This is a genomic window from Rhizobium sp. 18065 (assembly GCF_902706095.1).
Taxonomy (GTDB): Bacteria; Pseudomonadota; Alphaproteobacteria; order Rhizobiales; family Rhizobiaceae; genus Allorhizobium.
Window position 1 is genome coordinate 1 of the sequence record NZ_CACSJP010000001.1, and the last position, 453419, is coordinate 453419.

Annotated in this window: 440 protein-coding genes, 6 tRNA genes, 1 other RNA gene, 1 pseudogene and 2 riboswitches; of the genes and pseudogenes, 231 read left to right on the top strand and 217 right to left on the bottom strand. The window is 60.7% G+C overall.

Annotated elements, in window-relative coordinates; translation table 11 throughout:
* Window positions 1-50: 50 nt before the first annotated feature.
* Window positions 51-127 (top strand) — tRNA-Met (locus GVK95_RS00005).
* Between the two features lie 250 nt (window positions 128-377).
* On the opposite strand, the gene GVK95_RS00010 is transcribed toward GVK95_RS00005, so the two are convergent.
* The gene (locus tag GVK95_RS00010) at window positions 378-2123 is read right to left on the bottom strand and encodes an ATP-binding protein (RefSeq protein WP_159945789.1); all 1746 of its coding nucleotides are present in this window, start codon (window positions 2121-2123) and stop codon (window positions 378-380) included.
* A gap of 9 nt (window positions 2124-2132) precedes the next feature.
* Window positions 2133-3155: an SIR2 family protein gene (locus tag GVK95_RS00015; protein ID WP_156592322.1), complete on the bottom strand. Its 1023-nt coding sequence runs from the start codon at window positions 3153-3155 to the stop codon at window positions 2133-2135.
* A gap of 659 nt (window positions 3156-3814) precedes the next feature.
* Between GVK95_RS00015 and dctP the strand changes: the two genes are divergently transcribed.
* The 10 genes from dctP (at window position 3815) to GVK95_RS00065 (ending at window position 20999) form a co-directional block, all read left to right on the top strand.
* Entirely contained in the window at window positions 3815-5824 is a 2010-nt protein-coding gene (gene dctP, locus GVK95_RS00020) for a TRAP transporter substrate-binding protein DctP (protein ID WP_159945791.1), read from the top strand.
* Between the two features lie 477 nt (window positions 5825-6301).
* On the top strand, window positions 6302-9271 hold the full coding sequence (locus GVK95_RS00025) for a TerB N-terminal domain-containing protein (protein WP_159945792.1): 2970 nt from the start codon (window positions 6302-6304) through the stop codon (window positions 9269-9271).
* The gene (locus GVK95_RS00030; protein WP_156592325.1) at window positions 9268-10590 is read left to right on the top strand and encodes an ATP-binding protein; all 1323 of its coding nucleotides are present in this window, start codon (window positions 9268-9270) and stop codon (window positions 10588-10590) included. The genes GVK95_RS00025 and GVK95_RS00030 overlap by 4 nt, the downstream gene beginning before the upstream one ends.
* Window positions 10562-12832 (top strand): DEAD/DEAH box helicase, encoded by a 2271-nt coding sequence (locus GVK95_RS00035; RefSeq protein WP_159945794.1) that lies wholly within the window; start codon window positions 10562-10564, stop codon window positions 12830-12832. The genes GVK95_RS00030 and GVK95_RS00035 overlap by 29 nt, the downstream gene beginning before the upstream one ends.
* 28 nt (window positions 12833-12860) lie before the next feature.
* The gene (locus tag GVK95_RS00040; protein ID WP_159945796.1) at window positions 12861-14333 is read left to right on the top strand and encodes a methyl-accepting chemotaxis protein; all 1473 of its coding nucleotides are present in this window, start codon (window positions 12861-12863) and stop codon (window positions 14331-14333) included.
* Window positions 14334-14389: 56 nt separating this feature from the next.
* Complete coding sequence (locus tag GVK95_RS00045; RefSeq protein ID WP_156592499.1) at window positions 14390-15259, top strand: OmpA family protein; 870 nt, start codon at window positions 14390-14392, stop codon at window positions 15257-15259.
* Complete coding sequence (locus GVK95_RS00050) at window positions 15256-16572, top strand: EH signature domain-containing protein (RefSeq protein ID WP_159945797.1); 1317 nt, start codon at window positions 15256-15258, stop codon at window positions 16570-16572. Before GVK95_RS00045 ends, GVK95_RS00050 begins: the two co-directional genes overlap by 4 nt.
* 216 nt (window positions 16573-16788) lie before the next feature.
* Entirely contained in the window at window positions 16789-17643 is an 855-nt protein-coding gene (locus GVK95_RS00055) for a type IV toxin-antitoxin system AbiEi family antitoxin domain-containing protein (RefSeq protein ID WP_159945799.1), read from the top strand.
* On the top strand, window positions 17630-18547 hold the full coding sequence (locus tag GVK95_RS00060; RefSeq protein WP_159945801.1) for a nucleotidyl transferase AbiEii/AbiGii toxin family protein: 918 nt from the start codon (window positions 17630-17632) through the stop codon (window positions 18545-18547). Before GVK95_RS00055 ends, GVK95_RS00060 begins: the two co-directional genes overlap by 14 nt.
* Before the next feature lie 346 nt (window positions 18548-18893).
* Complete coding sequence (locus GVK95_RS00065) at window positions 18894-20999, top strand: DUF3363 domain-containing protein (protein ID WP_159945803.1); 2106 nt, start codon at window positions 18894-18896, stop codon at window positions 20997-20999.
* Window positions 21000-21007: 8 nt separating this feature from the next.
* Here the strand turns inward: GVK95_RS00065 and GVK95_RS00070 are convergent, their stop codons facing one another.
* On the bottom strand, window positions 21008-21265 hold the full coding sequence (locus tag GVK95_RS00070) for a helix-turn-helix transcriptional regulator (RefSeq protein ID WP_159947402.1): 258 nt from the start codon (window positions 21263-21265) through the stop codon (window positions 21008-21010).
* 131 nt (window positions 21266-21396) lie between these two features.
* Between GVK95_RS00070 and GVK95_RS00075 the strand changes: the two genes are divergently transcribed.
* From GVK95_RS00075 to GVK95_RS00090, 4 genes are all read left to right on the top strand, one after another.
* Window positions 21397-22047 (top strand): hypothetical protein, encoded by a 651-nt coding sequence (locus tag GVK95_RS00075; protein WP_159945805.1) that lies wholly within the window; start codon window positions 21397-21399, stop codon window positions 22045-22047.
* 344 nt (window positions 22048-22391) lie between these two features.
* Entirely contained in the window at window positions 22392-23384 is a 993-nt protein-coding gene (locus GVK95_RS00080) for a nucleotidyltransferase domain-containing protein (protein ID WP_159945807.1), read from the top strand.
* A 254-nt stretch (window positions 23385-23638) separates the two neighbouring features.
* A complete protein-coding gene (locus tag GVK95_RS00085) occupies window positions 23639-23875 on the top strand; it encodes a hypothetical protein (RefSeq protein ID WP_159945809.1) in 237 nt (78 codons plus the stop codon).
* 442 nt (window positions 23876-24317) lie between these two features.
* Window positions 24318-25835 (top strand): recombinase family protein, encoded by a 1518-nt coding sequence (locus GVK95_RS00090; RefSeq protein ID WP_200844183.1) that lies wholly within the window; start codon window positions 24318-24320, stop codon window positions 25833-25835.
* A 127-nt stretch (window positions 25836-25962) separates the two neighbouring features.
* On the opposite strand, the gene GVK95_RS00095 is transcribed toward GVK95_RS00090, so the two are convergent.
* The 10 genes from GVK95_RS00095 to GVK95_RS00140 all read right to left on the bottom strand — a co-directional run bounded on the left by GVK95_RS00095 (window position 25963) and on the right by GVK95_RS00140 (window position 36970).
* Window positions 25963-27549 (bottom strand): FGGY family pentulose kinase, encoded by a 1587-nt coding sequence (locus GVK95_RS00095; RefSeq protein WP_159945811.1) that lies wholly within the window; start codon window positions 27547-27549, stop codon window positions 25963-25965.
* Complete coding sequence (locus tag GVK95_RS00100; protein ID WP_159945813.1) at window positions 27542-28243, bottom strand: HAD family hydrolase; 702 nt, start codon at window positions 28241-28243, stop codon at window positions 27542-27544. The genes GVK95_RS00095 and GVK95_RS00100 overlap by 8 nt, the downstream gene beginning before the upstream one ends.
* Before the next feature lie 22 nt (window positions 28244-28265).
* Window positions 28266-29750 carry a mannitol dehydrogenase family protein gene (locus GVK95_RS00105; protein ID WP_159945814.1) on the bottom strand — a complete coding sequence of 495 codons (1485 nt, stop codon included), beginning with the start codon at window positions 29748-29750 and terminating at the stop codon, window positions 28266-28268.
* A gap of 52 nt (window positions 29751-29802) precedes the next feature.
* Window positions 29803-30591, bottom strand: a complete 789-nt coding sequence (locus tag GVK95_RS00110; protein ID WP_159945816.1) for an L-iditol 2-dehydrogenase — start codon at window positions 30589-30591, stop codon at window positions 29803-29805.
* A complete protein-coding gene (locus GVK95_RS00115; RefSeq protein WP_159945818.1) occupies window positions 30588-31586 on the bottom strand; it encodes an ABC transporter ATP-binding protein in 999 nt (332 codons plus the stop codon). The genes GVK95_RS00110 and GVK95_RS00115 overlap by 4 nt, the downstream gene beginning before the upstream one ends.
* Window positions 31587-31597: 11 nt before the next feature.
* Entirely contained in the window at window positions 31598-32422 is an 825-nt protein-coding gene (locus GVK95_RS00120; protein ID WP_159945820.1) for a carbohydrate ABC transporter permease, read from the bottom strand.
* 12 nt (window positions 32423-32434) lie between these two features.
* Window positions 32435-33307: a sugar ABC transporter permease gene (locus GVK95_RS00125; RefSeq protein WP_159945821.1), complete on the bottom strand. Its 873-nt coding sequence runs from the start codon at window positions 33305-33307 to the stop codon at window positions 32435-32437.
* A gap of 181 nt (window positions 33308-33488) precedes the next feature.
* Window positions 33489-34802, bottom strand: a complete 1314-nt coding sequence (locus GVK95_RS00130; RefSeq protein WP_007602837.1) for a sugar ABC transporter substrate-binding protein — start codon at window positions 34800-34802, stop codon at window positions 33489-33491.
* Between the two features lie 151 nt (window positions 34803-34953).
* Window positions 34954-35907: a sugar-binding transcriptional regulator gene (locus GVK95_RS00135; protein ID WP_159945822.1), complete on the bottom strand. Its 954-nt coding sequence runs from the start codon at window positions 35905-35907 to the stop codon at window positions 34954-34956.
* A 52-nt stretch (window positions 35908-35959) separates the two neighbouring features.
* Window positions 35960-36970, bottom strand: coding sequence for a UDP-glucuronic acid decarboxylase family protein (locus GVK95_RS00140; protein ID WP_159945824.1), 1011 nt, complete (start codon window positions 36968-36970; stop codon window positions 35960-35962).
* A 353-nt stretch (window positions 36971-37323) separates the two neighbouring features.
* Window positions 37324-37559: riboswitch (cobalamin riboswitch) on the top strand.
* Between the two features lie 107 nt (window positions 37560-37666).
* Between GVK95_RS00140 and GVK95_RS00145 the strand changes: the two genes are divergently transcribed.
* From GVK95_RS00145 to glpK, 13 genes are all read left to right on the top strand, one after another.
* The gene (locus GVK95_RS00145; RefSeq protein WP_159945826.1) at window positions 37667-38074 is read left to right on the top strand and encodes a DUF1636 domain-containing protein; all 408 of its coding nucleotides are present in this window, start codon (window positions 37667-37669) and stop codon (window positions 38072-38074) included.
* Window positions 38071-38865: an ABC transporter ATP-binding protein gene (locus tag GVK95_RS00150; protein ID WP_159945828.1), complete on the top strand. Its 795-nt coding sequence runs from the start codon at window positions 38071-38073 to the stop codon at window positions 38863-38865. The genes GVK95_RS00145 and GVK95_RS00150 overlap by 4 nt, the downstream gene beginning before the upstream one ends.
* A gap of 16 nt (window positions 38866-38881) precedes the next feature.
* On the top strand, window positions 38882-39844 hold the full coding sequence (locus GVK95_RS00155) for an ABC transporter substrate-binding protein (RefSeq protein ID WP_159945830.1): 963 nt from the start codon (window positions 38882-38884) through the stop codon (window positions 39842-39844).
* A gap of 80 nt (window positions 39845-39924) precedes the next feature.
* Window positions 39925-40935 (top strand): iron ABC transporter permease, encoded by a 1011-nt coding sequence (locus tag GVK95_RS00160; RefSeq protein WP_159945832.1) that lies wholly within the window; start codon window positions 39925-39927, stop codon window positions 40933-40935.
* Between the two features lie 95 nt (window positions 40936-41030).
* Window positions 41031-41813: a DeoR/GlpR family DNA-binding transcription regulator gene (locus GVK95_RS00165; protein ID WP_159945834.1), complete on the top strand. Its 783-nt coding sequence runs from the start codon at window positions 41031-41033 to the stop codon at window positions 41811-41813.
* Window positions 41814-41911: 98 nt separating this feature from the next.
* A complete protein-coding gene (gene glpD, locus GVK95_RS00170; RefSeq protein ID WP_159945836.1) occupies window positions 41912-43423 on the top strand; it encodes a glycerol-3-phosphate dehydrogenase in 1512 nt (503 codons plus the stop codon).
* A 47-nt stretch (window positions 43424-43470) separates the two neighbouring features.
* Window positions 43471-44553, top strand: a complete 1083-nt coding sequence (locus tag GVK95_RS00175) for an ABC transporter ATP-binding protein (RefSeq protein WP_159945838.1) — start codon at window positions 43471-43473, stop codon at window positions 44551-44553.
* Between the two features lie 13 nt (window positions 44554-44566).
* Window positions 44567-45640, top strand: a complete 1074-nt coding sequence (locus tag GVK95_RS00180; RefSeq protein ID WP_159945840.1) for an ABC transporter ATP-binding protein — start codon at window positions 44567-44569, stop codon at window positions 45638-45640.
* Window positions 45640-46509: a sugar ABC transporter permease gene (locus GVK95_RS00185; protein ID WP_159945842.1), complete on the top strand. Its 870-nt coding sequence runs from the start codon at window positions 45640-45642 to the stop codon at window positions 46507-46509. The genes GVK95_RS00180 and GVK95_RS00185 overlap by 1 nt, the downstream gene beginning before the upstream one ends.
* Window positions 46510-46522: 13 nt before the next feature.
* Window positions 46523-47341 (top strand): carbohydrate ABC transporter permease, encoded by an 819-nt coding sequence (locus GVK95_RS00190; RefSeq protein ID WP_007602813.1) that lies wholly within the window; start codon window positions 46523-46525, stop codon window positions 47339-47341.
* A 10-nt stretch (window positions 47342-47351) separates the two neighbouring features.
* On the top strand, window positions 47352-47633 hold the full coding sequence (locus GVK95_RS00195; RefSeq protein WP_007602811.1) for a DUF2160 domain-containing protein: 282 nt from the start codon (window positions 47352-47354) through the stop codon (window positions 47631-47633).
* Window positions 47634-47717: 84 nt separating this feature from the next.
* Window positions 47718-49439, top strand: a complete 1722-nt coding sequence (locus GVK95_RS00200) for an ABC transporter substrate-binding protein (RefSeq protein WP_159945844.1) — start codon at window positions 47718-47720, stop codon at window positions 49437-49439.
* Between the two features lie 79 nt (window positions 49440-49518).
* The gene (gene glpK / locus GVK95_RS00205; RefSeq protein WP_159945846.1) at window positions 49519-51012 is read left to right on the top strand and encodes a glycerol kinase GlpK; all 1494 of its coding nucleotides are present in this window, start codon (window positions 49519-49521) and stop codon (window positions 51010-51012) included.
* A gap of 7 nt (window positions 51013-51019) precedes the next feature.
* On the opposite strand, the gene GVK95_RS00210 is transcribed toward glpK, so the two are convergent.
* The 5 genes from GVK95_RS00210 to GVK95_RS00230 are packed head-to-tail and all read right to left on the bottom strand — an operon-like array spanning window position 51020 to window position 55513.
* Window positions 51020-52636, bottom strand: coding sequence for a cisplatin damage response ATP-dependent DNA ligase (locus GVK95_RS00210; RefSeq protein ID WP_159945848.1), 1617 nt, complete (start codon window positions 52634-52636; stop codon window positions 51020-51022).
* Window positions 52637-52639: 3 nt separating this feature from the next.
* Complete coding sequence (locus GVK95_RS00215; RefSeq protein ID WP_200844207.1) at window positions 52640-53650, bottom strand: ligase-associated DNA damage response exonuclease; 1011 nt, start codon at window positions 53648-53650, stop codon at window positions 52640-52642.
* 43 nt (window positions 53651-53693) lie between these two features.
* Complete coding sequence (locus GVK95_RS00220) at window positions 53694-54095, bottom strand: DUF2177 family protein (RefSeq protein WP_159945850.1); 402 nt, start codon at window positions 54093-54095, stop codon at window positions 53694-53696.
* A gap of 42 nt (window positions 54096-54137) precedes the next feature.
* Entirely contained in the window at window positions 54138-54827 is a 690-nt protein-coding gene (locus GVK95_RS00225) for a ChrR family anti-sigma-E factor (RefSeq protein WP_159945851.1), read from the bottom strand.
* A complete protein-coding gene (locus GVK95_RS00230) occupies window positions 54824-55513 on the bottom strand; it encodes a sigma-70 family RNA polymerase sigma factor (RefSeq protein WP_244618614.1) in 690 nt (229 codons plus the stop codon). The genes GVK95_RS00225 and GVK95_RS00230 overlap by 4 nt, the downstream gene beginning before the upstream one ends.
* 121 nt (window positions 55514-55634) lie before the next feature.
* On the opposite strand from GVK95_RS00230, the gene GVK95_RS00235 reads away from it, so the two are divergent.
* From GVK95_RS00235 to GVK95_RS00245, 3 genes are read left to right on the top strand one after another with little or no spacing between them, the layout of a single operon-like run.
* Entirely contained in the window at window positions 55635-56993 is a 1359-nt protein-coding gene (locus GVK95_RS00235; RefSeq protein WP_159945853.1) for an FAD-dependent oxidoreductase, read from the top strand.
* The gene (locus tag GVK95_RS00240; RefSeq protein WP_159945854.1) at window positions 56990-57781 is read left to right on the top strand and encodes a DUF1365 domain-containing protein; all 792 of its coding nucleotides are present in this window, start codon (window positions 56990-56992) and stop codon (window positions 57779-57781) included. The genes GVK95_RS00235 and GVK95_RS00240 overlap by 4 nt, the downstream gene beginning before the upstream one ends.
* A complete protein-coding gene (locus GVK95_RS00245; RefSeq protein WP_159945856.1) occupies window positions 57778-59001 on the top strand; it encodes a cyclopropane-fatty-acyl-phospholipid synthase family protein in 1224 nt (407 codons plus the stop codon). The genes GVK95_RS00240 and GVK95_RS00245 overlap by 4 nt, the downstream gene beginning before the upstream one ends.
* 14 nt (window positions 59002-59015) lie before the next feature.
* On the opposite strand, the gene GVK95_RS00250 is transcribed toward GVK95_RS00245, so the two are convergent.
* On the bottom strand, window positions 59016-59771 hold the full coding sequence (locus tag GVK95_RS00250) for an SDR family NAD(P)-dependent oxidoreductase (RefSeq protein WP_159945858.1): 756 nt from the start codon (window positions 59769-59771) through the stop codon (window positions 59016-59018).
* Between the two features lie 52 nt (window positions 59772-59823).
* The gene (locus GVK95_RS00255; RefSeq protein WP_159945860.1) at window positions 59824-61248 is read right to left on the bottom strand and encodes a phosphomannomutase; all 1425 of its coding nucleotides are present in this window, start codon (window positions 61246-61248) and stop codon (window positions 59824-59826) included.
* A 369-nt stretch (window positions 61249-61617) separates the two neighbouring features.
* Between GVK95_RS00255 and GVK95_RS00260 the strand changes: the two genes are divergently transcribed.
* From GVK95_RS00260 to GVK95_RS00270, 3 genes are all read left to right on the top strand, one after another.
* Window positions 61618-61857, top strand: a complete 240-nt coding sequence (locus GVK95_RS00260; RefSeq protein ID WP_159945861.1) for a hypothetical protein — start codon at window positions 61618-61620, stop codon at window positions 61855-61857.
* 13 nt (window positions 61858-61870) lie between these two features.
* Entirely contained in the window at window positions 61871-62497 is a 627-nt protein-coding gene (locus GVK95_RS00265) for a ribonuclease D (RefSeq protein WP_159945863.1), read from the top strand.
* A 212-nt stretch (window positions 62498-62709) separates the two neighbouring features.
* Window positions 62710-62994, top strand: a complete 285-nt coding sequence (locus GVK95_RS00270; protein ID WP_210252955.1) for a hypothetical protein — start codon at window positions 62710-62712, stop codon at window positions 62992-62994.
* On the opposite strand, the gene GVK95_RS00275 is transcribed toward GVK95_RS00270, so the two are convergent.
* A complete protein-coding gene (locus tag GVK95_RS00275; protein WP_159945867.1) occupies window positions 62995-64392 on the bottom strand; it encodes a nicotinate phosphoribosyltransferase in 1398 nt (465 codons plus the stop codon).
* Window positions 64393-64677: 285 nt separating this feature from the next.
* On the opposite strand from GVK95_RS00275, the gene GVK95_RS00280 reads away from it, so the two are divergent.
* Entirely contained in the window at window positions 64678-66474 is a 1797-nt protein-coding gene (locus tag GVK95_RS00280; RefSeq protein ID WP_159945868.1) for a hypothetical protein, read from the top strand.
* A gap of 104 nt (window positions 66475-66578) precedes the next feature.
* Here GVK95_RS00280 and rpsA read toward each other — a convergent pair whose 3' ends face one another.
* The gene (gene rpsA, locus GVK95_RS00285) at window positions 66579-68282 is read right to left on the bottom strand and encodes a 30S ribosomal protein S1 (RefSeq protein ID WP_159945870.1); all 1704 of its coding nucleotides are present in this window, start codon (window positions 68280-68282) and stop codon (window positions 66579-66581) included.
* Between the two features lie 160 nt (window positions 68283-68442).
* Complete coding sequence (cmk, locus tag GVK95_RS00290) at window positions 68443-69072, bottom strand: (d)CMP kinase (RefSeq protein ID WP_244618615.1); 630 nt, start codon at window positions 69070-69072, stop codon at window positions 68443-68445.
* Between the two features lie 291 nt (window positions 69073-69363).
* Here cmk and GVK95_RS00295 point away from each other — a divergent pair, with 291 nt between their 5' ends.
* Window positions 69364-69753 (top strand): TIGR02300 family protein, encoded by a 390-nt coding sequence (locus tag GVK95_RS00295; RefSeq protein ID WP_007606023.1) that lies wholly within the window; start codon window positions 69364-69366, stop codon window positions 69751-69753.
* Window positions 69754-69904: 151 nt separating this feature from the next.
* A tRNA-Ala gene (locus tag GVK95_RS00300) sits at window positions 69905-69980 on the top strand.
* Between the two features lie 131 nt (window positions 69981-70111).
* Here GVK95_RS00300 and GVK95_RS00305 read toward each other — a convergent pair.
* Window positions 70112-70309: a hypothetical protein gene (locus tag GVK95_RS00305; protein WP_159945874.1), complete on the bottom strand. Its 198-nt coding sequence runs from the start codon at window positions 70307-70309 to the stop codon at window positions 70112-70114.
* A 174-nt stretch (window positions 70310-70483) separates the two neighbouring features.
* Here GVK95_RS00305 and GVK95_RS00310 point away from each other — a divergent pair, with 174 nt between their 5' ends.
* Window positions 70484-71275 carry a YdcF family protein gene (locus GVK95_RS00310; protein WP_159945876.1) on the top strand — a complete coding sequence of 264 codons (792 nt, stop codon included), beginning with the start codon at window positions 70484-70486 and terminating at the stop codon, window positions 71273-71275.
* A gap of 10 nt (window positions 71276-71285) precedes the next feature.
* On the opposite strand, the gene GVK95_RS00315 is transcribed toward GVK95_RS00310, so the two are convergent.
* Complete coding sequence (locus GVK95_RS00315) at window positions 71286-71741, bottom strand: hypothetical protein (protein WP_244618647.1); 456 nt, start codon at window positions 71739-71741, stop codon at window positions 71286-71288.
* Window positions 71742-71877: 136 nt separating this feature from the next.
* On the opposite strand from GVK95_RS00315, the gene GVK95_RS00320 reads away from it, so the two are divergent.
* Entirely contained in the window at window positions 71878-72513 is a 636-nt protein-coding gene (locus GVK95_RS00320; protein ID WP_159945879.1) for a trimeric intracellular cation channel family protein, read from the top strand.
* 3 nt (window positions 72514-72516) lie between these two features.
* On the opposite strand, the gene irrA is transcribed toward GVK95_RS00320, so the two are convergent.
* Complete coding sequence (irrA, locus tag GVK95_RS00325) at window positions 72517-72933, bottom strand: iron response transcriptional regulator IrrA (RefSeq protein ID WP_037074773.1); 417 nt, start codon at window positions 72931-72933, stop codon at window positions 72517-72519.
* A 311-nt stretch (window positions 72934-73244) separates the two neighbouring features.
* Between irrA and fabA the strand changes: the two genes are divergently transcribed.
* From fabA to fabI, 3 genes are read left to right on the top strand one after another with little or no spacing between them, the layout of a single operon-like run.
* Window positions 73245-73763, top strand: coding sequence for a 3-hydroxyacyl-[acyl-carrier-protein] dehydratase FabA (fabA, locus tag GVK95_RS00330; RefSeq protein ID WP_159945881.1), 519 nt, complete (start codon window positions 73245-73247; stop codon window positions 73761-73763).
* 39 nt (window positions 73764-73802) lie between these two features.
* Entirely contained in the window at window positions 73803-75026 is a 1224-nt protein-coding gene (gene fabB, locus GVK95_RS00335; protein ID WP_159945883.1) for a beta-ketoacyl-ACP synthase I, read from the top strand.
* A 5-nt stretch (window positions 75027-75031) separates the two neighbouring features.
* Window positions 75032-75838 (top strand): enoyl-ACP reductase FabI, encoded by an 807-nt coding sequence (gene fabI, locus GVK95_RS00340; RefSeq protein ID WP_159945885.1) that lies wholly within the window; start codon window positions 75032-75034, stop codon window positions 75836-75838.
* 76 nt (window positions 75839-75914) lie between these two features.
* Here the strand turns inward: fabI and GVK95_RS00345 are convergent, their stop codons facing one another.
* The 11 genes from GVK95_RS00345 to rimP all read right to left on the bottom strand — a co-directional run bounded on the left by GVK95_RS00345 (window position 75915) and on the right by rimP (window position 88890).
* On the bottom strand, window positions 75915-76178 hold the full coding sequence (locus tag GVK95_RS00345; protein WP_159945887.1) for a LuxR C-terminal-related transcriptional regulator: 264 nt from the start codon (window positions 76176-76178) through the stop codon (window positions 75915-75917).
* A gap of 213 nt (window positions 76179-76391) precedes the next feature.
* Complete coding sequence (locus GVK95_RS00350; RefSeq protein ID WP_159945889.1) at window positions 76392-77420, bottom strand: AraC family transcriptional regulator; 1029 nt, start codon at window positions 77418-77420, stop codon at window positions 76392-76394.
* A gap of 122 nt (window positions 77421-77542) precedes the next feature.
* Entirely contained in the window at window positions 77543-78559 is a 1017-nt protein-coding gene (locus tag GVK95_RS00355) for a class I SAM-dependent methyltransferase (protein ID WP_159945891.1), read from the bottom strand.
* Window positions 78560-78688: 129 nt separating this feature from the next.
* The gene (gene pnp, locus GVK95_RS00360; RefSeq protein WP_159945893.1) at window positions 78689-80830 is read right to left on the bottom strand and encodes a polyribonucleotide nucleotidyltransferase; all 2142 of its coding nucleotides are present in this window, start codon (window positions 80828-80830) and stop codon (window positions 78689-78691) included.
* Between the two features lie 345 nt (window positions 80831-81175).
* Window positions 81176-81445, bottom strand: coding sequence for a 30S ribosomal protein S15 (gene rpsO / locus GVK95_RS00365; RefSeq protein ID WP_007606000.1), 270 nt, complete (start codon window positions 81443-81445; stop codon window positions 81176-81178).
* A 152-nt stretch (window positions 81446-81597) separates the two neighbouring features.
* Window positions 81598-82527 carry a tRNA pseudouridine(55) synthase TruB gene (truB, locus tag GVK95_RS00370; RefSeq protein WP_159945894.1) on the bottom strand — a complete coding sequence of 310 codons (930 nt, stop codon included), beginning with the start codon at window positions 82525-82527 and terminating at the stop codon, window positions 81598-81600.
* 6 nt (window positions 82528-82533) lie between these two features.
* Window positions 82534-82947: a 30S ribosome-binding factor RbfA gene (rbfA, locus tag GVK95_RS00375; protein ID WP_007605997.1), complete on the bottom strand. Its 414-nt coding sequence runs from the start codon at window positions 82945-82947 to the stop codon at window positions 82534-82536.
* 179 nt (window positions 82948-83126) lie between these two features.
* The gene (gene infB, locus GVK95_RS00380) at window positions 83127-85838 is read right to left on the bottom strand and encodes a translation initiation factor IF-2 (protein ID WP_159945895.1); all 2712 of its coding nucleotides are present in this window, start codon (window positions 85836-85838) and stop codon (window positions 83127-83129) included.
* Window positions 85839-85939: 101 nt separating this feature from the next.
* A complete protein-coding gene (locus GVK95_RS00385) occupies window positions 85940-86623 on the bottom strand; it encodes an RNA-binding protein (RefSeq protein ID WP_159945896.1) in 684 nt (227 codons plus the stop codon).
* Window positions 86623-88233, bottom strand: a complete 1611-nt coding sequence (gene nusA, locus GVK95_RS00390; protein ID WP_007600518.1) for a transcription termination factor NusA — start codon at window positions 88231-88233, stop codon at window positions 86623-86625. Before nusA ends, GVK95_RS00385 begins: the two co-directional genes overlap by 1 nt.
* Before the next feature lie 57 nt (window positions 88234-88290).
* A complete protein-coding gene (rimP, locus tag GVK95_RS00395) occupies window positions 88291-88890 on the bottom strand; it encodes a ribosome maturation factor RimP (RefSeq protein WP_159947408.1) in 600 nt (199 codons plus the stop codon).
* 253 nt (window positions 88891-89143) lie between these two features.
* Between rimP and GVK95_RS00400 the strand changes: the two genes are divergently transcribed.
* Window positions 89144-90772 (top strand): MFS transporter, encoded by a 1629-nt coding sequence (locus GVK95_RS00400; RefSeq protein ID WP_159945897.1) that lies wholly within the window; start codon window positions 89144-89146, stop codon window positions 90770-90772.
* A gap of 9 nt (window positions 90773-90781) precedes the next feature.
* On the opposite strand, the gene GVK95_RS00405 is transcribed toward GVK95_RS00400, so the two are convergent.
* Together GVK95_RS00405 and recR are read right to left on the bottom strand one after the other, a co-directional pair.
* Window positions 90782-92059, bottom strand: coding sequence for a lytic murein transglycosylase (locus tag GVK95_RS00405; protein ID WP_244618616.1), 1278 nt, complete (start codon window positions 92057-92059; stop codon window positions 90782-90784).
* Window positions 92060-92083: 24 nt separating this feature from the next.
* Window positions 92084-92692, bottom strand: coding sequence for a recombination mediator RecR (recR, locus tag GVK95_RS00410; protein ID WP_007600513.1), 609 nt, complete (start codon window positions 92690-92692; stop codon window positions 92084-92086).
* A 55-nt stretch (window positions 92693-92747) separates the two neighbouring features.
* On the opposite strand from recR, the gene GVK95_RS00415 reads away from it, so the two are divergent.
* Both GVK95_RS00415 and GVK95_RS00420 read left to right on the top strand, forming a co-directional pair.
* Window positions 92748-93368: an MOSC domain-containing protein gene (locus GVK95_RS00415; RefSeq protein ID WP_159945898.1), complete on the top strand. Its 621-nt coding sequence runs from the start codon at window positions 92748-92750 to the stop codon at window positions 93366-93368.
* Between the two features lie 88 nt (window positions 93369-93456).
* Window positions 93457-94347, top strand: a complete 891-nt coding sequence (locus tag GVK95_RS00420) for an alpha/beta fold hydrolase (protein ID WP_159945899.1) — start codon at window positions 93457-93459, stop codon at window positions 94345-94347.
* 65 nt (window positions 94348-94412) lie between these two features.
* On the opposite strand, the gene GVK95_RS00425 is transcribed toward GVK95_RS00420, so the two are convergent.
* The 3 genes from GVK95_RS00425 to ffs all read right to left on the bottom strand — a co-directional run bounded on the left by GVK95_RS00425 (window position 94413) and on the right by ffs (window position 96868).
* Entirely contained in the window at window positions 94413-94736 is a 324-nt protein-coding gene (locus GVK95_RS00425; RefSeq protein ID WP_007600510.1) for a YbaB/EbfC family nucleoid-associated protein, read from the bottom strand.
* Between the two features lie 67 nt (window positions 94737-94803).
* Entirely contained in the window at window positions 94804-96687 is a 1884-nt protein-coding gene (locus GVK95_RS00430) for a DNA polymerase III subunit gamma/tau (protein WP_159945900.1), read from the bottom strand.
* 84 nt (window positions 96688-96771) lie between these two features.
* Window positions 96772-96868: signal recognition particle sRNA small type (gene ffs, locus GVK95_RS00435), an RNA gene on the bottom strand.
* A 91-nt stretch (window positions 96869-96959) separates the two neighbouring features.
* On the opposite strand from ffs, the gene GVK95_RS00440 reads away from it, so the two are divergent.
* Window positions 96960-97367 (top strand): HIT family protein, encoded by a 408-nt coding sequence (locus GVK95_RS00440; protein WP_159945901.1) that lies wholly within the window; start codon window positions 96960-96962, stop codon window positions 97365-97367.
* The gene (gene nudC / locus GVK95_RS00445; RefSeq protein WP_159945902.1) at window positions 97364-98323 is read left to right on the top strand and encodes an NAD(+) diphosphatase; all 960 of its coding nucleotides are present in this window, start codon (window positions 97364-97366) and stop codon (window positions 98321-98323) included. The genes GVK95_RS00440 and nudC overlap by 4 nt, the downstream gene beginning before the upstream one ends.
* A 20-nt stretch (window positions 98324-98343) precedes the next feature.
* On the opposite strand, the gene GVK95_RS00450 is transcribed toward nudC, so the two are convergent.
* The gene (locus GVK95_RS00450; protein ID WP_244618648.1) at window positions 98344-99141 is read right to left on the bottom strand and encodes a prephenate dehydratase; all 798 of its coding nucleotides are present in this window, start codon (window positions 99139-99141) and stop codon (window positions 98344-98346) included.
* 66 nt (window positions 99142-99207) lie between these two features.
* Window positions 99208-99963, bottom strand: a complete 756-nt coding sequence (locus tag GVK95_RS00455; protein ID WP_159945904.1) for a 3-deoxy-manno-octulosonate cytidylyltransferase — start codon at window positions 99961-99963, stop codon at window positions 99208-99210.
* Window positions 99964-100117: 154 nt separating this feature from the next.
* Here GVK95_RS00455 and GVK95_RS00460 point away from each other — a divergent pair, with 154 nt between their 5' ends.
* Window positions 100118-100675 carry a cytochrome c family protein gene (locus GVK95_RS00460; protein ID WP_159945905.1) on the top strand — a complete coding sequence of 186 codons (558 nt, stop codon included), beginning with the start codon at window positions 100118-100120 and terminating at the stop codon, window positions 100673-100675.
* Window positions 100676-100762: 87 nt separating this feature from the next.
* On the opposite strand, the gene GVK95_RS00465 is transcribed toward GVK95_RS00460, so the two are convergent.
* Entirely contained in the window at window positions 100763-101707 is a 945-nt protein-coding gene (locus GVK95_RS00465) for an AEC family transporter (protein ID WP_159945906.1), read from the bottom strand.
* Window positions 101708-102063: 356 nt separating this feature from the next.
* On the opposite strand from GVK95_RS00465, the gene GVK95_RS00470 reads away from it, so the two are divergent.
* Window positions 102064-103056: an adenosine kinase gene (locus GVK95_RS00470; RefSeq protein ID WP_159945907.1), complete on the top strand. Its 993-nt coding sequence runs from the start codon at window positions 102064-102066 to the stop codon at window positions 103054-103056.
* 8 nt (window positions 103057-103064) lie between these two features.
* Here the strand turns inward: GVK95_RS00470 and GVK95_RS00475 are convergent, their stop codons facing one another.
* Window positions 103065-103607: an SH3 domain-containing protein gene (locus tag GVK95_RS00475; RefSeq protein ID WP_244618617.1), complete on the bottom strand. Its 543-nt coding sequence runs from the start codon at window positions 103605-103607 to the stop codon at window positions 103065-103067.
* Between the two features lie 191 nt (window positions 103608-103798).
* Between GVK95_RS00475 and GVK95_RS00480 the strand changes: the two genes are divergently transcribed.
* Window positions 103799-104803, top strand: coding sequence for a D-glycerate dehydrogenase (locus tag GVK95_RS00480; RefSeq protein WP_159945909.1), 1005 nt, complete (start codon window positions 103799-103801; stop codon window positions 104801-104803).
* Between the two features lie 4 nt (window positions 104804-104807).
* Here the strand turns inward: GVK95_RS00480 and GVK95_RS00485 are convergent, their stop codons facing one another.
* From GVK95_RS00485 to recF, 3 genes are read right to left on the bottom strand one after another with little or no spacing between them, the layout of a single operon-like run.
* A complete protein-coding gene (locus GVK95_RS00485) occupies window positions 104808-105317 on the bottom strand; it encodes a GNAT family N-acetyltransferase (protein WP_159945910.1) in 510 nt (169 codons plus the stop codon).
* Window positions 105314-106075, bottom strand: a complete 762-nt coding sequence (locus tag GVK95_RS00490) for a molybdopterin-synthase adenylyltransferase MoeB (protein WP_159945911.1) — start codon at window positions 106073-106075, stop codon at window positions 105314-105316. The genes GVK95_RS00485 and GVK95_RS00490 overlap by 4 nt, the downstream gene beginning before the upstream one ends.
* Window positions 106076-106116: 41 nt before the next feature.
* Window positions 106117-107247, bottom strand: a complete 1131-nt coding sequence (gene recF, locus GVK95_RS00495) for a DNA replication/repair protein RecF (protein ID WP_159945912.1) — start codon at window positions 107245-107247, stop codon at window positions 106117-106119.
* 164 nt (window positions 107248-107411) lie between these two features.
* Between recF and GVK95_RS00500 the strand changes: the two genes are divergently transcribed.
* On the top strand, window positions 107412-107699 hold the full coding sequence (locus GVK95_RS00500) for a hypothetical protein (RefSeq protein ID WP_159945913.1): 288 nt from the start codon (window positions 107412-107414) through the stop codon (window positions 107697-107699).
* A 70-nt stretch (window positions 107700-107769) separates the two neighbouring features.
* A complete protein-coding gene (locus tag GVK95_RS00505) occupies window positions 107770-107979 on the top strand; it encodes a SlyX family protein (RefSeq protein ID WP_159945914.1) in 210 nt (69 codons plus the stop codon).
* A gap of 88 nt (window positions 107980-108067) precedes the next feature.
* Here GVK95_RS00505 and dnaJ read toward each other — a convergent pair whose 3' ends face one another.
* From dnaJ to GVK95_RS00540, 7 genes are all read right to left on the bottom strand, one after another.
* Entirely contained in the window at window positions 108068-109210 is a 1143-nt protein-coding gene (gene dnaJ / locus GVK95_RS00510; RefSeq protein ID WP_159945915.1) for a molecular chaperone DnaJ, read from the bottom strand.
* A gap of 4 nt (window positions 109211-109214) precedes the next feature.
* On the bottom strand, window positions 109215-109625 hold the full coding sequence (locus GVK95_RS00515) for a hypothetical protein (RefSeq protein ID WP_244618618.1): 411 nt from the start codon (window positions 109623-109625) through the stop codon (window positions 109215-109217).
* A gap of 62 nt (window positions 109626-109687) precedes the next feature.
* On the bottom strand, window positions 109688-111601 hold the full coding sequence (gene dnaK / locus GVK95_RS00520; RefSeq protein WP_159945917.1) for a molecular chaperone DnaK: 1914 nt from the start codon (window positions 111599-111601) through the stop codon (window positions 109688-109690).
* Window positions 111602-111895: 294 nt separating this feature from the next.
* Window positions 111896-114130: a transglycosylase domain-containing protein gene (locus tag GVK95_RS00525; protein WP_159945918.1), complete on the bottom strand. Its 2235-nt coding sequence runs from the start codon at window positions 114128-114130 to the stop codon at window positions 111896-111898.
* Between the two features lie 190 nt (window positions 114131-114320).
* Window positions 114321-114779, bottom strand: a complete 459-nt coding sequence (locus GVK95_RS00530) for a YbaK/EbsC family protein (protein WP_159945919.1) — start codon at window positions 114777-114779, stop codon at window positions 114321-114323.
* 326 nt (window positions 114780-115105) lie between these two features.
* Window positions 115106-116494, bottom strand: coding sequence for a dipeptidase (locus GVK95_RS00535; protein ID WP_159945920.1), 1389 nt, complete (start codon window positions 116492-116494; stop codon window positions 115106-115108).
* Between the two features lie 105 nt (window positions 116495-116599).
* Window positions 116600-117031 carry a MarR family transcriptional regulator gene (locus GVK95_RS00540; protein WP_159947410.1) on the bottom strand — a complete coding sequence of 144 codons (432 nt, stop codon included), beginning with the start codon at window positions 117029-117031 and terminating at the stop codon, window positions 116600-116602.
* Window positions 117032-117468: 437 nt separating this feature from the next.
* Between GVK95_RS00540 and polA the strand changes: the two genes are divergently transcribed.
* Complete coding sequence (gene polA, locus GVK95_RS00545) at window positions 117469-120456, top strand: DNA polymerase I (RefSeq protein WP_159945921.1); 2988 nt, start codon at window positions 117469-117471, stop codon at window positions 120454-120456.
* A gap of 27 nt (window positions 120457-120483) precedes the next feature.
* On the top strand, window positions 120484-121275 hold the full coding sequence (pcaD, locus tag GVK95_RS00550; protein ID WP_159945922.1) for a 3-oxoadipate enol-lactonase: 792 nt from the start codon (window positions 120484-120486) through the stop codon (window positions 121273-121275).
* A gap of 18 nt (window positions 121276-121293) precedes the next feature.
* On the opposite strand, the gene phnN is transcribed toward pcaD, so the two are convergent.
* From phnN to phnG, 14 genes are all read right to left on the bottom strand, one after another.
* On the bottom strand, window positions 121294-121923 hold the full coding sequence (gene phnN, locus GVK95_RS00555; RefSeq protein ID WP_159945923.1) for a phosphonate metabolism protein/1,5-bisphosphokinase (PRPP-forming) PhnN: 630 nt from the start codon (window positions 121921-121923) through the stop codon (window positions 121294-121296).
* The gene (locus GVK95_RS00560) at window positions 121923-123062 is read right to left on the bottom strand and encodes an alpha-D-ribose 1-methylphosphonate 5-triphosphate diphosphatase (protein WP_159945924.1); all 1140 of its coding nucleotides are present in this window, start codon (window positions 123060-123062) and stop codon (window positions 121923-121925) included. The genes phnN and GVK95_RS00560 overlap by 1 nt, the downstream gene beginning before the upstream one ends.
* Window positions 123063-123081: 19 nt before the next feature.
* On the bottom strand, window positions 123082-123771 hold the full coding sequence (locus tag GVK95_RS00565; protein WP_159945925.1) for a DUF1045 domain-containing protein: 690 nt from the start codon (window positions 123769-123771) through the stop codon (window positions 123082-123084).
* 45 nt (window positions 123772-123816) lie between these two features.
* Entirely contained in the window at window positions 123817-125328 is a 1512-nt protein-coding gene (phnE, locus tag GVK95_RS00570; protein ID WP_159945926.1) for a phosphonate ABC transporter, permease protein PhnE, read from the bottom strand.
* Window positions 125329-125339: 11 nt separating this feature from the next.
* Window positions 125340-126302 (bottom strand): phosphonate ABC transporter, permease protein PhnE, encoded by a 963-nt coding sequence (phnE, locus tag GVK95_RS00575; protein ID WP_159945927.1) that lies wholly within the window; start codon window positions 126300-126302, stop codon window positions 125340-125342.
* 98 nt (window positions 126303-126400) lie between these two features.
* The gene (phnD, locus tag GVK95_RS00580) at window positions 126401-127306 is read right to left on the bottom strand and encodes a phosphonate ABC transporter substrate-binding protein (protein ID WP_159945928.1); all 906 of its coding nucleotides are present in this window, start codon (window positions 127304-127306) and stop codon (window positions 126401-126403) included.
* 84 nt (window positions 127307-127390) lie between these two features.
* Window positions 127391-128251, bottom strand: a complete 861-nt coding sequence (gene phnC / locus GVK95_RS00585) for a phosphonate ABC transporter ATP-binding protein (RefSeq protein ID WP_159945929.1) — start codon at window positions 128249-128251, stop codon at window positions 127391-127393.
* Between the two features lie 122 nt (window positions 128252-128373).
* Window positions 128374-128988: a DapH/DapD/GlmU-related protein gene (locus GVK95_RS00590; protein ID WP_159945930.1), complete on the bottom strand. Its 615-nt coding sequence runs from the start codon at window positions 128986-128988 to the stop codon at window positions 128374-128376.
* On the bottom strand, window positions 128985-129692 hold the full coding sequence (phnL, locus tag GVK95_RS00595; protein WP_159945931.1) for a phosphonate C-P lyase system protein PhnL: 708 nt from the start codon (window positions 129690-129692) through the stop codon (window positions 128985-128987). The genes GVK95_RS00590 and phnL overlap by 4 nt, the downstream gene beginning before the upstream one ends.
* 12 nt (window positions 129693-129704) lie before the next feature.
* Window positions 129705-130481, bottom strand: coding sequence for a phosphonate C-P lyase system protein PhnK (gene phnK / locus GVK95_RS00600; RefSeq protein WP_159945932.1), 777 nt, complete (start codon window positions 130479-130481; stop codon window positions 129705-129707).
* Window positions 130478-131359, bottom strand: a complete 882-nt coding sequence (locus GVK95_RS00605; protein WP_159945933.1) for an alpha-D-ribose 1-methylphosphonate 5-phosphate C-P-lyase PhnJ — start codon at window positions 131357-131359, stop codon at window positions 130478-130480. Before GVK95_RS00605 ends, phnK begins: the two co-directional genes overlap by 4 nt.
* Entirely contained in the window at window positions 131356-132462 is a 1107-nt protein-coding gene (locus GVK95_RS00610; protein WP_159945934.1) for a carbon-phosphorus lyase complex subunit PhnI, read from the bottom strand. Before GVK95_RS00610 ends, GVK95_RS00605 begins: the two co-directional genes overlap by 4 nt.
* Window positions 132463-132465: 3 nt before the next feature.
* On the bottom strand, window positions 132466-133074 hold the full coding sequence (gene phnH / locus GVK95_RS00615) for a phosphonate C-P lyase system protein PhnH (RefSeq protein ID WP_159945935.1): 609 nt from the start codon (window positions 133072-133074) through the stop codon (window positions 132466-132468).
* Window positions 133074-133544, bottom strand: a complete 471-nt coding sequence (gene phnG, locus GVK95_RS00620; RefSeq protein WP_159945936.1) for a phosphonate C-P lyase system protein PhnG — start codon at window positions 133542-133544, stop codon at window positions 133074-133076. Before phnG ends, phnH begins: the two co-directional genes overlap by 1 nt.
* A 110-nt stretch (window positions 133545-133654) precedes the next feature.
* Between phnG and phnF the strand changes: the two genes are divergently transcribed.
* The gene (gene phnF, locus GVK95_RS00625; RefSeq protein ID WP_159945937.1) at window positions 133655-134377 is read left to right on the top strand and encodes a phosphonate metabolism transcriptional regulator PhnF; all 723 of its coding nucleotides are present in this window, start codon (window positions 133655-133657) and stop codon (window positions 134375-134377) included.
* Between the two features lie 51 nt (window positions 134378-134428).
* Here the strand turns inward: phnF and GVK95_RS00630 are convergent, their stop codons facing one another.
* The 6 genes from GVK95_RS00630 to mepA form a co-directional block, all read right to left on the bottom strand.
* Window positions 134429-135064, bottom strand: a complete 636-nt coding sequence (locus GVK95_RS00630; RefSeq protein ID WP_159945938.1) for a 2,3-bisphosphoglycerate-dependent phosphoglycerate mutase — start codon at window positions 135062-135064, stop codon at window positions 134429-134431.
* A 21-nt stretch (window positions 135065-135085) separates the two neighbouring features.
* Window positions 135086-135898, bottom strand: coding sequence for a 4-hydroxy-tetrahydrodipicolinate reductase (dapB, locus tag GVK95_RS00635; protein WP_159945939.1), 813 nt, complete (start codon window positions 135896-135898; stop codon window positions 135086-135088).
* 24 nt (window positions 135899-135922) lie between these two features.
* Window positions 135923-137662, bottom strand: a complete 1740-nt coding sequence (locus GVK95_RS00640) for an ABC transporter ATP-binding protein (protein WP_159945940.1) — start codon at window positions 137660-137662, stop codon at window positions 135923-135925.
* Between the two features lie 166 nt (window positions 137663-137828).
* Window positions 137829-138872 (bottom strand): glucokinase, encoded by a 1044-nt coding sequence (locus GVK95_RS00645; protein ID WP_159945941.1) that lies wholly within the window; start codon window positions 138870-138872, stop codon window positions 137829-137831.
* Window positions 138873-138907: 35 nt separating this feature from the next.
* On the bottom strand, window positions 138908-139288 hold the full coding sequence (locus tag GVK95_RS00650; protein ID WP_159945942.1) for a methylglyoxal synthase: 381 nt from the start codon (window positions 139286-139288) through the stop codon (window positions 138908-138910).
* Window positions 139289-139384: 96 nt separating this feature from the next.
* Entirely contained in the window at window positions 139385-140449 is a 1065-nt protein-coding gene (gene mepA / locus GVK95_RS00655) for a penicillin-insensitive murein endopeptidase (RefSeq protein WP_159945943.1), read from the bottom strand.
* A 185-nt stretch (window positions 140450-140634) separates the two neighbouring features.
* Here mepA and GVK95_RS00660 point away from each other — a divergent pair, with 185 nt between their 5' ends.
* From GVK95_RS00660 to GVK95_RS24995, 11 genes are all read left to right on the top strand, one after another.
* Window positions 140635-142473 (top strand): extracellular solute-binding protein, encoded by a 1839-nt coding sequence (locus GVK95_RS00660; RefSeq protein WP_159945944.1) that lies wholly within the window; start codon window positions 140635-140637, stop codon window positions 142471-142473.
* Window positions 142474-142617: 144 nt separating this feature from the next.
* A complete protein-coding gene (locus GVK95_RS00665) occupies window positions 142618-143712 on the top strand; it encodes a microcin C ABC transporter permease YejB (RefSeq protein WP_159945945.1) in 1095 nt (364 codons plus the stop codon).
* Window positions 143712-144854 (top strand): ABC transporter permease, encoded by a 1143-nt coding sequence (locus GVK95_RS00670; protein ID WP_159945946.1) that lies wholly within the window; start codon window positions 143712-143714, stop codon window positions 144852-144854. Before GVK95_RS00665 ends, GVK95_RS00670 begins: the two co-directional genes overlap by 1 nt.
* 67 nt (window positions 144855-144921) lie before the next feature.
* On the top strand, window positions 144922-145182 hold the full coding sequence (locus tag GVK95_RS00675; RefSeq protein ID WP_159945947.1) for a hypothetical protein: 261 nt from the start codon (window positions 144922-144924) through the stop codon (window positions 145180-145182).
* A complete protein-coding gene (locus GVK95_RS00680) occupies window positions 145179-145682 on the top strand; it encodes a type II toxin-antitoxin system VapC family toxin (RefSeq protein WP_159945948.1) in 504 nt (167 codons plus the stop codon). The genes GVK95_RS00675 and GVK95_RS00680 overlap by 4 nt, the downstream gene beginning before the upstream one ends.
* The gene (locus GVK95_RS00685) at window positions 145679-147307 is read left to right on the top strand and encodes an ABC transporter ATP-binding protein (RefSeq protein WP_159945949.1); all 1629 of its coding nucleotides are present in this window, start codon (window positions 145679-145681) and stop codon (window positions 147305-147307) included. The genes GVK95_RS00680 and GVK95_RS00685 overlap by 4 nt, the downstream gene beginning before the upstream one ends.
* Before the next feature lie 10 nt (window positions 147308-147317).
* Window positions 147318-148298 carry a glyoxylate/hydroxypyruvate reductase A gene (locus tag GVK95_RS00690; protein WP_159945950.1) on the top strand — a complete coding sequence of 327 codons (981 nt, stop codon included), beginning with the start codon at window positions 147318-147320 and terminating at the stop codon, window positions 148296-148298.
* 102 nt (window positions 148299-148400) lie between these two features.
* Window positions 148401-148694, top strand: a complete 294-nt coding sequence (locus tag GVK95_RS00695) for a hypothetical protein (RefSeq protein WP_159945951.1) — start codon at window positions 148401-148403, stop codon at window positions 148692-148694.
* Window positions 148695-148827: 133 nt separating this feature from the next.
* A complete protein-coding gene (gene pncB, locus GVK95_RS00700) occupies window positions 148828-150132 on the top strand; it encodes a nicotinate phosphoribosyltransferase (protein WP_159945952.1) in 1305 nt (434 codons plus the stop codon).
* A 112-nt stretch (window positions 150133-150244) separates the two neighbouring features.
* Window positions 150245-150706 (top strand): carbon monoxide dehydrogenase subunit G, encoded by a 462-nt coding sequence (locus GVK95_RS00705; RefSeq protein ID WP_159945953.1) that lies wholly within the window; start codon window positions 150245-150247, stop codon window positions 150704-150706.
* A gap of 105 nt (window positions 150707-150811) precedes the next feature.
* Window positions 150812-150967 carry a hypothetical protein gene (locus GVK95_RS24995; RefSeq protein WP_200844185.1) on the top strand — a complete coding sequence of 52 codons (156 nt, stop codon included), beginning with the start codon at window positions 150812-150814 and terminating at the stop codon, window positions 150965-150967.
* 135 nt (window positions 150968-151102) lie between these two features.
* On the opposite strand, the gene GVK95_RS00710 is transcribed toward GVK95_RS24995, so the two are convergent.
* From GVK95_RS00710 to GVK95_RS00750, 9 genes are all read right to left on the bottom strand, one after another.
* The gene (locus GVK95_RS00710; protein WP_159945954.1) at window positions 151103-152086 is read right to left on the bottom strand and encodes a type II secretion system F family protein; all 984 of its coding nucleotides are present in this window, start codon (window positions 152084-152086) and stop codon (window positions 151103-151105) included.
* A gap of 12 nt (window positions 152087-152098) precedes the next feature.
* Window positions 152099-153109: a type II secretion system F family protein gene (locus GVK95_RS00715; RefSeq protein ID WP_159945955.1), complete on the bottom strand. Its 1011-nt coding sequence runs from the start codon at window positions 153107-153109 to the stop codon at window positions 152099-152101.
* Between the two features lie 5 nt (window positions 153110-153114).
* A complete protein-coding gene (locus GVK95_RS00720; protein WP_159945956.1) occupies window positions 153115-154596 on the bottom strand; it encodes a CpaF family protein in 1482 nt (493 codons plus the stop codon).
* A 27-nt stretch (window positions 154597-154623) separates the two neighbouring features.
* On the bottom strand, window positions 154624-155913 hold the full coding sequence (locus GVK95_RS00725; RefSeq protein ID WP_159945957.1) for a CpaE family protein: 1290 nt from the start codon (window positions 155911-155913) through the stop codon (window positions 154624-154626).
* Window positions 155914-155947: 34 nt separating this feature from the next.
* Entirely contained in the window at window positions 155948-156673 is a 726-nt protein-coding gene (locus GVK95_RS00730) for a CpaD family pilus assembly protein (protein WP_159945958.1), read from the bottom strand.
* A gap of 20 nt (window positions 156674-156693) precedes the next feature.
* Entirely contained in the window at window positions 156694-158256 is a 1563-nt protein-coding gene (locus GVK95_RS00735; protein ID WP_159945959.1) for a type II and III secretion system protein family protein, read from the bottom strand.
* 14 nt (window positions 158257-158270) lie between these two features.
* Window positions 158271-159089 (bottom strand): Flp pilus assembly protein CpaB, encoded by an 819-nt coding sequence (cpaB, locus tag GVK95_RS00740; RefSeq protein ID WP_159945960.1) that lies wholly within the window; start codon window positions 159087-159089, stop codon window positions 158271-158273.
* Window positions 159090-159214: 125 nt separating this feature from the next.
* Window positions 159215-159727, bottom strand: a complete 513-nt coding sequence (locus tag GVK95_RS00745) for a prepilin peptidase (RefSeq protein WP_159945961.1) — start codon at window positions 159725-159727, stop codon at window positions 159215-159217.
* 143 nt (window positions 159728-159870) lie between these two features.
* Window positions 159871-160044, bottom strand: a complete 174-nt coding sequence (locus GVK95_RS00750; protein WP_159945962.1) for a Flp family type IVb pilin — start codon at window positions 160042-160044, stop codon at window positions 159871-159873.
* A gap of 487 nt (window positions 160045-160531) precedes the next feature.
* Here GVK95_RS00750 and GVK95_RS00755 point away from each other — a divergent pair, with 487 nt between their 5' ends.
* The 7 genes from GVK95_RS00755 (at window position 160532) to GVK95_RS00785 (ending at window position 165953) form a co-directional block, all read left to right on the top strand.
* A complete protein-coding gene (locus GVK95_RS00755) occupies window positions 160532-160945 on the top strand; it encodes a pilus assembly protein N-terminal domain-containing protein (protein WP_159945963.1) in 414 nt (137 codons plus the stop codon).
* Window positions 160946-161060: 115 nt separating this feature from the next.
* The gene (locus tag GVK95_RS00760) at window positions 161061-161696 is read left to right on the top strand and encodes a TadE/TadG family type IV pilus assembly protein (protein WP_159945964.1); all 636 of its coding nucleotides are present in this window, start codon (window positions 161061-161063) and stop codon (window positions 161694-161696) included.
* Window positions 161693-162295 carry a TadE/TadG family type IV pilus assembly protein gene (locus tag GVK95_RS00765; protein ID WP_244618620.1) on the top strand — a complete coding sequence of 201 codons (603 nt, stop codon included), beginning with the start codon at window positions 161693-161695 and terminating at the stop codon, window positions 162293-162295. Before GVK95_RS00760 ends, GVK95_RS00765 begins: the two co-directional genes overlap by 4 nt.
* A 95-nt stretch (window positions 162296-162390) precedes the next feature.
* Window positions 162391-163611, top strand: a complete 1221-nt coding sequence (locus GVK95_RS00770; protein WP_159945965.1) for a phosphopentomutase — start codon at window positions 162391-162393, stop codon at window positions 163609-163611.
* The gene (locus tag GVK95_RS00775; protein WP_159945966.1) at window positions 163608-164576 is read left to right on the top strand and encodes an adenosine deaminase; all 969 of its coding nucleotides are present in this window, start codon (window positions 163608-163610) and stop codon (window positions 164574-164576) included. The genes GVK95_RS00770 and GVK95_RS00775 overlap by 4 nt, the downstream gene beginning before the upstream one ends.
* Before the next feature lie 108 nt (window positions 164577-164684).
* Window positions 164685-165314, top strand: coding sequence for a uracil phosphoribosyltransferase (upp, locus tag GVK95_RS00780; protein ID WP_159945967.1), 630 nt, complete (start codon window positions 164685-164687; stop codon window positions 165312-165314).
* A 123-nt stretch (window positions 165315-165437) separates the two neighbouring features.
* Window positions 165438-165953 (top strand): TIGR02281 family clan AA aspartic protease, encoded by a 516-nt coding sequence (locus GVK95_RS00785; protein WP_159945968.1) that lies wholly within the window; start codon window positions 165438-165440, stop codon window positions 165951-165953.
* 7 nt (window positions 165954-165960) lie between these two features.
* Here GVK95_RS00785 and deoA read toward each other — a convergent pair whose 3' ends face one another.
* From deoA to GVK95_RS00835, 10 genes are all read right to left on the bottom strand, one after another.
* Complete coding sequence (gene deoA / locus GVK95_RS00790) at window positions 165961-167277, bottom strand: thymidine phosphorylase (RefSeq protein WP_159945969.1); 1317 nt, start codon at window positions 167275-167277, stop codon at window positions 165961-165963.
* 4 nt (window positions 167278-167281) lie between these two features.
* The gene (gene deoC / locus GVK95_RS00795) at window positions 167282-168052 is read right to left on the bottom strand and encodes a deoxyribose-phosphate aldolase (RefSeq protein ID WP_159945970.1); all 771 of its coding nucleotides are present in this window, start codon (window positions 168050-168052) and stop codon (window positions 167282-167284) included.
* Window positions 168045-168854 (bottom strand): purine-nucleoside phosphorylase, encoded by an 810-nt coding sequence (locus GVK95_RS00800; RefSeq protein ID WP_159945971.1) that lies wholly within the window; start codon window positions 168852-168854, stop codon window positions 168045-168047. The genes deoC and GVK95_RS00800 overlap by 8 nt, the downstream gene beginning before the upstream one ends.
* On the bottom strand, window positions 168851-169243 hold the full coding sequence (locus tag GVK95_RS00805; RefSeq protein WP_159945972.1) for a cytidine deaminase: 393 nt from the start codon (window positions 169241-169243) through the stop codon (window positions 168851-168853). Before GVK95_RS00805 ends, GVK95_RS00800 begins: the two co-directional genes overlap by 4 nt.
* A gap of 2 nt (window positions 169244-169245) precedes the next feature.
* Window positions 169246-170217, bottom strand: coding sequence for an ABC transporter permease (locus tag GVK95_RS00810; RefSeq protein WP_159945973.1), 972 nt, complete (start codon window positions 170215-170217; stop codon window positions 169246-169248).
* A 10-nt stretch (window positions 170218-170227) separates the two neighbouring features.
* A complete protein-coding gene (locus GVK95_RS00815; protein ID WP_159945974.1) occupies window positions 170228-171331 on the bottom strand; it encodes an ABC transporter permease in 1104 nt (367 codons plus the stop codon).
* A 7-nt stretch (window positions 171332-171338) separates the two neighbouring features.
* Window positions 171339-172859, bottom strand: coding sequence for an ABC transporter ATP-binding protein (locus GVK95_RS00820; RefSeq protein WP_159945975.1), 1521 nt, complete (start codon window positions 172857-172859; stop codon window positions 171339-171341).
* A gap of 64 nt (window positions 172860-172923) precedes the next feature.
* Window positions 172924-173916 carry a BMP family ABC transporter substrate-binding protein gene (locus GVK95_RS00825; protein WP_159945976.1) on the bottom strand — a complete coding sequence of 331 codons (993 nt, stop codon included), beginning with the start codon at window positions 173914-173916 and terminating at the stop codon, window positions 172924-172926.
* A 256-nt stretch (window positions 173917-174172) separates the two neighbouring features.
* The gene (gene msrA, locus GVK95_RS00830; protein ID WP_159945977.1) at window positions 174173-174832 is read right to left on the bottom strand and encodes a peptide-methionine (S)-S-oxide reductase MsrA; all 660 of its coding nucleotides are present in this window, start codon (window positions 174830-174832) and stop codon (window positions 174173-174175) included.
* Between the two features lie 53 nt (window positions 174833-174885).
* Entirely contained in the window at window positions 174886-175203 is a 318-nt protein-coding gene (locus tag GVK95_RS00835) for a hypothetical protein (RefSeq protein WP_159945978.1), read from the bottom strand.
* 179 nt (window positions 175204-175382) lie between these two features.
* On the opposite strand from GVK95_RS00835, the gene GVK95_RS00840 reads away from it, so the two are divergent.
* A tRNA-Ser gene (locus GVK95_RS00840) sits at window positions 175383-175472 on the top strand.
* A gap of 81 nt (window positions 175473-175553) precedes the next feature.
* On the opposite strand, the gene GVK95_RS00845 is transcribed toward GVK95_RS00840, so the two are convergent.
* Entirely contained in the window at window positions 175554-176012 is a 459-nt protein-coding gene (locus GVK95_RS00845) for a hypothetical protein (protein WP_159945979.1), read from the bottom strand.
* Window positions 176013-176207: 195 nt separating this feature from the next.
* Between GVK95_RS00845 and GVK95_RS00850 the strand changes: the two genes are divergently transcribed.
* The 9 genes from GVK95_RS00850 to GVK95_RS00890 all read left to right on the top strand — a co-directional run bounded on the left by GVK95_RS00850 (window position 176208) and on the right by GVK95_RS00890 (window position 189596).
* Window positions 176208-178127 carry a BTAD domain-containing putative transcriptional regulator gene (locus GVK95_RS00850; protein ID WP_159945980.1) on the top strand — a complete coding sequence of 640 codons (1920 nt, stop codon included), beginning with the start codon at window positions 176208-176210 and terminating at the stop codon, window positions 178125-178127.
* A 12-nt stretch (window positions 178128-178139) separates the two neighbouring features.
* Window positions 178140-178571, top strand: coding sequence for a hypothetical protein (locus GVK95_RS00855; RefSeq protein ID WP_159945981.1), 432 nt, complete (start codon window positions 178140-178142; stop codon window positions 178569-178571).
* Between the two features lie 23 nt (window positions 178572-178594).
* The gene (locus GVK95_RS00860; protein WP_159945982.1) at window positions 178595-179788 is read left to right on the top strand and encodes a YcaO-like family protein; all 1194 of its coding nucleotides are present in this window, start codon (window positions 178595-178597) and stop codon (window positions 179786-179788) included.
* Window positions 179785-180513, top strand: a complete 729-nt coding sequence (locus tag GVK95_RS00865; protein ID WP_159945983.1) for a TfuA-like protein — start codon at window positions 179785-179787, stop codon at window positions 180511-180513. Before GVK95_RS00860 ends, GVK95_RS00865 begins: the two co-directional genes overlap by 4 nt.
* On the top strand, window positions 180510-181661 hold the full coding sequence (locus GVK95_RS00870; protein WP_159945984.1) for a hypothetical protein: 1152 nt from the start codon (window positions 180510-180512) through the stop codon (window positions 181659-181661). Before GVK95_RS00865 ends, GVK95_RS00870 begins: the two co-directional genes overlap by 4 nt.
* Before the next feature lie 109 nt (window positions 181662-181770).
* A complete protein-coding gene (locus tag GVK95_RS00875) occupies window positions 181771-182196 on the top strand; it encodes a helix-turn-helix transcriptional regulator (protein ID WP_159945985.1) in 426 nt (141 codons plus the stop codon).
* 45 nt (window positions 182197-182241) lie between these two features.
* Window positions 182242-182556, top strand: a complete 315-nt coding sequence (locus GVK95_RS00880; RefSeq protein ID WP_244618667.1) for a hypothetical protein — start codon at window positions 182242-182244, stop codon at window positions 182554-182556.
* Between the two features lie 747 nt (window positions 182557-183303).
* Complete coding sequence (locus tag GVK95_RS00885; RefSeq protein WP_159945986.1) at window positions 183304-188775, top strand: hypothetical protein; 5472 nt, start codon at window positions 183304-183306, stop codon at window positions 188773-188775.
* A 287-nt stretch (window positions 188776-189062) separates the two neighbouring features.
* Entirely contained in the window at window positions 189063-189596 is a 534-nt protein-coding gene (locus GVK95_RS00890) for a DUF992 domain-containing protein (protein WP_159945987.1), read from the top strand.
* 132 nt (window positions 189597-189728) lie between these two features.
* Here the strand turns inward: GVK95_RS00890 and GVK95_RS00895 are convergent, their stop codons facing one another.
* Complete coding sequence (locus GVK95_RS00895) at window positions 189729-192797, bottom strand: DNA translocase FtsK (RefSeq protein WP_159945988.1); 3069 nt, start codon at window positions 192795-192797, stop codon at window positions 189729-189731.
* A gap of 255 nt (window positions 192798-193052) precedes the next feature.
* Between GVK95_RS00895 and GVK95_RS00900 the strand changes: the two genes are divergently transcribed.
* Both GVK95_RS00900 and GVK95_RS00905 read left to right on the top strand, forming a co-directional pair.
* Complete coding sequence (locus GVK95_RS00900; RefSeq protein ID WP_159945989.1) at window positions 193053-193460, top strand: hypothetical protein; 408 nt, start codon at window positions 193053-193055, stop codon at window positions 193458-193460.
* Between the two features lie 86 nt (window positions 193461-193546).
* Complete coding sequence (locus tag GVK95_RS00905) at window positions 193547-194152, top strand: YigZ family protein (protein ID WP_159947413.1); 606 nt, start codon at window positions 193547-193549, stop codon at window positions 194150-194152.
* A gap of 32 nt (window positions 194153-194184) precedes the next feature.
* Here the strand turns inward: GVK95_RS00905 and GVK95_RS00910 are convergent, their stop codons facing one another.
* Window positions 194185-194973: a tetratricopeptide repeat protein gene (locus GVK95_RS00910; protein WP_244618649.1), complete on the bottom strand. Its 789-nt coding sequence runs from the start codon at window positions 194971-194973 to the stop codon at window positions 194185-194187.
* 168 nt (window positions 194974-195141) lie between these two features.
* Between GVK95_RS00910 and GVK95_RS00915 the strand changes: the two genes are divergently transcribed.
* From GVK95_RS00915 to GVK95_RS00930, 4 genes are all read left to right on the top strand, one after another.
* On the top strand, window positions 195142-196533 hold the full coding sequence (locus GVK95_RS00915) for a M17 family metallopeptidase (protein WP_159945991.1): 1392 nt from the start codon (window positions 195142-195144) through the stop codon (window positions 196531-196533).
* Window positions 196534-196611: 78 nt separating this feature from the next.
* Window positions 196612-196974 (top strand): MarR family winged helix-turn-helix transcriptional regulator, encoded by a 363-nt coding sequence (locus tag GVK95_RS00920; RefSeq protein ID WP_159945992.1) that lies wholly within the window; start codon window positions 196612-196614, stop codon window positions 196972-196974.
* Between the two features lie 31 nt (window positions 196975-197005).
* Window positions 197006-197863 (top strand): NlpC/P60 family protein, encoded by an 858-nt coding sequence (locus GVK95_RS00925; protein WP_159945993.1) that lies wholly within the window; start codon window positions 197006-197008, stop codon window positions 197861-197863.
* Between the two features lie 128 nt (window positions 197864-197991).
* On the top strand, window positions 197992-198330 hold the full coding sequence (locus tag GVK95_RS00930; protein WP_244618621.1) for a hypothetical protein: 339 nt from the start codon (window positions 197992-197994) through the stop codon (window positions 198328-198330).
* A 14-nt stretch (window positions 198331-198344) separates the two neighbouring features.
* Here GVK95_RS00930 and GVK95_RS00935 read toward each other — a convergent pair whose 3' ends face one another.
* A complete protein-coding gene (locus tag GVK95_RS00935) occupies window positions 198345-198560 on the bottom strand; it encodes a hypothetical protein (protein ID WP_159945995.1) in 216 nt (71 codons plus the stop codon).
* Window positions 198561-198730: 170 nt separating this feature from the next.
* A tRNA-Leu gene (locus GVK95_RS00940) sits at window positions 198731-198817 on the bottom strand.
* 265 nt (window positions 198818-199082) lie between these two features.
* On the opposite strand from GVK95_RS00940, the gene GVK95_RS00945 reads away from it, so the two are divergent.
* A complete protein-coding gene (locus tag GVK95_RS00945; RefSeq protein WP_159945996.1) occupies window positions 199083-199589 on the top strand; it encodes a BA14K family protein in 507 nt (168 codons plus the stop codon).
* Window positions 199590-199654: 65 nt separating this feature from the next.
* Here the strand turns inward: GVK95_RS00945 and GVK95_RS00950 are convergent, their stop codons facing one another.
* Complete coding sequence (locus tag GVK95_RS00950) at window positions 199655-199978, bottom strand: SelT/SelW/SelH family protein (protein WP_159945997.1); 324 nt, start codon at window positions 199976-199978, stop codon at window positions 199655-199657.
* 122 nt (window positions 199979-200100) lie between these two features.
* Between GVK95_RS00950 and GVK95_RS00955 the strand changes: the two genes are divergently transcribed.
* From GVK95_RS00955 to GVK95_RS00970, 4 genes are all read left to right on the top strand, one after another.
* Window positions 200101-200544 (top strand): DoxX family protein, encoded by a 444-nt coding sequence (locus GVK95_RS00955; RefSeq protein ID WP_159945998.1) that lies wholly within the window; start codon window positions 200101-200103, stop codon window positions 200542-200544.
* Window positions 200545-200657: 113 nt separating this feature from the next.
* Complete coding sequence (locus tag GVK95_RS00960) at window positions 200658-201359, top strand: type 1 glutamine amidotransferase (protein ID WP_159945999.1); 702 nt, start codon at window positions 200658-200660, stop codon at window positions 201357-201359.
* 170 nt (window positions 201360-201529) lie between these two features.
* Window positions 201530-202846, top strand: coding sequence for a vanadium-dependent haloperoxidase (locus GVK95_RS00965; protein ID WP_159946000.1), 1317 nt, complete (start codon window positions 201530-201532; stop codon window positions 202844-202846).
* A gap of 51 nt (window positions 202847-202897) precedes the next feature.
* Complete coding sequence (locus GVK95_RS00970; protein ID WP_244618650.1) at window positions 202898-204514, top strand: CRTAC1 family protein; 1617 nt, start codon at window positions 202898-202900, stop codon at window positions 204512-204514.
* Between the two features lie 1033 nt (window positions 204515-205547).
* Here the strand turns inward: GVK95_RS00970 and GVK95_RS00975 are convergent.
* The 3 genes from GVK95_RS00975 to GVK95_RS00985 form a co-directional block, all read right to left on the bottom strand.
* A complete protein-coding gene (locus GVK95_RS00975) occupies window positions 205548-207371 on the bottom strand; it encodes an alpha/beta fold hydrolase (RefSeq protein ID WP_159946002.1) in 1824 nt (607 codons plus the stop codon).
* A 183-nt stretch (window positions 207372-207554) separates the two neighbouring features.
* Window positions 207555-208985: an oligosaccharide flippase family protein gene (locus GVK95_RS00980; protein WP_159946003.1), complete on the bottom strand. Its 1431-nt coding sequence runs from the start codon at window positions 208983-208985 to the stop codon at window positions 207555-207557.
* A complete protein-coding gene (locus GVK95_RS00985; RefSeq protein ID WP_159946004.1) occupies window positions 208985-210064 on the bottom strand; it encodes an endo-1,4-beta-xylanase in 1080 nt (359 codons plus the stop codon). Before GVK95_RS00985 ends, GVK95_RS00980 begins: the two co-directional genes overlap by 1 nt.
* A gap of 138 nt (window positions 210065-210202) precedes the next feature.
* Here GVK95_RS00985 and GVK95_RS00990 point away from each other — a divergent pair, with 138 nt between their 5' ends.
* The 3 genes from GVK95_RS00990 (at window position 210203) to GVK95_RS01000 (ending at window position 214232) form a co-directional block, all read left to right on the top strand.
* Window positions 210203-211843, top strand: coding sequence for a GumC family protein (locus tag GVK95_RS00990; protein ID WP_244618622.1), 1641 nt, complete (start codon window positions 210203-210205; stop codon window positions 211841-211843).
* Window positions 211836-213209: an O-antigen ligase gene (locus GVK95_RS00995; RefSeq protein WP_159946005.1), complete on the top strand. Its 1374-nt coding sequence runs from the start codon at window positions 211836-211838 to the stop codon at window positions 213207-213209. Before GVK95_RS00990 ends, GVK95_RS00995 begins: the two co-directional genes overlap by 8 nt.
* A 99-nt stretch (window positions 213210-213308) precedes the next feature.
* The gene (locus GVK95_RS01000; RefSeq protein ID WP_159946006.1) at window positions 213309-214232 is read left to right on the top strand and encodes a glycosyltransferase family 2 protein; all 924 of its coding nucleotides are present in this window, start codon (window positions 213309-213311) and stop codon (window positions 214230-214232) included.
* Window positions 214233-214279: 47 nt separating this feature from the next.
* Here the strand turns inward: GVK95_RS01000 and GVK95_RS01005 are convergent, their stop codons facing one another.
* Window positions 214280-215146 carry a DUF6492 family protein gene (locus tag GVK95_RS01005; RefSeq protein ID WP_159946007.1) on the bottom strand — a complete coding sequence of 289 codons (867 nt, stop codon included), beginning with the start codon at window positions 215144-215146 and terminating at the stop codon, window positions 214280-214282.
* Between the two features lie 267 nt (window positions 215147-215413).
* On the opposite strand from GVK95_RS01005, the gene GVK95_RS01010 reads away from it, so the two are divergent.
* Both GVK95_RS01010 and GVK95_RS01015 read left to right on the top strand, forming a co-directional pair.
* A complete protein-coding gene (locus GVK95_RS01010) occupies window positions 215414-216487 on the top strand; it encodes a glycosyltransferase (RefSeq protein ID WP_159946008.1) in 1074 nt (357 codons plus the stop codon).
* Window positions 216488-216592: 105 nt separating this feature from the next.
* Entirely contained in the window at window positions 216593-217381 is a 789-nt protein-coding gene (locus GVK95_RS01015) for a WecB/TagA/CpsF family glycosyltransferase (RefSeq protein ID WP_159946009.1), read from the top strand.
* 102 nt (window positions 217382-217483) lie between these two features.
* On the opposite strand, the gene bla is transcribed toward GVK95_RS01015, so the two are convergent.
* Window positions 217484-218410 (bottom strand): class A beta-lactamase, encoded by a 927-nt coding sequence (bla, locus tag GVK95_RS01020; RefSeq protein WP_159946010.1) that lies wholly within the window; start codon window positions 218408-218410, stop codon window positions 217484-217486.
* A gap of 161 nt (window positions 218411-218571) precedes the next feature.
* Here bla and GVK95_RS01025 point away from each other — a divergent pair, with 161 nt between their 5' ends.
* Entirely contained in the window at window positions 218572-219468 is an 897-nt protein-coding gene (locus GVK95_RS01025; RefSeq protein WP_159946011.1) for a LysR family transcriptional regulator, read from the top strand.
* Here GVK95_RS01025 and GVK95_RS25155 read toward each other — a convergent pair.
* From GVK95_RS25155 to GVK95_RS01050, 6 genes and pseudogenes are all read right to left on the bottom strand, one after another.
* The gene (locus GVK95_RS25155; RefSeq protein WP_244618651.1) at window positions 219465-219665 is read right to left on the bottom strand and encodes a DUF1508 domain-containing protein; all 201 of its coding nucleotides are present in this window, start codon (window positions 219663-219665) and stop codon (window positions 219465-219467) included. The two genes, GVK95_RS01025 and GVK95_RS25155, sit on opposite strands and share 4 nt — an antisense overlap.
* Window positions 219660-219830 (bottom strand): annotated as a pseudogene (locus tag GVK95_RS25160) (DUF1508 domain-containing protein); the annotation flags it as partial. The pseudogene GVK95_RS25160 and the gene GVK95_RS25155, both read right to left, overlap by 6 nt.
* A 113-nt stretch (window positions 219831-219943) precedes the next feature.
* Entirely contained in the window at window positions 219944-220243 is a 300-nt protein-coding gene (locus tag GVK95_RS01035; protein WP_159946013.1) for a CcdB family protein, read from the bottom strand.
* A 3-nt stretch (window positions 220244-220246) separates the two neighbouring features.
* On the bottom strand, window positions 220247-220477 hold the full coding sequence (locus GVK95_RS01040) for a type II toxin-antitoxin system CcdA family antitoxin (protein WP_159946014.1): 231 nt from the start codon (window positions 220475-220477) through the stop codon (window positions 220247-220249).
* A gap of 160 nt (window positions 220478-220637) precedes the next feature.
* Window positions 220638-222461, bottom strand: coding sequence for a translation elongation factor 4 (gene lepA, locus GVK95_RS01045; protein ID WP_159946015.1), 1824 nt, complete (start codon window positions 222459-222461; stop codon window positions 220638-220640).
* A gap of 317 nt (window positions 222462-222778) precedes the next feature.
* The gene (locus GVK95_RS01050; protein ID WP_159946016.1) at window positions 222779-223012 is read right to left on the bottom strand and encodes a DUF2171 domain-containing protein; all 234 of its coding nucleotides are present in this window, start codon (window positions 223010-223012) and stop codon (window positions 222779-222781) included.
* Window positions 223013-223197: 185 nt separating this feature from the next.
* Between GVK95_RS01050 and GVK95_RS01055 the strand changes: the two genes are divergently transcribed.
* The 3 genes from GVK95_RS01055 (at window position 223198) to GVK95_RS01065 (ending at window position 224838) form a co-directional block, all read left to right on the top strand.
* Entirely contained in the window at window positions 223198-223788 is a 591-nt protein-coding gene (locus GVK95_RS01055; RefSeq protein ID WP_159946017.1) for an XRE family transcriptional regulator, read from the top strand.
* A 39-nt stretch (window positions 223789-223827) separates the two neighbouring features.
* Window positions 223828-224346 carry a GNAT family N-acetyltransferase gene (locus tag GVK95_RS01060; RefSeq protein WP_159946018.1) on the top strand — a complete coding sequence of 173 codons (519 nt, stop codon included), beginning with the start codon at window positions 223828-223830 and terminating at the stop codon, window positions 224344-224346.
* Between the two features lie 117 nt (window positions 224347-224463).
* Entirely contained in the window at window positions 224464-224838 is a 375-nt protein-coding gene (locus tag GVK95_RS01065) for a hypothetical protein (RefSeq protein ID WP_159946019.1), read from the top strand.
* 90 nt (window positions 224839-224928) lie between these two features.
* On the opposite strand, the gene GVK95_RS01070 is transcribed toward GVK95_RS01065, so the two are convergent.
* The 3 genes from GVK95_RS01070 to GVK95_RS01080 form a co-directional block, all read right to left on the bottom strand.
* Window positions 224929-226080: an MFS transporter gene (locus GVK95_RS01070; protein WP_159947415.1), complete on the bottom strand. Its 1152-nt coding sequence runs from the start codon at window positions 226078-226080 to the stop codon at window positions 224929-224931.
* 229 nt (window positions 226081-226309) lie between these two features.
* Window positions 226310-226933 (bottom strand): TetR/AcrR family transcriptional regulator, encoded by a 624-nt coding sequence (locus GVK95_RS01075; RefSeq protein ID WP_159946020.1) that lies wholly within the window; start codon window positions 226931-226933, stop codon window positions 226310-226312.
* A 130-nt stretch (window positions 226934-227063) separates the two neighbouring features.
* On the bottom strand, window positions 227064-228161 hold the full coding sequence (locus GVK95_RS01080; RefSeq protein WP_159946021.1) for an alpha/beta fold hydrolase: 1098 nt from the start codon (window positions 228159-228161) through the stop codon (window positions 227064-227066).
* 283 nt (window positions 228162-228444) lie between these two features.
* On the opposite strand from GVK95_RS01080, the gene GVK95_RS01085 reads away from it, so the two are divergent.
* Window positions 228445-229473, top strand: a complete 1029-nt coding sequence (locus tag GVK95_RS01085; RefSeq protein WP_159946022.1) for a histone deacetylase family protein — start codon at window positions 228445-228447, stop codon at window positions 229471-229473.
* 69 nt (window positions 229474-229542) lie between these two features.
* Window positions 229543-230538, top strand: coding sequence for an alpha/beta hydrolase (locus tag GVK95_RS01090; RefSeq protein ID WP_159946023.1), 996 nt, complete (start codon window positions 229543-229545; stop codon window positions 230536-230538).
* Between the two features lie 56 nt (window positions 230539-230594).
* Here GVK95_RS01090 and GVK95_RS01095 read toward each other — a convergent pair whose 3' ends face one another.
* Both GVK95_RS01095 and GVK95_RS01100 read right to left on the bottom strand, forming a co-directional pair.
* Window positions 230595-231707, bottom strand: coding sequence for a TRAP transporter substrate-binding protein (locus GVK95_RS01095; protein WP_159946024.1), 1113 nt, complete (start codon window positions 231705-231707; stop codon window positions 230595-230597).
* A gap of 151 nt (window positions 231708-231858) precedes the next feature.
* Complete coding sequence (locus GVK95_RS01100) at window positions 231859-232365, bottom strand: truncated hemoglobin (RefSeq protein ID WP_159946025.1); 507 nt, start codon at window positions 232363-232365, stop codon at window positions 231859-231861.
* 198 nt (window positions 232366-232563) lie between these two features.
* On the opposite strand from GVK95_RS01100, the gene mbfA reads away from it, so the two are divergent.
* Window positions 232564-233547, top strand: coding sequence for an iron exporter MbfA (mbfA, locus tag GVK95_RS01105; RefSeq protein ID WP_159946026.1), 984 nt, complete (start codon window positions 232564-232566; stop codon window positions 233545-233547).
* A 69-nt stretch (window positions 233548-233616) separates the two neighbouring features.
* Window positions 233617-234861, top strand: a complete 1245-nt coding sequence (locus GVK95_RS01110) for an MFS transporter (protein WP_159946027.1) — start codon at window positions 233617-233619, stop codon at window positions 234859-234861.
* On the opposite strand, the gene GVK95_RS01115 is transcribed toward GVK95_RS01110, so the two are convergent.
* Window positions 234858-235475, bottom strand: coding sequence for a transglutaminase-like cysteine peptidase (locus tag GVK95_RS01115; protein WP_159946028.1), 618 nt, complete (start codon window positions 235473-235475; stop codon window positions 234858-234860). The two genes, GVK95_RS01110 and GVK95_RS01115, sit on opposite strands and share 4 nt — an antisense overlap.
* A gap of 149 nt (window positions 235476-235624) precedes the next feature.
* Window positions 235625-236422 (bottom strand): alpha/beta hydrolase, encoded by a 798-nt coding sequence (locus GVK95_RS01120; protein WP_159946029.1) that lies wholly within the window; start codon window positions 236420-236422, stop codon window positions 235625-235627.
* A 191-nt stretch (window positions 236423-236613) separates the two neighbouring features.
* On the opposite strand from GVK95_RS01120, the gene infC reads away from it, so the two are divergent.
* From infC to GVK95_RS01175, 11 genes are all read left to right on the top strand, one after another.
* Window positions 236614-237150 (top strand): translation initiation factor IF-3, encoded by a 537-nt coding sequence (gene infC / locus GVK95_RS01125; protein WP_159947416.1) that lies wholly within the window; start codon window positions 236614-236616, stop codon window positions 237148-237150.
* A gap of 223 nt (window positions 237151-237373) precedes the next feature.
* Complete coding sequence (locus GVK95_RS01130) at window positions 237374-237922, top strand: hypothetical protein (RefSeq protein ID WP_159946030.1); 549 nt, start codon at window positions 237374-237376, stop codon at window positions 237920-237922.
* A gap of 205 nt (window positions 237923-238127) precedes the next feature.
* On the top strand, window positions 238128-238631 hold the full coding sequence (locus GVK95_RS01135; RefSeq protein ID WP_159946031.1) for a hypothetical protein: 504 nt from the start codon (window positions 238128-238130) through the stop codon (window positions 238629-238631).
* 3 nt (window positions 238632-238634) lie between these two features.
* Entirely contained in the window at window positions 238635-239300 is a 666-nt protein-coding gene (locus GVK95_RS01140; protein ID WP_159946032.1) for a response regulator transcription factor, read from the top strand.
* Complete coding sequence (locus tag GVK95_RS01145) at window positions 239297-240625, top strand: HAMP domain-containing sensor histidine kinase (RefSeq protein ID WP_159946033.1); 1329 nt, start codon at window positions 239297-239299, stop codon at window positions 240623-240625. The genes GVK95_RS01140 and GVK95_RS01145 overlap by 4 nt, the downstream gene beginning before the upstream one ends.
* A 161-nt stretch (window positions 240626-240786) precedes the next feature.
* The gene (gene rpmI, locus GVK95_RS01150; RefSeq protein WP_025425550.1) at window positions 240787-240990 is read left to right on the top strand and encodes a 50S ribosomal protein L35; all 204 of its coding nucleotides are present in this window, start codon (window positions 240787-240789) and stop codon (window positions 240988-240990) included.
* Window positions 240991-241026: 36 nt separating this feature from the next.
* The gene (gene rplT / locus GVK95_RS01155) at window positions 241027-241431 is read left to right on the top strand and encodes a 50S ribosomal protein L20 (RefSeq protein ID WP_113139608.1); all 405 of its coding nucleotides are present in this window, start codon (window positions 241027-241029) and stop codon (window positions 241429-241431) included.
* Window positions 241432-241557: 126 nt separating this feature from the next.
* On the top strand, window positions 241558-242643 hold the full coding sequence (gene pheS / locus GVK95_RS01160) for a phenylalanine--tRNA ligase subunit alpha (RefSeq protein ID WP_159946034.1): 1086 nt from the start codon (window positions 241558-241560) through the stop codon (window positions 242641-242643).
* Window positions 242644-242742: 99 nt separating this feature from the next.
* Window positions 242743-243033 (top strand): DUF2442 domain-containing protein, encoded by a 291-nt coding sequence (locus GVK95_RS01165; protein ID WP_159946035.1) that lies wholly within the window; start codon window positions 242743-242745, stop codon window positions 243031-243033.
* On the top strand, window positions 243030-245453 hold the full coding sequence (gene pheT / locus GVK95_RS01170; RefSeq protein ID WP_159946036.1) for a phenylalanine--tRNA ligase subunit beta: 2424 nt from the start codon (window positions 243030-243032) through the stop codon (window positions 245451-245453). Before GVK95_RS01165 ends, pheT begins: the two co-directional genes overlap by 4 nt.
* 308 nt (window positions 245454-245761) lie before the next feature.
* Window positions 245762-246370 carry a flavin reductase family protein gene (locus GVK95_RS01175; RefSeq protein ID WP_159946037.1) on the top strand — a complete coding sequence of 203 codons (609 nt, stop codon included), beginning with the start codon at window positions 245762-245764 and terminating at the stop codon, window positions 246368-246370.
* 19 nt (window positions 246371-246389) lie between these two features.
* On the opposite strand, the gene GVK95_RS01180 is transcribed toward GVK95_RS01175, so the two are convergent.
* Window positions 246390-247313: a DMT family transporter gene (locus GVK95_RS01180; RefSeq protein WP_159946038.1), complete on the bottom strand. Its 924-nt coding sequence runs from the start codon at window positions 247311-247313 to the stop codon at window positions 246390-246392.
* A gap of 280 nt (window positions 247314-247593) precedes the next feature.
* Here GVK95_RS01180 and GVK95_RS01185 point away from each other — a divergent pair, with 280 nt between their 5' ends.
* Entirely contained in the window at window positions 247594-248343 is a 750-nt protein-coding gene (locus GVK95_RS01185; protein WP_159947418.1) for an AraC family transcriptional regulator, read from the top strand.
* 10 nt (window positions 248344-248353) lie between these two features.
* Here the strand turns inward: GVK95_RS01185 and GVK95_RS01190 are convergent, their stop codons facing one another.
* Window positions 248354-249352: an aldo/keto reductase gene (locus GVK95_RS01190; RefSeq protein ID WP_159946039.1), complete on the bottom strand. Its 999-nt coding sequence runs from the start codon at window positions 249350-249352 to the stop codon at window positions 248354-248356.
* Window positions 249353-249470: 118 nt separating this feature from the next.
* On the opposite strand from GVK95_RS01190, the gene GVK95_RS01195 reads away from it, so the two are divergent.
* A complete protein-coding gene (locus GVK95_RS01195; RefSeq protein WP_159946040.1) occupies window positions 249471-250382 on the top strand; it encodes a LysR family transcriptional regulator in 912 nt (303 codons plus the stop codon).
* Here GVK95_RS01195 and GVK95_RS01200 read toward each other — a convergent pair.
* The 6 genes from GVK95_RS01200 to GVK95_RS01225 all read right to left on the bottom strand — a co-directional run bounded on the left by GVK95_RS01200 (window position 250351) and on the right by GVK95_RS01225 (window position 253992).
* On the bottom strand, window positions 250351-250656 hold the full coding sequence (locus tag GVK95_RS01200; protein ID WP_159946041.1) for a type II toxin-antitoxin system RelE/ParE family toxin: 306 nt from the start codon (window positions 250654-250656) through the stop codon (window positions 250351-250353). The genes GVK95_RS01195 and GVK95_RS01200 overlap by 32 nt on opposite strands.
* Complete coding sequence (locus GVK95_RS01205) at window positions 250646-250864, bottom strand: DUF6290 family protein (RefSeq protein WP_159946042.1); 219 nt, start codon at window positions 250862-250864, stop codon at window positions 250646-250648. Before GVK95_RS01205 ends, GVK95_RS01200 begins: the two co-directional genes overlap by 11 nt.
* Window positions 250865-250915: 51 nt before the next feature.
* Window positions 250916-251362: a GNAT family N-acetyltransferase gene (locus GVK95_RS01210; RefSeq protein ID WP_159946043.1), complete on the bottom strand. Its 447-nt coding sequence runs from the start codon at window positions 251360-251362 to the stop codon at window positions 250916-250918.
* A 2-nt stretch (window positions 251363-251364) separates the two neighbouring features.
* Entirely contained in the window at window positions 251365-252315 is a 951-nt protein-coding gene (locus GVK95_RS01215) for an aldo/keto reductase (protein WP_159946044.1), read from the bottom strand.
* A 115-nt stretch (window positions 252316-252430) separates the two neighbouring features.
* Window positions 252431-253435: a helix-turn-helix domain-containing protein gene (locus tag GVK95_RS01220; RefSeq protein ID WP_159946045.1), complete on the bottom strand. Its 1005-nt coding sequence runs from the start codon at window positions 253433-253435 to the stop codon at window positions 252431-252433.
* Complete coding sequence (locus GVK95_RS01225; protein WP_159946046.1) at window positions 253432-253992, bottom strand: isochorismatase family protein; 561 nt, start codon at window positions 253990-253992, stop codon at window positions 253432-253434. The genes GVK95_RS01220 and GVK95_RS01225 overlap by 4 nt, the downstream gene beginning before the upstream one ends.
* 194 nt (window positions 253993-254186) lie before the next feature.
* Here GVK95_RS01225 and GVK95_RS01230 point away from each other — a divergent pair, with 194 nt between their 5' ends.
* Window positions 254187-255173, top strand: coding sequence for a Gfo/Idh/MocA family oxidoreductase (locus GVK95_RS01230; protein WP_159946047.1), 987 nt, complete (start codon window positions 254187-254189; stop codon window positions 255171-255173).
* A gap of 22 nt (window positions 255174-255195) precedes the next feature.
* Here GVK95_RS01230 and GVK95_RS01235 read toward each other — a convergent pair whose 3' ends face one another.
* Together GVK95_RS01235 and GVK95_RS01240 are read right to left on the bottom strand one after the other, a co-directional pair.
* Complete coding sequence (locus GVK95_RS01235) at window positions 255196-255570, bottom strand: GtrA family protein (protein ID WP_159946048.1); 375 nt, start codon at window positions 255568-255570, stop codon at window positions 255196-255198.
* Entirely contained in the window at window positions 255567-256592 is a 1026-nt protein-coding gene (locus GVK95_RS01240; RefSeq protein ID WP_159946049.1) for a glycosyltransferase, read from the bottom strand. Before GVK95_RS01240 ends, GVK95_RS01235 begins: the two co-directional genes overlap by 4 nt.
* A gap of 145 nt (window positions 256593-256737) precedes the next feature.
* Between GVK95_RS01240 and GVK95_RS01245 the strand changes: the two genes are divergently transcribed.
* The 7 genes from GVK95_RS01245 (at window position 256738) to GVK95_RS01270 (ending at window position 262444) form a co-directional block, all read left to right on the top strand.
* Window positions 256738-258585 carry a hypothetical protein gene (locus GVK95_RS01245; RefSeq protein WP_244618623.1) on the top strand — a complete coding sequence of 616 codons (1848 nt, stop codon included), beginning with the start codon at window positions 256738-256740 and terminating at the stop codon, window positions 258583-258585.
* Between the two features lie 90 nt (window positions 258586-258675).
* Window positions 258676-260292 carry an exodeoxyribonuclease VII large subunit gene (xseA, locus tag GVK95_RS01250; protein WP_159946051.1) on the top strand — a complete coding sequence of 539 codons (1617 nt, stop codon included), beginning with the start codon at window positions 258676-258678 and terminating at the stop codon, window positions 260290-260292.
* Window positions 260293-260725: 433 nt separating this feature from the next.
* On the top strand, window positions 260726-260860 hold the full coding sequence (locus tag GVK95_RS25355) for a hypothetical protein (protein WP_280178051.1): 135 nt from the start codon (window positions 260726-260728) through the stop codon (window positions 260858-260860).
* On the top strand, window positions 260857-261081 hold the full coding sequence (locus tag GVK95_RS01255; protein WP_280178052.1) for a cold-shock protein: 225 nt from the start codon (window positions 260857-260859) through the stop codon (window positions 261079-261081). Before GVK95_RS25355 ends, GVK95_RS01255 begins: the two co-directional genes overlap by 4 nt.
* Window positions 261082-261212: 131 nt before the next feature.
* Complete coding sequence (locus GVK95_RS01260) at window positions 261213-261437, top strand: hypothetical protein (protein WP_159946053.1); 225 nt, start codon at window positions 261213-261215, stop codon at window positions 261435-261437.
* 35 nt (window positions 261438-261472) lie between these two features.
* Window positions 261473-261853, top strand: coding sequence for a DUF6481 family protein (locus GVK95_RS01265; RefSeq protein WP_159946054.1), 381 nt, complete (start codon window positions 261473-261475; stop codon window positions 261851-261853).
* A 237-nt stretch (window positions 261854-262090) separates the two neighbouring features.
* Window positions 262091-262444: a hypothetical protein gene (locus GVK95_RS01270; protein ID WP_159946055.1), complete on the top strand. Its 354-nt coding sequence runs from the start codon at window positions 262091-262093 to the stop codon at window positions 262442-262444.
* Window positions 262445-262506: 62 nt separating this feature from the next.
* Here the strand turns inward: GVK95_RS01270 and GVK95_RS01275 are convergent, their stop codons facing one another.
* The 4 genes from GVK95_RS01275 to GVK95_RS01290 form a co-directional block, all read right to left on the bottom strand.
* On the bottom strand, window positions 262507-263760 hold the full coding sequence (locus tag GVK95_RS01275) for an aminopeptidase (protein WP_159946056.1): 1254 nt from the start codon (window positions 263758-263760) through the stop codon (window positions 262507-262509).
* A 95-nt stretch (window positions 263761-263855) separates the two neighbouring features.
* Window positions 263856-264329 (bottom strand): Cys-tRNA(Pro) deacylase, encoded by a 474-nt coding sequence (gene ybaK, locus GVK95_RS01280; protein WP_159946057.1) that lies wholly within the window; start codon window positions 264327-264329, stop codon window positions 263856-263858.
* A gap of 2 nt (window positions 264330-264331) precedes the next feature.
* Window positions 264332-264694, bottom strand: coding sequence for an ArsC family reductase (locus GVK95_RS01285; protein ID WP_159946058.1), 363 nt, complete (start codon window positions 264692-264694; stop codon window positions 264332-264334).
* Window positions 264695-264696: 2 nt separating this feature from the next.
* Window positions 264697-265758 (bottom strand): succinylglutamate desuccinylase/aspartoacylase family protein, encoded by a 1062-nt coding sequence (locus tag GVK95_RS01290; RefSeq protein ID WP_159946059.1) that lies wholly within the window; start codon window positions 265756-265758, stop codon window positions 264697-264699.
* A gap of 241 nt (window positions 265759-265999) precedes the next feature.
* Here GVK95_RS01290 and GVK95_RS01295 point away from each other — a divergent pair, with 241 nt between their 5' ends.
* The gene (locus GVK95_RS01295; RefSeq protein ID WP_159946060.1) at window positions 266000-266563 is read left to right on the top strand and encodes a methylated-DNA--[protein]-cysteine S-methyltransferase; all 564 of its coding nucleotides are present in this window, start codon (window positions 266000-266002) and stop codon (window positions 266561-266563) included.
* Between the two features lie 16 nt (window positions 266564-266579).
* On the opposite strand, the gene guaA is transcribed toward GVK95_RS01295, so the two are convergent.
* From guaA to GVK95_RS01360, 13 genes are all read right to left on the bottom strand, one after another.
* The gene (guaA, locus tag GVK95_RS01300; protein ID WP_159946061.1) at window positions 266580-268142 is read right to left on the bottom strand and encodes a glutamine-hydrolyzing GMP synthase; all 1563 of its coding nucleotides are present in this window, start codon (window positions 268140-268142) and stop codon (window positions 266580-266582) included.
* Window positions 268143-268218: 76 nt separating this feature from the next.
* Window positions 268219-268857, bottom strand: a complete 639-nt coding sequence (locus tag GVK95_RS01305; RefSeq protein WP_159946062.1) for a 5'-methylthioadenosine/S-adenosylhomocysteine nucleosidase — start codon at window positions 268855-268857, stop codon at window positions 268219-268221.
* Window positions 268854-269303, bottom strand: a complete 450-nt coding sequence (locus GVK95_RS01310) for a PaaI family thioesterase (protein ID WP_159946063.1) — start codon at window positions 269301-269303, stop codon at window positions 268854-268856. The genes GVK95_RS01305 and GVK95_RS01310 overlap by 4 nt, the downstream gene beginning before the upstream one ends.
* Window positions 269304-269373: 70 nt before the next feature.
* Entirely contained in the window at window positions 269374-269826 is a 453-nt protein-coding gene (locus GVK95_RS01315; RefSeq protein ID WP_159946064.1) for a TspO/MBR family protein, read from the bottom strand.
* Window positions 269827-269864: 38 nt separating this feature from the next.
* Window positions 269865-270944 (bottom strand): DUF1513 domain-containing protein, encoded by a 1080-nt coding sequence (locus GVK95_RS01320; RefSeq protein ID WP_159946065.1) that lies wholly within the window; start codon window positions 270942-270944, stop codon window positions 269865-269867.
* A 1-nt stretch (window position 270945) separates the two neighbouring features.
* Window positions 270946-272049: an imelysin family protein gene (locus GVK95_RS01325; protein ID WP_159946066.1), complete on the bottom strand. Its 1104-nt coding sequence runs from the start codon at window positions 272047-272049 to the stop codon at window positions 270946-270948.
* Window positions 272049-273626: a di-heme oxidoredictase family protein gene (locus GVK95_RS01330; protein WP_159946067.1), complete on the bottom strand. Its 1578-nt coding sequence runs from the start codon at window positions 273624-273626 to the stop codon at window positions 272049-272051. Before GVK95_RS01330 ends, GVK95_RS01325 begins: the two co-directional genes overlap by 1 nt.
* Window positions 273627-273646: 20 nt before the next feature.
* Window positions 273647-274927, bottom strand: a complete 1281-nt coding sequence (locus tag GVK95_RS01335) for an imelysin family protein (RefSeq protein ID WP_159946068.1) — start codon at window positions 274925-274927, stop codon at window positions 273647-273649.
* 118 nt (window positions 274928-275045) lie between these two features.
* Complete coding sequence (locus tag GVK95_RS01340) at window positions 275046-276344, bottom strand: RsmB/NOP family class I SAM-dependent RNA methyltransferase (RefSeq protein WP_159946069.1); 1299 nt, start codon at window positions 276342-276344, stop codon at window positions 275046-275048.
* Between the two features lie 109 nt (window positions 276345-276453).
* Window positions 276454-276816 (bottom strand): septal ring lytic transglycosylase RlpA family protein, encoded by a 363-nt coding sequence (locus GVK95_RS01345; protein ID WP_159946070.1) that lies wholly within the window; start codon window positions 276814-276816, stop codon window positions 276454-276456.
* Between the two features lie 369 nt (window positions 276817-277185).
* A complete protein-coding gene (locus tag GVK95_RS01350; RefSeq protein WP_159946071.1) occupies window positions 277186-278079 on the bottom strand; it encodes an SDR family oxidoreductase in 894 nt (297 codons plus the stop codon).
* Window positions 278080-278082: 3 nt separating this feature from the next.
* On the bottom strand, window positions 278083-279237 hold the full coding sequence (gene queG / locus GVK95_RS01355) for a tRNA epoxyqueuosine(34) reductase QueG (protein ID WP_159946072.1): 1155 nt from the start codon (window positions 279235-279237) through the stop codon (window positions 278083-278085).
* 11 nt (window positions 279238-279248) lie between these two features.
* Window positions 279249-279941 (bottom strand): glutathione S-transferase family protein, encoded by a 693-nt coding sequence (locus tag GVK95_RS01360; protein ID WP_159947420.1) that lies wholly within the window; start codon window positions 279939-279941, stop codon window positions 279249-279251.
* Window positions 279942-280083: 142 nt separating this feature from the next.
* On the opposite strand from GVK95_RS01360, the gene GVK95_RS01365 reads away from it, so the two are divergent.
* Entirely contained in the window at window positions 280084-280890 is an 807-nt protein-coding gene (locus tag GVK95_RS01365; RefSeq protein WP_159946073.1) for an undecaprenyl-diphosphate phosphatase, read from the top strand.
* A gap of 66 nt (window positions 280891-280956) precedes the next feature.
* Here the strand turns inward: GVK95_RS01365 and GVK95_RS25000 are convergent, their stop codons facing one another.
* From GVK95_RS25000 to GVK95_RS01395, 7 genes are all read right to left on the bottom strand, one after another.
* Window positions 280957-281115 (bottom strand): hypothetical protein, encoded by a 159-nt coding sequence (locus GVK95_RS25000; protein WP_007598698.1) that lies wholly within the window; start codon window positions 281113-281115, stop codon window positions 280957-280959.
* A 192-nt stretch (window positions 281116-281307) separates the two neighbouring features.
* Complete coding sequence (locus GVK95_RS01370) at window positions 281308-282288, bottom strand: complex I NDUFA9 subunit family protein (protein ID WP_159946074.1); 981 nt, start codon at window positions 282286-282288, stop codon at window positions 281308-281310.
* A 139-nt stretch (window positions 282289-282427) separates the two neighbouring features.
* Complete coding sequence (locus tag GVK95_RS01375; protein WP_159946075.1) at window positions 282428-282715, bottom strand: DUF1330 domain-containing protein; 288 nt, start codon at window positions 282713-282715, stop codon at window positions 282428-282430.
* A 34-nt stretch (window positions 282716-282749) separates the two neighbouring features.
* Complete coding sequence (pyrF, locus tag GVK95_RS01380) at window positions 282750-283454, bottom strand: orotidine-5'-phosphate decarboxylase (RefSeq protein ID WP_159946076.1); 705 nt, start codon at window positions 283452-283454, stop codon at window positions 282750-282752.
* Between the two features lie 183 nt (window positions 283455-283637).
* Window positions 283638-286844 carry a multidrug efflux RND transporter permease subunit gene (locus tag GVK95_RS01385; RefSeq protein ID WP_159946077.1) on the bottom strand — a complete coding sequence of 1069 codons (3207 nt, stop codon included), beginning with the start codon at window positions 286842-286844 and terminating at the stop codon, window positions 283638-283640.
* A 125-nt stretch (window positions 286845-286969) separates the two neighbouring features.
* Window positions 286970-288154 carry an efflux RND transporter periplasmic adaptor subunit gene (locus GVK95_RS01390; protein WP_159946078.1) on the bottom strand — a complete coding sequence of 395 codons (1185 nt, stop codon included), beginning with the start codon at window positions 288152-288154 and terminating at the stop codon, window positions 286970-286972.
* A 53-nt stretch (window positions 288155-288207) separates the two neighbouring features.
* Window positions 288208-289005 (bottom strand): alpha/beta hydrolase, encoded by a 798-nt coding sequence (locus GVK95_RS01395; protein WP_200844211.1) that lies wholly within the window; start codon window positions 289003-289005, stop codon window positions 288208-288210.
* Between the two features lie 156 nt (window positions 289006-289161).
* On the opposite strand from GVK95_RS01395, the gene GVK95_RS01400 reads away from it, so the two are divergent.
* Complete coding sequence (locus tag GVK95_RS01400; RefSeq protein WP_159946080.1) at window positions 289162-290106, top strand: LysR family transcriptional regulator; 945 nt, start codon at window positions 289162-289164, stop codon at window positions 290104-290106.
* A gap of 62 nt (window positions 290107-290168) precedes the next feature.
* Here GVK95_RS01400 and hutC read toward each other — a convergent pair whose 3' ends face one another.
* Entirely contained in the window at window positions 290169-290930 is a 762-nt protein-coding gene (gene hutC / locus GVK95_RS01405; protein WP_159946081.1) for a histidine utilization repressor, read from the bottom strand.
* A 136-nt stretch (window positions 290931-291066) separates the two neighbouring features.
* Here hutC and hutF point away from each other — a divergent pair, with 136 nt between their 5' ends.
* From hutF to GVK95_RS01455, 10 genes are all read left to right on the top strand, one after another.
* Window positions 291067-292437 carry a formimidoylglutamate deiminase gene (gene hutF, locus GVK95_RS01410; RefSeq protein WP_159946082.1) on the top strand — a complete coding sequence of 457 codons (1371 nt, stop codon included), beginning with the start codon at window positions 291067-291069 and terminating at the stop codon, window positions 292435-292437.
* A 47-nt stretch (window positions 292438-292484) separates the two neighbouring features.
* Complete coding sequence (locus tag GVK95_RS01415) at window positions 292485-293522, top strand: ABC transporter substrate-binding protein (protein ID WP_159946083.1); 1038 nt, start codon at window positions 292485-292487, stop codon at window positions 293520-293522.
* Between the two features lie 107 nt (window positions 293523-293629).
* A complete protein-coding gene (locus GVK95_RS01420) occupies window positions 293630-294487 on the top strand; it encodes a proline/glycine betaine ABC transporter permease (protein ID WP_159946084.1) in 858 nt (285 codons plus the stop codon).
* Window positions 294480-295310, top strand: a complete 831-nt coding sequence (locus GVK95_RS01425) for a glycine betaine/L-proline ABC transporter ATP-binding protein (protein WP_159946085.1) — start codon at window positions 294480-294482, stop codon at window positions 295308-295310. Before GVK95_RS01420 ends, GVK95_RS01425 begins: the two co-directional genes overlap by 8 nt.
* Window positions 295303-296811: a histidine ammonia-lyase gene (gene hutH / locus GVK95_RS01430; protein WP_159946086.1), complete on the top strand. Its 1509-nt coding sequence runs from the start codon at window positions 295303-295305 to the stop codon at window positions 296809-296811. The genes GVK95_RS01425 and hutH (GVK95_RS01430) overlap by 8 nt, the downstream gene beginning before the upstream one ends.
* Complete coding sequence (gene hutI / locus GVK95_RS01435; RefSeq protein ID WP_159946087.1) at window positions 296808-298028, top strand: imidazolonepropionase; 1221 nt, start codon at window positions 296808-296810, stop codon at window positions 298026-298028. The genes hutH (GVK95_RS01430) and hutI overlap by 4 nt, the downstream gene beginning before the upstream one ends.
* Entirely contained in the window at window positions 298025-299560 is a 1536-nt protein-coding gene (gene hutH / locus GVK95_RS01440) for a histidine ammonia-lyase (protein WP_159946088.1), read from the top strand. The genes hutI and hutH (GVK95_RS01440) overlap by 4 nt, the downstream gene beginning before the upstream one ends.
* Window positions 299561-299753: 193 nt before the next feature.
* Window positions 299754-300560, top strand: coding sequence for an N-formylglutamate deformylase (hutG, locus tag GVK95_RS01445; RefSeq protein WP_159946089.1), 807 nt, complete (start codon window positions 299754-299756; stop codon window positions 300558-300560).
* A 1-nt stretch (window position 300561) separates the two neighbouring features.
* Complete coding sequence (gene hutU / locus GVK95_RS01450) at window positions 300562-302247, top strand: urocanate hydratase (protein ID WP_159946090.1); 1686 nt, start codon at window positions 300562-300564, stop codon at window positions 302245-302247.
* A 52-nt stretch (window positions 302248-302299) separates the two neighbouring features.
* Window positions 302300-302893, top strand: a complete 594-nt coding sequence (locus GVK95_RS01455; protein WP_159946091.1) for a HutD family protein — start codon at window positions 302300-302302, stop codon at window positions 302891-302893.
* Window positions 302894-302936: 43 nt separating this feature from the next.
* On the opposite strand, the gene GVK95_RS01460 is transcribed toward GVK95_RS01455, so the two are convergent.
* The 6 genes from GVK95_RS01460 to GVK95_RS01480 form a co-directional block, all read right to left on the bottom strand.
* On the bottom strand, window positions 302937-303503 hold the full coding sequence (locus GVK95_RS01460; protein WP_159946092.1) for an NADPH-dependent FMN reductase: 567 nt from the start codon (window positions 303501-303503) through the stop codon (window positions 302937-302939).
* A 317-nt stretch (window positions 303504-303820) separates the two neighbouring features.
* Entirely contained in the window at window positions 303821-303991 is a 171-nt protein-coding gene (locus GVK95_RS25005; protein ID WP_200844187.1) for a hypothetical protein, read from the bottom strand.
* A 154-nt stretch (window positions 303992-304145) separates the two neighbouring features.
* Window positions 304146-305663, bottom strand: coding sequence for a tripartite tricarboxylate transporter permease (locus GVK95_RS01465; protein ID WP_159946093.1), 1518 nt, complete (start codon window positions 305661-305663; stop codon window positions 304146-304148).
* Between the two features lie 12 nt (window positions 305664-305675).
* A complete protein-coding gene (locus GVK95_RS01470) occupies window positions 305676-306167 on the bottom strand; it encodes a tripartite tricarboxylate transporter TctB family protein (RefSeq protein WP_159946094.1) in 492 nt (163 codons plus the stop codon).
* Window positions 306164-307108 (bottom strand): tripartite tricarboxylate transporter substrate binding protein, encoded by a 945-nt coding sequence (locus tag GVK95_RS01475; protein ID WP_159946095.1) that lies wholly within the window; start codon window positions 307106-307108, stop codon window positions 306164-306166. Before GVK95_RS01475 ends, GVK95_RS01470 begins: the two co-directional genes overlap by 4 nt.
* Window positions 307109-307414: 306 nt before the next feature.
* On the bottom strand, window positions 307415-308614 hold the full coding sequence (locus GVK95_RS01480) for an MFS transporter (RefSeq protein ID WP_159946096.1): 1200 nt from the start codon (window positions 308612-308614) through the stop codon (window positions 307415-307417).
* A 120-nt stretch (window positions 308615-308734) separates the two neighbouring features.
* On the opposite strand from GVK95_RS01480, the gene GVK95_RS01485 reads away from it, so the two are divergent.
* The 5 genes from GVK95_RS01485 to GVK95_RS01505 all read left to right on the top strand — a co-directional run bounded on the left by GVK95_RS01485 (window position 308735) and on the right by GVK95_RS01505 (window position 313051).
* Window positions 308735-309550, top strand: a complete 816-nt coding sequence (locus GVK95_RS01485) for a helix-turn-helix transcriptional regulator (RefSeq protein ID WP_159946097.1) — start codon at window positions 308735-308737, stop codon at window positions 309548-309550.
* Window positions 309551-309762: 212 nt separating this feature from the next.
* Window positions 309763-311256: a PAS domain-containing sensor histidine kinase gene (locus tag GVK95_RS01490; RefSeq protein ID WP_244618652.1), complete on the top strand. Its 1494-nt coding sequence runs from the start codon at window positions 309763-309765 to the stop codon at window positions 311254-311256.
* Entirely contained in the window at window positions 311249-311863 is a 615-nt protein-coding gene (gene fixJ, locus GVK95_RS01495) for a response regulator FixJ (protein WP_200844213.1), read from the top strand. The genes GVK95_RS01490 and fixJ overlap by 8 nt, the downstream gene beginning before the upstream one ends.
* Before the next feature lie 106 nt (window positions 311864-311969).
* Window positions 311970-312314 (top strand): hypothetical protein, encoded by a 345-nt coding sequence (locus tag GVK95_RS01500; RefSeq protein ID WP_159946100.1) that lies wholly within the window; start codon window positions 311970-311972, stop codon window positions 312312-312314.
* Between the two features lie 83 nt (window positions 312315-312397).
* Window positions 312398-313051, top strand: coding sequence for a helix-turn-helix domain-containing protein (locus GVK95_RS01505; RefSeq protein ID WP_159946101.1), 654 nt, complete (start codon window positions 312398-312400; stop codon window positions 313049-313051).
* 24 nt (window positions 313052-313075) lie between these two features.
* On the opposite strand, the gene GVK95_RS01510 is transcribed toward GVK95_RS01505, so the two are convergent.
* The 3 genes from GVK95_RS01510 to dnaN all read right to left on the bottom strand — a co-directional run bounded on the left by GVK95_RS01510 (window position 313076) and on the right by dnaN (window position 315490).
* Window positions 313076-313657 (bottom strand): histidine phosphatase family protein, encoded by a 582-nt coding sequence (locus tag GVK95_RS01510; protein WP_159946102.1) that lies wholly within the window; start codon window positions 313655-313657, stop codon window positions 313076-313078.
* 5 nt (window positions 313658-313662) lie between these two features.
* The gene (pmtA, locus tag GVK95_RS01515; protein WP_159946103.1) at window positions 313663-314256 is read right to left on the bottom strand and encodes a phospholipid N-methyltransferase PmtA; all 594 of its coding nucleotides are present in this window, start codon (window positions 314254-314256) and stop codon (window positions 313663-313665) included.
* 115 nt (window positions 314257-314371) lie between these two features.
* Complete coding sequence (gene dnaN, locus GVK95_RS01520; RefSeq protein WP_159946104.1) at window positions 314372-315490, bottom strand: DNA polymerase III subunit beta; 1119 nt, start codon at window positions 315488-315490, stop codon at window positions 314372-314374.
* Window positions 315491-315722: 232 nt separating this feature from the next.
* Here dnaN and rsmI point away from each other — a divergent pair, with 232 nt between their 5' ends.
* The 9 genes from rsmI to GVK95_RS01565 all read left to right on the top strand — a co-directional run bounded on the left by rsmI (window position 315723) and on the right by GVK95_RS01565 (window position 324740).
* The gene (gene rsmI / locus GVK95_RS01525; protein ID WP_159946105.1) at window positions 315723-316640 is read left to right on the top strand and encodes a 16S rRNA (cytidine(1402)-2'-O)-methyltransferase; all 918 of its coding nucleotides are present in this window, start codon (window positions 315723-315725) and stop codon (window positions 316638-316640) included.
* Window positions 316637-317005, top strand: coding sequence for a YraN family protein (locus GVK95_RS01530; protein WP_159946106.1), 369 nt, complete (start codon window positions 316637-316639; stop codon window positions 317003-317005). The genes rsmI and GVK95_RS01530 overlap by 4 nt, the downstream gene beginning before the upstream one ends.
* 136 nt (window positions 317006-317141) lie before the next feature.
* The gene (locus GVK95_RS01535) at window positions 317142-318440 is read left to right on the top strand and encodes an extracellular solute-binding protein (protein ID WP_159946107.1); all 1299 of its coding nucleotides are present in this window, start codon (window positions 317142-317144) and stop codon (window positions 318438-318440) included.
* 67 nt (window positions 318441-318507) lie between these two features.
* Window positions 318508-319389 carry an ABC transporter permease subunit gene (locus GVK95_RS01540; protein ID WP_159946108.1) on the top strand — a complete coding sequence of 294 codons (882 nt, stop codon included), beginning with the start codon at window positions 318508-318510 and terminating at the stop codon, window positions 319387-319389.
* A 10-nt stretch (window positions 319390-319399) separates the two neighbouring features.
* Window positions 319400-320242, top strand: coding sequence for an ABC transporter permease subunit (locus GVK95_RS01545; protein WP_159946109.1), 843 nt, complete (start codon window positions 319400-319402; stop codon window positions 320240-320242).
* 15 nt (window positions 320243-320257) lie between these two features.
* Window positions 320258-321370 (top strand): sn-glycerol-3-phosphate import ATP-binding protein UgpC, encoded by a 1113-nt coding sequence (locus GVK95_RS01550; protein ID WP_159946110.1) that lies wholly within the window; start codon window positions 320258-320260, stop codon window positions 321368-321370.
* A 99-nt stretch (window positions 321371-321469) separates the two neighbouring features.
* A complete protein-coding gene (locus tag GVK95_RS01555) occupies window positions 321470-321961 on the top strand; it encodes a cupin domain-containing protein (RefSeq protein ID WP_159946111.1) in 492 nt (163 codons plus the stop codon).
* A gap of 95 nt (window positions 321962-322056) precedes the next feature.
* On the top strand, window positions 322057-323004 hold the full coding sequence (gene gshB, locus GVK95_RS01560) for a glutathione synthase (protein WP_159946112.1): 948 nt from the start codon (window positions 322057-322059) through the stop codon (window positions 323002-323004).
* A 200-nt stretch (window positions 323005-323204) separates the two neighbouring features.
* On the top strand, window positions 323205-324740 hold the full coding sequence (locus tag GVK95_RS01565; protein WP_159946113.1) for a YifB family Mg chelatase-like AAA ATPase: 1536 nt from the start codon (window positions 323205-323207) through the stop codon (window positions 324738-324740).
* A gap of 66 nt (window positions 324741-324806) precedes the next feature.
* Here the strand turns inward: GVK95_RS01565 and cysK are convergent, their stop codons facing one another.
* Both cysK and GVK95_RS01575 read right to left on the bottom strand, forming a co-directional pair.
* Window positions 324807-325775, bottom strand: coding sequence for a cysteine synthase A (gene cysK / locus GVK95_RS01570; protein WP_159946114.1), 969 nt, complete (start codon window positions 325773-325775; stop codon window positions 324807-324809).
* A 138-nt stretch (window positions 325776-325913) separates the two neighbouring features.
* Complete coding sequence (locus GVK95_RS01575; RefSeq protein WP_159946115.1) at window positions 325914-326531, bottom strand: LysE family translocator; 618 nt, start codon at window positions 326529-326531, stop codon at window positions 325914-325916.
* A 177-nt stretch (window positions 326532-326708) separates the two neighbouring features.
* Between GVK95_RS01575 and GVK95_RS01580 the strand changes: the two genes are divergently transcribed.
* On the top strand, window positions 326709-327341 hold the full coding sequence (locus GVK95_RS01580; RefSeq protein WP_159946116.1) for a LysE family translocator: 633 nt from the start codon (window positions 326709-326711) through the stop codon (window positions 327339-327341).
* Between the two features lie 137 nt (window positions 327342-327478).
* Here the strand turns inward: GVK95_RS01580 and GVK95_RS01585 are convergent, their stop codons facing one another.
* From GVK95_RS01585 to dut, 3 genes are read right to left on the bottom strand one after another with little or no spacing between them, the layout of a single operon-like run.
* Entirely contained in the window at window positions 327479-328165 is a 687-nt protein-coding gene (locus GVK95_RS01585) for a GNAT family N-acetyltransferase (protein ID WP_348532441.1), read from the bottom strand.
* Window positions 328066-328362: a hypothetical protein gene (locus GVK95_RS25420; RefSeq protein ID WP_348532442.1), complete on the bottom strand. Its 297-nt coding sequence runs from the start codon at window positions 328360-328362 to the stop codon at window positions 328066-328068. The genes GVK95_RS01585 and GVK95_RS25420 overlap by 100 nt, the downstream gene beginning before the upstream one ends.
* Before the next feature lie 9 nt (window positions 328363-328371).
* A complete protein-coding gene (gene dut, locus GVK95_RS01590) occupies window positions 328372-328842 on the bottom strand; it encodes a dUTP diphosphatase (protein ID WP_159946117.1) in 471 nt (156 codons plus the stop codon).
* A 90-nt stretch (window positions 328843-328932) separates the two neighbouring features.
* Between dut and GVK95_RS01595 the strand changes: the two genes are divergently transcribed.
* Window positions 328933-330516, top strand: coding sequence for a peptide chain release factor 3 (locus GVK95_RS01595; RefSeq protein ID WP_159946118.1), 1584 nt, complete (start codon window positions 328933-328935; stop codon window positions 330514-330516).
* Window positions 330517-330595: 79 nt separating this feature from the next.
* Here the strand turns inward: GVK95_RS01595 and GVK95_RS01600 are convergent, their stop codons facing one another.
* Window positions 330596-331270, bottom strand: a complete 675-nt coding sequence (locus tag GVK95_RS01600; protein WP_159946119.1) for an HAD-IA family hydrolase — start codon at window positions 331268-331270, stop codon at window positions 330596-330598.
* 132 nt (window positions 331271-331402) lie between these two features.
* Window positions 331403-331499: riboswitch (TPP riboswitch) on the top strand.
* 54 nt (window positions 331500-331553) lie between these two features.
* Between GVK95_RS01600 and thiD the strand changes: the two genes are divergently transcribed.
* Window positions 331554-332372 carry a bifunctional hydroxymethylpyrimidine kinase/phosphomethylpyrimidine kinase gene (gene thiD, locus GVK95_RS01605; protein ID WP_159946120.1) on the top strand — a complete coding sequence of 273 codons (819 nt, stop codon included), beginning with the start codon at window positions 331554-331556 and terminating at the stop codon, window positions 332370-332372.
* 10 nt (window positions 332373-332382) lie between these two features.
* Here the strand turns inward: thiD and GVK95_RS01610 are convergent, their stop codons facing one another.
* Window positions 332383-332781, bottom strand: a complete 399-nt coding sequence (locus GVK95_RS01610; RefSeq protein WP_159946121.1) for a GFA family protein — start codon at window positions 332779-332781, stop codon at window positions 332383-332385.
* Between the two features lie 85 nt (window positions 332782-332866).
* Window positions 332867-333778, bottom strand: coding sequence for a pirin family protein (locus GVK95_RS01615; RefSeq protein WP_159946122.1), 912 nt, complete (start codon window positions 333776-333778; stop codon window positions 332867-332869).
* A 281-nt stretch (window positions 333779-334059) separates the two neighbouring features.
* Between GVK95_RS01615 and GVK95_RS01620 the strand changes: the two genes are divergently transcribed.
* A complete protein-coding gene (locus GVK95_RS01620) occupies window positions 334060-334887 on the top strand; it encodes a class II glutamine amidotransferase (RefSeq protein ID WP_159946123.1) in 828 nt (275 codons plus the stop codon).
* A gap of 37 nt (window positions 334888-334924) precedes the next feature.
* On the opposite strand, the gene GVK95_RS01625 is transcribed toward GVK95_RS01620, so the two are convergent.
* From GVK95_RS01625 to ubiE, 7 genes are all read right to left on the bottom strand, one after another.
* Window positions 334925-335233 (bottom strand): MmcQ/YjbR family DNA-binding protein, encoded by a 309-nt coding sequence (locus GVK95_RS01625; protein WP_244618653.1) that lies wholly within the window; start codon window positions 335231-335233, stop codon window positions 334925-334927.
* 41 nt (window positions 335234-335274) lie between these two features.
* Window positions 335275-336489 carry a bifunctional phosphopantothenoylcysteine decarboxylase/phosphopantothenate--cysteine ligase CoaBC gene (coaBC, locus tag GVK95_RS01630; RefSeq protein ID WP_159946125.1) on the bottom strand — a complete coding sequence of 405 codons (1215 nt, stop codon included), beginning with the start codon at window positions 336487-336489 and terminating at the stop codon, window positions 335275-335277.
* Window positions 336490-336579: 90 nt separating this feature from the next.
* Window positions 336580-337623, bottom strand: a complete 1044-nt coding sequence (locus GVK95_RS01635) for a histidine kinase dimerization/phosphoacceptor domain -containing protein (protein WP_159946126.1) — start codon at window positions 337621-337623, stop codon at window positions 336580-336582.
* 16 nt (window positions 337624-337639) lie between these two features.
* Window positions 337640-338077: a response regulator gene (locus GVK95_RS01640; protein ID WP_007602410.1), complete on the bottom strand. Its 438-nt coding sequence runs from the start codon at window positions 338075-338077 to the stop codon at window positions 337640-337642.
* 2 nt (window positions 338078-338079) lie between these two features.
* Entirely contained in the window at window positions 338080-339567 is a 1488-nt protein-coding gene (locus GVK95_RS01645) for a CHASE3 domain-containing protein (protein ID WP_159946127.1), read from the bottom strand.
* A 101-nt stretch (window positions 339568-339668) separates the two neighbouring features.
* Window positions 339669-341243 (bottom strand): 2-polyprenylphenol 6-hydroxylase, encoded by a 1575-nt coding sequence (gene ubiB, locus GVK95_RS01650; RefSeq protein ID WP_159946128.1) that lies wholly within the window; start codon window positions 341241-341243, stop codon window positions 339669-339671.
* A gap of 5 nt (window positions 341244-341248) precedes the next feature.
* The gene (gene ubiE / locus GVK95_RS01655; protein ID WP_159946129.1) at window positions 341249-342025 is read right to left on the bottom strand and encodes a bifunctional demethylmenaquinone methyltransferase/2-methoxy-6-polyprenyl-1,4-benzoquinol methylase UbiE; all 777 of its coding nucleotides are present in this window, start codon (window positions 342023-342025) and stop codon (window positions 341249-341251) included.
* 134 nt (window positions 342026-342159) lie between these two features.
* Here ubiE and mutM point away from each other — a divergent pair, with 134 nt between their 5' ends.
* The 4 genes from mutM (at window position 342160) to dnaA (ending at window position 346680) form a co-directional block, all read left to right on the top strand.
* Window positions 342160-343050 carry a bifunctional DNA-formamidopyrimidine glycosylase/DNA-(apurinic or apyrimidinic site) lyase gene (gene mutM / locus GVK95_RS01660; protein ID WP_159946130.1) on the top strand — a complete coding sequence of 297 codons (891 nt, stop codon included), beginning with the start codon at window positions 342160-342162 and terminating at the stop codon, window positions 343048-343050.
* A gap of 27 nt (window positions 343051-343077) precedes the next feature.
* On the top strand, window positions 343078-343851 hold the full coding sequence (locus tag GVK95_RS01665; protein WP_159946131.1) for an enoyl-CoA hydratase: 774 nt from the start codon (window positions 343078-343080) through the stop codon (window positions 343849-343851).
* A 191-nt stretch (window positions 343852-344042) separates the two neighbouring features.
* Window positions 344043-344309, top strand: a complete 267-nt coding sequence (rpsT, locus tag GVK95_RS01670; RefSeq protein WP_007602428.1) for a 30S ribosomal protein S20 — start codon at window positions 344043-344045, stop codon at window positions 344307-344309.
* An 811-nt stretch (window positions 344310-345120) separates the two neighbouring features.
* Entirely contained in the window at window positions 345121-346680 is a 1560-nt protein-coding gene (dnaA, locus tag GVK95_RS01675) for a chromosomal replication initiator protein DnaA (protein WP_159946132.1), read from the top strand.
* Window positions 346681-346803: 123 nt separating this feature from the next.
* On the opposite strand, the gene hemW is transcribed toward dnaA, so the two are convergent.
* The 4 genes from hemW to rph are packed head-to-tail and all read right to left on the bottom strand — an operon-like array spanning window position 346804 to window position 349800.
* Window positions 346804-347982 carry a radical SAM family heme chaperone HemW gene (gene hemW, locus GVK95_RS01680; RefSeq protein WP_159946133.1) on the bottom strand — a complete coding sequence of 393 codons (1179 nt, stop codon included), beginning with the start codon at window positions 347980-347982 and terminating at the stop codon, window positions 346804-346806.
* A gap of 7 nt (window positions 347983-347989) precedes the next feature.
* On the bottom strand, window positions 347990-348634 hold the full coding sequence (gene rdgB, locus GVK95_RS01685; RefSeq protein ID WP_159946134.1) for an RdgB/HAM1 family non-canonical purine NTP pyrophosphatase: 645 nt from the start codon (window positions 348632-348634) through the stop codon (window positions 347990-347992).
* Between the two features lie 6 nt (window positions 348635-348640).
* A complete protein-coding gene (locus GVK95_RS01690; protein ID WP_200844214.1) occupies window positions 348641-349033 on the bottom strand; it encodes a VOC family protein in 393 nt (130 codons plus the stop codon).
* Window positions 349034-349083: 50 nt separating this feature from the next.
* Window positions 349084-349800: a ribonuclease PH gene (rph, locus tag GVK95_RS01695; protein WP_159946136.1), complete on the bottom strand. Its 717-nt coding sequence runs from the start codon at window positions 349798-349800 to the stop codon at window positions 349084-349086.
* A gap of 228 nt (window positions 349801-350028) precedes the next feature.
* On the opposite strand from rph, the gene hrcA reads away from it, so the two are divergent.
* Together hrcA and grpE are read left to right on the top strand one after the other, a co-directional pair.
* A complete protein-coding gene (gene hrcA / locus GVK95_RS01700; RefSeq protein ID WP_159946137.1) occupies window positions 350029-351117 on the top strand; it encodes a heat-inducible transcriptional repressor HrcA in 1089 nt (362 codons plus the stop codon).
* A gap of 48 nt (window positions 351118-351165) precedes the next feature.
* Complete coding sequence (gene grpE / locus GVK95_RS01705; RefSeq protein ID WP_159947422.1) at window positions 351166-351837, top strand: nucleotide exchange factor GrpE; 672 nt, start codon at window positions 351166-351168, stop codon at window positions 351835-351837.
* Window positions 351838-351908: 71 nt separating this feature from the next.
* Here the strand turns inward: grpE and ptsN are convergent, their stop codons facing one another.
* The 6 genes from ptsN to lptC all read right to left on the bottom strand — a co-directional run bounded on the left by ptsN (window position 351909) and on the right by lptC (window position 357056).
* Entirely contained in the window at window positions 351909-352373 is a 465-nt protein-coding gene (gene ptsN / locus GVK95_RS01710; protein ID WP_159946138.1) for a PTS IIA-like nitrogen regulatory protein PtsN, read from the bottom strand.
* A gap of 74 nt (window positions 352374-352447) precedes the next feature.
* Complete coding sequence (gene raiA, locus GVK95_RS01715; RefSeq protein WP_007602446.1) at window positions 352448-353026, bottom strand: ribosome-associated translation inhibitor RaiA; 579 nt, start codon at window positions 353024-353026, stop codon at window positions 352448-352450.
* A gap of 249 nt (window positions 353027-353275) precedes the next feature.
* Entirely contained in the window at window positions 353276-354844 is a 1569-nt protein-coding gene (gene rpoN / locus GVK95_RS01720; RefSeq protein ID WP_159946139.1) for an RNA polymerase factor sigma-54, read from the bottom strand.
* A 145-nt stretch (window positions 354845-354989) separates the two neighbouring features.
* On the bottom strand, window positions 354990-355739 hold the full coding sequence (lptB, locus tag GVK95_RS01725; protein WP_192814372.1) for an LPS export ABC transporter ATP-binding protein: 750 nt from the start codon (window positions 355737-355739) through the stop codon (window positions 354990-354992).
* A 79-nt stretch (window positions 355740-355818) separates the two neighbouring features.
* Complete coding sequence (locus tag GVK95_RS01730) at window positions 355819-356376, bottom strand: LptA/OstA family protein (protein WP_159946140.1); 558 nt, start codon at window positions 356374-356376, stop codon at window positions 355819-355821.
* Complete coding sequence (gene lptC, locus GVK95_RS01735; RefSeq protein WP_159946141.1) at window positions 356373-357056, bottom strand: LPS export ABC transporter periplasmic protein LptC; 684 nt, start codon at window positions 357054-357056, stop codon at window positions 356373-356375. The genes GVK95_RS01730 and lptC overlap by 4 nt, the downstream gene beginning before the upstream one ends.
* Window positions 357057-357368: 312 nt before the next feature.
* Between lptC and GVK95_RS01740 the strand changes: the two genes are divergently transcribed.
* From GVK95_RS01740 to GVK95_RS01770, 7 genes are all read left to right on the top strand, one after another.
* Complete coding sequence (locus tag GVK95_RS01740; protein ID WP_006724965.1) at window positions 357369-357671, top strand: integration host factor subunit beta; 303 nt, start codon at window positions 357369-357371, stop codon at window positions 357669-357671.
* Window positions 357672-357767: 96 nt separating this feature from the next.
* The gene (locus tag GVK95_RS01745) at window positions 357768-358112 is read left to right on the top strand and encodes a LapA family protein (protein ID WP_159946142.1); all 345 of its coding nucleotides are present in this window, start codon (window positions 357768-357770) and stop codon (window positions 358110-358112) included.
* Between the two features lie 106 nt (window positions 358113-358218).
* Window positions 358219-359403, top strand: a complete 1185-nt coding sequence (locus GVK95_RS01750; RefSeq protein ID WP_159946143.1) for a class I SAM-dependent methyltransferase — start codon at window positions 358219-358221, stop codon at window positions 359401-359403.
* Window positions 359400-360260 (top strand): RNA methyltransferase, encoded by an 861-nt coding sequence (locus GVK95_RS01755; protein ID WP_159946144.1) that lies wholly within the window; start codon window positions 359400-359402, stop codon window positions 360258-360260. Before GVK95_RS01750 ends, GVK95_RS01755 begins: the two co-directional genes overlap by 4 nt.
* Window positions 360261-360263: 3 nt before the next feature.
* Window positions 360264-360755, top strand: a complete 492-nt coding sequence (gene lspA / locus GVK95_RS01760) for a signal peptidase II (RefSeq protein WP_159946145.1) — start codon at window positions 360264-360266, stop codon at window positions 360753-360755.
* A gap of 86 nt (window positions 360756-360841) precedes the next feature.
* Window positions 360842-361720 (top strand): GNAT family N-acetyltransferase, encoded by an 879-nt coding sequence (locus GVK95_RS01765; RefSeq protein WP_159946146.1) that lies wholly within the window; start codon window positions 360842-360844, stop codon window positions 361718-361720.
* Between the two features lie 329 nt (window positions 361721-362049).
* Window positions 362050-362967 carry a LysR substrate-binding domain-containing protein gene (locus tag GVK95_RS01770; protein ID WP_159946147.1) on the top strand — a complete coding sequence of 306 codons (918 nt, stop codon included), beginning with the start codon at window positions 362050-362052 and terminating at the stop codon, window positions 362965-362967.
* Between the two features lie 9 nt (window positions 362968-362976).
* Here GVK95_RS01770 and GVK95_RS01775 read toward each other — a convergent pair whose 3' ends face one another.
* Window positions 362977-365262 (bottom strand): NADP-dependent malic enzyme, encoded by a 2286-nt coding sequence (locus GVK95_RS01775; protein WP_159946148.1) that lies wholly within the window; start codon window positions 365260-365262, stop codon window positions 362977-362979.
* A 197-nt stretch (window positions 365263-365459) separates the two neighbouring features.
* On the opposite strand from GVK95_RS01775, the gene mutS reads away from it, so the two are divergent.
* From mutS to murJ, 3 genes are all read left to right on the top strand, one after another.
* Window positions 365460-368111: a DNA mismatch repair protein MutS gene (gene mutS, locus GVK95_RS01780; RefSeq protein WP_244618654.1), complete on the top strand. Its 2652-nt coding sequence runs from the start codon at window positions 365460-365462 to the stop codon at window positions 368109-368111.
* 95 nt (window positions 368112-368206) lie between these two features.
* Window positions 368207-371041, top strand: a complete 2835-nt coding sequence (locus GVK95_RS01785) for a [protein-PII] uridylyltransferase (protein WP_159946150.1) — start codon at window positions 368207-368209, stop codon at window positions 371039-371041.
* Window positions 371042-372610, top strand: a complete 1569-nt coding sequence (gene murJ, locus GVK95_RS01790) for a murein biosynthesis integral membrane protein MurJ (protein ID WP_159946151.1) — start codon at window positions 371042-371044, stop codon at window positions 372608-372610.
* A 29-nt stretch (window positions 372611-372639) separates the two neighbouring features.
* On the opposite strand, the gene GVK95_RS01795 is transcribed toward murJ, so the two are convergent.
* Window positions 372640-373062, bottom strand: coding sequence for a DUF882 domain-containing protein (locus GVK95_RS01795; protein ID WP_159946152.1), 423 nt, complete (start codon window positions 373060-373062; stop codon window positions 372640-372642).
* Window positions 373063-373263: 201 nt separating this feature from the next.
* Between GVK95_RS01795 and GVK95_RS01800 the strand changes: the two genes are divergently transcribed.
* The 16 genes from GVK95_RS01800 (at window position 373264) to trmB (ending at window position 387322) form a co-directional block, all read left to right on the top strand.
* Window positions 373264-373665 carry a VOC family protein gene (locus tag GVK95_RS01800; RefSeq protein WP_159946153.1) on the top strand — a complete coding sequence of 134 codons (402 nt, stop codon included), beginning with the start codon at window positions 373264-373266 and terminating at the stop codon, window positions 373663-373665.
* An 89-nt stretch (window positions 373666-373754) separates the two neighbouring features.
* Window positions 373755-374819, top strand: coding sequence for a tryptophan--tRNA ligase (gene trpS / locus GVK95_RS01805; RefSeq protein WP_159946154.1), 1065 nt, complete (start codon window positions 373755-373757; stop codon window positions 374817-374819).
* A gap of 81 nt (window positions 374820-374900) precedes the next feature.
* Window positions 374901-375392 (top strand): universal stress protein, encoded by a 492-nt coding sequence (locus GVK95_RS01810; protein ID WP_037073993.1) that lies wholly within the window; start codon window positions 374901-374903, stop codon window positions 375390-375392.
* Window positions 375393-375492: 100 nt separating this feature from the next.
* Complete coding sequence (locus GVK95_RS01815; protein ID WP_159946155.1) at window positions 375493-376056, top strand: NifU family protein; 564 nt, start codon at window positions 375493-375495, stop codon at window positions 376054-376056.
* Between the two features lie 20 nt (window positions 376057-376076).
* Window positions 376077-376727 (top strand): tRNA (adenosine(37)-N6)-threonylcarbamoyltransferase complex dimerization subunit type 1 TsaB, encoded by a 651-nt coding sequence (gene tsaB, locus GVK95_RS01820; protein ID WP_159946156.1) that lies wholly within the window; start codon window positions 376077-376079, stop codon window positions 376725-376727.
* Window positions 376728-376848: 121 nt separating this feature from the next.
* Window positions 376849-377346: an N-acetyltransferase gene (locus GVK95_RS01825; RefSeq protein ID WP_159946157.1), complete on the top strand. Its 498-nt coding sequence runs from the start codon at window positions 376849-376851 to the stop codon at window positions 377344-377346.
* A 42-nt stretch (window positions 377347-377388) separates the two neighbouring features.
* Entirely contained in the window at window positions 377389-377817 is a 429-nt protein-coding gene (locus GVK95_RS01830) for a Fur family transcriptional regulator (protein ID WP_159946158.1), read from the top strand.
* Between the two features lie 30 nt (window positions 377818-377847).
* Window positions 377848-378645 carry a 1-acyl-sn-glycerol-3-phosphate acyltransferase gene (locus GVK95_RS01835; RefSeq protein WP_159946159.1) on the top strand — a complete coding sequence of 266 codons (798 nt, stop codon included), beginning with the start codon at window positions 377848-377850 and terminating at the stop codon, window positions 378643-378645.
* A gap of 57 nt (window positions 378646-378702) precedes the next feature.
* Window positions 378703-380097 (top strand): tRNA (N6-isopentenyl adenosine(37)-C2)-methylthiotransferase MiaB, encoded by a 1395-nt coding sequence (gene miaB, locus GVK95_RS01840; protein ID WP_159946160.1) that lies wholly within the window; start codon window positions 378703-378705, stop codon window positions 380095-380097.
* Window positions 380098-380137: 40 nt separating this feature from the next.
* On the top strand, window positions 380138-381193 hold the full coding sequence (locus tag GVK95_RS01845) for a PhoH family protein (RefSeq protein WP_159946161.1): 1056 nt from the start codon (window positions 380138-380140) through the stop codon (window positions 381191-381193).
* 17 nt (window positions 381194-381210) lie between these two features.
* On the top strand, window positions 381211-381717 hold the full coding sequence (gene ybeY / locus GVK95_RS01850) for an rRNA maturation RNase YbeY (protein ID WP_159947432.1): 507 nt from the start codon (window positions 381211-381213) through the stop codon (window positions 381715-381717).
* Between the two features lie 12 nt (window positions 381718-381729).
* Window positions 381730-382917, top strand: coding sequence for a hemolysin family protein (locus tag GVK95_RS01855; RefSeq protein ID WP_159946162.1), 1188 nt, complete (start codon window positions 381730-381732; stop codon window positions 382915-382917).
* A gap of 105 nt (window positions 382918-383022) precedes the next feature.
* Complete coding sequence (gene lnt, locus GVK95_RS01860; protein WP_159946163.1) at window positions 383023-384618, top strand: apolipoprotein N-acyltransferase; 1596 nt, start codon at window positions 383023-383025, stop codon at window positions 384616-384618.
* A gap of 147 nt (window positions 384619-384765) precedes the next feature.
* Window positions 384766-385185 (top strand): helix-turn-helix domain-containing protein, encoded by a 420-nt coding sequence (locus GVK95_RS01865; RefSeq protein WP_007602517.1) that lies wholly within the window; start codon window positions 384766-384768, stop codon window positions 385183-385185.
* 165 nt (window positions 385186-385350) lie between these two features.
* A complete protein-coding gene (gene metK / locus GVK95_RS01870; protein ID WP_159946164.1) occupies window positions 385351-386616 on the top strand; it encodes a methionine adenosyltransferase in 1266 nt (421 codons plus the stop codon).
* Between the two features lie 4 nt (window positions 386617-386620).
* Window positions 386621-387322, top strand: a complete 702-nt coding sequence (trmB, locus tag GVK95_RS01875; protein ID WP_159946165.1) for a tRNA (guanosine(46)-N7)-methyltransferase TrmB — start codon at window positions 386621-386623, stop codon at window positions 387320-387322.
* Between the two features lie 71 nt (window positions 387323-387393).
* On the opposite strand, the gene GVK95_RS01880 is transcribed toward trmB, so the two are convergent.
* Entirely contained in the window at window positions 387394-387651 is a 258-nt protein-coding gene (locus tag GVK95_RS01880) for a DUF1150 family protein (RefSeq protein WP_007602520.1), read from the bottom strand.
* Window positions 387652-387699: 48 nt separating this feature from the next.
* The gene (locus tag GVK95_RS01885) at window positions 387700-388122 is read right to left on the bottom strand and encodes an Hsp20 family protein (RefSeq protein ID WP_159947434.1); all 423 of its coding nucleotides are present in this window, start codon (window positions 388120-388122) and stop codon (window positions 387700-387702) included.
* Between the two features lie 149 nt (window positions 388123-388271).
* On the opposite strand from GVK95_RS01885, the gene GVK95_RS01890 reads away from it, so the two are divergent.
* A complete protein-coding gene (locus GVK95_RS01890; protein WP_159946166.1) occupies window positions 388272-389216 on the top strand; it encodes a nucleoside hydrolase in 945 nt (314 codons plus the stop codon).
* 78 nt (window positions 389217-389294) lie between these two features.
* Here the strand turns inward: GVK95_RS01890 and GVK95_RS01895 are convergent, their stop codons facing one another.
* From GVK95_RS01895 to GVK95_RS01905, 3 genes are all read right to left on the bottom strand, one after another.
* Entirely contained in the window at window positions 389295-391640 is a 2346-nt protein-coding gene (locus GVK95_RS01895; RefSeq protein WP_159946167.1) for a methyl-accepting chemotaxis protein, read from the bottom strand.
* Between the two features lie 240 nt (window positions 391641-391880).
* Entirely contained in the window at window positions 391881-392780 is a 900-nt protein-coding gene (locus tag GVK95_RS01900) for a ribokinase (protein ID WP_159946168.1), read from the bottom strand.
* 42 nt (window positions 392781-392822) lie between these two features.
* Entirely contained in the window at window positions 392823-394058 is a 1236-nt protein-coding gene (locus tag GVK95_RS01905; protein ID WP_159946169.1) for a DNA recombination protein RmuC, read from the bottom strand.
* A 286-nt stretch (window positions 394059-394344) separates the two neighbouring features.
* On the opposite strand from GVK95_RS01905, the gene GVK95_RS01910 reads away from it, so the two are divergent.
* From GVK95_RS01910 to truA, 5 genes are all read left to right on the top strand, one after another.
* Window positions 394345-395862 carry a globin-coupled sensor protein gene (locus tag GVK95_RS01910; protein ID WP_159946170.1) on the top strand — a complete coding sequence of 506 codons (1518 nt, stop codon included), beginning with the start codon at window positions 394345-394347 and terminating at the stop codon, window positions 395860-395862.
* A 102-nt stretch (window positions 395863-395964) separates the two neighbouring features.
* Entirely contained in the window at window positions 395965-397482 is a 1518-nt protein-coding gene (locus GVK95_RS01915) for a globin-coupled sensor protein (RefSeq protein ID WP_159946171.1), read from the top strand.
* A gap of 71 nt (window positions 397483-397553) precedes the next feature.
* Window positions 397554-398066 (top strand): peptide deformylase, encoded by a 513-nt coding sequence (gene def / locus GVK95_RS01920; RefSeq protein WP_159946172.1) that lies wholly within the window; start codon window positions 397554-397556, stop codon window positions 398064-398066.
* A 54-nt stretch (window positions 398067-398120) separates the two neighbouring features.
* Entirely contained in the window at window positions 398121-399065 is a 945-nt protein-coding gene (fmt, locus tag GVK95_RS01925; protein WP_159946173.1) for a methionyl-tRNA formyltransferase, read from the top strand.
* Entirely contained in the window at window positions 399065-399820 is a 756-nt protein-coding gene (gene truA, locus GVK95_RS01930; RefSeq protein WP_159946174.1) for a tRNA pseudouridine(38-40) synthase TruA, read from the top strand. Before fmt ends, truA begins: the two co-directional genes overlap by 1 nt.
* A gap of 67 nt (window positions 399821-399887) precedes the next feature.
* On the opposite strand, the gene GVK95_RS01935 is transcribed toward truA, so the two are convergent.
* From GVK95_RS01935 to dapD, 3 genes are all read right to left on the bottom strand, one after another.
* A complete protein-coding gene (locus GVK95_RS01935; RefSeq protein WP_159946175.1) occupies window positions 399888-400484 on the bottom strand; it encodes a hypothetical protein in 597 nt (198 codons plus the stop codon).
* Window positions 400471-401664, bottom strand: coding sequence for a succinyl-diaminopimelate desuccinylase (gene dapE / locus GVK95_RS01940; protein ID WP_159946176.1), 1194 nt, complete (start codon window positions 401662-401664; stop codon window positions 400471-400473). The genes GVK95_RS01935 and dapE overlap by 14 nt, the downstream gene beginning before the upstream one ends.
* A gap of 158 nt (window positions 401665-401822) precedes the next feature.
* Window positions 401823-402680 (bottom strand): 2,3,4,5-tetrahydropyridine-2,6-dicarboxylate N-succinyltransferase, encoded by an 858-nt coding sequence (dapD, locus tag GVK95_RS01945; RefSeq protein WP_159946177.1) that lies wholly within the window; start codon window positions 402678-402680, stop codon window positions 401823-401825.
* 142 nt (window positions 402681-402822) lie between these two features.
* Between dapD and GVK95_RS01950 the strand changes: the two genes are divergently transcribed.
* A complete protein-coding gene (locus tag GVK95_RS01950) occupies window positions 402823-403701 on the top strand; it encodes an LOG family protein (protein WP_159946178.1) in 879 nt (292 codons plus the stop codon).
* A 31-nt stretch (window positions 403702-403732) separates the two neighbouring features.
* Here GVK95_RS01950 and GVK95_RS01955 read toward each other — a convergent pair whose 3' ends face one another.
* Both GVK95_RS01955 and GVK95_RS01960 read right to left on the bottom strand, forming a co-directional pair.
* Window positions 403733-404395, bottom strand: coding sequence for an EF-hand domain-containing protein (locus tag GVK95_RS01955; protein ID WP_159946179.1), 663 nt, complete (start codon window positions 404393-404395; stop codon window positions 403733-403735).
* A gap of 113 nt (window positions 404396-404508) precedes the next feature.
* A complete protein-coding gene (locus GVK95_RS01960; protein WP_159946180.1) occupies window positions 404509-405228 on the bottom strand; it encodes a pyrimidine 5'-nucleotidase in 720 nt (239 codons plus the stop codon).
* 99 nt (window positions 405229-405327) lie between these two features.
* Between GVK95_RS01960 and GVK95_RS01965 the strand changes: the two genes are divergently transcribed.
* Window positions 405328-406242, top strand: a complete 915-nt coding sequence (locus GVK95_RS01965; RefSeq protein ID WP_159946181.1) for an EamA family transporter — start codon at window positions 405328-405330, stop codon at window positions 406240-406242.
* Window positions 406243-406245: 3 nt separating this feature from the next.
* Here GVK95_RS01965 and argB read toward each other — a convergent pair whose 3' ends face one another.
* Window positions 406246-407133, bottom strand: a complete 888-nt coding sequence (gene argB, locus GVK95_RS01970) for an acetylglutamate kinase (RefSeq protein WP_159946182.1) — start codon at window positions 407131-407133, stop codon at window positions 406246-406248.
* A gap of 162 nt (window positions 407134-407295) precedes the next feature.
* Between argB and GVK95_RS01975 the strand changes: the two genes are divergently transcribed.
* The 3 genes from GVK95_RS01975 to GVK95_RS01985 all read left to right on the top strand — a co-directional run bounded on the left by GVK95_RS01975 (window position 407296) and on the right by GVK95_RS01985 (window position 409284).
* Entirely contained in the window at window positions 407296-407856 is a 561-nt protein-coding gene (locus GVK95_RS01975; protein ID WP_159946183.1) for a sigma-70 family RNA polymerase sigma factor, read from the top strand.
* The gene (locus GVK95_RS01980; protein ID WP_159946184.1) at window positions 407828-408550 is read left to right on the top strand and encodes an anti-sigma factor; all 723 of its coding nucleotides are present in this window, start codon (window positions 407828-407830) and stop codon (window positions 408548-408550) included. The genes GVK95_RS01975 and GVK95_RS01980 overlap by 29 nt, the downstream gene beginning before the upstream one ends.
* Window positions 408551-408726: 176 nt before the next feature.
* The gene (locus tag GVK95_RS01985) at window positions 408727-409284 is read left to right on the top strand and encodes a fasciclin domain-containing protein (RefSeq protein WP_159946185.1); all 558 of its coding nucleotides are present in this window, start codon (window positions 408727-408729) and stop codon (window positions 409282-409284) included.
* 54 nt (window positions 409285-409338) lie between these two features.
* On the opposite strand, the gene yihA is transcribed toward GVK95_RS01985, so the two are convergent.
* The 5 genes from yihA to rpmH form a co-directional block, all read right to left on the bottom strand.
* Window positions 409339-409998, bottom strand: coding sequence for a ribosome biogenesis GTP-binding protein YihA/YsxC (gene yihA, locus GVK95_RS01990; protein ID WP_159946186.1), 660 nt, complete (start codon window positions 409996-409998; stop codon window positions 409339-409341).
* Between the two features lie 49 nt (window positions 409999-410047).
* On the bottom strand, window positions 410048-410965 hold the full coding sequence (locus tag GVK95_RS01995; protein WP_159946187.1) for a DMT family transporter: 918 nt from the start codon (window positions 410963-410965) through the stop codon (window positions 410048-410050).
* Window positions 410966-411026: 61 nt separating this feature from the next.
* A complete protein-coding gene (gene yidC, locus GVK95_RS02000) occupies window positions 411027-412832 on the bottom strand; it encodes a membrane protein insertase YidC (RefSeq protein WP_200844188.1) in 1806 nt (601 codons plus the stop codon).
* Window positions 412829-413218 (bottom strand): ribonuclease P protein component, encoded by a 390-nt coding sequence (gene rnpA / locus GVK95_RS02005; protein ID WP_159946189.1) that lies wholly within the window; start codon window positions 413216-413218, stop codon window positions 412829-412831. Before rnpA ends, yidC begins: the two co-directional genes overlap by 4 nt.
* A 30-nt stretch (window positions 413219-413248) precedes the next feature.
* Window positions 413249-413383: a 50S ribosomal protein L34 gene (gene rpmH, locus GVK95_RS02010; protein WP_037075269.1), complete on the bottom strand. Its 135-nt coding sequence runs from the start codon at window positions 413381-413383 to the stop codon at window positions 413249-413251.
* 356 nt (window positions 413384-413739) lie between these two features.
* Between rpmH and GVK95_RS02015 the strand changes: the two genes are divergently transcribed.
* From GVK95_RS02015 to GVK95_RS02030, 4 genes are all read left to right on the top strand, one after another.
* Window positions 413740-415170, top strand: a complete 1431-nt coding sequence (locus tag GVK95_RS02015; RefSeq protein ID WP_244618655.1) for a HAMP domain-containing sensor histidine kinase — start codon at window positions 413740-413742, stop codon at window positions 415168-415170.
* Between the two features lie 116 nt (window positions 415171-415286).
* Window positions 415287-415363, top strand: a tRNA-Arg gene (locus GVK95_RS02020).
* Between the two features lie 413 nt (window positions 415364-415776).
* Entirely contained in the window at window positions 415777-416817 is a 1041-nt protein-coding gene (locus GVK95_RS02025; protein WP_159946191.1) for a 4-hydroxyproline epimerase, read from the top strand.
* Between the two features lie 178 nt (window positions 416818-416995).
* Complete coding sequence (locus tag GVK95_RS02030) at window positions 416996-417730, top strand: Crp/Fnr family transcriptional regulator (RefSeq protein ID WP_159946192.1); 735 nt, start codon at window positions 416996-416998, stop codon at window positions 417728-417730.
* 14 nt (window positions 417731-417744) lie between these two features.
* Here the strand turns inward: GVK95_RS02030 and GVK95_RS02035 are convergent, their stop codons facing one another.
* Together GVK95_RS02035 and GVK95_RS02040 are read right to left on the bottom strand one after the other, a co-directional pair.
* Complete coding sequence (locus GVK95_RS02035) at window positions 417745-418173, bottom strand: RbsD/FucU domain-containing protein (RefSeq protein ID WP_159946193.1); 429 nt, start codon at window positions 418171-418173, stop codon at window positions 417745-417747.
* Window positions 418157-419401 (bottom strand): ROK family transcriptional regulator, encoded by a 1245-nt coding sequence (locus GVK95_RS02040; protein WP_159946194.1) that lies wholly within the window; start codon window positions 419399-419401, stop codon window positions 418157-418159. Before GVK95_RS02040 ends, GVK95_RS02035 begins: the two co-directional genes overlap by 17 nt.
* A 226-nt stretch (window positions 419402-419627) precedes the next feature.
* On the opposite strand from GVK95_RS02040, the gene GVK95_RS02045 reads away from it, so the two are divergent.
* The 10 genes from GVK95_RS02045 to GVK95_RS02090 all read left to right on the top strand — a co-directional run bounded on the left by GVK95_RS02045 (window position 419628) and on the right by GVK95_RS02090 (window position 429700).
* Window positions 419628-420653 (top strand): sugar ABC transporter substrate-binding protein, encoded by a 1026-nt coding sequence (locus GVK95_RS02045; protein WP_159946195.1) that lies wholly within the window; start codon window positions 419628-419630, stop codon window positions 420651-420653.
* 170 nt (window positions 420654-420823) lie between these two features.
* Window positions 420824-421906, top strand: coding sequence for an ABC transporter permease (locus GVK95_RS02050; protein WP_159946196.1), 1083 nt, complete (start codon window positions 420824-420826; stop codon window positions 421904-421906).
* Entirely contained in the window at window positions 421906-422688 is a 783-nt protein-coding gene (locus tag GVK95_RS02055; RefSeq protein ID WP_159946197.1) for an ATP-binding cassette domain-containing protein, read from the top strand. The genes GVK95_RS02050 and GVK95_RS02055 overlap by 1 nt, the downstream gene beginning before the upstream one ends.
* On the top strand, window positions 422685-423308 hold the full coding sequence (locus GVK95_RS02060) for a nucleoside triphosphate hydrolase (protein WP_159946198.1): 624 nt from the start codon (window positions 422685-422687) through the stop codon (window positions 423306-423308). Before GVK95_RS02055 ends, GVK95_RS02060 begins: the two co-directional genes overlap by 4 nt.
* Window positions 423309-423521: 213 nt before the next feature.
* Window positions 423522-423911, top strand: a complete 390-nt coding sequence (locus GVK95_RS02065) for a response regulator (protein ID WP_159946199.1) — start codon at window positions 423522-423524, stop codon at window positions 423909-423911.
* A 27-nt stretch (window positions 423912-423938) separates the two neighbouring features.
* On the top strand, window positions 423939-424433 hold the full coding sequence (locus tag GVK95_RS02070) for a molybdopterin-dependent oxidoreductase (protein WP_159946200.1): 495 nt from the start codon (window positions 423939-423941) through the stop codon (window positions 424431-424433).
* On the top strand, window positions 424433-426694 hold the full coding sequence (locus GVK95_RS02075; RefSeq protein ID WP_159946201.1) for an ATP-binding protein: 2262 nt from the start codon (window positions 424433-424435) through the stop codon (window positions 426692-426694). The genes GVK95_RS02070 and GVK95_RS02075 overlap by 1 nt, the downstream gene beginning before the upstream one ends.
* 17 nt (window positions 426695-426711) lie before the next feature.
* Window positions 426712-427800, top strand: a complete 1089-nt coding sequence (locus tag GVK95_RS02080) for an HD domain-containing phosphohydrolase (protein WP_159946202.1) — start codon at window positions 426712-426714, stop codon at window positions 427798-427800.
* Window positions 427801-427879: 79 nt separating this feature from the next.
* Window positions 427880-428917, top strand: coding sequence for a dihydroorotase (pyrC, locus tag GVK95_RS02085; RefSeq protein ID WP_159946203.1), 1038 nt, complete (start codon window positions 427880-427882; stop codon window positions 428915-428917).
* Window positions 428918-429124: 207 nt separating this feature from the next.
* Entirely contained in the window at window positions 429125-429700 is a 576-nt protein-coding gene (locus tag GVK95_RS02090) for a glyoxalase superfamily protein (RefSeq protein WP_159946204.1), read from the top strand.
* A gap of 60 nt (window positions 429701-429760) precedes the next feature.
* Here the strand turns inward: GVK95_RS02090 and GVK95_RS02095 are convergent, their stop codons facing one another.
* Together GVK95_RS02095 and GVK95_RS02100 are read right to left on the bottom strand one after the other, a co-directional pair.
* On the bottom strand, window positions 429761-429910 hold the full coding sequence (locus GVK95_RS02095; protein WP_159946205.1) for a DUF3096 domain-containing protein: 150 nt from the start codon (window positions 429908-429910) through the stop codon (window positions 429761-429763).
* A complete protein-coding gene (locus tag GVK95_RS02100) occupies window positions 429907-430113 on the bottom strand; it encodes a hypothetical protein (RefSeq protein WP_159946206.1) in 207 nt (68 codons plus the stop codon). Before GVK95_RS02100 ends, GVK95_RS02095 begins: the two co-directional genes overlap by 4 nt.
* Before the next feature lie 59 nt (window positions 430114-430172).
* Between GVK95_RS02100 and GVK95_RS02105 the strand changes: the two genes are divergently transcribed.
* Both GVK95_RS02105 and GVK95_RS02110 read left to right on the top strand, forming a co-directional pair.
* Complete coding sequence (locus GVK95_RS02105) at window positions 430173-430865, top strand: orotate phosphoribosyltransferase (protein WP_159946207.1); 693 nt, start codon at window positions 430173-430175, stop codon at window positions 430863-430865.
* A 76-nt stretch (window positions 430866-430941) separates the two neighbouring features.
* Window positions 430942-431868 carry a carbohydrate kinase gene (locus tag GVK95_RS02110; RefSeq protein WP_159946208.1) on the top strand — a complete coding sequence of 309 codons (927 nt, stop codon included), beginning with the start codon at window positions 430942-430944 and terminating at the stop codon, window positions 431866-431868.
* A 70-nt stretch (window positions 431869-431938) separates the two neighbouring features.
* On the opposite strand, the gene pgi is transcribed toward GVK95_RS02110, so the two are convergent.
* Together pgi and GVK95_RS02120 are read right to left on the bottom strand one after the other, a co-directional pair.
* Window positions 431939-433564, bottom strand: a complete 1626-nt coding sequence (gene pgi, locus GVK95_RS02115) for a glucose-6-phosphate isomerase (protein WP_159946209.1) — start codon at window positions 433562-433564, stop codon at window positions 431939-431941.
* Between the two features lie 99 nt (window positions 433565-433663).
* Window positions 433664-435370: a long-chain fatty acid--CoA ligase gene (locus GVK95_RS02120; protein ID WP_159946210.1), complete on the bottom strand. Its 1707-nt coding sequence runs from the start codon at window positions 435368-435370 to the stop codon at window positions 433664-433666.
* A 232-nt stretch (window positions 435371-435602) separates the two neighbouring features.
* Between GVK95_RS02120 and GVK95_RS02125 the strand changes: the two genes are divergently transcribed.
* The gene (locus GVK95_RS02125) at window positions 435603-435995 is read left to right on the top strand and encodes a PRC-barrel domain-containing protein (protein ID WP_159946211.1); all 393 of its coding nucleotides are present in this window, start codon (window positions 435603-435605) and stop codon (window positions 435993-435995) included.
* Window positions 435996-436257: 262 nt separating this feature from the next.
* On the opposite strand, the gene GVK95_RS02130 is transcribed toward GVK95_RS02125, so the two are convergent.
* Window positions 436258-436333 (bottom strand) — tRNA-Thr (locus GVK95_RS02130).
* Between the two features lie 312 nt (window positions 436334-436645).
* Window positions 436646-437605 (bottom strand): nitronate monooxygenase family protein, encoded by a 960-nt coding sequence (locus GVK95_RS02135; RefSeq protein ID WP_159946212.1) that lies wholly within the window; start codon window positions 437603-437605, stop codon window positions 436646-436648.
* 82 nt (window positions 437606-437687) lie between these two features.
* On the opposite strand from GVK95_RS02135, the gene GVK95_RS02140 reads away from it, so the two are divergent.
* Together GVK95_RS02140 and GVK95_RS02145 are read left to right on the top strand one after the other, a co-directional pair.
* Window positions 437688-437876 carry a hypothetical protein gene (locus GVK95_RS02140; protein ID WP_159946213.1) on the top strand — a complete coding sequence of 63 codons (189 nt, stop codon included), beginning with the start codon at window positions 437688-437690 and terminating at the stop codon, window positions 437874-437876.
* A 38-nt stretch (window positions 437877-437914) separates the two neighbouring features.
* Window positions 437915-439147, top strand: a complete 1233-nt coding sequence (locus tag GVK95_RS02145; RefSeq protein WP_159946214.1) for a hypothetical protein — start codon at window positions 437915-437917, stop codon at window positions 439145-439147.
* A 70-nt stretch (window positions 439148-439217) separates the two neighbouring features.
* On the opposite strand, the gene ppk2 is transcribed toward GVK95_RS02145, so the two are convergent.
* Window positions 439218-440099: a polyphosphate kinase 2 gene (gene ppk2 / locus GVK95_RS02150; RefSeq protein WP_159946215.1), complete on the bottom strand. Its 882-nt coding sequence runs from the start codon at window positions 440097-440099 to the stop codon at window positions 439218-439220.
* A 245-nt stretch (window positions 440100-440344) separates the two neighbouring features.
* Between ppk2 and phoR the strand changes: the two genes are divergently transcribed.
* The 7 genes from phoR to phoB all read left to right on the top strand — a co-directional run bounded on the left by phoR (window position 440345) and on the right by phoB (window position 448054).
* The gene (phoR, locus tag GVK95_RS02155; protein ID WP_159947436.1) at window positions 440345-441613 is read left to right on the top strand and encodes a phosphate regulon sensor histidine kinase PhoR; all 1269 of its coding nucleotides are present in this window, start codon (window positions 440345-440347) and stop codon (window positions 441611-441613) included.
* Between the two features lie 197 nt (window positions 441614-441810).
* Window positions 441811-442854 (top strand): substrate-binding domain-containing protein, encoded by a 1044-nt coding sequence (locus GVK95_RS02160; protein WP_159946216.1) that lies wholly within the window; start codon window positions 441811-441813, stop codon window positions 442852-442854.
* Between the two features lie 87 nt (window positions 442855-442941).
* Window positions 442942-444402 (top strand): phosphate ABC transporter permease subunit PstC, encoded by a 1461-nt coding sequence (gene pstC, locus GVK95_RS02165; RefSeq protein WP_159946217.1) that lies wholly within the window; start codon window positions 442942-442944, stop codon window positions 444400-444402.
* Window positions 444399-445754, top strand: coding sequence for a phosphate ABC transporter permease PstA (pstA, locus tag GVK95_RS02170; protein WP_159946218.1), 1356 nt, complete (start codon window positions 444399-444401; stop codon window positions 445752-445754). Before pstC ends, pstA begins: the two co-directional genes overlap by 4 nt.
* A 67-nt stretch (window positions 445755-445821) precedes the next feature.
* Window positions 445822-446583: a phosphate ABC transporter ATP-binding protein PstB gene (pstB, locus tag GVK95_RS02175; RefSeq protein ID WP_230173245.1), complete on the top strand. Its 762-nt coding sequence runs from the start codon at window positions 445822-445824 to the stop codon at window positions 446581-446583.
* Window positions 446584-446629: 46 nt separating this feature from the next.
* Window positions 446630-447343: a phosphate signaling complex protein PhoU gene (phoU, locus tag GVK95_RS02180; RefSeq protein WP_159946219.1), complete on the top strand. Its 714-nt coding sequence runs from the start codon at window positions 446630-446632 to the stop codon at window positions 447341-447343.
* A gap of 27 nt (window positions 447344-447370) precedes the next feature.
* On the top strand, window positions 447371-448054 hold the full coding sequence (gene phoB / locus GVK95_RS02185) for a phosphate regulon transcriptional regulator PhoB (RefSeq protein ID WP_007607803.1): 684 nt from the start codon (window positions 447371-447373) through the stop codon (window positions 448052-448054).
* 82 nt (window positions 448055-448136) lie between these two features.
* Here the strand turns inward: phoB and GVK95_RS02190 are convergent, their stop codons facing one another.
* Window positions 448137-448670 (bottom strand): GcrA family cell cycle regulator, encoded by a 534-nt coding sequence (locus tag GVK95_RS02190; protein ID WP_159946220.1) that lies wholly within the window; start codon window positions 448668-448670, stop codon window positions 448137-448139.
* A 439-nt stretch (window positions 448671-449109) separates the two neighbouring features.
* Here GVK95_RS02190 and GVK95_RS02195 point away from each other — a divergent pair, with 439 nt between their 5' ends.
* The 3 genes from GVK95_RS02195 to GVK95_RS02205 all read left to right on the top strand — a co-directional run bounded on the left by GVK95_RS02195 (window position 449110) and on the right by GVK95_RS02205 (window position 452367).
* The gene (locus GVK95_RS02195) at window positions 449110-450306 is read left to right on the top strand and encodes an aspartate aminotransferase family protein (RefSeq protein ID WP_159946221.1); all 1197 of its coding nucleotides are present in this window, start codon (window positions 449110-449112) and stop codon (window positions 450304-450306) included.
* A gap of 24 nt (window positions 450307-450330) precedes the next feature.
* A complete protein-coding gene (gene argF, locus GVK95_RS02200; RefSeq protein ID WP_159946222.1) occupies window positions 450331-451248 on the top strand; it encodes an ornithine carbamoyltransferase in 918 nt (305 codons plus the stop codon).
* Between the two features lie 126 nt (window positions 451249-451374).
* Window positions 451375-452367, top strand: coding sequence for an Hsp33 family molecular chaperone (locus GVK95_RS02205; protein ID WP_159946223.1), 993 nt, complete (start codon window positions 451375-451377; stop codon window positions 452365-452367).
* Between the two features lie 119 nt (window positions 452368-452486).
* Here the strand turns inward: GVK95_RS02205 and GVK95_RS02210 are convergent, their stop codons facing one another.
* Complete coding sequence (locus GVK95_RS02210) at window positions 452487-453404, bottom strand: alpha/beta hydrolase (protein ID WP_159946224.1); 918 nt, start codon at window positions 453402-453404, stop codon at window positions 452487-452489.
* Window positions 453405-453419 lie beyond the last annotated feature (15 nt).

A 453419-nucleotide genomic window follows, 5' to 3' on the forward strand; every position in this document is an offset into this window, starting at 1 on the left:
CGCCAACGCAAAAACGTTGGCGTGTCGCGCAAACCAAAGTTTGCGCTTGGCGCGGGGTGGAGCAGCCCGGTAGCTCGTCAGGCTCATAACCTGAAGGCCGCAGGTTCAAATCCTGCCCCCGCAACCAGTTCATGCATAAATCGCTCATCACACCGATATAACAAGCTTAACCGCCAATCTTCCTCACCGCCTCTGTAACTCAGGGGCGGTTTTTGCGTTTAAGGGCGGCAAAAGAGCAAGCATTCCCGAAGCCGGCAAGCGTCGCTGAAAGTCTGGATATCCCGAAATGGTTTAGCGTACGAGAGCGAGTTGCTTCGTGCCGCCGGCAGGGCGAGCGCATTAAGCACAATGGCTCCGAGAGGAGCCACTATACAAAATCACACCATACTTTGTCGGCGCCAAGCTTTGATGGCGTTCTCCGTACCGGCTTTTGGTTCGGGTTCGTTCCAGCGTTCCCAAAATGCAATGGTCTGACTATCAGGCTTGTTATCGGGTTCCGTTATCCGCACCCTGGTCGGCAACAAGCTTGCGTCCCCGACGACCAAGGCTTCTCCGACATCTAGAACGGGCAACAGGTCACCGAAACTGCCAAGGCTATCTGGCAACAGTCGCTTAATTACATTTTGATCATCGACGTTGGTCAATCTCATGGCGATGACGTTGTTGCACTGACTGAGCACCGTTCGGTTTACCTCTGAGGGCCGTTGGCTGATGACTACCAGCCCAATACCGTACTTACGGCCTTCTTTTGCGATCCGCTCGAAGATCTCAACGGCCACGGAATCTCCGCTGTCAACCTGAGCACGCTCGGGGATATAGAGGTGCGCTTCGTCACACAGCATAGCGATCGGGTGCCGCTTGCTACTTTCCGTCCACACAGTGGTGGTAAAAATAATCTGCGCCAGCAGACTGACCATGAGAGGCAAGACGTCCGATGGCACTTCCGAGAAGTCGATAATTTTGACTCCTCCTTTGCCATCGACCTGCGAACCACGCCCGGCGACGATCTTATGAACCATCCCTGTCAGCCACTCCATTTTCATGCAGTCAGCCGGAGGCTGAAAAAGGAATGACAGGCGCCGGTCGCTTTTCTTGGCCTCCAACCTGGCCACGAGGCGGCTCAGTTTCCCGTGGAAGTCTCCCTGTTTATCACGCCCTGAGCTACCCGAGACCATCTCAACATTGAGGTCGCTCAAGACTTGGAGCACGGAATCTAGGTCAAAGGGCACGGGGCTATTGATAGTGAAGTTGTCGAGAATTTCCTTGTATTTTGGATCGACCAGAGCCGCTTTTTTGGCATCGGTAATCGTCCGGGTCATTACCATCGATTGGTTGGGCGCATTCTGATCGCTGCGATCAACGAACATTGAGACAAGCGCCTCGTATCCCAGCAACCAGTAAGGCAAATGCAGGACACCGTCATCCAGACCGCGCTTCCCTTCAATGTCTGAGGGGCCGGCCACCCTGAAATGCTGGAAAGCGTCGCCCTTCAATGGCCGATACTCGCCGTGAATATCGAAAAGGACCACATTCGCCTGCGGCAAGGCCGCGATCTGGTCCAGGAGTCTGGCCGTCGTCCATGATTTGCCGGAACCGGTGCTTCCGACAATCACTGCATGTCGCTGAAACAACTTGTTCCCGTTGAGGTAAGCAATTGCATCATCATCGAGTGTAAAGGTTCCCAGAGACAGTTTGGGGCCGTCCATTTCAACACTGGATATGACCTGCATAAAATTCGTCAACCGCTCACCCTCAAGGGAAAAACAGTTGGCTTCGATCTCCGGCACGGTTTCAAGCGTACGCCTGAAGAGATTTTTCTTCTGCCCGACCCGGTCCAGGAGCGTGCCTATCAATGTGATCTTCACGAGGTTGTTCGCCGAAGGCTCAAATTCCACCTCGACATCGGCCTCCGGGTCCAGGACTCGTTCCTCATGCTTACGCGTGATCCTTACCACGACGCCTATGAGATGTTGCCCTGGCTTGCTGCTTTGCAAGACCACCAGCCGATTGACCTGGAGGCGTTTCAGTCGGTCCAGGTCGCTAACGCGAATGGTCGCCGTGGCGGTATCAACGGATATTACCGTGCCGAGCGCTTCTGTATCCTCGTAGTTGAAGATTGTCATTATCCCCCCTTATGTCACCAGCTTGTTGAACCCGTGGAGTGCCCACAGGTCATGTTCGCCAACTATTTCCCCGCCAGGACAACTAGGGCCGTATACCCGACTTCCCCCATCATGGCGCTCGATTCCTAGATAATTTGTCCCGGCCTTCTCTTTCAGGAATGACTTCGCTTCCTCCGTTAACGTCCTCGCCAAGACAACGATCGGAACATTCTTCTCCCGGCATCGCTCTATAATCTTCGGGTGGATATGCTGGTCACGAAAGCCAAAGCCAACACTCAAGAAGGCGGAAGCCCGTTTCAAGGCGTCATCGGCACCATTGATCGTCGTACGGAACGGGTCTTCGTAGGTCTTCTCGTACTTGTTCAGCCCAGGCGTCACGATGAGGGGCACAATCCCGTTTTGGGGCAGTGTAAATACCGGCAAACCAATCGTACGATCATCCGAGGTGCGAAACCAGTCTAGGGAACCATGAACCTTCCAGATCTTGACGACACGCGCTTCTTTACCGCCCCGCTGGAAGCTGACGCCGCCAGTCGATTCCCATTTCTGCAGATATCCCGGGGCAAACCCGGTTTGGAAGAGCAAGCCTGCCGAGTTGCACGCGAATTCGACGACACGGTCATAGTTCGTCGTGACCACATTGACGATCGCGTTACTGCTTTTGAACAGGCCAGCGATGAGCGTTCCAAGGGGATATGCCGCCGGGTCAGATGTCAGGTTGCAATACAGTTCTAGGTCTTTTTCGTTCACGCACTTCCATGTCAAGCTGACGATCTGCGAAAGCAGGCCTGCAGGAAGGTTCTTGCCCTCCAATGCGGCTTCCAGATGATCTCCAGCCGTTAGTGCTGTCTTTACCAAAAGCCACGCGTCGGCTTCAGCCTCACCATTAGTCTCAATATTAGACATGAGGTATTTACTTAGGTCACCCATACTGGGTAGCCCATGGGGCATTGATGAGCCGCTTCCCAAAACAATAGTGGGATTGTTCTGAAAACACGTTTGCGCAATCTTGGCTATATTTTCCAAATTCATATTTCACGCCGTACCTTTGATTCGGGCTCCAATTTATGTGATATAAGTTTTACAATACGTCGACTGCACATGTTTTGGATAGTATGCGGTGATTTTCGGGGGCGCTTAACGCAATCGCCACTTTGGCTTGATCCAACTTCAGTCGAAAAATGTGGTGATGTGCACCTTGTTACGCCGTTTTAGATGGAGCGACGCAAGGTAGATAAAACGGGTTAAATCCATCCAGAACTGAACAAGTAAAGACAATCCGCCGGTTGGAAATACACTTAGCTTCTTGTTGGGAGCGAAATTATGGGTACCGGAAGAGCATTTGGCGTTGCCAAAGGAGACGCCCTCATCGAGGAGTTGTCTAGCCACTGACGTCCTGCCAGAGCTATTATAGAGCCTGGCAAGCGTAACGAGCGCGCTGACGTGCGGACCTTGATCTACACGGTCATCGGTAGGGCTTTGCTGCGTTCCCCATCGGAGCCGGTTGTTTCATGTTACCCAACTTCGCATCACTGGCGGTTTCAGAGAACTAACGAATACCAATGTTTTGGGACCTAATCGACCGGGCTCAGCCTGAAACAAGGTGCTAAAGAGAGTGGAGGCGCGAATCTCCAGTGTATTTTCAACCCAGTGGGGTAGAATTTTACAGGCGTATGTCATGGGAGGGTCGAATGCTTGGTATCAGGAACTGGTTCGTTCAATTGGCAATGCATACGGTTGTAGCTATTGGCGGGTTTGCTCTGTTGGCACCGTTGGCCCGGGCCCAGGTAAATACAAACACCATTCGTGTTGCCGTCCCGCAAGCCAAGGATGCGGCGACGGAACGATACATAGAAGCGTTTCGAAAGCAGGTTGGGCAGGCAGATTTCAAGATCGAGGAGGTGCCGGTCGGAGCCGGGACTTCCTATGCGCAAATCTTGGCATCGCTGAAGGAAGGTGGCTCGTCAATAGACCTTGCATTGGTACCGGCGGCAGTAATCCCGGATGTCCAGAGTGATCCGGCTTTCACATATACCTCGCTGATCTCGCAGCCCGGTCTCATCGACAACGCCAGCCAGAATTTCGCCGTCCAAAACTCTGTTGTCGGGGAGCTTGTTGCGACAGAATTGTCCGATTTCGGCCTGACGCTTGTGGGGTTCTGGAACCGTCCCCCTCAGGCCCTGTTCATGAAAACACCCCTTACGGGAGCCTATGACCTGAAGGGTGTGAAGGTCAGGATCACCGACGACACGAGTGGAGCGGTATTGACCAGCCTCGGCGCGAGTGCCCAAAGATTGCCCTTTGCCGAGGTTACTATGGCTTTGGTTGCCGGCTCGGTTGACGCTATCGAGGCCTCGTCACAGGGTCTCAGTAATGTTTCCGACATTTACAGGGCAATTCCGAACGGAAGGGTTCTCAACAACTACAGCCAGAACCAGGGCTTCCTTCTCGCGAATAGCACCAAGTGGGTGGGCTATTCCCAACGGCTCAGGTCAGCCGTTCAGGCAGCCGCCGGAGAAGGAAGCAAGGCATCGCAAACCCTGATAATCGACCAGGAGAGTACTCTTCCCAAGATGGCGGCGGAATTCGGCGTTTCGTACGTCTCGGTGAACTCCGAGGCATGGAGACCGATCAGTAAGACCGCGTCGGAAGCTTGGTTACAAAACATCTCGGAGGGTGGACGAAGTGATGCCTATCAGCAGCTTCTCCGAGTGAAGCAGGAAATCGACACCCGACGCGACCGGAGAGGCTCACTCGATCAAAAAATCCGCCCAACGGTGCTGTTCGCGACTAATCGCAACGATGAGAGCTCAGGTGATCTCGCAACACGCTTTGGTGTGTTGAAGGACGCCACAAACCAGCTGAGCTGTGGGGAAATCGAATTCGATACCAGCCCGCAACGAGAATTCGGACAGGTTTTTGGCGGGCGGCTCGGCCTCAAAGGTTCCACAATATGGCACAGGGCGACGGGCTGTGCCGATATGTTGGCCGCATCGGGCACGAACACAGGCCTCGTCGTGTATTTCCATGGCTATGCGAACACGTTCGCTGATGCCGCACGGCGAGCGATTGGGTTTTCACAGGACTTTGGTCTCTCCCAACCGGTGCTGGTCTGGTCTTGGCCGTCGGCTGGCAGCTTTGGAATGTACATCTTTGACCTGAACAGCGTGCAGTTCAGCGAGGAATACATCCGCCAAATGGTCGATGCGATGGAGCGGAAGGGGCAACTTTCGAACATCACGATCGTCGCGCACAGCATGGGGAGCCGGATGGCGGGGATTTTCCTCAAGCAGGTCCGCGCACGAAACCGTGACGTCAAAAACCTCATCCTAATCGCCGCGGACTACCCACCATCCATATTCGGCCAGCTCATCGCCTCGGAGGGCAGCGTTGCTGCGTTGAAAACGCTTTACGCCAACGAGAACGACAGCGCGCTGATCATCTCAAGAAAAATGAATGGCGAGAATCCCGTGGGCCTTGGCGGAAAATATCTGAAGCTTGTCCAAGGCATCGAGACTGTCGACGTTTCGGACGTGGCGGGGCAGGGTTGGGTCAACCACGCCCACGGATTCGAGGTGAAGCCGGTCGCAGATGATATTTCGGATCTCCTGAAGCGGAGGGTTGGGGCAGACATCCGCCAGCTACCTACCGCTTCTGTGAACGGCACGAAATACTGGACGATCAGGGGGAGCCCGCACTGAGCAAACCGAAGGTAGGCTCCACAGCTTAGTTCGAAACGGCAGAATGAGTGTGAAAGTGAACTTGCAGGCGCACACATTTTGGCAAGCGAAACCAATGGGGATGAGGCTTCACCAATAAGTTTGCCAGTTCGGATCCCTCAAAGCGTTCCCTCAAGATGGGCACAGTGCACCGGGGTATCGACCGAGTTTTAGAGAATTGCCAGCATTGGCTTGGGGGGCCTAGCGTTGTACCGCTCCGGAGATGCTTATGGGCGTAGCCAATTCATAGCGGTCACGAACTGTAGGGACTGTTTTGTTGCGGAGAATGCATTGCAGGTATGAATTTCCTCGCCTTTTGGTGCTCTGAAGTATGAGATGTCGGTCTAATTTTGGAAGGACATGATCAACCGCGGGCTTGGCCATAAAACCTATCGGTGTATAGTGGCCCTCTAAAATGTAGGTGGGGCCGTTTTGAACTTCCGAAGATTCCTGTTCTGCATGAGTTTGATCGTCGCGGCTGTTCAGCCGTTCCCTTCGGTCGCCCAGACGGTTTCTCAGTCGATCAGTGAGGTGCAGCTAAAGCTCCAGGAACAGGGTTATAATCCGGGTGTGGCTGACGGCATCTGGGGCAAAAAGTCGATCAACGCGCTTAAAGCATTTCAGAGAGCGAATGGACTGTCACCGTCGGGGGTCGCCGACGAGAGCGTGCTCGCGGTGATGTTCCCCGAAGCGCCAGTCGCGACACCGGATATAAAGGCACCTTCGACAAGCCCAGTGACTGGAAGGGCTGTTGAAACATCTCCCCTCACAGTTGTTCCGACTGGAGACAAGCCAACGGACAGACTAGAGCCACAGAAATCAGCGGCTGTTGGCGATCTAGCTAAGCCGCCAACTCTTGCCCTGCCCGCGATTCCGACTACGGCGGCCGACAAAAATGTGGTGAGCGAACCTACCGGAAGCGGGGTCTACGTTGTTTTAGCGATCGGGGCATTGATACTTTTCGTTGCATTTCGGCGGAAGAAAAAAACAAAACCACCTGCACAGCAGCCTGAAGCAGGTCAGGTGGCCGGAAAGCTCCAGTGGCCAGATAAGTCACACGGCATACAAACGGTCATTGGCGCGGATAAAGAGCGACTGGTTGAAGGACAGAGGCCAGCCCAACCTCCGACCACCATCGAACCCGCGCAACGCGCATCCCATCTAACCCTTCACAACGCAGCTACATGGGGCGAGCCGCGTTCGCCAACGGAGGCCGGACAGTCTACCAAGCCGTTCTTCGGGACGCTCCGTCGGGCCGACGGCGCGGGAGCTTTGGGCTTAGTAAGTAAGGCTAATACCGCCTCGGTCAGTCCGAACTGGCTGTCTGTCGGAATGATGACCTCGGTCGGCGGCGTGTCGGTTCATGGCGGGCTTATCTATGTCGGTTCATACCTCCCGAAGCAGAATTCCTCCCAGGAGAATGAAAATTGCCTGATTAACCCCAAGCTCGCGGTAGCGAAAAGGGGTGATCCTAACGGCCTGACCATGGGTTACTGGCCCTCATATTCGCAGATGACTCCTGAGGCTCGCAAATCCTACCTGGATTGGCTCGGCGGCACGCGCTCAGATCCGGCCACTTACATCGGCTATGTTTTTTTGTATCTCTATGGCCTCGAACGGCGATTGATGCTCGAAAACGACGTGCCGGACGCGGATATAGTGTTTGACGAGGTTCGTCGCCTCATTGGTATCTATGGAAGCAATAATTCATTCTATCGATACGCCCATGAACTGCTATCTGCTTACCAGATAAAGGCGCAGCCGCTGCTGGAGGATTTCATTCCGGATGTCGATGGTAACGGCTACGAGGTGCCAAATTCGATCAAAATGGCGCTCGGGTTGCGGGTGAGAGATGGTCGAGCCTTCGAGCCCGAGCTTCTTTTGAAGTTTGCAATGTCGCACCCCGAAACCCGCGTTAGGACGCCAGCGCGCCGCTCACCAGATCTTCTCAAGCAACTCTTTGATGAAGAGCTGGCGTCACTCCACCCGAGCGGCTTCAGGATAAAGGGCGGAAAATTCAAGATGCTGAAAGCCACCTACCGGGCGTGCAGCGGTTCGTTCACGGTTGATGTGCTGGCCTTGGGCGGATCGGTGCCTGACGTGTCCGGCAGGGCGGAGCCGATTACGACCGCAAGAAGGATCTTCGACGCCTGCACGGACAAACTGGACGAGTACAGTCGCGCACTAGGTCGATCGCCCGGCATGCTGCCGACGCTCAGCGCCATATCGAAACTTCCGCCTTCCCAACGATCGCAAGCCGCTCAACAAATCTCTGGAGGGCCGCTTGAGACTATGGAGTGTCTCGCGTCCCAGGCAAGACCCGTCAAAGTTGGCGAACTTCTGACCAGCCTTGATTTCGAAGTCGGCGTATCGATCGGAAAAAGTAAACTCAGAGAGATGTCGCAGATTTTGTCGGCATTTGGTTATGGCAATACCGCTGATCCTACCTATGCACTTAAACTTGTGGGTGCAGACGATCCGGTGCTGGTGTTCCGGTCGGAGGCAGCTGTTGACGTTACGCCTTCACCATCGCTTGCCTATCGATCCGTTCAGTTGTCGCTGATGCTGGGAATGCTGATTGGGTATGCCGACGCCCATCTCAACGACAGTGAGTATCGTGCGCTGCTGGAGCGTGCAGACGCGGCACCCGGTCTTACCGCTGACGAGCGGCTTCGCCTGAAATCAGAGCTGCGTCTCAGCAAGCTTGATCCGGAGCGCCTTGACGAATGGGCAAAGCGACTCAAGGATGTTCCCGAGGCTGCTCGAAGCGGCCTCGCAACGGAGCTTGTCGCCGTGGCGGCCGCTGACGGAACTCTGCATGCCAAAGAGGTGAAGAAGCTCGAGACCCTGTTCAAACGAATGGGTTTGGATCAGCAGACGCTATATCATTTGTTACACGAAAGCGGCAGCAGCAGGCAGCAGCGACCCGCGGACGACGACCTCAGTTTTGTCGTAGAGCCAGATTCAAAGCCGACTGGGGTTCCAATCCCGCCGCCGCCGTCACAACCGACACTCACGCGCATCGACGTCAGCAGGCTTAATGCGATCCGCAGCGAAACTCGTGTCACCGCGAGCGTTCTTGAAACTATTTTCGCGGAAGACGAGGGTGTCACGGAAACGATATCGCTGGAACGGCTCCCAGTGCCAGAAGAAAGCGATCTATTCGAAGGCCTCGAGCGCCGATACGGTTTCCTCGTATCCGAGTTGTCCAGCAGTCCGACATGGACATCTGCCGACTTTGAAAGTCTGGTACGGGCAGCGGGTCTGATGCCTGGCGCTGCCCGTGACGCAATCAATGAGTGGTCCATGGACCACTTAGATGATCTCCTTATCGAAGGCGAAGATCCGATCGCGATCAACGTCTATCTTCTTCCAGCCAATATTCAAACGTCAGGCAGCGCAAGCATTTCAGAAGGCATATCAGCATGACGATCAAGCCCACGCCGATCAAGCCACGCGACCGCGATACCATCATAAGCGCGCTGAGGGCAGGGGTCGTCCCACGCCTTGGGCTGCAGCATGTGCAGGTCGGCCGTCAGCGTGAAATCGAAGCTTTGATCCGGGATGTCGAGCGCATCGCTGAGGGCGGGGCCAGCATCAGGTTCGTTGTCGGGTCCTACGGTGCGGGCAAGACATTCTTCTTGTTCCTAATTCGGCAGATAGCGCTCCAGAGCAAGCTCGCGGTCTGCCAGGCCGATCTCGCGCCTGATCGGCGCATACATGCCACTGGCGGGCAGGCTCGGAACCTCTATGCGGAGCTGGCGCGCAGTCTTTCGACGCGCACGGCGCCAGACGGTGGCGCGCTCAGGAATATCCTCGAAAGTTACATTCAAAAGGCGACGGAGCGTGCAAAGTCGTCGGGCATCTCAATTGAGCTGTCCCTCACAGAAGGCCTCGGCGATATACGAGAGATGGTGGCGGGGTATGACTTTGCCACCGTGATCGTAGCTTACGCCCGCGGCTATGAGGATGGGAACACCACGCTTCAGGACAACGCCTTGAGGTGGCTTCGTGGTGAGTACTCCACGCGAACAGAGGCTAAGATCGATCTCGGTGTGAGAACCATCATTGACGACGCCTCATTTTACGATGGGCTGCGGTTGCTTGCCCGGTTTGTGAGATTGGCGGGATTTGGCGGGTTGCTGGTTTGCTTGGACGAATTGGTCAACCTTTACAAGCTCCAGAGCTCGCAGGCTCGGAAACAGAATTACGAGCAGATCCTGAGGATTCTGAATGACGTTCTCCAGGGAACCACCGAAGGCATCGGCTTTGTTCTCGGCGGCACGCCCGAGTTTCTTATGGATACCCGCCGTGGATTGTTCTCCTACGAGGCACTACAGACGCGACTTGCCGAAAACAGTTTTGCCATAAACGGCCTCGCCGATTATTCGGGACCTGTCATTAATCTGCCCAGCCTTACGCCGGAAGAGCTTTACCATCTGCTTGAGCGGCTTCGTGACGTTTTTGCAGGAGGTCACCCCGACAAATGGCTTGTCCCGGACGCGGCACTGACGGCTTTCATGGATCACTGCTCCAACAAGATCGGCGACGCGTATTTCCGGACGCCGCGCAACACAGTAAAGGCCTTCGTTGATCTTCTGTCGGTTCTAGAACAAAACCCCGGTACGCAATGGCATGATCTCATAGCTCAGGTTGACGTTCGGGAAGATCGTCTGGGCTCTCAAGACCTCGAGATCGCCGCTGATGGCGAGGACCCGGATGATGAACTTGCAACGCTCAGCCTTTGAACAGCTAAGTGAACCCGTCAGAAAGTGGATCTGGCAGCAGAAGTGGCCGTCGCTCCGAGACGTGCAGAATAAAGCCATTCCAGCCATCATGGCTGGCGGGGACGTTGTTATTTCGGCAAAGACCGCTGCAGGCAAGACGGAAGCGGCGCTGCTCCCGCTTCTCACCCGGATCAAGAACCGCGAAGATTTAGGGAATGGCTTTTCAATACTTTATGTCAGTCCGCTGAAGGCATTAATCAACAATCAGTTCCTCAGGCTTGAAGCTCTCTGCGAAGGCAGCGATGTTATCCTCAATAAGTGGCACGGTGACGTATCCGCTGACGCCAAAGCAAGAGCACGTAAGCGTCCTTCCGGGATCGTCCTTATAACCCCGGAGTCTCTTGAAGCGCTGCTCGTCCGGCGAGGTTCTGAAATCAAGTTCCTGTTTTCCAGCCTCGATGCGGTTGTCATCGACGAGCTACATGCATTTATCGGCTCCGAGCGCGGTATGCAGTTGAGCTCGATCCTTGATCGCATTGAGATGGCGACCGGACGGGATCGCATAGATAGGATCGGCTTGTCAGCCACGCTTGGCGACATGGGGCTTGCCGCAGAGGCATTGCGTCCGGGCAAAGGCGAGGCCGTGCAGCTCGTTCATGGTCTTGATGAAGGGAACGGGATAAAACTGCAGATCAGAGGCTACCTTTTGGGGGGGGAGCCGGAAGATGGGCAGGAAGGAAATGAGGAACTGCAAGAGCTCGATCCCGAGGAGGAAGAGCAAAAGGGTGATGAGAGCGAAGCTTTCGGCGTCCCCAAGAGGCTGGCCGACGACCTGTTTCGATTCCTCCGGGGTGACAGCAACCTTTTGTTTGCAGGTTCCAGACAGAAGGTGGAAATCTACGCGGATCGACTGAGACGGATGTGCGATGACGCGCATCTTCCCAATGAATTCTTCCCGCATCATGGCAGCCTTTCAAAAGGTGAGCGCGAAGATGTCGAGGTCCGGCTACGCGATGACCCCCGACCAACTACGGCGGTAGCGACGACTACACTCGAGCTTGGGATCGATATCGGTGACGTCCACAGTGTTGCCCAGATTGGGCCGGGCTATTCTGTTGCATCCCTGCGCCAGCGGCTTGGCCGATCCGGACGACGGGCCGGGAACCCGGCAATATTGAGGATCTTCGTAATCGAGCCGGGTGATACAAAGGGCGCTCACCCGATGGATCGTTTGAACCTCGACTTGATACAGTCGATTGCCATGGTTGAAAAAATGAAGGCAGGATGGTGCGAGCCGCCCGCGGAGGCTGGTCTCCATCTGTCGACACTCATCCATCAGGTCTTGGCCGTCATTTTGCAGACTGGGGGTATTCGCCCCGCGGCAGCGTGGAAAATGCTGTGCGAGCGGGGTCCTTTCCAAACTGTAGACAAAGTCCTGTTCGCTGACTTGCTCAGATGCATGGGGTCGCCTCAGAACAAATTCATTGAGCAGTCACCTGATGGACTGCTGATGATTGGCGAAATGGGCGAACGGGAGACGGAATCCCATGAGTTCTACCCTGTATTCGCCACCGATCGCGAGTATCGTATCCTCAATGAAGCCAAGGTCCTCGGCACTTACCCACTCACTTCACCAGTTGCGGCCGGTGAGACCATCATCTTCGGCGGACGTCGGTGGAAGATTCTGGCGATCGATGACGATGCCCGGGTGATAACCGTGAAACCCACTCGAGGGGGTAAGCCGCCCTACTTCTCGGGCGCGGGCGGCAACATTCATGATTGCGTGGTTGAAGAAATGCGCAGAATTCTGCTCTCGGATACCGCGTATCAATACCTGGACAAGACCGCCACCGCGCTGCTGGCTGAAGCGCGGCGTGCGTTTGCCGAGTTCGGGCTCGCTGAACGTTCCGTTATTCAATTCGCTGATGGAGCTTTAATCTTCCCGTGGGTGGGCACCAAGAAGCTTCAGACCCTTTCGCTTGCGCTGCTCTCTCGGAACTTCGAGGCCTCTCATTTCGGACAGGCGATAGACGTTCAGCAATGCAACATGGCTGGTGTCAACGCTGCGCTGGAAAAGATGTCCAACGGCGACGTGCCTGACGCGAGAACCGTAGCGGGGCGGCTGGCAAAGCCAAACATGGCGAAGTTCGATCACCTGCTCACCCCTGATCTAATGGCATTGGTCACGCTTAGGGAACGGCTGGATGTGCCGGCGTTGCAGGATGTCGCGCGACGCGTGATGCAGAGGGTGGCCACGGGATAGCTCCGGCCGCAACCATCAAAACTTTTCGATGACCGCAAATAGCGAGGGTATTTTGGATAGCATTTCTGGCTTGGGCACAACGGTACGCGACGGTGTGCTGCATTTGGCATCGCTGCTCCGGCTTCCTGAGGCTCCCGGCCTTTTTTGCGTCGCTCTCGTCGCTGTTCTAGTAATCGTCTCCACCTTCTTCGGTCTGTCGGTACGCGAGAAGAGTGCGCTCCTCAGGCGGGTCACAAGATTCGTTAAGCGCTATCCAGACGCGGCGTCGCTAAGACAGAATGTCGATGAGATCTCAAGAGAGATGGAGGGCTGGAAAGGCACGTCTGCCAAGCACCTACGTGAAACGTGGACGGAATTCCGCGAGACAACGCTGGATCCCAAGTCCGAGGGTGGCAGCATTCAGAATGCTGTCCGGCCATCAATGTTCTTCAATCTCGAAGACATGGGCTTTGGGGTGGCTGGTTGGCGATTCTGGCCAGGCCTGTTTGTCTCGATCGGCCTTGCTGCTACATTCCTCGGCCTGATCGCGGCTCTTCAGGAAACTGGGGAAAGCCTCAAGGCTGGAGGTGACCCCGCAATCGTTATGACCGCGTTGACGCAGCTGCTCACCGTTGCATCAGCGAAATTCATTATGTCGCTGACGGGGCTTTTGTGCTCGATCTTTTTCACGGTTATACTCCGTATTTCGACCCGGATTCTGGATGAGGCAATCCGAACGTTGGCGCACGAGATCGAGCGGCGGATGCAATTTGTCAGCCTTGAAGACATCGCTGAACAGCAGCTCAATGCGATCATCGCTCAACGCGAGCACTCCGAAAAACTCAACCGCGACCTCATCGCGGCAATCTCCGAGCCGTTGCAGAAGGCTGTTGGCTCGAGCGCGCAGCAGGTAGGCGAAATGGTTAAGGGCCTCGCAGGATCCCTGACGGATGGGCTTGTGGCCGCGATGACAATCACGAGTGACCGTTTGGATGCTGCGTCTGGAAAGCTTGCTGGCCTGGCCACCGACCTAAGTGAGGCTGCTGAAAGATTTGCGGCCGCTGCGGAAAGCACTGCTATTGGGCTGGATGGGGCGTCGAAGCGCCTGGAAATCGTGTCTGATAATCTGTCGAAGGCGGGCAATGGTCTGGCAAGTGCCGCCGAGCCAATTGCCATCGCCGCCGAAAGAACTGCCGAGACTACACAGCAGATCGCAACCGCATCCATCGAAATGGTTGACTCTGCCCGCACGGCGCTGGCGTCTGAAAAGGACGTGGTGATCAACGCGGCCAACGTGATTAGGGACCAGATCAAGTCTTTTGAGGCAAGGGCTCTTGCCTACGACGGGCAGCTCGAGAAGGCATTCCGGTCGTTTTCCGAGGAGATCACGCGGTCTATCAGCGAGGTCGAAAACCATTCCAACAACGTTCACGGCCAATATGCTGACGCGCTCGCGACCCTGCAGTCAGTTATTGAGAATGCAAAAACCTTCCAGCCTGAGAGCGCGAGGCCGATCGCGTGAGGGGCACTCGTAGGGGCCATTCCAGAGAGGAAGAGGAAGAATCCGTTTTCGTGTCGATGGCGGATATGACGATTAGCTTCCTTTTCATTCTAATGATCCTGCTCGCGTTTTTTGCAAGCCAGTTCAACGTCCAGGACAGTGTGCCTCGCCCGCAGTATGAAAAGCTGAGGATTGAAAAGGAGGACTTGGAGGCCGAGGTTCATGCCGTGGCAACAATCGTCGATGCTCCCGACCTCAAGGTCGAGGCGCGGGTGAGGGAGATGAAAGACGAGCTTGAGCGTCTGCGCCGTCTCGTCAGTCAACCCAACTCTCTTAACCAGATGGAAGTCTACAATTCGGCAGTGGCTGAGACCCGCAAGAACCTGCTGAACAGCCTGAAAGACCTGATCAACCAGCAAATTCCCGACGTGAATGTAACCGTCAGCGCGACATTCGATGCCTTGCAGTTCCGTGGTGACGGCCTATTTGAATCCGGACGTGAAAAGCCGACTTCGGCTGGAGGAAGCCGAATGCGGCAGATCGCTGACATTCTGGATGCTAACCTTTCATGTTATTCGCTGGGGCCTCGGAACGGCTATAGTGCCGACTGCAATCCAGCTTACGCGTTGATCGATTCCTTGCAGGTCGAAGGGCATACGGACAATATCGGTGGCGATGATCTGAACATGGACCTTAGCGCTAAGCGGGCGGCGGCGGTCTATTCGCTCATGACTCAGCAGAAGCCGGACTTAGTGATGTTCCTGAATAGAAACGCCCAGCCTGTGCTGTCAGTTGCTGGCTTTGGCAAAGGACGGCCGATGCAGGATAATCAGACGCGCGCAGGACAGGACGCAAACCGCCGCATTGATCTCAGGTTCATCATGGTCGTCCCATCGCGCGAGACAGACATTGAAGGCATCAAACGAGCCCTTGCGGGAAAGCAATGACACTTATCGAGGCTCTCCGAGAGAGGCCGCGCGTCAGGACCTCAGATTTTAGAAACACGGATGAGCTGGACGCAGCAGCGGCAGCCATACAGGCTGCCTTTCCAGGGTACGACAAAACGCCCAATCTCGCCTTAGATCAAATCATCGATTTACTGCGCACTAGCGTCAGCAACTGGGAGTGGAATGCCGTCAAGGTTGGTGATGTCGCGCTCGCGATTCGTGCGGCGTACACCAGTGATGCTGGTGTGCCTGTGGAAGTTGAGAAATTTCTCCAGCGGGAGATTTTGGCAACAACCAGCACCGCCATTCTTCAGGCGTCGTGCGAGGTATATATGAATGCCTGGGTGCGCGGGTCTCCATCTTCCATCTCACTCGCGCATTCCATCCGTGACCGTTCTGAACATTTGCCGGGGAGCTGGGCTAAATGTTTCAAAGCAATGCCGGAACTGCTTGATGCTGAGCACGCCCCCGAAGTTGTAGCGGCCAGACTTGTTGATAAATCCGATGCCTTCGATTGGCTTACCGCAGCAGGTGTCGTTGCGCCTCACTCGGGTAAGCTAATGAGACAGGTTCACTATGCCTGGCTTCATGCGTTGCCGGAGGCGAGTTCTGTCGAGGTCATTCAGCAGATTTTTGCCTGGGTCTTTCCAAAACAGCGCCCCTCGCTTGAGGGCGATCTTGCGGCATCCGCCGTTGAAAAACTGCTCAATCCCTGGCTTCGGTCGCATCCTCCGGCGGATGTCCGGGACATTCTTGTTCACCGCATCGTTGAAGCTTTCGGCGATCCGAGAAATCAACGTGCTGAGTTTTGGGCATTGGTCACTCCCGCCCATCGCAAAGTGGTCGTCCGCTGGCTAGCAGGGGAGAGCATCGACGCCTTGCTGGCGATTATAACTAAATCGACGCAGACACATATGTGGCCCCCGCGTCACGTATTCTGGAAAGGCTTGTACGATAAGGGCTTCGTCGAGGAGGCATGGGTTGCCTTGTCTCCCGCCGCCATTCGCAATGCGGCAGTTATGTTCGAGGAGACTAAGGACCCTGTCTACACCATGACGGGTAGCCAGATGGCGGGTGGGAACAGGAAGGACACCTGCCTTCTGATTATGCGAATTGGCCGCTACACTGTCGTCGAGGGATCGCACGACTACCGAATCCACGTTTTTGAGTCAGATGATCCAGCTGCGCCTTTGTTCTATCAGGATACGTATGATGCCGAAAAAATAATCCTTCCGGCCAACCACAGTGATACCCGAATTCACGATGGTTATGGCCATTGGCAACGGTGGGTCGAGCAGCGGTTGTTACGATGAATTGTCCGCAATCTTGCCTACGGCAAGACAAGCACTGATCTTCATATCATGGATGGCTGCGTTGCAGCTGAAAGCTTCGGAATTCGGGCCGGCTTCTGGCTGGCTGGAAATGTAGTTTTAGAGGATTGCCATCTGTCGCTTTTGCTCAACTTGGTTGAGTATTTGGAATATTTTTCAAACTTGAAGATGGTTTGAGAGTCATTTAATATACTCAGTATGACTGAGCAATCTGCATCACTGTTAAACCGACTAGAGAAAGACCTCCCCGAAGGGCTGGTCGTGGATGCCGCTTGGCTGGAAGACCACGGCATCGCCAGCAATCTGCGTGCTTACTACGTCAAGGCCGGCTGGCTGGAACAGCCGGTGCGCAGCGTCTACAAAAGGCCGCGCGGCACGCTGAGCTGGCAGCAAGTCGTCATCTCTCTTCAGACCCTGCTCTTGCGAACGCCGTTCTATGTCGGTGGGCGCACGGCATTGGAGCTACAGGGCTTTGCGCATTACCTCTCGCACGAGACTAAGACCATTCACCTCTACGGGCCGGAAAAGCCGCCGACATGGTTGGACAAGCTGAACCTTCCTCAGCGCTTTGTCTATCACAACAGCGCGACCCTCTTCCGGAATGATCCGATCACGCAGGGGCTTGGCAGCCTTGCCTGGAATATCGCGGACGGAACAGGCCGAGATCTCACCCGCTTTCAGGGCGGTAGCCTGACCTCGCTTGCGTGGGGGCAATGGGATTGGCCATTGACGCTTTCCCAGCCCGAGCGCGCCTATCTCGAAATGCTCGATGAATTGCCGCGCCATGAGAGTTTCCATCAGGCCGACATGATCATGCAAAGTGCCGCAAACTTCAGTCCGAGGCGGCTGCAAAAGCTGCTGGTCGATTGTGACAGCGTCAAGGTGAAGCGCCTGTTTTTCCTCTTTGCTGATCGTCACCGTCATGCATGGCTCAAGCGTCTGGACAAGGATGCTATCGATCTGGGCAAGGGCAAACGCATGCTTGTCCCCGGCGGCAGGCTCGATCCGGTCTATCTGATCACCGTGCCGGAGGACCTTGATGCCATTTCGTGACCAGTACCAGGGCCAGGTCAGGCTGCTCATGCGCCTTCTTCCCATCGTGGCGCGCGAAGCCTGTTTCGCGCTCAAGGGCGGAACGGCGATCAACCTCTTTATGCGCAACCTGCCGCGCCTCTCGGTCGATATCGATCTTATGTATCTACCGGTACATGACAGGCCGGAGGCATTGGCCGGGATCGATGCTGCCATGAAGCGCATCAAGGCGGCAGCTCTGGCGGAACTGCCCGGCGCCCGCGTCACTGAAAACATTCATGATGGTGCGATCCTGCGCCTTCTCGTGATTGCGGAAGGCACACAGGTCAAGATCGAAGTCTCGCCCGCATTGCGCGGCGTAGTCCATGAGCCCTCCACCATTCCGGTCACCGAGGCGGTTGAAGAGGCGTTCGGCTTTGCTGAAACCAGCGTCGTTTCTTTCGAGGACTTGTTTGCCGGCAAGCTGGTGGCGGCGCTTGATCGGCAGCATCCGCGTGACCTCTTCGATGTGCGAGGCCTGCTTGCCCATGAAGGGCTGAGTGATGATTTGCGCGAAGCGTTCATCGTCTATCTACTCAGTCACAACCGCCCCATGGGCGAGGTGTTGTCGGGCCGCGTCAAAGACCTCGCGAATGAATACAGCAATGGCTTCGAAGGCATGACCGAGGAAACTGTCGCAATCGATGAACTGGTCAAAACCCAGCATGAAATGATCGAGGCACTGATCGACGGCATGCCGGATCACCACCGGGAATTTCTGATCGGCTTCGAGCGCGGGGAACCGGACTGGTCCTTGCTGAAGATTGGCCATGTGGCAGAGCTTCCGGCCATCCGTTGGCGGCAGCGCAATCTCGACAAACTCCAGCCGGACCAACGTTCAGCCTTGGTCGAATTGCTGCGAACTTCCCTTGGACGGCGCGCATAGAAACTCCCGCTCCCTCGGCGTTGAACACCGGAAAGCAGCGTTATTGGGAGTGTCAACTGGGTAGGGGAAGGACTGCAAGATAAAGCGAACCGGGGTTCGCCCGAGCTGCGCTCGTAAGTGATTGTCTGCACATTGTTTTCCAGCCGGAAAACGGGAGAGGATCGCAATCCGCGATGTGAGATGAATTTTAGATCCGGCTGATCTTCTCTGTGAGCCTTGAGGATAGCGGGCATCTGCCGCGAGGTGCGCTACGCCGATCCACGCGGTTGCAAGTCTTTGTACGCTCACCTGCGATGACGGCAAACTGCTCCTTGCCACGCCCGGCATGGGCGCCGAATCTGCCCACATGGCAGACCGTGACGACAACAATTTCCGCATCAGACCGGGTCGACCGAAAAGCCGAGGTGGTACCGCCAACCTATACTCGAAGCCGTTCATCACCCAGGTCAAGATCGCCGTGCGCAAGGCGGGCGGGAATCCCGACCGGATTGGCGGGGAGCCGGGTCAGGGGAGCGGGCGCTTCAATGCCCGAGGCCGTGGTGCGAAACTCGCGCCGTCGTTTCCAAAGGACGGCGGAGGATGGACGCACGACGGCAGCGGTACGCGGTTCCGTTCGCGGCGTGTCGTCGTCAAGGCGCGGGTGGTCAAGCTTGCGCCGCAGCGGGGGCAGTCACGTGGCTTGAAGTTCCGGGTAGCGACAAGCAAGGCGGTCGATGCGCACCTGCGCTATCTGGAACGCGATGGTGTCACCAAGGATGGCGAGAAGGGCAGGGTCTATTCCGCCAGCGAGGATGAAGCCGATGGCAAGGCATTCATCGAGCGCGGACGCGACGACCGGCATCAGTTCCGGTTCATCGTTGCACCAGAAGATGCAGCCGACATGGCGGACATGCGATCCTTCACCCGTGATCTGATGAGGCAGATGGAAAGCGATCTGGATACCCGGCTGGATTGGGTTGCCGTCGATCACCACAATACCGGTCATCCCCATACGCATATCATCGTCCGGGGCGTGCTGGAGGATGGCCGCATCCTCAACATTGCCGGCGACTATATCGCCCATGGCGTCCGCCACCGGGCACAAGACTTGGTGACACTGGAACTGGGCCAGCAGAGTGAGTTGGAGGTCGCGGAAAAACTGCGCCATGAGGTAGAGGCCGAACGCCTGACCCGGCTCGACAGGATGCTGATCGCGGAGAGCCGGGAACAGGGGATCATCGACCTGCGTCCGGATCCTTCCGACAGCTACACAGTCCGGGCCAACCGAGCCCTTCTGATCGACCGGGCCAAGCGGCTGGAGCGGTATGGCTTGGCGGATGAGATCGACACCGGACGATGGTCAATCCGCGACGATGCAGAACAGACCCTGCGTGCGCTTGGTGAGCGGGGCGATATCATCAAGACTATGCACCGGGCGCTGGAGGATCACGGCCTTGCCGAAGAACGTGGTGCCCGCGATTACATCACCCATGGCAAAAGCATTGCCGAGCCTGTGGTCGGACGAGTTCTGGCCAAGGGACTGGCGGGCGACGAGATGAGCGACCGGTTGCATCTGGTCATCGATGGCGTGGACGGAAAAACCCACTATGTTGAAACCTCGGACATTGGCCGACTGGACGATCTCCAGCGCGGCCACATCGTGTCCATTGACCCGCTTCCGTCAAAGGCCGAGCCGAGAGCATCGGACATCAACATCCTCGATCTCGCTGCAAACAACGACGGCATCTATCGCCCAAGCGATCATCTGGAGCAGGCGAGGGCTAAGATCGAAAAGATCGGCGGTGATCCCGATGCCTTTATTCGCTCCCACGTCCGCCGCCTTGAAGCGCTGCGCCGTGCCGGACATGTCGAGCGGATCGATGCCGATTATTGGAAGATCCCGAATGATCTCCCCGAACGCGGCATGGCCTATGACGCCAGAGACCGGGCAAAGGATTTTACCGTCCGCACGCTGTCCACCCTCGACCTCAACAGACAGGTCGGCAGCGACGGCGCGACATGGCTCGACCGCGAGCTTGTCTCACGCGACCGCACGCCACTCGCGCAGGCGGGTTTTGGCCTGGAAGTCAGCGAGGCGATGGATCGTCGTCGCCAAAGCCTTGTCGATCAGGGACAAGCCGTGCGTCTCGACAATGGCAGCATTCGAGCGCCGAAAGATTTGCTGGAACGACTGGAGCGAACCGAGATCGACCGCGTTGGCCGGCAGATGGCGGCGGAGCGGGGACTGCCCTACACGCCGAGCAAACCGGGTGAATATGTCAGCGGATCATTGAAGGGCAGCGTCAACCTCGCCAGCGGGCGTTTCGCCATGCTCGATGATGGCATCGGCTTCCAGCTTGTGCCGTGGCAAGCGGCGCTCGACCAGCGGATCGGCAAGCATATCAGCGGTGTGGTGAAAGACGGCGGTGGGGTTGATTGGAGTTTTGCCAGGAAGCGCGGGCTGGGGCTGTAAGGAGGTTGCTATTCCCCGTCGTGGGTCTTTTGCGGGTCCGAAGCCTTTGCCAGCCGGACGCCGACCCCCTTGCCATCACTCTCTTCTATGAATTCGATGCCTGCGGCTTCAAATACTTCGCGTAACTTCTCTAATGTGGTGGGACGCAGTTCGTCGCCCTTTTCGAAGCGGGAAATTGTTTGCGTCGAGAGGCTGGCAATTTTAGCCAGATCACGGACGCCCCAACCCAAAGCTGTGCGCGCTAATCTGCACTGGAGCTCGTTCATTTCACAACATTGTAGTGATTTATATTGCGCATTTTGCCTCTGCTGTGTAATCTCTTTTGCTAAACGGCTGAACAATGTGTGGGCCACATTGCTCAGCCTGACCGTAAACCAAGTTGATAGGAACTCGGATCATGGCTGATTCCGACAATAGCAGAACTTTGCCTGTCGTCACGCGACGCAGATTGCTATCCACGTCGGCGACGTGGCTGGCGGCACAGGTCGGGGATGTGAATGCGGCGCTTCATCCTGAAAACGGCCGACCAGACAATGGCGATCCAACATTGATGTTGTGGCAAGACTGGCGGGGGGCCCATGATCAGGTCGAGAAATTCTGCCGAAGGCAGCAGCGGCTGGAAACCGCACTGATAGATCAGGTCGGGTTTCCCCATGTTGATATTGCCGTGCCGGATCAGGATTGCGTGGTCGCGGCGTTCACAATGGAGGAGATCGAGCGCCGATTTAGCGATGCGCCCGAAAATGCCGAAGCAAAGATGCGTGCGAAGGCGATTTTGGTCGAGCGACAAGCCGCTTGGGACGCACTTGACGAGCGGTTGGGATATACCCGCGCCAAGCAGGCGGAGGAGAAAGCCTTCGCGATGCGCGAGGAAAGATTGAACGATCTGTTTTCGCAACCGGCTCGATCGGTTGCCGGTGTGGCGGCAAAGCTTCACACTATTCTTGCGATGGGAGAAGACAGTCCAGGCGACGAATATCCATGGCCGCAAATTCGGGCTGCGATGACGGACCTCCTAAGTCTGGGTAGCACACCTTCGGATATTTGATTGGTCTCACGCTGCAAATGTCCGCTTTGCGCCTCCCACTCCGGCCAACCACCTCGGCGTCGGCCGAATACCGAAAGCAGACCTCCTTCTTTGGTAGGTGCTACGGCTAAGTGGGTGGATTCCCGCCCAACCGCTTTTTACCGGCGATTTGGCAAAGCGGCCAATGAAGTGGTCGCCGAACTTCAACTCATTGGGGGAACTGGCGAAGGGTGGAATGTCAATCCCACTTCATGATAGCAAGCCTATCGCCAATGATGAACGCGACGTCAGGAGCGACCGGTGGGAGGTTGCAACAACCCGAACCACCGAATAGGTGAGCTAGAGCGCATGAGGAAACGCGACGAATGAACATCCGAAGCCCACAGAAACACAACCTGAAGGCTCACCTGACGGAAGTTGTAAAACGATTTTCCGACATCACCGAGATCTATCTGTTTGGCTCTCGCGCCTACAACACCGGTAGCCTCCGGTCAGATTGCGATCTCCTCGTTCGCGTATCCGATACCGGCAGGGTTCAGGGCTCGGCGCTGAGGGACTATTCGTTGGAGGAGTGCCCTCCCATCGATTTTTTCCTAGCCATCGGTGGACGCGCGATCAGTTGCTCCAATGACAGCTCGGTTGGTGCTCCCACGTTCGACGACCTCGTCAAGAAACTTGATGCGATCCTTTTGTGGTCAAAAGCAGCTGGGTTTACGGACTTTGAGTTCAGCATCGAAGCCAAGTGGGTTTTTGAGACCACCCGATATGGCAAATTCCATGCCAGCAGCCTGCCGGACTCGGCATATTCCGAGGATAGCTGGCAGACGGTCCTGAAGCGCACCGAGGACGAGCATCTGCCGGTGCGGCCGTTTATGGGCGATACGGTCGACAAGGTTGTCGCTCAGATTACCGAAGTCGCGAAGCGCATGGTCATGCGAAAGTCTGACCTTGGCGGCAATGGTCAGGCGAGAGCCGGTTGGACCGTTAACATCAAGGACGAGTACGACTGCCAGAACCTATTTTGGACGGTTGCGAAGCCATGGTTACCCGGGCTTGAGAAAGAACCCTTCATCATTCACTATCAGAACCAGGACAAAAATGCTGATTTCGCGCTCGCGGACGGTCGAATAATCGTAGAATTCAAGCTCGTTGAATCGGAGGCCAAGAAGCGCGAGGTGCTGAAGGACCTAGCAGGATTATCTAATTTCTACCGCCGCAACGGTAACATCCGCTGCCTTCTGATGCTAATCTTCTACCGGGAGGCTGCGCGTTTCGACACTCTTCAAATCGAGAACGATTACACGTTCTTCCACACTCGCCCCAGCATCGTGACGCATCTAATAAAAATTCCAGATTGATGGATTAGTTGAGGCGTCACCAATCTGATGGCGGTTACGTACACCTTCGTTGGGTAGATTTTCGCCGTTCAGCTTATATGAGGTCAGCCGCCCCTTATGTGGAGCGGTGGTTCAAGCGACGACGCAACGGGCGAAGATTTTCGCTGTTCCTTCGACCCTTTGCGACACCCTACGACGGGCGGTGAATTCCTGCTTTTCCTGGTCCTGTGTCTGGTTCTAACATGGTCTTTCCATCCGGGAAAGGCAGGTCGAACATGGACGGAGACGAGAAAGGGCAGGGGGCGGCGAACGACAATACACGCCCTGCCGGCAGCGCGGACGGCGGTGCTGAAGAACCGGGTCGTGCCACCGATGAACGCCTCGAACGGGTCGTCATCGACATTGCCCGCCTGATCGGACGGCAGATGGCACGGGCGGACCATGCGGCACGGGTCGCGGCCAACGACAACGGCGACGACCGTGCCGTCAGAGGTGAACCCGAGGCGGAATAGTATCGCTGTCACCGTCTGTAAACCGCCTAAAACGGCTTGCGCCAGGCCGAGGCTTGCGCATACGATTCCGACCGAGACGGAAACCTCCTTTGCTTGTCTGCGGGAAGTGGGCCAGGTCGAAGCCACTCCCTCAAGGCCCAAGCCGCTTTGCGGTGGCGCGTGCCGCGCCAGCCTTGACCGAGCGTCTTCGACCCGGCGATTGGCCGCGAAGCAGGAAAGGCGGGTTGCGGGCGCTGAAGGCAGCACCCGCAATGTCCACCGGGGACGCCGCCGCCGAATGCATGAACCGATCTGAGAGAAGGAAACATGCCGATGACCCGTGTTGCCCTTTATGCCCGATACTCCTCCGACAACCAGCGGGAAGCCTCGATTGTCGATCAGTTCCGCCTTTGCGACGAACATGCACGGCGAGAAGGCTGGGAGGTGGCAGGCAGCTATCAGGATGCGGCCCATCTCGGGTTCCAGCACCATTCTTCGCCGTGGTATTCAGCAGGTGGTCAGAGACGCACAGCGCGGCCTGTTCACGGTGGTCATCGCCGAGGCACTGGATCGCATCAGCCGTGATCAGGCGGATGTCGCGACCCTCTACAAGCATCTGAAGTTCGCAGGGGTCACCATTGTCACCCTGGCCGAGGGGGAAATCTCCGAGCTGCATGTTGGCCTCAAGGGCACGATGAACGCGCTGTTCCTGAAAGACCTCGCGATGAAGACCCATCGTGGTTTGCGGGGCAGGGTGGAGAAGGGCAAGGCAGGTGGCGGGCTTTGCTATGGCTACCGTGTCCTCAAACAGTTCGACGGCAACGGCGAGCCGGTCCGGGGCGACAGAGAGATCATTTCCGAGGAAGCCGACATCATCCGCCGCATCTTCCGGGAGTTCGCCAGCGGCAAGAGCCCGAAAGCGATTGCGACGGATCTGAACAGTGAAGGCATTCCCGGCCCGCTTGGACGGGCATGGGGTGACACCAGCATTCGCGGCCATGTCACGCGTGGCACCGGCATTCTCAACAACGAGCTTTATACCGGCGTTCTTGTCTGGAACCGCCAGCGGTTCATAAAGGACCCATCCACCGGCAAGCGCGTCTCCCGCCCCAACCCGGAAAGCCAGTGGATCAGGACGGAAGTGCCGCATCTGAGAATGATCGAAGATGACCTTTGGCAGGCAGTCCGGAACCGGCAGAAGCAGATCTCGGCGATCTTCGGTCCGAACCCGGCTAACACGCTCGAAGGGCGGATGAAGCGCCTGCATCTGACTGTCAGGCCCGTGTCTCTCTTGACCGGCCTTCTCACGTGCGGATGCTGCGGCGGCAAGTTCGGCATCATCACGCCGGGGCGCTACGCCTGCCTCAACCATCACAGGCGTGGCACCTGCGACAATGGCCGGTCCATCACCCGCGAGAAGATTGAGGCGCGGGTTCTGTCCGGCATCAAGGACAAGCTGGTATCGTCTCAAGCGGTGGCAGAAGCCGTGAAGGCCTATGCCGAGGAGATGAACCGGCTGAACCATGATCGGCGCGCCCAGGCGGCAACCGACCGGAAAAAACTCGCAAAGGTCGAAAAGGCAATCGCCGGGATTATCTCCGCGATCGAGGACGGAATGTACCAGCCGTCGATGAAGGCACGCATGGACGATCTGGAACGGCAGAAGGCTGACATCACCGCCCGCCTGTCAAAGGCCCCGGACGACATTCCCGACATTCATCCCAACGTCGCCAATCTCTATCGGCTGCGGGTAGAACGTCTGACGGAAGCGCTAAACGATCCGGACGGCGGCAGGCAGGCGGCGGAGGCGCTGCGCTCGCTGATCGGAGAGATCCTACTGACGCCCGGCACCAAGCGCGGCGAGGTTCATGCAGAGCTACGCGGCGAGCTGTTCGGCATTCTCGGTCTTGTCAATGCGGAAGCCGGAGGGCCGCAAAGCCCTCTTATGCCATTCGTTGAAGCGAGCCCCCGCAACCAATGAAACTTGTAAGCCAACATAACAAAACCCCTGCGGACATCCCACAGGGGTTTTTGCCGTTTCTAAAATGTCGCTTCTCAACACCATCCAATCGGCCAAGCGCTGCCGAATGGCCGGTATCGTGTGTCGCTCACATCAGGTGATGAAGCGCGGTGCGGTGGCGCATCATCTCAGCAAGAATGGCGTGATCGCGATTGAGGGCGTCTCGTCGTACCATATCGGGTCTGACCTCGTTCATTCGCACTGCCATTGCCCGTCCGGCACTCCAGAAATCTGGGTAGCGGCCGGCGGCGACGGCTGTATGCAGCGCCGTGCCGAGCAGCACGGCATCGCAGCCGTCAGCTTTGCGGACCGTGCAGCCGGTCGCGTCGGCGTAGAGTTGCGACAGAAGCGGATGATGCGCCAGTCCACCGGCCAGCAGCAGTGTCTCGATCCGGGCAGGCCCCGAGGGCAGGCGGTCGATAATGTATTTGACGCCGCAGGCCAATGCCACGCAGCTTCGCCAGTAGATCTGGCAAAGGCAGTCGAAACTCCGGTCGAGGCTCAAGCCCGCGATCGTTCCAGTCAATCGCGGATCGGAAACCGGCGAGCGCGTTCCGTGAAAATCCGGCAAAACGGTGATCGGCAGTCCGTAGTCGGCGCCGTCCTGTTGAAGTTGCAGTTCGATATAATCGAGGATGGTCCTGTGCCTTGCCTGGGTTGGCTCACCACCCTTCGGATGTGTGCTGACAATGTGGTCAAGCAGAGCGCCGGATGCGGATTGTCCGGCTTCCAGCAGCCAGAGATCGGGCACAGCAACATCGCGGAAGCTTCCCCAGCATCCCACTCCGGAAACCGGCTTGTCAAGCAGACGCACGATGCAGCTCGAGGTACCGGCGATCAGCACCGCGTGGCTTTCCAGCGTATCAGGCGTCGAACGGTCCGTGGCGCAAAACAGCGATACAGTGCCGGCATAGGCATCGATCAGGCCGGGCGCGACGAGGCAGTCTGTGGCAAGGCCGAGCGCATCGGCCGCTTCGGTCGTCAAATGCCCGACAGGCAGCATTGGCAGGCCTGACTTTTCCGGAAGTCCTGATTTTTCCGCGAGATCGTCAAGCCCGACACGGCGATAGAAGGCATCCGGGCGCTCACCCGGCGCGATGGTGCCATAACCCCACTTGGCCGCCAGCGGCGAGTGACCGCGACTGTTGATGCCTGTTGCTCGCCATGTCAGATAGTCCGCGAGGTCGAAGATCATCCCGGCTTGTTGCCAGGTTTCGGGCAAATGCCGCTTCAGCCACAGCAGCTTCGGAACCTGCATTTCGACCGACAGTCTACCGCCGAAGCGTTGCAGCAGCGGATCGTTGGTGCTGTTGCAGTCGTCGGTCTCGCGGATCGCCCGGTGATCCATCCACAAGATGGTGTCCAGCTTCTTTTGACCGGACGTCGAAACGGTCAGCGGCTTGCCATGCTTGTCTCTGACCACCAGGGAGCAGGTCGCGTCAAACCCGATGGCGGCCACATCTCGCGGCGAAAGCCCGGCTTCCGACAGTGCAGCCCTGACCGTGGTGCAAACGGCCGTCCAGATCTCGTCGCTGTCTTGTTCGAGGTGAAGGGGTTGTGACTGAAACAGCGAAATCGCAGTGACATGCCGGGCAATCTGGCGACCGTGAAGGTCGAAGACACCGGCACGCGCACTGCCCGTGCCGACGTCCACGGCGATGATGTGGTCATGCATCCGGTTGGTCTTTCGGTCTCCTCACTGGAGCGACAAAGTGGAGCAATTTCTCCATCGCGTCAAATGCTTGCAGCGGCATCAGCGCTGCGAGTCCATCGCGATATGCAGATAGACCGGTATGCGAACCACCGGTAAACGCAAGCACATCCATGCCCGCGGCACGGGCGGCCAGGATACCGGCCGGACTGTCCTCGATGACCAGGCAATCCGACGGCGCCGTACCCATCCTGTCTGCCGCATAGAGGAAGAGGTCAGGCGCCGGTTTGCCGTGTGCCACCATGCTTGCGCTGAAGATATGCGGCGAAAAGCGATCCAGCATGCCGGTTGCAGACAGACACAAGGCGATGCGTTCGCTCTGGCTAGACGAGGCCACGCACCAGCCGATACCCGCCTCTTCGAGCCCATCCAGGGCGGTATGGATGCCGGGTATCGGGCGCAGTTCATTCCGGAAGCGCGTATAGAGCATGTCTCGCATCCGGTTGAGAAACCCGTCGTCTATCTGAAGGCCGTATTCTTCGCTGACCAGGTTGCGCACGGTTGCCAGGCTGCGACCGAGATATCGTTTTGCTGCACCTTCTTCGTCGATGGTGATGCCGGACATACCCAGCGTCTCGGTCAAAACCGACAGCGCGATCGGCTCGCTGTCAACGAGCACGCCATCGCAATCGAATATGATCAGCCGTTTCGCATCCAAGGTCTTGGCCCTCTATCGGCCCTCAATCAGCCAGATGGCCATCAATGTAGCGTTTCAGTGTTTCAGCGGTGCCAATGGCGCGCAGTGTCTCCAAGGCTTTGCCGAATCGCTGGATAAACAATGGATTGGCGCCGACGTTACCGAAGATATCGGTCAGCGCAAGGAAGGCTTTCGGATCGCTGCGCGAGGCAATGGCTGCTGTCTGCAGTCTTTCGGCACTGGCATCGTTGAAGACGATGGCCTTGCCACTGTCCGACGTTCCTTCGAAATAGCGGCACCACAGGGCAGACACCAGCGCCAGTCCGACAACGTCAAGTCCCTTGGCAAGGCGATCAGCGGTCGACGGCAGGATGAATTTCGGTTGGCGGTTCGATCCATCCTGCGCCAGACGCGGAATGGTGTCGCCGATCTTCGGATTGAGGAAGCGGCTTTCGATCAGCGTGAAATAGTCCTGCAGGCTGGTATTGGGCACCGGCGGAACGATCGGAATGATTTCCTCATTTTCGAGCTTGGCGAGATAACCCCGGATCAGCGGATTTTCCATGGATTCATGAACAAAATGAATGTCCATCAACGCTGCCGGATAGGCGATTGCAGCGTGGCCGCCATTCAGGATGCGCAGCTTCATCAGTTCGTAAGGGGCTACATCCTCAACGAACGTGACGCCGACCTCCTCCAGTGCCGGGCGACCGAGCGGAAACTTGTCCTCCAGCACCCACTGCTTGAACTCCTCGCAGAACACCGGCCATTTGTCGTCAATGCCATATGTGTCGCGCGCAATGCCGATCTCGCGCTCGCCGGTCGCCGGTGTGATGCGGTCGACCATGGCGTTCGGGAAAGCGACATTGTCTTCGATCCAGTGGGCGAAATCGGGATCCGACATTTGTGCAAGCCCGGTTACAGTGGCTTCGGTAACTTCGCCATTGCCGGGAATGTTGTCGCAGCACATCACGGTGAACGGCGGTGTCCCGGCGGCACGACGGACCTTGAGGCCGGCGATGATCAGGCCGAACACGCTCTTCGGATTGGCGGGATCATCAGCATCGGCGACCATGGCCGGATGGGTCGGATCAAATTTTCCGGTCGCCGGATCGATGAAATAGCCACCCTCGGTAATCGTCATCGACACGATCCGGATCGCGGGATCGGTCAGCGCGGCAACGATCCTGTCGAAGTCGGGCGCGGTGAGGATATCGGTCATCGGCCCCGTAACGGTCGCGGCACTACGATTGTTGTCCTGTTCGACCACAGTCGTCAGATAATCCTGCGAGGCCAGCTTTTCCTTCATCAGCCGGTCTGATGGCATGACACCAGCACCGAGAATGGCCCAGTCGAGATCCCGCCCCTTGTTGAACAATTCATGGAGATAGATCGCTTGGTGCGCGCGGTGAAAATTGCCGACGCCGAAATGCAGGATGCCTGCCTTCAACTGCTCGCGGCGATAGGCCGGAACGGTTGCGGTCGCTTCAATTTCGGCAAGATTTGCCAGCGATAGGGTGTGTGTCATGTCACGGTCCTCGGGGTGCGAGACGTCAGTCTTGAGGCAAGTGCCGGGGCGCTCAGCTCATCCAGTTGCCGCCGTCGACATTGTATGTCTGGGCGACGATGTAGTCGGCTTCGGGCGAGGCAAGAAAAATTGCCATGCCGGTCAGATCCTCGGCGCGGCCCATGCGGCCAAAGGGTACAGCCTCGCCAACCAGCTTCTTCTTTTCGCCGCGCGGCCGGTTTTCATGCTTTGCAAACAGTGCATCGACGCCGTCCCAATGCTCGCCATCGACCACGCCGGGCGCGATGGCATTGACGTTGATGCCATGCTTGATCAGGTCGAGACCGGCCGATTGCGTGAGCGAGATGACCGCAGCCTTGGTGGCGCAATAGACTGCGACCAAAGCTTCGCCGCGGCGGCCCGCCTGGCTGGCCATGTTGATGATCTTGCCGCCCTGGCCACGGGCTATCATCGATCTGGCGGCCGCCTGCAGCATGAACAGCGTACCGGCGACATTGATCGCAAACAGGCGGTCGTAGCTCGCGCGGCTGATCTCTGTGATCGGTGCCAGATCGAAGAGAGCGGCATTGTTGATCAGGATGTCGAGGCTGCCGGTCTTTTCCTCGATCTTGATGACGGCAGCCTCGATCGAAGACTGGTCGGTGACATCCAGAAGAACCGGATAGGCATTGGACCCAATCTCGCTGGCCGTTTCGCTGGCCCGGGCAAAATCGATATCGGCAATGGCGACGGTTGCACCTTCGCGGACATAGGCTTCCGCAAAGGCACGGCCGATGCCACGGGCAGAACCCGTGATCAGCGCCGATTTTCCAGTCAGCCTGCCAGCGAACTTGTCCGTCATATCGCCAGTCCCTTGTCGTTGAACCGGTGGATGCGGGTCGGATCGGGCGTGATGAAGACGGTATCACCGTGTTTCACGGTGAATTCGCCGCCGGCGCGGGTCGTGACATGGCCAATACCGTCGATGTCGACATGCAGGAACGTGTCGGAGCCCAGATGTTCGGCAACCACCACCTTGCCTTTCCAGGTGCCTTCGGTCGTCGACAGCGTGACGTGTTCCGGACGAACGCCGATGGTATGGGCATTATGTTGAGCGGCAAATGCACCGGAGATCAGGTTCATCTTCGGCGAGCCGATGAAGCCGGCGACGAAGATATTAGCCGGCTTGTGATAGAGATCGAGCGGCGAGCCGACCTGTTCGATACGGCCCTTGTTCAACACGACGATCTTGTCGGCCATGGTCATGGCTTCGACCTGGTCATGCGTGACGTAGATCGACGTCGCCTTCAGCTGCTGGTGCAGCTGGGTGATTTCCAGCCGCATGTTGACGCGCAGCGCCGCATCGAGGTTCGACAGTGGTTCGTCGAACAGGAAGCATTCCGGCGAACGCACGATGGCGCGGCCGATGGCGACGCGCTGGCGCTGGCCGCCCGAGAGATTGCGCGGCTTGCGCTCCAGATAGTCGGTCAGGTTGAGGATCTTTGCGGCGTCATTGACCTTGCGGTCGATGTCAGCCTTGTCCATCCCGGCCATCTTCAGGGGAAAGCCAATATTGGAGCGCACGCTCATATGCGGATAGAGCGCATAGGACTGGAACACCATGGCCAGGCCGCGCTGCGAAGGAGCCTTGTCGGTGGCGTCGACGCCGTCGATCAGGATCTTGCCGCCCGAAACGTCCTCGAGACCGGCAATCAGGCGCAGCAGGGTCGATTTACCGCAGCCCGAGGGGCCGACAAACACCGCGAATTCACCATCATTGATCTGCAGGTCGATCGAAGGAATGACCGAGACTTCGCCGAAGGTTTTCGACACGTTCTGAAGTGTGATGCTACCCATTGTGGTCTTCCTTATTTGACGGCGCCGAAGGTCAAGCCGCGGACAAGCTGTTTCTGGCTGAACCAGCCAAGGATCACGATCGGGGCGATGGCCAGTGTCGAGGCGGCGGACAATTTGGCCCAGAAAAGCCCCTGTGGAGAGGAGAAGGAGGCGATGAACGCGGTCAGAGGAGCCGCATTCGTCGTCGTCAGCCGGATCGTCCAGAATGCCTCGTTCCAGGCGAGAATGATGTTGAGCAGCATGGTGGAGGCGATGCCGGGGATCGCCATTGGCGTGAGGACGTAGACGATCTCGCCCCACAGTGATGCGCCGTCCATGCGGGCAGCCTCCAGGATCTCGCCTGGAATCTCGCGGAAGTAGGTGTAGAGCATCCAGATGACGATCGGCAGATTGATCAGCATCAGCATGATGGTCAGGCCGATACGGGTGTCGAGCAGCGATGTGTCGCGGAAGATCAGGTAGATCGGCACGAGCACGGCAACCGACGGCATCATCTTTGTCGACAACATCCACATCAGGATGTCCTTGGTGCGCTTGGTTGGCGAAAAGGCCATGGCCCAGGCCGATGGGATCGCGACGAGAAGCGCCAGGATGGTCGAGCCGACCGAGATGATCACCGAGTTCATGAAGGGTTTGAAATAATCGCGCTGAGTCTGCACCGTGACGTAGTTTTCCAGCGTGAAGGATGGAATCAGCCGGAAGCCCTGGATCGCTTCGGTCTCGGTCTTCAGAGACGTGATGATCGTGTAGAGGATGGGGAAGAAGATCACCATCGCGAGAATCCATGCGACGGCCGTGAAGGCGATCTTGCGCTGGGTCGAGACTGTGCGGGCCATGATGTCTTCTCCTTAGCGGTCGAGGTTCTTGCCGACGGCGCGCATCAGGAAGAAGGCGACGATGTTGGCGAGGATGACTGCAATGATGCCGCCTGCGGATGCACCGCCGACATCGTAGCCGAGCAGGGCCGTGCGGTAGATGAGGAACGGCAGGTTGGTGGAGGCATAGCCCGGGCCGCCATTGGTCGTGACGAGGATCTCTGCATAAACGCCGAGCAGGAAGATCGTCTGGATCAGGATGACGACGGTGATCGCACGCGCCAGATGCGGCAGGGTCAGGTAGATGAAATGGCTGATGAAACCGGCACCGTCCATCTCGGCCGCTTCCTTCTGTTCACCGTCCAGAGACTGAAGAGCGGTCAGCAGAATGAGCGTCGCAAATGGCAGCCATTGCCACGCGACGATGACGATGATCGAAAACAGCGGATATTGCCCGAACCAGTCGACCGGCTGGAGGCCGAACGCCCTATTGATATCGGCCAGCACGCCGTAGCCGGGATGCATGATCATGTTCTTCCATACCAGCGCTGCAACCGGCGGCATGACGAAGAAGGGCGAGATGATCAGGATACGGACAATGCCTTGGCCGAACATTGGCTGGTCGAGCAAAAGGGCGATAGCGATGCCGCCGACCACGGTGATCAATAGAACGCCGCCGACGATCAGCAGGGTGTTCCAGATCGACTGGAAGAAGGCAGGATCGGTATAGAAATATTTGTAGTTGAACAGGCCTGCGAAGCTGACATTGCCTGGATTAAGCAGATTGTAGTTCTGGAACGAGAACCACAGCGTCATCGCCAGCGGCACGATCATCCAGACGAGAAGAAGACCGACGGACGGCGCCATCATGAGACGCGACAGCGTCCGTGTGTTGTGCGTAGCCATGGAAGAACCCACCCTGATGGCCAACACGCGCGGCTGAATTGGCCGGCTGCGTCAGCTCGTTTTCTTGTGTCGGCCAAAATGGCCCGAAGCATCCGCGCCGAACGGCAGGAGAGGCGCGTTGAACTTTTGATGTCGCCGCCCGGATCGCGATCCGGACGGCTTCATTTCCTTCGGGAGGAAATTACTTGATGTAACCGCCGCGGGTCATTTCGCGCTCGGTGACCTGCTGGGCCTGTGCGAGAGCATCGTCGACCGACATCTGGCCTGCCAGCGCTGCAGAGAACAGCTGGCCGACGGTCGTGCCGAGACCCTGGAACTCCGGAATGGCGACGAACTGCACGCCGACATAAGGCACCGGCTTGACGGTCGGGTTCTTCGGATCAGCCGCATTGATGCTGTCGAGCGTCATCTTGGCGAAAGGAGCCGCCTTCTGGTACTCGGCATTTTCATAGAGCGAGGTGCGCGTGCCCGGAGGAACGTTGGCCCAGCCTTCCTTGGAAGCGACGAGGTTTGCGTATTCCTTGCCGGTTGCCCAGGCGATGAACTTCTCGGCGGAAGCGGTCTTCTGCGAGCCGGCCGGGATGGCGAGGTTCCAAGCCCAGAGCCAGTTGCCACGCTTGCCGAGGCCGGTGTCCGGAGCCAGAGCGAAGCCGACCTTGTCGGCAACAGTCGAGTCCTTCGGGTTGGTCACGAAAGAGGCGGCGACGGTGGCGTCGATCCACATGCCGCACTTGCCCTGCTGGAAAAGCGCCAGGTTTTCGTTGAAGCCGTTCGACGAAGCGCCCTGCGGGCCAGCGTCGTTCATCAGCTTGACATACATGTCGAGCGTGTTCTTCCATTCAGGCTGGTCGAACTGCGGCTTCCAGTTTTCGTCGAACCAGCGTGCGCCGAAAGCATTCGACGTTGCCGTGAGGAACGCCATGTTTTCGCCCCAGCCGGCCTTGCCGCGAAGGCAAATGCCGTTGATGCCGGCTTCGCGGTCGGTCATCTTGCGAGCGGCCTCGCCGATGAATTCCCAGGTCGGCGCGTCAGGCATGGTCAAGCCAGCCTTTTCCATCAGGTCGCGACGGTACATGACCATGGAGCTTTCACCGTAGAACGGTGCGGCATAGAGCTTGCTGTCGTCACCGGTAAGGCCCGAACGGATAGCCGGCAGCAGATCGTCGACGTCATAGTCCGCGCCGAGATTGTCGAGCGGCAGAAGCCAGCCCTGCTTGGCCCAGATCGGAACTTCATAGGTGCCGATCGTCATGATGTCGTACTGGCCGCCCTTGGTCGCGATGTCGGTGGTGACACGCTCACGCAGGACGTTTTCTTCCAGCGTGACCCATTCGACCTGGATGTCGGGGTTCTTCGCGGTGAATTCCGACGTCAGACCCTGCATACGGATCATGTCGCCATTGTTTACGGTCGCGATGGTGAGGGTTTCGGCAGATGCCATGCCCGCAAGGGCGAGAGCTGAGCATGCGCCCAGCAGAAAAGTCTTCAATTTCATGTCTTCCTCCCAGAAGAGAACTGAGCATTAGCTTTGCTCATGGGCAATTACTCACTTCATGGGCAGCGAAAGTCAATGGGCATTCCATGCTGCAATGCCGCACAGAATACTCAGTCTATTGAAATGAAAGGATTTAATTTAATCGTTGAGCTCAATTCTTGAGCAGATAACGCGCAGCGTCTTCGTCCGTGATCAGTCCGTTGATGTGCCTACCACGCGCCGCAGCGCGGATGGCGGCATGTTTACGTTGGCCGCGGGCCATGCCAATCACCGTCGAGGTGTCACGCGAGGGAATGGCAAGGCTTGCCACCCGTTCGTTGACAGGGTCATCAAGCAGGCGGCCATCGGGGCCAAAGATCCAGCCGCAGATCTCACCGGTCGCGCCCGCCGTCAGCAGCGCCTCCATCTCGTCTTGCTGCAGGAACCCGTCCAGCAGGAGGGGCGCATTGAGCGTCATCTCGCCGATGCCGACGAAGGCAGCATCGGATGATTTGCCGAGTTCGATCGTTGGGGCGACCAGCGGCTGGCGATGCAGGAGATCGCGCTCTTCGCGTGAGGACACGATAACCGGGAGAGGCATGGGAAAATGCCGCGCCTTGACCGCATCCGCCATCGAAAAGATGACGTTGAAATAGGCGGCCGAGCCATCCGGGCTGATATTGCCGGTCAGCGAAACAATCTTGTGCTGCGGACACTCCATGGGCGAGAGCTGATCGACCATGGCGCGCAGCGTGCGTCCCGTTCCCATGGCGATGACCAGCGGATCGGGCTGTTTCAGCCATCGTTCCAGTTCGGCAGCACCGGCTTCTGCCACGCCGACCGTTGCCGAATCGGAAGCAGGGTCACTGGGGACGATTTCGACATGCTTGAGACCGTATTTCTCTTTGACCGCCTCGCCAAGTTCGAGGCAGGCAGCAATCGGATGGTCGAGCCGGACCTTGATCAGCTTTTCGGCAACCGAAAGGGAGACGAGTCTTTGCGCACTCTGGCGCGAGATACCCATTGCAACCGCGATCTCGTCCTGGGTTCGACCGGCGACATAGTATAGCCAGCCTGCCCTTGCCGCATCATCGAGCCGCGTTTGGCCTTCCTGTCGCTTTGCCATCGAGATTGGACCACCCTTTCAAGACCAGTGCTGCCAATTTTAACCGCGGCTGTCAAATTGCCGAAGCCGCCTCAAGCCTTGCAAGATGTAAATCTGCAGGTCTGATCATTTGCGTGAACCAGTCGATTGTGTGGCGCAGACCTTGTTCCAGGGGAATTTCAGGCCGCCAGTCGAGAAATTCGACAGCGCGGTGGATATCCGGTTGCCGCCGCCGTGGGTCATCGATCGGCAGGGGCAGATAGACCACATCCTTGCCGGTCGGGATTTCGCGCTGGACCATTGCGGCCAGTTCGCGGATGCTGAATTCGTTCGGATTGCCCAGGTTGATCGGCAATGCCGGATTGGGTTCTCGTTCCATCATCGCGACCAGCCCGCGGATCATGTCGGAGACATAGCAGAAGGAGCGGGTCTGATGCCCCGTTCCATAGAGGGTCAGTGCGCGGCCGGTCAGAGCCTGGACAACCAGATTGGACACGATCCGTCCATCATCGGGCTGCATGCGCGGACCATAGGTGTTGAACAGCCTGGCGACGCGCGCATCCACACGTCCGAGGCGAAAGAGATCGAAACAAAGGGCTTCCGCAGCACGTTTGCCCTCGTCGTAGCAGGCGCGTGGACCTGTACAATTGACCGAGCCGCGGTAATCCTCCGTTTGGGGATGAACTTCGGGATCACCATAGATTTCGCTGGTCGATGCTTGCAGGAAGCGGGCACCATGCTGTTCGGCGAGCAGCAGAAGATTGCCGGTGCCTTTCACGCAGGTCATCATCGTGTGAAACGGATCGGCCTGGTAGCTAGGCGGCGATGCCGCGCAGGCAAGATTGTAGATTCTGTCGATCTCCTGGCCGATTTCAAGCGGATCGCAAATGTCGTGCTCGATCAGGAAGAAGCGCGGATTATCGCGCAGATGGGCAATATTCTGAAGTGACCCGGTCAAGAAGGAATCGACGCATAGGACCCTGTGGCCATGTCCCAGCAGCACTTCGCAGAGATGGGAACCGAGAAAGCCTGCACCACCCGCCACGACTGTTGTGTTGCGGCGACTCCCGTCCTGGATCTGCAAAATCGGCTACTCCTGCAATTGTACGAATACGCATAGTCTCTTTCGCGGAAAGACATCCTTGGTGGACCTGCCCGCGCCAGTATCTCGATAGACCTATCAGGGAAATGGCCGGAAAAACACGCCACTGACGTATGCTCTGCGGCGGTAAGGCAATTAGTCCAAGATTATTTACAACTTGATCGCGACCCTCTGGCCGGTGTCGGTAGATCGGCGTTCATTGAAATTGCTACGTTTTAAGAATTTGCTGGACAACATATTTGACAGACGTTTATGTAACGATATTACATTACAAAACTGAAGGTGAATTGGGTGGCGTTCATCATGTGCAGGCTTGACCGAATGCCCCGGCAGGCCCTAAGCATTGGGTCGACGGTTCCCCAATTGGATGACTCCAAGGGGATTAATAGGGAACACGGTGCGGAATACCCAACAAGGGACCAAGACCGTGGCTGCCCCCGCAACTGTAAGCGGATTGCCGTCCATCCTCGTGGCGTGAAAGCGCCAGGCCACTGCGATCGTGATCGCGGGAAGGCAGATGGACAGCAGATATCCGCGAGCCAGGAGACCTGCCGTCATCGAAGAGAAACCGCAACGGACGGGGTGTTCCGATGGAAAAGATCTGGCTTGAAGGCAGCGCTTCCGCGCGCTTTTACAATATTGCCATTTTGCCTCCGGAGATACCGACGGAGGACAATCATGGCTCACGCGAAACGACACACGGTAACCGTTTGTACGGATTGCCGAATCACGGGTACGGCTTGCCGCCCAGGGCTTCAGCTTCTCGATCATCTTAATGCCTGTCTGTCAAAGATTGGGGCCTTGGACAATCGCGACTTTGCGGTTGAAGGCACCGTATGCATGGCGGGCTGCAAGAGACCCTGCACCATCGCTTTCCAGGCAAGTGGTAAGGCCACCTATCTCTTTGGTGACATCGAGCCCGATGCGGACATCGAGGCGCTGGTCATGTTTGCCAAGCTCTACGGCGAACGTCCCGATGGCATGACCCGCGAAGCAGAGCGTCCCAGCGGGCTCGGCGGCAAGATTCTTGCGCGCATTCCGGCCTCCGTTCTTGTCTCTGAACAGTCCGGGGAGCATCTCCAGTGAGTTGTGATGCGACCGGCACGTCGATCAACGTGTCCAATCTTGGCTGGGGCCCGAAACCGGGGCTCTTTCTCGTGCGCGACGTCAATTTCGCGCTCGATGCCGGCGAGCGGCTTGCGATCATTGGCCCGAACGGGGCCGGCAAGACATCGCTTTTGCGCTGCCTGTATCGCGGTGTTTCCCCGCGGGAGGGCAAGGTCGAAGTTGGCGGCGAAGACATCTGGCAAATCGGTTCAAGACAGGTTGCACGCCGCATCGCGGTAGTGCTTCAGGAGATGCCGGCCGACTTTCCATTCAGTGTTCGCGACGTGGTGATGATGGGACGCATACCCTGGCGCGAAGGCCTGACTGGCTGGACCGACGAGGACCGCCAGGAAGTTGCCCACGCGCTTGAGCATCTGAACTTGACGCATCTCGCCATGCGCCAGTTCTCCACGCTGTCGGGCGGGGAAAAGCAACGTGTTCTGGTCGCGCGTGCGCTGACCCAGAAACCGGAGATCATCATTCTCGATGAGCCGACGAATCATCTCGACATCCGCCACCAGCTCGAGATCCTCAACCTGCTGCGGACCCTTAAGCTCACCATCATCACCACGCTGCACGACATCAATCTTGCCGGTGATTTCGCAACCCATGTTGCGCTGATGTGCGACGGCCTCATGACCGCATTTGGAACCCCGGACCAGGTCCTGACATCCCGTGCTGTCTCGACCACGTTCGGGGTTTCGGCCACCGCCCATCCTGTGCCGGGCGTCAACACCGCTCGCTTCTCATTTTCACTCGAAACAGCTTGATTTCAAAGGATTTCACATGTTTTCCCTACGCTTTGCCGCATCCACCGCAGGTTTCCTCATCTCCGCCTTGCTCGCCAGTTCAGCGCTTGCTTATCCGGTCACCGTCAAGAGTTGCAATCGTGATGTCACCTTCGATGCGGCACCCAGTCGTGCCGTGTCCAACGACGTCAACCTGACCGAGATGATGCTGGCGCTGAAACTTCAGGATCACATGGTGGGCTATACGGGTATCTCCGGATGGAAAACCCTGGACGAAAAAATCAGGGAGGGCGTCAAGGAATTGCCGGAACTGTCGCCCAAATATCCGACCAAGGAAGTGCTGCTGAATGCCGACGCCGACTTCTATTTTGCCGGCTGGAATTACGGCATGAAAGTCGGTGGTGAGGTCACCCCGGAAACGCTCGATGCATTCAAGATCAAGGTCTACGAGTTGACGGAATCCTGCATTCACATCATGGCGAAGAACAAGCCAACGATGAATGATATGTTTGTTGATCTCGTCAATCTCGGCAAGATCTTCGGCGTCGAAGAGCGCGCGAATGACCTTGTAGCCGGCTATAAAAAAGGACTGAACGAGGTTCAAACCCGTATCGGCGCGGTGATGGAACCGATTCGCGTCTTCGTTTATGATTCGGGCACGGAAAAGCCGTTCACCTCGGGTCGATACGGCATTCCGACAGCAATGATCGAGGCTGCCGGCGGCATCAACGTCATGGACGATGTCGAGAAAAGCTGGACGGAGGTTTCCTGGGAGCCGGTGATCGAGCGCAACCCGCAGGTCATCGTCATCGTCAACTACGGCGACGTGACGGCCGAACAGAAAATCGCTTTCATGAAGGAAAATCCCGCTTTCAAGAATCTCGATGCGGTGAAGCAGGACCGGTTTGTTGTTCTCGAATATGTCGAGGCGACCCCTGGGCCGCGCAATATTGACGCTATCGGCAGGTTGGCCGACGCTTTCCATCCTCGCAATATGTAGCACGCGAAACGGAAACAGGGCTTGTCACCGGGCGCCATGGCGTCCGGTGAACCGTATTTTATCCAGCAGATAGGCATGTGATGACGAGCGGCAAGGTGTTGATGTGGGGGGCTCTTGCGGCCGCCGTGATGGGCCTGTGCCTGACGGCCGGTGTATCCTTCGGCGCTGCGCCGATACCGTTCACCACGGTCTGGTCGATCATCGCCAACAAGTTTCACCCGGGCTTTAGCGAAGTGACATGGTCCGCCGGTCGTGAGAGCATTGTCTGGGACGTGCGTTTCCCGCGGGTGATTCTGGCAGGACTGGTCGGCTCAGGCCTTGCGGTCGTCGGTGCTGTCCTGCAGGCGGTGACGCGCAATCCGCTCGCCGATCCGCATCTGCTTGGCGTCTCTTCGGGTGGCGCGCTGGGCGCCATCATCGCACTTCTGCACACAGGCCTGATCTTCGGCCTGGTCACGGTACCTCTGTTTGCCTTTGTCGGCGCACTCGTTGCCACTTTGGCCGTCATGGCCGTCACCCGCTATTCGGGCGCTGCCGCTGACCGACTGGTCCTGTCCGGTGTCGCCGTTGCCTTTGTCGCGACCGCGCTCGGCAACCTTACCATCTTCCTCGGCGATCCGCGTGCGGCCCATACCGTGATCTTCTGGATGTTGGGTGGACTAGGCCTGGCCCAGTGGTCGCATCTGCTTTATCCAGCCCTGGCGCTCGGTCTGTCGTTGGCCTGGCTCGTGTTGCGCGCGCGCGAAATCAATGCGCTTGCCATGGGCGACGAGACTGCCGCAACGCTCGGCATCCCTGTCGCGCGTTTTCGAGCGCAACTGTTTGTCGTCACTGCGCTTTTGACGGGTGTCATGGTGGCCTTTTCGGGCGCCATCGGATTTGTTGGTCTATTGATCCCGCATGTCGTCCGCCTCATCGGCGGCAGCGACAATGTCCGCGTCATTCCCTTGTCCGCTTTTGTCGGAGCCATCGTCCTGATCCTGGCCGACATTGCCGCCCGCGTCGTCATGGCGCCCGAAGACATGCCGATCGGCGTCGTTACAGGTCTGGTGGGTGGCGTCGCGTTCATCGTTTTACTGCGTCGCCGATAGCTGCGGTTCAATTTCAATCGGCAATTCCCCACCGCCTATTGCTCGATTTTCGTTTTGGCCTAGGATGAAGCAAAACGAAAAACGGGGAGGGGATGATGATTTTTTCTGCACGCCAGGCTGAAATCATGGCGATCGCTAAGGAGCAGGGGCGCGTTCTGGTCGATGAGCTTGCCGCACGTTTTACCGTAACGCCACAGACTATCCGCAAGGATCTCAACGATCTTTGTGACACGAGAGCGCTCAATCGCATTCACGGTGGCGCCGTTTTCCCCAATGGAAATGAAAACGTCAAATACGAGGCGCGTCGTTCCATGGCGGCGGTCGAAAAACAGGCGATTGGCCGGGCGGCAGCGGCGCTTATCCCGGACAATTCGTCTCTTTTCATCAATATTGGAACAACAACGGAGGCTGTGGGAGAGGCACTCGTTGATCACAAAGAACTGATGGTGATTACCAATAACATCAATGTTGCCAATCGCTTGCGGGTTTATCCCTCGATCGAGGTTGTCATCGCCGGCGGTGTTGTCCGTGGCGCGGATGGCGGTATCGTCGGTGAGGCGGCGGTTGATTTCATCCGCCAGTTCAAGGTCGATTTTGCCGTCATTGGTGTTTCGGCGATTGACGAGGATGGCGCACTGCTGGATTTCGACTTTCGCGAAGTGAAGGTCGCGCAGGCCATCATCGCCAATGCGCGTCATGTCGTCCTGGTATCTGACGCTTCCAAGTTCGAACGCACTGCACCCGTCCGTATCGGCCATATTTCCCAGGTTCACACCTTCATCACCGATCATTGTCCCTCAGCAAGCGTCCGGGCGATCTGCCTGGACAGGGAGGTTCAATTGATTGAGACGAAACCGTCGGACACTGTTCTCGATTAATCGAATTAACTTTCGTTTGACATTCGTTTTGATTTCATTTTAGATAAACAGGCTTTCGCAATTGCAATATATGCTGCACCGCGAAATACGGGGGGATGATGACGGACGAGCCTATCTACGATCTGTTTGTGATCGGTGGCGGTATCAATGGCTGCGGCATTGCCCGCGACGCTGCTGGTCGTGGCTATTCCGTTGCTCTTGCCGAAATGAACGATTTCGCTTCTGGCACCTCGTCTGGCGCGACCAAACTGATCCATGGCGGCCTGCGTTATCTGGAGCATTACGAGTTTCGTCTGGTGCGCGAAGCGCTGATGGAGCGGGAAATCCTTTGGGCCATGGCCCCGCATGTCATTTGGCCGCTGAGGTTTGTCCTGCCTTTTCAAAAGGGTGGCATTCGCCCGGCATGGCTGATCCGTCTCGGCCTGTTCCTCTATGATCATCTTGGTGGCCGAAAGTTGCTTCCGGCGACGAAGACACTGGATCTCCGCCACGATCAGGCCGGCAGGCCGTTAAAGCCGATGTTTTCCAAGGCCTTTGAATATTCCGACGGCTGGGTGGATGATGCCCGCATGGTCGTGCTCAACGCCCGCGACGCGCAAAATCGCGGCGCCCGGATTTTCAGCCGTGCCCGGGTGGTATCTGCGCATCGCGACAGCGGCGTCTGGGTCATCACCACCAAGGCAAAGGGCGATGGAGCGACAACCGTCCACCGCGCCCGCATGCTGGTCAATGCTGCCGGCCCCTGGGTTGATCAGGTTCTCGCCGGCGCCTTCGGCCGCAACAATGTGCACAATGTTCGCCTCGTGCAGGGCAGTCACATCATCGTTCGCAAAAAATTCTCCGACACCCGCGCCTATTTTTTCCAGAACCCGGATAACCGCATCATCTTTGCCATTCCCTACGAAGGTGATTTCACCCTGATTGGCACAACGGATCGTGACTACACCGATGATCCGAAGGATGTGAAGATCAGCACGGAAGAGGTAAACTATCTCTGCAATGCTGCGAGCGAATATTTCAGGGAACCGGTCGTGCCAGGCGATATCGTCTGGAGCTATTCGGCTGTGCGTCCACTGTTCGATGATGGCGCTTCCAAGGCGCAGGAAGCGACGCGCGACTACGTCCTGAAGCTGGAAGCTGCGGACGATGGCACGCCGCTGCTTAACGTGTTCGGCGGCAAGTTGACCACCTATCGTCGTCTCGCTGAGCACGCCTTGGAGAAAATCGGCGAGGCGATAGGCGTCAAGGGCAATGCCTGGACCGCAACCAGCCGGCTGCCGGGCGGCGATTTCCGTGTGTCCGGCTATGATGCGCTAGTGCAGGATCTTGTCCGTTTCTATCCGTTTCTCGACCGCCGTCATGCGGAACGCTTGATCCGTTGCTACGGTACGGATGCGAAAACCATTCTGGGAAATGCGGCCACGACCGAGGATCTGGGCCGCCATTTCGGCGGAAGTCTCTACGAGTGCGAATTGCGCTGGTTGGTGGAAAACGAATGGGCGGTCACGGCTGAGGATGTGCTGTGGCGCCGAACGAAACAGGGGCTGTTCCTGTCGCCGGAAGAGGCGCGGGGACTGGAGGAATATCTGGGGGCTGTCGCGGCAACCTAGCCGCGTTATCCCGGATTGCCGAAGGTTTGGAGGAGGCCTGAGGAAATATGTTGGAATTGAAGAACATCTCGAAAATGGCGGGTGGTGAATACCACATTTACCCGACCGACCTGACGTTGCAGCGGGGTTCGCTGAACGTCCTGCTCGGGCCGACGCTTTCGGGCAAGACATCCCTGATGCGGCTGATGGCCGGGCTGGACAAGCCGACATCCGGCACGATCCATGTCGACGGCGTCGATGTCACCGGACAGCCGGTGCAGCAGCGCAACGTCGCCATGGTCTACCAGCAATTCATCAATTATCCCGCCTTGACGGTGTATGAAAACATCGCCTCGCCGATGCGTATTGCCGGCAAGGATGCAGCCACCATTGACCGCGAGGTCCACAAGGCATCGGACCTGTTGAGGCTGACGCCCTATCTTCAACGCACGCCACTCAGCCTCTCCGGCGGCCAGCAGCAGCGAACGGCGCTTGCCCGCGCGCTGGTGAAAAAGGCGACACTCGTCTTGCTCGACGAGCCTCTGGCCAATCTGGACTACAAGCTCCGCGAGGAATTGCGCGAAGAGCTTCCCAAGATCTTTGCCCAATCTGGTGCGATCTTCGTCTATGCGACGACAGAACCGTCGGAGGCATTGCTGCTGGGTGGCAATACGGCAACCCTGAGCGAAGGACGTGTCACGCAGTTTGGCGAGACCATTGCAATCTATCGACAGCCGGTCGATCTCCTGACGGCGAAAACCTTCGCCGACCCGCCGCTGAACACCTTGGGCCTGGTGAAATCCGGCCAACGGTTCCTTCTGGCGGACCAACATGTGCTTGACGTTCCAACGCATCTCGCAGGTGTTGCGGACGGACCGCTTACGGTCGCCTTCCACCCGCACCATCTTTCTCTTTCTGCGACTTCCCATGCGGTAAAGCCCTTGCTGGCCCGGACGCTGGTGTCGGAAATCGCCGGATCGGAAAGCTTCATCCACGTCGAATTTGCCGGTGCGCGCTGGGTCATCCTGGCGCATGGCATCCACGACATCGATCCCGACAAGGAAATCGATGTCTATATCGACACCCGTCACCTGATGGCGTTCGACGCGCAAGGCCAGTCCTTGCTCGCCCATGCCAGCATGGCCGCTTGAGGGGAGGCGCGACATGGCACGCATCAATCTCGACCATATCCGCCACGCCTACTCGCCTGCCGCCCGCGCCGCCGGTGACTATGCGCTGAAGGAAGTTCATCACGAATGGGCCGACGGCGGCGCCTATGCGCTGCTCGGACCCTCGGGCTGCGGCAAGACGACCTTGCTCAACATCATTTCCGGCCTGATCAATCCGTCAGACGGCAAGATCTTGTTCGATGGCGTCGATGTGACCAATCTCTCGACCCAGGCCCGCAATATCGCCCAGGTGTTCCAGTTTCCGGTCGTCTACGACACGATGAGCGTTTACGACAATCTGGCCTTCCCCTTGCGCAACCGGCATGTGCCGGAAGATCAGGTTCATCGTCGCGTCACCGAAATCCTCGAGATGACAGATCTCGCCGCCATGGCGAAGAAGACGGCACAAGGCCTGACGGCGGATCAGAAGCAGAAGATTTCGCTCGGCCGCGGCCTGGTTCGCGCCGATGTCAACGCGATCCTGTTCGACGAGCCGCTGACAGTCATCGACCCGCACATGAAATGGGTGCTGCGCTCGCAGCTGAAGCGCCTGCATCGCCAGTCCGGCTTTACCATGGTCTATGTCACTCACGACCAGACCGAAGCGCTGACTTTCGCCGACAAGGTCGTCGTGATGTATGATGGCCAGATCGTCCAGATCGGCACGCCAGCCGAGCTGTTCGAGAAGCCCAGCCATACGTTCGTCGGCTATTTCATCGGCTCGCCCGGCATGAATGTCCTGCCCGCTGCGGTGAACGGCGCGACCGCGACCGTCGGTGACCAGTCGATCGCTCTCCCAGTTGCACCACAACTTTCCGGCCAGTCCAGGATCGAACTCGGCATTCGTCCCGAATTCGTCCGCCTCGGTCGCGAGGGCATGCCGATTTCGATTTCCAAGGTCGAGGATATCGGCCGCCAGAAGATCATTCGCACACGTTTTTGCGATCACCCGATGTCGATCGTCGTTGCAGAGGATACCGACATTCCATCGGATCCGAAGGTGACATTCGCACCCCAGGCGATCGGCATCTATGCCGACAGCTGGCGTGTTGGCATGGAGGCCAAGTGATGAACAAGACCTGGAACAACAAAGCCTGGTTCATGGTCATTCCGGTGCTGGTGCTGGTGGCCTTCTCCGCCGTCATCCCTCTGATGACCGTTGTCAACTATTCGGTGCAGGATACGTTCGGCAACAACGAGTTCTTCTGGGCCGGCACGGACTGGTTCACCGAAATCCTGTCCTCGGACCGGTTCTGGAATGCGCTGGCACGCAACCTTATTTTCTCGATGATCATCCTGGCGATCGAGGTGCCGCTTGGTATCTTCATCGCGCTCAACATGCCGAAAAAGGGTCTCGGCGTCCCGGTCTGCCTCGTCCTGATGGCATTGCCGCTTCTCATTCCCTGGAATGTCGTCGGCACGATCTGGCTGGTCTTCGGCCGTGTCGATATCGGGCTCCTGGGCTATACGCTGAGTGCCTTGGGCATCGACTACAATTTCACCCAGAACCCGATCGATGCCTGGATCACCGTCATCGTGATGGATGTCTGGCACTGGACAAGCCTTGTCGTGCTGCTCTGCTATGCCGGTCTGGTGTCGATCCCGGATGCCTATTATCAGGCCGCCAAGATCGACGGCGCCTCGCGCTGGTCCGTCTTCCGCTTCATCCAGCTGCCGAAGATGAAACGTGTGCTGCTGATCGCCGTCCTGCTGCGCTTCATGGATTCATTCATGATCTACACCGAACCCTTCGTCGTCACCGGCGGCGGCCCGGGCAATTCGACGACCTTCCTGTCGATCGATCTCGTCAAGATGGCCGTCGGCCAGTTCGACCTCGGCCCGGCGGCGGCCATGTCGATCATCTACTTCCTGATCATCCTGGCCCTGTCCTGGATCTTCTACACCGTCATGACCGTCAGCGACGCCAAGGGCGAATAAGGGAGGAGAACCGATGAGCAATTCCGACAACCGTTCAAGCTTCGGCTTCTTGGTCCCGACGATCTACATCGTCTTTCTGTTGCTGCCGATCTATTGGCTCGTCAACATGAGCTTCAAGAGCAATGGCGAGATCCTCGGCGCCTTTTCGCTCTGGCCGCAGGACCCGACGATCCGCAACTACATGGTGATCTTCACCGATCCATCCTGGTACAACGGCTATATCAACTCGATCATCTATGTCGTTTTGAACACGCTGATTTCGGTGACGGCCGCCCTGCCGGCAGCCTATGCGTTTTCGCGCTATCGCTTTCTCGGCGACAAGCATCTGTTCTTCTGGCTGCTGACCAACCGCATGGCGCCGCCGGCAGTCTTTGCGCTGCCGTTCTTCCAGCTCTATTCGGCCTTTGGCCTGATCGACACGCATATCGCGGTCGCCATCGCCCATTGCCTGTTCAACGTGCCGCTGGCCGTCTGGATCCTCGAAGGCTTCATGTCCGGCGTGCCGAAGGAGATCGACGAAACCGCCTATATCGACGGCTATTCCTTCCCGAGGTTCTTCGTGAAGATCTTCATGCCGCTGATCGCGTCGGGCATCGGTGTCGCCGCCTTCTTCTGCTTCATGTTCTCCTGGGTCGAGCTGCTGATTGCTCGTACCCTGACCACGACGGATGCCAAGCCGATCGCCGCGACCATGACCCGCACGGTCTCGGCGTCGGGCATGGACTGGGGTGTTCTGGCCGCAGCCGGCGTCCTCACCATCATACCCGGTGCCCTGGTCATCTATTTCGTCCGCAACTACATCGCCAAGGGCTTTGCCCTGGGTCGCGTCTGAGGAGGCTACAATGGATTTCACATGGATGGCCTGGACGTTGCCAACCGCGATCTTCTTCCTGGTGATCCTGGGGTTGATCGCCTCGATGGCGGTCTGGGAATATCTTGTCCCCGGCGGCAGCCCGCGCATCGGCATTCTGCATTTCGAGACGACCCGCGGCGACCGGCTTTTCGTGTCCTTGCTCGGCTCGGCATTCATTCATCTCGCATGGCTTGGTCTGATCGGACCGAGCCTGTGGTGGGCTCTCGCTCTGTCCGTGGTCTACGCCATCGGCGTGTTCCGCTACGTCTAGAGCAAGAAAAGGCGAATGGCGGCGGGAGGTCGCCATTCTATCGACTGTTTAGACACTGCAATCGCAACCTTAGGGAGGATGACTATGCGACGGCACCTTATGACGACGACGGCAGCTGTGCTGCTGGCAATGACCGGCTCGGCTTATGCCGGTATGGACGAGGCAAAACAGTTCCTGGACAAGGAAGTCGGCGACATGTCGACGCTCGACCGCACCGCCCAGGAAGCAGAAATGCAGTGGTTCATCGATGCGGCGAAGCCTTTCGCCGGCATGGATATCAAGGTCGTTTCCGAAACCATCACCACGCATGAATACGAATCCAAGGTGCTGGCACCGGCGTTTACCGCGATCACCGGCATCAAGATCACCCATGACCTGATCGGCGAAGGCGATGTCGTCGAAAAGCTGCAGACGCAGATGCAGTCGGGTGAAAACATCTATGACGCATATGTCAACGATAGCGACCTGATTGGCACGCATTGGCGCTATCAGCAGGCCCGCTCGCTGACCGACTGGATGGCCAATGCCGGCAAGGACGTGACCAATCCCGGTCTCGACCTAAACGACTTCATCGGCCTGAAGTTCACCACTTCGCCAGACGGCAATCTCTACCAGTTGCCCGACCAGCAGTTCGCGAACCTCTACTGGTTCCGCTATGACTGGTTCAACGACGACAAGAACAAGGCCGACTTCAAGGCGAAGTATGGCTACGACCTCGGCGTTCCGGTCAACTGGTCGGCCTACGAGGATATTGCCGAGTTCTTCACCGGTCGTGAAGTCGACGGCAAGAAGGTCTATGGTCACATGGACTACGGCAAGAAGGATCCGTCACTTGGTTGGCGCTTCACCGACGCCTGGCTCTCCATGGCCGGCAATGGCGACAAGGGCCTGCCGAACGGCCTTCCGGTCGACGAATGGGGCATCAAGGTCGACGAGAATTCCCGTCCGGTCGGCTCCTGTGTTGCCCGCGGCGGCGATACCAACGGCCCGGCATCCGTCTATGCCATCCAGAAATACCTGGATTGGCTGAAGGCCTATGCGCCTGCATCCGCTGCCGGCATGACCTTCTCGGAATCCGGCCCGGTTCCGGCCCAGGGCGAGATCGCCCAGCAGATGTTCATGTACACCGCCTTCACTGCCGACATGGTCAAGGACGGCCTGCCGGTGGTCAATGCGGACGGCACGCCAAAGTGGCGTTTTGCCCCAAGCCCACATGGTGTCTACTGGAAGGACGGCATGAAACTCGGCTATCAGGACGTGGGTTCTTGGACGCTGATGAAGTCCACGCCGGACGACCGAGCCAAGGCAGCCTGGCTCTACGCCCAGTTCGTCACCTCCAAGACGGTTGACGTCAAGAAGAGCCATGTCGGCCTCACGCTGACCCGTGAATCGACAATCCAGCACCAGAGCTTCACCGACCGCGCGCCGAAACTTGGTGGTCTGATCGAGTTCTACCGTTCGCCGGCCCGTGTCCAGTGGTCGCCGACCGGCACCAACGTTCCGGACTACCCGAAGCTGGCGCAGCTGTGGTGGCAGGCAATCGGTGACGCATCCTCGGGTGCGAAGTCGGCACAGGAAGCCATGGACTCCTTGTGCGCCGAGCAGGAAAAGGTCATGCAGCGCCTGGAACGCGCAGGTGTTCAGGGCGACATCGGTCCGAAACTTGCCGAGGAAAAGACCCTCGAAGAGTGGAATGCCGACGCTGTGGCCAAGGGCAACCTTGCACCGCAGCTGAAGGTCGAGAACGAAAAGGAAAAGCCGGTCACCGTCAACTATGACGAACTGGTCAAGAGCTGGCAGAAGTAAGCCGGCAAATATGCCGAATTGACAATTGCCGGGGCGCTCCTTACGCCCCGGCTTCTTCTATGAGGGAGCTTGAGACCTGATGAGCGGTTACATTCTGGCGATCGACCAGGGAACAACGTCGACGCGTTCGATGATCTTCGATCAAGACATGCAGATTGTCGGTGTCGCACAGCAGGAGTTCACTCAGCATTTCCCTGATTCCGGCTGGGTCGAACATGATGCCGAAGAAATCTGGCAGAGCGTCCTGAAGACCATCGACAGGGCAGTCGCCGCAGCAGACATCAAGATCGGCGACGTGACCGCGATCGGAATCACCAATCAGCGCGAGACCGTCGTTGTCTGGGACCGCGAAACCGGCAAGCCCGTCCATCACGCAATCGTCTGGCAGGACCGCCGTACGGCGCGTTTTTGCGATGAACTGAAGGCGAGGGGCCTGGAACCGCTTTTCACGGAGAAGACCGGCCTGCTGCTCGATCCCTATTTTTCCGGCACCAAGCTTTCCTGGCTGCTCAAGAATGTCGACGGTCTCAAGGCGCGTGCAGATAAAGGCGAAATCTGCTTTGGAACGGTCGATAGCTGGCTAATCTACAAGTTGACCGGCGGCAAGGTCCACGCGACGGATGCCACGAATGCCTCGCGCACTCTGATCTACGACATCAGCGAAAACCGGTTCGACGACGAACTGCTGAAGATCCTCGAGATCCCGCATGCAATGCTTCCGGAGGTCAAGGACTGCGCCGACGACTTCGGCATCACCGAAACCTCCGTTCTCGGCGCGGCCATCCCGATTCTCGGCGTCGCCGGTGACCAGCAGGCGGCCGTGATCGGCAATGCCTGCTTTGAACCGGGCATGATGAAATCGACCTATGGCACGGGTTGTTTTGCGCTGCTGAACACCGGCTCGGATCGCGTCACCTCGTCGAACCGGCTGCTGACCACGATCGCCTACCGCATGAACGGAAAGACCACCTATGCCCTTGAGGGTTCGATCTTCATCGCCGGTGCCGCCGTGCAATGGCTTCGCGATGAGATGGGCTTCGTCAAGGTCGCGTCCGACACGGACGCGCTGGCCATGCGGGCAGACCCAAACCAGCGTGTCTATCTCGTACCGGCCTTTACCGGCCTTGGTGCGCCACATTGGGATGCCGATGCGCGCGGTGCGATCTTCGGTCTGACCCGCAGTTCCGGACCTGCCGAATTTGCCCGCGCCGTGCTGGAAAGCGTGGCCTATCAGACCAATGATCTGCTCGAAGCGATGAAGAAGGACTGGTCCGGCGCCAGCGATCAGACTGTTTTGCGCGTCGACGGTGGCATGGTCGCCTCGGATTGGACAATGCAGCGTCTCGCCGACATTCTTGACGCGCCCGTCGACCGTCCGATGATCCTGGAGACCACTGTGCTGGGCGCGGCCTGGCTTGCCGGCTCGCGTGCCGGTCTCTGGCCGGATCAGGCTGGTTTTGCCGCAACCTGGAAACGCAACCGCCGCTTCGAACCTGAGATGCAATCCTCCGAAAGACAGCAAGCGATCGCCGGCTGGCAGGATTGCGTCAGCCGCTGCCTGACCAAGAGGTAGGTCGGGCTCAGCCGATCATGGCGACCAGCGTCTCCAGTCGGTCGGCATCCTTCGGCAACTTGTCCTGCCGGAGGCGTGCAATACGCGGAAAGCGCATGGCGACGCCCGACTTGTGCCGATTGGAGCGGGCAATGCCTTCAAAAGCCACTTCGACGACAAAACCATGTTCCGCTTCAGCCCTGAGCGCCCGCACCGGGCCGAAGCGATCGACGGTGTTGTTGCGCACAAATCGATCCAGTACTTCGAGTTCCTGGTCGGTGAAGCCGAAATAGGCCTTGCCGACCGGTACCAGAACATCGCCTTCGCCGGGAACGGCAGTCCAGACGCCGAAGGTAAAGTCCGAATAGTAGCTTGATCGCTTGCCATGCCCGCGCTGCGCATACATCAGCACCGCATCGGCGTTCATCGGGTCGCGCTTCCACTTGAACCATGGTCCCTTTGCCCGACCGGCCTGATAGACGCTGTCGTAGCGCTTCAGCATCACGCCTTCGATCACCGGATCAGGCGGTGAAGACCGCAAGCGCTCCAGTTCCTCCCAGCTTGAGAACGGAACCAGAGGCGACAGGTCGAAGCGGGTTGCCTCCTGCGCCTCGACAAGCTTGCCCAGCCTCTCGCGCCTTGCAGGAAAGACCTCGCCGCGAACGTCGTCTTTACCTTCGAAAAGAATGTCGTAGGCGCGGATGAAGACCGGATAGTCCTCCATCATTTTTGTGGTGACCGTCTTGCGGTTCAACCGCTGCTGCAGATCCGAAAAAGTCCGCACCGGCGCATTGCTGCGCGAGGTGCCGCCGACCAGCAGTTCACCGTCGATCACCCCATCGAAACGCGCTGCCTCGACAATATCGGGGAACGCACCGGAGATATCGTCGCCGGATCGCGAATAGAGCCGGTTTCGCCCTTCGGAACAGGAGAGTTGAACCCGGATGCCATCCCATTTCCACTCGGCGGCGAAATCCGATGGATCAAGCAATTCCAAATCGCGATCCTCGATCGGCGTCGACAGCATCACCGAATGGAAGATCGCCGGCGTTGCCAGGATCGGCTTGGCGCTGCGATTTTCCAGCCAGGCAAACAGTGGCAGATACGGCGCGGTCAATCCGTGCCACAGGCTCTCGATGTCGCCGACATCCTTTTCGCCGAAATTCGCCAGTGCCTGCTTGGCCAGGCGCGCCGACACACCAATGCGCAAACCGCCCGTGACGAGCTTGATCAGCGCGAAGCGTTCGGACGGCCCCAGCGTGTCGAGCAGCGACCGCATCACGCCGCGCGTCTCGTTCCGTCCAAGCCGCTGCAGTCTTTCGATGATGCTCGACAGCTGCAATTCGGCGCCTTCGGCCGGTTGCGCCTCGCCCGGTGGCTCCCAGACCAGCGAGATTGTTTCGGCAAGGTCGCCGACATAATCATAGGAGTAGCGGAACAGCACCTGATCCATGCGTTCCAGCACCAATTCCTTGAGCAGGGCCGGTTTGACGTTGCCAATCTCGAGATTGTCGGTCAGTGCTGCCAGGGCATATCCCCGGTCCGGATCGGGTGTCGCGCTGAAATAGTCTTGCAGCAGCTTCAGTTTGCCATTGCGGCTCGGTGTCAGGACCAAGCGATCAAGAAGAGCTGCGAATGCCTTCATCGCTCAGTCCCATTCGTCTTCGTAGCCGACAAGATGCAGCGGGCGTGCCTTGATCCCGGCAAGCTCGCACCAGCGGACAAGCGCCTCTTCGCGGCCATGCGTGACCCAGACCTGCTGCGGCGCGATGTCGGTAATCGTTGATATCAATTCGGGCCAGTCACAATGGTCGGAGATGACCAGCGGCAGTTCGACGCCGCGCTGCTTTGCCCGCTGCCGCACCATCATCCAGCCGGACGCGAAAATCGACAGTGGATCTTCAAAACGCCGCGCCCAGCGATCATTGAAGGCCGATGGCGGGCCAACGACGACTGCCCCTTTGAACGCACCGGATTTTGTCTGCTCGGTGGTGGCCGGCCGAAGGTCACCCAGCTCGATCCCTTGACTGCGATAGTAGTCGCAAAGTTTGGTGAGCGCCCCGTGGATGTAGATAGGTTTCTCGTAGCCCGAACGGCGAATGAGTGAAATCACCCGCTGCGCCTTGCCCAGCGCATAGGCCCCGACCAGATGGCTGCGTTCGGGAAACTGGTCGAGCGACGTGATCAGCTTGAGGATTTCGATCCTCGGGTCGGGATGGTGGAAGACCGGCAATCCAAAAGTCGCTTCGGTTATGAAGACATCGCAAGGCACCGGCACGAAAGCCGCGCATGTCGGGTCGGGACTGCGCTTGTAGTCGCCGGAAACGACAATCCTCGTGCCTTTGTGCTCGATCTCGATCTGCGCCGAACCCAGCACATGCCCGGCCGGATGAAACCGCACGTCCACGCCATTGTGACTGATCGTCTCGCCGAACTCCGCCGCCTGGGCGCTGCCGCAGAAGTCGTCACCATAACGGATCGCCATGATCTCGAGTGTCTGCCGTGTCGCCAGGGCGCGGGCATGTCCGGAACGAGCATGATCGGAATGACCATGCGTCACCAGAGCATTCTCGACCGGTCGCACCGGATCGACATAAAAGTCGCCAGGCGGGCAATAGAGCCCGTTGGCGGTCGGATGCAGCAATTGCTCTGGCTTGATCATCTCAACAAGATAGGGCGCCCATCAACGCCCTGCCAGACGGTCAAGCGGCGAAACGCGAGACGGCCATATAGCCTGCCGCAGCCGCCGTCGCCGTGAGAAACGCACCCCAGGCCATGTCGACAACACTGACCGAAACAGACCAGCCTTTCAACGTCGACAGGTTGGTCATGTCATAGGTACCATAGGCCAAGAGCCCGAGCAGGGCGCCGTTGATGAGTGCGGTGGTGAGACTGCTGGCATTGACGGCGGGCAAAACGGCGAAATAGACGATACCGGCGATGTAGAGGAGATAGAAGACACCCGCTGCGCCAAGGTTGGGGCTCGCCAGCATCAGGTCGCCGATATTGCGCCGGTAAAACCCGATGGCAATGCGCGTCAGCCACAGGAAGTCGAGCCCGAAGAACACGACTGCTGTCGAAAGATAGGCGACCACATAGGTCATCGTGTCACTCCATTCTTCGGTCTGCCGCGACCGCACGTTTGGTCAGATGCCGAGGATAGGCTGCAAGATCCGCAGAAGCCGACTTTGGAATTTCAGCGGCGCATCGGTTACCGCCAGGCAGATGCAGTCCTCTTCCGGGGTCGCGACGGGCTGGTGTGTGAGGCTCTCATCGGCTTCCTCAAGATCACCCCGCTTGAACACGCTGGCACCATCGGTGAAGGCACCCTTCAGCACCAGCGTCAGCTCACGTCCGCCATGCGAATGTTCAGGAACAGGCTTCCCGGCGGGGATCTTCAGCAGCCTTACCTGGGTTCGTCCGTCCGCCGTCTTGATCGGAATATGATAGGCACCGCGTCCGAGCGCTTTCCATTTCAGGTGACCGACATCAGCGCCGAGATAGGATCGAAGTGGTTCCGGCAGAACCGGAGGGTCCGCTTGAGTAGGCACGGCCTTGACCTCTGGCTTTTTCAATGGTTCAGACGCTGAAATTTTCGCCTTCATATCCTCCCAGCTGTTCGCCTGCGTTTCGGCCGGCGTCTCGGCTGTCGTTTCCTGTATCGCCAGTTCCAGCATTTCGCCACCGGCATGCTCCATGAAGGAAAGCCGGTTGCGACAGCTCGGGCAGAGCGCCAGATGCGTGGCAACCGCCAGGCTCCAGCCCTCTGCCAGTTCTCCAGTGGCATAGGCGAGCAGCAGTTCATCGCTGATGTGGTGTTGAACCTGGAGCGTCATGCGCGTTGCTCCAGGGCTGCCCGCAATTTTGCAAAAGCGAGGCGGATACGGGACTTGACGGTGCCCATTGGCAGGCCGAGTTCGGCGGCAATGGCGCTGTGCGAGGCTTCTTTGTAAAATGACATCTTCAGGAGTTCGAGCTGCTCGGGTGGGAGGGTTTCCATGGCACGTCGGAGGCGATCGGCCTCCTGCCGTCCTTCGTATTCGACGTCGGCAGGTGGTACGTCGTCGGGTACGAAGGCCGGGTCGGTAGGATCGAATGTCGGCCGCCGTTCCTTGCGGAACGCGTCGATGCGTTGATTGCGGGCGATCGTGAAGATCCAGCTGGAGACATTGCCCCTCAACGGATCAAATTGTTCGGCCTTGTTCCAGACGGCCAGCATCGTCTCTTGCATCAATTCCTCGGCCGCCTGCCCATCACGGGCTAGCTTGGCCATGTAGGCACGAATTTTCGGACTGTAGTGCCTGAAGATCTCCTCGAACGCTTCGATATCCCTGTCCCGGCCGACAGCGGCGAGAAGCTTCGAAAAATTGCGCTGCGCAAGATCGTCTGCAGAATCGGACATAGAAACGCTTGTCTTCCCCTTGTGAGGCTGTGCCACGGCAGTCTGCCGCGCCAATAGCCTGGGGCCATTCTGGCATGCATCTGCCGATATGGGAATCGTGTTGACCATCATGGCAGCCATTACGGCGAGCCTGCTTTGCCGGATCACTGTCGAGATTTTATTCCCCTGCGATCAATCCGTTCCCGACACGCAACCGTAGTGAGGGCACATAAAGTTGTGGCGTTGAATTAAAGGGCGGATAATGGACACGGACATTTCTAGGGCTGTTGCCAGCGGAAAACGCAGGATCGCGGTCATCGGGTCAGGAATCTCCGGTCTTTCCTCCGCATGGCTGTTGTCGAAAAGTGCAGATGTCGTGCTGTACGAGACCGAAGCCCGTCCCGGCGGCCATTCCAATACGGTGATTGCGCCGGCGGACGGCAGGAATATCCCGGTCGATACTGGGTTTATCGTCTACAACGACAGAAACTATCCGAACGTGGTCAAGCTTTTCGAGCATCTGAAGGTGCCGACCTTGGCCTCGAACATGTCGTTTTCGGCGTCTATTTCGGGCGGTCGATTCGAATATTCCGGTTCCGGTTTGTTCGGCCTGCTGGGGCAGCGCAGTAACATCTTCAATCCCCGGTTCTGGAAGATGGTGTCGGACATTAGGCGCTTTTACCGCGAAGCACCTGGATTGCTGAAGCGCCCCGAACTGGAGAGCATCAGCCTTGGCGAATACCTTGCGGCCGCCAACTATGGTGCGTCCTTCATCGAAGACCATCTCTTGCCCATGGGGGCTGCTATCTGGTCCACCACCGCGCATGACATGCAGCTTTATCCTCTGCATGCGTTCATCCGGTTTTTCGACAATCACGGTCTGTTGTCGCTGACGGATCGGCCGCGCTGGCGCACCGTCGAGGGTGGGAGCCGGGAATACGTAAAGCGAATTCTGGCTGATTTCTCGGGCGAGCTAAGGCTGTCGACGCCCATTGCCCATGTTCGTCGCGGTCTTACCGGCGTCGAAGTCACCGATGTAAGAGGCCACCGGGACCAGTTTGACGATGTCGTCATGGCAACTCATGCCAATCAGAGCCTCGATCTGCTCGAAGATGCCGACAGTTCGGAACGCCGTGTTCTTGAAGCTTTTCAATACACGCCGAACCTTGCCGTTCTTCATTCGGACGAGCGCCTGATGCCAAGGCGCAAATCGGTTTGGTCGAGCTGGAACTACATCGCCGAGGGCGAGGATGCCGCCAGCCAAGCGCCATGTGTCACCTACTGGATGAATAAGCTCCAGTCTTTGGACGCCGCGCATCCACTATTCGTTACCCTCAATCCCTGCCGCGAGGTCGATCCGGCGAAGATTGTCCAGACATTCAACTACGAGCATCCGCTGTTCGATACGGCGGCCATCCGTGCTCAACAGGAACTCTGGAAACTGCAGGGCCGCCGCAACACCTGGTTCTGCGGCGCCTATTTCGGCAGCGGCTTCCATGAAGACGGTCTGCAGGCCGGACTTGCCGTCGCAGAGGCGCTCGGTGGCATTCGTCGGCCGTGGATCGTGGCCAACGAATCCGGCCGCATCGTGCTCAGGTACAGTCACGAGGCCGCAGAATGACCATTTCGTCAGCGATCTACGCCGGCCACGTGCTGCATGTTCGGCACCGGCCCAAACAGCACAAGCTGCGCTACAGCGTGTTCTCGCTGCTGGTCGATCTCGATGAATTGCCACTGCTCGATCGGTCCTTGCGCCTCTTCGCTTATAACCGCGCTGGCATCTATTCGGTGCATGACGAAGACCACGGCGACGGCGTCGTTGGAGGTCTGCGCGACTGGATCGAGCACCAGCTTGGTGCTGCCGGCGTCGAGGCGCGCGGCATCAAGGTTCAGATGCTTTGTTACCCTCGCATACTGGGTTATGTTTTCAACCCGCTGACGGTCTATTTCTGCTATCATGAGACGGGCGATTTGGCGGCGGTTCTCTACGAGGTCAGCAACACCTTCAAGGAGCGCCATACATATGTCATCCCGGTGACGGCAGGCGGCAAAGTGCTGCGTCATCGCTGCGCCAAGGAAATGTATGTCTCGCCGTTCATTCCCATGGACTGCCAGTACAGTTTCAGCATTCAGCCGCCGTCGGACGAAGTGGTGATCAACATCAGCGAGACCGATGTCGACGGACCGCTGCTTTTCGCAGGCTTCACGGGACGACGCCGGAACCTGTCGGACGCAGGCTTGTTGCAGGTGTTGATAACCTTTCCCCTGATGACCCTGAAGGTAATGGGCGGAATTCACTGGGAAGCGCTGCGGCTGTGGCTGAAAGGCACGCCGGTGTACCGCCACAAGGCTGCAGCTCAGCCGATCGCGACAACGATCGTTCTGCAGAAAGGGATAGACAAGCCATGAGCCATGCCGAGCAGGAAATGCAAAGTCTGAGCAATGCCCGGTCGTTCTGGCAGCGGATTTTATGCGGATGGGCCGACAGGATATCGGTCGGCCGTTTGAAGTTGCAGTTTGAAGGCGGTGGCGAACATACGGCGATCGGGGGCGAGGCGGGACCAAGTGCTGTCTTATATGTCCGCAATGCCAAGTCGGTGTTTCGCATTCTGACCGGCGGAACGCTGGGTTTTGCGCAATCGTTCATGGACGGTGATCTCGACAGTCCCGATATCGGAGCGGTGCTGGAATTGGCGGTGGCGAACGAGCACCGCCTTCACAAGGTGCTACATCCATCGACGATATTCGGCCGGATTGCGCATCTGCGCCACAAGTTGCGGCGCAATTCCAAACAGGGCAGCCGTCGGAATATCGCCTTTCACTACGATCTGGGCAATGCCTTCTACGGTCTTTGGCTGGACCGGACGATGACCTATTCATCGGCCTTGTATACGTCGCCGAGCCTTTCCCTTGCCGAGGCGCAGGAAGAAAAATATGCCCGCATCGTCCGAGAACTCGGCATCGGTGCCGAGGACCATGTCCTGGAGATAGGTTGCGGCTGGGGTGGGTTTGCGGAATATGCGGTCCGCACCACCGGTTGTCGCGTAACCGGTTTGACGCTGTCGGTCGAACAGGCCCGTTTCGCCGAGGAGAGATTACAGAAGGCCGGGATCGCCGAGAGCGTCGATATTCGCCTGGAGGATTACCGTGACTGCAAGGGTCGGTTCGACAAGATCGTCTCCATCGAGATGTTCGAGGCCGTCGGCGAAGAAAACTGGCCCGTCTATTTTAAGGCAGTAAAGGAACTGCTCGCGCCTGGCGGCCGCGCCGTCATCCAGACGATCACCATCGATGAGGCGCGTTTCGAAGGCTATCGGCGCAACGCCGATTTCATCCAGACCTACATCTTCCCGGGCGGCATGTTGCCAACCGTTTCCCTGTTCAGGCGGGATGCTGAAAGTGCCGGAATGCAGGTCTCCGACTGCTTCCGCTTCGGCAAGGATTACGATCGAACGCTGCTGGCCTGGGACGCGGCCTTCACAGCCAACTGGCAACAGATCGAGCCGCTCGGCTTCGATCGTCGCTTCTATCGCATGTGGCGGCTCTACCTGCATTACTGCGCTGTCGGCTTCCGCACGGGGCGTATCGATGTCGTGCAGTTCAGGCTGGACAAGCCGACGCTGAATTGATCGCGGGCGCCTGCTCAGCCGGTAGGCGGCCGTAACATCCTGCTGGTGATGGCAAATCTCAGTCTGTGCGGCAGCGCGTGGAGCAGACGAATTGCGAGCGCCATTTTCCAGGGAAAGATGATCTCGAACCGATTTTTGCTCAGGCCATCCGCAATGCTGTCGGCGGCTTCCTCGGCCGAGACGAGGAAGGGCATGGGAAAATCGTTCTTCTGGGTCAGGGGCGTGTCGACAAAGCCGGGGTTGACGATGGTCAGTTTCACACCGTGGCTGTCCAGTTCCGGATAGAGTGCCTCGCACAATGCGTTGAGCGCCGCCTTGGTGGCGCCATAGCTCGCCGCGCCTGGCAGTCCGACATAGCCAGACACGGACGCGACAACGGCGATCTGCCCGCGTTTGCGCTCCATCATGCGCGGCATGATCGCCTCAAGGCATTGCGCGGTGCCCAGAACGTTCAACTCGAACATTTGCCGGGTTCGCTCGCTGCTGAAGCCTGCCGCATAGTCGCGGGTATAGGAGCCTGCGGCAAAAATCGCCAGATCGATGGGCCCCAGGGTCGCCTCGATCGTCTCAGCAACAGTCTGAACTGCCGTCTTGTCGGTGACATCGAGCGGAAACGATCGGATATGCTGCGGCGCGCTTGTCGCCAGATCGGCCAGTGCTTCAGCACCACGGGCGCTGACGGCGACGGTATAGCCGTCGCGCACCAGTCGTTCAACGAGTGCCCGGCCGATGCCGGAGCTGGAACCGGTAATCCACGCGATCTTGGTCATGGCATCCTCTTGGTTTGTCATGCAACCAATACGCCCTGACCGGCATGTCGGTTCAGGCTTGCCAGCTTTCCAGCAGGCCTAAGCCGCCCTTCAGCAGCTTTTTTGCCTCCTCAGGAGAGGACGCTTCGACATAGCACCGCATTTCGGGCGCGTTGCCGGACGGGCGGAAATGTACGACGGAGCGGTCATCGAGTGTCACGCGCAAGCCATCGATGTCGCTGATCGATTTCACGCCACCCAATGGCGCAAGGAAAGTCGCGACATTCTGAGGGGAGGTGCGCAGATGCGCCATCAAGGCCGCGCTACGCTCGACGGCGAAATTCTCCAGCCTGTCGCTGAGCGCGATCGGCATGCTGAATGAAGCGGCGAGCGCGGACAGCGATTGCCCGGTCTGTTTTGCCGTTGCAAGAACCGCAAGCGCAGGCAGAAAACTGTCGCGGGTGGGAAGTGCCTTCAGAACACTCGTCCCGACATCGAAATCCGACCCCAGCATCAGGCCACCATTGGCCTCGAAACCGAGAACGCCGGTCTGTCCGCCCGCGAGCGCTTCGTTCATCGCGGCAATGACATAAGGCGAACCGACGCGTGTGCGAACAACGGCAAACCGTCCGTCGGCCTCCAGGCCGGAATTGGAGGTCACCGGTGTCGCGACAAGGGCCGCTTTCAGAAAGCGCGCTGAAATCAGGCCAAGCAGATCGCCGCGCAATGGGGTTCCTCGTTCGTCTGATACAAGCGGCCGGTCGCCGTCGCCATCCGTCGAGACGATCGTATCGAGGGCAAGTTCGTCCGTCCATTCGGCCAGCAAGGCGACAGTCTGATCCGATACAGCCTCGGTGTCGACCGGGATGAACTGCTCCGAGTGGCCGAGCGGAAATACCGTTGCGCCGAAATGTTCGAAGACCTTGACCATCATGTCACGCGCAACGGTGCTGTGCTGGTAAACGCCAACCCGCATGCCGGCAAGCGCTTGGCTCGGCAGCGTTGCAAAGTTTCGCTCCAGGAAGAGTTCCGTTGCCTGCGCCTCGTGATTGGAACCGAAGCCTGTTTCGACAAGATTGGCGTCTGAGTCATCCGCAAGGCGCGTTGCCAGAGCCACGATCGCCTGTTCGTCCTCTTTGTCGATTTCGCCGTCTGGCCGATAGAATTTGATGCCGTTGCGATCGGCGGGAATGTGCGAGCCGGTGATCATGATACCACCGGCGTTGACGGCTGCGCCGTAAAGCGCCAGCGCCGGTGTCGGGATCGTCCCGCAATCGATCGGGGTCAGTCCCGAACGCGTGAGCGCAGCCATGACTGTCGCTGCAATCTCAGGGCTCGATTGGCGAAAATCGCGTGCGACGACAACACTGCCGCCGGCCTTGACCAAATTCTTTTCGAGCAGGAAACGGGCAAAGGCCGTTGCATAGAGGGCCGATACACTTCCGACAAGTTCAGAGGAAAGCCCGCGCAACCCGCTAGTTCCGAACTTCACTGACATGGGATTCTCCTGCTCATCTGACGGATGGAGAACAGGATATAGAGCCCGCAGGCCGAAGCCTCAAGCAAGCGTTTCATTTTCGATGGGGGGTAGAAATGGAAAGAGCCTGGCGCGGGAGGAGGATGCGCCAGGCTCTTAAACTTGATCGGCAATCGGGAGGAGGAGGAGAGTTGCCGATCCCATCGGGCGGCACTGGGAGGAGGAGTGCGCCGCTTCGATGCTCTGGTTATATGCGTTTCGTTTTCCGAAGCCAATCCTTGTTGTTGCAACGCAGCAGTGCGTAATTCGCATGGCTTGTCACGGTGATGGACGGCGGAGGTGTGTTCTTCATTCGAATGACGTTCGCATTTGAAGAAAAGGTCTTCGAAAATGGCCTTAGTTGTCGATGCAGAGGGTAAATTTGAACATGGATTAGGCCGAGGCGTCAAAATCTATGCAAACTTCGGATGGCTCCGACTTTGGCGAGTCTTTGCAAACGCCTGTTTTGCCAGAAAAAAGCCCGTTCGTTGGGCTTTTGCTCCGGTTCTGATCGAGTTCGGTTCCGATGCCCGTGTCGCTGGGGTGGTTCAGGCATGTGCTTTCGGCTATAGCGAGCAGAGCATATTTTGACGGGGAGACAGGCATGGCATCGACGATCCGATTGCACGAAGGTGATATTTCCGCAGCCGATGCCGCGCGCTATACCGGTGCAATCGCAATCGACACGGAAACACTGGGCCTTGTGCCGCGGCGTGATCGGCTTTGTCTCGTGCAGCTTTCGTCGGGTGACGACAGCGCCGATATCGTTCGAATTGCCGCTGGTCAGAAAGAAGCGCCCAATCTCGTCGGCATGCTGGCCGATCCTGCCCGCCAGAAGATCTTCCACTATGGACGTTTTGATATTGCCGTCCTCTTTCACACCTTTGGTGCGACCACCACACCGGTCTTCTGCACCAAGATTGCCTCCCGCCTGAGCCGCACCTACACGGACCGCCATGGCCTGAAGGACAATCTGAAGGAGATGCTGGAAGTCGATATTTCCAAGGTGCAGCAGTCTTCGGACTGGGCCGCCCAGACCTTGAGCAAGGCCCAGCTTGAATATGCGGCATCGGATGTACTCCATCTCCATGCATTGCGTGATCGCCTGACTGCCCGGCTGATTCGTGACGGCCGCATGGATCATGCCGAGGCTTGCTTCGAATTTTTGCCGACGCGCGCCAAGCTGGACCTGCTGGGCTGGGACGAAACAGACATTTTTGCCCACAGCTGAGATCGATCCTTCGGCGTATCTTACCCGTGCATTCCAACGCCGCGCAGGAAGCGATTGATCCTCAAAAAGCACGGGTTAATTCTTGGCGCGATGATGCGAACGCGCCAAGCCTTTCTTAACCCCCGTCACCCATCATGGCTCCAAAGAATCGGAGGGGCAGGGTTGGCTTTTGCGCTGATCATGCCTCCATAACGCGGTGAATTTCTGCGGACATGACGGAAGCATCCTTTAGCCTGCTTGAGACAGTATCACGTGATTTGCCAATGTTTCGGGATGATCCCGATAGCCAGTTGTCATCGTTTTCGGACGGCACCGATGACTACGAGCCGCATTCTGATCAGGACCAATCGGATGCGTCGCCCAGCTACGCACCGGCAAACTGGCTCGATGCGTTCACCGCCGACGAGCGCAGCCATTCCGGCAACATCGCGCCCAGGATCGCATCGCCTTCGGACGACGCGGGCCTCTACCAAATGCATATGAAGGCGATCGACTGATCAGCGCGGGAGGATCACGTCTTCGGCGCGCTTTCGGACCTCGTCAAAGGTCCAGTCGCGTAAGAGCGTGCCATTTTCCCAGACCGGCTGCAGAATGTTTTCCCGGCTACCAAGTTCGGTGAGGGGGATGTTGACGATATCGGTGCCGTCTGAGATCACCGCCAACCGACCGGACATCGGCGCTTTTTCCTGAGGATTTGTTGGTCGCCGGCCGATATCGCGCCAGGCACCCTTGTCATCCTTCAGCGCACTCGCCCGCATGGTAAAGGACAGGGTATCCCGGTTGATCTTGTGCAGCAGTGCCGAGCCCATGCCGAATGAAATGTTTTCTGCCGAGAACCCCATGCCTTCCAGGCGACCAAGGATCATCTGGATGTCTTGCAGCGATATGCCATCCGACTGGATGACCCTGACGTTGGCGTCCAGAACCTTGAAGCCCTTGCTGTTCAATCGGGTACCGTAGGCATAGGCAAGTTGCGCCACGACCTGCACCGGCGTTTCGATCGGATCGCCGCTATCGGGCCGCACGATCAGTGTCGCCCCTGAAGCCCTCACCTTCGTCTGCAACTGCTTGCCCCAGATTTCCGCAACGGCGTTGTTGAGATCGTAGCTGTCGGACACGACGGAATAGGCGGCAAACTTCGAGAAGCGGTCGATCATGTTGGCAAAGGCATTGGCCTCGCGGCTCTGGCCCCAGGCGGTAATCGTGCTGTGCTCAGATGCCGGGATGGATTTTCCGGCCATCTGGGCGCCATAATAGCGACGTGCATGCAAGATGCCCGGCAGGGAATCGGAACTGTCGAAATGCACAAGATGGGCCACGCCACCCAATGCAGCCTGTTCCAGGCTGGAGGTGCCACGCGCGCCAAAGTCGCTGATGCGGTTTCTTTGCAGGCCTTCAATATCGTCGGCCGTGCGATCGAGGTAAGGTTGGATTGCCAACCGCAGTCGCCATGCCGTGGTGGCGACTGTCGATGGATACCAGATGGCGCGCAGCAGTGCGGGCTCGATATGCGACGTGAGCCAAGGCACCTGCGGATCCGTGTTGACGATCTGCACGACAGGCACGCCACGACGGATGGCAATGCCTTCGGGCAAGGCCTCGATGCGCAACGGCAGGTATCCGCCATGGGCATTGAGGATATGGGTCCAGCCAGCACGGTCGAACGGTTGCCCATGAAGCCCCGCGACGTCTTCAGCCTCATCGATATCGGCAGCGGAAATCGGCTTCGACAGATATTCCTTCAGGAACATCTGTAGTCCGAAGAACATCACTTCCGGCCGGAAGGAGTTGCCACGGGTGGTAATGAGGGCGCTGATGGCATGGGTATCTGCGGGATACTGCAGATAATGCCCGAGCTTGTAGCTGTCCGTATTCAAAATCGCATTGAGTGTCATGCTTGGCGCCCATCCGGATTTCAGCCCGACAATACCGCATCGCCGAACGAGAATCACGCTCCATAGAGATGTATGCGAGCGGTACTGGAGCGGCAAGGAAAGCCTTGGGATTTATGGTTAGCATTTTCTTAACCATCCTTGACGACACTAGGCTTTGATAAGTCGGCAAGACCTTTGTGTTGATGCCTCCATGCCGTTCTGCATGGAGATCGCGGGCCGCATGAGCGGTCCGATTTTGCTCTTGTTGTTTCACTCGCACCGAGAGAGGTGGCTATGCTTCCTCCTGTGAGCGCCGCGTCGAATATCTATCTGACCCACCAGGAAACGCGTGCGCCCAGTATCGGCGTTGGCAGCGTGGCTCGCATGGGTGCGAGCGTGGGGGCAGGCTCTGCCGTGGTCACGGTCGCGACAACAACTCGTACGCTAGAACAAAACACAGAAATCGCCGGCCGCCTGAACCTTCTCCTTCTGACTGGCCAGGAGCGCATGTCGCAAAACCTCTCTGTGCTGGCCGATCTGCTCGGCAGCGCACTGAAGATGGAGCGCTTGCCCCATGAGACGCTGAGTGGTTACGCAGTTCGCCTGGTCGACGCGCTGGGCGATCTGTCGCCTCGCGAACGGGTCGCCTTGCAGCGCATTTTGGTGCAAGCATTTGCGGGCCTGCAGTTGCGCACTCTAATGGAGGCATTCCGCAATCCTGCCGGCCCGGAAGCGGCAACTCTGTCGATCTATCTGGAGCTTTACCGCCAGAAGGATCGCGATCTGGCCGCCCGGTCCGTCGTGACATCCTACAGGCAAAATGCTGGTGAGGTTCGAGCACCAGCGGCCACGGTCCCGACGTCGGCCGGCAGCGAGGCCCCGCCCGCACCCGCAGCACCGCCCGCCGCCTACAGGCGCGATGCCGAAACTCAGAAGTCTGTCAGTCCGGCGCCTGCCGAACGATACGCAGTCGCGGTCGAGGCTGACGGCGATGCTCATGACGGGGTCAGAAAACAAGCGCTGGCCGGGCGGTTGGAGCCATCTCCGGCGGCATCTCTGCATCCGACACTCACGCCAGCCGAAGACCTTCAGCCCGTGAGAAACCAGGTGCGCAACCTTGATGTCGCACCTCACCTGCTTCAGGCGCACTTGGACGAGGCTTTCTCTGCCGGCAAGCCAATTGCCGCGGCCGTTCAAGGCCCGTCTGCCGGGTTGCCCGAGCAAACAGGACGCGATGGCTCTCGCTCACTCGACGGTGCCGAGCCTGACGACAATAATCGGCTCCTCCCCGGACTACGTCACAAAGATGTCGAGCAGGGTGCTACGCTGGCGGGCTGGATCGATCGCGATCCGATTGAGCCAGACGCAGACACCGCCTCGTTTGCTGTGTTGCCAGGCTCTACCGGGTCGGTGCCAACATCGCTCGCCACAAGTCTTGCGGCTTTGCTGGTTGAAGCAGCCGAAACAGATCTGGTTCGCGCCTTGCTCAATCTTCGGCAAGAGGACAGCAACAGCGACGTCACCATTGCCGACTCCATCCATAGCGAACCTGACGATCAGATGACGACCCGTCAGGAACATGGCTTGGCGGGCTCAACGCCTGATGAGGATGCCTTGAACCTCGCTCAGGCGCAACGTATCCGCAGTGGCGGGTTCGAGGAGCAGGTGGTCTATGCAATGACGATGCCGCCGAGCGAACCGCCTGCGACGCTTGTCCATCCGGGATTGCGCGAGGCCATCCCCGTTCCTTTCGTCAACTATCTGATTGTCGATGAGTTTGATCCTGATCTCACCGAGGTCGAAGAACGTCAGCACGCCGAAGATCAGGAAGAAGACGATGACGAGCACGGCGACGATGATCTAGCCGATGACGGTCCAGCCGGCGACGAACCGAACGAACAGGTGGCAGAACAGGACCAGGGGCAGGGGAAAGAACAGGCGCTTGAAGGCCATGCGGTGGAAGAGACGCTCTTGCTGAATCTCCCTGAAACGCGCCCCGTTCTTACCCTGGAAGATCTCAGCGCGGAGCATGTGCTGCTTGAGCCTGCGAAACAGGATGATCCGGCTCATGACCTCTACCTGCGGATGTCCGGCTTTATCTGAAGCGGACCGCCACACCCGGGCGATATGAATTTGCCCACTTACAACAAAAAACCCGCCGGACGTTTCCGTCCGGCGGGTTTTTTTATTCAGCGAAACCGCAACAATTAGTCGTTGGTGCGGTTCTTCAGGGCTGCGCCCAGGATGTCGCCGAGCGATGCGCCAGAGTCGGACGAACCGAACTGAGCAACGGCTTCCTTTTCTTCTGCGATCTCGAGAGCCTTGATCGACAGCATGACCTTGCGATCCTTCTTGGAGAAGTTCGTGACGCGAGCGTCAAAAACCTGGCCAACGGAGAAACGCTCAGGACGCTGGTCGTCACGGTCGCGAGCGAGGTCTGCACGGCGGATGAACGACGTGATGTCTTCATGAGCAACGAGCTTCACTTCGACGCCACCATCGTTGATCGCGATGACTTCGCAAGAAACAACAGCGTTCTTGCGCAGTTCGCCCGAGGTCGCTGCTTCGCCAACCGCATCGCGGCCGAGCTGCTTGATGCCGAGCGAAATGCGTTCCTTCTCGACGTCAACATCGAGAACGACGGCCTTGACCACGTCACCCTTGTTGAACTCTTCGATGACCTGTTCGCCCGGACGGTTCCAGTCGAGGTCCGAAAGGTGAACCATGCCGTCGACGTCGCCTTCGAGGCCGATGAACAGGCCGAATTCGGTCTTGTTCTTGACTTCGCCTTCGACTTCAGTGCCGGCCGGATGGCTGAAGGCAAATGCCTGCCATGGGTTCTCGAGGGTCTGCTTGAGACCGAGCGAGATGCGGCGCTTCGACGGATCGACTTCGAGAACGACGACGTCGACGTCCTGCGTGGTCGAAAGGATCTTGCCGGGATGAACGTTCTTCTTCGTCCAGGACATTTCCGAGATGTGGATCAGGCCTTCGATGCCCGGCTCCAGCTCGACGAATGCACCGTAGTCGGTGATGTTCGTGACAGTACCGGAGATCTTCTTGCCAACCGGGTACTTGGCAGCGATGCCATCCCACGGATCCGACTCGAGCTGCTTCATGCCGAGCGAGATGCGATGGGTTTCCTGGTTGATACGGATGATCTGAACCTTGACCGACTGGCCGATGGACAGGATTTCCGAAGGATGGTTCACGCGGCGCCATGCCATGTCGGTGACGTGCAGCAGGCCGTCGATGCCGCCGAGGTCAACGAACGCACCGTAATCGGTGATGTTCTTGACGACGCCGTCAACAACCTGGCCTTCTTCGAGGTTCTGAACGATTTCCGAACGCTGTTCAGCGCGGGACTCTTCGAGAACCGTACGGCGCGAAACAACGATGTTGCCGCGACGCTTGTCCATCTTGAGGATTTCGAAGGGCTGCGGGTTGTGCATCAGCGGGGTCACGTCGCGGATCGGACGGATGTCGACCTGCGAACGCGGAAGGAAGGCTACTGCGCCGTCGAGGTCAACCGTGAAGCCGCCCTTGACCTGGTTGAAGATAACGCCTTCAACGCGTTCGCCAGCTTCAAACTTGGCTTCGAGCTTGATCCAGCTTTCTTCGCGGCGAGCCTTTTCGCGCGACAGAACAGCTTCGCCGAGAGCATTTTCGATGCGCTCAACATAGACTTCGACTTCATCGCCAACCTTGAGCGTGCCGTCCTTGGCGCGCGCACCGAATTCCTTCAGCGCGATGCGGCCTTCGACCTTCAGGCCGACGTCAACGATAGCGACGTCCTTTTCGATGGCCGTGATGATGCCCTTGGCAACATAGCCTTCGGCCAGATCGGTCTTGGCAAAGGATTCTTCGAGAAGGGCTGCAAAGTCCTCCCGTGACGGGGTAGTAACAGACATGAAATCTCCTAGTCGCATCCATTTCGGATACGGGCTGCGCCGGTGGTTCGTGTTGGTCGGGGCCAATTCCTTCGTCCGCTCTTTTAAAGAGCTGTCCGGCGCGGGGACGGTGGGATTGGCCAACTCAAACGGAAACGGGCTAGGCCGGTTCCGGATCAGTTCATGCTTCTTTCAAGGCAGCGTCGATCAAGATCTTCGCTGCTTGAAACGCCGCCTCTATACTCATTTCCGATGTATCTAGCAAGTGCGCGTCTGCAGCCGGTTTAAGAGGGCTGTCCGCGCGGCCCATGTCGCGCTCGTCGCGACGCTTCACATCCTCGAAAATGGCATCGAAATCGGCAGATCCGCCCTTGCCGATAATCTCGTCGAAACGACGCCTGGCGCGAACCTCGGGTGAGGCGGTGACATAGAGCTTCACCGGCGCCTGCGGGCAGACAACGGTGCCGATATCGCGGCCGTCGAGCACAGTTCCGGGTTCGCGGGTGGAAAAGGCACGCTGTGCCTCGACCAGCGCGCGGCGCACCGAAGGCATGACTGCGATCTTGGAAGCGGCCTCGCCGATCTCGTGCGCCGACAGGATGTCGCGGTCGAGGCCCGCGAGTTCGACGGTGCGTGCCGTCTCTTCCGCAACACTTTCGTTGTCGAGCGGTTGCCCCGCATCCAGCAGGGCCTTGGCTGTGGCGCGGTAGGTCAGCCCCGTATCGAGATGATGGAAGCCATAGGTCTCGGCGATACGGCGCGACAGCGTTCCCTTGCCGGCAGCAGCGGGTCCATCAATGGCGATGATCATCGGCGTCCTCGTCGTGAAAAAGAAATCTGCGTTTCTGATACCGATCTCGGTCATGAAAGCCAAGCACGCTGGCATGTGTTGGCATCGGCTAGCATCCGGATATCAAGGCGCCATTCGAGGCATATCGACCGGGAGAATCCGGGAGCTGGTCTCCCGTCTCCCGCAATTGCTGCAGTTTGCCTTTGACAGACCGGAGCGCAACGATTAAGGGGACCGACTACAGATTGGCCGGCTTTCCGCCGGGCGCTTGGCGCATGCCCTTATTCTTCACGACTTCATGAGGCTTTGACAGTGGCGAAGGCAGAACTTGGAACGAAACGCACTTGCCCTGATACCGGCAAGAAATTCTACGATCTGAACAAGGATCCGGTCGTATCCCCCTATACGGGCAAATCTTGGCCCCTCTCCTATTTCGAGGAGACCTCGGTCGCAGCCATCATGGAGAAGGCTGAAGAAGAGGAAGTGGCCGAAGTCGATACCGAGAACACGGATGTCGAACTGGTTTCGCTCGAGGATGCAGATGATGCAGCCGGCGGTGATGATATTCCGGACCTCGGCGACGATGATGTCGAAATCGATGGCGACGACGATGACGACACCTTCCTCGAAGCCGATGAAGACGATGACGACGACGATATGACCGGCATCATCGGCGTCTCCGGCGACGACGACGAAGTCTGATTTTTCAATATTTTCGGACCCGGATACGAAAAGTTTTCCGGGTCCGAATTTTTAGGCTTGCTATCTTCGGAAACCGAACGTATTAAGCCGCCACCCCGACGGAAGCACTGCTTCACGGGGTTCCCGGAACCGGCGTCGCCGGACCCTCGATGGGGCTATAGCTCAGCTGGGAGAGCGCTTGCATGGCATGCAAGAGGTCAGCGGTTCGATCCCGCTTAGCTCCACCAAACTTCCTTCAACTGCAATTATGTCGTTTCGATTCAGACGGACTTGGCGTTTGTCTATTCGCTTTGAACGAAAAAAACGGCCGCGGATGTCTCCGGGCCGTCATTCGTGTGCATTGAGATGCTTCATGCGCTCAGCGCTGGAAAAGCTGGCCGCGTTCCCGGCTTTCCGGACGGTCGATCTGGAACCAGTCGACGATCTTGTCGATCGCGATCTTCATTTGTCCATCGCGGAGTTGGACACATAACTGGTCTTCAGCCATGCCGAGCGGGGTTCCGATGTAGATGCGGTTGTTTCCGGTTTCGTCGACGGTATCAATTGCAAAACGCATGAACACCCTCCCCAATAAAGAATCAAAAATTGGCAATGAATGTGGATGTAGAAACGCGCGCTTGAGCGAAACTGACGTGTCTTGATGGCTCTGCGCAACCGGACGTGCGGGATATGAAAAAAGGCTCGGTGGCGATGGGCCGGGCATGCGTGTTGCAGGAGTGAAGGAAGCCATATGTTTGTTGTGTCGAAATTGTTCTGGATGGCAGCGCAGCCGCTGTCGCTTGCGTTTCTCTTCGTCGCGGTCGCCCTCCTTGCCTTGATATTTCATGGACGCAAGACGGCGATGAGTGCTCTCGTAGCCAGTCTGCTCATCCTGTTTCTGACGCTTTACACGACACTCGGCTCTTACGCCCTGCAGGGCCTTGAGGCGCGTTTTCCGCGTCCGTCAGGAGATCCCGAAGCGCTCACCTGCATGATCGTGCTCGGCGGTGCCTTCGAGACGGAGGTAACCACACAGCGTGGTGGCATCGAATTCAACCAGGCCGCCGAGCGCTTCATCGAGGCGCTGCGGCTTGCCGAGCGGTTTCCCCAGTCTAAGATCTTCGTCTCTGGCGGAGACGGGTCGCTGAGCGGCAGGTACGAAGGTGACGCCGTGGCCTCCGAACGCTTCTTTGCAACGTTCGGCGTCGCGCCCGAACGGCTGATCGGCGAGCCCGCCTCGCGCACGACCTTCGAGAATGTCGAAAACAGCGGCTCGCTCCTCGAACAGCGCGGCCTGAGAAATTGCCTGCTGATCACGTCGGCATTTCACATGCCGCGCTCCATCGGCCTGTTTCGCAAGGCGGGCATTGACGTGGTGCCATGGCCCGTCGATTTCCGCACCAGTGGCATCGTCACTCCGGCGCTCGACTTTACGCAGCCGACCTTGAATGCGCAGCAGATGGCGACGGCTGTACGGGAAGGGATCGGTCTGGCCGCCTACTATGTCCTCGGGCGAACAAGCGCACTCTATCCCGCGCCGTGAGGCATTGCGGCTACTTCTTGGAAATTGTCAGGAATTTTGTGCCTTTGACCCGAACCGTCATTTCGCAAGGGTCTGTGCCTTCCTCGCGCTCGCAATATTTCGGATGCATTTTCAGCACAAAGACCATGTTGCCGAAGCGCTTGATGAAATCATAGCTGTACATCTGCGCGGTGGCGATCATGAAATAGCCGCCCTCCTTGACCTGCAGGTAGAAATTGAACGGGCAGCCTTCCTCGGAGCAGTCTGGGCCGCGCGTTCCATCGCACAGGATCTCGCTGTTATTGGTGACGGCGTCGATCAGTCCATCGTTGTTGATGTCGATACGGCCGATGAAGTCGGCGCCGTATTGCACCAGTTTACAGCGTTTGCCGTAGTGCTCCTTCTCATAGATCTCGGGATCATTGAGAAGCTCCTGCTGGGCATGGGCAATCGGCGCTGCAAGGCCGAGCAGCAGGGCAAGAAGCAGGCGAAGAAAGGGCGTCAAGGCTGAACCTCCGGTATGCAGCTGCCAAACGACAGAAGGCGCCAATCTAGCGCAGGCGGCTTGCGTCACCCTTAACGGCATGATTCAAATCCTGGCACCTGCCGAAGGAGAAAGAGACATGTCGCTGCTATCGTATCTGGACTATGCCGGCATCGCGCTGTTTGCGGCGACGGGTGCGCTGGCGGCGTCGCGCAAGCAGCTCGACATGATAGGCTTTCTGTTCTTCGCCGTCATCACCGGCCTTGGTGGCGGCACGGTGCGCGACATCGTGCTCGGCCGCGTGCCGGTCTTCTGGGTCCTCAATCCGGACTATATCATCGTCTGCTGCGCCATCGGCGTGCTGGTCTTCTTTACCGCGCATCTGGTCGAGTCCCGCTACAAGCTGCTGATCTGGCTGGATGCGATCGGGCTTTCCGCCTATTGCGTCATGGGTGCGGCGAAAGGACTGGCTGCCACGGGATCGCCAACGATCGCGATAGTCACGGGAACATTGACCGCAAGCTTCGGCGGCGTGCTGCGCGACCTTCTCGCCAATGAACCATCGGTATTGCTACGGCCGGAAATCTACATCACGGCAGCATTGATCGGCGCTGCTGCCTTCACCTTGGCCAATGAAATCGGCGTGCCGCTCTATGTTGCATCGATGATTGGCGCGCTGGCGGCATTCGTGGTTCGTGGTGGCGCGCTCTATTTCGGCTGGACCTTCCCGACCTACAGGCACAAGCCTGGACGGCATCCGGATGAGGTGATGTGAGGATCAGCCCTGCTTGGCGCGCAGGCGGATAATCACGTCGACATGTGCGATTTCCATGCCTTCGGGTGCTTCCGGCAGGTTGTCGATCGTGAGGTTGTTGACCGGGATGTCGAGAACCTTGTTTTCCCCTTCCACGAAGAAGTGGTGGTGGTCGGAAACATTGGTATCGAAATAGGTCTTTGCGCTTTCGACCGCGAGAACACGGATCAGTCCGGCCTCGGTAAACTGGTGCAGCGTGTTGTAGACAGTTGCCAGAGACACGGGGAAATCGGCAGCAAGAGCTTCCTCGTGCAGTTCTTCCACAGTCAGATGTCGATCGCCCTTGGCGAACAGAAGATTGGCCAGCGCGATGCGTTGACGCGTCGGGCGCAGGCCCGATCGACGCAATTTCAGTTCGATGCCAGTCTGGCACATTGCCATCGTCAAAGAACGACCTCCGGTTCGGTGCGAGCAATGTGCATCGCATCAAGTTCGGATATAACTGCAAAATCAGGGCGTTTCAATAGTTCGGGTGGGCACAAGCCGGTGGGCAGGCGGGTCGGGGGCCCTTTTTTCGCCGAATTGGGTCTGGTGGTGCGGTATTGCTTCCTGTATCGACCTTGAATGAAATAGGATCGTCGTCCGGCTCGAATGTCGGCGATGACTGACCCAAGATTGCGGGGCTTCATTTTGCCCCTCTCTTGCTCTATTGGGTCCGGACATATGCAGCCGAGGGGGGAAGAAGAAGAAAAATGGTAACGAGACAGTCTAGCTACAATTACGAAGAAATCCTCTCCTGCGGCCGTGGTGAACTTTTCGGCCCGGGCAATGCGCAATTGCCGCTGCCGCCGATGCTGATGGTCCATCGCATCACGGATATTTCCGAAACCGGTGGTGCCTTCGACAAGGGTTACATCCGCGCGGAATACGATGTTCGTCCGGATGACTGGTATTTTCCGTGCCATTTCCAGGGCAATCCAATCATGCCGGGCTGCCTCGGTCTCGATGGTATGTGGCAGCTGACAGGCTTTTTCCTCGGCTGGCTCGGCGAGCCGGGTCGCGGCATGGCGCTGTCCACCGGCGAAGTGAAATTCAAGGGCATGGTTCGTCCTGATACGAAGTTGCTCGAATACGGCATCGACTTCAAGCGCGTGATGCGTGGCCGCCTTGTGCTTGGCACAGCAGACGGCTGGTTGAAGGCCGATGGCGAAACCATATATCAGGCGTCCGACCTTCGTGTAGGTCTGTCGAAGGACAAGGTTGCCGAATAGGCGCCCGTCCCCCACCATAATTACAAGAAGGTCTGAGAGATGAGACGGGTTGTTGTAACGGGTCTTGGCATCGTGTCTTCGATTGGCGCTGACGCTGCAGAAGTCACCGCATCGCTGCGCAACGCAAAGTCGGGCATTAGCTTTTCGCCTGATTTCGCCGAACATGGTTTCAAGTGCCAGGTATGGGGCAAACCCAACCTGGATCCGACCGATCTGGTCGATCGCCGCGCCATGCGTTTTCTGTCGCAGGGCGGCGCATGGAACCATGTCGCCATGAAGCAGGCGCTCGCCGATTCCGGCCTTGAGGAAAAGGACTACGCCGCCAACGAGCGGACCGGCATCATCATGGGCTCGGGTGGGCCGTCGACGCGTCAGATCGTCGAGGCGGCCGACATTACCCGCCAGAACAAGAGCCCCAAGCGCATCGGTCCGTTCGCCGTGCCGAAGGCGATGTCCTCGACCGCCTCCGCCACGCTGGCCACCTGGTTCAAGATCCACGGCGTCAACTATTCGATCTCCTCGGCCTGCTCGACATCGGCGCATTGCATCGGCAATGCCGCTGAAATGATTCAGTGGGGCAAGCAGGACATCATGTTCGCCGGCGGCCACGAGGATCTCGACTGGTCGATGTCGAACCTCTTCGATGCCATGGGTGCAATGTCCTCGAAATACAATGAAACGCCTTCGACCGCATCGCGTGCCTATGACGCTTCGCGTGACGGTTTTGTCATCGCCGGCGGAGCGGGTGTTCTGGTCCTCGAAGAACTCGAGCACGCCAAGGCACGCGGCGCCAAGATCTATGCCGAAATCACCGGCTACGGCGCGACCTCCGATGGCTATGACATGGTCGCACCGTCGGGCGAGGGCGCAATGCGTTGCATGCGTCAGGCCCTGTCCACGGTGAAGGGCGAAGTCGATTACATCAACACCCACGGCACCTCGACGCCTGTGGGCGATTCGAAGGAAATCGGCGCCATTCGCGAAGTCTTCGGGTCCAAGATCCCGCACATCCAGTCGACCAAGTCGCTGACCGGCCACTCGCTCGGTGCGGCCGGCGTGCAGGAATCGATCTACGGCCTTTTGATGATGCAGGAACGCTTCATCGGTGAAAGCGCCCATATCACCGAACTGGATCCCGAGTTCGACGGTGTGCCGATCGTGCGCAAGCGCATCGACGATGCGAAGATCGACACGGTGCTTTCGAACTCGTTCGGCTTTGGCGGTACGAACGCCACGCTCGTCTTCCAGCGTCACAACGGGTGACGGGAATGCTGGGATCTATGCAGGGCAAACGCGGCCTGATCATGGGCGTTGCCAACAATCACTCGATCGCCTGGGGTATTTCCAAGGCGCTCGCGTCGGCCGGTGCAGAACTTGCATTCACCTACCAGGGCGAAGCGCTTGGCAAGCGTGTCAAGCCGCTGGCTGCCGAACTGGGCTCTGATGTCGTCCTGCCGTGCGATGTTGAGGATCTGGCCTCGCTCGATGGTGTCATCGATGCACTGAAGGCCCGCTGGGGCAAGATCGACTTCATCGTGCATGCTATTGGCTTTTCCGACAAGAATGAGCTGAAGGGGCTGTATGCCGATACGACGCGGGACAATTTCACCAAGACCATGGTGATCTCCTGCTTCTCCTTCACCGAGATCGCCAAGCGTGCAGCCGGTCTGATGACCGAAGGCGGCTCGATGCTGACGCTGACCTATGGCGGCTCCGTCCGGGTCATGCCGAACTACAATGTCATGGGTGTTGCGAAAGCCGCCCTTGAAGCATCGGTACGGTATCTGGCGGCCGACTATGGTCCACGCGGGATCCGCGTCAATGCGATCTCCGCAGGCCCGATCCGCACGCTGGCAGGTGCCGGCATTGCCGATGCGCGTGCGATGTTGTCCTGGCAGCAGAAGAACTCGCCGCTGCGCCGCAGCGTCACGATCGAGGATGTCGGCAGTTCGGCCCTTTATCTTCTCTCAGACATGTCGCGCGGCGTGACCGGTGAAATCCACTACGTGGATGCGGGCTACAACGTCACGTCCATGCCGGCGCTGGATGTTCTCGCCAGCGCGGACAGCGAGTAAGGCATAAAAAAACCTGGCGCGTCTCGTAACGCGCCAGGCATTCAGTCGGAAGGTCCGCTAGCCGATGGGAGATCGGCTACTCCGAATGAGTTTTATCCGAGTGATCGATTGCGCCGATCAACATTGCGATGCTCACGGCATGCATGAGATTGCTGGCATTGAGCTTGATCCGCGCTGATGTGAGCGCCACATCGATATCAGCACGCGATAGAGTGACGCCATTTCCGGCTTCGTCGGGTTTTTTGCCTTCGGCAACCAGCGTCAGGCATTGTATTTCACGATCTGTGAGCATCGGAGAAATTAACCGATCTCCGATCGCCATATGGGTGTCGGTCATCATTATCTTTATGCCGGGAAGGTGAAGCCACAAAAGACGGAAGGGCTCAACCCGCTCGTCAACACGGCTGCCCTTATAAGCCAACAGGGCGCAAAGTATTTACCCCCACGCGCCAAAGTTTTATCTTCGAGTGCAGGTCAGCGGGACTACTTACAATATCGGTTGGGGCTGAAGCTCTATTTCGCGATACAATCGTTTTTTTGTCAATACCTTACGTCACGCCGACTTTCGTTCGCGCACTTCGGTTGGGGTGTGACCGAACCAACGGGTGACCGACCGGGTGAAAGCGCTGGGAGCGGAATAGCCCAGGCGATAACAGATTTCGGAGATCGGCAACTCGCTTTCCGTCAGCAGGTTGAAGCTCACATCGCGGCGGATGCTGTCACGAAGGTCGTTCATGCTCGTGCCATGCTGTGCCAGCCTTCTTTGGAAGGTCCGCTCTGACAGGCCGAAATAGGGAGCAATGTCAGACAGCGGATATTCGCCATCGCAGACATGCAGAAGCAGATAGTGGCGCACTTGGTCGAGAAAGTCGCCATCCATGTCGAGCGTGGCGGGCCGGGCTGCCCGGCACTGCGTGTCCATCAGTTCGTGCAGGCGTCTGTCGCCGGCCGGATTGGCCGCTTCCAGAAAACTGGTCGGAAACCGGATGCAGTTCATCCGCTGAGCAAAGCTGACTTTCCGGGTGAGGCGCTCACGAAACGGCTGGATGTTCCGTGGTCTTGGCCTCTCCAGTTCGATTTCGACCTGATCTGTCAGGACGCCCGCAAGATCGCGTGCGCGCTGCATGACAAGCGCTACGGACATGTCGACATACTGATCGCGTTTCACGATGATCGGCGCAAACGTCCATGAAAGAAGCGCGCCGCGCTCGTCGACCAACAGCCGCGAATAGCTGGTATGGGTTACATACTGGATATGTGCATCGAGGAACTGAACGAAATCGAGACCGGTCGGTGCGGATAACAATCCGTAGCCGAACGCACCGGTCGAACCCGGCTCATAGGCTTGCACGCTGACAAGGCCGAAAGCCTCGTCATCAGAAAGCAACGCACAGGCCTCCAGAAGCCTGCACAGGCGATCAAGGCTGATGCGGGCGGTCATGCTCTGGAAACAGTCCGGATTGATGTCCAGCGCCTTGCAAATCGGCACGATATCTATGCCGTAACTCTGGGCGTGAACCACCACGGCCGAGGCAAGGCCTGCGACCGTCGTCAGTTCATCGGTCAGATTCTTTTGCGGCATTTGGAAGCCTGGCGCCGAAGGGAAAGAACTTGGCGTCAAAAGCTAAGTCAAGACACGGCGTGAGTCGAGTGCCGTGGCCACGGAAGATATCAATCTCCCGTGACTGTATGCTAAAATATGAACTAGCGCTTCGCCCAAAGGACTTTGAAGCGGGAGTTGCGGCAGGTTTCGCCATGCTGCTTGAAGTTGGCCGCAAGCACGGCCTCGTAGGACAGGCCCCGATTCGCGACCAGAAGCAACTCGCCACCATTGCGCAGTGCCTCGGCGGCAGCCTTGATCATCGCTTCGCCGATGGAAGGTTCGGCGGCATGCCCTTCGTGGAACGGCGGGTTCATGATCACCAGATCATACTTTTCCTTCGCCGGCTCGTTGCCGAGATCCTGCCAGAAGAAACGCGTCGTCAGCTTCGGGCAGTTGGTCGCGAGATTCTTGCGGGCGTGCTCCAGAGCGTCGTGGCTGGCCTCAAAGAGATCGATGCGATTGGTGCGCGGCGACTTTTCGGCAAGCATGACGGAGAGATAGCCCCAGCCTGCGCCAAAGTCGGCAGCATTGCCGTCGAAGTTTGTCGGCATCCGGCTTGCCAGAAGCTCCGAACCATCATCGACATGCGCATGGGAGAACAGGCCGGCACGGGTCTCGAAACGACCGTCCACGATGACCGGCTTGGCCTGCAGTGTCGCGATCGCAGCGGAGACATCCGCGGGCACGGTAAACCAGACGGCGACGCCGTGATACTTCGGCATCGATTCCGGCGCGAAGCCCAGGCGATCGAGCTGTTTGCGCAATGGCTGCACGCCATCTTCCTTCGCGCCGGCAATCACGACGAGACCACCAGCCTTGACGCGCTTCAGCGCTTCGGCAACGCGGTCTTCGTTGATGCCCTTGTGTTTGTCGCACAGGATCAGTGCACCATCGAAGTCATCGCCCTCGACGACCGCAACGGGCGCCTGGTGCGCGGCTTCCAGCCGGCGGAAATCGGGGCGGAAGCCCTGGACCACGGTCAGCTCGGCAGCAAAGCCGTCAGGCTTGGCAAAGCCTGCTTCGGCACCGAGAAAGAGATAGCGCGTACCTTCGCCAGGCAGCGCGACGGTTTCCGTCACGAACGGATGGAACAGGGTCTTCAGCGTTTCGCGGCTCATGTCGAGGCCCTCTAGAGCAGTTCAGGGAAGGGCGTCGGGGCCGCTTCGGTTGAAGACTGCGTCAAACAATCGGATAACAAAAAAAGGCGCGGAAGTTATTCCGCGCCTCTGGATCAGCAGGAAGCGCGCTTATTCAGCGGCTTCGCCACCTTCACTCTTCTTTTCAACGACTTCCTTGCCGGTCGTCTGGTCGACGGCCTTCATCGACAGGCGAACCTTGCCGCGCTCGTCGAAGCCCATCAGCTTGACCCAGACCTTCTGGCCTTCCTTGACCACGTCCTGCGTCTTGGCAACACGATCGGAAGCGAGCTGGCTGATATGAACCAGGCCATCACGCGAACCGAAGAAGTTGACGAAAGCGCCGAAGTCGGCGGTCTTCACAACGGTACCTTCATAGACGACGCCGACTTCCGGCTCGGCCACGATGGAGTGGATCCACTTGCGGGCTGCTTCGATTTCCTTGCCGGAGGCAGAGGCGATCTTCACGGTGCCGTCGTCTTCGATGTTGATCTTGGCGCCGGTCTTTTCGACGATTTCGCGGATGACCTTGCCGCCCGAACCGATGACTTCACGGATCTTGTCGACCGGGATGTTCATCACTTCGATGCGTGGTGCGAATTCGCCGAGCTGCGAGCGACCTTCGGTGATGGCGTTGGCCATTTCGCCGAGGATGTGCTTGCGACCGCCCTGAGCCTGCTCCAGAGCAACCTTCATGATCTCTTCGGTGATACCGGCGATCTTGATGTCCATCTGCAGCGAGGTGATGCCGTCGGCAGTGCCGGCGACCTTGAAGTCCATGTCGCCGAGGTGATCTTCGTCGCCGAGGATGTCGGAGAGAACTGCAAAGCGTTCGCCTTCGAGGATCAGGCCCATGGCGATACCGGCAACTGGCTTGGCCAAGGGAACGCCTGCATCCATCAGAGCGAGCGAGGTGCCGCAAACGGTTGCCATCGAGGACGAGCCGTTCGACTCGGTGATCTCGGAGACGACGCGCAGCGTGTAGGGGAACTGCTCAGGCGAAGGCAGCATCGGACGGATAGCGCGCCATGCGAGCTTGCCGTGACCGATTTCGCGGCGGCCAGGCGAACCCATGCGGCCGGTTTCGCCAACCGAGTAGGGAGGGAAGTTGTAATGGAGCAGGAAGCGCTCCTTGTACATGCCGGTCAGAGAATCGACGTACTGTTCGTCTTCGCCGGTGCCGAGCGTGGCAACAACGATCGCCTGGGTTTCGCCGCGGGTGAACAGGGCCGAGCCGTGGGTGCGCGGCAGGATGCCGACTTCAGAAACGATCGCACGAACGGTCGACAGGTCGCGGCCGTCGATGCGGCTCTTGGTGTCGAGGATGTTCCAGCGAACGATCTTCGCCTGCAGGTGCTTGAAGGTCGCGCCGATGACTTCGGCGGTGTACTTCGGCTCAGCGCCTTCCGGGAAGAAGTGTGCCTTGACCTTCGCCTTGACGGCGTCGACGGCAGCGTAGCGTTCGGCCTTCTGGGTGTTCTTGTAGGCAACGCGCAGTTCGGCTTCGAAGTGCTTGAGCATTTCGGCTTCGAGCTCGGAATGATCTTCCGGCTGGAAATCGCGAGGCTCCTTGGCGGCAACTTCGGCGAGCTTGATGATCGCGTCGAGAACCGGCTGGAAACCCTTATGGCCGAACATGACGGCGCCGAGCATGATTTCTTCGTTGAGTTCCTTGGCTTCGGATTCAACCATCAGAACGGCGTCGTGGGTACCGGCAACAACCAGGTCCAGAACCGATTCGTCCATCTCGTCGAGATGTGGGTTGAGGACGTATTCGCCGTTGATGTAGCCGACGCGTGCGCCGCCAACCGGGCCCATGAAAGGAATGCCGGAGAGCGTCAGCGCTGCTGAGGCTGCAACCATCGACAATACGTCCGGATCGTTTTCAAGGTCGTGCTGGACGACGGTAACGACGACCTGAGTGTCGTTCTTGTAGCCTTCCGGGAACAGCGGGCGGATCGGACGGTCGATCAGGCGGGAAACCAGCGTTTCCTTTTCCGACGGACGACCTTCGCGCTTGAAATAGCCACCCGGGATCTTGCCGGCGGCATAGGTCTTTTCCTGGTAGTTGACGGTCAGCGGGAAGAAGTCCTGGCCCGGCTTCGGCGACTTGGCCGAAACGACGGTGGCGAGAACGACGGTTTCGCCGTAGGTGGCCAGAACGGCACCGTCAGCCTGACGGGCGATCTTGCCGGTTTCGAGCTTCAGCGGGCGGCCTGCCCACTCGATTTCAACGCTGTGAGTATCAAACATCTCTTGTCCTTCATCCACGGAGTGCCCTTGCACAAAAAGACGAACGGTCCACAAGGAACCAACGTCACCGCGGAAATTCTGACACATCACGGGCAAGACAGCGGGAGGCTTTCGGGTGTCGCGAACGGATCTGCTTCCGATCGCTCAGTCCATCTGACGCCAGGTCTCTGGCGAAAGCATCCGGCAATCCTGCCCCATGACAGGTCATCGGTTGGTATTTGCAGCACCGGTCATCCGGACTGCCTTTCATGCGCTTCGATCACGATGATAATCTGTCGAAGTCTAGGGACCTGTGTCCCAAAAGAGGCCGGCGGACCTTCATGCGAAGATCCGCCGGAAACTGTTTTAGCGGCGAATGCCCAGAGCAGTGATGATCTTGCTGTAGCGGGCTTCATCCTTGTTCTTGACATAGTCAAGAAGCGAACGGCGTGTCGAAACCATCGTCAGGAGGCCACGGCGGGAGTGGTTGTCCTTCTTGTGACCCTTGAAGTGTTCCGTCAGGTTGTTGATCCGCTCGGTCAGGATCGCAACCTGGACTTCCGGAGAACCGGTATCGCCTTCGTTGATCGCGTATTCCTTGATGAGGGCAGCCTTGCGTTCTGCAGTAATCGACATCGTAAATCCTTTCTAGAATTTATGAGAAAAAGGTCGCCAAAGGCCGAGATGTCGTTCAGCAATGGCCATGAATGCAGGCGCAACAGCGCCAGCTGGTGCCGCCTATACTCCATTCCCCTTGGAAAGGGAAGAGCGGACGTTTTCCGGTGATTTCAGTTGAACACGCGTCGCGGATGAAACTCGCCGCCGGCAATCTCGCCGATTGCAATCAGCTTGCTTCCCGAAAGCGCGACGGCCTCCGGTTCGGCAACGGGAGCATCGCGGCCCCGCACGATGATCGGATTGCCCATGCGCAGCCGATGGGCCTGATCCTCGGTGATGCGGATCTGCGGCAGGGCGGAAAGCGCCTCGCTTGTATCGACGATGAAGGCATCGAGTGCCTCGAGCCGGGCGTCGCGGTCCTCGATGGCTTCAAGTGCAACGAGCTCGGCAAGCGGCACCATCGTCTCTTCGGCAAACGGTGCGACAAACGAGCGTCGCAGGCTCGAAATATGGCCGTAGCAGCCAAGGTCACGTCCGAGATCGCGGGCGATCGACCGCACATAGGTGCCCTTGCCGCATTCCACTTCGAAATGCGCCTTGTCGGTTTCCACGTTCAGCAGGGTCAGGCGGAAAACCTCCACCTCGCGTGACGGGATTTCGACGGTCTCGCCTTCGCGGGCAAGGTCATAAGCCCGTTCGCCGGCGATCTTGATGGCGGAAAACTGCGGCGGGATCTGGTTGATCACGCCGGTATAGTTCGGCAGCAAGGCGCGGATGTCGTCTTCGCTCGGTCGCTTGTCGGAGGTCTGTGTGGCCTCGCCTTCAAGATCGTCCGTCGAGCGTTCCTCGCCCCAGGTCACGGTGAATTCGTAGATCTTGCGGCCATCCATCACATAGGGAACCGTCTTGGTCGCATCGCCAAGCGCGATCGGCAGCATGCCGGAGGCGAGCGGATCGAGCGTACCGGCATGGCCGGCCTTCTGGGCGTTGAACAACCACTTGATCTTGCCGACGGCTTCGGTCGAGCCGAAATCCACGGGCTTGTCGAGAATGAGCCAGCCCGAAATCGGGCGGCCCTTGGGCTTTCTGGGTTTGGACATTGTCTCTTATTCTTGTTCGTCGTCTGCGCTGTTGGCGGCGAGGTCACGCTGGACTTCCGGCGATCGCAGCAGCGCATCGATCTTCTGGTAATTGTCGAAACTGGTATCGTCGCGGAAACGCACCTCGGGCATATGCTTCAACTGGCGAAGCTGGCTGCCGATCCGTCCGCGGATGTATTTGGCATGGCGGTTGAGCGCCTCGATGATGCTTGTGTGGTCGCTGACCCCCAGCGGGGCGACAAAGGCCGTCGCGATCCTCAGGTCGGTCGACATCCGCACTTCCGAAATGGAAATGACCGTGCGTTCGATCAGGTCGTCGCGCACATCTCCGCGCTGCAGGACCTGGGTAATGGCGGCGCGCACCTGCTCGCCGACGCGCAGCATGCGCTGCGTGGGAGCTGAAGAGTTTGCTTTGCTCATGGTCGTTTGCCTTTTCGCATTCAATGGGGTCCGAAGATCCGGTTTTCCCAGTCGCAATGCATCCGTTGGGAGAAGATAAGATCGGCTGCAACAGCCGTTGCAGACCAATGTCCGCATTCAAATAAAGCGAGCGCCGGAAACCCGGCGCCCGTTCTCTATTTCTGTCCGCAGGCTCTGGATCAGAGCGTACGGGTGATATGCTCCACGCGGAAGCACTCGATCGTGTCGCCGGCACGGATGTCTTCGTAGTTCTCGAAGGCCATACCGCATTCCTGGCCCATCGGCACTTCGGCAACTTCGTCCTTGAAGCGCTTGAGCGTCTTGAGCTTGCCTTCGTGGATGACGACGTTGTCGCGCACCAGGCGCACGCCGGCACCACGTTCGACCTTGCCTTCGACGACGCGGCAACCCGCGACCTTGCCGGTCTTGGTGATGTTGAACACTTCCAGGATTTCGGCATTGCCGAGGAAGGTTTCGCGACGTTCCGGAGACAGGAGGCCCGACATCGCTGCCTTCACGTCATCCACCAGATCGTAGATGATGTTGTAGTAGCGGATTTCGGAGCCGGCTCGTTCGGCCGCCGCACGTGCCTGGACATTGGCGCGAACGTTGAAGCCGATGATGGCAGCGTTGGAAGCTTCGGCAAGGGCGATATCGGACTCGGTGATACCACCGGCGCCCGAATGCACGATGCGTGCCCGGACTTCGTCCGTGCCCAGCTTGTCGAGTGCGCCGATGATGGCTTCGATCGAGCCCTGCACGTCGCCCTTGATGACCAGCGGGAATTCCTTGAAGCCGGTATTCTGCAGCTGGGTCATCATCTGTTCCAGCGAACCGCGCTGACCGGACTGGCGGGCAGCGGCCTTGTCGCGGGCCAGACGCTGACGATACTCGGAAATTTCGCGAGCACGGGCTTCATTCTCGACAACGGCGAACTTGTCGCCGGCAGCAGGCGTACCCGACAGGCCGAGAACTTCGACCGGCATGGCCGGACCGGCTTCCTTGACATGCGCGCCCTGGTCGTTGACCAGCGCACGAACACGGCCCCACTGATCGCCGGCGACGATGATCTGGCCCGGGCGAAGCGTGCCCTTCTGGACCAGAACCGTTGCCACCGAGCCGCGACCGCGGTCGAGCTGGGCTTCGATGACCGTACCTTCGGCAGTCCGGCTCGGATCCGCCTTCAGGTCGAGGATTTCGGCCTGAAGAAGCACGGCTTCCAGCAGTTTGTCGAGGTTCAGCTTGTTCTTCGCCGAAACTTCGACGTCGAGCACTTCACCGCCCATGGATTCGACGAACACTTCGTGCTGCAGAAGCTGCTGACGGACCTTGTCCGGATTGGCTTCATGCTTGTCGATCTTGTTGATCGCCACGATGATCGGCACGCCGGCAGCCTTTGCGTGGCTGATGGATTCGATCGTCTGCGGCATCACGCTGTCGTCGGCAGCAACCACCAGGATGGCGATGTCGGTAGCCTGCGCACCACGGGCACGCATCGCAGTGAATGCGGCGTGGCCGGGCGTGTCGATGAAGGTGATCTTCTGCCCGTTCTGTTCAACCTGATAGGCACCGATATGCTGGGTAATGCCACCGGCTTCGCCAGATACGACGCTGGTCTTGCGGATGGCGTCGAGCAGCGAGGTCTTGCCGTGGTCGACGTGACCCATGATGGTCACGACCGGCGGACGCGATACCATTTCGCCTTCGTCGTCCTTCATGTTGAAGATGCCTTCTTCAACGTCGGATTCCGAAACGCGCTTGACGGTATGGCCGAATTCGGTGGCGATCAGTTCAGCAAGGTCGGCGTCGATGACGTCGCCCGGCTTCATCATCTGGCCTTCCTTCATCAGGTACTTGATCACGTCGACGGCGCGTTCGGACATGCGCTGCGACAGTTCCTGAATGGTGATGGTTTCCGGCAGGATGACCTCGCGCATGACCTTTTCGCGCGTTTCCTGCATCTGGCTGCGGCGGAACTTCTCCTGGCGGCGACGGGTCGCAGCCATCGAACGGCCACGTGCATTGCCATCGTCGTCCGTGCCGACCGTGGTAACAGTCAGCTTGCCGCGGCGACGATCTTCCTCGGCCTTCGGACGGGCAGGGACCTTGGCCGGAGCCGGAGCGACGACTTTGCCGCGACCTGGGATGACGCGAGCCGGGGCACGATCTTCTTCCTCGTCGGAGGCCTTGCGGCCACGCACGAAGCCCGCAGGTGTCGGAGCGGCCGGTGCAGCCGGACGGGTTTCGCCGGCGGGACGACCAGGTGCCGCAGACGAGGCGACAGCGGCCGGAGCCACGTCAACCGGTGCTTCTGGCTGCGGTTCAGGCTGCGGTTCGGCGGCCCGGCGGGCGGCCTCTTCTGCTGCCACGATTGCTGCTGCCTCGGCTTCCCGCTGACGGCGCGCTTCATCTTCGGCGCGACGCTTGGCGTCCTCGATATCACGTGCCTGCGCTTCTACCAGCGCGCGACGGCGTGCTTCCATCTCGCCGGCCGACAGGTCATGCAATACCGCGCCGCGCGGACGTTCCGGCTGGCGGTTCTGCTGCGGGCGCTCGGGCTGGCGGTTGTTGTTCTGTTGCTGAGCCGGGCGCTGCTGCTGCGGAGCCGGCTGCTGAACGCGCGGAGCGGGCGTCGGCGCGGGCGCAGCTGCCACCGGCCGCGGCGGCTGTGCTACAACCACAGGCGCGACGGGTTCAGGCGCCTTGACGGGCGTAATTGGTGGTTTTTCATCTTGAGGGCGCGTCGGGCGCCGCTTCACGGTTTCGACGACGACCGACTTCGTGCGGCCGCGCCCCATGTCCTGGCGTACGGTGCCCTGGCTCATCCCCGATGGTTTCAAGGTGAGTGTCTTCTTCACGCCGATGGTCTTGTCGTCTTTGTTGTCGGTCATTCCGTTCCCGTTCCTTCGAGCGAGGCCGGATGCCGAGCATCAGACCACGCCGTTCACATACTGTCCTAAACCACGGAGGTCGGCCTTGGCCGATGACCGCGTCATTGTGGTCTCGGGCCAGTGCTCAACCTGCGAGGCGCTTGGCCTCGATAGGTTTCGAGCAGAGTTGCGCGCTTCACTACACCTTCACCCGCCTGCCCTGCAAGCGCTGCGGCATGGATAAACGCATTCTGGCCCATCAGTTCGTCCATTTCATTCCCGGACAGAAGCTGGAACGAAGGGATCTCCGCGTCAGTTTCCATTCCGAGATGCCGGGCCTTTCGGGCCTGGTCGATCTTTCGAATTCCGTCCGCAGCGGCGTCCGTTGAATGGAACACCGCAAGCGCTTCCCCGCTGCGAACAGCGAGTTCGACCTTGGCAGATCCGATGATGAACTGCCCCGCCTTGCGGGCCAGGTTCATCATTCCCGTCAGTTGACCGGCAAGAAGCCTGTCAACCATGGCACCAAGGTCGGGATCCGCCTTGACGTCTTTCTTGAGTGCCCTGGCGAAGAGTTTCTTCGCCACAGCCTTTTCGACAGCCTCACGGCTCGGTGTTACCCAGCAGCCCCGACCGGGAAGCGTGCGCTTCAGGTCGGGAACGATCGAGCCGTCTGGCCCGGCGACGAAGCGAAGCAACGTCTCCGGGGAACCGCTCTCGCGGGTGACGATGCACATGCGTCCATTCACGTCGCTGGGGTCGAAGTCATCTTCGTCCTGCACAGTGTCCGGAGACTGGGCGGTCATCACGCTTCCTGCTCGGCTTCCGCCTCGCCTTCCACATCGGCTTCGGCTTCAACAGCCAAATCGTCTTCGGTGATCCATCCGGCGGAAAGTCGCGCCTGGACGATCATGTTTTCAGCTTCTGCACGGGAAATTTCGAACTTCGAGAACAGGCCCTCGAACTTCTTGGTTTCGCCATTCTTGCGTTCGCTCCAGCCCACCAGGTCGTCGGCGGCGCAGCCTGCAAAGTCTTCGATCGTCTTGATGCCGTCTTCGCCAAGCGCGACCATCATCTGCGAGGTCATGCCGTTGATCTCGCGCAGTTCGTCGGCAACGCCGAGTTCCTTACGCTTGGCATCTCTCTCTGCTTCGATCTTCTCGATATATTCACGAGCGCGGGTCTGGATTTCTTCAGCCGTATCGTCGTCAAAACCATCGATCGAGGCAATTTCGTCCAGTTCGACGTAAGCCAGTTCCTCGACGGCGGCGAAGCCTTCCGAGGCCAGAACCTGCCCGACCATTTCGTCGACGTCGAGGGCGTCCATGAACAGGTTGGTACGTTCGTTGAATTCCTTCTGACGGCGCTCGGATTCTTCCGCTTCCGTCATGATGTCGATATCCCAGCCGGTCAGCTGCGAGGCCAGGCGAACGTTCTGGCCGCGACGGCCGATGGCCAGCGACAGCTGCTCGTCCGGAACCACGACCTCGATGCGTTCTGCATCTTCGTCGAGAACGACCTTGGCGACTTCCGCCGGCTGCAGGGCGTTGACGATGAAGGAAGCCGGATCCTGGGACCACGGAATGATATCGATCTTTTCGCCCTGGAGTTCGCCTACAACGGCCTGGACGCGGCTACCGCGCATACCGACGCAGGCCCCGACCGGATCGATCGACGAGTCGTTCGAGATGACGGCGATCTTGGCGCGCGAACCCGGGTCACGGGCGACTGACTTGATCTGGATGATGCCGTCGTAGATTTCCGGCACTTCCATGGTGAACAGCTTCACCATGAACTGCGGATGGGTACGCGACAGGAAGATCTGCGGGCCGCGCTGCTCGCGACGCACGTCGTAGACATAGGCGCGCACGCGGTCGCCGTAGCGGAAGGCTTCGCGCGGGATCATCTCGTCGCGACGGATGATACCTTCGCCGCGGCCGAGGTCAACGATGACGTTGCCGTATTCGACACGCTTGACGGTGCCGTTGACGATCTCGCCCATGCGGTCCTTGAATTCGTCATACTGGCGGTCACGCTCGGCTTCGCGCACTTTCTGCACGATGACCTGCTTGGCCGACTGCGCCGCAATACGACCGAAATCCATCGGCGGCAGCGGATCGGCGATGTAGTCGCCAAGCTTCGCATCGACATTGCGGTCGCGCGCCAGTTCCAGAGCGATCTGCGTGGCATAGTCCTCGACCTTCTCGACGACTTCCAGCAGACGCTGCAGGCGGATTTCGCCGGTCTTGGAATTGATGTCGGCGCGGATGTTGGTCTCGGTGCCGTAACGCGAACGGGCAGCCTTCTGGATCGCGTCGGCCATGGCGGCGAGCACGATTTCGCGGTCGATCACCTTTTCGCGGGCAACAGCATCTGCGATCTGCAAGAGCTCGAGCCGGTTAGCACTGACTGCCATTGTCTTAGGTCTCCGTCTTCATGCCTGGGCATCTGCCGCTAGGCTATCTGTCAAACGTTATGCGTCTTCGCTGTCGTCTTCGTCATTCTGGTTGGCGGCTTGCGCCTTTGCCAACTTGTCTGCACGAAGCGCGTCACGGACCAGTTCATCCGTCAAAATGAGCTTGGCTTCTGCCAAGGTGCTGAACGGGATGACCAGCCGCGGCTCTTCGCCATAGGCCAGCTGATCGCGCTCAAGCGTGAAGCCATCGGCGTCCACGGCAACGATCTTGCCGCGGAAGCGCTTGCGATTGTCGACGAGAATAGACGTCTCGCACTTCACCAGATTGCCCTGCCAGCGAACAAAATCGGACTTGCGCACCATCGGCCGGTCGATCCCAGGGGACGAGACTTCCAGATGATATTCCCTGTCGACCGGATCTTCGACGTCGAGCACCGGCGAGATCGCCATGGATACGGCTTCGCAATCCTCGACGGTCATTGTCCCGTCGTTGCGTTCGGCCATGACCTGCAGCGTGAGCCCGTTCTGGTTCATCATCCGCACGCGGACGAGCTTGAAATCCATCGCCACGAGCACAGGCTCGATGATCTCTGCGATACGACGGTCTAGGCCCGTCTCAATGATAATCCGTGCTTCGCCCGGTTCAGGCTGCGGCATGTTATCGGACAATCGTCATACTCCCGATTGGATGCGATCGCCAATAAAAAAGAGCGGGTCCTTGCGGTCCCACTCTCCATCGGTCGATCAAGAATTTGAATGCCATATACGCTGCCTTGCCCCCAAATGCAAGCTTTTCGCTTCGAGCCTAAAACAAACTTGCCATTGAGGGCTTGACCGTTGCAAGGTGTGCCGCTGGCTGGCGTGCTTCGCCAATTCCGTTCCTGGACAAGCCAATCGACGAGTAAGCTCTGTGCCCGACAGCCGATCTCCGCTATCTCCCCTTGCAAACGAGTTCTATCGGCGGATCTGGTTCGCCAGCATGGCGTCCAATCTTGGCGGGCTGATTCAAGGGGTTGGCGCCGCCTGGATGATGGCATCCATCTCCAGCTCCGAAAACATGGTGGCGCTCGTCCAGGCGTCCAATACCGGACCGATCATGCTGTTCTCGCTGGTCGCCGGCGCCATCGCCGACAGCTTCGACCGTCGCCGAGTGATGATCGCTTCGCAGCTCTTCATGGTCACTATTTCGGCCTTGCTGGCGCTGTTTGCCTATCTCGATCTGATCACGCCCTGGGCGCTTCTGGCCTTCACCTTCCTGATCGGCTGTGGCACGGCGCTCAACAATCCCTCCTGGCAGGCCTCGGTCGGCGACATGGTGCCGCGCGCCGATCTGCCGGCAGCTGTCTCGCTCAACAGCATGGGCTTCAATATCACCCGCAGCGTCGGTCCGGCCATCGGCGGCCTGATCGTGGCTGCGGCAGGCGCCGCGGCAGCGTTCGCGGCCAATACGCTCAGCTATTTTGCCATTCTTTATGCGCTGTTCCGCTGGAAGCCCGACTACCCGCAGGCCACGTTGCCGCGCGAACAGCTCGGCCCGGCGATCTGGGCCGGTCTTCGTTATGTTGCCATGTCGCCCAATCTCGGCAAGGTTCTGTTTCGTGGATTTGTTTTCGGCCTGACGGCAACATCGATACTCTCGCTTCTGCCGATCGTGGCAAGAGACCAGCTGGCCGGCGGGCCGCTGGTTTATGGCGGTCTTCTGGGTGCCTTCGGTGTAGGTGCCATCCTCGGTGCAATCTACAATCAGCGCCTGCGCGACATCCTGTCGAGCGAGGACATCGTGCGCGCCTCCTTTGCCGGCTTTGCGCTGGCAACGGTCGTCACCGGTGTCAGCAACTCGATCTGGATGGCGGGCGCCGCATTGATGATTGCGGGTGCCTGTTGGGTATTGGCTTTGTCCCTGTTCAACACGGTGGTGCAGCTCTCGACGCCGCGCTGGGTGGTTGGTCGGGCGCTGTCTCTGTATCAGACGGCTACCTTCGGCGGCATGGCAACCGGCAGCTGGCTGTGGGGTAGTATCGCCGAAAATTCGGGGTCCGGACACGCGCTCGTTGCCTCCGGCGCATTGATGATGGTCGGCGTGGCGATCGGGTTTGTCCTGCCGATGCCGGCCTTCTCCACCCTCGATCTCGATCCCCTCAACCGCTTCAACGAACCGGCGCTGAAACTGGACATACGACCGCGCAGCGGGCCGATCGTCATCCAGATCGACTTCGAGATCGATGATGCCGATGTCCCGGAATTTCTGCGCATCATGGTCGAACGCCGTCGCATCCGTCTGCGCGACGGTGCACGCAACTGGACGCTGATGCGTGATCTTGAGAAGCCTGAGATCTGGACGGAAACCTATCATGTCCCGACTTGGGTCGATTACGTCCGCCACAACCAGCGCCGCACCAAGGCCGACGCGGAGATCACCGATCGGCTGGTCGAACTGCATCGCGGACCAACCAGCCCGCATGTGCATCGGATGATCGAACGGCAGGCGATCCCGCCGGCGGATGATGTATTCCACCAGCCGCCTATCGATCATCCTTGATCTGTACGGTCAGCGCAGCTTTGCCTTCAGGCTGGCACTGGGATAGCAGGTCGGCGTCAGCCCGTTCTTTGCCTGCCATTCACCGAGCGAGCGCCGCGTCTTGAAGCCCGGCAGCCCGTCCACCTTGCCGACATCGTAGCCTTGCGCCACCAGCGCCTTCTGCATTGCCAGAACATCCGAGCGCAGCATCTTGCCGACATCGCCCCAGGACGCCTTGAAGGCGCCGGATCCGCTGCCGATCCTGTCGGCCAGATTGCCGATGAACAGCGCGTAGAGATCGGAATTGTTGTATTCCTTGATCACGTAGAAATTCGGGGTGACCAGGAATTCAGGGCCGAAAGTGCCGGCCGGTACCAGCATCATCGCGGATTGCTTGATCTCGGTCGACGGGAACGCCTTGCCGGAAATGCGGGCGAGGCCCTCCGACGTCCATGCCGAAACCGGCTGTGCCCGATCCGGCCCTTCCTGGGCGCAGGAGACGCCGTCCGGAATGCTGATCTCGAAGCCCCAGTCGCGGCCGCGCTGCCAGCCGCTCTTGACCAGGTAATTGGCGATCGAGGCGAGGGTGTCCGGCACCGAATTCCAGATGTCGCGTTTCCCGTCGCCATCGAAATCGACGGCATATTTCAGGAAACTCGACGGCATGAACTGTGGCTGGCCAAGTGCACCGGCCCAGGAGCCGCGCATCTGCTGTGCCGTCACGTCGCCGCCCTCGATCATGTGCAGCGCCGAGATTAGTTCGCGTTGGAACATGTCCTTGCGTGTCGACATGAAGGCCTTGGTGGCCAGCACGTCCAGCGCCGGATAGGGCATTTTTGCCTTGCCGAAACCGGATTCACGACCCCAGATGGCGACAAGGATCGAGCCCGGAACGCCATAGGCCGCTTCCACCTTGCGCAGCGTACCGGCATGTTGGGAGGCGAGCGACCGTCCTGTTGCGGCCAGTCCCTGCAGCCGTTTCTCGGAGAAATACGAAGACGGCGAGGAAAACTCCGCCTGGCTTTGGCTCTGCTGTTTCGGTGGCGTCGTGCCGGGCGGCACGAGATCCGGCAGATCCCAGTTGAGCGACAGGCCAGACACGGCCTTGTCGAAAGCCGGCTTGGAAATACCAGTCGCCTGCGCCTCATGCCACAGGTCGGTTGCGATCCAGCGCTGGAATTGTGCTTCGACATTGGAGCGCGATGGCGCAGACAGCGCGGGCGTAACACCAGGCCCAAACACGATCGAAAGCGCCAGGGCCCAGCGTGCTATGAAATTGCGGGGCAGGAAGCGGCAGGTGTCGGCCATGAAATTTTCTCCCGTAGGCGACCGTCAGATCACCGTGCGTGCACGGAGCGCCGCAGACAGCGTTCCTTCATCGAGATAGTCGAGTTCGCCCCCGACGGGCACGCCGTGTGCCAACCGGGTGATCTTCACATCGTCCAGCCCGGTCAGATGATCGGTGATGTAATGGGCGGTTGTTTGACCTTCGACGGTGGCGTTGACGGCGATGATGACTTCGCGGACACCGCCCTTGGCCACCCTCTCGATCAGCCCCTTGATATTGAGGTCATCAGGTCCGACGCCATCCAGCGGAGACAAGGTGCCGCCAAGCACATGATAGGCGGCGTTCATTGCGCCTGCCCGCTCCAGCGCCCAGAGATCGGAAACATCCTCGACGACGATGATCATCGATTGGTCGCGCCGATCGTCGGTGCACACCGTGCAGGGATCGATCGTGTCGACATTGCCGCAGCACGAGCAGATCTTCACCTTGTCATAGGCTTCGCCCATCGCATGCCCGAGCGGCCCGAGAAGCTGATCCTTCTTCTTGATCAGATGCAGTGCCGCGCGCCGCGCCGAACGCGGGCCGAGCCCCGGCACCTTTGCCAGAAGCTGGATGAGTTTTTCGATTTCGGGGCCGGTGACTCGCTTTGCCATGCGGCGTTTCTAGCCCATAACGTCTGCAAACGGAATCGTTGAACATGGGTCACGGATGAAAATACGCGCCGTATGCCGGGGTAATCCGGAAGTCCTGCCGGGCAAGAAATACAAGACCGGCATCAACAAGATCGCCGTGAGCGGACCGATGATGGTCGATGCCGAAGGCCTCGTTGGTGACAGCATCTGCAATCGCAAGCATCACGGCGGTGTCGAGCAGGCGGTCTATCTTGAGGGCAGCATCGATCTTTCCTGGTGGGAGAGCGAACTTGGCCGTACCCTGCCGCCGGGCGTCTTCGGCGAAAACCTGATCATCGAAGGTCTGGACAACCGAACGCTGGCAGCGGGGGACCGCTTTGCCATCGGCGACGTGCTTCTGGAAGTGACCTCTCCGCGTATGCCCTGTGCAACCTTCGCTGCGCGCATGGATGAGCCCACAATGGTCAAGCGATACGCCCGTGCGGCGCGTGGCGGGGCCTATTGCCGGGTCTTGAACGCGGGGCTGATCGAAGCGGGTCAGGAGGTTGCATGGACGGCATATGCCGGCGCGCGCGTCACCTTGCCGGAGATGATGGCGACGTTTGGAAAATCTCTCTCGCAGGAAGACCAGCGGCGCTATCTTGTTGCGCCGATAAACGACAGGTGGAAGCAGGAAATACAGCGCGCGATATCCTGATCGGTGTCGACGATAGTCGCACTCTGCGCAACTTTACCTGCTCGCCTCCCGCAGTCATCATGCCACTGGATTGCTGCGGAGGAGATAAATGCAGGAAACGCGGACCGAACTGCTCTGCGCCGACGGCGTGCGGCTTGCCGGGGACTGGTGGTTGCCCTCTGCCGGCGAACCGGTCGCGACTGTCGTGATCAATCCCGCCACCGGCGTGCTTGCCCGTTATTATCACCACTATGCCCGCTTTCTCGCCAGGTACGGCTTTTCCGTCTTCACCTACGACTATCGCGGCATCGGTCAGTCGCGACCGGCCGATCTCCGCAGCGTCGCCTATACCTGGCGCCAATGGGGGCAGCAGGACTTCGACGCAGCGCTTTGCCATGCCCTGGATCGCGACGAGACCGGTCGCGTGCTGGTCGTCGGCCACAGTATTGGCGGATTTCTTCCCGGCTACGCGTCCATGGCCCATCGGATATCCGGTCTTCTCTCCGTTGGCGGACAGTATGGCTATTGGGGTGACTATCAGTTGAGCAGGCGCCTGCCCATGGCGCTCAAGTGGCATCTGGCCATGCCGGCGATCACGGCGGTGCTGGGTTATTTCCCCGGAAAGCGGCTGGGCTGGCTGGAGGACCTGCCAAAGGGAGTGGCGCTAGGATGGGGTCTTCAGCAGGACAGGGCGGAGCAGGGGCTAAAGGCGGAAGACGCGATCGAGATGCGCAGAGGTTTCGCCGCGCTCACAGGGCCAATTCTCGCCGTCTCGATGTCGGATGATCCGATTGCAACGCCCAAGGCCATTAATAGGGCCATGGCCTACTACACGGGTGCGTCGATCGCCAAAGTGCACTTGTCGCCCAAGGATCTCGGCTTCGATACCGTCGGCCATTTCAACCTTTTCCATGCCCGCCATGAACAAGGCTTCTGGAAAAGCAGTCTCGACTGGTTGCGCGAGGGACGCAACCCCTGGTCGCAGCGGACCTGCCTTTAGTAGACCCGCCAAGGCTTGGCCTTGGATTATGCCATCGGCTCAGGGCATGGGATCATGCCATGGGACTAGAAGGGGAACTTCATGCCCGGTGGCAGCGGGATGCCGGCGGTGATGGAGGCCATCTTTTCCTGAGCCTGGACCTCGCCCTTGTCCTTGGCATCCTTGTGCGCGGCAACGATCAGGTCTTCGAGGATTTCGGAATCCTCTTCCTTGAAAAGCGAAGGATCGATCTTGATGCTCTTCATCTCGCCCTTGCCGTTCAGGACGATGGTGACCAGGCCGCCACCGGATTTGCCCTCGATTTCAAGCGCGGCGATTTCCGCCTGCGTCTTTTCCATCTTCGCCTGCATTTCCTTGACCTTGCCCATCATGCCCATGATGTCGCGCATCGTCATCTCCTTGGTTTGTTGTCTTCTTCACCGGGCCTAAACTCGGCGACCGTGCAACGGTAACGTTCTAGAATTCGATATCGTCGCCCGGCAGGATATCGCCTTCATCGCTCTCGACAATCGCTGGCGGTGGACGTGTGTCTTCGTCCTCCTCCAGGGTTCCGGCCTTGATCCGGACGTCGGTGATCTTGGCGCCTGGAAAACGCGCAAGGATTGCCGCAACGTCCGGGTCTTGCCGGGCATCGCGCAGCCGCGTCTCGCGCGTGGTGTTTTCCACCTCGACAAGGGTAGGCGCCCCTTCCTCGCGGCTCAGAATGACCATCCAGCGGATTTCGGTCCATTCTTCCAGCCGTTTCTGCAGGTCGCCGACCAGTGTCTTCGGCGCGTCGGGCGGCAGATTGATCTCCAGCCGGCCCGGCTCCAGTCGCACAAGCCGGACAAAGCCACGCATCAATGCCTTCAGGCGGGGGTCGCGGTTCTTGCTGCAAAGTTCGGCAATGTCTTCCAGCGACTTGATCTGCACCTTGGGTGTCGGCGCTTCCTGCGGCTTCGGCTGCACCCGCTCCATGGCGGCTGGCAGCGCATCACCAGCGGGCACGCTCTGCAGATGGGCAACAGGTTGGCTGGATGCAATCCGCGGCGCACTGTCCGGCGAAGGCTGGGCGACCGCCTGAACCCGCATAGCCATCGCGGCTCCACCACCAGCGCCGCCGCCGTTCGGGCGTGGCGCAGAGGATCCGCGCTCCGCCGGCTGGCCGTCGGACATCTCAAGCAGACGGCGGGCCGCATCTTCAGGCGAAGGCAGATGCGCCGCATGTGCCAGACGGATGATCACCATTTCGGCAGCACCAGCCGGACGCGATGAACCTTCCGCTTCGGGAATACCTTTCAGCAGCATCTGCCACATGCGCGAAAGCGTGGTTACGGCCACGCTTTCGGCCAGCGATGCGCCGCGCACACGCTCCACTTCGCTCAGCGAAGCATCCTGTGCGGCCGATGGAATATATTTGAGCCGGGTCACCAGATGCGTGAAGTCGGCCAGATCGGTCAGCACCACGGTCGGGTTCGCACCCGCTTCATACTGGCCGCCGAACTCTTCAAGTGCCGCTGCGACATCGCCGCGCACAATATGTTCGAACAAGTCGACGATGCGGGCCCGGTCGGCAAGGCCCAACATCGAGCGCACCGCGTCTGCATGCACCACGCCGCTGCCATGGGCAATGGCCTGGTCGAGCAGCGAAAGACCGTCGCGCGCCGAGCCCTCGGCGGCGCGTGCGATCATCGCCAGAGCATCCTCGTCAGCCTGGATGCCCTCTTTCGACGCAATGGTCGAGAACAGCCCCACCAGATCGCTGGCGCTGATTCGCCGCAAGTCAAAGCGCTGGCAGCGCGACAGGACGGTAATCGGAACCTTGCGGATTTCCGTCGTGGCGAAAATGAACTTCACATGTTCCGGAGGCTCTTCGAGCGTCTTCAGCAGCCCGTTGAAGGCTGCCGTCGACAGCATGTGCACTTCGTCGATGATGTAAACTTTATAGCGCGCCGAAACCGGGCGGTAGCGCACCTGCTCGATGATCTCGCGGATATCGTCGATACCGGTATGCGATGCGGCGTCCATCTCGATGACGTCGACATGGCGACCTTCCATGATTGCCTGGCAATGCTCGCCGGGAATGCGAAGGTCGATCGTCGGCTTGTCGATCTCGGGGGTCTTGTAGTTCAGCGCACGCGCCAGAATACGGGCGGTGGTCGTCTTGCCGACACCGCGCACGCCGGTCAGCATATAGGCCTGGGCGATGCGGCCGGTCTCGAACGCATTGGTCAGCGTGCGAACCATCGGCTCCTGGCCGACCATCAGGTCCGAAAAATCCTTAGGGCGATATTTCCGGGCGAGCACGCGGTATCCGCCGGGGGCGGTCTTGGCCTCTGCAGTGGGCTCCAAATCGCTCATCGCGTTGCCAGCTTCCCCTTGCCGCCCGGATCCGGGCATGGCGCGGCCCATGGTTTTGGATCACGGGCCGGAAATGAAGATGAGGTGGGAGGCTGGCACGATGACCCGTGCCGCGCTCGTTAGGGCTGCTTCCTTCCGGATCTGACCCGGTTGGCGAGTGGCTCGTCCACCACCAACCTCCCGAGGTGACATATCGGCAATAACGACGGCAAATGCAAGCCAAGCCCGTAAAAAACTGCTACAGCATGGAAAAACAACAGCGGAGAAACACCTTGGAGCCATTTCTTCTCGATGAGCGTCTTGCGCGCGACAGTCAGTCCATCCTGAAGCTGGGGCTTTGTGATCTCAGACTTGCCCATGATAGCCGCTGGCCGTGGTTGATCCTGGTGCCGCAGAGATCGGGCATGAGCGAAGTTTTCGACCTGACCCCGCTCGATCAGGCCATGCTCACCTTCGAACAGGTGACGGTCGCCGCAGCCTTGAAGAAAATCACAGGTGCGACCAAGATCAATATCGCGGCAATTGGCAATGTCGTGCGCCAACTCCATGTCCATGTCGTTGCCCGCTTCGAGGATGATCCGAACTGGCCGGGTCCGATCTGGGGGCATGGATCGCCAATTGTCCATTCCGACGATACATTCAACGCGCTCAAGTCCCGGATTCTCGAAGCCCTGCAATGACAAAACGATCCATTTTTGACACATCCGCGCCTCATCCCGAGGCCAGCGCACTCACCGCCTTTTCCGGCAATGGTCTTGATCGCAATGCCGAGCATCGCACGGAGGATAGCCTTGCCCACGCCATGGCGGAGGAAGGCACGCACCTTCTGGCCTTTGCTGGTAATCGCCTGGTGTTCAAACACGACGGCCAGATCCTCGATCCGCTCTTTGCGCCATACGAATTGGTCGGGCTTGAGCCTGATCTCGACGGTGCGGTCCTGCTGGGCCACAAGCCGAATGGCGAGCCGCGCATTGCCGTGCCGGTGAATGCCGGCGAAGAACAGCTGGCTATGAATTACAAGGCGCTGACCGCGCGCGAACTGTTCCGGGAATCAGGCGTCGACGAGGAACTCGTCGGCGAAGCGGCGCAGGGATTCAGCCTGCTGCACTGGAATGCCGAGAACCGCTTCTGCGGCAGCTGTGGTCACACGATGGAAATGCGCATCGGCGGTTACAAGCGCGAATGCCTCTCCTGTGGCCGTGTCGCCTTTCCCCGCACCGATCCGGTTGTCATCATGATGACCATTGATGAGGTGAGCGACCGCTGTCTTCTGGGACGCGGCGCCCATTTCCCCGAAGGCATGTATTCCTGCCTGGCCGGCTTCATTGAGCCTGCGGAAACGATTGAGAATGCCGTACGCCGGGAGACCTTCGAAGAATCTGGCATCACCATAGGTCGGGTCCGCTATCATGCCACCCAGCCCTGGCCGATGCCGCACCAGTTGATGATTGGCTGCTACGCCGAGGCCCTGTCGCTCGATGTGACGCGCGATGAGGCCGAACTGGTCGATTGCCGCTGGTTCACGCGTGCGGAAGTGCAGTCGATGATCGACCTGGCAAGTGAATCCGTGAAAGCACCGGCCAATGGCACCATCGCCCATAGGCTGATGAGCGATTGGCTTGACTGGGCGCGCTGAGCGCTCGGTCGTGTCTGGCGTCAAAGCTTGCCGCGCATCGCATGCGCCTTGTAGACGCCGAGGATGCGGACCTTTTCCGAGAAGAACCGCAGTTCTTCGAGAGCCCGCTTAACCGGCGCGTCGTCCGGATGCCCCTCGATATCGGCATAGAACTGGGTGGCGATGAACTTGCCGCCGATCTGGTAGCTTTCCAGCTTCGTCATGTTGACACCGTTGGTGGCAAAGCCGCCCATCGCCTTGTAGAGAGCGGCCGGCAGGTTACGTACATTGAACACGAAGGTGGTGATGAAGAGCTCATCGTCGCTCTTGCGCTTCGGCTCGTGCTCGTCGCGGGACAGGATGACGAAACGGGTGACGTTATTGTCGGAATCCTCGACATTTTCGGCGATGATATCGAGACCATAGAGCGAAGACGCCAGCCGCGGCGCGAGAGCCGCCATGCTGCGGTCCCCCTGTTCCGACACCTGCTTGGCGGCCCCGGCCGTATCGCCGGCGACGACGGCCTTCCAGCCATGGCTGCGGATGATCTTGCGGCATTGTCCCAGCGCATGGATATGGCTGTGCACGGTGCGGATTTCGTCAAGCTTGACGCCCGGCAGCACCATCAGCTGGAAGCGGATCGGCATGAAATATTCGCCGATGATATGCAGTCGTGACAGCGGCAGCAGGTAGTGGATGTCTGCGACGCGTCCGGCCAGCGTATTCTCGATCGGGATCATCGCCAGATCCACGTCGCCGCTCTCCAGTGCCACGAAGGCATCCTCGAAAGTCGGGCAGGGCAGCGGCTCCATCGAGGGAAACATGTCCCGGCAGGCCATGTCGGAATTGGCGCCAAAGTCGCCCTGGAAGGAAATCTTGTTGGTCGGGGCCAATGGTATGCGTCCTTAAATGGAGTGGGCCGAAAGAATGCGGCGGGCTTTTTCGAGGTCGGCCGGCGTATCGACGCCGAGCGGCACGGTTTTGACGATTTCGACATCGATGCGCATCCCGGCTTCAAGGGCTCTGAGTTGCTCGAGCGATTCGCGTTTTTCAAGTGTCGAAGGCGTTAGCGAGACGAACCGCTCCAGCGCGCGCCGCCGATAGGCATAGAGCCCGATATGGTGGTAAAGCGGTCCCGCGCCGTGCGGCGCCGTGGCACGGGTGAAATACAAGGCCCGCAGTCGCGTATCGCTGAGCGGCGACCCAACGACCTTCACCACGTTCGGATTGGTCTTTTCCTGCTCGTCCTCGATCTCCACCGTCAGCGTCGCGATATCGACGGCTTCGTTTTCCAGTGGCCGAAGGGCGGCGCGGATGGTCTGCGGATCGATGGTCGGCAGGTCGCCCTGCACATTGATGACGATCTCAGCTTTGCCCTCGGGATCGACCTTGCTCAAAGCTTCGAAGATCCGGTCCGAGCCGGATTGATGATCGACCCGCGTCATCACGACTTCGAAACCGGCGGCGGCAACCGCGTCGAATGTCCGCTGGTCATCGACTGCAACAATGATTCGTCCGACATCGGCCTCCTGCGCACGTTTGGCCACCTGGACGATCATCGGCAGGCCGCAAATGTCCGCCAAAGGCTTGCCGGGAAGGCGGGTAGAGGCCATGCGGGCGGGAATTAGCACCAGGGTTTTGCCGCTATCGTCTTTATTCATGCCTAACCCCTTCAAATCGCCGCGCAGAAGTGTCAATAAGTCCCAGTTGCGGGGACCATAATCGTGTTGCATGTGTTATGCAAAAGACATAGGTTCCGCGCGATTTCAAGATCGCTCGGTTGCTGATCGGCCGGCTGCATGGGGAGCTTTGCAGATGAATTCTTACGTGAATATGGGCGTGGGTGCCTTTCTGGGCACCGTCTTCGTCCTGATGTCTGTGTCCATCGCCTCGGAAGGGATTTTCCACTCGGAACATCCTGAGAAGGAAGGCTTTGCCATCGTGGCAGAAGCTGCTGAAGGCGAAGCTGCGCCGGAAGCGGCGGCGGCTGTGCCGATCGCTGTTCTGCTGGCCAGCGCCGACGCGACGGCCGGCGAAGGCGTCTTCAAGAAATGTGCGAGCTGTCACACCGACGTCAAGGGCGGCGCCAACAAGGTTGGCCCGAATCTCTTTGGCCTTGTCGACCGTCCGATCGCAACCCATGAAGGCTTCAGCTATTCGGCTGCCATGAAGGATTTCTCCAAGGGTGGTACCGAACTCTGGACCTGGGACCACCTGAACGCCTTCCTGACGGCGCCGAAGAAGCATGTCCCGGGCACCGCTATGGGCTTTGCCGGCATCAAGAAGGACGAAGAGCGCGCCAACCTGATCCTGTATCTGCACACCATGGCGGATGCTCCGGTCGCTCTGCCGGCGCCGCCGGCGACCAACTGATCATTCAGATCGTGCAAATTTCGATGCCCGGCCTCGCGCCGGGCATTTTCGTTTGGTTCCGGGACTGCGTTTCCATCGGGTTCTGCTTCAGAGCAGCAAAAGAGCCCAGAGCGAGACGCTGATCACGCCGATCGCCGTCGATTGGGTGATGATCGAGGCCGCAAGTCCCTGGCCGACGCCAAAGCGGCTGGCAATCAGCCAGGCGTTGATCCCGGTCGGAACGGATGACGTGAGCACGAGCGCGGCGGTCCACTGCGGGCTAAGGCCGAGCAGGTGGGCGACCAGCCACACGGTTGCCGGCATGACGATCAGCTTGATCGCGGTCATGACGCTTGCGATCCGCACATTGCCCGCCATGCCATATTTTGTCAGTGTCATGCCGAGCGAGATCAAAGCTGCAGGTGCTGCCATCCCGGCCACCTGACCGACAATACCGTCCAGCATGACAGGCATCTTGATCCCGATGACCTGCAACACCAGCCCGGCCATCAGGCCGATGATCAGCGGGTTGCGGATGAGATTGGCGCCAACCTGGCGCGACACGGCCAGAATGCCTTCCGAGGGTCGGCCCGTGGTCTTCTGCTCGGCCCTTTCCATCGCAACGGTCCCGGCGATCATCATCAGCGGCAGATGCACCGCCAGCAGGATCGACATGGCGACGATCCCGTCCGGACCGACCGTGCGGTCGACCAGCGGCAGGCCAATGAAGACATTGTTGGCGAAGGCGCCCGAAAGCCCCGCCAGAACGCCGATGCGCTGATCGCGACCGAAGAGCCGCGTTGCGATGATGTGGCCCAGCGTCCAGGCGACGGCAACGCCGGCAAAATAGGCAATCCATAGCCGAAAGGGCGAGGCGCCATGGAAATCGGCATTGGCGATGGTGCGGAACATCAACATTGGCACCGCCACCCTGAACACGAAGTCGCCGAGCCCGTCCCCGATGTCTGCCTTGAGGATTTTCAGCCGCACCAGCGACCAGCCGAACAGGATGAGAATAAAGATGGGCAGAACGTCTTGGGCAACGGATGACATGAACTGGGCGACTCGCAGGAAAAAGACAGGCTCTTTTCATAGACCCTGAAATCGCGGGGGACCAGTCTTTGAAGGCTTGGCCCATAACGACAAAAAGCAGGCAATGCCTGCTTTCACGCCCGGTTGAACCGGGACCCTTATCCGCGCCGCCAGTACATCCGTGGTCAGCGTGGCCCGGGTGTGGAACCTGTCATGGTTCTTCGGATCGGCGCTGGGGAGCTTATGCCGTCCGCACAGGCATTTTCCTATCTCGCCAACGTAACAACCACATGACGCGTGACGTCTGAGGTTGGCCCTTTCAAACCTTTGAAAAAACGCTATGACCGTTTGAACAAGACAACGGAGCCCAGACCATCATGAGCCGATTCGACGTCCTCACTGTCGGTAATGCAATCGTCGACATCATTTCTCGCTGCGATGATCGCTTTCTCATCGAAAACGAGATCACCAAGGGCGCGATGAACCTGATTGATGCGGACCGTGCCGAACGGCTCTATGACATGATGGGTCCCGCTGTCGAAGCATCCGGCGGCAGCGCCGGCAATACGGCCGCCGGCATCGCCAATTTCGGCGGCAAGGCCGCATATTTCGGCAAGGTCGCAGAAGATCAGCTCGGCGAGATCTTTACCCATGACATCCGCGCCCAGGGCGTGCATTTCGAGACAAAGCCGCGCGGCACCCAGCCACCGACTGCGCGCAGCATGATCTTCGTCACCGAGGACGGAGAGCGCTCGATGAACACCTATCTCGGCGCCTGCGTCGAGCTTGGCCCGGAAGATGTCGAGCCAGAGGTTGTTGCGCAGTCCAAGGTCACTTATTTCGAAGGTTATCTCTGGGATCCGCCGCGCGCCAAGCAGGCAATCCTCGAATGCGCCCGCATTGCCCATGACAATGGCCGCGAAATGTCGATGACCTTGTCGGACAGCTTCTGCGTTGGCCGCTACCGCGAGGAATTCCTCGACCTGATGCGCTCCGGCACGGTCGATATCGTTTTTGCCAATGAGCAGGAAGCGCTGTCGCTCTATGAAACGGATGACTTCGCCGTTGCGCTCGACCGGATTGCTGCCGACTGCAAGCTTGCCGCTGTCACCATGGGCGAAAATGGCGCGGTCGTGGTCAAGGGCGACCAGCGAATCCGTGTTCCGGCGACCGTGGTTACCAATCTCCTGGATACGACTGGGGCCGGCGACCTTTTCGCTTCAGGTTTCCTGTTCGGCTACACCAATGATCGTTCGCTTGAGGATTGCGCCCATCTGGGCTGCTATGCCGCCGGCGTTGTCATCCAGCAGATCGGACCGCGTCCGATGAGCTCGCTGGACAAGGGCGCGCGCGCCGCAGGTCTGCTCTAAGGCAGGCCTTATTTGAAGGCCTCGCCGGGATAGGCACCCCAGATTTCGGCCTGCGCCACCCAGCCGGAAACCCCCTTGGTCTCGGCCTTGCACCAGTTGCCGTTGCATTCGTCGATCTTCAGCACGACGCCGGGCTCGAGTTTCGCGATGACGGCAGCCGACGACATGGAATCGCGCCGCATCATGACATAGACATTGTCGCCATTGGCGCGCATCCATGGGGCCGCGACTGCGGTGCGCTCGCCCGAAAGCAGCGTCTGGTTGACCCAGCCCTCGGTCCCGTCGGCATCGCGGATCTGCCGCCAGTTTTCGTATTCGCGGATGATTTCGACCGGCAGTCCCGATTTGAGATAGCGCCAGGAGACGGCGTAGTCGGTGCTCGGTCCGATACGCAGGTTGACCTTTTCTGCCTTCAGGCTGACAAAGCGAGGCAGGGGTAGCCCGCTGGATCCTTTGGTCATGGCCTGGGCTACGGCACTCTCGGCCCCAGCCAGCAGCGACAAGAGCAGGATGCAGGAAGCAAAACTGATTCGGAGCGCGTTCTGGTTCATACTGTATCCGACTATGCCATGATGGAAGGGCATTCTGCGACCGCCGAACCTGTTCCGGCAGGCATTGAGACAAATCCGGAATGGCGAGCGAGTTTTGTTTGTCTTCGCCAGCGGGTTTGGTAGAAATTGCTCTTTGGGGGAGTATCCCCCGTCTTGGTTAACGAGTTCTGAATAAGGCATTGATCCGTCCCATGACGAACAGGAAAAGACCCAAGGTCTATATTACCCGGAAATTGCCTGACGCCGTGGAAACGCGCATGCGCGAACTGTTCGACGCGGAGCTCAATATAGATGATGCACCGCGCAGCCGCGAAGAGCTGATTGCCGCGATGAAAGACGCCGACGTCCTGGTGCCGACCGTCACCGATCGCATTGATGCGGCCCTGATCGACGAAGCTGGCCCGCAACTCAAGCTGATCGCCAGCTTCTCCAACGGCACGGATCACATCGACATCGATGCGGCGGCCCGCAAAGGCATCACCGTTACCAACACGCCGAATGTCCTGACCGAGGACACGGCCGATATGACCATGGCGCTGATTCTCGCCGTGCCGCGCCGCCTCGTCCAGGGTGCGCGGGTGCTGATGGACAAGCCGGGCGATTGGGCCGGTTGGTCTCCGACCTGGATGCTCGGCCGCCGCATCTCGGGCAAGCGCATTGGTATCATCGGCATGGGGCGCATTGGAACGGCCGTTGCCCGCCGTGCCAAGGCCTTCGGCCTGTCCATCCACTATCACAACCGCAAGCGCGTGAGCCCGCAGACAGAAGACGAGCTGGAAGCGACCTATTGGGACAGCCTCGACCAGATGCTGGCAAGGGTTGATATCGTCTCGGTCAATTGCCCCTCGACGCCGGCCACATTCCATCTGCTGTCGGCGCGTCGTCTGGCGCTGCTGCAGCCGACGAGCTACATCGTCAACACGGCGCGTGGCGATATCATCGACGAGGATGCGCTGATCCAGTGCCTGAAGACCGGCAAGATCGCCGGCGCCGGGCTGGACGTTTTCGAAAACGAGCCTGCCGTCAATCCGAAACTGGTCAAGCTCGCCAATGAAGGCAAGGTCGTGCTTCTGCCGCATACCGGATCGGCGACGATCGAGGGCCGGATCGACATGGGCGACAAAGTGATCATCAACATACGCACCTATTTCGACGGTCACCGTCCGCCGAACAGGGTTCTGCCCAATCGTCCCTGAACGTTCAGGCCAACCATTTGCACATTTCAATCGAGGTCGTCCGGGTAAAACCCGGATGGCTGTTTTCTGCCGTCTTGACGAACCCCCATGCGGCAAAGCGCCGGTGATTGCCGGCAAGCTCGATACGTGTCTCCAGTCGCAGCATGTCGCGCCCGAGATCCCTGGCGATCGTTTCGGCCTCGGTCAGCAGCCGGTAGCCGATTCCGTTACCTTGCATATCGGCGGCAACAGCAAGCTTGCCGACATAGAGTGCCCCTGCTTCCGGTTTGACGAAAGCGCAGCCGACCAGCCTGCCGTCAACGAGCGCGGCCAGTCCGATCTCGTCCAGCGCCTTCTGCTTCAGCCCCTCCAGGTTCAATCGATGCGCCGAAGACGGCGGATCGATCACGCCATCCATATAGGCGAACGATTTGACGATCAGCTCGAGCAGCGCGCCGTAGTCGCAGTATCCGGCCGCGCCGACCCGCCGGATTTCGACGCTGCCGACCTCACTCTCGTTCCCGTTCCCAATCATGGACGCGGCTCCCGGCGGCGATAACGGATCGTGTCGAATTTTGCCGTCAGTGCATCGTAGAGCAGCAGGCGTCCGATCAGCGGCTCGCCGGTGCCGGTGATCAGCTTGATCGCCTCCATGGCCATCAGCGTGCCGATCACGCCGGTCAGGGCGCCGATGATTCCGGCTTCGGCGCAGGACGGAATGAGGCCTTCCGGTGGAGCCTCGGGAAACAGGTCGCGGTAGCGCGGGTTCTGTCGCCCTTCCGCATCAGTCAGGTGTGGAGCCAATACCGTGACCGAGCCATCGAAGCGGCCGACTGCCCCTGTCACCAGCGGAATGGCGCGTATCTCGGCAGCGTCCGCTGCGGCGTAGCGCGTTGCGAAATTGTCCGATCCGTCGATCAGAAGGTCGAAGCGTCCCAGATGGTCGTGGGCGAAGTGAGCATCGAAGCGCGCTTCATGTTGCACCACCCGGCAATGCGGATTGAGCCGGGCGATGGCGCGCGCAGCGCTTTCGGTTTTCTTCTCCCCGATCGTACCCGTGTCGTGGATCACCTGTCTTTGCAGGTTGGAGAGGGAGACCCCGTCGTCATCGACAATCCCGATCGTGCCGATACCCGCCGCTGCGAGATACTGCAGGACGGGTGCCCCCAGCCCGCCGGCACCGATCACCAGCACGCGAGCGGATTTCAGCAATTGCTGTCCATGGCCGCCGATTTCCGGCAGCAGGATATGGCGGTGATAGCGGGAAAGTTCTTCGGGGAGCAGCGGATCCATCGGGCGATCATGCCATGGGTGAGACGGGCGGGGAAGAGCGCTCAGGCATCAAGACTGCCATCGTGGACGGTGATAATCTCGGCACGCTCGCCCAGTGCGGAAAACATCGACCGGTCCGTGCCCGTCATGAAGGCCTGCCCGCCCAGCGCATCGATCCGGTCGAACAGCGCGGCCCGCCGGCCTTCGTCCAGATGTGCGGCAATCTCGTCAAGCAGCAGAACCGGGGCAAATCCGGTCATCGTTCCGACAAGCCGGGCATGCGCAAGCACCAGCCCGATCAGCAGCGCCTTCTGCTCCCCCGTCGAGCAGCGTTCGGCATTCATGTCCTTCTCGACATGGCGGATCTGCAGATCGACGCGATGTGGACCGTCCAGTGTCCGCCCGGCTGCCGCATCCCGGTGGCGCGAGGATGCCAGCATCTGGATGTAGCGATCCTCCAGCTCGTAAGCCGGCCTGTCCGCCTCGTCGTCCATGAAGCCGCTGAGCGCGAGCTGGGCCGAGGGAAAGCTTGATGTCTGCCGATCCCCCTCGATCAATCCCGCCAGCAGTCCCAGCATTTCCCGTCGCGCGGCAGCCATCGCAACGCCCAGCGCTGCCATCTGCTGTTCGATGCCCGACAGCCAGGCGGGGTCGAAGCGTCCGTCGGACAAAAGCCTGTTGCGGCTGCGCATGGCGCGTTCGAAATCGCTCGCGCGTCGCCCGTGGGCCGGATCGAGCGAAAGAACCAAGCGGTCGAGGAAACGCCGCCGATCGGCTGAAGGTCCGGTAAAAAGCCCATCCATGGCCGGCGTCAGCCAGAGCACGCGCAGGTGATCGGTCAGTTCGTCGACCGACTTGACCGGCGTGCCGTTGATCCTCAGTCGACGGACGAGCGCTTCGTCATCGCCGCCGCCCTCCGTGCCGGTTCCTATCTGAACGTCGCCCGCCATGCCTTCGATTTCGGCGAAGATCGAGAAGCCCGCCGGCGCACCAACCCGGGCGATATCGGAAAGCACGGCACGCCTCAGCCCGCGACCGGGCGAGAGGAAGGAAACAGCTTCCATCAGATTGGTCTTGCCCGCGCCGTTTTCGCCGATCAGCACGACATGACGACCGCCGAGGCTCAGGGAAGCCTGCGCATAATTGCGAAAGTCGCTCAGCTTCAGTCGTTGAATATGGGTCTTCTGGATCATCGGTCGGATTCGCTGTTGCCCTGAGCTAGGCCGAACCAGGCGCCATGGCAAGGGAGCGGCGATGGTTTCTCGCACCCATCCCGGCTCTGCGACGTCGTGCGACATGGCAAGACGCCGGCATTTCCGTAAAGTGGATCAACTTGAACGGCGAGGAGCACTCCGCGATGAGGCCGGATCCCGACGAACTGACGCCCGAAGAGGCCCGCCGCGATCATTGGGACATGCTGCGCTTCTTGGGCGTCAATGCGGCCTTTGGCGCGATGCTTGGCCTTGTGACATCAGGTGCGATCCTCTGGCTCGATCTCGGAGGTGTGGGCACGTCGCTCGCGCGGGCCAGTCATCCGGTCCTGCCGGCTCTGATGATGACCGTACCGCTCGCGCTCACGTTCGCGGCTGCCGTGACAGCGTCAGCCGTGATGCTGATGCCCTACAAGAAAAAGAAGCAAAGATGACACCGCGCGTTTGACGCTCCGGCGTTCTTTCGGCATGAAGCCGGAGTTCAAACAGTCAGCGGAGAGAGCCATGAGCGACCAGGACGAACGCATCATGCGGCTGGAGGAGATGCTGGCCCATCAGGCGCGGGTGATCGATGACTTGTCCGATCAGCTTGCCGAGCAATGGAAAGTGGTCGAGCAGACCCGCGCCAAGCTCGAGCGGTTGTCGGAACGCTTTTCAAATATCGAGGAGCAGTCGCTCGACGCTCCGGCCATCACCAAGCCACCGCACTACTGATCCATTCTTGTCTGGGTAAGCCGCGCACAAAAAAACGGGCCGGAACAATCCGACCCGTTTTCTCTCACATACTGTGACAAGCTCAGAATCAGTCACTGAGCGTGTCGAAGAAATCCTTCATCCGGGAAAAGAAACCCGTCGATTCCGGATTGTTTTCCTTCGACGACAGCTGTTCGAATTCCTGCAGCAGCTCCCGCTGGCGCTTTGAGAGCTTTTGCGGCGTCTCGATCTGGATCTGGATATAGAGATCACCCGTCTGCGTTGACCGCAGCACAGGCATGCCCTTGCCCTTGAGACGGAACTGCTTGCCCGGCTGCGTGCCCTCCGGCACGGTCACCCGCGACTTTGTCCCGTCCAGCGTCGCGACGTCGAAAGTGCCGCCAAGCGCTGCCGTCGTCATCGAGATCGGCACCGAGCAATAGAGATCGGCCCCGTCGCGCTGGAAGAATTCATGCGGCCTGACCGACAGGAATATGTAGAGGTCGCCTGACGGACCGCCCCTGAGACCGGCTTCCCCTTCGCCTTGCAGACGAATGCGCGTGCCATCCTCGATGCCCGACGGAATGTTGACCGACAGCGAACGCTCTTCGGTCACGCGGCCCTGGCCATTGCACTTGCCACATGGGTCCGAAATGGTCTGACCCCGTCCATGACAGGTCGGGCAGGTCCGCTCGATCGAGAAGAAGCCCTGGGCTGCACGAATACGGCCGGAACCCTGACAGGTCGCACAGGTGGTCGGCTTGGTGCCGGGCTTGGCGCCGCTGCCGGTGCAGACTTCGCAGGTGATCGAGGTTGGAACCCGGATCTGCGCGGTCTTGCCGGTAAAGGCCTCTTCCAGCGAGATTTCCATGTTGTAGCGCAGGTCTGCGCCGCGCTCGCGTCCATTGGTGGACCGGGCGCGTCCACCGCGGGCGCCACCCATCATCTCGCCGAAGATGTCCTCGAAAATATCCGAGAAACCGCCGCCGCCGGCGAAGCCACCGCCACCACCGCCACCACCGCCATTTTCGAACGCGGCATGGCCGAATCGATCATAGGCCGCGCGCTTCTGCGGATCCTTCAAGGTCTCATAGGCCTCGTTGATCTCCTTGAACTTGCGTTCGGCGTCCTTGTCGTCGGGATTCTTGTCGGGATGGTAGACCATCGCAAGCTTGCGGAAGGCGCTTTTCAGCTCCTTCTCGTCTGCGGTTCGGCCAACCCCTAGGGTTTCGTAGAAATCTGCTTTTGCCATGATATTACAGAGCTCTCAAAGCTTTCTCCACGCTGGTGTGGCTGCCAGTTTTCTTGCCTGCCTGCTTGTCGCAGGTCAGCATGTCTTTCCGGAAATCGGATGAAGCGGAAACGGCGTCGTCCAGCAGGGCCTTGCGCGGTTCGCCCTTGCTGGCAAGCCCGTCGGATGCCGAGACTGCGGCGAAGGCCAGGGAATGAGCCGCCATGTCGCAGGCCGAAACCTCGCCCCCGCTTTCGCGTTTCTCCAGGGCTGCTTCGATGATCCGTCCGAGTTCGTTGCCGATGCGAAACAGGCTGTTGCTGTCGCCTGCAGTGATGGCCTTGGCAATGGTCGATTCAGCGGTACTCACCTGGCGGTGAACGGCACTGAGCTGAGCCTTGTCCTGTGCCTGGACGGCACCCGTCGCGACGATCAAAGAAAATGCGGCTGGCCCGAAGGCCAGCCACGTTGGAGACAAACGCCGCGTCGAGGCCCGCATTAGGCGGACTTCTTCGTGTCTTCGTCCTTCACTTCCTCATAATCGGCATCAACGATATCGCTATCCTGGCCATTCTGCGCATTGTCTGCACCACCTTCAGCCTGCTGGGCTTCATAGATGGCCTGGCCGAGCTTCATGGAGACTTCCATGAGGGTCTGCGTCTTGGCCTGGATGTCGTCTGCCGACGGTTCGGAGACTTCGAGAGAGCCCTTCAGGGCTACAATCGCATCCTCGATCGCCTTGCGATCGGTCTCGGAAACCTTGTCGCCAAATTCGCTGACCGACTTTTCGGTCGAGTGGATCAGGCTTTCGGCGCTGTTCTTGGCTTCGACGACGGCACGGCGCTGCTTGTCGGCATCGGCATTCGCTTCGGCGTCCTTGACCATCTTTTCGATGTCGGCGTCGGACAGACCTCCAGATGCCTGGATACGGATCTGCTGTTCCTTGCCGGTGCCCTTGTCCTTGGCCGAAACCTGCACGATGCCGTTGGCATCGATGTCGAAGGTCACTTCGATCTGCGGAACGCCACGCGGTGCCGGCGGCAGGCCGACAAGGTCGAACTGACCAAGCAGCTTGTTGTCCTGGGCCATTTCGCGCTCGCCCTGGCTGACGCGGATGGTCACGGCCGACTGGCTGTCTTCGGCGGTCGAGAAGGTTTGGCTCTTCTTGGTCGGGATCGTCGTGTTGCGGTCGATCAGACGGGTGAAGACGCCACCGAGGGTTTCGATGCCGAGCGACAGCGGGGTCACGTCGAGCAGCAGAACGTCCTTGACGTCGCCCTGCAGAACGCCGGCCTGGATCGCGGCGCCCATGGCGACCACTTCATCCGGGTTGACGCCCTTGTGCGGCTCCTTGCCGAACAGCTGCTTGACGATTTCCTGAACCTTCGGCATGCGGCTCATGCCGCCGACGAGAACGACTTCCTCGATCTCGGCTGCCGTCAGGCCTGCATCCTTGAGCGCTGCCTTGCACGGGGCAACGGTGCGCTGGATCAGGTCGTCGACCAGGTTTTCAAACTTGGCGCGGGTCAGCTTCATCGTCAGGTGCTTCGGACCGGTCGCATCCGCCGTGATGAACGGCAGGTTGATTTCGGTCTGCTGCGACGAGGACAGCTCGATCTTGGCCTTTTCAGCGGCTTCCTTCAAGCGCTGCAGAGCCAGCTTGTCGCCCTTCAGGTCGATGCCCTGGTCCTTCTTGAACTCGCCTGCGAGATACTCGACCAGACGCATGTCGAAGTCTTCACCGCCGAGGAAGGTATCGCCGTTGGTCGACTTCACTTCGAAGACGCCATCGCCGATTTCCAGAACCGATATATCGAAGGTACCGCCACCAAGGTCGTAAACGGCGATCGTCTTGCCTTCGCGCTTGTCCATGCCATAGGCAAGGGCAGCAGCGGTCGGCTCGTTGATGATGCGCAGGACTTCAAGGCCAGCGATACGGCCGGCATCCTTGGTCGCCTGACGCTGGGCGTCGTTGAAGTAGGCCGGAACGGTGATGACAGCCTTTTCGACCTTTTCGCCGAGATAGGCTTCCGCCGTTTCCTTCATCTTCTGCAGGATCATGGCGGAGATCTGCGAAGGCGAATAGCCCTTGCCCTGGGCTTCGACCCAGGCGTCGCCATTGTCACCCTTGACGATATGGAAAGGGACCAGACCCTTGTCCTTCTCGACGGTCGGATCTTCGTAGCGGCGGCCGATCAGGCGCTTGACGGCGAAGAGGGTGTTGGTCGGGTTGGTGACCGCCTGACGCTTGGCCGGCTGGCCGACAAGGCGTTCGCCATCGTCGGAAAATGCCACCATCGACGGTGTAGTGCGTGCGCCTTCGGAATTCTCGATGACCTTCGCGTCCTTGCCGTCCATGACGGAGACGCAGGAGTTGGTCGTTCCAAGGTCGATACCGATTACTTTAGCCATTTCATTCTCTCCTTGAAGCAGGCTGTCGGAACCCCAATCAGGCATTCCCTGACAGCCCCTCGACGTGGACGGTCTGTGATGTTCGCAGCCACGCTGCGGTTATGTCGCGTATATAAGAAGCAGTTTTTCGGACTGCAAGGCTGGATTTCCGCTGTAATCCAGTAAATAGAACAGATTGGCGGCGGTTTTCTCCACCAGAAATGGGATGCCGATCCCGCTTTGCCAAGCAGATTTCCTAGAGGGGCAGGCTTGCGTCTGGCATGCCGGCCAAGAACTCCGCTTCTTTGCAGTAGATCATTGCCCCAGAATGAGGTCGAGCAGGGTGGTTCGCCGCCGTTCGCCACCTGCAGATGGCGCCGGTCCGACGTCGCCCGGCGGGATCGGGCCGGTGGTGCCGGCCATCCCGGGTTCGGCGCCTTGCGGCGGAAGCGGAGCCTCTGGCTGCGCGGGATAACGCTCTTCGCCGCCACCCGTGAACACGTCCGAAATGATCGTGCCGATCGTCATGTCCTCTGGCTGCGGTGCCGGCTCGTAATAGTCGCCGCCGGGCAAAGGCGCTGGAGAAAGTCCCTGATGGGCGGCAGTCATGAAGTCATGCCAGGCCACCGCCGGAAGACCGCCGCCGGTGACTTTCTTCATCGACTGGCCGTCGTCATTGCCGAACCAGACGCCGGTGGTCAGGTTGCTGGTATAGCCGACAAACAGTGCATCGCGGAACGATTGCGTCGTGCCGCTCTTGCCGGCCGCCTCCCAGCCCTTCAAGCGGGCCTTGCGGCCGGTGCCGTTGTTGATCACGCCCATCATCATCTTGTTCATCGACGACACGACACCGTCACTGAGGACGCGCGGCGGCTCAAGATAATTGTTCTCGTAGATCACCGTGCCGTCGGTCTTCAGGATTCTGCGGATCACATGCGGTGTCGCCTTGTAGCCGCCGTTCATGAACGGTGCATAGGCTGCGGTCAGTTCGAGCAGCGAGACTTCCGAAGTGCCGAGCGCGATGGAGGCATTGTTCTGCAGGTCCGAATCGATCCCCATCCTGTGCGCAAGCTTGATCACCTGGTCGGGACCGACCTCCATCACCATCTGCGCCGCAATCGTGTTCAGCGAATCCTCCATCGCCTGGGTCAGCGTCACGGGACCGCGAAATTTCTGGTCGTAGTTCTCCGGCGTCCACGCGCCGATCCGGATCGGTGCGTCGTTGCGGATCGAATCCGGCCTGAGGCCGATTTCCATGGCCGCCGCGTAGACGAACGGCTTGAACGCCGAGCCCGGCTGGCGCTTGGCCTTGACCGCCCGGTTAAACTGGCTTTCGGCATAGTCGCGCCCGCCGACCAGCGCCCGGATCGCGCCTGTACCGTCGATGGAAACCAGCGCTGCCTGCGAGGCGTTGAGCTTGGCGCCATCGGCTGCCAGCCTCTCGGTGAGTGCCGCTTCCGCCTTTTTCTCCAGCGTCATGTCGATGGTCGTCTCAACCACCAGATCCTCGGTCACCGTGCCAATCAGGCCGGTGACCTCGTCCTTGACCATGTCGGCGACATACTGACCGGCACCGCTCCAGTAGCGCTTCGCCCGGGTCGGCGATTGCGACATTGCGGTCTTGATCTCGTCATCGGTGACATAGCCTTCCTCGCGCATTGCCCCGAGCACGACCTGGGCCCGGGCCTCTGCCGCTTCAGGATCGCGGGCAGGCGAAAGCCTGGACGGTGCCTTCAGCAATCCGGCGAGAAGTGCTGCCTCGCCAAGATTCACATCGCGGGCCGACTTGTTGAAATAGCGCCGTGCCGCAGCCTCGACCCCATAGGCGTTCGAACCGAAATAGACCCGGTTCAGATACATCGCCAGGATCTGGTCCTTGGTGAATTTCTGCTCAAGCCAGAAGGACAGGAGAACCTCCTGCACCTTGCGCTCGATGGTGCGCTCCGGCGACAGGAACAGGTTCTTGGCCAGCTGCTGGGTCAGTGTCGAGCCACCCTGCAGACTGCCGCTTCCGGTCAGGTTGTTGACCACGGCGCGCGCTAGGCCGAGCGGATCGACGCCGAAATGCGAATAGAAACGCCGATCCTCGATCGCCATCACGGCTTGCGGAATATACGGCGACATCTCCTCGAGCGGCAGCGCCTCACCGCCGGTCGCGCCGCGATTGGCGATCACGGTTCCCTCTACCGAAACGATCTTCATGTTCGGCGGGCGTTCGGGAATAGACCAGCTGCTCGCACTCGGCATCTGCATTCCGTAATAGAAGACGAGACCACCAACGGCGATCCCGCCCCAGATCGACAGAACGAAGCACCAGTAGATCAGCTTGCCGATGCCAAATCCGCTTGCGGGCGCGGGCTTCGCCTTGCGGCCACGCGCGGATGGTTTCGTCTTCGCTTTTGCCTGGGATTTTGAGCCTTTGGCTCCCTTCTTCGCCTGTCCATTTCGCCCACCGAGCCGATCGTTGGCGTCAAGGCGAAAATCCTCCTCCTCTCGATCATCCTCGAAAGTCGGTTCGACACGGTCGCGGGATTTGCCTCTGGTCACCATCGAGGGCGATCTGCTCCGGATAAGTCTCGGACGCCGCGGCATTGGTGCCGCGCCTGCGTCAGGTTGATGTCGAGGACAGGCTTCGTTCGCCGATGGGCAGCCTGCTTCCGATCTGAACACTAAATGCGGCGATTTAAGGGGTGGTTAAGAGGCCGTAAACAGGACGCTTTGCCAATGTCTGCCGTTTGATTTATTGGCAGAGATCCGCCCATTCGGCGCCGGTCAGTTCGGCTATCCGCTGCGGTGAGATCCGAACTGCGGCATTCGTCGCGCCAGCGGCCGGGACCACTTCGTCGAAACCTTGCAGCGAGAGATCGCAAAAGACCTTGAGCGGTAACGGCAGGCCGAAGGGGCAGACGCCGCCGACCGGATGGCTGGTTGCCTTAACGACACCATCGGCATCCAGCATGCGCGGCTTGACGCCAAACCGATCCTTGAACTTGCGATTGTCGAGCCGCTTCGTTCCGGCGGTCACCACCAGCACGACATCTTCGCCGATCCGCAGGCAGATCGTCTTGGCGATCTGGTCAGGCTCGACGCCATGGGCTTCGGCGGCCAGCGGCACGGTCGCGGAGCTGGCTTCCGTGACGATAACGGAAATCTCAGGGGCGTGGGTGAGGAAGAAGCTGCGGACGGTTTCAAGGCTCATGTGCCAAGGTTACGCTGAGGCCGGTATTCTGCGCAAGGCGCCATGGCGATCAAGCGCGGCGCCTTGAAACCAGGCGACTGAAATCCCATCTGTTTGTCAGCCACGCGACCAGTCCGGCATGCAGAACGCTTCAAGCGTTCTCGTCAGGATTAACCCGGTGTTAAGCATCAAGGGCCATTCTCGGCTCCAGGGTGCGAGCCTGCCGAATGCAGGCAGACACTGGATATCGCATGGCACGTTTCCGTTTTTGACCACGGATGTACTGGCAGGGATGTAGAAACGTAAAGGAAAGGCCGGTTTTCACCGGCCTTTTTGCTTTTCTGGGTTCAGTTTTTCGCAAGCGCGTCGAGAATTCTGATCCACGAGCGGATGCCCTTGTGGAATGAATTCAGATCATATTTCTCGTTCGGCGAATGGATGCGGTCATCCACCTGGCCAAAGCCGACCAGCAGCGAATCCATGCCGAGCATCTTCTGGAAATCGCCGACGATCGGGATCGAGCCGCCCATGCCGATGACCACCGCAGCCTTTGGCCACTCGTCCGACAGCGCATTCTTCGCCTTGGTCAGAACCGGGGAATCGTAGGACAGCTGAATGGCAGGCGAGCCGCCATGTTCGTGAAACTCGACCGAGCAATCGGCAGGAATGCGCGACGTCACATAGGCGCGGAAGCTGTCGCGGATTTTTGCCGGGTCCTGGTCGCCGACGAGGCGGAATGACACCTTGGCGGAGGCCTTGGCCGCGATCACGGTCTTGAAGCCTTCGCCGGTATAGCCGCCGATGATGCCGTTGACCTCGGCCGTCGGCCGCGCCCAGGTCAGTTCCAGCACCGAGCGTCCCTTTTCGCCGGACGGAATGGAAAGGCCGACCTCGCCAAGGAAGCTTTCGGCGGTACGGCCGAGGCTGTCCCAGGATGCCTTGATGTTCGACGGTGTTTCCTCGACGCCTTCGTAGAAGCCGGGCAGGGTCACCTTGCCGGTTTCGTCATGCAGGTCGGCAAGGATCCGCGTCAGGATATGCACCGGATTGGCCGCCGCGCCACCGAACAGGCCGGAATGCAGGTCGCGGTCGGCCGCGGTAATGGTGATTTCCTCGCCGACAAGGCCGCGCAGGGCCGCGGCAATCGCCGGTGTCTCGCGGTCCCACATGCTGGTGTCGCAGACCAGGGCGAAATCGGCTTTGAGTTCGGCTTCATTGGCGCTGAGGAAAGGCTTCAGCGATGTCGAGCCGGATTCTTCTTCGCCTTCGAACAGGACGGTGATGCGTACGGGCAGGCTACCGTTCACCGCCTTGTAGGCGCGGCAGGCTTCGACGAAGGTCAAGAGCTGGCCCTTGTCGTCGGATGTGCCGCGACCGGTGATCACCTTGCGGCCGTCTTTTTCCTTGATCGCCGGGGCAAACGGGTCGTCTTCCCAGAGGTTCAGCGGATCGACCGGCTGCACATCATAGTGGCCGTAGAACAGCGCGTGCGGCGCGTCTTCGCTGGCCGCGGCATGATGGGCAACGACCATCGGATGGCCGGGCGTGTCGCGCACGGAGGCGGTGAAGCCGAGGTCGTTCAGCTCCTTGACCAGCCATTCGGCGGCGCGCTGGCAATCTGCCTTGAAGGCCGGATCGGTCGAGATCGAGGGGATGCGCACGAGCTCGAAAAGGCGCTCGAGGCTCTGCGGCAAGCTCTCGTCGGCCTTGGCGAGAAGAGGGGAAAGATCGGTCATGGCAATATCCTGCGCAATTGAAATCGGCGGGACGATAGAGCAAAGCGCTGGCAGTTTCGAGCTTGCCGGCAGGTGATTTTTTCTCAAGCGCCTTGAAGGCTTGCTTCACAGCTTGCGCGCATTGGCGATCGCCCAGCGTATGTATTCCTTCAGCAATTCCTTCTCGAAGCGCCGGAAGCCGGCAAAGACGGCCTGCTCGGCATCTTCCGCCGCCGCCATCGCATCTCCTCGCATCGCCCTTGCCTTCTCGGTGAGAAAAATCTGTTGCGCCCGTTTATCCCTGGGGTGCACCCGCCGCTCGATCAGCCCGTCACGTTCCATCCGGGCCAGCGTATTGGCAATCGTCGCCTGCTCGACATCGACCCGGTCGAGCAGTTGTCGCTGAGTTAGGCCTTCCTCCTCCCAGAGTTCCAGCAGGATGGGAAACTGGCCCGGTGAAAAGCCAAGCCGTGCCGCCCGGCTTTGCAACGCTCGGGTAAAACCGCGCGCCAGCTGGGTCGCAAGGGATGTGGCCGATTCTGAGCGTTCATGGGCCATGGTACTGAACATGTCGCTGTTTGCCTTCACGGGAATATCGCATGCGATCCATTCCCGGGGCTGACCATTTTTGGATGAGGTATTCTGAATAAATGAAGCCGTCGTGGCGGGCGGGGGGAATGCCACGACGGCTTCAGAATATAGGGACAAAGGCCCGGAGAGGGGGATAAGGCCTTTGTCCAAGTCTGAAGCGGCGGGGGACGAGCCTCATTCAGACTACGACGTGATCAGGCGTCGATGAGTATCAAATGAGCGGCCGAATGTGGTTTTTCAAGGGAAGCACTTATTACAAATCGGTAAGCTTTTCGTGATTGCCGCTTTGCCGTTGGACGCTCCTCATCCAGTTGGCTCTGCGTAGCACAATCACACGGTGAATTTGCGCTTGGGCAGTCAAACCGCAATGGACCTTTTCGCCGCCTCGCGCTATCCATGCCGACATGAAAAAAGGCGATCATCTCTTCCTCGTTGACGGCTCCGGATTCATCTTCCGGGCGTTCCACGCCATTCCGCCGCTGAACCGCAAATCCGACGGCCTGCCCGTCAATGCGGTCTCCGGCTTCTGCAACATGCTGTGGAAACTGCTGCGTGATGCGCGCAATACCGATGTCGGCGTGACGCCTACCCATTTCGCGGTCATCTTCGACTATTCCTCGAAGACCTTCCGCAATGCGCTTTACGATCAGTACAAGGCGAACCGCTCGGCACCGCCGGAGGACCTGATCCCGCAATTCGGTCTTATCCGTCATGCCACGCGCGCCTTCAACTTGCCCTGCATCGAGACCGAAGGCTTCGAAGCCGACGATATCATCGCGACCTATGCCCGTGCTGCCGAAGCCATTGGCGCCGATGTCACGATCATCTCCTCCGACAAGGACCTGATGCAGCTCGTCACCGCGAACGTGCATATGTACGACGCGATGAAGGACAAGCAGATCGGTATTCCGGACGTCGTCGAGAAATGGGGCGTTCCGCCGGAAAAGATGATCGACCTGCAGGCGATGACGGGCGATTCCACTGACAATGTTCCGGGCATTCCGGGCATCGGCCCGAAGACGGCAGCCCAACTGCTCGAGGAATTCGGCGATCTGGAAACGCTGCTCGCCCGTGCGGGCGAGATCAAGCAGCAGAAGCGCCGTGAAAACATCATCGCCAATGCCGATCTTGCCCGCATTTCCCGCCAGCTGGTCGAGCTGCGCACGGACGTGCCGCTCGACATGGCGCTCGAAGACCTGACGCTGGAGCCGCAGGACGGCCCCAGGTTGATCGCCTTTCTCAAGGCGATGGAATTCACCACGCTCACCCGACGCGTTGCCGAGGCAACCGGCGCCGATGCCAGCGTCATTGATGTCGCCGACGTTCCGGTCGAGCGGGATGGCCGAGCCCATGGCCCGGATCTTGATGTCCAGCCTGCGGCCGCTTCGGAGCCTGCCTCTGCTTCCGCCGAAACACCGGCTGCATCTGCCGGTGCCGCTGAGCCGGATGGTTCAAGGCCGGCCACACTTGCCAAGGCCCGCGCCGATGCATTTGCATCGCTCCCGATCGATCGCAGCACCTATGTGACAATCCGGGATCTGGCGCAGCTGCGCCAATGGGTTACGGACGCCCGCGAAACCGGTCTCGTCGCCTTTGACACCGAAACCACCTCGATTGATCCGATGCAGGCGGATCTGGTCGGCCTGTCGCTGGCAATCCAGGACAATCGCACCACGCCGGGCTCTGCCAGTATCCGCGCCTGTTATGTGCCGCTGGCCCACAAGACCGGCCGCGACGATCTGTTCAGCGATGGCGTCAAGCTGACCGAAGGCCAGATCCCGATGGCCGACGCATTGGCGGCACTGAAGGACATGCTGGAGGATCCGGCTGTTCTCAAGGTGGCACAGAACCTGAAATACGACTACCTGGTGATGAAGCGCCACGGCATCGTCATCGAAGGGTTCGACGACACCATGCTGATGTCCTACGTGCTGGATGCCGGAAGAGGCAATCACGGCATGGACACCCTGTCGGAAAAATGGCTCGGCCACACGCCGATCGCCTTCAAGGAGGTCGCCGGCTCCGGCAAGTCTCTGGTCACCTTCGATCATGTCGATATCGACAAGGCGACGGCCTATGCCGCCGAAGATGCCGACGTGACACTGCGCCTCTGGCTGGTGCTGAAACCACGCCTTGCCGCCGAAGGCCTGACCCGTATCTATGAGCGCCTCGAACGGCCGCTCGTGCCGGTGCTGGCGGACATGGAAGAGCGCGGTATCACGGTCGATCGCCAGATCCTGTCGCGTCTCTCCGGTGAACTCGCCCAGAAGGCGGCCGCCACCGAAGACGAGGTCTATGAGCTCGCCGGCGAGCGTTTCAACATCGGCTCGCCCAAGCAGCTCGGCGACATCCTGTTCGGCCGCATGGGCCTGCCCGGTGGTTCCAAGACTAAGACCGGACAGTGGTCGACGTCTGCGCAGGTGCTCGAGGATCTCGCGGCCGAAGGCGCTCCATTGCCGCGCAAGATCGTCGACTGGCGCCAGCTGACCAAGCTGAAATCGACCTATACCGATGCGCTTCCGGGCTATGTGCATCCGCAGACCAAACGCGTGCACACCAGCTACTCGCTGGCCTCGACCACGACGGGACGCCTGTCCTCGTCGGAGCCGAACCTGCAGAATATTCCGGTGCGCACAGCCGAAGGTCGCAAGATCCGCACCGCCTTCATCTCGACGCCCGGCCACAAGCTGCTGTCGGCCGACTACAGCCAGATCGAACTGCGCGTGCTTGCCCATGTCGCCGACATTCCGCAGCTGCGCCAGGCCTTTGCCGATGGCATCGACATCCATGCGATGACGGCATCGGAAATGTTCGGTGTGCCGGTCGAGGGCATGCCTTCGGAAGTCCGCCGCCGCGCCAAGGCGATCAACTTCGGCATCATCTACGGCATTTCCGCCTTCGGTCTCGCCAACCAGCTGTCGATCGAACGTTCCGAGGCTGGCGACTACATCAAGAAATATTTCGAGCGCTTCCCGGGCATCAAGGACTATATGGAAAGCACCAAGGCCTTCGCCCGCGAAAACGGCTATGTCGAAACCATCTTTGGCCGCCGCGCCTATTATCCGGAAATCCGCTCGTCCAACCCCTCGATGCGCGCCTTCAACGAACGTGCCGCGATCAACGCCCCGATCCAGGGATCGGCGGCCGACGTCATTCGCCGCGCCATGATCCAGATCGAGCCGGTGCTCGCCAAGGCCGGTCTCGGCGAACGCGCGCGCATGCTTCTGCAGGTCCATGACGAACTGATCTTCGAAGTCGAGGATGATGCGATCGATAAGGCCATGCCGCTCATCGTCGATACGATGGAGAATGCCGCCATGCCGGCAGTCTCCATGCGGGTGCCGCTGAAGGTCGATGCCCGCGCAGCCCACAACTGGGACGAAGCGCACTGAGCGCCCGTTCCGATCACACAGGAGAACATGGCTTTGGCCTTTAAAACAATCAACGGCAATGTCGTCCACTATGAGCTGATCGGCGAAGCCAAGGCCAAGAACCTGATCGTCTTTTCCAACGGGCTGGGCACCGATTTCCGCATCTGGCTGCCATTGTTCGACGAGCTCGGCGAAGATGTTTCCGTGCTGCTCTATGACAGCCGCGGCCATGGCCTCTCCGGCGGTGCCGACAAGCCCTTTGGTATGGATGATCTCGTTTCGGATCTCGCGACACTCTGCGATGAGCTCGAAATCAAGAAGGCAACCTTCTGTGGTCTGTCGGTCGGTGGCCTGATCTGCCAGGGCCTATGGAAGGCGCGGCCAGATCTCTTCCGCAAGCTCGTTCTATGTGACACCGCACCCAGAATCGGCACAGCGGACATCTGGGCGCAGCGCATCGAGGGCATCCGTGCCAACGGTCTGGAAAGTGCTGCCGACAATGCCATGCAGCGCTGGTTCACCCCGGCTTTCCATGAAGACCGCGCCGATGAACTGGCAGGTTACAAACTGATGATGACGCGGCAATCAACAGCCGGCTATCTTTCGACTTGCGAAGCTTTGCGCGATACCGACTTTTCCGATGTATTGCCGACGATAACGGTCCCGACAATGCTCATCGTCGGTGATCAGGACGGCTCGACGCCGCCGGAACTGGTCGAGGCTGCTGCCAGCCTGATCCCGGGTGCCCGCTTTGAGGTCATTGAGGACTGCGCTCATATCCCGAGTGTCGAGCAGCCGGAAGCCCTGGCCGAACTGCTGCAGGGTTTCATGCGCAAGTAGTCGTACCGAATCTGGATCTCAGGACTGTTGCTCGGCCCGCGCCGCCAGCAGTTCCTCCAGCGCCGCGACCAGCTTGCGCCCACCCTCTTCCAGGGGGCCGCTATTGTCGATGGTCAGGCAATTGTATTGGGGTGGAATGGACAGCGATCCGCCACGCTTCAGCCTTGCCTGAATATCTGCCACAGTTTCGCGACCTCGTGCCTCAAGCCGCTTGGCCAGGACCTCCGGTCTTGCGATCACGTTGACCACGAGCAGCGACGGAAATGCTCGATGGAAAAGGTCGAGCACCGAACGGGAGCCATTGGCAAGGACCAGATGCCCTTGGGCCAACTGGTCCTGGACGTTCGCCGGAATGCCATAGCGCAATCCGTGCGCATCCCAGTGCACGGCGAAGTCGCCGGCTGCCTGCTGTGCTTCGAAACCGGCCGCCGATACGGCAACATGATCTTCGCCACCGGCATCGGCAGCCCGGGTGATCACCCGTTGAACCAGATGAACCTCAGGCCGCCCGGAAAAATGCGCCATCGCAAACTGGATCAGGCTGTCCTTGCCGGCCCCGCTCGGCCCGACCACGGCGACCAGGGTGCCTGAAGGTACCGAGGTGCCTGAAGGTTGTGTCGACCCGGTCTGTCTTGCATGCTCTGCCATCAGGCAACCCTTTGTCCTTCGCGCCAGACCGAGCGTACGACCGGAACACCTTCCGTGTGGCGAACGCGAACGAGGTCGGCCCGCAAACCTGCAGCGATGCGGCCGCGATCGTCAAGGCCGACGGTGCGCGCCGGTGTCGATGTCACCATGGCCAGCGCCTTCGGCAGGGACAGGCCATCCATCTCGTCAGCCAGCACGAAGGGTGCATGCAAGAGGCTGAGCGGCACGTAATCTGAAGACAGAACGTCGAGCACGCCGTGCGCCGCCAGATCACGTGCGGCGATATTGCCCGAATGCGACTTGCCGCGCACGACGTTCGGCGCGCCCATAAGCACGCTCATGCCCGCCGTGTGGGAGGCCTTGGCCGCCTCGAAGCTGGTCGGGAATTCCGCCAGCTTCACGCCGTGACCCTTCGCTTCCTCGACATGCGCCAACGTCGCATCGTCATGGCTGGCAACCGTGATCCCGCGCTCGGCACAGATCGCCGCAAGAGTGTCGCGGTGCACCGAGGAATAGCGTTCCGACATGCGCAAGCGCCCCTCGACGAAGCGGGCGAAGGCTTCCTCGGAAAGGCCACGCTTGGTTTTGTAGTACAGCGTATACTGTTCCATCGTCTGGAACTGACGTTGGCCTGGGGAATGGTCCATCAGCGAGACGAGCCGCACATGCGGATCGGTGGCAAAATCGGAAAAATGTTCGAGCACGTTGTCGGACGCCACTTCGCAGCGCAGGTGGATCAGGTGCTCGGCGCGCAACCGGTCTTCCCGCTCGGCGGCCTGGATTGCATCCGCCATCTCGCGCATCTCGCCCTTGTCAAAGCCCCCGTCTTCGTCCGAGCCCATGCGCAGGCAGTCGAAGACCGTGGTGATGCCGGAGGTGGCAACCTGGGCATCATGCGCCTGGATCGCCGACATCTTGTTCCAGCGTACGCCCGGGCGCGGTGAGTAATGCGATTCGAGATGGTCGGTGTGCAGTTCGACGAGACCGGCGATCAGATAATCGCCTCCGAAATCCTCCCCGGCTCGTGACGTGCCTTGCGAGATATCGGCAATCTTTCCGTCACGCACGAGAACCGAGCCGGAAACAACCTCGTCCTCCAGCACGATGCGGGCATTGTTGATGGCAAATTCGATCGACATGGAAGTCCCTGCTGTTGCGTCAGGCCCCGATCAACGGGTGCCAGGAGTGAATGGTAAAGGGCGCGCCGCGTTCGGTCTCGACGAAGAGACCAAGCCCCGAGATCGCCAGCGGCTTCTGGATGAAATCCGCAAACCGTCGTTCGAGAACGTCTGCGACTGTTGCGCTGCGCTCAGGTGCAATCGGGCCGGTCAGCGTCATATGGAAGCGAAAGACGTCGAAGACATGCGGATAGCCCCAGCGCAGCAGATTTTCCCGTTGCGTCGCGCCAAGCCTGTCTGGATTGCGCCTTGCGATATCGGCATCTGACAACGGTGCCCGAAACGGTTCGAACTCTTCCACCACTCGGGCGGCGAAATCCTGCAGGGGCGCATGCGTGGCGCCGGGGATGATGGCAAAGAACGGTCCCAATTGCCCGACAACAGCACTCGGCAGGGCAAAGCTGAACTCCCGGCCGCAGAAGGCTTGAAGCGCCGCGAGAAGGTCGGCCTCACTTTGCCCCTTGGCCAGTTCGAATGGTGCCTTCAGCGTGGCATGAAAACCATAACGCCGTGGATCCTCGGTGATCCGATGATGTTCGCCCTCATCGATGCCCTCGAGATCCCCGAGTTCAGTATTGTTACCGCTGAAGGCATCCCGCTTCAGCCAAGTGGCCGCAGCCACTGTTAGCGGATCATCGGCGGGCGGTGTGAAATAGATGGCGTATCGCAAGGACCTGTCCTGAAATTTCGAAATATTGCAGCGATTGCGGCGCAATCAGTGCTTCGTACCCATCAGCCGCGATCGCAGGCTATTCGAGATTGCGTCAAACACGAAGACCACGAGCAGGATCAAAAGCACCATATAGGCAACGTTTTCCCAGTCGGAATTGGTTCGCATCGCTTCCCACAGCTTCAGGCCGATGCCGCCGGCGCCCACGGCACCGATGATGGTGGCCGAGCGCGTATTGCTTTCCCAGAAATACAGCGCCTGCGAGGCGAACACCGGCAGCACCTGCGGTACTACCCCGTAGCGCTGCACGGCGATCGCCGGCGCGCCGACCGATTTCACCCCTTCGCGCTGCTTGTCGTCGATGTTTTCCAGCGCTTCCGAATAGAGTTTGCCAAGCGTGCCGGTGTCGGTGAAGAAGATAGCCGAGATGCCGGCCAGCGGTCCCGGACCGAAGGCGCGGGTGAAAAACAGCGCCCAGATCAGCATGTCGACCGAGCGAAGAAAGTCGAACAGCCGTTTGGTCACCTGATTGACCGGTCGGTTGCGCGTGATGTTGCGCGCCGCGATGAACGACAGCGGAAACGCGACCAGCATGGCAAACAGCGTGCCGACAAAAGCCATGACAATCGTCTGCAAAAGCTTGGTCCAGACATCCAGATGCTGCCAGGAGGCATTGTAGAGGAAATTGTTCCAGGCCAGCGCCAGGTTGCTCATCTTTGGGTCGATGCGGTCGCCCGATACGATCGTGTCGGTCAGCTTGCTGATCGGCATGTTGAAGAACGGCGAATTGGTATCGAAGACGAAATTCTCCCAGCCGAGGAAGCGCTTGCGGATCCGTACCCGATCCGCGCTCACCTCGACCCAGCCGGCAAAGCCGAAATAGGCAACCACGCGGCCGCCGGCGCTGCGCTGGTCGACCCAGTCGGGCTTGGCACCATTGAGGGTGACGGTATCGCCGGCATGGTCAAGCGACAGGTCGATACTTTCGCCACGGCGCACCAGGGTGACCCGGTCCGGGGTGATTTCGACATGCGCCGCAGAGCCAAGCGTCACGGTGGCCTGCGTGATGACCTCTTCGGTCACTGTGGATGGTGTGGCCGGGGCCGCAATGGCTGCTGCGGCTCCATCCGCCGGCTTGGGCATGAAGCTGAAGGCCGAAGGCGCCTTTGCGGCGGGAGCGGCTGCAGACTGTGTCGCCGCATCTGCGGCAACCGTGCGTGTCATGTTTTTCCGCTGGGCGTTGATCCAGTCCGGATTGGGATTGGGGCCGATCGGGTCGAAACGGGAATAGACGATGCTGATCGCCCCATCTGCGGCAATCTCGAAGTCCGGCCGGATCTCGAACGACACCCAGTCGGCGAGGTAATTGCCGGCAATGCCCCAGTTGGCTTCGGAAATAGTCTTGCCGAAGGCAAAGAACCACCAGCTGAAGCTCAGGTAGACAACAAGCAGACCAACCGAGATCGGCACGCGGAAACGCTGCCACAGCGAGCGCTCCAGCACATGCGGATAGCGTGCGGCAAGGCGGTTCAGTTCGGCGGTATTGGTCATCGACATGGGATCTGTCCTCACTGAACCGACTGGAAGGCCTGCTCGCCGACCAGCCTGCGCCGCAGGCTAGCGGACAACTGGTCGACGCCGATGATGGTGATCAGCAGCAGCAGCACGATCGCCAGCGTCTTCGCCTCATGGCCCTGGCTGATCGACAGGCGCAGCAATTCGCCGATGCCGCCGCCGCCGACGGCGCCGATGATCGTCGATGCGCGCACGTTAATTTCGAAACGCAGCAGGAAATAACTGACGAAATTCGGCATGACCTGCGGGGTGATCCCGAACCAGACCCGTTCGAACCAGTTGGCACCGACGGCGCGCAGACCTTCGTCGGCCCGCATGTCGGCATTCTCGACCACCTCGAAGAACAGTTTTCCAAGCGCACCGATCGTATGCAGCGATACGGCGGCAATCGCGGGGATCGGCCCGAGAGACAGGATGGCAAGGAAGAAGCCGGCGATCACCACCTCGGGAAAGGCCCGCAGGATTTCCATCATGCGGCGCACCGGCCAGCGGATCCACGCGATCGGCATCATGTTCTTCGCCGCAAGAAAGCAAAGGCAGAAGCCGAAGATCGCACCGATCACGGTGGAAAACAGCGCGATATTGATCGTCTCGACCATCTTGTAGATGTATTCCGGGATGTACAGCGTCTCGGTAATGTAGAGACGGCCTTCCGGATAGTTGTATTTCAGGCTGCCGTCGTCATAGGGCGAGGCAAGATCGAACATGGCACGCAAGATTTCGGTGGCGTCGCGCGGCACCAGTTCCTCGACGAAATCGAAGAGATAGGGCAGGCGGTCGAAGAATTTTCCGGAATTGGTTTCGTTGGCAAACCAGAGCGATCCGCTGACCGCGACAAGCAGGAGCACCACGCCGAAAAGCGTGTACATCCGCCGACGCGACGCAAGTTCCTGCCAGTGCTGCTCGACCAGAGCACCACGCTCGCTGAGCCGCGGATGAGTTGCGGTTAGACGCATGAAACAATCCCCTCGAAAGCCGCCCGGCCATCGTCTCTTTGACACGCAAACCGCCGGTCGAGATTGTCGACCGGCGGCGTTTATGTCGGTGTGGCGTATCAGCCGCCGATGGTCGCCTTGCGGGCATCAATGATCGGCTTGTAGAAGTCGACATTGACTTCGGTGAAGCCGGTGAAATCGCCACCCTGCACGGCCGAGAAGCAGGCCGGGTCGGACTTCGGCAGGTCGATCATGAACTGCTTGAACTTCGTCTTCATGTCTTCGTTCATCGAGGTGCGAACGACGACCGGGCCATTCGGGATCAGCGGCGACTTCCACAGTTCGACCAGGTCATCCATGTTCAGGATACCCTTGTCGACCATCTTGCGCAGGTTGCCGGAGGTGTAGCCGTCCTTGAAATCGCCAACGCCGGAGCCGAAGGTCGTGCCGGCATCAAAGGTGCCCTTGAGCACTTCGAGAACCAGGTTCTCATGGCCGCCGCCGAAGCCGGTTTCAGCGACGAATTCCTTGACCGGGCCGCCGATGGCTTCCGGCAGGGTGACGGTGGGGATCAGGTAGCCCGAGGTCGAATCCGGGTCGGCGAAACCGAGCTTCTTGCCCTTGATGTCTTCGACCTTGGTCATGCCGCTGTCCTTGCGGGCAACCATGATCGAGTAGTAGCCCATCGAGCCGTCGGTCTGGACGGTGGTCAGGATCGGCTCGACGGCATCAGCCTTGGCGAGATAGATCTTGGCATAACCGGAAGCACCGAGTTCGGCATAGTCGAGTGTGCCGCCGAGCAGGCCCTGGATGACGCCGTCATAGTCGGCGGCAGGAAACAGCGAGACCTTTTCGACGCCGAGAACGGCTGGCAGCTTGTCGGTCATGCACTGGTAGTTGCGCAGGCGGTCGGCTTCGTTTTCGCCACCGAGAATGCCGATGCGGAATTCCTTGAGGTCTTCGGCATGCACGGAGCCGGCGAGAGCCACGAGAGCTGCCGTGGCAAGCAAAGTCTTCTTCAACATGAGTTCATCTCCTGTTTGATGGAATGCGTGAGGTGGTTCTGGAACCGGTCGCCCTTGACGCGGGCTTGCGATCTTTGCGGGCGCTCAGGCCTCGGCTGCTGCCAAGGGGCGAAGGCCGGCTGATGGGATTTTCGCCGCAACATTGTTCTGATGGGCAGGAATGTTAATGCTGGTCGATGTCATCGTTTCGTCGATGCCGGCACCATGCTGGTCCGCGCCATAGATTTCCTGCACCGCTTCGGCGGTCAGTTCTCCCGGCGTGCCGTCGAATACGACACGACCGCGCGCCATGCCGATGATCCGTTCGCAATAATTGCGCGCCGTATCGAGCGTATGCAGGTTGGTGACAACAGTGATGCCGTCCTGCTCATTGATGTTCTTCAGCGCGTCCATGACAATCTTCGCATTGAGCGGATCGAGCGAGGCGATCGGTTCGTCTGCCAGAACCATTTTCGGCGATTGCATCAGGGCACGGGCGATCGCCACGCGCTGCTGCTGGCCGCCTGAAAGCGTGCCGGCGGCCTGAAGCGCGGTCTGTTCGATGCCAAGGCGCTCAAGCGCTGCAATCGCCATCAGGCGCTCTTCGCGGGAAAAGATGTTGAGCAGGCTGAGCGTCGTGGAGCGATGGTTGAGACGGCCGAGCAGCACATTGGTCAGGACGTCGAGGCGCGGCACGAGATTGAACTGCTGGAAGATCATCGCGCAATCACGTTGCCAGTCGCGCAGGGCAGCGCCACGCAGTGTCGAGATTTCCGTATCGCCGAAACGAATGCTGCCGGAGGTTGGATCGACGAGCCGATTGATCATCCGCAGCAGCGTCGACTTGCCGGCGCCTGAACGTCCGATCACGCCGACCATCTGGCCTGCCGGAATATCGAGCGTGACGGAATCAACAGCCTTGTTGCTGCCGAACTGGCGATTGAGGTTTTCCAACTTGAAACGCATCTTGGGTCCTTCGCCATCATGTCTACGGAACGGGCTCCGATCTAGTGCCTTTGCGTGAAGTCCCAATGTCAGTTTCATGTCGGTTTTGTAAAATGAACTAAGGCTTTGATTATTAGCAATAATCACAAGTATTTCTCAACGAATGCATCGCCGTCGAGGCTGCGGAAATCCTCCAGTGCCGCAAAAAGCCGGTCGTGCTCCCAGTCCCACCAGGCCAGCCGCTCCATGCCGTCCGCGACCGCCTTGGGAAACCGCTCGCGAATGAGCTTGGCCGGCACGCCGCCGACAATCGTGTAAGGTGCGACATCCTTGGAGACGACGGCGCCGGCACCGATCACCGCCCCGTTGCCGACCGTGACGCCGGGCAGAACCGTTGCCCCGTGACCGATCCAGACATCGTGGCCGATGGTCACGCGGTTCTCGCGGCGCCACTCGAAGAAATCGTGGTCGTTTTCCGCACCTTCGAAATAGTCCGCTGCCCGGTAGGTGAAATGATGCAGCGTTGCCCGCCAGGTCGGATGATTGGTCGCATTGATGCGCACGCTCGCAGCAATGTTGGCGAACTTGCCGATGGTCGCGCACCAGACGGCGCCATCATGCATGATGTAGGAGTAATCGCCCATCTCGACTTCGTCGAGCCGGCAGCGCTCAGACACTTCTGTATAGCAGCCGAGCGTTGAATTGCTCACCCGCGCCGTCTCGTGGAGGAAGGGCTTGAGACCGAGTTGCTTGCTCATGCGGCCACTTTCCGAGGTGAAAATTGCGAGACGTCGAGAATGCGGTCGGCCACCAGTTCGCGCACTTCCGCGTCGTGGAAGATGCCGAGAAGTGCGACGCCTTGCGTCTTCTTGGCGCGGATCATCTCGACCACCACGGCGCGGTTGGCCGCATCCAGCGAGGCCGTAGGTTCGTCGAGCAACAGGATCGTATGGTCGGTGATGAAGCCGCGGGCGATATTCACGCGCTGCTGCTCGCCGCCGGAAAAGGTCGATGGCGGCAATTGCCAGAGATCGCGCGGCAGGTTGAGCTTCGCCAGCAATTCGCTTGCACGAGCCCGAGCTTCGTCGGCCGAAATGCCGCGCGCGACCAGCGGTTCTGCCACGACATCCAGTGTCGAGACCCGCGGTACCGTGCGCAGGAACTGGCTGACATAACCGAGCGTGCCGCGCCGCACTTCCAGCACCTGGCGCGGATCGGCACTGGCGATATCGACCATTTTGTCCTGGTGGTTGATCAGGATCTGCCCGGCATCCACGGCATAGTTGCCGTAGAGCATCTTCAGGATCGAGCTTTTGCCGATGCCCGATGGGCCGCCCAGCACGACACATTCGCCGGCCGCGACCGCAAACGAGACATTGGCGACAACCGGCAGCTTGAGGCCGCCGCGCAGGTGCATGGTGAAGCTCTTCGAGACTTCGGAAACGACGAGGGGCGTTGCCATGGTTTTTCTCCGTCAGACCTGCAGGATCGAGGATACGAGCAGCTGGGTATAGGGTTCGCGGGGATCGTCGAGCACGCGGTCGGTCAGACCCTGTTCGATGACATGGCCGTCCTTCATCACCATCATCCGGTGCGACAGCAGGCGGGCGACGGCAAGGTCATGGGTGACGACAATGGCGGAAAGCCCGAGATCGTTGACCAGGCCGCGCACCAGATCGAGCAGGCGCGCCTGCACCGAGACGTCGAGACCGCCTGTCGGCTCGTCCATGAAGACAAGGCGCGGGCCGGTCACCAGATTGCGGGCGATCTGCAGCCGCTGGCGCATGCCGCCGGAAAAGGCGCGCGGCTGGTCGTCGATGCGGTCGGTGGAAATCTCCACCCGCTCCAGCCATTCGTTGGCCGTCTGGCGGATATTGCCATAGTGGCGGTCGCCGATTGCCATCAGCCTTTCGCCGACATTGGCGCCGGCCGATACCGTCATGCGCAACCCGTCGGCCGGGTTCTGGTGCACGAAACCCCAGTCGGTCCGCATCAGGAACCGGCGTTCGGCCTCGCTCATATGGTAGAGCTCGCGGTACTGGCCGTCGCGCATGTGATAGTCGACGCTGCCGGTGGTGGGCATCAGCCGGGTGGAAAGGCAGTTCAGCAGGGTGGTCTTGCCCGAGCCGCTTTCGCCGACGATCGCCAGCACTTCGCCGGGCCAGAGATCGAAGGACACCGTGTTGCAACCGATCCGGCTGCCATAGAATTTCGACAGGTTGCGAACCTTGAGAAGCGGTTGGTCGCTCATTCCGCAGCCTCCTTGCTGGTCGCCAGCATCGCGCCGACATGGCCTTCGGCCTGGCGGGTTTCGCAGTGATCGGTGTCCGAGCAGACGAACATTCGCCCGCCCTTGTCGTCGAGCACCACTTCGTCGAGATAGACATGCTCGGCGCCGCAGAGCGCGCAGGGCTTGTCGAAAGTCTGGATCTCGAAGGGGTGATCCTCGAAGTCGAGACTGACGACCTCGGTATAGGGCGGCACCGCATAGATCCGCTTCTCGCGGCCGGCGCCGAACAGCTGCAAGGCTTCCGACATGTGCATCTTCGGATTGTCGAACTTCGGCGTCGGCGAGGGATCCATCACGTAGCGGCCATGCACCTTGACCGGATAGGCATAGGTCGTGGCAATGCGGCCGTGCTTGGCGATGTCCTCGTAGAGCTTCACATGCATCAGCCCGTATTCTTCAAGCGCATGCATCTTGCGTGTCTCGGTCTCGCGCGGCTCGAGGAAGCGCAAGGGTTCCGGGATCGGCACCTGATAGACCAGCACCTGGCCTTCCCGAAGCGTCTCTTCGGGAATGCGGTGGCGGGTCTGGATGATCGACGCTTCGCCGGTATGGGTGGTGACGGCGACTTCGGCGACCTTCTGGAAGAAGGCACGGATCGAGACCGCATTGGTCGTGTCGTCGGCGCCCTGGTCGATGACTTTCAGCACATCGTCCGGCCCGATGATCGAGGCCGTGACCTGCACGCCGCCGGTGCCCCAGCCATAGGGCATCGGCATTTCGCGAGAAGCAAACGGTACCTGGTAACCCGGTATGGCGATCGCCTTCAGGATTGCCCGACGGATCATCCGCTTGGTCTGTTCGTCGAGATAGGCAAAGTTATAGGTGGCGAGATCGCTCATTCCGCAGCCTCCTTGATATCGTTCTGTTCCTGCCGTGCAGCTTCATGCTTGGCCCGCATGCGGCGCACGAGATCGAGTTCGGCCTGGAAGTCGACATAGTGCGGCAGCTTCAGATGCTCGACGAAACCGGTCGCCTGCACGTTGTCGCAATGGGAAATGACGAATTCCTCATCCTGTGCCGGGGCGACGATATCCTCGCCGAATTCCTGGGTGCGCAGCGCCCGGTCGACCAGTGACATCGACATCGCCTTGCGTTCGCTCTGGCCGAACACCAGGCCATAGCCGCGGGTGAACTGCGGCGGCGCCTTGGCCGAACCCTTGAACTGGTTGACCATCTGGCACTCGGTCACGCGGATTTCACCGAGTGACACACAGAAGCCGAGTTCCGGGACATCGAATTCGATCTCGACCTGTCCCATGCGGATTTCGCCGACGAAAGGATGCGTGCGGCCATAGCCGCGCTGGGTCGAATAGCCGAGTGCCAGGAGAAAGCCCTCGTCGCCGCGCGCCAATGCCTGCAGCCGCAGATCGCGCGGCATCGGAAATTCCATCGGCTCGCGGGTGATGTCGCCGGCAATGTGATCCTGCGGCATCTCGCCATCCGGCTCGATCAAGCCTTCGCCGTCGAGAATGTCGGAGACGCGCATGACATGCTCGCCGCCGTCTTCGCGCATCATCGGCTCATCGACGGTTTCGTCCTCCAGCAGCGACGGGTCGAGCAGCCGGTGAGTGTAATCGAAGGTCGGCCCGAGCAACTGGCCGCCGGGCAGGTCCTTGTAAGTGGCCGACACGCGCCGCTCGACGCGCATCGCGCCCGTCTCGACCGGCAGCGATGTGCCGAAGCGCGGCAGGGTGGTGCGATAGGCGCGCAGGAGGAAGATCGCCTCGATCATGTCGCCGCGCGACTGCTTCAAGGCGAGTGCGGCCAGCGAACGGTCGTAGAGCGAGGCCTCCGCCATCACCCGGTCGACCGACAGGCCAAGCTGTTCGATGATCTGGTCGATGGAAATGCTCGGCAGGGTGCGGTCGCCGCGACGTTTGTCGGCCAGCAGGCGATGCGCATTGGCAATGGCGGTTTCGCCACCTTTGACGGCTACATACATGGCTCAGGCCTCCAGGGCGGTGATCTTGCAGGTGCGGGGCAGGGCGATCAGCTGTCGCCCGGCGGTCAGCACGACATCGACGCCGCGCGGAAACAGCGCGCGATTGTCTGTCCATTGGCGCAGGAGCATGTCGGGGAGCCCCATTGGTGCGATCTGGACCGTTTCCCTGATGCCCGGCCCGGAAAGCTGCAGCGGCCTGCCGCCTTCGAATGCGTCGACCTCCACAATGATGGTGGTCGAGCGGTCCGGATATTCCTGGCTGCCAAGCGAAAAATGCGCCAGCGATGGAAGCATCGCCCTCGCTTCGGCAAAGGCGAACCGGGCGTCGATCTTTTCCCGGGTCAGCGGCGCGCCGGTATGGAAACCGATCCAGTCGGGCAGCGCCGATTTGTTGAGCCCGGGTGTCAGCCACACGGGCGTATCGTGATCGCAAAGCGTCAGCAGCAGGGCGCCTGCAGCGATACCAAGCGGTGCCGGAGGTGCGACGGGCGGAAGCACGGCCCCCAGCAACCCTGGTCGCGCCATGCAGTCCATCAGCACCCGAAAAACGCTCTGGGCGTTGAAGACGGCATCCGGGAAACCACCGATCAGGCTTTCATTTCTATTGTCCATCAGTCCTCTCCCCGTACCATGGTGAAGAAATCGACCTTCGTGGCCGCCGTTTCTTGCTCGGTTCGCTTCTCTTCCTCGGCGATGCGTGCTGCGACCGTGGCCAGCAGGCCCGCTTCCAGCGCCGGCCTTTGCTCGTCGTCCTGGGCAACAGCGTCGATTACGGCGGCGAGCGTCACCGCAGTCCGATCGGTGCCGAGCCGATAGCCATGCCCGATTTCTCCGGTGGAAAGCCGGATGCTGGCGCGGCTGACGGTCGCCTCGCCGAGATTGAAGGCAGCGCCTCCGCCGCCAATCCGTCCACGCACCATCACCAGTCCCGTCTCGGGACCACGTAGCGGCGCAAAGCTCGGCGCTGGCGAAAGGGTGTCGAAAGCGGTCTGTAGCTCTGCTTTGGTTGCGCGTGCGAGCAGATCGACAATATGTTTTCGACCGGATTGCTGGTCGGTCATCGTTTGTTTCAAGGCGTCCATTGCAATTCCTCATAATGTCTAGTAATATAGACAACTATACAAGTTAATGTATGAGTAAACGCAAGGCGTGACAAGCATATGACAGGCACGGGGCAAGCGGTGGGCCAACGGTGATCCAGAGACAGAAGGGCGTGGCCCTGTGGCGGCAGATTTCAGACCGGATCCGCGCCAATATCGCCAGTGGTGCTTATGACGCCACCGGCATGGTACCGGCCGAAACGGCACTGGCCGAGGAATTCGGCGTCAACCGCCATACCGTTCGCGCCGCCCTGTCGGCCTTGGCACAGGAAGGCATGGTCCGCGCAGTGCAGGGGCGCGGCACGATGATCGAGCGACGCGACAAGTTCGATTTCCCCATCGGTCGCCGCACGCGCTTCACCGAAGGCATCGGTGATCAGGCGCGCGATATCAGGGGATTGCTGCTGAATGCCGGTCGTGAAAGTGCCACCGCCGACATCGCCACCCGTCTCAAACTTGAAACAGGTACGGAACTCCTGCGTCTGGACGGCGTGCGCAAGGCCGACGGTCGTGCCGTCTCCTGTTCGACCATGTGGTTCCCGGCGGACCGGTTCGAAGGCATAGACGAGGCCTTCCGCCGGACCGGCTCAATCACCCAGGCGTTGGCCGCCTGCGGTGTACGTGATTATCTGCGCGAGGTGACGGAGATTTCGGCAGTGCATGCCGAACCGGATGATGTAGCAATGCTGGAACTGACGCCGGGCGCCATCATCCTGGTCACGCGTGCCGTGAATACCGATCTTGACGGCGTGCCGATCCAGTATGCAGTGACCCGCTTCCCTGCCGACCGGGTCCAGTTCACCGTCCGCAGCTGAAACGCAAGAAGCCGCCTTGCGGCGGCTTCCAGAACCCTACCCGGGACGATTTTAGTGCGCGCCGGACATGTCGCCGAGCACTTCCTTTGACGCCACGGTCGAATCGGCATTCAGCTTGTAGACCATCGGCACGCCGGTCGCGAGATTGACGTTGAGGATCTGCTCCTTGGTCAGCTTGTCGAGCACCATGACCAGCGAGCGCAGCGAATTGCCATGCGCGGCGACCAGCACCTTCTCGCCCCGCAGCACCCGCGGCAGGATTTCGGTCAGGTAGTAGGGCCAGACGCGCGCGCCGGTGTCGCGCAGGCTTTCGCCGCCCGGAGGCGGGATATCGTAGGAACGGCGCCAGATATGCACCTGCTCCTCGCCCCATTTGGCCCGGGCGTCATCCTTGTTGAGCCCCGACAGGTCGCCATAGTCGCGCTCGTTCAACGCTTCGTCCTTGATCGTCTCCAGACCTGTCTGGCCGACGTTTTCGAGGATGATGTCGCAGGTCCTCTGCGCCCGGCTGAGCACCGAGGTGAAGGCCACGTCGAACTGGATGCCATAGTCGGCCAGCGCCTTGCCGCCGGCATTGGCTTCCGTGACGCCAAGCTCCGTCAGGTCCGGATCACGCCAGCCGGTAAACAGGTTCTTCAGATTCCAGTCGCTCTGGCCATGGCGGACGAGCACGAGTGTACCGGTCATCGACAATTCCTCTCTTGACGATCAGTGGGTGGAAGAAAGCCCGAGAACATCGAGCATGGTATAGCGTCCGGGCTTCTTGTCCCGGGCCCAGGTGGCGGCCTTGACGGCGCCACGGGCAAAGATCGTCCGGTCAAGCGCGCTGTGCGACAGGGTCACCAACTCGCCTTCGCCAGCCAGAATGACGGAATGTTCGCCAACGACGGAACCGCCGCGTAACGTGGCAAAGCCGATCGAGCCTTCTTCACGCGCGCCCGTATGCCCGTCGCGAACGCGGACCGAAGCATCGGACAGGTCGACGCCACGACCGGCTGCGGCAGCCTCCCCCAACAGAAGGGCGGTGCCCGAAGGCGCGTCGACCTTGTGCTTATGGTGCATTTCCAGCACCTCGATGTCCCAGTCCGCGGCTTCAAGAGCTTTCGCCGCCTGCTGGACCAGAACCGACAGAAGATTAAGCCCGAGGCTCATATTGCCCGACTTGACCACGCGGGCATGCCGCGCGGCCGCATCGATTTTCGCCTCATGTTCCGGGCCGCAACCGGTCGTACCGATGATATGCACGATGCGCGCCTGGGCGGCGAGTGCCGCAAATTCCGTCGTAGTCTCTGGTGCGCTGAAGTCGATCACGCCATCGGCATGCAGGAAAGCGGCCAGCGGATCGTCAGTGATCGGCACGCCAAGATGACCACATCCTGCGATTTCACCGGCATCGCTCCCGATCACCACCGATCCTGGCCGCCCGAGAGCCGCATGCAGAACCACTGTGTCAGAATCGGCAATCACCTGGATCAAGGCTTTGCCCATCCGGCCGGCAGCACCGACAACGACAAGCTTCATCGGGGTATCCATGGTCATCCGTCCCTAGAGCGTTTCTGGTTCGGCTGGCGCCGATTGCAGGCTGTTGAGACGAGCGTAGAGCCCGCCCGGCTGCTTCGCAAGGCTCTCATGCGTGCCTTCTTCGACCACAAGCCCGTCTTGCATCGCAATGATCTTGTCGGCGTTCATCACGGTCGAAAGCCGGTGGGCGATCACGACAACGGTACGGCCGTTCATCGCCTCGTCCAGGGCTTTCTGCACCGCGGCTTCCGATTCCGTGTCGAGCGACGAAGTCGCCTCGTCGAGCAGCAGTATCGGCGCATTGCGCACCAGGGCGCGGGCAATGGACAGCCGCTGGCGCTGGCCGCCCGACAGCGTCACGCCGTTTTCGCCGACCGGCGTATCATAGCCCATCGGCTGGGCCAGGATGAAGTCGTGCGCATAGGCGAGCCTTGCGGCCTCTTCGATCTCGGCATCTGTGGCATCGGGTCGGCCATATCGGATATTGTCGCGGATCGTGCCCTCGAACAGATAGGGTTGCTGCGAGACATAGGCGATGTGCTGGCGAAGCGATGCCTTGGTCACATTGGCAATGTCCTGGCCATCGATCAGGATCTGCCCTGCCAATGGGTCGTAGAACCGCGGTACCAGCGTGATCACGGTGGATTTTCCGGCGCCCGACGGGCCGACCAGCGCCGTCGTCTCGCCGCCCTCGGCTGTAAAGCTCAGGCCTTTCAGCGTCTTTTCGTTGGCGCCGTAGGCAAATTGCACATCGCGGAACTCGATCCTTGCCGCGCTGACGGACAGAGGTTTCGCCCCATCCTTGTCGCGCTGGTGCGGCTGCATGTCGAGAAGGTCGTAGATCATCCGCGCATTGACGACGGCGCGTTCCATATGCACCTGCAGGCGGGCCAGGCGCCGGGCGGGTTCATAGGCGAGCAGCAGCGCTGTCACGAAGGAGAAGAAGGCGCCCGGCAGCATGCCGCCATAGATCGACTGATAGGCGGCATAGGCCAGCACGCTGGAGATGGCCACGCCGGCAAAGGTTTCCGTCAGCGGCGAGGTGCGCTCGCTCAGGCGGGCAATCCGGTTGGAGCGATGTTCGGCCGCGTCGATCGTGCCCTGGATCTTGCGCGACAGTTCGGCTTCCATGGTGAAGGCCTTGACGATCGCGATACCCTGGATCGTCTCCTGCATCGCGCCCATGACATGCGCGTTGTAGAGCACGGACTCGCGCGTCGCGCTGCGCAGCCGCTTCGAGATATAGCGCAGCGCCAGCAGCAGCGGCGGCGCAATCACGAAGACCATCAGCGTCAGCAGCGCATCCTGGTAGATCATCACCCCGACCAGCGCGATCAGCGTCAGCAGGTCTCTCGCCAGCGAGGTAATAGTCAGGTTCAGCACATCGCGGATCCCGTCGATGTTCTGGCTGATCTGTGCTGCCAGATGCGACGATCGCGCGTCGGAGAAATAGCCGATCGACAGCGTCATCAGATGGGCAAAAAGCCGGCGCTGGTAACGCGCCACGATGTTGTTGCCGATCTTCGACAGCGTCACCGCCTGGCCGTAGCTGGCAAAGCCGCGCAGCACGAACGAGGCAAGGATGGCGCCGCAGATTAGCCAGATCAGATCGGCGCGGCGATTGGCAAAGGTTTCGTTGATCACCGATTCCATGATCCAGGCGGTGAATGCCGTGGTCAGGGCAACGGTGATCAGACAGATCACGGCAAAGACATAGCCGCCGATATGATCGCGGCCGTTTTCCGACATGATGCGTTTCAGCATGGCTGTGACGCTGCCTGAATCTGCTACTGTTTTGTTGGTGCCGCTGGCGTCCAAGAAAAGACTTCCCGTGCGATTTCGCTCAATGCGCCCTTCTGGACACCGCCGCTCTATAGCCAGTCGCGCCGCGTTTGGCCATAGCTGCCCAATTTTGGGCACATGCGCCGTCTCAGCGGTGCCAGTGCCGTCCTTCTGTTGCAAGCCCGAAGCCGCCGGGATTGCAGGCATAGGCCGCAAGACCCGAAAGTGCCGCCTGCGGATGGGTGACCACGAATGTCGGAATGCTTTTCATCAGCGCCGAATGCGGAGCCTTGTCCTCGAAGGCCGCGCGAAACTCCGGCTTTTCCAGCGCCGGCAGGATCTTCGGCGAGATGCCGCCGGCGAGGAAAACCCCACCGCGCGCCATGAAGATCAGTGCCAGATCGCCGGCAACCCGGCCGAGATAGGTGGCAAAAAGACTGAGCGCTTCAGCCGCCAGCGGATCGGAACCACTGAGCCCTGCAACGGAGATATCGGCAGGTTCGCTATAGCGCGGCGTTTGTTCGCCCTCGGCCCGGCAGAGCGCCTGATAGATGTTCATCAGGCCGCGGCCGGAAAGCAGCTCCTCGGCCGAAATGCGGCCGAGCGTTGCGGTCGGATCCTTCACCGGCACCAGAAACGGCCAGATCTGCCGATCGCGTGCAGTGCGCGGTCCGACATCCACATGCCCCCCTTCACCCGGCACCGGGAACCAGGTGTCGCGGGCATGCACGAGACCGGCAACGCCAAGACCGGTGCCGGGCCCGAGAACGGCGCGCGATGCAACGGGCGCATCGGTGACCGGTCCCAGCGGATGCCGGTATTGCGGCGCAAGCGTTGCCGCAGCCAGCGCCTGCGCCTCGAAATCGTTGAGCAGCAGAACGGACTCGAAGCCCAGGTCTGCCATCAGTGTCTTCGGTTTGACCACCCAGGGATAGTTGGTCAACGGTACTTCGTCGCCGTCGATCGGCCCGGCCATGGCGATGATCAGCGTGCGCGGCTGGTGCGTTGTCTTTGCGAGAACGCTCTGCCGGATCGCATCGTCGATCGTGGCAAAATCCTTGTTCACCACATTCGGGAACGGCACGGTTTCTCCGCTTTCATCGACCAGAATGGAAAAGCGCGCATTGGTGCCGCCGATATCGCCGATCAGGATGGGAAAGCTGAGCTGGTTGTCGCTGGATGTCTGGGCCATGGTCTATCCGTTTCGAGCCGCGTGAAGCGCGTGTTTCAGGCGACCGGAGTGGTCATCAGGATTTCGGCAGTCGCAAGGTTGAGCGCCATGGGAATATCGTAAACCGTGGCAAGCCGCATCAATGCCTTCACATCGACATCATGCGGCATCGAAGTCAGCGGATCGACGAAAAACACCAGCACATCCACCTCACCGGTCGCGATCAAGGCGCCGATCTGCTGGTCGCCGCCCAGCGGACCGCTTTTCAGCGGCGTGACATCGAGCTCCGGACAGGCATCCTTTACCCGGCCGCCGGTCGTGCCGGTCGCGACGATCCGCCAGCCGGTCAGACGGGCCTGGTGACGCCGGGCGAACTCCGCCATGTCGTCTTTCTTCTGGTCATGGGCAATCAGGGCGATGCATTTTGCGCGGGTCATGATGAGGATCTGCGGCTCTTTTAAATCGATTTGACTTAAACCCTGTAGCCCAGGTCGAGCGGCTTGAAAAGCCACCGCCTGCAAGCCGCTTTGCGCTCACTGACCCGCTGGCCGGGGCAGCGGGACGGGAACGAGGGCGGGCAGTGCAAACATCGCCGTTCCATCCGCAGTAGGCGCGCTCGGTGCCGCAAAAGCTGAGGCTGTCGTCGGCATCCTGCCATTGCCGCGATACGTGGCCTCGAGCTCGCTATCCGGCGATGGTGCACCAAGGATCATCGCGCAGGCCTTTGGCAAGGCTGACAGCTGCATCGGCTTGGGTTTGGGCGCCGGCTTGGCGTTCGGATCCTTTTTCGGCGGTGCCCATGGCTCGTCGGTAAACCACCACGCCAGCGATTTGTCGCATCCATCACCACGACCGATCGGATCCTGCGACTTGCAGCCGACGGAATCCGCCGGGCACTTGATTCGCACATGGAAATGGTAGTCGTGGCCGTAATAGGGACGAACCTTGCCGAGATCGCTGCGGTCGCCGGTCCATGTCTCGCAAAGCTTTTTCTTGATCGCCGGATTGACGAAGATGCGCTCGACCTGCGGATAGCTGGCCGCCCGCATGATCACGGCTGCATGTGCCGGCGTCCAGACCTTAGGGTCCACGGTCAGGAATGCCTTCGGCTTCAGCATGGTCGTGGCGGAGATGTTCTCCCGCTCGCTGGAGGTCAGAGTGCGAGACGGCATCGGCGTCAGCCAGATATCGGCGTCGAGCCCGATCTGGTGCGAGGCATGGCCAGTCAGCATCGGCCCACCACGCGGCTGCGAAATGTCGCCGAGAAGAAGCCCGGGCCAGTTGTCATAGCGTGCCGCATCCTGCGACAACTGTTCCAGCGTCGCGATCATCTGCGGATGGCCCCAGCGCCTGTTGCGCGACAGCCGCATCGCCTGCCATGTCGGTCCATCGGTCGGGATCGCCACGCCACCAGCAAGGCAGCCCTTGGAATAGAAGCCATAGGCGGTCGGTTCGGCCCGTGCCGGCAGTTTCATGCCGCCAAATAACTCCTTGGCCGGCGGCCCATCGGCGGCGATTGCCTCGGGCGCGGCGGCGCCGAGTGCTGCCACCAGCATCAAGGCCTTGGCAATCCTGCCGGAGCGTTTCACCGATCTCATCGTCATACATCCTCATTCATCACGGCATCCGGGATTGCGACCCCGAACGATTCACCTGAGTCTATCCTGAATGGCGATTTTGGTGAATCTGCGAATGTGCACCCGCTCACTTCTGTGTCAGCCGTCTGTATTTTGCCGTCATTTGCCCTATTCTGCACTCAAGCAAAAACTAAAGGGGTTGGCGGATGGCATTGGCAAGGCGGATTGCGACATCGTTTCTGGGGCTACTGCTCTGCGGCCCGGCTCTGGGCGTTCAGGCACAGGAACCGGAATGGCGTCATGCACTCGCCGTCATCGAGGCGCCGAAATACCCCAAGGACTTCGAGCGCTTTTCCTATGTGAACCCCGATGCTCCCAAGGCTGGAAACATCAACCTCTCGGCGTCCGGCACCTTCGATAGCTTCAATCCGGTTCTCGACAAGGGCGAGTTGGCCGCAGGCCTTGCGCCACGGCTGTCGCTGGTCACGGAAACGCTGCTGAAGCCATCCATGGACGAAGTCGATGCCGTCTACGGCCTGCTGGCCGAAGCCGTCTACTATCCGGAGGACTACGCCTACGCCAGGTTCCGCCTGCGGCCGGAAGCCAAATGGGCCGATGGCGTGCCGGTGACGCCCGAGGATGTCATTTTCAGCTTCGACAAGTTCAAGGAACTCAATCCGTTATACTCGACCTACTACAACCACGTCGTGAAGGCGGAAAAGACCGGTGATCGCGAGGTCACATTTACGTTCGATGAAAAGAACAATCGCGAACTGCCGGTAATTGTCGGCGAACTGGATATCGTCCCCAAGCACTGGTGGACCGCCAACGGCCCGGATGGAAAGCCACGTGACATTTCCAGGACGACCCTTGAGCCGATCCTGGGATCGGGACCATACCGGATCGCCTCGTTCACCCCCGGCGCCAAGATCCGCTACGAATTGCGCGACGACTATTGGGGCAAGGATCTCAACGTCAATATCGGCTACAACAACTTCCAGAGCCAGACCTATACCTACTTCGCCGATCTGGACGTCGAGTTCGAAGCCTTCCGCTCCGGAGGCGTTGATTTCTGGTCCGAAAATTCGGCCATGCGCTGGGCACGGTCCTATGATTTTCCCGCCGTCGCCGACGGCCGGGTCAAGCGGCAGGTCCTCGATAACGAATACAAGACCTCGGGCGTTCTTGTCGGCTTCGTTCCGAACATGCGCCGCGAGATGTTCAAGGATGCCCGCGTGCGCAAGGCCTTGAACTACGCGTTCGATTTCGAGGAACTGAACCGGACGATCTTCTTCGATCAGTACAAGCGCATCGACAGCTATTTCTACGGCTCCGAACTCGCCTCCAAGGGCCTGCCCGAGGGCAAGGAACTGGAAATCCTCAAAGGTCTGGGCGGTGACGTCGCGCCGGAAGTGCTGACGCAGGAATACAGGAACCCGGTCGGCGGCGATGGCGCAAAGCTGCGCGACAATCTGCGTCAGGCGCTCGCGCTGCTGAAGGAAGCCGGCTACGAATTGCGCAATGGCAAGATGGTGCTGGCCTCGACCGGCGCCCCGCTGCAGTTCGAAATCTTGCTGAACGGTCCGACCATCGAGCGCGTCGCGATCCCCTTCGCAGACAATCTCCGCAAGATCGGCATTCAGGCCAATGTCCGCACGGTCGATGCCGCCCAGTATGCAAACCGCGTCCGCAGCTTCGACTATGACATGATCTATCTCGGCTGGGCACAAAGCCTCAATCCGGGCAATGAGCAGCGCGACTACTGGGGCTCGAAGTCCGTCGATCAGCAGGGATCGCGCAACTATGCCGGCATTTCCAATCCCGGGATCGACAAGCTGATCAACCAGATCATCTTTGCCAAGGATCGCGACACCCTGATCCCGACGGTCAAGGCACTCGATCGTGTGTTGCTGGCCGGGAACTATACCTTGCCCACCTATACGCTGCGGTCCTCGCGTATCGCCTATTGGGACAAGTTCGATCATGCCGAATTGCCGGCCTATGGCATTGGTTTTCCCTCGATCTGGTGGTCGAAGACGCCATGATGTTTATCAGCGGGACTTGTGCGCCGAAGCTGGCTATCAAGGGATGTATAGCGCGAATCGCTTTTGCAGGAGGGCCGACGGATTGGCTGACGGACAGGGACTGTGGTTTGACAGCGGCGCACGATCCGCGATGAGGCGCGTTCCATGACAGCCTATATTTTCCGCCGGCTTCTGCTGATGATCCCGACGATCATCGGCATCATGGGCATCTCCTTTGCTGTCATCCAGTTTGCCCCGGGCGGCCCGGTGGAACAGGTGATTGCCCAGCTCAGCGGCCAGGGCGACAGCGCCGATGCCAGACTATCCGGCGGCGGTGATATGCTCGGCCAGCAGATGGGCGGAGACGAGGGCGGCGCGCGCTATCGCGGCGCCCAGGGTCTCGATCCGGAACTCATCGCCAAGCTCGAAAAGCAGTTCGGCTTCGACAAGCCGCCGCTCGAACGTTTCCTCGAGATGATGTGGAATTATATCCGCTTCGATTTCGGCGAGAGCTTCTTCCGCAACACTTCGGTGATTGACCTGATCATCGAGAAGATGCCGGTGTCGATCTCGCTCGGCGTCTGGGTCCTGCTGATCTCCTATGCGATTTCGATACCGCTCGGCATCAAGAAGGCCGTTCAGGATGGCTCGACTTTTGACGTCTGGACATCGGGTGTCATCGTTATCGGTTATGCCGTCCCGAGCTTCCTGTTCGGCATCCTGCTGATCGTCGTCTTTGCCGGCGGATCGTTTTTCGACTGGTTCCCGCTGCGCGGCCTGACCTCGGACAATTTCGCCGAACTCAGCTGGTGGCAGAAGATTCTCGACTACTTCTGGCATTTGACCCTACCCTTGATCGCCCTGCTTCTGTCGGCCTTTGCCACGACGACGCTGCTGACCAAGAATTCCTTCATCGATGAGATCAAGAAGCAATATGTCGTCACCGCCCGCGCCAAGGGGCTGGGCGAACGTCAGGTGCTCTACGGCCATGTGTTCCGCAACGCCATGCTGATCGTGATTGCCGGCATTCCGGCAGCCTTCATCTCGGCCTTTTTCACCGGCTCCCTGCTGATCGAGAACATCTTCTCGCTCGATGGCCTTGGCCGCCTCGGTTACCTTGCCGTGGTCAATCGCGACTATCCGATCGTCTTTGCCACGCTCTACATCTTCTCGCTGATGGGCCTCGTCGTCGGCCTGATCTCCGATTTGATCTACACCTGGATCGATCCACGCATCGATTTCGATAGGAGGGATATCTGATGTCCGCCGTCGAACCCGCTATCTCTGTAGCCGTGCCGCCGCGCAGGCCTTTTCTGTCGCCGACCAATCGCCGCCGCCTGGAGAATTTCAAGGCCAATCGCCGCGGTCTCTGGTCGTTCTGGATCTTCATGATCCTGTTCCTGCTCAGTCTTTTCGCCGAATTCATCGCCAACGACCGGCCGGTCATCGCCTCCTACAAGGGCGAGATCCTGTTCCCTGTGGTCGTCGACTATCCGGAGGAAAAGTTCGGCGGCTTCCTTGCCGTCACCGATTACCGCTCGCCCTTCATCGCCGACGAGATCAATGCCAACGGCTGGATGGTCTGGCCGCCGATCCGCTATTCCTATCGCACGGTCAATTCCGAGATCCCGCATTCGGCCCCGACGCCGCCTTTCTGGCTGATGGATAAGGAAACCCGTTGCGCGGCCTATCCGCTGAAGGCCGAAGATCCGGGTTGCGTGCTCGGCAATATGAACTGGCTCGGTACCGACGATCAGGCGCGCGACGTCACGGCCCGGATGATCTACGGTTTCCGCATCTCGATCCTGTTCGGTCTGGCACTCACCATCGCCTCCGCGCTGATCGGCGTCACCGCCGGCGCCGTGCAAGGGTATTTCGGCGGCTGGACCGACCTGTTGATGCAACGCTTCATCGAGATCTGGTCGTCGATGCCGGTGCTCTACATCCTGCTGATCATCGCAGCCATCCTGCCACCCGGTTTCTTCGTCTTGCTCGGCATCATGCTGCTGTTTTCCTGGGTTGGCTTCGTCGGCATCGTCCGTGCCGAATTCCTGCGGGCGCGAAATTTCGAGTATGTGAATGCGGCGCGCGCACTCGGTGTCGGTAACTGGACCATCATGTTCCGCCATCTGCTGCCCAATGCCATGGTCGCGACGCTCACCTTCCTGCCGTTCATCCTGTCCGGCTCGATCACCACCCTGACCTCGCTCGACTTCCTCGGCTTCGGCATGCCGCCCGGCTCGCCCTCGCTCGGCGAACTGATCGCCCAGGGCAAGCGCAATCTCCAGGCGCCGTGGCTCGGCCTGACAGCCTTCTTCACGATGTCGATCATGCTGTCGCTGCTGATCTTCGTCGGCGAAGCTGTGCGCGACGCCTTCGATCCGCGAAAGACCTTCCGATGACGGGCGGTTCGTCTTTTCAGCGATCCTGTGGCAGGATGCGGTCAGTCGATTTGAAGAGGCTGACGCCATGAACAAGATCGTGCGAGACCACTACCCGGTTGAAAACCTGCCCGCCGACCTGCGTGAAGGGTTGGACGATCAGGCGACGGTGCGTGTCGTGATCGAAGTGGAAGCTGCGGCGAAGCCTGGCACCTCTCTAAAAAGGCGTTCGGTTCAAGAGACGCTTGACGATCTGGAGCGATTCCGTCGTGGACGGATCGCTGACCCGGATATCGGTGAAGCTGTATCGCGCATTCGCGCCCTTCGTGACGAATGGGATGATGAATGAGAGCTGTTAGACGTGTCTATTTGGATACGAACGTGTTCATCCTGTTGGCCGAAAAGACCCATGAAACGCAGGAGCGACTCGTTGCGCTTTTGGCGGGACAACCTTCTGATGCAGAGCCGCGATTTGCCACGAGCGAACTGACCCTCTCCGAGCTGCTCGTGAAGCCCTATCGGGAACAGGACGAGTCTCTTGTCCGTAAGTACGATTCACTGATGCAACAAAGTGAATGGCTCGACCTGCGGCCGGTGGACAGAGATGTCCTATGCCATGCTGCAGCTCTTCGGGGGCAATACGGACATCTCAAACTGCCCGACGCAATTCACCTGTCGAGTGCAATTGGTCAAGGCTGCTCGCATTTTCTATCCGACGATCGTGGCATACGTGACAGCTATGAGGTGAGGCACAATCGGCAAGATCCGCTCCTCGGCATTGCCACGCTCTCCGTCCTCCGCCCCGACGAGCCGACCCTCACATCCCTGATCGAAAGCCTGTCCGCATGACCGATCCCCTTCTCTCCGTTCGCGATCTCTCCGTGGCTTTCCATCAGGGTGGCCAACAGAGCCTGGCTGTCGACCATATCTCCTTCGATATCGGCAAGGGTGAAGTCGTGGCGCTTGTCGGCGAATCCGGCTCCGGCAAGTCGGTGTCCGCCGCCTCTGTCCTCAAGCTCCTGCCTTATCCGTCCGCCAGCCATCCGTCGGGGTCTATCCTGTTCGAAGGTCGCGATCTGATGACGGCGTCCGTTGCTGAGCTCAGGGCCGTGCGCGGCAACGACATCACCATGATCTTCCAGGAGCCGATGACCTCGCTCAATCCGCTGCACACGATCGAGCGGCAGATCGGCGAAATACTGGAATTGCACCAGGGCATGACGGGTAGCGCGGCCCGCGCCCGCATTCTGGAATTGCTCAACCAGGTCGGCATCCGCGAGCCGGAGAAACGCCTGAATGCCTTTCCACATGAATTGTCCGGCGGCCAGCGCCAGCGCGTGATGATCGCCATGGCCCTGGCCAACCGGCCAAAGCTGCTGATCGCCGACGAGCCGACAACGGCGCTCGATGTCACCGTGCAGGCGCAGATCCTCGATCTTCTCGGCCGGCTGAAGACGGAACACGGCATGTCCATGCTGTTTATCACCCATGATCTCGGCATCGTGCGCAAATTCGCCGATCGTGTCTGTGTCATGACCAGGGGAAAGATCGTCGAAACCGGCCCGGTCGAGGAAATCTTCGAGCGCCCGCAGCATGACTACACGAAGAAGCTCCTGGGCTCGGAGCCGCGCGGCGAACCGCCGAAATCGGATGCCGAAAAGCCGGTGATCATGCAGGGCGACGACATCCGCGTCTGGTTCCCGATCAAGTCAGGCTTCCTGCGCAAGACGGTTGACCATGTCAAAGCCGTCGACGGTATCGATCTTACCCTGCGCGCTGGCCAGACCCTCGGCGTTGTCGGCGAGTCGGGCTCCGGCAAGACCACCCTTGGCCTGGCGCTGGCACGCCTGATTTCCTCCAAGGGGCGCATCAGCTTTATCGGCCATGACATTGACGGATTCTCCTATCGCGAGATGCGGCCGTTCAGGGACCGGCTCCAGGTCGTTTTCCAGGACCCGTTCGGCTCGCTCAGCCCGCGCATGTCGGTCGGCGAGATCATTGCCGAGGGGCTGAAAGTGCATGAAAGTGCCCTGTCGGCCGATGAGCGGGACGCCCGGGTGTGCTGGGCGCTCGACGAGGTCGGGCTCGATCCTGCCACCCGCTGGCGTTACCCGCACGAATTCTCCGGCGGCCAGCGCCAGCGCATCGCCATTGCCCGTGCCATGGTGCTGAAGCCGCGGTTTGTCATGCTCGACGAGCCGACATCGGCGCTCGACATGACGGTTCAGGCCCAGGTCGTCGACCTGCTGCGCGACCTGCAGAAGAAACATGATCTCGCCTATCTCTTCATCAGCCATGATCTGCGGGTGGTGAAGGCGCTGGCCAATGAAATCATCGTCATGCGCGCCGGCAAAGTTGTCGAAAAGGGGCCGGCTGCCGAGGTTTTTGCCGCGCCCAAGGCCGATTACACCAAGGCCCTGATAGCCGCTGCGTTCAATCTAGAAGCCGTCGAAATCGGCGGTATCCGCCAGTAGTGGGAATTGCATGTCTTCCAAGAACCCCGTTTCTTCCAAGAGCCCCGTCATCATCGATCTGAAATTCCAGCGCGAAAGCGTCGTCAGCGCATTGCGCAACGCCTTTGCCGATCGCGAGATCATCGACATGGCCGATCCGGCCAATGCCGAGCGTGATCTCAGCACAGCCGCCTATGCCGTCGTCTGGAAGCCGGATCCTGCCCTTTTCGAAAAGGCAAAGGGGCTGAAAGCCATCTTTTCCGGCGGCGCCGGCGTCGACCACATCCTGACCACCTATGAGTTACCGGATCTGCCCGTCGTCCGTTTCGTCGATCGCAGCCTCACCGATCGCATGAGCGAATGGGTCGTGCTGCAATGCCTGAGCCATCTTCGCCAGACACTGACCTATGCGCGCCAACAGCGCGAGCATCACTGGCACGAACTCGCCGATCAGCCGGAAGCCTGCAATGTCACTGTGGGTGTCATGGGCTTGGGCGTGCTCGGTCAGGATGCCGTAGCCAAGCTCAAGGTGATGGGCTTCAATGTCATCGGCTGGTCGCGTCGGCCAAAGCAGATTGCCGGTGTCGAAACCTATGACGCCAGCGGACTGGATACATTCCTGGGGCGCACCGATATCCTGGTCGGCCTGCTGCCGCTGACCCCCGAGACCCGAGGCGTCTATGATCGTTCGCTGTTCGCGAAACTCAATCGCGACGGCGCACTTGGCGGGCCGGTCTTCCTCAATGCGGGACGGGGCGGCAGCCAGGTCGAGGCTGATCTTGTCGCCTGCCTGCAGGATGGAACGTTGAAGGCTGCCTCTCTCGATGTGTTCGAGCAGGAGCCCTTGTCCGGCGATAGTCCGCTTTGGGATATGCCCAATGTCATTGTCACCCCCCATGCCGCCGCATCGTCGGAAGTCGGCGCGCTTTTCCGTCATGTCGACAGCCAGATTGCCCGTTTTGAAGACGGTCTGCCGTTGCAACACGTGGTCGACCGCCTGACGGGCTACTGAGCCGCCAGCAGCGCAGTCGGAACCTTGGGGACATTCCCGTCGTTACTCTGGTCAATGCCGCGCGCTGCAAGCGCGGCGCCAGAACGTCAACGGAGAATGATCATGAGCAGCCGAACCGACCTGCCAGGCGATACAGATCGCCGAACCCGTGGCCTCCAGCCGGAAACCCTGACCGCAACCGAAGCGCGCCAGGGCAATCGCGGTCGTCCTGTCCTGATCGTCTTGCTCGGCGGTCTGATCCTAGCCATGCTGGTCTGGGTCCCTGCCGAATGGTGGGGCAATTCGATCGAATCGGAGACCATCCCCAACCCGGCTCAAACGGAAACGGCACCGCAGTCCTCCGAAAGCAATCCGGCTCAAACGCCGCCGCAGGCGAACCAGACACCCAGTCAGTAATCGCGGCAGGAGGGGTGTCGTTGTCTGGACATTCCGACACAGTTTGCCGATAACTTGAAACGGAAACGGCCGAAGCGATTTTCGGCCGTTCAGTCGCGGCTGAAGGCTCGCGATGAACAGGGCAGTGGCTTCCATGACGAAGACTGATATTGCAACCAGGGTTTTCAATCATGCCTGGAAGCTCGATCCGATCATCCGCAGCCTGATCGACACCGATTTCTACAAACTGTTGATGCTCCAGATGATCTGGAAGCTCTATCCCAATGTCGATGCCACCTTCACGCTGATCAACCGCACCACATCGGTCCGCCTCGCCGACGAGATCGACGAGCAGGAACTGCGCGAACAGCTGGATCATGTGCGCTCGCTGCGCCTGACCAAGAAGGAAATGATCTGGCTGGCCGGCAATACCTTTTATGGTCGCGCCCAGATCTTCGAACCGGAATTCCTCGCCTGGCTCGGCAATCTGCAACTGCCCGAATACGAACTGCACAAACGCGACGGCCAGTATGAACTGACCTTTCACGGTTCGTGGATGGAAACGACGCTGTGGGAAATACCGGCGCTTGCCATCATCAACGAATTGCGCAGCCGCGCCGCCATGCGCTCGCTCGGCTATTTTACCCTCGACGTGCTCTATGCCCGCGCCAAGGCCAAGATGTGGGCCAAGGTCGAGCGACTGGGCGAGCTTCCGGGCCTGCGCATTTCCGATTTCGGTACCCGCCGGCGCCACAGCTTCCTCTGGCAGCGCTGGTGCGTCGACGCCCTGAAGGAAGGCATCGGCCCGGCCTTTACCGGCACCAGCAACGTGCTCCTGGCGATGGATTCCGACCTCGAAGCCGTGGGCACCAATGCCCATGAACTGCCGATGGTGGTGGCAGCATTGGCCAACACCGATCAACAACTGGCCGCGGCTCCCTACCAGGTTCTGAAAGACTGGAACCGGCTCTATGGCGGCAATCTTCTGATCGTCCTGCCCGACGCCTTCGGCACGGCCTCCTTCCTGCGCGATGCGCCGGAATGGGTGGCCGACTGGACCGGCTTTCGCCCGGACAGTGCGCCGCCGATTGAAGGCGGCGAAAAGATCATCGATTGGTGGAAGAAGATGGGGCGTGATCCGCGCAAGAAGCTGCTGATCTTCTCGGATGGCCTCGATGTCGATGCGATCATCGACACCTACCGCCATTTCGCCGGTCGCGTGCGCATGAGCTTCGGCTGGGGCACCAACCTCACCAATGACTTCGCCGGTTGCGCGCCGCAGGAGATTGCCGGACTGAAGCCGATTTCGATTGTCTGCAAGGTCGCGGAAGCCAATGGCCGTCCCGCGGTCAAGCTCTCCGACAATCCGCGCAAGGCAACAGGTGATCCCGCCGAGGTCGAACGCTACCTGAAGTTTTTCGGCTCGCAGGATCGCGTCGAACAGGCGGTTCTCGTCTAGTCCGGGCACGCACCTCTGGATCAGAAGACTTGCATCCACGCTTTCGCCCATGCAGTTTGAGCGGGCGGGAGGGAGCCCGCTTGAGTTTCATTGACCGGGGAGGGTATCAGCCATGGACATGCAGGGCAGCGAACGTATCGAGGCGCCTGTGGAGGCTGTCTGGCGCGGTCTCAATGATCCAGCCATCCTGGCCAAAGCCATCCCCGGCTGCGAGAGCCTGGAAAAGACATCCGACAATCAGATGAGTGCACGGGTGGTTCTCAAGGTCGGCCCGATCAAGGCGAAGTTCGAGGGCGCGGTCGAATTGCAAAACCTCAACCCGCCGCATTCCTACACCATCGCCGGCGAGGGCAAGGGCGGTCTGGCAGGTTTCGCCAGGGGCGCTGCCGACGTTTCACTGGAAGCCGATGGCCCTGACGCAACGATCCTGACCTATGTCGTCAAGGCGGAGGTGGGCGGCAAGATTGCCCAGCTTGGCAGTCGCCTGATCGATTCGACCGCAAAGAAGCTCGCTGGCGAGTTCTTTTCCAGCTTCGGCGCAGCGGTGTCGGCGGCCAATGCGGCAACCGGATGATCCGTCGTGATTTATTAAAATTGTCGTGACTGAAAGCCCTGCGCAAGCCACCTTGTTGATGTTCATCATCAGCCGAGATGATTCGGTAATATGGGGACATGAGCGATGATTGAGGGACCGGATCAATATTTTGAGCAGCAGGACATGGCGATCAAGCTGATGTTGCTGGAAAACAAGGCCGATGAACTGACCAACATTCTGGTCGCCGCCCTTCAGGATGCCTTCAGGCTGCTCGAAGACGAGCAGGATACCGTTCACTGAGATTAGTCTACCGGGCCTGCAGCGCCGCGCATTCAAGGGAACACGTAGAGCGTTCCGTAACGATTTTTCCTGCGAAACTTCGTGAAAACAAAGAGATAGTGCGTTGCAGGTGATGCCATGTTCACCGGAAACGCTTTAGAACCGGTCGGATACCTGAATACCGGCCGGTCCGAGAATGACCGCGATCAGCACCGGCAGAAAGAACAGGATCATCGGCACGGTGAGTTTCGGCGGTAGTGCTGCAGCTTTCTTCTCCGCTTCATTCATGCGTTCGTCGCGACCTTCCTGGGCCAGCACGCGCAAGGCTTGGGCGATCGGCGTTCCGTAACGTTCGGCCTGGATCAGCGCCTGGGTCACGTTCTTCACGCCATCGAGCTGCGTACGGGTGCCCAGGTTCTCCAGAGCCTGCCGGCGATCCGGCAGGAACGACAGTTCCGCGGTCGTCAGGACCATTTCCTCGGCCAGTTCCGGCGATTGTTCGCCGATCTCGTCGGCAACGCGCCGCATGGCGGCTTCGATTGAAATGCCGGATTCGACGCAGATCAGCATCAGGTCGAGAGCGTCGGGCCACGCCCGGCGGATCGAGTGCTGTCGTTTGCCGATCCGGTTTGAAACGTAGATATTCGGCAGATAGAAACCGATATAGCCGCCGACGATGGTGGCGAACAGCCGGACCGGCAAAGGCTTGTCGGCAAGATTGCCAAGCGCGAAGATCCAGATTGCCGTAACGACAAGCGTTGCGAACGGCAGAAGGAACCGTGCCAGCAGGAAGATGTTCAGCGCATTTTGCGAGCGAAGGCCGGCCGCCTTGAGCTTGTCCATCGTCGTGTCGTCGACCAGCGCCTTGCGCAGGTTGAACCGTTCGACAAGCTGGCGCACAGACTGGTTGTTGTTGGCGCGAAGGGTGGCCTTGCCTTGCGCGTCCGAATTGAGCCGCGCGCGTTCGCGGGCGCGGATCTGGTCGCGCTCGGTCGAGACGGCCCGCATCCGCTTGTTCAGGTCGCCGCGCTCCAGCATCGGCATGACAAGTGTGTAGAACGTCGCAAAAACCGCCAGTGCCACCAGCACTGCGATGATCAGGGTGGGGTCGGTAGCGCGGGCGGCCCAGTCTTCGCTCATGTCTTGCCGCTCCTAGATATCGAAGTTGATCATGTTGCGCATGACCAGCAGGCCGATGCTCATCCACACCGCCGATGCGCCGAGGATCATGTGTCCGCGCGAGTCGGTGAAAAGGATCATGATATAGGCGGGTGACGTCATGTAGACGAGGAAGGCAACGATGAACGGCAGCGCGCCGATGATCGCCGCAGACGCCTTGGCTTCCATTGACAGCGCACTGACCTTTGCCCGCATTTTCTTGCGGTCGCGCAGCACGCGCGACAGGTTGGCCAGCGCTTCGGAAAGATTGCCGCCCGCTTGTCCCTGGATGGCAATGACAATGGCAAAGAAGCTGATCTCGGACAACTGCATGGTCTGGTACATGCGCGCGCAGGCTTCCGGCACGCTGAGACCCATCTGCTGCGAATCGACTACCCGCCGAAACTCGGTCTTTACCGGTTCCTGGCCATCAGCCGCGATCATCCGGATTGCATCGTTGAGCGGCAGGCCGGAGCGGATGGAGCGGGTCATAACGTCGAGCGAATTGGGGAACTCGTTGATGAACTGCTTCTGACGGCGTTTGATCAGGAAGCCGAGGATCCATCGTGGCAGGCCGATAACGGTGACGAAGCTCAACCCGCCAACGACCAGCGGCGGCATGCCCATCACGAATGTGCCGACACCCACCACCAGCCCGAGCACCACGCTCAGCATGTAGAATTGCGCCGGCGTCAGCGGCAGGTTGGCCTGGGTCAGCCGGCCCTTCAGGCTGGTTTGCTTTGCCTTCTTCGACTTCTCCTGCTTCTTTTCCAGTTCCTTCAGCGAATCCTGGACGGATTTTCGCCGTTTGGAGATTTCCTGCACCCGGTCGCGGGCCGCCTTGACCTGGTTGAGGTCTGTTTCGGCCGCCTTCACCCGGCTGATCCTGGTCGCCGTCTTCTTGTCGGTCTCGATGCGGGTATACAGCACGCCATAGGCCACTGCGCCGGTCGAGATCGCGGCGAGCATGACGATGGCCAGTATGGTCGGATCGATACCGAACATTGCGATCAAATCCCCTTGGATTTCTGTTCCATGGCGTCGAGAGACGCAGCAAGTCTGCGATCTTCGTTGTAGTAGCGGGCGCGGTCCCAGAAATGCGGCTTGCCGATACCGGTCGACATGTGCCGGCCGATGATCTTCCCGTGCGCGTCCTCGCCTTCGATTTCGTAGCGCATCAGGTCCTGGGTAATGATCACGTCCCCTTCCATGCCGATCACCTCGGTGATGTGGGTGATGCGGCGCGAACCGTCGCGCAGGCGGGCGGCCTGGATGATCACGTCGATCGAACCCGAGATGATTTCGCGAACCGTCTTGGCTGGCAGCGTGAAGCCGCCCATGGCGATCATCGATTCCATGCGGGAGAGGCATTCGCGCGGCGTATTGGCATGGATCGTGCCCATCGAGCCGTCGTGACCGGTGTTCATCGCCTGCAGCAGGTCGAACACCTCGGGTCCGCGCACTTCGCCGACGATGATGCGTTCGGGGCGCATACGCAGGCAGTTCTTGACGAGATCGCGCATGGTGATCTCGCCTTCGCCTTCGATGTTTGGTGGCCGTGTTTCCAGGCGCACGACATGTGGCTGCTGCAACTGAAGTTCGGCCGTGTCTTCGCAGGTGATGATGCGCTCGTCGGTATCGATAAAGCCGGTCAGGCAGTTCAGCAGCGTTGTCTTGCCGGAACCGGTACCGCCGGAAATGACCACGTTGCAGCGCACGCGCCCGATGATCTGCAGCACCTCGGCGCCTTCCGGCGTGATCGCGCCGAATTTCACCAGCTGGCCAAGATTGAGCTTGTCCTTCTTGAACTTACGAATGGTCAGCGCCGGGCCATCAATGGCCAGCGGCGGTGCGATGACGTTGACACGCGAACCGTCGGGCAGGCGCGCGTCGCAGATCGGGCTCGATTCATCGACGCGACGGCCAACCTGGCTGACGATGCGCTGGCAGATCGACAGGAGCTGGGAATTGTCGCGGAAGCGGATCTCCGACTCGATGGTCTTGCCGGCGACTTCGATAAAGGTCTGGCCGGCACCGTTGACCATGATGTCCGAGATGTCGTCGCGTGCCAGAAGCGGTTCCAGCGGACCATAGCCCAGCACGTCGTTGCAGATGTCTTCGAGCAGTTCCTCCTGCTCGGAGATCGACATCGCGAAATTCTTGATCGTGATGATGTCGTTGACGATGTCGCGAATTTCCTCGCGCGCGCTCTCGCCGTCGAGCTTGGCCAGCTGCGACAGGTCGATCGTGTCGATCAGGGCCGAAAAAACCTGGCTCTTGGTATCGTAGTAATCCTCCGCGCGGGGCGGCCGCTTGCGGCTGGGGGCCTGCAGCGGTGGCGGGGCAACCTGTTGGCGAGCGTCCGCGTTGCCAGGCTCCAGCAGGCTTGTTGCGGACCGTCCTGCCGAACTGGCAGCCGGGGGCTGCGCCGGTATCGTGCCAACGCCCGATCCGCCTTTGCCGAAACCCTCGCCGCCGCGTTTGCCAAACATGAGCTCTACCCGTTTCTGTCTTGCGGTTTACTTCTTGCGAAGTTTGCCGATCAGCGAGCCGAGGCCCGCCTTCTTCGGCTTCTTGATCGTTGCTCTGCCGGTCACCAGATGCGCCAGCTGCGAAAATGTCTCTGCGGTCGGCGATTTGGCGTCCATTTCGGAGATCATCCGGCCGCTGTTGGTCGCCGTGCCGAACAGCATGGCATCGAAGGGAATGATCGCGACCGGCTCGATTTCGAGCGGCTCGAAGAAATCCTGCGGCGAGATTTCCGGACGTTTGGGCATCCCGACCTGGTTGAGCACCAGATGCGGAGCCTTGTCGTTCGGCCGCAGTTTCTTCAGCGCATCGACCATGTTCTTCGCATTGCGAAGATTGGCGAGATCCGGCGCGCAGGTGATGACGATCTCGTCGGCATCCGAAAGCACAGTGCGGGTCCAGTCCGACCAGCTATGCGGCAGATCGAGAACGCTGATCGGCGCGCTCCGCTGCAACAGTTCGAGGATCGGCTGGAAGGCGCCGCTCTCATAGTCGTATCCGCGGTCCAGCATCGATGGCGCTGCCAGCAATGACAGATTGCGCGAGCAATTGGTCAGCAGCCGATCGAGGAAGACTTCGTCAAGGCGTTCAGGCGAAAACACGGCTTCCGCCATGCCCAGCGCCGGGTCCTGGTCAAAATCGATATTGGCGGTCCCGAAAGGCAGGTCGAGATCCGCAAGCACGGTCTCTGTCGAAAACAGCGTCGAAATGCCGAAGGCGCAATTGTGGGCGATCGTCGAGGAGCCGACGCCGCCCTTGGCGCCGATAAAGGCGATGCTTTTGCCAAGTGGCTCTGCTTCCGGGTCGACGAAGATCCCGGCAATGGCGCTCATGATGTCGGCCATCGAGAATGGCGCGACGATATATTCGGAAATGCCGCTGCGCATCAGCTCCCGGTAGAGCGAGATGTCGTTGTGCCGGCCGACAATGATGACGCGCGAGCTCGGGTCGCAGACCTCGGCCAGCGGCGCCAGCTCCGCAAGCAGATGCGCCGGTGCGGCCTCGGTTTCCAGAATGATCAGGTTTGGTGTCGGCGTCGAGGCGAACATGTTCGCTGCGGCCGTGATATTGCCATGCGTGATGCGCAGGCTGACCCGCGCCAGGCGCCGGTCATTGGCGCATTGCTCCATCACCCGCTGCACACTGTCGGTGAGGCAGAAGGCGTGCACGGAAATACGAGGCAGCGGTCGCAGGGCTTCGACGTCGCCGGAAACGACCGGCTCGGCCGCGCCGCGGCTGCCGCCGGGCCCTTCCTCGAATTCGTAATCGATCGCACTCATGCTATCTTCCTGTCCTTGAGGGCATCAAGCCGCGTCATTCCGTAGAGGTGTCACTGCCGTCGCGATAAAGGCCGATAACGGTCGAGCGCCGGGTCGCGTCGATTGGCGCCACGGCTCTTGGCGTGACGAGATCCATCGGGTTCGCGATCTGGGCAGCGATGTTACTCTGCGAAGCACAACCAAAATTGTGATAGTTCGTGTTGCTGAACGTGTTGTTCTGCAGATCTTCCGGCCATTCGCCGCACTGGTTGGTCACGGCCGTGATCGCGACATAGCTCAGGCGCACCGGAGCGGCGTCGCCGGTGGCAGACGCCTGATACGAGGTCTCGATGATCCGGTTCGCTTGCACGCCCTTTGCGGTCAGCACTTTGCGGATCTGCGCCCGAACATTTGCCGCAGCGCCTGCATTGGCCGAGCCCTGCGGCAGCATGATCTGGATGCTGCCCGACGAGGTCGAGAGATAATCCGTGGCAAAGCCGCCGATCGAATCCTGCACACCGTTCGAAAGCCTGTGATCGCCGGAGGCAATCGGAATGTCGAGCGTATGTTCGACCTCGTTCAGCGTGATCGGATGGCGCGTGCGATAGTCATCGGGGATTGCTCCCGTCGACATGTTGTCCTTGTTCGTGCCGCATCCGGCAAGCATGACGGAAGCGCCGATCATCATGGCGGTCATCGCGATGCGGTGCAGGCGGCGGTTTCTACGATCTGGGGCCATGGCTGGCTGGCTTTCCTTGGCGTGCAGCGTGGTGTGTGTCATTGCGATCCTGAAACCTCCGCTCACTTGTAAATAAACCCGACGGCGCCGTGATACTGGCCGGCGGAACCTGCGGTTTCGCGGCGGCCATAGACCTTGTTCACCCGGTTGAGGAAGAAGGTCGCGCCATCGTTTTCAGGGTTGAAGTTGTCGTCAGGCCGCGACAGCGCACCGCGCGCAACGGGCCGCACCAGATAAGGCGTCGCGATGATCACCAGTTCGGTTTCGCTGCGCTGGAAGTCCTTGCTGCGGAACAACGTGCCGAGGATCGGAACCTTGGACAGGCCCGGCAGACCCGACATGGCCTGGCGGATATTGTCCTGCACGAGGCCGGCAATCACGATCGAGCCACCGGAGGGAAGTTCGACGGTCGTCGACGCTTCGCGCTTGCGGATCGACAGATAGGTCGATCCCGGAATGGAATTTGAGGTATTGCCGGTAACAACAGAGCCTTCCCAGGTCGGCTCGGACACATTCGTCTCGATCTTCAGGCTGATCCGGCCGGGAGCCAGCACGACGGGGCGGAAATTCAATTCGATACCGTAGTCGACGGTCTCGCTCGTGCGGCTCAACGTCGACTGCCCCGTATCGCTGTCGACGTCGATTTCCTGCTCGGCTGCCAGCCGATATTCGCCGCCGACATAAAACTTGGCCTGCTCGCCGGAGATTGCCGTCAGGCTCGGTTCGGCCAGTGTGCGCATCACGCCGGCCTGTTCCATGGCGTTTATATAGGTGGTGATCCCCAGGCCGCCGATGCCGGCGGTGATTGCGGCCGTGCTGGTCGGGTCGATGGAATTGCCGAGATTGGACGGATTGGCATAGCTGATGCCGGTTGAACCATCGGAAATGCTGCCGGAGAAGCCGAGCTGTTTCAGCACCTGCCGGCTGACTTCGGCGACAGTGACCTTCAGCGTCACCTGGTCCTCGCCTTCGATCTGCAACAGATTGACGATCTGCGATTCCTGGCGATCTTCCGCGTAGATCGCCACGGCACCGTCGCCGCTGCTTTCGCTTGTCGCGGTCGTGTTGCGGGTCGTCGCTTCACCGCCCTTGAGGAAGGCTTCGGCAAGGTTGGCAGCACGGGCCGCATCCTGCGGCGTGCGCACGGTGCCTGTCAGCACGATGTTGTCCGATACGATCTCGACACTGATGTCGGATTCGGGAATGAAGCGGCGCAGATTGGTTTCAAGACCGGTAATGTCGCGCTCGATTTCGATGTCGAGGCTGATGATTTCCTGGCCATTCTCGCCGAAGATGAAGATATTGGTCTGGCCCACCATCTTGCCGAACAGGTAGATGCGGCGCGACGAGCGCGTCACGGCATCGGCCATCGTCGGATCAGCGACCAGGATGTCATGCGCGTCGGCGGGCAGGTCGACGACGAGCGCCTTGTTCAGGCCCAGCTTGACGGTCTTGCGCCGGCCAGGGCCCGCATCTGTGATGCGCAGCACGCTTTCCTGTGCCGCTTCGGCAGCCGGAAGCGTGAAGGCATATTGGGCGAAATGGTTTGGAATGCTGGTAAAGGCCAGAGCGAACGCGACGCTGCCGGCCAGGGAAACACGAAGTCTTTCGCGGATGTTTTTCATTGTGTGTCCCCCACTCACTTCATGGAATCGGCGGATGAGCTGGTGGGTTTCACCACCTCGCCCGATTTGATGACCTGGATCGTCGGCTGGCCGGAGCTTCCGCTCAGCAGATAATCGGCGGCGGTGGTGTCTTCTTCCTGGGCGTCGGCAACCGAGCGCAGGGCCAGCGACAGGCGCTCGGCCATCTGCTGCGCAACCGCCATCACCTTCGTCTGGTCGGGCGTCAGTTCCAGCGTTGCCGTAGTCGCCAGCACGGATTTGGAGCCGTCCGGCTGTTCCTCGATCTGCTGGTCGACGGCGAGCACGCGTACGTTCGACAGCACCGTTTCGGTGAGGAAATTGTCCGCATCGCCCTTGCGCACCATGATCACGTCGACCCGGTCATTCGGCAGGATGAAGCCGCCAGCACCGGTGGCGACGGAAATTTCCGTCGAAACCGCGCGTTTGCCGGACGGCAGCAGCGACGACAGGATGCGGGAGGAGGAGTCGGCGATTTTTTCGCGCCGCAGAGGTTCGCCTTCAAACAGCGGCAAACGCACGACGACGCCGGTCAGCTCGGTAACCGCTTGTGGCCTGGCGCTTTCGGTTATGAAGCCTTCGACGATGCTGCCTTCCGGCCAGGCCATCCAGCGCATTGCGCTTTCATCCAGCCTTGCGCCAACCGGAAGGTTCTTGGCCGAAACAAGCACATTGACGGTCGGTTCCCGTTCGATCACCGCATCGGCCTGCTGTATGGTGACGGATGTCCGCCCGCTGAGACGCATGGCCAGCAGGCCGGCCATGCCGGCGGCCACGATGGCAACTGCGAGGATGATGATACGAGCGGGCTTCATGATCGATCCTTGGACGGCACGACAGATTCTGCCGACCAGATTGATCAGGAATTGGTGTACTTATAGTTAATAAGACGCTTACAATTGTGGTTAACGGGAAGTTTCTTCGCCGCGATCAGCCCCGATCAGCCAAGGCCCTTGATGGCGGTAATCACCAGCGGCGACTGCGGATAGGTCATCAGCCCTGCCGCTCCGATGGCAATCGCGTAAGGCACCTTCTTCGCGGTCATCAAGGCCTGCGGCAGTTTTACGCCGATGACAGCCACCTTATCCCAGTTGGCACGCAGCAGGATGACGATCACCGTCAATGCCCCGCCGAAATAGCCGGTGAAGGCGAGAAATTCGAACAATGAGGTGTTGAAGCCGAACCAGATTGCCGCCGCGGTCAACAGCTTGGCGTCGCCGCCACCCATCACGTTTATGGCGAAAAGGCCAAAGCACACGGCAAACACCAGCGCAGCCGCGGCGACATGCCAGCCGAAGTCAACAAGGGTAAGCCCGCTGAAGGGAGCGATCAGCAGGAACGTGCCCAGAAGAATGGCGGGAATCTTGTTGGGGATCGTCATCTCTAGGAAGTCCGTCAACGCTGAAAGCGCCAGGCAGATGGGCGGCACTAGGAAAATGATGGACGCATACATCGCTGAACTCCCCGAATAGATGGAATTCTAAATTGAGTCTGTGAACACTTCGCAAATATAAAATCTACAAGCGTCGCACGCTCAAACAGCAGGAGCCGCCTCGTGTGACGAGACGGCTCCTGAGTAAAGGCTTCCGCCTTGAATTACTTCACGTAGTCCAAATTCTTCGAGATCTCGTCGAACTGCGTGTTCAGCGCGTTGCCGAGGGTGGTGGCGCCAGTGATCAGGGCGACGGAAATCAGAGCGGCGATCAGGCCGTACTCGATTGCGGTTGCGCCAGACTCGTCCTTCATGAAACGTGCAAAAATCTTGGTCATGTTACTCTCCTGCTCCGCAAGGGTTGATCAGCACTGCCGGCAACTGTTTTCCGTTGCTCGGATGACTGCAAATTAGCGCCAGCCCCTTGCCATCGACTTAAGAAAGACGGTTACCGCTTCATGAAATCCCGGTTGCGCGAACTGTAGTAAACAAATCAGAACGGCAACGTCTAAAATGCCGGACAACCGGCAATCCTTTGAAAAAACAAAAGCAATAACAATAACTTGAATTTTTGGACCTCACTGGACGATGTGTGCCTGACGCACCATTTTGAGCGCAGGCGGCGACATCTCGGCCCGCAAGGCGGCAGATCTGTCCAGTTTTGGTACCAGCGCAGCCGAAACCTTTCGCTTTTGGCTGCCACGGATTGAAAGTCAGCGACCTGGACGTCGCAAATGTGGAGAAAATCGACTTAACCGTTCATTCACCTAAACCGGCCATGCTGGGCCCAGAGCTCCCATCACGCGTGCAACGCAAGGCAGGCCCATGTTCAATCGTTGTCTTTCTGTCGCCGCCGCTGGCCTGTTAGCAACAGGTTTTGCGCTTGCGCCGATCGGCCAGTCGGCCGAGGCCGGCGAGGACTTCTTGCGTGTCTATATGAATAGCGCCCGCATCCTGAAGCTGGATCGCCCTGTGAGTAAGGTGATTGTCGGAAATTCGGAAGTTGCCGATGCGACAGTGGCCGATTCCCAGACCATTGTCCTGACCGGTCGCTCCTTCGGCACCACCAATCTGGTTCTGCTCGATGCTGACGGCAATGCCATTGTCGATGAACGCATCCTTGTGTCGATCGACGAATCCAGCACCGTTCGTGTGTTCAGGTCGACCGCGCGTACAGTTCTGTCTTGCACCCCCAATTGCGAGCAGCATGCGCAAACCGGTGCGGCGGCTGCAAACTGAGCGGCACTGATTTCACCGACCTGATCGCCATTGCACCAAATGTAAAGATTTCGGAAACGGAAAATCAATACTTGCCCCGTAGTTTTCGGGGAATTTCCGAATTCGGATGAGGGCGATGATCGCGCAAGACCAAGACCTGCGAGCCAATGGCAAACCGCACAAGACGCGTTGGCGTCTGTGGAAGAAACTGGCCCGCTCGCGCGATGGTGCAGCCGCCATCGAGTTCGCCATCCTGTCCATTCCCTATTTCATGATCGTCTTTGCAATCATCGAGACATTCGTGGCGTTTACCGCCGAACAGCTGGTCACCAACGCGGTCAACACGCTGGGCCGGCAGCTGCGCACGGGTGAGATCACCCACGGTCTCGGCCGCGACAATAACATGGACAAAGAGGAGTTTCGCGCCGCCTTCTGCGACGAGGTCAGCATCCTGATCAACTGCTCGGCCGAGGAAATTGCCACGCCGAGCAAGCTCTATATTGACGCGCGTACCTTTGCGACATTCGCCGAAATCCCGAACACCATTCCACGCATATCGGCAGATGCGTATTCCGACATCGATCCGACCACGTTCGCCTTCACGCCGGGCGGACCGACAACGATCAACATGCTGCGGGCCTACTATCGTTGGCAGGTCATCACCGATCTGATCCGTCCCTATATCACCACCATCCGCCCGGCGGATGGCTCGATGCCGAGCGACTTTCTGATTGTCGCAACGACTGCCTTCCAGAACGAGAATTATCCGTGAGCCAGTTGCCAACCACCGCGATGATATTGCTGTCCGGCGCCAGAGTGCTGCGGCGTCGTCTTGGCGAGCTGTGCCACGACAGGGCCGGTGTCGGCGGTGTCGAATTTGCGCTGATCGCGCCGATGCTGCTGGTGCTGTATCTGGGCGCCTTCGAGCTGACCATGGGGCTCAGCGTCAACAAGAAGGTCTCCCTTGCCAGCAGCACCGTCGCCGATCTTGTGGCGCGGCAGGAAAAGGTGACCAAGGCTGATCTCACGGCCATGAGCCATGTCGCCCAGGCCATCTTCGTTCCGTATGCGGCCAATAATCTGCTGATCAAGATAAGCGCCATCCAGATCGACGACAGCGCGACTGCGAAGGTTGCCTGGTCCTGGTCGACGGCGGGTGATACGCCCTATCCGGCCAATTCGGTGGCAACCGTGCCTTTCGGCATGGTGGTTGCCAATTCCTTCCTCATTCGCACTGAACTCACCGTGTCGCATCAGTTGCTGATGTATATGCCGAACTTCTCCGGCAGTGAAATCAGGAACAAGACACTAGGCGCCGATTTCTATTTCCGCCAGCGTGTCGGCGACGGTATCACCTGCACCGATTGCTGATCGTGTCGCCATTTGCCAAGCCTTGGCCCAGTCGTTATTGGTGGTCCGGAAACGCTGGCAGCCATGAGGATAACCCTGCCGGCAACGGATAAGGCATGGCACGCGCATTTCTTTTTGTTCTCGATTCCTTCGGCATGGGCGGCGCGCCGGATGCGCTGAGCTATGGCGATGACGGGTCCGACACCCTTGGTCATATTGCCGAGTTCTGTGCCGCAGGCGCCGGTGATCGCAAGGGCCTGCGCCATGGTCCCTTGAGCCTTCCCAACATGTCGGCGCTTGGTCTTGTCACCATCGCCAAGATGGCGTCCGGTACAGCTCCTGCCGGCATGCCGATGCCCGAGCGGGTCTTCGGGCTGCATGGTGCCGCAAGTGAGGTGTCCAAAGGCAAGGACACGCCGTCGGGTCATTGGGAAATTGCCGGCACGCCTGTCATGTTCGACTGGGGCTACTTTCCGCAAGGCGATGAGGCTTTCCCCGCCGATCTCGTCGAGGCGATCTGTCGTGAGGCAAACCTGCCCGGCATTCTCGGCAATTGCCACGCCTCGGGCACGGACGTCCTTTTACGCTTCGGCGAGGAGCATATCCGCACCGGCAAGCCGATCTGCTACACCTCGTCAGACTCGGTCTTCCAGATCGCGGGGCATGAGAAACATTTCGGTCTCGAGCGCCTGCTCGAACTGTGCCAGATTGTGCGAAAACTGCTCGATCCGCTGAACATCGGCCGCGTCATTGCCCGCCCCTTCATCGGCGAAACCGCCTCGACCTTCGAACGCACCGGCAATCGTCGTGACTATTCGGTGCTGCCGCCGGAAAAGACGCTGCTCGATCGTCTCGTCGCGGCCGACCGCAAGGTGCATGCCGTTGGCAAGATTGCCGATATCTTCGCCCATCAGGGTATCAGCCGGCTGATCAAGGCCAACGGCAATGCAGCCTTGATGGATGCAACGCTGAAAGCCATGGACGAGGCCGAGGACGGCGATCTGGTCTTCACCAATTTTGTCGATTTCGACATGCTCTACGGTCATCGCCGCGATGTGCCGGGTTATGCCGCAGCGCTTGAAGCCTTTGATCGCCGCCTGCCCGAAGTTCATCGCAAGCTGAAGCCCGGCGACCTTGTCCTGCTGACCGCCGACCACGGTTGCGATCCGACCTGGCGCGGCACCGACCATACCCGCGAGCGTGTGCCGATCATGGCATTCGGGCCGGGCATCAAGTCGCGCAATGTCGGCATCCGCAACACCTATGCCGATATCGGCGAAACCATTGCCGCGCATCTGGGGCTTGCCCCGGGGCGCCACGGACGGAGTTTTCTGTGACCACACATCTGATCAAGGCCGAAGTGCACTGCCATATCGAGGGTGCTGCACCGCCGGCGCTGGCCCTTGCCCAGGCCCGCAAATATGGGGTCGATCCGGCCACCTTCATGCATGGCGACACCTATGCCTGGGCCGATTTCGCCGAATTCATTCAGGCCTATGACAAGGTCGCAGCGCTTTTCCGCACCGAAGACGACTATGCCGTCCTGACCGAAAGTTACCTGCTGGAACTCGCCGCGATCAACACGATCTACAGCGAGATCATCGTCTCCCCCGACCATGGCGACCGGATTGGGCTCGGTGCCGATGCCTATCTGGCCGGTATCACCAGGGGTATCCATGAGGCCAAGGCGAAGACCGGCATCGAGGCGCGCATCATCGTCACCGGCGAGCGCCATTTCGGCCCCGAAAGCGTCATTGCCGCCGCCGAATATGCCGCCCGCAGCCACAATCCGTTGGTCACCGGCTTCAACATGGCCGGCGAAGAGCGCATGGGCCGGGTTGCCGACTATGCGCGTGCCTTCGATATCGCCCGCGACGCGGGCCTCGGCCTGACCATCCATGCCGGTGAAGTCTGCGGCGCCTTCAGCGTCACCGATGCACTTGATCTGGTAAAGCCGCAGCGCATTGGCCACGGCGTGCGTGCGGTTGAGGATCCGGAGTTGCTGCAGCGCCTCGCAGACACCGGCGTGGTGCTAGAAGTCTGCCCCGGCTCGAACATCGCCCTCAATGTCTATCCCGATTTCGAAAGCCACCCGCTGCGTCGTCTGCGTGATGCCGGGGTGCGTGTCTGCATCAATTCCGACGATCCGCCATTTTTCCGCACCTCGCTGGCCCGCGAATACCAGATCGCCTCCGAGATCATGGGTTTCACCGACGACGAGATCAATGCCATGACCCGCACGGCAATCGAGGCTGCCTTTGTCGACGAGGACACGCGCACGGCACTTCTTGCCCGCCTGTGAGGTCGCGGCTGGGGGAAGATGGCGCAAAATGAAAGCCTGCTCTTGCGGGCATTCGCTGGAATGTGAAAATAGACGGACAATCGCACAAGAAGAAAAGAAGGCTCGATCATGGACGGCGTAACAGTCATCAATCACCCCCTCGTGCAGCACAAGCTGACGATCATGCGCCGCAAGGAAACCTCCACGTCGAGCTTCCGCCGGCTGCTGCGCGAAATCTCGACGCTGCTCTGCTACGAGGTCACCCGCGATCTCGAGCTGACCATGGAAACCATCGAGACGCCGCTCACCGAGATGCAGTCGCCGATCCTCGAGGGCAAGAAGCTGGTCTTCGCCTCGATCCTGCGCGCCGGCAACGGTCTGCTGGAGGGCATGCTGGAGCTGGTTCCGGCCGCCCGCGTCGCTCATGTCGGCGTCTACCGCGATCACGAGACGCTTCAGGCCGTGGAATATTACTTCAAGGCCCCGGATGCGCTGTCCGAACGTCTGGTCATCGTCGTCGACCCGATGCTCGCCACCGGCAATTCCTCGATTGCCGCGATCGAAAAGCTGAAAGAGCGTGGAGCGAAGAACCTGCGTTTCCTCTGCCTGCTGGCAGCACCGGAAGGCATCCGGAACTTCCAGGAAGCGCATCCGGACGTGCCGATCTTCACCGCCTCCATCGACAGCCACCTCAATGAGAAGGGCTACATCATGCCCGGCCTCGGCGATGCCGGCGACCGCATGTACGGCACGAAGTGAAGTCTTAACCACATCATCCGAATTGACGGCCCGATGCCCCGCTTCGGGCCGTTTTTGCGTTGGCGCTTATTTTCCGTCAGCAAGGCGATGGTAGGATCATCAGGTTGCAATTCTGGAGCACCGATGTTCGTTCGCACGCTGATCACCGTATCCTTCATTGCCATGGCAGCCAGCCAGGTGCCGACGGTATGGCAGGCCCTGCAGGCGAAACGTATGCCGCAACAGGATGTTGCCAGCCCGCCCGTAACACCGGCCAGCACCGCACCCCCCGGTCAGACTGTCTTGAAAGCCGGCCCCGGCGGTCACTATGCCGGCAGCTTCAGGATGAATGGCAAACAAGTCGACGGCATGATCGACACGGGCGCCTCGCTGGTCGCGATCAATGAGACCACCGCGCGCCGCCTCGGCTTCTCCGCTGCCGCGCTTGATTTCAAGTATCCGATCAGCACCGCCAACGGCACGACCCAGGCAGCCCATGTGGTGATCGACCGCATCGAGATCGGCAGCGTGCGGGTCAGGGGCATTGATGCTTTCGTGCTGAAGGACAAGCAATTGTCCTCCAGCCTGATCGGCATGAGCTTCCTGAAGAAACTCAAATCCTACAGCGCCGGAGACGGCACCCTGCGGCTTGTTCAGTAGTCAGCGCCTACTCCGCCGAAATCCGCATGCCGATCACCGGAGATGCGGCTGGCTTGGAGTCGCTGATCTTGTAGCAGTCCGCCACGGTTCTCGCCGCCTGCTCGGCACTCGCCTGATCATTGGCCTGCACGAAGGCAATCGGCTCGCCCTTGGAAACCTGCGTCCCGAGTGGCCTGAAGCCAGAGATGCCCACGCCATGGTCGATCGCATCGCTCGGCCGCTGCCGCCCGCCGCCCAGCGTGACGACGGCAAGTCCCAGCCCGCGAGTATCGCAGCCGGCCAGATAGCCGTCCCGATCGGCGAGCACCGGCACTTCGATCTTGCCGCGCGGCAGATAGTGCGTCGCCTTGTCCATGAAATCCGCCGGTCCGCCGAGTTCGCTGACCATGCGGCCGAAGATCTCGGCGGCCTCGCCCGATGCCAGAACCTGTTTACAGCGTGCCAGTGCCACGCTGGCATCGCTTTCGACACCGGCATTGATCAGCATCTCGGCGCCGAACGCCAGGGTTACCTCTTCAAGCCGTGTGCCGGTCTTCTCGCCTTTGAGAAATTCAACCGCGTTCAGCACTTCGATCGCATTGCCGGCGCAATCGGCCAGCGGCTCGTTCATGTCGGTCAGCAGCGCCGTAGTCTTGACGCCGGCACCATTCGCCACCCTGACCAGCGAGCGTGCCAGCGCTTCGGCATCCTCGGGCTTGGCCATGAAGGCGCCATTGCCGAATTTCACGTCGAGCACTAGGCTTTCCAGCCCGGCTGCCAGCTTCTTCGACAGGATCGAGGCGGTGATCAGCGGGATGGATTCGACCGTCGCCGTCACGTCGCGGATCGCATAAAGCCGCTTGTCGGCTGGGGCCAGGTCGCCGGTCTGGCCGATGATCGCGCAGCCTGCCGTGTCGACGGTGCGCCGGAAGATAGCCGGCGAGGGCATCACGTCATAGCCCGGGATCGACTGCAGCTTGTCCAGCGTGCCGCCGGTATGGCCAAGCCCACGGCCGGAGATCATCGGCACGGCGAGCCCGCAGGCGGCCGCGATCGGTGCCAGCATCAGCGAGACATTGTCGCCCACGCCGCCGGTCGAATGTTTGTCGGCGATCGGCTTGCCGACGCCGGCCCAGGACAGGACCTCGCCGGAATCGCGCATCGCCAGCGTCAGCGCCACGATCTCGTCCGGCGTCATGCCCCGGAAGAACACCGCCATGGCAAAGGCTGCCACCTGGCCTTCCGAAATGGTCTCGTTGGACAGCCCTTCGATGAAGCCGGTGATTTCTTCACGCGTCAGTGCGCCGCCATCGCGTTTGCGGCGAATGATTTCCTGCGGCAGCATGGTCTCAATACCCCGCCGTGTTGGCGCCGGAACGCTCACCGGAAAGAACAGCGACAATGTCGTCCAGCAGGCCGGAGGCACCGAAGCGGAAGGTCGAGGGCATCGCCCAGTCCTCGCCCATGATCGTGTCGGCCAGCCGCAGGTAGAGGCTGGCATCCATCACATTGGCAATACCTCCAGCCGGCTTGAAGCCGACCTTCTTGCGGCTGTCGCGGATCGCCTGCAGCATGATGTCGGCCGCTTCCAGCGTTGCGTTGACGCCGACCTTGCCGGTCGAGGTCTTGATGAAGTCGGCGCCGCCCGCGATCGACAGGTCGGACGCTTTGCGGATGAGGCTCTTGTCCTTCAATTCTCCGGTCTCAAGGATGGTCTTCAGGATCGCCGATCCGCACGCGGCCTTCACCGCCGTCACCATGTCGGTCACAGATTTTTCATTGCCGGCCATCAGCGCGCGGTAGGGAATGACCAGATCGATGTCGTCAGCGCCGTCGGCCACCGCATCGCGCGTTTCGGCCAGCACATCCTCGATCTTGGCATCGCCCGCCGGGAAATTGACCACGGTCGCGATCCTGACCGGGCTGTTCGGGCCGAGCAGTGTGCGGGCCTGCATGACGAAGCGTGGCCAGATGCAGATCGCCGCAGTCGGTCCAAACGCCGTCTGCGCCCTGGCGCACAGGCTGACGATCTGCTCGGGTGTGCAATCGTCCTTCAGGTTGGTCAGGTCGAGCAGGGAAAGAGCCCGTGTCGCGACAGCGCGCAATTCATGATTATCCAAGGTCTGTTCCTCCGCCGGCGATCATCCGTTTCAGGATGGTGGCCAGCCGCTTGCCGCCGATCGGCGCCATGTCTTTTGTTTCTTCGTGGCTCAGTTCTCCGCCGGTCATGCCGGCGCCGAAATTGGTGATGACCGATGCTGCCGCCACCCGCAGCCCGTAAAATCGCGCCAGGATCACTTCCGGGACGGTCGACATGCCCACGGCATCCGCCCCCAGAACCCGCGCCATGCGGATTTCCGCCGGTGTTTCGAAGCTTGGGCCAGAGAACCACATATAGACGCCCTGCGACAACGGCACGCCTTCGGCCGTCGCTGCATCGCGGATCGCCTGGACGAGAACCGTATCATAGGCCGAGGTCATGCCGACGAAACGGTTGTCGCTGGGTTCGCCGATCAACGGGTTTCGGCCGGAAAAGTTGATATGGTCGGTGATTTGCATCACCGAGCCCGGTGGCAGGTCTTCGCGTAGAGAGCCGGCGGCATTGGTCAGGATCAGCGATTTGACCCCCAGACCCACAAGTGTCTCGATCGGCACCCGCATCGCGCCGGCATCGCCATGCTCATAATAATGCACGCGCCCGGCCAGCATGATCACCGGCTCCTGTCCGAGGTAACCCGCAACCAGCGTTCCGGCATGGCCGGACACCGCGCTCACCGGAAAGCCGGGAAGCTCGCTATAGGGAATGCGGATCGCGTCGCTCACCTCGTCGACCAGCGAGCCGAGGCCCGAGCCGAGCACGATGGCAATGCGCGGCATCAGCCCGTTCAGCCGCTCGACCAGCAGATCGACGGCGGCCTTCATCCGAGCAACTCGGTCTTGAAGCTGAACGGCAGCAGTTCGTCCATGGTGATGGTCTTCTGCACGCCGACCTCGTCGCACAGATAGATCTTCGTGTCGGCGGAGGCGAATTCCGATATCTTCTGCCGGCAGCCGCCGCAGGGCGGGCAGAGCGCCAGCTTTTCAGCGATCACCGCCATCTCGACGATCTTCTTGCCCCCGCCCATGATCATGCAGCCGATCGCCGTCGGTTCGGCGCACCAGCCCTGCGGGAACGACAGGTTTTCGATATTGGCACCGGTATAGATCCGGCCGTCATCGGCGCGGATCGCCGCGCCGACAGGAAATTTCGAATAGGGCGCATGCGCGAATTTCATTGCATCGCGTGCAGCCTCGAACAGGTCGTGAGCCATTCCTAGCGCTCCTTGGTATAGGGCACGCCACCGGCCTTGGGCGGGTTGGCAGCGCCGATAAAGCCTGCAAGCAGGATGCAGGTGAGGATATAGGGCAGGGACTGGAAGATCTGTACCGGCACTTCGCCGATCAGCGGAACCTGTTTGCCCTGCATGAAGTTGGCCAGCGCATCGAGGAAGCCGAACAAGAGGCAGGCGAACATCACCGGCACCGGTTTCCACTTGGCAAAGATCAGCGCGGCAAGCGCGATATAGCCTTTGCCGGCCGACATGTCCTTGATGAAGGCTGCCGACTGGGCGATCGCCAGATAGGTCCCGGCAAACCCGCAGAGCAGGCCGGCAACGATCACCGCGCGGTAGCGCAGCCATGTCACCGAGATGCCGGCGGTATCGACCGCACCCGGATTTTCACCGACCGCGCGCAAGCGAAGGCCGAACCGCGTACGATAAAGCACCCACCACGACAGCGGTACGGCGACGAAAGCGAGATAGGTCAGGATATTATTGCCGGAGATGACATTGGCGTAGAGCGGGCCGATATACGGCACCTCGCGGATCGCATCTACGCCCGGCAGCTTGATCGGTCCGAAACGGCCGTCAGCCGGCAGCTGCGGCGTGCGTCCGCCCTGGCTGAACCATGCCTGGCCAAGCACGACCGTCAGGCCCGCAGCGACGAAGTTGATCGCAACGCCCGAGACGATCTGGTTGCCGCGATTGGTGATCGAGGCAAAGCCGTGGATCAGCGAGAAGCCGATCGAGACGCCGACACCGGAGGCAAGGCCGATCCACGGCGAACCGGTGACATAGGCGGCCGATGCGGCGGCAAAGGCCGCCGCCAGCATCTTGCCTTCCAGGCCGATGTCGAAAATGCCGGAGCGCTCGGAAAACAGCCCGGCAAGGGCGGTGAAGATCAGCGGAATCGACAGGCGGATGGTCGAGCCGAGAATGCTGACGACGATATCGAAGAAATCCATCGGACGGCCCTCAACCCTTGGTGAACTGCTGATAGACCCGCACGAGTGCCGGCCGGAACATGTATTCGAGAGCACCGGCGAACAGGACCACGAGCCCCTGGATCACGACGATCATTTCGCGGGTGATGTTCGGCATGTCGAACGACAGTTCGGCGCCGCCCTGATAGAGCACCCCGAACAGGATGGCGGCGATGATGATGCCGACCGGATGGTTGCGGCCCATCAGCGAGACGGCAATGCCGACAAAGCCGGCACCGCCGACAAATTCCACCTGCAGGCGCTCGGAAGCGCCCATGACAGGGTTGAGCGCCATCATGCCGGCGAGACCGCCGGAAATCAGCATCGTGATGATCACGATCTTCGTATAGGGAATGCCGGCATAGGCTGCCGCCGAACGGCTGAGGCCGAGCGTGCGCATCTCGAAGCCGAGCTTGGTCCGCCAGATCAGCACCCAGACCAGGAAACACATCACCAGCGCGATCAGGAACGAAACGTTGAACGGTGCCGGTCCGAGCTTCATGCCGAACATCGCCATCAGCCAGTCGAGCTTCGGCAATTGCCCGCCCTCGAGGAAGGTCCGGCTTTCCGGCGCCATCTTTCCCGGAACGATCAGGACATTGACCAGCAGATAGACCATCAGCGCTGCGCCGATGAAGTTGAACATGATCGTGGTGATGACGATATGGCTGCCGCGCTTGGCCTGCAGCCAGGCCGGGATCAGCGCCCAGAGGCCACCGAAAGCGGCAGCACCCAGGATCGCGAACGGCATGGTCACATACCAAGGCACATAGTGGTCGAGCGCCAGCGCGACCAGCGCTGCACCCAGTCCGCCGAGATAGGCCTGGCCTTCGGAGCCGATATTGAACAGGCCGGCATGATAGGCAACCGCCACCGACAGGCCGGTGAAGATGAAATTGGTCGCATAGAACAGGGTGAAGCCGATGCCTTCGCCGCGGCCAAGCGCCCCGGTCAGCATCAGTTTCAGCGCCTCGATTGGATTCTCACCAATGATCCAGACGACAAGGCCGGAGACCAGGAATGCCAGGATCAGGTTGAGCAGCGGCAAGACGGCATAGTTGATCCATCTTGGAAGGGGAACGGAAGCGGTACTCATGGATTCCTCACGCGGCGATGCCGGCCATCATCAGGCCGAGGGTCTGTTCTCCGGTATCCGGGGTCTTTTCCCCGACCACCTTGCCGGCAAACATCACCAGGATGCGGTCCGATAGCGAGCGTATTTCGTCAAGTTCGACGGAGACCAGCAGGACGGCCTTGCCCGCGTCGCGCGTTTCGACAATGCGCTTGTGGATGAATTCAATCGCGCCGATGTCGACGCCGCGCGTCGGCTGGCCGACGATCAAAAGCTTAGGATCGCGTTCGATCTCGCGTGCAACGACGATCTTCTGCTGGTTGCCGCCGGAGAAGTTGGCGGTCTTCAGCCGGGGATTGGGCGGACGAATATCGTATTTCTCGATTTCGACGGCAGCTGCCTGGCGCACGAGGTCCGGTGACAGGAAAGGACCCTTGCCGTATTGTTCGTCGCGGTGATAGCCGAGGATCGAATTCTGGCTTTCCTCGAAGCTCAAAACGAGGCCCATGTGGTGGCGGTCTTCCGGGATATGCGCAAGGCCGATCGAGCGCAGCTTGGCCGGGTCGTAGCCGGCAACCGGTTCGCCACAGATGAAGATCTCGCCGGATGTCGGCTTGCGGATGCCGGTGATTGCTTCGAGAAGCTCGCTCTGCCCGTTGCCGGCCACGCCGGCAATGCCGACAATCTCGCCGGCGCGCACGTCAAACGAGACATTGTCGACCATGGTCACGCCGCGGCCGTCCTTGACGGTCAGGTTGCGCACCGAGAGATAGATCTCGCCGGGATTGGCGGCACCCTTGTCGACCTGCAGCAGCACGCGACGACCGACCATCAGTTCGGCCAGCTCTTCCACTGTTGTCTCGGCGGTCTTGCGCGTCGCGACCATTTCGCCGCGGCGCATGACGGACACCGTGTCCGTGATCGCCATGATCTCGCGCAGCTTGTGGGTGATCAAAAGCACGGTCTTGCCCTGGTCGCGCAGCACGCCGAGGATCTTGAACAGATGGTCAGCCTCGGCTGGCGTCAGAACGCCGGTCGGCTCGTCGAGGATCAGGATTTCCGCGCCACGATACATGGCTTTGAGAATTTCCACCCGCTGCTGCAGGCCAACCGGAAGTTCCTCGACCACGGCGTCCGGATCGACCTCCAGCTCGTAGTCCTCTTCCAGCTTCTTCAGCGCCGCACGGGCGGCATCCGTTCCCTTGGCGAGCAGCGCGCCGCCTTCGGCACCCAGCATCAGGTTTTCCAGAACGGTGAAATTCTCGACCAGCATGAAATGCTGGTGCACCATCCCGATACCGGCAGCGATCGCCGCCTGGCTGTCCTTGATGGTTGTTACTTCGCCGGCGATCCGGATCGTGCCTTGATCGGCCTGGTAGAAACCGTAGAGGATCGACATCAAGGTCGATTTCCCGGCACCGTTTTCGCCGATAATGCCGTGGATCGAGCCCTTGGCAACCGTAAGGTTGATGTTCTTGTTGGCATGCACCGCACCGAATTTCTTGTCGATGCCGATCAGTTCGATCGCTGGTGCCTGGCTCTTGTCGTTCATTGCCTGTCCCCCAGACATGGAAAGGGCGCAAGGCGACTTTAAGCCACCTTGCGCCCGGTTCAAATCACTTCGGGCAGGAATTGTCCGACATGTAGTCGTGCACCTTGACGGTACCGGCGATGATGTCGGCCTTCGCCTTTTCGACGGCAGCCTTCATGTCGTCGGTGATCAGCTTGGCATTGTTGTCGTCGACGGCGTAGGCAACGCCATCTTCGGCAACGCCCAGCGACAGCAGGCCAGGCGTGAACTTGTCACCCTTGGTATCGGCAAAAGCGTTGTAGACCGCGAGATCGACGCGCTTGACCATCGAGGTCAAAACCGAACCGGGATGCAGGTGGTTCTGGTTCGAATCGACGCCGATCGACAGCTTGCCGTTGTCGGCAGCTGTCTGCAGAACGCCGAGGCCTGTTGCGCCGGCTGCTGCGTAGACAACGTCCGCGCCCTGGTCGATCTGGTTCTTGGTCAATTCGCCGCCGCGGACCGGGTCATTCCAGGCAGCGCCGGTCGTGCCGGTCATGTTCTGGAACACTTCGATATCGGCCTTGGCAGCGCGTGCGCCCTGCTCGTAGCCGCATTCGAACTTGCGGATCAGCGGGATGTCCATGCCGCCGACGAAGCCGACCTTGCCGGTCTTCGATGCGAGGCCAGCCAGCAGGCCGACAAGGTAGGAGCCTTCGTGTTCCTTGTAGACGACCGAACGCACGTTCGGCAGTTCGACGACGCTGTCGACGATGACAAACTTAGTGTCGGGGAATTCAGCGGCAACCTTCTCGACAGCCGAGGTCCAGGCGAAGGAAACGGCAACCACCGGGTTGAAGCCCTTGGAGGCGAAGTTGCGGATCGCCTGCTCGCCCTGGGTATCGCCAGTCGGTTCGAAATCGCGATAGTCGACGCCGGTCTCGGCCTTGAACTTCTCGGCGCCCGCAAAGGCAGCTTCATTGAACGACTTGTCGAATTTGCCGCCCGTGCCATAGACGAGTGCCGGCTTGATGTCGGCCGCAAGCGCGGTCGCTGACATCGCTGCCAAGGCAAAGAGACTCAAGAGGGTTTTTTTCATTGTGCAGCCCTGTTGTTGCTATTGATCTTGTTGGGTCCTCCCGCAAGCCTTCCCGAAGAAGAAGACATGTCTGCGGAACCGCCACCCTCTTTTCCAGAGGTCCTGGCTGTCGCGCATCCTTGCATGGCTCTGACAAAAATTCACCAGATTTTTTTCATCTGGTAAAGATTCACAGACTTGCTGAATTTTCAGCGCCTAGCGCTGAAAATTCAGTCAGATCAATGGGATTTGTGCTGCTGCCTTAGGCAATATCACATCAGGCGGCGGGTGCGATCGGGCAGGACACGCCTGTGCCGCGCAGGCCGCAATAGCCGTTCGGATTCTTCGCCAGATACTGCTGGTGATAATCCTCGGCATAGTAGAACGGCCCTGCCGCGGCGATTTCTGTCGTCACCCGGCTGCTATGACCGGCCGATGCCAGCGCCGCCTGGAAGCGGTCGCGAACCTTGAGCGCCAGCGCCATGTCGGCCTCGTCCTCGACATAGATCGCCGACCGGTAGGTGCTGCCGATATCATTGCCCTGGCGCATGCCCTGGGTCGGATCATGCGCTTCGAAGAAGACCTTCAAAAGTGCCTCCAGCGTGATCTGTGCCGGATCGTAGACCACCTTGACCACTTCCGTGTGGCCGGTCAGCCCGGTGACGGTTTCCTGATAGGTCGGATTGGGCGTGATCCCGCCCTGGTAGCCGGCCGCCGTCACCTGAACCCCGGGCGTTTCCCAGAGCAGCCGTTCGGCGCCCCAGAAGCAGCCCATGCCGAGATAGACGATTTTGCTGCCCTCGGGGTAAGGCTCCTTCAGCGCTGCGCCTGAGATAAAGTGTGTTGCGGCGGTCGGGATCGCCTCGGCGCGTCCCGGCAATGCCGTCTCTGTCGTGGGCATGACCGTCTTCTTGTTGAACATGTCGATCAGAAACATGGTGACCTCCAATGGCCGGCGTCTCCGGCCTTTCTATATCTGTGTGGCGTGGCTCAGGCGGCGAAACGTCCGGCCGGCGACGGTTTTTTGTAACCGATCATCCAGAACAGCAGTGACAGCACCAGCAAGGCGGCAAAGGCGGGTTGCGGCAGAACCAGGCCGGCAAATGCCGTCCAGGCAGCCGCGCCGAGCTGGCTTTCGGTCAAGCCCTGCAAGGCTGAAAGGCTGGAGGGACTGAGATCCATCCACGCCGCCTCCACCGGGGTCAGGGAAATCTGCGAGGCCGAGACCGAAGCAATGGAATCGACGCTGCCGGCGATCACGCCGAGGCACAGCGCCAGGAAACTCAACACTCTGAAGATAAGCCGCACCACGAACTCCCCGGCCTTGGCAGAAGGTCGGGCTCTGCGCCCGCCACCCTTCGGACCCTATAGATAGGTATTTGATCGCAGAAGTCAAAAAACTGTCAGATTTAGGTTGATCCGCTGAAATTCATCGGTATATATCGCGCCGTTCCAACGATTTGCGTCTGACGATGCAGGCCGACAAAGGACAGGTGGCCGAGTGGTTTAAGGCGCACGCCTGGAACGCGTGTGTGCGTGAAAGCGTACCGTGGGTTCGAATCCCACCCTGTCCGCCATCATTGGCCTAGCCAATTGTTTCCACTAGCATAATTTCGACAACACGACTTGGTTGGCGACCAGGCTCGGTGCAAGGACGATTATCCCGCAGAAAGCCGTTTGATGGCGTGTCTGAAGGACAGCTTGGGTTTGCCGTCCGGGCCGTCGCACATATAGCGGCCCTTTTCATCATTGTATGCGTAGCGGATCTTCGAGCCGTTGCACTCGACCAGCAGGACACGGTGGTTGGCCGCGACTTCGTTCAGCACTTCGAGTTCCTGTCCCCAGAGCCAGCCGGCATAGGACGTGCCGGAGTTCGACCGCAGGACGACTTCGAAAAAATGCCCGCCTCCGGCCTCGCGCATCTGGAAGATCAGGTCGAGATTGTCCTCGTCGCCTTCATCGAAGGCGCCGGCCGAGAGTCGCAGCGCGGCAATCCTGGCGTCCGCCAGTGCCCCGATCGGATAGAATGGCTTTCCATCGAACCACAGGAATTCGGTCACCGCGTAGCCAACATCGTCGGCGCGCTGATAGGGTTCGGAATGCAATGTAAATGTCATATAAGTACGATTAAATATTAAATTGCCCGTCATTTCCTCTTTTACCGAACTGCTCCGCCGTTCCGGCTCCTTTGCTCTCCTTCTTTGCAGAAACGCTATTGCAGATGGCGTCACATCAACGTCAAAGGGAAAGCGAAAACACTTTCAATTTCTCATTGGTCATTGTTAGATGCGCAAATCATTGTGGGGTGACACGTGTTTGGGGACACAGAACACATAGCGATCCGGCTTTTCGGCGTGCCGCGATTCGAGGTGGAGAAACAGGCGTTTTTCCCCGCCAAGGGTTTTGTTCTGCTCGCCGCGATCTTGCTGTCTGCCGGACAGATCCTGACGCGCCAGGCCGCGGCCTCCCTCCTGTGGGAGGATGTGGAGCAGAAGCGGGCAATGGGCAATCTGCGCCAGCTGCTGTCCAGGATGCAATCATTCGCCTCCGACGAAGACCCTTTGATCGTCATGTCGGCCACGGCTTTGACCGCAGGCCCGATGGCCAGCCGTTCCGATCTGGCGCTTTTCCTGTCGGCGGTTCAATCCGATGATATTGCTGTCCGCACCCGCGGCCTCCTCGCGGTCGAGGGCGAATTGCTCCAGGGCGCAGACACCGGTCAGGAACAGTTCCATCTGTGGCTGCTGAGCGAGCGCAACCGGATGAAGGATCTGTTCTTCGGTTCGCTTGGCCAGTTGCTGGAGGACACGACGCGCTTCGGCGGCCGGACGGCGGCGCATATCCCGACGCTCGCCGATTGCGCCTTGCGACTTGAGGAAGATCGGGAGGAAACCTACCGGATGGTGATTGCCGCCTATGCCCGGGCCGGTGATCTCGCGGCCGGCGAACGGATCTACGACAGGCTTGTCCGCCAGTTGCGCATCGAGGGCAGGGGACCGGAACCGGCAACGCTGGCGCTGCGCCGCCGCATTCAGGGTTATGCCGCAAGCCACGGCGACAAGGACAGTCCCGCGCCGATCCGTGCAACCGGCAAGCGGCCGCGCGTCGCCTTCATCCGGCCTGCGAGGATCGACGGCGCCTCGGCCGGTCCCATCGTCCAGGCCTTTGTCGAGGATATCGCCAACAGTCTGGTGCGGTTTCGCACCTTTGCCGTTCTGTCGCCGCACAGCAGCTTTGCCGCCGGCAACCGCTCGGATGACAGCTACAGTGCCCTGCGCGCCGACTACCGCGTCGAGGCCACGGTCTTCGACCAGATGCGCGTTTCCTTTTCCTTGGTCGAGGAGGAAACTGGCGAGATCAAATGGGCGCTGGAAGTGGTGCTCAACGACAGGCAGCTGCATGCGGCCTTCCGGCTCTTGTCGAAGCAGGTTGCCGCTGCCCTTGCCGAACAGATCGAGCGCCTGCAGATGGAGCCGACGCGTCTGCATGACGCCGGCGCCTATCACCACCTTTTGTCCGGCCAGCAGATGCTCAGCGGCAAATGCGATCTGCCGCTTCTGCGCCGCTCGCGCGCGGAATTCCGCAAGGCCGCCGATCTTGACCCAGGCATGTCCGTTGCCCGCGCCCGCATTGCCCAGACCCTGCAGCTCGAATGGCTGATGCTGGGTGGCAATGACCCGCATCTGCTCCACCGCGCCAAGGCAGAAGCTGAGGCTTCGGTCGAGAGCGATCCGGCCTTGGGGATCGGCCACTGGATGTCAGCGGTCGTCGCTCTCTACCAGCGGGATTTCGAGACATCGGCGCAAAAGTTCTTCGAGGCGGAAGCGCTGGCGCCCAATTCTGCCGATCTGCTTCTGCAACATGCCGATGCCCTGGCCCATTTCGGCGAGCTCAGCCTTGCCTGGGAGCGCTTCCAGCAGGCGATCGATCTCAACCCCTTTGCACCGGACATCTATTGGTGGGCCGGGGCCAGTATCGCGCTCAAGCGCGAGGAATATCAGACCGCCCTGCAGCTGTGTGGCAACATGGAAGACGACGAGCCGGCGCTGAGGGTGCTCACGGCAAGCCACGCCCTGAGCGGAAATCTGCTCGCGGCACGCGAAACGGCGCGTCGTCTTCAGGAAAATTATCCGGGCATGACCGCCCGGGAAATCAGTGGTTTGTCGCCGGATCGCAACCCGGCGGCGAATGAGAAGCTTTTTCAGGCATTTCGATTGGCTGGTATCAAATAGGGGATAATGACTATGGCTGGTTCTCAGTTTTACGTGATTGGAAAGAAGGGCTTTGGCGTGCTGTTCCTGCGCACATCGCCATTGCGGGTTGCTTCGGTGGCGCATGACGTCATTGTCGCCTACGAAAAAAGCCATCCCGGCATTGACGGCTATGCGCGCGTTGCCGCGGCGGCGAAAGCGATGATGGCCGGCCAGGACGGTCAGTCGGATACGGCGCTCGACCAGATCCAGATCCAGGGCATCGAGGCCCTGATCGCCGGCGGCGCGTCTGTCTCCGAAGCCGATTTCGCCCTTGTCGGCGAAGTGGTCGATACCAGCTGGGATTTCAACCGCGTCATCCAGATGCCGATCGAAAGCCCGCTGCACGCAGTCGGCCCGAGCGGCTCGGTTACCGGCACGCTGTTCGAGGCGATCCTGTCGGATAAGCCGAACTCGGCACCCTGAGCGATCGCGCAGACGCGTCGCTGATGTGCGCACCATCCGGAGACCGCGGCCGGCAGGATCCTGCCGGCTTCGCGGCCCTCGATCCTGTTGCCCTGCGGCGGTTCGGTATAACCCGCCTCGGTGATGTTACGGATCTTGATATCATCGGCGTGCCCGTCTGGTTTGCCGCAAGGCCGAATTCGCGCGGTCTTGCGGTGTCGCAGGGAAAAGGCCTCACGATAGAGCAGGCGCGGATCTCGGCCGTCATGGAGGCCATTGAAGGGGCCGTCGCCGAGGACACGCAGAGGCATGTCCGCGAATACGGATCTGTGCGGTCTCTGGCCCGCCGCGATCTTGCCGTCGTGCCGCTGGATGATTTGGCCAGAGTTGACTGGCGAAACCTTGATCCGGACCGCGAACGGGCCTGGGTGCAGGGATATTCCGTCCGCAATCAGCACATGGTGTTTGCACCTTACGAACTGGTCGGCATGGACTACCGCATGGATTTCCCCTGGGATCGCCAGGCCTTCCACATGAGTTCCCAAGGACTGGCTGCCGGTTTCGATTTTGACCGGACAGTCCTGCATGGCCTTCTCGAACTGATAGAGAACGACGCCTGCTTCCTCGTCGATGCCCTTGCCACACGGTCGCTTGGCCTGCGGCCCGTGGCGTTTCCACCTGGCCTGTGTCCTGCCCTCGACCGGCTGGCCGCCACGATCGAGGCTGCGGGTCTTTCGGCGCGTTTTTTCGATCTGACCAGTTCGAACGGCGTACCCGTGATCATGGCCAGTCTGCCGCGTTCCGTCGCCGGGCAAGACGGGCCGGGCACACGCTTTGTCGCAGGCATTGCCTGCCGCCTCGACCGCGGCGAGGCCGCCATTGCCGCGCTGCTGGAAGCGGTCCAGTCGCGCCTGACGGATATCAGCGGAGCGCGCGATGACCTGACCCCGCAGCGTTATGTCGGAGATCGGAGCGTGTCCGAGCAACGCTTGGCAAGTGATCTTTCGCGTACGGAACTGCTCCCGCTTGACCTGTCTGTCCATGATCAGGCCGGTGCCTTATGGCAACGGCTCGCCCATCACCTGTTTGCCAGGGGTGTCGAGGACATCTACATCTTCCCGCTCGACACGGGCGAGCCCGAGATCCGGGTCGTCCGGGTGCTGGCCAGGGGATTATCCTCTGCCGGTACCGGTTTGAACCGGCTTTCCGCCAGCGCCCTCGATGGTTTTCTCGCATGATGGGGCAGGCAAAACAGACCGTCGTGTTCGCGGGTCCCTCGATCCACGGGCTGGATCGCGCGCCGTTTTCCGCGGTGACGTTCAAACCGCCGGCCGCAGCCGGCGATGTGCTGGCCGCTGTTGGATCTGGTGCCCGCGTCATCGGTCTCATCGATGGTCTCTATGGCGATTGCGCCGCCGTCTGGCACAAGGAACTTCTTTATGCCCTGTCGCGTGGGGTAACCGTGGTCGGGGCCGCGAGCATGGGTGCCTTGAGAGCGGTGGAATGCGAAGTGTTCGGCATGCTCGGCCTCGGGCAGGTCTTCGAACAATACCGCCTCGGCGGTCGCGTGTCCGACGCGGATGTTGCCCTGAGCCATGCTCCGGCAGAACTGGATTTCTGCCCGCTGACGGTTTCGCTCGTCGATGCCGAAGCGACCATTGAGGGGCTGCGTGACACGCTTGACCAGACGCAGTGCCAACACTTGATCGCCGCTGCGAGGTCCGTGCATTTTTCTAGGCGAACCTGGAGGGCGGTCGCCGCCCGTGCAGGCTATGACGCGGATATCGCCGCGACATGCGCCCGCAATCTGATCTCGGTCAAGAAGGCCGATGCACTGCTGCTTCTGCAGGCGGTGCAGCGCGGCGAAATGATCGGTGGCGCCGTGCCCGAATGGACATTTCAGGAGACTGTCTTCTTCCGCAACCTGCTGGCCCGCCAGAAGCCGGGAGATAGCACGGCATGAAGGCCCCAATCCCGATCCCGGTTCCGGCGCTCGTCGCCGATTGTGGCGGGCTTGTCAGCCAGATCGCGCTGGCGGTCCCGACCGCCTTCTTCCAGTCCGCCGACGTGTTCGACGGATGCCGCCCCCTTGTTCCGATCGGCGACCTGATCAGGGCGCTTCCGGCGGATGTCGAGGTTTTCCTGCTGGTCGACGACACGGCTGTGTCGTTGGCGAACAACTGGATCTCGACACTCGATCCGGTCTGTTCGCTACACTTCGTCGCGCTCGACAGAAGCACCGGCACTGTGCCCGGTCCGTGGATCCAGGATATGTTTCATGTGCGCATCGCTCCCGCCCCACACGCTGGTTTTGACCATGCGGACGATATGCAGATCGTCGTGGCGCCGGGAGACCCGGTGGGCCGCTGTCTGGCGGACTTCCTGGCTGTTGCCGTTGCCGAACTGTCCGTGGACCTGCCTGGCGGCAATCAGCTTGTCGGGCGGGATTTCCGGCTGATCGGCCATTCGGACCTGCAGCGTCAAGGTCCAGTGGATGCCTCTTCTTGCAACCCGCTTTGCATGCTCGACCCGCGTCCCGTGTCGGTGTTCGGCTACCGGTTGCACAGCGGAGCCGCATCGACTGATGCCGCTTCCGGCCGGCTGCATCAATACGGCTTTCATGTCGATCAGTTCGTATCGCTGACCGGGCTGGACAAGGAGGGGCGTCCGCTGCTGCTGGTCGGCGAACCGCATCTTGCCGAGCAAGACACCAGCAGTATTTTGGTCGACAATGCGCGCATGCTGCTGGATGCTTCCGTCTCCCTGCTGGTTGAACAGGGCTTCGCCGTGATCCGCAATCCGGTGCCCTTCGTCGTCGCGCCGGACAGCGGCAAGCGCCTGCCGCGGCTCTACAACAATGTCATCGTCGAAAACGCCGTTCGCGAAGGCCGGTCGAAGCCGATGGTCTGGCTGCCGCAGTTCGCCGATGTCGAGCCCCTGGCCAGCGATGATGCGCGCAACTTGGCGCTTTGGGAAGAGCTTGGCTTCGACGTCATTCCCGTGCAAGGCTGGAGCCATCTGGCCAGCCGAAACGGTGCTCTTCGCTGCGCATCGAAGGTCCTGAAACGTGTCGCGGACCAAGATCGCTACAAGCTTAATTTTCACCGATAGAAATAAATTAGCATTGGCTTCTTCATCGACAGATTGTGCTTTCTTCGGAGGCGCGACGAATATATGCTATTGTCAATGTGTTCGACTAAGCCGACTCTGGGGAAAGTAAATGTCAATCAAAAGTGCCAATCCAATCGACATTCAAGTTGGCTTGCAAATCAAACTTCGCCGCAAGACCATCGGTGTCAGTCAGTCTCTGCTGGCAGACAAGCTGGGGATCACCTTCCAGCAGGTGCAGAAGTATGAGAAGGGCGTCAACCGCGTAGGTGCGTCCCGGCTGCAGGCGATTGCAGGCGTTCTGGGCGTCTCGGTGGAGCATTTTTTCAACTCTGTCGATAGTTCCGATACCGCGTTGAAATCGCGACCCAGCGACGAAGCACAGGCCCTTCAGTCCTTCATGGCGTCGAGCGATGGTTTTGCCTTGAACCGTGCCTTCTTCAAGATCAAGGACGAAACGGTACGCCGCCGCGTCGTAGCGCTGGTGAAGGCGCTCGCCGATGGTGCTGAAGTCACCGATCCGTCGCTTCGCGATTGAGATGGCCGGCCCTTCTGGGTTCCCTGAATAGCGCGTGACGATGACGTGACGCTCTCTGTGGTTTCTTTCTGCATGGGCAGCGATGCTGCGTTTCGGGGAAGTAACTTGGGGGCGGACATGCAAAGATCTATGGTCACACAACAGGATGTTGAACCAGAGGAAGAAATGGCGGAGATCCTGGCCATCAGCCGGATGCTGTCGTTCGCCTGCCAGCGTGCGCGATCGATGGATCTGGGCGTCTCGACATATTTTCTCGAAATGGCGCTGATGTCGCTGATGCAGGACATGTTGAACACCGGCATGGAAGGATCGGCGAAGGAGTCGTTCAGCCTTCCCAACGCCGGCGCCGGGTTTCACTGACAACAAGTCGAAGATTGCCGACAAGCGTCTACGAATGACATCCCCGTCGGCTTCAACCTCCAGTGCTGCCGGCGGGGACAGTCAGGCAAGAAGTGATGCAACATGCGCCGCCACTTGCACTCAAAATGGAATGAAGCGGCAGGCAGCTTATTGCGCCATCATTGCCGATCAGGGAGCCCGACACAAAATCTGTCGACCCTGAAAATGTGATCTAGCCCGCCAGCAATGATCGAAGTGTCCCCGCAATGATTGACGTGTCATTGCGCCCGCCAGTTCACCGGCTCAAATTTCTCAAAAACTCCCGTCTTTTCCGCAGCCACGCTTGCCGAAGCAGGATCATGGCTGATGCAGTACCGGCTGATTCTACGTTGTGACGGGTCAGTCGCCGATTGCCGCGACGATCTTCTCCCGGAGCACAGCCTCACGCTGCACCATTGGCGCACCAGGAGTTGTTGCGGCGTGCGTGCCTGCGGGTGGACTGCGAGCTGCCTTTGGCTGCCGGGCAAAGCCTGCCATCACACGTCCCTCGCGCCAATCCGGCGGCCGCCCGAAAGCAGACCAGCTTCGGGCAAGCCCATTCCCTCATAGATTGTTCCATGTGGTGGGCTGAAGCCTTTCCATGCCTGCCGTTGCGCGCCCGGTGAAAGCCTGGCGCCGGGTTTCTGTCATGCCGTGGTGGACAGTAGGACCGACGGCGGCGGTGGCGTTGGTGGATTTTAGTTTGGATAGAATCAAAGGGATTTGTTTATGAGCACGACCATTCCTTCGCTGAGCGTCAGCCAGATCAGATCCCTCTCGACGTCTGCCATCGCAGGCTGGACAACGGAAGACGCTGCGGCCCTGTCGACCACGCAGATCAAGGCGCTCTCCTCGGCGCAGGTCGGCGCTCTGGAGACGGAAGATCTCGCCGTCTTCTCGGCAACCCAGATCAGCGCGATTGCCACGTCGGCCATTGTCAGCCTGAACCTCGATCAACTGGCCATCTTGACCACCGACATGATCGCCGGTCTCGCCACCGGCCAGATTGCGGCTTTGAAAACGACCCAGGTCGACGCGCTTGGCTCGCAGCAGATCGAAGCCTTGTCCGCCGCTCAGATCGCGGCATTCAAATCGAGCCAGCTGGCGGTCCTGACGCCGGAAGACCTTTCGACATTCACCACCGCGGAAATTGCGGCAATCAGCACGGCAGCGCTGTCGGGTCTTCCCACGGCCACGATCGCCGCCCTGAGCTCCGACCATACGGCGGCCCTGACAACCGCTCAGATCGCTGCCCTGAAGACGAACCAGATCGCCGCCCTGACCACCACCCAGGTCGATGCTTTGTCGACCGCCCAGATTGCTGCCCTGTCCTCCACCCAGATCAAGGCGCTGTCGAACGAAACCATCGCTGAACTCAGCGCCGCACAGATCACCGCCGTCAGCAGCAAGGCGATTGTCGGCCTGAGCACAGGCCAGATCGCCGCCCTGTCCAGCACGCAGGTCGAAGCGCTTTCTGCCACCCAGATTGCCGTGCTGACCTCGACCCAGGTGACGGCACTGGCAGCCGAAGACATTGCCACATTCACCACCGAAGAGATCGCCGCCATCAGCTCGACCGGTATAGCCGGGCTGGGCACGTCCATCGTAGCGGCGCTGACCTCCGCCCAGGTTGCGGCTCTCAAGACGTCTCAGGTCGCCGCTTTGAAGACGACGCAGATGGCAGCGTTGACCTCCGCCCAGATCGAGGCCCTGTCGACCGCCCAGATTGCCGCCCTGAGTTCGACCCAGATCAAGGCTCTGCCCGGCGAGAGGGTCGCCGATCTGACCACGGCCCAGATTGCCGCTCTGAGCAGCAAGGCGATCACGGGCCTGACGTCGTCGCAGATGGCTGCCCTGACCTCTTCGCAGGTCGAGGCTTTGTCGTCGGCCCAGATTGCTGCCCTGAATTCCAGCCAGGTCGCGGCTCTCAGCTCCGAAGATATCGTCACTTTCAGCACGGCAGAGATTGCAGCGCTCAGTTCCGCTGCGATCACCGGGCTGAACACCGCCAATATCGCGGCTCTGACCTCGGATCAGACGGCTGCCCTGAAGACCGCCCAGATCGCTGCCCTGAAGACAACCCAGATTGCTGCCTTGAGCTTCAGTCAGATCGAAACCCTGACCACCGCGCAGTTTGCCGCACTGAGCTCCGCCCAGATCAAGGCGCTGTCGAGCGATAGTGTCGCCGGCCTGACCACCGCACAGATCGCGGCTCTGAGCAGCAAGGCGATCACGGGCCTGACATCGGCACAGGTTGGTGCATTGTCGTCTGCGCAGATCGAAGTCCTGTCGTCGGCCCAGATTGCGGCGATGACCTCGACCCAGATTGCTGCCTTGAGCGCCGAAGGCCTGGCGACCTTCAGCACCGCCGAGCTTGCGGCGATTTCCACGGCTGCCATCGCCGGCCTCTCGACCGAGAATATCAGCGCTCTCTCCGCGGAACAGGCCGCAGCTCTGAAGACCAACCAGATCGCCGCCTTGAAGACCAGCCAGCTCGCGTCCCTCAGCACCGCTCAGATCGCCGCGCTCACCACGGCGCAGTTTTCGGCTCTGAGCGCCACGCAGATCAAGGCATTGGCCAGCGAGAGCATCGCTGCTTTGACCACGGCCCAGATCGCCGCGCTCAGCACCAAGGCGGTCAGCGGGCTCACCTCGACCCAGATTGGCGCCTTGAGCACCGAGCAGGCGGAAGCGCTGACGTCCACCTTGATCGCGGCGATGAGTTCGACCCAGATCGCCGCTCTGGGCGCCGAGGACATCGCAACTTTCACCACTGCCGAAATTGCCGCGATCAGTTCATCCGCGCTCGGGGGCCTTTCCTCGGATGGTGTCGCGGCCCTCACCACGGCGCAGGCCGCCGCCCTGAAGACCGCGCAGATCGCCGCGCTGAAGACCACCCAGATTGTCGCCCTGAGTGACAGCCAGCTCGCGGCGCTAAGCACCTCCCAGGTAAGCGCGCTGACCTCGCTTCAGATCGCCGCCCTGTCGAGCTCGACCGTCAGCTCCCTGACGACGGCCCAGATTGCGGCCTTGAGCACCCGGGCGATTTCAGGTCTGACCTCGTCGCAGGTCGAAGCCCTGAGCACGAGCCAGATCGATGCCTTGTCCTCCACCCAGATCGCCGCTTTCGGGTCGGCACAGGTCGCTGCACTCGGTACCGAGGATCTGGCGACCTTCTCGGTCGACGAAATGGCAGCCTTGAGCACGGCAGCGGTGGGCGGCCTGTCGACCGACCTGATCGCCTCGTTGACGGCCAGCCAGACCGCGGCGCTGAAGACGAGCCAGATTGCTGCCCTCAAGACGACCCAGATCCAGGCACTGAGTTCCGTCCAGATTGCCGCCTTGACCGCAGCTCAGTTCGGCGCCCTGAGCTCCGCCCAGATCATGTCCCTGTCCAGCGAAAGCATCGCTGCGCTGACCATCGATCAGGTGTCCGCGCTGAGCACGAAAGCTGTCGCCGGCCTGACCTCGTCGCAGATCGAAGCCTTGAGCACGGCGCAGATCGAAGCCCTGTCATCGTCGCAGATTGCCGCCTTGGGATCTGCCCAGGTGGCGGCTCTTGGCACCGAGGATCTGGCAACCTTTTCGGCCGATGAAATCGCGGCCATTCGCACGGCGGCAATCCCGGGTCTTCCCACGGCCAATATCGCGGCCCTCAAGGCTGAACAGCTGGCGGCTTTGACGACAAGCCAGATCGCGGCCCTTTCATCGTCCCAGATCGAAGCCCTCAGCACGTCTCAGCTGGTCACCCTGACCCCGGAACAGATTGGCGCAATTTCATCGACGGCCATTCCTGGCCTGGCCACGGCCAGCATTCCGGTTCTGACCGCCGATCAGGTTGCTGCCCTCAGCACCAAGGCCTTCGCAAGCCTGTCCACGGCCCAGATCGAAGCCCTGTCGGTGGAACAGGCCGAAGCGCTGACATCGGTTCTCGTCGGCGCCATGAGTTCTGCCCAGATCGCCGCCCTGAGCGACGCGGAGCTGGCCACGTTCTCGACTGCCGATATTGCCGCGATCAGCGCAGCGGCCATCGCCGGCCTGTCGACTTCCAATATCGCAATTCTCAGCGCCGACCAGGTGGAAGCGCTGACCACGGCCCAGGTCGCGACCTTGACATCGGATCAGGTCGAAGCCCTGAGCACCGAACAGATCGCCGCGCTCAGTACATCGCAGATCGGCGCATTGACCTCCACCGGTGTCTCCGGTCTGGCGACGGGCACGATTGCAGCGCTGAGCGATGACCAGATCGCCGCCCTGAGCACCAAGGCGATCCCGGGCTTGACCGCAGCGCAGATCGAGGCTCTCAGCACCCTCCAGGTTGAGGCGCTCACCTCCTCCCAGGTTGCCAGCCTGACCTCGGCACAGATCTCCGCTCTTGGTACGGCGGATATCGCGACCTTCTCCACGGCGGATCTGGCTGCCATCGCATCCACCGCCATTTCCGGCCTGTCCACGGCCAATATCGCGGCCCTGACATCCGATCAGATTGCCGCCTTGGCGACGGCCCAGATCGTGGCGCTGTCGTCCAGCCAGGTCGAAGTGCTGAGTTCCGCCCAGCTCGCAGCGCTGAGCACCGCGCAGCTTGCGGTGCTGACGTCGGCGCAGGCCAACGCATTGTCCAGCCAGACGATTGCATCGCTGTCGACCGAGCAGATCGCCGCCCTGAACACCGGAGCGGTGGCCGGCATGACCCCGGCCCAGATCGAGGCGCTGACAACGGCCCAGGTCGACGCGCTCTCCACGCTGCAGATTGCCGCTCTGGCATCGACGCAGCTGGCCGCACTCGGCACGGCTGATCTGGCGACATTCTCCACGGCCGATATTGCAGCGATCACGGCAGCGGCCATTCCCGGTCTGTCGACGGCCAATATTGCCGCCCTGACCGCTGAACAGGTTTCCGCATTGACGACGGCTCAGATCGCGTCGCTCAATTCGGCCCAGGTCGAAGCGCTGAAATCCAGCCAGCTCGGCAGCTTCACACCCACGCAGATCTCGGCCCTGAGCTCAACGGCCTTGCAGGGCCTGTCCACCGGCAACATCGCCGCCCTGTCGAACGATCAGATCGCAGCCCTGTCTGCGGCGGCGATTTCCGGCTTGAGCGCAGCCCAGATTGACGCCCTGTCGACCGCCCAGGTCGAAGCCTTGTCCGCGACGCAGATTGCCGCCCTCAGCGCCACCCAGATCGGCGCGCTGAGCCACGAGGACCTCGCGACCTTCTCGACGGCGGATATCGCAGCGATCACCGCATCGGCCATTGCTGGGTTGTCGGAAGCCACGGTTTCCGCCCTGACGACAGCGCAGATCGCCTCCTTGAGCGCAGCTCAGCTGAACGGTTTCACCTCCCTTCAGGTGGGCGCACTGAGCTCGACCCAGGTTGGCAACCTGACCACGACGCAGGTCGCAGCGCTGAGCGCGGCGGGTCTTTCGGGCATGTCCGCTTCCAATGTCGCATCGCTGACGACAGCTCAGGTCGCAGCGCTTGGCACAGGCGCCATTCCGGGCCTGACGACGGCGCAGATCGACGCCTTGTCCACCGGCCAGATCGACGCCTTGTCCTCGGCCCAGATCGGTGCTTTGACCTCGACTCAGCTCGGCGCCTTGACGACCGAGGACCTCGCGACCTTCTCGACAGGGGATCTTGCCGCCATCAGCGCCACGGCGATCGGCGGCCTGTCGACGGCCAATATCGCGGCCCTGTCGACGGCCCATGTCGCCGCCTTGAGCACTGCCCAGTTCGGTGCGCTGATCTTCAGCCAGATCAGGGCTCTGACCTCGAGCCAGGTGGCAACTTTGAGCACGGCGCAGATCGGTGCCCTGAACGCCATCCAGGTCGCAGCTCTTGGCACCAGCCATATCGCCAGCCTGACCACCGATCAGATGGTCGCTCTTTCGCCGAGCGCGGTTGTCGGCATGACCACCGCACAGATCGGCGCCTTGTCGACCCAGCAGGTCGAGGTCCTGACGTCCACCCAGGTCGCAGGCCTCAGTTCTGTGCAGATCGCAGCCCTCGAAGCCGAAGATCTGGCCACCTTCTCGACGGGCGATATTGCCTCGATCAATTCCGCAGCCCTTGCCGGATTGTCGACGGCCGATATTGCCAATCTGTCCAGCGCCCAGCTGCAAGCCATCACCACGGCCCAGGTCGCAGCGCTGACCCCCGACCAGATCACCGCGGTCATTTCTGCCTATCAGTCCTACTGACGGCAGATTGGCCGAGCGGAAAGTCCGAACGGCCTGAACGCAATGTGATACCGGATTTGGCGGTGTGCCCTGCACGCCGCCAAATTGCATTTTGTCGGCCGGTCAAACTTTGCCGCATGAACAGGCACCGGCACCGGTTCCGACCTCTCTGGCACCGATCCATCGCAAAAAGACAATACAAAAGCATCGAGGGATCATTCTTTCGCCATATGCGTTAATCAAACCTAGCCTACCGGCTCGGATGCATGGTCATCAGAGGGCAGGTTCAAGTTTTGAAGGAGTACAACATGAAGAAGACTCTCGCCGTTGCGCTCGCCGCACTGCCGGTTTTGACCAGCGCAGGAGCCGCTCTGTCGGCTGATACGATTTCCCGCCAGGATCCCGTTCCCACCTATCAGGAAGCTGACCAGCGCGGTGGCGTCCGCATTGGCTACCTCCAGTGCAATGTCGGCGGCGGTGTCGGTTTTGTCGTCGGCTCTGCCAAGGAGGTCGATTGCGTCTTCACCTCGACCATCGGCAGCGAGCCGCTTGACCGCTACACCGGCGCCCTGCGCAAGATGGGCGTCGATCTTGGCTTCACCACCAAGGGCAGCCTGATCTGGGCGGTTTTCGCTCCGACCGCCGGTTATCATCGCGGTTCGCTGGGCGGCCTCTACCAGGGCATCACGGCGGAAGCCACGGTCGGCGCCGGCATCGGCGCCAATATCCTGGTCGGCGGAACCTCGGGCTCGATCCACCTGCAGACCATCAGCGTGACCGGCCAGCTCGGCCTCAACCTGGCTGCCACCGGCACCTCGATGACGCTGACCCCTGACAGCTGATCAAGCATTTTCCGCAATATGAAAAAACGGCGCCTTCCCGATCGGGAGGCGCCATTTTTTTGGCTTGTGGCCGGTAGAAACCAGAGTTCGCCAGCTCGGCGATCAGTCGCATCTCAAACCGCGATTGCCCGTTCAGCCTTCGCTGTCGCTGTCCGGCAGCGGGCTGATCTCCCGACCACCGGCGATGATCGAGCGTTTGCCGACATGGTTGGCCGGGCCCACCAGACCTTCCTGCTCCATGCGCTCGACCAGCGAGGCCGCCTTGTTGTAGCCGATCGACAACCGGCGCTGGATATAGGATGTCGAGCACTTCTTGTCGCGCAGCACGACCTTCACCGCCTTGTCGTAGAGATCGCTGGCATCCTCTTCGCCCATGGCCGACTTGTCGAACACGGCGCTGTCATCTTCCGCCGTCTCGTCCATCTCATCGGCATCTTCGGTTACCGTGCCGAGATATTCCGGCCGGCCTTGCTTCTTCAGATGCGCCACGACCTTTTCGACTTCTTCATCGGACACGAAAGGCCCATGCACGCGGGCAATACGCCCGCCGCCGACCATGTGCAGCATGTCGCCCTGGCCGAGCAGGTGTTCGGCACCCGGCTCGCCGAGAATGGTGCGGCTGTCGATCTTCGACGTCACCTGGAAGGAAACGCGGGTTGGGAAGTTCGCCTTGATCGTGCCGGTGATCACATCGACGGAAGGACGCTGCGTCGCCATGATCAGGTGGATGCCGGCCGCACGCGCCATCTGCGCCAGCCGCTGGATCGCGCCTTCGATCTCCTTGCCCGCGACCATCATCAGGTCGGCCATCTCGTCGACGATGACGACGATGTAGGGCATCGCCGCGAGGTCCATCTCTTCCTGTTCGTAGATCGGCTCGCCGGTCGAACGATCAAAGCCGGTCTGCACGCTGCAGAGGATCGTCTCGCCCTTGCTGCGGGCAGTCGCGGCACGGGAATTGTAGCCGTCGATATTGCGCACGCCGAGGCGGCTCATCTTCCGGTAACGGTCCTCCATCTCGCGCACGGCCCATTTCAGCGCCATCACCGCCTTCTTCGGGTCGGTCACGACCGGCGTCAGCAGATGCGGAATGCCGTCATAGACCGAAAGCTCAAGCATTTTCGGATCGACCATGATCAGCCGGCATTCTTCCGGCCGCAGCCGGTAGAGCAGCGACAGGATCATCGTGTTGATCGCCACCGACTTGCCGGACCCGGTCGTCCCCGCGACCAGCAGATGTGGCATCTTGGCCAGTTCGGCAATCACCGGTTCCCCGCCGATGGTCTTGCCCAGGCAGACCGGCAGCTTGAAGCGCGTCTCGGCATAATCCGCCGTTTCGATCAGTTCGCGCAGATAGACCGTTTCGCGCACCGGGTTCGGCAGTTCGATGCCGATGACATTGCGGCCGGGCACCACGGCGACGCGGGCCGAAAGCGCCGACATCGAGCGGGCGATATCGTCGGACAGACCAATGACGCGCGACGATTTGACCCCCGGTGCCGGCTCGAATTCATAGAGCGTGACGACCGGACCCGGCCGCACATCGATCACTTCGCCCTTGATGCCGAAATCTTCAAGAACGTTTTCCAACAGGCCCGCACTCTGCTCCAGCGCTTCCGGGCTCATCGCCGGCGCATCAAGAACCTGCGCTTCCTGCAACAGGTCGATCGGCGGCAGTTCATATTCACCCTCGGCCAGCGCCGGCTGTTCGCGAAAAAGCGGCTGGCGTGCCTTCAGCGCCTGGGCGATCGGCAGCGAACTGCTGAATGGCTGAGGTGCCGGCGAAGGCTGGGATTGCACGGACGCGATCGCCTCACTCCCGGCCGACGCGGCGATGCCCATGGCGGCGGCGTCTTCCGACACCATCGACATGCGGGCTTCCACCTGGCGGTAGAGCGCAATCACCGAGCCATCCGGCGCGTCGAACACCGGCTTGATCGTGGAAACACGCGGCGGCTGAACAAAGACATCCGGGCGATACCGCACCACCTCGGCCCGCGCCGCGATACGCGAGCGCACCGGTTGCTGCGCCGGGATGGCGGTGGGAAGCGCCGTCCGTGCAGCACTCACACCCCGGTTTGCAGGAGGGGCAGGGATAGGGCCACGGTGGGGGGCAGCGGCTCTTGCAGCAGGACCGACCGGCAGGCTCGCCACCGTCTCGGTCGGCGCATCGCCGACATCGATCATCGCTTCGAAGAAGATATGGTCCGACAGCAATGCGCTCAGGTCCAGCGGTGCCCGACCCGGGGCCACGGCCGGCTGTGCCTGCGCCGGAATGGCCGGAACCTGTGCCGCCGGAGCCAGGCTCGCCGACCCATGCGATGCCTGAACCGCATTCGCGGTCACAGCTTTTGTCTGCGTCGCAGGGACGGGGCCAGAAGCAGAGGCAGGCGCAGGGGCTGGGGCGGCCACTGTTTGCTGAGGCTGTTGCTGTTGTTGCTGAGCTTGAATCGGACCGCGCAGGAAGGCGTTGCGCACCATAGTCGGCTGCTCCACGCGCGGTTCGCTCGGTGCCGAAGCGGTGATCCGTGTGGGCATCATCGCACGCGGTGCCGGGGCAACGCTTGCCTGCATTGCCCGAGTCGCCTGCATTGCCGTTGCCGGCGCGGCGACTGGCACCGGACTATGGGCCGGCGTCGCGATCATCGGCATGTCCCGCCCATGCGCGGCAGCCCAGGCTGCCTGTTCCGCCTGCTGGCGGGCCAGTTCGCGGCGCAGCTTGTAGGTCAGAGCCCGCGCGCCGACAGCATCCGGTGGCTGCGGCAGGGTGACCGATGCCGGTGCGCGCGGTGCCTCGACGGCCGGTTTTGCCAAAGGCGCGGTCACGGAACCCGGCGCCACAGCCGATGCCACCACCGGCTCGACGGTTTCGGGCTCGCTGCGCTGCCCTGGGGCATGACCCGTGGTCTGGCCGGAGTTCTGGTTTGGCGTCTTGTCCGGCGTGCGGGTAAAGCGCACGTTCGGCCCCAGCACAAAGGCGGTCTGCCAGGCGGGCATCTCGCTGTGGCCTTCGATCTGGCTGGCCGCCAGCTGGTCGGTCCCTGCGCGCGGCAGGCCCGGCGAAGTTTGACCCGGCGAAGTTTGGCCCGGCGAAGTTTGACCCTGCGCAGAGAGACCCGGCGCGGCAGGCGTCTGCGTAGTCGTCGGCTTTTCCCCTAAGGTATTGACAGAAAACACGGAATTTTGACGGGGAGGATGCATGGAAAACCTGATCGCTGACGAGAAACGGGAGAGCTGGCAAGCACTCCATCAGTAGAAAATAAAGGTTAACGACTGCTTGCTCTGCAGCGTGTTTTGCTAATATTCCGACGCCGCGAACGCGCTGTCCCCCGGCAGGATCTGCCTGTTGTCGCAGGACAATTCGGCCCTTCGTCAAAGCCTCCCATCGGCAATGATTTTTTCTCGCGCTCCGCCGCCGGGCGAGGTAAGGACCGGGGATCGAAGAGAAGGCCGGTCATGTCGAAAAAGCCCAAGCGCAATCATCTGAAGAAGCTGATCAAGGCCTGGGCCCAGGCCACGACGGAAGACCGCGAGGCTTTCCTCGACTTCGTCGCGGCCGAAACCCGGGCCAACGGCATCGCGCATCCGCTGGTCGCCGTGCATGACGCGGCACCCGTACCGGCGCCCAATCTGCCGCAGCCGTTGATCGCCAATGGCCGCTACCTGCTTCCGGCCACCATCGAGCGTATCGAAAAGGTCATGCGCGCCAGACGCCTGACGCCCCGGGCCGTCATGGCCGAGATGGGCTTTCCCGCCGACGACCATGCGCTCGCCAGGGCGCTCGCGATGAAGGCGAGCCTCAGGCTCTCGGTGATTGCCGCCCTCGGCCCGTGGCTGTACAGCAATCGAGCGCATATCCGCTGACGCCGGTTTCCGCTGGAACCGGGGCAAGTGCCCCTGTACCGTTGCACGACGTTTCAATCCGCCAGATCCAGAGCCTGTTCATCGCCATGCGTTTTTCTCTGCTTCAGCCCGTCGAATTTTCCCAGGACGTGAAGAAGAGCCGCTTTGTCGCGCATGCCGCCCCGATCGCCAGCGAGGACGAGGCCAAGTCCTTTCTCGCGGCCCACCGCGATGAGACGGCAAACCACAATTGCTGGGCCTGGCGCCTCGGCCAGTCCTACCGGTTTTCCGATGACGGCGAGCCTTCCGGCACCGCCGGCAAGCCGATCCTCCAGGCGATCGACGGACAGGATCTCGATGGCGTCGCTGTTGTCGTCACCCGCTGGTTCGGCGGCATTCTGCTCGGCAGTGGCGGATTGATGCGTGCCTATGGTGGGTCGGCGGCAGCCGCCTTGCGCCTTGGCGAAAAGGTCGAGATCATCCCGATGCTGATGGGTGAGGTGGTTGCCGGCTTTGCCGATCTGGCGCTGGTCAAGGCAAGGCTTCTGGCCTTGTCGCATGTTTCACTGGTCGAGACGTTTGAAGCGCAGGGCGCCACGCTCGCCGTCACCCTGCGCGCCGGCGATGAGGATCAGGTGGCGCGACTGGTGCAGGATCTGACCAGTGGCCGCTCGCGCCTCGTCCTGCCGGATGAAGACGGTTCAGCGCAATAGACTGGCGACGACACTGTGTTGCCGGTAGTGGCTCAGCCGCTTTTCTTCGGCTTGCCGTCGGCGGCAAGCTGCTTCCAGGAATTCTGTTGCGTCAGCATGCCGCGCAGATATTCCAGATTGGCCGCCGCCTGCTGCGGGTCGAGTTCGCGCGAAGCGATCTGCTCGGCCTCCTGGAACCGCCCCTGCAGGCCGACCACCAGCGCCAGGTTCTGCCGCACGCGGCTGTCGGCCGTCGGCTGCTGCGATGCCTGGTTGAGATAGGTCTCTGCGGTCTTCAGGTCGCCGGAAAGCACATAGGACATACCGAGATTGGACAGCACGCTCGGTTCGCCCGGCTGGATGTCGAGCGCCATCCGGTAGCGTCCGCGGGCATCGGCCGAACGACCGAGTTGGTCGAGCACGGCGCCTTCGGCCGAATAGAGCTTCCAGTCGGGACGGTCCGGTGTCTGGGCGCGGGCGATCGTGCCGAGCGCTTTTTCCAGCTGCCCGGCTGCGGCCTGCGCCTTGCCGAGCGAAGCCAGCACTTCGCGGTCATTGGCATGGGCAATCGCCACCTGCTGCATGACGGCCAGCGCCTGCGCGTTGCGGCCCGACATCATCAGCACATTGGCATAGCTGAGGCCGGTATTGCGGTCCTTCGGATTGGCCTCATAGGCCTTGCCGATCGTCTCGGATGCCCGCGCCAGTTCCGGCCCGGTCATCGAATCGACGGGTTTCGCCAATTTCGGAATGGAGCCGGTGATCAGCGGTTTTTCCCGGCCCGCGCAGCCGCTCAGTGTCAGCGCTGCGATGACAAGACCGATTCCGCCGAGGGTGTGCATGCGGCGGCGCGAGGAAATATGCCGGTTGGCCATGATTGCTATCCCGAAAGTCTGGTTTTCTGCGTCATCTGCCTCAAGAGCGTGACGTAACCTCCACTCAAGCAATAATCTGTTAACCCTAACGGAGTGTTAATTCGCTCGACGCCGATTCTCTTGAAAGCAGCAGCCATGGCCCCCTTCCAGTACATAGAACGCCCGACTCACTTCAGCACCAAGGGCGGCAAGACGCTGCCGATCTTCGCGGTCACGCCGGCCCATGTCGAGACCGGCACGCTTGAGCCGCTCGCCCTCGACTGGGCGAAGAAGGCCGGTTTCAAGGCCGAGGCAGGTGCCCTGCTGCTGATCCCGACGGAAGAGGGCCATCTCGGTGGTGCGCTCTTCGGTCTGGGCGCCAATCCGTCCGAAAGCCCGTTTCTCACCGGCAAGCTCGCCCGCACGCTGCCTGCCGGCGAATGGCACATTGAAACAGCACCGCTGACCGCCAACCGTCTGCTGCTCGGCTATGGTCTCGGCGCCTACAGCTTCGATCGCTATCGCTCCGAGCGCCCGACCGAGCCGAAGCTGCTCATCCCCCAGGACGCCGATGCCGCCGACATCAAGCGCCAGTTGGCCGGCGTCTATCTCGCCCGCGACCTGATCAATACGCCCGCCAACGACATGAGCCCGGCCGATATCGAAGCTGCTGTCCGCCGTCTCGCCGAGCACTACAAGGCTGAGGTCACGGTTACCACCGGCGACGAACTTCTGGAGAAGAACTTCCCGCTGATCCATGCGGTCGGCCGCGCCTCGACGGTCGCGCCGCGCCTGATCGAGATGCGCTGGGGCAAGAAGGGTCATCGCAAGCTGACCCTGGTCGGCAAGGGCGTCAGCTTCGACACCGGCGGCCTCGACATCAAGCCGTCTTCCTCGATGCTGCTGATGAAGAAGGACATGGGTGGTGCCGCCAACGTTCTCGGCCTTGCCCTGATGATCATGGACGCCAAGCTGAAGATCGACCTGACGGTGATCATTCCGTCGGTCGAGAATTCCATCGCCGGCAATGCCTTCCGTCCGGGCGACGTCTATAAGAGCCGCAAGGGCCTGACCGTGCAGATCGACAACACAGATGCGGAAGGCCGCCTGATTCTTGCCGACGCGCTGGCCTATGCCGATGCCGAAAATCCCGATCTGCTCATCGATATGGCAACGCTGACCGGTGCCGCCCGTGTCGCACTCGGCCCGGATCTGCCGCCTTTCTTCACCGATGACGAAGACCTCGCCGACGATCTCGCCGATGCCAGCCTCGAGGTCGATGATCCCCTGTGGCGCCTGCCGCTGCACAAGGGCTACGAGCGCATGCTCAAGGCCCAGATCGCCGATCTGACCAATGCACCGGCCGGCGGCATGGCCGGCGCGATCACCGCGGCCCTCTTCCTCAAGCGCTTCGTTTCAAAGGAGCGCACCTGGCTGCATCTCGATATATTCGGCTGGTCGCAGAGCGAACGTCCGCATTCGCCGGTCGGCGGCGAGGCGCAGGGCATCCGCGCACTGTATCGTTATCTGCAGACCGGCTGGAAATAGCCGCACCGTTGCGGGCCTCTTGCATCGGCAGCCTGTTTGCCGGAAAGATGCCCGCAATGACCATTTCGGAACCCGGCCATGAGCCTTGAACTGACCGCAACCCAGGCGCTTGGCCTCTGGCACCGGGTAACACTGCAGCAGGTCCGCGCGGACGGGCCGGATCTGACCATGCGCCAACTGGCCATCCTGCTCGAGATCTATCTCGTTCCGCCGCCGCATACCGTGCGCGGACTTGCGGCAACCCTCGACGTGACCAAGCCGGTCGTTACCCGGGCGCTGGACACACTGGGCGAAATGGGACTGGTCGATCGCGTCCGCGACGAACTTGACCGGCGCAGCGTGGTGGTCAAGCGCACCGTTGGCGGCGCGTTGTTTCTGGAAAAATTCGGCGACCGGGTCATTGCCCAGGCTCGGTCCCTTGGGACCCGCGCACCCGAGTGATGGGCAATAAACATATTGATGGACAACTGACATGATGCTCGACCGCCGGCTCAACGCCTACCGACCCGATCTTGCCGAATCAGCCTTGCAGGGCAAAGTGGAAGCTGTGCGGTTCACCGATGGCGAACCCGCCATGGTCGGTCAGCCGGTCGTCGACCTGCGCCCACGGCCTGATCTGGGCTCCGGTATCGACACCCAGCTCCTGCTCGGCGAAACGGTTCGCGTTCTGGATCGCGCCGACGGTTGGGCCTGGATCAAGGCCGATGCCGATGGTTATGTCGGTTATCTGCCGGAGGTAAGCATTGGCCGTGTGACGGCCCCGACCCATGTTGTGCTCACCCCGCGCACCTTCGTCTATTCCGGTCAAGATCTCCGATTTCCGGTGAAGGCCGCGCTGTCCATGGGCAGCACTATCACTGCGGTTGGTGAAGCCGAGACGCGCGGCACGCGCTATCTGCTGCTCGCCGATGGAGGTGCCCTTGTCGCCAATCACTGCGGCCCGGTCGGCATACCTGTCGCAACCGACTACGTCGCCGTGGTCGCCCGTTTTATCGAGACCCCTTATCTCTGGGGTGGAAAGTCCGGCTTCGGCATCGATTGCTCGGGTCTCGTGCAACTGGCCCTGCGCATGACCGGCCGAGCTGCCCCGCGTGACAGCGACATGCAGGCATCAGGCCTCGGCGAGCCGATTGGCCGCGAACAACTCCAGCGCGGCGATCTCGTCTTCTGGAAGGGTCATGTGGCGGTCATGGAGGATGCCCAGATGATGATCCACGCCAATGGCCATACCATGACGGTGGCGCGCGAGGGTCTGGACGACGCCATCGAGCGCATCGGCTGGTTGTATGACGCACCGACAGGTTATCGCCGCCCCATCGCTGAAACGTGATGCGGCGCACTCTTGGTGCGGGATGGCCGATTTCTTATATCGGAATCATGAAGCCCGCATCGGAACCATTCCCCATGATCCAGTCGAATTCAGCCCTCCCGGTCCCACGCCGCATCGCGGCTGCGAGAATGGCAAGGTTTGCGAGCGCACTTGGGTTGATTTTGTTGACGCTCTCGCCGGCTGCATCCTTTGCCGCCGGCAGCGGCGTCGAATGGCAGAAGGCCGGCCAGGACGCATTCACCAACCTGCCGGGGGTCAAGCCGCAGGACCCGCAACTGTTTGGCGATGGCTACAGATGCGAGACCTTCACCGCTGCGCCAAGGCGCATCGATGCGCGCGAGCTTCGAAACAGCCTGCCGCGAACCATCTATCGCTGCGAAAAGAACGGCATCATCTATCAGGGCACCCAGCCGCCGACCTCTGGCCGCGGCTGGTATCCGGGGGTCAATCCGCGCAATCTGGATTGAGTGCAGCCGCCTAGTTATTCGTCTTCGCCGATCAGGCCGTCGAATACTTCGAGCAGCGCTTCGCTGATCGCGGCACCGAGCGCATGGCCCGCGTCGCGGATCGCGTCTTCGTTCATGTCACGGGAGGCAAGCGCCAGTGCCGAGCCTTCCTGGCTGACGATTTCCTTCGCCCGTTCGATCGCCCAGAGGGCAAAATCGCTGCGCGATTCGATAGCGACTGTTTCATCCATTGCGGGTTTCCTCTCAGGATTGGCAAGCCTTGTTGGCCAGCGTGCTCATGCTATTGCGCGGCGGTTGCCGGTGCGGCTTGAGACTGGAATAAAGCCATAAAAAAAGCCCGGCGAACCGGGCTTTTTTAGGTTCATATCCAAAGGCCAAAGCCTTGGTATGAATAGGAATTTGGTGCCCAGAAGAGGACTCGAACCTCCACACCCTTTCGAGTACCAGCACCTGAAGCTGGCGCGTCTACCAATTCCGCCATCTGGGCGACGAGGAGCCATGTAAAGCGACAGACTCCCCCTGTCAATCGGCTTTTTGAAGTTTTCATGTCGAAGCCGCATATACATTCTTCATCAGGTTGGCCGCATCGCGTTTTAAGCCCGGTTTTGCTGACCTTTCAGACACATGCTCGCGGCGAACCTGTTAACAACGCCGTGAAAAAGCCGTGATCGAAACGCTGACTATTCGTCAGGCTGCCGTCCGTTTGCGTCGGGCAGGGCAGCAAATTGATGTCGAAGACAGGAAAATCGACGATGAGAAAGAGAACCGCAATTCTGGCGCTGGCGATGATCGCGGTCGAGAGCCTGGCCGCGGTGGCCCAGGCCGCCACGATCATGCCCGCTTCGCCCGTCTCGCGCGCCCAGCCTGCTGATGCACGGACGTCAACCGATATCCAGACAGTGGACATGGTCTGCGACTTCAACGGTTGTTACGAAACCTGGGATCGCCCGCCGCCGGGCTATCGCCGCCCGCCACCGCCGCCGCCGGGTTATGGAAGGCCTCCGGTCTATGTCGAGCCGGGTTATGGCCGTCCACCACCGCCGCCACCGGGTTATGGCCGCCCTCCGATCTACGGTCGTCCTCCGGTTTATGTTCAGCCAGGTTATCGCCCGCCGCCGCCGGTCTATGCGAGGCCAGGCCGCAGCTGGGACCGCCATATCGACTGGTGCCTTGACCGGTATCGCTCCTACAATCCGAGGACGAACCAGTTTCTGTCGTCCTCGGGCTACTTCAAGACCTGTCGCTCGCCCTTCGGCTGAGCCACGTTCGACACAGGCAAGAATGCAGAAAAGGCGGTCTTCGGGCCGCCTTTTCTGATGATTGCTCAGGTGTCGAGACCGCTGTTGCGCTCCGGGTCGATCCGGTCGACATGGCCGAGATCGCGTTCCGGGTCGATTGCGTCGCGCACCCGCTGTTTCAGCTCTTTCGGTCCGGGAAAGCCGCCATCGCGCTTGCGCTCCCATAGCAGTTCCCCGTTCAGCCGGATCTCGAAAATACCGCCGGTACCGGGGATCAGCGCCACCTCGCCGAGATCGGCCGCAAACGTCTGCAACAGTTCCTGCGCCATCCAGCCGCTGCGCAGCAGCCAGTTGCACTGGGTGCAGTAGGTGATCGAGATCCTCGGTCTGTCCTTCGTCTCAGCTGTCATCTTTTGTCCCCGACATCACGGATAAGTTAACTGGATCACTCTTCTTTTGATCTGCGGCCAATTGCCACTCTGGCATTGTTCCGCCAAGAGGCAATCGATCATTTTTTACAAGGAGTTCATCGATGTCTTCCACCGAAACCGACCGCCTCATCGTCCCGGCAGTCGCGCCGCTTTATCGCTCGACACACGAGATCGTCGAAACCGTTCTGCGCGTCGTCGCCGGCGTCTGCCTCGCCATCCATGGCAGCGGCAAGATCGCCGATCCTTTCGGCGCCGTCCAGATGGTCGAAGGTCTCGGCTTCTATCCCGGCGTCTTCTGGTCTCCACTGCTGGCCGCCAGCGAATTTTTCGGCGGTATCCTGCTTGCGCTTGGCCTCTTCACCCGTGTGGCAGCCCTCGCGACCACCATCATCCTCCTGGTTACCGTCTATTTCCACTGGGTCACCATGAGCCAGGGTTTCTCGGGCGCCGAAAAGTCGATCATCTGGGCGGCCATCACGCTGTTTTTCGCCAGCCGTGGCGGCAATGCCCATTCCATCGACGCCCGCCTGAAAAAGACTTTCTGAGCGCTGAAAGCACGTCGATCGAGAAAGCGGGGCGCGGCGTGGGTCGCGCCCTTGCGGCGAAACATCTGCCATGCTTTCGTGGCCGCTCCTGATGATTCACAGCAACGGATCCCATGCGCGTCGCCATCGTTGAAAACATGAAGGTCTCCTATCCCGGTCAGGTCGGTCATGCGCTGGCCGACGCCGGTGCGGAGATCACGGTCATCCCCGCCTATGCCGGCGCTCCGCTGCCGACGATTGATGACTACGAGGCGCTGGTGGTGCTCGGCGGCGAGCAGAACGCCCGCGATGACCGGAAACATCCCTATCTGGCGGATCTTTCTACCCTGATGCGTGCCTATGGCGACGCCGGCAAGGCCGTGCTCGGCATCTGTCTCGGCAGCCAGTTGCTCGCCCGTGCCTATGGCAGCGACAACCTGATCGGGGCCGCGCCGGAATTTGGCTGGCGCGTGATCGAAAAGACCGACCACGGCAAGGCCGATCCGGTCTTCGCCGCGCTCTCCGACAGTTTCCTGTCGTTCCAGTGGCACGACGATACGTTCACCTTGCCGGCAGGCGCCGTGCATCTCGCCGAAAACACCAGCGCACGCCACCAGGCATTTCGCCTCGGTCGCGCGGCCTATGGCTTCCAGTTCCATTTCGAGGCCGACCGCCAGGTCGTGTCCGACTGGAAATCGGCCTTTCCTGATGTCATCGAGCGCAAGGAGCCGGGCTGGCTGGAGCGCCATCCCGCCCTGGCCGAAACCCAGGGCATCGCCTCGGACGAGGCCGGTCTCGCCATTGCCCGCGCCTGGGTCGCCCAGATCCGATCCTGATCTGACGCCAGCTGCTTTCACCACCCTGCGGCGGCAGGACACATCTGGTCGCACCACTCTTGTGGCTCGTCTCTTGCGAGTTGGCCGGCCCCATGCTTTATCCTCTCTGAACAAGACCTTGGGACCCCGGTTTCGGGAGGGTCGGCATTCAAAACCTCGGGGAGGGGGCAATGAACGCAATCTGGCGGCGCATCGGCGCAATCGGCTTGATTATCTTTTCCGTCTGGTCTGCGCCGCTGGCTGCCGCCGAGCGGCCCGGTGCCGATGCGGTGATCCATGACTGGTATCGCCTGGTGCTCGAGCTGGTGCGCCACACGGCGACCTATTCGCCGCCCGTCGCCAGCCGCGCCTTCGCCTATCTCGGCATCATTGCCCATGAAGCGACCGCATCGGGCGATCCCGCGCGGCGTTCGCTGGCCGGCCAGTTGAACGGGCTTTCGCCGCTTGACGGCCGTGATCCCGCAAAGACCTATGACGAGGCGGTGGTGATCAACGCGGCGCTGGCCGATGCGGTCGGCCAACTGTTTTCCAACACCGGCCCGACCGGCCAGCGTGTGCTGTCGCGCATGCAGGCGAAGATGGCGGCACGGGTGGCCGACGGCCTTGCGCCGGACATTGCGTCGCGCAGCGAAGATTATGGTCGCGGCGTCGTCGCCCATGTTTTGGACTGGTCGAAGGACGATGGCGGCGCCACGGTCGAGAACATGGGCTTTCCGGTCGAGTTCGCGCTCAACAAGGGGCCTGGCAACTGGGTGCCGACGAGCCTGGTCAACCAGCAGCAGAAACCGCTCCTGCCCAAATGGGGCGACAACCGGCCTTTCGCCATGCCTGAGGGCAAGAGCTGTGGCCTGCCGCCGCCGCCCGCCTATAGCGAAGACAAGGGCTCCGCCTTCTACACCGAAGCCCTCGAAGTGCATGACGTGGTCAAGTCGATCACGCCGGAACAGCGGGCGGTTGCCCGCTTCTGGTCCGATGATCCGATGCTCTCGCCAACCCCACCCGGTCACTGGATCTCGATCGCCCTGCATGTGCTCGACGAGCGCAAGGCACCTGCCGCCGACCGCGCCGACCTGCTTGCCCGCCTCGGCGTGACGCTTGCCGACGCCTTCATCGGCTGCTGGAACAGCAAGTTCGAATACGACCTGCTGCGGCCGATCACCTATATCAAGCGTGTCATCGATCCGAAATGGGAGGCGCTGCTGATCACGCCGCCGTTTCCGGAATATCCGAGCGGCCACTCCACCCAGTCGGGTGCGGCTGCCGCGGTGCTGACCGCCTTCTTCGGCGACGATGTCGCCTTTGTCGATTCGACCCATGAAAAGGACGGCCTGCCAAACCGCAGTTTCCCGAATTTCTGGGCAGCTGCCGAAGAGGCCGGCATTTCGCGCCTCTATGGCGGCATCCATTTCCGCGCCGCGATCGAGCGCGGTCTCGATCAGGGCCGCTGCATCGGCGATCACGCCGTCGCACTCGTGACCCGCAATTGACCCGCCGTGATCCGCATTGACCCGAAAGCAAGAGGCGCGCAACAAGTGACCATGGCCCATTTTCCGTTGTCGGCGGCCGCCGCGATCCTGCTCCTGTCGGCGGGCGCGGCAAGCGCCGAAGGCAAGCAACCGCTCGCCCCGCGTTTTGTCGACGAAACCGCGAGCAGCGGCATCGACAGCACCTATCGCGGCGACTGGGAGTTCATGGTCGGCGGCGGCGTCGCGAGCTTCGATTGCAATGCCGATGGCTTTGCTGACCTGCTGCTTGCCGGCGGCGAGGCGCCGGCCAGGTTCTATCGCAACCGCAGTACAGCCGGCGGCCCGCTGTCGTTTGTCGAAGCGAAATCCGGCCTTGAACTCGACAAGGTTCTCGGCGCCTATCCGCTGGACATCGATGCCGACGGCGTCCAGGACCTCGTGCTTTTGCGCTCCGGCGAGAATGTCGCGATGCGCGGCCTCGGCGAATGTCGCTTCGAGCGCGCCAACGAGGCTTGGGGTTTTGACGGTGGCGACGCCTGGTCGACCGCCTTTTCCGCAACCTTCGAGCGCGGCGAAAATTGGCCGACCATGGCCGTCGGCAACTACATTGACCGTTTCGAGGACATCGAGCCCTGGGGTTCGTGTACCGACAACTGGCTGCAGCGACCGGCCGCAGATGCTGGCCGTCATTTTGCCCCGTCTGTGGCGTTGAAACCCTCTTTCTGCCCCTTGTCGATCCTGTTCACCGACTGGAACCGCTCCGGCACTCCTTCTCTGCGCGTCTCCAACGACCGTGAATACTACAAGGGTGGCCAGGAGCAGATGTGGCGCATCGAACCGGGCAAGGCACCGGTGCTCTACAGCCAGCAGGACGGTTGGCGCTACCTGCGCATCTGGGGCATGGGCATAGCGAGCTACGACGTCAATTTTGACCGCTATCCCGACTATTTCCTCACCAGCATGGCCGACAACAAGCTGCAGGTCCTGGCCGAAGTACCGACGGCTGGCCGGCCGAAGCCGGGTTTCGCCGATATCGCCTTTGCCCGGGGCGTGACGGCGCACCGACCCTATACCGGCGGCGAAATCCGCCCCTCGACCGCCTGGCATACCGATTTCGAGGACGTCAACAATGACGGGCTCGTCGACCTGTTCATTGCCAAGGGCAATGTCGCCAAGATGCCGGACTTTGCCGAGAAGGACCCGAACAACCTGCTGGTCCAGGGCGTGGACGGAAAGTTTGTCGAAATGGGCGATACGGCCGGCATTGCCAGCACGCGGAGCGGCAGAGGGGCCGCTCTCAGCGATTTCAACCTCGATGGCCACATCGATCTCCTCGTCGTCAACCAGGGCTCGCCGGTCGAGATCTGGCGCAACGAGACGAACGACGCGGGACACTTCCTGCAACTGGCTCTGCGCCAGGACGGGCCAAATCGCGACGCGATCGGCGCCTGGATCGAGGTCCGGCATGGCGATCGGGTGCTGACGCGCGAAGTGACCGTCGGCGGTGGCCATGCCAGCGGCAAGACCGGCTGGCACCACTTCGGCATCGGTGACAACACCGGGACGGAAATCCGCGTGTTGTGGCCTGACGGCACGGCGGGGGCGTGGCAGGCGGTGAAGGCTGACGGGTTTTATCTCGTGCAACGCGATCGGCCTGTCCGGGTCTGGACGCCGGGCGAGAGGCTGTAAGGGGGCGGGCCGGGCGTTTGCGCGGTTGGCGCTTGTGCTCGGCGATACCCCCCTCTGCCCTGCCGGGCATCTCCCCCACAAGGAGGGAGATCGGCAGGTGGTTTGCCGCTCGCCCAAACGGAAATCTTGTGCAATTGAGGCCGGTACAATGAGGCACCGTTCATTATTTGCCTTTGCGCTGAGTTCACCATTCTCTCCCTCGCGCCGAGGTCTCGGCGATCTCCCCCCGTGTGGGGGAGATGTCGGCGGAGCCGACAGAGGGGGGCGAACTGGCTCTGATGGCTGACATTTGCCGGTACGGCTGTGGCGGCGCTCATGGTTCGATCCTTGATCCTCCATCCTCATCAATCAAAACCTTCAAAAATCCCATGCCAAAACACCGGTTGGATGTTCTCCTCCGGGGATAGCGTGTCAGTCTCGGACAGGGCGCCAGAAGCAACCTGTATGAATAATTTATATGGCTCCTTCCGGCGCCCCGTTCGGCGATTTTTGCCGGTTGCATGCGTCTCTCTGGCAAGGCGGCTCTGGCCGGCGAAACCAAGCGTTTCACCGTCAACCGGGCTTGGGTCCGGAACGTCTCGTTGAGACGTCCTGGCCGGGTGCCCGGGAGGTTTCAGGTTCTCGGCGGATGTGCGCACATCCCGACCTGACCCTCGCCCGGGGAGCCTTGGCATTAACGCCCCAGCTCCCGCCGTCTTTGTCACCGCACCCGTTGACCGGATCCGGCGCCTTGTTTGTGTGCCGCTGAGGCACGTCCGATGGCCGTTGGGATCGAGGTTGGCTCAAACCATCCGAGGTCTTTGCCATCCACCATCCCGCCACCGGAGGGAGACCGTTGCATCCGGCCCGGAGGGTCTGGCCAGCGACAGCCGCGCCCTCCGGCGCCGGTTCCGCTTCGCCGGGCTCGCAAGATCCGGTGTATCCGAAGGCGGAACGGGAGGAGTATGGCACGGGTGGAAAGGAGGGGGATGAAATGGGGTGTGTTTTATTGAAAAGACTGGGGGATTTGGAAAACTCATCCCCCTGAGATGGCTCAGATCGCGGGATTTACGGCCAAGTGTCGTGCGGTCGCTTCGACGATTTCGAACAGTCTTTCGCGGGCGGGAAGCGGGGTCAGGTTGTGGTCGGCATCGGCAATCATCTGGAATTCGACATTGCCATAGGCGGCAAGTTTCTCGGCTCGAGCGCCGAAATGCACGTGAAAGCGCTCCAGCCCTTCATCGCCCTCGGCATAGACGAGCACGACCTGGGTGCCGCGTGCCTCAAGCTGCAGGAATTCGCTGTGCACCCGGCTACTCAGCCGGGTGATCGGCACGGCCGCCTTGACGAAACGCGATGCGGACCTAGCGGCGCGGTCGATCAGCCGCACGCTGATGTTGCGCAACGCAGCCAGGGTGTCGACCTCGCCGGCAAGCACGCGCTTCATCGTCTCAGGCTTGAGAAGCGTCTGGGAATAGGCGGTCAGGGTGCGCGGCAGACCCTTGAAGCGCCAGAGCAGGGAATCCGGATTGACGGCAACCAGACCGTTCCAGCGCGGGTCGGTGATGGCGGCGCGCAGCGCGATATAGGCGCCGCTGCAGCGCCCGACGATCAGCGTCCTGTCCGCCAGACCCAGTGTTGCCAGGAAATCATAGGCGGCCGCGACATCGGCAAGCTGGGCGTCGTCGTAGAGGATCTGTTTGCGGCGTCCCGGGATCGGCGGGCTGTCGCCGACGCCGGCGGCATCGTAACGCAGTGAGGAAACGCCGATCGCAGCCAGCCGCCGCGCCATCTCCGCCGATGAACCGGCCCAGCCGGCCTGGTGATCGTAGGAGGTCGACAGGATGACCGCAGTCACTCCGATCGATGCTCCCACCGGCTCACACAGGGTGCCGTAGAACCGGTCGCCGTCGCCGAATCGCACCGGCGTCTCCCGGCTTTTGCTGCAAACGATCGGCCGGATCACCGGAGGCCGGGCGATGTCTCCGGCCATGCTCTGGAATTGCGGCAATGCCTCAACGAAGGACAGCACGGTCTCGATAAACGCGGCCGGCATCGTCTGCGACAGGGGGCCGGAGACAAGCTGGTCATAGCCGGTGAAATCGGCCGTCGTCAGGTGGGCGCTGGTCTTGCGCAGGATCTCGCCGAAGGCGATGTCTCCGTGATTGCCCGGGCGCTGGCCAAGAAACACCGGCAGGCCCGGATCGAGCGCGGTGCCGAGCGCAGCGGCGGCGGAAAGATCGAGGCTTTTCAGGTCGGATGCAACGGTCTCCGGCATGCGCAGGCCGGCAATGGCGCCGGGCGAGGTATCGCGAAGCTCGGCCTTGATCTGCATCGGCTCGTCGATCATCTTCGACCAGAGCGACAGTTCGCGCAGATAGTTGCGACCTTTGAGCACCGGCCCGAGCAGCATCAGACCGGCCAGATCGGTTTCCATCGGCGCGCGCAGACAGGCAAGGCTGCCGCCCAGCCCCTGGCCGAGCAGGACGATGTTGCGGGCACCGGACAGGGCCTTGAGTTCGTCAATGGCCGCACGGATGGTCGTGATCCAGCTGGCCAGACCGGACTCGAGGAGACCTGTCGCAGGGAGACTTGAATCGGGGAGACCTGAATCGGCCATACCTGAATTTGACGGACCTGCGCCGCCGTCCGGCGCGTCGAATGCATTGGCCGCGCCGGGATAGTCGAAGCGCAGGCTGGCAACCCCGAGTGCTGCGAACCGTTCGGCAAGGATCCGGTAGAATTTGCGGGTACACATTTCCTCGATGCCCCAGGGGCTGAGAAAAAGCACGGCCAGATCGCGGCCGCCGAGACCGTCGTCTGGCGCAGAGAACAGGCCGACATGCGATCCGAACACGGTGGGTTGCGCGGCAGACATGCCGTTTTTCCCCCGCCGCACGGATGTGTTTCCAGCTCCGTCCACGCTTTCTTCCTCTTGCGGACACGCCAGCGAGACGTGTCCATTTTTCCGCAGCGATTAAATGCCCAAGACCTTAACAGACCTTGTATCGCCAGGATTTATCAGCCGTTTTTCGCGCGGAGCGGCACTTGCGTGCCCGGCTTAGACGGGCAGCCGAGCTGTTCCGGAAAAGCGGTCCCTCAGCATGCGGCGGATACCGGCGACATCGAGGCAGAGTGCTGCAACCGTGTAGGTGACGGCACCCGTCAGCACCGGCACGAGCAGGTCGATCAGACCCTTGTTGGTGAAAAAGCCTTCGACGAACCATGTCGGCACGGCCATGATCACCGTCGCGATGCAGATCTTCACGGTCGGCCAGATTTCGAGCGGTAGCGGATGCGCCTTGAACGACAGGAAATAGCCGACGATCACGCCGCAGATCTCGGAAAACAGCAGCGACCATGCGGCACCCATCAGCCCCATGCGCGGCACCAGCACGAACATGCCGATGACATTGATCGTCAGGATGACCGTGCCCTGGATCGACACCAGCCGGGCCGTCTTGGCGAGCTGGAAGCTGACATGGATGAACTGGTAGGAGATCGAGCGGAACAGCCAGGCGAACACAATGACCGGTATCAGCTGCGATGCCGCCACCTCGAATTCCGGGCCGAGGATCAGGCCGGAAAAATTGGCGGCCGTCAGCGCCATGCCGACACAGGCGGGAATAAGGATGGCCAGCAGCAGTTCCAGGCTGTGCAGCAGATGCCGGTTGGTGGCCGCAGGTCCGTCCTGGGACAACAGGCGGATGGCGATCGGCACGATGGCCGAGCCGATTGCCACGCCGGGAAACAGGATGATCTGGCGGACCAGATCGGCGGCCGCGCCATAATTGCCGGCGGCATTTTCGCCAAGGAAGGAGACGATGATCAGCCGGTCGATGATCGTGTGCAGCATGAAGATGCCGCCGGATACGGTCATCGGCAGGCCGAAGCGCAGCATTTCGGTGAGAATGCCACGGTCGAAACCATGCAGAGGGCGGCGCCAGACCTTGGGCGCATAGACCAGGATGGTGACCAGGTAGGAGCCGGCGACACTGATCAGCAGGCCCTGGCCGCCGAGGTCGAACACCATGACCAGAATGCAGGACAGCGTGATCCCGAGCGCCGCGCGCAGGATCGTCGAGCGCATGTAGGATCCGGTTTCCTGGCGCGCCCGGAAGATTTCCAGCACGAATTCGAACAGGCCGACGGTATAGGCGACGAAGATCGCCGGCACCACATATTGCGCCGAGCCATCGGGCAGGAAGAGGGCGGCGATCACCATCAACGGGATTGCCAGCACGATGACGCCATAGGCAATCAGCGCCGACATGCGCACATCCGCACCACCCTCTTCGGAGGTGAAGCGCAGGACCGATGTCTTGATCCAGCCGAACAGAAGCGTCGAGATCAGGCCGGCGACGCTGATGCCCAGCACATAGATGCCGTATTCATGCGGGCTGAGGATGTGGGTGAACAAAACGACCGAGGCACCGCCGATCAGGACGGTGACGACATTGGCGATCATGTAGGACGAAATTTGACGGAGCATCAGGCAGGCACACGCGTGAAGTCTTCGATCACCTGCATCAGGGCTTTCGGACGATAGTTGACGTCGAGCGGCAGTGGCCGGTTCGGCTTGCCGTCATCACGGCTGAACCAGATCGGCACCCAGGTATAACGATCGGTGATGCCCCAGGTGAGAATGGCGCCCGGACGCTTGACGTCGCAGATGGCGCTGAGGAAATCCCGTGCGGTGGCCGCCGCGATCTGGTCGCGGTCATAGGTCGAGGCGGGCAGTTTGTTGTCGATCACGTCGAGTTCGGTGACCAGCACCTCGAGGTCCATCGCCGAAACCTCTTCGACAAAGCGCGACAGTCCGTCTTTGTCGATCTCCTGATCGCCGAGCAGATGGCCCTGGATGCCGACGGCATGCAGCGGCACGTCGCGGTCTTTCAGGTCGCGCAGCATGGTCAGAAGCGCTTCGCGCTTGGCCCGGCACTGGTCGGTCGGGTTTTCGATGGCGTAGTCGTTGATCACCAGCTGTGCATTTGGGTCCACAGCTGCTGCCGTGCGCAGCGAAAGCTCGACGAAGCGTTTGCCGAGGCGTTGCTGCCAGATCGAATCACGATACGGCGCGTCGGCGGTCGGATGGTCGGCGATCGCCTCGTTGATCACGTCCCAGCTCGGGATCCGGCCCTTGTAGCGGCCGACCACGGTCTCGATGTGGCGGACAAGTTCACCTTCCGCCTCGGCTTCGCTGGCGATCTGCTGGGTCCAGTCCGGCATGGCGCCGTACCAGGCGAGGGTATGGCCACGCATCTTCATGCCATTGGCTTCGGCGAATGCGATCAGGCGATCGGGCTGGTCGAAGACGAAATCGTCGCGTGTCGGACGCAGGTCGATCCATTTCAACCCGCCTTCGCCGACAACGATCTGGCAGTGCTCGAGGATGGCGGTCTTGTAGTCGAACTGGTCGGCGAGATAGTCGACGCGCACGGCGGCGCCAAAGGGGATGGCGGTTCCGAGCTGGCTGGCGCTGGCCGTGCCGCCGTCAAGCGCACCAAACGGCATGCTGGATGCCGCAAGGCTGGCCCCCAGGGCGCCGACCACGAACTCTCGCCTGCGCATCACGGTGCTTCCCTCGGCTACGCCCAAAATGGAACATGGTCAGTGGCGCGTGTCACAAGACGACGCAATCGCGTGTCTTTTATATCAGGAGTGACGCAGGCGCACGCATCATTCGGAAACGGCATTAATGGATACTTAATGAAAACAGGGTTTGTTAACCATGATTGCGCGCGCAAAGCCGATAGTGACTGGGTCCCGACCACCATGTATGAAGCCAACTCTCGACTGAAGAAGCCCGTGGTCAGTACACGCGGCTGGATCGACAGAGTGCATCATCGGGCCGATGCGCTGCCCGAGCCTGTGCCCGAGTCTGTGCATGTGCCGGCTTCGCATGTGCCGGCTTCGCATATGGATGAAACTGAAACGGTTGTTCCCGCTTTCGAACAGGACGGCGCCAGGGTTGCGAGAAGCGATGCGAATAGCGATGCGGAAACCTATTCAAGGCTCCAGCAGCTGTTCCAGATCGATCTCTTCCGCGTCCTGAACTGGTTGCGCGGTGGTGCGATCTGGATCGTGGCGCTGGCGATACTCGGCGCTGTCGGCGGCTATAGCGTGACGATTTTCGTCAAGCCGCGCTTTATCGCCGGCATCGACATCCTGCTCGATCCGGCCAATCTGAGAGTGGTCAGCAACGACATCTTTTCCGAAAACATGCAGCGTGACACCAAGCTGCTCGACGTCGACAGCAAGCTGCGCGTCATCACCTCGGGCAATGTGCTCGGCCGTGTGGTCAAGGACCTGAAACTCTATGACGATCCGGAATTTGCCGGCGCGTCATCGAAGGATCCGGCCAATGACGCCCTGACGACGCTCGCCAAGCGCGTTGTCGCACGCCGTGACGAACGGTCCTTCATCGTCAATGTCGCGGTCTGGTCGAACAATCCGACCAAGTCGGTCGATATCACCAATGCCGTCGTCACCAGCTTCCAGGAAGAACTGGCCAAGGCGGAATCCGAAGGAGCGGGCAGGGCGGCAAGCGCGCTGATCGCGCGCCTCGATGACCTGAAGGTCGAGGTGACCAAGGCGGAATCGAATGTTGAGCAGTTCAAGCGCGAGCGCGGCCTGCAGTCGGTGTCGGGCGAACTGACGAGCACGCTGATGTCGCAGCAGACCAATACCCAGCTGATCGAGGCGCGGGCGCGGCTGATCCAGGCCGAAACCCGCTACAACGAGCTGGTCGCCACCGATCCGCGCAACCAGATGAATGCCGCAAGCCTGCAGTCGGAAACGATGACCATGCTGCGTACCCAGTATTCGACGCTGAAGCAGCGCATGACCTCGCAGTCGGCGGTGCTTGGCCCCAATCATCCGGTGATCCTGACGCTGACGCCGCAGGTGAAGGCCCTCGAAGACCAGATCAACGCCGAGACCGGCCGCATCGTTCAGGCCGCCAAGACCGAACTCGATCAGGCGCGCACAGCGTTGAAACAGCTGAGTTCGCAAGCCAACCAGATGGCAACCTCGGTTTTCGACGACAGCGCCTCGCAGATCCAGCTGCGCGAACTCGAGCGCGAGGCCCGTGCCAAGGCCGCCGTCTACGAAGCCTTCATGGCACGTGCCGGCGAAGCCGCCCAGCGCCAGCAGATCGATGCCACCAATGTCCGCATCGTCACGCCGGCAGTCGCCCCTGCCAATCGCAGCTTCCCGCCCAGAGGCTACCTGCTGGCCGCGGCCGGCGGCATGATCGGCCTGTTCCTCGGCCTTTTCGTCGCCGTGGCGCTCGGCCTGTGGCGCGACTATCGCTATCTGAGCGAATTCGGGGACGAAGCCTATGCCTGACGGGCGTCAGAACGAAGCGGGCGCGAAGAACGGCCTGTTCTCCAGCCTGCTCTTTTTGACCATTTTCTGCTATTTCTGGATCGGTCTCGCGCCCTTTCCGGACCCGAATGCCGCAGCTTTGCTGACCGCCTATGGCAAGAGCTCGAACCTCATCAACCAGTTGATCGTCGTCAGCCTGTCCGGCATCGTTCTGGTGACGATGTTTCGCTATCGATCGGCCGGCATGCTGCTCAGGCCGCATGGTCTGCTGGCGGTGCTTCTGCTCTGGGTCTGCTTCACCGGTCTTCTGTCCGATGATCCGGCCACGGCCTTCCGCCGCATCGTCTTTGCCGTCCTGGTCTGTCTGTGCAGCAGCGCCGTGCTGCTGTTGCCGCGCAATGAACAGCAGTTCGGCAAGCTGGTCTGCGGTATCATGGTCGCGGTGATCTGCCTGTCCTATTTCGGCGTCCTTGCCCTGCCGCAGCGGGCGATCCACCAACCGACCGATGCGCTGGAGCAATTGCTGGCCGGCGACTGGCGCGGTCATTTCGGCCATAAGAACGTTGCGGCCGGGGCGATGGTCTTTGCGGTGTTTTTCGGCCTCTACCTGCGCCAGGTGCGCTCCACCGTCATCGGCCTGGCGATCGTTGCCGCGGCAGGCTTCTTCGTGTTGAAGTCCGGCGGCAAGACGTCCGCTGGCATGTTGCCGGCGGTTCTGGTGCTGGCCTGGGTGTTCGAGCATGTGCGGGCCTCGCGCTGGCTGATCCCGATTGTCGGCCTTTTGATCGTCAACACCATCCTGATGTCGGCCGCCGTTTCTCCGGCGGTCAGCGGCTTCCTGATTTCGCTCGGCGTCGATCCGACCTTCACCGACCGCAGCTCGATCTGGGAACTGGCACTGTCGGCAATCGCCGACCGGCCGTTCTTCGGCTATGGCTTCCAGTCGTTCTGGCAGACGGAAGCCCTGTTCTCGCGCGGCGAGGCCATCAGTTCATGGGCGGTAACAGCCGCCAATTCGCACAATGGCTATGTCGAGCAGCTGATCAATGGCGGCGTTCCGATGCTGGTTCTGGTGGTGGTCTGGCTTGTACTCCTGCCCATTCGCGATGCCGGCCGGGCCCTGAAGAGCGGCAAGGACGTGGCGCTGACGCGGCTGTTCATCCGCATCTGGATGTTTTCGCTGTTTTTTGCCTGCCTGGAGAGCCCGTTTTTCGGCAATACCGGACCGCTCTGGTTCACCATGCTGATCTCGGTCTTCGGGTTGAGGTTCCAGGCCTATGCCAGCCTTGTCGAGGCAAAACCGGGTGTCGCGGCAAAAGTCCGGCCCGCGCGCCCGAACTGGCCGAGGCCCCAGCGTGTGGCACAGCGTCTGGCGAATGCGCGTTAACGTCATGCTTACCTGCAGTTTGTAGGTTCCGCCGCAGGATCAGAGAGGCTGAAATCAGCCAGATTGCAGTCGCCGGTGACAAGAGCTTCGGAAATGCCAATGCAGGATGCGGGTTCGATCCAGGCGGTCGTCTGTATCCCGACCTTTCGTCGGCCAGCCTGGCTGGCGCGCACGCTCGCGTCCGTCATCGCGCAGGAAACCGATTTCCTCTTCGCCATCATTGTTGTCGACAATGATGCCGCCAATCCGGTCGGCGCAGTCTGCGCCGAAGAAATGCTGGGCCCGGCAAACGTTCCTTATGCGGTGTTCACCGAGGGTAAGCAGGGCAATTGCCACGCGATCAACCGTGCCTTTGCCGAAGCGATGCAGGCCTTTCCCAAGGCCGAGTTCCTGCTGATGATCGACGATGACGAAATGGCCATGCCTGGCTGGCTGGCGGCGATCGTTGGAACGGCGATGCGCGAGAATGCCGATGTCGTCGGAGGTCCGGTCGATCGGGAGTTCGAGGTGCCGGCGACCGCAGCCGTCATGCGGCATCCGCTGTTCGGCTCGATCGAAGGAGAAAGCCGCGAGATCGACCAGATCCATGGCTCGGGCAATTGCCTGATCCGCCGCCGGGTGTTCGAGGGGCTCGAATCGCCCCTGTTCGACGTGCGCTTCAATTTTCTCGGCGGCGGCGACATGGAATTCTTCACCCGCTGCCGCAAAGCAGGCTTCAGGACCTGGTGGTGCGCCGAGGCGCTGATCCACGAATTTGTTGCCGAGGAACGGGTCTCGGCCCGCTTCCTGATGAAGAGGTCGATCCGCACCGGCAGCATCAACTATGTCATCGACCGAATCCACAGCCGATCCGCGCTCAAGCCTGTTGCCAAGAATGCGGCGAGCCTTTTCCTCGGGCTTGGGCGGTCGCTGCTGCTGTTGGGGCAGACCCGCCACTTGCTGCCGGCAAGCCATCCCCTGCTGGTGTCGCTCGGCCGGACAGTGGCAAGCCTGGGTTTCCTGCCCAAGCCCTACAAGGGCTGACAGAACAGGGGGCTGACAGGATAGGGGCTGACGGGGCCAGGGCAGCCTCAGGCTTTGCCGATGGCGACCTCACGGATGATCTCGATCGGCGTATGCGTGTGCGACTGGATGGTGATGGCGCATTGGTGCGGCAACAGGCTGTCGATCAGCGCTTGAAGACCGGCGCGATCGAGCGGCGGCCCTACCCAATAGGTGACGCAACGGCTTTCCGAGACCCGCTCGTGCCGGGCGGCAAGCGTCGGATCGCTGGCGACTGCCGCGCCATAGACCAGATATTCGGAGAAATGCCGCTGGCGTGCCAGTGCCTGCCACCACGGCAGGCCGGAAACCGCTTCGATGCGGCTTGTCATGACCTTCACGGTTTCGCGCTCCCAGAGCGTCATCGGGCCGATGAAGTCGTCACCGGGCAGGATCGGATCCGGCAGGCCGAGAACGCTATGGGCGTTCTGCCACCAGCGCACGTGGTTGGGACGGGAGGGATTGATCTCGCCGGGCTCGACATAATGTGGCAGCCTTGCCGTCGCGGCAATCTCCGCCAGATCGAGGGGACGGCAGAAGACGTTGTCGGAATCGACGCACATCACCCGTTCGCTCGACTGGGCGAGCGTCATGGCAATCTTGCGCAATTGCTGCAGGTGCCAGCCATAGACCGGCAGATGGATGGCGGGCGACCACCAGTAGCGCCGGCCGCGCCATTTCGGCAAGGCCCAGAATTTCGGCAGCAGGCTCGAGGACGGGACCACACGGCGCTTCGGCCCGGCAAGTGCTGAAAAAAGGTCCGCGTCTTCATCGCCGACGACGATGTAATGCATGTCGTACCCGGAGACATGACGATCGATCGATTCGCACAGCAGCTGGCAGCAGTCGAAATCGCCGCTATAGCTTGGCGTAACCAGCGAAATGGATGTGGTCATGTCTCTTCCCTCGTCGCCGCGGTGCCGGCTGTCCGGCATGCCCGGGCAAATCTAGGATGCATTTTTCTAGAATAGCTTAACGGCCTCTTGTGCAATACCGGTGGCTCAGGATCAGCGACGAACTGCATCGATGCGGTGCTTCATGCAATTTTTAGATTAAAGGCCGATTTTGCTCACCGTACCGCGGCTTGCCTGGCGGTTTCGACCCGCGACATGTGCATGCAAGTACATCGGTCAAACCATGGGCCAGGAATTGGACTGATCGACATGGCAGAAAAGAACTACCTCGTTTTTGTATCCGATGCGGTGCAGACCTGCGGCGTCGAGAGTTTTGCCGGTCTGCTGGCCGACCGGCTGGGAGCGCGCGCGCGCAGACATAGGCTCGATTTCAACCTGCTATCCTTGGCAAAGGCCCTGTCCGGCGTCGATGCGGCGATCTTCAACTTTCCGGTCGTCGGCTGGAAGACGAAGCTTGTCGAGCCAACGCTTGCGGCGCTGGTCGCCTGGCTCATGCGCCGCAAACTTGTCGTCGTGCTGCATGAATGGCAGGCACTGGACTGGAAGCGCCGTCTGGTGCTGATGCCGGTCATGCTGCTGGCCAGCCGCGTCTGTTTTTCGGCGCCGGAAATTGCAGACGAGTTTGCCGTAAGCCCGGTGTCTAAAGTCACGACGAAGCGTCGCGCCATCGTGCCTGTGCCGCCCAATCTCGTGCCACCGGCCACATTGCAGCCCGGATCGCGATCGCGGGCGCTGGAAGCGCAGAAACAGGCCGGCCGCCTGATCATCGGCCAGTTCGGCTCGATCTACCCGAAAAAGCAGTCGACCGAAGTCCTGGCCATCGCAGCAGACCTGCTTGCGCGCGGCCATGATGTCGGCATTGTCTTTGTTGGATCCTTCATCAAGGGCATGGACAATATCGAGCGCGATTTCTTCGAGCTTGCGAGCCGCCTTGGCATCCGTGAGCGGGTCACGGTCACAGGCTATGTCGCGACCGATGCCGAACTCTTTGCGATTTTCGAGCAGGTTGACGTGTTCTGCTATCTGTTTCCCGAGGGATTGACCGCACGTCGCGGCAGTGTGCTGGCGGCCGGCCTTTCCGGCAGGCCGGTGATCGTGAACGCGCCGCGCCGCGGCGCAGCACTTGCCCATCATGGCCTGTTTCGCCGGCTGATCGAGCACAAGGCGATCCACCTCGTCGCGACCGATGCCGATGCGCAGGCCATGGCGGACGCGGTGCTCGAAGCCTGGCACGCACCCGCTCCACGGATAGAGGCAGGCCCGGAACTGCAAAGACTGTGGTCGGAGATCGTCGCTGTGGTCGAGGATGGCGCGCAGCCATGAAGGTCGTTGCTCTGCGGTTGTCCTGCGGCGGTCACTTCGTAGCGAACCGTTAACATAGCGGTAGTAACTTGCAGGACCAAACGACCAACTGGACGTCCCTTTCGTATGCACAATGCAGACCTGACAGATCGCCCGACGGACGATGGTGCAAACACCGTCCGGCTCGGCGGTCTCCCCATTGCCTTGATCGACATGCACACATCCGCCCATGCGTTCATTCGCATGGCGCTTGACGCGCGCAACAGGGACGGCCTGCCGTTCTACTCGACCTCGGCCAATGGTCAGGTGATCGCGCTGGCGGCGAAGGACGATGGGTTCAGAGACATCCTGCTGAAGGCAGGGCAGATCCATGCCGATGGCATGCCGATGGTGCTGTTGTCGCGCATGCTCTGCCGCACGCCGCTGCCCGAACGGGTGGCGACCACCGATCTGGTCCATGCGGTGGCAGCGCTGGCCGAGCGGGCGGGCGTCAGCTTCTACTTTCTCGGCGCAACCGAAGACAGCAACCGGCGCGCGGTGGCGCAGATGCGCGCGACCTATCCGGACCTGATCTTTGCCGGGTCATCGAACGGTTATCTGGCAGACCGGGAAGAGGCGGTGGTCGCCGAGATCGCCCGGCTGAAGCCGGACATCCTGTGGATCGGCATGGGCGTGCCTTATGAACAGCAGTTTGTCGCGCGCAATCTCGACCGGCTGCGTGGCGTCGGCGTCATCAAGACCTCCGGCGGCCTGTTCGATTTCCTCGCCGGCAAATTGCCGCGTGCGCCGGAATGGATGCAGAAGGCCGGGCTCGAATGGCTCTATCGCCTGTTTCGCGAGCCGCGCCGGCTGCTGGTGCGCTATCTCTCGACCAACCCGATCGCTCTCTATCAATTGCTGACCAAGTCTGGCTGATTAAGTCCGGCTGACCAAGTCTGGCTGATCGCTTTTGTGGTGAACGGACGGCAATGGAAAGCCGCAGCCCTCGCCAGAGCGGGGACGGCTGCGGCTGTGCGGTCAGATTTCGAGGATGCGGGTCAACAGCCGGCCGATTTCGGCCATGGCCGGATCCGTTTCCGGGCGCGGCGTCTTGGTTTCGGTGATGAACACGGTTGCCACCAGCGGCTTGCGCTCCGGCGGCCAGATCACGGCAATCACATTGTTCGTGCCATTCGCCCCGGCACCGGTGCGGTCGCCGATGGTGAAACCGCGCGGCAGGCCGGCGCGCAGCTTCAAACCGCCGGTGGTATTGGCGATCATCCACTGGCCGAGTTGATCGCGCGATGTCGGCGACAGCGCATCGTCGAGCACCAGCGCTTTCAGGAGGGCGGCCATCGCTGCGGGGCTTGTCGTGTCGCGCTTGTCGCCCGGTTTTGCGCTGTTGAGCGCCGGTTCCATCCGGTCGATGCGGGTGACGGGGTCACCCAGCGAGCGCACGAAGGCGGTAAAGCCTGCCGGACCGCCGATCGCCTCCAGCAGCAGGTTGGCGGCCGTGTTGTCGCTGACCGTGGTTGCCGCATGGCAGAGCTCGGCGAGCGTCAAGCCAGCCTTGACGTGTTTTTCCGTGACCGGTGAATGGGCGATCAGGTCGGCCTTCTTCCAGTGCAGCCGGCGCGACAGATCCTCCCTGCCGGCATCGACACGCGAAAGCACAGCAGCGGCGGCGATCGCCTTGAAGGTGCTGCACATCGGAAAGCGCTCGTCGGCGCGGTAGCCGAGCGTCATCCCGGTTTCGGTGTCGAGCACGAAGGCGCCGAGCCGCGCCTGAATGCGCGCCTCGATCGCCTCGAGCGCTTGGGCGAACTGGCCGTCGCCATTGCCGGCCGCAAGCGACAGGCGCGGCGCGGCAAGGGACGCGCCGATGACAAGGCCGGCAAGCCGGGTGAAGTGGCGGCGGGAGATGGGGGCGGAGGATGAGGATGAGGATGAGGATGAGGTGGGCATGGAGGCTCCTTGGGCATGCTGGAGATGCAGTTTGCAGTTTCGCCGGCCAGGGGAGTTTCGCGCTCCGGCTTGCGATTGGCTTGCCCCCATCGCTAAATTTATCGCAATTGCACCGCAAGCGACCTTATCTGGTATCTTGCATTAGAAAACCTGGGGCATTCATGGTTCGACCCTATCTTCCGCTCAACGCGCTGCGCGCCTTCGAGGCCTCGGCCCGGCATCTGTCGTTTACCCGCGCCGCGATCGAGCTCTGCGTCACCCAGGCAGCCGTCAGCCAGCAGGTCAAGCAGCTCGAGGACCGGCTGGGTGTTGCCCTGTTCAAGCGCCTGCCGCGCGGACTGATGATCACCGAAGAGGGCGAGGCGCTGCTGCCGGTGCTGCGCGAAAGCTTCGACCGCATCGCCGGCACGCTCGACCGTTTCGACGACGGCCATCTGAGCGAAGTGGTCAAGGTCGGCGCCGTCGGCACCTTTGCCGTCGGCTGGCTGCTGCCGAGAATGGCGGATTTCGCCCGCCGATGTCCGTTTGTCGAACTCAGGCTCTCGACCAACAACAATCGCGTCGACATGGCCGCCGAGGGCCTGGATTTCGCCATCCGCTTCGGCAATGGCGCCTGGCACAGCACGGAGGCAGAGCAGCTGTTAGAGGCGCCCCTGTCGCCGCTCTGCCTGCCGCAGATCGCCGTCCGGCTGAAGGCGCCGGAGGACCTGCTCGGCGAGACGCTGCTGCGTTCCTACCGCGCATCGGAATGGGCGTCGTGGTTTGCGACAGCCGGGGTCGAGGCCTCGGCGCCGATGAAGGGCATGGTCTTCGATACCTCGCTGGCGATGATCGAGGCCGCCCAGCAGGGGGCAGGCGTGGCGCTGGCGCCACCGCTGATGTTCCAGCGGCTGCTGACGTCGGGTCAGCTCGTACAGCCGTTTGCCATCGAGACGGGCATGGGCAGCTACTGGCTGACGCGGCTGAAATCACGCCAGCTAACCGCCGGCATGCGGCTGTTGCAGGATTGGTTGCTGGAGATGGCGGCCGGTGAGGGTTTGCGACGAACGGCAGGTTAGCCCTCTTCGACGACCTCGGCCTCGGGCGCATTCTTCTGCACCGAGGTGGCGCAGTTCCTGGCGCTGGCCTTCGCCTTGTAGGTTTCCGAGCGCACCATGATCTCGCCATTGGCGGCACGGAAGCGCAGGAAGGTCTCGCCGTTCTTCGCTTCGTCGATCTCGAAGCGATAGCCGCTGCCGGTCTCCTGCTTGGTCAGGTCGACGATCGCGGCTGCCGGTGCATTTTTCTTGATCGACTCGACGCAATTCTTCGCGCTTGCCTTCGAGGCATAGTTCTCCGACCACACCATCACTTCGGCATTGTAGACGAACTGGACGCGGTATTCGCCCTTCTCGGTCTTGACGATCTTGAACTTGTGCATTGGCTATTCCCCCTTGGAAGCGATCGCGTCGCGGTTTATTCGAATTGCCTGCACAACTAAATAACGAGGATTTGGAGGGGCTGCAAGCGGGGGGAAGGGTTGCAGATGAAGCCTCAGAATCCCTGGAACAGGAAGTCCGTGGCGGCCGTGATTTCGTCCGCCCTAGGCGACAGGTCGGCGATGGCGGGGCCGAGTGCGGAGAGAGGAAGTGCAGAAAGACGATGCGTGGCCAAAACATAGGTGCGGTCACCTATCACGAAGCGAGGTGTGAGCGGCGCGATTGTCCAAGACACCTGTTCAATTGGGTGGAGTGGGGCAACGACCCGGGATGGGAGATCCTGCAAAAAATCGGACTGAAGATCGACAACCAACTGGTCTTCGGATTTTAGGCGATAGACCCAAAATCGTGCCATGTTCTACCAGACCCGGTACTTTGCCAGCGGCAGGCCATGCTTGGCGACATATTCATTGTCCGCCTGAATTGCGTCCGCGTTCTCGATTTTCCAACGCCGCTCTTTTTCCGCCTTCACAGCATGTGCGATGCCGGCTTCGGCAGCACGCGTCACGTCGAGCCCGAGTTCATGGGCTTCCGCGACAAGCGTCTCATCCAGGGGCAGTTCGGTGGGTCTGCGGGCCTGCGTCGACATGCACGGTTCTCCGGTGAAGGCGAGGCAGTGTAACGCAAGCATGGCGGAACCGGAAGCGGGAGCCGAGGGCGGCGGGCCGCCCTTGGTGCACGTGTCAGTCTTTCGCCCGTTGGCTGTACGCTATGCCAACGGTAATGCTGATGACTTCACTCGTCACTCGTCACTCGTCACTCATCTTCAGCGCGGCGATGAACGCTTCCTGCGGAATATCCACCTTGCCGAACTGGCGCATGCGCTTCTTGCCGGCCTTCTGCTTGTCGAGCAGCTTGCGCTTGCGGGATGCGTCGCCGCCGTAGCACTTGGCGGTGACGTCCTTGCGCATGGCCGAGATCGTTTCGCGGGCGATCACGTTGCCGCCGATGGCGGCCTGGATCGGGATCTTGAACATGTGGCGCGGGATCAGGTCTTTCAGCTTCTCGCACATATCGCGGCCGCGCTTTTCGGCAGCCGAACGGTGGACCAGCATCGACAGTGCATCGACCGGCTCGCCATTGACCATGATCGACATCTTGACGAGGTTGCCCTCGCGATAAGCGTCGAGATGGTAGTCGAACGAGGCATAACCCTTGGAGATCGACTTCAGGCGGTCGTAGAAATCGAACACCACTTCGTTGAGCGGCAGCTCATAGGTGAGCATGGCGCGCTTGCCGACATAAGTGAGTTCCGTCTGGATGCCGCGGCGGTCCTGGCAGAGCTTGAGGATGCCGCCGAGATAATCGTCCGGCGTCAGGATGGTTGCCTTGATCCACGGCTCGTGGATTTCCGAGATGCGCACCACGTCCGGCATGTCGGCCGGGTTATGCAGTTCGCGCTCGGTGCCGTCGGTCATGAACAGCTTGTAGACCACCGAAGGCGCCGTCGCGATCAGGTCGAGGTTGAACTCGCGCTCGAGGCGCTCCTGGATGATTTCGAGATGCAGCAGGCCGAGGAAGCCGCAGCGGAAACCGAAGCCGAGGGCGGCGGACGATTCCATTTCGAACGAGAAGGAGGCGTCGTTGAGGCGAAGCTTGCCCATCGCAGCGCGCAGGTCTTCGAAATCGGCCGCATCGACCGGGAACAGGCCGCAGAACACAACCGGCTGGGCCGGCTTGAAGCCCGGCAGCGCTTTTGCCGTCGGCTTCTTGTCTTCGGTAATCGTATCGCCGACGCGCGTGTCGGCCACTTCCTTGATCGAGCCGGTGAAGAAGCCGATCTCGCCGGGGCCGAGGCTATCGACGGCGAGCATCTTCGGGGTCAGCACGCCGACGCGCTCGACCTGGTATTTGGCATCTGTGCCCATCATCCGGATCGTCTGGCCCTTGGTCAGCACGCCGTCGAGAATGCGCACCAGAACCATGACGCCGAGATAGGTGTCATACCAGCTATCGACCAGAAGCGCCTTCAGCGGGCCTTTGTCGCCCATCTCGCTCTTCGGCGCCGGCAATTGGTGCACGATCGCTTCCAGCACATCGGGAATGCCGAAACCGGTCTTGGCCGAAATCAGCACGGCTTGGCTTGCGTCGATGCCGATGACTTCCTCGATCTGCTCGCGAATGCGGTCGGGTTCGGCGGCCGGCAGGTCGACCTTGTTCAAGACCGTGATGATCTCGTGGTTGTTGTCGATCGCCTGATAGACATTGGCGAGCGTCTGGGCTTCGACGCCCTGGGAGGCGTCGACGACCAGCAGCGAACCTTCGCAGGCCGAGAGCGACCGCGACACTTCATAGGCGAAGTCGACATGGCCGGGCGTGTCGATCAGGTTGAGGATATAGGTCTCGCCATTGTTGGCCTTGTAGTGCAGACGCACCGTCTGGGCCTTGATGGTGATGCCGCGCTCGCGTTCGATATCCATCGAATCCAGCACCTGCTCGGACATGTCGCGCTCGGCAAGGCCGCCGGTCGTCTGGATCAGACGGTCAGCCAGCGTCGACTTGCCGTGGTCGATATGGGCCACGATCGAGAAATTGCGGATATGGTCGAGGGGCGTACGGTTATCTGTGCTCATGGCTTGCGCATATAGCAGCGGGCCGTTTCAGCGCATAGCAGGAATTTAACTAAAATCGCCAGAAACGGTGGCTTTCTTGCGCAAGCGCGGGTCGTCGCATGCGACTTTTCACCAGCCTGCACCGCCAAAATGGCCGGGCACGGGCTTGCCCGTTCACATTGCAGATCGACGGCGCGTGCTGCGCAGGCGAATCGCAAAGCGGTTTTCTGCCAACGAAGCGTTTGCAATGAAACGAACGAAGCCGCGGCATTGCTGCTGCGGCTTCGCGAAAATTGTACGCCATTCCTGCGGGCAATGCCGCCGGAGCCGGCGCCTCGTTAGTTCATCGAGGTCCACTGGCTGTGCACGTCGGTGATGCTTTTCGACAGATGTACATGCTTGTCGATATGATCGACCCAGTCGAGCGGGATCAGGTGATGCTTGCCGTCCGGCGCACCGGACCTTGTCAGCTTGATGCGGCTCTGGCCTTCAAGATGATCGACGTTGCCGACATGCGAGCCATCGACGGCAATCACTTCCATATGTTCACGGATCTGGTCAGCGGAAATCATCGGGGTTCCTCCTGAGGATGGTGACGAGTGATGGTTTTGTGTGGTCGTGTCACTTTGCGAACAAAGCGCGATGCATGGCTTTTGTTCCGCAATCCTTGCCCATCCGTTGATTTCTTTTGCCGACAGCCCGCCAGCCATAACCCGCCGGATTGACTCCATGATAAGAGTACGATTATTCTCTTATAATGGAATCATGCAGCGAGCAGTTTGAACAGACAGTGGCCGAGCGGCTCAAATCGTTGCGGGCGGAACGCGGGCTCACCCTTGATGCACTGGCCGAGTTGTCCGGTGTCAGCCGCGCGATGATCTCGCGTGTCGAGCGCGCCGAAGCGAGCCCGACAGCGGCCTTGCTGGCGAGGCTGTGCTCGGCGCTCGGTGTCTCGCTGTCGGTCTTCTTCGACAACGAAGCCAGACAGGCCAGCCCGTTGGCGCGCCGGGCAGACCAGCCGCTCTGGCGCGATCCCGACAGCGGCTATCTGCGCCGCGCGGTGTCGCCCCGGGCTACCGGTTCTACGGGTACGGGCAGTGCCGTCGATATCATCGAGGTCGAGTTTCCGGCCGGCGCCGAGGTTCGCTTTCCAGGCAAGCTGTCCAGCCGCAGCCAGACCCAGCATGTCTGGGTCTTCGAAGGCGAGATCGTCATGACCGTTGGCAAGGAGGTCCATCATCTGTCGGCCGGCGATTGCCTGTTCATGAATGTCGCCGACGTGCACGGCTACCGCAATCCGGGCCTGGTCGCGGCCCGTTATGCGGTGGTCGTCAATCTGGGCTCCTAGTCGTCCGTTCCCCATCAACGCCAGCATCAGGAAAATACCATGACCGCCATCCGTCTGCTCGACGAAACCGAAACGCTGCGGGTCTTGCCCGATCTCTGCGAGGTGCTGGCCGATTGCATCGACGGTGGCGCATCGGTCGGCTTCATGTCGCCATTTGCGCCGTCCGATGGTGTGCCGTTCTGGCAGGGCGTTGCGACAGCCGTCGGCCGCGGCGAGGTGCTGCTCTATGTGGCCGAAGTAGGCGGCAGGGTCCGTGGCACCGTGCAGATCGGCTTTGCCAGCAAGCCGAACCAGCCGCACCGCGCCGACCTGATGAAGCTGCTGGTGCACCGAAGCGCGCGTGGTCTGGGTCTGGCGCGGCTGCTGATGGCGGCCGCAGAGCGAGGTGCCGCGGAGGCCGGACGCACCCTGCTCGTGCTCGACACGGCAACCGGCGAGCCGGCGGAAAAGATCTATGAGAAGCTCGGATGGCAGAGGACAGGCGTCGTGCCGGCCTATGCGCTGTTTCCCGATGGCCGCCTCTGCGACACCACGATCTTCTACAAGCAGCTGGGTTGAGTGCAGATCGGGCAACGTGTACCAAAAATTGCCACGCCTGGAGCGCGGCCGTCCCCTTCTCAGTCGCAAGCCGTGTGATAGTGTCCCCCGAACCAATTTAGTTTAGGGATCAATAACATGCTTTTGTCTAAGGGTCGCTCGTTGCGGCTTGCAGTTCTGGCGTTCGCAGCAATGGTGACGGCACCGGCTTTGGCCGCGGATGTCACCTTCGTCATGAAGAACGACCATCCGAATGCGGTCGAGGTCGAGCTCTACAGCCAGGATCGCGATCATGTCTGGCCCGGCGATGGCGAAGTCTATTATCTCGACGATGGTGAGGCGAAAAGCATATCGCTGGCCTGCGAAGAGGGTGAGAAGATCTGCTACGGCGCCTGGATTTCCGGCGATCGCGCCTCCTATTGGGGCACGGGTCCGGACAATGGCGAAACCTGCACCGATTGCTGCTACACCTGCTCCGGCGGTGAAACCCAGCAGATCAATCTGGTCGAATAAGTTCGAATACGGCGGGGGCCGGGGGCAAGGGCGATTTCCAAGGTCAATGACCTGGAAGTCGCCCTTTTCTGTTTGAGCACCTCAGAGCGTTTATCCTTTACGCTTCTCCGTGGTGAACACGGCCAGCGCCAGAACCGGCAGGGCGAGGCCGATCATCGAGGCGAGCGACCAGGCACCGGAGGCAAAGGCCCATGCGCCGAGCGCCGAACCGATGGCGCCGCCGGTAAAGAAGATCGCCATGAACAGCCCGTTCAGGCGGCTGCGCAGGTCGGCGCCGAGTTCGTAGATCGACCGCTGTCCGGTGACCAGCGTCATGGTCACGCCGAAATCGAGCAGGATGGCGGCAAAAGTCAAGAGCGCCAGCGCCAGGCTCGATCCTTCCGGTGCGATATGGGTGATCAGGAAGGCGGCGGCGACGCTGAGGAGGCCGAACGAGGTGGCCGGGCGCACGAGGCCCCGGTCCGCCAGCCGTCCGGCGATCGGCGAGGCGATGGCACCCGCGACACCGGCGAGCGCAAACAGCGCGATCCCGCCCTGGGTCAGGCCGAAGGCAGGACCCGCGAGATAAAGCGGCGTCACCGTCCAGAACAGGCTGAAGGCGGCGAATTGGTAGGCCTGGTAGGCGGCGCGGCGCTGCAGCACCGGCTGGGTGGCAAGCAGCCGGCCCATCGAGGCGATCAGTTGCAGGTAGCTGAGCTTTGCCGCAGGTGCCCGGCGCGGCAGCCGCGTCCAGAGCAGCGCGGCCAAAGCGACCATGACCACGGCCGAAAGATAGAACACGGTGTGCCACGAGAAAAGGTGGGCAATCACGCTCGCGACCGGCCGCGCCATCATGATGCCGAGCATCAGCCCGCTCATGACATTGCCGACGACGCGCCCGCGCACCGCATCCGGCGCGAGATTGGCCGCAAACGGCACGATCATCTGGACTGCGACCGAGCCCAGCCCGATCGCCAGCGACGCGGCCAGGAATGGCCCGGGCGTGGTCGAAAGCCCGGCGGCGATCAGGGCGAGCGTGACGAGGCCGATCATGCCGACGATCAGCCGCCGGTTCTCGATCAGGTCTCCCAGCGGAACCAGCAGCAAAAGCCCGATCCCGTAGCCGATCTGGGTCAGCGTGACGATCAGTCCGGTGGCTTGGACCGGAAGGCCGATGGCGGCGGCGATCGGCCCGGCGAGCGGCTGCGCATAGTAGAGATTGGCGGCAATCAGCCCACAGGCGGCGGCCATCATGAAGGTCATGCCGGCCGAGAGGCCAGTGGGTTGGCCAGTGGGCTGGCCACGGGATGGATCATTGGGGGCGAGCGGTTTGGCAGTGGCGGTCTGGAGGGTCATCGGAGGTATCCTTGGGAGGAAAAGACGAACGGGGGAGGGTGCAAAAATTGTGCTGAAGGGTGGCAGACCGGGGCAAGACGGATTTGGCGGGCGCTTGTTATCGGCCCGTCGGCCCGTCGGCCCGTCGGCCCGTTGGTCAGTCGAGCAGTCTGACCACGGCTTCGGCCGAGGCGAGCGTCTGGGCTTCCAATGCGGCCGTCTTGCCGGCGATGCGAATGCCCTGCAGATAGGAAAACAGTGCAAGCGCCGTGGGTGCCGGCGCAAGGTCGGGCCGGATCGAGCCATCGGCCTGGCCCTCATGGATGAAAGCCTCGATCCGCGCGACGAGCCGGCCATTGTGCAGGCTGACGCGTTCGGCGATCTCGGGATCGGAAAGCGTGAGTTCGACGGCGGCGCCGATCGCCAGACATCCGCGCCGGCCGGTCTCGCCACAGGCGGCCATGGCGTAGAAACCCACCACGCGCGACACCTTCTCGCGGCCGTTGCAGGCCGAGGCCAGCGCCTCGTCGAGCAGGTCGGCGCGGACCTGCTTGTAGCGATCATAGGCGGCGATGAACACGTCGCGCTTGTCGCGAAACGCCTTGTAGATGCTGCCGGCGGTCAGGCCCATGGCCGACTTCAATTCGCTGATCGACGTGCCGTGATATCCATTCTCCGAGAAAATCCGGATGGCGGCGTCGAGCGCGTCATTCATGTCGAATTCGCGCGGGCGTCCAGGGGAGCGGGCGGGAGAATGGGCGGCGGTATCTGGGGCGGTCATAGGCTGCGCCAATCAAATAGGAAACGATCGTTTCCAAATAGGCGCATTGATCGGAGACGTCAAGTGGCGAACGCGGTGCTTTGATTACATGGCGAACACAGCGGTCGCCATGCAGTTTCGGGTTCCTTGCTCAGTCGTGGTGGTTCAGCATGCGCGTGAAGGCTTTCCCGATGTGATCGACGAGTTCTGCATGGATATCGGTGCGCGACCGCTCGGGGCTCTCGTCGCAGATCGGATCCGGTTCGCCGATCTGCTTCAGCATGGCGGCGGAACCGGGTTTGCACAGCGGCAGGAAGCTGAAATGGTCGGCCTTCTCGATCTGCCTGTAGGTCGCGCCGGCAATTTTGGTGGCCAACGCGTCGGACAGCACGGCGACGGGAATATGGCCGGTGCTGCCGAGATTGACGAAGGCAAGCGGGATGTCGATCGCGGCGAGGCTGTCCGGCGTATAGCTGGTAGCAAGGCCCGGATCGACCAGCACGGCCGCTTTGAAACGCGGATCGCGATTGGACTGTTCGAAACGCCGGCGGTCCACGCTGCGCAGGTCGAGCGGTGGCACCCTGATCTCTTCGTCGTTGACGAAACCGCGTCCGCCTTTGAACCAGCGGCAGTCCATCATCGCGGGATAGCTGGCGCAATAGGCAACGTAAGCGTCGAGACTTGCCCTTGCGCCGGCGATTTCCAGCGCTGCCGTGCCGCCAAGCGAAAAGCCGAGCACGCCGACCCTGGCGGGATCGACCACGCTGCGCCAAGCCTTGTCGGTGGTGATGCTGTCGAGCACGGCTGACAGGTCGGCCGTTCGCTCCCAGATCTTCGGTGTTGCTTCGGGTATGGAATCGCCGCTTGTCGTGCCGGGATGGTCGGGACCGGCGACGACAAAGCCTGCCTCGGCAAGCGCCGTTGCGATCCAGGCCATGCCGAGGGCGCGAGAACCGGAACCGTGCGATAGCAAAATGAGCGGAAACGCGCCCTTGGTCGGTTTGGCATGGTGCAGCACGTTGGTGCCCTCGAAGATGCGATTGTCGCCGACGGCCATACGGTGACCACCGGATGCGGCCGGATACCAGACGGTGACGACAAGCGGTTTGGTGCGGGCGGGTGCCGCAATGGCGAGCGTTTGAACGCCGACAGGGTGGCCGGCAAAGCCCGTGCCGTCGGCGAGTGCGAGAGTGGGGGCGAGTGCAAGGGTGATCATGGCAAGGGCAGCTATCGCAAGAATGGAACGCATCGGAACCTCGTTCGAGTTGGAGAACGGGGACATTTCACGCAAGACCGGCCCCGGAGGCGCCCCGGATCGCGATCGAGAACGTCCTTGATCACGATCCGGTCTTCGAGGTGATCCAGCGTCGGCTTGGGTGAAATTCGAGCGATCGTCGGCTCGCGCCGAGACTTGCTATAATTTCTGGTCAGATGATCGGAAATATCCGCACCTCCCTTGCCGACAAGAAGCGCCTGACGCTAGGCTGAGAAAAACCAAAAGCGGACGATGGTCCAGCACACGGGGAACAGCAATGCGCGTCTTTTATTCGGAAAAACACAGACTTCGCGATGCAAGGACCGAGCTGCATGGCGGCCTGCTGGTCAAGCCCTTCGAGGGACCGTTCCGGGCCGAATGGATCCTGGCAGCCGTCAAGGACGCAGGTTTCACCGATGTGCAGGCGCCTTCCGAACACGGGCTGGAGACGGCGCTGAAAGTGCATGACGCCGGCTATCTCGATTTCCTCGCCACCTGCTGGGAGCGCTGGCAGGCGGCCGGTTTCCAGGGCGAAGCGATCGCGACTTCGTTTCCCTGCCGGCGCAGCCAGATCGCCCGTGTGCCAAACCATATCGACGGTGCGCTCGGCTACTATGCCAATTCAGCCGAGACCGCGATCTCCGGCGGCACCTATGAGGCGGCGATCGCCTCGATGGATGTTGCGCTGTCAGGTGCCGACTGGCTGAACGCCGGCAACCGGTTTGCCTTTTCGCTTTGCCGCCCGCCCGGCCATCATGCCGGTATCGACCTGTTCGGCGGTTATTGTTTCATCAACAACGCCGCTGTCGCTGCCCAGCGGCTGCTCGATCTCGGTGCCCGCAAGGTCGCCATCCTCGATGTCGATTTTCACCATGGCAATGGCACGCAGGACATCACCTACCGCCGCGACGATATCTTCTTTGCCTCGCTGCATGGCGAGCCGGCCGATGCCTTCCCCTATTTTCTCGGTTATGCGGACGAGACCGGCGAAGGGGCGGGCGAGGGGCTGAATGCCAACTATCCGCTGCCTTCGGGCACACCGTTCGACGTCTGGTCGGCAGCACTGGCCAACGCGCTTGAGCGCATCAAGGCCTATGGCGCCGAAGTCATTGTCGTCTCTCTGGGTGTCGATACATTCGAGCAGGACCCGATCAGCTTCTTCAAGCTGAAGACGCCGGACTATATCCGCATGGGCGAGATGATCGCCAAGACCGGCATTCCGGTGCTGACCCTGATGGAAGGCGGCTACGGCGTGCCGGAAATCGGGCTCAATGTCGCCAATGTACTGAAGGGCCTGGAGGGCTGACGACAGGATGATCGCAAAGGATCGCGGCAGTCTCGGCCGATGGAATGTCTTCGTCCACGAAGGTGAGGCATGACGGTTGGCTATAGGGAAGGCCTGAGCTTCGACGCGACCCGGCAGAACTGGGATGCGTCCGGCATCAGGCCGCTGGCCTGGACGGCCTGGTATCCGGCAGCAAATGGCGCAAATGCCGAAGTTCCGAGGCAAGCGTCGTGGTTCAGGCAGGAACCGGTCGCGCGCGATGCGCCGGTCGCCTCGTCCGACATACCGCATCCGCTGGTACTGCTGTCGCATGGCAGCGGTGCGAGTGCGTCGGCCATGGCCTGGCTGGCGTATCGGCTGGCAGAGCGGGGCTATGTCGCCCTTGCCGTCGATCATCATGGTCATACCGGCAGCGAGCGCTACCGGGCCGAAGGTTTCCTCTGTCTCTGGGAACGCGCCGCCGATCTTGTCGCGCTGCTGGATGATCCATCATGGCGCCGGTCGCTGGGCGGGACGATCGATGACCGCGCCCATGTCGCGGGCTTTTCCGCCGGCGCCTATACGGCGCTGCAACTGGTCGGCGCCCGTGTCGCCTATTCGCAGTTCGAGCCGGACAATCCGGTCAAGAGCCCGGTTCGTGGCCCGCGGGAGTTTCCCGATCTCGCCGATCAACTGCCCAGCCTGCAGGCCAATCCGGTTTTCCGCACATCCTGGGAGCGCCGACGCTCCGACTTTTCCGATCCGCGGTTTCGAAGCGCCATCGCCATTGCGCCGGGGCGCTCTGTGCTGGGCTATGCCGTCGAAAGCCTTGAAGCGATGTCCCGCCCGGTCTTTGTCATCGGCGGCGATGCCGATGACGTGGCGCCGCCGTCCGAGTGCTGCGACTGGCTTGCCAGCCACATCGAAGGCAGCGCGCTCGAGATCATCACGGGGGGAATAGGTCACTACACATTTCTACCGGAAGGATCGAAGATCGGAACGCAACTGTCGCCGGACCTGTTCCGCGACGCAGCGGGCGTCGATCGGCGTGGCGTGCATGACGCGGTTGCCGGCCGGATCGCGGACTTCTTCCACGGCGTCCCGTAAATGCAGACGGCCCGCTTTGGGCGGGCCGTCGCTTACGTCAATGCAGTAATCAAGACCTACAGATTGCCCTGGCGCTGCTGGATCATCTGATAGGTGTCAAAGCTGTATTCGGCGATCTGCGCCCAGAGATAGGCGTCCTGCTTGAACGCCTGCTGGCTGTCGAACAGCTTCTTGAAGTTTTCGTTCTTGGCGCTGATTTCGGCATAGGTCTCCTTGGCTGCCTTGTGGCAGACATCGAGAATTTCCGACGAGAAGGCGCGCAATTGGGTGCCATTGGCGACCAGTTCGCGCAGCGCCTTGGCATTCGATGCGTCGTAGCGGGCGAGCATGCGGGCATTGGCGGCAGCGCAGGCATCGGTGAGGATGCTCTGGTAGCTTTCCGGCAGCTCCTTGAACTTGTCGAGATTGAAGAAGGCGTGCACGGTCGGGCCGCCTTCCCACCAGGCCGGATAGTAGTAATACGGCGCGACCTTGTAGAAGCCGAGCTTCAGGTCGTCATAGGGGCCGACGAATTCGGTGGCGTCGATCGTGCCCTTTTCCAGCGCCGGATAGACATCCGAGCCGGCGATCTGCTGCGGCGTGACGCCAACCTTGCTCATGATCTCGCCAGCGAGACCGGCAATACGCATCTTCAAACCCTTGAGGTCGTCGATGGTCTTGATTTCCTTGCGATACCAGCCACCCATCTGGGCGCCGGTATTGCCGGCCGGCAGGGCATAGAGCTTGTGGCCCGCGAGAAAATCATTGAGCAGCTGATTGCCGCCGCCCGCCGTAAACCAGGCATTGGTCATGCGTGCATTGAGGCCGAACGGTACGGCGGTGCCGAGCGCGAATGTCGGATCCTTGCCGATGTAGTAGTAGCAGCAGGTGTGGGCCATCTCGACCGTACCGGCGGTGACCGCGTCGGCAGCCTGCAGCGGCGGGACGATCTCGCCGGCCGCGAACACCTGAATCTGGAAATTGCCTTCGGTGGCCTTCGACACGCTTTCGGCGATGTCGGTGGCCGCACCGAAGATGATGTCGAGGCTCTTGGGGAAGGACGAGGTCATGCGCCAGGTGATCTTCGGATTTTCCTGGGCAATGGCCGGAGTGGTAAGGGCCGGAGTGGCGAGCGCGGCGGCGCCCATGCCGGCAACGCCGGCCTGCGTGATGAATTGACGGCGGTTCATTGATCTCTTGCCTTGAATGTTTCCATGTCCCCCAGCTCCCGGCTGCGGTCTAATCGCGCAGGACGGGGCGTGCAAGTCGAAAAACTCGTAATCTTGTCCAAAAGGTAACCGGATTATCGCGCTTCTTGCGTATCTTCCCCGTTTTGCGCAATCAGTTGGATTTGGACGTGGACGGAGATGGGGGCGGAGATGGGGATGACGGCTGGCGGTTCGGATCGTCCAGTGCCGGATTGTAGAACAGCGACAGCACCAGGCTTTTCGCGATGCGTTCCGCGCTGTTGATGAACCAGTCGCCGGCTGCCGGCGAAGCACCGATATCGCGCAGTGTCAGGGCAAACAGGTGCAGCCACTGGCCGAAAAGCTCTTCCGCCATGCCGTCGACGCCGTGATGCGCCTGCACAGGCTTGCCGCCATAAGCGCCGGTCTTGAAGGCGATCGAGGACCAGAAGGACTTCATCTTGACCATGTGCTCCGGCCAGCGCCCCGACAGGCGTGTCTCGAACACAGGGCCGAGATTGGGGTGCTGCCGGATGCGGTCGTAGAACGTGTCGACCAGCCGGTCGATGAAAGCCTGGTCGACGCCCATGCGCGTCATCGCGGCTTCTGCCCGTGCAACGATGTCGGCCCGGTTTGCGGCGCGGCCGGTCAATTCCGTCATGCCCTGAACTCCTTGTCGGCGCCTGCGCTGGACCATGGTCCATGGTCCGTGCGGCGCACCGTCGGCGCCGTCTGCCCGGCGTCTTGCTGCCCCTGTTTCACCGATCTTGGTCCTTTGGTCAAACCGGTTACCCTGCGACTTGACCTCGCAGGGCCTCTGCACTAATTATTTAGAATAGTTCTAAAAATGGATGACGCGATGAAATTGTCTGCCTTTGCATCGGCCAAACGGCCCTTCGACAGCCTGAGCGAGCAGGAGATCCTCGGCCTGGCGATTTCGTCAGAAGAAGACGATGCGCGTATCTATCTGGCCTATGCGGACCAGTTGCGCGGTGATTTCCCGCAATCGGCCAAGGTCTTCGAGGACATGGCGGAAGTGGAGCACAGTCATCGCAACATGCTGATCGCGATGCACCGCGAGCGTTTCGGCGAGCGCATTCCGCTGATCCGCCGCGAGCATGTCCGCGGTTTCTACGATCGCAAGCCCGATTGGCTGCGCAACAGCCAGACGCTGGATCAGATCCGCGCCGAGGTCGAGCGCATGGAGGAGGGTGCTGCCCGCTTCTATCGCACAGCGCTGGAGCGTACGTCGGATGCCGGGATCCGCAAGCTGCTCGGCGATCTGGCGCTGGCAGAGGAAGGCCATGAGCAAATTGCCGCGATGCTGGAAGAAAAGCATGTCTCCGGCGATGCAAGGGTCGAAGAGGACGATACCGTCCGCCGCCAGTTCATCCTGACCTATGTCCAGCCGGGCCTCGCCGGACTGATGGACGGCTCGGTTTCGACCTTGGCGCCGATCTTTGCCGCAGCCTTTGCCACCGGCGACACCTGGCAGACATTCCTGGTCGGTCTCTCCGCCTCGGTCGGTGCCGGCATATCGATGGGCTTTACGGAAGCGGCCCATGACGACGGCAAGCTCTCCGGACGCGGCTCGCCGATCAAGCGCGGCCTTGCCTCCGGCATCATGACGGCGCTTGGCGGGCTTGGTCATGCGTTGCCCTATCTCATTCCGCATTTCTGGACAGCGACGGTCACGGCGGCGGTGGTGGTGTTCTTCGAGCTCTGGGCGATTGCCTTCATCCAGAACCGCTACATGGAGACGCCGTTCTGGCGGGCTGCCATGCAGGTCGTGCTAGGTGGTTCACTGGTGCTGGCCGCCGGTGTGCTGATCGGGCATGGATAAGGTCCGGGTTGACGTTGGGGCAGGCGGGTTGTCATCTGGCTGCCATGCAACGGACTTAACTGGATCCGCATGAAACTGTCTCCCGCGACCATCGGTCTGGGCGTCTCCATGACCATCGGTTACGGCACGCTCTACTATTCCTTTTCCGTTCTGGCTCCGGAGATTGCCGGCGAATTCGGCTGGGACGAAAGTTTTGTCTTTGCCATTTTTTCGCTGGGTCTGCTGGCCGGTGCCGTCTCGGCGCCGATCGTCGGCCGGCAGATCGATCGCTTCGGTGCCCGGCTGGTCATGAGCCTCGGTTCGCTGCTGGCCGCGCTGTCGCTGGTGCTGCTCGCCCTGATGCAGAACGCCTGGCAGTTTGCCGCTATTGCGCTGGCAGCGGAATTCGTCGCGATCGCCGTGCAATATGATGCCGGATTTGCAGCCCTTGCCCAGCGGCATGGTCGAAACGCCCGCGCTGAAATCACCCTTGTGACGCTGATCGCCGGTTTTGCCTCGACGATCTTCTGGCCGCTGTTGCAATGGCTCCTCACGCTGATGAGCTGGCGCGATGTCTATCTCGTGCTGGCCGCGATGAACCTGCTGATCGCCTTGCCTATCCATCTCGCGATGCCGCGGGATGTGCCCGCGCGGGCTGATGAAGGCGGGGCCAAGGCGCTGCCGGAACGTGGCGACGAGGCTAATAAGGCCGAGGGTCAAGAGATGCGGTCGCAGCCGGCAATACCTGTCGCAAGCGACAGGCGGCAGATGGTCTTGATGGCGATCAGCTTTGCCGGCGGTGGTTTTGTCATGTCGGCGATCGGCGCAGCCTTGCTGGTCCTGCTCGGTGATCTCGGCTTTGCCGCCGCCACGGCCACCTTTGCCGCAAGTTTCATCGGCCCGTCGCAGGTCGGCGCGCGGCTGATCGAATATCTCCGTCGCAGCCTGTTTTCACCGCCGCTGACGGCCGTCATCGCCGCGGTCGCGATCACGCTGGCCATGGCCCTGCTGTGCCTGACCCTGGTCCAGCCCTGGCCGATCGCCATTTTCGCCTTTGCCGTGGTCTACGGCATCGGTCAGGGCCTGACCTCGATCGTCCGCGGCATGCTGCCGCTGCATTATTTCGGCCCAGATGGGTATGGCCGCCGCACGGGCGCGCTTTCCGGCATCCGCATGGTGCTGTCGGCCGCAGCGCCATTCTCGATCATAGTGCTCAATGAAAAACTGGGGCCGGCCGCGGCGCTCGCCTGTCTGGTGCTTGTCGCAACGGCCTCGACCATTGCCATGCTGGCGCTGGTCAGGCTTGACACAAGGCCGCAGCCGCAATCGGCCTAGCGCAGGGCGCCGACCAGAACGTCGGCATTGCCGTTTTCGATCGTCACCCAGCGGCCGGTATCATAGCTCGCCTGGCGCTTCAGATAGGTGTAGCGCGTTTCGTTCCACAGCTTCACCCCGTCATTGAGGTTGTCGAGGATGAAATCGCCCGACTGGGTGCGCACGGTCAGAACGGCATGGCCCTCGCCGTCGGGCTTGCGCACGACGGTGATCAGCAGATCGGCTGCCGAAAACCCGGCAGACATCAGCTTGGCGCGCTTCAACAGAACGAAATCCTCGCAATCGCCGACATCGGTCGGATAGACCCAGACTTCGTCGCGGCCGTAGATTTCAAGGTCGGTCATCGGTGTGATCGAATGATTGACCGTTGCGTTGATCTCGCTGATCACGCTCCAGCCATGATCGGTGACCTTGGGCACGGAGCCGGGACGGCTGCGCACGGCGCATTCGGCAGGATTGGCCTTGCAGAATTCGTAGTGACCGATCGGCTGCGACGTGACGCTGCCGGTGATCATCGAGTTGAGGGGCTTCGGCGCGCCATAGCCGAAATCAGCCGGTGCCATAACCGCCACCGCGATGAGCAGCGCCTTGATGGCGCGCGAACCGTTCATCATGAAACTGTCCCCTGTATCGTTAACGAAAAGTTAAGATTGTCAGGGGGTATGAGTCAATCGCGCCGGGGAGCAACCCGACGCAATTCCGCGAGTATGGTTAAAATGCGACACATCTAACCAGGGCCGGAACGAAAGGTTCCCGAGAGACCTCAGATCATCGCGACAATTGCCGCCTTCATCCGCGAAATATCCTCCGGCCGCGACAGGCGGTGGTCGCCATCGCGAACGAGGGTCAGGACGACATCGTCCGCCGGCAGGAATTCCATCAGTTTCATCGCGTGCTTGTAGGGAACGTCGGGATCCTTCATGCCCTGCAGGATATGCACCGGGCAGCCGGTCTCGATCATTCCGGTCAGGACGCGGTTTAGCCGTCCGTCCTCGATCAGGGCGCGGGTGAAGATGTTCGGCTCCGGACTGTATTCGGACGGTTCCTCGAAATAGCCGCGTTCGGCCAGTGACTGCTTTTCCGCTTCCGACAAATGCGGCTCGATCAGATCGACGGTGAAATCCGGGGCCGGCGCGATCAGCACCAGGCCGCAGATGTCGAAGGCAAGGCCGAGACGGCGGGCTTCCTGGATGACCCTGAGCGCGATCCAGCCGCCCATCGATGAGCCGACCAGAATGACGCGCCTGGCGCCAGACGCCGAAATCACCGCCAGCGCTTCCTCCGTCCAGCGCGAGATCGTGCCGAGGCGAAATTCGCCACCGGACACGCCATGGCCGGAATAGTCGAAGCGGATCGCCTGCAGTCCGTGTTCGGCGGCGAGCAGGTCCATCTCGACCGCCTTGGTGCCGGACATGTCGGAGCGATAGCCACCGAGCCAGACCAGTGCGGCTTTTTCGACAGCGCCCGTGGCCGGTCGAGTGATGGTCGCGATCTCGCGTTCATCGCCGAGCGGACCCACCGAGATGGCTTTTTCGACGAGAGAGTTGGAGATTTCGGACATTCAGCGGCTCCTTTTTTGCTGATTTGCTGTAAAACACATTCAGGAAGTGACGGACAACAGGTGATTTTCTGTCTGGACCATGGTATTGACACTGCCGCTGTATTCGCCACATAGGCCTTCGGCGCGCATCGCGTCGCCAGACTTTGTCTAGACTTTGCAGTGCACGGAAATAATTCAAGGAGAATACGACCATCCGCAGACCGTTCAAAACCGATGCCCCCGTAAAGGATGGGCCGCGCTCCAATCGAGAAATTCGCGTTCCGAAAGTCCAGTTGATTGATGACGAGGGGCAGAACCTCGGCGTCGTGGCGACGGATCAAGCGCTTCGAATGGCGGAAGAGGCCGGACTGGATCTGGTCGAGATTTCCCCGAATGCGGAGCCTCCGGTCTGCAAGATCCTCGATCTCGGCAAGCTGAAATATGCCAACCAGAAGAAGGCAGCTGAAGCGCGCAAAAAGCAGAAGATCGTTGAGGTCAAGGAAATCAAGATGCGCCCCAACATCGACACCCATGACTATGAGGTGAAGATGAAGGCGATGAACCGATTCTTTGAAGAAGGCGACAAGGTCAAGGTGACCCTGAAGTTCCGCGGTCGTGAAATGGCCCACCAGGAACTCGGCATGAAGCTTCTGCTTCAGGTCAAGGAAGACACTGTCTTGATTGCCAAGGTCGAAGCCGAGCCGAAGCTCGAAGGCCGCCAGATGATGATGGTTCTGGCACCGAAGTGATTGCCTGAACTAAAGACGCCGAAATCAGCCGCCCGCAAGGCGGCTTTTTTCATGGCCGATTTTCGGTAGCCCTTTTGAGATTCCTCAAGACGCTTCTTTGCGCGGGCAATCGCCGCCCGTGCTTTCCTGACAGCTTGCTGACAAGCCGTGCCGGCGTCCTGTCAGGCGCCGTGATGCATATTGCCATCATCCAAACGATGGATCTGCAACACGGAGAAAAACAATGACCTGTCTTTTGCGTAGAGCCCTGCTGGTTTCCAGCACCGCCGCCGTCGCCCTGACGCTCCTGCCTGCCCTCGGCGCCACGCTCCCTTCGCCCTTTGCCTCGATGATCGTTTCGGTCGCCGAAGCCCGCGGCGGTGATGACGATGGTTCCGATAGCTCCGATGACAACGGTGGCGATCGTTCGGACGACAGTGGCCGGCATGGTTCCGATGACAGCGACGACCGCGACAGTGATGATGACAACAGCGGTCGCCGTGGAGGCGACGATGACGATGATCATGGCCGCCACCACAGCAGCGACGATGATGACGACAGCGACGATGACGACAGCACCGACGACCGGGGCCGTGGTCGAGGCCGCGATGATGTGCGCCTCGTCGTCAACGATGCCCAGCTCAATGGCCTTCGCAATGGCTCGATGATGGCCGTCGACCAGAATGGCAACCGCCTGCGCTACGAGATCGAGCTGGAGCACGGCCAAACCGAGATCAAGCTTCGCGCGCCCAAGGGCACGCTCACCAAGGTGACGGTCATCCCCGCCAGCTGACCGGCATCGAAACGTGCGAAGCCCATCCGCCCGGGCAACCCCTTTCGCCGTTTCGCCCCGCCCGGTGCCCCCGGGCGGGGAACCCGTTTTTGCCGGTGGCAAGGCCGGCCGACAAGCGCTACGTTCACGGCATCGCAATCCTGCATTCAAACCTGTCCCGCATACATGCCAGCGCCCAGCCAGCAAGGAAATCACCCGGAAGCTCATGGATCGTCGCGCATTTCTTCTCCTGTTCCTCACCCTGCCCACGGTTCTGGCCGTGCTGGCACGGCCCGAGTTTGCCTATGCGGATGACGATGGTGACAGTGGTGATAGCGGCAGTGACAGCAGCGGACACGGTTCAGGCGGCAGCGACGATTCCGGTGATGGTTCGGACAATTCAGGGCATGGCAACAGCGATGACAATGATGACGACAGCAATGAGGATGACGACGACAATTCGGACAGTGGCAGCGGCTCGAAAGTCCGCAATCGTGATGCCGACCATGTCCGGGCCCGCGATGCCGTCCGGCAGGGGCGCATCCTGTCGCTGCGCCAGATCCTCGACAAGGTCGACGAAATGAAGGCGGGGCGGGTGATATCGGTCGATCTCAACCTCGAGGCACGCACGCCGTATTATGCGCTGAAGGTCGAGAGTGCCAAGGGCAGCGTGCGCAGTCTGAGGCTGAATGCCGAGACGGGCCGCAAGCTCTCGGCATTCGGGTGGTGATGCATGCGCCTCCTGCTCGCCGAAGATGATCTGGGCATTGCCGAATACACACGCACCAAGCTGGAGGCCGAAGGCTTCATCGTCGAGCATATGACCAGCGGACCCGAGGTCTGGGCGGAGGGGGAGACGGGGGACTATAACGCCATCATTCTGGATCTCGGCCTGCCCGGTATGGATGGCCTTTCCATTCTCAAGCGCTGGCGGGCCGCCGGACTCGACACGCCGATCCTGGTGCTGACGGCGCGCGGTTCGTGGATGGAGCGTGTCGACGGCTTCGATGCCGGCGCCGACGATTATCTCCCCAAGCCGTTTCGCAGCGAGGAACTCGTCGCACGGCTGCGCGCCCTCTTGCGCCGCGCCGGCGGTCGGCCGAAGTCGGTGGTGACGGCGGGCCGTTTTGTGCTCGACGATCTGGCCCGGCGGGTGACCTATGACGGACAGGCGCTGGAATTGACGCCGCTCGAATTTCGCCTTCTGGCCCTGATGATCGCCGAACCCGGCCGGGTCTTCGATCCGCTGCAGATTGCCCGCCATGTTCAGGGCCGTGACGATGACCAGGCCAGGAACGCCGTCGAGGCCATGATCGGTCGCATCCGCCGCAAGACCGATGCCGATGCGATCGAGACTCGCCGCGGCTTTGGCTACGTCCTGCTGGATGACAAGCCATGATGCAGTCGCTGCGGCTTCGGCTCGTCATCGGAGCCATGGTGGCCGTGGTCCTCATCCTGTTGCTGGTCGGCTTCGGCCTCAGTCGCATCTTCTCCGACTATGTCGCCGAACGTTATCGCACCGACATGTCTGCCGTGATCGACCAGTTGGCCGCAGGCCTCGAACTGAAAAACGCCAAGGCCGTACTGGTGCGAAAACCGGCCGATCCGCGTTTCGACCTGCCGGGCAGCGGACTGTATTGGCAGATCGTCTCTGAACGCGGCGAGGTCTTCCGTTCGCGCTCGCTCTGGGACCTGGAAATTCCGGTCGCAGCGCTGGTTCCCGGTGACTACGGCTTCAGCGCCACCGAGGGACCGGATGGCGCCCAACTGTTCGTCTACAGCCGTCGCATTCTGGTGGAGGAACCGGACGGCTCGCGCAATTTCACCCTGCTGGCCGCCTTCGACCGCTCGGTGATGGACGATGCCCTGCTCGACTATCACAGCGCCATCGGTTTCATGCTGGCGTTGACGGCGGCAGTCCTGGTTGCTGCCGCCTTCCTGCAGATCGGCATTGGCCTCGCACCGCTCGCCAGCCTGCAGTCCGATGTCGCGCTGGTGCGCTCCGGCTTGAGCCGGGCGGTGAAGGAAGGCGGGCCGAGGGAGCTGCGTCCTCTTGTCCGCGAACTCAATCATCTGCTGCGCGAGCGGGAAACGGCGATCGAGCGCGCCCGTGCAAGGGCGAGCGACCTTGCCCATGGCCTGAAGACGCCGCTGACCGTGCTCTTGCAGCTGGCCGACAATCTGCCGATCGCCCAGCGCGATCTGGCCCGCCAGCAGATCGACCTGATCCGCCAGCGCGCCGACCGGCAATTGCAGTCGGCACGGCTCGGCGTCGAGCAGATGGCTGTCACCGAACTTTCGGCCCTGGTCGGCAAGCTGGTTTCGGTGCTGAAACCGGTAACGGAACATCGCGGGGTCGCCTGGCGGGTCGAGATCGATGAGGCCCTGACCGTCGACATGGATCCGGCCGATCTGGCCGAGGCACTCGGCAATGTGCTGGACAATGCCACCCGGTTTGCCGCAACGGCCATCCAGGTGAGTGGCCGCATCGAAGGCGAACGCTTGCTGATCGATGTCGAAGATGACGGCGAGGGTGTCGCCGAGGAGGCGCTGTCGGGCATTGCCGGGCGCGGCGTGCATCTTGACGACAAGGATCCCGGTTCCGGCCTTGGCCTGGCAATTTCCCAGGATGTGCTGACCGCCTATGGTGGATCGATGCGCTTCAGCCGTTCCTCGATGGGCGGCTTGAAGGTCACGCTCGCCGTGCCACACAACGGTGGATGACACGGCTTTTGAAGATTCCGGCCTGCCCCCGTTGCGCTTTTTCGGTCCTGCGGTTATAAGCCCCCGTCCGAACGGTCCGGCAGGGCATGCCGTGGCCGTTCTTTATGCTTGAAAACAGGCTTCGTCTGCCTGTTTCGATACAAGAACAATGGAGTAGCAAAATGCCCAAGATGAAGACGAAGTCCTCCGCCAAAAAGCGGTTCAAGATCACGGCAACCGGCAAGGTCCGTGCAGCAGCTGCTGGCAAGCGCCACGGCATGATCAAGCGGTCCAACAAGTTCATTCGTGACGCACGCGGCACGATGGTTCTGGCTGAACCAGATGGCAAGAAGGTCATCAAGAACTACCTGCCCAACGGTCTCTGAGACCCGGCACTTTTGGATCAATAAGGAGATCATGACATGGCACGCGTAAAACGTGGCGTAACTTCCCGCGCCAAGCACAATAAAGTATTCAAGGCAGCCAAGGGCTTCTACGGCCGCCGCAAGAACACCATCCGCGCAGCCAAAGCTGCTGTGGATCGTTCGAAGGCATTCGCCTACCGCGACCGCAAGGTCAACAAGCGCAACTTCCGCGCTCTGTGGATCCAGCGTATCAACGCGGCTGTCCGCGAATTCGGCTTGACGTATGGCCGCTTCATCGACGGCCTGAACAAGGCTGGCATCGAAGTCGACCGCAAGGTCCTGTCCGACATGGCCATCCATGAGCCGGCAGCCTTCGCGAAGCTCGTTGACGTTTCGAAGAAGTCGCTCGCCTATCTCAAGGAAGCCGGCACGACCAACGAGTTTGAAAGCGCGGTCAAGTAACCAGCGCTTCCCAGACTGATATTTTGGTATTGGGAAACCCGCGCTGGCAGGGCTAGCGCGGGTTTTTCTTTGACCGTTAGGCCGTGACGGTATCACGGCGCGACATGAAGGGCAGGAAACGGAAAAATGTCCGATCTCGACAGTTTGAAGACCCAGCTTCTCGCCGATATCGCCGCCGCCGCGGACGAACCGGCGATCGAGGCAGTGCGCGTGGCGGCCATGGGCAAGAAGGGTTCGGTCTCCGAACTCTTGAAGACGCTGGGCGCCATGACGCCGGAAGAGCGCCAGACCCGCGGCGCGGCGATCAATGCGCTGAAGAATGAAGTTACCGAACAGCTGACTGCCCGCAAGGCCGATCTCAAGGACGCGGCGATCAATGCCCGCCTGAAGGCCGAGACGCTCGATGTCTCGCTGCCGGTGCGCTCGTCGCCCGCCGAGCGCGGCCGCATTCATCCGATCAGCCAGATCGTCGATGAGATCACCGCGATCTTCGCCGACATGGGTTTCTCGATCGCCGAAGGTCCGGATATCGAGACCGACTATTACAATTTCACCGCGCTGAATTTCCCCGAAGGCCATCCGGCCCGCGAGATGCACGACACCTTTTTCCTCCAGCCGGACGAAAACGGCGAGCGCAAGGTCCTGCGCACCCATACCTCGCCGGTTCAGATCCGGACGATGGAGGCGCAGAAGCCGCCGATCCGCATCGTCATTCCCGGCAAGACCTATCGCCAGGATAGTGACGCCACCCATTCGCCGATGTTCCATCAGGTCGAGGGCCTGGTGATCGACAAGACGGCCAATGTCGCCAACATGCGCTGGATCCTCGAGGAGTTCTGCAAGACCTTCTTCGAGGTCGACAATGTCGTGATGCGCTTCCGCCCGTCCTTCTTCCCGTTCACCGAGCCGTCCTTCGAGGTCGACATCCAGTGCGACCGCTCGTCCGGTCCGATCGTCAAGTTCGGCGAAGGCACCGACTGGATGGAAATCCTCGGCTGCGGCATGGTGCATCCGAATGTGCTGCGCGCCGGTGGTCTCGATCCCGACGAATACCAGGGCTTTGCCTGGGGTATGGGCCTCGACCGCATCGCCATGCTGAAATACGGCATGCCGGACCTGCGCGACTTCTTCAACGCCGATGTGCGCTGGATGAGCCATTACGGCTTCCGTCCGCTCGACGTGCCGACGCTGTTTGGCGGTCTGAGCAACTGAGCAACTGAGCGAAAGACGAGTGACCGTCCCCGCTGGGGACGGGACGGATCGGTGGAGCGAAAACCTCCCGGTCCGGTGAGAATTGAAGGCGAATGAGACGTGATTGAACATCTTGATAACATGCGGCCGGTCGATGCGCTTTGTGGCGACGACCTGCTGCATGTCGAACTGACGGACGGTCGTATCGTCAGTGTCCCGGTCTGGTGGTATCCGCAGCTTCAGCATGCGATGCCGGTGGAACGGAACAACATAGACTTCATGCCGAAAAGCATGCATTGGCCCGACATCGAACTCGATATCTCGGTCATCAGCCTGCTTCTCGGCGAAAAGGCGCCAGGCGCGCGATCGCCGGACGTTTCGGACAAGATTCAGGTGGAAACGAGACAATGAAATTCACACTCTCCTGGCTGAAAGATCATCTCGATACCGATGCGAGCCTCGACCAGATCTGCGAGCGCCTGACGGCGATCGGGCTCGAAGTCGAGCATGTCGATGACAAGGCGGCCTACAAGCCGTTTGTCATCGCCAAGATCCTGACGGCGGAAAAGCACCCGGAGGCCGACCGGCTGAAGGTGCTGGCGGTCGATGCCGGTGACGGCAAGCCGGTGCAGATCGTCTGCGGCGCACCGAATGCCCGCGCCGGCATGATCGGCGCGCTCGCACGCCCGGGCACCTATGTGCCGGGCATCGACGTGACGCTTGCCGTCGGCAAGATCCGCGGCGTGGAAAGCCACGGCATGATGTGCTCCGAAAAGGAGCTCAACATGTCCGACAATCACGACGGCATCATCGACCTTCCCGAAGACGCGCCGGTGGGTACGTCCTTCGCCACCTATGCCGGGCTCGATGATCCGCTCATCGAGATCAACCTGACGCCGAACCGTCCGGACTGCACCTCGATCTTCGGTATCGCTCGCGATCTGGCCGCCTCCGGCCTCGGTACGCTGAAGCAGCCGAAGGCGCCGAGCTTTGCCGTCGAGGGCGAAACGCCGCACGAGGTGAAGATCGTGCTCGACGACGAGCGCCTGTGCCCCGGCTTTGCCTATCGTCTGGTGCGCGGCGTCAAGAACGGCCCGAGCCCGAAATGGATGCAAGCCCGTCTGCTTGCCATCGGCCTCCGCCCGATCTCGGCGCTGGTCGACGTCACCAATTACATGACCTTCGACCAGGGCCGTCCGATGCACGTCTTCGACGCCGACAAGGTCAAGGGTGTGCTGACCGTGCGCCGCGCCCAGGTTGGCGAGGAAGTGCTGGCGCTCGACACCCGCACCTACAAGCTGAACCCGGCCAATGTGGTGATTGCCGATGACAATGGCGTCGAATCGATCGGCGGCATCATGGGCGGCGAACATTCCGGCTGCGACGAGAACACCGTCAATGTGCTGATCGAATCGGCGCTGTGGGATCCGATCAATATCGCCAAGACCGGCCGTGGCCATGGCATCATCACCGATGCCCGCTATCGTTTCGAGCGCGGCGTCGATCCGGAATACATGGTTCCCGGTCTCGAGCGCACCACCGAGCTGGTTCTCGACATGTGCGGCGGCGTTGCTGCGGCTGCGAAGGTCGAAGGCTATAAGGGCCACGAGAAGAAGGTCGTTGACTTCCCTTTCGCGGAAGTCAAGCGCCTGACCGGCCTTACCGTGTCCAACGAGGAAGCCCGCACCATCCTGACCGGCCTCGGCTTCGAGGTGTCCGGCTCCGGTGAGCGGGTCTCGGTTGCGGTCCCGTCCTGGCGTCCGGATGTCGACGGCAAGGCCGACCTGGTCGAGGAAGTCATGCGCATGTTTGGCGTCGACAATATCAAGCCGGAACCTCTGCCCTCGATGGGCTCGGTCAATGGCAAGATCCTGACGACGCTGCAGATCCGCACCCGCACCGCCAAGCGTGCGCTGGCCGCCCGCGGCATGATGGAAGCGGTGACGTGGTCGTTCATTTCGGCAGAGCATGCCAGGCTGTTCGGCGGCGGCAAGCCATCGCTGAAACTGGTCAATCCGATCGCCGCCGACATGTCGGACATGCGGCCTTCGCTGTTGCCCGGCCTTCTGGCGGCTGCCCAGCGCAATGCCGACCGCGGCTTCGGTGATGTGGCGATCTTCGAAGTGTCGGGCACCTATGAGGCCGATACGCCGGAAGGCCAGCGTCGCGTCGCCGGCGGTATCCGCCGTGGCACGGCGTCGCTTGCCGGTGCTGGCCGCGCCTGGTCCAACGCTACCAAGGGCGGCGGCAAGCCGGTCGACGTCTATGACGCCAAGGCCGATGCGCTTGCGGTTCTCGAAGCCTGCGGCCTGCCGATGACCAATATCCAGATCGAGCAGGGCGGACCGGAATGGTTCCATCCGGGTCGTTCCGGCACGATCAAGGCTGGCCCCAAGGTGATCCTCGGTTATTTCGGCGAATTCCATCCGAAGACGCTGGAAGCGCTCGACGTGTCGGGTGCGCTCTGCGGTTTCGAGGTGTTTGTCGACGCCTTGCCCGAACCGAAGAATAAGGCGACCCGCACGAAGCCTGCGCTCGAGCTTTCGCCCTTCCAGATGGTCAAGCGCGACTTCGCCTTTGTCGTCGAAAAGTCGGTCGAGGCAGGCGCGATCATCAAGGCGGCCACCAGCGCCGATCGCAAGCTGATATCAGGCGTCAACGTCTTCGATATCTTCGAAGGCGCGTCGGTGGGCGAGGGCAAGAAGTCGGTCGCGATCGAAGTCTTGATCCAGCCGTCCGACAAGACCCTGACGGACGAGGATTTCGACGCGCTGACGAAAAAGATCGTCGGCAATGTCGAAAAGACCACCGGCGGCAGTCTCAGGGCCTGATCCGACAAAACAACCGGGAGCGGCGTTGCCACTCCCGGTTTGTCGACCAAATGCGCATCTGGCAAATGCGTCATGCTCAGCCTTGTGCCGAGTATCTGCTGAAAGTGGATGTTTTCCGATTTAAGTGCTGAAATACAGTATGTTATCATAACTCGGCAGACCCGCGGGACAAGCCCGAGGGTGACGGATGCGGGCTGATAGACGCGGGCAAATGCCGCTTTGTCCGTTGTGCGCAGGCGGCTTGTGCGTCCTTGTTAAATTCTGGCCGAATGTCCGCAGAACTGACCATGGTTTAACGAGGAGAATGCATGTCTGCGGGTTTCGATTTCACCACGCTGTCGGCACGCGACAAGTACAAGCTGATGATCGGCACGGTCATTCCGCGGCCGATCGCGCTGGTGACCACGGTGGATAGCGAAGGCCGCATCAACGCTGCCCCGTTCAGCTTTTTCAACTGCCTGTCGGCCGACCCGCCGATCCTGGCGCTCGGGGTGGAAAACAATCCCGACATGTCGTTCAAGCATACCGGCGAGAATATCCGCATGACGGAAGTGTTCACCGTCAACATCGTCTCGTTTGCCATTGCCGAAGCCATGCATGCCTGTGCAGTGAAACATCCGCGCGGGGTCAACGAGCTGGAACAGGCGGGGCTGACGGCCATGCCCGGCGAAAAGGTCGCCTCGCCGTGGATCAAGGAAGCGCCGGCGGCCTTCGAATGCCGCCGTCATGTCAGTCTCGAACTCGGCAAGTCCCGGCAGATCATCCTGGGCGAAATCCTGTATGCCCATTATCAGGACGGACTTGTCGATGACCGGCTGCATGTCGATCCGGCCGGCATCGACGCCATCGCAAGGCTTGGCGGCGACACCTGTTCGACGATCCGTGACCGCTTCGAGATGCTGACCCCGAAGCTGTAAGGCGGTCGATCGGCTGCGGTCAGCGCGAAGGGGCGCCGGCCGCCGCCGGGTTTGCAACCGGAACCGCTGACCGCGCTGTGGGCCGCGCAAAAATCACCACATTGCCGGCAAGCGTCAGCGCAAGGCCGAGGACCCCGAGCAGGGTCCAGTGATAGCCCTCGTAGAGCGTCGACAGCGACAGCGCGACGACCGGGAAGAGCACGGTCGTATAGGCAGCCCTGGACGAGCCGATGCGCGCGACCAGCATCAGATAGGTGGTGAAGCCGACCACCGAGCCGATCGCGGCGAGATAAAGCATGGCGAGCAGGTATTTTGTGTCGGGCGGTGCGATCACCGGCGTTCCGGTAACGGCAATCAGGGTCAGAAGGAAGATCGCGCCGTAAGTCATCCCCCATGCGTTGGCGGTCGCGGGCTTTATGCCGGCAGCACTGTTGCGGCGCGAGACCATGTTGCCGAGCGAGAAGAACAGCGTACCGAGCGCCGACAGGCCGACGCCCTTCCAGGTGTCGACATCGAAATGCACGAGGATATCCGGGCCGAACAACAGCAGCAGGCCGGAGGCACCCAAGGCTGCGGCCACCAGCGTGCGGCCGGTGATCCGATCGCCGAAGAACAGCCTTGCATTGATGGCGTTGTAGATCGTCGCCAGCGAGAAGATCACCGAGATCAGCCCCGACGGCACATAGCTTGCGGCAGTGTAGAAGCAGATGAAGTTGCAGCTGAACAGGCAGAGCGCCTGGGCCAGGATGAACGGCTGGTGGCGCAGTGCCGGAACCTTGAGCTTGCCCATAACGGCAAGGACGACGAGGAAGATCAGTGCGGCGGTGGCGAAGCGGTAGAAAACCGAGACCAGCACCGGTACCGGCCCGACCTGCATGGCAATGGCGATCCAGGTCGTGCCCCAGATGATGACGGTGGAAACGAACAGGATGATATTGGTCATAAAGCCCTCGCTGTGATGGCGCACAGGTAGCGCCGGTGTCGGGCGGGTTCTTGCAGAATCTTGCGGTGAAGTGCCACCGTGTGGCGATGTCCGGGAGTTCGCGCATGGCGCGGGCGCGAGATTGCGCTAAGATGAAAGCCTGTTTTCAGGGTCGTTCATGCTGCTTCAGCACCAGTCCATCTTCAGCTTCCTCTCCGCCTCGCCACGTGCGCAGGCGGTCGGCACGCTTGCGCTTGGTTCCGGCTGTTCGGCGGCGATCTGGCGCAATGCCGATGACCGGATGAGCTATGAGCGGCCCGACGGCCATACGTTCAGCCTCTATCTTCAGGGTGGCGCCGGCACCCGCCGGCTCGACGGCGGGGCGCTGAACGGCTGGCCGGGCGCGCTCTGCATCATGCCGCAGGGCGCCTCGTCGGAATGGGAAATCACCGATGCCTTCGAGTTCGTCCATCTCTATGTGCCGGACGAGGAACTGCGGCGGGCCTTTGCCGAGACCTTCGACCGCGACTGCCGGCTGATGGTCATGCCCGAGGCGACCTTCGATCATGCGCCGGCGCTGGCCGAGGCGCTGCGCCAGGTGGCGGACGCCACCCATGTGGGCGATACGCTGCTGGCCGATGCGGCGATGAATGCGGCCTTTGCCAGCCTCTTCGTCGATCCACGCTATGGCGGTGCGCGACCACTCGCCATCAAGAGCGGCCTCGCACCCGCCGTCCGCCGGCGGATCACAGATTACATCGAGGCGCATCTCGACCATCAGGTGAGCCTGGCTGACCTCGCCGCGATTGCCGGCCTCAGCGAATTCCACCTGCAGCGCATGTTCCGGGCGAGTTGCGGTGTCTCTCCGCATGGCTGGGTCCAGCATCGGCGGCTTGCCCGCGCCAAGACACTGCTGGCCGGCGCCGATCCGATTGCCCAGATCGCGTCGGCCTGCGGCTTCAGCAGCCAGAGCCACCTGACCCGGGTGTTCAAGACGATGACCGGCACGACGCCATCGGCTTACCGACACAGCGTCGCCGGCAGCGCCTGACACCTTGGCGCTATTTGTTGGCCATCTGCGCCATGCGCTCGGGATAGCGGGCGCCGGCCACCTTGGCGGGCGACAGAAGATCGCCAAGCGCTGCAACCTCCTCCGCCGACAGCACGATATCGGCAGCCGCGACATTCTTTTCCAGATTGGCGATCTTGGTCGTGCCGGGGATCGGCACGATGAAATCGCCCTGCGCCAGAACCCAGGCAAGCGCCAGTTGTCCGGGGGTGACGCCCTTGTCGGCGGCCATTTGTTCAAGGGCTGTCACTAGCGCCAGATTGGCGTCGAAATTCTCCTGGCTGAACCGCGGCAGCGATAGGCGGAAATCATTGGCGGCCATGCCGTCGAGCGACTTCAGCGCGCCGGTCAGCACGCCGCGTCCGAGCGGCGAAAACGGCACGAAGCCGATGCCGAGCTCGCGGCAGGTATCAAGCACGCCATTTTCCTCCGGATCGCGGGTCCATAGCGAATATTCGCTCTGGATGGCGGCGATCGGATGGGTCGCATGCGCCCGGCGCAGCGTCGCGGCACTGGCTTCCGACAGGCCGAGCGCCCTGACCTTGCCTTCGCGCACCAGATCGGCCATCGCACCGACCGTGTCTTCGATCGGCACGTTCGGATCGACGCGGTGCTGGTAGTAGAGATCGATGACCTCGACGCCGAGCCGCTTCAACGAAGCTTCGGCGACCGCCTTGACATGTTCGGGGCGCGAATCCGTGCCGCCGGCGCTGGCATCATTGGGATTGTCGACATTGATCTTGAAGCCGAACTTGGTGGCGATCTGGATCTGATCGCGATACGGCCGCAAGCCTTTGCCGACGAGGATCTCGTTGTTGAACGGACCGTAGATCTCGGCCGTATCGAACAGCGTCACGCCGAGTTCGACCGCGCGAGCCAGGGTCGCCAGCGAGCCGGCCTCGTCACCGGTCTGGGTATAACCATGGGTCATGCCCATGCAGCCGAGGCCGAGGGCGGAAACGGAGAGGGAGCCGAGCTGTCTAGTTTTCATGGTCTTCAACCTTTCGCGGGGAGCGCTCTGGATGCGCTGATGATGGTCGCAGAATATCATAAGGATTGAACAGGATAATGGCTGTAATTTCGCGGTACTTGTTCTATTGAATAGTACAATGAACAGGATCCAGCTCTCCCAACTGGCGGTGCTCGCCACCGTCGCCGAGACCCGCAGCTTTCGCAAGGCGGCTGACGAGCTTGCCATTGCGCCATCGGCCGTCAGCCATGCGGTCGCTTCGCTGGAGGCAAGCCTTGGCGTGCGCCTGCTCGCCCGCACCACCCGCAGCGTCGCGCCGACGGAGGAGGGCAGGCGGCTGCTGGAGACGCTGGCGCCGGCGCTGGCCGATATCGATACGGCACTGGCGGCACTGGCAGACGATAGAAGCGTGCCGGCCGGCCCGCTGCGCATCACCATGCCGATGCTGGCCGCCGAAGACCTGATTGCGCCGCGGCTGGGTGCGTTCCTGCGGACCTATCCGCGGATCGAACTCGATATCGTCACCAATGACCGCTTCGAGGATATCGTCGCCGAAGGGTTCGACGCGGGTCTGCGACTTGGCGAACATCTGGAAGCCGACATGATCGCGGTCAAGGCGAGCGGCCCGCAGCGCGGCGTGATCGTCGGATCGCCTGCCTGTATCGCCGAACACGGCATGCCACGCACGCCGCAGGACCTGATGCGGCATCGCTGCATCCGCCGCCGGTTCAGCAGCGGCCGGATCTATCGCTGGGAACTGGAGCAGAATGGCAAGCTACTCGCTGTCGATGTGCAGGGACCGCTGATTGTCTCTGACCAGCGACTGGCCCGCATCGCGGCTCTTGATGGCGTCGGGCTGGCCTTCCTGTTCGACGAGCGGGTGAATGAGGATATCCGCGAAGGACGTCTGGTGCCGGTGCTCACCGACTGGTCGCCGCCGTTCGATGGTTTCTACATCTACTACACCTCACGCCGGCAAATGCGCCCGGCGCTGCGGGCATTCGTCGATTTCTTCCGTTTTACGGCTGGTGCGGGTCACGGGCGCGAATGACCCGCCGGCTTCTTTCAGAGTAAACCGTGCTACGATGCGCCACTCTGACGACTAGAATATAGCCGTTGTCTTCCCGCAGAATCTGGCAAACCAGTCGGATGTCGCCAATTCTCAATTTCCAGAAATCCTTGAGGTCGCCGCTATAGGGCCGGAGGCGCTGTCTTGGGTCTTCCAGTGGAAGCAGCAGGTCCAGCGCCTTCTTGATGCGCCGTTGATGGTCAGTTCCGAGCTGCCTGAGTTCCTCGATAGCAGCGGGATGCCATTCAATCCGCAAGCCCGAGTTCCTTCCAGACCTGTTCGTTTGGCACCGGCTCGAATGGCTCTTTCAGCCGAGCTTCGACGGCGTAGAGATCTTCCAGCTCTTCAAGTTTTTCGACAAGCGCGTCGTGGAACATTTCGGCGCGGTCGAGGCCATGAGCCTTGGCAATCTTTTCCCAGCGGGCCTCTATCTCGTCGTCAATCCGGATGTTTACGGTTGCCATCGCTGGTCTCCTTCATGCCGAATTCTAGTACAGTCTTTGGTCCGATACAAACTATGCCAATGTCATCCGATAGCGCACATGCCCGTCTTCCTTCGCATAGCTGTCATAGAGTTTGCGGGCGGTCGCATTGTCGTGATTGGTATGCCAGTAGAGCCGCGACCAGCCCTGGGTCTTGGCAAGCGCGATCAGGTCGTCGATCAGCGCGCGGCCGATGCCCTGTCCGCGAAAGCGGGCGTCGAGGAACAGGTCTTCGAGATAACAGTCCGGCGTCATCACCCAGGTGCTGTCGTGAAAATGGTGGATGGCAAAGCCGGCCAGCTGCCCGTCGATCTCGGCGACACGCATGGCAACGCGCGAGGCTGGATCGAGGATGCGCGCCCAGGTGTGGTCGGTGATCTTGGCGGCAAGATCGACCTTGTAGAAGGTCAGGTAACCCGTCCAGAGATAGCGCCAGGCGGCTTCGTCGGCCGCTGTCGCATCGCGAATGACAAGGGTCATGCTCAGGCACCCGCCGCGTTGAGCAGGGCCATCTGCTGATCCGAGAGCTGCAGATTTCCAGCGGCGATCAGGCTGTCGAGCTGGCGAAGGCTGGTTGCCGATGCGATCGGTGCGGTGATGCCGGGACGGGCGGCAACCCAGGCGATGGCGACGGTTGCCGGCGTGGTTCCGGTCTCGGCGGCGATCTGGTCGAGGGTGGCGAGGATCTTCAATCCCTTGTCGTTCAGGTAGTTGCCGACGCGGTAGGAGCGGGCGACACCGGCCGTATCCTCGTGTTTGCGGTATTTGCCGGTGAGGAAGCCGGCGGCCAGCGCATAGTAGCTGATCACGCCGATGTCTTCGGCGACACACAGATCGGCAAGCGGTCCCTCGAAGCGGTCGCGTGTATAGAGATTGTATTCCGGCTGTACGACGTCGAAGCGCGGCAGGCCGTTTTTCGCCGAGGCATCAAGGGCCGCCTGCAACTGCTCGCCATCATAGTTGGAGCAGCCGATGGCGCGCACCTTGCCGGCCCTGATCAGCGTGCCGAAGGCTTCCAGCGTTTCCTCGATCGGGGTCTTTTCATCCGGCTTGTGGGCCAGATAGAGGTCGACATAGTCGGTCTGCAGGCGTTTCAGCGATGCCTCGACCGCGTCCGCGATCCAGGTCTTGCCAAGGCCGGTCTCGCGGCCATTGTTGTCGAAGCCGACCTTGGTGACGATGATCGCCTTGTCGCGGGAAATGCTGCTGCGCTTCAGCCACTTGCCGATGATCGCTTCGCTTTCGCCGCCGACATGACCATCGACCCAGGCGGAATAGACATCGGCCGTGTCGATCGTATTGTAGCCGGCGTCGAAAAAGGCATCGAGCAGGGCAAACGAGGTCGCCTCGTCGGCCGTCCAGCCGAAAACATTACCGCCGAAGACGACGGGTGCGATGGAAAGACCGGTGCGGCCGAGGGCGCGCTTCTGCATGACATGATCCTTTCGAGGGACGATTGGACCGGACGGTAGCAATCGGCTTCTTGATGCACCATTCAAATTGGTGAATGGGTCCGATCCATCAAGGGGCTGGGGGGCGAGGTTCCGCTCAGGTGTCGGGCCGTCGATCGCGGCGAAACTGGCTGGGTGGCGCTGCGTGATGCTCCGACCAGACCCGCCGCAAATGCCGTGTCGAGGAAAATCCGGCCCGCTCGGCGACGCTTTCCATATCGAACCGGCTCTGCGACAACAGGTCATGCGCCAGCGCAACCCGGATCGTGTTGATATAGGCTGTAACCGACAGGCCGGTATGCTCGCGAAACAGCCGGGTCATATGCCGTTCGCTGAGCGCCGCAAGCCGCGACAGTTCGCCAAGGCTCCAGTCACGTGCCGGATCGGCCATGACGGCGTCCTGCATCCGGTGGATCGCCGGATGGATATGGTTGCGGCCCGAAAGCCAGGGCGAAAGCTGCGGGTCAGAGCCGCTGCGACGCAGATAGATGACCATCATGCGCGCCACCGCCAGCGCCACCTGGGCCGAGGTCAATTTTGCGACGACATGCAACATCAGGTCGATCCCGGTCGAGATGCCGGCACTGGAGAAGCGGTTGCGGTCCTCGACATAGAGCCGGTTTTCCAGAACGTTGGCAGTTGGCGCCAACGCCTTCAGTTCGTCGATGCACTCGGCATGGGTGGTACAGGCATGGCCTTCCAAAAGGCCGGCCGCACCCGCCAGCAACGCGCCGGAGCAGATCGTCACCAGTCTCGTGTCCGCTGCAACAACATTGCGCAGCCATGTGCGGAGGGCAGCAAGTTCGGCATTCGCAGCAAGCGCCTGTTCGCCAACCGCAAGACTGCCGGAAATAACCAGCATGGCACCGCTGGGCAGGCTTTCGGGCAATGGCTCCAACCCGTCCAGCATCAGCCCGATGGAGGTCTGCTGTCGGGCATGCGTGGAGATATAGCGGTAGTCGAATTGAACCGCACTCTGCTCGCTATTGGCATAGCGCAGCACTTCCAGCGGCCCTGCGATATCGATCAGCAGGGCCTCCGGCGGAACCAGAATGTAGACCGGAAGGATCTCCGGTGCTGACAGGTTCGTCTGTTCGCTCAAGCCGTTTTCCTTGCTGCACCGAGTGCGTCTTCGACAGTTGCGATGCGGGCGAAACGACCGGCCAGAACCAACTCTGTGCGCATGCGAATCTCGGCCGGCGAGAAGCTGACGCCGGACGCATGGGTCATGGCAAAGGTGAGCATGGCTTCGCTGACGAAATCGACGTCGTATCCGGTATCAGCCGCGTTGCGTGTCGTGGTTTCACAGCATTGTTCGGTACGGATGCCGGAGATGATCAGGCGGGTGATGTCGTTCGCCTTCAGCCAGTCCTCGAGGCCGGTGCCGACCAGGGCCGAATGCACGGTCTTGTGGAATGTCACGTCCGGACTGATCTTGAGTTCGGCAAGCGTCGTGACGAAACCGCTATCGAGCGTGAACGGTGCATCGCTGTCGACATGGAAAATCTGCACGATCGGAATGCTGGCCGCCTTGGCGCCGTCGATCAGTGCCTGCTGTTTCTCGACATAGGCGGCAAGGTCGTCATTCGTCCAGAACGCGCATTGGCGAAAGGACTCCTGGGCATCGATGACAATCAGTGCATTTTTCTCTGCGGACATTTCAGGCTCTCCAGTGTTTTCAACGATAGCCGAAGTTATCCTGTCTGGAGAGCAGAAAAAGCAGGCGGCCGGACGAAGAGTGGACATTTTCGGCCAACAGGGTGCACGGGCAAGGAGCGCCACCTGCCGCGAGCCGGATTGCGCCGCTCACGAACCTCGCTTAATGTCCGGCCGATATTTTCAGGGAGGAAATCATGTTGCGTTTCGGAATTATGTCGACGGCCAAGATCGGCCGCGAGCTTGTCGTGCCGGCCATCCAGGACGCGGAAAATGCCGTGGTCACGGCGATTGCCAGCCGGGATATGGCAAAGGCCCGCGCCATGGCCGACCGCTTTTCCGTGCCGCATGCCTTCGGCTCCTATGAGGACATGCTGGCCTCAGACGTGATCGATGCAGTCTACATTCCGCTGCCGACTTCTCAACATGTCGAATGGTCGATCAAGGCCGCCAATGCAGGCAAGCATGTGCTGTGCGAAAAGCCGATCGCGCTGAAGGCCGACGAGATCGACGCAATCATCGAAGCCCGCGACCGCAACAAGGTCGTCGTCTCCGAAGCCTTCATGGTCACCTACACACCGGTCTGGCACAAGGTCCGCGAACTGCTGGCGGCAGGCGCCATCGGTCAGTTGAAGATGGTCCAGGGTTCGTTCACCTATTTCAACCGCGATCCGGGCAATATGCGCAACATTCCCGAACTCGGCGGCGGCGCGCTGCCGGATATCGGCGTCTATCCGACGATCACCACGCGCTTTGCCACCGGCAAGGAGCCGCAGCGCATCCAGGCGACGATCGAGCGCGACCCGCAATTCGGCACCGACATCTATTCGAGCGTGAAGGCAGATTTCGGCGATTTCGAACTGAATTTCTACATCTCGACGCAGATGGCCAACCGCCAGCTGATGGTCTTCCACGGTACGGATGGCTTCATCGAGGTGAAGTCGCCGTTCAACGCCGACCGCTGGGGTGCCGAAGAGGTCGAACTGACCAATCGCAGTCATGACGGTTCGCAGATCTTCCGCTTCCCCGACAGCCGCCAGTACAAGCTGGAGACCGAGGCCTTTGCACGGGCGGTTGCCGGGACTACAGGCGAAGTGGTGACGCTGGAGAATTCCAAGGCGAACCAGCGCTTCATCGATGCGATCTACCGCGCGGCGGCCAAGGACGGTTGGGAAACGGTATAAAGTTAGCCGGCTACTGATGTCGCTATCGTCTGAAGACGAAGCGCGAATAGCCGAAAAAGCTGAACAGCATGGCGGCGATGGAGGCAAAGACCAGCGCCGCATAGGGGCTGAGCAGCGGCGCCATGATCAGCAGCCCGGCATAGATGCCGTAATTGACCAGCGACGTGATCACTGCGATCACGCCGTAGCGGAAGCCCTCGACCACGACCGAGCGTTTCGAGGCGCCGAAGGTGAAGCTGCGGTTGAGCAGCCAGGTGGCGGTCATCGCGAGCGCAATCGCGATGACCCGTGCGCTGAGCGGTCCGAGCGGTGTGAAAGACAAAAGCAGCCACAGCGTGCCGGCATCGACCACGAAGCCGGTTGCGCCGACGATGGCGAAGCGGATGAATTTCTTCATGCGGCTTTCGAGGTGCGCTTGCTGGGCGTAGCGGATTTCGCCGCCGCCGCCGGTGTGTTGACCGGCTTCTGTTCGCTGTCAGGTCGCTTCAGTGCCGGCAGGTTCATGTAGTGGATGCGCAGCTGCTCGGCCCGTGATCGGGCAACCGAATCGAGGATCAGCGCTGCGGTGAAGCTGAGGAAAGACATCATCATCAGCGCCATGGCGGCAATCCAGGTCGGCATGCGCGACACCAGGCCGGTGGTGAAGAATTCGTAGAGGACCGGGGCCATGAAGCCGAGGCTCATGCCCATCAGGCCGGCGCTGATCAGACCGAAAAAGGCAAAAGGCCTTGTCTCTTTCATCAGCATGGCAAACATCCAGAGGATCCTTGCACCGTCCTCGAATGTCGAGAGCTTGGAATGCGAGCCTTCCGGCCGGCGGCCGTAGTCGAGTTCCAGTTCGCAGACCGGCAGCTTCAGCCGCGAGGCATGCACCGACATTTCGGTTTCGATCTCGAAGCCGCCGGAGACGGCCGGGAAGCTTTTCACGTAGCGGCGCGAAAACGCCCGGTATCCGGACAGGATGTCGGTGAAGTCATTGCCGAACAGCAGGCGGTAAAGCGTGTTGAACAGCCGGTTGCCAAAGGCATGGCCCTGTCGTCCCGCATCGTCATGCACGCCGCGCCGTGTGCCGACCACCATGTCGGCGCGCTCGGTGATCAGCGTGCGGACCAGTTCTTCCGCGTCCTGCGGCGCATAGGTGCCGTCGCCATCGGCCATCACATAGATATCGGCGTCGATGTCGCAGAACATCCGGCGCACGACATGGCCCTTGCCCTGGCGGCGCTCGCGAACGACGGTGGCACCGGCCAGCATGGCGGTGAGCGCCGTGCCGTCGGTGGAATTGTTGTCATAGACGAAGATACGGGCCTGCGGCAGGGCGGTGCGGAAATCGCGCACGACGTCGCCGATCGTCGCCGCCTCGTTGTAGCAGGGCAGCAAGACGGCAATGTCGGGATAGGCGGAGGCCGAACCACTCATCGAAAAGCGCACCTGTTGAAAGATCGAGCAGCCTTCGTGACCGCATCCGGCTTTACTATTTCTTGAGAAGGTTAAGGCTAGGTTTCGCCAGACCTTGCTCCTGGACTATTTCGCATAACGGCTGCGAAATGCCGCCCTCTTGAGGATGAAACGATTGACGGCAGCATCTTCCTCACCCGCCCTGCCTGCAAGACGTCGCCTGGAGCGCCTGCCGGCTGCCATTGCCCTCTATTCGGGCCTGACGATCCTCATCCTCTCTGTCCTCAACCTGCCGGGTGCGCGCGACTATGTCGGTATCGACAACGACGATGTGATGCGCCTGGTCCAGGTGCGCGATTTGCTCGCAGGCCAATCCTGGTTCGACCTGATGCAATATCGCCTCGGCCTTCCGGGTGGCACGCTGATGCATTGGTCGCGGATCATCGATCTGCCGATCGCAGCGCTGATCAAGATGTTTTCGCTGGCGCTGCCGAGCGAGCGTGCCGAGGCACTGGCGCTTCTGGTCTGGCCGTTTTTCCTCGTCATTCCGCTGATGACAGCGGTCGCCGTTGCGGCGCGCAGGATCGGCGATACGGCGGTCATGCATATCGCCCTGATGCTGGCGGCCGTCTTCGTCGTTACGGGCAACCGCTTCCTTCCGGGCGCCATCGATCACCACAATGTCCAACTGGTCCTGGTTGCCACCATCGCCGCCTGCCTGCTGGATCCCGCCCGCCGGGCGGGAAGCTTTGCTTTGGCCGGTTTTGCCTCAGCCCTTGCCATCGCCATTGGCGCCGAGACCACCCCGCTGATTGCGGTGGTCTGTGTGGTGGTGGCGCTGCTGTGGGCACTGGAAGGAGCACGGAGCCGCACAGCCGCAAGGGCGTTTTCGCTGTCGCTTCTGCTGTCGATCTCGGCGCTGTTTCTGGCGACCGTGCCGCCTGAGCATTATCGTCTCGTCACCTGCGACAGCCTGTCGATCGGCTATTACGCGATCATCGCCGCAGGCGCGGGCGCGCTGTTCGTCGCAACCTTGCTGCCCGCCCGCCTTGGCCTTGCCGGGCGCAGCGCGGCGCTCGTGACCATAGGCGCACTCGTCTTGCTAGCAGCACTGGCCGTCGCTCCACAATGCCTGCAGAATCCGCTGAACGAACTGGATCCGCTGCTGCAGACGATGTGGCTTGACGGCGTGCTGGAAGCGCAGTCCTTCCTGCGCTGGCTGGAGGTCGAGCCTGCGAGCTTCGGCGGCTTCTACGCCGTGCCGGTCTTTGCCCTCGCCGTCTGCCTGTTCCGGGTGATCCGCGGCGACGATGTGCGCAGCCATGCCATTCTCCTTGCCTTGCTGCTGATCAGCTTCGTCATCGCGCTGGTCCAGGTGCGCGGCGCCGCATTTGCAAACCTGCTCGCCATTTTGCCGGTGGCGCTCCTGATTGCCGACCTTCGGCACAATTCCAATGCCGAGCCCGACAATATCGGTGCCGGCTTCTTCTTCGTTGTCGTGACGCTGATCTCGGTGCCCAGCGTCTGGATCCTCAGCGGCGTCTTCATCGTCGAGGGAACGATGGGCATCTCCAACCGGATGCGGTCGCTGGTTGCATCGGGGCCAGCGAGTGGCACTGATGCCGGCGCCGCCTGCGAGACGTTGCAGTCCCTGGCGCAGTTGAATGACCTGCCGGCGGGCACGGTGGTGGCGCCGTCCGACTATGGCGCGGACATTCTGCGGATTACCCCGCACCGCGTGCTGAGCGGCCCCTATCACCGCAACCAGGGTGGCATGCTGACCGAACTGCATATCGGCCTTGCCGAACCTGCAGAGGCGGCAGCCTTCCTGCGCGGTTCGAAATCGACGATCCTCGCCTTTTGCCCGACCAATATTCAGACCGAGAAAATAGCAAAAATGAAGCCGGACGGGCTTTATGCGGCTCTCGAAGCCGGCAGGGTTCCCGACTATCTGCAGCCGCTGCCGCAGGATCCACAGTCCGGTCTGACGATCTACCGGGTCGTTCTGCCCTGATCCCGAAATCGACTGCGCACGAAGATGAAATCTGCTCAGGACCGCAAGGCCGAGGCTGATCTTTGCCGGCTTTTGCGATAATCAGGACGCATGAGCAATTTCTTCGCTGACGATTCGCCGAGCAATCTGACCGAGTTCACCGTTTCGGAGCTTTCGGGCTCGATCAAGCGCACGGTCGAGACCGCCTTCGACCATGTCCGGGTGCGCGGCGAGATCTCCGGTTTTCGCGGCCAGCATTCGTCCGGGCATGCCTATTTCTCGCTGAAGGACGACAAGTCGCGCATCGATGCGGTGATCTGGAAAGGTTCGTTTGCCAAACTGAAATACCGCCCGGAAGAAGGCATGGAGGTGATCGCCACCGGCCGCATCACCACATTCCCCGGTTCGTCGAAATACCAGATCGTCATCGAGCAGATGGAGCCGGCCGGCGCCGGCGCGCTGATGGCGCTGATCGAGGAACGCAAGCGACGTTTCACGGCGGAAGGCCTTTTCGATCCGGCGACTAAGCAATTGCTGCCCTTCATGCCCAAGGTCATCGGCGTGATCACCTCGCCGACCGGCGCCGTCATCCGCGATATTCTCCACCGCATCTCCGACCGCTTCCCGGTCCATGTCATGGTCTGGCCGGTCAAGGTCCAGGGCGAGGGGTCCGGCGACGAGGTGGCCAATGCCATCATCGGCTTCAACGCCATTGAGCCCGGTGGGCCGGTCGCACGGCCAGACGTGCTGATCGTGGCGCGAGGCGGTGGCAGTCTTGAAGATCTGTGGAGTTTCAATGACGAGGCCGTCGTTCGGGCCGCTGCTGCCAGCGACATTCCGCTGATCTCGGCGGTCGGCCATGAGACCGACTGGACCCTGATCGACTACGCGGCGGATGTGCGCGCGCCGACGCCGACCGGGGCGGCTGAAATGGCCGTGCCGGTGAAAGCCGATCTGCAAGCCCAGATCGCGACACTCGCTGCCCGTCTTTCGGGTGCGACCAGCCGCCAGATGGATTATCGCAGCCAAAGCCTGCGCGCGCTGGCCCGTGCCCTACCATCGCTCGACCAGTTGCTGGCGCTGCCGCGCCGCCGCTTCGACGAGGCGTCGAGTGGTCTCGGCCGCAGTCTCGAGCTCAACACGATGAACAAGCGGCGCAGTTTCGAGCGCGCCGCAGCCAGGCTCTCGCCCGATATGCTGACGCGACGCCTTGTCGAGCGCCAGCAGAGGCTGGGCGAGCAGGCGACGCGGGCCGAACGCGTGATCGAACGCCTGATCGAGCGCAACAAGGCCCGTCTGGGTCGTTTCGATGCGACACTGACGGCGGTGCCGGCGCGGCTGCAGGCGCTGACCGCCCGCTCGAAAGACCGGCTGGAAAGCCTTGGCCGGCGTGCCGATAGCGCGGTGATCCATGACCTGCGCCGCGCCCGGACGCTGGTCGTGGCACAGGACCGGATGCTGCACTCCCTGTCCTACAAGAACGTGCTGCAGCGTGGATATGCGGTGATCCGCGACGAGCAAGACCGACCGATCTCACGGGCAGCAGCGCTTGGTGCATCCCAGCCAGTCGCGATCGAGTTTGCCGATGGTCGCATTGCGGCGGTGATCGGCGAGGGCGTGCCGCCGCCCGGCAGCGCAGATCTGCAGTCGACTTCTTCCAGGCCACAGCCTGCGGCGAAACCGGCGCGGAAACCCGAACCGCCGGCCGGCCAGGGCAGCCTGTTCTGATGTCTGCCTGATGCCTCCCGGTCGTCCTGCAATGGTGGTTCAATCTGCCGGCGAACATAGAGAATTTTATCGGCTGGGCGTGCCGGCCGGCTGATTGCGCGCCAGACCAATATCCGCCCATTCTGCGTGGTGACCACGACCGGGTCTGCCTGCTTGATCCTCACGCAAAGGGTCGCCGCGCTTCTGCGCAGGAAGGCCTGATGCCGCTGCATGGCATGGACACGGTGACCACCGGGAAACGCCGCCTTGTCCCCGGCAGGCTGTGCCTTAGCTTCGGCCGGATTTGATGCTTTGTGGCGCATCCCTTGGTTGTATTTGAGCTGTTGCAAAATCTGAAATTTCAGCAAAAACGTCGGAATTTCAGGCTTCTCCCGAGTGCCGTAAAGGGCAAAGAGAAAAACCAATGGTTGACATTCTTTAGGAAACTCTCTATATGCCAATCATCGATATTTGCTTGCTGAGCTTTGGTTACCGCGCATTTAGCAACCGCGCCCTGAACGAACCTTCCTTTCAAAAATCGCTATCATCTCCGCAGCGCATCGGCGTTGCGGTAACTCTTATGCTATGAAAGGGTTCATCATGACCACTGGCACAGTAAAATGGTTTAACGCCACCAAGGGCTTCGGCTTCATTCAGCCTGACAACGGCGGCCCGGACGCATTTGTCCATATCTCGGCAGTCGAACGCGCTGGCATGCGCGAAATCGTCGAAGGCCAGAAGCTGAGCTACGAACTCGAGCGCGACAACAAGTCGGGCAAGATGTCGGCTGGCAATCTTCAGGCTGCCTAAATCGGTATCTGCTTTCCCTTGACCACGGATGTACTGGCACTGTCGAGAGCAAGATCCAACCGAGGTCAGGCACATTGCCTGGCCTTTTTTATTGCCGCTCGCCGACCCGAGCACCCCAGAGGAGGACGAGCTTGACAGAAAACTTCAGCAAACCGCGTCAACAGGCGGAGATCGCCTTTGGCAAGACCCAGTCGCAATTCTTCGCCCGCGAGCGCGCGTTCGAAGAACTGGACACAATCGTGTCTGCGCGCGAAGAAAAGACCCTGAGGCTGCGCGAGGCCCGTCTTGCCAAGGAATTGCAAGACAGCAACAAGCCGGCACCAAGCCCCGTTACGAAACGTGCCAGAAAGGCCTGACATAGCCGGCATGGCATTCCAACTGGAATAGACAATTGAGAAATATAAAGAATACCGAACTTTCCGACCGCCGCAGCACGGCTGCCGATGCAAAGGCCGCTCTCCTTCAGGCCTATCGCGCCGCCAAGGAGGCTGCACAGCCGAACCTCGAAGCCAAGCAGGCCGAGCGCATGGCCGTCGCCGAAGCCCGTGAAGCACGCCGCGTCGAGCGCGAGCGGTTGAAGAACGAAGAACGCGATCGCCTCAAGGCTGAGGCCGCCGAGCGGGAAGCTGCTATCGCGGCGGCTGCAAATGCTGAAGCCGAAGCACGCGAAGCGGCTGAAGCCAGCCGCATTTCCCGCGTCGTCGAAGACGAAGCTGCCCGCAAGGCCGAGCGTGACAGGCGTTATGCCAATCGCAAGGCAAGACAGTCCTGAGGCAGGGGCCACCACCGGGCCATCTCGATCTATGCATCTGTTCGAAGGCCGGCCCATCGCCGGCCTTTTCTGCGTCAGGGCGATGCGCAGCCGTCGCGTTCATCGAATTGTGACCGGCGCCGGCCTTACAAATCGGTAACGCAATTCCCATTTCCATAAAACTATGTCAGCGAAAACGTGGCAGGTTGCGTCAGGCGCCTTTGTGCGGTGCCGCTGTTACGTCATGGAGATTTGACTATGAAAATGAAGAATGCTGCGGTTCTGGCCGGGATTCTGCCCTGGATTCTGGCTGCAACGGTCGGCGCGGCTCCAGCTCTGGCCGACCAGTCCGAACTGTCGCGGATACTGTTTGGCAGGAGCTTCAACGACAATGTCACAGCGGTCAAAGTGGGTCCCTCGTGGCACGATACGGATGGCACCGTGCCGTTTTTCGTGCAGAAGCCGCATCCGGTCCGCATCCGGACAGCGCAGGCCGAAGTTGCTGCCGATGCAGGGCTGCGCGATGCGTTGGAACTGCGTAAGATTGCTGCGAAGAACGTGATCTGGGTCCAGACTGCCGCCAATGGCGGCAAGATCGTCTACTACCGCTGACCTCCGCAGGTTCGACCGATATCGGGCTGCCGGCGGACGAACCGCCGGCAATCGGGTCATGATCAGGCCCACTCGCCCTTGCGCATGACCGGCACCTTCGAGCCATCCGCTCCCACGCCATCGATATCCACCTTGTTCGAGCCGATCATCCAGTCGATATGGATCAGCGAGGCATTGCCGCCCTGCGCCTTGATCTGGTCCTGGCTGAGCGAGGCGCCATCAAGGAAGCACTTTGAATAGCACTGGCCGAGCGCGATATGGCACGAGGCATTTTCATCGAACAGCGTGTTGTAGAACAGGATGCCGGAGGCCGAGATCGGTGATGAATGCGGCACCAGCGCCACCTCGCCAAGACGACGGGCGCCCTCGTCGGTGTCGAGCACCTTCAACAGCACTTCCTCGCCCTTGCTCGCCTTGGCCTCGACAATCCGGCCCACTTCGAAGCGCACCTGGATATTGTCGATCAGCGTGCCCTGATGGGAAAGCGGCTTGGTCGACGAGACATGGCCCTCGACCTTGAGCGCATGTGGCGTGGTGAAGACCTCTTCCGTCGGGATGTTGGGATTGCAGGTGATGCCATTCTTGGCAACAGAGGCGCCGCCATGCCATTCGTGGCCATCGGCAAGGCCAACGGTCAGATCTGTGCCGGGACCGGTAAAATGAAGGGCCGAGAAGCGCTGGCCGTTCAGCCAGCCGGAACGCTTTGCCAGTTCGCTATTATGGGTTTTCCAGGCAGCGACCGGGTCGGCCTGGTCGACGCGCGAGGCAGCGAAGATCGCGTCGGCCAGTTTTGCCACGGCAATCTCGACCGGCACATCCGGAAACACCAGCTTCGCCCAGGACGGGTTCGGATAGGAGCAGATGTTCCAGTTGATGTCGAAATTCGAGATATATTCAAGCGCCGGCTTGTAGGCGATCGAATTGGCCTTGTTGGCGCGTCCTACCTTGGCCGGATCCTGGCCCGACAGCAGCATCGGATTGTCGCCGGCGACCGCAAGCCGGGCCGCACCATTGGCATAGGCCTTGGCCATGCCGTCGTAGAGCCAGCCGGATGCCTTGTCGAAGCTCTCGTCCGAACCATGGATATAGCGGGAAAGCGTCGTTTCTTCGTCGGAATAGAAGGTGGTAACAATGCCGGCACCGGCCAGATAGGCATGTTTAGTGATATGACGGACCAAGGCGAGGGCTGAGATCGGCGCCGTGATCACCAGATCCTGGCCCTTCTGCAGCTGGAGCCCGACCTTGACGGCCACTTCGCCCAGCTTTTCAAGTTTGGCCGGATCGATCGCATTGCTGAAGTCGGGCGCTACTGTCATGGGGACCTGCCATAATTCTTGTTGGGTTGGTGATAGACTTAGGGAGCTTTGCGGCGAAAATGAAGGTCTCAAGCGCGAAAAGCGCTGGTCGCAGATCAGGCGACAATCGACGCAGCAATCGCACCCGAGGCCATTTGTGCATCCTTTGGATCGAGCCGCACCTGCAACCCGCGCTGGCCGCCATTGATGTACACGTAGTCTTCGTCGAGGGCTGCAATCTCGATGGCGGTCGGCACCTGTTTCTTCTGGCCGAACGGGCTGATGCCGCCGACGACGAAGCCGGTGAGCTTCTCCGCCAGAGCGGGTTTCATCATCGCCGCCGACTTGCCGCCGAACGCCGCTGCCAGCTTCTTCATGCTGACCTCCTTGTCGGAGGGTATCACGACGCAGACCGGCTTGCCGTCAAGCTCGGCCATCAGCGTCTTGAACACCCGCACCGGATCCTCCCCCAGTGCCTCCGCCGCCTGCATGCCGATCCGCTCGGCATGAGGGTCGTAGTCATAGGTGTGAACGGTAAAGCTGACACCGGCCTTGGCCAGCGCCTGGGTGGCACGCGTGGTCTTCGACATCGTTATTTCCCGAGTTCTGCCGCGTAGACCTCCGGCTTGAAGCCGATCAACAGCTTGCCGCCGATCTCCAGCCCCAATTCAAGCACCGGCCGCTTGATCATCGACGGCTGTGCCAGCATCAGGTCGATCGCCTTTGGCCGATCAAGATCCGCCTTGGCCTCGTCGGGCAACTTCTTGAACGTCGTGCCGGCCCGGTTGAGTACCGTTTCCCAGCCGGCCTTCTCGGTCCAGGTTTCGAGGTGGCCGCGATCGATGCCGGTCGCCTTGTAGTCGTGGAAAGCGTAGGCGACACCGTGATCGTCCAGCCACTGGCGGGCCTTCTTCATCGTGTCGCAGTTCTTGATGCCGTAGATCGTCGCGGTCATGGTCAATCCTCAAGGGCTCCCGCCTTGCGCAATGTGCGGCTCGGCTGGTCACAGGCAATTTTCATCAGGTCGGCGCGGCGACGCACCAGCCGGTCGGATATGCGTGTCACGATCAGGCCGGCCTGTGGCGCGCGGATTTCCACGCTGCCGTCAGGCTGGCCCGGGCGGGTGACGATGGTCGCCAGAAGGTCACCTTCGACAACCGGGTCGCCGATGTCGCGGTGAAAGAGAACGGTTCCGGCTTCGGAACTGCGGATCATCTCGATATTGTCGAGCGGCACGGCCGGGCCGACGAAGGTCGGCAGGGACACGTTTGCATCGACGACCACGCCACGGGCGGCGAGGAAGGCGAAGATCCCGCCCGCATCCTTGCGGGCCACATCGGGATAGACGTCGCGCAGGCCGCGCAACTCGAGGGTGACGGCAAGCTTGCCGGGCAGCGGGCTGCGCTTCTCGCCGGGCGTCTCATATTTCCAGGCATGACCGACGGCTTCTTCGAAAGCCGAGCTTTCTCCGTCGGAGAGGAAGACGGCATCCATGTCGAGCGCGGCAGCCAGATCGCTTGCTTCCGGCCAGAAGGCGTCGTCGATATAGGCATATTGCAGCGACTCGTCATCGCAATGCAGATCGAGCACCAGATCGGCACTGAGCGCCATATGCAGCAACTGGCGCTTCAACTGTTCCGTCGCCGGATGGCGTGGCAGGTCGGCCAGCAGCGTCTCGCGATCACGCAGCGAGATCAGCGGGAAGTCGCGGTTGAAATTGGTGCGCGTGCCGAGTTCGAATCGGCCCTGCAACGCGCCGAAATGCGATTGTGAAGCACCAATCGGATTGGCCTGCGGCACAATGACGATCGATCCGGCGATCCGGCCCTTCGCTTCTGCCTCGCGCAGTGTCTGGCAGAGGAAATGCAGCACGGCCGTCCCGGGAAGCTCGTTGGCATGCAGGGCGGCCTGCATGTAGACGCTCGGGGCATCCGGGTTGCTGCCTTCGAAGCGCAGCACCGGCAGGCGCCATTCGAGACCCGGCGTATCGCCGGCAAAGATGATTTCGGATATTTCCACACTGACCACTCCGCAAAATGTGCTGGCACGAGCTTTATGCGAACCCTGCCTGCCCATGCAAGCCGTTGTCTGGCCGAATGAAGCCGGCTGACGCGCGCAAAACGTCTGAAGGGAAAGTTGGCGCCGGATCCGCCCGTTCCCGGGAGATCTGCATGTCGATTGCAGCGGCTGACACAAGAATCGGGTTGAATTGCCGCACTGGGCGGAGGATCCTGACCCGGACGACAACGGAAGCGGCGACATGAGCCCGGCAAGATATCACCATTGCATCTTCGAGACAGCCGGCGGCTTCTGCGGCATCGCATGGAGCGCCGATGGCATCGTCCGATTCCAGTTGCCGACCGGCGAAGCAGCCGAAACGGAGCGGCTCCTGCTGCGGCGTGTGCCGGGCTCCGCAAGAGCACAGGCGCCGGGCGCCGTTGCCGAGGTAGTCGAAGCGGTGAAACGGCATTTTGCCGGCGAAACGGTGGATTTTTCCAGTGTGGTGCTCGACCTGGACAGCCAGGACGATTTCCGGCGCGACATCTACGCCGCCGCGCGCCGGATTGGCTGGGGGCGCACGACGACCTACGGCGCTCTTGCCAAGGCTCTGGGGCTTGGGCCGGAGGCAGCACGAGACGTTGGCCAGGCTATGGCGAAGAACCCTGTGGCACTGATCATTCCCTGCCACCGGGTACTGGCCGCAGGCGGCAAGCTCGGCGGCTTTTCAGCGCCGGGCGGATCGCAGTCCAAAGTCCGGATGCTGGAGCTCGAAGGCGTGAAGCTGGCACCAGCGGAGCCGGTGCAAACCTCGTTAAATTTCTAAGCGGCAGAGATAACGATCATTCCCACTCGATCGTGCCGGGTGGCTTCGACGTCACATCGTAGACCACGCGGTTGATGCCGCGGACCTCGTTGATGATGCGGGTTGCCGCACGACCGAGGAATTCCATGTCGTAATGGTAGAAATCCGCGGTCATGCCGTCGACCGAGGTGACGGCGCGCAGGGCGCAGACGAATTCGTAGGTGCGGCCGTCGCCCATGACGCCGACGGTCTGGACCGGCAGCAGGACCGCGAAAGCCTGCCAGATCGCGTCGTAGAGACCGGCCTTGCGGATTTCGTCGAGATAGATGGCGTCCGCCTCGCGCAGGATGTCGAGCTTTTCGCGGGTAATGCCGCCCGGGCAGCGGATGGCAAGGCCCGGACCCGGGAAGGGGTGGCGACCGATGAAGCTGTCGGGCAGGCCGAGCTCGCGGCCGAGCACGCGCACCTCGTCCTTGAACAGTTCGCGCAAGGGCTCGACGAGCTGCATGTTCATGCGATCGGGAAGGCCGCCGACATTGTGGTGAGACTTGATCGTCACCGACGGGCCACCGGTAAACGACACGCTTTCGATGACGTCCGGATAGAGCGTGCCCTGGCCAAGGAAATCGGCGCCGCCGAGCTTCTTCGCTTCGTCCTCGAAGGTCTCGATGAACAGGCGGCCGATGATCTTGCGCTTGGTTTCCGGGTCGCTCACACCTTCCAGCTCGCCGACGAACTTGTCGATGGCATCCACATGGATCAGGTGCAGGTTGTAGTGTTCCTTGAACATGGCAACGACGTCGGCTGCCTCGTTCTTGCGCATCAGGCCATGGTCGACCAGGATGCAGGTCAGCTGGTCGCCGACCGCTTCATGGATCAGAAGTGCGGCGACCGAAGAGTCAACGCCGCCCGACAGCGCGCAGATGACGCGCTTGGTCCCGACCTGGTCGCGGATCGCCTGCACCGCCTTGGCGCGGTAGGCATGCATCGTCCAGTCGCCCTTCAGGCCGGCGACATTGTGCACGAAATTCTGGATCAGCTTGGCACCGTCCGGCGTGTGCACGACTTCCGGGTGGAACTGCACGGCGTAATACTTCTTCGCCTCGTTGGCGATAAAGGCAAACGGCGCATTGGGCGAGGTCGCAACGACTTCGAAGCCCGGCGGGATCGCGGTGACGCGATCGCCATGCGACATCCACACCTGATGGCGCGATCCGACGGACCACAGGCCTTCGAACAGACCGCAATCCTTTTCGATTTCCAGGAAGGCGCGGCCGAATTCGCGGTGATGACCACCTTCGACCTGGCCGCCGAGCTGGGCGCAGATCGTCTGCTGGCCATAGCAGATGCCGAAAACCGGGACGCCGCTGTCGAAGATCACGTTCGGCGTGCGCGGGCTGCCCTCGTCGAGCGTGGAAGCGGGGCTTCCCGACAGGATGACCGCTTTCGGCTTCAGCCGATCGAAGCCTTCTTCCGAATTCTGGAAGGGGACGATTTCGCAGTAAACGCCGGATTCGCGAACGCGCCGCGCTATCAGCTGCGTCACCTGGCTGCCGAAATCGATGATGAGAACGCTGTCGGGATGTGCTGTCTGGGTCATGCCGAGCCTTTAAAGAAAAGTGGCCCTTCTTTCAACCGCAGAATGCCGGCTGTGCTTGAATATTTGATGAAGGTTATCAGAACCAGAAGACGCCGTCTTCCAGCGCCGATTGCAGGCCGTCGACGGCCAGCGCCAGCTTCTTGTCGATCAGATGCAGATACTGCGTCCAGTCGTCGATATGGTTGACGTCGTGGCGACCGTCGGAAATGCCACGCAGACCGATCAGCGGCAGGTTGAAGGCCTGGCAGGCGCGCATCACGGCAAAGCTCTCCATGTCGACCATATCCGCGTCGATGGCCTGATAGGCCAGGCCCGAGACGACATTGGCACCGGTGGACAGGCTGGCGGCTGGAATGCCCGGAATGCGCAGCGGCAGGTCGACGGAGACCGGCAGATCGAGAAAGGGTGTCTTGCCCTTCTCGAAGCCAAAGGCCGAGGCATCCATGTCGCGGTAGGAGACGGCAGACACCTGATAGACTTCGGCCTGAGTGAGCTTCGCCGATCCGGCGGAGCCGAGCGAGACGACGAGGTCGGGCAGGACGCCCTGATGGTCGAGGCGGGTGAGTTCGCGGGTCAGCACCACGGCAGCCTCGACGGGACCGACGCCGGTCATCAGCGGCGCAATGCGGGTGCGCAGAAATACGCCATACTCGGCGTCGGCCGCCATGACGAACAGCACGTCTTTGCCCGAAATGGACCGGACTTCGTATCTCATCCGGAAATGCCCTCGCGACCGCGGATGACCATCATCGTGCTGGTCATCGATGCGATCAGCTTGGCCGGCCCGTCGGTCAGCGCATAGCCGCGACCATCGGCGACGATGATGTTGGAGCCGGGCTTGGTGATTTCGCCGCGAAAGAGAAACCGGTCGCCACGCCCGGGCGACATCAGGTTGACCTTGAATTCGATGGTCAGAAGTGAGGCATCCGGCTCGATCACCGTATAGGCGGCGTAGCTGCAAGCCGTATCGAGGGCGGCGGAAATCACGCCGGCATGCAGGAAGCCATGCTGCTGGGTCAGCTTCGGATCGAAGGCGAGTTCGATCTCCACCACGCCCTGACTGATCCGGGTCAGTTCGGCGCCGAGGGTTTCCATGGCGCCTTGCCGGGCGAAACTTGCCCGGATTCTTTCGTCTACCGTATCGCTGTCGATGTCTGTCATGCCGCCTGCCTCTTCGAAGCGGCGAAATTGGCATGCGCGGTTGAGACAGGCAAGCGTTGTCGCGGCGAATTCAGTTCAGCAGGAAAATGCTGGTGTTGAGGAGCGTCGCGAAGCCGACCCAGGCCAGATAGGGGATGAAAAGCAGCATCGATGGCCGGTCGATCGGCGCGGCCTTGCGCATGAAGACCACGATCGTGGCCAGCAGCATCAGGATGACCACCAGCGCCAGGCCCGGATTTTCCAGACCGAAGAAGGATGGCGACCACATCATGTTGAGGGCGATCTGGGCAAACCACAGCTGCATGGCCGCAGACCGCGGCACCTTCAGCCAGATCCGCGCTCCGGCAATGGCGATCAGCACATAGAGCAGGGTCCAGACCGGCCCGAAGATCCACGGCGGCGGATTGAAGAACGGCTTTTCGAGTGTCTGGTACCACTCGCCGGGCATGTTGGTGAGGCCGGACAGCAGTCCGGCACCGACGACGAGAAAAATGAAGAGGCCATAGGTCAGGATGGTGCGCATGATCTCAACTTAGAACACCGACGGCGGAACTCAAGTCGTCAGAGACGGGTAATATGCTGATCAAAGGCAACCGCGCTGCGCGTGCCGAGGAAGTCGCCGCGATAGGAGGAGACGGCGAAGCTTGATGGAGAGGCGGCAATGCCGGCGGCGTCCGTCAGGATGGTTTCCGACAGCAAGCGTCCGTCGCGTCCGTCGAGCACCGCCCAGAGGCCGTTTTTCGGCGAGGCGATGCCGATAAGACCTTCGCTTTGGTTGACCGCAATGGCGCCGACATAATTGCCGAGCCGGTCGGTCGTGTCCTCCGGCAGATGGATGAGTGACAGGGCCTCGCCCTTGCCAAAATGGCCGACCAGCGGAGGCCGATCGGTGCGCGGTCCCTCATGCTGGCAGGCAAACCAGATACGGCCGTCGGCTGCGATATCGAGATGCCGGGTCGACAGCTGGTTGAGCGCGGCTGGCAAGGTATGCTTCTCGATCAGGGCGCCGGTCTTCGCGTCCGCGAGTACCAGCGAAGGCTCCATGTGGTCGAGATTGAGCTTGGTGCGGCCGAAATCGGGATGCGTCTCGATACCGCCATTGGCGATGACCAGCATCGTGCCATCGGAACTCACCGTCATGTCATGCGTGCCGATGCCATGCGCCGGGATCTCCCCGATGCGAGAAAAGTCTGCCCGCGTGTCGTAGATCCCGATCATACCGCGATTGGCGACGAAGTCGTTTTCGCTGGCATAGAACAGCCGTCCGTCCGGTGAAAAGGCGCCATGGCCAAAATAGTGCCGCTCGTCCGGCGCGTGGATGATCCGCGGTTCGAGCTGGCTTTTGTTGTCGAAGACGACGGCAAATGTGCCGGGACGGCGGGCAAAGGCGACGGAGAGACCTGTCGCCTTGCTGTGGCAGAGGCCATGCACGCGGCCGGGCAGGGCGATTTCGTCGATCAGTTCGCCAGTTTCGCTGACAAGTCCGATGGCAAAGCGGCCATCGGCGCGCTTCAGGCCCGAGGCATAGACCGCATCCGCCCGCGACAGTGCAAAGGCGGAGCGTGGTGCGAGACCGGCGACGAAGGCAAGGCCCGCTGCCCGGATGAATGATCGCCGGTCGATCAGGCCGCTGCCGATCATCTCAGTCTCCGTCGGAAAACGAGAAACCGGCGGCAAGGCCAATGCCGCCACCGAGATCATTGTTGAGGCGCAGGATCAGGTCGCGGCTGTTCAGCAGCAGGAAGTCGAGCTTGGCCGTTTCTGCCGGATCGCCAAGCGCCTCTTCGACATTCGGCTGGATGTCGTTCACCACCCGCAACAGCGAGCGGGCGACAAAATCGATGGAACTGACGGTAGAACGGCTGTCTTCGGAGAGCAAATCGACCATGCCTGACGTTTTCAGGAGGTCGCGGACGCCTTCGAGATTGCCGGCGATCGAGCGGAATGTATTGCCCGAGCGCCAATAGATCGCCTGGCGTGGCAGGGCTTTCTTTGGGTCGCCCTTGTAGAAGCTTTCCATGCGCTGGTCGCGGATCGTCTCTGCCGCATGCACCAGAATGCCGAGAAGGGCATTGGCGGCTTCCCTTTCGTCGCGGAACAGCGGGTTATCGGGGCCGGGCTTCTCCCAGGCGGCCTGCACGCCATCGGGTGCGTCCCACGCCGCTGAGAGTTCACCGCCGAGCCGCTCAAGATTGGCGGCAATCGCCGCACCATAGCGGCAGCGATACGCGCCCTGAGCGTCGCTGAGAACTTCGTGCCCCGTGCCGAACAGCACAAATTCCAGCGCGCCCAGGCCCTGCATGGCGACGCTCTTTTCTTTCAGCGTCGTCACCTGGGTGACACTGTCATCCGGTTTGGCCAGAGCCGCCTGAACCTGCTTCATGCCGGTGCTTTTGCGGTCGGGGAAAAACAGCACGCGCTCGAAGCGGTTGTCCTCGATCACCGGGCCGATCCGGACGATCTCGATCCGCGACCAGGCATCGATCGTGTCGTTGAAAGCGCCGTGCGCAGCATCGACAGCGGCGGCCGACGGCGTGGCGCAGAGTGCTTCCATGCTGGTCTTCAGTCTGCCTGCGGTGTCCTGGAAGTGGTGATAACCGGGGCGAATGAAATCATCGACCGCCCGCGTCATCACACTTGGCACCAGTGCGGTATTCAGCACGGCTGGCCCGGCATTGCTTTCCTGTGCCATTGCACCGGAGGAAATCGACAGGGCAAGAACCAGGCTCGTCAGGGCAAAACGCATCAGAGAGACTCCAGAAATGTGATCAGCGCCTTCCGGTCGTCGGGCGCCTGGGCTGCAAAGGCATCGCGGGCTTTTTGTGCTTCGCCGCCATGCCAGAGGATGGCTTCGGTCAGGTTTCGCGCCCGCCCGTCATGCAGGAAGAAAGTATGCCCGCTGACGGTCTGGGTCAGACCGATACCCCAGAGCGGCGGCGTGCGCCACTCCTGTCCGCTGGCATCGCCAACCTGTTGGCCATCGGCAAGGCCGTCACCCATGTCATGCAGCAGGAAGTCGGAATAGGGCCAGATCAGCTGGAAGGCCTGGGCCTTGTTGCCGGCATCGCGGCGCGTCACGTATTTCGGCGTATGGCAGGCGATGCAGCCGCTTTGATAAAACAGCTGCTTGCCGCGCAGCACGTCCGGGCTCGAGACGTCGCGCCGGATCGGCGGGGCAAGGTTTTCCGCGTAGAATGTTACCAGGGCAAGCACCGGATCCGGTGCTTCCGTATCGCCAAGCCGTGGCTGTACCCCGGTTGACAAAGACGTGCAGGCGGTTTGCAGCACCGTGCAATCGCCCCAATGCCTGGCCGTATCCGGGGTGGAAATGCCGATATCGCCGGCAAAGGCGCTGGCACTCTGGTCACGAACCGAACCGTTCTGCGCCTTCCAGCCGAAGCGGCCGAGCACGATCTCGCCGGTGCGATGGTCGCGCGCCCGTGCCGCGCGGCCGGAGATCCCATCAGCGTCCTTGTCGTCGGGATCGGCGTGCGAGCGAATATCTTCCGGCGCGATGGCCTCGATCAGGCCGAGCCCGGTCATCGGATTGGCGATGCGTGGCGACAGCGTCGTATGTGGGTCGAGCGGGCCATAGGCAAGATCGGATACGGAATAGTGCGGCTTGCGCAGGGACACGGTCTCGCCACCGGCGAGCGTCACCCTCTGTTCTTCGTAGGAAATGACCAAACGGCCTTCGGCGGCAAGGCCGGGCACGGCCTGATCCTGCAATTGGCTGCCATAGACCGGGTCCGGAAAATTGACCACCTCGAGCGCATCCCGCTTGGCCCGCTCCTCTGGCGTGCGTGCGGGACGCGCCAGCCGCAGGAACATCGAGGTCGCATCAGGGTCAGCCTCGGGCGGATGGCCACGGCCGTCCTTCAGGTGGCAGCTCTGGCAGGCGCGTGCATTAAATAGCGGGCCGAGCCCATCGGAAGCCTGTGTGGATGAGGGCGACGACACCCAGAGTTTGCGAAACAGCGCATTGCCGAGCTTGAAATCCTGCTCTTCGGCGAAGGTGATGTTTTCGGAAAACTGCGAAAAGGCATCGGCATTGGGGGAGTGCCGCGATGTCGAGGCACCACCCGGTTTGGCTTCGAAGGCTTCAGCCTTATCGAATATGGTCGTCGGCGCTGTCACCTTCGCGACCCGCGCGCGATCCTTGTCACTCAGATCGGGACGGCTTGGCTGGTCGTCGGCCCTCGAGGGGGAGAGTACGAGGCCAAGGGCCAGTACAAAAAATGCCAGCGCCGTGCAGGCGGAGAAATGCGCCCGCAGGCGCCGAAGAAACAGGCTCATGTGAAGATCGGGCCGCCTGATGGTCATCGGGCGGCCCGCCTTTTTACTTATTGGAAGACAGCGTTAGGGTTATCCAGGCTGTCGGAACCTTCAAGCTCAATCGCACCCAGGTCCAGCGACGCAATGACGCGCTGGATGGTCTGGGTCTGGTCGATCAGGCCGTCGATGGCGGCCTGTACGGTAGCATTGCCCTCGGCATTGCCTTCGCCGATCATCTGGTCATAGGCCTCGACTGTTTCGGCGCGCTTGGCCATGGCATTCATCGCAGCGAGCGTCTTGTCGAGCTTGCCCTTCATCTCGGCGTCGAGTGCTGAATCCTTGGCAACGACCAGTTCCGACAGTGACGGCCCGGTCAGCTTGGTGCCGTCGACGCGGGTGTATTCGCCGGTATAGGCCGATGCGATGCCGATGGCGTCGTTCAGATGCGAGGCGTGCGTGTTGTCGGAGAAGCAATCATGCTCTTCTTCCGGATCATGCAGCAGAACGCCGAGCTTCATGCGCTCGCCGGCCAGTTCGCCATAGGAGAGCGAGCCCATGCCGGTCAGGATGGTCGAGAGACCAGCCTTTTCATCGGCCAGCACCGACTTGGTCGCTTCGCCATCCGGCGCCCATGCGGTGACCATGTCCTGCAGGTCGTTGACCAGCAAGGTGGAGGCGGATTTCAGATAGGCCGCGCGGCGGTCGCAATTGCCGTTGGTGCAGGCCTTGGTATCGAAGTCGGTATAGGGGCGGTTGCCGGCGCCTGGACCGGTGCCGTTCAGGTCCTGGCCCCAGAGCAGGAATTCGATGGCGTGGTAGCCGCTGGCGACATTCGCCTCGACTTCGCCGGCTTCGTGCAGGGTGTCGGCGATCAGTTCCGGATTGATGGTGGTCGCATCGACATCGGCGCCGTTGATCTTGATCTTCGGGTTGGCGATGACATTGGCGACGTAGAGTGCGTTGCCGTCGCTTTCCGTGCCGTAGCCGGCATCGACATAGTCGATCAGGCCTTCATCGAGCGGCCAGGCGTTGACCTTGCCTTCCCAGTCGTCAACGATCGCGTTGCCGAAACGATAGACTTCCGTCTGCTGATACGGCACGCGGGCCTTAATCCAGGCAGCGCGCGCAGCTTTCAGCGTTTCGTCGCTCGGGGTTGCGATCAGCGCGTCGATGGCGGTGTCCAGAGCCTTGGCCGTGGTCAGCGCATCCTCGAACTTGGCATGGGCGAGCACGCTATAGTGCGTGAGCACCTCTGCCGGTGACGGCGCGGCAAATGCCGGACCGGTAAAGATGGCGGCGGAAGCGACCAGAAGCGCGACAGACGCGCCGATGATGGATTTCCGGATCATGGGGTTCTCCTTCGACGCCGAGGCGCCCTCTCGATAAAACGGACGCCATGTCTTGGCCGAAAACCAAACTGGTGTCAAACAGTCGACTATAAGAATGAGCGACTGGACTTGACACCTGTCAATCCGTGCCGGTCTTGCGGCGCATCCGGCAGAAGAAGAAGCCGTCTGTGTCCATGCTGGCGGGGCTGAGCGTGATGGTCCGGCCATCGGCCGAGCGTGGCTTCGGAGCCTTGTCGCCGAACAGCCGCTTCCAGTCCTCCAGTGCCGAAACGATCTCGAACTGTGGGTTGGTTTCGCAGAAGGCACGCACCTGCGCATCGTTTTCAGCCGGCAGCACGGAACAGGTAACATAGAGCAGCGACCCGCCCGGCTTCACATAGGCCGAGGCTTCGGTCAGGGCATCCTGCTGCTGGATCACGCGCTCCTCGAGATTGCGCTGTGTCAGGCGCCACTTGGTATCCGGGCGCCGACGCCATGTGCCGGTACCGGTGCAGGGCGCATCGACCAGCACACGGTCGAATTTTTCCTTGAGGCTGTTCAGGCTCTTGAGCGCATCATGTACCTGCACATTATGCGTGCCGGCGCGCTTCAGTCGCTCGATGATCGGCGCCAGGCGCTTGCGATCGGAATCGTAGGCGTGCACCTGCCCCTTGTTGTTCATCGCGGCCGCCATGGCGAGCGTCTTGCCGCCGCCGCCGGCGCAGAAGTCGAGAACCTGATCGCCCTCGCGCGCATCGACCAGATCGGCGACGATCTGCGATCCTTCATCCTGCACTTCGAACCAGCCCTTCTGAAAGCTGAGTTCGGCCGTGACATTGGGAAGGCGCGATGGCCCTTCGCCGGCGGGAACCCGCATTCCGAAGCGCGCGATCGGAGAGGCCACGGCTCCGGCGCGATCCAGCGCTTTCAGAACCTTCTCGCGATGGGCCTTCAAGGTATTGACGCGCAGGTCGAGTGTCGGACGAGTGGCAAGCGCCTTGGCTTCGGTCAGCCAGTCCTCGCCAAAGGCGGCCTCAAAGGCGGGTTCCACCCAGTCGGGAATGTCGCCCTGGACATGCAGCGGAGCGTCGGCGAGATTGCGGCCGGCAAAAGCCTGGGCCTGGGATTCACTCAGTGGAGCAGGTGCGAAATTGTCGCCGTCGAATTCGGACGCCAATTGATCGGCGCTATAGCCCCATTGGCGCAGCAGCACGGCCCAGCCAAGGGCGTGCGCGCTGTCGTCATCCATCAGAAAGGCATGCGAAAGCTTCATGCGCAGGGCGTCATAGACAATATTGCCGATGGCCGCACGGTCGCCGGAACCGGCAAAGCGATGCGACAGGCCCCAATCCTTCAGGGCGTCGGCAACAGGACGGCGACGGGTTTCGATATCGCTCAAAACTTCGATCGCACCGGCAAGACGGCCGCCCAAGCGCATATTCATTCTCCTCTAAAAGAAGAGAGCGTGGTAACGGCGAACCGGATGAAGAGCAAGCGCTTTGGCCTGCGATCCGGCATTTCGCCGCGACAGGTGTTGAAAGCGCGGATCAGCGGATGATTTCGTAGCAAACCTTGGCGTGGCCGGAACGGATCATGCCGATGTTCTGGGCGGCGGCCTTCGACAGGTCGAGCACGCGGCCGCGGATGAACGGGCCACGATCGTTGACGCGGACCACGACGCTCTTGCCATTGTTGCGGTTGGTCACCTTGATCTTGGTGCCGAAGCGCAGGCTCTTGTGAGCGGCGGTCATTTGCGACGGGTTCATACGTTCACCGGACGCTGTCTTGGAGTGCAGGGCGTACCAGGACGCGCCGCCACAGGAAGAAGCGGCCTCTGCACTGATCGGTGCGAAAGCACAGAGTGCAGCTATAGTTGCAGCGGTGAAAATAGAGCGTCGGTTATTCGTCAAGTTTCATTTCCCTAATCGTTGACACGAGCTTTTTTTTGCGTGGAAACGGCTAAGTAGGGTAAAAAGTGGCAAAAACGTGCCCTTGACTAATCACGTAATGTTACATGGGGTAGCATACGTGATTGATTCGCGAAAAATATTCACCTTAATGAAGTGTAAATGGGAAGAAAAAACCTATTGATTCCAGCCTGAATCGCGGAATCCGATTCCTCGGGTCACCCAAGGGTGCGCGATCACGAAATAAACGAAGAAAAATTCTTCCAGATCGCCACATTTGCTGCCCTAATTGTGGCTGTCCTCTGGCCGAGGCCCAAACTGTAGGGCCAGTCGGGCTTGGTGCAGATACAACCTGACCCGGTAAAACGACTTTCAGGCCGGTTTGTTCCAGCGACCGGAGGACAGTAGATCCTCCAGCGACTGGTAGTAATTCGGAAAGTGGAAATCAAATCCGAGCGCTTTGATCTTGGCGTTGGAAACCCGCTTGTTCTCGCCATAGAAGGAGCGCGCCATCGGTGTGAGGTCCGCGGTCTCGAACGGTTGTTCGGCCGGTGCATCAATCCCCATCAGCCGGGCTGCCTCGCTCACCACATCCTGCGGCGGGCTCGGCATGTCGTCGGTGACATTGAAGACACCGGCTGTCCGTGGCCCTGCCAGAAACGCGGTGGCAGACGCGATGTCCTCGACACGGATGCGGTTGAACACCTGGTCCTTCTTCACCAGCCGGCGCGCCGTTCCCTGGGTGAGATTGATGAAGGTGTTGCGGCCGGGGCCATAGATGCCCGACAGACGGAGGATGGCAAGCGGCAGATCCTCGCGCTGAGCCAGAGCCGTCCATGCCGTTTCGGCCTCGACGCGCTCGACCGATCGCACAGAGACCGGCTTGAGTGCCGTCTCCTCATTCACCCAGGCGCCATCATGATCGCCGTAGACGCCAACGGTGGAGAGATAGCAGAGCCATTCAAGTTTGGGCATCGCGGCGCGCAAACCGTTTTCACCAAACAGCCGGATCAGCGGATCGCCATCGCGGCCCGGCGCAATCGACTGGACCAGATGCGTGACACCTGTGAGGGCATGCGCGAGATCGTCGGACAGAACCTGTCCGTCATAGATATAAGGTTGAAGCCCGACTTCACGAAGCGTCTCGGCCTTGTCCGCGCTGCGGCTCGTGCCGCCGACCCAGATGTCCTGGATGGCGCCCTGCGCGGCCATCTGGCGGCCGATCGCCTTGCCCGAGTATCCGGCTCCGAAAATCATCATGCGCATGTATCAGCTCTCCATCATCCATTCCGCCCGGACCGTGTCGTCGGCTTCCCTGATCAGACGCTCGTCGCGCAGCGTAGCGAGGCGATCGGGTGAAATCAGCCGCGTCAGCGCCCAGACAGCCATGCCGCGCACATCGGCCGAGACATCGTCCAGCAGGCTTTCGCAGGCCGGAGCAAAGGCTGCCGAACCGGAATTGCCCGCCGCGATCAGCACGTTGCGCACAAAACGGTCTCGCCCGATGCGTTTTACCGGCGAGCCGCTGAAATAGGTGCGAAACCCGCTGTCGTCCAGCGTCAGGAAGTAGCCAATATCCGGCGCCTTCAAATCGTCGCGGGCCTTGAGCTTCATCTCGCGCGCTTCGGCGGCAAACTTGTTCCACGGGCAGGCCGCCAGACAGTCGTCGCAGCCATAGATCCGATTGCCGAAGGCCGGCCTGAGCGCGGGATCGATGACGCCCTTGTGCTCGATCGTCAGGTAGGAAATGCAGCGCCGCGCATCGATCTGGTAGGGTGCCGGAAAGGCATCGGTCGGGCAGGCATCGAGGCAGGCCCGGCAGGAGCCGCAATGGTCGCGCTCGCCATCGTCGATGTCCAGCTCGGCTGTGGTAAACAGGCTGCCGAGAAACAGCCAGGAACCGAATTCACGGCTGACCAGATTGGTGTGTTTCCCCTGCCAACCCAGGCCTGCCGCCGCGGCCAGCGGTTTCTCCATGACCGGGGCCGTGTCGACGAAGACCTTTACATCAGCGCCGGCTCTGGCGGCAAAGCGGGTCGCGATCTCCTTCAGTCGGCCCTTGATGACATCATGATAGTCGCGGTTGCGGGCATAGACCGAGATGGCCGCCTTATCCGGCAGCGCCTGCAGCGCGCGGGGATCTTCGTCGGGGCCGTAGTTCATCCCGAACATGACGATCGAGCGCACCTCGGACCAGAGCACCTTCGGATCGCCGCGACGCTCTATCGTCTCTTCCATCCAGGCCATCGTGCCATGGCGTCCGGCATCAACGAATTGTTGCAGTCGCTCCGGCGCCTCGGGAATGGCATCCGGCAGCGTGATCCGACAGAGATCGAAGCCTTGCGCCTCCGCCTCCTTGCGCAGGAAGCCGGTGAGATCGGTCCGTCGCTTGATGGCCTTCGGATCGTTCTGCGGCTGGTCCATGGCCGGTGCCGTCAGAAATCGAGATCGGCGTAGTGCGAGACGGGGGTCAGGCCGCGCACGCGCTCCGTCAGCAACGGGCGGAAGGAGGGGCGCGACTTCAGTCGCTGGTACCATTCCTTGGCAACCGGGAATTCCGCCCAGTCGATCTCGCCGAGATAGTCGAGCACGGAAACGGCGGAGGCCGCTGCCAGGTCGGCATAGCTCAGCCGTTCGCCTGCCAACCATTGCCGCGATCCGGCAAGCCAGCTGAGATATTTCATGTGCTGGCGAATATTGCTGCGCGCGGTGCGCAGGATCTTGGAATCAGGTGCGCCGCCGCCAAGGCCGTTCGGAATGATCAGCTTGTGCACCCGTTCGCGCACCAGCGGCTTGGTGACGTCCTGCTCCATCTTCTGCAGGAACCATTCCGTCAATCGGCGGATTTCCGCGCGCTGGAACGGATCCTCGGCCAGCAGCCGCCGGTCGCGCTTCAGGACGCCGTGCGTCTCGTCCAGGAATTCGGAGATCACCATCGGCCCGCACAGCGCACGCATGTTGTCGTCAACATACACCGGCAGGGTGCCTGACGGATTGTAGGCGAGGAACTCGCGGCGCTTTTCCCATGTCTGTTCTTCGACAAGATCGACCTGGAAGCCGTATTCGGAGAGCACCAGACGGATAAACCGCGACGATGTGGACATGGAATGGTGGTAGAGGGTCGGCATTGTCACTCGAATTCTTGGGATTTCGCCTGCCGGTACGCCCGTGCGAGAGGCGACTGGTCATGACCTCGGCTTCCAAGCTATAGGAGCTTGGTTATCGCAATACAAGCAGATCGCTTCGCCATCCCGCCCTGAAAGAGTTTCCATGGAAGACCAATCCATCATCAGCGCCCTCGTGCTCGGCCTTATCGAGGGTTTGACGGAATTCATCCCCGTTTCCTCGACCGCGCATGTCCTTCTCGCCGGCCATTTCCTTGGTTTCGAATCACCGGGCAACACCTTCGCCGTGCTGATTCAACTGGGTGCGATCCTGGCGATCCTCAGTGTCTATTTCACCAAGCTGCTCGGCATTGCGCTGTCGCTGCCGTCCAGTCCCGAAAGCCGCCGTTTCGTGATGGCTATACTGATCGGCTTCCTGCCGGCAGCCGTGATCGGCGCGCTGGCGCATGACTTCATTAAGACCGTGCTGTTCGAGACACCGATGCTGATCTGTGTCGTGCTGATCCTCGGCGGGTTCGTGCTTTTGTGGATCGATCGCCAGCCATTGACGCCGAAATATACCGACGTCACGCAATATCCCTTGTCGCTCGCCCTGAAGATCGGTTTTTGCCAGTGCGTGGCGATGATCCCCGGCACATCGCGGTCCGGCGCGACCATCGTTGGTGCGCTGCTGCTCGGTGCGGACAAACGGTCGGCGGCCGAGTTCTCGTTCTTCCTCGCCATGCCGACCATGGCCGGCGCCTTCGCGCTTGATCTCTACAAGAACCGCGACGCGCTGAGCTTCGATGATGGCACGATCATCGCGATCGGCTTTGTCGCGGCCTTTGTCACGGCGCTGCTGGTGGTCAGGTCGCTGCTGGATTTTGTCTCGAAGCGTGGCTATGCGCCGTTCGCCTGGTGGCGCATCGCGATCGGCAGCATCGGGCTTATAGCCTTGCTTATCAGCCGTTGAGCCGCGCCGCATCTGTATGCAGGACACAAAAAAAGGCCACCGACGGGGTGGCCTTTTTTTTGTGTCTTATTCGGACGCCGTGATCGAACTCGTGCTGCACGGATCGACACCATAGGCTGGTGAGCAATTGCCCTTGCGGGCCGCGACTGTCGAAGGCGCGAGGAACGAACCGGCGATGATCACCAATGCCGCACACGCAAAGAACAGTGCGATGGACTTGCCCATAAAATGCCTCTTGAGGGTATAAATGAAGATGGGCTAGCGATCATTCCCGCCCTGCCGTTGGCGCCGAGTCTTTACGCATTGCCGTCAGAGGCATCAATAGAAGATCTTGCTTTATTCGAGGTTAACGCAGGTGTTTCCGCAACTGCGTCATTTGTGCAACGTCGAAACAGCAGACGCTCCGTTGGGCCGCCCTCATGCGGCCTTGCCGGAACCGGTGAACTGTCCGTGCGGACGGAAATGCACCAGATAGGTCGGCAGGATGGAGGCGACTTTCACCGGCTGGATCCCCATGCCTTCGAGGGTGCGGCCTTCGGCCTTGGCACTGTCCGACACGACATTGTCGCGCTTCAGCAGCGTCACCTGGTCGCTGGTCAGCGGCGGGCTGATCAGCGGGATTGCCGATGCGATGCTGCCGATCATCGAAGCGATGCCGAACGGAAGCGGCACGAGCGCACGCTTGCGGCCGATCACTTCGAGCATGGTCTGCAGACACTGCTTGAAGGTCAGCACGTCGCGACCGCCCAGTTCGTAGATCTTGCCCGACGCGATCCGGCCATCCACCGAGAGCGCAATGGCTTCGGCGACATCTTCGACATAGACCGGCTGGAACTTCGTCTTGCCGCCGCCCACCAGCGGCAGGAAAGGCGAGATGCGGGCCATGGCGGCGAACTTGTTGAAGAAGCTGTCTTCCGGTCCAAAGACGATTGACGGACGCAGGATCGTCGCGTCGGGAAGGATGGACTGGATTGCAGCTTCGGCGCGGCCCTTGGTCGAGGCGTAGATCGAAGAGGACTGCGCGTCTGCGCCAATGGCCGAAACATGCGTCAGGCGGGCACCCGCTGCGCGCGCGGCTTCGGCGACCGCACGGGCACCGAATTCCTGCACGGCGTCAAAGCTGTTCTTGCCGCTTTCAAACAGGATGCCGACGCAGTTGACCACATGGTCGGCGCCCTGCACGGCCTTGTCGATCGATCCCCGGTAACGCAGGTTCGCCTGCACGAAGGAAATCTGCCCGACATTGCCGAGCGGCTGCAGGAAGCCTGCGAGATCCGGACGGCGAACGGCGACGCGGATGCGATACCCGCGACGTGCGAGAGCCCGAACGACATGCCGCCCCACGAAGCCCGAGCCTCCGAAGACGGTGACGAGCGGCGGAAGGTTCGACAAGGTCATGATGGGCTCCCCTGAACTGCAACTGAATGGTGATTGAACGGCATTGGCACGGAATGCGCCTTGGATCTTGGCTTCTCTTAGCCGAATCGCAGCCGCAGCGAAAGGGCTGTTCCGGTGCCGTCAGGCGAGACTGACGGCCTCAGATACCCTCAACGACCATCATGTCCGCATCAGCCACTTCCTGGCGGATTTTTGCAGCAATCTGGTATTCTGGCGAATTATAGCAATCGACCGCCGCCTGATGCGACGGAAACTCGATGATCACGTTGCGCGGCCGGACATGGCCTTCCAACTCGGTCACCTCACCGCCGCGGGCAAGGAAGTTTGCACCGTATTTTTCAAAGGCAGGCTTGGCCGCAGCGACATAGTCCTTGTAGCGCTCTGCGTCACGAATGGTGACATGCGCGATCCAGTAACCCTTGGCCATGCTCTTCTCTCCCTTTTCGTGAATGTACCGTCTTTCAGCGAGCGGCTTGAAGTGTTGTGTCCATCTCGGCAAGGATTGCCAGGGCCGCAGCCTTGGGGTCTGCAGCCTTGACGATCGGCCGGCCAACCACGAGATGGCTCGAGCCGGCTTTCAGCGCATCGGCAGGCGTCATCACCCGCTTCTGGTCACCTTTGTCGGCACCGGCCGGCCGAATGCCCGGTGTCACCAGCGCCATGTCCGGGCCGATGATCGAACGCACGGCGGCGGATTCTTCGGCCGAACAGACGATGCCACCCATGCCGGCGGCACGCGCCTGCTCGGCGCGCTTCAGCACCAGCGTATGCGGATCATATTCGTAGCCGGCATCGACTAGGTCCTGCTCGTCCATCGAGGTCAGCACCGTGACGCCGAGCAGGCAGAGATCCGAACCCCTGGCGGCTTCGACGGCGGCGCGCATGGCCTTCGGATAGGCATGCAGCGTCAGCATCGACATGCCCATCTTGGCGATGTTTTCAACGCCCGAGGCGACAGTATTGTCGATGTCGAGCAGCTTCATGTCGAGAAAGATCTTCTTGCCGCTCTGGGCAAGGTCACGGGCAAATTCCAGGCCGCCGGCAAAGACGAGCTGGTAGCCGATCTTGTAGAAGGAAACACTGTCCCCGAGCTTGGCAACGATGGCCTCGGCCTCGGCAATGGTGGGGACGTCCAGTCCGACGATGAGACGGTCTCGTGCGCTCAAGGGGCTTACTCCTGTCAGATCTCCATGGCCGTCCAGTCGCATGAGACGGGCAGATCTGCAAGGGAGAAGACGCTGCTTTCATCGGCTTGGTCCCCTGTTTTGCAAGGCAGGGCACGCATGAGCCGAAAACGGACATGGGCGGGAAGATCCCGCCCATGTCATCAGCTTGGAGGAGTGGTCATGTCATTCCGCAGCGACGGAATGCTCCACGGCTGTGGCCGTCTGGCTGTTGGCAGGTTCCCGGTCATGCTGGATCAGCGGCCGGTTGCCGGCAAGCTTGCGCAGCAGCACATAGAAGACCGGCGTCATGAAGATGCCGAAGAAGGTCACGCCGATCATGCCGGAAAACACCGCGACACCCATCGCCGAGCGCATTTCGGCACCCGCACCGGTGGACACGACCAGCGGCACGACGCCCATGATGAAGGCCATCGACGTCATCAGGATCGGACGCAGGCGCAACTTGCTGGCCTCGATCGCTGCCCGAACCGGCGTTCGTCCCTCGAACTCCAGTTCCCGGGCGAATTCGACGATCAGGATGGCGTTCTTCGCCGAAAGTCCGACAAGCACCACCAGACCGATCTGGGTGAAGATGTTGTTGTCTCCCCCCGTCAGCCATACGCCGGTCAATGCAGCAAGCACACCCATCGGCACGATCATGATGATCGCGATCGGCAGGGTCAGGCTCTCATACTGGGCAGCCAGCACCAGATAGACGAGCAGCAATGCCAGCGGGAAGACCACGATGGACGAATTGCCGGCAAGGATCTGCTGATAGGTGAGATCCGTCCATTCGAAGTCGATCCCGGCGGGCAGGGTTTCCGCCGCGATCTGCTCGATCGCCGCCTGGGCCTGGCCCGACGAGAAGCCTGGAGCCGGACCGCCGTTTATGTCGGCGGCCAGGAAGCCGTTGTAGCGCGTCGTGCGTTCCGGTCCGGTCGTGGCATCGACCTTCAGCAGTGCTGACAGCGGGATCATCTGGCCCGACTGCGAGCGCACCTTCAACTGGCTGATATCCTCCGCCTTGGCGCGGAACTTGGCATCGGCCTGGACGCGCACGCTGTAGGTGCGGCCAAACGCGTTGAAGTCGTTGACATAGAGCGAGCCGAGATAGATCTGCAGCGTTTCGAAGACATCCGAGACGGAGACACCGAGCTGTTCAGCCTTGGCGCGATCGAGATCGGCGTAGAGCTGCGGCACGTTGATCTGGTAGCTCGAGAAGATGCCGGCCAGTTCCGGCGTCTGGTAAGCCTTGGCGATGAAGGCCTTGGTGGCTTCATCAAGAGCCTGGTTGCCGAGACCGGCGCGGTCCTCGATCTGCAGCTTGAAACCGCCGGTCGAGCCGAGGCCGTTGACCGGCGGCGGCGGGAACATGGCGATGAAGGCATCCTGGATGCCGGCATATTTCTGGTTCAGCGCCATGGCGATGGCACCGCCCGAAAGCTCAGGCGACGTGCGTTCCTCGAAATCGTCGAGAACCGCGAACACGATGCCGGCGTTGGAGCCGATGGTGAAGCCGTTGATCGACAGGCCGGGGAAGGCGATGGCATGGGCTACGCCGGGCTGTTCCAGCGCGATGTCGCTCATCTTCTTGATTACCTCTTCCGTACGGTCGAGGGTGGCACCGTCCGGCAACTGGGCAAAGCCGATCAGATACTGCTTGTCCTGCGCCGGCACGAAGCCGCCGGGAACGGCGCTGAAGGCCGTATAGGTCAAGGCCACCAGGCCAAGATAGACGATCATCACCAGCGACTTGCGCGACAGCAAACCACCAACGCCGCGGGCATAGCTGTTCGATGCCGCGCCGAATGCCCGGTTGAAGCCACGGAAGAACCAGCCGAAGATCCGGTCCATGAAGCGGGTCAGCCAGTCCTTCGGCGCGTGATGGTCCTTCAGGAGAAGGGCAGCCAGCGCCGGAGACAGGGTCAGCGAGTTGATCGCCGAAATGACGGTCGAGATCGCGATCGTCAGGGCGAACTGCCGGTAGAACTGACCGGACAGACCGGAGATGAACGCCAGTGGCACGAAGACGGCGACCAGTACCAGCGCGATCGCGATGATCGGGCCGGACACTTCCTTCATCGCCTTGTAGGTCGCATCACGGGGGCTGAGGCCGTTTTCGATATTACGCTCGACGTTTTCGACAACGACGATCGCGTCATCGACCACAATGCCGATGGCCAGCACGAGACCGAACAGCGTCAGTGCGTTGATCGAGAAGCCGAAGGCATACATCACGGCGAATGTGCCGATGATCGAGACGGGTACGGCGATCAGCGGGATGATCGACGCGCGCCAGGTTTGCAGGAAGATGATCACCACGAGCACGACGAGGGCAACGGCCTCGAGCAGCGTGTCGACGACCTTTTCGATCGAGGCGCGCACGAACTTGGTCGTGTCATAGGCGATTTCGTATTTCACCCCTGTCGGCATTGCCAATTGCAACTCGTCCATGGTGGCACGGACATTGTCGGCAATCTCGATGGCGTTCGAGCCGGGGGCCTGAAGCACGGCGACCGCGACCGCCGGCTGGCCGTCAAGCAGCGAGCGCAGCGTATAATCGGCTGCACCTAGTTCGATGCGGGCGACATCGCGCAGACGCGTGATCTCGCCGTTTGCACCGCTCTTCACGATGATGTTGCCGAATTCCTCCGGCGTCTGCAGACGGCCCTGGGCATTGACGTTGAGCTGCAGGTCGACGCCGGGCACGCTGGGCGAGGCGCCGATGGTGCCGGCAGCGGCCTGGACGTTCTGGCCGCGGATGGCATCGGTGATGTCGCTGGCAGCCAGCGAATGTTCGGCCGCCTTCTGCGGATCGATCCACACGCGCATCGAATAGTCGCCGGCGCCGAAGACCTGCACCTGGCCGACGCCCTGGATACGGGCAAGCCGGTCCTTGACGTTGAGCGTCGCGTAATTGCGCAGATAGGTAATGTCGTAGTCATCCACGGTCGAGACGAGGTTGACCACCATGATGAAGTCGGGCGAGCTCTTGACCGTGGTCACGCCGAGCGCACGCACTTCCGCCGGAAGACGCGGTTCCGCCTGCGAGACGCGGTTCTGCACCAGTTGCTGCGCCTTGTCGGCATCGGTGCCGAGCTTGAAGGTCACGGTCAGCGTCAGCACGCCATCCGACGTCGCCTGGCTGGACATGTAAAGCATGTCCTCGACGCCGTTGACCTGCTCTTCGAGCGGGGTTGCCACCGTCTCGGCGATCACGGTCGGGTTTGCACCCGGATAGACGGCGCGAACCACGATCGATGGCGGAACGACGTCGGGATATTCGGAGATCGGCAGGGATCGCATTCCGATCAGACCTGCGACCATGATCAGGATCGACAGCACGCCGGCAAAGACCGGCCGGTCGATAAAGAACCTGGAGATATTCATGTCAAAACCCTCTCTCTGGGGATGAACAAGAGGCGAAAAAACAGCCTGTCCCGCAGCTCGAGAGCTGCAGGAGACCGTGGCGGTGGATCAAAGTGGACCGGCGGCCCGGGGGCAGCCGGCCGAAATCAGTTGTTGGCGACCTTGGCTTCCGCCTGCGGGTCGACGACGACGCCTGGACGGATGCGCTGCAGGCCGTTGACGACGATGCGATCGCCGGCGGTCAGGCCCTTTTCGACAATGCGCATGCCATCGACGGAAAGACCAAGCACGACCTGCCGATAGGCAACCGTGTTGTTCGCATCGACGACGAAGACGAATTTCTTGTCCTGGTCCGTACCGATGGCCTTTTCGCTGATGAGAAGCTGGTTGTCGCTTTCCGGCTGGCCCATGCGCACACGGACGAACTGGCCAGGGATCATCCTGCCATCGGGATTGTCAAAGACGGCCCGCACGCGGATCGTGCCACTTGCGGCATTGACCTCGTTGTCGATCAACTGCAGCTTGCCATGGATCGGGGTGCCGTCATCGGCAAGCGTGCCGATTTCAACCGGGATCCGCTCGATGGCCGGAAGACCGTTTTCCACCGGCAGGCTGGCCAGTGCCCGGCTGACCAGTTCCTCGCCCGCATCGAAGCTGGCATAGATCGGGTCGGACGATACAAGGGTGGTCAGGGGCGTGGAGGCGGAGCCTTCGGCGACCAGGTTGCCGGGTGTGATTTCCAGCTTGCCGACACGGCCGCTGATCGGTGCGCGGATGTCGGTATAATCCAGATTGAGTTGTGCAGACGTGAGCTGAGCCGTGGCCGATTGCAGGGCAGCCAGCGCCTCCTTGTGGGTGCTTTCGCGCTGCGCCAGGTCGCTCTGCGATATGGTGTTGCGCGATGACAGCGTCTTGCCGCGCTCAAGCTCGGTCAGTGCCAGATCGACGCGTGCCTGGGCGGAAGCCACCTGGCCTTCAGCCTGGGAAACCAGAGCGGCATAGGGTGCTGGATCGATGGTGATCAGGCGGTCGCCGGCCTTGACCATGCTGCCTTCGCGAAAGTGAACCGACTGCACGGCACCGGCCACCCGCGACCGGAGTTCAACGCGGTCGACGGCTTCGAGCCGGCCGGAGAACTCCTGCCAGATTGTCACCTTGCGTGGCTCGACGGCGGTCACGGTGACCGGCACGGCGGGGGCCGCAGCGGCTGCTTCCGTCGACGCGGCATTGGCGGCGGTCGGCGGTGTGAAGTAGAACGCCGCACCTGTTACGGACGCAGCAACACTCATGCCGGCGCCCCACAGGGCCCAGCGTAGCTTCTTCGATGTCATCTTGGTCTCCTTGGCTCGAAACCGAGCCGATGGTTCTGGTCTAAATGCTCATTTCAATGTTTTAAGTTCTCGACGAAACTTTTGAATTGGCTGCAAAGGGGATCCAGCCAGTCGCCGCTTTCATCGCTGTAGATGCCCGTCCATCCGGAGGAGGCCGGGAAACTGTGTTGCGTGACCGGCACGCCCGCTTTTTTCAGCCGTGTCGCGTAAGCGATTGCCTCGTCACGAAGCGGATCGTTGTCGGCCGTCAGCACCAGAGCTGGCGCCAGGCCGGCGAGCCGGGTGCATTGGCAAAGGGCTGCATAGGGATGGGCAAAATTGCCCACCATCGAAAGATAGCGGCTCCAGCCGTCCGACCAGCGCTGCCGCATGCCGATCCGGTCGGCCTCGCGAAACGACACCGTCGCCATCCGCGGGTCGATCATCGGCGACAGCAGGATCTGCCCGCTCAATTCGCCCGGAATGAGATCGCGTGCCTTGAGCGCCACCCCCGCAGCGACATTGCCGCCGGCCTCTTCGCCAACCACCAGAAGCAGCGATTTTGCGCTTCCATAAGTCTTGCGCCGGCTGTTGAGGCAGCTCAACGCACTGAATGCCAGTTCCAGCGCCTCCGGAAAGGCGTTGTGCGACGGGCTGCTGTAGTCAGCCTCGACCACCACCGCGCCTGTATCCGCCAGCGCCCGCGCCACCGGCCGTTCGTTGGCCTCGGGCGCGGAGTCGAGAAACGCCCCGCCCCGCAGGTACAGCACGAGGGGCGGTGCTTTCGGCAGATCCGCGCCCTGGTAAACACGCACGCTCAATGGCGATGCCGATGGCCTGTTCGAGGCGATGTTTTCCCATTGCGCTGTCATTGAAATACCCATGGCGGCTCCCCATAAAAGGGGGACGAAAGCCGACGCTTGCTTGGGAACAAATATGATTGTCCCGAATAAACTGCACAAGTCAGCGAATTGTGATTATACTATTCCAAATTTCGGAATAATGGTGCGGCGCACAAGGAGGCTCATTTGGACCAGCTGTCGGCGATGCGCGTTTTCGTCCGTGTAGTCGAGACGGGCAATTTCACCCGTGCGGCCAGCAGCCTCAGTATGCCGAAGACCTCGGTGACCAATCTCATACAGAGCCTTGAGGGGCATTTGCGGACCCGGCTGCTGAACCGCACGACGAGGCGGGTGATGGTGACGACGGAAGGTGCGCTCTACTACGAGCGCGCGACGCAGCTGCTCAGTGAACTGGAGGAACTCGATGGCAGTTTCTCCAGCGCCCAGACCCAGCCCTCCGGACGTCTTCGCGTGGAAATGGCGGGTGTTTTCGCCGATCTTGTCGTCATGCCGGCCATCTGCGATTTCTATATGCGCTACCCCGATATTCGCCTCGATATCGGCGTCGGCGATCGCCTTGTCGACTACATCGCCGAAAATGTCGACTGTGCGCTCCGGGCCGGAACGCCGACCGATCAGTCGCTGGTGGCGCGCAAGGTCGGGGAGCTGGAGATGCACACCTACGCCGCACCGTTCTACGTCGAGAGATTCGGCCTGCCGCAGCATCCGAGAGAGCTTGAAGCCGAGCATTTCTGTGTCGGTTATCTGAATGCCCAGTCGGGCCGCATCATGCCGATGGAATTCGACCGTGACGGCGAGGCGCTTGAGATTGCACCCAATTACATCGTCTCGATCAATGACAGTCGCTCATACGTCAACGCTGCGATTTCCGGCATGGGCGTGGTTCAGGTACCCGAATTCATGGTCAAAACCTCGGTGGACAGGGGAGAGCTCGTCCCCGTCCTGACCGAATGGCATCGTGATCCGCTACCGCTTTACGTCGTCTATCCGCAGACCAGGCATTTGAGCAACAAGGTGCGCGTCTTCGTCGACTGGCTTGCCAAGGAGCTTCAGGCTGTCGGGCGTGAGCCGAAAGTTGCCCGGACCGCAAGTTGCTCAGTCTCGGCCTGATGGCGTGCTCTGACGGTATGCCTGGACGGTATGTCCTGACGGGGCGATCCCTTTAGCTTTGCTCACGAACTGCTTTCCAGCCGGTAGCGACTGCCGGGATAGAGAAGCCTGACGGATGTGACGATCCGATCCGCCGACCATGTGCGCCGCCGGATCAGCAGGCAGGGCTCCGAGCGGGCAATCGACAGATGTTTGCATTCCCACGGCTGCGGCAGCACCGCCTCGACAAACTGTTCCGTATGCGAGATCGGCGCTATGCGGGTCAGGTAGGCGTTCGGCGTGATCGCCTGAAAATCCTGGCCGAGATAGTCGGGCGCCACGGCCGGATTGACGAAACGGTCCTCGAGTTGGATCGGCACTTCGTCCTCGTGATGCAGGATAACCGAGTGAAACGCCGATAGCCCGACCTCGATGTTCATCGCCTCGGCAAGCTCGTGGCCGCAAACTTCGGTCTGGGCAAGGATGACCTGTGCCGTATGGATCGCGCCGCGCTCGTTGATCTCGTCGGCAATGTTGCGAACGCCCATGAAGGGAGCGCTGCGCTTCTTGGTCGCGACGAAGGATCCGCGCCCCTGCACACGCACGATCACGCCTTCGCTCGCCAGTTCGCGCAAGGCACGATTGGCCGTCATCCGGCTGACATTCAGGGTTTCGGCAATCTCGTTTTCCGACGGAACGCGATGATGCGGTGGCCATTCGCCGGTTTCGATCCGCTTCTTGATGTCGGCCTTCAGGCGCTCGTAGAGCGGAATGTCGCGCGCGCCCCCAGTTTGGCCTGCTGCAGTCCGGCCCTCAGCCTCGATCGTCCGGTCGCCTTCGGCCATGCTCGGTTCTCCCCGTCGTTCCGTCATGTGCATACAAAATACGCATCGGAAATAAAGCACAAAGTTTTTGCGAGCCTACTTGCCGCTTTTCAAAAACTCTGCCATCTTCCCTATACAACTTGCTAAGGTTACGCAAATGACGGCGGCTCGCTCTCTCCTCTGCAAACAGATATTGCTGCCGCAAGGCTGGGCATCGGACGTCTTGGTGCGCGTTGGCGACGATGGCAGCATTGTCGCGATCGAAATCGGTTCCGACGATGTTCCGCATCTGGAGCGCATCAGTGGCCCGGTCGTTCCGGCCCTGCAAAACCTGCACTCACACGCATTTCAACGCGCCATGGCCGGTCTCGCGGAGCTGGCCGGGTCTACCGACGACAGTTTCTGGACCTGGCGCGACGCGATGTATCGGCTTGTCGGGCGAATGTCGCCGGACGATATCGAGATTGTCGCAACAAAGTTGTATAGTGAACTACTGAAGGGTGGCTTCGGCCACATCGTCGAGTTTCACTATTTCCATCATGCTGCCGGCGGTCGTCGCTATGGTAATGTGGCCGAGACATCCCTGCGGATCCTGCGTGCGGCGCAAGCGTCTGGCATCGGCCTGACCCATCTGCCGGTCTTCTACGCACATGCCGGTTTCGGCGGCACGGAGCCGGGCGAGGGGCAGCGTCCCTTCATTCATGATGTCGATCAGTTTCTGGGCCTGCTGGATGCGCTGAAGCCTGAGTGTGATGCCGTGGGCGCTACCCTCGGCTTGGCCATTCATTCGCTGCGGGCAGCGACGCCGGATGAAATGCGCACCATCCTGTCGGCCGAAAAGACCGGCGGCCCGATCCATATACACGTCGCCGAACAGGAGCGGGAGGTCGAGGATTGCCTCGGCTGGAGCGGCCGTCGGCCGGTTGAATACCTGCTCGATGAAATGCCGATGGACGCACGCTGGTGCGCCATCCACGCGACGCATATGACGCCGGATGAAACGGCACGGCTGGCACGGTCCGGTGCGGTGGCAGGCCTTTGCCCGGCAACCGAAGCCAATCTTGGCGACGGAATTTTCCCGGCGACCGATTATGTCGGCCATGGCGGCGCGTTCGGTATCGGTACCGACAGCCATATTGCAACGACCGTTGCCGAAGAATTGCGCCTGCTCGAATATGGCCAAAGGCTGCGTGACCGCCGCCGCAACCGTCTGGCAAGCGGCCCCGGCGCATCCGTTGGCCGAACCCTGTTCGATGCGGCTCTGAACGGTGGCGCACAGGCTGCCGGCATGCGCACCAGCGGCATTCGCGTCGGCGCGCGTGCCGATCTAGTGGTTCTCAACGACGACAATCCGTTCATCGGCACGGCATCGGGCGATCAGGTTCTCGATCGCTGGCTGTTTGCCACCGGCAATGACGCCGTGCGCGATGTGATGGTCGGCGGCCGGTGGGTGGTCCGTGACGGTCGACATCACAACGAGGAAACAATTGATCGCGATTTCCGCGAGGTGCTTCTGCGGCTCGCTTAGCCTTTGAGCCGAATTTCATTCATCAGCAAATCAAAAAGGGGAATCTCATGCTGAATGCCAAACTGAAATATACACTTCTTGCCACGGCTCTGATGCTCGGCGGCTCCGCCATGAGTGCCAGTGCCGCGTCCTATTGCGCCGACGGCAAGACCGTCACCTTCGCCGGAATCGACTGGGAAAGCGGCGCGCTGATCACCGAAGTGATGAAGGAGATCCTGTCGAAGGGCTATGATTGCAAGGTGGATTCGATCCCCGGCAATTCGGTGACGCTGGAGCAGGCGACCGCCAACAATGACGTACAGATCTTTGCCGAGGAATGGATCGGCCGTTCCGACGTCTGGAACAATGCCGCGGCGGCCGGTCAGGTGACGTCGGTCGGCAAGACCTTTGTCGGCGCAGCCGAAGGCTGGTTCGTGCCCGAATATCTCGTCAAGGGTGACGAAGCCCGCGGCATCAAGGCCGCAGCCCCTGATCTGAAGAGCGTTTCGCAGCTGTCCGATCCGAAGTTCGTCGAACTCTTCAAGGATCCGGAAGAGCCTTCCAAGGGCCGCTTCCTCAACTGCCCGTCCGGCTGGACCTGCGAAGGCGTCAACTCCGCCAAGCTCGAGGCCTACAAGCTGACGGATGCCTATGTGAATTTCCGTCCGGGCACCGGCACCGCGCTCGATGCAGCGATCAGCTCGGCCTATCTTCAGGGCGAGCCGGTGCTGTTCTACTACTGGAGCCCGACGGCCGTGATGGGCAAGTTCAAGCTGGTTCAGCTTGAAGAGCCGGCTTACGATGAGGCCTGCTGGAAGGAACTGACAAGCGCCACCGGCAAGCGTGAAGCCGGCTGCGCCTTCCCGGCGGTCGAGGTCGCCTACGGGGTCAACAGCACGTTCGCCAAGGAAGCGCCGGAGATTATCGAAATTCTCTCCAAGGCAACATTCCCGCTGGACGACGTCAATGCCAGCCTCGCGTACATGACGGATGAAAAGGCCGATGCGGTTGCCGCCGCCAGCCAGTTCCTCAAGACCAAGGGCGACGTCTGGGGCGCCTGGGTTTCTGCCGATGCCAAAGCGAAGATCGAAGCTGCGCTGAAATAGCATGAAATGGCCGCATGCCCTGTGGCGTGCGGCCATATCCATACGCCGTATCCCAGCGATCCGTTGGGCGGGCACGTAGGCGAATTGCCATTCCAAGGATCTGAGCGATGTTTCCCGACGCCTTCCATATCTCCATCCGCGGGCCGATCAACGATGCGGTCCAGGCGCTGGTGGTCAATTACGGCTTTGTCTTCAAGGCTATCTCGCAGACCATTCTGCAGGCCATTCTGTTCATCGAATGGATCGTCCGTGGTCTGCCATGGTGGCTGATGATCATCGCCTTCATGGCACTGACATGGCAGGCAACCCGCAAGGTCACGCTTGTCGCGACCGTTGCCGTTCTGCTGTTTGCCATCGGCGCGCTTGGTCTCTGGGATCTGGCCATGCAGACTTTGGCGCTGATGTTGATGGCGACACTGATTTCGGTGGCGATCGGGGTGCCGGTCGGCATCTGGCTGGCCAAGAGCCGACTGATGCGCAGCATCACGCTGCCGGTACTCGACGTCATGCAGACGATGCCGAGCTTCGTCTATCTTATTCCCGCGATCATGCTGTTCGGTCTCGGCAAGGTGCCGGCCGTCCTGGCAACCATTGTCTATGCCGTGCCGCCGCTGATCCGCCTGACGGATCTCGGCATCCGCCAGGTCGACAGCGAGGTTGTCGAGGCGGCAACTGCCTTTGGCGGCAGCCCGCGGCAGATCCTGTTCGGCGTCGAGCTTCCTCTGGCCACGCCGACGATCATGGCCGGGCTGAACCAGACGATCATGATGGCGCTTTCCATGGTCGTGGTCGCGTCGATGATCGGTGCCCGCGGTCTTGGCGAGCAGGTCTTGAACGGCATTCAGACGCTTGATGTCGGCAAGGGACTGGAAGCGGGCCTCGGCATCGTCATCCTCGCCATCGTGCTCGATCGTATCACCCAGGGCTTCGGCCGCTCCAGCCAGGAGGATGGCCAGAATGGCTGAGATTGAAATCCACAATGTCTACAAGATCTTCGGCCGCAATTCGCAGGAAGCGCTCGTAATGGCGCGCGGGGGTGCGGAGAAGAGCGAGATCCTCGAGCGCACCGGATGCAGCGTCGGTCTGAACGATATCAGCCTGAAAATCGGCGCGTCGCGTATCTTCGTCATCATGGGCCTGTCGGGATCGGGCAAGTCGACGCTGGTGCGCCATATCAACCGGCTGATCGAGCCGACCAGCGGCGAGATCCTCGTCGATGGCGGCAACGTGCTTGATCTTGGCCCGCGCGATCTGCGCGAGTTCCGGACCCGCCGGGTCAGCATGGTGTTCCAGAGCTTCGGCCTGATGCCGCACCGGACCGTGATGCAGAACGTCGTTTACGGCCAGCGGGTTCGCGGGTTGAGCAAGGCCGATGCCCATCCCATCGGCATGAAATGGATCGAGACGGTCGGCCTGCTCGGCTACGAGAACAAATACCCGCATCAGCTCTCGGGCGGCATGAAGCAGCGCGTCGGTCTGGCCCGTGCGCTGGCGGCAGACACCGACGTGATCCTGATGGACGAGGCCTTTTCGGCGCTCGATCCGCTGATCCGCAGCGACATGCAGGACCAGTTGCTGCAGCTGGAAAAGAACCTGTCAAAGACGATCGTCTTCATCACCCACGATCTCGACGAGGCACTGCGTATTGGTGCCGAGATCGCGATCCTCAAGGATGGCAGGCTGGTTCAGGTCGGTACGCCGAGCCAGATCCTCAATACACCGGCGGATGACTATGTCGCCCGTTTTGTCCAGCGTCGTGCCGGCGCGGAGGTGGCGCAGCATGGCTGATCGCATCATTCTCGATGGTGCCCTGGACTGGCAGGACATCGCGACCGTTGCAAACGGAGCGGAACTCGTTCTGTCCGCGGCGACGTGGAGCCGCATTGATGCCGCGCGGGCCATCGTCGACGCACTGGTGGAACGCGAGATCCGCGGCTATGGCATCAACACCGGCGTCGGCGCACTCTGCGATGTAATCATCAGTCGCGCGGATCAGCAGACCCTGTCGCGCAACATCATCCCCAGTCATGCCTGTGGCGTTGGCGAGCCGCTGGGCAAGGCGGAGACGCGCGCGGTGATGGCCGCGCAGATCGCCAATTTCGCCCACGGCTATTCCGGCGTCAGCAGGCCGGTGGTCGAGACGCTTCTGGCGCTGCTCAATGCCGATATGCTGCCCATCATCCCGTCGCGCGGCTCGGTTGGATATCTGACCCACGCCGCCGCCATCGGCCTCGTGCTGATCGGTGAGGGCGAATGCCGCCATGGCGGCACGTTGATTTCCGGCAGCGAGGCTCTCGACCGGCTTGGCCGGGTGCCGCTCGCCCTGCAGGCCAAGGAAGGCCTCAGCCTTGTCAACGGCACGCCCTGCGCCACCGGTCTCGGTGCGCTTGCCGTGTCGCGTCTCTCCCATCTGGCCGATTGGGCCGATGCTGCCGCCGCGATGACCTATGAGAACCTTGGCGCCCAGTCCGATCCGTTTGCCGAAATGCCGCTGGCGCTTCGCCACTCGCCCGGCCTGCAACAGGTCGGCCGTAATCTGCGCCAATGGCTCGCGGGCAGCGCGCTTCTGGCGCAATCGGCAGGAAGCCGCACCCAGGATCCGTTGAGCCTGCGCGCTGTGCCGCAGATCCATGGCGCCGTGCGCGATGCCTTGGTGCATGTTGCAGACGTCGTCGATCGGGAACTGGCCAGCGTGACGGACAACCCGGTCGTCGCCGGATCGCCGGAGGCGCCCGAAGTGCATTCGCAGGCGCATGCCGTGGGAGCCGCACTCGGTCTCACGATGGACAGCCTCGCGACCGCTGCCGCAGAACTCGCAGCGATTTCCGAACGCCGGATCGACCGTTTGGTCAATCCGCTGGTCAGCGGATTGCCGGCCTTTCTCGCGGCTGGAAGTGGCGTATGCTCCGGTTTCATGATCATTCAATATACCGCAGCCGCCCTCGTGGCGGAAAACCGGCGGCTGGCAGCACCCGCCAGCCTCGATGGCGGCATCACGTCGGCGCTGCAGGAGGATATCCTGACCCATGCGACGCCCGCCGCCGACAAGGCCTTGGCGATCCTCGGCAACTTGCAGACCATTCTGGCCATCGAAGTCATGGCGGGGGCCCAAGCCTACGACCTGCAGTCAGGTTCGGCAGACAAGGCAAAGCGGACTGCAGCACTTTATCAGCGCGTCCGCCAGAATGTACCCTTCTACCGCGACGACCGGCCGCTCAACGCCGAGGTAGCCAAGGTTCGTGCGATGATCGGTATCCTGTCGGCACAGCTGGACGGAGACGCACGATGAAAACGTTGCTGTGCAATGCAAGACTGGCGACGCTGGCGCCCAATCTTCCGGGCCTCGGCATCATCGAGGATGGTGCCATCCTGATAGAAGACGGCCGCATCGCCTATGTCGGTCACGCGGTCGATGCGCCGACCGATGGCGCGGCCACAATGGTGGATTGCCAACGCCGGTGGATCACGCCGGGCCTGATCGACTGCCACACGCATCTCGTCCATGCCGGCAATCGCGCACGGGAATTCGAGATGCGTCTGGCCGGCGCCTCCTATGAGGAAATTGCCCGTGCCGGCGGCGGCATCGTCTCGTCGGTGCGCCAGGTGCGGGATGCAAGCGAGGCCGATCTGGTTGCTGAGACTTTGCCGCGCCTCGATGCCTTGATCGCCGAAGGGGTGACCACGGTCGAGGTTAAGTCCGGTTACGGCCTGGCGGTCGAGGCCGAATTGAAGATGCTGCGCGCGGCGCGGTCTCTGGGCGACCAGCGTCCGGTCAATCTCACCACCACCTATCTCGGCGCCCATGCGACACCGGCCGATTACAAGGGCCGCAATGGCGATTTCATTCGCGATGTGGTCCTGCCCGGTCTGGAAGCCGCCCATGCGCAAGGGCTCGTCGATGCCGTCGATGGTTTCTGCGAAGGCATTGCCTTTTCGCCTGCAGAAATGCGCGTGGTTTTCGATGCGGCCAAGGCGTTGGGTCTGCCGGTCAAGCTGCATGCCGACCAGTTGTCCAATCTGCATGGGGCAGCGCTGGCAGCAAGCTATGGCGCGCTCTCGGCCGATCATCTGGAATATACCGACGACGAGGGCGCGGCGGCCATGACCCGGGCCAGCACCGTCGCCGTCCTTTTGCCGGGCGCCTATTATTTCATTCGCGAAACGAAGAAGCCGCCAGTCGAGCTGTTCCGCAAACATGCAACAAAAATGGCGCTCGCCACCGATTGCAACCCCGGTACATCGCCACTGACCTCGCTGCTTTTGACGATGAACATGGGTGCGACGCTGTTTCACCTCACCGTCGAGGAATGCCTCGCCGGCGTCACGCGAGAGGCGGCACGGGCGCTCGGACGCCTGGAGACAATCGGCACGATAGAGACCGGCAAGCAGGCCGATCTCGCCATCTGGAACGTCGAGAGCCCGGCCGAGCTGGTCTATCGCATCGGTTTCAATCCGCTGCATCAACGGATCTGGAACGGGAAAATTACCGGAGGACGTCACTCATGACCATCACGCTTCATCCCGGCAGCGTATCGCTGGCCGAACTGGCGAATATTTACTGGAACAGCGAAAGCGTCGTGCTTGACCGCAGATTCGACGCGGGCATTGAACGCGCCGCCGCCCGCATCGCCGCGATCGCTGCCGGCAACGAGGCCGTCTATGGCATCAATACCGGCTTCGGCAAGCTCGCCTCGATCAGGATCGATGCGGCCGACACCGCGACGCTGCAGCGCAATCTGATCCTGTCGCATTGCTGTGGCGTCGGCCAGCCGATGCCTGAAAACATTGTCCGCCTGATCATGGCGCTGAAGCTGATCTCGCTTGGCCGTGGCGCGTCCGGCGTGAGGCTCGACCTGGTGCGCCTGATCGAGGGCATGCTGGACAAGGGCGTGACGCCGCTGATCCCGGAAAAGGGCTCGGTCGGGGCGTCGGGCGATCTGGCACCGCTTGCCCATATGGCGGCCGTGATGATGGGTGAGGCGGAAGCTTTTTATCTGGGCGAACGCCTTTCCGGTGGCGTGGCGCTTGAGCGGGCAGGCCTCAAGCCGGTCGTACTGGCCGCCAAGGAAGGGCTGGCGCTGATCAACGGCACGCAGGCCTCGACGGCTCTGGCACTCGCCGGTCTTTTCCGCGCCCATCGTGCGGCCCAGGCAGCGCTGATCACCGGCGCGCTGTCGACCGACGCGGCCATGGGCTCCTCGGCGCCGTTCACCGCCGATATCCACACATTGCGCGGCCACAAGGGCCAGATCGACACCGCCGCCTCACTGCGCGGCCTGCTGGCCGGTTCGGTGATCCGCGAAAGCCATCTTCAGGGTGACGAGCGCGTGCAGGACCCTTATTGCATCCGCTGCCAGCCGCAGGTCGATGGCGCCTGCCTCGATTTGCTGCGCATGGCGGGTCGTACGCTTGAGATCGAAGCCAATGCGGTCACCGACAATCCGCTTGTACTCTCCGACGACAGTGTCGTTTCCGGTGGCAATTTCCACGCGGAACCTGTGGCCTTTGCCGCCGACCAGATCGCCATCGCGGTCTGCGAAATCGGCGCCATTGCCCAGCGCCGCATCGCGCTTCTGGTCGATCCGGCGCTGTCCTATGGCCTGCCGGCGTTTCTCGCCCGCAAGCCGGGCCTGAACTCGGGCCTCATGATCGCGGAAGTCACCTCGGCTGCGCTGATGAGCGAAAACAAGCAGATGTCGCATCCGGCTTCGGTCGACTCGACTCCGACATCGGCCAATCAGGAAGACCATGTTTCGATGGCCTGCCATGGCGCTCGCCGCCTGCTGCAGATGACGGAAAACCTGTTCTCGATCATCGGCATCGAGGCCCTTACGGCAGCGCAGGGCGTGGATTTTCGCGCGCCCTTGACCACCAGCCCCGAATTGCAGAGGGCGGTTTCCACCTTGCGCACTGTTGTCGCCACGCTGGACGAGGATCGCTTCATGGCGCCGGATCTGGCTGCGGCCAGCGCCCTGGTGGCGGATGGCTCGCTGGTGGCGAGCGTTTCGGATGGCTTGTTGCCGGGACTGGAGGGTTGAGCATGGGTGTGATCGGTTCACCCCCCTCTGTCCTGCCGGACATCTCCCCCACACGGAGGGAGATCGAACTGCGGCACATCGCAATGCTTTCCATAAATCTGGATGGTTGCGGCGATCCGATCTCCCCCCTTGTGGGGGAGATGGTCGGCAGACCAGAGGGGGGTGGTGTCGGGCACCAAGCGGGGTGGCTGCAATGACGTTCGAAGTCACACAAGGCAACTCGCCGGTCATTCTCGCCTTTCCGCACACGGGCACCGAAGTCCCGCCCGCGATCTGGAGCCGGCTGAATGACAACGGCCGCATGCTGGCCGATACCGACTGGCATATTCATCAGCTCTACGCAGGTCTCCTGCCGAACGTGACGACGGTGCGCGCCACCTTCCATCGTTATGTCATCGACGCCAATCGCGATCCGACCGGCACGAGCCTCTACCCCGGCCAGAACACCACCGGGCTGGTGCCTGTGACGGATTTCGATGGGGTGCCAATCTGGGCCGAAGGCGAAGAGCCGTCGGAATCCGATGTCGAACATCGGTTGAGAACGTTCCACGAGCCCTATCACGCGGCGCTGCTGGCGGAGATCGAACGGGTCAAGGCAATTCACGGCGTGGCTGTTCTCTACGACTGCCACTCGATCCGGTCGTTGATCCCCTTCCTGTTCGAAGGCCAGCTGCCGGATTTCAATATCGGCACGGACATGGGGCGGACCTGCGATCCGCGCATCGAGGCCGCCGCAGCAGAGGTCGCCCGCGCGGCCGAAGGTTGTACGTCGATCGTCAACGGCCGCTTCAAGGGCGGCTGGACCACCCGACACTACGGACAGCCACAGGATGGCGTTCATGCCATCCAGATGGAACTGTCGCAGATATCACACCTCACCACCGAAGAGCCGCCCTTCGCCTATGACGACGAGAAGGCAGGGCGGCTGCGCATTCACCTGAACCAGATCCTGGCACGCATCGAAGCCGTTGCGGATCAACTGAAGACCAAGGGGAACTGAGATGACCAATCCACGCCACAACATCCGCGACGTGCGCTCGCCGCGCGGGACCGAGCTCAACGCCAAGAGCTGGATGACCGAAGCGCCCTTGCGCATGCTGATGAACAACCTCGATCCCGATGTCGCGGAAAACCCGCATGAACTGGTGGTCTATGGTGGCATCGGCCGCGCCGCCCGCACCTGGGAGGATTTCGACCGCATCGTCGCGACGCTGAAGACGCTGACCGAGGAGGAAACGCTTGTCGTGCAGTCCGGCAAGCCGGTCGGCGTTTTCCGCACCCACAAGGATGCGCCGCGTGTGCTGATCGCCAATTCCAACCTCGTGCCGCATTGGGCGACCTGGGACCATTTCAACGAACTGGATAAGAAGGGTCTCGCCATGTACGGCCAGATGACCGCCGGTTCGTGGATCTATATCGGCACCCAGGGCATCGTTCAGGGTACCTATGAGACCTTCGTGGAAGCGGGTCGTCAGCACTACGGTGGCAACCTCACGGGCAAGTGGATCCTGACCGGTGGCCTCGGTGGCATGGGCGGCGCCCAGCCGCTTGCCGCCGTCATGGCCGGCGCCTGCTGCCTTGCCGTCGAAAGCGACGAAACCCGCATCGATTTCCGCCTGCGCACCCGTTACGTCGATGAAAAGGCAAAGACGCTCGACGAAGCGCTTGAAATGATCGACCGGTGGACCAAGGCGGGTGAAGCCAAGTCCGTCGGCCTGCTCGGCAATGCCGCAGAGGTCTTCCCGGAACTGGTCAAGCGCATGCAGGCCGGCGGCCCACGCCCTGACATCGTCACCGACCAAACCTCTGCCCATGATCCGCTCAACGGCTATCTGCCGATCGGCTGGACGGTTGCCGAGCACAAGGCCAAGCGCGAAAGCGATCCGAAGGCCGTCGAGGCTGCCGCACGCGCGTCGATGAAGAGCCATGTCGAGGCCATGGTTGCCTTCTGGGATGCCGGCGTGCCGACGTTCGACTATGGCAACAATATCCGCCAGGTCGCCAAGGAAGAGGGCCTTGAAAATGCCTTCGCCTTCCCGGGATTCGTACCGGCCTATATTCGCCCGCTGTTTTGCCGCGGTATCGGACCGTTCCGCTGGGCGGCGCTGTCGGGCGATCCGGAGGATATCTACAAGACGGATGCCAAGGTGAAGGAACTGACGCCGGGCAACACCCATCTGCACAACTGGCTGGACATGGCGCGGGAGCGCATCGCCTTCCAGGGACTGCCGGCGCGCATCTGCTGGGTCGGCCTCGGTGACCGTCATCGTCTGGCGCTGGCCTTCAACGAAATGGTCAAGAACGGCGAACTGTCTGCGCCCGTGGTCATCGGCCGCGATCATCTCGACAGTGGCTCGGTGGCCTCGCCAAACCGCGAGACCGAAGCGATGAAGGACGGCTCGGATGCCGTGTCCGACTGGCCGCTGCTGAATGCCCTGCTCAACACGGCGTCTGGCGCCACCTGGGTGTCGCTGCATCACGGCGGCGGCGTCGGCATGGGCTTTTCCCAGCATTCGGGCGTGGTCATCTGCGCCGACGGTTCCGACGATGCCGCCAAGCGGCTGGAACGGGTGCTGTGGAACGATCCGGCGACCGGTGTCATGCGCCACGCCGATGCGGGCTACGAGATCGCGCTTGATTGCGCCAAGGAAAAGGGCCTGCGCTTGCCGGGCATTCTCGGCAACTGAGCCTGTCATGGCGCCGCGACTGCGGCGCCATTTGCGTTCAAGAGGGATAGCAATGCCGTCGTCACCAGTCCTGCTGAAACCGTCCGACTATCGCCGCATGCCGTGGAAGAACGGTCTGGGCGAAACGATCGAGATCGCCGTTTTTCCGCCAGATGCAGGCATCGGTGATTTCGACTGGCGGATCAGCATGGCGACGGTTGCCAGCGATGGTCCGTTCTCGCTGTTTCCGGGGATTGAACGCACGCTGTCGGTTCTGACGGGAGAGGGGCTCACGCTGCACCGTTCAGACGGCACCCGGCAGGACCTGAGGGTCGACAGCACACCCTATGCGTTTCCCGCAGACGAACAGGTCAGCGCGACGCTCGTGAATGGTGCGATTGCCGATCTCAACGTCATGACCCGGCGCGGTCGCTTCGTGCACAGGGTCGAGCGCCTTCTGCTTGACGGCGGTATCACGATGCCGTCCAGACAGAATACGGTCCTGCTCTTCTGCCTCGAAGGACAGGCAAGGCTGGGTCAAGGCGACACGTCAGTGCCGCTCGTAGCTGGCGAAAGCAGGCTTTGCGATGGGGCTTGCCCTTCTACTGCACTCTCCGGGCAGGGCATCATCTTCATCATCGATCTTGTCGTGGCCAACAGCATCTGACTGCCGGTATTGACGCAGCGGCATGAGGTAGAGGCACGACGTCTCAGGCTGCTTCAGCATTGTGTTTGGCAAACACTGCAAAAGCTGCGACAAAATCCGACAGCCTTTTGGCAATGGCCTCGTCGATCAGCTGGCCGTCACCATCGACGACGCTGCCCGCCTTGGAGACCATCAGCCGTTTGTCGGAAAAGGTGCGGGCACCGAGCGTGTGCAGGACCGGAAGCCAGGCGTTCTGGCTGAGTAACGTGCCGAAATTACCGGGCGAGGCGCCGAGAACCGCAAAGGCCTTGCTCCCGAAAACTCTGGCGATGTCGCTTGATGGTCGAGACAGCCAGTCGATCGCATTCTTGAAAACGCCGGGGATCGAGTTGTTGTATTCCGGGGTAAACAGGATGACGCCGTCGGCCGATGCGATCAGATCTTTCAACGTCTGCACGGCTTCGGGAATGCCGTCTGCCGTTTCCAGATCGCCATCATAGAGCGGAATGCCGCGAATGGTGCCAGCCACAAGGCTGTAGCCTTCGCCCTGATTGGCAATCGCCGCATTCAGGAGAGCCGTATTGAACGAACCCCGACGAAGGCTGCCGGATATTCCAACCAGTTTCACCACGCGCTTCTCCCTGTCTGCTTCGGCCATTTGCGCGAAACTAGAAGAAGTGAACGTCCTCGACAAGGAGCGTGGTCATGGGCAGCGCTATCCACGCATGTTCATCGTGCGATGAACATCGCGGAATGGCAGATGATACTGTGTCAGGGGATGAAGGCTATTGGTTGCGGAAATACATCCGCTGCGCCGGATATAGCCCGGAAAATCGGCCATTGAGGCCTTTAGCGTCAGGCGACGTCTGTCGCCCGCCAAGATGCCAAACGATTTTTTGGCATCTCTGTTTTCATCATGTCAATGACTGCGATCAGACGCAGCCGGCCTTAGAGCTTGGAGGTACCGGGAAAGGTGCCAGGCTCGATGCCGAGTGTGCGCAGGTCACGATCACGCGGGCGACGGTGGCCTTCAACGGCAGCGGCAGCGGCAGAAGCAGCGCCGAGGATGGCAAAAGCGCGACCGAAGAAATTCGAATGCTTGCTGTTGCGGAGGGACATGGAAGTAACTCTCTTTCTGGTTCATTAGACAGACGTAAAGTGGTCCTCTGCTTCCTCTTTTGCAATGCACAATAGATCAGGTCAGCTATGCAAAACAAAGAGGCCGGACTTAAGTCCGGCCTCCTGACTGTTCAGATTTTGCATAGGTTTCAGTTTAGTCTTCGTTGGCCGCCAATTGAGCCAGAACCTGGCCGCGACCGCGTGCGCGCAGAACCAGCGGAACGATCAGGGCCGCAGCGGCAATCGCCAGCAGCACTGCGGCAATCGGCGAGGTGACCAGCACCGTCCAGTCGCCCTGGCTGATCGCAAGCGCCCGGCGCAGCTGCTGCTCGGCCAGCGGGCCGAGGATCAGGCCGACCACGACCGGCGCGATCGGATAACCGAACACCCGCATGATATAACCCATGACGCCGAAGGCCAGCAGCATGCCGAGCTCGAAGACCGACGGGTTGGCGCCGATCGTGCCGAGCGTGGCAAACAGCAGGATACCGGCATAGAGCCAGGGCTTGGGGATCGTCAGCAGGCGAACCCAGAGGCCGATCAGCGGCAGGTTGAGCACCAGCAGCATGAAGTTGGCGATCAGCAGGCTGGCGATCAGACCCCAGACCAGTTGCGGGTTGGTAACGAACAGCAACGGGCCCGGCTGCAGGCCATACTGCTGGAAGCCGGCGAGCATGATCGCCGCCGTGGCCGTTGTCGGCAGGCCAAGCGTCAGAAGCGGAACCAGCGTGCCGGCAGCAGAAGCATTGTTGGCAGCCTCGGGACCGGCCACGCCTTCGATGGCGCCGTTACCGAATTCTTCCGGATGCTTGGTCAGGCGCTTTTCGGCCGCATAGGACAGGAACGTGCCGATCTCGGCGCCACCGGCCGGCATCGCGCCGATCGGGAAGCCGATCAATGTGCCGCGAAGCCAGGGCTTCCACGAGCGCGCCCAGTCCGTCTTGGTCATCCACAGCGAGCCTTTGACGGCCTCGATCGTTTCAGGCCCGCGGTTGCCCTGGGCTGCGATGAACAGCGTCTCGCCGATGGCAAACATCGCCACGGCAAGTGTTGTCACTTCGATGCCGTCGAGCAGGTCGGGAACGCCGAAGCTGAGCCGCGTCTGGCCGGTCAACTGGTCGATGCCGATCATCGCCAGCGCAAAGCCGATGAAAAGCGAGGTAAGGCCGCGCAAGGTGCTGTCGCCGAAGGCTGACGAGACGGTGATGAAGGCGAGTACCATCAGTGCGAAATATTCGCGTGGTCCGAACACCAGCGCCAGCTTGACGATATAGGGCGCGATGAAGGCGAGGCCGATGGTGGCGATCAGGCCGGCGACGAAAGAGCCTATCGCCGCTGTCGCCAGGGCAGGTCCCCCGCGCCCGGCGCGGGCCATCTTGTTGCCCTCGAGTGCCGTCACGATCGAGGCGCTTTCGCCCGGCGTGTTGAGCAGGATCGAGGTTGTCGAGCCGCCATACATGCCGCCGTAGTAGATGCCGGCAAACATGATCAGCGAGCCAGCCGGATCGAGCTTATAGGTTACCGGCAGCAGCAGCGCGACGGTCAGGGCAGGGCCGATGCCCGGAAGCACGCCTACCGCGGTGCCAAGCGTCACGCCGATCAGGGCATAGAACAGGTTGATCGGCTGAAACGCGATCACCAGTCCCTGCAGGAGGAATTCAAAGGTGCTCATGGCAGTCGACCCTCAGATAAACAGGCGTTCGATCGGTCCAGCCGGCAGCGAGAGCTGCAGCAGCCGGGCGAAAATCAGCCAGACAACAAAGGACAGCACGATGCCGACGGGTATGGAGACCCACAGCTTGCGCCGCCCGAAGGCATAGGCGGTGGCGGCAAACAGCAGCCCCGTGGCGATCGAGAAGCCGGCTGCCTTGAGCAGCAGCATCTGCGCCGCCAGGCCGCCGATGATCCAGATGACCGGACCGATTTCCTGGTGTTCCCGTTCGGGGAAGTCCCGGCGCATCGCGGCAAAGACGGTCCAGACGGCCAGCCCGAGCAGGCCGAAGGCGACGACATAGGGAACGGTCGCCGGTCCGACCGGCGAATAGGCGGTCAGCGCAGCCAGGTGTGCGGCATCCCAGAGGATGACGCCCGCGATCACGGCAAGAACGACCGCCACGCCAAGCGCCGCCCCATCGGGGCGGCGTGGCGATGATTCGGGGAGGTTGTTCCCGCTCATTTCACCAATCCGATGTCTTTCAGGACGGTTTCCGTCGCTGCAACATCCTTGGCCAGCTGTTCATCAAACGCAGCGCCGGCCAGATAGGTATCCTGCCAGCCCTTGGTCTTCAGCGTTTCCTGCCAGCCGGCAGACTTGGCCAGCTTTTCGATGTCGGCCGAAACAGCTGCCTTCTGTTCGTCCGTCAGGCCCGGAGCCGCGGCAATCATGCGCCAGTTTTCGACCACGACGTCGAGGCCGGATTCCTTCAGGGTAGGACCGTCGACATTGGCAAGGCGCTCGGCGCTGGAGATGGCGAGCAGGCGCAGGGTGCCGGACTTCACCTGGGATTCGAATTCGCCGTAACCGGAAATGCCGGCCGAAACCTGGCTGCCGAGAATGGCCGCAAGCGCTTCGCCACCGCCGGAGAATGCGATGTAGTTGATCTTGGTCGGATCAACACCGGCTGCTTTCGCAATCAGGCCGACTGCGATGTGGTCCGTGCCGCCGGCCGAGCCGCCGCCCCAGGAAACCGAACCCGGATCCTTCTTCAGCGCTTCGACCAGGTCGCCCATGGTCTGGAAGGGCGAGGAGGCCGGAACGACGATCGCTTCGTATTCGCCGGTCAGGCGTGCGATCGGTGTGACGTCCTTCAGGGTGACGGGCGACTTGTTGGTCAGGATGGCGCCGACCATGACATAGCCGCCGACGATCAGGGAGTTGGGATTGCCGGCAGCCTGGCTGGCAAACTGGGCAAGACCGATGGTGCCGCCGGCGCCAGGAACGTTCTGGACCTGGACGTTGCCGGAAATGCCTTCCTGCTGCATGACGGTCTGGATCGAGCGGGCCGTCTGGTCCCAGCCGCCGCCTGGATTGGCCGGTGCAATGATGGTGTAGTCGGCAGCGAATGCCGGCAGCGACATGGCGCCGGCGATCAGCGATGCGAGAAACAGTTTCTTCAAGGTGGTGTCCTCCGTTGTCGCGTCTTTGACGCGTTTAAAACTCATCGGGAGAGACTTGGGTGACACGCAGCGATCGCCGTCAAAGGCTGTGCGTGTTTAAGGGGGTTCCTCCCGAACCGTTCCACTCATCCGCCTCCACGGATGTTGGTGAACACTATGCACCACATGAAACTGTCAGCAACCTGTCATGGCCGAGGAAGGATGCAAATCGTCAAACGGAGGACATCCGACTTCAAATTGGAAAGGACGCGCCTGGGCGCGTCCCTCCGTCACTATTTCGCTGGGATGCCGGAGCCCGCACCACGGTCAGCGGTGGCCGGGCAGTCGTGGCAGCAGGATGGTCAGCAAACCCAGAAGCGGCAGGTAGGAGCAGATCCGGTAGACGAATTCGATCCCCTCGCGATCGGCAAACACACCGAGCACCGCCGCACCGATCCCGCCGAAACCGAAGGCGAAACCGAAGAACATCCCGGCGACCAGACCGACACGGCCGGGCACGAGTTCCTGGGCGAAGACCACGATGGCCGAGAATGCGGAGGAGAAGATGAAGCCGATTAGCACAACGAGAACCGAGGTCCAGAACAGGTTGGCATAAGGCAGCATCAGGGCGAAGGGGATGACGCCGAGGATCGAGAACCAGATCACGATGCGGGCGCCGAACCTGTCGCCGATCGGACCGCCGAGAAAGACGCCTGCCGCCGAAGCGCCGAGGAACAGGAACAGCAGCAACTGGGCATCCTGAACGGAGACCCCGAATTTCTCGATGGTGAAGAAGGTGAAGTAGCTCGACAGGCTGGCCAGATAGGCATTCTTGGTTGCCGTCAGCACGACGAGGACGACAAGCGTCATCAGAACCTTGTTGCGTGGCAGCGGCAAGGCGCGGCTGGCCGGCGCGCGGCCGGCGGTGCTGCGGCGATGACGGGTATACCAGACGCTGACCCAGGACAGCACGGCAAAGCCGACGAGCGCGATGACGGTAAAGCCGCTGAGGCTGGTCTGTCCGCGCGGGATGACGATGAAGGCAGCCAGCAGCGGCCCGATCGCCGTGCCCGTATTGCCACCCACCTGAAACAGTGACTGGGCAAAGCCATGTCGGCCGCCGGATGCGAGACGTGCGACGCGCGAGGCTTCCGGATGGAAGATCGCCGAGCCAATGCCGATCAGGCATGCGCCGATGATCAGCACGTAGAATTCATGCGCGTAGGCGAGCGTGAACAGGCCGGCGCAGGTCGACAGCATGGCGGCAGGCAGCGAGAACGGCATCGGCCAGCGATCGGTGATGACGCCGACGGCCGGCTGCAGCAACGATGCCGTCACCTGGAAGGCGAAGGTCAGCAGGCCGATCTGCACGAAATCCAGCGCATAATTGGCCTTGAGAAGGGGGTAGAGCGATGTCAGCAGCGACTGCATGATGTCGTTCAGCATGTGGCAGAAACTGGCAGCGACAATGATCGAATAGGCGGTCCGTTGCACGTCATGCCCGCCGGTTGCTGTTACGCTTGCCATATCGATGTTCTCCAGTCGCCCATTCCGCCCTGTGCAATCTGCACGGCAGGACCGTGTGTTACAGAGATTGCTCATGGCCTGCTTTTGTGCTCTGGTCGTGTTCTTTCGAGAGTGGGCCAAATGCGTATTATCGATCTGACCGGCGTCAAAAATCTGTTGGACAATGAGCATGCGCAGAGTCTGAACTGGATCAATGCTGCAGCGGAGCCTGTTGTCGCGCTCGGCAGGCTGTATCCTGCCGGCTTCCGTGTTCCTTTGCATTCGCATAACAAGACCCAACTCTGGTGCGCGCGCCGTGGCGTGGTCCTGGTCAGCACCACCGATGGGCGGTGGATGATCCCGCCGGGGCACGGTCTGATCATTCCCGCGGGACTTGAGCATTCCACCGAGATGATCAGCGAAGTCGAGATGCATTCGATCTATGTCGATCCGTCCGTTGCCGGAGCGAGCGGGCCGAAAGTTGTCGAGATCACCGGTCTTGGCAGGAGCCTGATGGAAGAGCTTGTGCTGGTTGATCTGCGGCCCTTGTCAGTTCGCCGGCAGAGGCTGATCATGGAGCTGCTGCTGGATGAAATCAGCCACTTGCAGGAGAGGCCGCTGGGTCTGCCGTTCCCGGAGGACGAACGACTGGCATGCCTCTGCCGCCGTTTTCTCAAGACACCCGCGGCCAATGCCGGCATTGATGACTGGGCCCGTGACCTGGGCATGAGCCGGCGCTCCTTCACCCGCCTGTTCAGGTCCGAAACGGGCGTCAGTTTCGTCACCTGGCGACAGCAGGCCTGTCTGTTCGCTTCCCTGCCGAAACTGGCGGCAGGAGAACCGGTGACGAATGTGGCGCTTGATGCCGGCTATGAGAATATCGCAGCGTTCACCACCATGTTTCGCCGCATGCTGGGAAGTTCTCCCAGCACCTATCTCAGAGCGCGTTCAGCGTGACGTAGCCTTTGCAGGTGCTGTGCGGGATGAGCGGTGGCAAAGGCACGTGGTTGCTACTTCAGGTTTGGAAAATGGCGGTCACCTGCTAGGGTGAATTGACAATCCACAAGAGCGTGGCGCCGTCGCATCGCGACGCCATCGACGGGCAAATCCGCTGTGCTAGAGATGTCGAACAATTTCTATCGTTGGATATACAGTTCATGTTTGCAGATATGGTTTCGATGCGGACGGTCAATGCCCTGGTCAAGCGCCGACTGCCGACGGCCTATCCCTATATCCTGGCTGTCCTGTCGGTCGCCTTGGCTTTCGCCATCCGGCTGGCGCTGGAGGGACTGCTTGCCGACAACGCACCGTTCATAATCTTCATTCCGCCAATCCTACTGGTCGCCGCCGTCGGTGGCCTCAAGCCGACCCTGCTTGCCTTGATGCTGTCCTCTCTGGCGGCCGCCTCGATCATTGGCCATGCCGGCATGTCCGCTCTCGTGCCGCTGTCGATCTTCGCCTTTGTCGGCATCGCGATCGGCGTCGTTGGCGAAATGCTGCAGTCCGTTCGCCGGGTGATCCGGACGGCCGAAGCGACGCTTGCCTCGCGCGAGGCGCATCTCCGCTCGATCCTCGATACGGTCCTCGATGCGACGGTCGTCAGCACGCGCGATGGCACGATCGTCTCATTCAATGCCGCCGCCGTCCGGCAATTTGGCTATTCGGAAGACGAGGTTGTCGGTCAGAACCTGAGGATCCTGATGCCCGAGCCCTATCGGCGGGAACATGACGGCTATATCGAACGCTATCTTCATACCGGCGAAAAGCGGATCATCGGCGTCGACCGTGTGGTTGTCGGGCGGCGCAAGGACGGTTCGACCTTCCCGATGAAGCTGGCCGTCGGCGAAATGCATTCCGGCGGACAGACCTTTTTCACCGGCTTCATCCGCGACCTGACGGAACGTGAAGAAACGGCCGCGCGGTTGCATGAAACGCAGGGTGAACTGGCGCGGCTTGCCCGCATGAACGAGATGGGCGAAATGGCATCGACCCTCGCGCACGAACTCAACCAGCCGCTGTCGGCAATAGCCAACTATGTTCACGGCTGTGTCCGCCTGCTCCAGGATGCAGGCGATCCGAAGATGGTGATGGTTCGTGAGGCCCTTGAGGCGGCGGCCGAGCAGTCGCTTCGGGCCGGGCAGATCATCAAGCACTTGCGTGAATTCGTCACCAAGGGCGAAACGGACAAGACGCCGGAGAACATCCGCCAGGTGATCGAGGAATCCGGTGCGCTGGCGCTGGCCGGCTCGAAGGAGAAGGGCGTTAGAACCGTCTTCGACTTCGCTCCCGGCGCCGAAATGGCGATGATCGACCGCATCCAGATCCAGCAGATCCTGATCAATCTGATGCGCAATGCGATCGAGGCGATGAAGGATTCCCCCTACCGCGAATTGACCGTTCGAACCCGGCTGAACAGCGAAGGCGAAATCGCCGTGGAAGTACAGGACACGGGGCCTGGAATTTCCGATGAGATCGCCCAGGACCTGTTCAAGCCCTTCGTCACCACCAAGTCAGGCGGTATGGGCATTGGCCTGTCGATTTCGAAACGTATCGTCGAAGCGCATGGCGGGGAGATGACCGTGTCGAAAAACGCCTCGGGGGGCGCAAGCTTCCGCTTCACGCTCCCGTCGTTCAATGAGGGCATTGCCAATGCAGATCGCTGATTTCACCGTTCATATCGTCGATGACGAAGAACCTGTGCGCAAGTCGCTGGCTTTCCTGCTGACCATGAACGGTTTCGCTGTCCGCATTCATGAGACGGCAGCAGCCTTTGCGGAGTTTGCACCCAATGCCCGCAACGCGGTTCTGATCACCGATCTCAGAATGCCGGAAATGAGCGGCATCGACCTCGTGCGCCGGCTTGCCGCGATGAAACTGAAGGTCCCCTCCATCGTCATCACCGGCCATGGTGACATCCCCATGGCCGTCGAGGCGATGAAGGCCGGTGCCTCGGATTTTATCGAAAAGCCGTTCGAGGATACGGTCATCATCGACGCGATCAGGCGTGCAGCGATCCAGCTTGCCGGTAGTGTGGATGATGGAGAAACGATCGTCGAGATTCGCGACCGGGTGGCCACCCTGAGCGAACGCGAAAGGCAGGTGCTGTCGGCGGTGGTCGCCGGCCTGCCCAACAAGAGCATTGCCTATGATCTCGATATCAGCCCGCGCACGGTAGAGGTTCACCGGGCGAATGTGATGACCAAGATGAAGGCAAAAAGCTTGCCGCAACTGGTGCGCATGGCGATGTCTGCCGGTTTCGGCCCGCAGTGATCGGGAAGGTGATTGCGAAACCTTTGATCTGGCGCAAGGCATAATGGCGGCAAGTGGTCTAGCCATGCAGCATGGCGGATTGTCCGTCGAGATGTGAGAGACCGCCTTGCCTGCCGTCAAACCCATTGCCATTCTGGCTGCCGACCATGCCTTGGGGCAGTCGCTGGCTTTTGCCCTGGCAGCGGAAGGCTTTGTGTCGGAATTTATTTCTGACCAGGATTGGCACTGGGCGGCGCAGGACAATCAACGCTTTCTCTGCTTTATCATCGATGAGCAGGCGCTGCCGGTAACCTCGATCGAGATGATCGGACTTGCCGCGCCGATCATTCTGCTGGCGGACGGGCTTGGCTCCCACGTCGACGTGGCTGGCGCCCGGGTGATCTACAAGCCATCGCAGGGGTCGGATATCCTCGCTGTGGTGCGCGCGCTGTCGATCCCCGCTCATGCCTAAGTAAAAACCCGTAGTGTCATAACCGAATTTCCCGGCTGTCGCCGCTGTTGCATTGTCCGTTCACCGAACCGAGGAGAACGGACATGCACGCCAGTTTCAACGCCGCACCCCATGCTGCTTCGACACCGAAATTCGGTTCCCGGTTCCCCGCTGCCGTGACCGGCTTTGCCAAGCCGCAACTGGTGATCAACTTTGCCACCGACGAAGAGATCTATGGCCCGGGAGACAAGGCGGGCACCTTCTACAAGGTCGCTTACGGCGCCGTGCGCATCTACCGGCTGTTGACCGACGGCCGGCGCCAGATCATCGCGTTTCATCTGGCTGGCGAGACATTCGGTTTCGAGCCGGGCCTGACGCATGGTTTTTTTGCTGAATCGATTACCGAGAGCGGACTTCGCGCCTACAGTCAGCATGACAGCGCAGAAACCTCGCACGAATTGCTGTCGCTGGCGCTGCATGAAATGGTTCGCGCCCAGGAGCATCTGCTGGTCGTTGGCCGGCAGACAGCGCTTGAGCGCATCGTCAGTTTCCTTCTCGATATCTCAAGCCGTCAGGGTGATCTGGAGCATACCGAGCTTCCGATGTCGCGCATCGATATCGCCGACTACCTGGGAATGACGATCGAGACCGTTTCGAGGGCCTTTGCCAAGCTGCGCCAGGACGGTTACATCAACCTGCCCAACGCCCGGACCGTCGAGATCAGGCGCGGACATGCGCTGCGCGATCTCTGCGAGTAAATAGCTTTATGCGACAGCAGCAGGCTACGGTTGCCAGTGTTCCATGGCGGTCCAGTCGCAGGTGAGGCGTCGATCATCAAGTGTGAAGGCAAAGAGATTGCCGCCGCCGCCAGGTTGGTCGGAATTCCGGGCAATCGGCAGCCCGGAGAAATGGCATTTCAGCAGTGTTCCGACGCCGCCATGGCCGACAAAGGCCACTGGCTGGCGCGGGTCGTGATCGGAAAGGATCCCGAAGACGGCTTCGACGATCCGCCGCTGTGCATCGATCGCACGCTCCCAGCCGCGAAAGCTCTCCTCGGGATGGGCAAAGAACCAGTCGGCAGCAGCTTCAAATGCGGCGGGTTCCAGAAAGCCGGTCGCCGATCGGTCGTTTTCGTGCATGGCCTCGACGCGCTCGAAACCGACGCCCGCGCCGCTGGCCAGGATTTCCGCCGTCTCGACCGCTTTCACTTCATTGCTGGAAATGATGCGTTTCAGGCTGCAGACCCAGGGGCGCTGTGCCGTTTGCTCTGCCCTCTGGCGACCGACCTCGGATAGTCCCCATTGCGGAACGGGGACCAGCGGATCGATCATTACCTGCGGATGGGTGATGTAAAGGCCGAACATGGGGTTCAGCCCCGGCGGTAGATCCAGAGCTGTGCGGGCGGGATATTGCGCACGATGAAATCGAAATGTTGGATATGATAGCTGTGCGGCTTGGCAACGATGGGTGACATCGGGCCGTAGGAGATCTGCACGACCGGCCGCCCCGCCGGGACGCGATCCAGCAGGTCTTCCAGCAGACGAATGCGTGTTTCCATCGGGAAATTCAACAGTGGCACGGCAGAAACGACGCTGTCGAATGTCTGGCCGGCGAGTTCGCCGAGCGTTGTTTTCAGGTCAAAGGCGTCGCCCTGGACGAAATGCACCCCCGGATAGCCCTGAACCAGATGATGAAAGAAATCTTCGGAATATTCGACGGAAACAAGTTTTTCCGGCGCGACACCGCGCGCAAGGATCGCCTTGGTGATCACTCCGGTCCCGGGGCCAAGCTCCAGAACCGGCAGGCCGGAATGCGGATTGACGACGCTGGCCATCTTCCGGGCGGTGATGGATGAGGTTGGCACGATGGCGCCAACCTGCTTTGGACCCTGCATCATGCCTTTGAAGAAACGAATCTCTTCGTTGAATTTCTTCTCGAACCGCTGCTTCAAACGCAAAGCCATCGCCGTATCCCTGTTTTCAATTTACGTCATGCAAATCGCTGCGTAGCAATTTCGGAGCAAACTGTCGCAAATACAAGGCCAGATGCCGCCCCCAGGCAATTTTCCCGAGGTTGGGCTAAACGCGCATCGGCATGAGCACATACAGCGCATCGACGCCGGCCGTGTCGCGGATCAGCGTCGGAGAGCCGGCATCCGCCAGCAGGAAGATGGCGTCATCGCCCGACAATTGCGCAGTGATATCGAGAAGATACTTGGCATTGAAGCCGATCTCCATCGCATCATTGTCATAGCCGACGGCCACTTCTTCGGTCGCGCTGCCGGAATCCGGGTTGTTGACGGTCAACAGAAGCTGGCCATCCGACAATGCGAGCTTCACGGCACGGCCGCGCTCCGACGAAATCGTCGAGACACGGTCGACGGCCTGGGCAAAGCTCTGGCAATCGATGCGCATTTCCTTGTCGTTTGCCGTGGGGATGACGCGCTGGTAGTCGGGGAAGGTGCCATCGATCAGCTTGGAGGTCAGAACGATGGAGCCGATCGTCAGGCGAATTTTCGAATCCGAGATCTCGATCGCGATGATCAGCTCCGGATTGTCCATCAGCTTCTGCAATTCGCCGACCGTCTTGCGCGGAATGATGATGCCGGGCATGCCTTCCGAGCCGGATGGCGCATCGACATCGGCCCGCGCCAGGCGGTGGCCATCGGTCGCAACGGCACGCAGCTTCAAGGCGCCGCCCGCTTCGATTGTGTGCAGGAAGATGCCGTTCAGGTAATAGCGGGTCTCTTCGGTCGAGATCGCAAACTGGGTCCGGTCGATCAGCATCTTGAAGTCCGATGCCTTGATCTTGAACGAATGGCTGAAGCTTCCGGCCGTCAGATCCGGGAAATCCGATTGCGGCAGGCACTGCAGCGAGAATTTCGAGCGACCTGAGGCAACCGTCATGGTCGAGCCATCCGGATTGGTGGCCAGAAGAACTTCGGACCCGTCCGGCAGTTTGCGGACGATGTCGTAAAGCAGGTGTGCCGGGACCGTGGTCGCTCCCGCCTGCTCGACCATCGCCGGCGTGCCTTCGGTGATCTCCAGATCAAGGTCCGTGGCCTTCATGTCGAGGGCTGCACCCTCAGCTTTCAGCAGCACGTTCGACAGGATCGGGATCGTGTTGCGACGCTCGACCACGCGATGCACATGGTTCAGCGATTTCAGGAGATTGGACCGTTCAAGTGTAATACGCATGGACGCTTCCGCTTTCGACATGTCGTCATCCGGTTGCCCGGATCGAATTAAGGCCGGCCTGACCCCGGGCCGGGCGATGTGGACGGGCAAAATGGCAGGAAAAGAACCACAAAAGCAAGAGGCTTGGCAGTTTTCCACTTGGGCAAGGGCAAACGAAATGCTGGAATGGTTTATTGCCGCTGCGCCCGCCACCGCCCTTGCTCGCAAAGCGTGGCTGGAGGATAAAGGCGCAATGACAAGCCATGACAATTCCACCGCCCCGATTGCAGCCGCAAAGCGCTACCGCGTCAATGATACGCTGGTGAATGCGCGGCCGCTCGAGCCCGCACTTTACTTGGTCGCGACGCCGATCGGAAACCTGAGCGACATCACTCTGAGGGCGCTTGAAACGCTTGCCGGTGCCGACGTCCTGGCCTGCGAGGATACCCGCGTCACACGGGTTCTGCTCGATCGCTATGGTATCGAAAATCGGCCCTATGCCTATCACGAATACAATGCCGACGAGGCAGGCGCGCGTCTTCTGGCAGCACTCGAGGCAGGAAAATCAGTGGCGCTTGTCTCCGATGCCGGCACACCGCTGGTCTCCGATCCCGGCTATCGACTGGGTCAACTCGCCATCGAGGCCGGTCACCGGGTCGTGCCGATCCCCGGCGCATCCGCGCCGCTGGCCGCCTTGGTCGGGTCGGGCCTTCCCAATGATGCCTTCCTGTTTGCCGGCTTCCTGCCGACCAAGGACAAGGCGCGCCGGGACAGGCTGAACGCGCTGGCCAAGATCCCGGCAACGCTGATCTTCTTCGAATCCCCCCATCGCATTGCGGACACCCTGGTCGCGGCGTCTGAAGAACTGGGCGAGGCACGACCGGCCTCGGTCTGTCGCGAACTGACCAAGACTTTCGAGGAATTCCGCCGCGCGCCGCTCGGCGAACTGGCAAAGGAGTTTGCCGAGCGCACGGTCAAGGGTGAGATCGTCCTGGTCATCGGCCCGCCGGCACCCGATGCGGCGCCTGACGCTGCCGACGTCGACAGCCTGCTCACAGAGCTTTCGATCACCATGCCGACCGCCAAGGCGGCCACCGAAGCCGCCAAGTTGACCGGCCTGCCGCGCAAGGAACTGTACCAGCGCCTGCTCGAGCTTCGGGGTGCCGCGTGAAATCCGGCCGCGGGGATGCCAGCCGGATCCGCGCCGAACGGCATGGCCGTTTCTCCGAATATCTTGCCGCGCTGTTTCTGCTGACGCGCGGCTACCGGCTCACGGCCTTCCGCTACCGCACAAAGGTCGGGGAAATCGATATCGTCGCAAGGCGGGGTGATCTCATCGCTTTTGTCGAGGTAAAGGCGCGTCGTGACCTGATGGCGGGTGTGGACGCGGTCGGATTTGCCAGCCAGAAGCGCATTCGCGCGGCAGGTGATCAATGGCTGCGGCACCAGCCGGACGCGGCAAACCTGTCATACCGATATGATATTATCGTAGTCCAGCCATGGCGCTGGCCCCGTCATTTTCCGGATTCATTTTAGCTTCGTTTTGCTTTCGACATAGGAAGACCGAAACCTATTGATTGTGACAGCACTGTCACGAAAGCTTCAAGGGCGTGTCATGCAGCGCGCCTAATGCAGGCCTCACCCCAATCAACCGGTGGAGAGGATCTGACCCATGATCAAGAAGATTTGCCTGGCCGCACTGGCCGTATCCATGTCCGCATCGACGACACTTGCCGCAACCGACATCACCTGGTGGCACGGTATGGGCGGCCGCAATGGCGAAGTGATCAACGAGCTTGCCCAGAAGTTCAACGCAGCTCAGGCAGAATGCGCCATCACCCCCGTATCGAAGGGTTCCTACGAGGAAGCCCTGGCATCCGGCATTGCCGCCTTCCGGTCTGGCGAACAGCCGAACATCCTGCAGGTCTTCGACGCAGGTGCGGCCACCATCATCAACGCCAAGGGCGCGACCATCCCGGCTGAAGACCTCCTCAAGGATAACGGCTTTGCTTTTGACCGCGAAGCCTTCATCGAGGGCGTGCGTTACTTCTACGCTGACAGCGACGGCAAGTTCGTCGGCATGCCGTTCAACTCTTCGGCACCGATCATGTATATCAATGATGAGGCCATCAAGAAGGCCGGCGTCGAAGCTCCCAAGACCTGGGAAGAGTTCGAAACCATCGCGCCGAAGCTGAAGGAAGCCGGCTACCTGCCGCTCGTCCAGTCGCAGCTGACCTGGCAGTTCACCGAGAACTTTTTCTCGCGCAACAACATCCAGTTCGCCTCGAACAACAACGGTTATGACAGCGTCGTCGACACGACGATCAACGTCACCGATGAAAACCACGTCATGATGTATGAAAAGCTGAAGGCTTGGTACGATCAGGGCCTGTTTGGCTACTACGGTGCTGCCTGGAACGACAACCAGAAGGTCTTCGAAGAAGGTAAGGCCGCCTTCTGGATCGGCTCGTCCGGTTCCTTCGGCGGCTTGCAGAAGACTGCGACCATGCCGTTCTCCGCAACCTTCCTGCCCTATTGGGGTTCGATCAAGGGTGCCGGCGTTCACTCCTTCATCGGCGGTGCCGCCCTGTTCGCAATGGCCGGCAAGTCCGATGCCGAGAACAAGTGCACGGCTTCCTTCTTCAACTTCCTGACCTCGACCGATGTGCAGAAGTTCTACCACCAGGCGACCGGCTACGTTGCCATCACCAAGGCAGCCTATGAAGCGGCCAAGTCCGAAGGCTACTACAACGAAAAGCCGGCGGCTGAAGTTGGTATCCAGCAGCTGTCGCTGCCGGGCGCCGAGTGGGACAAGGGCTATCGCCTCGGTTTCTATCCGCAGATCCGCTCGGTGATGGAACGCGAATACAACCGTATCTTCGCCGGCGAAACCACGCCGAAGGAAGCCATGGAGACGATCAAGAAGGAAGCAGACGAACTGCTCGCCCGCTTCGCCAAGACGGCCGGTTGATCATCACTGACACATGAATGAGCCCGGGGGTGATGAGCCCCCGGGGACTTGCGTTGAAAGGGCTCCGATGAAGCGCGTCCAGTTTAACTCCCGCTATCTGCCGTATCTCTTGCTGCTGCCGCAGTTCGTGATCATTTCCATCTTCTTCTATTGGCCGTCGGCCCAGGCGATCACCTCGTCCTTCTACATCGAGGACCCCTTCGGTTTCGGATCGAGCTTTGTCGGCCTGTCGAACTATACCGATGCGCTGGGCTCGCCCGAATACCAGAAGATTGCCCGCTTCACCGTAGGCTTCAGCCTGATCGTCACATTTCTCGCCCTGTCGTTCGGGCTGCTCTTGGCGCTGAAGGCCGATGCCGTGATCCGTGGACAGTCGTCCTACAAGACGCTGTTGATCGCCGTCTATGCGATCGCCCCGCCGGTGGCCGGCCTGATCGGCATGATGATGTTCGACCAGCACATTGGCCCTTTCGTGCGTTTCGTTGCCCTGTTCGGCTGGGACATGAAGGTCGGCATCAACTATTACGACACCGCGTTTGCCATGATCATGGTCGCAGTGTGGAACCAGATCCCCTACAATTTCATCTTTTTCCTCTCTGGCCTGCAGGGCATCCCGGCCTCTATCCGCGAGGCGGCTGCCATCGACTGCAAGTCGGGCACGCGCCGCTTCTGGACGGTTATCCTGCCGCTTCTGACGCCGACGGCCTTCTTCCTGCTGGTCATCAACATGACCTATTCGTTGTTCGACACCTTCGGCATCATCGACGTGATCGTGAAGGACAAGCCGGCCAACAATCCGATTACGCTGGTCTACAAGGTCTATCTCGACGGCTTCCGCGGCAACGACCTCGGCTCGTCCTCGGCCCAGTCGGTCATCCTGATGGTCGTCGTCCTGGTCCTGACGCTGATCCAGTTCCGCTTCATCGAACGTCGCGTTCACTACGGCTGAGGATCACGTCATGTATCGTACCAGGTTCTTCGATCATCTCATTCTCATCTGCGGCGTGATCTTCATGCTCGGGCCGCTGGTCGTCGCTTTCACAACCTCGACCCATTCGGCAGCGGAAATCCATTCCAGCGGCCTGATGCTCAACATCGGCGATGATTTCACTACGACTTATGACAAGGTGCTCTTCAAGAGCGGCGGTTTCACCGGCCAGGTCACGGGCCTGACCATGGCGATGAATTCGCTGATCCTCGGCCTCGGCTTTGCCATCGGCAAGATCGTCCTGTCGATGCTGGCCGCCTACGCCATCGTCTATTTCCGCTTCCGCTTTGGCACGTTTGCCTTCTGGCTGATCTTCACCACGCTGCTTCTGCCGCTGGAGGTCCGCATCATGCCGTCCTACAAGGTGATGAGCGATCTCGGCCTGCTCAACAGTTATCAGGGCCTGATCCTGCCGCTTCTGGCGTCGGCCACGGGAACGTTCTTCTTCCGTCAGTTCTTCAAGTCGGTGCCCGACGAATTGCTGGAGGCAGCCCGTATTGACGGCGCCGGTCCGCTGAAGTTCTTCATCGACGTTCTGGTGCCCTTGTCGCGCACCATGATCGCGGCCGTCTTCATCATCATGTTCGTCTATGGCTGGAACCAGTATCTCTGGCCGATGCTGATGACCACCGACGAGGGCTTCTACACCCTGATGCGCGGCATCAAGCAGATCCTGCAGGTCTGGGTCGGCTCGCAGATCCCCGATTACAACGAAGCCTTTGCCATGGCCGTGCTCGCCATGCTGCCGCCCGTCTTCGTGGTGGTGGTGTTCCAGAGCTGGTTCATCAAGGGCCTCACCGAAACAGACAAGTAAGGAAGGATTGCCCCAATGGCTTCCATCGATATCAACCAGGTTTCGAAAATCTACGACGGCGGCGCCAAGGCGGTGAACGGCGTCGACATCCAGATCGAGGACGGCGAGTTCATCGTGCTCGTCGGCCCCTCCGGCTGCGGCAAGTCCACGCTTCTGCGCATGGTCGCCGGCCTCGAGGAGATCTCGGAAGGAACGGTCTCGATCGGTGACCGCGTCGTCAACCAGGTCGAGCCGGCTGACCGCGACATCGCCATGGTCTTCCAGAATTATGCGCTCTATCCGCATATGAGCGTCTACGACAATCTCGCTTACGGCCTGAAGAACCGCGGCACGCCGAAGACGGAGATCGCCGAGCGCGTGGCAGAAGCCGCCCGCATGCTGGAGATCGAACCCTATCTGGCTCGCAAGCCGCGCGCGCTGTCCGGCGGTCAGCGCCAGCGTGTCGCCATGGGCCGCGCGATTGTCCGCAAGCCTGCCGTCTTCCTCTTCGACGAGCCGTTGTCGAACCTCGATGCCAAGCTGCGCGTCTCGATGCGCGGCGAAATCCGCAAGCTGCAGCGCCGGCTGAAGACCACGGCAATCTACGTCACGCATGACCAGCTTGAGGCCATGACCCTGGCCGACCGTCTCGTGGTGCTGAATGGCGGTATCATCGAGCAGATCGGTACGCCGCTTGAAGTCTACAATCGCCCGGCCTCGACCTTTGTCGCCTCCTTCATCGGTTCGCCCGCGATGAACCTCGTCGACGGCGTCATCGAAGGCGGTCGTCTGCGCATCGGTGACGTGGAGTTGCCGACCGAGGCACAAGGGATCGCCGACGGGCCGGTGCGGATCGGCATGCGCGCGGAAGATCTGACCGAAGCAGGGGAAGGCGAGACCACGCTGACGCTCGTCGTCGACTATGTCGAGGAACTGGGCGCGCAACGGCTTGTGCATGGCCTGGTCGGTGGACAGCCACTGACCGCAGTCGTTGCCTCGCATGCGCTTTTGGCCGACCGTCTGCCTTTGAAGATAGCACCATCAAAGTTGCATTTCTTCTCGGCTGAAAACGGCAAGCGCCTGGCTGCTGGTCCAGCTATTGCCGGACAGCATGCGGATCGTTCTGTCGCGGAACCGGCCCTGGCTTGACGTGAAATTCGCCGGGTCGTTAAAAGTTTAGCGATCCGGCGAACCCAATCTTAGAGACGCCGGCAGTAACGTTCCCGTCGAATTTGGTGGGGAACAACGATGCCTTTAAAACTCATGGTCGCCGGAATGGCCGCCGTCATGCTCGCCGCGCCGCGTCGTGAGACGCAAGAAGCGCCGCCGGTCGTGGCCGCAAGTGGCGACCAGGTCGAGCTGAACCTGTCGCCGATCAATCCGGACTGGATCATCGAAGGTGCTCCGGTCGCGCGTGTCGGCCAGCATTCGACCAGTGCCGACGAGGCAAGCTCGACGGCTGTCTGGGACTGCACCGCCGGCGAATTTCGTTGGTTCTTCAGCTGGGACGAGACGGTTGTGATCCAGGAAGGCGAGGTGCATGTCACCGGCGCGGACGGAGCGAGCCGAACCCTGAGGGCCGGCGACATCGCCTATTTCCGCGGCGGCACCTGGGCAACCTGGCGCGTCGACAGCTATGTGCGCAAGATCGCCTTCCTGCGCAAGCCTTTCCCCGAGCCACTGGCAATCCTGTACCGCATGCGCAACGCGCTTCGATCCGGCAAATACTGGGCTCTGTAAACTGATCCGACGTTGAGCAGAATTCAAGCGCTGCGCCGTTGCCATCCTGCCCGGCGCAGCCTAAATCTGCCATGCTTTTCAACGGGGATGCAGTCATGGCGAAAATCACCAACGTCGCGGTCCAGATGGACCATGTTTCCGGGATCGGGATCGCGGGCGACTCGACCTTTGCCATGAGCCTTGAGGCGCAGGCCCGTGGCTACAGGCTGTTCCACTACACGCCGGATCGCCTCAGCATGCGCGACGGCAAGATCTTCGCCACCGTCGAACCGATGGAACTGCGCGACGTGAAGGGCGACCATTTCACCCTGGGGCAGCCGGAACGCATAGATCTTTCGACGATGGATGTGGTGCTGTTGCGCCAGGATCCGCCCTTCGATATGGCCTATATCACCGCGACGCACCTGCTCGAGCGCATCCATCCGAAGACGCTCGTCGTCAACGATCCGGCCTGGGTGCGCAATTCGCCGGAAAAGATCTTCGTCACCGAATTTGCCGACCTGATGCCGCCGACCCTGATCACCAGGGATCCGGCAGAGATCGCCCGTTTCCGCGAAGAGCAGGGCGATATCATTCTGAAGCCGCTCTACGGCAATGGTGGCGCCGGTGTATTCCATTCGACCCGCGACGACCGCAACTTTTCCTCGCTGATGGAAATGTTCGGCCAGATGTTCCGCGAGCCCTTTATCGCTCAAGGGTACCTGCCGGCCGTGCGCAAGGGCGACAAGCGCATCATTCTGGTCGACGGCGAGCCTGTCGGCGCGATCAACCGCGTTCCGGCCGAACACGATGCGCGCTCCAACATGCATGCCGGCGGAAGGCCTGAGCCAACGGAACTGACGGCGCGCGAACTTGAAATCTGCGCGCGCATCGGTCCAGCCTTGCGCGAGCGTGGCTTCCTACTCGTCGGCATCGATGTCATCGGCGACTACATGACGGAGATCAACGTCACGTCGCCAACCGGCATTCGCGAGGTCAAGCGTTTCGGCGGCGCCGATATCGCAGCGCTGCTGTGGGACGCGATCGAGAAGAAGCGCGCCTAAGCCTCTGGGATTACTCCGGTAGTTCACAATTCGTTCTCGTCACTCAACCGGCTGCAACCGGGCGCCTACCTATGCGCGTCAATGTTCTGCAAATGTTCTTGTGTTTTTCTACCTCCTATGCGAGATTGTTCCCGTTGGCACACGCAATATGAAGTTGTGGTTGTGCTGGCCGGGGTAAATCGGAACGGCGAGGGCGGGCAATGGTGGCGCGTGTCAGTACGGTTGCATTTCATGGCATAGAAGGCGTGCCCGTCGATGTTCAGGTGATGGTCGCGCCTGGAAAAATGGGCATGCAGATTGTCGGCCTGCCGGACAAGGCTGTGGCCGAAAGCAGGGAACGGGTTCAGGCGGCGCTGCATGCCTCGGGTCTCGCCCTGCCGCCGAAGAAGGTGACGGTCAATCTGGCGCCCGCCGATCTGCCCAAGGAGGGCTCGCATTTCGACCTGCCGATTGCGCTTGGCCTGATGGCGGCGCTGGGGGCAATCCCGGGCGATGCCCTTTCGGGATATCTCGTCATCGGCGAACTCAATCTTGATGGCACGATTGCCCCGATTGCCGGGGCCTTGCCGGCGGCAATCAGCGCCAACGCACTTGGAAAGGGACTAATCTGCCCATCCGAAAGCGGCGGAGAAGCCGCATGGGCAGGCAGCGAGATCGATATCCTGGCACCGCGCAGCCTGATCGCGCTTGCCAATCATTTTCGCGGCAACCAGATTCTCACACGGCCGGAGCCCGCAATTCGAAGCCTGCCGGCCAATCTGCCGGATCTCGCCGATATCAAGGGACAGGAAAGCGCCAAGCGTGCGCTTGAGGTCGCGGCCGCCGGCGGGCACAATCTTTTGATGGTTGGTCCGCCAGGGTCGGGCAAGTCCATGCTGGCGGCGCGCCTGCCCTCGATCCTGCCGCCCCTGTCTGCCGCGGAACTGCTGGAAGTATCGATGATCCATTCGATCGCCGGCCAGCTTTCCGGCGGCAAGCTGTCGGACCGGCGTCCGTTCCGTACACCGCATCATTCTGCCACCATGGCAGCCTTGGTCGGAGGCGGCATCCGCGCGCGGCCGGGCGAGGCGTCTCTCGCCCATCATGGCATTCTCTTCCTTGACGAGCTACCGGAGTTTGCCCCGCCTGTCCTCGATGCCCTGCGCCAGCCGCTGGAGACCGGCGAGTGCATCATTGCGCGCGCCAATCACCGGGTGACCTATCCGTCGGATTTCCAGCTGGTCGCGGCGATGAACCCGTGCCGCTGCGGCATGGCGGGCGAACCCGGACACAGTTGCGCCCGTGGGCCACGCTGCCAGAGCGATTACCAGGGGCGGATCTCCGGTCCGTTGATGGATCGCATAGATATCCGTATCGACGTGCCGGCCGTGGCAGCCACTGATCTCATTCGCCCGCGTCCGGCCGAAAGCAGTGCGGATGTCGCAAAACGTGTGGCCGCGGCGAGGGATCGCCAGCGGCAACGTTTCGGTGATCTCGGCCTGCCGACCTGCACAAATGCCCGTTGCTCGACAGCCTTGATCGAGACATTGGCCGAACCGGATGCGGCTGGCCTGCAGTTGCTGCGGGATGCGGCCGACAAGTTCCGCTTTTCTGCCCGCGGTTATCACCGGGTATTGAAAGTGGCGCGCACGCTGGCCGACCTCGATGGCGCAACGATGCTTGGCCGCATCCATCTTGCGGAGGCGATCTCCTATCGCATCGCGTCGGAGAGACTGGCATCGTCAGCCGCGGCCTAGACGGTGATGGTGGGCGGCGGTTTGTCCCGGCGCCGTGTGAGGCGCCGGGACGTCAGGTCTGTTTGCTCACTCGCCGAGGCCGGCAAACAGTGCGGTGGAGAGATAACGTTCGGCAAAGGAGGGAATGATCACCACGATGGTCTTGCCGGCATTTTCGTCGCGGCTGCCGACCTTGATCGCAGCGGCCAATGCGGCACCTGAGGAAATACCGACCGGAACGCCTTCGAGACGGGCGACAAGACGGGCAGTCTCGAAGGATTCGTCATTGGTGATGGTGACGATCTCGTCATAGATCGTGGTGTCGAGGATGGCGGGTGCAAAGCCGGCGCCGATGCCCTGGATCTTGTGCGGACCGGGCGCGCCGCCGGACAGGACAGGACTGTCGGCCGGTTCGACCGCGATGACTTTCACTCCGGGCTTCTTTGCCTTCAGCACCTGGCCGGTGCCGGTGATCGTACCACCGGTGCCGATGCCGGATACCAGGATGTCGATGGCACCATCGGTGTCGTTCCAGATTTCCTCGGCGGTGGTCTTGCGGTGGATCTCCGGGTTGGCCGGGTTTTCGAACTGCTGCGGAATGACCGAATCGGGCGTCGCCTCGGCCAGTTCCTGCGCCTTGGCGATAGCCCCTTTCATACCCTTCGGGCCTTCGGTCAGCACGAGTTCAGCGCCGAGCAGCGCCAGCATCTTGCGGCGTTCGATCGACATGGTCTCGGGCATGGTCAGGATCAGCCGGTAGCCCTTGGCAGCGGCGGCAAAGGCCAGCGCAATGCCGGTGTTGCCCGACGTCGGCTCGATCAGGGTCGTCTTGCCCGGGACAATCTTGCCCTGCGCTTCCAGGCTTTCGATCATCGCCACCCCGATGCGGTCCTTGACCGAGGCGATCGGGTTGAAGAATTCGAGCTTGGCCAGAAGGTTGGCCTTCACGCCTTTTTCCCGGGCCAGCTTGTCGAGGCGGACGATCGGCGTGTCGCCGATCGTGTCGGTAATCGAGTTGTAGACGCGGCCGCGGCCCGGTTTCCTATCATTCGTCATCTATCTCTCCCTGCGGTCAGTTTTTGTTGAGAGGAAGGATAGGCCCAAACGTCACGCGCCGCCAGAACCTCCAGTCTAAGTCACGGTCCGTGCAGAGAAAAAAGCATGCGCATTAGCCGCCTTCGCGACATCTCTGTGTCAGGCGCCGCGCGTGGCGATATAGGCCGCCGTTCCGGCAAGGATGCCCGCCGCCGAGCGATTGAGCGCTTTCAGCGCCGATGGTCGCTTCAGCAACGTGCGGGCCTGTGACGCCAGGAGGATGTATGGAATGAGAACGGCCATCAGGACAATGAATGTCAGGCCGGCCAACAGCGCGTAGTCCGCCATGTCGATTGCTTCGAGCGGGAGCAGCGTCGGCACCAGGGCAATGTAGAACAGCATGGTTTTCGGGTTGCCGAGCGTCACCAGCAGGCCGGAGAGGAAGGAAAGACCGGCATGTGTCGAATGTTGCGCCTCGATCGACTGGGGCAAGAGCCCGGCAGTCCAGAGCTTCCACGCAATATAGATCAGATACATTGCGCCGGCGAATTTGATCACCAGAAACGCCGTGGCAAAGGTTTTGGCGACCAGAGCGAGGCCGAGGATGACGGCGGTCAGATAGACGAGATCGCCGAGGATAAGCCCAAGTCCCATGAAGAATGTCGGGCGGAAGCCCGAGCCGAGCGCCCGCGCGACGATTGCCGTCATGCCGGGTCCGGGAATGGCCGCAGCAATGAAAAGTGCGCCGCAATAGGCAAGCACGGTCGTCAGCGTCATTGGCAGTTCTCCGGATTTCGGCGCGTCCCATGCGAACGCATTCGACATTTGAGCGCAAGGATGAACAGGCAATGCTGTAGACCCGCAATGCCGGACTTGCAACGGTGACACGATGCACCGTTGCCGTCGCTTGGCGACCGAGCCTATGACAATGAGAGACCATTGCGGAGCCGTTTCATGCCGACCTTGCCGACACTCCTTGCCTTTGCGCTGATTTGCCTTGGCATGGTGCTGACACCAGGCCCGAACATGGTCTATCTGGTCTCGCGCTCGATTTGCCAGGGGCCGGCCGCCGGTCTTGTCTCGCTCGGCGGCGTGGCCCTCGGTTTCCTGTTCTACATGCTGATGTCGGCGCTCGGTATCACCGTCCTGCTGATGGCCATTCCCTTTGCCTATGACGCGCTGAAACTTGCCGGCGCCGCCTATCTGGTCTGGATGGCCTGGCAGGCCGTGCGTCCCGGCGGCCGTTCGCCATTCCAGGTACGCGACCTGCCGAAGGATGGCCCACGCAAGCTGTTTGCCATGGGGCTCGTCACCAGCCTGCTCAATCCGAAGGTGGCGGTTCTGTATCTGTCCTTGCTGCCGCAGTTTGTCGATCCTGCCCGGGGCAGCGTCTTTTTACAGTCGGTCATGCTGGGCTCGACCCAGATCGTCATCAGCGTCTCGGTCAATGCGATGATCGCGCTGATGGCTGGCTCCATCGCTTTGTTTCTCGCCGGCCGGCCATTTTGGATGATCGCACAACGCTGGCTGATGGGCACGGTGCTGGCCGGACTCGCCATCAGGATGGCGACCGAAGCACAGCGCTGAGCATCAAGTTAAGGCCGGTATGAAGCATCTGCCGCACGCAGGGCGCCATGCATTTCGTCGACGTGGGCAGTGGTCTGTCCCGTTCATGTCGAAGACGAGTTGCTGGAGCGCCATCTTCGCCAATTGTTGGGTAGATTTCAGAAGTCGGCCATCGGCGACAGCATCGCCGGCTGGGGAAACGTGGAAGGTTCGAACCCCTTGACCATCAGGGCACAGGAGCCCTCATAGGGGTGCGGTTCACCCTTCCAATCCAGGCGATCCGGTGGAAACAAGACTGCGATCCCTTCCGCCGAAAGCCCCAGCGCGGTCGTGATCTCGACAAGCGACGGGATGCGCCGGGCGGCGATATCGAGCAACTGGAAAGTGTTGCCCACGGTCATTTTCCAGGTGATGACCGCGTTCAAGGCTGGCAGGAAGCTGAGGCGGATGCCCGGATCAAAACAGGCATTCAGCAGAAACATCTCGGTTTGCCGGGCAACCGCTAAAAGATTTGACACAGGTTGCCGCTCGGAGAGTATGCGCTGGATGAGCGCGAGATCCTCGGGCCTTGCCAGGTCGAGCTCGCTGGCGTCAGTGCACGCTTTGTCGGACGACGGCCCCTTACCGCAAAACTGGAATTGCGGCACGACGCGAAAACCATAAGGTGCGTAGAGGTCCGGCTTGTCCGTCAACAGGATGCCCACCTCAAATCCCGCTGTATCGGCCCAGGAAAATGCCCGGCGCATCAGGTCTCGGTACAGACCTTGTCCCCGAAAGTCTGGCCGAACGGCACCCGATTGATAGCCAGCCGCTTTGACGGTGCGCCCGCCGATGACCAGCGGCATGGAAAAGGCGGAAAATTGGCGACGCAACGGCCCATGTCATCGAAATAGCCGAATGGCATGGAGGATGGATCAGGGCCGCCAAGACGGTTCTGCAATCCGATGTCGACACCAAAAATGTCCTGCAGCAGAGCGACCAGTCCGTGGAAAGCGACGGGATCGTCGAAATAACCCTGCCGGAATGTCAAAGTGTCCGGCACGGTCTTGTCCTATACGCCGGTCGAGCCGAAGCCGCCGGTGCCACGCGCGGTTTCGGAAGTTACGGTGACTTCGGCGACCCGCGCCTGGGTGACCGGAGCTATCACCATCTGGGCAATGCGCATGTCGCGGGTGATGACAAAGTCCTCGTCGCCGAGATTGACCAGCAGGACCTTCACCTCGCCGCGATAGTCGCTGTCGATCGTGCCAGGCGTGTTGAGGCAGGTGATGCCATTCTTGAAGGCGAGTCCTGAGCGCGGGCGGATCTGTGCTTCGAACCCCAGTGGGATCTCGAAGATGAAGCCAGTTGGCACGAGGGCGCGCTTACCGGGGGCAAGAGACAGTGGCTGGTCGGCATCGACGGCGGCGCGCAGGTCCATGCCGGCTGCACCGGATGTCTCGTAAGCGGGCAGGTCAAGGCCGTGCCCATGGGGCAGCCGAACCAGGTTTAGGGTCGGCGTGATGTCTGTGCGGATGGTCATCTGCCATTACTTTGCCCTCACTTGGCCAAGGTCAATTGCAATGCCGGCCTTTAATCGCTAGATAGCCCGCAATTCCACAGGATTCACGACATGGCCGAAACGCTCGCAGAGGCGGTCTCCCGCCGCCGCACATTCGCTATTATCGCTCACCCGGACGCCGGTAAGACGACGCTCACCGAAAAGCTGTTGCTGTTCGGGGGTGCGATCCAGCTCGCCGGCGAGGTCAAGGCGAAGAAGGATCGTATCCAGACCCGCTCGGACTGGATGAAGATCGAGCGCGAGCGCGGCATTTCGGTCGTCACCTCGGTGATGACCTTCGAATACGACGGCAATGTCTTCAACATTCTCGATACGCCCGGTCACGAAGACTTCGCCGACGATACCTATCGCACGCTGACCGCCGTCGACGCCGCCGTCATGGTCATCGACGCCGCCAAAGGCATCGAGCCGCGCACGCTCAAACTCTTCGAAGTGTGCCGCATGCGCGATATCCCGATCATCACCTTCGTCAACAAGATGGACCGTGAAAGCCGCGACATCTTCGAGATCCTCGACGAGGTCGAGGAGAAGCTGGCGCTGGACACGGCCCCGATCACCTGGCCTGTCGGTCGCTCGAAGAGCTTCTGCGGTTCCTACAACCTGGTCGACAACACGTTTCGCGGCTCCGACAAGCAGGTCGAGGCGCTGGCCGTCAACAGCCCGCAGAATGTTGCCGAAAACCTGCCGGAAAACGAGCGCGCCACCTTCGTCGATGAGCTGGAACTGGCGCAGGAAGCCTGCCGGCCCTTCGATCGCCAAGCCTTTCTCGAAGGGCATATGACGCCGGTCTTCTTCGGCTCCGCGCTGCGCAATTTTGGCGTCCGTGACCTGATCAACGCGCTCGGCGATTTTGCACCGCCACCGCGCGACCAGGTGGCGGACATACGCACCGTGCATGCCGCCGAAGACAAGATGACCGCCTTCGTCTTCAAGATCCAGGCCAACATGGACCCCAATCACCGCGACCGCATCGCCTTTGCCCGTATCTGCTCCGGCAAGCTCGAGCGTGGCATGAAGGCGCGTCTTGCCCGCACCGGCAAGCAGATGGGTCTGACGGCACCGCAGTTCTTCTTCGCCTCGCAGCGCCAGCTCGCCGATACCGCTTATGCCGGTGACGTGGTTGGCATCCCGAACCATGGGACCTTGCGCATCGGCGACACGCTGACCGAGGGTGAAAACCTTGTCTTCCAGGGCGTGCCGAACTTCTCGCCGGAAATCCTGCGTCGCGTGCGTCTTGAAGATGCGATGAAGGCAAAGAAGCTCAAGGAAGCCCTGCAGCAGATGGCTGAAGAAGGCGTCGTGCAGCTGTTTTCCCCGGAAGACGGCTCCCCGGCGATCGTCGGCGTGGTCGGCGCCCTGCAGCTCGACGTTCTGAAGGAGCGTTTGGCGGGCGAATATACCCTGCCGGTCTCGTTCGAAATGTCGCGTTTCTCGGTCTGCCGCTGGATTTCCTCCGATCAGCCCGCCGAACTCGACAAGTTCATGACCCAGCGCCGTGGCGATATCTGCCGGGATCTGGACGGAGATCCGGTGTTCATGGCGCAGGACGCGTTTTCGCTGCGCTACGAGTCGGAGCGGTTTCCCGCGATCAAGATGGTGGCGATCAAGGAATATCACGTCGCCAAGGCGGCGTGATCGTTCTCTGCGACGCATCGGCAAGTCCGCGCACCTGAGGCGCGGGCTGCCATATCCGTCTCTGTGACCTCGGAAAAGATCAGCCCGCCCGGACGATCTGCATGCCGCCGTCTCGATCGACATGCACCTGCAGCCCCTCGTAGCTCGCAATCTTCGGATGCCGCGTGTCCAGCGCATGGCTATGGGTGGCTGTGACCACCATGACATCCGATCCCGCAGCTTCGCCGGCCAAGACGCCGGCCATGACGTCTTCGAACACCAGGCAGCGGGCCGGGTCGGCACCGAGATGTCTTGCGCCGAGCAGATAGCCTGCGGGGTTGGGCTTTCCGATTTTTACATCCTCGGCCGTGACGATCTTCGGCGGCTGCGGCAGGCCGGCGGCCTCGATGCGCGCCCTTGCCAAGAGTGCAGGCGCCGATGTGACGATCGCCCAGCGTGCCGATGGCAGGCCGTTGAGAAAGTCGATCGCGCCTGGAATTGCCACCACGCCCTCGACGTCTTCGATTTCACCGCGCTCGATTTCGAGTGCTTCTGCCTGCACGTCCACACCCGGCAGGGCAAGCCCGCTGATCGTGTCGATGCCACGTTTGCCATGCATCGTCGGCAGGAAGGCCGCGACATCGAGCCCGTGGCGCGCAGCCCATTTTCCCCAGACCCGTTCGGCGGCGGCGATGGAATTGAGCAGCGTACCGTCCATGTCGAACAGAAAGCCATTGTAACGCTTGTCGAAGACGGGGTTCTGGGCAGAGGTCAATCGCGGAATCCTTGAGCTACAAGAGAGGTTGACTACGCAACTAGCCATTTTTGACTTTCGTCGCAAATGCTTCGGTGCGCGGCTTGCGGCATTTTGCATGACAGTCGCGCTACTCCGGTCTAAAACAGTTCCATTGAGAGACAGGGGCGTTCATCGGAAGATGGACTGAGACGCACCCTTCGAACCTGAACCAGATAATGCTGGCGGAGGGAGTCGCTCGGGAAGTCTCCGCATGCATCTCGTGGATCTTCCCGACGGCTGCCCCGCTCGAAAAGGGGCGCCCGTGAAATCCACTTCCAGTTTTATTGCCAACGTCCTCTCGATTGCCGGGTCCGATCCATCCGGCGGTGCCGGTATCCAGGCCGATCTGAAGACATTCTCCGCGCGCGGCTGTTACGGCATGGCGGCCATCACTGCGCTGACGGCACAAAATACCCAAGGGGTCTCTGCCGTGCAGCCCGTTGCCCCTGATTTTGTCGCGGAACAGATCCGGATGATTTTCGCCGATATGCGCGTCGATGCCGTGAAGATCGGCATGATTGCCAATGCCGGCATTGCCCGCGCAGTCGCCAGCGCGCTCAGGCCGCATCACTCCATCCCGATCGTGCTCGATCCGGTCATGATCGCCAAGGGCGGCGCGGCACTGCTGGACCCCGAAGCGGTTGCCGTGCTCCGCGATGAACTCCTGCCTCTCGCAACCCTTCTCACCCCCAATCTTCCCGAAGCCGCCGTCTTGTTGGATGAGCCGGAGGCGGTCAGCCGCCAGGTGATGGAATCACAGGCCGCCCGTCTGACGCTGCAAGGTCCGACGACGGTGTTGTTGAAGGGCGGGCACCTGACCGCCTCCGACAGCCCCGACATACTGGTGTCTGGCGAGCGCTTTCATTGGTTCGAGGCGCCGCGGATCGTCACGAAAAATACGCACGGCACGGGTTGCGCGCTGTCGAGCGCAATTGCCGCCGAACTTGCAAAGGGGCTTTCTATCCTGGACGCCGTCGCGGTTGCCAAGGACTGGCTGGCCGGTGCCGTCGCCACTTCAGGGACGTTGACGGTTGGCTCGGGACATGGGTCTGTGCATCATTTCCACGGCCTTTGGAACTAAAGCCCCTGGTCTATTCGCCGACCGATGCGGGAATATCCCGGATGTCGTTCACCCATCCGAGCGCCGAGCCGGTCCAACTCTGATGACGTGGCACGAATGCCTGTCGCTGATCGATCGTTCCAAGGCGGATGGCGATGCTGGCGCCGGTGGCGTCGACCCGCCAGAGTGGCGAGCCGCAGGTGTCGCAAAAGTACTGGTCGCTTGGCCTGCCGCTGTCGCCGATCTTGCGGTATCGGCGCGCCGTGCCCGTCTGGATATGGAAATCACCTGGTTCTACACCGACGCTGACCCGGTACGCACAACCCGTCAGTCTCTGGCAATCGACGCAATGGCATATGCCGACCTCCTGCGGATCGACCTCGGCTTCATAGCGGATGGCGCCACAATGGCAGTTGCCTGTGATGTGCATGCTCAGTCTCCCAAAAAAGAAAACCCGGCGGAGGGGGCCGCCGGGCAAGAGGGAACTTGACTGTCAAAGCCTTGCGGCTGAGGGGTTAATGATCGACCTTGATAAAAGTTCCATTCTGCAATTCGTTCATCGCCTGCATCAGTTCCTCGCGCGTGTTCATCACGATCGGCCCGTGCCAGGCGACCGGTTCCTTGATCGGCTTGCCGGTGACCAGCAGGAAGCGGATACCCTGCTCGCCGGCCTGCACGGTGATCTCATCGCCGGTATCGAAGACGACCAGCGTCCTGTTGCCGGAGAGGTCGCGGATATTCAGTTCCTCACCCCTGTATTCCTTCTCGACCTTGACGCCGAACGGTGTCGATGCGTCGCGGAAGCTGCCGGAGCCGGCGAAGATATAGGCAAAGGCGGAGCGATAGGTGTCGACCGGAATGGTCTTGCGTTTGCCGGGTGGCACCGAAATGTCGAGATAGACCGGCTCGGCTGCAATCCCGTCGACGGGACCGGCCTTGCCCCAGAAGTCGCCGGAAATCACCCTGACCGCTGTGCCGTCATCATCGACCACGACGGGAATGTCGGCGGACTTGATGTCCTGATAGCGTGGCGCGGTCATCTTCAGCGACGAGGGCAGATTGGCCCAGAGCTGGAAGCCGTGCATTCTGCCGGCGAAATCGCCCTTGGGCATTTCCTGGTGCATGATCCCGCTGCCGGCAGTCATCCACTGCAGATCACCAGCGCCGAGCAGGCCGCGATTGCCGAGGCTGTCACCATGTTCGACCGTGCCGGCCAGCACATAGGTGATAGTCTCGATGCCGCGATGTGGGTGCCAGGGGAAGCCGCGAATATAGTCGGACGGACTATCGTTGCGGAAATCGTCCATCATCAGGAAGGGGTCGGTCATCGACGGGTCGCCGAAGCCGAAGACACGGTGCAATTTCACGCCGGCACCTTCTATGGTGGGCGTGGCGCGGCTTTCGTGCTTGACGGGTCGGATCGACATCGGTTGCTCCTTTGAGCGCGTACGCGGTTGACACCAATATAGCCGAACTTCGCCAAAGCCGAAGGCAGGCACCGGGAACGCAGTGTTCACAAAACCCGCCGAGGTTCGAAAACAGACGGTCAGTCACAAAACTCGATTGTGCAGTGCAGAAAGTGATTGCGACAATCGTCAAAATTCTGTCATCAATGACGTTACGTTTACAAATCATTAGCCAATCGGGCGAACACTGACGGAAAGCGCGCCGACACCGGATCGGCAGCTTGCAGGAGTTGTGAAAACGCATGTGTCGTTGGGCAGCCTATCGCGGCGAAGCGATCTATCTTGAAGAACTGGTGACGTCGCCTGCGCATTCGTTGATTGAGCAATCCCACTGCGCCACCCGCGCCAAGACAGCCACCAATGCGGATGGCTTTGGCATAGCCTGGTACGGCGACCGCCCGGAACCTGGCCGTTTCCGCGATGTGCTTCCCGCCTGGTCCGATTGCAACCTGAAGAGCCTTGCCAGCCAGATCCGCTCCCCATTGTTTCTGGCGCATGTGCGCGCGGCCACCCACGGGTCGACCCGCCGTGACAACTGTCATCCTTTTGTCAACGGAAACTGGTCCTTCATGCACAACGGCCAGATCGATCATTTCGATCGTATCCGCCGGCCGATGGAAACCATGCTCGACGACGAGCATTTCCATGCGCGTGTCGGCACCACCGATTCCGAGCTTCTTTTTCTGCTTGCCCTGCAGTTCGGCCTGAAAGAAAGGCCGATAGCCGCCATGAGCGAGGCCGTGGGCTTTGTCGAACGCATGAGCATGCACATGACCGGCGAAGCGCGTGTACGCTTCACGGCGGCCTTCTCCGACGGCCGGACACTCTATGCCGTGCGTTATTCGACCGATGCTTTCGCGCCGACGCTCTATGCCGCCCCGATGGGTGACAAGGGCGGCTACTGTCTCGTCTCCGAACCGCTCACCGACGAGACCGACAAATGGGTCGAGATCCCGGCCAGCAGCGCGGTGATCCTGAGCGAAAAAGGTCTGGATGCGGTCGAGTTCCGCCCGTCCGCCGATGAGGCCCGCATACCTGAACCGGCACGGGAGCCGGCAATGGCGCTCTGATCGCGCCCCGGCAACCAGATCGCCAGTTGATCGCCGTTTAAAGGGGAATACCCAGCTCGATGCGCAGCTTGCGTGTCAGACCCGCACTGACCAGACCATAGGACCGACGCAGATATTCTGCGGCTTCCTCTGCGGTCAATGCCGATACAGGCGAAACAGAGACCCATTTGCGCTTGGCGAAATAGGGGGCCTGATCGATTCCTTCCAGCGCGGTCAGGATCTCGAAGCTCTCTTCGGTGACTTTGAATGTCAGCCGGTTTTCCGCATCGGTGATCAGGCCGAACACCTTGTCCCCAACCTTGGCAACCGAAGATTCCCATTGATCGATCAGCGAGGTGCCGGGCATCGCCTCGACGAAGTGCTGGAAGCCGGTGCGGCTGAAAAGGCTCACGGCTTTGTTCCTCCGACCTGCGTCGCGATCCACAGTGCGAGCCGCTCCGCGACCTCATCCTTCGACAGGTCGGGCCAGGCCTCGACGCCGGTCTTGGAGATCAGCCGTACGCGGTTGCGATCGCCACCCATGATGCCGGTTTCCGGCGACACATCATTGGCGACAATCAGATCGGCACCCTTGCGCTCCAGCTTGGCGCGACCGTTTTCCTCCACGTTCTGGGTCTCGGCGGCAAAGCCGACCACCAGTTGCGGTCTTTGCGCATGATGGCCGATCGTCTTTAGGATATCCGGGTTTTCGGCAAGCTGCAGGGGAGGGGGTGCCTCGCCCGGCTGTTTCTTGATTTTCTGGCCGGAGGAACTCGCGACGCGCCAGTCGGCGACGGCGGCGACCATGACGGCGATATCGGCAGGCAGTGCTGCAAGCACCGCGTCGCGCATCTCTTCCGCCCGCTCGACATGCTGTGTGTTGACGCCGGCGGGATCGGCGATCGTCACAGGCCCGGAGACCAGCGTAACCTGCGCACCGAGCCGCGCAAGGGCGGCCGCGATCGCGTGCCCCTGTTTTCCGGAAGAGCGGTTGGCGATGTAGCGCACCGGGTCGATCGGTTCATGGGTCGGGCCGGACGTCACCACGGCCTTCAGACCCGCCAGCGGCTTTGGTCCAGACAGAAGGTTTTCGATGGCGGCGACGATATCGAGCGGTTCGACCATGCGGCCAATCCCCCGTTCGCCGCTTTCCGCCATCTCGCCCTCCAACGGCCCAACGACATGCACGCCGTCCTTTTTGAGCATCGCCAGATTGCGCTGGGTCGCTGATGCAGCCCACATTTTCGGGTTCATCGCCGGCGCAATCATTATCGGGCGGTCGCTGGCAAGCAGCACGGCGGACGCAAGATCGTCGGCCATGCCATGCGCCATCTTGGCCATCAGGTCTGCGGTGGCCGGAGCAACGACAACAAGATCGCATTCCCGCGCCAGCCGGATATGGCCGACATCCTGTTCGTCCTCGCGGGAAAACAGGTCGGTATAGACATGGCCGGCAGAAAGCGCACCGACAGCCAGCGGCGTGATGAATTCCTGTGCCGCCCTCGTCATGATCGGCCGCACCGTGGCGCCGCGTTCGCGAAGTCGACGGATCAGGTCGAGGCTCTTGTAGGCGGCAATGCCACCGGCAACGATCAGGAGAATGCGCTTGCCGCCCAAGGTCATGAATAAGGCCCTTTCTGTCAGCGCGACCCTATCGCAATTCGGGCAAGAGGCAACGTCGGGAGACTGTTGTGGTAAACGTGCGGAAAGGGCTCAGTTTGCTGGGCTCAGTTGAAGCGGAACCTCGGCAACGGTACCGCTGACATCTTCCAGATAGTGCAGCCCCGCTCCGAGCGTCGATGCCATGGATTTGACGATGCGGCTGCCGAGGCCGGTACCGGTGGGGGCTTTGCCGGGGTCAATACCGATGCCGTCATCCTCGACACGCAGCAGAGCCTCTGTGTCGGACAGTCGCTTCAGCTTCACCCGAATATCACCTCCGCCGCCGAGATTGGGATAGGCGTATTTGAAGGCATTGGTCACGAGTTCGGTGACGATCATCCCGACCGAAACGGCCTTGTCGGCCGTGAGCGAAATCGGATCGGCATCAAGCAGAAGCCGGACCGGTCTTTCGGCACTGTGTAACGAATTGAACAGTTCGGCTGTCAGGCGGCCGAGGTACCGGTCCAGTTCCACCCGGCTGACATCCTCGGATGTGTAGAGGCTGCGGTGCATGCCTGCGATCGCCGAGATGCGCGCCTGAGTTTCGGCCAGTTCCGCCTTGACCTCGTCGCTCTTTGCGCTGGAGATCTGCAGCCTGAGCAGGCTCGCGACAAGGGCCAGCGAGTTTGCCACGCGATGGTTGACTTCGGCAAGCAGCGCTTCCGCGCGCTCCTTGCCCAGACGGATTTCCTCGTCCGCCCGCTCCTTGGCGGCACGCAACTGGGCATTCGACACCGACTGCTCGATGGCGCTGGCAAGAAGCGGAAGAAAATCGTCGCTGACCGACTTGATCACATAGTCGGCGGCGCCCGCCTTGATGGCTTCGATGGCGATCTGGGCCTCGTTGGAGCCGGTGACATAGACGACCGGCATATGGAAACCCTGCTCGCGCAGGTTCGCCATCACTTCGTGACCGGTGGTCTGGCGCAGGTAGTGATCGAGGACGACGACGTCGAAATTGCCGCCGTGCAGCAATGACAGGGCGTCATGCGTGGTTTCCGCATGCGCGACCTCGTGTCCCATGCGGCCAAGAGATTTCTGCACCAGCCGGACGATGGCGGCGTCGTCGTCGATATAGAGGACGCGGAAGCTCATCGTCACCAAACCGGTTTCAGGGGATCTGCATGACGGAGAAGAACAGTCCGAGTTGGCGGATAGCATTGGCGAAGTTGTCGTAATCGACAGGTTTGGTGATATAGACATTGGCCCCAAGGTCGTAGCACCGCTGTATTTCGCGTTCGTCATCCGTCGTGGTCAGGATGACGACCGGCAACCGTCGCGTATGCGGGTTGGATTTTACTTTTTCCAGGATGTCGGTGCCCGACATGTCAGGCAGGTTCAGATCGAGCAGGATCAGCAGGTAACGGTCTTGCGAAACCTGGCCGCTGCGGTCCTTTCCGAGGATGAAGTCGAGCGCATCCGTGCCGTTCGTAAACGGCACGATTTCGTTGTTGACGCCGGCACGGCGCACATTCTTTTCGATCAGACGGGCGTGCCCCTCATCGTCTTCAACCATGACAATGGTGACTTCTTTACCAACAGCTTTCATCATCAACTCCGTACTAAACGTGAAAGATCGGATGGCAGCCGCAGAACAAATGTCGACCCTTCACCCAAACGGGAGGAAACACTGATTTCCCCGCCAAGGTTCCGTGCCAGAGATCGCACATGGGCAAGACCGATGCCTTCACCGGTCTTGTCTTGCTGGCCCGCGCGACGAAAAAGTTCGAAAACGCGTTCCTGATCCTGCTCTGCGATGCCACGGCCGTTGTCCTGCACTTCGATCCGCACCATATGCCGGCCTTCCGACGCGGTGCGGACCGTAAGTTCAAGCGGCCTATCCGGATGCTTATACTTGATGGCATTGTCGAAAAGGTTACCGAGAATCTGTTCGAGCGAAAGCCGGTCGGTGACCAGCCTGGTCGCTTTGGTGTCGAGCGACACGTGGCCGTCGTTCTCACTGATCTGATGGTGAAGACTGGCCGCGATGGTTTCCAGCAGAGGCTTGAGCTCGACCGGCTCAGGCTTCAACTGCCTGCGCCCATCGCGCGAGATCTTCAGGATCGCGTTGATCAAGCCGTCCATCTTCTTGGTCGAGGAGCGAATGAAGCCGATTGCCTCTGGCAGGTCCTCCGATGCCGCAAGCCGTGCCTCCCGGATCATGTCTTCCGACACGGAGGTTCCATCGGCCAGCACATAGGCCTGCAGCGATTTCAGCGATGTATCGAGTTCGGCTGTAAAGCCCATGATGTTGACCAGCGGCGCCCTGAGATCATGCGTGACGATATAGGCAAAACGCTGGATTTCCTGGTTTGCCTGCATCAGATCTTCGGTGCGTTCGGCAACGCGAGCTTCCAGCCCGGCATTCAGGTGTTCGACTTCTTGGCGGGCTTTCAGAAGCTCGCGCACATGCTGGTAGACGATCAGCATCGCGCCGCTCATGACCGCGAGGATGGCGATCCCGCCGCCCACGGTAATCCACTGCAAATGTTGCGTCGCCTCAACCTGTTCGCTTGCGCCCCGGTCGACATTGCTGTCCGACTTCTGTTTGAAGTCGTCGATGATTGTCCGGATCTGGTCCATCACCTCGCGTCCGACTTCGGTTTGCACCAGCCTGACGGCTTCATCGCGCTGGCCAGTCTTGGCGAGATCGAGGGTCCTTGCCATTTCAGTCAGCTTGGCCTGAATCAGGCGTTGCAGTTCCGGCATTCGCTCCTGCTTGATCGCCCGCCCGCGCACCTGTTGTGACAGCAATTCAAGCTCGCTGTTCATCGCGCTCAAGGCCTTGTGATAAGGCGCCAGGAAGCTCTCGTCCTGCGTCAGCAGATAGCCGCGCTGACCGGTTTCGGCATCGGTCAGGTTCTGAATCAGGTCCGCTGCAGTGCGACGGATGTCCCGTTCGACGATGATGTAGTCGAACGTCGCACTGGTTTTCTCAACCAGTCCAAACGTGGCAACGACGATGCCAAGCAGGATACCGGTTCCGATCAACATGAAGAGAATGGTCGACCGGACGAAGCTGGTTTGGGTGGCGGACATGAAACTCCTGAGGGAACAACTATGCTTAAGTGTGGCGGTAACGCGCCGGCCCGCCGCTTGTTCCATCGACTAAACAAAAAAACGCGATGGATTTATAGATCTCAGGCGAGCTGGATTGCGATCGCAACAAGCGATGCCGCGATCACCCACAGGGCCAGGCGCCCAAGGCGTGTATGCCTTGCTTCCGATCGGCCGATTGCCTCGGTCGTCTCGGGATCAAAACGCAGACCCTGCTCGCTCATGCGCATGATATCCGCATGGAATTTTTCGGTCTTCGCCGCAATCTCGGGCAATGCCTCGGCAAGCCGCATGGCAGCCTTGGCGCCATCCTTGAGATCGGTGGCAATGCGCTTGGGGCCGAGATCGTCGCGGATCCATTGCGAGACGACCGGGTCGGCTGCCTTCCACATGTTGAACCGCGGGTTAAGGATGCGCGCAACGCCTTCGACCACCACCATGGTCTTCTGCAGCATCACCAGTTCCGGGCGGGTTTCCATGTCGAAGATCTCGGTGATCTCGAACAGCAGGGTCAATAGCTTGCCCATCGAAATGGTCTCGGCCGGCTGCCCGTGGATCGGCTCGCCGATGGCCCGGATCGCCTGGGCAAAGCTTGCGACATTGTGATGGGAGGGCACGTAGCCCGCCTCGAAATGGACTTCGGCGACGCGCAGATAGTCGCGGGAGATGAAACCGTAGAGGATTTCGGCAAGGAACCGACGTTCCTTCTTTCCGAGCCGTCCGGCAATGCCCATGTCGACGGCGACGATCATGCCACTCTCATCGACGAACAGATTGCCGGGATGCATGTCGGCGTGGAAAAACCCGTCGCGCAGCGTATGGCGCAGGAAGGACTGGATCAGCGTATCGGCCAGCAGGTTGAGATCGAGCCCCGAGGACTGCAATGCAGCCACGTCCGACATCTTGATGCCGTCGATCCACTCCATGGTGATCACGTCGCGGCCGGTGCGCTCCCAGTCGACCTTGGGCACCCGGAAGCCGGGGTCTTTTTTCGTATTGTCGGCAATCTCCGACAGCGCTGCCGCTTCAAGCCGAAGGTCCATTTCCACCTTGGTGGTCTGCTCGAGCGTGCGGGTGACCTCGACGGGGCGCAGACGCCGCGTATGCGGCAGGAATCGCTCCTGCAGGTGCGACACGAGATACATCGCTTCGAGATCGGCAGCGAACCGCTTGCGCACGCCAGGCCGGATGACCTTGACGGCGACCTTGCGCGGACCGTCCGCGGTCATGACCTCCGCCGGATGCACCTGTGCGATCGAAGCGGCCGCGATCGGCGCGTCGAAGCGAAGATAGAGATCTTCGATCGTGCGGCCGAGCGAATCCCGGATGGTTGATTTTGCATCCTCGGTCGGGAAGAAATCCATCCTGTCCTGGAGACCGGCAAGATCGTCGGCGAAGTCAGCACCAACCACGTCCGGTCGCGTCGCCAGGAACTGTCCGATCTTCACATAGGACGGGCCAAGCCGTGCGACCGCCTGGGCGAGCCGGTCGGAACGTTCCGCCTGCTTAGCACGACGTCGCGCGAGCGGCCCGACAAGTGCCTTGCCGAAACCAACCAGGGGCGGGAGGCCATCAGACGGCAGGGCAGCAACGACGCCCTCTCGCACAAGCACCCAGCCAACCCGCGCAAGGCGGAAATATGCGCCGATCGTGCTCATGAATGTCAGATTTTCCAGCCGGAATGCAGGGCGGCAATGCCACCGGTATAATTGGTGAACTTGACGTTCGAGAAGCCAGCCGCGCTGACCATCCTGGCGAAATCGGCCTGGTTCGGGAATTTGCGGATGGATTCGACGAGATATTGATAGGGTTCGGCGTCGCCCGTAATCATTTTACCGAATTTCGGGATCGCGTTGAACGACCAGGCATCATAGACGCGGTCGAGCAGTGGCAGGTCGACTTCGGAAAATTCGAGTACCAGCAACCGTCCGCCGCGTTTCAAGACGCGAAAGGCCTCCGACAGCGCCACATCGATGCGCGGCACGTTGCGGATGCCGAAGGCGATCGTATAGGCGTCGAATGTGTTGTCCTCGAACGGCAGGCTTTCGGCATTGGCCTCGACGAAGGTCAGATTGTCGGAAAGCCCTTTTTTCTGTGCCCGTTCCGCGCCGACGCCGAGCATCGAGCCGTTGATGTCGAGAACGGTGGCCTGTGCCAGCCGGTTGGATGCCTCGACGATCCGGAAGGCGATGTCGCCGGTGCCGCCGGCAACATCGAGTACCTTGTAGCCGGCATCCTTGCGCGGATTGAGTGCCGCGATCATGGCGTCTTTCCAGACGCGGTGCAGCCCGGCCGACATCACATCGTTCATGATGTCGTAGCGCTTGGCCACCTTGTGGAACACCTCGTTGACCAGGCCCTGCTTTTCCTGCTCGTCGACCTGGCGGAAACCATAGGAGGTCTCCATGCCGCCATCGGCGGAAATGCGGCTTGCAGTCATCGGTTCACTCCACTTGGCGACAGGTCGCTGGACCATAGCGAAAACGGCTGGCGCGCGCTATCTGCGCTATGTCAGCCCCATAGGCTGGTCTATAGACCTTAAAGAATGCGGTTCAAACAGAAAGATGGGCGCTAATGCCGGAATTGCCAGAGGTAGAGACCGTCAGGCGTGGGCTGGCCCCCACCATGGAAGGCGCGCTTTTGCAGCGCCTGGAGCTGAGAAGGCCCGATCTGCGCTTTCCCTTGCCGCGTGATTTCGCCGCAAGGGTAGAAGGCCGGCGCATCGCCGCCTTGTCGCGCCGGGCAAAGTACCTGCTGATCGACCTGGAGGATGGCGCAACGGTGATCGCCCATCTCGGCATGTCGGGCTCGTTCCGCATCGAGGCGGATGCAATCGAAGCGACGCCGGGCGCCTTTCATCATGAGAGAAGCAAGGATGAAAAGCATGATCATGTCATCTTTCATCTGCAGCGGCCGGAAGGGTCGGCGCGTGTCATCTACAATGATCCGCGTCGTTTCGGTTTCATGGATCTGGCAACACGCGCGCAACTCGATATCTACCCCGCCTTTCGCGACCTTGGCCCCGAGCCGGTTGGCAATCTCCTGTCGGCCGACTATCTGGCCGGCCGCTTCCTCGGCCGCAGCCAGCCGCTGAAGAGTGCGCTGCTCGATCAGAAGGTGATTGCCGGCCTCGGCAATATCTATGTCTGCGAAGCCCTTTGGCGGTCCCATCTCTCGCCCACGCGAAAGGTGTCAACGATGGTCACCAAGGCAGGAAAGCCGAAACCGGAATTGCACCTGCTCGCCGACAGCATTCGCGAGGTGATCGCCGATGCCATCCTGGCGGGCGGTTCGTCGTTGCGCGATCATATCCAGGCGGATGGCACGCTGGGCTATTTCCAGCACAGTTTCCGAGCCTATAATCGCGAAGGCCACGCCTGTTTGACGGAAGGCTGTGGGGGTACCGTCGAAAGGATAGTTCAATCAGGACGCTCGACATTCTATTGTCAGCGTTGCCAGAAGTAATCAGGAACATCATCAAGGGAGTGAGCGATGTCATTCGAGACCATTTTGATCGAGCGGCGCGATCGCGTGGCGATCGTCACATTGAACCGGCCGCAGGCGCTGAATGCACTCAACTCAACGGTCGCGCGCGAATTGTGTCAGGTTTTCGAGCAATTGCAGGCCGATGCGGAGATCGGCGCTGTTGTCCTGACCGGCTCCGAAAAGGCCTTTGCCGCCGGTGCCGATATCAAGGAAATGCAGTCTCTCTCCTTTGTCGATGCCTATACGGGTGATTTCATCGGCACCTGGGACGACATTGCCGGCTTCCGCAAGCCACTGATTGCAGCCGTATCCGGCTTTGCCCTGGGCGGCGGCTGCGAGCTTGCCATGATGTGCGATTTCATCATTGCGTCGAAGACGGCGAAGTTTGGCCAGCCCGAGATCACGCTCGGCATTATCCCCGGCATGGGTGGCTCGCAGAGGCTCACACGTGCGGTCGGCAAGGCCAAGGCGATGGACCTGTGCCTGACCGGTCGTATGATGGATGCGACCGAAGCCGAGAGTGCCGGCCTGGTGGCCCGCATTGTCGAGCCCGAGCGGCTTCTGGATGAGGCGGTGGAGGCTGCGGCCAGGATCGCGTCTTTCTCCTTGCCGGCTGTTCTGATGGCAAAGGAAGCGGTCAACCGTGCCTTCGAGCAAACGCTTGGCGAAGGCCTGCGCTTTGAGCGGCGCCTGTTTCATTCGCTCTTTGCCACTGACGATCAGAAGGAAGGCATGGCTGCCTTCGTCGAGAAGCGCAAACCCGTCTTCCGGAATCGCTGACAAGATGAAGGGCAAGCGCGATTCATTCAGAATCCGCGTTGACGCATTCGCGCTTTCCCGCTATATGCCCGCCCAAGGTTGGGAAAGCCGCTGGGCTTTTCCGAAATAGCTCCCTTATTGCTGAATTGGCAGGTCGCAACGACCCGACGCGGCGATGGTGGGTTTTGGTTTGAATTCGAAGAGAGGCATCCATGGCCAATACAACTTCGGCGAAGAAGGCGACCCGCAAGATCGCTCGCCAAACTGCAGTAAACAAGGCTCGCCGTTCGCGGGTCCGTGGTTTCATCCGCAAGGTCGAAGAAGCGATCGCATCGGGCGACGCAACTCTGGCCAAGGATGCTCTGCAGGCGGCTCAGCCGGAACTGCAGCGCGCAGCCACAAAGGGCGTGGTTCACGCCAACACCGCATCGCGCAAGATCTCGCGTCTTGCCTCGCGTGTTAAGGCCCTGTCAGCCTAAGTTCAGACATAGTTTCGACGAAATTCGAAGAGCCTGGCATTGCGCCGGGCTTTTTGTGTTTGCGCTTTTTGAAAATGACGCCTATTGATTTAGGGATTGCTACTTGACGGAAGTGTATCAGTCGAGTGACAGAAATAGATGAGCAATTTCAGTCGCTTGCTGGAGGTGCCGTACCGGGCCGGCACTTTACCCAGGGGTAGGTTGGGCCCAATCTGAGTCAAGCGAATTTTTATTTTCCCGCTCATCAAACGCTCAAACCCACAGCCGTTTTCGAATCCCCTTGATTCAAAAGCGATTCTTTTGCGGATGAATGTGACGCAAAAACGATGGACGCAGAGTCAATGGCCGGCGTTCATTTTTGCGGAAAATTCACGGTTGATATTGCCATTTGATCCTGCCTTAATGAGGTCAAGCAAGGGGCTTGGGACGAGCCTGGAAGGGCGATCAGAACAGCAAAGCTGCAATGATTTACCAGCCCTTGCTGGAGCGGGATGGACCTATTCCGTTATCCCAAAAACTGATCGGTATTGTATCGGAAACGTCACCGTTTCCGCGCCCTACCGCTTTGCGTCTTGAGTGGCTTCGAGACGAGCGAATGCTGGCTGGCTTTTCATGTCGAGGATGAAAAGCACGCCGGGAAACTGGAAACGCTGTTTGAGGGGGCGGCGTTTTGTCGGAGCACGGCTTTTGGCCGAGGTTCCGGCTTCTAGCACGGGGATTGTCGGGACGGTTGCGTCTCGGCGCGAGATAAAGCGGCTGCCGGACGATGATAAGACGCCCGGTACCTGAAATGATTTTGGAAGGCGGCAAAATGCATATTAATTCAATGACGGCCGGTGCGTTGGTAAATGGGGACCATGCACATTCGGCACTCAGCGCCGCGTGCTCCGATGGTGCGGGAGACAATGGCGAAATGAAGCACAATGCTCTTTTTGAGCGTTTCAGCCTCCGTCTAAAGGCTCAGGTTGGACCGGATGTCTACGCCAGCTGGTTTGGGCGCCTTAAACTCCATTCGGCATCGAAAAGCGTTGTGCGGTTGACCGTGCCGACGACCTTCCTGAAGTCCTGGATCAACAACCGTTATCTCGATCTGATCAGCTCGATCTTCCAAGCTGAGGATCCGAACATTCTCAAGGTGGAGATCATGGTGCGCAGCGCAAGCCGCGCCACCCGTGGGCCTGTCGTCGACGAGCGCCAGGTCCCCGCCGATACCGCCCAGCCGGCCACCGGTCGCAAGTCCGGCCCGCAATCGGTCGGACAGATCGCCGCGTCTCAGGCCCCGACTTCCAATTCCACGCGCTCCAGCACCGCAACGCCGCTGTTCGGCTCGCCGCTCGACTCGCGCTATACCTTCGACGGCTTTGTCGAGGGGGCATCGAACCGCGTGGCGCTGGCCGCTGCCAAGACGATTGCCGAAGCCGGTGCCGGTGCCGTGCGCTTCAATCCGCTCTTCATTCACTCCTCCGTCGGTCTCGGCAAGACGCATCTGCTGCAGGCGATTGCCAATGCCGCCGTGCACAGCCCGCGCGCGCCGCGCGTCGTCTATCTGACCGCCGAATATTTCATGTGGCGCTTTGCCACCGCCATCCGCGACAACGATGCCCTGACGCTGAAGGACTCGCTGCGCAATATCGATCTTCTGATCATCGACGACATGCAGTTCCTGCAGGGCAAGATGATCCAGCACGAATTCTGCCATCTGCTCAACATGCTGCTCGACAGCGCCAAGCAGGTCGTCGTGGCGGCAGACCGTGCACCGTGGGAACTGGAATCGCTCGATCCGCGTGTGCGTTCGCGCCTTCAGGGCGGTGTTGCCATCGAGATGGAGGCTCCCGACTACGACATGCGCCTGGATATGCTGAAAAGCCGTCTGGACGCCGCCCGCAAGGATGATGGCGCGCTTGAAATTCCCGCAGACCTCCTGGAGCATGTTGCCCGCAACATCACCAGCAGTGGCCGCGATCTGGAAGGCGCATTCAACCAGCTGGTTTTCCGCCGTTCCTTCGAGCCGAACCTGTCGATCGAGCGTGTCGATGAACTGCTGGCCCATCTCGTTGGCGCTGGCGAACAGAAGCGTGTCCGTATCGAAGACATCCAGCGCATCGTTGCGCGTCACTACAATGTCTCGCGCCAGGAGCTGGTGTCTAACCGCCGGACTCGCGTCATCGTCAAGCCGCGCCAGATCGCCATGTATCTGTCCAAGACCCTGACGCCGCGCTCCTTTCCGGAAATCGGCCGCCGTTTCGGTGGTCGCGATCATACAACGGTGTTGCATGCCGTGCGCAAGATCGAGGATCTGGTCAGCGAGGACACCAAGCTGAGCCACGAGATCGAGCTGCTGAAGCGGCTGATCAATGAGAATAATGCATGAGGAACCAAGGCCGGCGCAAATGCCGGCCTCTTTTTTGTGCGATCTCAACGGCTGGGACTGAAGAATTTCAGCGTCACAGAGGGAATGCAGGTCGATCCCCGGATCTAGCTGTCGCGACTGCAATCAACAGGCGAGATCAGCCACCACAGCATCAAGGATCAGCATGCCGGGTGGCGTACAGCGCAACCGCGAATTGCCAAGTCTCTCGATGAAGCCCTGTTCCAGTAAAAACTGTTCGCGTGCCGGATCGGGATCCCGGCCGGAGAGCTGCTGCCAGCGGGCGAGATCCACCCCTTCGCGCAGCCGTAAGCCCATCAGCAGCAATTCGTCGGCCTGGGCCTCGTTGTCGAGCAGTTCCTGGTCGATCATGCCATGGCCTTGGCGCTCGACGGCCGTAAGCCAGGTTTCCGGGTGTTTTTCGGTCGCCGTCGCGATCTTCGAGCGCCCCCGGGTCAAGCGGCCGTGGGCTCCGGGACCGATGCCGGCATAGTCGCCATAACGCCAATAGGTCAGGTTGTGGCGGCTTTCGGCGCCCGGACGGGCATGGTTCGACACTTCATAGGCCGGCATGCCTTCGCGCTCGGTAATCTCCTGCGTCGCCTCATAGAGGACGGCCGCCTGTTCTTCGTCCGGAACGATCAGCTTGCCCGCCTTGTGCAGGCCGAAAAAGGCCGTGCCTTCCTCGATGGTCAACTGGTAGAGCGATAGATGATCGACGGCATAGGACATCGCTTCCTTCAGTTCGCGTTCCCAGGCTTCGACCGTCTGCTTCGGCCGGGCATAGATCAGGTCGAAGGACATGCGCGGGAAGATCTCGCGGGCCAGACGGATGGCGCGCAAGGCATCCTCGACATCATGCAGGCGACCGAGAAATTTCAGGTCTGCATCATTGAGCGCCTGGACGCCGAGAGACACACGATTGACACCGGCTGCACGGTAGCCGCGGAACCGTGTGGCTTCGACGCTGGACGGATTGGCCTCCATCGTCACCTCGATACCGTTGGGCACATGCCATGCACCGGCAATGCCGTCCAGGATTGCGGCCACGGTCGACGGATCCATCAGCGATGGCGTGCCACCACCCATGAATATGCTGGTGACAGTTTTCGGACCGGAGAGTTCGCGCATCGCCTTCATCTCCTGCAGGAATGCAGAGACGAAGCGGGCCTGATCCACCGGCTGATGCCGGACATGGCTGTTGAAGTCGCAATAGGGGCATTTGGCCGCGCAGAACGGCCAGTGCACATAGATGCCGAAGCCCGGTTCGCCGGTGTCGGGCAGAAGCGTGAAGGCTTCGGTCATGAGCAGGTCAGGCCTCCAGGCAGGTTTCGACGAAAAGCTTGAAGGCGCGTGCACGGTGCGACAGCGCCTGCGGATCGCCGGGCTTCCAGCCGTGTTTTTCGTCCGACGACATTTCGCCGAAGGTCCGCGTGTGACCTTCCGGCTGGAAGACCGGATCATAGCCGAAGCCGGCAGTCCCACGCGGTGGCCAGGCAACGATACCCTCGATTTCGCCGCGGAAGAATTCGGTATGGCCATCCGGCCAGGCCAGGCACAGAACGGAGACGAACCGGCTGCTGCGCTGTGAAGGCTCAATGGCGCCCCGTTCGGACAATGCCGTCTCGACCTTCTGCATGGCCATGGCAAAATCGCGGCTGCCATCCTCGCGCTCGGCCCAGTTGGCTGTGTAGACGCCAGGCGCGCCATCCAGCGCGTCGATGACCAGGCCGCTGTCATCCGACAGCGACGGCAGGCCGGAAGCCTTGGCCGACGCCAGCGCCTTGATCGCGGCATTTTCCTCGAAGGTGGTGCCGGTTTCGTCGGGCTCAGCGAATTTCAGCTCGGCCGCAGACTGGGCGGAAAATCCGAGGGGACCGATTAGATCGGCGATTTCCGCGATCTTGCCGGCATTGTGGCTGGCCACGACGATGGTGCGGGTGTCGAGCTTGCGCATAAGTGATCAGTCCAGATTCCAGAGTTTCGGTTCGGCGCATTCCAGGCTATTGCCCGCAGGATCGCGGAAATAGATCGAACGGGCACCATTTGGCCAGCGGAAATCGGATTCGATCTTAACGCCAGCATGCTGCAGACGCGCCAAAACGCTGGCAATCTCTTCGCCAGCCACCTTGAAGCACAAGTGGCCTGCACCATTGGCCCCATGGCTTGGAACCGGAAGCGAACCGGCAGGTGCCGGCTGCCGCGTTTCCGTCGGGTTGAAGATCAACACTATCGTCTGGCCGCAGCGGAAGAAGATATGGCGGTTGCCCTGGCGCGCGATTTTTTCGAGCCCCAGGACGGTTTCGTAGAAATGTTCGGCGGCGTCGAGGTCGTCGGCGTAAAGCGCCGCTTCCATCACACCTTGCAAGGATTGAGACACCTGCCGAACCTTTCCTGTCCTGCCGCTTAAGCGAGCGCCTGCTTTTGCAGCGCGACCAGTTCATCGATGCCATTGCGGGCGAGGCCGAGCAGGGTAAGGAGTTCGTCCTGGCTGAACGGCTTGCCTTCGGCCGTGCCCTGGATCTCGACGATACCGCCGGACCCCGTCATGACGAAGTTGGCATCCGTTTCAGCAGCCGAATCTTCCAGATAATCGAGATCGATCACCGGCTGGCTGGCAAAAATCCCGCATGAAATCGCCGCGATATGGTCCTTCAGCACCTTCTCGACCTTGATCATGCTGCGGGTTTCCATCCACTTCAGGCAGTCATGCAGAGCGATGAAGGCACCGGTGATCGATGCGGTGCGTGTGCCGCCGTCGGCCTGGATGACATCACAGTCGATCGAGATCTGGCGTTCGCCCAAGGCTTCGAGATCGACGATGGCGCGCAACGAGCGACCGATCAGGCGCTGGATTTCCTGTGTGCGGCCACTTTGTTTGCCAGAGGCGGCTTCGCGCTTCATCCGGTCGCCGGTGGCACGCGGCAGCATGCCGTATTCGGCAGTCACCCAGCCCTTGCCGGAATTGCGCAGCCATGGCGGCGTCTTTTCTTCAAGGCTTGCCGTGCACAGCACATGAGTGTCGCCGAACTTGACCAGGCAGGAACCCTCCGCATGCTTGGAAAAATTGCGCTCGAACGAAACCTTGCGCATTTGGTCGGTTTTTCTGCCTGATGGCCGCATTGCGATCTCCTAGATTGTCTGACGCCTTCTAGAGCCTTTCCCGGACAAATGGAAACAGTTCTGTCGACGGGTGCCGTGTGGATCTGGCTTTTGCCCCGGGGTTTTGCAATGAAAAACCCGGGTCCTGCGCAAAAGCCCTGTTGCCTTGCGGAATTTGGCCTTTGTGATCGAGGGCAGAGTGACTATATTTCCTGTCATGAAACACTGCACACAGTGCTTGCTCCGATAATGGTTGCACCGACGCATACAATCACCGACGTTTCTTCTTCGCTGGACGACCGTTCCAGAGAGGTCTTTCGGCGCATTGTCGAGACATATCTCGATTCCGGCGATCCGCTCGGGTCCCGCAACCTGTCGCGCCTGCTGCCCATGTCGCTGTCGCCGGCCTCGGTGCGCAATGTGATGAGCGATCTTGAAGGCCTCGGCCTGATCTATGCGCCGCATATCAGCGCTGGTCGCCTGCCGACCCAGCTTGGCCTGCGCTTCTTCGTCGACGCCTTCATGCAGGTCGGCGATCTGTCCGAAGAAGAACGTGGCACGATCGAGCGTCAGATCCGGCCACCCAGCGCCGATCAGCCGATGGAAGCGATGTTGACCGAGGCGAGCCGCATGCTTTCGGGCCTGTCGCGTGGTGCGGGCCTGGTGATCTCGTCCAAGAACGATCCGGTCCTCAAACATGTCGAGTTCATTCGGCTGGAGCCGACCAAGGCGCTTGCTGTTCTGGTTGGTGAGCATAACCAGGTCGAGAACCGCATCATTGAACTTCCGGCCGGTATCACCGCTTCCCAACTGACCGAAGCGGCGAATTTTCTCAATGCCAATCTCGCCGGCCAGACCCTGTCGGAAACGCGCAGCCAGCTGGAAAAGCTGAAGACGCAGGTTGCCGGCGAGCTGGATGCCCTGTCGCAGGATCTGGTCGAGCGTGGACTGGCGGTCTGGTCGGGTGGTCTTGGCGATCAGAAGCCGACGCGACTGATCGTGCGAGGGCGCGCCAATCTGCTTGAGGGGCTTGCTGGTTCCGAAGACGTCGACCGGCTGCGCCTGCTTTTTGATGATCTGGAGCGCAAGGAAAGCCTCATCGAGATCCTTGATCTTGCCGAAACTGGACCGGGCGTGCGCATCTTCATCGGCTCGGAAAACAAGCTTTTCTCCTTGTCCGGGTCATCACTGATTGTAGCGCCCTATCGCGATGGCGAAGACCGTATCGTTGGTGCCGTGGGAGTGATTGGCCCGACACGGCTCAATTATTCCCGCATCGTGCCGATGGTGGATTACACCGCCCAGCTCATGGCGCGCTTGGCGCGTTCCGGCCGATAAGAGCTTCTTTCCCCTCCACGCCTTGATTTTTTCACGACAAACCCTGATATCGGGCACAAATTCGAAACTCAGAATTCGAACAATGACAATAATTCGGAGATCGTCATGACCGGTGAGACCAACAAGAACGGACCTGACACGTCGGCTGCCGAGGCTACCATGCCCGATGCAGCAGAAGAGCAGATCATCGTTGAAAGCGAAGTGGACGCGGATCCGCTGGATGATCTGAAAGCTGAGAATGCGGATCTGCGGGATCGTTTCCTGCGCTTGGCTGCTGAAATGGACAATCTTCGCCGCCGGACAGATCGCGAGATCAAGGACGCCAAGTCCTATGCGGTTACCGGCTTTGCGCGCGATATGCTGTCGGTTTCGGACAATCTTCGCCGCGCGATTGAGGCGCTGCCGGAGGAAGCCCGCACGACGGCGGACGCCGGTCTTGCCGCTCTGATCGAGGGCGTGGAAATGACCGAGCGTGGCATGCTGTCGACCATGGAACGCCATGGCATCCGCAAGATCGAGCCGGTCGGTCAGAAATTCGACCCCAATTTCCATCAGGCGATGTTTGAAGTCCCGAACCCGGACGTGCCCAACAGCACTGTGGTCCAGGTTGTTCAGGCAGGTTATGCAATCGGCGAGCGCGTGCTGCGCCCGGCCATGGTGGGTGTCGCCAAGGGTGGCCCGAAGATCGACGCGAACGGTGATGCCTCCGGCAAAGCCTGAGCATCAAGCCATGCATGAAACAAAAAAAGCGCCCATCACGGGCGCTTTTTTTATGTCTTTGAGCGTTTGCTTCAGGCCGCGTTGGACGCATGTTCCTGATTGAGGAAGGTGAAGATCGCTGAACCGGAATCGGTCGCGCGCAGCTTGGCCACGAGATCCTGATCGCGCAGAACCCGGGCAATGCGTGACAAAGCCTTGAGATGATCAGCACCAGCACCTTCCGGGGCAAGCAGCAGGAACACCAGATCGACCGGCTGGTCGTCCAGCGCCTCAAAATCGACCGGCGTTTCAAGCCGGGCGAAGACGCCGGTGATTTGTGTGATGCGGTTGAGCTTGCCATGCGGAATGGCAATTCCATTGCCGACCCCGGTGGAGCCGAGGCGCTCTCGCTGCAAGATGACATCGAATATTTCCCGTTCGGGAATATTGGTCAACTTCGAGGCTTTTGCCGCAAGTTCCTGAAGCAGTTGCTTCTTCGAGTTCACCCTGAGGGCGGGTACGACAGCATCCTGTTGCAGCAAATCTGCCAAGGCCATATCAACTTCCTTCATGCTGGAGAGACGAGCGGCGGGCGACTGCCAGAATGGAATTCGCCCGCCGTTGTGCTTCTTCAGCCTTTGATGTTGGCGGAATCGATCCACCCGATATTACCATCATTGCGACGGTATACGATGTTTACTTCTTCTGTTCCCGGACTTCTGAACAGGAGAACAGGCTCGTCAGTCATGTCCAGAGCCATGACGGCCGAGGCGACTGACATCGTCCTCAGCTTTTTGGTGCTTTCTGCAACGATCGTGGGTGCATAATCTTCGGGCACCTCGTCTTCGTGCTCGTCCGGAAATGAATCCATGACGGTATAGGCAACTTCAATCGATGTGCCAGCAACGCCGACCGCATGGTGATCCTTCAACCTGCGCTTATAGCGTCTAAGGCGCTTTTCAATGCGCTCGAACGCTGTGTCGAAAGCCACTTGAGGATCATTCGCCTCGCCAGCAGCATGAAGGTTCGCGCCTGCGTCGAGATGAACGAGGCAATCTGCGGCATACCGCGATTGCGACTTCGTCACGACGATCTGGCTTGAATACCCTCCGTCGAAGTATTTGGTCACCGCATCTTCGATCCGCTGTTCGATCCGCTGACGGAACGACTCGCCGATTTCCATTTGCTTGCCGGATACACGCACACTCATGGAGTTTCCCTTCTTATCGTTGGTTTGCAAACCTACCGTCGGTTTGCAAAGACCATTTTACGCCAAGCCACGTCTGCGTCCAAGCTTTTCGAGCGAACCAATGAATCTGTTGCCTCGTTCGATAGGCGTGTGCTGGGGATAAGTTTCAAGCAAGAGTATGCGCGTTCGATTGCGGCGGGCTTCTAGCTTTCATCCCGCCAAAAGTCAATGCGCTGTTAAGATTCAGGTAAGTTTCGCGCGGTGCAGACCCTAGATTGCAGGCACTTTTGCCATGGCGCGCTTCTCTCTGCGCCGCTGCACGGAGGACGGGATATTCATCGACTCGCGATATTTTGCCACGGTTCGCCTGGCAAGGTCGACGCCGCTGGATTTCAGGGTGCACACAATATCGTCATCGGACAGGACAGCCTCTGTGCTTTCCTGCGCGATCATCATGCGTATGCGATGGCGCACGGCTTCGGCGGAGTGGGTATCGCCGCCCTCGGCGGACGCGATCGAGACGCTGAAGAAATATTTCAGCTCGAAGAGACCACGTGGCGTCATCATGTATTTGTTGGTCGTGACGCGGCTCACGGTCGATTCATGCATCTTGATCGCATCGGCAACGATCTTCAGGTTGAGCGGCCTGAGGTGGTCGACACCTTGCTCGAGAAAGGCCGACTGCTGCCGTACGATCTCCACGGCAACCTTCATGATGGTTTTGGCGCGCTGGTCGAGGCTGCGTGTCAGCCAGTTGGCGCTTTGCAGGCATTCCGACATGAAAGCCTGGTCGCCGCTATCCTTGGTGCCGCCCTGCCGTCCGACGGCCGCCATGTAGTTCTGGTTGACCAGAACGCGGGGCAGGGCGTCCGGATTGAGTTCGACCTTCCATCCGCCAAGCGGGTCAGTGCGCACCACGATGTCCGGCGTCACCGATTCCGTTGCGCTGTGTTCGAAATTGCTGCCGGGCTTGGGATTGAGTTTGCGGATCTCGGCCAGCATGTCGATGAGATCTTCCTCGTCGACGCCGCAGATCTTTTTCAGTGTATTGAAGTCGCGTTTCGCCAGAAGCTCCAGGTTTTCGACCAGGCCGGCCATCGCCGGATCGTACCGATCGCGTTGGCGAAGCTGTATGGCCAGACATTCACTGAGCGTCCGGGCGAAGACGCCGGCCGGCTCCAGCGTCTGCAGTGTTTCCAGCACTTGCTCTATCGCATCCCGGTCGCGTCCCAGCCGCGATGAAACTTCGTCGAGGTCGGCGCGCAGATAGCCGGCTTCATCGAGATGATCGACCAGAATGGCGGCAATCAACCGATCGGCATCGTTGCTGAGCGCAAAGGGAATTTGCTGGTTCAGATGATCGCGCAGGCTGATCTGCCCGGCGACGAAATCATCAAGGTCGAAACCCTCGCCGGTCTCACCGGAATTGCCCGGCATCGATTTCCATTGGCTGAGCAGTTCCGGAGCATCGGGTCGTACCGCGGAGCCTTCATCGGAAAAAGCATTGTCGAAATTGGCATCCAGCCGGTCGTTCAGACTGGTATTACCGTTTTCCTCGTACCAGTCACTGTCGAGTGAGGGCGCAGCGGGTGCGTCGTCGTTGGCATGATGTGTCTCTGCGGAGATCGGCGGTGGCCTGTCCGTCGGATCGGCACTGTCGCCGCCCAAATCGCCATCATCTGCCACCATTTCAAGCAGTGGGTTGCGTTCGATTTCCTGGGAGATGAACTGCATCAGTTCGATATGCGTCATCTGCAGCAGCTGAATCGATTGCATCAGCTGTGGTGTCATCACCAATGACTGGCTTTGTCGCAGGAAAAGATTGGCGGATAAGGCCATGATCGACGCTAGACTCCCCTACATCCCCCGATAATTCCCGTCTTTCATGACGGGCAAAATCCACTTGGCCCAAAAATTGCTTTTTATTTCAGTTTGGTCAAGTCGCAGGAGGGGATGCGGAGGAGTTTTCTTGGTCAAGAGGCCTTTAAAGGCTGAACTTGTCGCCAAGATAGAGCCGGCGGACATCGGCATTGTTGACGATATCATTCGCCCGTCCGTGGGTCAGGACCTCGCCGGCATGAATGATATAGGCCCGATCGATCAGCCCGAGTGTCTCGCGGACGTTGTGGTCCGTGATCAAAACGCCAATGCCGCGTGCCGTCAAGTGGCGGACGAGATTTTGGATGTCGGAGACGGAAATCGGATCGACACCGGCAAATGGCTCGTCGAGCAACATGAAGGTTGGGTCGGTGGCGAGCGCGCGTGCGATTTCAAGACGACGGCGTTCGCCACCGGATAGGGCGACAGCTGCCGACTTGCGCAATTTCTCGATATGGAATTCGTGCAACAGTTCGTCGAGCTTTGCTTCACGCTTGCGCCGATCGCTTTCATGCACTTCAAGCACGGCACGGATATTGTCCTCGACCGACAGGCCGCGGAAGATCGACGCTTCCTGTGGCAGGTAGCCGACGCCGAGGCGCGCGCGCCGATACATCGGCATGGACGTGACGTCATTGCCATTGATCGTGATCGTGCCGGCATCAACCGGCACCAGCCCTGTGATCATGTAGAAGCACGTGGTCTTGCCTGCCCCATTTGGGCCGAGAAGGCCGACGGCCTCGCCCCGGCGAACCACGAGGGATGCACCATTGACGACGCGACGGGTATTGTAGGTCTTGGTCAGCCCGTGGGCAATCAACGTGCCTTCGTAGCGCGACTTGTCGCCCTTCAGCACGGGGCTGGCCGCAGCAGCGTCCGCCGGGCTGCCGGCCTTCTTCGAAAAAAATGGGATTTGCACGTTCAGACCGATCCCGTCACTGCTTTTTCTGCGATTTAGGGTCGAGCTGGATCTGTACCCGTCCGCCACAGCTGTCGAGCTTGGCTTGGCCAGAGGTCATCTGGACGGTCAGCTTGCAGCCCACGAAAACATTCTGGCCTTCCGACAGCACAACGCGGTCGCCTTCCAGGACAAAGACCTGCTTCGTCATGTCGAAGAAGCCCTTGTCTGCCGTCGCCTGCTGTGTGCCAGACGACAGGAAGACCTTTTCCATCACGTCGATCTTTTCGATGTCGGCATTGCCCTGGGTAACGCTTGCCCCTTCACCGCGATAAAAGACCGTCATCGCGCCCGCCTGCAATGTGGTCGCGCCCTGCACGACTTTGACATTGCCGGTGAAGAAAGCCTTCTTCTCCTGCTCGCGAATTTCCAACGCGTCGCTTTCGATCTGGATCGGCTGGTCATTGGAAAGCTTCATGCCGTCCATCTGGCTGCTCTTGGCCTGGCCGAAGGCCGAGGTCGATACGCAGGACATAAGGCCCAGCAGCAAAACGTGGCCGGCGATGGAAAGCTTCGGGGAGCGGCTAGAAATCATGGTTTGGCGGCTTCCATTGACCCGTTTTGACGAAGCGCCGACGGCTCTATGTTGACCCGTACATCGCCCGTGAATGTGATTGTTCGCCCCTTATCCGTTATATTGAGCGACTTCGCAACAATCGAAGCGCCCTTGGTCTGGATTGCAACCGGATCGGAGGTTTCCATCGTGCCGCCCTTGATGTTGAGGCGTGCCGATTGGAACTGGGCGTCGAGGCCGCTGTTGAGGTTCAGCGTAAATGGTTTGTCGAGATTGAGGAACTCGGAACCGCGGTCGAAGATTCCGCCGATGGCCTCGACCCGGGCAATGATCTTGTCATTCACCGGCACGGCCGCAGAGATCGTCTCGAGCGCAATGATGTTCGGGTTCTTGATGTCCTGCAGCGCCCGTTCGGCGCGCATCGAATAGCTGACGCCATCGGCATTGCGCCCGGAAATGGCCGGCTTCTCCATCACGACCTTGCCGTTTTCAATCTTGGCGGACGCAATCTCCAGATTTTCCGGCAGATAGGCGCGGACGATCGATACGCCGATAAACATGAAGGATATCAATGCAGCGCCGACCGGCAGCAGCACTTTCAGCCGCCGTACTCGCGTCGAATGGCTGGCCGCCTTGCGATAGGCGATCGCCCCAGGCGATTGCCCGGCGGCCTGCGCACTCTCGTCTGTCCGTTGCAACATGAGGAAAACCCGTCTGATGGAGCGCGCATTATATCGATGACGTCGCCCGGAGCCGACGTTTCGCATTTAAATCCGTGAATGCCAATATGGATTTTCACACGCCAATTACAAGTTTGCATGGCGATGGGGCCAATTTGCGACCGATAGAAGCATAAGCCAAAATTGGCGGTAGCGGTCCGCCTGCATTTGTGATTTCTGTCATAGCCTTCGCAATTGCTGCATCCGGCGGTTAAGTTGTTCCTTGACTAGGCTTTTTTGGTTTGGCAACGTTAGCGGCGATCAGAACATTTGAGAAACTCAGGGGGAGCGCGCGTGATTAAATCGGAACTTGTGCAGATTGTCGCGGCCCGCAATCCGCATCTCTATCACCGGGATGTCGAAAATATCGTCAATGCCGTGCTGGATGAGATCACTGACGCACTCGCTGGCGGCAACCGCGTCGAACTTCGCGGGTTTGGTGCATTTTCCGTCAAAAACCGTCCCTCCCGCTCCGGCCGCAATCCGCGCACCGGCGAAACCGTGTTCGTCGAGGAAAAATGGGTGCCGTTCTTCAAGACCGGCAAGGAGCTTCGCGAGCGTCTGAACCCCGGGATGGGCGACGAAGACGACGAATGATCGTCCAGCCGGATTGAAAAAGTCGACCCGGTGATTAACTTGGGTGGCGTAGGCGCCGTGTCCTGACATGGCGAACAAATCACAGGGAGTGCCGCCATGATCCGGAAACTGTTCACTCTAGTGGTCTTCATTCCGCTTGGCATTTTGCTGATCGTTCTTGCCGTCGCCAACCGGCAGTCCGTCAGCCTGGCGCTCAATCCGTTTAATCCTGCCGACCAGGCACTTTCGCTGTCGGCCCCCTTGTTCATTCTGCTGATCCTGGCGGTCATTCTCGGCCTTGTGATCGGTGCCGTTGTCACCTGGTTCTCGCAAAGCAAGTATCGCAAGCGGGCCCGCAACGAGAGCCGATCCGCCCAGCGTTGGCAGGCCGAGGCGGACCGCCACAAGACCCGCGCCGAGCAGATTGCCGGCAGTTCTCTGCCGTCGATCGCAGCGAAGTAGCTATATCGGGGCCAACTTCGCTCATTTGTCGGCAAAATCGCTTTTCGCTCCTCTGCTGGAATGATATGGGCAGCGCCACAAGAGCACGCACCCACGGATAGATGACGTGAAAAACAAGGAACGCCGCCCCGGTGGAAAACCGCCGGCGGGCACCAATCCCAGAGCCGATCTTAGCCAGAACGCCAAGCCGGGCGCCAGGTCGAGCAGTAGACCTTTCAAGACGAAGCCGGCAGGTTCTGACGCCGATCGCCCGCAGCGTCGCGACGAACAGAAGCCGCGTCCGGCAAAACCGTCAGCGCCGGCGCACAACGTCCGCGAAACACAGGTTGAAACCGTTGCAACTGAGCCTGCGCGCGCCTTGATGCTGCGCAGCGGCGAGCGCCCGGCCGAGCGCGTTCCGCTGATCCTGGAATCGTCTGGCGCCGGAGATTTCCATCTGATCGACAGCGGCGATGGCCTGAAGCTTGAACAATATGGTCCTTACCGCATTGTCCGCCCGGAAGCGCAGGCGCTGTGGCCGAAAGCCCTGCCTGCCCATGTCTGGGACAATGCATCTGCGATCTTCACTGGCGATACCGACGAAGACGGTATGGGTCGCTGGCGGTTCCCAAGCGAAGCGCTCGGTGAAACCTGGCCACTGTCGCTTCTTGGCGTCGATTTCCTCGGTCGGTTTACCGCGTTTCGCCATGTTGGGGTCTTTCCCGAGCAGATTGCCCATTGGGCCTGGATGAAGAGCCAGATCGAGCAGGCCGGACGTCCACTGAAGGTACTCAACCTGTTTGGCTATACCGGCGTTGCATCGCTCGTCGCGGCAGCCGCCGGCGCCGAAGTCACCCATGTCGACGCGTCCAAGAAGGCGATCGGCTGGGCGCGGGAAAATCAGTCCCTGAGCCGCCTCGACAAGGCGCCGATCCGCTGGATCTGCGAGGATGCGATGAAGTTCATCCTGCGTGAGGAGCGCCGGGGCAACCAATACGACATCATCCTGACCGACCCGCCGAAATTCGGCCGAGGCCCCAATGGCGAAGTCTGGCATCTGTTCGAGCACCTGCCTGTCATGCTGGATGTCTGCCGCGAACTGCTGTCGCCGAAGGCGCATGGTCTGGTACTGACCGCCTATTCGATCCGCGCCAGCTTCTATTCGATCCATGAGTTGATGCGCGAGACCATGCGCGGCAAGCGTGGCTTGGTGGAATCCGGCGAACTGGTCATCCGCGAAGCCGGCCTCGACGGCAAGACGCCCGGCCGGGCACTTTCAACCTCTCTCTTTAGCCGCTGGGTGCCGAAATGACGGATGATTTCAGACAGGAAGGCGCGCGTCGCGTCGGCCAGGTGAAGGAAGTCACAAGCCTTGCCAATCCGATCGTCAAGGACATCAAGGCGCTGTCTCAAAAGAAGAGCCGCGACGAAAGCCGGACATTCCTCGCCGAAGGTCTGAAGCTGGTCATCGATGCGCTCGAACTGGGTTGGACGATCCGCACCCTGGTATATGCCAAGGCCGGCAAGGGCAAGCCGCTGGTTGAAAAGGTCGCGGCCCGTACGGTCGCCTCCGGCGGCCTGGTGCTTGAAGTCAGCGAAAAGGTGATGTCGGCGATCACCCGCCGCGACAATCCGCAGATGGTATCGGCCGTCTTCGAGCAGCGGTGGACTTCTCTGAGAGACGTTGCGCCAACCGATGGCCAGACCTGGGTTGCCCTCGACCGCGTCCGCGATCCGGGCAATCTCGGCACGATCATCCGCACCGCCGATGCAGCCGGCGCCTCCGGCGTCATCCTCGTTGGTGATTGCACCGATCCGTTCTCGCTGGAAACTGTTCGCGCCACCATGGGCTCGATGTTTGCCGTGCCGCTGATCAAGGCAACGCCGGTAGAATTCCTCAAATGGAAAAAGGGATCCGGCGCCCACCTCGTTGCCACCCATCTCGCCGGCGCGGTCGACTATCGCACGATCGATTATCGCTCGAAGCCGGTCATCCTGATGATGGGCAACGAGCAGTCCGGCCTGCCGGACGAACTCGCTGAGGCCGCCGATGCGCTGGCCCGTATTCCCCAGGTCGGCATGGCGGATTCGCTCAATCTGGCCGTTGCAACCGGCGTCATGTTGTTTGAGGTTCGCCGTCATCTGCTCAAGCTGGATGGAGCGAAGTAAGCGATGCTGGCTGCCTTCAACCGACCACTGCCGGTCGCGATTTTCATCATCGCGGCACTGATCCTCGATCAGGCGATCAAATATGCCGTCGAGATCTATCTGCCGATGCACGAACTGGTGCCGGTCGTCCCCTATCTCGGGCTGTATCGCACTCACAATCTCGGTGTCGCCTTCTCCATGCTGTCGGATGCCGACGGCTGGTTCATCGTCGGGCTTCGCCTGCTGATCGTGGCTTTTGTCGTTTGGCTCTGGCGCAAGACCGGGCCGGATCATCACTTCGCTCATCTCGGCTTTGCGATGATCATTGCCGGCGCCTTCGGCAACTTGGTAGATCGCTTCGTCTATGGCCATGTCGTCGATTACGTTCTTTTCTACACCCAGACCTGGTCTTTTGCGGTCTTCAATCTGGCCGATAGCTTCATCACGCTCGGCGCTCTCTGCATCCTGATCGACGAGATTATCAGCCATCGGAAAGCCAAGCCGAGCGAGGAGTGAGCGCCCGGGTTGCATGCCCGATGTGTCACTTTCCTGTCGCAGATTCGTGGTTTATGACGCGGGAAAACGAAGCCGGATTTATCGCGATGAGCTTGGAATTAATCGATCGTGGATCATTGCTTGATCAGCAACCTGCGCCGGCCAAGGTGCTGGGTTCGCTCAATCCGGGGCTTCTCGGCCGCATAGGTTCGCTGGAAACCCGGTTGGCGCGCACGGAGCGCGAGATCGATGCGGCTCAGGCCGTGCGCTACCGCGTCTTTGTCGAGGAGATGAAGGCCCAGATCAGCCCCGAAGGCGCCCGTCGCGGCCGCGAGGTCGATGCCTGGGATGCGCTTTGCGAGCATCTTCTCGTTCTGGACCGTTCGATCGAAGGCGATGCCGAAGACCAGATTGTCGGGACTTATCGTCTTCTGCGCCACGAGGTGGCAATCGCCCATGGCGGCTTCTACTCCGGCTCGGAATTTGCCATCGGCGAATTGCTCGACCGCCATCCGGAAAAGCGCTTCATAGAGCTTGGCCGCTCCTGCGTCCTGCCTGAATATCGCACCAAGCGTACGGTTGAACTTCTGTGGCAGGGTTGCTGGGCCTACGCCTTGCAGCACCGGGTCGACGGCATGTTCGGCTGTGGGTCTTTTCCCGGCGTGCGTCCGGAAGAACACGCGCTGGCTTTGTCGTTCCTGCATCAGAACGCGGTCGCCAAGGGTGAATGGGCGGTCAGCGCCCGCCCTGAGCTTTACCGTGAAATGGACCTGATGCCCTCAGAGGCGATCAATGCGCGGCGCGCGTTGTCAGCCATGCCGCCCCTGATCAAGGGCTATCTGCGTCTGGGCGCCATGGTCAGCAATGGCGCGGTCGTCGACCACGCCTTCAACACCACGGACGTCCTGATCGTCCTGCCGATCGCCAGTATTTCCGACCGCTACGTCAATTATTATGGCGCGGACGCCGGTCGCTTTGCCAGCTAGCAGCGACAGCCTTGCAGCGTCGATGATGTGATGGTGGCAGCCTTTGGCTGCCTCTCGTCACGACGTGCCGGCAACACCTCCGGTGGGATCGGCAGATCGGCCAGTTGCCGCACGGATAACCCGCTCAGATCGGGATGGCCCAGCGGATCATGCCGCCAGGATTGACCGGTCCGACGGTTGGCAGACATTGCGGACTTCCAGAAAAACGTGAACATCACTTTGCCTTTCTTGCGGGTTTCAGGCCGTGAGGGTCTTTGATGCTGTTGTTTTCCTGCAATACCACCCAGGTTTCAATTGAGATTTCTGCCGTTTCGCTATAGATTTTCTATATGCGAAATCTAAATCAGGTTCATTTGAACGGTCTGCGCGCGGTGGAAGCCGTCAGTCGCCTGGGCTCGTTGCAATCGGCAGCCGACGAGCTGGGGGTGTCGGTTGGTGCCGTCAGCCAGCAGGTCATCAAGACGGAACAGCAGCTCGGGCGTCAGCTTTTCGAGCGCACGAACCGTGGCATGGTGGCAGCCGACACCGCATCCGATATCCTCGCTCGCCTGACGGAAGGGCTGAGGCACCTGTCGGGTGCCGTGGCGCTGGCGCAGCGCAGTGACGATCAGGTTCTGACGATTTCGGTTGCGCCGGTGTTTGCCGCCCGCTGGCTGGTGCACCGCATCAGTGCCTTTTCCGAGCGTTTTCCCGATGTCAGCCTGCGGATCGATGCAACCGATCGTTTGAAGGACCCGACCTTTTCCGATGTCGATCTCTGCATTCGCGTCGGGCGCGGCCATTGGCCCGGCTGCCGCTCAGAACTCGTTCTACAGCAACGGATCTTCCCGGTCTGCACGCCGGCGATGGCTGAGGGATTGCAAACGCCGGCCGACCTGATGAAGCTGCCAAAGATCGTCGACGGCCGGGCAATGTTCACCTGGGATGTCTGGCTGTCGTCTGTCGGCCTTGCCGGTACTGAAATACAGGCCCGGCATGTCTATAGCGAAGCCTCGCTCTGCCTCGATGCGGCGATTGCCGGGCAGGGCGTGATGATGGCCTGGCAGACTCTCGCCTCGCACCAGTTGCAGCATGGGCAACTGGTTGCACCCTTCGGCCCTCCGGTCAAAACCGGGTTCGGGCACTACTTCGTTGTGGCAGACACGGCACGCCGCAGCAGCAAGGTCGAAACCTTCAAGCGCTGGCTGCGCACCGAACTCGAGGAAGACATGGAGCAGCTGTCGGAAGCCGCTCCTCTTCTGGCCTGATCGCGGGGATCAGGCGCCGGCATTGTAGGCAGCAATCGCCGCCATGTTGACGATGTCGCTGTCCTTGGCGCCGATCTGGGCGATCTGCACCGATTTCTCCAGTCCGACCAGCAGCGGCCCCATCACGGTAAGGCCGCCCAGTTCCTGCAGCATCTTTGTCGAGATCGCCGCAGAATGGATCGCTGGCATGACCAGCACATTCGCCGTGCCCGACAGCCGGCAGAACGGATACTGCTCCATCCGGTGGCTGTTGAGCGCCACGTCAGCCCCCATCTCGCCGTCATATTCGAAATCGACATGACGGTTGTCGAGGATTTTGACCGCCTCGCGCAACCGCTCGGAGCGCTCGCCGGTCGGATGGCCGAAGGTCGAATAGGCAAGCAGCGCCACGCGCGGTTCGAGCCCGAGGCGGCGTGCGACGCCTGCCGATTCTTCGGCGATATCGGCCAGTTCTTCGGCGGTCGGCATGTCATGCACGGCTGTGTCGGCGACAAGGATGGTGCGGCCACGCGCCAAGGCCAGAGAAACGCCGATAACCCTGTGGCCGGGTGCCGTGTCGATGCACCGGCGCACGTCTTCGAGCGCCGTCGAATAGTTGCGCGTCGTGCCCGTTACCATCGCGTCGGCGTCGCCCAGCGCCACCATGCAGGCGGCGAAGTGATTGCGATCGGTATTGATCAGGCGCTGGGCATCGCGGTGCAGGTAACCTTTGCGCTGCAGGCGGGCATAGAGATATTCGGTATAGGCATCGACCCGGGTCGAGACGCGGGCGTTGACCACCTCGATGCCCGGGCGATCCAGATCGATGCCGGCTCGTTCCGCTGTTGCCTTCAATGGTTCGTCACGGCCAAGCAGGATGGCTGTGCCCAGCCCCTGATTGGCAAAGGCAATGGCCGCGCGCATCACCTGCTCTTCTTCGCCCTCGGCAAAGACCACCCGCTTCGGATGACTGCGTACGTGCTCGTAGATGCGCTGGGTAGCCGCCGCGATCGGGTCGCGGCGGGCAGATAGCTCATGCGCATAGGCGCCGAGGTCGTCGATCTCTTTTCTGGCAACGCCGGTCTCCATCGCAGCCCTCGCGACGGCCACCGGAATGGCCGAAATCAATCGGGGGTCGAAAGGGACCGGAATGATGTATTGCGGGCCAAAACGCGGACGCTGGCCCTGATAGGCGGCCGCCACGTCGTCTGGCACATCCTCGCGCGCCAGATCGGCAAGCGCCCGCACGGCGGCGATCTTCATCGCATCGTTGATCTGGCTGGCGCGCACGTCGAGCGCGCCGCGGAAGATGTAGGGAAAGCCGAGAACATTGTTCACCTGGTTCGGATAGTCCGACCGGCCGGTTGCCATGATTGCATCGTCGCGGATTTCGGCGACCTCTTCCGGAGTGATTTCCGGATCGGGATTGGCCATGGCGAAGATGATCGGGTTCGGCGCCATCGAGGCGATCATGTCGGCCGAAAACGCGCCTTTCTGCGACAGTCCGAGCACGACGTCGGCACCTTCCATCGCCTCCTTCAGCGTCCGGCGATCGGTCTTGACTGCATGCGCCGATTTCCACTGGTTCATGCCCTCTATGCGACCCTGATAGATGACGCCTTTGGTGTCGCAGAGGATGATGTTGTCGCCGTTGAAGCCCATCGCCTTGATCAGTTCGATGCAGGCGATCGCGGCAGCCCCTGCGCCATTGCAGACTAGCTTGGTGGTCTTGAAGTCACGGCCGGTTAGCTCCAGTGCATTGATCAGGCCGGCGGCTGCGATGATCGCCGTGCCGTGCTGGTCGTCGTGGAAGACCGGGATGTCCATCAGTTCGCGCAGCCGGCTCTCGATGATGAAGCAGTCCGGCGCCTTGATATCTTCGAGGTTGATGCCGCCGAACGAAGGGCCGAGATAGCGCACGCAATTGATGAATTCATCGACATTCTCGGTATCGACCTCAAGGTCGATGCTGTCGACATCGGCGAAGCGCTTGAAAAGCACGGCCTTTCCTTCCATCACCGGCTTGGAAGCCAGCGCCCCAAGATTACCGAGACCAAGGATGGCGGTACCGTTCGAAATGACCGCGACCATATTGCCGCGCGTGGTGTAGTCATAGGCCGTATCTGGGTCTGCTGCGATCGCCTTGACCGGCACGGCAACGCCCGGCGAATAGGCCAGCGACAGGTCGCGTTGCGTGGCCATCGCCTTTGTCGGCGTGATTTCCAGCTTGCCGGGGCGGCCCTGCGAGTGGAAATCGAGCGCTTCCTGTTCGGTGACCGAGACGCGCGTGCGAACAGTTTTCTTGTCGATCGGCATGTTTCCCCTCAGCTTGTTGTGGGCAGCTGCGTTGTCATCCGCCCATCATGTTGTTTTTCTGCAGCGCAGGTCGTTAGTGTTGCACGACTTTATCATCAAGAAAACATTGGCCAGTGACGATCCATTCATCCGCCCACAACGAGGTCCTGAACGTGGCAACGCTTGCCTCGGAGGAAAGCCGCGCATCCGCCACGCCGATGATGGAGCAATATATCGAGATCAAGGCCGCCAATCCCGGTAGCCTGCTCTTCTATCGTATGGGCGATTTCTACGAACTGTTCTTCGAGGATGCCGTTGATGCCTCACGGGCACTTGGCATAACCCTGACCAAGCGCGGCCAGCATCTAGGTCATGATATCCCGATGTGCGGCGTGCCGGTTCATGCAGCCGACGATTATCTGCAGAAGCTGATCATTCTCGGTTTTCGCGTCGCGGTATGTGAACAGATCGAGGATCCGGCCGAAGCCAAGAAGCGCGGCTCGAAATCCGTGGTCAAGCGCGACGTCGTGCGCCTTGTCACCCCTGGCACGCTCACCGAAGAAAAGCTGCTCTCGCCGTTCGAATCCAATTATCTGATGGCGCTCGCCCGCATTCGCGGCGGCAGCGCGCCGCAATTGGCGCTGGCCTGGATCGATATCTCCACCGGCATCTTTCGCCTCGCCGAAACGACGGAAACCCGCCTGCTCGCCGATATCCTCCGCATCGAGCCGCGCGAACTGATCGTGCCGGATACGCTGTTTCACGATGAGGAATTGAAGCCCGCTTTCGACGTGCTCGGACGTGTCGTCGTGCCCCAGCCCGGCGTCTTGTTCGATAGCGCCAGTGCCGAGGGTCGGATCGCCCGCTATTTCGGCGTGAGCACACTGGACGGTTTCGGCAGTTTTTCCCGCGCGGAGATTGCCGCGGCCGCTGCCGCTGTCGCCTATGTCGAGAAGACCCAGATTGCCGAGCGCCCGCCACTCGGCCTGCCCGAGCGCCAGAACGCGGCCTCTACCCTGTTCATCGATCCGGCCACTCGCGCCAATCTCGAGCTGGTGAAAACTCTGTCGGGTGATCGCAACGGCTCTCTGCTGAAGGCAATCGATCGCACGGTGACCGGCGGCGGCGCCCGTCTGCTCGCCGAACGCCTGATGTCGCCGCTGACCGATCCCGCAGCGATTGCCGCGCGGCAGGATTCGGTCGCCTTCCTGCTGACCGAAAGCCAGTTGATCGACCGTCTGCGCGATGCGTTGAAGCGGGTGCCCGACATGCCCCGCGCCCTGTCGCGTCTGGCGCTGGACCGCGGAGGTCCGCGCGATCTGGGTGGTATCGTCAATGGTCTGACGGCATCGGCCGAAGTGGCAACCCTTCTGGCGCAGGCCCTTCTGCCGAAAGAGTTGACCGATGCAATGGCCGATCTTCAGGCTCTGCCGCAGGATCTCGGCCGCGGACTGTCGGAGTTGCTCGCCGATGAATTGCCGCTGCTGAAACGCGATGGCGGCTTTCTGCGCGAAGGCGCCGTGACCGAACTCGATGAGATCCGCGCCTTGCGCGACCAGTCGCGCCGGGTGATCGCCGGGCTGCAGCTGCAATATGCCGAGGAGACCGGCATCAGGTCGCTGAAGATCAAGCACAACAATGTGCTCGGCTACTTCATCGAGGTCACCGCCGGCAATGCTGGCCCGATGACCGATACGGATGACGGCAAGGCCCGCTTCATCCATCGCCAGACCATGGCCAATGCCATGCGCTTCACCACCACCGAACTCGCCGATCTCGAAAGCCGCATCGCCAATGCCGCGGGCCAGGCGCTGACGATCGAGCTTGAGGCCTTCGGGCGCATGGTGACCGATGTCGTTGCCGCTGCCGAGCCGATCAAGGCGGCTGCCCGGGCGCTGGCCGTCATCGACGTTGCCGCCGGTCTGGCGTCTTTGGCCGAGGAGCAGGGCTATTGCCGCCCGATCGTCGATGACAGCCGCATGTTCCAGATCACCGCCGGGCGCCATCCGGTTGTCGAGCAGGCATTGCGCCGTCAGGCCGCCAGTCCCTTCATCGCCAATGATTGCGATCTGTCGCCGGAAAAATCCGGCGGCAACGGTGCGATCTGGTTGCTCACCGGTCCCAACATGGGCGGTAAATCGACCTTCCTGCGCCAGAATGCGCTGATTGCCATCATGGCCCAGATGGGTTCCTTCGTGCCGGCCGGTGCGGCCCATATCGGCGTGGTCGATCGGCTGTTCTCGCGTGTCGGCGCGTCCGACGATCTTGCCCGTGGCCGCTCGACCTTCATGGTCGAGATGGTCGAGACGGCGGCAATCCTCAACCAGGCGACCGATCGCTCGCTGGTTATCCTCGACGAGATCGGCCGCGGCACGGCAACCTTCGACGGTTTGTCGATCGCCTGGGCGGCAGTCGAGCATCTGCATGAGGTCAATCTCTGCCGCTCGCTGTTTGCCACCCATTTCCATGAGCTGACGGCCCTGTCGGAAAAGCTGGCACGCATGTCGAACGTCACGATGCGGGTCAAGGAATGGGACGGCGACGTTATTTTCCTGCACGAGGTCGGCCCCGGTGCCGCAGATCGCTCCTATGGCATTCAGGTCGCGCGTCTTGCCGGTCTTCCGGCGGCTGTCGTTGCGCGTGCCCGCGATGTGCTGGCGAAGCTCGAGGATACCGACCGCAAGAACCCGGCAGCCCAACTGATCGACGATCTTCCGCTGTTCCAGGTGGCCGTGCGCCGCGAGGATGCCCGCAAGGCTGGCCCCTCCAAGGTCGAAGAGGCGCTCAAGTCACTGGATCTTGACGACCTGACCCCTCGTCAGGCGCTGGATGCGCTCTATGATCTCAAGAAACAACTTGGCAAGCCTTGAGGGGTAAGGTGCCTGTCAAACGCGCCGGAAAGGCGCTATAGCGCCATCCGAAACCGGAGCCGATCATCCGGTCAGTCAGAAAGCATGCCCGACACATGGCAAAAGCCGAAATCGCCTTTGATGCCCTGCTCGACGTCGACGCCCTGGTGGCGTCCTGCGAAGAGGTGGTTCGCTTGTACTCGGGCAACCTGCTCGAAGTCCGCGCCAAGCTGCTGCCGATCCTGAAAAAGGCGAGCATCGATGGCCGCGAAGTCGCGCGTCTCCAGCTTTTTGCCGATGGCAGCGGCATGAAATGCGCCAACAGCATTTCCTGGATTCAGGACCAGTTGATCTCGGTGATCTTCAGGATGGTCACGGCGCATGTCTATCCTGGGGATGCGGATGGTGTGTCCGTTGCCGCAGTTGGCGGCTATGGTCGAGGGACCCTGGCGCCGGGTTCCGATCTCGATCTGCTCTTCCTGATGCCGTCGAAAACCATGCCGAACATGCATAAGGCCGTCGAGTTCGTGCTCTATCTGCTCTGGGACATCGGCTTCAAGGTCGGTCATGCGACGCGCACGGTCGAAGAGTGCATCCGGCTGTCGAAGTCGGACATGACCATCCGCACGGCCATTCTCGAAACCCGTTTCGTCTGCGGCAACGAGACGCTTGTTGATGAATTGCAGCGCCGCTTCGACCAGGAAGTTACCACCAATACCGCCCCGGAATTCATCGCCGCCAAACTGGCCGAACGCGACGAACGCCATCGCAAGGCCGGCGACAGCCGTTATCTGGTTGAACCCAACGTTAAGGAAGGCAAAGGCGGACTTCGCGATCTCCAGACACTGTTCTGGATCGCCAAGTACAATTATCATGTTCGCGACACCCGAGAACTTGTCCGCCTCGGCGTTCTGTCGCGCCAGGAATGGCGCCTGTTCGAGAAGGCGGATGACTTCCTCTGGGCCGTGCGTTGCCACATGCACTATCTGACCGGCAAGCCGGAGGAGCGTCTCTATTTCGATATCCAGCCGGAGATCGCGAAAAGCCTTGGCTATCAGGCCCGGCCCGGCCTGTCTGCCGTGGAACGCTTCATGAAGCACTATTTCCTGGTGGCAAAGGACGTGGGGGATCTGACGCGCATTTTCTCCGCAGCCCTGGAGGATCAGCAGGCCAAGGCCGTGCCCGGCATTGGCGGCATGATCGGCCGTTTTGCCAACCGTCCGCGCAAGATCGCCGGTGCAGCGGAATTCATTGATGATCGCGGCCGCATCGCGCTTGCCGATCCGGACGTTTTCAAGCGCGATCCGATGTCGATCATGCGGCTCTTCCATGTGGCCGACATCAATGGCCTCGAATTCCATCCGGATGCCTTGAAGGCCGTCACCCGGTCGCTGTCGCTGATCGACAATGATTTCCGCGAAAGCGAGGAGGCCAACCGCCTGTTCCTGGCGATCCTGACCTCGCGCCGTGATCCGGGCTTCATCCTGCGCCGCATGAACGAGGCCGGTGTTCTCGGTCGCTTCATTCCGGAGTTCGGCAAGATCGTCTCGATGATGCAGTTCAACATGTATCATCACTACACCGTCGACGAACATCTGATCCGCACGCTGGAAGTCCTGTCGGAGATCGACAAGGGCAAGGCCGAAGAGATCCATCCCCTCGCCAACAAGCTGATGCCGGAGATCGAGGATCGCCAGACGCTCTATGTCGCCGTGCTTCTGCATGATATCGCCAAGGGCCGTCAGGAAGATCATTCCATCGCCGGCGCCAAGGTGGCGCGCAAGCTCTGCCCGCGTCTCGGCCTGTCGCCAAAGCAGACCGAAATGGTCGCCTGGCTGATTGACCAGCACCTGCTGATGTCGATGGTCGCTCAGACCCGCGACCTGCACGACCGCAAGACGATTACCGACTTTGCCGAAAAGGTGCAGTCGCTCGATCGGCTGAAAATGCTGCTGGTGCTGACGATCTGCGATATCCGCGCCGTCGGACCGGGTGTCTGGAACGGCTGGAAGGGCCAGTTGTTGCGCACGCTCTACTACGAGACCGAATTGCTGCTGTCAGGCGGCTTCAGCCAGGTCTCCCGCAAGGAGCGGGCCAAGCACGCTGCGGAACAACTGACCAAGGCACTGGAAGGCTGGAGCCAGAAGGACCAGAAGACCTATACCAAGCTTCACTATGAGCCCTATTTGCTGTCGGTCGACCTGGAGGACCAGGTTCGCCATACGCGGTTCATCCGCCAGGCTGACAAGGCACGCAAGGCGCTCGCGACCATGGTGCGCACTCATTCCTTCCATGCCATCACCGAAATCACGGTGCTGTCGCCCGACCATCCGCGTCTTCTGTCGATCATCGCCGGCGCCTGCGCCGCTGCCGGCGCAAACATCGCCGATGCGCAGATCTTCACGACGTCGGATGGCCGGGCTCTCGATACGATCCTGATCAACCGGGAATTCCCGATCGACGACGACGAGATGCGCCGTGCCGCGACCATCGGCAAGATGATCGAGGATGTGCTGTCCGGCAGCAAGCGCCTGCCGGAAGTCATTGCCACCCGCTCGAAGGGCAAGAAGAAGAACAAGACCTTCCCGGTCCAGCCGGATGTGCGCATTTCCAACAGCCTGTCGAACAAGTTCACCGTTATCGAAGTCGAATGCCTCGACCGCATCGGCTTCCTGGCGGAGATCACCGCAGCACTCGCCGATCTTTCGTTGGATATCCATTCGGCACGCATCACCACCTTCGGTGAGAAGGTCATCGATACCTTCTATGTGATGGATCTGGTCGGCCAGAAGGTGACCAACGAAAATCGTCAGGCCAATATCGTCAATCGTCTGAAGGCGGTGATGACAGAAGGGGCCGAGGAGCCGCGTGACAAGGAAGCGCCACAGTCTTCCGCCATCGCGTCAACGGTACAGCGTGCCCCTGTGATGCAGAAGAAAGTCCGGGCCTGAATGAGCCTCGTCAAGAAATTCATGACCGTCGGCGGTGCGACGCTGGGAAGCCGTGTTTTCGGCTTTGCCCGTGAAACGCTGATGGCGGCAGCACTGGGCACCGGACCCATCGCCGACGTCTTTTATGCAGCCTTCCGCTTCCCCAATCTGTTCCGTCGTCTGTTCGCCGAGGGCGCCTTCAACGCCGCCTTCGTGCCGCTATTTGCCAAGGAAATCGAGGCCAACGGCATCGATGGCGCCAAGCGGTTCTCGGAGGAAGTGTTCGGCGTCCTGTTTTCCGTCCTGCTGGTCATCACCATCGGCATGCAGCTGTCGATGCCGCTGCTGGTCGAGTGGGTAATCGCGCCCGGCTTTGTCGATGATGCGGAGAAATTCTCGCTGACCGTGCGTCTGGCGATCGTCATGTTCCCCTATCTCATGTGCATGTCGCTGACCGCCATGATGAGCGGAATGCTGAATTCGCTGCATCATTTCTTTGCCGCCGCCATCGCGCCGATTTTTCTCAACATCCTGATGATGGGCGCTCTCGGCTGGGCGCTCTGGACCGGGTCGGATCCGTCGCTGACGGCCTGGTATTTGTCCTGGTCTGTGCTGGCTGCAGGTCTGCTGCAGCTAGCCGTGGTCTATCTCGGGGTTCGCCATGCCGGGATCAAGATCGGCTTTCGCCGGCCACGTTATACCGCGAACGTCAAGCGTCTCCTGGTTCTGGCCATTCCGGCGGCCGTCACGGGTGGCATCACCCAGATCAACCAGTTGATCGGACAGGCGATCGCATCGGGCAAGGAAGGCGCGATTTCCGCCCTTCAATATGCCGACCGGATCTACCAGTTGCCGCTGGGTGTCGTGGGCGTTGCCGTCGGCATCGTGCTCCTGCCCGAACTTGCGCGTGCGCTCAAAGGCGGCTTCATGAAAGAGGCCGGCAACCTGCAGAACCGTTCGATCGAATTCGTTCTCTTCCTGACGCTTCCGGCCGCGGCCGCGATCTGGGTCCTGTCCGACGAAATCATCCGCGTGCTCTACGAGCGCGGCGCTTTTACCGAACAGAATACCGCAGTCGTCGCCGGCATCCTCGCCATCTATGGCATAGGTCTGCCGGGTTTCGTGCTGATCAAGGCGCTGCAGCCGGGCTACTACGCCCGCGAGGATACGAAGACGCCGATGCGCTTCACCATGATTTCGGTGGCGCTGAATACCGGTCTTGCCATCACGCTTTTCCCCCATTTCGAGGAAAGCGGCATCGCGATTGCGGAGGCGGCTGCAGGCTGGACCAACACGGTCCTGCTGTTTTCTGTTTTGCTGTGGCGCGGCCATCTGGTCTTCGAATGGGCGCTGATCACCCGCACGCTGCGCCTGATCATGGCGTCCGGCGTAATGGCGGGCGTACTCGTCTATCTGTCGGATCGCTGGAGCGCTTCCTTGATGCCGACCAGTTCGCTGGTCGAACAGGTCTCGACCTTGGCCTTGCTGATTGTCATCGCAATGCCGGTCTATTTCGCCACGGCCTTCCTGATCGGTGGCGCGGACTTCGGCATGATCCGGCGCAACATCAGGCGCAAGCCCAAGGCTTGAAATCTGCTGTCATCGAACAATGACTGGCGCTAGCAGTGCACCCATCTTCGTTTTGGCCCGATATCGACATGCACCATGCCGTTGCAGTAACGGCCGATACCGCCAATGCCGGGTGCGCTTGCGGCGGCCGCCAGTATTTTGCGCTCCGGCACACCGGGCACACGGATATCAGCGGCATAGCAGCGACTGTGTTGAGATCGGCCCGACCGCGGCCGGTGCCCGGATGTGACCATCGGCTGCCCCCCGGTCTGTCTGGCGATATGGGCGAGGATAGCCCGCAGTTTGGTCGGAAAACAGCTCGCTCGGACGCTGATGCGTTGTAGAGTGTAAGTATTGCTATAGTCGTTTTTCGGCATGAAGAAGTGCCGTTTTTTGGCATCCACTGCACTAGCCGTTGAATGCAGGGTGAACGTCAAAATACAGCCAAAAACGAGACATGAAAACACGCGCATGATGACTCTCCGGAAAATAAGTTTCAAGTAAGACTATCAAGACTGTGCCGCTTGGTTTTTTATTTCTAAAATTGTGTCAAATTTGAAGCGCATTTGCCTTTACAGGTTCAAAGGTGGTGATTCGCTTGGTGAGGCCGGGGTCTTGCGCTGAAGGCGCCGGCCAGCCTAAGACGATTTGCGCATCTGAGCCGAGGAGTAGCCATGACCGCCCGTTCCCTGTTTTTGATCTCGCTTCTGGTTGATGACTACGACCGGGCGAAGGGCTTCTATTGCGACAGTCTCGGCTTTGATTGCCTGGAAGACAGCCTGCAGCCGGAAGGCAAGCGCTGGCTCGTGGTCAAGCCGCCCGGCGGCGACGGGGCCGGCATTCTGTTGGCCAAGGCAGAGGGAGCGGCTCAGGAAGCGGCGGTCGGCAATCAGGCCGGTGGCCGCGTTGGTTTCTTTCTCAGAACCGATGATTTTGCCCGCGACCATACCCGCATGCTGGCGCATGGCGTTGAATTCCGCGAGGCGCCGCGCCACGAAGTCTACGGCACCGTCGCAGTCTTCGCCGATCCCTATGGAAATCTCTGGGATCTGATCGAGCCCGCCCCGCAAAAGTGAGAGCTTGCTTGCCGGCCATCCGCCGTGCATAAGCCGATCAAACACGCGATCGAAAGATCGGGCCCTCCACCAGCCTGTTGAGGACAATCATGGGTGAGTTCAAGCCGCTGGTATTCTCCGGCGTTCAGCCAACCGGCAATCTCCATCTCGGTAACTATCTCGGCGCGATCCGCAAGTTCGTGGCGCTGCAGGAAAACAACGACTGCATGTATTGCGTCGTCGACCTGCATGCGCTGACGGCCCAGCTTGTGCATGATGACATGCCGACCCAGATCCGCTCGATCACCGCAGCCTTCCTGGCCGCTGGCATCGATCCGAAGCAGCACATCGTCTTCAACCAGTCGCAGGTGCCGCAGCATGCTGAACTGGCGTGGATCTTCAATTGCGTCGCCCGCCTCGGTTGGATGAACCGCATGACCCAGTTCAAGGACAAGGCAGGCAAGGATCGCGAGCAGGCCTCGCTTGGTCTCTATGCCTATCCGAGCCTGATGGCGGCTGACATTCTCGTCTATCGCGCCACCCATGTGCCCGTCGGTGAAGACCAGAAGCAGCATCTCGAACTGACCCGCGATATCGCGATGAAGTTCAACATCGACTTCATGGAAAAGATCCGCCCGACCGGCCTCGGTGTCGACATCACCGTTGGCGAGGAGCCGGTACATGCCTATTTCCCGATGGTCGAGCCGCTGATCGATGGCCCGGCGCCGCGCGTCATGAGCCTGAAGGACGGCACCAAGAAGATGTCGAAGTCCGATCCATCGGACCTGTCGCGCATCAACCTGATGGATGACGCGGACGCGATTTCCCGCAAGATCCGCAAGGCCAAGACCGATCCGGATGCGCTTCCAAGCGAAGTCGACGGATTGAAGGGTCGCCCGGAAGCCGACAACCTGGTCGGCATCTTTGCCGCGCTCGCCGACAAGACCAAGGCCGAGGTTCTCAGCGAATTCGGCGGCCAGCAGTTCTCGGTGTTCAAGCCGGCCCTGGTCGACCTCTCGATTGAAGTACTGGCGCCGATCAATGCCGAAATGCGTCGCCTGATGGCGGACCCTTCCTATATCGATTCGGTGCTGCGCGACGGCGGAGCAAGGGCGCGCGAGCGTGCCGAAAAGACGATGAACGAAGTCCGCGACATCATCGGATTCGTGCGTTAAGGTCTGATGGAATTTCGGCTGGGTCGTCCGGAGCCAGCCGTCATGTCCTTGAATGTTCATGATCCGGAGGCGGGGTTCTTTATGGTATCAACACGCCTGTCACGTCTTGAAGGTCACCGCCGCAAGTTCATGGCGGTGATTGATAATACCCCGGAATGCTCCCGTGCAGTCCATTATGCCGGGCGGCGCGCCAAGAATTCCAACGGCGGGCTTGTTCTGATTTATGTGATCCCCGAAGGCGATTTCCAGCAATGGCTGGGCGTCGAGGAGATCATGCGGGCGGAGGCTCGGGAAGAGGCCGAATCGATCATGGCCAAGTCGGCTCAGACGGTGCGCGAGACGATCGGCATCGAACCGGAGATCGTCATCCGCGAAGGCGGTGCCTATACCGAGATCAACAGTCTGATCGATGAAGACCGCGATATTGCAATTCTCGTGCTGGCTGCAGGCTCGACGAAGGAAGGCCCGGGCCCGCTGGTTTCGATGATTGCAGGGCGAGGTGCCGCGTTCCCCATCCCGGTTACGGTGTTGCCCGATTCGCTGACCGATGAAGAAATCGACGCATTGTGCTGATCTGACGCTGACGTTGCCACTTGAATGGTGCGGGCAATGGGCTTATTTTCTTTTGAAGAATTCTAAACTTTAGCGGTGATGCCACCGCGTGGAGACCATCATGTTCATCCAGACCGAAGCCACACCGAATCCTGCCACACTCAAGTTCCTGCCGGGCAAGGTTGTGATGGAAAGCGGAACGGCCGAATTCCGCGACGCCGAAAGTGCCGGCGTTTCGCCGCTCGCCTCGCGCATTTTCCAGATTCCTGGCGTGACCGGCGTCTTCTTTGGCTACGACTTCGTCACGGTCAGCAAGGAAGGGCCGGAATGGCAGCACCTGAAGCCGGCGATCCTCGGCACCATCATGGAGCATTTCATGAGCGGTGCGCCGGTCATGGGCTCGGCGGCCGTTGCCAATGATGCCGATGGCGACGAAGAGTTCTTCGACGCCGGTGATGAAACCATTGTCGCCACGATCAAGGAACTGCTCGAAACCCGTGTCCGTCCGGCTGTGGCCCAGGACGGTGGCGATATCACCTTTCGCGGTTTCAAGGACGGCACCGTTTTCCTCAATATGAAGGGTTCCTGCGCCGGTTGCCCGTCGTCGACGGCAACCTTGAAGCATGGCGTACAGAACCTTCTGCGCCATTTCGTGCCGGAAGTGCAGGAAGTCGAGGCGGTCTGAACCGCCTGCACGGAGTGAGCATGATTGTTCTGGCGATCGATACGGCGGGCGTGGATTGCGCGGTCGCTGTCTATGATGCTGCTTCAGGCCGCGTGCTTGGCAGTGTCAGCGAAACAATCGGCCGGGGTCATGCCGAGCGCCTGATGGCGATGATTGACGAAGCCTTGGACAAGGCAGATCTGACGCTGTCCGAAATGACGCGTGTCGCCGTGACTGTCGGTCCTGGCTCATTTACCGGAATTCGTGTTGGCGTCGCCGCCGCCCGCGGCCTGGCGCTGGCACTGGGGGTCGAGTGCGTCGGTGTGTCGACGCTGTCTGTCCTTGCCAACCTGCCTGCACCGGGTGCGCCCCGAACCGTATTGGCGGCAATGAATGCGCATCGCGACGAAGTCTATGCGCAGACATTCGAAAATGGCGAACCCTCCGATGAGGCGCGCGTGCTCGGGCTCGATGAATTCCTGTCTCAGGCCGCGTCCGACAATGTCGCGGTGATTGGATCTGCAGCAGCTTTGCTGACGGACAAGGCGGCTCAAACCGGACCGGATCACTTTCCGATCGAGATTGTCGCAGCGCTCGGCGCAAAGGCGAAAGCCCAGGGCAAGCCAAAGCCGCTTTATCTACGTGGACCGGATGCCAAGCCGCAAACCGGATTTGCAGTGTCCAGAGCCTGAAACATTGCGTCCATCCGTGGCAAGCTGTTTGGCGACGATGACATGCTTCGATAAGACGATCTAAAGCCCTTGGCTTGAACCTGTTCAGCCTTGGCATGCCTCAGAATACAGAGCCTCAAGAATGCGCGACACACTGTTTTACCGTCAGCCTGAGTTCGAAATCGTTCCCATGGTGCCCGATCATTGCGCTGCCGTGGCGACCTTGCATGCGCACCGATTTGCGCGGGCCTGGGGCGACGGCGAATTCGTCAGCCTGCTGCTCCAGCCGAACTCCTTCGGCTTCGTCGCCTGGCAGACCAACACGCTGATTTTCAAGGCGCCCCTGGCCGGTTTCGTGCTGGCCCGCGAAGTGGCCGGCGAGGCCGAGATCCTCACCATTGCCGTCAATGACAAGATGGCGCGGTTCGGCCTCGGTTGGCGTCTCATGCAGGCCGCCATGCGCGAAGCCCGCAATCGCGGCGGCGAAGCCATGTTCCTCGAGGTCGATGACGGAAACGCAGCGGCGCTCGGGCTTTACCGCAAACTCGGTTTTGAAAGAGCCGGCGAACGGCCGGCATATTACACAGATGAATCCGGCCGTAGGACCTCCGCGCTTGTCATGCGTCGCGATCTTCGCTAGTCCGTCGGTGAGACGAACCGAATGTGCGGATAACATGGGCTCATGACCGAAGCCATCAAATCGCTGGAAGCGCTTTGTGCCGAACGTGGCATGCGCATGACCGAACAGCGTCGTGTGATCGCCCGAATTCTTGAGGAATCGGCAGATCATCCGGACGTCGAGGAACTGTATCGCCGATCCTCGAAGGTCGATGCCAAGATTTCCATCTCCACTGTCTACCGCACGGTCAAGCTGTTCGAGGATGCCGGCATCATCGAGCGTCATGACTTCCGCGACGGCCGCTCACGCTACGAGACGGTGCCGGAAGAACATCATGATCATCTGATCGACTTGAAGACCGGTGTCGTCGTCGAGTTTCATTCGCCCGAAATCGAAGCCCTGCAGGAGCGCATCGCGCGCGAGCATGGCTTCCGTCTCGTCGGCCATCGTCTTGAACTCTACGGTATTCCGCTCGCGAATGACGAGAAGTAGGCCTATGCGTGAAGGCGGAACGAGGCTCGCGTGATCAACTGGCTGCGCATCGCCCTGTCATTTGCCGTGCTGATTGCCGCTTCCTTGCTGCTGATCCCGATCCAGCTTCTTGCGCTGCGCTTGAACTGGCGTTTGCGCCATAGCCTGCCCAGGTTCTGGCACAAGGCAACGCTTCGCGCGCTGGGCATCCGCGTTCATGTCCATGGCCAGCTAGACCAGAGCCGACCGCTGATGATCGCCGCCAATCATGCATCGTGGAAAGACATCCTCGTTCTCGGCTCGCTCGCCGATGTCACCTTCATCGCCAAGACGGAGGTGGCCTCCTGGCCGCTTTTCGGGGCGCTGGCAAAGCTGCAGAAGACGATTTTCATTGCCCGCGAGGAAAAGCGGCGCACAGGGGATCAGGTCAATGAGATTGCCGGGCGCATGGCGGATGGCGAGATCGTCGTGTTGTTTCCAGAGGGCACGACCTCCGATGGCAATCGAGTTCTCAGCGTCAAGTCCTCCCTCTTCGGTGCCGCTGCCGCTGCTCTTCCCGAAGGTGGCGAAAGCGGTGTTCATGTGCAGCCGGTGGCGATTGCCTATACCCGTGTCCAGGGCATGCCGATGGGCCGCTATCATCGGCCGATAGCCGGTTGGCCGGGAGACACGGGCCTTACTGAATCGCTGCTTGGGGTCCTGAGAGCCGGCGCGATCGACGTCGATGTCTCCTTTGGCGAGAGTGTGGAGTTCAGCAAAGGCGACAGCCGAAAACATCTGGCCTCCCAGATCGAGACGCGTCTGCGTCGCATGCTGCTCGCCCATTTGCGCGGCCGTCACAAGCGCTGACCGGGCACTCGTGATTTTTCGGTTTAATCGGACAGCGAAAACCACTAAATAGCGGCCATGACACAGGACACAGCGATCATCCCCGCAAACCAGCAGCCCGGCGCCAATGCGCGTAAGGTCTTCATCAAGACCTATGGCTGCCAGATGAATGTCTATGACAGCGGCCGCATGGCCGATGCGCTTGCGGCAGACGGCTATGTCTCGACCGAGATCATGGAAGACGCCGATCTGGTTTTGCTCAACACCTGTCATATTCGTGAAAAGGCAGCCGAAAAAGTCTACTCGGCTTTGGGACGCCTGCGCGAGACGAAGAAGGCGCGCGCTGCCGAAGGCCGTGAATTCATGATCGGTGTGGCCGGTTGCGTCGCCCAGGCAGAGGGTGAGGAAATCTCCCGTCGCGAACCTGCCGTCGATGTCGTGATCGGCCCGCAGACCTACCACCGCCTGCCGCAGGCCCTGCACCGCGCCCGCGCCGGCGAGCGTGTCGTCGACACGGAATATGCGCTGGAAGACAAGTTCGAGCATCTGCCGGCTCCCGTCAAAGTCCCGGGCAAGCCGCGCAACGTCACGGCATTCCTGACGGTTCAGGAAGGCTGCGACAAGTTCTGCACCTTCTGCGTCGTGCCCTATACCCGCGGCTCGGAAGTCTCGCGTCCCCTTGCCCAGCTTCTGGCCGAGGCTCGTAAGCTTGTCGATACCGGCGTGCGTGAGCTGACTTTGCTCGGCCAGAACGTCAATGCCTGGCATGGCGAGGACGAAGAGGGCAGGGCAATCGGTCTTGGCGATCTGCTCTACCGTCTGGCCGAGACCCCCGGTCTTGCGCGTCTGCGCTACACCACCAGCCATCCTCGTGACATGGACGACCGGCTGATCGAAGCGCATCGTGATCTGCGTATGCTGATGCCCTATCTGCATCTGCCGGTCCAGGCCGGTTCGGACCGGATCCTGAAGGCGATGAACCGTCGCCACAAGGCGTCGGAATATATTGCGCTGATCGAGCGCATTCGTGCGATGCGTCCCGATATCGCGCTGTCGGGTGACTTCATCGTCGGTTTCCCCGGTGAGACCGATCAGGACTTCGAGGACACGATGAACCTCGTGCGTCAGGTGAATTACGCCCAGGCCTATTCATTCAAATATTCGACGCGACCGGGTACGCCCGGTGCCGATTTGCCGGATCATGTCCCGGAAGACGTCAAGACGGAACGCCTGGCTCGGCTGCAACAATTGCTGCTTGAGCAGCAGCAGGCCTTTTCCCAATCGATGATCGGGCGTACCATGGACCTGCTGCTGGAGAAGCCGGGACGCATGCCTGGACAATTAATTGGTAGGTCTCCTTGGCTGCAGTCTGTGAATGTTGATGCAATGTCTTCGAAAATCGGTGACATTATACAGGTACGAATCACCGCAGCCGGCCCAAACAGCTTGTTTGCCGAGGTGGCAGAGGGTTAGAGTGAGGGCCTGAACCTGATCGACACAGGAGCCTGAACGCTTGAACGCAACAGAAGTGGTTTCCTCACCCTCGCGCAATGTCCGCACTACTGCGACCGACGCCAATCACTTCATTTTGACGTTCGAGAACAACCGGCTTGCGAGCGAACTCTTCGGTCAATTCGACCAGCATCTCAAACTTCTCGAACAGCGTCTGCAGATCGAAGCCCGTGCCCGTGGCAATTCGGTTTCGATTTCCGGTGACCTGCTCGCCACCAATCAGGCACGCCGGGCGCTCGATTTCCTCTATGCCCGTCTGCAGAGCGGCGGTTCGGTCGAACTGTCCGACGTCGAGGGCGCAATCCGAATGGCTGTCGCCGCCGATGACCAGTTGAGCCTGCCGACACTGGAGCGCAAGGCCAAGCTGTCGATGGCGCAGATCTCGACGCGCAAGAAGACAATTGCTGCCCGCACGCCGACCCAGGATGCCTATATGCGGGCACTGGATCGTTCCGAAATGGTCTTCGGCGTCGGCCCGGCCGGTACCGGCAAGACTTATCTCGCGGTCGCCCATGCAGCGCAGTTGCTGGAGCGCGGCATCGTTGATCGCATTGTCCTGACGCGCCCAGCCGTTGAAGCCGGTGAACGTCTCGGCTTCCTTCCGGGCGACTTGAAGGAAAAGGTCGATCCTTATCTGCGGCCTCTCTATGATGCGCTGTATGACATGATCCCCGGCGACAAGGTCGAACGGGCGATTACAGCAGGTGTCATCGAAATCGCACCACTCGCCTTCATGCGCGGGCGCACGCTCGCCAATGCCGCCATCATTCTCGACGAGGCGCAGAACACCACATCGATGCAGATGAAGATGTTCCTGACCCGTCTCGGTGAGAACGGCCGCATGATTATCACCGGTGATCCGAGCCAGATCGACTTGCCGCGCGGCGTCACGTCGGGCCTGGTCGAGGCACTGCAGATCCTCAAGGAAGTTGAGGGCGTGTCGATTGTTCGTTTCAAGGACACCGATGTTGTCCGCCATCCGCTGGTTGGCCGGATTGTTCGAGCCTATGATGCGAAGTATGTTGTTGCGGAAGAAAGCGAGCAGACCGGCCGTTGAGGTCTGCCACACTGAAGATGCAGCATTTGGACATACAGATCGCCGTCGAGGCGGAGGGATGGGCTGAAGAGGACGCGCTGGAGGCTATGGCCGAGCGCGTTCTCGGGCTCGCAGTGAGTTATCTTCGCGACAGGGAAGGCCAGCCCTTCCCGCCGCAGCCAGCGGAGCTCTCGCTCGTGTTCGGTGATGACGAGATGATCCGCGAGATCAATGCCGAATGGCGCGGCAAGGACAAGCCGACCAATGTCCTGTCCTTTCCGGCTTTTCCGGTGACGCCGGGCAAGATGCCAGGCCCGATGCTGGGCGATATCATCATTGCCCGCGAGACAGTCGAACGCGAAGCCGTCGAGTTGGAGAAGAGCTTCGAGGATCATTTGACCCATCTGATGGTTCACGGATTCCTGCACCTCTTCGGCTACGATCACATCGAGACGACGGATGCAGAACAAATGGAAGCGCTTGAGACTCGCATTTTGCACGAACTTGGCCTATCTGATCCCTATGCGGGACAAGACCCGATCTGATAGTTTGGAACAATGAGCGATTTTGCGACAAGAACGGCCACAGAGGCCAATGAGGGTTCGGAGGGTTCTTCCTCCGATGACGGCAGTAGTCCTTCGCGAGCGGAAAGCTCGCCCCGACAATCCACCCCTTTCTGGGCACGCATTGCCCGCCTCCTGAGGCCGTCCTCTTCGACAAGTCTGCGAGAGGATCTTACAGACGCACTGAAGGCGGATGCGACGCTCGGCGAGGCTTTTACCGCCGAAGAACGGGCGATGCTGCACAACATCCTCCGTTTCCGCGAAGTGCGCGTCGAGGACATCATGGTGCCGCGCGTCGATATCGAGGCGGTGGATCATAGTGTCACCATTGGCGAACTGATGACCATCTTCGAGGTTTCAGGCCGTTCACGCATGCCGGTATATGCCGACACGCTCGATGATCCGCGCGGCATGGTCCACATCCGCGATCTTCTGTCCTACGTCACCAAGCAGGCCCGCAATCGCCGCCGTATCGCCGCAGCCCGCTCGACTGCGGCAAGCGCCGACAAGGCGGAAAAGGCCGAAGCCAAGGGCGACAAGGCAAAGCCGAAGGTCGATTTTGATCTGGCGCGCATCGATCTCAGCAAGACTGTTGCCGAAGCCGGCATTATTCGCTCGGTTCTGTTCGTGCCACCGTCCATGCTTGCCTCCGACCTGATGAGCCGGATGCAGGCGGCCCGCACCCAGATGGCGCTGGTGATCGATGAATACGGTGGCACCGACGGTCTCGTCAGCCATGAAGACATCGTCGAGATGGTGATCGGCGACGTCGAGGACGAGCATGACGATGAAGAGGTTATGTTCACCCGTATCTCTGACGATGTGCTGGTCACCGATGCCCGCGTCGAACTTGAGGAAATCGCCGAGGCGATCGGCCCGGATTTCGACATCAGGGACCGGCTCGACGACGTCGATACCCTGGGTGGCCTGATCTTTTCGGCGCTGGGACGCATCCCGGCGCGTGGCGAAGTCGTCCAGGCGCTTGCCGGTTTCGAATTCCACATCCTGGATGCCGATCCTCGCCGGATCAAACGCGTGCGTATTGTCCGCAAGCGTGCCGCTGCCCGCCGCCGCTCGGTCAAAGGGGAGGGAGAAGCCTCTGTCGAACCCAAGGCGGTTCGTGGCAAGAAGTCGGTAGACGATGCCCAACGCCCTGCCGTGGACAACGAAACGGCGTCTTGATCTAACGCCGATCTGCCAATGCCAATTTGTGTCCCGCGAAATGCGGGACATTCCCCGCAAATTTTGGAACACTGCGCGACGATGATTCGCTCAGAGGGGATGCGCATGGAACGGTTGGCGGGTGGAGTCTTGCTCCTTTGGGGCGCAAGGCGTGCAGCACTCGCTGTTCTTGCAGGAGCGATTGCAGCGCTCGCCCTGCCGCCGGTTGGCTTTTTCGCCGCGATGTTTGTCTCTTTCACGTTGCTGGTCTGGTTGATCGACGGCACGACCGGCAATCCCGAGCGCAACAATTCGCTTGGCCTGCGCTCTGCCTTCACGCTCGGCTGGCTTTTCGGCTTCGGCTATTTCGTCGCGGGTCTCTGGTGGCTGGGCAATGCCCTGCTGCTGGAGGCGGATGAATTCGCCTGGGCTTTGCCGCTGGCGATCCTCGGATTGCCGGCAGTGCTGGCGATCTTCTACGGTCTCGCAACCGTCATCGCACGCCTCCTCTGGTCCGATGGCGTCGGACGCATTGCCGCACTTGCCGCGGGTTTCGGTCTTGCCGAATGGCTGCGGAGCGTTGTTGCGACCGGGTTTCCTTGGAATGCCATCGGCTACGGCGCAATGCCGATACCCTTGATGATGCAGTCGGCTTATGTGCTCGGCACCTTTGGCGTTTCGGCGCTTGCGGTGTTCGTCTTTGCCACACCCGCACTGTTGGGCACGCGCAAAGGCCTCGCGCCAGGCGTCATCCTGGCGGTCGGGCTCGTCGGGGGGCATCTGGGCTATGGCGCCTATCGCCTCTATGTGGCCCCGCCGCTGCCGGAGATGGACAAGCCGGTAACGGTGCGTCTGGTCCAGCCGGCGATCGACCAGTCGCAGAAACTCGAAAACACCGATCGCGTTGAAATCTTCGAAAAACACCTGGCGCTGACGGCCGCACCGCCTGCAGACGGAAAGCCGCGACCGGACGTTATCGTTTGGCCGGAAACGTCAGTGCCCTTCATCCTGACCGAAAATCCGGATGCGCTGGTGCGGATCGCCGATGTGCTGCAGGACGGTCAGGTGCTGCTGGCCGGTGCCGTGCGCTCGGAAGTCCAGGGGGCGGGCCTTCCGCCGCGCTACTACAACTCGGTCTACATGATCGACGACAAGGGCCAGATTCTCGGCGCCTCCGACAAGGTGCACCTGACGCCGTTCGGTGAATATGTCCCGTTCGAGGGTTGGTTGCGCCAGCTGGGCATCGAGGAATTGATCAGCCTTCCGGGCGGCTTCTCGCCGGCCGTCAGCCGCGCGGTGCTGACACTGCCAGCTGGGCTGGGGCTCTATCCGTTGATCTGCTACGAGATCATTTTCCCCGGCGAGATCGAGCCGGGACTGGGCGGTGCCAAGGCGATACTGAACATTACCAATGATGCCTGGTTCGGCATGACGCCCGGCCCCTATCAGCACTTTCTCCAGGCGCGAATCCGCGCTGCGGAACTCGGCGTTCCTGTGATCCGCGACGCCAACAACGGGATTTCGGCTGTCATCGACCCACTTGGACGCATTGTGGACGGCCTGGCTCTCGGCTCCGAAGGGGCGCTGGATGCAACTCTGAGTGTCGACAATGTGCCGATATCGGGTGCTTGGCGCCACAACCTAAACTTTTGGTTGGTTTTCGGATGCCTTGGTTTGTGGGCACTTATTTCTCGCATGGGTTTTATTAGGGGAAAGAATTGACCAAAAACCCCTAAAATTGCATAGTAGTCGCGACCGTAAGTCTACAAGTATGCTGAATGTTCCTGGACGGCGAGTGCAACGTATCGTTTTGGGTACCTGGGGGTATGGGAATATGGTCGGATCGCCAACAATTGTCAGGACCACGTTATGATCGAGAACAAGAAGAAGCCGAACCCGATTGATATCCATGTCGGAAGCCGGATTCGCCTTCGTCGCACGATGCTGGGCATGAGTCAGGAGAAGCTGGGTGAAAGCCTTGGCATCACTTTCCAGCAGATCCAGAAGTATGAAAAGGGCACCAATCGCGTTGGCGCCAGCCGTCTTCAGAACATTTCCAACATATTGAATGTGCCGGTTTCCTTCTTCTTCGAAGATGCACCGGGTGAAAACAGCGTGACGGCATCGGGAATGGCCGAAGCCTCCAGTTCCAACTATGTCGTTGATTTCCTGTCGTCCTCGGAAGGCCTGCAGCTCAATCGCGCCTTCGTCAAGATTGGCGACCCCAAGGTCCGCCGCAAGATTGTCGATCTGGTCAAGGCTCTGGCGGCGGAAGCCGATACTGAGTGAACGAACAGGGTTTGATTGCAAAGAGAGCGGCCGACGGGCCGCTTTTTTTGTTCCGAATTAAAGAAAAATTTGCTCACATAAAGATATATTTATGTGGTTGTGTTCTTGTTTTTGGCGCTTGAACTGAGTAACGATGCCACCATTCATTCTTTGAGGGGAATCCCGATGCGCGCCAATTATTTATTTACCAGCGAATCCGTATCCGAAGGTCATCCGGACAAGGTTTGTGACCGTATCTCTGACGAAATCGTCGATCTCGTGTACCGGGAAGCGGCAAGGACGGGTGTCGATCCCTGGTCGGTGCGTATCGCCTGCGAAACCCTGGCAACCACCAATCGCGTTGTGATCGCGGGTGAAGTGCGGTTGCCAGCCAGCCTTTTGAAGAAGGACAAGGACGGCAACATCGCCAAGGATGCCTATGGTGATCCGGCGGTGAACCCGTCGAAGTTCAAGAGTGCCGCACGCAAGGCCATCAAGGATATCGGCTACGAGCAGGACCGTTTCCACTGGAAGAATGTCAAGATCGACGTGCTGTTGCATGCCCAGTCGGCCGATATTGCCCAAGGCGTTGACAAGGCCGCCGACCAGCAGGGCGCCGAAGGCGCTGGCGACCAGGGCATCATGTTCGGGTATGCCTGCAAGGAAACGCCGGATCTCATGCCGGCGCCGATCTATTATTCGCACAAGATCCTGCAGTTGCTCGCAACCGCCCGCAAGAAGGGCGAAGGCGACGCCGGCAAGCTCGGCCCCGATGCCAAGAGCCAGGTCACCGTTCGCTACGTCGATGGCAAGCCTTCGGAAGCGGTGTCGATCGTCCTGTCCACGCAGCATCTTGACGAGAGCTGGGATTCCAAGAAGGTTCGCCAGGTCGTTGAACCCTATATCCGCGAAGCACTCGGCGATCTGAAGATTGCTGACGATTGCAACTGGTACATCAACCCGACCGGCAAGTTCGTCATCGGTGGTCCGGATGGCGACGCTGGCTTGACCGGCCGCAAGATCATCGTTGATACCTACGGCGGTGCAGCGCCCCATGGCGGCGGCGCCTTCTCCGGCAAGGACACGACCAAGGTCGACCGTTCCGCGGCCTATGCGGCTCGCTATCTTGCCAAGAACGTCGTGGCTGCCGGCATGGCCGACAACTGCACGATCCAGATCTCCTACGCCATCGGCGTTGCCCAGCCGCTGTCGATCTATGTCGACCTGCATGGCACAGGCAACGGTGTGACCGAAGATCAGGTGGAAGCCGCCATCCGCAAGGTCATGGATCTTTCTCCGACCGGCATCCGCCGCCATCTTGACCTGAACAAGCCTGTTTATGCTAAGACGTCCGCTTATGGCCATTTCGGCCGCAAGGCTGGCCGTGACGGCTCCTTCTCTTGGGAGAAGCTCGATCTGGTCAAGCCGCTCAAGGATGCTCTTAAGGCTTGATTGAATGACGGATGCGGAACGCAGGACACGGTCGACCGAAGCTTTTTTCGGTCGACGCAAGGGCAAACCGTTGCGCGAGCAGCAGGTCGAGCGCATGGGGTCCCTCCTGCCGGAACTGAAGGTCGATCTCGCATCCGAGACACCAACCGACATCAGGACGCTGTTTCCGTTTGCGGTGGACAAGGTGCGGCTTGAAATCGGTTTTGGCGGCGGTGAACATCTCGTTCACCGCGCCCGCACAAATCCGGCGACCGGCTTCATCGGCGTCGAACCCTTCGTCAACTCGATGGCGAAGCTCCTGGCGGTTGTCGAAACGGAAGGCTTGCAGAATATCCGCGTTCATGATGATGACGCGACCCAGTTGCTCGACTGGATGCCAGCCGAATGCATCGACCAGATTGATCTGCTCTATCCCGACCCATGGCCGAAGAAGAAGCACTGGAAACGGCGCTTCGTCTCGGAGGTCAATCTGCAGCGCTTTCATAAAGTGCTGAAGCCCGGCGGAAAGTTCTGCTTTGCCTCTGACATCGACACCTATGTCAACTGGACGCTGCAGCATTGCAAGGCACATGGCGGCTTCGCATGGACCGCACGCAATGCCAGTGACTGGCTGACACCTTATGAAGGCTGGCCGGGCACGCGCTACGAGGCAAAGGCCCGCCGCGAGGGCCGATCGTCAGCCTATCTGACCTTCCTGAAGGTCTGATGCTCCCGCGCCGAACCGGCGCGGTCCGAAATCACTCGGCCGAATAGGCGATTGCACCGCTTGCACTGGCTTCAGTGCAGCGAAACCGTCTTCAGATCGTCTTCCGCAGCCTTGAAGAACGTGCTGGAGCGATTGTCGGTGAGCAGGATCGGGGTACCGTCGGCAGCAAAGAGGGCCCAGAGATCCAGGGTCGGATCGATATCGGGCGCTTCGGGAAAGCAGCGCGAAACCTCGTCGGATTTCATCTTTCGGATGTAGCCCACTTCGCCAGCACCCAGATGGGCGAATTCTGACCTGGTGATCCGGGCATTGGCTTCTTTCAGTAACATTCCGAGGCTCCACGAATGAGGGAGATGCGGCAAATCAGGCCGATAACCTCATAGTGATGCTGAAATGTTAATTTTTCTCACCACCTGCGCGGTCTCTGGCCGGATGAGGTCGATCGAAAGAAGTCCATTGCGTAGGCTCGCCCGGGTCACTTCCAGGCCGTCGTCCAGCGCGAAGATCCGCTGGAATTGTCGGGCGGCAATTCCCCGGAAAAGATAGGATGGCTCCTCCCGATCGATCTGCCGGCCGCGAACGATTAGCTGTCTCGCCTCTACGCTGACGTCGAGTTCCTCTTCGGAAAATCCGGCAACCGCCAACGTGATCCGCAAATGCTCAGTGCCGGATTCGGCCGGCAGTCGTTCGATGTCATAGGGGGGATAACTGTCGCCGCCGCGCGGACGCTGCACGAGCCCGGCGTCGCCGAGGTTGAAGCCGACGATGAAACCTTCACCTGGAAGCCTGCTTCTTGTCATTCTGTCCTCATTGCGCTTTTGACGAGCAGGACTCACCAAACATTGCAGTCATATGGGGGGTGCCGAGCGCCATCGCAAGACGCCGGTCGCTTGACAAACTGCAGAAGCGATTCCATCGCTCGGACACTCAACATCAGGATTGCCTCTATATGAAACAGCCTCGTAAGATCATCATCGACACCGACCCCGGTCAGGACGATGCCGCCGCCCTCATGCTCGCCTTTGCCAGCCCTGCCGAACTCGAAGTCATTGGCGTCACCACGGTCGCCGGAAACGTGCCATTGAACTGGACCAGCCGGAATGCGCGTATCGTCTGCGAGCTCTGTGGCCGCCCAGACATTTCCGTTTTTGCCGGCGCTGACCGGCCCATGCAGCGACAGCTGGTGACGGCCGAGCATGTGCACGGCAAGACGGGCCTTGATGGAGCGGATCTGCCGGAACCGACCATGCCGCTGCAGGAGCAGCACGCCGTCGACTTCATCATCGAGACCCTGCGCCGGGAAGAGCCGGGCACGGTGACACTGTGCACGCTCGGTGCGCTTACGAATGTCGGCCTGGCCCTGCAGAAGGCGCCGGATATCGCCCCGCGCATCCGCGAGCTCGTCATGATGGGTGGTGGCTTCTTCGAAGGCGGCAACATTACCCCGGCGGCCGAGTTCAACATCTATGTCGACCCGCATGCTGCCGCTGCGGTATTGGCCGCCGGCATCCCCGTGGTAATGATGCCGCTCGACGTCACGCACCAGCTGCTGACCAGGAAGACGCGCGTCGCCCGTATCGCGGACATTGGCACGCCTGTCGCCAAGGCCATGGTCGGCTGGCTGGAATTCTTCGAGCGCTTCGACGAGGAGAAATACGGGTCCGATGGCGGCCCGCTGCACGATCCAACGGTGATTGCTTACCTGCTCAAGCCGGAACTGTTCACCGGACGGCATTGCAATGTCGAGATCGAGGTCGAATCCGAACTGACCATGGGCATGACGGTGGTCGACTGGTGGCGAGTGTCTGGCCGCACGCCCAATGCCCAGGTCATGCGCAATGTCGACGCCGATGGCTTTTTCGATCTGCTCGTTGAACGTTTCGCCCGCCTCTAGGACGCTGGCGGTCCTGCCGATACACAAAGGCCGCCGGGTAACCGGCGGCCTTTGTCGTTTCTCACAGCCTGATCCAGATCAGAACTCTTCCCAGTCTTCACCGCCGCGTGAACCGCCACCGGCGGCGACCTTCTTGGGTGCCGGCTGGTAGCTGGGTGCCGGTGCCCGGGCGTGGGATGTATCCGGGCGGGCGGGCGCCCGCATCGTCTGGGCGGTGGCCTGGAGGGCGTGCACCGGGTTGCGCTGTCCGCCGACGGTAAACCTGGAAACCAGACCCTTGAGGTTTTCGGCCTCGCTACGCAGGGTCATGCTGGCGGCAGTCGTCTCTTCGACCATGGCTGCGTTCTGCTGGGTGACCTGGTCCATCTGGTTGACGGCCGAGTTGACTTCCTTCAGCCCCGATGCCTGCTCACTGGCGGACGCCGAGATCTGCAGGATCAATCCGTTGATCTGCATGACCTGATCGGAAATCTTCTGCAGTGTCTCGCCGGCCTGGCCGACCAGTTGCACACCGTCGCGAACCTGAGCGCCCGATGCATTGATCAGCGTCTTGATTTCCTTGGCTGCATTCGCCGAACGTTGGGCCAGTTCCCGCACTTCCTGCGCCACGACCGCAAAGCCCTTGCCGGCTTCGCCGGCACGCGCCGCCTCGACACCGGCATTGAGTGCCAGCAGGTTGGTCTGGAAGGCGATCTCGTCGATAACACCGATGATGCGTGAGATTTCCTGCGACGACTGCGCAATGCCCTGCATCGAGGTCACGGCCCGCTGGACCACTTCGCCCGACTTTTCCGCATCCTGCACGGCAACACTCACGGTGTTCGCAGCGATACCGGCATTGTCGGCGCTTGAATGAACCTGCTCGGTCAATTCGTTGAGCGCGGCAGCAGTTTCTTCAAGGCTGGCAGCCTGCTGCTCTGTCCGCTTGGAGAGGTCTGCGGCACTCTCCGAAATCTCGCTGCTGCCGGCGCCGATGTTGACGACACTGACATTGACCGAGGCAATAGCCTGCTCGAGGCTGGCGAGCGCATCGTTGAAGTCGCGCTTGAGCGCTTCGTAGTCGCCGGGGAAATCATCCCCGATGCGGTAGGTCAGGTTGCCCTGGGACAACTGCGCCAGACCGTTGCCGAGTGCAGAGACCACATGCTGCTGCACGGAGGCGGACTGGTTGCGTTCCTGCTCGGAGCGCCGACGTTCGCCTTCGGCGTCATTGCGTTGCGCTTCGGCTTGTGCCGCCAGCGTATGGCTCTCGGCGAGGCGATGGCGGAAGCCTTCAAGCGCCTGCGCCACGAGGCCGATTTCGTCCTTGCTGTCCTGCCCGGTGACCGGTTCGGAATACTGGCCGGCACTCAGCGTCTGAACGCTGGCAACGAGCCCGCCAAGCGGTGTCTGGACGAAGGATCGCACGGCGCAGTAAAGAGCAAACATCACAGCGCCGAGAACGATCAGTCCACCGATGACCATCATGTAGGTCTGGGCTTCGAGGGGCGCGTTGATCGCCGCATGCGGCACGTCGACGAGAACGACCCAGTTGGTGTTCACGTCCGGCAATGCGAAGGGATAGACGACGCGGTCGAAACTGCCGTTGCCTTCATCGAGACCCTTGATGACGCCACCGGTGAGCGACGTGATGGCGGATTTCACCATCTCGGTGCCGGTGCCGTCATAATCCTTCATCTGCAGATCCGGCGTCGGCGCGACAATCCACTTGCCGGTCTGCGAAAGCAGGGTGACGCGGCCCGATCCAAATGGTTGAAGCTTGTTCAGCTTGTCGGACATCGCCTTCAGCGAGATGTCGACGCCGCTGACCCCGATCAGCTTGCCATTGACCGCGACCGGATAGGCGATGGAGGTCATCGCCGTATTTTCGCCCGTGGTCGATTCGGCGTAGGGTGGCGAGATCGCGCCCTTCAGGCTCTTGGCCGCCAGCGAGTACCACGGTGCGACATAGTCGGAATCGAAGGTCGAGAACGTAAAGCCGCCGTCCTTGCTCTTCGTCCAGTACGGATTGAATGTTCCGTCCTTCGATGAGCCGAATTCAGGTTTGCCCGCCATGCTCGGTGACTGTCCGTCAAAGGCATTGGGTTCTTCGGCGAACCAGCTGCCGAAGGCAAAGGCATTCTGCTCGACATTGGCTTTCAGCATGTCGACCACAGCCTTGCGGTCGACATACTTGCCGTCCTGCCCGCGCCCGATGACGCCGGCCATCGAGCGGGCAGCGCCGGCGAGTTCGCCAACGGCGGCGCCGACGTCTGTCGCAATAGCTTTCGCTTCGGCATTCGCCTGATCCATCGTCAGTGTCTCGACCCGATTGCGGGTCTGCGAGATGAGAAACAGGTTGGAGACGAAGAGCACGACGGCAATGGCGACGCCGGTGACGAGAATGAGTTTGGCTGCCAGGGATTTCATTCTGAAAATGGACATTAGGTCCTCATGGTTACATGGAGGATTAATGCATCGGATGCGCATGATGCGCTCGCAAGGCAAGGATATGCTCCTTCATGGAGCAGCAGGGCGCAGTTTCCGTGCCGTATGGATTACGGCTCGACTTCGTCCTGGAAGATGAATCCCAATCTCTAAACTTTGCGTAAAAACATATCTAGAAACGCCCGGAAACAGGGAGGTTTCATGATATTTTCATCAAGGGTTTACGCCCAAGACATTTCATGTCCTGGCAGCGACATCCTCGGCCATGGGAATGGAGGGCTGAGCCCCGGGCTTCAGGCAGGCAAGCGAACCCGCGACGGCGGCGCGACGCAAGGCGTGTTCGAAATCCAGCCCCTGATCCAGGCTCGCGGCAAGATAGCCGCAGAACGTATCACCAGCACCGACGGTATCGATCGGCTCGATCTTCAATCCCTTCGCCCAGTGCAGCGCGCCTTCGTGCGCGGCCACCACGCCGTCGCCGCCGAGCGTGACGATCAGCGTCTGCTGTGTCTTGCCATGCATGTCGAGCATCAGCGCTTCGCGTGCATCGGATGTCAGTTCGGATGTGCCCGTCAGCAGCTCGAATTCCGTCTCGTTGGCAATGACGATGTCAGCCAGTGCCGCCAGTGCTGCCGCTTCAGGCGTCAACGGTGCGGTGTTCAGGACTGTGCGCACTCCAAGCGCCTTCGCGGCCTTCAGCGCCGCTTCGACAGCGTCAGCCGGAACCTCGAGTTGAAGCATCAAGAGGTCCGTGGATGAAAGTGCAGCAACGGCCGCTTCCGCCTGAGCAATATCAACAAGACCGTTCGCACCGGGAACGACGGCAATCATGTTTTCCCCGTCGCCGCCGACCAGGATCAGCGCAGTCCCGGTCGGGCCGGTTTCACGGCGCACGCCGGAAAGATCGGTTCCGGCTTTGTCGAGAAGATCCAGTGCCGGCTCGGCAAACTCGTCCTTACCGACCGCCCCGACCATGCGCACGGTTGCGCCGGCGCGCCGTGCGGCAAGCGCCTGATTGGCGCCCTTGCCGCCTGCGGCTGTCGCAAAGCCGGTACCGGTTACCGTTTCGCCGGGCTTCGGCAGCCGCGGCGTGTTGGCAACCAGATCCATGTTGATGGAGCCGAAAACGGTGATCATGCGCTGAGCCTCTCTTTTTCTGCGCTCTTGTGGACCAGGCGGTCAGTCCTCGTCAACAACCCTGAGCTTGAGCAGGCCGGTCCGGCTCTCGACCGCTTTGGCAGGCGTGTCCTCGCCCTCGATCCGCCCGTCTGGTATCCCACCGGGTACCTCGAATTCCATCGCCTCGATCTTCGCCCCGCGCCGCGCGAGCTTGTCCGAGGACGTCAGGATCTGATCGACGTCCTTCTGTGCCGCGAGGAAATGTCCCTGAAGCTTCCTCGTCCGGTCATCGAGCCGGTTCAGGTCTTCCATCAGCCGGATCACTTCGCCCTGGATCAGATGAGCCTGTTCGCGCATGCGCTGGTCCTTCAAGACGGCCTGGATCACCTGGATCGACAACATCAGCAGCGACGGCGAGACGATGACCACGCGCTGCTTGTGCGCCTTCTGCACGATGCTCTCGAAATTCTCGTGGATCTCGGCAAAGATCGATTCGGATGGCACGAACAGGAAGGCCATATCCTGGGTTTCACCGACGATCAGATATTTTTCTGAAATGTCGCGAATATGCACATCGAGATCGCGGCGGAACTGCTGGCTTGCAATCTTCCTGTGCTCCGCAGTCTCGCCATCGCGGATTGCATTCCAGGCTTCCAGCGGAAACTTGGCATCGATGACCAGCGGCGGTGAACCGTTCGGCATGCGGATCGTGCAGTCGGGCCGCGACCCGTTCGACAGGGTTGCCTGGAAGGTAAACGCCCCCATTGGCAGCCCGTCGGCAACGATGGTTTCCATGCGCGACTGGCCAAAGGCGCCGCGCGTCTGTTTGTTAGACAGGATGGCCTGCAGGCCGACCACATCCTTCGCTAGCGACTGGATATTGTTCTGCGCCGCATCGATCACCGCGAGCCGCTCTTGCAGGCTGCGTAGATTGTCATGGGTCGATTTCGTCTGTTCGGTAATCGTCGTACCCAGCCGATGGGTCATGCCATCGAGCCGTTGGCTGATCGATTGATTGAGTTCCGCCTGCCGGCTGCCGAACACGTCGGCCATGGTTGCCAGCCGTCCTTGCATCTCGGCCTGCGCCTTCAGCAGTTCGCCGAGCCGGGCTTCCGCCACTTGTTCCCGTCGCAGGGCTTCCGCCTGATGCCGCAGCCGTGCGCGCCCGGAGCGCCAGACGCCCCACCCCAGCAACACGAAAGGAATGCCAATCAGCGCCAGCGCGAAGCCAGCCAGGACCATGGGAGCAATAGTGACTGAGCCGATGGTCACCGCCGGAAACTGGAATGCGTTCATCAATCCAGTCTAGCAGATTCGCCATGTCGCAATAGATCAAAGAGTGAACATTTGCGAAAACCCTGCCGTCGAGACAGCCACGTCTAAAATAAACTTTGTAGCCAGATTTGATGAAGCGCAATTCGAGAAAAACAAAGTGGCTGTTTTCCGCTCATTTCGAGAGGGTGCAACTGAAGTGCACGAAAACTGCGTTTTTTCGGCAACCAAAACTTTACCATTTAAGCATCTCTTGAAGTACATACATCAGCACTCGCTGATGAAACTAAGACGAGAGCGTAGAAACATCATGACGTCGAACGAAGATAATGTGGTTCTGAAAGCAAGGCTGAAATTCCTCGGTCTGGACGACAAGGCACGCGATACATTGCGTCGCCTTGGGCCCGTGATCCGCAAGAATGTCGGCGCCGCCCTGGATGTGTTTTACGCTCAGGTTCGAAAGACGCCCGAGACCGCCGCCTTCTTCAAGGGCGAGGAGCACATTCGCAGTGCAAAGGGACGTCAGGAACAGCATTGGGGCATCGTTGCCAATGCCGACTACAACGATACCTATGTGCAGGGCGTCACCATGGTCGGCAAGGCCCATGCCCGTATCGGCCTGGAGCCGCGCTGGTATATTGGCGGCTATGCTTTGCTGCTTGAGCAGTTGGTGCATGCGGTGATGCGCGATCGTTGGCCAAGCCGCTTCGGCAGGCAGAATGCGCCGCAGATGGCCGACGAGATTTCCGTCATCGTCAAGGCAGCACTTCTCGACATGGACTATTCGATTTCGGTCTATCTCGATATTCTTGCAGCCGAGCGCAAGCAGGCCGAGGAAGCGAGGCTGAAGGCAGAGGCCGAGCAGGCTGTTGCTCTGGCGGCTCTCCGCAGCGTTTTGACCAAGCTCGCTTCGGGCGATCTGGCAGCCCGTCTGACCGATGAAATGCCGGCAAACTTTGTCGAGATGGCCAAGGACTACAACAGCTCGGTTGATTCGCTGCAGGCGACGATCAGCACGGTTCGAGGTGCTGCCGAAGAGATCTTCCGCTCGACCTCTGCCATTTCGTCGGCAACCAATGATCTGGCACAACGTACCGAACAACAGGCCGCCGGTCTGGAAGAGAGCACGGCAGCGCTTCACGATCTGACCCAGAACGTCACGTTGACAGCAGATGGCGCCCAGAAGGCTTCAATAGTCGTCGGTGTTGCGCTGACGGAAGCGCGCGTTTCCGAAGAAGTTGTTTCCCGTGCGGTCGAAGCCATGGGCGCGATCGAGAAGTCGTCCGATGGCATCTCCAAGATCATCGGCGTCATCGACGAGATTGCCTTCCAGACCAACCTGCTTGCCCTCAATGCCGGCGTTGAAGCAGCCCGCGCTGGCGAAGCCGGACGCGGCTTTGCAGTCGTTGCCCAGGAAGTGCGTGAGCTTGCCCAGCGTTGTGCCAGTGCCGCCCGGGAAATCAAGGGGCTGATCTCGCAGAGCTCCAGCCAGGTTCAGACCGGTGTCGGCCTGGTCAATAATGCCGGCGAGGCTTTGGAGAAGATCATCATCCGCATCGGCGAGATCAACGACATCGTTTCCAAGATCGCGTCTGCCGCAGCCGATCAATCCGGCGGGCTGCGCGAGGTCAACACGTCGATCAGCTCGATGGACCAGATCACCCAGCGCAACGCGGCTATGGTCGAGGAAACCTCGGCCCAGACCGTGACGTTGAGCGATGAGGCGCAAAGACTGGTTGCAGCACTTCAAGGCTTCAAGACGATCAGTGGCAATCACGCAGGCAATCGGGATCGCACGGCGCAGGTCACCTACCGACGCGCGGGTTAAGGTCAAGACTTTGCACGGTTGTTTAGTATCTGTTTAGGATAACCATGGCAGGTGTAACGACAACCGGTGACCTCCGGAATAGCCAATGCCTGTGATGGAACCATGACCCAGAACCCAAATACCGATCTGTCAGAACGCCTCGACTTCCTCGAAATCGATGACAAGACCCGGGCGACGCTCAAGGAGCTTCGCCCGACCATCAACGACACCATCGGCGATGCGCTGGACAAGCTATATGCGAAGATTGCACGCACCCCGAAGCTCGCAAGCTTTTTCCGCGACAAGGCGCACATCACAGGCGCGAAGAATGCGCAGATGGCGCATTGGGACAAGGCGGCCAAGGGCGGGTTCGATGCCGAGTATGTCAAAGGCGTGACCGCCGTCGGCAAGGCGCATGCCCGCATCGGCCTCGAACCGCGCTGGTATATCGGTGGTTATTCTATGCTGGTCGGCGAACTCGCCGCCGGCATCCTGGTCAAGCACTGGCCATTCCCCTTCGGCAAGCAGCATGCCCATGCCCTGGCCGACAAGCTCAAGGCTTTGGTCAAGGCCGCCATGCTGGACATGGACTATTCGATCTCAGTCTATCTGCAGGAACTGGATGCCCGGCGCGTGCAGCTCGAGGAGGAGCGGCAACGTTTCGAAGCGGACCAGGCCATCGCAATGGAACATTTGCGCAAGGGTCTGGAGGCTCTGGCACAGGGCGATTTCGAGGCCCGCATGACCAGCGACCTGCCGCAGAATTTCAAGGAAATGGCGGGCCACTACAACGACACGGTCGACCGGCTGAACACTTCGTTTGCCGCGATCCGCCGCGCATCGGACGAGATCCTCAACGGCACCGAGACCATTGCCCGCGCGTCTGGCGAATTGGCCAACCGCACAGCCAGACAGGCGACCGGGGTTCAAGAAAGCTCGACGGCTCTGCAGCAGCTCTCCGTCAGCGTCAGCCAGACGGCGGCCAATGCCGAGCGGGCCTCGATGACCGTTCGCGAAACCCAGCAGCAGGCCCAGTCCTCCGGTGCTGTCGTCTCGCGTGCCGTATCCGCCATGGGCGCGATCGAAAAGTCCTCGACCGAGATCTCCAAGATCATCGGCGTGATCGACGAAATTGCCTTCCAGACCAACCTTCTGGCGCTCAATGCCGGCGTAGAGGCTGCTAGAGCCGGTGAAGCCGGCAAGGGTTTTGCGGTCGTGGCACAGGAAGTCCGCCAGCTTGCACAGCGCAGCGCCGATGCCGCCAAGGCCATCAAGCAGTTGATCTCGCAGAGCTCCGATCAGGTCAAGGAGGGGGTCGGCCTCGTCTCCGGCACCGGTGACGCACTGACCGACATCATCGCCCGTATCGATGCGATCAACGCCTTCGTCTCGGACATTGCGACCGCCGCCAAGGATCAGGCCATGGGGCTGAACGAAGTCAACCAGGCGACACGCAACATGGATCACCTGACCCATGAAAACAGCGATATGGTCGAGCAGACATCGGAAGAGACACGTCGTCTTCGCGCCGAAGTGGCCGGTCTGGTCGAGTTGCTGAGCCATATCCGCACCCGTTCGACGGAGTATTCTGCGGCAAAGCCAGGTGCGTCTTCTACGCATTCAGGCCGCCGAGCCGCTTGAGACACTGTAAACGGAGCGAAATCGTGCGTTTTTCGATTTCCTCCGTTTCCATCTTGCGCTAAGGGAGGCCCATGACGATAAAGCCCCTCATCATCCTCCCCGATCCCCTGCTGCGTCAGGTCTCCCAGCCCGTTGAGCGGGTAGACGCCGATATCCGCACGCTTGCCGAAGACATGCTTGAAACCATGTACGAGGCGCCAGGCATCGGCCTTGCTGCCATCCAGGTTGGCGTCGCCCGCCGCATGCTGGTCATCGATATCTCCAAGGAAGGCGACGAGCGCGAGCCGTTGGTTTTCATCAATCCGGAGATTATCCGTTCCTCCGACGAGCGTTCGGTCTATGAGGAGGGGTGCCTGTCGATTCCCGACTATTACGCCGAAGTCGAGCGACCCGCATCGATCACGGTAAAGTCTCTCGATCGGGATGGACGGGAACACCTCACGGAGGCCGACGGTCTCCTGGCAACCTGCCTGCAGCATGAAATCGACCACCTCAATGGTGTGCTGTTCATCGACCATATCTCCCGCCTGAAGCGCGAGATGGTGATCAAGAAATTCACCAAGGCTTCCAAGTCCAAGCTTTGATCCCCGCTGCGCCCTATGGGCGCGCGCCTCTTCCGGTTCCGAAGGCGAGACGCCATGTCACTTCGCATCATCTTCATGGGAACGCCGGATTTTTCCGTTGCGACCCTCAGGGCGCTGGCTGAGGCCGGCCACGAGATCGCTGCCGTCTACACCCAGCCGCCGCGTCCCGGTGGCCGCCGTGGTCTCGATCTGCAGAAATCTCCGGTGCACCAGGCCGCTGAACAGCTTGGCCTGCCGGTCTTCCATCCAGTCAATTTCCGCGACCCTGCCGACCGCGATCACTTCGTCGCCCTGAAGGCCGATGTCGCGGTGGTGGTTGCCTATGGCCTGCTGCTGCCGGAAGCAATTCTGAACGGCACGCGGCTCGGCGCCTATAATGGCCATGCGTCGCTTTTGCCACGCTGGCGAGGAGCTGCTCCCATCCAGCGGGCAATCATGGCCGGCGATCGGCAGACCGGCATGATGGTGATGAAGATGGACAAGGGGCTCGACACCGGCCCCGTCGCACGCACGGCAATGGTCGACATCGGGCCGAACATGACTGCCGGTGAATTGCACGACCGCCTGAGTGCGGTCGGTGCCGCCACCATGGTCGATGCCATGGCGGCACTCGAAGCCGGCACGTTGACGACAGTCGCGCAGCCGGAAGAGGGCGTGCTTTATGCGGCGAAGATCGACAAGGGCGAAACCCGCGTCGACTTTTCAAGACCGGCGGCTGATGTTCACAATCATATCCGCGGGCTCGCGCCGTTCCCCGGCGCCTGGACCGAGCTTGCCATCAACGGCAAACCGGAGCGCGTCAAGCTGCTTGCATCCGAACTGGCCCCGCCAGACAGCGTCAACGCACTGCCAGGCACAGTCCTTAACGAACATCTGGAGATTGCCTGTGGTTCGGGCGCGGTTCGGCTGGTCCGCCTGCAGAAGGCTGGCGGCAAACCGTTGTCTGCCGAGGATTTCCTCCGCGGAACACCATTGCCGTCGGGTACGGTGATCGCCTGATGCCGCGCTTTCGCTTGTGTGTCGAATACGACGGCACCCCCTATGTCGGCTGGCAGCGCCAGGACAACGGGGCGTCGGTCCAGAGCGCCCTGGAAAAGGCCATCCTCGCCCTCAGCGGCGAGACGGTGGTGATCCGCGGCGCCGGCCGCACCGATTCCGGCGTTCATGCCTTGGGTCAGGTGGTTCATGCCGATCTGTCGCGCGATTGGGTCCCGGACAAGCTGCGCAACGCGTTAAACGCCCATTTGGGACTGGCGGGCGAGCGCGTCGCTGTCATTGAAGTCAGGGCTGTTCCGGATGACTTCGATGCCCGCTTCTCGGCTCTACGCCGTCATTATCTCTACCGCATCATTTCGCGGCCCGCACGATTGGCGCTGGAAGCGCAGCGCGCCTGGTGGGTGCCCAAGCCGCTCGACCATCTTGCCATGCATGAGGCAGCGCAGCAGTTGGTCGGCCATCACGACTTCACCACGTTCCGCTCGGTGCATTGTCAGGCCAGGAGCCCGATGCGCACGCTGGATCGTCTTGATGTCAGCCGGACGGGCGATCTGATCGAGATCCGGGCAACAGCCCAGAGTTTCCTGCACAATCAGATCCGCTCCTTTGCCGGCACGCTGAAGCTGGCAGGCGAAGGCAAGATGACGCCGGCGGATGTGCGCACTGCTCTTGAGGCGCGTAGTCGTGCCGCATGCGGCCCCGTCGCCCCGCCCGAGGGTCTGTTTTTCATGAAGGTTGATTATCCAGGCGACGAGTGATCGGGCCCTTTGGGCATTATACCTCGCACCCGCCGCCCGACGCGTCACGCGGATGGGCAGTTGTCCATCAGCCGGGATAGACCCCGAGATAACGCTCCAGCATCTCGGCAATCAGCATGGATGGAACCAGCAACACCATCGTGACCGTGGCCACGGTCAGGATGTGATCGCCGATGATCATCCACAGGATGCGGAAAAGCACGACGATCAGCATCAGCATCAGCACGAACCAGAGCAGGGCGATCAGCCCGCTGAGCGGCGGGACCAGCATCATCACCAGCACGAGCACGGCATAGGAATAGGATATCGGCAGGGATAGCCAATTGGCGGCCACCACGATCGATGCGAATTTCTCCCCGATCCCGATCATCCAGCAGAGAACGCCGACCAGGATGACGGGCAAAATCCAGTTCATTGCCTCGACCATCACCAGCCGGAAATAGAAGAGGCCTCCAACACCGACGCCCTCCGGGAGGGTGCCGACAAACAGCATCTGCCACCAGATGAACGAGACCAGGATGGCAGGGAGTGCCCAGCCAATCGCCCAGAACGAGCGCAGGGCGCCGCGATCCGAGAGGTCGAGATAGGTGAAGCCGGCCGCGTCCTTCTTGAACAGCAACCAGAGCCCCATCAGATAGAACTCGACCTCTTTAAGCGTCGGCATGAGCGAACCATTGTTCGATGAAGGTCTTGTAGATTGTCGTCAGCGTCTCGAGATCGCTGACCGCGACGCGCTCGTCGACCATATGCATTGTCTGGCCGACCAGCCCGAATTCCACCACCGGGCAGTAATCCTTGATGAAGCGGGCGTCCGAGGTGCCACCGGTTGTCGACAGCGAAGGCGAGCGACCGGTGACGGTTTCGATTGCGCCGGACAGCGATGCGATCAGGCTGTTGCTGCGCGTCAGGAAGACATGGCTCGGTCGCTCCGACCATGCCATTTCATAGGCCATCGGGCTACGGCCTGGCCGCAGCCTCTCATCGGTTGCCGCCGCATCGAGCCGGCGCAGGATTTCAGCCTGGACCGTTTCGGCCGTCCAGTGGTCGTTGAAGCGGATGTTGAACTTGAAGCTCGCCGAAGCCGGAATGACATTGGTTGCCGGATTGCCGACATCGATGGTTGTCACTTCTAGATTGGACGGCTGGAAATTGTCCGAGCCATCGTCGAAGGCTGGCGTCATCAGGCTCTCGGCAAAGCGCAGCGCGCCGCGCACCGGATTGTCGGCGAGATGCGGATAGGCCGCATGCCCCTGCACGCCGCGCACGGTGACTGTGCCGGATACAGATCCGCGCCGGCCGATCTTGATCATGTCGCCGAGCTGGTCCGGATTGGTCGGCTCGCCGACCAGGCAGGCATCCCAGCGCTCGCCGCGTTCAGCCGCCCATTGCAGCAGTTTGGTCGTCCCATTCACCGCCGGACCTTCCTCGTCACCGGTGATCAGCAGTGAGATGGAACCCTGTGGTGCGCCTTTTTCTTCGAGCAGGCGGGCATAGGCCGCGATGAAGCAGGCAATGCCGCCCTTCATGTCGACCGCACCGCGGCCATAGAGCATGCCATTGGCAACATCGCCAGCGAAGGGGCCATGCGTCCAGTCGGCGGTCTGGCCGACCGGCACGACGTCGCTATGGCCGGCAAACATCAGATGCGGTCCGCTTGCACCGGTCCGGGCATAGAGGTTTTCGATATCGGGCGTGCCGGTATCCGAATGCACCATGCGATCCACATGAAAACCGAGCGGCTTCAGCAGTGTTTCGATAACGCCGAGCGCGCCACCCTCTTCAGGCGTGACAGACGGGCAGCGGATCAGGGCCTGCAGGACATCGACGGGATTTGTAGCGATCATGATGACCAATGAGTGATGGTGGCGCATCGGCGCGGGAAGAGCATGGCCTAGACTTAGCCCATGCATGAAACGCTGTCATCCGCCGCAGCGACGCGCAAATGTCGCGGGCCGCTGGAGCGAAGACGCCGGGGACTTGTCTTCCCGGCGGGTTATGGCGCTCAGTCGCGCAGCAGTTCGTTGATGCCTGTCTTGGAGCGTGTCTTGGCATCGACGCGCTTGACGATCACGGCACAGTAGAGGTTCGGTGCTACGACCCCATTGGGCATGACATTGCCGCTGCCCATCGAACCTGCGACCACGACCGAATAGGGTGGTACTTCGCCATAGGTCACTTCGCCGGTGGCGCGGTCGACGATCTTGGTCGACTTGCCGATGAACACGCCCATCCCGAGCACAGAGCCTTCGCGCACGATGCAGCCTTCAACCACTTCCGAACGGGCGCCGATGAAGCAATTGTCCTCGATGATCGTCGGCCCCGCCTGCATAGGCTCCAGCACGCCGCCGATGCCGACGCCACCCGAGAGATGCACATGGCTGCCGATCTGCGCGCAGGAGCCGACGGTGGCCCAGGTGTCGACCATCGTGCCTTCGCCGACATAGGCGCCGAGATTGACGAAGGACGGCATCAGGATGGCGTTCGGCGCTATATAGGCCGAACGGCGCACGACCGCATTCGGCACGGCGCGGAAGCCGGCAGCGCGGAATTCGCTTTCACCCCAGCCTTCGAACTTCGACGGCACCTTGTCCCACCAGGTCGAGGTGCCGGGACCGCCCTTGACCACGTCCATGTCGTTGAGACGAAAGGACAGGAGAACGGCCTTCTTCAGCCACTGGTGAACCGTCCAGTTGCCGTCCTCGCTACGGGTGGCAACACGCGCCTTGCCGCTGTCGAGCAGGTTCAGCGCCTCGTCCACGGCGTCACGGATCTCGCCTTTGGTAGCGGTCGATACTGTGTCGCGGTTGTCGAAAGCCGCGTCAATGACGTGTTCGAGGCTGGTGAGATCGAGTGCGCTCATCTGAATTCCTTAAACTTCCTTGGCTAATCTTGACGATGGAAACGATCGGGATCGATCGGAAACTGGCGAATTGCTCTACCGCATTCAACGGCGGTTGGAAACAGCCGGGGACGCCCTACGTTTCTGCATGGAAGGATATGGAATGGCAAAGCTAAAGAATGGCCGGCATCGGCGCAATGACGGGGTCTGGGACCCCCTCAAGGACAGTTCGACCGATCGCCACAGCGCAGAAGTCGTGCCCCGCACCCCGCAATCGGAATCCCCGTCTTATCGGCTTGCCTATGCCGACAATGATTTCCTCTGCCGCGAGGAGCTTCGGCCGATCCGCCTGCAGCTGGAATTGCTGAAGACCGAGATGATCCTCACCGAGCGCAACATAAAGTCGACGGTCGTCATGTTCGGCGGCGCCCGGATACCGGCGCCCGGACAAAGTGCCTGGGCTGCGCGCAACGAACTGCAGAAGCAGAACCTCGAAGCGGCCTCTGTCTACTATGATGAAGCGCGCAAATTCGCCCGTCTTTGCTCGGAGCATTCGGCGCATAGCGCCTATCAGGAATATGTGGTGGTGACCGGTGGCGGTCCGGGCGTCATGGAAGCCGGCAATCGCGGCGCATCCGAAGTGGGTGCGCCTTCTGTCGGCCTCAACATCGTGCTTCCGCACGAGCAGGCGCCGAACCCGTATGTTACGCCGGAATTGAGCTTCAACTTTCACTATTTCGCCATCCGCAAGATGCACTTCCTCATGCGGGCCAAGGCGATCGCGATCTTCCCTGGCGGCTTCGGCACGCTGGATGAATTCTTCGAAGCCGTAACATTGATCCAGACCAAGCGCATGGCGCCGATCCCGCTGATCCTGTTTTCCAGGAAGTTCTGGCATGGCATGATCAATTTCGACGGGCTGGCGGAATTCGGCACCATTGCCCCGGAGGATCTCAACCTCCTGCAATTCGCCGAGACGGCGGAAGACGCCTGGAAGATCGTCGCTGATTTCTATGACCTGAACGAAGAAGCGGCCCCGTGAGGGGCCGCCGGCATTTCGCTGTCTGTGTGGTTTAGCGCATCATCCACATTGGGCGCTTCGGCATGTCATCGACTGAAATGACGCCATCCTTGTTGCGGTCCGCCCGCTCGAACATCTTGTCGATCATCGTCATGGCCTCGGCCTGGTTGATCTGGCCGTTCTCATCCGCATCGGCAACACGGATCAGCCTGCCCGATCCGCGATCACCATGTCCGCGGGGACCATCACGGTCCGCCATGTCGCGACCGCCATGGCGCTTGCCTTCATGGTGTTTGCCGTGATGCGGCTTGCCGTCTGGCCCGCGGCTGTTGTCCTGGGCCTGATCGTCGCCGGGCGCGGGCGGCGCGGCCTCATCGGCATCGTTTTCATCCGCCTCGGTGGTTTCCTTTATTTCGGCCTTGAGTTGTTCGCGCATCGCTTCGCGATGCTTGCGGAATTCACCCGGCGTGATCGAGCCGTCCTTGTCGGCATCGATCGACACAAACAGGGTTTCGCCTGAGGCTTTTGCCTCATCCTTGGTAATCTTGCCGTCCTTGTCGGTGTCGAACTGCTGCAACATCCGGACGAACATCACTTCGCGGCCGCCCGGAGGTCCGCGATGACCATCGCGATCCTGTGCAAGTACGGCGCTGGCCGAGGTTCCGATCAACAATGAGCCTGCAACCGCTGCCAAAGTGAAGAACTTACTTGTCATCTTATGGTCCTTTCGGGGTCCTGTTTCAGTCAGGAAACCCTACCGGTGCCATGTTGCCCATCCTACTTAAACATCGGTAAGCTGGATGAAACTTTGGTAAGCTTTGACTTTCCTCAACCCGCAATCGGCAAAAGCCGCTCCAGGAAACCGGCCAGATCGTCGGTGATGTAGTCGACGCTGTCGGGATCGATATGGTCGACCCGTTCCCAGGTCTCCAGGATGGCCGTGCCGAGATTGCGTGGCACCAGAAGCACCGTCTTCATTCCCAGTGCCTTCGGGACCAGAAGATTGCGCGGCAGATCCTCGAACATCGCTGCCTTTTCCGTATCTATGCGATTGAGGCTGGCAAACTTGTCATAGGTCGCACCCGCCGGCTTCGGCTGGTAGTCGGCCGCGACGATGTCGAATATGTCGTCGAAATGGTCGAGAATGCCAAGCGCCCGCGCCGCGGCCTGCGCATGTGCCACCGTGCCATTGGTGAAGATGAACTTGCGACCCGGCAACCGCTTGATCGCCTCGCCGAGCGCAACATCCGGCAACAGCGCCGAATAGTCGATTGCATGCGCCCGCTCCAGAAATGCGTTTGGATCCACATTGTGATGCAGCATCAGGCCGGCCAGCGTCGTACCATGCTCATGATAGTATCGCTTCTGCAGCAGCTTGGCCTCGGCTGGCTCCAGTTGCAGGAGTTCGGCAACAAAGGCTGCCATGTTCCTGTCGATCTGGGCGAAGAGATCCACATGATGCGGATAGAGCGTGTTGTCGAGGTCGAAGACCCAGTCGCGGACATGGGCGAAATCAGCGGGCGAGGGGAGCTTTGCAGGTGTGTTCATGCCCTATCTCTGCCACGCAGCAACACGAAAGGAAACAGCCCTTGTGTGATAGCGCGCCGACCGGTGGCGTACCGCACGGGACTGTGCTAACGCCGCTTGATGGAATTCTGGGCTATCATCACCTTCGGCAGCGCCTTTCTGCAGAATATGCGTTCGGCACTTCAGAAACATCTCAAGGGCAAGATGGGCACGACGGGCGCAACCTTCGTGCGCTTCGGTTTCGGCCTGCCATTTGCGTTTGTCTATCTCGGGTTGCTGCATTTTGCCTTCGGCCGTCCACTACCGGTGCCGGATGGCCATTTCGCCGTCTGGGCAATGCTCGGAGCCTTGGCCCAGATCGCCGCGACCTTCCTGCTTGTTCATCTGTTTTCATTCCGCAACTTCGCGGTCGGCACTGCCTACTCGCGCACGGAGCCGGCCCAGGCCGCATTGATCGCGCTTGTCCTGTTCGGCGAAACGGTCAGGTTGTCTGTGGTCGGCGCGATTGGCGTGTCGATCCTCGGCGTGATGTTGATCTCCGTCGCTCGCACCGAATTCACCCTGAAATCGCTCGTCACCTCGGTCGGCAGTCGAACCGCGATCATCGGACTGACCTCCGGCTTCTTTTTCGGCATGTCCGGCATTTCCTACCGCGCCGCGTCGCTTTCGCTGGAACCAAGCCTGCCGGCACCCGATTCGATCATGCAGGCAAGCTTCACGCTCGCGGTCGTCATTGTCATCCAGACATTGGCCATGCTGGCCTGGATGCTCTGGCGCGAGCCGCAGGAATTGTCGCGCATCCGCGCTGCCTGGAAAACCAGTGTTCTGGTCGGATTTGTCGGTGCAACCGCATCGTTCGGCTGGTTCATCGCCATGACCCTGCAACAGGTCGCTGTCGTCAAGGCGGTCGCGCAGGTGGAAATGCTCTTCACCTTCGCGTCGTCGGTTCTGGTCTTCAAGGAGAAGATCAACCGTCTGGAGATCGCCGGCTGCGTCCTGATTGTTGCCGGCGTTCTCCTGCTTCTGATTGCCTGAGCCTTACGGGACGAGCAGCGTGCCGGCACCGGCTTCGGTGAACAGCTCGAGCAGCACGGAATGGGCCGTCTTGCCGTTCAGGATGACCACGCCCTGCACACCGGCCTTGATAGCCTCGATGCACGTCTCGACCTTGGGGATCATGCCGCCGGAAATGGTGCCGTCCTTGATTAGCTCGTGTGCCTGGGCGACCGAGAGTTCCTTGATCAGGGTGCCGCTCTTGTCGAGCACGCCCGGAACATCGGTGAGGAACAGCAGGCGCGAAGCATTCAGCGCGCCGGCAATCGCACCGGCAAAGGTGTCCGCATTGATATTATAGGTCGCTCCGTCACGACCTGGTGCCACCGGCGCAATGACCGGGATCATTTCCGAACGGGCCAGCAGGTCGAGAAGCGTGCGGTCGACTTCGACCACCTCGCCGACAAAGCCGAGATCAAGGACCCGCTCGATGTTGCTGTCGGGATCGCGAACCTTCTTCTGCGCCTTTTCGGCAAACACCATGTTGCCGTCCTTGCCGCACAGCCCGATCGCCCATTCGCCGGTCTGGTTGATCAACGCGACGATTTCCTTGTTGATCGAGCCGGCCAGAACCATTTCGACGATCTCGACGGTTTTCTGGTCGGTGACGCGAAGGCCGTTCTCGAAGCGTGATTCGATGCCCATCTTGGCAAGCATCGCGCCGATCTGCGGCCCACCGCCATGCACGACGATCGGGTTGACGCCCGACTGCTTCAAAAGCGCGATATCGGCTGCAAACGCTTTGCCCAGTTCCGGATTGCCCATGGCATGGCCGCCGTATTTCACGACGATCGTCTTGTTTTCATAACGCTGCATGAAGGGAAGGGCCTGCACCAGCAGTCTTGCCTGGATTTCGCTTTCGGAAGCCGTCATCGGGAAAACCTCTTTTGGGATCGCGGCCTTTTAGCGCAAGTCCGGCCGCGATGGAATGATTGCCCTGCAATATAAGAGAGTGATGACACGCTTCTTTTTCCCGATGCATTGCCGAGGCCGGCCATCACCCTATATGGCGCTCCGGCATTGAATGGGGAATTCATGGAAAGCGACGATATCGCCGAATTGCTGGGCCGTGTAGCGCTCCGCGACCGGGCTGCATTTTCCCTGATCTATCAACGCTGCTCGGCGAAACTTTTTGCGATCTGCATCCGTATCCTGAAAGACAGGAACGATGCAGAAGAGGCATTGCAGGACATCTTCGTGAAGATCTGGCAGAAGGCCGGAAGTTATGCCGGCGACGGCGGCAACGCATTCGCCTGGATCGCGGCGATTGCCAGGTATCATTGCATCGACCGGCTGCGCCAGCGAAAGCCGTCGACCGAGGAACTGGATGTCGCTGCCGAATTGCCGGATCTCGGGCCAGATCCTGAACGCCGCGCAATCTTGCGTTCGGAAGGCGCGCGCATTGACAGCTGTCTGGAAGCATTGGATCCTGACCGCGCGCAAGCGGTTCGCCAGGCCTATGTCGAGGGAATGACCTATCAGGAGCTTGCCGAGCGCTTTGCAGTTCCGTTGAATACGATGCGCACGTGGCTGCGACGCAGTCTTTTGAAACTGAGAGAGTGCATGGATGGCAACGCCCGACCAGAGCAAGGGTGACAGATCACGCGACGAAGTGCTCGCGGGGGAATATGTCCTTGGCGTCCTGAACCTGTCAGAGCGCCAGCAGGTCGAAGCGCGCCTGCGTCATGATTGGCAATTTGCCGCCATCGTCCGCCGGTGGGAAGCCAACCTTGCGCATTTCAACGATGACTACGATGAAGAAGCACCCTCGGCCGTGACATTTGCGGAGATCGAACGGCGTATCTTCGGACCGGGTCCGGCGCACACGCCGACCGGACCGTTGGGCGCTATCTGGAATTCCTTGCCTCTCTGGCGTGGTGTGAGTGTTGCGGCAATCGGCACCCTCGCCCTTCTCCTCGGACTGGAATGGGCAAACGAGTTGCGTCCGAAGCCGGGACAGCAATGGATGGCCGAGCTTGCTGGAAGGGACAACGCCATCAGCCTTGTCGCCCAGTATGACGGGGCATCGGGGCGTCTGGCTATTACGCCGGTCGCCAATGGCGGTGCCGAGGAAAAGTCTCTTGAACTCTGGCTGGTGGAAGGCGAGCAACCGCCGACATCGCTCGGTGTTCTGCCGCAGACCGGCCAGGGCGAGATCCTGATCCCGGACGAGATGCGCGCCCGGCTTAAGGGCGGCGTAGTGCTCGCTGTCAGCGTCGAACCCTTCGGCGGTTCGCCGACCGGCAAGGCAACCGGCCCGATCGTGGCTGCCGGCGAGATTCTCCGCTGAGATAAAAATGCGCGCCTATTGAATGGCTTGACGTCAGCAACAAGATTTTTTTCAAATTCGTTGAAACTCAGACCAGCCCCCCTCCGTCCCTTGTTGTGTTCCCCAAGAGGGAAGAACAACGCCATCCGGCGGCAATAGCCGCCCGGATCGAGAACACCAGGATAGAGGAAACCGAAATGTTCAAGACCACGCTTCGCTCGATCGCCATCACCGCCGTCCTGCTGACCGGCGCAACTGCCGCCTATGCAGCCAACCCGATGGTTGGCGGTGCTGCCATGTTTGAAGACAAGAACATCGTCGAGAATGCCGTCAATTCCAAGGATCACACCACGCTCGTCGCTGCCGTCAAGGCGGCAGGCCTTGTCGAGACACTGTCGGGCGCCGGTCCGTTCACCGTTTTTGCACCGACCAACGAAGCCTTCGCAAAGCTGCCGGCCGGCACGGTCGACACACTTCTGAAGCCGGAGAACAAGGCGCAGCTCACCAAGGTTCTGACCTGCCATGTCGTGGCAGCCACTGCCATGTCGGACGCCATCGGCAAGATGATTGCCGATGATGGCGGCACACATGACGTCAAGACGGTTGGTGGCTGCGTGCTGAAGGCCAAGGCGGCTGACGGCAAGATCACGCTCACCGATGAAAACGGCGGCGTGGCGACCGTGACCATTGCCGACGTCAAGCAGTCGAATGGTGTCATCCACGTCGTTGACGCGGTCATCCTGCCGAAGATGTAAACAGGAAAGGGGCCATCGCTGGCCCCTTGAAAAAGTTCTGTCGGGATCCTCGCGTCAGGATTTCCGGCCGACGGTCTCGGCGATTGCCGCGCGCAATATGTCGAGACCGTTGCCTTTTTCCGACGAAGTCGACAGCACTTCGGGAAATGCAGCCGGATGTTTCTTGATCTTCTCGAGCGTCTCGGCAATCAGGCGCGGAACACCGACTTCCTTGATCTTGTCCGTCTTGGTCAGAACGATCTGATAGGATATCGCCGCCTTGTCGAGCAGCGACAGCACCTCGTCGTCGTTCTTCTTGATGCCATGCCGTGAATCGATCAGCACATAGACGCGCTTCAGCGTCGCGCGGCCGCGAAGATAGTCGAAGACCAGCTTGGTCCAGGCATCCACCTGTTCCTTCGGCGCCTGTGCATAGCCATAGCCCGGCATGTCGACCAAGGCCATCGGCGGCATGTCGTCTGCAGCGCCTGAATAACCGTCCGGCACGAAATAGTTCAGTTCCTGGGTGCGGCCGGGGGTGTTGGACGTGCGTGCCAGTGCCTTCTGTCCCACCAGCGCGTTGATCAGCGATGACTTGCCGACATTCGAGCGGCCGGCAAACGCCACTTCCAGCGGGCCTTCCGGCGGGAGGAACTTCATTGCCGGAACGCCACGGATGAAGATCCACGGGCGGCCGAACAGAGGCTGATCGGCCTTTTGATTGTTGTTTGTCATGGGATCGCCTTTCGTATGCCCTGTGAAATCCGGGTTTTGACCGGCAAAGTCAAGACGCCGTGGGCACGCGCGGCCCCGGTTCGCGGCGCATATGGCCGATTAGATAGGTGAAAAGGGCCGCAAGCACGATGCTTCCGCCGATCATCGTCCGCGCAGACGGCACTTCATTGTGCAGCAGAACCATCCACACCGGAGCGAGGATCATCTCCGCCGTGCCGAGAAGAGCCGCCAGTGCGGACGGGATCATCCGGGCGCCGGTCACATACATCGCCATGCCCAGGCCGAGGTTGAGAGCACCGAAGGCAAACAGCAGCGCCAGATCCGTCACACTCACGGCAAAGCCACCGACCTGCGGCGCGGCAATGACCGAGGCGACGAAACAGCCCAGACAAGCAGCTGGCGTCATGCGAATTCCCGGATGACGCCGCGTCAGCACCGTCATACAGGCGAAAATCACCGGGATGGATGCCGCAAGGCCAAGACCGAGCAGGGAGCCACCTTCGCCGATCGATGCCGATACCATGATCGCCACGCCGACAATCACGGCGCCGATCGCACCCCAGGTGATCGTGGTGATGGGTTCGCCGAGCAGCACCCGCGCGAGCAGGGCTGCAAACAGCGGAATGGCCGCCATGAACAGCACGACATTGGCAACCGGCGTCATGCTGACGGCCAGCACGAAGCAGGTCGACACGGCCGCAAAGCCGGTGGCGATCATCAGTCCCGGCCATCCCATCGCCTGGAAGAGCTTTACCGTTCCCGCAACCTTGTCGCGGATCAGCATGAAGCTCAGCAGGAACAGGCCACCGAACAGGCAGCGCCAGAAAACGATTGCCCAACTGTCGGTCATGCCGATTAAGCGCTGGATCGCACCGCCATAGCTCCATGCGGTGGCAGAGCCCAGCACCAGGGCAATGCCGAGCCAAGGGCGAGCGGCGGAAAGCGGCGAAGAGCTTGAGGTCGTCATCGGGGGCTCACAGGGTGACGGTCACAAAAGAAAGCCCCGGTGTTGCCGGGGCTTTCTTCGATTATTTGGTTTCGGCAGGCTTTCGCCGAAACACATTCCGGACGGTCTTGAACAATTCGATCTCGACGCCGTGGCGCTTCATGATGATCGACTGCTGCAGGACCGAAAGCGTGTTGTTCCATGCCCAGTAGATCACCAGACCGGCCGGGAAGCTGCCGAGCATGAAGGTGAAGATCAGCGGCATCCAGTTGAACAGCATCGCCTGGGTCGGATCCGGAGGCGTCGGGTTCATCCGCATCTGTGCCCACATGGTCACGCCCATGATGATCGGCCAGACACCGAGATGCAGGAAGGTCGGTGCCTCGAAAGGCAGCAGGCCGAACAGGTTGACGAAGCTCGTCGGGTCCGGCGCGGACAGATCCTGGATCCAGCCGAAGAACGGTGCATGGCGCATCTCGATCGTGACGTAGATGACCTTGTAGAGCGCGAAGAAGACCGGGATTTGCAGCAGCACGGGCCAGCAGCCCGCAACCGGGTTGATCTTCTCGGTCTTGTAGAGCTGCATCATCGCCTGCTGCAGCGCCATCTTGTCATCGGCATGCTTGACCTTGAGCTCTTCGAGCTTGGGCTGCACGCGCTTCATATTGGCCATCGACGCATACTGCTTGTTGGCCAGCGGGAAGAACAGCAGCTTGACGACGATGGTCGTCAGCAGGATGGCCACGCCGAAATTGCCGACATGACGGTAGAAGAAGTCCATCAGTTTGAACATCGGCTTGGTGATGAAGTAGAACCATCCCCAGTCGATCAGCAGGTTGAACTTCGGAATGTTGAGGTTCTGCTCGTAGCTTTCGATGACCGGGACCTGCTTGGCGCCGGCAAAGACCATCTGCTTGACGGTCGTGCTCTGGCCCGGCGGCACGCTGACTGCATCGCCCTTGTAATCGGCCTGGAAGCGCGGCTGACCGTCGGTGAAGTGCGAGAAACGCGATTCATAAGGGATGGACTGCGCCGGGATCAGCGAAGACGCCCAGTACTTGTCGGTGATGCCGAGCCAGCCGCCGGTCGCCTTTGCATTGGTGACGGCTTCCTCTTCGATATCTTTGTACTTGTGCTCCGAGAGGCTGCCGTCAGCGCCAAGAACGCCGAGGAAGCCCTCATGCAGAACGAAGACCGAAGGCGTGGTCGGCTTGTTGTAACGGGTCAGGCGGCCATAGGGCGCCACGCTCGCGGCCGTCGTACCCGCATTGGCAACGGTGTCTTCGATCGTGAACATGTAATGTTCATCGACCGAGATCGTCCGGGTGAAGGTCAGGCCGGCTTCGTTGGTATAGGTAAGCGTGACCGGCGTCGCCTGGGTCAGCTTCGCACCTTCAGGCGCGGTCCAGACGGTGGTCGGTCCAGGTGCGCTGCCGGCATTTTCACCGGCGATATAGCCGAGTTCGGCAAAATAGGCGTCTGCCGTCTCAGCCGGGCTGAGCAGCGTGACGATCGGGCTGCTGTTGTCGACGGTCTCGTGATACTGCTTCAGGCGCAGGTCGTCGAGGCGGGCGCCGGTCAGGTTGATCGAGCCGATCAGGTCCTGCGTATCGATGGCAACGCGTGCGGACTTGGCAATCGCGGCTTCCCGGCTGGCTTCTGGCGAGACCGGGGCAGCACCTGCGGGCAGGGCGCCGTTGACCGAGCCGGCAGCCGTCGTCGTCGCTGGCGATTGTGTTGCGGCCTGGCTTTGCTCAGCGGCAATACGCACTTCCTCGGCCTGGCGCTGCGCCTCGATCCGGGGGTTCATGTAGAAGAACTGCCAGGCAAGCACGATCACTACGGATAAGGCAATCGCGACAAAATAATTGCGGTTGTTTTGCATCATTCTTTCCTGGAACCGGCCTTCTGAGACCGTAGGTTAGTCGTCTGGCTGTTGGCTACGCGATGGGTCAGTTGCTCTGCGAGCTGATCAAACGGTGCGTTCAGCACCTCGCGCCGGGCGACAATGACATAGTCGTGTCCCGGCCGCATTGCAAACGCTGCATTCAGTCGCACGGCCTCTTTTAGCCTGCGGCGCATGCGATTGCGTTCGACTGCATTGCCATGTTTCTTGGTAACGGTGAAGCCGACCCGGGCCGGTGCGCTGTCTTTTCGGTCGAGAACCTCGAGAAGGATCAGGCGACCCTTGCGCTTCTCGCCGTTTCTGACGGCGAGGAACTGGGGGCGGCTTTTCAGCCGCCCGACAGTGTTCTTCTGTTCTGTGTCTGTCATGAGCCCGTCATCTCGTCGGGCATCCGGCCGTTAGGCCGACAGCTTGGCGCGACCGCGACCGCGGCGAGCGTTCAGAACTTTGCGGCCGCCTGTGGTGGCCATACGCGCACGGAAACCGTGGCGGCGCTTGCGAACAAGCTTGGAAGGCTGGTAAGTACGCTTCATTTATTTAATACCGCGGTGTGCGGCCCTTCTTGGATTTTGCATTTCTGCAAAAGCGTTGGTGCTATCGCACGGCTAACCGCCGCCGGGGCGGGTTTCCGAACGTGCGCGGCTTATAGTGTCGAAGGGCCGGAGAGTCAATCGGGCGCGCGGTGAGGCCGGAAATCAGCAACGCAAAGGATCTGCCGCGGAAATCTCTATGGCCTTTGTTCATGGCCAAGTCTTTCGCGTTGCACTAAAATGGCCTAGATCAGGGCGGGTAAGCCCGACGGCGCTGAACTGGCGTGCGACAGGAGATGATTGGGATGCTTGATCGGCAGGACAGCGAAACGCAGTCCGACCTTGGCGAGGTCTATCCCATGCCGCGCCGCATTCGAGGTCTGTCGGGCAAGCTGCTCTGGCTCACCATCGCCTTCGTCATGCTTGCGGAAATCCTGATTTTTGCCCCCTCCGTCGCCACCATGCGGCTGCGATGGCTGCAGGACAGGTTGAATACGGCGGCTGCCGCCGGCGTGGTCATTGATGGCCTCCAGCCGCTTGAATTGCCACGGCAGGTTCAGGACGACACGCTGATGACCACGGGCACCAAGGCGATCGTCCTGCGCAAGGACGGGACGTCGCGGCTGTTGGCCGTGACCGAAATGCCCAAGGAAGTCGACGCACAGTTCGATCTTGCCAATTACGGCGAACTGCAGTCGATTCGCGATGCCTTCTATACGCTGCTGCTCGGCGGCGATCGGTTGCTGCGTGTCTACGGTCCGGTCGGCGAAAGCGACATGGTCATCGAGCTGGTGATGGAGGAAAAGGCGCTGCGCAAGGCGATGCTCGCCTATGCGCACAACATCCTGATCGTCTCGCTGTTCATTTCGGTGATCACCGCGATTCTTATGTATCTGGCAATCAATCGCATGATGATCGTGCCGGTCCGCCGTCTGACCAGCAACATGCAGTCTTTCGCCGAAAATCCGGAGGATCCGACGCGCGTCTGGTTTGCCGGCGACGGCAATGATGAGATCGCGGTTGCCGGCCGCCACCTTGCCCGCATGCAGGGCCAGCTGCAAAAGACCCTGAAACAGCAGAAGAACCTCGCCGATCTGGGGCTCGCCGTATCGAAGATCAATCACGACATGCGCAATATCCTGGCGTCGGCCCAGCTGATGTCCGACCGTCTGGTCGATGTCGAGGACCCGCTGGTCAAGAGTTTCGCACCGAAGCTTCTGCGCACCATTGATCGCGCCGTTGGCTACACCAACGAAGTTCTGTCCTATGGCCAGACATCGGAGGCCGATCCGCGCCGGCGCCTCTTCCGCCTCGCCGACCTGTGTCAGGAGGTTCGTGATCTTCTCAACATCGGACCAGACAGTGGCATCGAGTTCGTCGAAGCCATCGCACCCGATATCGAGGTCGATGCCGACAGCGAGCAACTGTTCCGCGTCATCCACAATATCTGCCGCAATGCATTCCAGGCGCTTGCAACCTATGTTCCGGAAGATCCGGACTATCCCCGCCGAATCACTGTCTCTGCCCAGCGCATGGGGGCCGTGGTGTCCATCACCGTCGACGACACGGGGCCGGGTATGCCGAGAAAGGCGCGCGAGAACCTCTTTGCCGCCTTTCGCGGCTCGGCGCGGTCGGGTGGGACAGGGCTCGGCCTTGCCATTGCCCGCGAGCTGGTAATTGCCCATGGCGGAACAATCGCACTGGTGGAGAAACCGGGTCCGGGAACACTGTTTCGCGTCGAGATCCCTGACAGGCCAGTGTCCCTGAACGATTGGCGCGCCCGCGCCTGAAGCCGACGTTTTCCTTTCGTGACGGCAAAATGACTCTTTTTTCGCAAAGGCGCTTGCAATCCTCCGCAGTCCGCTTTAGAGGATCGCCACACGCCGACGAACAGTCGGTGAGGCATGCACCCGTAGCTCAGCTGGATAGAGCACCAGACTACGAATCTGGGGGTCAGGAGTTCGAATCTCTTCGGGTGCGCCACTCTCTATCAGATTGATAGAGCTACAATTTCCTTCAAAATAAAAACGTTGCAATTCGTCTTTTCCAACCGGAAAAGATGCTTGAGCGTGTGTCGAGATTTGATCCGATGGCTGCCTTCCCGGCGGCATTTGACGCCAGTCGAGCTGCGCTCAACCCATGGTCAACACCGCTTGCCCAGGCGTTTTTTGATGCTTCTCGCCATCGATCCTGGCCCCGTTGATAGGTCAAAAATTGTCATGGTCTGATCTCCCCATCTAATATATCAGATAGTGGGAACGTTGCAGTGCGAGACTCGCCGCGCCTGAAGGCGTGAAAGGCTTGACGACTGCAAAGCGTGACGGTTTGGGCTGCCAATACATTCGGCAGCGTGCGGCGGGCTTGGGCTATGCCGCTTCGATACGGGGAAATTGCAGATGAGATGGAAGCGGACGATACAGCTGCTCGACGTTCACGCCGAGGGCGAGATCGGTAAGGTCGCGATCGGTGGCGTGCCGAAGATCCCGGGTGACACCGTGGCTGACCAGTTGGCCTGGCTGAATACCGATCCCAAGGGTGAGGAGTTGCGCCGGATGCTGGTGCTGGAGCCGCGCGGTGCGCCGATCGGCTCGGTCAATTTGCTCCTGCCTCCGAAAAATCCTGCCGCCGATGCCGCCTTTGTCATCTTGCAGCCGGACCAGGCGCATGCCAGTTCCGGTTCGAACTCGATCTGCGTCACCACGGCACTGCTGGAGGCTGGCATCGTCGAGATGCAGGAGCCGGAAACCATTGTCATGCTGGAAACGGCAGCCGGCCTCGTCAAGGCCACGGCCACATGCCGTGACGGCCGCTGCGAGCGCGTCAAGCTCACCATGGTCCCCTCTTTTGTCCACGAACTCGACGTCGCGCTGGAGACGGAGCATTGGGGCCGGATCACCTTTGATCTGAGCTATGGCGGCATCTTCTACGCACTGGTCGATGTCGGCCAGGTCGGCCTCACCATCGAAAAGGCCAATGCCCGTGCGCTGGTCGAGGCAGGCATGATCCTGAAGCAGGAAATCAATCGGCACATCCCTGTTGTGCATCCGGAGATCCCGGCCATTTCCGGCGTCGCCTATGTCATGTTCCGAGATGTCGATCCCGATGGCGCCGTGCGCACCTGCACGACCATGTGGCCGGGCCGGGTGGATCGTTCGCCCTGCGGCACCGGCAATTCGGCCAACCTGGCAACGTTGTATGCCCGCGGCCGTGCCAAGGTGGGCGATGTCATGCTGTCGCGCTCGATCATCGGCTCGGAGTTCGAAGTTGGCCTTTCCGGCGTCACCGAAGTAGCTGGCCGCCCGGCGGTCATCCCGACGATCAGCGGCCGCGGCTTCACCTTTGGCCTGCATCAGGTTGCGCTCGATCCGTTCGATCCGTTCGAGCATGGCTTTGCGCTGACCGACGTCTGGGGACCGTCATCCGGTTCGATCGGCTGAGGCAGGGATCCGGCAGGAGAGAGGCAGATCACCATGGCATTGCAGATTTCGTTAAACTGCAATGCAAGTTGGTAGGCCAATCGTAAGGGTCTTGTTTTTCCCCATCTTGCTATCTGCCGATGCCACCGAATATGTAGGATTCATATGTGTAAATCTCAGATTGGCAAGTAATTTCTAAATGAAAGAACTAATTGCGATAGGATCAAGCCTGCTGCCGTTTCCGGCGATGCCTTCGACACTTCGGGGAAGCGCGGTGTTTTCCGGATTAACTCTTGAAGAGGACAGGGATTGGCTGTCCCGCTGTCATACGCGTGCTCTCTGTGCCGGCGAAAGCCTCGTCGATTTTGAAGATGCGTCAAAGGATGTCTTCATCGTCCAGACGGGCGAAGTCCGGGCGGTTCTTCGCTTTTCAGTGGGCAAGGAAGCAATCCTCGGCACCTTCAAGCGCGGCGATATTCTCGGCGAACTGGCGGCTATCGACAACCTGAGCCGTTCGGCAAGCCTGATGGCCGTCAGCGAGGCGCTTGTGACGGTCATCCCTTATGCGGTGTTCCATGACATCCTGAGGCAGCGCCCGGATGTTGCCCTGTCGCTGCTGCAGCTGCTGTCGAAGCGCGTCCGCGCGATGAACGAGCGCCTGTCGGAACTGTCGTTCCTCGATACCAAGCATCGCCTCTACAACACGCTTCTGCGACTGTCGCGCCTTCGCGCTGACGGCGGGCGTGAGCGCATCATCTCGCCGCCGCTGGTCCACGCCGAACTGGCGGAGCATATCGGCGCCAGCCGCGAAACCGTGTCGCGGGAAATGTCGCGGCTTGCGCGCGAACAGCTTGTCGAGCGCACCAGCCGTGCAATCGTACTGAAGAACCCGGTCGAACTGTCGAAGCGCATCTCCCGGGCGCTCGAGGGGTAAGCCTCGGGCATCGATCAGGGATAGATCACGCCCTTGCGCAGAATGACATTGGCATAAAGCCGCGGCTCGCCGGTCTGGATGATGGTGTGAGCCGCCTTCACGCGGTCGTAGAAGTCGCTTCCAAGCAGGGATGTGACGGCGACCGTGGGTTCGTGGCGGGCGCAGCAGTCGATGATTTCCTGATGCACCGGGTCGACCTGCGCCGGCTTGCCCCCGACGGTCGAGCGGAAAATGGCTTCCGGCACGAAATCGTCGATCGGCATGACGCTCAGAACCGCATTCAGAACCGGGACGAGCCGATGGCCGTCGAGCCGCACCAGCCGGCGCGCATGTTCCAGTGCCGGATAGTTGCCGTCGACAATGGCAATCTCGTCGCCATGGCCCATGGCGCGCAGTGTCGCCAGGAGTTCGGGACTCAGAAGCGGATCAATTCCCTTCAGCATTTTCTATTTCCTTGAACAATACGGTTTGGTCGATGAGGTAGCGGGCGAAGATCGGCAGGCTGGCACCGCCGATGGCGCGCGCCTGGGCGCCGACGGCGCCTTCGATGATCTCCGGAATGACGACGCCCTGCAGGTCGAGGCGATTGACCGCTTCGACGGTCGCCGTCACCAGTCGGCTGCGCACCCAGTCGGGGAAGCCACCGTCGATGATGGCGGCGGAAAAGTCGATGATCGAGACGGCGGCGATGACGGCCTGCGCAAGGGCTGAGGCCGTATCCTGGATCCAGATTTCCAGCGGTTCGCCGAAATCGATCCACTCTTCGGCCGCATACCAGAGCGGCTGCGGATCGATCCCGCGCTCGCGCAGCAGGTTTTCCAGCACGAATATCGAGGCGATGTCGAGCAACTGCCGCGTTTGTCCATGCTTGTCGCGTACAGGCAGGGGGCCGATTGCGCCGGCTGTTCCGGTTCGCCCGACAAACAGCGAGGAATTGACCACGATGCCGCCGCCGATGAAGGAACCGATGTAGAAGTAGACGAAGTCCGGGTGCTGGGAGCCGGCACCGAACACAAGCTCCGCCCCGCAGGCACTGGTCGCGTCGTTGCGCAGATAGACCGGGTGGCTCATCCGGCTCGCCACCTCGGCCTGCAGGTCGACCGTGCGCCAGATCTCCATTGCACCATCCGGTGCGCCAACCTCTTCCGCCCAGTTCCACAGCTCGAAGGGTGCTGCGATGCCGATGCCGGCAATGCGCGCCTGGTGCTCTTCGCTCATCTGCGCTTCCATCTCTGCAATGCCTTCGCAAATGAAGGGCAGGAGATGGTCGGGATGCGGATAGCGATAGGTCCGGTGCGTCTGCATCCGGATCTGCCCGACGAAATCCATCAGCACCAGGTCCGCGCTGCGTCTGCCGATCTTCACCCCGAAGGAAAAGACCGCTTCCGGATTGAGATACATCGGGATGGAGGGTTGCCCCACGCGGCCACGCACCGGTTCGCCGCGCAGAAGCAGTTTGTCGTTTTCCAGCGAGCGCATGATCACCGACACAGTCTGCGCAGACAATCCGGTCATCCGGGCGATGTCCGCCTTCGAATAGCCCCGGTTCTGCCGGACCAGCGAAAGCACCAGCCGCTCGTTATAGGCGCGCACGCGCACCTGGTTCGAGCCGCCGCCGGCACTGACCCTGGGCGTTTGTTCCGCCAGCTGTGCTTGATCATTCTGTGACACTTGAGGTCGCTCCTCCCGACCGCTCCGTCGTAAGGGAGCCTTAGCAGAATGTCACAGCGATTTAATAATTCAATTGGATTTATTTATTGACAGCGAAAATGTTCTGATGTTCTAAATAGCGGCGTGGAGGAGCGGTGCCGGGTGGCGCCGAACCGGGCTGGTTTTGATCGGCCCGGCCGACATGCGACGGCCAGAGGAGCTGGCTGAACACTTTCGGGAGGAAATTATGAAGAAATCACTGCTTACCGCTGCCCTGTCGACCCTGGCTCTCGGCGTTGTCTTCGCCGTGCCGGTACAGGCCGCAGATGTATCGGCATGCCTGATCACCAAGACCGACACCAACCCCTTTTTCGTCAAGATGAAGGAAGGCGCGACAGCAAAGGCGACCGAACTCGGCGTCACCTTGAAGGCCTATGCCGGCAAGGTCGATGGTGACTCGGAAAGCCAGGTCGCTGCCATCGAAACCTGCATCGCTGACGGCGCCAAGGGTATTCTGCTGACCGCATCGGACACCAAGGGCATCGTTCCGGCCGTCCAGAAGGCACGCGACGCCGGCCTGCTCGTCATCGCACTCGACACGCCGCTGGAGCCGATCGATTCGGCCGACATGACCTTTGCAACTGACAATCTTCTCGCCGGCGAACTGATCGGCAAGTGGGCGGCAGCAACCCTCGGCGACGCTGCCAAGGATGCGCGTATCGCCTTCCTCAACCTGACCCCGTCCCAGCCGTCGGTCGACGTCCTGCGCAACCAGGGCTTCATGAAGGGCTTCGGCATCGATGTCGTCGACATCAACAAGATCGGTGACGAAACCGATCCGCGCATCGTTGGCCACGACATCACCAACGGCAATGAAGAAGGCGGCCGCACCGCCATGGAAAACCTTCTGCAGAAGGATCCGTCCATCAACGTCGTGCACACCATCAACGAACCGGCAGCCGCCGGCGCCTATGAAGCGCTGAAGGCCGTCGGCAAGGAAGGCGACGTTCTGATCGTCTCCGTCGATGGTGGTTGCCCGGGCGTCAAGAACGTTGCCGAAGGCGTCATCGGTGCCACATCGCAGCAGTATCCGCTGCTGATGGCATCGCTCGGCATCGAAGCGATCAAGAAGTTTGCCGATAGCGGTGAAAAGCCGGCGGCCACCGAAGGCAAGAACTTCTTCGACACCGGCGTGGCGCTCGTCACCGACAAGCCGGCTGCCGGCGTCGAGTCGATCGACACCAAGGCCGGTCTGGACAAGTGCTGGGGTTGATTCTTAGCCTAGTCTGACAGCCAAGCCCTGGCGGGAGAAATCCCGTCAGGCAAGGTGCGAAGCGCCCGGCCCACACTGAGCCCCCACCCAGGCGGCGGCCCAACTAGCTGGCAATAGGCCGGGCGTGTCCTTCGTGTAGAGAGAATTCCACAACGGCAGGGAGGATACCCATGCAGCCGGCCAATCCCGAAACACGGACTGCGCAGGACTTCGAAAAGGTCCTGACCCAGAGTTCGACCCAGATCGCCTCTTTCGAGCGCGAGGAGCGAAGCGTTCTGGAGCATTTCCAGCACTTCCTGCATTCCAGCCCTGCGGCCGTTGCCTTGATCGTTCTGGTCCTGTCGCTTGCGGCCTTTGGCACCATTCTCGGCGGCAAGTTCTTCTCCGCCTTCACCCTGACGCTGATCCTGCAGCAGGTCGCGATCGTCGGCATTGTCGGCGCTGCCCAGACGCTGGTCATCCTGACTGCCGGCATCGATCTCTCGGTCGGCGCGATCATGGTCCTGTCCTCGGTGGTCATGGGCCAGTTCGCCTTCCGCTACGGTCTTCCACCTTCGCTTGCCGTGCTCTGCGGTTTTGCTGTCGGTGCCGCCTGCGGCTTCATCAATGGCGTACTTGTGGCACGCATGAAGCTGCCGCCCTTCATCGTCACGCTCGGCATGTGGCAGATCGTGCTGGCGACCAATTTCCTGTACTCGGCCAATGAGACGATCCGTGCCCAGGATATCGAGGCCAATGCGCCGATCCTGAAATTCTTCGGCGAGAACGTCCGCATGGGCGGCGCAGTTCTAACCTACGGCGTCATAGCCATGGTGCTGCTCGTCGCCCTGCTCTGGTATGTCCTCAATTACACAGCCTGGGGACGCCATGTCTACGCGGTCGGCGACGATCCGGAAGCGGCAGAACTTGCGGGCGTGAATGTCAAGCGGATGCTGATTTCGGTCTACACCTTGTCCGGCCTGATTTGCGCGCTCGCCGGCTGGGCCCTGATCGGCCGCATCGGCTCGGTCTCGCCGACGGCGGGTCAGTTCGCCAATATCGAATCCATCACAGCCGTGGTGATCGGCGGTATCTCGCTGTTCGGCGGGCGTGGATCCATCCTCGGAATGCTGTTCGGCGCATTGATCGTCGGCGTCTTCCAACTCGGTTTGCGCCTGATCGGCACCGACCCGCAATGGACCTATCTCCTGATCGGCGTCCTGATTATCTCCGCCGTTGCAATCGACCAGTGGATCAGAAAGGTAGCAGGCTGATGACCCCGGAACCCATTCTCACCGCCCGCGGACTTGTGAAGCGTTATGGTCGCGTCACCGCGCTCGACAATGCCGATTTCGACCTCTATCCGGGCGAAATCCTTGCCGTTATCGGCGACAACGGTGCCGGCAAATCCTCGCTGATCAAGGCGATATCCGGTGCGGTCATCCCCGATGATGGAGAAATCCGTCTCGATGGAGTGCCGGTGCAGTTCCGGTCGCCGATCGAGGCCCGCAAGGCCGGCATCGAGACGGTCTACCAGAACCTCGCCTTGTCGCCCGCACTTTCGATTGCCGACAACATGTTTCTCGGTCGCGAGATCCGCAAACCGGGCATCCTGGGTTCGGTCTTCCGTTCGCTCGACCGCGCCGCGATGGAAAAGATCGCCCGCGACAAGCTGTCGGAGCTCGGCCTGATGACGATCCAGAATATCAACCAGGCGGTGGAGACCCTTTCGGGTGGCCAGCGCCAGGGCGTTGCCGTTGCGCGCGCGGCTGCCTTCGGCTCCAAGGTCATCATTCTCGATGAACCGACGGCTGCGTTGGGTGTCAAGGAGAGCCGCAAAGTTCTGGAACTGATCCTCGATGTGCGCTCGCGTGGCATGCCGATCGTCCTGATTTCGCACAATATGCCGCATGTGTTCGAAGTGGCTGACCGCATTCATGTCCATCGTCTCGGCAAGCGCCTGTGTGTGATCAATCCGAAGGACTACACCATGTCGGATGCGGTTGCCTTCATGACCGGTGCTCGCGAGGCCCCGGAGACAGGCCTTGCTGCATGAGCCTGCAACTGGAAACCCTGGTTGCTGAAATCGAGAAGCGGGCGCAGTCCAGCGCCCGTTTCATCGTCGCCATTGCCGGCCCGCCCGGTGCCGGAAAATCGACGCTCGCGGACCGCCTCAACGAAACGCTTCTTGCCCGCGGTCACGCTGCAACCATCCTGCCGATGGACGGCTTTCACCTCGACAACGGCATTCTGGAAGAACGTGGCCTGCTGCCGCGGAAAGGTGCGCCCGAAACCTTCGATGTCCGCGGCCTTGGCGATATCCTGCGTGCGGTGCGCGCCGGCGGCGAGGTTCTCGTTCCGGTCTTTGACCGCAGCCGGGAACTGGCCATTGCCGCCGCCCGCTGTATTTCGACGGAAGACCGCATCATCCTGGCTGAGGGCAACTATCTCCTGCTGGATGACAAGCCTTGGAGCCTGCTCGCGCCGCTGTTCGATTTCACCGTCATGGTGTCGCCACCCGTTAACGAATTGGAGCGGCGGCTGGTCGAGCGCTGGCAAAGTTTCGGCATGACGCCCGACGAAATCGCCGCGAAGGTCGGCGGAAACGATCTTCCCAATGGTCGGCTGGTGTTGCAGCGAAGCCGCCTGGCAGATCTGAAGCTGGATATTTTCTAGATATTACAAAGGCTTGATGGGTTTGCATGTTTGTAAATCCTTAAGTTCTAATTAAATCGCCAGTCGCTAAAATTGTATCTATTTGCTTCAGCGAATTTCAGCCTCCTCTTGATACAACTCCTCCATGAAAGATTAACGCTGACACCCATGTCGTGGCGGTAACAGCCAACGGGATGGCTCGCTTTGGATCGGTGTCGGAAAGGGGAGTGTGAAATGACAATTCTGATCGTTGAAGACAACCCGACCAATGCGATGATCCTCAAGCATCTGGCGAAGAAGGTGACCGACGAGGAAATCCGCGTCGAACCGGATGGCGCATCCGCCCTGGCCCTCTGCCACAGCCATGCCTTTTCCATGCTGATCGTCGATCACATGCTGCCGGGTCTCTCCGGTCTGCAGTTCGTCAAGGCAGTTCGCCTGATGGATCGTTATGCCGATGTGCCCGTGATCATGGTGACGGCCGATACCGAGCCGCGCCTGCGCGAAAGCGCCGAGGCCAGCGGTGTGACGGACTTCCTGACCAAGCCCGTGGAAGCCGTGGCTTTCCGCCAGCTCCTTGCCGACCATCTTGGCGCCAATACAGAACTCTCGAAATCGGCGTGAGCCGAGTTCGGGCCTGAGGAAAGAGCCATGAAGCGCATTCTGATCGCATTGCTGGCTGCAGCCATGTCGGGTGTTTCCGCATTCGCGCTGGAAGCGCCCACCGGCCTGGTCGTCTTGACCGTCAAAGGCGCTGTAGCCAACACCAATGTCGGCGATACCGCTGCTTTCGATATCGCGATGCTGGAAAAGCTCGAGAGCCGCCAGGCGATCGTGGAAACCCCGTGGACGACAGGCAAGGTGACGTTCGAGGGGCCGCTTCTGCGTGCAGTGCTCCGGGAAGCCGGTGCGTCCGGGAAAACACTCACCGTGCGCGCCCTGAATGATTATTCTGCAGAGATTCCGATGGTCGACGCGGATATCGCTACCATCCTTGCGACCCATCAGGATGGACAGCGCATGTCGGTGCGTGAAAAGGGTCCAGTGATGCTGGTCTATCCTTTTGACCTTGATCCGGGCCTGTACAACGAAAAATACTTTTCGCGTTCGGTCTGGCAGATCAAGGAAATCGAGGTCTCCAAGTGATGGACCAGCGGGCAACAGTCAGGCAGACAGCGGGGGAGGGCAGCGTTGCCCTGATCCTGCAGATCCTGTGCGCTGTGCTCCTCTTTGTCCTGGTTCTGCTGTTTGTCGATATCGCCCGCCAATACCGGATCATGGAAGACGGGGTGCGTGAAAACGCCTTGTGGTCGGTTTATCAACTGGACCGCGAGGTCAGGACGCTGGACGTCAGTCTGGCCGAACTTCGCCGTCAGCCTGCCACCGAAAAGCTCCAGGAAGAACTCGCCCTGCGCTATGACATTTTGTATTCGCGCGTGGATGTCGTCGAGGAGGCCAAGTTCGGCAGTTATTTTGCCGACGATCAGCAGATCCGCGGCCTGATTGACGGCATGGCTTCTGCCGTCCGTGCCCTGCAGCCGTTGTTCGATCGCTATGCTGCCGGGCGCTTGCCCACCGCTGCAGAGCTTGATGAGCTCGATACGGCTCTGGCCTCTCTGGCTCTGACGTCGCAAGATCTGTTGATCCACACCAATGCCCGCCTCAGCCATGAGCGTGCCGATAGCCGCAACCTGATCCTCGGCCTGGAGCGGACTTCCTTCGTGATGCTCGGGCTGCTGATGGCGTCCGTCGTCTTCCTTGTTGTCACGCTCAACCGCCAGCTGAGATCGGTCCGCGAAACCAGCCGCGATCTGGAGGTCATGGCGAGCCAGTTGTCGGAGGCCTATGAAGCGGCCGATGCCGGAAACCGGGCGAAGTCGCAGTTCATGGCGACCATGGGCCATGAAATCCGCACTCCCCTCAATGCCATCCTCGGCATGTCGGAATTGCTGGAGCTGTCTGAACTGCCCGAAGACACGCTCTATAGCGTCAAGACCATTCGCTCTTCCGGCGAAGCGCTGCTCGAGGTGATCAACGAGATCCTCGACTTCTCCAAGATCGAGCATGGCAAGCTTGAGCTTGAGCAGCGGGCATTCGATGTCTGTGGTCTCGCCGAAAGCACCGTCAGCATCATCCGTGGCCGTGCCGAAGATCACAAGAACACAGTCATCCTCGACCTGCCGGAATCGCTGAATAGCCTGTTCGTCAGGACCGATCCGACCCGTTTGCGCCAGGTCCTGCTCAACCTCCTGTCCAATGCGGCGAAGTTTACCCATGACGGCACGGTCACGCTGCGCCTGCGCGAGTTTTATCGCGAGGGCAAGCTGATGATCCGCTTCGAGGTCGAAGACACCGGTATCGGCATCGATGAGGCCGGCCTCGACAAGCTGTTCAAGCCCTTCTCGCAGGTCGATGCCTCGATCAGCCGTCGTTACGGCGGCACCGGACTTGGTCTGACCATCTGCAAGCAGATTGTCGAAAAGCTGGGCGGTGAACTCGGCATGAGCAGCACCGTCGGCGTCGGCAGCATTTTCTGGTTCGAATTGGCGGTCGTCCCGGTCAGCCGCGAAGACATCAAGAAACTGACGGCCGCGCGCGACAGCGAAGAGGATCTGCCACGGCTGAAAATCCTGCTGGTGGAAGACAATCGGGTCAATCAGATCGTCGCCACGCGCTTTCTTGCAAGGCTCGGCCAGGATGTGGAAATTGCCAATGACGGCACGGAAGCCGTGGTCATTGCCCGCCAGCAGAAGTTCGACCTCGTGCTGATGGACATGCAGATGCCGGTGATGGACGGCATCGAGGCGACGCGCCGGATCATTGCCGAACGCGGTCCGTCTGCCGAAACGCCGATCATCGCAATGACCGCCAATGCTTCGGATGACGACCGTCGTCGCTGCCTGGATGCCGGCATGTCCGGCTTCGAATCCAAACCGGTAACCCTGGAAAGATTGCGCAAGATGATTGCCGACGCAACAAACCCAGTCGACGAAACCACGCTTTCGGCCGCGGCCGACATCAGCGAAGAAGTCCCAGGCCTTCCGCAGCCGGACCTGAGCGACGTCATGCCGCTTCCGGCTCTGCCGGGCCTCGGCATCGAGGGCCTTGATGAGGCGCGCCATGCCGAACTGGTGGACGCGCTCGGCGAGGAAGTTTTCCAGGAACTGGTCGAGTCGTTCTTCGACGACGCGACGTCCCTCATGGTTGATCTCAACCAGGCTGTGCAGAAGCCGGATCCGGAAAAGATCGACCGTGTTCTGCACACGATCAAGGGCGCGGCGGTCAATGTCGGGCTGAATGAAATCGCGGTGAAGGCGAATGCCCTGCGGGGTCATCCGCCATCGCCTGCACAAGTCGAATTGCTGGGCGAAGAAATCCTCGCCCTTAAATATAAATTGGTAGCCTGAGAGGCACGGAGGCGTTCATGCGTATTTTGTTGGTAGACGACAACAGTACTAATCTGAAGCTTCTGACGAAGCTTGTCGGCAAGCTCGATAGTTGCGAGGCTTTGACCTATTCCAGCCCCGATGCCGTCCTGTCGGCCCTGCCGGAACTGGATTTCGACATTGCTATCATCGACTACCAGATGCCGGTCTACAATGGTGTCGAGCTCTATACCGAGATTGTTCGGTTCGAAAAATATGCCCAGGTCCCGGTCATCTTCATCACCGGCGACAAGGACATGACCACGCGTATGGCGGCACTCAATGCCGGCGCGATCGATTTTCTCACCAAGCCGGTCAATCCAGTCGAGTTCAACGCCCGTGTGCAGAACATCGTCAGCCTGGCCCGCGCCCGCCGACAGCTCGCCGATCAGGCCGAATGGTTGCGCCGCGAGGTCGAGCGTGCCGTTGGAGAGTTGCGCGAGCGCGAGCAGGAGATCATCCATCGCCTGACGCTCGCAGCCGGTTATAAGGACCCCGATACGGCCCGCCACACCCTGCGCGTTGCCGCCTATTCCGAAGCGATCGCTGTCGAGCTCGGTCTTCCGCCGCAGGTCTGCCACGACATCCGCCTGGCGGCCCCGATGCATGACATCGGCAAGGTCGCGATGCCCGATACGGTGCTGTTGAAGCAGGGACGGTTGACCGAGTCGGAATATCGCCAGATGCAGGCGCATGCCCAGATCGGCAGCGACATTCTCGGCCAGGCGCATTCCTCGCTTCTGCAGCTGGCCTCGGAAATTGCAGCCAGCCACCATGAACGTTGGGACGGCCAGGGTTATCCGAATCGGATCACCGGTTCTGCCATCCCGATTTCGGGCCGCATCGTCTGCATCGCCGACAATTTCGACGCGCTGACGACCGAGCGTCCTTACAAGCCGGCCTGGAGCTTCGAGCGCACTGCCGAGCATATTCTCGGACGCGCTGGCACCCAGTTCGATCCGGATTGTGTTGCCGCCTTCGAACGGGCACTGCCGCGCATCCAGGCGATCATGGAGCAGGACAGGCGCGAGCAGGCCGAGGAAGCCGAACGTGTCAGCATCGCATCCGGCGACCACCGGGTTGCCTGAGAACCTTTGATCGTGCCTTCGAACGTGCTAAGGGCGGCAAGTTCTGCTCGTCCACGTTATCGATGCCGGAGGCACGTTCATGCGCTCACTGACTATTCGCCGCCCTGATGATTGGCACCTGCATCTGCGCGACGGCGCCATGATGGAAGGCGTGATCGGCGATACCAGCCGTCATTTCGCCCGCGCCATCATCATGCCGAATCTCGTGCCGCCGGTCGTCACCACGGCGGATGCCCGCGCCTATCGCGAGCGCATCGTCAACGCGATCCCGGATGGCGACACGTTCGAGCCGCTGATGACCCTTTACCTCACCGAAGGCACCAGCCCGGATGATCTGGAAGAGGGCAAGGCAAGCGGCTTGATCACGGCCGTGAAGCTTTATCCTGCCGGTGCCACGACCAATTCCCATGGCGGCGTGCGCGATTTCGAAAAGGCGATGCCGGCGCTCGAGCGCATGGCAAAGATCGGCCTGCCGCTTTGCGTCCATGGTGAAGTCACCACGCCGGACGTGGATATCTTCGACCGCGAAAAAGTCTTCATCGACACGGTGCTGGATCCTCTGCGCAAGCGCCTGCCGGAGCTCAAGGTGACGATGGAGCATGTGACGACCTCCGACGGCATCGACTATATCAAGTCGGCCGAAAGCAACCTTGCAGGCTCGATCACCACCCATCATCTGATCATCAATCGCAATGCCATCCTGGTCGGCGGCATCCGCCCGCACTATTATTGCCTGCCGGTCGCCAAGCGCGAGAGCCACCGCCTAGCCCTGCGCGCAGCGGCAACCTCCGGCGACCGCCGCTTCTTCCTCGGCACGGATTCCGCCCCGCACATCGATCCGCTTAAGGAATGCGGCTGCGGCTGCGCCGGCATCTACACGTCGATCAACACGATGAGTTGCCTGGCCCATGTCTTCGAGCAGGACAATGCGCTCGACAGGCTGGAAGCCTTCGCCTCGCTCAACGGTCCGGCCTGGTATGGTCTGCCTGCCAATGACGAGACGATAACGCTCGTTCGTCGCGACGAGCCGGTCGATTTCCCGGCAAAGATCGAGACAGGCGCCGGCACGGTAACCGTGTTCGACCCCATGTTCCCGCTGCATTGGGACGTCGCCTGAGGCACAATCCACTCCCGCGTCGCTTGTCAGTCGCGCGACGCCAGGCTAGCCTGCGGTCAGGCCGGATGCAGCCTGCCGCCCGCAGCGGAAATGCCATGGTGAATGCATCCTATCCGGTCTCATCCGCCCAATCCGGGTTGCCAGATGACGAATGGGTCAGCAATGCGGGCGCTGATAGCTCCATTCGTCTCTTGCAGAGGATGAAACATGCGCGATTTTCGCGATGCCAAGATCATGGCCAAATCGCTCCGTCAGCGTTTGACGGAACGCGGCCTGACAATCTCCCACAGTGAAGCGCTGGAACTCGTGGCCGAGCAGTTCGGCTTTGACGACTGGAACATTCTGGCGGCAAAGCTGGCCGCCGCCGAGACGCTGGCGCCGGCCGCAATACCCCTGTCTGCCCCCCTGATTGCACCACCCATCCCGATCTTCCGCATTTTCGACGTGACCAAGGCACGGGAGTTCTATTGCGACTATCTCGGCATGACTGTCGATTGGGAGCATCGGTTCGGCGAAAACTTTCCGCTCTATTTTCAGGTGTCTCGCGGCGCGCTCATCCTGCATCTGAGCGAACATTCCGGTGACGCCAGTCCGGGTGCCCGGATCTTCGTCTGGGTAACCGACGTCGTGGCGATCCATCGAGAGATCACCGCGCGCGACTATCGTTTTCTCAAGCCTGGACTTCAGGATGCGCCCTGGGGTCGAGAACTGCACCTGACCGACCCGTTCAGCAACCGCATTACCCTGTGCGAGAAGGCTGAGCTTGCCCCCGGCGGCAAGTAATGTTGCCTATCTTCTTTAAAAAGCACTCCCCGCCATCCCTCGGATGGCGGGGATCATCCATCAAAGAGTGACGAGCTGCGGCCAAAGCCCGGTGATGCCGACAAGGATCAGATAGATCGCCACGACATAGTTGAGCAGTCGTGGCATGACGAGGATCAGGACGCCTGCGATCAATGCGATAATCGGCTGGATGGCGAGTGTGGCGTTCATTGGGTCTTTGTCTCCTGGGTTTTGAAGGTCTCGAACAACGGCCTCGAAACAATGTCGGCGGCATTTTTGATCGCGACAAGCCCCACCGAATTGGACGGGTGCCGCACCCAAAAGGCCTGCGGCTGTTTAACCCGACCGAGGCCGTATTGTTCCATCAACGCAAGGGCATCGATCGCTTTGCGGAACGCAGACAAGGCAAGCATCTGGTCTCGCCGTCCGCTTCCTGCTATGGGCGCATGAACCGCATATCAAGGAGCGCCGGATGACCCAGACCACATTCACCGATCCTGCCGTCATGGCTGAACTCGTCGCGAAGATGCTTTGGGAAATCAAGGCGGTGCACTTCAATGCGGCCGAGCCCTACAAGCTGTCGTCGGGCATGCGCAGCCCCGTCTATATCGATTGCCGCAAGCTCCTGTCCTATCCGCGCGTCCGCTCCGCAGTGATGGATTTTGCCGCAGCCACCCTGATGCGCAATGCCGGCTTCGAGCAATTCGACTGCATCGCCGGTGGCGAGACGGCCGGCATTCCCTTCGCCGCCCTGCTTGCCGATCGCCTCGGCCTGCCGATGATCTACGTGCGCAAGGCGCCCAAGGGCCACGGTCGCAATGCCCAGATCGAGGGCAACATGCCGGAAGGATCACGCGTGCTCGTCATCGAAGACCTGACGACAGCCGGCGGCAGCATGTTCAAGTTCATCGAGGCTGTGCGCGCGGCCGGCGGTATCGTCGACCACGGCATTGCACTGTTCTTCTACGGCATTTTCCCGGAAGCAGAGCAGCGCTTCGAAGACGGCAAGGTCAAGCTCCACTACATCGCCACATGGCGCAACGTTCTGGCCGTCGCCCGCGAGCAGATGCTTTTCGACGAGAAAACCCTGTCGGAAGTCGAGGCTTTTCTCGACGCGCCGCTCGACTGGTCGGGCCGCAATGGTGGGGTTTCGTCGCTCGGCTGAGCAATTGCTCAAAGTCGCGCTGGAAAAACCAAACCATTTCGTTTAAATCGATTGAAACATCTATCGGGAGGTCGAGATGATCCTGTGTTGCGGCGAAGCGCTGATCGACATGTTGCCACGCGAAACCACGCTCGGCGAGCGGGCCTTCTCGCCCTATGCCGGCGGCGCGATCTTCAACACGGCGATTGCGCTGGGGCGTCTCGGCATCGACACCGGCTTCTTCACCGGCCTGTCCGATGACATGCTCGGCGACATCCTGCGCGACACGCTGAAATCCTCCGGCGTCGATTTCAGCTATTGCGCCACGCTGTCGCGCCCCTGCACCATCGCGCTGGTCAAGCTCACCAACGGCCAGGCATCCTATGCCTTCTACGATGAAAACACCGCTGGTCGCATGATCACCGAGGCCGACCTGCCGACGCTCGACGACAGCTGCGAGGCACTGCATTTCGGTGCTATCAGCCTTATCCCCGAACCCTGTGGCTCGACCTATGAGGCGCTGATGGCCCGAGAGCACAAGACCCGCGTGATCTCGCTCGACCCGAACATCCGCCCCGGCTTCATCAAGGACAAGGCCGCCCACCAGGCTCGCATCGCGCGCATGGCCGACATGTCCGATATCCTGAAATTCTCCGACGAGGACCTCGACTGGTTCGAGCTATCAGGCACCCAGGACGAACGCGCCGCCTACTGGCTGACGCGCGGCGCCAAGCTCGTCGTTCTCACCAAGGGCGCGGAAGGTGCCACCGGCTACACCGCGAACTTCAAGGTCTCGGTCCCGTCCAACAAGGTCGAGGTGGTCGACACCGTCGGCGCCGGCGACACGTTTGATGCCGGCATCCTCGCCTCGCTGAAGCGTCAGGACCTGCTGACCAAAGAGAAGGTCGCGACGCTGTCTGAAGAGGCGGTGCGCGAGGCGTTGACGGTTGGCGCGAAGGCGGCGGCGGTAACAGTATCGCGGGCAGGGGCCAATCCGCCGACGGCAGCCGAGATCGGGTTCTGAGGGAAGCCGATTGCAGAAAAGAAGAACGGCCGGTTTCCCGGCCGTTTTTTTATGTGATCACGGCGCGTGTTCAGCCTTTCTTGGCGATCAGCACTCCGACCAGCCCTTCCGTCGAACTGTCATGCCCCGTCGCAGCCACCTTGCCCTGCACGACCGGCAACAACCCTGTCGCCAGTTCTTTGCCAAGCTCCACGCCCCATTGGTCGAAGGAGTTGATCCGGAACAGCACGCCCTCGACGAAGACGCGGTGTTCGTAGAGCGCGATCAGCCGGCCAAGTGCAAATGGCGTCAGCTGGTCATAGACGAAGGTGATCGACGGCCGGTTGCCGGAAAACACCCGGTGCGGCGCGAGGAAGTCGGCATCCGCGTCCGAAACGCCCTTGGCGGTGAGCTGACCCTTCGCCTCGGCCAGCGTCCGGCCCTTCATCAGCGCTTCCGATTGCGCCAGGCAATTGGCGATCAGCAGCTCGTGCTGGTGGCGCAGTTCCGGCTCGAAACCGTTGGCGGCGATCATGAACTCGGCCGGGATCACGCTCGTACCCTGATGGATGAGCTGGTAGAAGGCGTGCTGGCCATTGGTGCCGGGTTCACCCCAGACGACGGGACCGGACGCGCCTGAAACCGGTTTGCCGTCGATCGTCACGCTCTTGCCGTTTGATTCCATGTCGAGCTGCTGCAGGTAAGCCGGAAAGCGCGACAGCCGCTGGTCATAGGGCAGGATAGCGCGGGTCTGGTAGCCCAGCACGTTGCGATGGAAGACGCCGAGTGCGCCAAGCAGCATCGGCAGGTTTTCCCGGAAGGGGGCTTCGCGGAAATGCTCGTCCATGGCATGGGCGCCGTCGAGGAAGCGGCCGAAATTCTCAGACCCGATGGCGATCATCAGCGGCAGGCCGATCGCCGACCAGATCGAATAGCGCCCGCCGACCCAGTCCCAGAAGCCGAAGACACGGGTCGGATCGATGCCGAACGCGGCGACCTTGTCGAGTGCCGTCGAGACGGCGGCAAAGTGATGCCCGACCGATGCCTCGCCGAGCGCGTCGGCGATGAAGGCGCGCGCCGTCTGCGCATTGGTCATGGTCTCGATCGTGGTGAAGGTCTTGGAGGCGACGATGAACAGGGTCGTTTCCGCCGAAAGCTGCTTCAGCGTGTCGGCGATATGCGCGCCGTCGATATTGGAAACGAAATGCAGTTTGGGGCCGTCATGGAACGGCGAAAGCGCCAGCGTCGCCATCACCGGGCCGAGATCCGAGCCGCCGATGCCGATATTGACCACGTCCGTGATCGCCTTGCCGGTCGCGCCCTTGATGCTGCCCGAGCGAACACCCTCGGCAAACCGGCCCATGGCCTCCAGCACGCCGTTGACGTCAGGCATCACGTCCCGGCCATCGACCAGCACCGGGCGGTTCGAGCGGTTGCGCAGCGCCGTGTGCAGGACCGCGCGACCTTCGGTGAAGTTGATCGCTTCGCCGGAGAACATCGCCTCGCGCTTGGCTGCAACGCCGCCATCCGTGCACAGCTGCTCGAGCAGCACTATCACCTCGTCATTTACCGCGCATTTGGAATAGTCCATCAGCAGGTCGCCTGTTGCGGCGCTGAAGCGGCTGAAGCGTGTGCCGTCGGCGGCAAAGGCCGCCCTGAGATCGTCGGCATGTGTGGCCGCGACAGTGCTGGTCAGCTGATCGATGATGGCTTGCATGGGCGGGTCCCCGTTTCGAAAACGATGGCGGGACATTATGCGGAGCATACGGCGGGATCAAGTCGGTGAAGAGCCTGACCCCGTCGGATTTCAATCGATTTATTTTTGATCGCGCAATTCACGCCTGAGGATCTTGCCGACATTGGTCTTCGGCAGCTCGGTGCGGAATTCGATGAAACGCGGCCGCTTGTAGTTGGTCAGGTTCGCGGCGCAATGGGCCTTGAGTTCGTCGATCGTCAGCGCCGGATCCTTTTTCACCACGAAGAGCTTCACCGCCTCGCCCGAATGTTCGTCCGCCACGCCGACGGCGGCGCATTCGAGCACGCCCGCATGCATGGCCGCCACTTCCTCGATCTCGTTCGGATAGACGTTGAAGCCGGACACCAGGATCATGTCCTTCTTCCGGTCGACGATCTTCGAGTAGCCGCGCTCGTCCATGTAGCCCATGTCGCCGGAGCGGAAGAAGCCATCCTCGGTCATCACCTTGGCGGTCTCTTCCGGGCGCTGCCAATAGCCGGCCATCACCTGCGGTCCGCGGATGCAGATTTCGCCAACCTCGCCGATCGGCAATGTCTGGCCGTCCTCGTCGCGGATCTCGATATCCGTCGACGGCAAAGGCAGGCCGATCATGCCGGAGAACTCGTTGTTGTCGAGCCGGTTGACCGTCGCCACCGGCGAGGTTTCCGAAAGGCCGTAGCCCTCGGTGATCGGACGCCCGGTCATTTGCAGCCAGCGTTCGGCCACCGGCCGCTGCACGGCCATGCCGCCACCCAGAACCAGCATCAGCGATGAGAAGTCGAGGTTCTTGAAGTCCGGATTGTTCATCATCGCGTTGAACAGCGTGTTGAGCCCGGGAAACACATGCGCCTTGAAACCCTGCAATTCCTTGACGAAGCCGGGAATGTCGCGCGGATTGGCGATCAGCAGGTTGTGCCCGCCCAGTGCCACGCCCATCAGTGAATTCACCGTCAGCGCGAAGATGTGATAAAGCGGCAGCGCGCAGACGAAATTCAGCACGTCCGGACGGCCCTTGTCGGCAAAGGCTGCTTCCAGCCACAGCGCGATCTGCTGCTTGTTTGCCAGAAGATTGGCATGGGTCAGCGTCGCGCCCTTGGAGACACCGGTCGTGCCGCCGGTATATTGCAGGAAGGCGACGTCGCTGGAACTCACCTCGACCGGCTTCAGTGTCTGGCCAGCACCTTCGGCCAGCATCGCCTTGAAGCCCGTATGGCCGGGGATCGACCACGCCGGCACCAGCTTTTTCACCTTGCGCACGACGAGGTTGACGATGTGACCCTTCAGGCCCAGCATGTCGCCCATGGCGCAGACGATCACGTGCTTGACATTCGTGCGCACTAGGACCTGCTCGACCGTATGGGCGAAGTTTTCCAGCACCAGGATTGCCTTGGCGCCGCTGTCCTTCAACTGGTGTTCCAGCTCGCGCGGCGTATAGAGCGGGTTGACGTTCACCACGATCATGCCCGCGCGCAGGATTCCATAGACCATTACCGGGTTCTGCAGGATGTTAGGCGTCATCACGGCAACGCGGTCGCCCTTCTGCAGCCCCTTGGACTGCAGCCACGCGCCGACCTTGCGCGACTGTGCCTCGAGTTCGCGAAACGTCATACCGCGACCCATGCTCGAAAATGCCAGCCGGTCGCTGTATTTGGCGCAGCTCGCTTCGAAAAGCGCGCCGAGCGAGGGATGGGCATGCGGGGCAATGTCTGCGGGCACCGAGGACGGATAGGAGCCGAGCCAGATTTTCTCGGCGGCGCGACCGCTGTGGCGGCTCAAGGTTTCCGACATGTATTCCTCCCGAATGTCATTTTTGCCTGCGCGCCTGTCCCGGCACGAACTCCTCCTCAGGGCTCGTAAAGCTTATGCTTTCGCCGGATCAGTGCAAGCCCCGCGAACTTATATAACCTTGACGTAAACGTCAATAATTCTCCCGCATACGGTTCCGAGCACCGCTCAAAGGGGAACCATACGGGCAGCACGCCGTTCTCTATCCATCGACAACAACAATGGAGGTAACCCGATGTTGCATCAGAATCAGTCCACCCAGGGTCGCGACCCTTATGTGAAGGATACCCCGACGCTGATCGCCAGCGACAAGGTCGAAGGCACCGCGGTCTATGGCGCCGATGGCAAACGCATCGGTTCGATCCAGCGCATCATCCTCGAGAAACGTGGTGGTCGCGTCGCCTATGCCGTGCTTAGCTTCGGCGGCTTCTGGGGTATCGGTGACGATTATTATCCGCTGCCGTGGGAAAAGCTGCGCTACGACGAGGAACTCGACGGCTATCGTCTGGACATGACCAAGGAGCAGGTCGAAGGCGCGCCGCGTTACCGGGATGACGATAGCGACTGGTACAAGAACAACGGCCGCTCGGTCTATGACTACTACGGCGTCCCGCCATACTGGATGTAATCCGCGCGATCAGATCAACTGGAAAAGGCTCCGTTCGCGGGGCCTTTTTTACGTCTGGTCTCGGGTGGCCAAGGACGGAGATGTCGGGAGTAATGAACGGCAGCGTAATCTCGCTGCAGCGGGAGAGACGTCAATCAACCCACCCGAGCCCGTACTAGAATTACGGCACTCGCGCTCGCGGCGTCCACTGACACAAAATTCAGCGCACGGCCAGAACTTTTAAGTCAGCGTGCATCTTTGCATGTACCGGATTTTTGAAAAATGGTGCCGCTTGCAGGACTCGAACCTGCGACCCCATCATTACGAATGATGTGCTCTACCACCTGAGCTAAAGCGGCACGCGGCGAAGAGGCAAGGCCCGTCCGCGTTTGGTGATGCGGCTGATACAGGCATTGCCCCATGATTTCAAGCCGGATTTCTGTCAGCGGCGCAAAAAAAGGCCCTAAAAGGGCGAAGGCAAAGGCGTAGAGCGTGTCGATGTTCGCATACCCACGGCTCACGTCAGCCACCCTTGCGCCGGCCGGTTCTGCGGTCCGCCGAGATCGCCGCTGTCGCAGTCCTTCGATGTCACAAGTCTATGGTCGCGTCGGCGCAACTACATGAAATTCCTCCCGCAAGGGTTTGCGGGAGAAACGCCAGCAGTGCTTGTCTCAGCCGCAAATCGCCTTTTTTGCGTCTAAATATTCGCGTTCCAGCCGATCGACGACCATGGCCACTGGCTCGATCGCCTTGACCGCGCCGATCCCCTGGCCGCAGCCCCAGATATCCTTCCAGGCCTTGGCACCGGTGGTCGCCTTGTCGAAGTCCATCTTCGAGGGGTCGGCTTCCGGCAGATTGTCGGGATCAAGGCCGGCAGCGGCAATGGAGGGCTTGAGGTAATTGCCGTGAATGCCGGTGAAATAGTTGGAATAGACAATGTCATTGGCTTTGGCATCGACGATCGCCTGCTTGTAGGCGTCGGAGGCGCGGGCTTCATCGGTCGCGATGAACGGCGAGCCGATATAGGCCATGTCGGCCCCCATTGCCTGGGCTGCCAGCACCGCGCCGCCATTGGCGATTGCCCCGGCAAGCAGCAGCGGACCGTCGAACCATTCGCGGATTTCCTGAACCAGCGCAAACGGCGACAGCGTGCCCGCATGGCCGCCAGCGCCGGTGGCGACCGCAATCAGCCCGTCGGCACCCTTGCGGATCGCCGAATTCGCATGCCGGTTGTTGATCACGTCATGCAGCACGATGCCGCCGTAGCTATGCACGGCGGCATTCACCTCCGGAACGGCGCCGAGCGAGGAAATGACGATCGGCACCTTGTATTTGACGCACATCATCAGATCATGCTCGAGCCGCTTGTTCGACGTGTGCACGATCTGGTTCACCGCAAACGGGGCTGCCTTGCGGTCAGGGTTTTTCGCGTCATGGGCGGCCAGCTCTTCGGTGATTTCGGCCAGCCATTCGTCGAGCTGCGCCTCGGGGCGCGCATTGAGCGCCGGAAAGGCGCCGACAATGCCGGCCTTGCACTGGGCAAGCGTCAACTGGGGGTTTGATATGATGAACAGCGGCGAGGCGACGACGGGCAGCCTCAGGTTGTCTTTCAGGATCGACGGCAGTGCCATCACTTCACCTCCCATGAAGTTACGTTTACGAAAACGTCAATTGATTATCAGAAGCCCGGTGTCGAGGGAAGGCAGGATCGGTATGATCGTCGCCGCATCCGGCAGCCATGCCGTTTTGGGTCTTGAGGTGCACCCGGATGCCGGCCGGATCACCGGGAGGGAGACCGGAAAGTCTCGCATCGGTCGCATTCCTGTGTTTATTGTTGCCCAGTTCGGCTTTCTGGGCTTGCAGATAAAAAAGTCAGCGGTTACCGAATCGTTACCAGTTTGACGATGTGCAGGGGCGACCCCAGAGGAGTATGGCGGCCAGTGAACGGATTGGAGACAGCCATCAGGAACGCGCTTGAGCGTTCGGATCGATCTAACGCCGAGACGCGCGCGCGCATCTACCAGTCTGCACGCCAGGCCCTGGAAAGCGGCTTGCGCAAGCAGAACATCAATGATGTCGAGACCGTCAACTACCAGCGGCGTAAGCTCGAAACGCTGATCCATGAGGTCGAACTTGAGGAGCGTGCGCGCCTCGACATGACTGTCGCGCCGCCCGATAGGGCGCTGACCCCGTCACAGACTCAGGCTCAGGCACAGGCACGCGACGCGGCACCGTCCGTTTCGACGCAGATGCAAACCTCGGCCGAAACCCCTGCATCGGCGCACGGTCCCCGCGCAGAGCCCGCATTTGCCGCAGCCCCGAGCCCGAACCCGGCCCCGAACTCGAATGCCGGCTCTACCGGCCGCATTGTCGACCGTGATCCGGTCTTTGATGAGGACCTGCATGCCTCGCCTCGCGACGAGCGCGATCAATCCTCTGATGCCGATGGACCGATGCCGGACATGCGGTCCGAAGGGCCGCTGCGCAAGCCGCGCCGGCGTCGCGGCTTTTTCTCGCGCCTGTTCATTCTGGCCATCCTGTTGACGGGTGCCGGAACGGCGGCCTGGTGGGTCTATTCCTCCGATCTGCTGCTCACCGATGCCGAGCGCGATACCAGCGTGCCCAATCCACCGCCGCGCGCGGAAGAAGAGGATTTCAACGGAACCGAAAGCGCACCGCAGATCCCGCAGGGTCCACAGGCGCTCGACAGCCGCGGCGGGTTTTCCGATGATTGGATCGATGTATTCGAGCCACAGCAGATTGCCGCCATCCGTCCGCGTGCCAACGGCATGGTTGATGTCGTGACCGCCAGCGACGGAACGGCAGTTCGTCTCGGCTCGCGCAGCGGCGATGCCGACGGCGCGATCGAAATCACTGTGCCGGCCGACGTGTTGCGCGAAATGGCCGGTCGCACGTCGACGATCGCGCTCACCCTGCAATCGGCCGATGACAAGCCGGTGCAGATTTCTGTCGACTGCGATTTTTCGCGCCTTGGTGCTTGTCCCCGCCACCGCTTTACCATCAACCCGCAACGGCTGGATGCCCTGTTCCGGGTGAGTTTCGACAGCGGAATGGCACCCGCCAGCGCCGGGCGCCTGATCATCAATGCCGATCTGTCGGGCGGCGGTCGCGGCGTCAACCTCTATACGGTGCGCATTCTGCCCGGCCAATGATCCGGCCCCGTCCAATGATTCTGGCGGGTCGAAGCATCGGATCAATGTGGGACCCCGTGGGCCGGCGCGTTCATTTGAGGAAATCCGGCCCCTTGCCGATGATCTTCTTGTCCAGCTTGCCGATCTTGTCTTCGTCCTTGCCCTCGTAGTCGATCGACAGCAGCATGTGGCGTATGATGTTCAGGCGCGCGCGTCGCTTGTCATTGGCATGCACGACCGTCCAGGGCGCATGGTCTGAATGCGTCTCTTTCAGCATGCGGTCCCGCTTGGCGGTATAGTCGTCCCACTTGTTCAGGGCCGCGATATCCATCGGCGACAGTTTCCACACTTTCAGCGGATCATGACGGCGGTCATGGAAACGCTTCAGCTGCATTTCCCGACCGATATCCAGCCAGAACTTGAAGAAGATTATGCCTTCCTGGACGATCAGTTTCTCGAAGCGGGTCGCCTGCTTGAAGAAGTCCTCGTATTGCTCCGGCGTGCAGAAGCCCATGACCGGTTCCACGCCGGCGCGGTTATACCATGAGCGGTCGAACAGCATGGATTCGCCGGCTGTCGGGAAGTGGTAGACATAGCGCTGGAAATACCATTGGCCGCGCTCCGTCTCGGTCGGCTTGGTCAGCGCCACCACCCGTGCAGAGCGCGGGTTCATGTAGGCGAGGGTCGAATGAATGGCGCCGCCCTTTCCCGCCGCATCGCGCCCTTCGAACAGCGCCATCACCCGCTTGCCGGTCTTCTGCATCCAGAACTGCACCTTGACCAGTTCGATCTGCAGCCGTTCCAGCTCCTTGTCGAAGGTCTGCTGGTCCAGCTTCTTGTCATAGGGGAAGCCGCCGGATTGCAGGGCATGGTCATCGATCCACTTCGGCAGCTCTGCCGCGTCGATGTCGAACACCCGCTCCACGCCGCCGATCTTCAATGTGGTTGCACGGCTCTCTGTCAGCGTGTCCATGGGGCTCCTCTCCGGCTTGCCTGCGGTCCATGCGCAGTTGTTCTCCATAGTGAGCGCATGGCGGTCATGATTTCAAGCCTTTGCTGATGGGGGACGGCGCTCCGGCCGCAACGATAAATCGAAAGCGCCGATGGCGGGCCGCTGAAACTTCTGTCATGAATCGCGGCTATCAGGGTGTGACACATGATGGGCGAGGCGTTCTGCGCGTGACTGAAGACGATGATACCGGCGGCTGGCGCCGCGCAATGCTGCATGTTTTGTCCGGCTGGCCGTATAGCGTCGCTGCGCTGGCGGTTTCGATTTCGGCTTACGGCGCCGGCGCAAAACCCGGATTTGCCGCGGCACTGTTCATCGTGTTTTTTGCGCTCATCCTGCTGCGCCGTTCTCCGCCGGTCGAAGGCCGGGTCGCGATCACAGGTTCGTCCGAGGGTGAGCCGCTGACATCCGATCCGTCTCCGCAGATTGCGGCCGTGATCGACGCTCTGGATTTGCCGATCTTTGTCATGGGGCGTGAGGCCGACCTGCTGGCGCAGAACCGGGCGGCGGAAAAGGCCTTCGGTGCTTTGGCTGTGGGCGCGCATATTTCCGCCCGCTGGCGCTCGCCGGGCATTCTCGACATGGTCCGCGAAACTATCGCGACTGGAGAACCCAATCAGATCGAACATTCCGAACGGCTGCCGTCCGAGCGCGTCTATGTGGTGCGCATCGCCCCCATCCCGCTCCAGGATTTCGCGCCCCGGGATTTCGCGCTGGAGGATAACGAAGGAATGGATACCGCAGGCAATGCCCGGTTCTTCCTCCTGTCTTTCAAGGATATCTCCGATCTGCGTCGTCTCGACCAGATGCGCAGCGATTTCGTCGCCAATGCCAGCCACGAGCTGCGCACGCCGCTCGCCTCCCTGCGCGGCTTCATCGAGACCATGCAGGGGCCGGCCAAAGACGACGTAAAGGCGAAGGAACGTTTCCTGTCGATCATGCTCGACCAGGCCAATCGCATGAGCCGTCTGGTCGATGACCTGCTGTCTTTGTCGCGGCTCGAACTGAAGGCCCATCTCGCGCCCGATCGCATGGTCGACCTTGTGCCGGTGCTCGGCCATGTCCGGGATTCGCTGGCGCCGCTGGCAAGCGACCTGAATGTGGAAATCCGGCTCCAGGTGCCCGACGGCAAGGTCGAGGTGCTCGGCGATCGGGACGAACTGGTCCAGGTGTTCGAGAACCTGATCGAGAATGCCTGTAAATATGGTCAGGATGGCCAGTTCATCGAGGTAACGGTTCGCCGCGAGCCCGGAGGCTCTACCGAAGTCAGCGTCCGGGACAATGGGCCGGGCATCCCGGCCGAGCATGTTCCGCGCCTGACCGAACGCTTCTACCGCGTCAGCGTCGAGGACAGCCGCTCGAAAAAGGGCACTGGCCTGGGGCTTGCGATCGTCAAGCATATCCTGACGCGCCACCGCGCCCGGTTGATCGTGAAGTCGGAATTGGGCAAGGGAACGGACTTTACCGTCCGCTTCTGACACAAAACTCAGCAAGGCAACGGGGTCTCTGTCGTAAACGATGAAGTTTCAATGACTTAAGTTGTCACAAATGTTTCATCGATCTGACATAAAAGGATGAGGTTAGTCCGGCTAAGAACAGGGCGCCGTTCGGTTGTGGCAATGAACTTGGTTTGCGGCCGCACCTTTATACGAGCCCATCAACGGGAGAATCCATTATGAACGTTTTGAAAATTGCCGCAGCAGCACTTGTTGCTTCTGTTGCCTTCACCGGCGCCGCCGTTGCCCGCGATCAGGTCCAGATCGCTGGTTCCTCGACCGTCCTTCCTTATGCTTCGATCGTTGCTGAAGCCTTTGGCGAAAACACAGAATTCGGTACACCGGTTGTCGAATCCGGCGGTTCGGGCGCTGGCCGCAAGAAGCTTTGCGAAGGCGTGGGCGAGAACACCATCGACATCGCAAACTCCTCGTCGCGCATCAGCCAGGCTGATATCGACCTCTGCGCTGCCAATGGCGTGAAGGACATCCAGGAAGTTCGCATCGGTTACGACGGCATCGTCTTCGCTTCCGACATCAATGGCCCGGAATACGCCTTCACCCAGGCTGATTGGCACAATGCCCTGGCTGCCAAGGTTGTGAAGGACGGCAAGCTGATCGACAACCCGTACAAGGCATGGAACGAAATCCGCGCCGACCTGCCGGCCCAGCCGATCCTCGCCTTCATCCCCGGCACCAAGCACGGCACCCGCGAAGTGTTCGACGAGAAGGTAATCGTCGATGGCTGCAAGGAAGACGGCGCCTATGACCTTCACCTTGCTGCTGCCGAGAATGACAAGTCCAAGGCCTCTAAGGCCTGCATGGCGCTCCGCACAGACGGCGTCTCCACCGACATCGACGGCGACTACACCGAAACGCTGGCTCGTGTTGCTGCCAACAAGAACGCCATCGGCGTTTTCGGCCTGTCGTTCTACCAGAACAACACCGACAAGCTGCGCGTCGGCACCATGGCCGGCGTCCTGCCGTCCGTTGAGACGATCGCCAAGGGCGAATATCCGGTTTCGCGTCCGCTATACTTCTACGTCAAGAATGCACACCTTGATGTGATCCCCGGCCTGCAGGAATACGTCGAGTTCTTCGTATCCGACGACATGGCCGGCCCGAACGGCCCGCTGGCTGCCTATGGCCTGGTTTCCGATCCGGAACTTGCCAAGACCCAGGAAATGGTCAAGAACCGCACCCCGATGGGTCCGCTGAAGAAGTAATTTCGGCTACATCCGGCGGCGCGATCCTTGCGCCGCCGGTTTTCATTGTTGTTTGACGATGTGAGATTTTCAGGGGATGTGGGCGAAATGAGTGTGGGCATCATTATCCTTGTTATACTGGGGCTTGCGGCGCTTGGCTTTGTTTTCGGCAGGCAGCGCGCTTTGTCTCTTTGGGCGCCCGGCAGCGCCAAGCTGCACTCGCTTCCTGGCTATTACGGCCAGATGGTTGCGCTGTTCACGGCCGTGCCGGCCTTCTTTCTGATGGTTCTGTGGCTTTCGGTGCAGCCGACCTTCATCGAGGGGCGCATCAGCGGCATGATCCCGGAAAGCGTGGTGCCAGAAGGTGGTGCGCACAGCCTTGTCATGTCCGATGTGCGCCGAATTGCCGGCGGTTTGAATTCAGTTATTGCAAAGGGTGGCGTCGGCGAGGATGAACTCGACGACGGACGTATCGATTTCAACAATATCCGCGCGCGCCTCGCCGAAGTCGGTGTCGCCCTTGGCGGCGACGTGCCGATCGAAGTGTTCGAGGCCGCCAAGGCCTATAGGCAAAGCGCAGAAACCAGCAATATGGTCATGACCGTCGCGGTCCTGGCCCTGGCCTTGATCATGGGTCCGCTGGCCTATCGGAGCATCCGCCCGGAACAGCGCGCACGCAATCTCACCGAAGGTTTTGTCAAATGGGTGCTGATGGCGTCGTCGCTGGTCGCCATTATGACCACCGTCGGCATCGTTGGCTCGCTGGTCTTCGAGACCATCAGCTTCTTCAAGATGTATCCATGGCAGGATTTCTTCTTCTCCACGGTCTGGAATCCGCAGTTCCGCGGCGGCTCTGATCTCGGCATTCTGCCCTTGTTGTGGGGAACAATGTACGTGTCGGTCATTTCACTGATCGTCGCTGTTCCACTCGGCCTGATGATTGCCGTCTTCCTGTCGGAATATGCTGGTCCGAGGACACGCAGCATCGTCAAGCCGGCCATCGAAGTTCTGGCGGGCATCCCGACGATCGTCTACGGTCTGTTCGCGCTGGTCACGGTTGGCCCGTTCCTGCGCGATTGGTTTGCCGAACCGCTCGGCCTCGGCACCTCCTCGTCCTCGGTTCTGACTGCCGGTCTGGTCATGGGTGTCATGATCATCCCCTTTGTCAGCTCCCTGTCTGATGACATAATCAATGCCGTTCCGCAGGCGCTGCGCGACGGTTCCTATGGCCTCGGTGCCACGCAGTCGGAAACCATCAAGCTGGTCGTTCTGCCTGCTGCGCTGCCGGGTATCGTGGGTGCCGTACTGCTTGCGGCCAGCCGGGCGATCGGGGAAACCATGATCGTTGTGCTGGGTGCGGGTGCCGCGGCCAAACTCGATCTTAATCCATTCGAAGCCATGACGACCGTCACCGTCAAAATCGTCAGCCAGTTGACGGGCGACACGGAGTTTTCGAGTCCCGAAACGCTGGTGGCTTTTGCTCTCGGCTTGACCCTCTTCGTCATAACGCTCGGGCTGAACGTAATGGCCCTCTATATCGTGCGCAAATACCGGGAGCAGTACGAATGACCGACATCTCCGTGTTCAGCAACATCGCCGCACCGCCGAAAGGCAAGTCGCTTCTTGCCCCGGATGACCGTACCCGCCGCCGCAACGCTGCGGAGGTTCGTTTCCGCCTGATGGGCAAGATTGCCGTATGCGTTGGCATGCTGGCTCTGGTCGGCCTGCTGGCATCGATCCTGTCGAATGGCGCATCCGCCTTCCGCCAGACCTATATTTCGCTGGATGTGTATCTGGACCCCGCTCGCCTGGACAAGGCTGGCGATCGGAACCCGGAAAACATCGCTAAAGCCTCGACATTCGCTTATGTGCCGCTGATCGAGAAGGCACTCAGTGACGTGATGGCGGCCAAGGGCATCGCCGTCGATACCATGAACGCAAAGGCTGCGGCCGAACTTATATCCAAAGAGGCCCCGGCCGATCTGCGCCGGTTCGTTCTGGCTGATCCTTCGGTCATCGGCGGCACGCACTCCTTCGATTTTTTGGCAGCCGGCCGCATCGACGGCTTCTACAAGGGGCGGGTGACCATGGAAAGCGCCGCCCTCGATCGCAATACCTCGCCCGAACAACTCATGCTGGCGGACAAGCTGAAGGAAGCCGGCATCCTGACGACACGCTTCAACTGGTCCTTCTTCACCGCGCCGGATGCTTCCGATACGCGGCCCGAGGCGGCTGGCCTGGGTATCGCGATCATCGGCTCCATTTACATGATGCTGATTGTCGTTTGCTTGTCGCTTCCGCTAGGCGTCGCGGCATCGATCTATCTCGAAGAATTCGCTCCTCAGAACCACTTTACCGATCTTATCGAGGTCAATATCGCGAACCTTGCGGCGGTGCCGTCGATCGTGTTCGGTATCCTCGGCCTCGCGGTGCTGATCAATTTCTTCGGTCTTCCCCAGTCCGCTCCGATCGTTGGCGGTCTGGTACTGACCCTGATGACACTGCCGACGATCATCATCGCCACCCGCGCCGCTTTCAAGGCCGTGCCGCCGTCGATCCGCGACGCCGCCCTCGGCGTTGGTGCCTCCAAGATGCAGTCCATCTTCCACCATGTTCTGCCTCTGGCAATGCCCGGCATCCTGACCGGCACGATCATCGGCCTTGCCCGCGCGCTGGGCGAAACAGCACCGCTGCTGCTTATCGGCATGGTGGCCTTTGTGCGCGAGTTCCCCGCCGGTCCTCCGGAAGGTCTATTCAACCCGGCCTCCGCCCTGCCTGTTCAGGTCTATAACTGGACCCAGCGCGGCGACCCGGCCTTTGTCGAGCGTGCATCCGGTGCGATCATCGTGCTGCTGGTATTTCTGATCATGATGAACCTAATTGCAATCATTCTTCGCCGCCGCTTCGAGCGTCGTTGGTAAAAGGAGCGTAGAGATGAACAACATGTCCACGAGCAACATAACAACGACGCCGACGAAGGCTTCCACCATGAACGAAACCAAGATTTCCGCCCGCGACGTTCAGGTCTACTATGGCGACAAGCACGCCATCATCGATGTGAATATCGAAATCCGCCCGCGCACGGTCACGGCCTTCATCGGCCCGTCCGGTTGCGGCAAGTCGACCTTCCTGCGCTGCATCAACCGCATGAACGACACGATCGCGAGCTGCCGTGTTGAAGGGCATATCTCGATCGATGGAGAAAACATCTATGATCCGAAGGTCGACCCGGTACAGTTGCGCGCCAAGGTCGGCATGGTGTTCCAGAAGCCTAACCCGTTCCCGAAGTCTATCTATGAAAACGTCGCTTACGGCCCCCGTATCCACGGTTTGGCGCGGTCCAAGGCGGATCTGGACGAGTTGGTGACTTCGGCCTTGCAGAAGGCGGGCCTCTGGAACGAAGTCAAGGATCGCCTCGACAGCCCTGGCACGGGCCTGTCCGGCGGCCAGCAGCAACGCCTGTGCATTGCGCGCGCGGTTGCAGTCAGCCCCGAAGTCATCCTGATGGATGAGCCCTGTTCGGCGCTCGACCCGATCGCGACTGCCAAGGTTGAGGAACTTATCCACGAATTGCGGACGAACTTCACCATTGTCATCGTTACGCATTCGATGCAGCAGGCTGCCCGCGTCTCTCAGCGTACGGCCATGTTCCATCTGGGCAATCTCGTCGAAGAGAACGATACGGACAAGATGTTCACCAATCCAGACGATCAGCGCACGCAGGACTACATCATGGGTCGCTTCGGCTGATCCTCTGTTGCCCTTGCAGTCGTTTCTCTTATCAGGATGCTAAAACATGTCTTCTACCCATATTCTGTCGGCCTTTGACGACGAACTGAAATACCTGATGCGCCGTATCTCGGAAATGGGCGGCATGGCAGAGCAGATGGTCGCTGAAAGCGTCCGCGCTCTGGTCAATACCGATGGCGCGCTGGCCCAGAAGGTCATCTCCGACGACGTCGTCATGGATGCGACCGAGCGCGAAATCGGCGACAAGGCGATCGTCATGATCGCCCGCCGCCAGCCGATGGCAGCCGATCTTCGCGAAATCATCGGCGCCCTGCGCATCGCCAGCGATCTGGAGCGTGTCGGCGACCTCGGCAAGAGCAATTGCAAGCGCGTGATGGCGGTCCAGAGTTCGGGCATCCCGCGCAAGCTCGCCCGCGGCATCGAGCATCTGTCTGATCTCGCCCTTGCCCAGCTCAAGGAAGTACTGGACGTCTACACCACGCGTTCGGCGGAAAAGGCGAAATCCATTCGCGATCGCGATGAAGAGATCGACTCCATGTATACCTCGCTGTTCCGCGAGCTTTTGACCTACATGATGGAAGATCCGCGCAACATCACCAGCTGCACGCATCTGCTCTTCTGCGCCAAGAACATCGAGCGCATCGGCGACCACGCAACCAATATCGCCGAAACGATCTACTACATGACGACCGGTGCCCAGCCCGAGGGCGAGCGTCCGAAGGAAGACCTCACGTCCTCCGTCGGCGCGATCAATGAGTAAGCCGTCACTAACGGGGTTTTGCCTTTCATGTTGCCGAAAATAGCTGTCGTAGAGGATGAGGAGGCGCTCAGCGTCCTCCTCCGCTACAATCTCGAAGCCGAAGGCTACGAGGTCGAGACGATCCTGCGTGGGGATGAAGCCGAGCTTCGCCTGCAGGAGCGTGTGCCGGATCTGTTGATCCTGGACTGGATGCTGCCGGGCGTTTCCGGCATCGAGCTCTGCCGTCGCCTGCGGGTGCGCCCGGAAACCGAGCGTCTGCCGATCATCATGCTGACGGCCAGGGGTGAGGAAAGCGAACGTGTTCGCGGGCTCGCGACCGGCGCCGACGACTATGTCGTCAAGCCGTTTTCGACGCCCGAACTGATGGCGCGCGTCAAGGCCATGTTGCGTCGTGCCAAGCCCGAGGTTCTGTCCAGCGTGCTGCGCTGCGGCGATATCGAACTGGATCGCGAGACCCACCGGGTCCATCGCAAGAGCCGCGAAGTGCGTCTCGGCCCGACGGAATTCCGCCTGCTTGAATTCCTGATGGCATCGCCCAGTCGCGTCTTTTCCCGCTCGCAACTGCTGGACGGCGTCTGGGGCCATGACATCTATGTCGACGAACGCACGGTCGATGTGCATGTCGGTCGCCTGCGCAAGGCACTGAACTTCTCCAACATGCAGGATGTCATCCGCACCGTCCGCGGTGCAGGCTACTCCATGGAAGTCTGAGCGCTTCGCCTGCAGTCTGACAAGCAATAAAAAAACGGGCCCAAAAGCCCGTTTTTTTGTATCTGCTCTTTGCCGTCGGCCTTTAGCGGGCTGCCCTGCGGCGTTCGCTCACCGGCTGGTAGGCCATCTTGGCATGGTAGCCGCAATACGGCGACGCATCGTTGATTTCGCAACCGCAGAAGTGGAAGTCGTCCTTCATCGGGTCGCCGATCGGCCACTTGCAGGTGCGCTCGGTCAGTTCCGTCAATGCCAGGCGACGCGAAATCGGCACCACGACATTCGAAGGGCGCGACACTTCGACTTCCTCGAAAATATCGACTTCGATCTCTTCCTTCAGCATGTTGCCGCCGGCCGCACGGGTTACCGTGCGGGTGGTTGTCGCGGTGCGGCCCTGGAACGTGGTCGGACGCTGTGCTGCCGGTGCCGGACGCTTGGCCGGGCGGGCCGCCGATGTGCTGCCGCCTGCCTTGGCGCGACCCGGCAGGTTCAGCCGGTGCACCTTGCCGATAACAGCATTGCGGCTGACGCCGCCCAGTTGCGCTGCGATCTGGCTTGCGCTCAGGCCTTCGGCCCAGAGGCGCTTTAGTCTCTCGACGCGTTCATCAGTCCAGTTCATGCCGTATTTCTCCGCCGCTCGCGTGTGTGATGGCAGAATCCCTCACCGTTGCTTCGAATGAATTCGAAACAAAAAAACCGCCTCGTTACTGTCGGTGACTATTTCCGCCGCATTGCTCGATTTATTGAATGTTAACCTACTGGTCGGGTGACTCTGTGACAAGAGTCGGGGGAATCATCTCGAATCGATTTCGTGGTTTTCCCCAACTTGCTTCCCGAGTGAGTCAAGTCTGCAACACTCCCAAATAGCGATTACGGCACGACGTCCGGTACTCCCCTCAATCGCCTGCAGGCCCTCATTTTCCTGTAAGTTTCGTTGACATTGCAAGGTTAAATGGGGATAGTGCCTCCGCCGCCGCAAGGCGGCATTTTTAATTTTTGACCTGCCAATAGGCGTCTTTGCTGCTGCTGGACGCCGCCAATCAAGGATGACGAACGCCATGGCCGAAGCGACGCCGCTTTATCAGACCTACAATCGGGCGCCCCTGCGTTTCGAGCGAGGCGAGGGCGTCTGGCTCGTCACCGAGGGCGGTGACCGCTATCTCGATTTTGCAGCCGGCGTCGCCGTCAACTCGCTGGGCCACGCCCATCCGCATCTGGTCGAAGCCCTGAAGGCGCAAGCGGACAAGCTCTGGCATGTCTCCAACCTGTACGACGTGCCTGGCCAGGAAACGCTTGGCCGGCGCCTGACGGAGGCGACATTTGCCGATCGTGTCTTCTTCACCAATTCCGGTGCCGAAGCGCTGGAATGCGCGATCAAGACCGCGCGCCGCTATCATTTCACCAAGGGCCATCCGGAAAAATTCCACATCATCACCATGGAGGGCGCCTTCCACGGCCGCACCATCGCGACGATCGCTGCCGGTGGCCAGGAAAAATATCTCGAAGGTTTCGGCCCCAAGGCGCCGGGCTTCGATCAGGTGCCGTTCGGTGACATCGACGCCGTCAAGGCGACCATCTCCGATGCGACGGCGGCCATTCTTGTCGAGCCGGTTCAGGGAGAGGGCGGCATCCGCGCCATCCCCGTCGAGATGCTGCGCGAACTGCGCGCCATCTGCGACGAGCATGACCTGCTGTTGATCCTTGATGAAGTGCAGTCCGGCGTCGGCCGGACCGGCAAGTTCTTTGCCCATGAATGGTCGGGTATCACGCCGGATATCATGGCTGTGGCCAAGGGCATCGGCGGCGGCTTCCCGCTCGGCGCCTGCCTCGCCACAGAAGAGGCCTCCATTGGCATGAAGGCCGGCACCCATGGCTCGACCTATGGTGGCAATCCGCTCGCCATGGCCGTCGGCAACGCTGTACTCGATATCGTGCTGGCCGATGGTTTCCTCGATCAGGTGCGCGATGTAGCACTCGTCTTCCGCCAGGGGCTGGCCTCGCTGCAGGATCGTTTCCCTGATGTCATCGCGGAAATCCGCGGTGAAGGCCTGATGCTCGGCATCAAGGCCAAGGGTCCGAATACCGAACTGCTGATGGCCATGCGCGACCAGCATCTTCTCGGCGTGCCGGCAGGCGACAACGTTATTCGTCTTCTTCCGCCGCTCGTGACGACGGCAGAAGAGGCGCGCGATGGCCTGCGTCGCATAGAGCTTGCCGCAGAGCAGGTTCGTCACAAGGCCGCAGCAATCGCTTGAAACGCGCAGGACAGGTAGACATTTATGGCATCTCCGAAGCACTTCCTCGATCTCTCCGCCGTCTCCTCCATGGATCTTCGCTCCATGATGGACGATGCGCGCAGCCGCAAGCAGGCGACCAAGGCCGGCACGGCTGACAAGCCGCTGGCCGGCAAGATGCTGGCGATGATCTTCGAGAAGCCGTCCACCCGCACCCGCGTTTCCTTCGATGTCGGCATGCGCCAGCTCGGCGGTGAGACGCTGTTCCTGTCGGGTACCGAAATGCAGCTCGGCCGTGCCGAGACCATCGGCGACACCGCCAAGGTCCTCTCGCGTTATGTCGATGCGATCATGATCCGCACCACCGACCATTCCCGCCTGCTGGAAATGGCCGAACATGCCACAGTCCCGGTGATCAACGCCCTGACGGATCTGACGCATCCCTGCCAGATCATGGCCGATATCCTGACCATCGAGGAACATCGCGGCCCGATCGCCGGCAAGACGCTCGCCTGGACCGGCGACGGCAACAATGTGCTGCATTCGCTCGTCGAAGGTGCGGCCCGTTTCGGCTACAAGATGAACATGGCCGTGCCGCTCGGCTCCGAGCCGGATGACAAGATCCTCAACTGGGCTCGCAACAATGGCGGCGAGATCATGCTGTGCCATGATGCCGATCGCGCCGTCGAAGGTGTTGATGCGGTCATCACGGACACCTGGATCTCGATGAACCAGGAACACAAGGCGCGCGGCCACAATGTCTTCCAGCCCTTCCAGGTCAATGCGGCGCTGATGAAGAAGGCCAATAGCGAGGCCCTGTTCCTTCATTGCCTTCCCGCGCATCGCGGCGAGGAAGTGACGGACGAGGTCATCGATGGTCCACAGTCGGTCGTCTTCGACGAAGCGGAAAACCGCCTGCATGCGCAAAAGTCCATTCTCGCTTGGTGCCTCGGCGCCATCTGAAGGCCAGGAATGCGGGGCCTTGCCGCCCCGCTTGACCTTTGACGGCGGCGATACCATCTGAGCGCTTTCTCATGGGGCTGCTTTTGCGGCTCTGCTTTTCGCGCCGCCGGCGCACGGAGTACATTCATGTCGAACAAACAAGCCGAACTCGGCGAATTCGGTTTCGCCGGTGATGATCGTGTTGTGCCCTTCCAGGTGGAAGGCCTCGACGTGCGCGGTCGCGCCGTTCAGGTTGGCCCGCTGGTCAACACCATCCTCGATCGCCATTCCTATCCGCAACCCGTCGCCCGCCTGCTGGCGGAAGCGATCGTGCTGACGGTGTTGATCGGCACCTCGCTGAAATTCGACGGCAAATTCACTGTCCAGACCAAGGGCGATGGCCCGGTCGATCTGCTGGTTGCCGATTTCTCGACGCCGGAAAGCGTCCGCGCCTATGCCCGCTTCAACGAGGAAGCGCTGGCCGAGGCGGTGGCGGAGGGTCGGACCTCGCCGGAACAGCTGCTCGGCAATGGCGTGCTCGCCTTGACCATCGACCAGGGCGCCTTCATGCAGCCATATCAGGGTATCGTGCCGCTCGACGGCTCGTCGCTCGAGGATATCGCCGGCGTCTATTTCCGCCAGTCGGAACAGATCCCGACTCGCGTGCGCCTCGGTGCCGCCGAACTCTTCGACCGCGACGAGAACGGCAAGCCGCGCCGCACCTGGCGGGCAGGCGGCCTGATCGCCCAGTTCCTGCCGGAGGCGCCCGACCGCATGCGCCTGCCGGATCTGCATGGGGGCGATGGCGACGAACGCGATTTCGAGGTCTCGCATGACGACGCCTGGGAAGAAGCGCGCATGCTGGTCGATACGATCGACGCTGATGAACTCACCGACCCGCAGGTCGGCATCGAGCGTCTGCTGTTTCGCCTGTTCCACGAGCGCGGCGTTCGCGCCTACGCCCCGCAGGCCGTCTACGACCGCTGCAGCTGCTCGCGCGACAAGATCAAGGGCGTGCTTCAGGGTTTCTCGGCCGAGGAGATCGAGTCCAGCACCGAGGACGGCAAGATCACCGTCACCTGCGAGTTCTGTTCGAGCAGCTATCATTACGAGCCGACGGAAGTCGTCGCCGCGTTGTGACCGGCCACTGAAATGACAAAAGGCCGGGCTGATCCGGCCTTTTGCGCGACTGTGATCCGCAGATAGCCGGGGTCGGCTTGTGCTTGACCCCGGTGTCCAGAACGACGATGGGCCAGCGATCAGTGCCCGGTCTCTAGAAATGAACGCACCATGGTGATCGTGGCAGAGGGGTTTTCCTCCATGATCCAGTGGCCCGAATCCGGGATGACGCCTTCGGCCACATTGATTGCCGCCGACCGCATGACGGTCGCCATCATCGGGCCGAATGACTTCTCGCCGCCGATGGCCAGAACCGGCATTGTAAGCTTGCCCTTCGCTGCGAGAATAGCCTTGTTGTCGATCGCATCCTGGTCGAAGGCAGCAAACTGGGCGAAGCCGGAATGCATGGCGCCCGGCAATGCATAGAGCTTGGCGTAGTGCTCACGGGATTCTTCGGTAAAGCGGTCCGGCGTTGCAGAGAACTCGTTCCAGAAACGGTCGAGATAGATACGCTCGCGCCCGGCAACCAACCGCTCCATGTCCGGACCGCCGAACCGGAAATGCCATAGCAGCGGGTTCTTCAGCACCTCTTCCCAAGGGCCAACGCCCGGGACAGGCGCGTCAATCAGGACGAAACGGGTCACGCGGTCCGGATGCTGGGCGGCAAACGCAAATCCGACCATGTTGCCGATGTCATGCGTGACCAGATCGGCATGCGCGATCTTGAGAGCATCCAGCACGCCCGCAACGTCTTCGGCCTGGGTGATCTTGTCGAAGCCTCCCTCGGGTTTCGACGAAAGGCCGAGCCCGCGCAGGTCCGGCACCACCACCGTATGGTCACGCGCAAGATCGGCGGCCATCGGAGCCCACATGTCGCCAGTTTCGCCGTAGCCATGCAGCAAGACCACGGCCGGGCCACTGCCGCCAACCCGGACGTGGATCGTGGCGCCGTTCGTCGTCATCTCCTGGGTCTTGAACGAAGCCGGGAAGTCCGGCATCTCGGCTAATGAAGGCGTTGCAGACAGTATGGCTGCAAGAGCGGCAATCAATTTCAGCATGGCACTTCTCCTGTT

Coding starts and splice junctions, on each gene's coding strand:
- GVK95_RS01135 (WP_159946031.1), top strand. CDS start 238,128: ATGGATCGTCGCGCATTTCTTCTCCTGTTCCTCACCCTGCCCACGGTT.
- GVK95_RS00670 (WP_159945946.1), top strand. CDS start 143,712: ATGTCCGCCGTCGAACCCGCTATCTCTGTAGCCGTGCCGCCGCGCAGG.
- GVK95_RS00890 (WP_159945987.1), top strand. CDS start 189,063: ATGAAGAAGACTCTCGCCGTTGCGCTCGCCGCACTGCCGGTTTTGACC.
- GVK95_RS01830 (WP_159946158.1), top strand. CDS start 377,389: ATGACCGAAGCCATCAAATCGCTGGAAGCGCTTTGTGCCGAACGTGGC.
- pmtA (WP_159946103.1), bottom strand. CDS start 314,256: ATGGCTTTGCGTTTGAAGCAGCGGTTCGAGAAGAAATTCAACGAAGAG.
- GVK95_RS01350 (WP_159946071.1), bottom strand. CDS start 278,079: ATGCGCATGATGATTTTCGGAGCCGGATACTCGGGCAAGGCGATCGGC.
- GVK95_RS00490 (WP_159945911.1), bottom strand. CDS start 106,075: ATGGATCCGCTGCTCCCCGAAGAACTTTCCCGCTATCACCGCCATATC.
- GVK95_RS01510 (WP_159946102.1), bottom strand. CDS start 313,657: ATGTTCGGCCTTTACATCACCCATCCGCAGGTAATGATCGATCCGCTG.
- GVK95_RS00685 (WP_159945949.1), top strand. CDS start 145,679: ATGACCGATCCCCTTCTCTCCGTTCGCGATCTCTCCGTGGCTTTCCAT.
- dnaA (WP_159946132.1), top strand. CDS start 345,121: ATGCATATTAATTCAATGACGGCCGGTGCGTTGGTAAATGGGGACCAT.
- infB (WP_159945895.1), bottom strand. CDS start 85,838: ATGACCGACAACAAAGACGACAAGACCATCGGCGTGAAGAAGACACTC.
- GVK95_RS01960 (WP_159946180.1), bottom strand. CDS start 405,228: ATGAACACACCTGCAAAGCTCCCCTCGCCCGCTGATTTCGCCCATGTC.
- GVK95_RS01095 (WP_159946024.1), bottom strand. CDS start 231,707: ATGAACCGCCGTCAATTCATCACGCAGGCCGGCGTTGCCGGCATGGGC.
- GVK95_RS01055 (WP_159946017.1), top strand. CDS start 223,198: ATGGAATCATGCAGCGAGCAGTTTGAACAGACAGTGGCCGAGCGGCTC.
- GVK95_RS00010 (WP_159945789.1), bottom strand. CDS start 2,123: ATGACAATCTTCAACTACGAGGATACAGAAGCGCTCGGCACGGTAATA.
- tsaB (WP_159946156.1), top strand. CDS start 376,077: ATGATTGTTCTGGCGATCGATACGGCGGGCGTGGATTGCGCGGTCGCT.
- GVK95_RS02120 (WP_159946210.1), bottom strand. CDS start 435,370: ATGTCGGAAACCTTGAGCCGCCACAGCGGTCGCGCCGCCGAGAAAATC.
- GVK95_RS01480 (WP_159946096.1), bottom strand. CDS start 308,614: ATGGCAAGCGTAACAGCAACCGGCGGGCATGACGTGCAACGGACCGCC.
- GVK95_RS00760 (WP_159945964.1), top strand. CDS start 161,061: ATGATCGCGCAAGACCAAGACCTGCGAGCCAATGGCAAACCGCACAAG.
- hutU (WP_159946090.1), top strand. CDS start 300,562: ATGACCAATCCACGCCACAACATCCGCGACGTGCGCTCGCCGCGCGGG.
- GVK95_RS01005 (WP_159946007.1), bottom strand. CDS start 215,146: ATGACCACATCCATTTCGCTGGTTACGCCAAGCTATAGCGGCGATTTC.
- GVK95_RS00255 (WP_159945860.1), bottom strand. CDS start 61,248: ATGTCAGTGAAGTTCGGAACTAGCGGGTTGCGCGGGCTTTCCTCTGAA.
- miaB (WP_159946160.1), top strand. CDS start 378,703: ATGACACAGGACACAGCGATCATCCCCGCAAACCAGCAGCCCGGCGCC.
- GVK95_RS00085 (WP_159945809.1), top strand. CDS start 23,639: ATGGACGGAGACGAGAAAGGGCAGGGGGCGGCGAACGACAATACACGC.
- GVK95_RS02050 (WP_159946196.1), top strand. CDS start 420,824: ATGCAGCCGGCCAATCCCGAAACACGGACTGCGCAGGACTTCGAAAAG.
- GVK95_RS01935 (WP_159946175.1), bottom strand. CDS start 400,484: ATGCCGACGCTTAAAGAGGTCGAGTTCTATCTGATGGGGCTCTGGTTG.
- GVK95_RS02030 (WP_159946192.1), top strand. CDS start 416,996: ATGAAAGAACTAATTGCGATAGGATCAAGCCTGCTGCCGTTTCCGGCG.
- nusA (WP_007600518.1), bottom strand. CDS start 88,233: ATGGCAGTCAGTGCTAACCGGCTCGAGCTCTTGCAGATCGCAGATGCT.
- GVK95_RS01115 (WP_159946028.1), bottom strand. CDS start 235,475: ATGATGAACGGTTCGCGCGCCATCAAGGCGCTGCTCATCGCGGTGGCG.
- GVK95_RS01060 (WP_159946018.1), top strand. CDS start 223,828: ATGACCGCCATCCGTCTGCTCGACGAAACCGAAACGCTGCGGGTCTTG.
- ptsN (WP_159946138.1), bottom strand. CDS start 352,373: ATGGCCTTGGCAGATTTGCTGCAACAGGATGCTGTCGTACCCGCCCTC.
- GVK95_RS00240 (WP_159945854.1), top strand. CDS start 56,990: ATGACCATTTCGTCAGCGATCTACGCCGGCCACGTGCTGCATGTTCGG.
- GVK95_RS01075 (WP_159946020.1), bottom strand. CDS start 226,933: ATGACCGCCCCAGATACCGCCGCCCATTCTCCCGCCCGCTCCCCTGGA.
- coaBC (WP_159946125.1), bottom strand. CDS start 336,489: ATGACCTTGGGCGGCAAGCGCATTCTCCTGATCGTTGCCGGTGGCATT.
- rbfA (WP_007605997.1), bottom strand. CDS start 82,947: ATGAGCAAAGCAAACTCTTCAGCTCCCACGCAGCGCATGCTGCGCGTC.
- GVK95_RS01425 (WP_159946085.1), top strand. CDS start 294,480: ATGGCTGAGATTGAAATCCACAATGTCTACAAGATCTTCGGCCGCAAT.
- GVK95_RS00180 (WP_159945840.1), top strand. CDS start 44,567: ATGGCACGCATCAATCTCGACCATATCCGCCACGCCTACTCGCCTGCC.
- GVK95_RS00715 (WP_159945955.1), bottom strand. CDS start 153,109: ATGTTCGGTATCGATCCGACCATACTGGCCATCGTCATGCTCGCCGCG.
- GVK95_RS01050 (WP_159946016.1), bottom strand. CDS start 223,012: ATGATTTCCGCTGACCAGATCCGTGAACATATGGAAGTGATTGCCGTC.
- hutF (WP_159946082.1), top strand. CDS start 291,067: ATGACGGCGGCTCGCTCTCTCCTCTGCAAACAGATATTGCTGCCGCAA.
- GVK95_RS00965 (WP_159946000.1), top strand. CDS start 201,530: ATGAACGCAATCTGGCGGCGCATCGGCGCAATCGGCTTGATTATCTTT.
- GVK95_RS01090 (WP_159946023.1), top strand. CDS start 229,543: ATGACGGTTGGCTATAGGGAAGGCCTGAGCTTCGACGCGACCCGGCAG.
- GVK95_RS01215 (WP_159946044.1), bottom strand. CDS start 252,315: ATGCAGAAGCGCGCCCTCGGCCGCACCGGTCTTTCCATCGCACCCGTC.
- GVK95_RS01230 (WP_159946047.1), top strand. CDS start 254,187: ATGTTGCGTTTCGGAATTATGTCGACGGCCAAGATCGGCCGCGAGCTT.
- metK (WP_159946164.1), top strand. CDS start 385,351: ATGCGCGCCAATTATTTATTTACCAGCGAATCCGTATCCGAAGGTCAT.
- hutH (WP_159946086.1), top strand. CDS start 295,303: ATGGCTGATCGCATCATTCTCGATGGTGCCCTGGACTGGCAGGACATC.
- upp (WP_159945967.1), top strand. CDS start 164,685: ATGGACGGCGTAACAGTCATCAATCACCCCCTCGTGCAGCACAAGCTG.
- GVK95_RS00910 (WP_244618649.1), bottom strand. CDS start 194,973: ATGCACACCCTCGGCGGAATCGGTCTTGTCATCGCAGCGCTGACACTG.
- GVK95_RS01625 (WP_244618653.1), bottom strand. CDS start 335,233: ATGCCCGGCACCTCGCTGATCGATCAATGGGAATCTTCGGTTGCCAAG.
- GVK95_RS01330 (WP_159946067.1), bottom strand. CDS start 273,626: ATGACCATCAGGCGGCCCGATCTTCACATGAGCCTGTTTCTTCGGCGC.
- gshB (WP_159946112.1), top strand. CDS start 322,057: ATGGCGAAAATCACCAACGTCGCGGTCCAGATGGACCATGTTTCCGGG.
- GVK95_RS01195 (WP_159946040.1), top strand. CDS start 249,471: ATGAACAGGATCCAGCTCTCCCAACTGGCGGTGCTCGCCACCGTCGCC.
- GVK95_RS00770 (WP_159945965.1), top strand. CDS start 162,391: ATGGCACGCGCATTTCTTTTTGTTCTCGATTCCTTCGGCATGGGCGGC.
- GVK95_RS00075 (WP_159945805.1), top strand. CDS start 21,397: ATGGCTGATTCCGACAATAGCAGAACTTTGCCTGTCGTCACGCGACGC.
- hemW (WP_159946133.1), bottom strand. CDS start 347,982: ATGACCGAAGCCTTCACGCTTCTGCCCGACACCGGCGAACCGGGCTTC.
- GVK95_RS00425 (WP_007600510.1), bottom strand. CDS start 94,736: ATGCGCGACATCATGGGCATGATGGGCAAGGTCAAGGAAATGCAGGCG.
- GVK95_RS01120 (WP_159946029.1), bottom strand. CDS start 236,422: ATGTCCGAAATCTCCAACTCTCTCGTCGAAAAAGCCATCTCGGTGGGT.
- GVK95_RS00680 (WP_159945948.1), top strand. CDS start 145,179: ATGAGAGCTGTTAGACGTGTCTATTTGGATACGAACGTGTTCATCCTG.
- yidC (WP_200844188.1), bottom strand. CDS start 412,832: ATGATGCAAAACAACCGCAATTATTTTGTCGCGATTGCCTTATCCGTA.
- GVK95_RS00430 (WP_159945900.1), bottom strand. CDS start 96,687: ATGAGCGATTTGGAGCCCACTGCAGAGGCCAAGACCGCCCCCGGCGGA.
- pstC (WP_159946217.1), top strand. CDS start 442,942: ATGAGTGTGGGCATCATTATCCTTGTTATACTGGGGCTTGCGGCGCTT.
- GVK95_RS00905 (WP_159947413.1), top strand. CDS start 193,547: ATGCGTTTTTCTCTGCTTCAGCCCGTCGAATTTTCCCAGGACGTGAAG.
- hrcA (WP_159946137.1), top strand. CDS start 350,029: ATGGTTGCACCGACGCATACAATCACCGACGTTTCTTCTTCGCTGGAC.
- GVK95_RS01865 (WP_007602517.1), top strand. CDS start 384,766: ATGATCGAGAACAAGAAGAAGCCGAACCCGATTGATATCCATGTCGGA.
- GVK95_RS01385 (WP_159946077.1), bottom strand. CDS start 286,844: ATGAATATCTCCAGGTTCTTTATCGACCGGCCGGTCTTTGCCGGCGTG.
- GVK95_RS00870 (WP_159945984.1), top strand. CDS start 180,510: ATGAAGGCCCCAATCCCGATCCCGGTTCCGGCGCTCGTCGCCGATTGT.
- rdgB (WP_159946134.1), bottom strand. CDS start 348,634: ATGCGCAAGCTCGACACCCGCACCATCGTCGTGGCCAGCCACAATGCC.
- GVK95_RS01890 (WP_159946166.1), top strand. CDS start 388,272: ATGAAACAGCCTCGTAAGATCATCATCGACACCGACCCCGGTCAGGAC.
- phoU (WP_159946219.1), top strand. CDS start 446,630: ATGTCTTCTACCCATATTCTGTCGGCCTTTGACGACGAACTGAAATAC.
- fmt (WP_159946173.1), top strand. CDS start 398,121: ATGTCACTTCGCATCATCTTCATGGGAACGCCGGATTTTTCCGTTGCG.
- GVK95_RS01175 (WP_159946037.1), top strand. CDS start 245,762: ATGTCTGCGGGTTTCGATTTCACCACGCTGTCGGCACGCGACAAGTAC.
- GVK95_RS02070 (WP_159946200.1), top strand. CDS start 423,939: ATGAAGCGCATTCTGATCGCATTGCTGGCTGCAGCCATGTCGGGTGTT.
- trmB (WP_159946165.1), top strand. CDS start 386,621: ATGACGGATGCGGAACGCAGGACACGGTCGACCGAAGCTTTTTTCGGT.
- GVK95_RS01505 (WP_159946101.1), top strand. CDS start 312,398: ATGCACGCCAGTTTCAACGCCGCACCCCATGCTGCTTCGACACCGAAA.
- GVK95_RS00815 (WP_159945974.1), bottom strand. CDS start 171,331: ATGAGTACCGCTTCCGTTCCCCTTCCAAGATGGATCAACTATGCCGTC.
- GVK95_RS01185 (WP_159947418.1), top strand. CDS start 247,594: ATGAGCTATGAGCGGCCCGACGGCCATACGTTCAGCCTCTATCTTCAG.
- GVK95_RS01180 (WP_159946038.1), bottom strand. CDS start 247,313: ATGACCAATATCATCCTGTTCGTTTCCACCGTCATCATCTGGGGCACG.
- GVK95_RS01795 (WP_159946152.1), bottom strand. CDS start 373,062: ATGCGCGTGTTTTCATGTCTCGTTTTTGGCTGTATTTTGACGTTCACC.
- pheT (WP_159946036.1), top strand. CDS start 243,030: ATGAAATTCACACTCTCCTGGCTGAAAGATCATCTCGATACCGATGCG.
- GVK95_RS02025 (WP_159946191.1), top strand. CDS start 415,777: ATGAGATGGAAGCGGACGATACAGCTGCTCGACGTTCACGCCGAGGGC.
- recR (WP_007600513.1), bottom strand. CDS start 92,692: ATGGCAAAGCGAGTCACCGGCCCCGAAATCGAAAAACTCATCCAGCTT.
- msrA (WP_159945977.1), bottom strand. CDS start 174,832: ATGTTTCTGATCGACATGTTCAACAAGAAGACGGTCATGCCCACGACA.
- GVK95_RS01455 (WP_159946091.1), top strand. CDS start 302,300: ATGCCGTCGTCACCAGTCCTGCTGAAACCGTCCGACTATCGCCGCATG.
- GVK95_RS00810 (WP_159945973.1), bottom strand. CDS start 170,217: ATGGATTTCTTCGATATCGTCGTCAGCATTCTCGGCTCGACCATCCGC.
- cysK (WP_159946114.1), bottom strand. CDS start 325,775: ATGACGAATGATAGGAAACCGGGCCGCGGCCGCGTCTACAACTCGATT.
- GVK95_RS02125 (WP_159946211.1), top strand. CDS start 435,603: ATGTTGCATCAGAATCAGTCCACCCAGGGTCGCGACCCTTATGTGAAG.
- GVK95_RS01575 (WP_159946115.1), bottom strand. CDS start 326,531: ATGACGCTGACGACCGTGCTTGCCTATTGCGGCGCACTTTTCATTGCT.
- nudC (WP_159945902.1), top strand. CDS start 97,364: ATGACAAAACGATCCATTTTTGACACATCCGCGCCTCATCCCGAGGCC.
- GVK95_RS00155 (WP_159945830.1), top strand. CDS start 38,882: ATGTTTTCCCTACGCTTTGCCGCATCCACCGCAGGTTTCCTCATCTCC.
- GVK95_RS00235 (WP_159945853.1), top strand. CDS start 55,635: ATGGACACGGACATTTCTAGGGCTGTTGCCAGCGGAAAACGCAGGATC.
- GVK95_RS00230 (WP_244618614.1), bottom strand. CDS start 55,513: ATGGCTGCCATGATGGTCAACACGATTCCCATATCGGCAGATGCATGC.
- GVK95_RS00745 (WP_159945961.1), bottom strand. CDS start 159,727: ATGTATGCGTCCATCATTTTCCTAGTGCCGCCCATCTGCCTGGCGCTT.
- GVK95_RS00250 (WP_159945858.1), bottom strand. CDS start 59,771: ATGACCAAGATCGCGTGGATTACCGGTTCCAGCTCCGGCATCGGCCGG.
- GVK95_RS00505 (WP_159945914.1), top strand. CDS start 107,770: ATGAGCGACCAGGACGAACGCATCATGCGGCTGGAGGAGATGCTGGCC.
- GVK95_RS01585 (WP_348532441.1), bottom strand. CDS start 328,165: ATGCCGCTGGTCATCGGCGGGCGCACCGTCAAAGCGGCTGGCTATCAA.
- GVK95_RS00260 (WP_159945861.1), top strand. CDS start 61,618: ATGGCCTTAGTTGTCGATGCAGAGGGTAAATTTGAACATGGATTAGGC.
- GVK95_RS01825 (WP_159946157.1), top strand. CDS start 376,849: ATGCGCGACACACTGTTTTACCGTCAGCCTGAGTTCGAAATCGTTCCC.
- GVK95_RS00875 (WP_159945985.1), top strand. CDS start 181,771: ATGTCAATCAAAAGTGCCAATCCAATCGACATTCAAGTTGGCTTGCAA.
- pgi (WP_159946209.1), bottom strand. CDS start 433,564: ATGCAAGCCATCATCGATCAGCTGACCAGCACTGTCGCGGCCACACAT.
- GVK95_RS00935 (WP_159945995.1), bottom strand. CDS start 198,560: ATGGATGAAACAGTCGCTATCGAATCGCGCAGCGATTTTGCCCTCTGG.
- recF (WP_159945912.1), bottom strand. CDS start 107,247: ATGATCCAGAAGACCCATATTCAACGACTGAAGCTGAGCGACTTTCGC.
- GVK95_RS01420 (WP_159946084.1), top strand. CDS start 293,630: ATGTTTCCCGACGCCTTCCATATCTCCATCCGCGGGCCGATCAACGAT.
- guaA (WP_159946061.1), bottom strand. CDS start 268,142: ATGACCCAGACAGCACATCCCGACAGCGTTCTCATCATCGATTTCGGC.
- GVK95_RS01295 (WP_159946060.1), top strand. CDS start 266,000: ATGAGCCCGGCAAGATATCACCATTGCATCTTCGAGACAGCCGGCGGC.
- GVK95_RS00895 (WP_159945988.1), bottom strand. CDS start 192,797: ATGCATCCTCCCCGTCAAAATTCCGTGTTTTCTGTCAATACCTTAGGG.
- GVK95_RS00660 (WP_159945944.1), top strand. CDS start 140,635: ATGGCATTGGCAAGGCGGATTGCGACATCGTTTCTGGGGCTACTGCTC.
- rpmH (WP_037075269.1), bottom strand. CDS start 413,383: ATGAAGCGTACTTACCAGCCTTCCAAGCTTGTTCGCAAGCGCCGCCAC.
- rpsT (WP_007602428.1), top strand. CDS start 344,043: ATGGCCAATACAACTTCGGCGAAGAAGGCGACCCGCAAGATCGCTCGC.
- GVK95_RS02090 (WP_159946204.1), top strand. CDS start 429,125: ATGCGCGATTTTCGCGATGCCAAGATCATGGCCAAATCGCTCCGTCAG.
- GVK95_RS00415 (WP_159945898.1), top strand. CDS start 92,748: ATGAAAATACGCGCCGTATGCCGGGGTAATCCGGAAGTCCTGCCGGGC.
- rimP (WP_159947408.1), bottom strand. CDS start 88,890: ATGCCGCAGCCTGAACCGGGCGAAGCACGGATTATCATTGAGACGGGC.
- GVK95_RS00920 (WP_159945992.1), top strand. CDS start 196,612: ATGAGCCTTGAACTGACCGCAACCCAGGCGCTTGGCCTCTGGCACCGG.
- GVK95_RS00980 (WP_159946003.1), bottom strand. CDS start 208,985: ATGCTCCGTCAAATTTCGTCCTACATGATCGCCAATGTCGTCACCGTC.
- phoB (WP_007607803.1), top strand. CDS start 447,371: ATGTTGCCGAAAATAGCTGTCGTAGAGGATGAGGAGGCGCTCAGCGTC.
- GVK95_RS01905 (WP_159946169.1), bottom strand. CDS start 394,058: ATGAACGCATTCCAGTTTCCGGCGGTGACCATCGGCTCAGTCACTATT.
- mepA (WP_159945943.1), bottom strand. CDS start 140,449: ATGAGATCGGTGAAACGCTCCGGCAGGATTGCCAAGGCCTTGATGCTG.
- phnE (WP_159945926.1), bottom strand. CDS start 125,328: ATGTCGATGACCAATACCGCCGAACTGAACCGCCTTGCCGCACGCTAT.
- GVK95_RS00050 (WP_159945797.1), top strand. CDS start 15,256: ATGACACTTATCGAGGCTCTCCGAGAGAGGCCGCGCGTCAGGACCTCA.
- GVK95_RS00560 (WP_159945924.1), bottom strand. CDS start 123,062: ATGTCGATCGAATTTGCCATCAACAATGCCCGCATCGTGCTGGAGGAC.
- GVK95_RS00130 (WP_007602837.1), bottom strand. CDS start 34,802: ATGAAATTGAAGACTTTTCTGCTGGGCGCATGCTCAGCTCTCGCCCTT.
- dapB (WP_159945939.1), bottom strand. CDS start 135,898: ATGAAGCTTGTCGTTGTCGGTGCTGCCGGCCGGATGGGCAAAGCCTTG.
- GVK95_RS02205 (WP_159946223.1), top strand. CDS start 451,375: ATGTCGAACAAACAAGCCGAACTCGGCGAATTCGGTTTCGCCGGTGAT.
- GVK95_RS00590 (WP_159945930.1), bottom strand. CDS start 128,988: ATGAGCAAGCAACTCGGTCTCAAGCCCTTCCTCCACGAGACGGCGCGG.
- GVK95_RS00930 (WP_244618621.1), top strand. CDS start 197,992: ATGGCAAGGTTTGCGAGCGCACTTGGGTTGATTTTGTTGACGCTCTCG.
- GVK95_RS00975 (WP_159946002.1), bottom strand. CDS start 207,371: ATGTCTGCCGCGCAACCCACCGTGTTCGGATCGCATGTCGGCCTGTTC.
- GVK95_RS24995 (WP_200844185.1), top strand. CDS start 150,812: ATGATTGAGGGACCGGATCAATATTTTGAGCAGCAGGACATGGCGATC.
- GVK95_RS00605 (WP_159945933.1), bottom strand. CDS start 131,359: ATGAGCGATCTCGCCACCTATAACTTTGCCTATCTCGACGAACAGACC.
- GVK95_RS25000 (WP_007598698.1), bottom strand. CDS start 281,115: ATGGGCAAGTCCATCGCACTGTTCTTTGCGTGTGCGGCATTGGTGATC.
- dut (WP_159946117.1), bottom strand. CDS start 328,842: ATGACCATCCGCACAGACATCACGCCGACCCTAAACCTGGTTCGGCTG.
- GVK95_RS00800 (WP_159945971.1), bottom strand. CDS start 168,854: ATGAAGGCCGCCGTCGATCTGCTGGTCGAGCGGCTGAACGGGCTGATG.
- dnaK (WP_159945917.1), bottom strand. CDS start 111,601: ATGGCTAAAGTAATCGGTATCGACCTTGGAACGACCAACTCCTGCGTC.
- GVK95_RS01955 (WP_159946179.1), bottom strand. CDS start 404,395: ATGACAAGTAAGTTCTTCACTTTGGCAGCGGTTGCAGGCTCATTGTTG.
- GVK95_RS01080 (WP_159946021.1), bottom strand. CDS start 228,161: ATGCGTTCCATTCTTGCGATAGCTGCCCTTGCCATGATCACCCTTGCA.
- GVK95_RS01785 (WP_159946150.1), top strand. CDS start 368,207: ATGGCAAAAGCCGAAATCGCCTTTGATGCCCTGCTCGACGTCGACGCC.
- GVK95_RS00525 (WP_159945918.1), bottom strand. CDS start 114,130: ATGGTGACCAGAGGCAAATCCCGCGACCGTGTCGAACCGACTTTCGAG.
- pcaD (WP_159945922.1), top strand. CDS start 120,484: ATGGCTTTGGCCTTTAAAACAATCAACGGCAATGTCGTCCACTATGAG.
- GVK95_RS00540 (WP_159947410.1), bottom strand. CDS start 117,031: ATGGCCCATGAACGCTCAGAATCGGCCACATCCCTTGCGACCCAGCTG.
- phnD (WP_159945928.1), bottom strand. CDS start 127,306: ATGTTGAAGAAGACTTTGCTTGCCACGGCAGCTCTCGTGGCTCTCGCC.
- GVK95_RS00825 (WP_159945976.1), bottom strand. CDS start 173,916: ATGAAAAAAACCCTCTTGAGTCTCTTTGCCTTGGCAGCGATGTCAGCG.
- mutS (WP_244618654.1), top strand. CDS start 365,460: ATGATGGAGCAATATATCGAGATCAAGGCCGCCAATCCCGGTAGCCTG.
- dctP (WP_159945791.1), top strand. CDS start 3,815: ATGCTTGGTATCAGGAACTGGTTCGTTCAATTGGCAATGCATACGGTT.
- GVK95_RS01550 (WP_159946110.1), top strand. CDS start 320,258: ATGGCTTCCATCGATATCAACCAGGTTTCGAAAATCTACGACGGCGGC.
- GVK95_RS02105 (WP_159946207.1), top strand. CDS start 430,173: ATGACCCAGACCACATTCACCGATCCTGCCGTCATGGCTGAACTCGTC.
- GVK95_RS00885 (WP_159945986.1), top strand. CDS start 183,304: ATGAGCACGACCATTCCTTCGCTGAGCGTCAGCCAGATCAGATCCCTC.
- GVK95_RS00310 (WP_159945876.1), top strand. CDS start 70,484: ATGTTTGTTGTGTCGAAATTGTTCTGGATGGCAGCGCAGCCGCTGTCG.
- GVK95_RS00900 (WP_159945989.1), top strand. CDS start 193,053: ATGTCGAAAAAGCCCAAGCGCAATCATCTGAAGAAGCTGATCAAGGCC.
- GVK95_RS01765 (WP_159946146.1), top strand. CDS start 360,842: ATGAGCTTGGAATTAATCGATCGTGGATCATTGCTTGATCAGCAACCT.
- GVK95_RS00275 (WP_159945867.1), bottom strand. CDS start 64,392: ATGACACTCAATGCGATTTTGAATACGGACAGCTACAAGCTCGGGCAT.
- GVK95_RS00665 (WP_159945945.1), top strand. CDS start 142,618: ATGACAGCCTATATTTTCCGCCGGCTTCTGCTGATGATCCCGACGATC.
- pstB (WP_230173245.1), top strand. CDS start 445,822: ATGAACGAAACCAAGATTTCCGCCCGCGACGTTCAGGTCTACTATGGC.
- GVK95_RS00725 (WP_159945957.1), bottom strand. CDS start 155,913: ATGAGTGCGATCGATTACGAATTCGAGGAAGGGCCCGGCGGCAGCCGC.
- GVK95_RS00355 (WP_159945891.1), bottom strand. CDS start 78,559: ATGAGCCGCGAAACGCTGAAGACCCTGTTCCATCCGTTCGTGACGGAA.
- GVK95_RS00025 (WP_159945792.1), top strand. CDS start 6,302: ATGAGTTTGATCGTCGCGGCTGTTCAGCCGTTCCCTTCGGTCGCCCAG.
- GVK95_RS01535 (WP_159946107.1), top strand. CDS start 317,142: ATGATCAAGAAGATTTGCCTGGCCGCACTGGCCGTATCCATGTCCGCA.
- GVK95_RS01040 (WP_159946014.1), bottom strand. CDS start 220,477: ATGTCGACGCAGGCCCGCAGACCCACCGAACTGCCCCTGGATGAGACG.
- GVK95_RS01085 (WP_159946022.1), top strand. CDS start 228,445: ATGCGCGTCTTTTATTCGGAAAAACACAGACTTCGCGATGCAAGGACC.
- GVK95_RS02065 (WP_159946199.1), top strand. CDS start 423,522: ATGACAATTCTGATCGTTGAAGACAACCCGACCAATGCGATGATCCTC.
- GVK95_RS02060 (WP_159946198.1), top strand. CDS start 422,685: ATGAGCCTGCAACTGGAAACCCTGGTTGCTGAAATCGAGAAGCGGGCG.
- ubiB (WP_159946128.1), bottom strand. CDS start 341,243: ATGAGCACGATCGGCGCATATTTCCGCCTTGCGCGGGTTGGCTGGGTG.
- murJ (WP_159946151.1), top strand. CDS start 371,042: ATGAGCCTCGTCAAGAAATTCATGACCGTCGGCGGTGCGACGCTGGGA.
- GVK95_RS00945 (WP_159945996.1), top strand. CDS start 199,083: ATGAGAAAGAGAACCGCAATTCTGGCGCTGGCGATGATCGCGGTCGAG.
- GVK95_RS00485 (WP_159945910.1), bottom strand. CDS start 105,317: ATGATTGGGAACGGGAACGAGAGTGAGGTCGGCAGCGTCGAAATCCGG.
- GVK95_RS01235 (WP_159946048.1), bottom strand. CDS start 255,570: ATGAAGAAATTCATCCGCTTCGCCATCGTCGGCGCAACCGGCTTCGTG.
- GVK95_RS00070 (WP_159947402.1), bottom strand. CDS start 21,265: ATGAACGAGCTCCAGTGCAGATTAGCGCGCACAGCTTTGGGTTGGGGC.
- GVK95_RS00105 (WP_159945814.1), bottom strand. CDS start 29,750: ATGACACACACCCTATCGCTGGCAAATCTTGCCGAAATTGAAGCGACC.
- phnL (WP_159945931.1), bottom strand. CDS start 129,692: ATGGCAACGCCCCTCGTCGTTTCCGAAGTCTCGAAGAGCTTCACCATG.
- GVK95_RS00115 (WP_159945818.1), bottom strand. CDS start 31,586: ATGGGTAGCATCACACTTCAGAACGTGTCGAAAACCTTCGGCGAAGTC.
- GVK95_RS00705 (WP_159945953.1), top strand. CDS start 150,245: ATGGACATGCAGGGCAGCGAACGTATCGAGGCGCCTGTGGAGGCTGTC.
- glpD (WP_159945836.1), top strand. CDS start 41,912: ATGACGGACGAGCCTATCTACGATCTGTTTGTGATCGGTGGCGGTATC.
- GVK95_RS00305 (WP_159945874.1), bottom strand. CDS start 70,309: ATGCGTTTTGCAATTGATACCGTCGACGAAACCGGAAACAACCGCATC.
- GVK95_RS01545 (WP_159946109.1), top strand. CDS start 319,400: ATGTATCGTACCAGGTTCTTCGATCATCTCATTCTCATCTGCGGCGTG.
- GVK95_RS00610 (WP_159945934.1), bottom strand. CDS start 132,462: ATGTATGTAGCCGTCAAAGGTGGCGAAACCGCCATTGCCAATGCGCAT.
- truB (WP_159945894.1), bottom strand. CDS start 82,527: ATGTCCAAACCCAGAAAGCCCAAGGGCCGCCCGATTTCGGGCTGGCTC.
- GVK95_RS00450 (WP_244618648.1), bottom strand. CDS start 99,141: ATGGCCTGCCGGGACATGTTTCCCTCGATGGAGCCGCTGCCCTGCCCG.
- GVK95_RS01325 (WP_159946066.1), bottom strand. CDS start 272,049: ATGCGTTTTGCCCTGACGAGCCTGGTTCTTGCCCTGTCGATTTCCTCC.
- GVK95_RS01620 (WP_159946123.1), top strand. CDS start 334,060: ATGTGTCGTTGGGCAGCCTATCGCGGCGAAGCGATCTATCTTGAAGAA.
- pheS (WP_159946034.1), top strand. CDS start 241,558: ATGTCCGATCTCGACAGTTTGAAGACCCAGCTTCTCGCCGATATCGCC.
- GVK95_RS01610 (WP_159946121.1), bottom strand. CDS start 332,781: ATGCACATCACAGGCAACTGCCATTGTGGCGCCATCCGCTATGAAGCC.
- GVK95_RS00820 (WP_159945975.1), bottom strand. CDS start 172,859: ATGAACGACAAGAGCCAGGCACCAGCGATCGAACTGATCGGCATCGAC.
- GVK95_RS01360 (WP_159947420.1), bottom strand. CDS start 279,941: ATGCCGACCCTCTACCACCATTCCATGTCCACATCGTCGCGGTTTATC.
- irrA (WP_037074773.1), bottom strand. CDS start 72,933: ATGGCAATGTGCCAGACTGGCATCGAACTGAAATTGCGTCGATCGGGC.
- GVK95_RS00420 (WP_159945899.1), top strand. CDS start 93,457: ATGCAGGAAACGCGGACCGAACTGCTCTGCGCCGACGGCGTGCGGCTT.
- GVK95_RS00090 (WP_200844183.1), top strand. CDS start 24,318: ATGCGGCCCATCTCGGGTTCCAGCACCATTCTTCGCCGTGGTATTCAG.
- GVK95_RS00925 (WP_159945993.1), top strand. CDS start 197,006: ATGATGCTCGACCGCCGGCTCAACGCCTACCGACCCGATCTTGCCGAA.
- GVK95_RS00645 (WP_159945941.1), bottom strand. CDS start 138,872: ATGGCCCAGACATCCAGCGACAACCAGCTCAGCTTTCCCATCCTGATC.
- mbfA (WP_159946026.1), top strand. CDS start 232,564: ATGAAATTGTCTGCCTTTGCATCGGCCAAACGGCCCTTCGACAGCCTG.
- phoR (WP_159947436.1), top strand. CDS start 440,345: ATGCTGCATGTTTTGTCCGGCTGGCCGTATAGCGTCGCTGCGCTGGCG.
- GVK95_RS01995 (WP_159946187.1), bottom strand. CDS start 410,965: ATGACGACCTCAAGCTCTTCGCCGCTTTCCGCCGCTCGCCCTTGGCTC.
- GVK95_RS00480 (WP_159945909.1), top strand. CDS start 103,799: ATGACGAACAGGAAAAGACCCAAGGTCTATATTACCCGGAAATTGCCT.
- pncB (WP_159945952.1), top strand. CDS start 148,828: ATGACGAAGACTGATATTGCAACCAGGGTTTTCAATCATGCCTGGAAG.
- GVK95_RS01270 (WP_159946055.1), top strand. CDS start 262,091: ATGAAAATGAAGAATGCTGCGGTTCTGGCCGGGATTCTGCCCTGGATT.
- GVK95_RS00460 (WP_159945905.1), top strand. CDS start 100,118: ATGAATTCTTACGTGAATATGGGCGTGGGTGCCTTTCTGGGCACCGTC.
- ppk2 (WP_159946215.1), bottom strand. CDS start 440,099: ATGGACACGCTGACAGAGAGCCGTGCAACCACATTGAAGATCGGCGGC.
- dapD (WP_159946177.1), bottom strand. CDS start 402,680: ATGAGCGCACTCGATCTCACCAGCCTCGAACACGTCATTGACGCGGCT.
- GVK95_RS02055 (WP_159946197.1), top strand. CDS start 421,906: ATGACCCCGGAACCCATTCTCACCGCCCGCGGACTTGTGAAGCGTTAT.
- GVK95_RS00995 (WP_159946005.1), top strand. CDS start 211,836: ATGCCTGACGGGCGTCAGAACGAAGCGGGCGCGAAGAACGGCCTGTTC.
- GVK95_RS00040 (WP_159945796.1), top strand. CDS start 12,861: ATGACCGCAAATAGCGAGGGTATTTTGGATAGCATTTCTGGCTTGGGC.
- rplT (WP_113139608.1), top strand. CDS start 241,027: ATGGCACGCGTAAAACGTGGCGTAACTTCCCGCGCCAAGCACAATAAA.
- GVK95_RS00755 (WP_159945963.1), top strand. CDS start 160,532: ATGTTCAATCGTTGTCTTTCTGTCGCCGCCGCTGGCCTGTTAGCAACA.
- GVK95_RS01745 (WP_159946142.1), top strand. CDS start 357,768: ATGATCCGGAAACTGTTCACTCTAGTGGTCTTCATTCCGCTTGGCATT.
- rsmI (WP_159946105.1), top strand. CDS start 315,723: ATGACAAGCCATGACAATTCCACCGCCCCGATTGCAGCCGCAAAGCGC.
- GVK95_RS02075 (WP_159946201.1), top strand. CDS start 424,433: ATGGACCAGCGGGCAACAGTCAGGCAGACAGCGGGGGAGGGCAGCGTT.
- GVK95_RS01390 (WP_159946078.1), bottom strand. CDS start 288,154: ATGACATCGAAGAAGCTACGCTGGGCCCTGTGGGGCGCCGGCATGAGT.
- lspA (WP_159946145.1), top strand. CDS start 360,264: ATGCTGGCTGCCTTCAACCGACCACTGCCGGTCGCGATTTTCATCATC.
- GVK95_RS01580 (WP_159946116.1), top strand. CDS start 326,709: ATGCCGACCTTGCCGACACTCCTTGCCTTTGCGCTGATTTGCCTTGGC.
- GVK95_RS00065 (WP_159945803.1), top strand. CDS start 18,894: ATGGCAGACCGTGACGACAACAATTTCCGCATCAGACCGGGTCGACCG.
- GVK95_RS01490 (WP_244618652.1), top strand. CDS start 309,763: ATGGTTTCGATGCGGACGGTCAATGCCCTGGTCAAGCGCCGACTGCCG.
- GVK95_RS01000 (WP_159946006.1), top strand. CDS start 213,309: ATGCAGGATGCGGGTTCGATCCAGGCGGTCGTCTGTATCCCGACCTTT.
- GVK95_RS00805 (WP_159945972.1), bottom strand. CDS start 169,243: ATGGCTCACGACCTGTTCGAGGCTGCACGCGATGCAATGAAATTCGCG.
- GVK95_RS02080 (WP_159946202.1), top strand. CDS start 426,712: ATGCGTATTTTGTTGGTAGACGACAACAGTACTAATCTGAAGCTTCTG.
- GVK95_RS02015 (WP_244618655.1), top strand. CDS start 413,740: ATGCCGCGCCGCATTCGAGGTCTGTCGGGCAAGCTGCTCTGGCTCACC.
- GVK95_RS01015 (WP_159946009.1), top strand. CDS start 216,593: ATGCACAATGCAGACCTGACAGATCGCCCGACGGACGATGGTGCAAAC.
- GVK95_RS00110 (WP_159945816.1), bottom strand. CDS start 30,591: ATGACGGACAAGTTCGCTGGCAGGCTGACTGGAAAATCGGCGCTGATC.
- GVK95_RS01855 (WP_159946162.1), top strand. CDS start 381,730: ATGAGCGATTTTGCGACAAGAACGGCCACAGAGGCCAATGAGGGTTCG.
- GVK95_RS00320 (WP_159945879.1), top strand. CDS start 71,878: ATGTCGCTGCTATCGTATCTGGACTATGCCGGCATCGCGCTGTTTGCG.
- GVK95_RS02210 (WP_159946224.1), bottom strand. CDS start 453,404: ATGCTGAAATTGATTGCCGCTCTTGCAGCCATACTGTCTGCAACGCCT.
- GVK95_RS00030 (WP_156592325.1), top strand. CDS start 9,268: ATGACGATCAAGCCCACGCCGATCAAGCCACGCGACCGCGATACCATC.
- GVK95_RS01370 (WP_159946074.1), bottom strand. CDS start 282,288: ATGACCTTGTCGAACCTTCCGCCGCTCGTCACCGTCTTCGGAGGCTCG.
- GVK95_RS00500 (WP_159945913.1), top strand. CDS start 107,412: ATGAGGCCGGATCCCGACGAACTGACGCCCGAAGAGGCCCGCCGCGAT.
- queG (WP_159946072.1), bottom strand. CDS start 279,237: ATGGACCAGCCGCAGAACGATCCGAAGGCCATCAAGCGACGGACCGAT.
- GVK95_RS01415 (WP_159946083.1), top strand. CDS start 292,485: ATGCTGAATGCCAAACTGAAATATACACTTCTTGCCACGGCTCTGATG.
- hutG (WP_159946089.1), top strand. CDS start 299,754: ATGACGTTCGAAGTCACACAAGGCAACTCGCCGGTCATTCTCGCCTTT.
- rpmI (WP_025425550.1), top strand. CDS start 240,787: ATGCCCAAGATGAAGACGAAGTCCTCCGCCAAAAAGCGGTTCAAGATC.
- GVK95_RS01275 (WP_159946056.1), bottom strand. CDS start 263,760: ATGACAGTAGCGCCCGACTTCAGCAATGCGATCGATCCGGCCAAACTT.
- GVK95_RS01320 (WP_159946065.1), bottom strand. CDS start 270,944: ATGATCGGCAGCGGCCTGATCGACCGGCGATCATTCATCCGGGCAGCG.
- rpsO (WP_007606000.1), bottom strand. CDS start 81,445: ATGTCGATTACTGCAGAACGCAAGGCTGCCCTCATCAAGGAATACGCG.
- phnN (WP_159945923.1), bottom strand. CDS start 121,923: ATGGCAGAGCATGCAAGACAGACCGGGTCGACACAACCTTCAGGCACC.
- GVK95_RS00530 (WP_159945919.1), bottom strand. CDS start 114,779: ATGAGCCTTGAAACCGTCCGCAGCTTCTTCCTCACCCACGCCCCTGAG.
- GVK95_RS00350 (WP_159945889.1), bottom strand. CDS start 77,420: ATGCCGCAAAAGAATCTGACCGATGAACTGACGACGGTCGCAGGCCTT.
- GVK95_RS01770 (WP_159946147.1), top strand. CDS start 362,050: ATGCGAAATCTAAATCAGGTTCATTTGAACGGTCTGCGCGCGGTGGAA.
- GVK95_RS02045 (WP_159946195.1), top strand. CDS start 419,628: ATGAAGAAATCACTGCTTACCGCTGCCCTGTCGACCCTGGCTCTCGGC.
- GVK95_RS00135 (WP_159945822.1), bottom strand. CDS start 35,907: ATGGCAAAGCGACAGGAAGGCCAAACGCGGCTCGATGATGCGGCAAGG.
- GVK95_RS00785 (WP_159945968.1), top strand. CDS start 165,438: ATGTTCGTTCGCACGCTGATCACCGTATCCTTCATTGCCATGGCAGCC.
- rph (WP_159946136.1), bottom strand. CDS start 349,800: ATGCGGCCATCAGGCAGAAAAACCGACCAAATGCGCAAGGTTTCGTTC.
- GVK95_RS01885 (WP_159947434.1), bottom strand. CDS start 388,122: ATGACAAGAAGCAGGCTTCCAGGTGAAGGTTTCATCGTCGGCTTCAAC.
- GVK95_RS01190 (WP_159946039.1), bottom strand. CDS start 249,352: ATGAAAACTAGACAGCTCGGCTCCCTCTCCGTTTCCGCCCTCGGCCTC.
- GVK95_RS01730 (WP_159946140.1), bottom strand. CDS start 356,376: ATGATTTCTAGCCGCTCCCCGAAGCTTTCCATCGCCGGCCACGTTTTG.
- GVK95_RS02095 (WP_159946205.1), bottom strand. CDS start 429,910: ATGAACGCCACACTCGCCATCCAGCCGATTATCGCATTGATCGCAGGC.
- mutM (WP_159946130.1), top strand. CDS start 342,160: ATGCCGGAATTGCCAGAGGTAGAGACCGTCAGGCGTGGGCTGGCCCCC.
- GVK95_RS00095 (WP_159945811.1), bottom strand. CDS start 27,549: ATGCATGACCACATCATCGCCGTGGACGTCGGCACGGGCAGTGCGCGT.
- GVK95_RS00750 (WP_159945962.1), bottom strand. CDS start 160,044: ATGACCAAGATTTTTGCACGTTTCATGAAGGACGAGTCTGGCGCAACC.
- GVK95_RS02100 (WP_159946206.1), bottom strand. CDS start 430,113: ATGCTTGCCTTGTCTGCGTTCCGCAAAGCGATCGATGCCCTTGCGTTG.
- GVK95_RS00185 (WP_159945842.1), top strand. CDS start 45,640: ATGAACAAGACCTGGAACAACAAAGCCTGGTTCATGGTCATTCCGGTG.
- GVK95_RS00200 (WP_159945844.1), top strand. CDS start 47,718: ATGCGACGGCACCTTATGACGACGACGGCAGCTGTGCTGCTGGCAATG.
- GVK95_RS01335 (WP_159946068.1), bottom strand. CDS start 274,927: ATGATCCGGAAATCCATCATCGGCGCGTCTGTCGCGCTTCTGGTCGCT.
- GVK95_RS00210 (WP_159945848.1), bottom strand. CDS start 52,636: ATGAAGGCATTCGCAGCTCTTCTTGATCGCTTGGTCCTGACACCGAGC.
- GVK95_RS00165 (WP_159945834.1), top strand. CDS start 41,031: ATGATTTTTTCTGCACGCCAGGCTGAAATCATGGCGATCGCTAAGGAG.
- hutC (WP_159946081.1), bottom strand. CDS start 290,930: ATGGCCGAAGGCGACCGGACGATCGAGGCTGAGGGCCGGACTGCAGCA.
- GVK95_RS01950 (WP_159946178.1), top strand. CDS start 402,823: ATGGCAAAGCTAAAGAATGGCCGGCATCGGCGCAATGACGGGGTCTGG.
- ybeY (WP_159947432.1), top strand. CDS start 381,211: ATGCAGCATTTGGACATACAGATCGCCGTCGAGGCGGAGGGATGGGCT.
- GVK95_RS00060 (WP_159945801.1), top strand. CDS start 17,630: ATGCCATTTCGTGACCAGTACCAGGGCCAGGTCAGGCTGCTCATGCGC.
- GVK95_RS00710 (WP_159945954.1), bottom strand. CDS start 152,086: ATGAGCGAAGACTGGGCCGCCCGCGCTACCGACCCCACCCTGATCATC.
- phnG (WP_159945936.1), bottom strand. CDS start 133,544: ATGGACGCCTTGAAACAAACGATGACCGACCAGCAATCCGGTCGAAAA.
- bla (WP_159946010.1), bottom strand. CDS start 218,410: ATGCCCACCTCATCCTCATCCTCATCCTCATCCTCCGCCCCCATCTCC.
- GVK95_RS01140 (WP_159946032.1), top strand. CDS start 238,635: ATGCGCCTCCTGCTCGCCGAAGATGATCTGGGCATTGCCGAATACACA.
- GVK95_RS00720 (WP_159945956.1), bottom strand. CDS start 154,596: ATGTTTGGCAAACGCGGCGGCGAGGGTTTCGGCAAAGGCGGATCGGGC.
- GVK95_RS00640 (WP_159945940.1), bottom strand. CDS start 137,662: ATGCTGAAACGCATCATGTCGGAAAACGGCCGCGATCATATCGGCGGC.
- ubiE (WP_159946129.1), bottom strand. CDS start 342,025: ATGACTGCAAGCCGCATTTCCGCCGATGGCGGCATGGAGACCTCCTAT.
- cpaB (WP_159945960.1), bottom strand. CDS start 159,089: ATGAAGCCCGCTCGTATCATCATCCTCGCAGTTGCCATCGTGGCCGCC.
- GVK95_RS01880 (WP_007602520.1), bottom strand. CDS start 387,651: ATGTTACTGAAAGAAGCCAATGCCCGGATCACCAGGTCAGAATTCGCC.
- GVK95_RS00675 (WP_159945947.1), top strand. CDS start 144,922: ATGAACAAGATCGTGCGAGACCACTACCCGGTTGAAAACCTGCCCGCC.
- GVK95_RS02110 (WP_159946208.1), top strand. CDS start 430,942: ATGATCCTGTGTTGCGGCGAAGCGCTGATCGACATGTTGCCACGCGAA.
- lnt (WP_159946163.1), top strand. CDS start 383,023: ATGGAACGGTTGGCGGGTGGAGTCTTGCTCCTTTGGGGCGCAAGGCGT.
- GVK95_RS25355 (WP_280178051.1), top strand. CDS start 260,726: ATGCCAATCATCGATATTTGCTTGCTGAGCTTTGGTTACCGCGCATTT.
- GVK95_RS01980 (WP_159946184.1), top strand. CDS start 407,828: ATGGCAACGCCCGACCAGAGCAAGGGTGACAGATCACGCGACGAAGTG.
- truA (WP_159946174.1), top strand. CDS start 399,065: ATGCCGCGCTTTCGCTTGTGTGTCGAATACGACGGCACCCCCTATGTC.
- phnC (WP_159945929.1), bottom strand. CDS start 128,251: ATGCGTTTCAAGTTGGAAAACCTCAATCGCCAGTTCGGCAGCAACAAG.
- GVK95_RS01595 (WP_159946118.1), top strand. CDS start 328,933: ATGGCCGAAACGCTCGCAGAGGCGGTCTCCCGCCGCCGCACATTCGCT.
- GVK95_RS00695 (WP_159945951.1), top strand. CDS start 148,401: ATGAGCAGCCGAACCGACCTGCCAGGCGATACAGATCGCCGAACCCGT.
- GVK95_RS01025 (WP_159946011.1), top strand. CDS start 218,572: ATGGTTCGACCCTATCTTCCGCTCAACGCGCTGCGCGCCTTCGAGGCC.
- GVK95_RS01305 (WP_159946062.1), bottom strand. CDS start 268,857: ATGAGATACGAAGTCCGGTCCATTTCGGGCAAAGACGTGCTGTTCGTC.
- GVK95_RS00160 (WP_159945832.1), top strand. CDS start 39,925: ATGACGAGCGGCAAGGTGTTGATGTGGGGGGCTCTTGCGGCCGCCGTG.
- GVK95_RS01130 (WP_159946030.1), top strand. CDS start 237,374: ATGACCTGTCTTTTGCGTAGAGCCCTGCTGGTTTCCAGCACCGCCGCC.
- GVK95_RS02035 (WP_159946193.1), bottom strand. CDS start 418,173: ATGCTGAAGGGAATTGATCCGCTTCTGAGTCCCGAACTCCTGGCGACA.
- xseA (WP_159946051.1), top strand. CDS start 258,676: ATGAGCAATTTCTTCGCTGACGATTCGCCGAGCAATCTGACCGAGTTC.
- GVK95_RS00990 (WP_244618622.1), top strand. CDS start 210,203: ATGAAAACAGGGTTTGTTAACCATGATTGCGCGCGCAAAGCCGATAGT.
- deoA (WP_159945969.1), bottom strand. CDS start 167,277: ATGCTGCCGCAGGAAATCATTCGCCGCAAACGCGATGGCGGCGCACTG.
- pnp (WP_159945893.1), bottom strand. CDS start 80,830: ATGTTTGATACTCACAGCGTTGAAATCGAGTGGGCAGGCCGCCCGCTG.
- GVK95_RS00405 (WP_244618616.1), bottom strand. CDS start 92,059: ATGGCCGACACCTGCCGCTTCCTGCCCCGCAATTTCATAGCACGCTGG.
- GVK95_RS00650 (WP_159945942.1), bottom strand. CDS start 139,288: ATGACCCGCGCAAAATGCATCGCCCTGATTGCCCATGACCAGAAGAAA.
- GVK95_RS01310 (WP_159946063.1), bottom strand. CDS start 269,303: ATGACAGACATCGACAGCGATACGGTAGACGAAAGAATCCGGGCAAGT.
- GVK95_RS01395 (WP_200844211.1), bottom strand. CDS start 289,005: ATGACAGCGCAATGGGAAAACATCGCCTCGAACAGGCCATCGGCATCG.
- GVK95_RS01010 (WP_159946008.1), top strand. CDS start 215,414: ATGGCAGAAAAGAACTACCTCGTTTTTGTATCCGATGCGGTGCAGACC.
- raiA (WP_007602446.1), bottom strand. CDS start 353,026: ATGAGTGTGCGTGTATCCGGCAAGCAAATGGAAATCGGCGAGTCGTTC.
- GVK95_RS01365 (WP_159946073.1), top strand. CDS start 280,084: ATGGAAGACCAATCCATCATCAGCGCCCTCGTGCTCGGCCTTATCGAG.
- GVK95_RS00970 (WP_244618650.1), top strand. CDS start 202,898: ATGGCCCATTTTCCGTTGTCGGCGGCCGCCGCGATCCTGCTCCTGTCG.
- GVK95_RS01315 (WP_159946064.1), bottom strand. CDS start 269,826: ATGCGCACCATCCTGACCTATGGCCTCTTCATTTTTCTCGTCGTCGGT.
- hutH (WP_159946088.1), top strand. CDS start 298,025: ATGACCATCACGCTTCATCCCGGCAGCGTATCGCTGGCCGAACTGGCG.
- GVK95_RS01285 (WP_159946058.1), bottom strand. CDS start 264,694: ATGACCGCGACGATCTACGGCATCAAGAACTGCGACACGATGAAGAAG.
- GVK95_RS01065 (WP_159946019.1), top strand. CDS start 224,464: ATGCTTTTGTCTAAGGGTCGCTCGTTGCGGCTTGCAGTTCTGGCGTTC.
- GVK95_RS01965 (WP_159946181.1), top strand. CDS start 405,328: ATGGAATTCTGGGCTATCATCACCTTCGGCAGCGCCTTTCTGCAGAAT.
- GVK95_RS01635 (WP_159946126.1), bottom strand. CDS start 337,623: ATGAGCTTCCGCGTCCTCTATATCGACGACGACGCCGCCATCGTCCGG.
- GVK95_RS00035 (WP_159945794.1), top strand. CDS start 10,562: ATGATGAACTTGCAACGCTCAGCCTTTGAACAGCTAAGTGAACCCGTC.
- yihA (WP_159946186.1), bottom strand. CDS start 409,998: ATGACAAACAACAATCAAAAGGCCGATCAGCCTCTGTTCGGCCGCCCG.
- GVK95_RS00270 (WP_210252955.1), top strand. CDS start 62,710: ATGACGGAAGCATCCTTTAGCCTGCTTGAGACAGTATCACGTGATTTG.
- GVK95_RS00735 (WP_159945959.1), bottom strand. CDS start 158,256: ATGAAAAACATCCGCGAAAGACTTCGTGTTTCCCTGGCCGGCAGCGTC.
- GVK95_RS00960 (WP_159945999.1), top strand. CDS start 200,658: ATGCGCGTCGCCATCGTTGAAAACATGAAGGTCTCCTATCCCGGTCAG.
- GVK95_RS01665 (WP_159946131.1), top strand. CDS start 343,078: ATGTCATTCGAGACCATTTTGATCGAGCGGCGCGATCGCGTGGCGATC.
- GVK95_RS01900 (WP_159946168.1), bottom strand. CDS start 392,780: ATGATCACCGTTTTCGGCTCCATCAACATGGATCTGGTTGCCAACACG.
- GVK95_RS02140 (WP_159946213.1), top strand. CDS start 437,688: ATGATCGTCGCCGCATCCGGCAGCCATGCCGTTTTGGGTCTTGAGGTG.
- pyrC (WP_159946203.1), top strand. CDS start 427,880: ATGCGCTCACTGACTATTCGCCGCCCTGATGATTGGCACCTGCATCTG.
- GVK95_RS01755 (WP_159946144.1), top strand. CDS start 359,400: ATGACGGATGATTTCAGACAGGAAGGCGCGCGTCGCGTCGGCCAGGTG.
- GVK95_RS01485 (WP_159946097.1), top strand. CDS start 308,735: ATGCGTATTATCGATCTGACCGGCGTCAAAAATCTGTTGGACAATGAG.
- GVK95_RS01640 (WP_007602410.1), bottom strand. CDS start 338,077: ATGAAAGCTGTTGGTAAAGAAGTCACCATTGTCATGGTTGAAGACGAT.
- GVK95_RS01470 (WP_159946094.1), bottom strand. CDS start 306,167: ATGAGCGGGAACAACCTCCCCGAATCATCGCCACGCCGCCCCGATGGG.
- GVK95_RS01240 (WP_159946049.1), bottom strand. CDS start 256,592: ATGAGTGGTTCGGCCTCCGCCTATCCCGACATTGCCGTCTTGCTGCCC.
- GVK95_RS00015 (WP_156592322.1), bottom strand. CDS start 3,155: ATGAATTTGGAAAATATAGCCAAGATTGCGCAAACGTGTTTTCAGAAC.
- argB (WP_159946182.1), bottom strand. CDS start 407,133: ATGACGGCTTCCGAAAGCGAAATCCAGGCAAGACTGCTGGTGCAGGCC.
- lptC (WP_159946141.1), bottom strand. CDS start 357,056: ATGTTGCAACGGACAGACGAGAGTGCGCAGGCCGCCGGGCAATCGCCT.
- GVK95_RS01975 (WP_159946183.1), top strand. CDS start 407,296: ATGGAAAGCGACGATATCGCCGAATTGCTGGGCCGTGTAGCGCTCCGC.
- fabA (WP_159945881.1), top strand. CDS start 73,245: ATGGTAACGAGACAGTCTAGCTACAATTACGAAGAAATCCTCTCCTGC.
- GVK95_RS01340 (WP_159946069.1), bottom strand. CDS start 276,344: ATGCGCTTGGGCGGCCGTCTTGCCGGTGCGATCGAAGTTTTGAGCGAT.
- rnpA (WP_159946189.1), bottom strand. CDS start 413,218: ATGACAGACACAGAACAGAAGAACACTGTCGGGCGGCTGAAAAGCCGC.
- GVK95_RS00080 (WP_159945807.1), top strand. CDS start 22,392: ATGAACATCCGAAGCCCACAGAAACACAACCTGAAGGCTCACCTGACG.
- GVK95_RS01985 (WP_159946185.1), top strand. CDS start 408,727: ATGTTCAAGACCACGCTTCGCTCGATCGCCATCACCGCCGTCCTGCTG.
- GVK95_RS00190 (WP_007602813.1), top strand. CDS start 46,523: ATGAGCAATTCCGACAACCGTTCAAGCTTCGGCTTCTTGGTCCCGACG.
- GVK95_RS02135 (WP_159946212.1), bottom strand. CDS start 437,605: ATGGCACTGCCGTCGATCCTGAAAGACAACCTGAGGCTGCCCGTCGTC.
- GVK95_RS01035 (WP_159946013.1), bottom strand. CDS start 220,243: ATGGCACGATTTTGGGTCTATCGCCTAAAATCCGAAGACCAGTTGGTT.
- fabB (WP_159945883.1), top strand. CDS start 73,803: ATGAGACGGGTTGTTGTAACGGGTCTTGGCATCGTGTCTTCGATTGGC.
- GVK95_RS01775 (WP_159946148.1), bottom strand. CDS start 365,262: ATGCCGATCGACAAGAAAACTGTTCGCACGCGCGTCTCGGTCACCGAA.
- GVK95_RS00220 (WP_159945850.1), bottom strand. CDS start 54,095: ATGACCTATGTGGTCGCCTATCTTTCGACAGCAGTCGTGTTCTTCGGG.
- cmk (WP_244618615.1), bottom strand. CDS start 69,072: ATGATCATCGCCATTGATGGACCCGCTGCTGCCGGCAAGGGAACGCTG.
- GVK95_RS01225 (WP_159946046.1), bottom strand. CDS start 253,992: ATGTCCGCAGAGAAAAATGCACTGATTGTCATCGATGCCCAGGAGTCC.
- GVK95_RS01205 (WP_159946042.1), bottom strand. CDS start 250,864: ATGGCAACCGTAAACATCCGGATTGACGACGAGATAGAGGCCCGCTGG.
- GVK95_RS02195 (WP_159946221.1), top strand. CDS start 449,110: ATGGCCGAAGCGACGCCGCTTTATCAGACCTACAATCGGGCGCCCCTG.
- GVK95_RS00865 (WP_159945983.1), top strand. CDS start 179,785: ATGATGGGGCAGGCAAAACAGACCGTCGTGTTCGCGGGTCCCTCGATC.
- GVK95_RS02160 (WP_159946216.1), top strand. CDS start 441,811: ATGAACGTTTTGAAAATTGCCGCAGCAGCACTTGTTGCTTCTGTTGCC.
- rpsA (WP_159945870.1), bottom strand. CDS start 68,282: ATGTCTGTTACTACCCCGTCACGGGAGGACTTTGCAGCCCTTCTCGAA.
- GVK95_RS00455 (WP_159945904.1), bottom strand. CDS start 99,963: ATGAATAAAGACGATAGCGGCAAAACCCTGGTGCTAATTCCCGCCCGC.
- GVK95_RS00045 (WP_156592499.1), top strand. CDS start 14,390: ATGGCGGATATGACGATTAGCTTCCTTTTCATTCTAATGATCCTGCTC.
- GVK95_RS00730 (WP_159945958.1), bottom strand. CDS start 156,673: ATGACACACACCACGCTGCACGCCAAGGAAAGCCAGCCAGCCATGGCC.
- GVK95_RS25005 (WP_200844187.1), bottom strand. CDS start 303,991: ATGTCCCTCCGCAACAGCAAGCATTCGAATTTCTTCGGTCGCGCTTTT.
- ybaK (WP_159946057.1), bottom strand. CDS start 264,329: ATGTCGAAGACCACGCGTGCCACCCAGGCGCTGGCCAAGGCCGGTGTC.
- GVK95_RS00955 (WP_159945998.1), top strand. CDS start 200,101: ATGTCTTCCACCGAAACCGACCGCCTCATCGTCCCGGCAGTCGCGCCG.
- GVK95_RS01070 (WP_159947415.1), bottom strand. CDS start 226,080: ATGACCTTCATGATGGCCGCCGCCTGTGGGCTGATTGCCGCCAATCTC.
- GVK95_RS01810 (WP_037073993.1), top strand. CDS start 374,901: ATGGTATCAACACGCCTGTCACGTCTTGAAGGTCACCGCCGCAAGTTC.
- GVK95_RS01540 (WP_159946108.1), top strand. CDS start 318,508: ATGAAGCGCGTCCAGTTTAACTCCCGCTATCTGCCGTATCTCTTGCTG.
- GVK95_RS00055 (WP_159945799.1), top strand. CDS start 16,789: ATGACTGAGCAATCTGCATCACTGTTAAACCGACTAGAGAAAGACCTC.
- GVK95_RS01555 (WP_159946111.1), top strand. CDS start 321,470: ATGCCTTTAAAACTCATGGTCGCCGGAATGGCCGCCGTCATGCTCGCC.
- GVK95_RS00855 (WP_159945981.1), top strand. CDS start 178,140: ATGGCTGGTTCTCAGTTTTACGTGATTGGAAAGAAGGGCTTTGGCGTG.
- GVK95_RS00845 (WP_159945979.1), bottom strand. CDS start 176,012: ATGACATTTACATTGCATTCCGAACCCTATCAGCGCGCCGACGATGTT.
- GVK95_RS01255 (WP_280178052.1), top strand. CDS start 260,857: ATGAAAGGGTTCATCATGACCACTGGCACAGTAAAATGGTTTAACGCC.
- GVK95_RS00630 (WP_159945938.1), bottom strand. CDS start 135,064: ATGACCGGTACACTCGTGCTCGTCCGCCATGGCCAGAGCGACTGGAAT.
- GVK95_RS00145 (WP_159945826.1), top strand. CDS start 37,667: ATGGCTCACGCGAAACGACACACGGTAACCGTTTGTACGGATTGCCGA.
- GVK95_RS00860 (WP_159945982.1), top strand. CDS start 178,595: ATGTGCGCACCATCCGGAGACCGCGGCCGGCAGGATCCTGCCGGCTTC.
- GVK95_RS00465 (WP_159945906.1), bottom strand. CDS start 101,707: ATGTCATCCGTTGCCCAAGACGTTCTGCCCATCTTTATTCTCATCCTG.
- dapE (WP_159946176.1), bottom strand. CDS start 401,664: ATGATCGCTACAAATCCCGTCGATGTCCTGCAGGCCCTGATCCGCTGC.
- GVK95_RS01895 (WP_159946167.1), bottom strand. CDS start 391,640: ATGTCCATTTTCAGAATGAAATCCCTGGCAGCCAAACTCATTCTCGTC.
- phnK (WP_159945932.1), bottom strand. CDS start 130,481: ATGAGCGACCAACCGCTTCTCAAGGTTCGCAACCTGTCGAAATTCTAT.
- GVK95_RS01145 (WP_159946033.1), top strand. CDS start 239,297: ATGATGCAGTCGCTGCGGCTTCGGCTCGTCATCGGAGCCATGGTGGCC.
- GVK95_RS01465 (WP_159946093.1), bottom strand. CDS start 305,663: ATGAGCACCTTTGAATTCCTCCTGCAGGGACTGGTGATCGCGTTTCAG.
- argF (WP_159946222.1), top strand. CDS start 450,331: ATGGCATCTCCGAAGCACTTCCTCGATCTCTCCGCCGTCTCCTCCATG.
- phnH (WP_159945935.1), bottom strand. CDS start 133,074: ATGGACAATAGAAATGAAAGCCTGATCGGTGGTTTCCCGGATGCCGTC.
- GVK95_RS00915 (WP_159945991.1), top strand. CDS start 195,142: ATGGCCCCCTTCCAGTACATAGAACGCCCGACTCACTTCAGCACCAAG.
- GVK95_RS01375 (WP_159946075.1), bottom strand. CDS start 282,715: ATGGCCAAGGGTTACTGGATCGCGCATGTCACCATTCGTGACGCAGAG.
- GVK95_RS01210 (WP_159946043.1), bottom strand. CDS start 251,362: ATGACCCTTGTCATTCGCGATGCGACAGCGGCCGACGAAGCCGCCTGG.
- GVK95_RS01690 (WP_200844214.1), bottom strand. CDS start 349,033: ATGGAAGCGGCGCTTTACGCCGACGACCTCGACGCCGCCGAACATTTC.
- GVK95_RS00195 (WP_007602811.1), top strand. CDS start 47,352: ATGGATTTCACATGGATGGCCTGGACGTTGCCAACCGCGATCTTCTTC.
- GVK95_RS01110 (WP_159946027.1), top strand. CDS start 233,617: ATGAAACTGTCTCCCGCGACCATCGGTCTGGGCGTCTCCATGACCATC.
- GVK95_RS00385 (WP_159945896.1), bottom strand. CDS start 86,623: ATGACCGCCCAGTCTCCGGACACTGTGCAGGACGAAGATGACTTCGAC.
- GVK95_RS00535 (WP_159945920.1), bottom strand. CDS start 116,494: ATGACCGATCTTTCCCCTCTTCTCGCCAAGGCCGACGAGAGCTTGCCG.
- GVK95_RS00345 (WP_159945887.1), bottom strand. CDS start 76,178: ATGATGACCGACACCCATATGGCGATCGGAGATCGGTTAATTTCTCCG.
- GVK95_RS00125 (WP_159945821.1), bottom strand. CDS start 33,307: ATGGCTACGCACAACACACGGACGCTGTCGCGTCTCATGATGGCGCCG.
- polA (WP_159945921.1), top strand. CDS start 117,469: ATGAAAAAAGGCGATCATCTCTTCCTCGTTGACGGCTCCGGATTCATC.
- GVK95_RS01245 (WP_244618623.1), top strand. CDS start 256,738: ATGAAACGATTGACGGCAGCATCTTCCTCACCCGCCCTGCCTGCAAGA.
- dnaN (WP_159946104.1), bottom strand. CDS start 315,490: ATGCGTATTACACTTGAACGGTCCAATCTCCTGAAATCGCTGAACCAT.
- GVK95_RS00225 (WP_159945851.1), bottom strand. CDS start 54,827: ATGACGCTCCAGGTTCAACACCACATCAGCGATGAACTGCTGCTCGCC.
- dnaJ (WP_159945915.1), bottom strand. CDS start 109,210: ATGGCAAAAGCAGATTTCTACGAAACCCTAGGGGTTGGCCGAACCGCA.
- GVK95_RS01100 (WP_159946025.1), bottom strand. CDS start 232,365: ATGACGGAATTGACCGGCCGCGCCGCAAACCGGGCCGACATCGTTGCA.
- lepA (WP_159946015.1), bottom strand. CDS start 222,461: ATGAGCACAGATAACCGTACGCCCCTCGACCATATCCGCAATTTCTCG.
- GVK95_RS01915 (WP_159946171.1), top strand. CDS start 395,965: ATGACCCAGAACCCAAATACCGATCTGTCAGAACGCCTCGACTTCCTC.
- phnE (WP_159945927.1), bottom strand. CDS start 126,302: ATGCGTCTAACCGCAACTCATCCGCGGCTCAGCGAGCGTGGTGCTCTG.
- rpoN (WP_159946139.1), bottom strand. CDS start 354,844: ATGGCCTTATCCGCCAATCTTTTCCTGCGACAAAGCCAGTCATTGGTG.
- GVK95_RS02190 (WP_159946220.1), bottom strand. CDS start 448,670: ATGAACTGGACTGATGAACGCGTCGAGAGACTAAAGCGCCTCTGGGCC.
- GVK95_RS01645 (WP_159946127.1), bottom strand. CDS start 339,567: ATGTCCGCCACCCAAACCAGCTTCGTCCGGTCGACCATTCTCTTCATG.
- GVK95_RS00120 (WP_159945820.1), bottom strand. CDS start 32,422: ATGGCCCGCACAGTCTCGACCCAGCGCAAGATCGCCTTCACGGCCGTC.
- def (WP_159946172.1), top strand. CDS start 397,554: ATGACGATAAAGCCCCTCATCATCCTCCCCGATCCCCTGCTGCGTCAG.
- GVK95_RS00245 (WP_159945856.1), top strand. CDS start 57,778: ATGAGCCATGCCGAGCAGGAAATGCAAAGTCTGAGCAATGCCCGGTCG.
- GVK95_RS00470 (WP_159945907.1), top strand. CDS start 102,064: ATGAGCCGATTCGACGTCCTCACTGTCGGTAATGCAATCGTCGACATC.
- hutI (WP_159946087.1), top strand. CDS start 296,808: ATGAAAACGTTGCTGTGCAATGCAAGACTGGCGACGCTGGCGCCCAAT.
- glpK (WP_159945846.1), top strand. CDS start 49,519: ATGAGCGGTTACATTCTGGCGATCGACCAGGGAACAACGTCGACGCGT.
- GVK95_RS00690 (WP_159945950.1), top strand. CDS start 147,318: ATGTCTTCCAAGAACCCCGTTTCTTCCAAGAGCCCCGTCATCATCGAT.
- GVK95_RS00265 (WP_159945863.1), top strand. CDS start 61,871: ATGGCATCGACGATCCGATTGCACGAAGGTGATATTTCCGCAGCCGAT.
- GVK95_RS01615 (WP_159946122.1), bottom strand. CDS start 333,778: ATGTCGATCCGACCCGTCAAGCACGAAAGCCGCGCCACGCCCACCATA.
- fabI (WP_159945885.1), top strand. CDS start 75,032: ATGCTGGGATCTATGCAGGGCAAACGCGGCCTGATCATGGGCGTTGCC.
- GVK95_RS00175 (WP_159945838.1), top strand. CDS start 43,471: ATGTTGGAATTGAAGAACATCTCGAAAATGGCGGGTGGTGAATACCAC.
- GVK95_RS01565 (WP_159946113.1), top strand. CDS start 323,205: ATGGTGGCGCGTGTCAGTACGGTTGCATTTCATGGCATAGAAGGCGTG.
- pstA (WP_159946218.1), top strand. CDS start 444,399: ATGACCGACATCTCCGTGTTCAGCAACATCGCCGCACCGCCGAAAGGC.
- GVK95_RS01815 (WP_159946155.1), top strand. CDS start 375,493: ATGTTCATCCAGACCGAAGCCACACCGAATCCTGCCACACTCAAGTTC.
- GVK95_RS00985 (WP_159946004.1), bottom strand. CDS start 210,064: ATGCGCAGGCGAGAGTTCGTGGTCGGCGCCCTGGGGGCCAGCCTTGCG.
- GVK95_RS01800 (WP_159946153.1), top strand. CDS start 373,264: ATGACCGCCCGTTCCCTGTTTTTGATCTCGCTTCTGGTTGATGACTAC.
- trpS (WP_159946154.1), top strand. CDS start 373,755: ATGGGTGAGTTCAAGCCGCTGGTATTCTCCGGCGTTCAGCCAACCGGC.
- GVK95_RS01910 (WP_159946170.1), top strand. CDS start 394,345: ATGACGTCGAACGAAGATAATGTGGTTCTGAAAGCAAGGCTGAAATTC.
- GVK95_RS00950 (WP_159945997.1), bottom strand. CDS start 199,978: ATGACAGCTGAGACGAAGGACAGACCGAGGATCTCGATCACCTACTGC.
- GVK95_RS00475 (WP_244618617.1), bottom strand. CDS start 103,607: ATGAACCAGAACGCGCTCCGAATCAGTTTTGCTTCCTGCATCCTGCTC.